The 372,958-nt window shown below is 55.5% G+C and carries 356 protein-coding genes, 4 tRNA genes, 1 other RNA gene, 2 pseudogenes, 1 riboswitch and 1 other annotated feature (1 of these 365 running past the window's edge); of the genes and pseudogenes, 163 read left to right on the top strand and 200 right to left on the bottom strand.

All coding sequences use genetic code 11. The features are described 5' to 3' along the window. The 3 genes in view from ACOTW6_RS05335 to ACOTW6_RS05345 are tightly spaced (at most 23 nt apart) and all read right to left on the bottom strand, a layout consistent with a single transcriptional unit that may run on beyond the window. Positions 1 to 82 carry the beginning of a MetQ/NlpA family ABC transporter substrate-binding protein gene (locus ACOTW6_RS05335; RefSeq protein ID WP_003857677.1) on the bottom strand. The gene continues 731 nt to the left of window position 1, outside the view, so 82 of the gene's 813 nt are visible here — the first part of the coding sequence; the start codon lies at positions 80 to 82; the stop codon falls past the left edge of the window. Positions 83 to 105: 23 nt separating this feature from the next. Continuing rightward, the gene (locus ACOTW6_RS05340) at positions 106 to 774 is read right to left on the bottom strand and encodes a methionine ABC transporter permease (RefSeq protein WP_017384621.1); all 669 of its coding nucleotides are present in this window, start codon (positions 772 to 774) and stop codon (positions 106 to 108) included. After that, positions 767 to 1,789 (bottom strand): methionine ABC transporter ATP-binding protein, encoded by a 1,023-nt coding sequence (locus tag ACOTW6_RS05345; RefSeq protein WP_109937618.1) that lies wholly within the window; start codon positions 1,787 to 1,789, stop codon positions 767 to 769. The genes ACOTW6_RS05340 and ACOTW6_RS05345 overlap by 8 nt, the downstream gene beginning before the upstream one ends. 399 nt (positions 1,790 to 2,188) lie before the next feature. Here ACOTW6_RS05345 and ACOTW6_RS05350 point away from each other — a divergent pair, with 399 nt between their 5' ends. The 5 genes from ACOTW6_RS05350 (at position 2,189) to lpp (ending at position 7,065) form a co-directional block, all read left to right on the top strand. Beyond that, positions 2,189 to 3,559 carry a pyridoxal-phosphate dependent enzyme gene (locus tag ACOTW6_RS05350; protein WP_045142545.1) on the top strand — a complete coding sequence of 457 codons (1,371 nt, stop codon included), beginning with the start codon at positions 2,189 to 2,191 and terminating at the stop codon, positions 3,557 to 3,559. 12 nt (positions 3,560 to 3,571) lie between these two features. Beyond that, positions 3,572 to 4,717 (top strand): trans-sulfuration enzyme family protein, encoded by a 1,146-nt coding sequence (locus ACOTW6_RS05355; protein WP_213788665.1) that lies wholly within the window; start codon positions 3,572 to 3,574, stop codon positions 4,715 to 4,717. Positions 4,718 to 4,790: 73 nt separating this feature from the next. Next, complete coding sequence (locus tag ACOTW6_RS05360) at positions 4,791 to 5,087, top strand: hypothetical protein (RefSeq protein ID WP_418249985.1); 297 nt, start codon at positions 4,791 to 4,793, stop codon at positions 5,085 to 5,087. Positions 5,088 to 5,094: 7 nt separating this feature from the next. Beyond that, positions 5,095 to 6,516: a pyruvate kinase PykF gene (gene pykF / locus ACOTW6_RS05365; RefSeq protein WP_003857687.1), complete on the top strand. Its 1,422-nt coding sequence runs from the start codon at positions 5,095 to 5,097 to the stop codon at positions 6,514 to 6,516. Between the two features lie 312 nt (positions 6,517 to 6,828). Continuing rightward, the gene (gene lpp / locus ACOTW6_RS05370; RefSeq protein WP_001082307.1) at positions 6,829 to 7,065 is read left to right on the top strand and encodes a murein lipoprotein Lpp; all 237 of its coding nucleotides are present in this window, start codon (positions 6,829 to 6,831) and stop codon (positions 7,063 to 7,065) included. Between the two features lie 60 nt (positions 7,066 to 7,125). On the opposite strand, the gene ldtE is transcribed toward lpp, so the two are convergent. The 7 genes from ldtE to sufA all read right to left on the bottom strand — a co-directional run bounded on the left by ldtE (position 7,126) and on the right by sufA (position 13,754). Next, positions 7,126 to 8,139 carry a L,D-transpeptidase LdtE gene (gene ldtE / locus ACOTW6_RS05375; RefSeq protein WP_213788664.1) on the bottom strand — a complete coding sequence of 338 codons (1,014 nt, stop codon included), beginning with the start codon at positions 8,137 to 8,139 and terminating at the stop codon, positions 7,126 to 7,128. A gap of 97 nt (positions 8,140 to 8,236) precedes the next feature. Beyond that, positions 8,237 to 8,653, bottom strand: a complete 417-nt coding sequence (gene sufE / locus ACOTW6_RS05380; protein ID WP_017693566.1) for a cysteine desulfuration protein SufE — start codon at positions 8,651 to 8,653, stop codon at positions 8,237 to 8,239. Between the two features lie 14 nt (positions 8,654 to 8,667). Then, positions 8,668 to 9,888: a cysteine desulfurase SufS gene (sufS, locus tag ACOTW6_RS05385; RefSeq protein ID WP_213788663.1), complete on the bottom strand. Its 1,221-nt coding sequence runs from the start codon at positions 9,886 to 9,888 to the stop codon at positions 8,668 to 8,670. Beyond that, positions 9,885 to 11,156: a Fe-S cluster assembly protein SufD gene (sufD, locus tag ACOTW6_RS05390; protein WP_213788662.1), complete on the bottom strand. Its 1,272-nt coding sequence runs from the start codon at positions 11,154 to 11,156 to the stop codon at positions 9,885 to 9,887. Before sufD ends, sufS begins: the two co-directional genes overlap by 4 nt. Continuing rightward, positions 11,131 to 11,877, bottom strand: a complete 747-nt coding sequence (sufC, locus tag ACOTW6_RS05395) for a Fe-S cluster assembly ATPase SufC (protein ID WP_003857736.1) — start codon at positions 11,875 to 11,877, stop codon at positions 11,131 to 11,133. The genes sufD and sufC overlap by 26 nt, the downstream gene beginning before the upstream one ends. A gap of 9 nt (positions 11,878 to 11,886) precedes the next feature. Continuing rightward, entirely contained in the window at positions 11,887 to 13,377 is a 1,491-nt protein-coding gene (gene sufB, locus ACOTW6_RS05400; protein ID WP_003857739.1) for a Fe-S cluster assembly protein SufB, read from the bottom strand. Positions 13,378 to 13,385: 8 nt separating this feature from the next. Then, complete coding sequence (gene sufA / locus ACOTW6_RS05405; protein WP_003857741.1) at positions 13,386 to 13,754, bottom strand: Fe-S cluster assembly scaffold SufA; 369 nt, start codon at positions 13,752 to 13,754, stop codon at positions 13,386 to 13,388. A gap of 495 nt (positions 13,755 to 14,249) precedes the next feature. Here sufA and ACOTW6_RS05410 point away from each other — a divergent pair, with 495 nt between their 5' ends. Together ACOTW6_RS05410 and ACOTW6_RS05415 are read left to right on the top strand one after the other, a co-directional pair. Further along, entirely contained in the window at positions 14,250 to 14,612 is a 363-nt protein-coding gene (locus ACOTW6_RS05410; RefSeq protein ID WP_047051437.1) for a hypothetical protein, read from the top strand. Beyond that, on the top strand, positions 14,612 to 15,070 hold the full coding sequence (locus ACOTW6_RS05415) for a DUF3828 domain-containing protein (RefSeq protein ID WP_213788661.1): 459 nt from the start codon (positions 14,612 to 14,614) through the stop codon (positions 15,068 to 15,070). The genes ACOTW6_RS05410 and ACOTW6_RS05415 overlap by 1 nt, the downstream gene beginning before the upstream one ends. A gap of 109 nt (positions 15,071 to 15,179) precedes the next feature. On the opposite strand, the gene ACOTW6_RS05420 is transcribed toward ACOTW6_RS05415, so the two are convergent. Both ACOTW6_RS05420 and ACOTW6_RS05425 read right to left on the bottom strand, forming a co-directional pair. Next, positions 15,180 to 15,908: a MerR family transcriptional regulator gene (locus ACOTW6_RS05420; protein ID WP_047051440.1), complete on the bottom strand. Its 729-nt coding sequence runs from the start codon at positions 15,906 to 15,908 to the stop codon at positions 15,180 to 15,182. Between the two features lie 188 nt (positions 15,909 to 16,096). Then, positions 16,097 to 17,317 (bottom strand): diguanylate phosphodiesterase, encoded by a 1,221-nt coding sequence (locus tag ACOTW6_RS05425; RefSeq protein WP_045349020.1) that lies wholly within the window; start codon positions 17,315 to 17,317, stop codon positions 16,097 to 16,099. 339 nt (positions 17,318 to 17,656) lie between these two features. Between ACOTW6_RS05425 and ycgZ the strand changes: the two genes are divergently transcribed. The 4 genes from ycgZ (at position 17,657) to fdhF (ending at position 20,873) form a co-directional block, all read left to right on the top strand. Then, the gene (ycgZ, locus tag ACOTW6_RS05430; protein ID WP_045349022.1) at positions 17,657 to 17,896 is read left to right on the top strand and encodes a regulatory protein YcgZ; all 240 of its coding nucleotides are present in this window, start codon (positions 17,657 to 17,659) and stop codon (positions 17,894 to 17,896) included. Positions 17,897 to 17,900: 4 nt separating this feature from the next. Then, a complete protein-coding gene (locus ACOTW6_RS05435) occupies positions 17,901 to 18,221 on the top strand; it encodes a hypothetical protein (protein WP_062932578.1) in 321 nt (106 codons plus the stop codon). A gap of 29 nt (positions 18,222 to 18,250) precedes the next feature. Next, entirely contained in the window at positions 18,251 to 18,529 is a 279-nt protein-coding gene (locus tag ACOTW6_RS05440) for a biofilm/acid-resistance regulator YmgB/AriR (protein WP_003857748.1), read from the top strand. A gap of 193 nt (positions 18,530 to 18,722) precedes the next feature. Then, on the top strand, positions 18,723 to 20,873 hold the full coding sequence (gene fdhF / locus ACOTW6_RS05445; protein WP_213788660.1) for a formate dehydrogenase subunit alpha: 2,151 nt from the start codon (positions 18,723 to 18,725) through the stop codon (positions 20,871 to 20,873). A gap of 52 nt (positions 20,874 to 20,925) precedes the next feature. Here fdhF and ACOTW6_RS05450 read toward each other — a convergent pair whose 3' ends face one another. The 6 genes from ACOTW6_RS05450 to ACOTW6_RS05475 are packed head-to-tail and all read right to left on the bottom strand — an operon-like array spanning position 20,926 to position 26,930. Next, entirely contained in the window at positions 20,926 to 21,579 is a 654-nt protein-coding gene (locus ACOTW6_RS05450) for a helix-turn-helix transcriptional regulator (RefSeq protein ID WP_062932576.1), read from the bottom strand. A gap of 41 nt (positions 21,580 to 21,620) precedes the next feature. Continuing rightward, the gene (locus tag ACOTW6_RS05455; protein ID WP_062932575.1) at positions 21,621 to 22,133 is read right to left on the bottom strand and encodes a fimbrial protein; all 513 of its coding nucleotides are present in this window, start codon (positions 22,131 to 22,133) and stop codon (positions 21,621 to 21,623) included. Positions 22,134 to 22,144: 11 nt separating this feature from the next. Further along, entirely contained in the window at positions 22,145 to 23,092 is a 948-nt protein-coding gene (locus ACOTW6_RS05460; RefSeq protein ID WP_213788659.1) for a fimbrial protein, read from the bottom strand. Position 23,093: 1 nt separating this feature from the next. Beyond that, positions 23,094 to 25,637 carry a fimbria/pilus outer membrane usher protein gene (locus ACOTW6_RS05465; RefSeq protein ID WP_213788658.1) on the bottom strand — a complete coding sequence of 848 codons (2,544 nt, stop codon included), beginning with the start codon at positions 25,635 to 25,637 and terminating at the stop codon, positions 23,094 to 23,096. A gap of 27 nt (positions 25,638 to 25,664) precedes the next feature. Beyond that, a complete protein-coding gene (locus ACOTW6_RS05470; RefSeq protein WP_213788657.1) occupies positions 25,665 to 26,342 on the bottom strand; it encodes a fimbrial biogenesis chaperone in 678 nt (225 codons plus the stop codon). Between the two features lie 57 nt (positions 26,343 to 26,399). Further along, a complete protein-coding gene (locus ACOTW6_RS05475; RefSeq protein ID WP_045347448.1) occupies positions 26,400 to 26,930 on the bottom strand; it encodes a fimbrial protein in 531 nt (176 codons plus the stop codon). 354 nt (positions 26,931 to 27,284) lie between these two features. Here ACOTW6_RS05475 and ACOTW6_RS05480 point away from each other — a divergent pair, with 354 nt between their 5' ends. Further along, positions 27,285 to 27,944: a winged helix-turn-helix transcriptional regulator gene (locus ACOTW6_RS05480; protein ID WP_213788656.1), complete on the top strand. Its 660-nt coding sequence runs from the start codon at positions 27,285 to 27,287 to the stop codon at positions 27,942 to 27,944. A gap of 77 nt (positions 27,945 to 28,021) precedes the next feature. Continuing rightward, the gene (locus ACOTW6_RS05485; protein WP_062939119.1) at positions 28,022 to 28,651 is read left to right on the top strand and encodes a helix-turn-helix domain-containing protein; all 630 of its coding nucleotides are present in this window, start codon (positions 28,022 to 28,024) and stop codon (positions 28,649 to 28,651) included. 46 nt (positions 28,652 to 28,697) lie between these two features. Here ACOTW6_RS05485 and ACOTW6_RS05490 read toward each other — a convergent pair whose 3' ends face one another. The 3 genes from ACOTW6_RS05490 to ydiJ all read right to left on the bottom strand — a co-directional run bounded on the left by ACOTW6_RS05490 (position 28,698) and on the right by ydiJ (position 32,441). Continuing rightward, positions 28,698 to 28,892: a YdiH family protein gene (locus ACOTW6_RS05490; RefSeq protein ID WP_003857766.1), complete on the bottom strand. Its 195-nt coding sequence runs from the start codon at positions 28,890 to 28,892 to the stop codon at positions 28,698 to 28,700. A gap of 85 nt (positions 28,893 to 28,977) precedes the next feature. Continuing rightward, positions 28,978 to 29,388: a 1,4-dihydroxy-2-naphthoyl-CoA hydrolase gene (gene menI, locus ACOTW6_RS05495; protein WP_213788655.1), complete on the bottom strand. Its 411-nt coding sequence runs from the start codon at positions 29,386 to 29,388 to the stop codon at positions 28,978 to 28,980. Continuing rightward, positions 29,385 to 32,441, bottom strand: coding sequence for a D-2-hydroxyglutarate dehydrogenase YdiJ (gene ydiJ, locus ACOTW6_RS05500; protein ID WP_213788654.1), 3,057 nt, complete (start codon positions 32,439 to 32,441; stop codon positions 29,385 to 29,387). Before ydiJ ends, menI begins: the two co-directional genes overlap by 4 nt. 199 nt (positions 32,442 to 32,640) lie before the next feature. Between ydiJ and ydiK the strand changes: the two genes are divergently transcribed. Beyond that, positions 32,641 to 33,756 (top strand): AI-2E family transporter YdiK, encoded by a 1,116-nt coding sequence (gene ydiK, locus ACOTW6_RS05505; protein WP_045911644.1) that lies wholly within the window; start codon positions 32,641 to 32,643, stop codon positions 33,754 to 33,756. A 209-nt stretch (positions 33,757 to 33,965) separates the two neighbouring features. Beyond that, positions 33,966 to 34,073, top strand: an RNA gene (rprA, locus tag ACOTW6_RS05510) — antisense sRNA RprA. A 5-nt stretch (positions 34,074 to 34,078) separates the two neighbouring features. On the opposite strand, the gene ACOTW6_RS05515 is transcribed toward rprA, so the two are convergent. The 3 genes from ACOTW6_RS05515 to ppsA all read right to left on the bottom strand — a co-directional run bounded on the left by ACOTW6_RS05515 (position 34,079) and on the right by ppsA (position 40,471). After that, on the bottom strand, positions 34,079 to 36,454 hold the full coding sequence (locus ACOTW6_RS05515; protein WP_213788653.1) for a glycoside hydrolase family 3 N-terminal domain-containing protein: 2,376 nt from the start codon (positions 36,452 to 36,454) through the stop codon (positions 34,079 to 34,081). Between the two features lie 3 nt (positions 36,455 to 36,457). After that, positions 36,458 to 37,858, bottom strand: coding sequence for an MFS transporter (locus tag ACOTW6_RS05520; protein ID WP_017384642.1), 1,401 nt, complete (start codon positions 37,856 to 37,858; stop codon positions 36,458 to 36,460). 234 nt (positions 37,859 to 38,092) lie between these two features. After that, complete coding sequence (gene ppsA / locus ACOTW6_RS05525; protein ID WP_023296353.1) at positions 38,093 to 40,471, bottom strand: phosphoenolpyruvate synthase; 2,379 nt, start codon at positions 40,469 to 40,471, stop codon at positions 38,093 to 38,095. Positions 40,472 to 40,806: 335 nt separating this feature from the next. Here ppsA and ppsR point away from each other — a divergent pair, with 335 nt between their 5' ends. From ppsR to ACOTW6_RS05565, 8 genes are all read left to right on the top strand, one after another. Then, positions 40,807 to 41,640 (top strand): posphoenolpyruvate synthetase regulatory kinase/phosphorylase PpsR, encoded by an 834-nt coding sequence (gene ppsR, locus ACOTW6_RS05530; protein ID WP_017384644.1) that lies wholly within the window; start codon positions 40,807 to 40,809, stop codon positions 41,638 to 41,640. A 150-nt stretch (positions 41,641 to 41,790) separates the two neighbouring features. Then, complete coding sequence (gene aroH / locus ACOTW6_RS05535; protein WP_045336613.1) at positions 41,791 to 42,837, top strand: 3-deoxy-7-phosphoheptulonate synthase AroH; 1,047 nt, start codon at positions 41,791 to 41,793, stop codon at positions 42,835 to 42,837. A 209-nt stretch (positions 42,838 to 43,046) separates the two neighbouring features. Next, positions 43,047 to 43,235 (top strand): hemin uptake protein HemP, encoded by a 189-nt coding sequence (hemP, locus tag ACOTW6_RS05540; protein WP_062932565.1) that lies wholly within the window; start codon positions 43,047 to 43,049, stop codon positions 43,233 to 43,235. Positions 43,236 to 43,311: 76 nt separating this feature from the next. Continuing rightward, positions 43,312 to 45,294, top strand: a complete 1,983-nt coding sequence (locus tag ACOTW6_RS05545) for a TonB-dependent hemoglobin/transferrin/lactoferrin family receptor (RefSeq protein WP_047051461.1) — start codon at positions 43,312 to 43,314, stop codon at positions 45,292 to 45,294. Positions 45,295 to 45,329: 35 nt separating this feature from the next. Further along, positions 45,330 to 46,358 carry a hematinate-forming heme oxygenase ChuS gene (gene chuS / locus ACOTW6_RS05550; RefSeq protein WP_121479456.1) on the top strand — a complete coding sequence of 343 codons (1,029 nt, stop codon included), beginning with the start codon at positions 45,330 to 45,332 and terminating at the stop codon, positions 46,356 to 46,358. After that, positions 46,355 to 47,173 (top strand): heme/hemin ABC transporter substrate-binding protein, encoded by an 819-nt coding sequence (locus ACOTW6_RS05555; protein ID WP_032104821.1) that lies wholly within the window; start codon positions 46,355 to 46,357, stop codon positions 47,171 to 47,173. Before chuS ends, ACOTW6_RS05555 begins: the two co-directional genes overlap by 4 nt. Then, a complete protein-coding gene (locus ACOTW6_RS05560; RefSeq protein ID WP_121479079.1) occupies positions 47,173 to 48,165 on the top strand; it encodes a FecCD family ABC transporter permease in 993 nt (330 codons plus the stop codon). The genes ACOTW6_RS05555 and ACOTW6_RS05560 overlap by 1 nt, the downstream gene beginning before the upstream one ends. Then, positions 48,158 to 48,937, top strand: a complete 780-nt coding sequence (locus ACOTW6_RS05565) for a heme ABC transporter ATP-binding protein (protein WP_062932561.1) — start codon at positions 48,158 to 48,160, stop codon at positions 48,935 to 48,937. Before ACOTW6_RS05560 ends, ACOTW6_RS05565 begins: the two co-directional genes overlap by 8 nt. Here the strand turns inward: ACOTW6_RS05565 and selO are convergent. The 14 genes from selO to thrS form a co-directional block, all read right to left on the bottom strand. Then, on the bottom strand, positions 48,934 to 50,376 hold the full coding sequence (selO, locus tag ACOTW6_RS05570) for a protein adenylyltransferase SelO (RefSeq protein WP_213788651.1): 1,443 nt from the start codon (positions 50,374 to 50,376) through the stop codon (positions 48,934 to 48,936). The genes ACOTW6_RS05565 and selO overlap by 4 nt on opposite strands. A gap of 61 nt (positions 50,377 to 50,437) precedes the next feature. Continuing rightward, positions 50,438 to 51,151 carry an EAL domain-containing protein gene (locus ACOTW6_RS05575; protein ID WP_032619829.1) on the bottom strand — a complete coding sequence of 238 codons (714 nt, stop codon included), beginning with the start codon at positions 51,149 to 51,151 and terminating at the stop codon, positions 50,438 to 50,440. Positions 51,152 to 51,444: 293 nt separating this feature from the next. After that, positions 51,445 to 51,909, bottom strand: a complete 465-nt coding sequence (locus ACOTW6_RS05580) for an NlpC/P60 family protein (RefSeq protein ID WP_015570730.1) — start codon at positions 51,907 to 51,909, stop codon at positions 51,445 to 51,447. Between the two features lie 72 nt (positions 51,910 to 51,981). Beyond that, positions 51,982 to 52,737, bottom strand: coding sequence for a vitamin B12 ABC transporter ATP-binding protein BtuD (btuD, locus tag ACOTW6_RS05585; RefSeq protein WP_045141494.1), 756 nt, complete (start codon positions 52,735 to 52,737; stop codon positions 51,982 to 51,984). Further along, on the bottom strand, positions 52,737 to 53,288 hold the full coding sequence (locus tag ACOTW6_RS05590; RefSeq protein WP_022650905.1) for a glutathione peroxidase: 552 nt from the start codon (positions 53,286 to 53,288) through the stop codon (positions 52,737 to 52,739). Before ACOTW6_RS05590 ends, btuD begins: the two co-directional genes overlap by 1 nt. 33 nt (positions 53,289 to 53,321) lie before the next feature. Further along, entirely contained in the window at positions 53,322 to 54,302 is a 981-nt protein-coding gene (gene btuC / locus ACOTW6_RS05595) for a vitamin B12 ABC transporter permease BtuC (protein WP_045334064.1), read from the bottom strand. Between the two features lie 103 nt (positions 54,303 to 54,405). Continuing rightward, entirely contained in the window at positions 54,406 to 54,705 is a 300-nt protein-coding gene (ihfA, locus tag ACOTW6_RS05600) for an integration host factor subunit alpha (RefSeq protein ID WP_013097001.1), read from the bottom strand. Between the two features lie 4 nt (positions 54,706 to 54,709). Then, positions 54,710 to 57,097 (bottom strand): phenylalanine--tRNA ligase subunit beta, encoded by a 2,388-nt coding sequence (pheT, locus tag ACOTW6_RS05605; protein WP_421766233.1) that lies wholly within the window; start codon positions 57,095 to 57,097, stop codon positions 54,710 to 54,712. Between the two features lie 15 nt (positions 57,098 to 57,112). Further along, positions 57,113 to 58,096 (bottom strand): phenylalanine--tRNA ligase subunit alpha, encoded by a 984-nt coding sequence (gene pheS, locus ACOTW6_RS05610; protein WP_003857809.1) that lies wholly within the window; start codon positions 58,094 to 58,096, stop codon positions 57,113 to 57,115. A gap of 62 nt (positions 58,097 to 58,158) precedes the next feature. Then, positions 58,159 to 58,283, bottom strand: a sequence feature (Phe leader region). Next, a complete protein-coding gene (gene pheM / locus ACOTW6_RS05615) occupies positions 58,234 to 58,278 on the bottom strand; it encodes a pheST operon leader peptide PheM (protein ID WP_001386830.1) in 45 nt (14 codons plus the stop codon). (Overlaps the previous feature by 45 nt.) A 117-nt stretch (positions 58,284 to 58,400) precedes the next feature. Beyond that, positions 58,401 to 58,757, bottom strand: a complete 357-nt coding sequence (gene rplT / locus ACOTW6_RS05620; protein WP_000124850.1) for a 50S ribosomal protein L20 — start codon at positions 58,755 to 58,757, stop codon at positions 58,401 to 58,403. Positions 58,758 to 58,807: 50 nt separating this feature from the next. Continuing rightward, positions 58,808 to 59,005 carry a 50S ribosomal protein L35 gene (gene rpmI / locus ACOTW6_RS05625; RefSeq protein ID WP_001124225.1) on the bottom strand — a complete coding sequence of 66 codons (198 nt, stop codon included), beginning with the start codon at positions 59,003 to 59,005 and terminating at the stop codon, positions 58,808 to 58,810. Between the two features lie 97 nt (positions 59,006 to 59,102). Then, positions 59,103 to 59,645, bottom strand: coding sequence for a translation initiation factor IF-3 (gene infC / locus ACOTW6_RS05630; protein ID WP_023616141.1), 543 nt, complete (start codon positions 59,643 to 59,645; stop codon positions 59,103 to 59,105). A gap of 3 nt (positions 59,646 to 59,648) precedes the next feature. Next, the gene (thrS, locus tag ACOTW6_RS05635) at positions 59,649 to 61,577 is read right to left on the bottom strand and encodes a threonine--tRNA ligase (RefSeq protein WP_062932557.1); all 1,929 of its coding nucleotides are present in this window, start codon (positions 61,575 to 61,577) and stop codon (positions 59,649 to 59,651) included. A gap of 323 nt (positions 61,578 to 61,900) precedes the next feature. On the opposite strand from thrS, the gene yncL (ACOTW6_RS05640) reads away from it, so the two are divergent. Then, entirely contained in the window at positions 61,901 to 61,993 is a 93-nt protein-coding gene (gene yncL, locus ACOTW6_RS05640; RefSeq protein ID WP_017384656.1) for a stress response membrane protein YncL, read from the top strand. A 98-nt stretch (positions 61,994 to 62,091) separates the two neighbouring features. Beyond that, entirely contained in the window at positions 62,092 to 62,199 is a 108-nt protein-coding gene (yniD, locus tag ACOTW6_RS05645) for a small membrane protein YniD (protein WP_003857815.1), read from the top strand. Positions 62,200 to 62,349: 150 nt separating this feature from the next. On the opposite strand, the gene ACOTW6_RS05650 is transcribed toward yniD, so the two are convergent. Together ACOTW6_RS05650 and ACOTW6_RS05655 are read right to left on the bottom strand one after the other, a co-directional pair. Next, complete coding sequence (locus tag ACOTW6_RS05650) at positions 62,350 to 62,583, bottom strand: hypothetical protein (protein WP_062932556.1); 234 nt, start codon at positions 62,581 to 62,583, stop codon at positions 62,350 to 62,352. A 275-nt stretch (positions 62,584 to 62,858) separates the two neighbouring features. Further along, on the bottom strand, positions 62,859 to 63,617 hold the full coding sequence (locus ACOTW6_RS05655; RefSeq protein WP_062932715.1) for a DUF481 domain-containing protein: 759 nt from the start codon (positions 63,615 to 63,617) through the stop codon (positions 62,859 to 62,861). Positions 63,618 to 63,913: 296 nt separating this feature from the next. Here ACOTW6_RS05655 and pfkB point away from each other — a divergent pair, with 296 nt between their 5' ends. From pfkB to ACOTW6_RS05670, 3 genes are all read left to right on the top strand, one after another. Further along, a complete protein-coding gene (gene pfkB, locus ACOTW6_RS05660) occupies positions 63,914 to 64,846 on the top strand; it encodes a 6-phosphofructokinase II (protein WP_062932555.1) in 933 nt (310 codons plus the stop codon). Positions 64,847 to 64,937: 91 nt separating this feature from the next. After that, the gene (gene ghoS, locus ACOTW6_RS05665) at positions 64,938 to 65,228 is read left to right on the top strand and encodes a type V toxin-antitoxin system endoribonuclease antitoxin GhoS (RefSeq protein WP_047051472.1); all 291 of its coding nucleotides are present in this window, start codon (positions 64,938 to 64,940) and stop codon (positions 65,226 to 65,228) included. A 105-nt stretch (positions 65,229 to 65,333) separates the two neighbouring features. After that, positions 65,334 to 66,194 (top strand): fructosamine kinase family protein, encoded by an 861-nt coding sequence (locus tag ACOTW6_RS05670; protein WP_032619835.1) that lies wholly within the window; start codon positions 65,334 to 65,336, stop codon positions 66,192 to 66,194. A gap of 36 nt (positions 66,195 to 66,230) precedes the next feature. Here ACOTW6_RS05670 and ACOTW6_RS05675 read toward each other — a convergent pair whose 3' ends face one another. Then, positions 66,231 to 66,767 (bottom strand): YniB family protein, encoded by a 537-nt coding sequence (locus tag ACOTW6_RS05675; protein WP_015570741.1) that lies wholly within the window; start codon positions 66,765 to 66,767, stop codon positions 66,231 to 66,233. A gap of 142 nt (positions 66,768 to 66,909) precedes the next feature. On the opposite strand from ACOTW6_RS05675, the gene hxpB reads away from it, so the two are divergent. From hxpB to tcyP, 4 genes are all read left to right on the top strand, one after another. Then, the gene (gene hxpB, locus ACOTW6_RS05680; protein WP_213788650.1) at positions 66,910 to 67,581 is read left to right on the top strand and encodes a hexitol phosphatase HxpB; all 672 of its coding nucleotides are present in this window, start codon (positions 66,910 to 66,912) and stop codon (positions 67,579 to 67,581) included. 128 nt (positions 67,582 to 67,709) lie between these two features. Beyond that, positions 67,710 to 68,471, top strand: a complete 762-nt coding sequence (gene kduD / locus ACOTW6_RS05685; RefSeq protein WP_017384658.1) for a 2-dehydro-3-deoxy-D-gluconate 5-dehydrogenase KduD — start codon at positions 67,710 to 67,712, stop codon at positions 68,469 to 68,471. A 95-nt stretch (positions 68,472 to 68,566) separates the two neighbouring features. Next, the gene (locus ACOTW6_RS05690; RefSeq protein ID WP_015570742.1) at positions 68,567 to 69,157 is read left to right on the top strand and encodes a metal-dependent hydrolase; all 591 of its coding nucleotides are present in this window, start codon (positions 68,567 to 68,569) and stop codon (positions 69,155 to 69,157) included. A gap of 127 nt (positions 69,158 to 69,284) precedes the next feature. Beyond that, complete coding sequence (gene tcyP, locus ACOTW6_RS05695; protein ID WP_015570743.1) at positions 69,285 to 70,676, top strand: cystine/sulfocysteine:cation symporter; 1,392 nt, start codon at positions 69,285 to 69,287, stop codon at positions 70,674 to 70,676. Positions 70,677 to 70,724: 48 nt separating this feature from the next. Here the strand turns inward: tcyP and cedA are convergent, their stop codons facing one another. Continuing rightward, a complete protein-coding gene (gene cedA, locus ACOTW6_RS05700) occupies positions 70,725 to 70,979 on the bottom strand; it encodes a cell division activator CedA (RefSeq protein ID WP_071524159.1) in 255 nt (84 codons plus the stop codon). Between the two features lie 188 nt (positions 70,980 to 71,167). On the opposite strand from cedA, the gene katE reads away from it, so the two are divergent. Then, on the top strand, positions 71,168 to 73,417 hold the full coding sequence (katE, locus tag ACOTW6_RS05705; RefSeq protein WP_062932553.1) for a catalase HPII: 2,250 nt from the start codon (positions 71,168 to 71,170) through the stop codon (positions 73,415 to 73,417). Positions 73,418 to 73,544: 127 nt separating this feature from the next. On the opposite strand, the gene chbG is transcribed toward katE, so the two are convergent. The 7 genes from chbG to osmE all read right to left on the bottom strand — a co-directional run bounded on the left by chbG (position 73,545) and on the right by osmE (position 79,396). Continuing rightward, positions 73,545 to 74,294, bottom strand: coding sequence for a chitin disaccharide deacetylase (gene chbG, locus ACOTW6_RS05710; protein WP_213788649.1), 750 nt, complete (start codon positions 74,292 to 74,294; stop codon positions 73,545 to 73,547). Between the two features lie 11 nt (positions 74,295 to 74,305). Next, positions 74,306 to 75,661, bottom strand: a complete 1,356-nt coding sequence (locus ACOTW6_RS05715) for a 6-phospho-beta-glucosidase (RefSeq protein WP_213788648.1) — start codon at positions 75,659 to 75,661, stop codon at positions 74,306 to 74,308. A 109-nt stretch (positions 75,662 to 75,770) separates the two neighbouring features. Continuing rightward, complete coding sequence (chbR, locus tag ACOTW6_RS05720; protein ID WP_017384663.1) at positions 75,771 to 76,589, bottom strand: transcriptional regulator ChbR; 819 nt, start codon at positions 76,587 to 76,589, stop codon at positions 75,771 to 75,773. 29 nt (positions 76,590 to 76,618) lie between these two features. Continuing rightward, a complete protein-coding gene (gene chbA, locus ACOTW6_RS05725) occupies positions 76,619 to 76,966 on the bottom strand; it encodes a PTS N,N'-diacetylchitobiose transporter subunit IIA (protein ID WP_003857835.1) in 348 nt (115 codons plus the stop codon). Between the two features lie 47 nt (positions 76,967 to 77,013). Next, the gene (gene chbC, locus ACOTW6_RS05730; protein ID WP_017384664.1) at positions 77,014 to 78,372 is read right to left on the bottom strand and encodes a PTS N,N'-diacetylchitobiose transporter subunit IIC; all 1,359 of its coding nucleotides are present in this window, start codon (positions 78,370 to 78,372) and stop codon (positions 77,014 to 77,016) included. A gap of 80 nt (positions 78,373 to 78,452) precedes the next feature. Next, on the bottom strand, positions 78,453 to 78,770 hold the full coding sequence (gene chbB, locus ACOTW6_RS05735) for a PTS N,N'-diacetylchitobiose transporter subunit IIB (RefSeq protein WP_015570750.1): 318 nt from the start codon (positions 78,768 to 78,770) through the stop codon (positions 78,453 to 78,455). Between the two features lie 281 nt (positions 78,771 to 79,051). Next, positions 79,052 to 79,396 carry an osmotically-inducible lipoprotein OsmE gene (gene osmE / locus ACOTW6_RS05740; protein WP_003857836.1) on the bottom strand — a complete coding sequence of 115 codons (345 nt, stop codon included), beginning with the start codon at positions 79,394 to 79,396 and terminating at the stop codon, positions 79,052 to 79,054. Positions 79,397 to 79,627: 231 nt separating this feature from the next. On the opposite strand from osmE, the gene nadE reads away from it, so the two are divergent. Both nadE and cho read left to right on the top strand, forming a co-directional pair. Beyond that, positions 79,628 to 80,455 (top strand): ammonia-dependent NAD(+) synthetase, encoded by an 828-nt coding sequence (nadE, locus tag ACOTW6_RS05745; RefSeq protein ID WP_003857837.1) that lies wholly within the window; start codon positions 79,628 to 79,630, stop codon positions 80,453 to 80,455. Positions 80,456 to 80,570: 115 nt separating this feature from the next. Then, positions 80,571 to 81,449, top strand: a complete 879-nt coding sequence (cho, locus tag ACOTW6_RS05750) for an excinuclease Cho (RefSeq protein WP_074135694.1) — start codon at positions 80,571 to 80,573, stop codon at positions 81,447 to 81,449. Here cho and ves read toward each other — a convergent pair. The 7 genes from ves to astC all read right to left on the bottom strand — a co-directional run bounded on the left by ves (position 81,427) and on the right by astC (position 89,006). After that, positions 81,427 to 81,984 carry an environmental stress-induced protein Ves gene (ves, locus tag ACOTW6_RS05755; RefSeq protein ID WP_213788647.1) on the bottom strand — a complete coding sequence of 186 codons (558 nt, stop codon included), beginning with the start codon at positions 81,982 to 81,984 and terminating at the stop codon, positions 81,427 to 81,429. The two genes, cho and ves, sit on opposite strands and share 23 nt — an antisense overlap. A 167-nt stretch (positions 81,985 to 82,151) precedes the next feature. Further along, on the bottom strand, positions 82,152 to 82,646 hold the full coding sequence (gene spy / locus ACOTW6_RS05760) for an ATP-independent periplasmic protein-refolding chaperone Spy (RefSeq protein ID WP_015570753.1): 495 nt from the start codon (positions 82,644 to 82,646) through the stop codon (positions 82,152 to 82,154). A gap of 337 nt (positions 82,647 to 82,983) precedes the next feature. Beyond that, positions 82,984 to 83,949, bottom strand: a complete 966-nt coding sequence (gene astE, locus ACOTW6_RS05765) for a succinylglutamate desuccinylase (RefSeq protein WP_213788646.1) — start codon at positions 83,947 to 83,949, stop codon at positions 82,984 to 82,986. 9 nt (positions 83,950 to 83,958) lie between these two features. Further along, positions 83,959 to 85,284, bottom strand: a complete 1,326-nt coding sequence (astB, locus tag ACOTW6_RS05770) for an N-succinylarginine dihydrolase (protein ID WP_032104259.1) — start codon at positions 85,282 to 85,284, stop codon at positions 83,959 to 83,961. Continuing rightward, a complete protein-coding gene (gene astD / locus ACOTW6_RS05775; RefSeq protein WP_062932547.1) occupies positions 85,271 to 86,758 on the bottom strand; it encodes a succinylglutamate-semialdehyde dehydrogenase in 1,488 nt (495 codons plus the stop codon). Before astD ends, astB begins: the two co-directional genes overlap by 14 nt. Then, on the bottom strand, positions 86,755 to 87,789 hold the full coding sequence (gene astA / locus ACOTW6_RS05780; protein ID WP_062932546.1) for an arginine N-succinyltransferase: 1,035 nt from the start codon (positions 87,787 to 87,789) through the stop codon (positions 86,755 to 86,757). The genes astD and astA overlap by 4 nt, the downstream gene beginning before the upstream one ends. Beyond that, positions 87,786 to 89,006 carry a succinylornithine/acetylornithine transaminase gene (gene astC, locus ACOTW6_RS05785; protein ID WP_213788645.1) on the bottom strand — a complete coding sequence of 407 codons (1,221 nt, stop codon included), beginning with the start codon at positions 89,004 to 89,006 and terminating at the stop codon, positions 87,786 to 87,788. The genes astA and astC overlap by 4 nt, the downstream gene beginning before the upstream one ends. Before the next feature lie 433 nt (positions 89,007 to 89,439). Between astC and xthA the strand changes: the two genes are divergently transcribed. The 6 genes from xthA (at position 89,440) to ACOTW6_RS05815 (ending at position 95,615) form a co-directional block, all read left to right on the top strand. Next, a complete protein-coding gene (gene xthA / locus ACOTW6_RS05790) occupies positions 89,440 to 90,246 on the top strand; it encodes an exodeoxyribonuclease III (RefSeq protein WP_015570756.1) in 807 nt (268 codons plus the stop codon). Between the two features lie 6 nt (positions 90,247 to 90,252). Continuing rightward, entirely contained in the window at positions 90,253 to 90,936 is a 684-nt protein-coding gene (locus tag ACOTW6_RS05795) for a TVP38/TMEM64 family protein (RefSeq protein ID WP_032670970.1), read from the top strand. A gap of 6 nt (positions 90,937 to 90,942) precedes the next feature. After that, positions 90,943 to 92,112 carry an ABC transporter substrate-binding protein gene (locus ACOTW6_RS05800; RefSeq protein WP_213788644.1) on the top strand — a complete coding sequence of 390 codons (1,170 nt, stop codon included), beginning with the start codon at positions 90,943 to 90,945 and terminating at the stop codon, positions 92,110 to 92,112. After that, a complete protein-coding gene (locus ACOTW6_RS05805; protein ID WP_213788643.1) occupies positions 92,085 to 93,614 on the top strand; it encodes a thiamine ABC transporter permease in 1,530 nt (509 codons plus the stop codon). The genes ACOTW6_RS05800 and ACOTW6_RS05805 overlap by 28 nt, the downstream gene beginning before the upstream one ends. Beyond that, the gene (locus ACOTW6_RS05810; protein ID WP_213788642.1) at positions 93,614 to 94,234 is read left to right on the top strand and encodes an ATP-binding cassette domain-containing protein; all 621 of its coding nucleotides are present in this window, start codon (positions 93,614 to 93,616) and stop codon (positions 94,232 to 94,234) included. The genes ACOTW6_RS05805 and ACOTW6_RS05810 overlap by 1 nt, the downstream gene beginning before the upstream one ends. A 73-nt stretch (positions 94,235 to 94,307) precedes the next feature. Then, complete coding sequence (locus tag ACOTW6_RS05815; protein ID WP_213788641.1) at positions 94,308 to 95,615, top strand: sulfurtransferase; 1,308 nt, start codon at positions 94,308 to 94,310, stop codon at positions 95,613 to 95,615. On the opposite strand, the gene ACOTW6_RS05820 is transcribed toward ACOTW6_RS05815, so the two are convergent. Next, positions 95,612 to 96,229 (bottom strand): CDP-alcohol phosphatidyltransferase family protein, encoded by a 618-nt coding sequence (locus tag ACOTW6_RS05820; protein WP_015570762.1) that lies wholly within the window; start codon positions 96,227 to 96,229, stop codon positions 95,612 to 95,614. The two genes, ACOTW6_RS05815 and ACOTW6_RS05820, sit on opposite strands and share 4 nt — an antisense overlap. Beyond that, the gene (locus ACOTW6_RS05825; RefSeq protein WP_017384678.1) at positions 96,219 to 96,791 is read right to left on the bottom strand and encodes a carboxymuconolactone decarboxylase family protein; all 573 of its coding nucleotides are present in this window, start codon (positions 96,789 to 96,791) and stop codon (positions 96,219 to 96,221) included. Before ACOTW6_RS05825 ends, ACOTW6_RS05820 begins: the two co-directional genes overlap by 11 nt. A 75-nt stretch (positions 96,792 to 96,866) precedes the next feature. Here ACOTW6_RS05825 and ACOTW6_RS05830 point away from each other — a divergent pair, with 75 nt between their 5' ends. Further along, the gene (locus tag ACOTW6_RS05830; protein WP_047062624.1) at positions 96,867 to 97,283 is read left to right on the top strand and encodes a pyrimidine (deoxy)nucleoside triphosphate diphosphatase; all 417 of its coding nucleotides are present in this window, start codon (positions 96,867 to 96,869) and stop codon (positions 97,281 to 97,283) included. On the opposite strand, the gene ACOTW6_RS05835 is transcribed toward ACOTW6_RS05830, so the two are convergent. Beyond that, entirely contained in the window at positions 97,243 to 97,515 is a 273-nt protein-coding gene (locus tag ACOTW6_RS05835) for a YnjH family protein (protein WP_213788640.1), read from the bottom strand. The genes ACOTW6_RS05830 and ACOTW6_RS05835 overlap by 41 nt on opposite strands. A gap of 225 nt (positions 97,516 to 97,740) precedes the next feature. Between ACOTW6_RS05835 and gdhA the strand changes: the two genes are divergently transcribed. Next, positions 97,741 to 99,084, top strand: coding sequence for an NADP-specific glutamate dehydrogenase (gene gdhA / locus ACOTW6_RS05840; RefSeq protein WP_015570765.1), 1,344 nt, complete (start codon positions 97,741 to 97,743; stop codon positions 99,082 to 99,084). 92 nt (positions 99,085 to 99,176) lie between these two features. Here gdhA and ACOTW6_RS05845 read toward each other — a convergent pair whose 3' ends face one another. The 3 genes from ACOTW6_RS05845 to ACOTW6_RS05855 form a co-directional block, all read right to left on the bottom strand. Continuing rightward, positions 99,177 to 101,099: a DNA topoisomerase III gene (locus tag ACOTW6_RS05845; RefSeq protein ID WP_017384681.1), complete on the bottom strand. Its 1,923-nt coding sequence runs from the start codon at positions 101,097 to 101,099 to the stop codon at positions 99,177 to 99,179. A gap of 4 nt (positions 101,100 to 101,103) precedes the next feature. Then, on the bottom strand, positions 101,104 to 102,147 hold the full coding sequence (selD, locus tag ACOTW6_RS05850; protein ID WP_015570773.1) for a selenide, water dikinase SelD: 1,044 nt from the start codon (positions 102,145 to 102,147) through the stop codon (positions 101,104 to 101,106). A gap of 116 nt (positions 102,148 to 102,263) precedes the next feature. Beyond that, positions 102,264 to 102,815, bottom strand: coding sequence for an NAD(P)H nitroreductase (locus tag ACOTW6_RS05855; protein ID WP_213788639.1), 552 nt, complete (start codon positions 102,813 to 102,815; stop codon positions 102,264 to 102,266). 167 nt (positions 102,816 to 102,982) lie between these two features. Here ACOTW6_RS05855 and sppA point away from each other — a divergent pair, with 167 nt between their 5' ends. The 4 genes from sppA to ACOTW6_RS05875 all read left to right on the top strand — a co-directional run bounded on the left by sppA (position 102,983) and on the right by ACOTW6_RS05875 (position 108,045). After that, entirely contained in the window at positions 102,983 to 104,839 is a 1,857-nt protein-coding gene (gene sppA, locus ACOTW6_RS05860) for a signal peptide peptidase SppA (protein WP_032653247.1), read from the top strand. 62 nt (positions 104,840 to 104,901) lie between these two features. Continuing rightward, positions 104,902 to 105,918 (top strand): asparaginase, encoded by a 1,017-nt coding sequence (gene ansA, locus ACOTW6_RS05865; RefSeq protein WP_023303507.1) that lies wholly within the window; start codon positions 104,902 to 104,904, stop codon positions 105,916 to 105,918. Between the two features lie 9 nt (positions 105,919 to 105,927). After that, a complete protein-coding gene (pncA, locus tag ACOTW6_RS05870) occupies positions 105,928 to 106,569 on the top strand; it encodes a bifunctional nicotinamidase/pyrazinamidase (protein WP_047051509.1) in 642 nt (213 codons plus the stop codon). Between the two features lie 219 nt (positions 106,570 to 106,788). After that, positions 106,789 to 108,045: a glycoside hydrolase family 18 protein gene (locus tag ACOTW6_RS05875; protein WP_213788638.1), complete on the top strand. Its 1,257-nt coding sequence runs from the start codon at positions 106,789 to 106,791 to the stop codon at positions 108,043 to 108,045. A gap of 60 nt (positions 108,046 to 108,105) precedes the next feature. Here the strand turns inward: ACOTW6_RS05875 and ACOTW6_RS05880 are convergent, their stop codons facing one another. Together ACOTW6_RS05880 and msrB are read right to left on the bottom strand one after the other, a co-directional pair. Next, positions 108,106 to 108,384 (bottom strand): YeaC family protein, encoded by a 279-nt coding sequence (locus ACOTW6_RS05880; protein WP_003857863.1) that lies wholly within the window; start codon positions 108,382 to 108,384, stop codon positions 108,106 to 108,108. Between the two features lie 41 nt (positions 108,385 to 108,425). Next, positions 108,426 to 108,839 carry a peptide-methionine (R)-S-oxide reductase MsrB gene (gene msrB, locus ACOTW6_RS05885; protein WP_003857865.1) on the bottom strand — a complete coding sequence of 138 codons (414 nt, stop codon included), beginning with the start codon at positions 108,837 to 108,839 and terminating at the stop codon, positions 108,426 to 108,428. 341 nt (positions 108,840 to 109,180) lie between these two features. Between msrB and gapA the strand changes: the two genes are divergently transcribed. Then, positions 109,181 to 110,176 (top strand): glyceraldehyde-3-phosphate dehydrogenase, encoded by a 996-nt coding sequence (gapA, locus tag ACOTW6_RS05890; protein WP_006809136.1) that lies wholly within the window; start codon positions 109,181 to 109,183, stop codon positions 110,174 to 110,176. A 74-nt stretch (positions 110,177 to 110,250) separates the two neighbouring features. After that, complete coding sequence (locus ACOTW6_RS05895) at positions 110,251 to 111,135, top strand: D-hexose-6-phosphate mutarotase (RefSeq protein WP_047731575.1); 885 nt, start codon at positions 110,251 to 110,253, stop codon at positions 111,133 to 111,135. 66 nt (positions 111,136 to 111,201) lie between these two features. Here ACOTW6_RS05895 and ACOTW6_RS05900 read toward each other — a convergent pair whose 3' ends face one another. Next, positions 111,202 to 111,948, bottom strand: a complete 747-nt coding sequence (locus tag ACOTW6_RS05900; protein WP_213788637.1) for a MipA/OmpV family protein — start codon at positions 111,946 to 111,948, stop codon at positions 111,202 to 111,204. A 432-nt stretch (positions 111,949 to 112,380) separates the two neighbouring features. Between ACOTW6_RS05900 and yeaG the strand changes: the two genes are divergently transcribed. The 3 genes from yeaG (at position 112,381) to ACOTW6_RS05915 (ending at position 116,288) form a co-directional block, all read left to right on the top strand. Next, on the top strand, positions 112,381 to 114,315 hold the full coding sequence (gene yeaG / locus ACOTW6_RS05905; protein WP_006809140.1) for a protein kinase YeaG: 1,935 nt from the start codon (positions 112,381 to 112,383) through the stop codon (positions 114,313 to 114,315). An 89-nt stretch (positions 114,316 to 114,404) separates the two neighbouring features. Continuing rightward, the gene (locus tag ACOTW6_RS05910; RefSeq protein ID WP_017384692.1) at positions 114,405 to 115,688 is read left to right on the top strand and encodes a YeaH/YhbH family protein; all 1,284 of its coding nucleotides are present in this window, start codon (positions 114,405 to 114,407) and stop codon (positions 115,686 to 115,688) included. A gap of 99 nt (positions 115,689 to 115,787) precedes the next feature. Beyond that, positions 115,788 to 116,288 carry a YbaK/prolyl-tRNA synthetase associated domain-containing protein gene (locus ACOTW6_RS05915; RefSeq protein WP_023303492.1) on the top strand — a complete coding sequence of 167 codons (501 nt, stop codon included), beginning with the start codon at positions 115,788 to 115,790 and terminating at the stop codon, positions 116,286 to 116,288. Between the two features lie 20 nt (positions 116,289 to 116,308). Here the strand turns inward: ACOTW6_RS05915 and yoaI are convergent, their stop codons facing one another. After that, positions 116,309 to 116,410: a small membrane protein YoaI gene (gene yoaI / locus ACOTW6_RS05920; protein ID WP_017384693.1), complete on the bottom strand. Its 102-nt coding sequence runs from the start codon at positions 116,408 to 116,410 to the stop codon at positions 116,309 to 116,311. A gap of 287 nt (positions 116,411 to 116,697) precedes the next feature. Between yoaI and ACOTW6_RS05925 the strand changes: the two genes are divergently transcribed. The 3 genes from ACOTW6_RS05925 (at position 116,698) to ACOTW6_RS05935 (ending at position 120,634) form a co-directional block, all read left to right on the top strand. Next, the gene (locus ACOTW6_RS05925) at positions 116,698 to 118,029 is read left to right on the top strand and encodes a glycoside-pentoside-hexuronide (GPH):cation symporter (protein WP_213788636.1); all 1,332 of its coding nucleotides are present in this window, start codon (positions 116,698 to 116,700) and stop codon (positions 118,027 to 118,029) included. Between the two features lie 15 nt (positions 118,030 to 118,044). Next, positions 118,045 to 120,081 carry a TIM-barrel domain-containing protein gene (locus ACOTW6_RS05930; protein ID WP_213788635.1) on the top strand — a complete coding sequence of 679 codons (2,037 nt, stop codon included), beginning with the start codon at positions 118,045 to 118,047 and terminating at the stop codon, positions 120,079 to 120,081. A 106-nt stretch (positions 120,082 to 120,187) separates the two neighbouring features. Further along, the gene (locus tag ACOTW6_RS05935) at positions 120,188 to 120,634 is read left to right on the top strand and encodes a DUF441 domain-containing protein (RefSeq protein ID WP_003857881.1); all 447 of its coding nucleotides are present in this window, start codon (positions 120,188 to 120,190) and stop codon (positions 120,632 to 120,634) included. Here ACOTW6_RS05935 and ACOTW6_RS05940 read toward each other — a convergent pair. Next, a complete protein-coding gene (locus tag ACOTW6_RS05940; protein ID WP_213788634.1) occupies positions 120,618 to 121,409 on the bottom strand; it encodes an AraC family transcriptional regulator in 792 nt (263 codons plus the stop codon). The two genes, ACOTW6_RS05935 and ACOTW6_RS05940, sit on opposite strands and share 17 nt — an antisense overlap. Positions 121,410 to 121,508: 99 nt before the next feature. Between ACOTW6_RS05940 and ACOTW6_RS05945 the strand changes: the two genes are divergently transcribed. Further along, on the top strand, positions 121,509 to 122,696 hold the full coding sequence (locus ACOTW6_RS05945) for a CynX/NimT family MFS transporter (protein WP_213788633.1): 1,188 nt from the start codon (positions 121,509 to 121,511) through the stop codon (positions 122,694 to 122,696). A gap of 31 nt (positions 122,697 to 122,727) precedes the next feature. On the opposite strand, the gene ACOTW6_RS05950 is transcribed toward ACOTW6_RS05945, so the two are convergent. Next, entirely contained in the window at positions 122,728 to 123,435 is a 708-nt protein-coding gene (locus tag ACOTW6_RS05950) for a CTP synthase C-terminal region-related (seleno)protein (protein WP_047051944.1), read from the bottom strand. 151 nt (positions 123,436 to 123,586) lie between these two features. Here ACOTW6_RS05950 and ACOTW6_RS05955 point away from each other — a divergent pair, with 151 nt between their 5' ends. Beyond that, the gene (locus tag ACOTW6_RS05955) at positions 123,587 to 123,931 is read left to right on the top strand and encodes a DUF488 domain-containing protein (protein WP_047051942.1); all 345 of its coding nucleotides are present in this window, start codon (positions 123,587 to 123,589) and stop codon (positions 123,929 to 123,931) included. Here the strand turns inward: ACOTW6_RS05955 and ACOTW6_RS05960 are convergent, their stop codons facing one another. Beyond that, positions 123,932 to 124,237, bottom strand: a complete 306-nt coding sequence (locus ACOTW6_RS05960) for a periplasmic protein (protein ID WP_047051940.1) — start codon at positions 124,235 to 124,237, stop codon at positions 123,932 to 123,934. It abuts the gene before it with no gap. An 80-nt stretch (positions 124,238 to 124,317) separates the two neighbouring features. After that, positions 124,318 to 124,572, bottom strand: a complete 255-nt coding sequence (locus ACOTW6_RS05965; protein WP_047717700.1) for a DUF333 domain-containing protein — start codon at positions 124,570 to 124,572, stop codon at positions 124,318 to 124,320. A gap of 311 nt (positions 124,573 to 124,883) precedes the next feature. On the opposite strand from ACOTW6_RS05965, the gene ACOTW6_RS05970 reads away from it, so the two are divergent. Genes ACOTW6_RS05970 through yoaJ form a run of 3 tightly spaced genes read left to right on the top strand, consistent with a single transcriptional unit; the run spans position 124,884 to position 126,131 of the window. Continuing rightward, positions 124,884 to 125,912, top strand: coding sequence for a sensor domain-containing diguanylate cyclase (locus ACOTW6_RS05970; protein ID WP_213788632.1), 1,029 nt, complete (start codon positions 124,884 to 124,886; stop codon positions 125,910 to 125,912). Positions 125,913 to 125,957: 45 nt separating this feature from the next. Then, the gene (locus ACOTW6_RS05975) at positions 125,958 to 126,056 is read left to right on the top strand and encodes a YoaK family small membrane protein (RefSeq protein WP_015570793.1); all 99 of its coding nucleotides are present in this window, start codon (positions 125,958 to 125,960) and stop codon (positions 126,054 to 126,056) included. After that, positions 126,057 to 126,131, top strand: coding sequence for a protein YoaJ (gene yoaJ, locus ACOTW6_RS05980; RefSeq protein WP_015570794.1), 75 nt, complete (start codon positions 126,057 to 126,059; stop codon positions 126,129 to 126,131). Between the two features lie 53 nt (positions 126,132 to 126,184). Here the strand turns inward: yoaJ and ACOTW6_RS05985 are convergent, their stop codons facing one another. Continuing rightward, a complete protein-coding gene (locus ACOTW6_RS05985) occupies positions 126,185 to 126,433 on the bottom strand; it encodes a GlsB/YeaQ/YmgE family stress response membrane protein (RefSeq protein ID WP_003857896.1) in 249 nt (82 codons plus the stop codon). 371 nt (positions 126,434 to 126,804) lie between these two features. Between ACOTW6_RS05985 and yncL (ACOTW6_RS05990) the strand changes: the two genes are divergently transcribed. Together yncL (ACOTW6_RS05990) and ACOTW6_RS05995 are read left to right on the top strand one after the other, a co-directional pair. Further along, the gene (gene yncL, locus ACOTW6_RS05990) at positions 126,805 to 126,897 is read left to right on the top strand and encodes a stress response membrane protein YncL (protein WP_071524166.1); all 93 of its coding nucleotides are present in this window, start codon (positions 126,805 to 126,807) and stop codon (positions 126,895 to 126,897) included. A gap of 124 nt (positions 126,898 to 127,021) precedes the next feature. After that, positions 127,022 to 128,521, top strand: coding sequence for an EAL domain-containing protein (locus ACOTW6_RS05995; protein ID WP_213788631.1), 1,500 nt, complete (start codon positions 127,022 to 127,024; stop codon positions 128,519 to 128,521). A gap of 4 nt (positions 128,522 to 128,525) precedes the next feature. On the opposite strand, the gene ACOTW6_RS06000 is transcribed toward ACOTW6_RS05995, so the two are convergent. Both ACOTW6_RS06000 and icd read right to left on the bottom strand, forming a co-directional pair. Continuing rightward, positions 128,526 to 128,771 carry a YmjA family protein gene (locus tag ACOTW6_RS06000; protein ID WP_022650806.1) on the bottom strand — a complete coding sequence of 82 codons (246 nt, stop codon included), beginning with the start codon at positions 128,769 to 128,771 and terminating at the stop codon, positions 128,526 to 128,528. 75 nt (positions 128,772 to 128,846) lie between these two features. Continuing rightward, positions 128,847 to 130,097 (bottom strand): NADP-dependent isocitrate dehydrogenase, encoded by a 1,251-nt coding sequence (gene icd, locus ACOTW6_RS06005; RefSeq protein WP_213788630.1) that lies wholly within the window; start codon positions 130,095 to 130,097, stop codon positions 128,847 to 128,849. A 117-nt stretch (positions 130,098 to 130,214) separates the two neighbouring features. Here icd and rluE point away from each other — a divergent pair, with 117 nt between their 5' ends. From rluE to purB, 5 genes are read left to right on the top strand one after another with little or no spacing between them, the layout of a single operon-like run. Then, on the top strand, positions 130,215 to 130,877 hold the full coding sequence (gene rluE / locus ACOTW6_RS06010; protein WP_213788629.1) for a 23S rRNA pseudouridine(2457) synthase RluE: 663 nt from the start codon (positions 130,215 to 130,217) through the stop codon (positions 130,875 to 130,877). Next, a complete protein-coding gene (locus tag ACOTW6_RS06015) occupies positions 130,877 to 131,350 on the top strand; it encodes an NUDIX hydrolase (RefSeq protein ID WP_047051934.1) in 474 nt (157 codons plus the stop codon). Before rluE ends, ACOTW6_RS06015 begins: the two co-directional genes overlap by 1 nt. Positions 131,351 to 131,390: 40 nt before the next feature. After that, positions 131,391 to 132,503, top strand: coding sequence for a tRNA 2-thiouridine(34) synthase MnmA (gene mnmA, locus ACOTW6_RS06020; RefSeq protein ID WP_032103856.1), 1,113 nt, complete (start codon positions 131,391 to 131,393; stop codon positions 132,501 to 132,503). 27 nt (positions 132,504 to 132,530) lie between these two features. Beyond that, positions 132,531 to 133,160, top strand: coding sequence for a high frequency lysogenization protein HflD (gene hflD, locus ACOTW6_RS06025; protein ID WP_062932501.1), 630 nt, complete (start codon positions 132,531 to 132,533; stop codon positions 133,158 to 133,160). 19 nt (positions 133,161 to 133,179) lie between these two features. After that, on the top strand, positions 133,180 to 134,550 hold the full coding sequence (gene purB, locus ACOTW6_RS06030; protein WP_213788628.1) for an adenylosuccinate lyase: 1,371 nt from the start codon (positions 133,180 to 133,182) through the stop codon (positions 134,548 to 134,550). Positions 134,551 to 134,636: 86 nt separating this feature from the next. Here purB and ACOTW6_RS06035 read toward each other — a convergent pair whose 3' ends face one another. Beyond that, a complete protein-coding gene (locus ACOTW6_RS06035; RefSeq protein ID WP_022650801.1) occupies positions 134,637 to 135,029 on the bottom strand; it encodes a hypothetical protein in 393 nt (130 codons plus the stop codon). Positions 135,030 to 135,425: 396 nt separating this feature from the next. Between ACOTW6_RS06035 and phoP the strand changes: the two genes are divergently transcribed. The 3 genes from phoP to ACOTW6_RS06050 all read left to right on the top strand — a co-directional run bounded on the left by phoP (position 135,426) and on the right by ACOTW6_RS06050 (position 138,774). Then, positions 135,426 to 136,097: a two-component system response regulator PhoP gene (gene phoP / locus ACOTW6_RS06040; RefSeq protein ID WP_026094318.1), complete on the top strand. Its 672-nt coding sequence runs from the start codon at positions 135,426 to 135,428 to the stop codon at positions 136,095 to 136,097. Then, positions 136,098 to 137,561: a two-component system sensor histidine kinase PhoQ gene (gene phoQ, locus ACOTW6_RS06045; protein WP_317457674.1), complete on the top strand. Its 1,464-nt coding sequence runs from the start codon at positions 136,098 to 136,100 to the stop codon at positions 137,559 to 137,561. A gap of 91 nt (positions 137,562 to 137,652) precedes the next feature. Then, on the top strand, positions 137,653 to 138,774 hold the full coding sequence (locus tag ACOTW6_RS06050) for a cupin domain-containing protein (RefSeq protein ID WP_213788626.1): 1,122 nt from the start codon (positions 137,653 to 137,655) through the stop codon (positions 138,772 to 138,774). A gap of 90 nt (positions 138,775 to 138,864) precedes the next feature. On the opposite strand, the gene pepT is transcribed toward ACOTW6_RS06050, so the two are convergent. Continuing rightward, positions 138,865 to 140,088 carry a peptidase T gene (gene pepT, locus ACOTW6_RS06055; RefSeq protein WP_006809220.1) on the bottom strand — a complete coding sequence of 408 codons (1,224 nt, stop codon included), beginning with the start codon at positions 140,086 to 140,088 and terminating at the stop codon, positions 138,865 to 138,867. A 237-nt stretch (positions 140,089 to 140,325) separates the two neighbouring features. On the opposite strand from pepT, the gene potA reads away from it, so the two are divergent. Genes potA through potD form a run of 4 tightly spaced genes read left to right on the top strand, consistent with a single transcriptional unit; the run spans position 140,326 to position 144,134 of the window. Continuing rightward, complete coding sequence (gene potA / locus ACOTW6_RS06060) at positions 140,326 to 141,474, top strand: spermidine/putrescine ABC transporter ATP-binding protein PotA (protein WP_176758408.1); 1,149 nt, start codon at positions 140,326 to 140,328, stop codon at positions 141,472 to 141,474. Continuing rightward, the gene (gene potB, locus ACOTW6_RS06065) at positions 141,458 to 142,315 is read left to right on the top strand and encodes a spermidine/putrescine ABC transporter permease PotB (protein WP_017693625.1); all 858 of its coding nucleotides are present in this window, start codon (positions 141,458 to 141,460) and stop codon (positions 142,313 to 142,315) included. The genes potA and potB overlap by 17 nt, the downstream gene beginning before the upstream one ends. Then, positions 142,312 to 143,103 carry a spermidine/putrescine ABC transporter permease PotC gene (gene potC / locus ACOTW6_RS06070; protein WP_015570805.1) on the top strand — a complete coding sequence of 264 codons (792 nt, stop codon included), beginning with the start codon at positions 142,312 to 142,314 and terminating at the stop codon, positions 143,101 to 143,103. The genes potB and potC overlap by 4 nt, the downstream gene beginning before the upstream one ends. Continuing rightward, on the top strand, positions 143,100 to 144,134 hold the full coding sequence (potD, locus tag ACOTW6_RS06075; RefSeq protein ID WP_047051916.1) for a spermidine/putrescine ABC transporter substrate-binding protein PotD: 1,035 nt from the start codon (positions 143,100 to 143,102) through the stop codon (positions 144,132 to 144,134). Before potC ends, potD begins: the two co-directional genes overlap by 4 nt. Before the next feature lie 34 nt (positions 144,135 to 144,168). Here the strand turns inward: potD and cobB are convergent, their stop codons facing one another. Genes cobB through lolC form a run of 5 tightly spaced genes read right to left on the bottom strand, consistent with a single transcriptional unit; the run spans position 144,169 to position 149,108 of the window. Then, on the bottom strand, positions 144,169 to 144,990 hold the full coding sequence (gene cobB, locus ACOTW6_RS06080) for a Sir2 family NAD+-dependent deacetylase (RefSeq protein ID WP_006809226.1): 822 nt from the start codon (positions 144,988 to 144,990) through the stop codon (positions 144,169 to 144,171). A 14-nt stretch (positions 144,991 to 145,004) separates the two neighbouring features. Then, positions 145,005 to 145,916, bottom strand: a complete 912-nt coding sequence (gene nagK, locus ACOTW6_RS06085; protein WP_213788625.1) for an N-acetylglucosamine kinase — start codon at positions 145,914 to 145,916, stop codon at positions 145,005 to 145,007. A 54-nt stretch (positions 145,917 to 145,970) separates the two neighbouring features. After that, positions 145,971 to 147,215: a lipoprotein-releasing ABC transporter permease subunit LolE gene (gene lolE / locus ACOTW6_RS06090; protein WP_017384711.1), complete on the bottom strand. Its 1,245-nt coding sequence runs from the start codon at positions 147,213 to 147,215 to the stop codon at positions 145,971 to 145,973. Further along, the gene (gene lolD / locus ACOTW6_RS06095) at positions 147,215 to 147,916 is read right to left on the bottom strand and encodes a lipoprotein-releasing ABC transporter ATP-binding protein LolD (protein WP_015570809.1); all 702 of its coding nucleotides are present in this window, start codon (positions 147,914 to 147,916) and stop codon (positions 147,215 to 147,217) included. The genes lolE and lolD overlap by 1 nt, the downstream gene beginning before the upstream one ends. Next, entirely contained in the window at positions 147,909 to 149,108 is a 1,200-nt protein-coding gene (lolC, locus tag ACOTW6_RS06100) for a lipoprotein-releasing ABC transporter permease subunit LolC (protein WP_213788624.1), read from the bottom strand. Before lolC ends, lolD begins: the two co-directional genes overlap by 8 nt. Before the next feature lie 256 nt (positions 149,109 to 149,364). Between lolC and ACOTW6_RS06105 the strand changes: the two genes are divergently transcribed. The 3 genes from ACOTW6_RS06105 (at position 149,365) to ldtC (ending at position 155,140) form a co-directional block, all read left to right on the top strand. Beyond that, entirely contained in the window at positions 149,365 to 150,438 is a 1,074-nt protein-coding gene (locus tag ACOTW6_RS06105; protein WP_213788623.1) for an acyltransferase family protein, read from the top strand. Positions 150,439 to 150,583: 145 nt separating this feature from the next. Further along, entirely contained in the window at positions 150,584 to 154,030 is a 3,447-nt protein-coding gene (gene mfd, locus ACOTW6_RS06110; protein WP_213788622.1) for a transcription-repair coupling factor, read from the top strand. A gap of 144 nt (positions 154,031 to 154,174) precedes the next feature. Further along, complete coding sequence (ldtC, locus tag ACOTW6_RS06115) at positions 154,175 to 155,140, top strand: L,D-transpeptidase LdtC (protein WP_023303432.1); 966 nt, start codon at positions 154,175 to 154,177, stop codon at positions 155,138 to 155,140. A 77-nt stretch (positions 155,141 to 155,217) separates the two neighbouring features. Here ldtC and bhsA read toward each other — a convergent pair whose 3' ends face one another. Continuing rightward, positions 155,218 to 155,475, bottom strand: a complete 258-nt coding sequence (bhsA, locus tag ACOTW6_RS06120) for a multiple stress resistance protein BhsA (protein ID WP_006809234.1) — start codon at positions 155,473 to 155,475, stop codon at positions 155,218 to 155,220. Positions 155,476 to 155,720: 245 nt separating this feature from the next. On the opposite strand from bhsA, the gene comR reads away from it, so the two are divergent. After that, on the top strand, positions 155,721 to 156,356 hold the full coding sequence (gene comR, locus ACOTW6_RS06125; protein ID WP_047051907.1) for a TetR family copper-responsive transcriptional repressor ComR: 636 nt from the start codon (positions 155,721 to 155,723) through the stop codon (positions 156,354 to 156,356). A 60-nt stretch (positions 156,357 to 156,416) separates the two neighbouring features. Here comR and ACOTW6_RS06130 read toward each other — a convergent pair whose 3' ends face one another. From ACOTW6_RS06130 to hinT, 8 genes are all read right to left on the bottom strand, one after another. Further along, positions 156,417 to 156,956 carry a glycine zipper 2TM domain-containing protein gene (locus ACOTW6_RS06130; protein ID WP_017384715.1) on the bottom strand — a complete coding sequence of 180 codons (540 nt, stop codon included), beginning with the start codon at positions 156,954 to 156,956 and terminating at the stop codon, positions 156,417 to 156,419. 193 nt (positions 156,957 to 157,149) lie between these two features. After that, a complete protein-coding gene (locus ACOTW6_RS06135) occupies positions 157,150 to 158,454 on the bottom strand; it encodes an NAD(P)/FAD-dependent oxidoreductase (protein ID WP_017693633.1) in 1,305 nt (434 codons plus the stop codon). Positions 158,455 to 158,689: 235 nt separating this feature from the next. Continuing rightward, positions 158,690 to 159,232 (bottom strand): alpha/beta hydrolase YcfP, encoded by a 543-nt coding sequence (gene ycfP / locus ACOTW6_RS06140; RefSeq protein ID WP_006809239.1) that lies wholly within the window; start codon positions 159,230 to 159,232, stop codon positions 158,690 to 158,692. Between the two features lie 31 nt (positions 159,233 to 159,263). Further along, entirely contained in the window at positions 159,264 to 160,289 is a 1,026-nt protein-coding gene (gene nagZ, locus ACOTW6_RS06145) for a beta-N-acetylhexosaminidase (RefSeq protein WP_213788621.1), read from the bottom strand. 11 nt (positions 160,290 to 160,300) lie between these two features. Then, entirely contained in the window at positions 160,301 to 161,125 is an 825-nt protein-coding gene (gene thiK, locus ACOTW6_RS06150; RefSeq protein WP_213788620.1) for a thiamine kinase, read from the bottom strand. Beyond that, positions 161,106 to 161,750, bottom strand: coding sequence for a penicillin-binding protein activator LpoB (gene lpoB, locus ACOTW6_RS06155; protein WP_085929697.1), 645 nt, complete (start codon positions 161,748 to 161,750; stop codon positions 161,106 to 161,108). The genes thiK and lpoB overlap by 20 nt, the downstream gene beginning before the upstream one ends. A 13-nt stretch (positions 161,751 to 161,763) precedes the next feature. Further along, the gene (locus ACOTW6_RS06160) at positions 161,764 to 162,138 is read right to left on the bottom strand and encodes a YcfL family protein (protein WP_003857939.1); all 375 of its coding nucleotides are present in this window, start codon (positions 162,136 to 162,138) and stop codon (positions 161,764 to 161,766) included. Position 162,139: 1 nt separating this feature from the next. Beyond that, on the bottom strand, positions 162,140 to 162,499 hold the full coding sequence (gene hinT / locus ACOTW6_RS06165; protein WP_006809243.1) for a purine nucleoside phosphoramidase: 360 nt from the start codon (positions 162,497 to 162,499) through the stop codon (positions 162,140 to 162,142). Positions 162,500 to 162,852: 353 nt separating this feature from the next. On the opposite strand from hinT, the pseudogene fhuE reads away from it, so the two are divergent. Then, positions 162,853 to 165,041: pseudogene (fhuE, locus tag ACOTW6_RS06170) on the top strand (ferric-rhodotorulic acid/ferric-coprogen receptor FhuE). Between the two features lie 141 nt (positions 165,042 to 165,182). On the opposite strand, the gene ptsG reads toward fhuE, so the two are convergent. The 14 genes from ptsG to yceD form a co-directional block, all read right to left on the bottom strand. Beyond that, the gene (ptsG, locus tag ACOTW6_RS06175; RefSeq protein ID WP_003857942.1) at positions 165,183 to 166,616 is read right to left on the bottom strand and encodes a PTS glucose transporter subunit IIBC; all 1,434 of its coding nucleotides are present in this window, start codon (positions 166,614 to 166,616) and stop codon (positions 165,183 to 165,185) included. Between the two features lie 297 nt (positions 166,617 to 166,913). Beyond that, on the bottom strand, positions 166,914 to 167,708 hold the full coding sequence (locus ACOTW6_RS06180) for a metal-dependent hydrolase (RefSeq protein WP_015570819.1): 795 nt from the start codon (positions 167,706 to 167,708) through the stop codon (positions 166,914 to 166,916). Between the two features lie 10 nt (positions 167,709 to 167,718). Further along, on the bottom strand, positions 167,719 to 168,723 hold the full coding sequence (gene holB / locus ACOTW6_RS06185) for a DNA polymerase III subunit delta' (RefSeq protein ID WP_213788619.1): 1,005 nt from the start codon (positions 168,721 to 168,723) through the stop codon (positions 167,719 to 167,721). Next, entirely contained in the window at positions 168,720 to 169,361 is a 642-nt protein-coding gene (gene tmk, locus ACOTW6_RS06190; RefSeq protein ID WP_003857946.1) for a dTMP kinase, read from the bottom strand. The genes holB and tmk overlap by 4 nt, the downstream gene beginning before the upstream one ends. Further along, a complete protein-coding gene (gene yceG / locus ACOTW6_RS06195; RefSeq protein WP_213788618.1) occupies positions 169,351 to 170,373 on the bottom strand; it encodes a cell division protein YceG in 1,023 nt (340 codons plus the stop codon). Before yceG ends, tmk begins: the two co-directional genes overlap by 11 nt. A 2-nt stretch (positions 170,374 to 170,375) precedes the next feature. Next, a complete protein-coding gene (pabC, locus tag ACOTW6_RS06200; RefSeq protein WP_213788617.1) occupies positions 170,376 to 171,185 on the bottom strand; it encodes an aminodeoxychorismate lyase in 810 nt (269 codons plus the stop codon). A 120-nt stretch (positions 171,186 to 171,305) separates the two neighbouring features. Continuing rightward, positions 171,306 to 172,547, bottom strand: a complete 1,242-nt coding sequence (gene fabF, locus ACOTW6_RS06205) for a beta-ketoacyl-ACP synthase II (protein WP_003857950.1) — start codon at positions 172,545 to 172,547, stop codon at positions 171,306 to 171,308. A 91-nt stretch (positions 172,548 to 172,638) separates the two neighbouring features. Then, the gene (gene acpP, locus ACOTW6_RS06210) at positions 172,639 to 172,875 is read right to left on the bottom strand and encodes an acyl carrier protein (RefSeq protein ID WP_003857954.1); all 237 of its coding nucleotides are present in this window, start codon (positions 172,873 to 172,875) and stop codon (positions 172,639 to 172,641) included. Positions 172,876 to 173,029: 154 nt separating this feature from the next. Further along, positions 173,030 to 173,764 carry a 3-oxoacyl-ACP reductase FabG gene (fabG, locus tag ACOTW6_RS06215; RefSeq protein ID WP_213788616.1) on the bottom strand — a complete coding sequence of 245 codons (735 nt, stop codon included), beginning with the start codon at positions 173,762 to 173,764 and terminating at the stop codon, positions 173,030 to 173,032. A gap of 12 nt (positions 173,765 to 173,776) precedes the next feature. Next, positions 173,777 to 174,706 (bottom strand): ACP S-malonyltransferase, encoded by a 930-nt coding sequence (gene fabD, locus ACOTW6_RS06220; RefSeq protein ID WP_213788615.1) that lies wholly within the window; start codon positions 174,704 to 174,706, stop codon positions 173,777 to 173,779. Positions 174,707 to 174,721: 15 nt separating this feature from the next. Continuing rightward, positions 174,722 to 175,675, bottom strand: a complete 954-nt coding sequence (locus ACOTW6_RS06225; RefSeq protein ID WP_003857960.1) for a beta-ketoacyl-ACP synthase III — start codon at positions 175,673 to 175,675, stop codon at positions 174,722 to 174,724. Between the two features lie 6 nt (positions 175,676 to 175,681). Beyond that, entirely contained in the window at positions 175,682 to 176,716 is a 1,035-nt protein-coding gene (gene plsX, locus ACOTW6_RS06230; RefSeq protein ID WP_017693638.1) for a phosphate acyltransferase PlsX, read from the bottom strand. An 81-nt stretch (positions 176,717 to 176,797) separates the two neighbouring features. Next, on the bottom strand, positions 176,798 to 176,971 hold the full coding sequence (rpmF, locus tag ACOTW6_RS06235) for a 50S ribosomal protein L32 (RefSeq protein WP_003857964.1): 174 nt from the start codon (positions 176,969 to 176,971) through the stop codon (positions 176,798 to 176,800). A gap of 16 nt (positions 176,972 to 176,987) precedes the next feature. After that, on the bottom strand, positions 176,988 to 177,509 hold the full coding sequence (gene yceD / locus ACOTW6_RS06240) for a 23S rRNA accumulation protein YceD (RefSeq protein WP_003857966.1): 522 nt from the start codon (positions 177,507 to 177,509) through the stop codon (positions 176,988 to 176,990). A gap of 140 nt (positions 177,510 to 177,649) precedes the next feature. On the opposite strand from yceD, the gene ACOTW6_RS06245 reads away from it, so the two are divergent. Then, positions 177,650 to 178,234, top strand: a complete 585-nt coding sequence (locus tag ACOTW6_RS06245; protein ID WP_033487236.1) for a Maf family protein — start codon at positions 177,650 to 177,652, stop codon at positions 178,232 to 178,234. A gap of 132 nt (positions 178,235 to 178,366) precedes the next feature. On the opposite strand, the gene rluC is transcribed toward ACOTW6_RS06245, so the two are convergent. Next, complete coding sequence (gene rluC / locus ACOTW6_RS06250; protein ID WP_003857970.1) at positions 178,367 to 179,314, bottom strand: 23S rRNA pseudouridine(955/2504/2580) synthase RluC; 948 nt, start codon at positions 179,312 to 179,314, stop codon at positions 178,367 to 178,369. 570 nt (positions 179,315 to 179,884) lie between these two features. Here rluC and rne point away from each other — a divergent pair. Further along, the gene (rne, locus tag ACOTW6_RS06255) at positions 179,885 to 183,010 is read left to right on the top strand and encodes a ribonuclease E (RefSeq protein ID WP_062932032.1); all 3,126 of its coding nucleotides are present in this window, start codon (positions 179,885 to 179,887) and stop codon (positions 183,008 to 183,010) included. A gap of 44 nt (positions 183,011 to 183,054) precedes the next feature. On the opposite strand, the gene ACOTW6_RS06260 is transcribed toward rne, so the two are convergent. Beyond that, positions 183,055 to 184,008 carry a LysR family transcriptional regulator gene (locus tag ACOTW6_RS06260; RefSeq protein WP_062939385.1) on the bottom strand — a complete coding sequence of 318 codons (954 nt, stop codon included), beginning with the start codon at positions 184,006 to 184,008 and terminating at the stop codon, positions 183,055 to 183,057. A 94-nt stretch (positions 184,009 to 184,102) separates the two neighbouring features. Here ACOTW6_RS06260 and ACOTW6_RS06265 point away from each other — a divergent pair, with 94 nt between their 5' ends. Beyond that, entirely contained in the window at positions 184,103 to 185,314 is a 1,212-nt protein-coding gene (locus tag ACOTW6_RS06265; protein WP_062932033.1) for an MFS transporter, read from the top strand. 76 nt (positions 185,315 to 185,390) lie between these two features. Here the strand turns inward: ACOTW6_RS06265 and flgL are convergent, their stop codons facing one another. The 11 genes from flgL to flgB all read right to left on the bottom strand — a co-directional run bounded on the left by flgL (position 185,391) and on the right by flgB (position 195,248). Then, positions 185,391 to 186,344 carry a flagellar hook-associated protein FlgL gene (gene flgL, locus ACOTW6_RS06270; RefSeq protein ID WP_062932034.1) on the bottom strand — a complete coding sequence of 318 codons (954 nt, stop codon included), beginning with the start codon at positions 186,342 to 186,344 and terminating at the stop codon, positions 185,391 to 185,393. Between the two features lie 16 nt (positions 186,345 to 186,360). Then, complete coding sequence (gene flgK, locus ACOTW6_RS06275; protein WP_062939384.1) at positions 186,361 to 188,001, bottom strand: flagellar hook-associated protein FlgK; 1,641 nt, start codon at positions 187,999 to 188,001, stop codon at positions 186,361 to 186,363. A gap of 75 nt (positions 188,002 to 188,076) precedes the next feature. Continuing rightward, the gene (gene flgJ / locus ACOTW6_RS06280) at positions 188,077 to 189,030 is read right to left on the bottom strand and encodes a flagellar assembly peptidoglycan hydrolase FlgJ (RefSeq protein ID WP_062932036.1); all 954 of its coding nucleotides are present in this window, start codon (positions 189,028 to 189,030) and stop codon (positions 188,077 to 188,079) included. Then, on the bottom strand, positions 189,031 to 190,128 hold the full coding sequence (locus tag ACOTW6_RS06285; protein WP_015570830.1) for a flagellar basal body P-ring protein FlgI: 1,098 nt from the start codon (positions 190,126 to 190,128) through the stop codon (positions 189,031 to 189,033). Positions 190,129 to 190,140: 12 nt separating this feature from the next. Then, positions 190,141 to 190,839 carry a flagellar basal body L-ring protein FlgH gene (flgH, locus tag ACOTW6_RS06290; RefSeq protein WP_003857987.1) on the bottom strand — a complete coding sequence of 233 codons (699 nt, stop codon included), beginning with the start codon at positions 190,837 to 190,839 and terminating at the stop codon, positions 190,141 to 190,143. A 57-nt stretch (positions 190,840 to 190,896) separates the two neighbouring features. Beyond that, positions 190,897 to 191,679: a flagellar basal-body rod protein FlgG gene (gene flgG, locus ACOTW6_RS06295; RefSeq protein WP_000625853.1), complete on the bottom strand. Its 783-nt coding sequence runs from the start codon at positions 191,677 to 191,679 to the stop codon at positions 190,897 to 190,899. A gap of 11 nt (positions 191,680 to 191,690) precedes the next feature. Continuing rightward, complete coding sequence (locus tag ACOTW6_RS06300; RefSeq protein ID WP_062932037.1) at positions 191,691 to 192,446, bottom strand: flagellar basal body rod protein FlgF; 756 nt, start codon at positions 192,444 to 192,446, stop codon at positions 191,691 to 191,693. Positions 192,447 to 192,466: 20 nt separating this feature from the next. Beyond that, entirely contained in the window at positions 192,467 to 193,675 is a 1,209-nt protein-coding gene (flgE, locus tag ACOTW6_RS06305) for a flagellar hook protein FlgE (RefSeq protein WP_062932038.1), read from the bottom strand. A gap of 26 nt (positions 193,676 to 193,701) precedes the next feature. After that, positions 193,702 to 194,412 (bottom strand): flagellar hook assembly protein FlgD, encoded by a 711-nt coding sequence (flgD, locus tag ACOTW6_RS06310; RefSeq protein ID WP_003857994.1) that lies wholly within the window; start codon positions 194,410 to 194,412, stop codon positions 193,702 to 193,704. Positions 194,413 to 194,423: 11 nt separating this feature from the next. Further along, positions 194,424 to 194,828, bottom strand: a complete 405-nt coding sequence (gene flgC, locus ACOTW6_RS06315; RefSeq protein WP_003857997.1) for a flagellar basal body rod protein FlgC — start codon at positions 194,826 to 194,828, stop codon at positions 194,424 to 194,426. Positions 194,829 to 194,831: 3 nt separating this feature from the next. Further along, a complete protein-coding gene (flgB, locus tag ACOTW6_RS06320) occupies positions 194,832 to 195,248 on the bottom strand; it encodes a flagellar basal body rod protein FlgB (RefSeq protein WP_003857999.1) in 417 nt (138 codons plus the stop codon). A 157-nt stretch (positions 195,249 to 195,405) separates the two neighbouring features. Between flgB and flgA the strand changes: the two genes are divergently transcribed. The 3 genes from flgA to flgN all read left to right on the top strand — a co-directional run bounded on the left by flgA (position 195,406) and on the right by flgN (position 196,882). Beyond that, positions 195,406 to 196,065: a flagellar basal body P-ring formation chaperone FlgA gene (flgA, locus tag ACOTW6_RS06325; protein WP_045344268.1), complete on the top strand. Its 660-nt coding sequence runs from the start codon at positions 195,406 to 195,408 to the stop codon at positions 196,063 to 196,065. 93 nt (positions 196,066 to 196,158) lie between these two features. After that, positions 196,159 to 196,452: a flagellar biosynthesis anti-sigma factor FlgM gene (gene flgM / locus ACOTW6_RS06330; RefSeq protein ID WP_003858002.1), complete on the top strand. Its 294-nt coding sequence runs from the start codon at positions 196,159 to 196,161 to the stop codon at positions 196,450 to 196,452. A 4-nt stretch (positions 196,453 to 196,456) separates the two neighbouring features. Beyond that, positions 196,457 to 196,882, top strand: coding sequence for a flagella biosynthesis chaperone FlgN (gene flgN, locus ACOTW6_RS06335; RefSeq protein ID WP_003858003.1), 426 nt, complete (start codon positions 196,457 to 196,459; stop codon positions 196,880 to 196,882). A 59-nt stretch (positions 196,883 to 196,941) separates the two neighbouring features. Here the strand turns inward: flgN and murJ are convergent, their stop codons facing one another. From murJ to rimJ, 4 genes are all read right to left on the bottom strand, one after another. Then, the gene (murJ, locus tag ACOTW6_RS06340) at positions 196,942 to 198,477 is read right to left on the bottom strand and encodes a murein biosynthesis integral membrane protein MurJ (RefSeq protein WP_045349245.1); all 1,536 of its coding nucleotides are present in this window, start codon (positions 198,475 to 198,477) and stop codon (positions 196,942 to 196,944) included. Positions 198,478 to 198,606: 129 nt separating this feature from the next. Further along, a complete protein-coding gene (locus tag ACOTW6_RS06345) occupies positions 198,607 to 199,530 on the bottom strand; it encodes a Gfo/Idh/MocA family protein (protein WP_062932039.1) in 924 nt (307 codons plus the stop codon). 2 nt (positions 199,531 to 199,532) lie between these two features. Continuing rightward, positions 199,533 to 200,183, bottom strand: a complete 651-nt coding sequence (locus ACOTW6_RS06350) for a YceH family protein (protein ID WP_062932040.1) — start codon at positions 200,181 to 200,183, stop codon at positions 199,533 to 199,535. Positions 200,184 to 200,192: 9 nt separating this feature from the next. Continuing rightward, positions 200,193 to 200,777, bottom strand: a complete 585-nt coding sequence (gene rimJ, locus ACOTW6_RS06355; RefSeq protein WP_003858007.1) for a ribosomal protein S5-alanine N-acetyltransferase — start codon at positions 200,775 to 200,777, stop codon at positions 200,193 to 200,195. 236 nt (positions 200,778 to 201,013) lie between these two features. Between rimJ and mdtH the strand changes: the two genes are divergently transcribed. The 9 genes from mdtH to ACOTW6_RS06400 all read left to right on the top strand — a co-directional run bounded on the left by mdtH (position 201,014) and on the right by ACOTW6_RS06400 (position 207,677). Further along, complete coding sequence (gene mdtH, locus ACOTW6_RS06360; protein ID WP_062939381.1) at positions 201,014 to 202,222, top strand: multidrug efflux MFS transporter MdtH; 1,209 nt, start codon at positions 201,014 to 201,016, stop codon at positions 202,220 to 202,222. A 99-nt stretch (positions 202,223 to 202,321) separates the two neighbouring features. Beyond that, positions 202,322 to 202,882 carry a lipoprotein gene (locus ACOTW6_RS06365; RefSeq protein ID WP_017384739.1) on the top strand — a complete coding sequence of 187 codons (561 nt, stop codon included), beginning with the start codon at positions 202,322 to 202,324 and terminating at the stop codon, positions 202,880 to 202,882. A 128-nt stretch (positions 202,883 to 203,010) separates the two neighbouring features. Beyond that, a complete protein-coding gene (gene pyrC, locus ACOTW6_RS06370) occupies positions 203,011 to 204,057 on the top strand; it encodes a dihydroorotase (RefSeq protein WP_062932042.1) in 1,047 nt (348 codons plus the stop codon). Between the two features lie 74 nt (positions 204,058 to 204,131). Beyond that, complete coding sequence (gene dinI, locus ACOTW6_RS06375; protein ID WP_003858011.1) at positions 204,132 to 204,377, top strand: DNA damage-inducible protein I; 246 nt, start codon at positions 204,132 to 204,134, stop codon at positions 204,375 to 204,377. Between the two features lie 274 nt (positions 204,378 to 204,651). Beyond that, positions 204,652 to 204,906: a biofilm formation regulator BssS gene (gene bssS, locus ACOTW6_RS06380; protein ID WP_015570838.1), complete on the top strand. Its 255-nt coding sequence runs from the start codon at positions 204,652 to 204,654 to the stop codon at positions 204,904 to 204,906. Between the two features lie 114 nt (positions 204,907 to 205,020). Further along, positions 205,021 to 206,139 carry an N-methyl-L-tryptophan oxidase gene (gene solA, locus ACOTW6_RS06385; protein WP_121479121.1) on the top strand — a complete coding sequence of 373 codons (1,119 nt, stop codon included), beginning with the start codon at positions 205,021 to 205,023 and terminating at the stop codon, positions 206,137 to 206,139. A gap of 50 nt (positions 206,140 to 206,189) precedes the next feature. Beyond that, entirely contained in the window at positions 206,190 to 206,303 is a 114-nt protein-coding gene (locus ACOTW6_RS06390; protein WP_003858014.1) for a YceO family protein, read from the top strand. A gap of 227 nt (positions 206,304 to 206,530) precedes the next feature. Then, positions 206,531 to 207,097: a cytochrome b gene (locus ACOTW6_RS06395; RefSeq protein WP_017384743.1), complete on the top strand. Its 567-nt coding sequence runs from the start codon at positions 206,531 to 206,533 to the stop codon at positions 207,095 to 207,097. 1 nt (position 207,098) lies between these two features. After that, positions 207,099 to 207,677, top strand: coding sequence for a YceI family protein (locus ACOTW6_RS06400; protein WP_022650779.1), 579 nt, complete (start codon positions 207,099 to 207,101; stop codon positions 207,675 to 207,677). A gap of 38 nt (positions 207,678 to 207,715) precedes the next feature. On the opposite strand, the gene ACOTW6_RS06405 is transcribed toward ACOTW6_RS06400, so the two are convergent. After that, on the bottom strand, positions 207,716 to 208,765 hold the full coding sequence (locus tag ACOTW6_RS06405; protein ID WP_062932044.1) for a rhodanese-related sulfurtransferase: 1,050 nt from the start codon (positions 208,763 to 208,765) through the stop codon (positions 207,716 to 207,718). A 218-nt stretch (positions 208,766 to 208,983) separates the two neighbouring features. On the opposite strand from ACOTW6_RS06405, the gene ACOTW6_RS06410 reads away from it, so the two are divergent. The 3 genes from ACOTW6_RS06410 (at position 208,984) to ACOTW6_RS06420 (ending at position 211,741) form a co-directional block, all read left to right on the top strand. Next, on the top strand, positions 208,984 to 209,910 hold the full coding sequence (locus ACOTW6_RS06410) for a Kdo(2)-lipid IV(A) acyltransferase (RefSeq protein ID WP_003858019.1): 927 nt from the start codon (positions 208,984 to 208,986) through the stop codon (positions 209,908 to 209,910). A 141-nt stretch (positions 209,911 to 210,051) separates the two neighbouring features. Next, the gene (gene mdtG / locus ACOTW6_RS06415; RefSeq protein ID WP_062932045.1) at positions 210,052 to 211,287 is read left to right on the top strand and encodes a multidrug efflux MFS transporter MdtG; all 1,236 of its coding nucleotides are present in this window, start codon (positions 210,052 to 210,054) and stop codon (positions 211,285 to 211,287) included. A 79-nt stretch (positions 211,288 to 211,366) separates the two neighbouring features. Then, positions 211,367 to 211,741, top strand: coding sequence for a MysB family protein (locus tag ACOTW6_RS06420; RefSeq protein ID WP_062932046.1), 375 nt, complete (start codon positions 211,367 to 211,369; stop codon positions 211,739 to 211,741). 7 nt (positions 211,742 to 211,748) lie between these two features. On the opposite strand, the gene ACOTW6_RS06425 is transcribed toward ACOTW6_RS06420, so the two are convergent. From ACOTW6_RS06425 to mdoG, 3 genes are all read right to left on the bottom strand, one after another. Continuing rightward, positions 211,749 to 211,976, bottom strand: a complete 228-nt coding sequence (locus ACOTW6_RS06425; RefSeq protein WP_062932047.1) for a YceK/YidQ family lipoprotein — start codon at positions 211,974 to 211,976, stop codon at positions 211,749 to 211,751. 63 nt (positions 211,977 to 212,039) lie between these two features. Further along, complete coding sequence (mdoH, locus tag ACOTW6_RS06430) at positions 212,040 to 214,568, bottom strand: glucans biosynthesis glucosyltransferase MdoH (RefSeq protein WP_015570846.1); 2,529 nt, start codon at positions 214,566 to 214,568, stop codon at positions 212,040 to 212,042. Further along, positions 214,561 to 216,114 (bottom strand): glucans biosynthesis protein MdoG, encoded by a 1,554-nt coding sequence (gene mdoG, locus ACOTW6_RS06435; RefSeq protein ID WP_062932048.1) that lies wholly within the window; start codon positions 216,112 to 216,114, stop codon positions 214,561 to 214,563. The genes mdoH and mdoG overlap by 8 nt, the downstream gene beginning before the upstream one ends. A gap of 255 nt (positions 216,115 to 216,369) precedes the next feature. Between mdoG and mdoC the strand changes: the two genes are divergently transcribed. Then, positions 216,370 to 217,509, top strand: a complete 1,140-nt coding sequence (gene mdoC / locus ACOTW6_RS06440) for a glucans biosynthesis protein MdoC (RefSeq protein ID WP_047052420.1) — start codon at positions 216,370 to 216,372, stop codon at positions 217,507 to 217,509. Between the two features lie 41 nt (positions 217,510 to 217,550). Here mdoC and ymdB read toward each other — a convergent pair whose 3' ends face one another. From ymdB to csgB, 5 genes are all read right to left on the bottom strand, one after another. Next, a complete protein-coding gene (gene ymdB, locus ACOTW6_RS06445) occupies positions 217,551 to 218,087 on the bottom strand; it encodes an O-acetyl-ADP-ribose deacetylase (protein WP_062932049.1) in 537 nt (178 codons plus the stop codon). 80 nt (positions 218,088 to 218,167) lie between these two features. Further along, positions 218,168 to 218,488 (bottom strand): type 1 fimbrial protein, encoded by a 321-nt coding sequence (locus ACOTW6_RS06450; protein WP_003858038.1) that lies wholly within the window; start codon positions 218,486 to 218,488, stop codon positions 218,168 to 218,170. 153 nt (positions 218,489 to 218,641) lie between these two features. Next, positions 218,642 to 218,974 (bottom strand): curli assembly chaperone CsgC, encoded by a 333-nt coding sequence (csgC, locus tag ACOTW6_RS06455; RefSeq protein ID WP_062932050.1) that lies wholly within the window; start codon positions 218,972 to 218,974, stop codon positions 218,642 to 218,644. A 56-nt stretch (positions 218,975 to 219,030) separates the two neighbouring features. After that, the gene (csgA, locus tag ACOTW6_RS06460) at positions 219,031 to 219,486 is read right to left on the bottom strand and encodes a curli major subunit CsgA (RefSeq protein ID WP_003858043.1); all 456 of its coding nucleotides are present in this window, start codon (positions 219,484 to 219,486) and stop codon (positions 219,031 to 219,033) included. Between the two features lie 39 nt (positions 219,487 to 219,525). Beyond that, positions 219,526 to 219,981, bottom strand: a complete 456-nt coding sequence (csgB, locus tag ACOTW6_RS06465; RefSeq protein WP_198739549.1) for a curli minor subunit CsgB — start codon at positions 219,979 to 219,981, stop codon at positions 219,526 to 219,528. A gap of 743 nt (positions 219,982 to 220,724) precedes the next feature. On the opposite strand from csgB, the gene csgD reads away from it, so the two are divergent. The 4 genes from csgD to csgG are packed head-to-tail and all read left to right on the top strand — an operon-like array spanning position 220,725 to position 223,072. Next, a complete protein-coding gene (csgD, locus tag ACOTW6_RS06470) occupies positions 220,725 to 221,375 on the top strand; it encodes a biofilm master transcriptional regulator CsgD (RefSeq protein ID WP_006809293.1) in 651 nt (216 codons plus the stop codon). Between the two features lie 4 nt (positions 221,376 to 221,379). Then, on the top strand, positions 221,380 to 221,769 hold the full coding sequence (gene csgE, locus ACOTW6_RS06475) for a curli production assembly/transport protein CsgE (RefSeq protein ID WP_003858052.1): 390 nt from the start codon (positions 221,380 to 221,382) through the stop codon (positions 221,767 to 221,769). A gap of 26 nt (positions 221,770 to 221,795) precedes the next feature. After that, entirely contained in the window at positions 221,796 to 222,212 is a 417-nt protein-coding gene (gene csgF, locus ACOTW6_RS06480) for a curli production assembly/transport protein CsgF (RefSeq protein WP_003858054.1), read from the top strand. 26 nt (positions 222,213 to 222,238) lie between these two features. Beyond that, the gene (gene csgG / locus ACOTW6_RS06485; protein ID WP_003858055.1) at positions 222,239 to 223,072 is read left to right on the top strand and encodes a curli production assembly/transport protein CsgG; all 834 of its coding nucleotides are present in this window, start codon (positions 222,239 to 222,241) and stop codon (positions 223,070 to 223,072) included. Between the two features lie 43 nt (positions 223,073 to 223,115). On the opposite strand, the gene ACOTW6_RS06490 is transcribed toward csgG, so the two are convergent. The 4 genes from ACOTW6_RS06490 to ghrA form a co-directional block, all read right to left on the bottom strand. Beyond that, on the bottom strand, positions 223,116 to 223,598 hold the full coding sequence (locus tag ACOTW6_RS06490) for a DUF1097 domain-containing protein (protein WP_074135656.1): 483 nt from the start codon (positions 223,596 to 223,598) through the stop codon (positions 223,116 to 223,118). A gap of 96 nt (positions 223,599 to 223,694) precedes the next feature. Then, positions 223,695 to 224,249, bottom strand: a complete 555-nt coding sequence (locus ACOTW6_RS06495; RefSeq protein WP_003858059.1) for a TorD/DmsD family molecular chaperone — start codon at positions 224,247 to 224,249, stop codon at positions 223,695 to 223,697. 19 nt (positions 224,250 to 224,268) lie between these two features. After that, positions 224,269 to 225,006 carry a phosphatase gene (locus tag ACOTW6_RS06500; protein WP_003858061.1) on the bottom strand — a complete coding sequence of 246 codons (738 nt, stop codon included), beginning with the start codon at positions 225,004 to 225,006 and terminating at the stop codon, positions 224,269 to 224,271. An 84-nt stretch (positions 225,007 to 225,090) separates the two neighbouring features. Continuing rightward, positions 225,091 to 226,029 (bottom strand): glyoxylate/hydroxypyruvate reductase GhrA, encoded by a 939-nt coding sequence (gene ghrA / locus ACOTW6_RS06505; RefSeq protein ID WP_213788612.1) that lies wholly within the window; start codon positions 226,027 to 226,029, stop codon positions 225,091 to 225,093. A 229-nt stretch (positions 226,030 to 226,258) separates the two neighbouring features. Between ghrA and ACOTW6_RS06510 the strand changes: the two genes are divergently transcribed. Next, positions 226,259 to 226,346 (top strand) — tRNA-Ser (locus ACOTW6_RS06510). 125 nt (positions 226,347 to 226,471) lie between these two features. Here ACOTW6_RS06510 and ACOTW6_RS06515 read toward each other — a convergent pair. Next, positions 226,472 to 227,377 (bottom strand): LysR family transcriptional regulator, encoded by a 906-nt coding sequence (locus ACOTW6_RS06515; RefSeq protein WP_062932056.1) that lies wholly within the window; start codon positions 227,375 to 227,377, stop codon positions 226,472 to 226,474. Between the two features lie 109 nt (positions 227,378 to 227,486). Here ACOTW6_RS06515 and ACOTW6_RS06520 point away from each other — a divergent pair, with 109 nt between their 5' ends. From ACOTW6_RS06520 to ACOTW6_RS06530, 3 genes are all read left to right on the top strand, one after another. Beyond that, on the top strand, positions 227,487 to 228,347 hold the full coding sequence (locus ACOTW6_RS06520) for a pirin family protein (protein WP_062932057.1): 861 nt from the start codon (positions 227,487 to 227,489) through the stop codon (positions 228,345 to 228,347). A 20-nt stretch (positions 228,348 to 228,367) separates the two neighbouring features. Next, positions 228,368 to 229,045, top strand: a complete 678-nt coding sequence (locus ACOTW6_RS06525; RefSeq protein WP_003858068.1) for an isochorismatase family protein — start codon at positions 228,368 to 228,370, stop codon at positions 229,043 to 229,045. A 137-nt stretch (positions 229,046 to 229,182) separates the two neighbouring features. Continuing rightward, positions 229,183 to 229,270 (top strand) — tRNA-Ser (locus ACOTW6_RS06530). Positions 229,271 to 229,514: 244 nt separating this feature from the next. Here the strand turns inward: ACOTW6_RS06530 and ACOTW6_RS06535 are convergent. From ACOTW6_RS06535 to efeU, 5 genes are all read right to left on the bottom strand, one after another. Further along, the gene (locus ACOTW6_RS06535) at positions 229,515 to 231,020 is read right to left on the bottom strand and encodes an alanine/glycine:cation symporter family protein (protein ID WP_062932058.1); all 1,506 of its coding nucleotides are present in this window, start codon (positions 231,018 to 231,020) and stop codon (positions 229,515 to 229,517) included. Positions 231,021 to 231,439: 419 nt separating this feature from the next. Beyond that, positions 231,440 to 232,231, bottom strand: coding sequence for a phosphate starvation-inducible protein PhoH (phoH, locus tag ACOTW6_RS06540; protein ID WP_169802588.1), 792 nt, complete (start codon positions 232,229 to 232,231; stop codon positions 231,440 to 231,442). A gap of 501 nt (positions 232,232 to 232,732) precedes the next feature. Further along, positions 232,733 to 234,016, bottom strand: coding sequence for an iron uptake transporter deferrochelatase/peroxidase subunit (gene efeB, locus ACOTW6_RS06545; protein ID WP_213788611.1), 1,284 nt, complete (start codon positions 234,014 to 234,016; stop codon positions 232,733 to 232,735). A gap of 3 nt (positions 234,017 to 234,019) precedes the next feature. After that, entirely contained in the window at positions 234,020 to 235,147 is a 1,128-nt protein-coding gene (gene efeO / locus ACOTW6_RS06550) for an iron uptake system protein EfeO (RefSeq protein WP_062932061.1), read from the bottom strand. A 40-nt stretch (positions 235,148 to 235,187) separates the two neighbouring features. Continuing rightward, positions 235,188 to 236,021, bottom strand: coding sequence for an iron uptake transporter permease EfeU (gene efeU, locus ACOTW6_RS06555; protein ID WP_062932062.1), 834 nt, complete (start codon positions 236,019 to 236,021; stop codon positions 235,188 to 235,190). Between the two features lie 251 nt (positions 236,022 to 236,272). Between efeU and ACOTW6_RS06560 the strand changes: the two genes are divergently transcribed. Continuing rightward, positions 236,273 to 237,457 (top strand): NupC/NupG family nucleoside CNT transporter, encoded by a 1,185-nt coding sequence (locus ACOTW6_RS06560; RefSeq protein ID WP_062932063.1) that lies wholly within the window; start codon positions 236,273 to 236,275, stop codon positions 237,455 to 237,457. An 81-nt stretch (positions 237,458 to 237,538) separates the two neighbouring features. Here the strand turns inward: ACOTW6_RS06560 and ACOTW6_RS06565 are convergent, their stop codons facing one another. Next, complete coding sequence (locus ACOTW6_RS06565; protein WP_062932064.1) at positions 237,539 to 237,958, bottom strand: DUF3574 domain-containing protein; 420 nt, start codon at positions 237,956 to 237,958, stop codon at positions 237,539 to 237,541. A 76-nt stretch (positions 237,959 to 238,034) separates the two neighbouring features. After that, entirely contained in the window at positions 238,035 to 239,543 is a 1,509-nt protein-coding gene (gene putP, locus ACOTW6_RS06570; RefSeq protein ID WP_047052682.1) for a sodium/proline symporter PutP, read from the bottom strand. A 422-nt stretch (positions 239,544 to 239,965) separates the two neighbouring features. On the opposite strand from putP, the gene putA reads away from it, so the two are divergent. Further along, on the top strand, positions 239,966 to 243,928 hold the full coding sequence (gene putA, locus ACOTW6_RS06575) for a trifunctional transcriptional regulator/proline dehydrogenase/L-glutamate gamma-semialdehyde dehydrogenase (RefSeq protein ID WP_213788610.1): 3,963 nt from the start codon (positions 239,966 to 239,968) through the stop codon (positions 243,926 to 243,928). 100 nt (positions 243,929 to 244,028) lie between these two features. Further along, a complete protein-coding gene (locus ACOTW6_RS06580) occupies positions 244,029 to 244,424 on the top strand; it encodes a lysozyme inhibitor LprI family protein (RefSeq protein WP_213788835.1) in 396 nt (131 codons plus the stop codon). Here the strand turns inward: ACOTW6_RS06580 and rutR are convergent. Further along, complete coding sequence (gene rutR, locus ACOTW6_RS06585; protein ID WP_023324433.1) at positions 244,421 to 245,059, bottom strand: HTH-type transcriptional regulator RutR; 639 nt, start codon at positions 245,057 to 245,059, stop codon at positions 244,421 to 244,423. The two genes, ACOTW6_RS06580 and rutR, sit on opposite strands and share 4 nt — an antisense overlap. 245 nt (positions 245,060 to 245,304) lie before the next feature. Between rutR and rutA the strand changes: the two genes are divergently transcribed. From rutA to rutG, 7 genes are read left to right on the top strand one after another with little or no spacing between them, the layout of a single operon-like run. Then, positions 245,305 to 246,396: a pyrimidine utilization protein A gene (gene rutA, locus ACOTW6_RS06590; RefSeq protein ID WP_213788609.1), complete on the top strand. Its 1,092-nt coding sequence runs from the start codon at positions 245,305 to 245,307 to the stop codon at positions 246,394 to 246,396. Continuing rightward, positions 246,396 to 247,085, top strand: coding sequence for a pyrimidine utilization protein B (gene rutB / locus ACOTW6_RS06595; protein ID WP_062932068.1), 690 nt, complete (start codon positions 246,396 to 246,398; stop codon positions 247,083 to 247,085). The genes rutA and rutB overlap by 1 nt, the downstream gene beginning before the upstream one ends. An 11-nt stretch (positions 247,086 to 247,096) precedes the next feature. After that, positions 247,097 to 247,483 carry a pyrimidine utilization protein C gene (gene rutC, locus ACOTW6_RS06600; RefSeq protein ID WP_015570870.1) on the top strand — a complete coding sequence of 129 codons (387 nt, stop codon included), beginning with the start codon at positions 247,097 to 247,099 and terminating at the stop codon, positions 247,481 to 247,483. A gap of 7 nt (positions 247,484 to 247,490) precedes the next feature. Then, the gene (gene rutD / locus ACOTW6_RS06605) at positions 247,491 to 248,291 is read left to right on the top strand and encodes a pyrimidine utilization protein D (protein ID WP_062932069.1); all 801 of its coding nucleotides are present in this window, start codon (positions 247,491 to 247,493) and stop codon (positions 248,289 to 248,291) included. A gap of 9 nt (positions 248,292 to 248,300) precedes the next feature. Continuing rightward, positions 248,301 to 248,891 carry a malonic semialdehyde reductase gene (locus ACOTW6_RS06610; protein WP_047052687.1) on the top strand — a complete coding sequence of 197 codons (591 nt, stop codon included), beginning with the start codon at positions 248,301 to 248,303 and terminating at the stop codon, positions 248,889 to 248,891. 12 nt (positions 248,892 to 248,903) lie between these two features. Beyond that, complete coding sequence (rutF, locus tag ACOTW6_RS06615; protein WP_047726852.1) at positions 248,904 to 249,395, top strand: NADH-dependent FMN reductase RutF; 492 nt, start codon at positions 248,904 to 248,906, stop codon at positions 249,393 to 249,395. Between the two features lie 21 nt (positions 249,396 to 249,416). Further along, positions 249,417 to 250,739, top strand: a complete 1,323-nt coding sequence (rutG, locus tag ACOTW6_RS06620) for a pyrimidine utilization transport protein G (protein ID WP_017384776.1) — start codon at positions 249,417 to 249,419, stop codon at positions 250,737 to 250,739. 110 nt (positions 250,740 to 250,849) lie between these two features. Here rutG and ACOTW6_RS06625 read toward each other — a convergent pair whose 3' ends face one another. Both ACOTW6_RS06625 and ACOTW6_RS06630 read right to left on the bottom strand, forming a co-directional pair. Then, positions 250,850 to 251,782 (bottom strand): DMT family transporter, encoded by a 933-nt coding sequence (locus ACOTW6_RS06625; RefSeq protein ID WP_062932070.1) that lies wholly within the window; start codon positions 251,780 to 251,782, stop codon positions 250,850 to 250,852. A gap of 116 nt (positions 251,783 to 251,898) precedes the next feature. Then, on the bottom strand, positions 251,899 to 252,069 hold the full coding sequence (locus tag ACOTW6_RS06630; protein WP_001273664.1) for a general stress protein: 171 nt from the start codon (positions 252,067 to 252,069) through the stop codon (positions 251,899 to 251,901). 391 nt (positions 252,070 to 252,460) lie between these two features. Here ACOTW6_RS06630 and wrbA point away from each other — a divergent pair, with 391 nt between their 5' ends. Both wrbA and ACOTW6_RS06640 read left to right on the top strand, forming a co-directional pair. Continuing rightward, a complete protein-coding gene (wrbA, locus tag ACOTW6_RS06635) occupies positions 252,461 to 253,057 on the top strand; it encodes an NAD(P)H:quinone oxidoreductase (RefSeq protein ID WP_003858109.1) in 597 nt (198 codons plus the stop codon). 18 nt (positions 253,058 to 253,075) lie between these two features. Then, complete coding sequence (locus tag ACOTW6_RS06640; protein ID WP_006809324.1) at positions 253,076 to 253,303, top strand: YccJ family protein; 228 nt, start codon at positions 253,076 to 253,078, stop codon at positions 253,301 to 253,303. 32 nt (positions 253,304 to 253,335) lie between these two features. Here the strand turns inward: ACOTW6_RS06640 and agp are convergent, their stop codons facing one another. Next, the gene (gene agp / locus ACOTW6_RS06645; protein ID WP_017693667.1) at positions 253,336 to 254,577 is read right to left on the bottom strand and encodes a bifunctional glucose-1-phosphatase/inositol phosphatase; all 1,242 of its coding nucleotides are present in this window, start codon (positions 254,575 to 254,577) and stop codon (positions 253,336 to 253,338) included. 152 nt (positions 254,578 to 254,729) lie between these two features. Between agp and ACOTW6_RS06650 the strand changes: the two are divergent. Next, a pseudogene (locus ACOTW6_RS06650) lies at positions 254,730 to 254,831 on the top strand (winged helix-turn-helix transcriptional regulator); the annotation flags it as partial. Between the two features lie 71 nt (positions 254,832 to 254,902). Here the strand turns inward: ACOTW6_RS06650 and ACOTW6_RS06655 are convergent. After that, entirely contained in the window at positions 254,903 to 255,262 is a 360-nt protein-coding gene (locus ACOTW6_RS06655) for a winged helix-turn-helix transcriptional regulator (RefSeq protein WP_059295308.1), read from the bottom strand. Between the two features lie 100 nt (positions 255,263 to 255,362). Here ACOTW6_RS06655 and ACOTW6_RS06660 point away from each other — a divergent pair, with 100 nt between their 5' ends. Then, entirely contained in the window at positions 255,363 to 256,112 is a 750-nt protein-coding gene (locus ACOTW6_RS06660; protein ID WP_213788608.1) for an SDR family oxidoreductase, read from the top strand. Between the two features lie 2 nt (positions 256,113 to 256,114). Here the strand turns inward: ACOTW6_RS06660 and ACOTW6_RS06665 are convergent, their stop codons facing one another. After that, positions 256,115 to 256,618 (bottom strand): DedA family protein, encoded by a 504-nt coding sequence (locus tag ACOTW6_RS06665; protein ID WP_017693670.1) that lies wholly within the window; start codon positions 256,616 to 256,618, stop codon positions 256,115 to 256,117. A 159-nt stretch (positions 256,619 to 256,777) separates the two neighbouring features. Then, positions 256,778 to 256,947: riboswitch (M-box (ykoK) riboswitch) on the top strand. Between the two features lie 60 nt (positions 256,948 to 257,007). Here ACOTW6_RS06665 and ACOTW6_RS06670 point away from each other — a divergent pair. Further along, positions 257,008 to 258,009 (top strand): magnesium transporter, encoded by a 1,002-nt coding sequence (locus ACOTW6_RS06670; RefSeq protein WP_213788607.1) that lies wholly within the window; start codon positions 257,008 to 257,010, stop codon positions 258,007 to 258,009. Between the two features lie 42 nt (positions 258,010 to 258,051). On the opposite strand, the gene ACOTW6_RS06675 is transcribed toward ACOTW6_RS06670, so the two are convergent. Continuing rightward, positions 258,052 to 258,139: transfer RNA gene (locus tag ACOTW6_RS06675), tRNA-Ser, on the bottom strand. Between the two features lie 254 nt (positions 258,140 to 258,393). Between ACOTW6_RS06675 and ACOTW6_RS06680 the strand changes: the two genes are divergently transcribed. Continuing rightward, a complete protein-coding gene (locus ACOTW6_RS06680) occupies positions 258,394 to 258,921 on the top strand; it encodes a LuxR C-terminal-related transcriptional regulator (protein WP_213788606.1) in 528 nt (175 codons plus the stop codon). 30 nt (positions 258,922 to 258,951) lie between these two features. On the opposite strand, the gene ACOTW6_RS06685 is transcribed toward ACOTW6_RS06680, so the two are convergent. Continuing rightward, positions 258,952 to 260,565 (bottom strand): mechanosensitive ion channel family protein, encoded by a 1,614-nt coding sequence (locus ACOTW6_RS06685; RefSeq protein WP_213788605.1) that lies wholly within the window; start codon positions 260,563 to 260,565, stop codon positions 258,952 to 258,954. 173 nt (positions 260,566 to 260,738) lie between these two features. On the opposite strand from ACOTW6_RS06685, the gene ACOTW6_RS06690 reads away from it, so the two are divergent. The 3 genes from ACOTW6_RS06690 to ACOTW6_RS06700 are packed head-to-tail and all read left to right on the top strand — an operon-like array spanning position 260,739 to position 263,532. Beyond that, positions 260,739 to 261,746 carry an ABC transporter substrate-binding protein gene (locus tag ACOTW6_RS06690; protein ID WP_213788604.1) on the top strand — a complete coding sequence of 336 codons (1,008 nt, stop codon included), beginning with the start codon at positions 260,739 to 260,741 and terminating at the stop codon, positions 261,744 to 261,746. Then, a complete protein-coding gene (locus ACOTW6_RS06695) occupies positions 261,743 to 262,774 on the top strand; it encodes a FecCD family ABC transporter permease (RefSeq protein ID WP_040117464.1) in 1,032 nt (343 codons plus the stop codon). The genes ACOTW6_RS06690 and ACOTW6_RS06695 overlap by 4 nt, the downstream gene beginning before the upstream one ends. After that, positions 262,771 to 263,532, top strand: coding sequence for an ABC transporter ATP-binding protein (locus ACOTW6_RS06700; RefSeq protein WP_213788603.1), 762 nt, complete (start codon positions 262,771 to 262,773; stop codon positions 263,530 to 263,532). Before ACOTW6_RS06695 ends, ACOTW6_RS06700 begins: the two co-directional genes overlap by 4 nt. A gap of 60 nt (positions 263,533 to 263,592) precedes the next feature. Here ACOTW6_RS06700 and ACOTW6_RS06705 read toward each other — a convergent pair. Both ACOTW6_RS06705 and ACOTW6_RS06710 read right to left on the bottom strand, forming a co-directional pair. Next, a tRNA-Ser gene (locus ACOTW6_RS06705) sits at positions 263,593 to 263,680 on the bottom strand. Positions 263,681 to 263,824: 144 nt separating this feature from the next. Then, positions 263,825 to 265,453, bottom strand: a complete 1,629-nt coding sequence (locus ACOTW6_RS06710; protein WP_213788602.1) for an ABC transporter substrate-binding protein — start codon at positions 265,451 to 265,453, stop codon at positions 263,825 to 263,827. A gap of 270 nt (positions 265,454 to 265,723) precedes the next feature. Between ACOTW6_RS06710 and yccA the strand changes: the two genes are divergently transcribed. Together yccA and tusE are read left to right on the top strand one after the other, a co-directional pair. Then, positions 265,724 to 266,383 carry an FtsH protease modulator YccA gene (yccA, locus tag ACOTW6_RS06715; RefSeq protein ID WP_003858127.1) on the top strand — a complete coding sequence of 220 codons (660 nt, stop codon included), beginning with the start codon at positions 265,724 to 265,726 and terminating at the stop codon, positions 266,381 to 266,383. An 88-nt stretch (positions 266,384 to 266,471) separates the two neighbouring features. Next, positions 266,472 to 266,801, top strand: coding sequence for a sulfurtransferase TusE (gene tusE, locus ACOTW6_RS06720; protein ID WP_003858129.1), 330 nt, complete (start codon positions 266,472 to 266,474; stop codon positions 266,799 to 266,801). Here tusE and yccX read toward each other — a convergent pair. After that, positions 266,798 to 267,079, bottom strand: a complete 282-nt coding sequence (gene yccX / locus ACOTW6_RS06725; protein ID WP_176691883.1) for an acylphosphatase — start codon at positions 267,077 to 267,079, stop codon at positions 266,798 to 266,800. The genes tusE and yccX overlap by 4 nt on opposite strands. Positions 267,080 to 267,172: 93 nt before the next feature. On the opposite strand from yccX, the gene rlmI reads away from it, so the two are divergent. Together rlmI and hspQ are read left to right on the top strand one after the other, a co-directional pair. After that, positions 267,173 to 268,363, top strand: coding sequence for a 23S rRNA (cytosine(1962)-C(5))-methyltransferase RlmI (rlmI, locus tag ACOTW6_RS06730; RefSeq protein ID WP_421766234.1), 1,191 nt, complete (start codon positions 267,173 to 267,175; stop codon positions 268,361 to 268,363). A gap of 60 nt (positions 268,364 to 268,423) precedes the next feature. Continuing rightward, positions 268,424 to 268,741 (top strand): heat shock protein HspQ, encoded by a 318-nt coding sequence (hspQ, locus tag ACOTW6_RS06735; RefSeq protein ID WP_003858136.1) that lies wholly within the window; start codon positions 268,424 to 268,426, stop codon positions 268,739 to 268,741. 32 nt (positions 268,742 to 268,773) lie between these two features. Here the strand turns inward: hspQ and ACOTW6_RS06740 are convergent, their stop codons facing one another. Continuing rightward, positions 268,774 to 269,187, bottom strand: coding sequence for a CoA-binding protein (locus ACOTW6_RS06740; protein WP_006809337.1), 414 nt, complete (start codon positions 269,185 to 269,187; stop codon positions 268,774 to 268,776). Positions 269,188 to 269,358: 171 nt separating this feature from the next. Between ACOTW6_RS06740 and csgI the strand changes: the two genes are divergently transcribed. Together csgI and mgsA are read left to right on the top strand one after the other, a co-directional pair. After that, positions 269,359 to 270,021, top strand: a complete 663-nt coding sequence (gene csgI / locus ACOTW6_RS06745; protein ID WP_213788601.1) for a curli synthesis inhibitor — start codon at positions 269,359 to 269,361, stop codon at positions 270,019 to 270,021. A gap of 80 nt (positions 270,022 to 270,101) precedes the next feature. Beyond that, positions 270,102 to 270,560 (top strand): methylglyoxal synthase, encoded by a 459-nt coding sequence (gene mgsA, locus ACOTW6_RS06750; RefSeq protein WP_003858146.1) that lies wholly within the window; start codon positions 270,102 to 270,104, stop codon positions 270,558 to 270,560. A gap of 53 nt (positions 270,561 to 270,613) precedes the next feature. Here the strand turns inward: mgsA and helD are convergent, their stop codons facing one another. After that, a complete protein-coding gene (gene helD, locus ACOTW6_RS06755) occupies positions 270,614 to 272,668 on the bottom strand; it encodes a DNA helicase IV (protein ID WP_421766235.1) in 2,055 nt (684 codons plus the stop codon). Positions 272,669 to 272,790: 122 nt separating this feature from the next. Between helD and ACOTW6_RS06760 the strand changes: the two genes are divergently transcribed. Next, positions 272,791 to 273,237, top strand: a complete 447-nt coding sequence (locus ACOTW6_RS06760) for a YccF domain-containing protein (protein ID WP_003858149.1) — start codon at positions 272,791 to 272,793, stop codon at positions 273,235 to 273,237. 18 nt (positions 273,238 to 273,255) lie between these two features. After that, positions 273,256 to 275,418 (top strand): YccS family putative transporter, encoded by a 2,163-nt coding sequence (gene yccS, locus ACOTW6_RS06765; RefSeq protein ID WP_062932081.1) that lies wholly within the window; start codon positions 273,256 to 273,258, stop codon positions 275,416 to 275,418. Here the strand turns inward: yccS and ACOTW6_RS06770 are convergent. Beyond that, positions 275,375 to 276,001, bottom strand: coding sequence for a TfoX/Sxy family DNA transformation protein (locus ACOTW6_RS06770; RefSeq protein ID WP_213788600.1), 627 nt, complete (start codon positions 275,999 to 276,001; stop codon positions 275,375 to 275,377). The two genes, yccS and ACOTW6_RS06770, sit on opposite strands and share 44 nt — an antisense overlap. 217 nt (positions 276,002 to 276,218) lie before the next feature. Between ACOTW6_RS06770 and sulA the strand changes: the two genes are divergently transcribed. Both sulA and ompA read left to right on the top strand, forming a co-directional pair. Next, a complete protein-coding gene (gene sulA, locus ACOTW6_RS06775) occupies positions 276,219 to 276,728 on the top strand; it encodes an SOS-induced cell division inhibitor SulA (protein WP_193360829.1) in 510 nt (169 codons plus the stop codon). Between the two features lie 356 nt (positions 276,729 to 277,084). Further along, the gene (ompA, locus tag ACOTW6_RS06780; RefSeq protein WP_003858156.1) at positions 277,085 to 278,137 is read left to right on the top strand and encodes a porin OmpA; all 1,053 of its coding nucleotides are present in this window, start codon (positions 277,085 to 277,087) and stop codon (positions 278,135 to 278,137) included. Between the two features lie 65 nt (positions 278,138 to 278,202). On the opposite strand, the gene matP is transcribed toward ompA, so the two are convergent. Further along, complete coding sequence (gene matP / locus ACOTW6_RS06785; protein ID WP_003858158.1) at positions 278,203 to 278,655, bottom strand: macrodomain Ter protein MatP; 453 nt, start codon at positions 278,653 to 278,655, stop codon at positions 278,203 to 278,205. A 186-nt stretch (positions 278,656 to 278,841) separates the two neighbouring features. Between matP and ACOTW6_RS06790 the strand changes: the two genes are divergently transcribed. Then, positions 278,842 to 280,602: an AAA family ATPase gene (locus ACOTW6_RS06790; protein ID WP_062932082.1), complete on the top strand. Its 1,761-nt coding sequence runs from the start codon at positions 278,842 to 278,844 to the stop codon at positions 280,600 to 280,602. 68 nt (positions 280,603 to 280,670) lie between these two features. Further along, entirely contained in the window at positions 280,671 to 281,189 is a 519-nt protein-coding gene (gene fabA, locus ACOTW6_RS06795; protein ID WP_000227926.1) for a bifunctional 3-hydroxydecanoyl-ACP dehydratase/trans-2-decenoyl-ACP isomerase, read from the top strand. Positions 281,190 to 281,260: 71 nt separating this feature from the next. Here the strand turns inward: fabA and rmf are convergent, their stop codons facing one another. From rmf to rlmKL, 6 genes are all read right to left on the bottom strand, one after another. Next, complete coding sequence (rmf, locus tag ACOTW6_RS06800) at positions 281,261 to 281,428, bottom strand: ribosome modulation factor (protein WP_003858162.1); 168 nt, start codon at positions 281,426 to 281,428, stop codon at positions 281,261 to 281,263. Positions 281,429 to 281,682: 254 nt separating this feature from the next. Then, on the bottom strand, positions 281,683 to 282,249 hold the full coding sequence (pqiC, locus tag ACOTW6_RS06805; RefSeq protein WP_063150014.1) for a membrane integrity-associated transporter subunit PqiC: 567 nt from the start codon (positions 282,247 to 282,249) through the stop codon (positions 281,683 to 281,685). Then, positions 282,246 to 283,886: an intermembrane transport protein PqiB gene (gene pqiB, locus ACOTW6_RS06810; RefSeq protein ID WP_213788599.1), complete on the bottom strand. Its 1,641-nt coding sequence runs from the start codon at positions 283,884 to 283,886 to the stop codon at positions 282,246 to 282,248. The genes pqiC and pqiB overlap by 4 nt, the downstream gene beginning before the upstream one ends. 4 nt (positions 283,887 to 283,890) lie before the next feature. Beyond that, positions 283,891 to 285,144 (bottom strand): membrane integrity-associated transporter subunit PqiA, encoded by a 1,254-nt coding sequence (gene pqiA / locus ACOTW6_RS06815; protein ID WP_017693685.1) that lies wholly within the window; start codon positions 285,142 to 285,144, stop codon positions 283,891 to 283,893. Positions 285,145 to 285,157: 13 nt separating this feature from the next. Continuing rightward, entirely contained in the window at positions 285,158 to 287,065 is a 1,908-nt protein-coding gene (locus ACOTW6_RS06820) for an ABC transporter ATP-binding protein (protein WP_062932083.1), read from the bottom strand. 12 nt (positions 287,066 to 287,077) lie between these two features. Further along, on the bottom strand, positions 287,078 to 289,186 hold the full coding sequence (rlmKL, locus tag ACOTW6_RS06825) for a bifunctional 23S rRNA (guanine(2069)-N(7))-methyltransferase RlmK/23S rRNA (guanine(2445)-N(2))-methyltransferase RlmL (protein WP_045897374.1): 2,109 nt from the start codon (positions 289,184 to 289,186) through the stop codon (positions 287,078 to 287,080). 98 nt (positions 289,187 to 289,284) lie between these two features. Between rlmKL and ACOTW6_RS06830 the strand changes: the two genes are divergently transcribed. Beyond that, entirely contained in the window at positions 289,285 to 290,394 is a 1,110-nt protein-coding gene (locus tag ACOTW6_RS06830) for a YcbX family protein (RefSeq protein WP_047051703.1), read from the top strand. On the opposite strand, the gene zapC is transcribed toward ACOTW6_RS06830, so the two are convergent. After that, positions 290,391 to 290,933: a cell division protein ZapC gene (gene zapC, locus ACOTW6_RS06835; RefSeq protein ID WP_022650736.1), complete on the bottom strand. Its 543-nt coding sequence runs from the start codon at positions 290,931 to 290,933 to the stop codon at positions 290,391 to 290,393. The genes ACOTW6_RS06830 and zapC overlap by 4 nt on opposite strands. A 166-nt stretch (positions 290,934 to 291,099) precedes the next feature. Beyond that, positions 291,100 to 292,110 carry a quinone-dependent dihydroorotate dehydrogenase gene (gene pyrD, locus ACOTW6_RS06840; protein WP_062932085.1) on the bottom strand — a complete coding sequence of 337 codons (1,011 nt, stop codon included), beginning with the start codon at positions 292,108 to 292,110 and terminating at the stop codon, positions 291,100 to 291,102. Positions 292,111 to 292,359: 249 nt separating this feature from the next. Between pyrD and ssuE the strand changes: the two genes are divergently transcribed. Genes ssuE through ssuB form a run of 5 tightly spaced genes read left to right on the top strand, consistent with a single transcriptional unit; the run spans position 292,360 to position 296,600 of the window. Continuing rightward, positions 292,360 to 292,935 carry an NADPH-dependent FMN reductase gene (gene ssuE, locus ACOTW6_RS06845; RefSeq protein ID WP_023296267.1) on the top strand — a complete coding sequence of 192 codons (576 nt, stop codon included), beginning with the start codon at positions 292,360 to 292,362 and terminating at the stop codon, positions 292,933 to 292,935. Beyond that, positions 292,928 to 293,890, top strand: coding sequence for a sulfonate ABC transporter substrate-binding protein (locus ACOTW6_RS06850; protein ID WP_023303399.1), 963 nt, complete (start codon positions 292,928 to 292,930; stop codon positions 293,888 to 293,890). Before ssuE ends, ACOTW6_RS06850 begins: the two co-directional genes overlap by 8 nt. Next, a complete protein-coding gene (ssuD, locus tag ACOTW6_RS06855) occupies positions 293,887 to 295,032 on the top strand; it encodes an FMNH2-dependent alkanesulfonate monooxygenase (protein ID WP_213788598.1) in 1,146 nt (381 codons plus the stop codon). Before ACOTW6_RS06850 ends, ssuD begins: the two co-directional genes overlap by 4 nt. A 9-nt stretch (positions 295,033 to 295,041) precedes the next feature. Beyond that, positions 295,042 to 295,833, top strand: coding sequence for an aliphatic sulfonate ABC transporter permease SsuC (ssuC, locus tag ACOTW6_RS06860; RefSeq protein WP_003858185.1), 792 nt, complete (start codon positions 295,042 to 295,044; stop codon positions 295,831 to 295,833). After that, positions 295,830 to 296,600, top strand: a complete 771-nt coding sequence (ssuB, locus tag ACOTW6_RS06865; protein WP_213788597.1) for an aliphatic sulfonates ABC transporter ATP-binding protein — start codon at positions 295,830 to 295,832, stop codon at positions 296,598 to 296,600. The genes ssuC and ssuB overlap by 4 nt, the downstream gene beginning before the upstream one ends. A gap of 101 nt (positions 296,601 to 296,701) precedes the next feature. Here the strand turns inward: ssuB and pepN are convergent, their stop codons facing one another. Then, positions 296,702 to 299,314: an aminopeptidase N gene (gene pepN / locus ACOTW6_RS06870; protein WP_213788596.1), complete on the bottom strand. Its 2,613-nt coding sequence runs from the start codon at positions 299,312 to 299,314 to the stop codon at positions 296,702 to 296,704. Positions 299,315 to 299,568: 254 nt separating this feature from the next. Between pepN and pncB the strand changes: the two genes are divergently transcribed. From pncB to ACOTW6_RS06890, 4 genes are all read left to right on the top strand, one after another. Next, complete coding sequence (pncB, locus tag ACOTW6_RS06875) at positions 299,569 to 300,771, top strand: nicotinate phosphoribosyltransferase (RefSeq protein ID WP_213788595.1); 1,203 nt, start codon at positions 299,569 to 299,571, stop codon at positions 300,769 to 300,771. 168 nt (positions 300,772 to 300,939) lie between these two features. Beyond that, complete coding sequence (gene asnS, locus ACOTW6_RS06880; RefSeq protein ID WP_015570955.1) at positions 300,940 to 302,340, top strand: asparagine--tRNA ligase; 1,401 nt, start codon at positions 300,940 to 300,942, stop codon at positions 302,338 to 302,340. Positions 302,341 to 302,946: 606 nt separating this feature from the next. Continuing rightward, entirely contained in the window at positions 302,947 to 304,005 is a 1,059-nt protein-coding gene (ompF, locus tag ACOTW6_RS06885; protein WP_015570956.1) for a porin OmpF, read from the top strand. A gap of 184 nt (positions 304,006 to 304,189) precedes the next feature. Further along, positions 304,190 to 305,380, top strand: a complete 1,191-nt coding sequence (locus tag ACOTW6_RS06890) for an amino acid aminotransferase (RefSeq protein WP_017384820.1) — start codon at positions 304,190 to 304,192, stop codon at positions 305,378 to 305,380. A gap of 53 nt (positions 305,381 to 305,433) precedes the next feature. On the opposite strand, the gene ACOTW6_RS06895 is transcribed toward ACOTW6_RS06890, so the two are convergent. The 7 genes from ACOTW6_RS06895 to cmoM all read right to left on the bottom strand — a co-directional run bounded on the left by ACOTW6_RS06895 (position 305,434) and on the right by cmoM (position 316,070). Then, complete coding sequence (locus ACOTW6_RS06895) at positions 305,434 to 306,081, bottom strand: MBL fold metallo-hydrolase (protein ID WP_090279154.1); 648 nt, start codon at positions 306,079 to 306,081, stop codon at positions 305,434 to 305,436. Positions 306,082 to 306,101: 20 nt separating this feature from the next. Continuing rightward, positions 306,102 to 306,653: a YcbK family protein gene (locus tag ACOTW6_RS06900; RefSeq protein ID WP_003858202.1), complete on the bottom strand. Its 552-nt coding sequence runs from the start codon at positions 306,651 to 306,653 to the stop codon at positions 306,102 to 306,104. 175 nt (positions 306,654 to 306,828) lie between these two features. Further along, positions 306,829 to 308,652 (bottom strand): L,D-transpeptidase, encoded by a 1,824-nt coding sequence (ldtD, locus tag ACOTW6_RS06905; protein WP_213788594.1) that lies wholly within the window; start codon positions 308,650 to 308,652, stop codon positions 306,829 to 306,831. Positions 308,653 to 308,831: 179 nt separating this feature from the next. After that, positions 308,832 to 313,280, bottom strand: a complete 4,449-nt coding sequence (gene mukB / locus ACOTW6_RS06910) for a chromosome partition protein MukB (protein WP_047731353.1) — start codon at positions 313,278 to 313,280, stop codon at positions 308,832 to 308,834. Continuing rightward, a complete protein-coding gene (gene mukE / locus ACOTW6_RS06915) occupies positions 313,280 to 313,984 on the bottom strand; it encodes a chromosome partition protein MukE (RefSeq protein WP_017384823.1) in 705 nt (234 codons plus the stop codon). Before mukE ends, mukB begins: the two co-directional genes overlap by 1 nt. Continuing rightward, positions 313,965 to 315,287, bottom strand: a complete 1,323-nt coding sequence (gene mukF, locus ACOTW6_RS06920; protein ID WP_015570962.1) for a chromosome partition protein MukF — start codon at positions 315,285 to 315,287, stop codon at positions 313,965 to 313,967. The genes mukE and mukF overlap by 20 nt, the downstream gene beginning before the upstream one ends. Positions 315,288 to 315,290: 3 nt before the next feature. Further along, the gene (gene cmoM, locus ACOTW6_RS06925; protein ID WP_003858212.1) at positions 315,291 to 316,070 is read right to left on the bottom strand and encodes a tRNA uridine 5-oxyacetic acid(34) methyltransferase CmoM; all 780 of its coding nucleotides are present in this window, start codon (positions 316,068 to 316,070) and stop codon (positions 315,291 to 315,293) included. Positions 316,071 to 316,190: 120 nt separating this feature from the next. Here cmoM and elyC point away from each other — a divergent pair, with 120 nt between their 5' ends. Then, entirely contained in the window at positions 316,191 to 316,970 is a 780-nt protein-coding gene (elyC, locus tag ACOTW6_RS06930; RefSeq protein ID WP_090279158.1) for an envelope biogenesis factor ElyC, read from the top strand. On the opposite strand, the gene ACOTW6_RS06935 is transcribed toward elyC, so the two are convergent. The 13 genes from ACOTW6_RS06935 to ACOTW6_RS06995 all read right to left on the bottom strand — a co-directional run bounded on the left by ACOTW6_RS06935 (position 316,947) and on the right by ACOTW6_RS06995 (position 331,859). Continuing rightward, entirely contained in the window at positions 316,947 to 317,840 is an 894-nt protein-coding gene (locus tag ACOTW6_RS06935; RefSeq protein WP_003858216.1) for a YcbJ family phosphotransferase, read from the bottom strand. The two genes, elyC and ACOTW6_RS06935, sit on opposite strands and share 24 nt — an antisense overlap. Positions 317,841 to 317,971: 131 nt before the next feature. Further along, positions 317,972 to 318,718 carry a 3-deoxy-manno-octulosonate cytidylyltransferase gene (kdsB, locus tag ACOTW6_RS06940; RefSeq protein ID WP_213788593.1) on the bottom strand — a complete coding sequence of 249 codons (747 nt, stop codon included), beginning with the start codon at positions 318,716 to 318,718 and terminating at the stop codon, positions 317,972 to 317,974. After that, the gene (gene ycaR, locus ACOTW6_RS06945; protein ID WP_003858220.1) at positions 318,715 to 318,897 is read right to left on the bottom strand and encodes a protein YcaR; all 183 of its coding nucleotides are present in this window, start codon (positions 318,895 to 318,897) and stop codon (positions 318,715 to 318,717) included. Before ycaR ends, kdsB begins: the two co-directional genes overlap by 4 nt. A gap of 45 nt (positions 318,898 to 318,942) precedes the next feature. Next, positions 318,943 to 320,172, bottom strand: a complete 1,230-nt coding sequence (locus ACOTW6_RS06950; RefSeq protein ID WP_213788592.1) for a winged helix-turn-helix domain-containing protein — start codon at positions 320,170 to 320,172, stop codon at positions 318,943 to 318,945. A 43-nt stretch (positions 320,173 to 320,215) separates the two neighbouring features. Continuing rightward, complete coding sequence (gene lpxK / locus ACOTW6_RS06955) at positions 320,216 to 321,193, bottom strand: tetraacyldisaccharide 4'-kinase (protein WP_213788591.1); 978 nt, start codon at positions 321,191 to 321,193, stop codon at positions 320,216 to 320,218. Further along, positions 321,190 to 322,938, bottom strand: coding sequence for a lipid A ABC transporter ATP-binding protein/permease MsbA (gene msbA, locus ACOTW6_RS06960; RefSeq protein WP_003858227.1), 1,749 nt, complete (start codon positions 322,936 to 322,938; stop codon positions 321,190 to 321,192). Before msbA ends, lpxK begins: the two co-directional genes overlap by 4 nt. 36 nt (positions 322,939 to 322,974) lie before the next feature. Beyond that, entirely contained in the window at positions 322,975 to 325,239 is a 2,265-nt protein-coding gene (locus ACOTW6_RS06965; protein ID WP_213788590.1) for a ComEC family protein, read from the bottom strand. Positions 325,240 to 325,451: 212 nt separating this feature from the next. After that, positions 325,452 to 325,739 carry an integration host factor subunit beta gene (ihfB, locus tag ACOTW6_RS06970; RefSeq protein ID WP_003858233.1) on the bottom strand — a complete coding sequence of 96 codons (288 nt, stop codon included), beginning with the start codon at positions 325,737 to 325,739 and terminating at the stop codon, positions 325,452 to 325,454. Positions 325,740 to 325,909: 170 nt separating this feature from the next. Next, positions 325,910 to 327,583, bottom strand: coding sequence for a 30S ribosomal protein S1 (gene rpsA, locus ACOTW6_RS06975; RefSeq protein WP_003858235.1), 1,674 nt, complete (start codon positions 327,581 to 327,583; stop codon positions 325,910 to 325,912). A 111-nt stretch (positions 327,584 to 327,694) separates the two neighbouring features. After that, entirely contained in the window at positions 327,695 to 328,378 is a 684-nt protein-coding gene (cmk, locus tag ACOTW6_RS06980; protein WP_015570968.1) for a (d)CMP kinase, read from the bottom strand. A 185-nt stretch (positions 328,379 to 328,563) separates the two neighbouring features. Further along, the gene (gene aroA, locus ACOTW6_RS06985) at positions 328,564 to 329,847 is read right to left on the bottom strand and encodes a 3-phosphoshikimate 1-carboxyvinyltransferase (RefSeq protein WP_121479140.1); all 1,284 of its coding nucleotides are present in this window, start codon (positions 329,845 to 329,847) and stop codon (positions 328,564 to 328,566) included. Between the two features lie 68 nt (positions 329,848 to 329,915). Next, the gene (gene serC / locus ACOTW6_RS06990) at positions 329,916 to 331,004 is read right to left on the bottom strand and encodes a 3-phosphoserine/phosphohydroxythreonine transaminase (RefSeq protein WP_017384829.1); all 1,089 of its coding nucleotides are present in this window, start codon (positions 331,002 to 331,004) and stop codon (positions 329,916 to 329,918) included. Positions 331,005 to 331,166: 162 nt separating this feature from the next. Beyond that, complete coding sequence (locus ACOTW6_RS06995) at positions 331,167 to 331,859, bottom strand: DUF421 domain-containing protein (RefSeq protein ID WP_121479141.1); 693 nt, start codon at positions 331,857 to 331,859, stop codon at positions 331,167 to 331,169. A 127-nt stretch (positions 331,860 to 331,986) separates the two neighbouring features. On the opposite strand from ACOTW6_RS06995, the gene ycaO reads away from it, so the two are divergent. The 4 genes from ycaO (at position 331,987) to pflA (ending at position 338,289) form a co-directional block, all read left to right on the top strand. Continuing rightward, on the top strand, positions 331,987 to 333,747 hold the full coding sequence (gene ycaO / locus ACOTW6_RS07000) for a 30S ribosomal protein S12 methylthiotransferase accessory factor YcaO (RefSeq protein WP_162268476.1): 1,761 nt from the start codon (positions 331,987 to 331,989) through the stop codon (positions 333,745 to 333,747). Between the two features lie 406 nt (positions 333,748 to 334,153). Continuing rightward, entirely contained in the window at positions 334,154 to 335,011 is an 858-nt protein-coding gene (focA, locus tag ACOTW6_RS07005) for a formate transporter FocA (RefSeq protein ID WP_017384832.1), read from the top strand. A gap of 51 nt (positions 335,012 to 335,062) precedes the next feature. Then, a complete protein-coding gene (gene pflB / locus ACOTW6_RS07010) occupies positions 335,063 to 337,345 on the top strand; it encodes a formate C-acetyltransferase (RefSeq protein ID WP_003858247.1) in 2,283 nt (760 codons plus the stop codon). A gap of 203 nt (positions 337,346 to 337,548) precedes the next feature. Then, the gene (pflA, locus tag ACOTW6_RS07015) at positions 337,549 to 338,289 is read left to right on the top strand and encodes a pyruvate formate lyase 1-activating protein (protein ID WP_003858250.1); all 741 of its coding nucleotides are present in this window, start codon (positions 337,549 to 337,551) and stop codon (positions 338,287 to 338,289) included. 36 nt (positions 338,290 to 338,325) lie between these two features. Here pflA and ACOTW6_RS07020 read toward each other — a convergent pair whose 3' ends face one another. From ACOTW6_RS07020 to lrp, 10 genes are all read right to left on the bottom strand, one after another. Next, positions 338,326 to 338,847, bottom strand: coding sequence for an anti-virulence regulator CigR family protein (locus tag ACOTW6_RS07020; RefSeq protein ID WP_063133125.1), 522 nt, complete (start codon positions 338,845 to 338,847; stop codon positions 338,326 to 338,328). Between the two features lie 122 nt (positions 338,848 to 338,969). Next, a complete protein-coding gene (locus ACOTW6_RS07025) occupies positions 338,970 to 340,118 on the bottom strand; it encodes an MFS transporter (RefSeq protein WP_003858254.1) in 1,149 nt (382 codons plus the stop codon). A gap of 275 nt (positions 340,119 to 340,393) precedes the next feature. Next, entirely contained in the window at positions 340,394 to 341,257 is an 864-nt protein-coding gene (locus ACOTW6_RS07030) for a dimethyl sulfoxide reductase anchor subunit family protein (RefSeq protein WP_017693703.1), read from the bottom strand. A gap of 1 nt (position 341,258) precedes the next feature. Next, entirely contained in the window at positions 341,259 to 341,876 is a 618-nt protein-coding gene (locus ACOTW6_RS07035) for a DMSO/selenate family reductase complex B subunit (protein WP_017384545.1), read from the bottom strand. 10 nt (positions 341,877 to 341,886) lie between these two features. Further along, complete coding sequence (gene dmsA, locus ACOTW6_RS07040) at positions 341,887 to 344,331, bottom strand: dimethylsulfoxide reductase subunit A (protein WP_022650720.1); 2,445 nt, start codon at positions 344,329 to 344,331, stop codon at positions 341,887 to 341,889. Between the two features lie 212 nt (positions 344,332 to 344,543). Then, on the bottom strand, positions 344,544 to 345,836 hold the full coding sequence (gene serS / locus ACOTW6_RS07045) for a serine--tRNA ligase (RefSeq protein ID WP_008499983.1): 1,293 nt from the start codon (positions 345,834 to 345,836) through the stop codon (positions 344,544 to 344,546). Positions 345,837 to 345,928: 92 nt separating this feature from the next. Beyond that, positions 345,929 to 347,272 carry a replication-associated recombination protein RarA gene (gene rarA / locus ACOTW6_RS07050; RefSeq protein WP_047052389.1) on the bottom strand — a complete coding sequence of 448 codons (1,344 nt, stop codon included), beginning with the start codon at positions 347,270 to 347,272 and terminating at the stop codon, positions 345,929 to 345,931. Between the two features lie 9 nt (positions 347,273 to 347,281). Further along, positions 347,282 to 347,896 (bottom strand): outer membrane lipoprotein chaperone LolA, encoded by a 615-nt coding sequence (gene lolA / locus ACOTW6_RS07055; protein WP_003858270.1) that lies wholly within the window; start codon positions 347,894 to 347,896, stop codon positions 347,282 to 347,284. Positions 347,897 to 348,023: 127 nt separating this feature from the next. Further along, positions 348,024 to 351,692, bottom strand: a complete 3,669-nt coding sequence (locus tag ACOTW6_RS07060) for a DNA translocase FtsK 4TM domain-containing protein (RefSeq protein ID WP_062932095.1) — start codon at positions 351,690 to 351,692, stop codon at positions 348,024 to 348,026. A gap of 135 nt (positions 351,693 to 351,827) precedes the next feature. Beyond that, positions 351,828 to 352,322: a leucine-responsive transcriptional regulator Lrp gene (gene lrp, locus ACOTW6_RS07065; RefSeq protein WP_000228469.1), complete on the bottom strand. Its 495-nt coding sequence runs from the start codon at positions 352,320 to 352,322 to the stop codon at positions 351,828 to 351,830. Between the two features lie 543 nt (positions 352,323 to 352,865). Here lrp and trxB point away from each other — a divergent pair. The 5 genes from trxB to infA all read left to right on the top strand — a co-directional run bounded on the left by trxB (position 352,866) and on the right by infA (position 358,689). Then, entirely contained in the window at positions 352,866 to 353,834 is a 969-nt protein-coding gene (trxB, locus tag ACOTW6_RS07070) for a thioredoxin-disulfide reductase (RefSeq protein WP_047052385.1), read from the top strand. Between the two features lie 114 nt (positions 353,835 to 353,948). Beyond that, entirely contained in the window at positions 353,949 to 355,715 is a 1,767-nt protein-coding gene (cydD, locus tag ACOTW6_RS07075; protein WP_062932096.1) for a heme ABC transporter permease/ATP-binding protein CydD, read from the top strand. Continuing rightward, positions 355,715 to 357,436 carry a heme ABC transporter ATP-binding protein/permease CydC gene (gene cydC / locus ACOTW6_RS07080; protein WP_062932097.1) on the top strand — a complete coding sequence of 574 codons (1,722 nt, stop codon included), beginning with the start codon at positions 355,715 to 355,717 and terminating at the stop codon, positions 357,434 to 357,436. Before cydD ends, cydC begins: the two co-directional genes overlap by 1 nt. Positions 357,437 to 357,481: 45 nt before the next feature. Continuing rightward, a complete protein-coding gene (gene aat, locus ACOTW6_RS07085; protein WP_062932098.1) occupies positions 357,482 to 358,186 on the top strand; it encodes a leucyl/phenylalanyl-tRNA--protein transferase in 705 nt (234 codons plus the stop codon). A gap of 284 nt (positions 358,187 to 358,470) precedes the next feature. Then, positions 358,471 to 358,689, top strand: coding sequence for a translation initiation factor IF-1 (infA, locus tag ACOTW6_RS07090; protein WP_002211347.1), 219 nt, complete (start codon positions 358,471 to 358,473; stop codon positions 358,687 to 358,689). 204 nt (positions 358,690 to 358,893) lie between these two features. Here infA and clpA read toward each other — a convergent pair whose 3' ends face one another. Both clpA and clpS read right to left on the bottom strand, forming a co-directional pair. After that, positions 358,894 to 361,173, bottom strand: a complete 2,280-nt coding sequence (gene clpA, locus ACOTW6_RS07095; RefSeq protein ID WP_006809407.1) for an ATP-dependent Clp protease ATP-binding subunit ClpA — start codon at positions 361,171 to 361,173, stop codon at positions 358,894 to 358,896. Between the two features lie 27 nt (positions 361,174 to 361,200). Next, complete coding sequence (gene clpS / locus ACOTW6_RS07100) at positions 361,201 to 361,521, bottom strand: ATP-dependent Clp protease adapter ClpS (RefSeq protein ID WP_006174393.1); 321 nt, start codon at positions 361,519 to 361,521, stop codon at positions 361,201 to 361,203. 267 nt (positions 361,522 to 361,788) lie between these two features. Between clpS and cspD the strand changes: the two genes are divergently transcribed. After that, positions 361,789 to 362,010: a cold shock-like protein CspD gene (gene cspD, locus ACOTW6_RS07105; protein WP_006809408.1), complete on the top strand. Its 222-nt coding sequence runs from the start codon at positions 361,789 to 361,791 to the stop codon at positions 362,008 to 362,010. 70 nt (positions 362,011 to 362,080) lie between these two features. Here the strand turns inward: cspD and macB are convergent, their stop codons facing one another. After that, complete coding sequence (gene macB / locus ACOTW6_RS07110) at positions 362,081 to 364,021, bottom strand: macrolide ABC transporter ATP-binding protein/permease MacB (RefSeq protein ID WP_421766236.1); 1,941 nt, start codon at positions 364,019 to 364,021, stop codon at positions 362,081 to 362,083. Next, on the bottom strand, positions 364,018 to 365,133 hold the full coding sequence (gene macA / locus ACOTW6_RS07115; protein ID WP_062932100.1) for a macrolide transporter subunit MacA: 1,116 nt from the start codon (positions 365,131 to 365,133) through the stop codon (positions 364,018 to 364,020). The genes macB and macA overlap by 4 nt, the downstream gene beginning before the upstream one ends. A gap of 159 nt (positions 365,134 to 365,292) precedes the next feature. Here macA and ACOTW6_RS07120 point away from each other — a divergent pair, with 159 nt between their 5' ends. After that, on the top strand, positions 365,293 to 366,249 hold the full coding sequence (locus tag ACOTW6_RS07120; RefSeq protein WP_213788589.1) for a VirK/YbjX family protein: 957 nt from the start codon (positions 365,293 to 365,295) through the stop codon (positions 366,247 to 366,249). Here ACOTW6_RS07120 and ACOTW6_RS07125 read toward each other — a convergent pair. Then, positions 366,246 to 367,904: an ATP-dependent endonuclease gene (locus ACOTW6_RS07125; protein ID WP_017693708.1), complete on the bottom strand. Its 1,659-nt coding sequence runs from the start codon at positions 367,902 to 367,904 to the stop codon at positions 366,246 to 366,248. The two genes, ACOTW6_RS07120 and ACOTW6_RS07125, sit on opposite strands and share 4 nt — an antisense overlap. Positions 367,905 to 368,195: 291 nt before the next feature. On the opposite strand from ACOTW6_RS07125, the gene aqpZ reads away from it, so the two are divergent. From aqpZ to hcr, 4 genes are all read left to right on the top strand, one after another. Next, positions 368,196 to 368,891 carry an aquaporin Z gene (gene aqpZ / locus ACOTW6_RS07130; protein WP_026080729.1) on the top strand — a complete coding sequence of 232 codons (696 nt, stop codon included), beginning with the start codon at positions 368,196 to 368,198 and terminating at the stop codon, positions 368,889 to 368,891. A 176-nt stretch (positions 368,892 to 369,067) separates the two neighbouring features. Next, the gene (locus ACOTW6_RS07135) at positions 369,068 to 369,967 is read left to right on the top strand and encodes a lysine exporter LysO family protein (protein WP_015570988.1); all 900 of its coding nucleotides are present in this window, start codon (positions 369,068 to 369,070) and stop codon (positions 369,965 to 369,967) included. 144 nt (positions 369,968 to 370,111) lie between these two features. Further along, positions 370,112 to 371,764: a hydroxylamine reductase gene (hcp, locus tag ACOTW6_RS07140; RefSeq protein WP_017384847.1), complete on the top strand. Its 1,653-nt coding sequence runs from the start codon at positions 370,112 to 370,114 to the stop codon at positions 371,762 to 371,764. A gap of 10 nt (positions 371,765 to 371,774) precedes the next feature. Continuing rightward, the gene (gene hcr / locus ACOTW6_RS07145) at positions 371,775 to 372,743 is read left to right on the top strand and encodes an NADH oxidoreductase (RefSeq protein ID WP_017384848.1); all 969 of its coding nucleotides are present in this window, start codon (positions 371,775 to 371,777) and stop codon (positions 372,741 to 372,743) included. Positions 372,744 to 372,958: the final 215 nt, after the last annotated feature.

The raw sequence follows: 372,958 nt of genomic DNA on the forward strand, positions 1-372,958 counted from the left end.
CCACGGTGAGCGTGTCCGCCCAGGAGGCAAAGCTCAGGGCGCTCAGGGTTGCGGCGGCGATCAGCGTCAGTGTCTTTTTCATGATGTGGTTCCTGTGTGTATTTATTAGCGTTTATCTAACAGTGAAGTAATGGCATCGCCGCAGAACTGGATAATGAACACGATGATCAGAATGGTCACCGTTGCCACCAGCGTGACGTCACCATGGTTGCGCTGGAATCCTTCCAGATAAGCCAGATTTCCCAAACCGCCAGCACCTATCACCCCTGCCATTGCGCTGTAGCTCACCAGCGCAATCAGCGTCACCGTCATACCTGAAACCAGTGCGGGTGAAGATTCCGGCAATAAAACCCGAAACACTAACGTGCTCAGCCGCGCGCCCATCGAACGCGTGGCCTCAATGACTCCTTTGTCCACTTCTCGCAGGGCAATCTCGACCAGACGGGCGTAGAACGGCGCCGCGCCCACAATCAGGGCGGGCAGCGCAGCGTTAGCGCCGAGAATGGTTCCCACAACGGTCTTGGTGAACGGGATCAGCAGGACGATGAGAATGATGAACGGAATCGAGCGGAACACGTTCACCACAATCGACATCACGCTGTAGACCGTGCGGTTGTGGAATAACCCGCCGCGGGCGGTTAAAAACAGCGCCAGACCGAGCGCGATCCCCAGGACAAATGTCGCCACGCCGGAAAGCGCGGTCATGTAAAGCGTCTCCTGGGTTGCAGCCCAAAGCTGATCCCACTTCAGGTGCGGAAAGAGTTCTTCAGCCATGCTTGATTACCTCGCCTTCAATATCGCTTTGCTTCAGGTCGGCGAGGATATTGTTCAGTTGTTCGTCCGATGCCACCACGTGCACCCAGAGCTGCCCGAAAACACCGTGGGCGGTTTGCGTCATTTTGCCGTGCAGGATGTTAAACGGCAGGCCGTAGCGCAGGGTCAGTTCACCGACGATCGGCCTGTGCGTGCTGTGCCCGGTGAAGGTCAGCCTGATTACCGTGCCTTCCAGATCGTTTGCCAGTTCGGTATTGAAGGTCTCTTCCTCCGCGTACTGGCTCACCTGGCGGACAAACTGCCGGGTGATCGGCTGCTGCGGATGCGTAAACACGCTCAGCACGTCCCCCTCTTCCACCACCTTGCCGTTTTCCATCACCGCCACGCGGTCGCAGATTTTGCGCACCACGTGCATCTCATGCGTAATAAGTACGATGGTCAGGTCAAAGCGACGGTTAATGTCCAGGAGCAGATCGAGGATCTGATCGGTGGTCTGCGGATCCAGCGCCGAGGTGGCTTCGTCACACAGCAGTACGTCCGGATGATTGGCCAGCGCGCGGGCAATGCCCACACGCTGTTTTTGCCCGCCGCTCAGCTGGGATGGGTAGGCATTCTCGCGCCCCTTCAGGCCGACCAGCTCCACCAGCTCGGCAACGCGAGCCTGAATTTGCGCTTTTGGCACACCGGCAATTTGCATTGAAAAGGCGATGTTTTCCTTCACCGTGCGCGACCAGAGCAGATTAAAGTGCTGGAACACCATGCTGATTTTCAGGCGTGCCTGACGCAGCGCTTCTCCCTTCGCGGCGGAGATATCCTGACCGTTAATGGTGACGCTGCCGGCGCTGGGCTTTTCCAGACCGTTCAGCAGACGGATCAGCGTACTTTTCCCGGCCCCGCTGTAACCGATGATCCCGTAAATCTGTCCCTGCTCTATCGTCAGGTTGACGTTATCAACGGCTGTCAGCGCCTGTTTCCCGTTGTCAAAAACCTTCGAAATATTGCTGAGTACAATCATTCTTATTCGTTATCCGTTTCGCATATAGCGGTTTAGCAGTATGGATGTCCAAAAGATAGTAAACAGCCGTTATCAGCTTTTAAATGACCAAAAAAGAATGTCTTATAACGCTCAGGAATAAGCAGCGAACTGCCGGGTGAAAAGCATTTAGATGAATATCAGCAATAATTATCTGCCATTTGCATATCAGGTCTTACTCACCCGACGAAATCGGCTAATTTTGCAGCATATTATGCGGATATAGCCATCCTCACATCCGGACAACTTTACGTCTTGCTGTCTTTCCATCTGAAAACATAAGGATTATTCCTTTCCGTTCTAAAACTCAGTGAAACGTTCTTTATTGAGAAAATTTCATGGTTCTATCATCCGGTCATCACCTCTTCACAGGACATGATCATGACGCTTTACCACTCCGTCACCGAACTGATTGGCCGTACGCCGCTCATCCAGCTGCACAAGCTGGACACCGGCCCCTGCTCGCTGTTTCTGAAGCTGGAAAACCAGAATCCCGGCGGCTCGATTAAAGACCGCGTCGCGCTGTCGATGATTAATGAAGCCGAGCGTACGGGCCAGCTACGGCCCGGCGGCACAATTATTGAAGCCACGGCGGGGAACACCGGCCTGGGGCTGGCGTTGATTGCGGCGCAGAAGGGCTACTCGCTGATCCTGGTGGTGCCGGACAAAATGAGCCGCGAGAAGATTTTCCACCTGCGCGCGTTAGGGGCGCAGGTCGTGCTGACCCGCTCGGATGTGAATAAAGGGCATCCGGCCTACTACCAGGATTATGCCCGGCGGCTGGCGAACGAACTGCCAGGCGCGTTTTATATCGACCAGTTCAATAACGCGGCCAATCCGCTGGCGCACCGCACCACTACCGCACCGGAACTGTTTGAACAGCTTGACGGCCAAATCGATGCCATCGTCGTCGGCGTGGGGTCCGGTGGTACGCTGGGGGGCTTACAGGCGTGGTTTGCAGAACATTCGCCGCAGACGGAATTTGTGCTTGCCGATCCGGCCGGGTCGGTGCTGGCGGACCAGGTTGAGACCGGACGCCATCACGATGCCGGATCGTGGCTGGTTGAGGGGATTGGCGAAGACTTTATCCCTCCGCTGGCGCACATCGAAGGGGTTAACCGCGCCTGGCGCATTACCGATCGCGAGGCGTTCACCACCGCCCGCGATCTGCTAAAAACGGAAGGGATCCTGGCAGGCTCCTCCACCGGCACGCTGCTGGCGGCGGCGCTGAAATATTGCCAGGCGCAGACTACGCCAAAACGTGTGGTCACCTTCGCCTGCGACAGCGGCAATAAATACCTCTCGAAGATGTTCAACGACGACTGGATGCGTCAGCAGGGGCTGATTTCGCGTCCGCAGGCAGGCGATCTCTCGGACTATATTGCCCTGCGCCACGATGAAGGCGCGACGGTGACTGCCGCCCCGGACGACACGCTTTCCACCGTGCTGGCCCGCATGCGCCTGTACGACATCTCCCAGCTGCCGGTGCTCGATAACGACAAGGTCGTCGGCATCATCGACGAGTGGGACCTGCTGCGACACATCGGGGGAGATGCCGATCGCTTCTCACTCCCCGTGACGGCAGCCATGACGCGTCAGGTCGAATATCTGGATAAGCAGGCCCCGGAGAGCGCCCTGTACGCCATCTTTGACCGTGGCCTGGTGGCGATTATTTATGACGCAGATCGCTTTCTGGGTCTGATCACACGCAGTGACGTACTCACCGCCTGGCGTAACCGCCTGACGAAATAAAAGGAGCAAAAGATGAAAAACCTGGCCACCCTCAGCGTTCACAGCGGTGAGTTTCACGACCCGCACGGCGCCGTGATGCCGCCGATTTACGCCACGTCGACGTTTGCGCAACCGGCACCGGGTGAACATACCGGCTACGAATACTCCCGGAGCGGCAACCCAACCCGCCACGCGCTGGAGACCGCCATCGCCGAACTGGAAGGCGGCACGCGCGGGTACGCTTTCGCGTCAGGGCTGGCGGCCATTTCCACCGTGCTCGAACTGCTGGATAAAGACAGCCATATTGTCGCCATAGACGACGTGTATGGCGGTACGTATCGCCTGATCGAAAACGTGCGCAAACGCAGCACCGGGTTACAGGTGAGCTGGGTTAAGCCGGACGATGTAGCCGGACTTGAGGCCGCCATTCGCCCGGACACCCGCATGATCTGGGTGGAAACGCCGACGAACCCGCTGCTGAAACTGGCCGACCTGGAGGCCATCGCGGACATTGCCCGGCGCCATAATGCGATCAGCGTGGCGGATAATACCTTCGCCTCCCCGGTCATTCACCGGCCGCTGGAGGCGGGGTTCGACATAGTGGTCCACTCCGCCACTAAATATCTCAACGGTCATTCAGACGTGGTTGCCGGGCTGGCTGTTGTCGGGGCGAATAAGGATCTCGCGGAGCGTCTGGGCTATCTGCAAAACGCGGTTGGCGGCGTTCTGGATCCGTTCAGCAGCTTCCTGACGCTGCGGGGGATTCGCACCCTCTCACTGCGCGTTGAGAAGCACAGCGCCAACGCGCTGGCGATTGCGCAATGGCTGGAGCAGCATCCGCAGGTAGACCGCGTGTTCTATCCCGGGCTGGCGTCACATCCCCAGCATGCGCTGGCCCGCAGACAAATGGCGCTGCCGGGCGGCATGATCTCCGTTGTGATTAAAGGCGATGCGCAACGCGCGACAGAGGTGATCCGTCATCTTACGCTCTTTACCCTGGCGGAAAGCCTGGGCGGTGTGGAGAGTCTGGTGAGCCAGCCCTACAGCATGACCCACGCCTCCATTCCACTGGCACAGCGTCTTGCAAACGGCATTGTGCCGCAGCTTATCCGCCTGTCGGTGGGGATTGAGGATGCGAAGGATCTGATTGCCGACCTTCAACAGGCGCTGGAAAAGTGAGCAAAAAACGGCGGGCATTGCGCCTGCCGTCATAAGATGACATTAGGCCTTAACGCCTTGATAACAAACTTATGTGAATCTGCACAGATTGTTTTTGAAACGCTGTTTCCATTTTCCTTTTTACTGTAAATCAGCGTATAATGCGCGCCAAATCCCTGGTGAATGGTTTCAGCGCTTGGAATACAAAAAACAACGTACAACTTCTCCTCTCCTTCGTTGGGCTGGCACTCAGGCACACTTTCTTCTGCACGCTCATTTGATGTCACCTATTCTTAGTGCGTGTCATATACTCTTTCGCAACACAGGTTTGACTCCGCGGCGGTGCGCCCCCGGAGCGAGATTTCCATATCCTTCCCAACTTAAAGACTAAGACTGTCATGAAAAAGACGAAAATTGTTTGTACTATCGGCCCGAAAACCGAATCCGAAGAGATGCTGAGCAAAATGCTGGATGCCGGCATGAACGTGATGCGTCTGAACTTCTCCCACGGCGACTATGCTGAACACGGTCAGCGTATCCAGAACTTGCGCAACGTGATGAGCAAGACCGGGAAAAAAGCGGCGATCCTGCTCGACACCAAAGGTCCTGAAATCCGCACCATCAAACTGGAAGGCGGTAACGACGTTTCCCTGAAAGCGGGCCAGACCTTCACCTTCACCACCGACAAATCCGTTGTAGGTAACAACGAAATCGTTGCCGTGACCTACGAAGGCTTCACCAGCGACCTGTCCGTTGGCAACACCGTGCTGGTGGATGACGGCCTGATCGGCATGGAAGTGACCGCGATCGAAGGCAACAAGGTTATCTGTAAAGTGCTGAACAACGGCGATCTGGGCGAAAACAAAGGCGTTAACCTGCCGGGTGTGTCCATTGCGCTGCCAGCGCTGGCTGAAAAAGACAAACAAGACCTGATCTTCGGCTGCGAACAAGGCGTGGACTTCGTTGCTGCCTCCTTTATCCGTAAACGTTCTGACGTGGTTGAGATCCGTGAGCACCTGAAAGCGCACGGCGGCGAGAACATCCAGATCATCTCCAAGATCGAAAACCAGGAAGGCCTGAACAACTTCGACGAAATCCTCGAAGCGTCTGACGGTATCATGGTTGCGCGTGGCGACCTGGGCGTTGAAATCCCGGTTGAAGAAGTGATCTTCGCGCAGAAGATGATGATCGAGAAATGTGTTCGCGCGCGTAAAGTGGTTATCACCGCAACGCAGATGCTGGACTCCATGATCAAAAACCCACGCCCTACCCGCGCCGAAGCAGGCGACGTGGCGAACGCCATCCTCGACGGTACCGATGCCGTTATGCTGTCTGGCGAATCTGCAAAAGGGAAATACCCTCTGGAAGCGGTCAGCATCATGGCGACCATCTGTGAGCGTACCGACCGCGTGATGAAAAGCCGTCTGGATTACAACAACGACAGCCGTAAACTGCGCATCACCGAAGCCGTGTGCCGTGGTGCGGTAGAAACCGCCGAAAAACTGGAAGCCCCACTGATTGTCGTGGCGACCCAGGGCGGTAAATCTGCGCGTGCCGTGCGTAAATACTTCCCGGATGCGACCATTCTGGCGCTGACCACCAACGAAACCACCGCGCGTCAGCTGGTGCTGAGCAAAGGCGTGATCCCACACCTGGTGAAAGAGATTGCCTCTACCGATGATTTCTATCGTCTGGGTAAAGAAGTGGCGCTGGAACTGGTTGATTGTGGCCTGGCTCAGAAAGGCGACGTGGTGGTTATGGTTTCTGGCGCGCTGGTTCCAAGCGGCACCACCAACACGGCATCTGTCCACGTGCTGTAATATTTCACGAACAAATTATTGTTTTGTTAAAAAGCGTCCTTCGGGGCGCTTTTTTTATTCCCGCCTTTAACCAGTACTATTCAAAAAGCAAATCGGGTTTTTCTATTTAATCGCGATTTATCTAAGATGAATCCGATGAAAAATGCCTTTTTTAACATAGCTTTTTCGTCAAAATTGCCGATTTCGTTGCTTCTTTGAGCGAACGATCAAAAATAGGCGTAATCCCATCAAAAAAATATTCTCAACCCAAAAAACTTTGTGTAATACTTGTAACGCTACATGGAGATTAACTCAATCTAGAGGGTATTAATAATGAATCGTACTAAACTGGTACTGGGCGCGGTAATCCTGGGTTCTACTCTGCTGGCAGGTTGCTCCAGCAACGCTAAAATCGATCAGCTGTCTTCTGACGTTCAGACTCTGAACGCTAAAGTTGACCAGCTGAGCAACGACGTGAACGCAATGCGTTCCGACGTTCAGGCTGCTAAAGACGACGCAGCTCGCGCTAACCAGCGTCTGGACAACCAGGCTACTAAATACCGTAAGTAATAGTACCTGTTAATAAAATGGCGCACATTGTGCGCCATTTTTTTTGCCTTCGTCAAACCTCTACTGAAGCGCTTTCTCTCCCTCGCCTTCCGCCACCGCCGCTGAGACACGACTGTTCTGCACCGACAGGACAGAATTGCTGGCTGACGAACCATTGCCTGCTGAAACGGCCACCGGGATCCCCGCTCTGCGCGCCAGGGCTTTATCGATAAGCGTTTTATCGCTACCTGATTCCGCTGCAAAGGCGGTAAACGCCGCCGAGTGCGTGAACGGCACCGTCTGTGGGTTTTCACCCTCAGCCTGCGCCAGCGGCCTGTGCACTTCGATATAACGTTTGCCATCTGGCTCGACGGAGAACTTCACCGGCTCATTGATGATCTGCACCCGCGTGCCGACGCGCACTTGCTCAAACAACGCTTTGATATCCGGCGCGTTCATCCGCATACAGCCCGAGCTGACCCGCAGCCCTACGCTGTCCGGCGCGCTGGTGCCGTGAATAAGATATTCCCCATTCCCGATGCCCAGACGCAACGCAAAGCGCCCCAGCGGGTTATTTGGCCCTGCGGGTACCACAGGCGGCAGTTTAATGCCCTGGGCCAGTGAGCGCGCTCTGATGCCCGCTGTGGGGGTCCATGTAGGATTAGCGATTTTCTGACTCACACGGGTGGTGCTAACCGGTGTTTCCAGCCCAAGCTGACCAATACCCAGCGGATAGACCTGCACGATATTTTCGCCAGGCGGATAGAAGTAAAGACGCAGCTCCGCCAGATTCACCACAATGCCCTCGCGCTCGGTGTCTGGCAGTAGCATCTGGGAAGGGATCGTAATGACCGTTCCTGGCGCAGGGTTCACCGGTGCAATGGTATTATTGGTTTCAAGGATGAGCTGTGCGGCGGTATTAAACCGACGAGCGATAGACTGAAGTTTATTGTCACCTTCCTGAATGGTGTATGTCTGGTTTTGCCCAATCAGGCGGCTGCCTGCGGGCGGTAAAGGATAATCAACCGCCCTGGCTGAATTAACAGCACTGAGCGAACCAAGGAGTAATAGAGTTATTAGAGACGCGCGCTTCATGCTGAGATTCCTTATTCACTGACCAAACGTCAGAAAGCTGAAAAACCAGCGAGGTGGAAACCACCCCGCGAAACAGAATGAATGCTGTTCTGTCAGTTTAGCTAAGGATTGCGGCTTTGGCGCGTATGGCGCGGATCATCGCTTCCAGCCCCTGGGATCGGGACGGGGTGAGGTGTTGGGTTAAGGCCATTTTTTCAAACCACGGGCGAACGTCAAAGGCGACAATATCCTGCGCCGACATCTGATGATAAAGAATAAATACGACGGCAATAAGCCCCTTCACAATGGCGGCATCGCTGTCACCCTGTAATTCGATTACGCCTTCATCCGTCTGCTGCATCAGGATCCAGACCTGGCTCTGGCAGCCCTGAATGATGTTGTCCGGGTTATGCGCCTCTTCGCTGAGCGGCGGCAGGCGCTGACCCAGCTCGATGATATAAAGGTATTTCTCTTCCCAGTTTGCGCAACGCCCAAAGTTGCGCAGCAATTTATCTCTGTCCGGCAAATCTGCCATCTCTCGCCTCTCCGTTAGCCAAGCAGCTGGTGAATACGTTTTAGTCCCGCCACCAGTCTGTCGACCTCTTCCGTTGTGTTGTACATCACCAGCGATGCGCGGCACATAGCCGGTACCTGATAATACGCCATCAGCGGCATCGCGCAGTGATGCCCGGTACGCACGGCGACGCCGTAATTATCAAGGAAACTGCCCACATCATAGGCGTGATGCTTGCCGAGGTTGAAGGCTATCACACCCAGACGGTCAGCAGGACCATATAAGGTCAGATCCGGGACGCTGGCAAGCTCCTGCAAGGCATAATGCATCAGCTGCTGTTCGTACTCCTGAATCGCCGCCAGCCCCGTTTCAGAGACGTAGCTAATGGCCGCGCCCAGCCCGATGATCCCGCCCGTGTTGGGCGTACCCGCCTCGAAGCGCCAGGGCGCACGGGCGTAGGTTGTGCCGTCCGTCAGGCTGACGGTGGCGATCATTGACCCGCCCCCTTCCCACGGCGGCATGGCCTGGAGAATGTCCTCTTTCACATACAACACGCCGATGCCCGTCGGGCCATAGAGCTTGTGCCCGGAGAAGACGTAGAAATCGCAGTCCAGGGCCTGAACATCAACCGCATGGTGCATCACCGCCTGGGCACCATCAATCAACACTTTCGCACCGGCCTGATGGGCTTTGTCGACGATCAGCGCCACCGGATTTTCCGTCCCCAGTACGTTTGAAACGTGAGTCACCGCCACCAGCCGCGTTCTGTCGTCCAGCAGAGCGTCCAGTTTTTCCAGCTGGAGCGTGCCGTCTTCATTCAGAGGGATCACCCGCAGTTGCGCCCCCACACGCTCACAGAGCATCTGCCAGGGCACGATGTTGGCGTGGTGCTCCATCTGGGTGATGATGATGTTATCCCCCGCGTGCACCTGCGCATTGCCCCAGCTGTTAGCCACCAGGTTGATCCCTTCGGTGGTGCCACGCACGAACACCAGCTCTTCCGGCGAACGCGCGTTGAGGAAGGCCGCAACCTGCGTGCGCACGTTTTCCATGCGCTGGGTCGCCTCGGCGCTCAGGGTGTGGATCCCGCGATGTACCGCCGCATAACCATGGCGGTAAAACTCGGCTTCCGCATCCACCACCTGATTCGGTTTTTGCGCGCTGGCCGCACTGTCGAGATAGGCCAGCGGCAGACCGTTCACTTCACGGGTCAGTACCGGAAAATCTGCCCGGACTTTCTCTACGGGAAATGTCATGCTTCGCCTCCAGGCAGCCGCTGACCGATACGGGCCAGCACCTGCTGTTTAAGTCCGCCATCGGGCAGCGCTTCCGTCAGCTCAGCCGCAAAGGCGTAAATAATCATCTTTTGCGCGGCCTGCTGGTCTATCCCGCGCGAGCGCAGGTAGAACATCTGTTCATCGTCAATACGCCCGACCGTCGCGCCGTGGCTGCATTTCACATCGTCCGCATAGATTTCCAGCTGTGGTTTGGTGTCCACCTCTGCCAGACGTCCCAGCAAGAGGTTGTTATTGGTCATCTGCCCGTCAGTTTTGATGGCGTGCTGTGCCACGTTGATCAGGCCGTTAAACACCGCACGTCCTTTATCGCTGACGATGGTTTTGTGCAGCTGACGGCTGTTGCAGTAGCCTTTGTTATGCTCAAGCCAGGTGCGCGTGTCGCACACTTCTGACTTCACCGGCATCGCCAGGCTGTTAATACGCAGCGTAGTGTTCTCACCGTTCAGCTGGGTGCTGGTATTGTGGCGCAGCACCGCGCCGCCAAGCAGGAAGCTGTGGCTGTACGCCGCGGCATCCTGGCCCAGCAGAATATCGTTGTGGGCGAAGTGGTGACTGAGCGGATTTTCAAACGCCAGCTTGATGTGGTGCAGTTGGGCATTGGCCGCCACGTTCATCGTCAGACGCGAACCGGTGAAATGACGGGTGTCGTTAAGGCTGACGTAATGCTCGATCACCGTCGCCTCTGCCCCTTCTGCCAGCTCAAGATGGTGGCGATAGTGGGCGGTGTTAATCTCATCACCCTCAACGCCCTGGGTGATATGCATCAGCAGCAGCGGTTTCGCCGGACGCTGGTTACGCTTAACGCGAATATGGGTGACAGATTGCGACAGGCTCTCTGTCAGGTGCAGGAAGACTTCAGGCTGAACGGGCGCGTTCAGCGACTGACGTTCATCGTTAATGACGATATCGAACCCGCTCTCCTGCACGCTGTCGCTCAGCTCCGCACGGAACTGACCGTCGACAAACACCAGACGCACGGCATCCACGCTCAGCGCCAGCCTGTCGCGCTGATCGGAGCTGACCTGCGCCAGACGGGTGACAAACTCGCCGTTCAGCAGGCCATCCAGCGGGGTATATTTCCAGTTCTCATGTTTACGCGTCGGTAAACCGAGACGCAGCATCTGCTGAAGATGGTGCTGGGCCTGTTCAGAGCGCGCTCCACCCTGCGCTTCAAACAGCCGGTGCCACTGCTGGAGTGCATTACTGCTGTTCGGTAAGCCAGCCATAACCCTGCTCCTCCAGTTGTTTAACCAGCGTAAAGTCACCGGATTTCACAATGCGTCCCTGGTAAAGCACGTGGACATAGTCCGGTTTGATGTAGTCAAGTATTCGCTGGTAGTGAGTCACGATGATAAATGAGCGGTTGCCGTCACGCAGGGAGTTCACCCCGTCGGCAACGATCTTCAGGGCATCGATATCCAGCCCTGAATCGGTCTCATCGAGAATGCACAGGGCCGGTTCCAGAACCGCCATTTGCAGAATATCGTTACGTTTCTTCTCACCGCCGGAGAAACCCACGTTTACCGAGCGGGTCAGCAGATCTTCCGGCATTTTCAGCAGCTTAATCTTCTCTTCCATCAGATCCTGGAAGTCAAAGCGATCCAGCGCCTCAAGGCCGCGATACTTGCGCACCGCGTTCAGCGCGGTTTGCAGAAAGAACTGGTTGCTGACGCCCGGAATTTCCACCGGATACTGGAAGGCCATAAAGATGCCCTCGCCGGCACGCTCTTCCGGCGACATCTCCAGCAGATCTTTGCCGTTAAACTCAACGGAGCCGCTGGTGACTTCATAATCTTCGCGTCCTGCCAGCGTCGCTGAAAGCGTACTTTTCCCGGAGCCGTTTGGCCCCATGATGGCGTGAACTTCACCCGGTTTGACGTCAAAATTGAGGCCACGCAGGATCTCTTTCTCTTCCACGCTAACCTGTAAATCTTTAATGCTTAACATGTGCTTTCCTTAACCGACGCTGTGTTCAAGACTAATGGCGAGGAGTTTCTGGGCTTCAACGGCAAATTCCAGCGGCAGTTCAGAGAACACGTCCTTACAGAAGCCGTTAACGATCATTGAAATCGCATCTTCTTCACTGATCCCGCGTTGCAGGCAGTAGAAAAGCTGATCTTCACCAATACGTGACGTAGTTGCCTCATGCTCAAGCTGGGCGCTGTTATTGCGGCATTCGACATACGGGAAGGTGTGCGCCCCGCAGTCCGCGCCAATCAGCATGGAGTCGCACTGGGTGAAGTTACGCGCGTTGGTTGCCGTCGGCATGATTTTCACCAGCCCACGATAGCTGTTCTGGCTGTGACCGGCAGAGATCCCTTTGGAGATGATGGTCGATTTGGTGTTTTTACCGATGTGGATCATCTTGGTGCCGGTATCGGCCTGCTGATGACCGCTGGTCAGCGCCACGGAGTAAAACTCACCGATGGAGTTGTCGCCGCGCAGAATACAGCTCGGGTATTTCCAGGTAATGGCGGAGCCGGTTTCTGACTGCGTCCAGGACATCTTGCTGTTTTCGCCTTCGCACAGCGCACGCTTGGTGACGAAGTTCAGAATACCACCGGTGTTGCCGTCGCCCGGGAACCAGTTCTGTACCGTAGAGTATTTCACTTCCGCGTCTTTATGGATGATGACCTCTACCACCGCCGCGTGCAGCTGGTAGCTGTCGCGCACCGGCGCCGAACAGCCTTCGATATAGCTGACGTAGCTGCCTTCATCGGCCACCAGGATGGTGCGTTCAAACTGACCGGTTTTTTCCGCGTTGATGCGGAAATAGGTCGAGAGCTCCATCGGGCAGCGCACGCCTTTCGGCACGTAGATAAAGGTCCCGTCTGACGCTACCGCCGCATTCAGTGCCGCGAAGAAGTTATCGTTACTGGGTACCACGGTGCCAATGTACTTTTTCACCAGCTCCGGGTGATCGTGAATGGCTTCCCCGAAGGAGCAGAAAATAATCCCCTGCTCCGCCAGTTTTTCACGGTAGGTGGTTGCCACCGAGACGGAGTCAAAAATGGCGTCTACCGCCACCTCTTTGCCTTCGCGCACGGGCACGCCGAGCTGATTGAACGCCTCTTCCACCTCTTTACTCAGGAAGCTGTTCTCGGCACCGGTTTGCTGTACCGCGCCGGGTTGCGAGGCACAGGTATCATCACAGCTGCCGCAGGAGGGCGCGGAATAGTAGCTGTAATCCTGATAGTTCAGCTTATCGTAATGCGCTTTCAGCCAGTGGGGTTCTTCCATCTCCAGCCACGCGCGGAATGCGCTCAGGCGAAACTCCAGCATCCACTCCGGCTCGTTACGTTTCGCCGAAATGGCGCGCACGACCTCTTCGTTGATGCCTTTCGCCAGCTCATCGGTTTGCAGCTGCGTGAAGAAACCCTCTTTATAGTTGAGGTGTCCGCCGCTCCAGGTGTTTACATCACTCGTTGCTTCAGTATTACGAGACATAGTACCGCCTATACCCCAAAGCTTTCGCCGCAGCCGCATTCGTTCTGGGCTTTCGGGTTATGAAATTTGAATAACTGGTTTAAACCTTCCCGAACGTAGTCGACTTCGGTTCCATCGATAAACGGCATCGCCTGTAGCGCGACGTATAACTTTGCACCGTCGGTTTCAAAGACCAGATCGTCCTTTTCAGGTTCGGTTACGGTGTCCAGCACGTAGCCAAATCCCGCGCAGCCAGTCTGCTTAACGCCTAAGCGTACGCCGAGGATGTCGGGATTTTTTGCCACCAGCTCATGAATATGCGCCGCCGCCGCGGGCGTCAGCGTTAAGCCACGCCAGGCAAAGTCGGCCGGATTGAAGGTTTCTGAATGCAGTTCCATAGGTCCACCTCATCTGATAAGCCACCAGGGCATAACACCATGTTAGTGATAACGATTATCACTTCAACCCCCTGCGAGCAGGGGCTTTGGGCTAAACCGCCCTTTTTGGCTACTTTCATTAAGCATAGACCCTGTGACGGGATGCGGATGGGATGGTTAGATTTGTTCAATGCATTGATAAATAATGCATTTCATGAGAAAGGCGGTAAGGCGGCGGGCAATGATAAAAATTGTATTGGAAATACCTATTTTTAAGATAGCCAAAGTACGTCCAGGCACCCTATACATTTTTTACGTATGCCTCCCCCTTAAGCCAGGTTCTTGTTCATCCTTTTTTTGCCTTATCTGGGCGCGCATAAAGACGTTTGATGGATGAGTTAACCATTATTTATCAGTCTGATAGTGGTTAAATTCCGATCATGATTAATTACATAAACTCTTCACTTTTCGGCGTAATGTTTCCCTTGTTAACCATTCAGCTGATAAGGAAATTTTATGTCATGGAATAAACATGAGGCTGTTTCATATGCTCGCAGCCATGCCCATCATGAAAGTGGTGGTTATTGCGCCCGCGCGGTAGCTGTCGCGATACGTGCAGGCGGGTTGAAAATTGAAGGTGCTGACGCCAAAGACTTTTGGCGTTCTCTCGAAAAGGCGGGCTTCAAAAAAGCATACGGAACCCTTCTGGAAGGTGATGTTGCTGTTATTGATGCGCTACCCGGTGAGAATCAGCACGGGCACGCATGCATTTATGACGGATCCGGAACCTGGTATTCCGATTTCAAACAAAGAACACTCTACCCTGGCCCGACGTACCGAAAAATTCAGCCAAAAATCACAATTTACAGGCATCCGTAATGAAGAAAATATTACTTTTACTCTGCATGGTGTCTGCTGTAGCTAATGCGAAACCACTCGGCCCTGCTGAGCAGGCCGTGAAGTTCAATAACTGGTATGTCAGTCAGATAGCAAAGGACATTTACCCAATATTGGACGGGAACGAGATCGATAAATTCGTCACAGCGTCAACGATGAAAAAACTGCGGCATACGCAGGATCCAGGATACGGAGAAGAAAGTGACGTATTTTACGACGCTGATTTGTTTTTAAAGGCCCAGGATATTCGTGATGACTGGTCAGCGAATGTCGCCGCCATCGCTGTAGATTCCGATCCGGTTTGCGTGAACGTTTACATCGCGTTCGGCAAGAAACAGGAGCATGTTGTCGTTGACTGCATGGTCAAAGAAAACGGGGCGTGGAAAGTGCAATCAGTTACAGCTGCACAGTACACGAGAAATGTTGCTGGCGACAAATGATCGACGATATGACAGGGGTACTGATGCAATGCATCTTTGCGAATACCCCTGTCGTATCGCCAGAAAGCAAAAATCCCGCGCTGGCGGTTTACCGTCGGCCCCCTTAACATCAGTGATGGAACGAAACGGCGAAACCCTGTTCACGCCAGTGGTCGAGTTGCTCCTGTTGACGAGGCGTAGGTGCTTTACCTGTCCAGACGAAAATTTTTTGCCCGGGAAAGAGTTCCGGACGTGGAGAATCAATCGGCTCAGCCAGCACGTCGATATGCCAGCCCTTATAGGCAAGACGGGCCGCTTCCAGCCACAAATGCGTACGGTCGTCGCACTCCCACCCGACCAGCAGCGCATCTTTACCTGCTTTTTTTCGCGACTCACCCAGGCTTGCAACGGCAAACTCAATCAGGACACCGTCGAGCAGGCTTGCCATGTGACGCACCGTATTCTGGTCCTGGTTCATTCGCTGCCGCACAGGGGTGATGATGTTATCTATCAGAACATCCATCGCATGGTCACGGCGGAACTCGCCGATTTTGGCGCGCAGTTTTGCCGGATTGGCATAGCGCAGAACGGTTAACATCTCTTCCTGAAACGATGCCCAGTTCCCCTGAGTCATCACTTCTGTATTTTCAAGAAGCGCTTTTACTTTACCGACCGAAACACCCGTTTTCATCAGGCGTTTGATCTCTTCGATACGCAGGATATCTTCATCGTCAAACTGACGATGACCCCCTTCGCTTCGCTGCGGCTTCAACAATCCATAACGGCGCTGCCAGGCACGCAGCGTAACGGGGTTGATACCGCATCGTTCGGCCACTTCGCCGATACTGTAATAGGCCATTAACTCCCTCACGCACAATACTTCCATACCTAACCAAACCAACCTTATCAGATTGTACAAATCATTTGTATAACTAACTCCTCATTCTGAGACAAGTGAATGGCTCAAAGAACCACTCACTCGTTAATGTATTGTTGTATAAATTTAGCCGTACGTACAGGTCACTTTGAAGAGTTACGTACAGGTTTTTATAAATCGTACTTTTTCTCGGGCCAGGCAATCGCCGGAATGCCCCCCAGACGCGGGCTGGCGAAAAGGTGTCCCTGGAACTGAGAAATCCCGGCAGATTCCAGCCACATCCACTCTTCAGCCAGCTCTACGCCTACCGCACAGAACAGAATTTCCAGGGAGGCGCAGCATTTAATAATTGACTGAATGATCGCCTGACGCGGGCCGCTCTTGTGCACGTTGGCAATCAAGTCACGGTTGATCTTGATTCTGTCCGGCTGGAACTGAGCCAGCAGTTGCAGACCGGCAAATCCCGCGCCAAAGTGATCGATAGCCACGCTGATCCCGGCGCTTTTAAGCTGTCTGACCGCGCTGGTGAACTCTTCAAAGCGCGAGATCGCCTCGCTCTCGGTGAACTCGACCACAATTTGCTCCGGCACAAAACCGTTCGCCTCAATTGCCGTCAGTAAAAAATCGACGGCGCCAGGAACATTGACCAGCGTCATCGGCAGCAGATTAATGGACAACGTTTGAGTCTGTAGGCCCAGCGCGCTGGCCATCGACAAAGCCACCTGCTTACTCTTCAGATCCGATTCGTACAGCGCCTCACGCGACAGATTGGCAAAGTAGCTTTCCGGGGAGTCACCGGACGGCGTGCGGATCAGGGCTTCCCAGGAAACCACCTGCTGCATAAACGGATCGACGATAGGTTGAAATGCGAAACTACAGTCCGCACCCTTTGCCACAACCGTTGGCTGGGAGGATAACGGCGTATTTTCGGTGACAAATTCCCAGGCGTCAGCCGGAGGCAGCTCAAAGTAGTTGGCTTTTTCAGTGGCCTCAACGAAGGTGCGGAAAAATTGCAGGGCGCGATCGTTATAGGTCAGCTGATAGCGGGTTGTACCTTTATCGAGTACCTGTTGCAGCACTTCGTCGGTGTCGTACTGACGAAGGTCAAAGAGCTCCATACCCACGTTGCCAAAACGTCTTGAAGGCCCGTGATCGCTTAACAACTCGACCACGTTGTGATGCCGTGGGTCACGGCAGATGAGCTCATAGATCTCCTTAACGTTCTCAGCGGGCCCTTCAAGTAACTGAAAAAAATGTGTGCCGTTAAACAGCAAAATCCCCGTCACATCGAACTGGCGATTTCTACAATTTGCAGCAGCGACCATGTCTTCCAGCGCTTTCACTGGAACGTCCTCGCAGATATGACTGCGGTAAATGATGGTTGTGAGCATGCTAATCCTGAAGATTGAGGGGGTGACCACGAAAACACGTGGGGAGAACTCTGTTATAGCACATTAATTGCCCAACAAATAATTTACAACTCAACGATTTACACGGCTTCTTTGCGCCTTTTCCTGGCATGTACAACTCTGCGACGCCATTTCGAATTGTACAATATATCTTGTGAATCCCGCAGTAAACTGCATACATATAACTATATGATAAATAAATACTTTATTAAATATATTATAAAATATTTAAAAAATTGTACATTTTCAATGTACAGATTTGAAAATTATGTATACCTTAAATGTAACGTTACTGATTACGAAAATTTACAGGAGCGAAACATGCAGCAGAACGGACACTTCGCAGACTCAGCAACAGCAATTGCGCAGTACTTCGAAAAAGCCGCGCTTCCTACTCAACAGGAAACATTGGGTCAGGTTGTTGTTGAAATCCTTAGCGACGGGCGGAATCTGAATCGCAAATCGCTCTGCACAAAACTATTAAGTCGCCTTGAAAAGGCCAATGGCCCGGAAGAGGAACATCATTATCACATGCTTCTTGGCCTGCTCTTCGAACGTTAATGTTATGAAGAGCAGTGATGCGGACAGACTGATCGACCAGCTTATTGGAGAAGCCGCTCTTTCACTTTTGAAGGAGCGCGGTCCCGTGACGACCGAGGGATTGATTCAGCGTCTGCGTAACATGCAAGCATATGAAAAGGATCCCCAGCGGCGGGAGACATTAGCGCGAGTGATAGCTGAAATCAGCTCTGGCACGGTCGCTTTTAAAGGTCGCAGAACCGCACAAGGACGAATATCGAGAGAGGGATCTCTCAAAAATAACCGAGACAATGTAGTGCCGTTATTTGGAAATGGAAAACCGTCCGATCCCAAAAAGATACATTGACTACAACTTTACAGCTACGGTGAGAACAAATGAGACAAAATATTCAGCTTCAACCCGAATACCACTCCGCCTTTTTAGATAGCGCGTTGTCGGAGTATTTCCGTCACGCAGGCGATCGCTTTGCTGAAGAGTCTGCCATTTTTTCGACTGCGGTTCGTTGTGTTCTTGCTTCCGAAGGTCATCTGACCAACAAAGCGATCATACTCTGGCTGATCCAGACGCTGGAATCCACCGACGATGTCGTTAAGGCGGATGTGATCCGCAAGACGCTGGAAATTGTCGTCGGTTACACCATGGACGATCTTTAACGCCTCTCTCTTCCCATCCCTGCGGATAGCGTGTCATCGTCACTTCTGACGAACAGACTGACGATGACACGCCCTCTTTTGCCTAACACCCTGTTAATCAAGCACCCTGAATGTGGCATGGATCCTGCTTAGTCCACTAAGGGACTGGGCTTTCCAGTAAACAGTGCTTCATTTCTTAACAGGTCTGTTATTGATGAAAAAAATCGCCAGCGTCTGCCCCTACTGCGGTGCAGGCTGCAAACTAAACCTCGTCGTTGAAAATAACCGGATTATCCGTGCCGAAGCCGCTGATGGCGTAACCAATCAGGGCACGCTTTGCCTGAAAGGGTACTACGGCTGGGACTTTCTTAATGATACACGGCTGCTTACCCCCCGCCTGACGCAGCCCATGATCCGCTACAGCAAAGGCGAGGCCTTTACCCCTGTGACCTGGGAAGAAGCCATTCGCTATACCGCTCACAGGCTTAAAAGCATCAAAGAACAGTACGGCCCTCGCTCCATTATGACCACGGGTTCCTCGCGGGGAACGGGCAATGAGACCAACTACGTGATGCAAAAATTTGCCCGTGCGGTGCTGAATACTAACAACGTCGACTGCTGCGCCCGCGTCTGTCACGGTCCGTCCGTTGCCGGTTTACAGGAGACCCTCGGCAACGGCGCCATGAGCAATTCCATTAACGATATTGAAAACTCAAAATGCCTGCTGGTATTCGGCTATAACTGCGCCGACTCTCACCCCATCGTCGCCCGACGGGTGCTTAAAGCCCGTGAAAATGGCGCTAAAATCATCGTCTGCGATCCGCGTCATATTGAAACGGCACGCATTGCCGATCTTCATCTTCAGTTAAAAAATGGCAGTAACATGGCGCTGGTCAATGCCTTTGGCTATGTCCTGCTGGAAGAGGAACTGTACGACAAAAACTACGTTGCCCGCTTTACCGAAGGGCTTGAGGCGTACCGGCTGACGGTAAAAGATTACGCCCCCGAGCAGGTTGAACATCTGACGGGGATCCCCGCGCGGGATGTTCGTCAGGCAATGCGCATGTTCGCGGCGGCGCCTTCAGCGACGGTGATGTGGGGAATGGGCGTCACGCAGTTTGGTCAGGCGGTCGATGTGGTGAAAGGTCTCTCCAGCCTGGCGCTGCTGACCGGCAATCTGGGCCGCCCTGCCGTCGGCGTGGGTCCGGTTCGCGGGCAAAATAACGTTCAGGGTGCCTGCGATATGGGCGTTCTGCCCAATATGTTCCCCGGCTACCAGGACGTCACTGATCCGGCGGTCAGACTGAAATTTGCCGATGCGTGGAAAATCAATGTCAACCGGATGGACGATCGCGTCGGGACGCGTATCACCGAAGTGCCGCATCTCGCGCTGGAAGGTAAGATCAAAGCGTATTACATCATGGGGGAAGATCCGCTTCAGACAGAAGCCGATCTGGGACTGGTCCGCCGCGGCGTTGAGGCGCTCGATTTTGTGGTGGTTCAGGACATCTTTATGACCAAAACGGCAGAGGTGGCTGACGTGCTGCTCCCTGCCACCTCATGGGGAGAACACGCCGGCGTGTTCACCTGTGCCGATCGCGGCTTCCAGCGTTTCGGCAAAGCCGTTGAGGCCAGCGGCAACGTGAAGCGCGACTGGGAGATCATCAGCCTGCTGGCCACGGAGATGGGCTATCCTATGCATTACGAGGATAACCAGCAGATCTGGGACGAAATGCGCGAGCTGTGCCCCCTCTTCTACGGCGTGACCTACGAAAAAATGGGCGAGATGGGCCATGTGCAGTGGCCCTGCCCAACCCTCGATCATCCCGGCACGCCCTACCTGTACAAGGATAATCAGTTCGACACCCCCACTGGCAAAGGCCAGCTATTTGCCGCCCCCTGGCGCGCCCCGGCGGAGATACCGGATGCGGATTACCCGCTGGTACTGTGCACGGTGCGCGAAGTGGGTCACTACTCCTGTCGCTCAATGACCGGGAACTGCGCGGCGCTGCAAAGCCTGGCCGACGAGCCGGGCCGGGTGCAGATCAACCCGGCGGACGCGGATGAACGGGGGATTGCCGAGGGCCAGCTGGTCTGGGTGCGTTCACGCCGGGGTAAAGTGATCACCCGCGCCAGCATCAGCGAGCGCATCAATGCGGGAGCAATCTATATGACCTACCAGTGGTGGATTGGCGCCTGTAATGAGCTGACGCAGGATAATCTCGACCCGATCTCCAGAACGCCGGAAACGAAGTATTGCGCCGTGCAGCTGGAGGCGATCGAGGACCAGCGCCGGGCGGAGGATTTTGCGGCTTCCTCATACCAGACCATGAAGACGCGGTTGATCGCTGCGGTTAACGTTTAAATGCATTGCCGGGCGGCGGCTATCGCTGCCCGGCCCGCTATCCGCTGCCGTTTCAGGCTATTTGTTGTGCATAATTATTTTCCAGGTAATCGCGAAGCAGGTTCGGTCGGCTTTTTTTCTCCATCAGCCTTCTCAACAGTACGATCAGCTCGTAATCGCTTCGCAGATTAAATTTCTGCATCATCATATATTTATGGGTAAAGACCGTTTTTTCGCTCATCTGCAACGCGTTTGCGGTCTGCACCACCGACAGCCCCCGGTAAAAATTGACCATAATACGAATCTGTTGCCGGGATAAACCTTTATGCTGGCAGTCGAAACAGGTCTTTTTATTCCAGGTGTAACCCGGTAATTGCGTTGCGAACCACGCAATAAACAGAACGCCGCTTATACGATCAAGCGACGCCCGGCGCGGGAGAAAAATGATGTCCTGAAAGCAGGAAGGCAGCGCCGAAAAGCGCTGCTCATCGTCAACGAGACCTATCACAATGCCTTTTTGCCTGGCCAGTAACTCCGGAAAACAGGTCAGCGTTTCCCCCTGACATAATGAAAGAACAATAATATCGGCCTGGCTGACGTTTTCATTGGTCAGCGCCAGGTGAAATGTAATGGAGCGATGAAAGTTATGCTTAAAAAAATCGTCGAAAAAGCTCTGTAGCCCAGCCTGAAAAAACAGATCCGTTTCCTGAATCAGAATATTTAACATAGTTCACACCAACGTCTTTAAAAAAGGCTTATCACCGGCATTCAGTTGTACTGCATCGTCATCATAACAACCGCACTGATGCTTCCCGGCGTGGCGCCGCCCGTCATGGATGTTACCGAGGCCAGCATAGCCAATGTCGCGGTTCTGTCCGCGGCAATGGTCTGGGTCATGCTGGAGCCTGTTCCTTTAAGCGCACCGGTTTGGGCATCGCGCATGGCTATCGCCACATGCGTGGCCGAACCGCTGTTCATAAAATAGTCCGCGCCCGCCTCGGGATCGGGGCTGCCGGTGAAAGCGACGGTCACACTCTGCGTTCCCGTTGGGCACTGGGTAAACAGCAGACTGAAAGGCACCGGATCCGATGTTGAGCCCGGCGTCGCCATATTGGTTGCCTGAATATTGCCCAGGTTGACATCGAGGCTGTTACTGCCGCCATTAAATATGCACGGCGACGCCACGATATTTCCCGTCACACCGATGTTGACGCTATCAGCGGAGCATACCTTCCCGCTGAGTAAGGCAAGTAAAAGCAGTGTCCAGCATCTTATTTTCATCTTCTTACCTGCTACTGGTAGGTCACATTAAGGGTGGCGGAGGCATTCGCTGAACCTGACTCCACGCGGGTTAACGTCTGGTAATATCGGGCCGTTAGTGGCAATGTCTCTTGCCCCCCGGCAGACTGCCGCAAAAACAGTCGGCTGTTCATCACCAGCGGTGCACCGTTATAGATAAGCTGCACCCCCACCCCTTTTGCAGTGCCGGCATTTCCCTGCCCGGTTAAGGCCATCACGCTGGTATTGGCGCTGTCCGGATTCTGTATTCCACTGAGCGAGACCGTAATATTGGTTCCGGCGGCACAGGTCAGGCCCAGGTTTTGCGTGTTCTGTGCTCCCGCTGGCGTGGTGCCCACCGTGGAGCCGAACGCCGAAGCGGGAATATCCCCTATCGGAAACGTCAGCTGGGCCGTATTCACCGTGCACGCCAGAGCATTGATGGTGCCGGAGGTGAGCTGCGTGGTCAGACCGTCACGGTAGAGGCCGTCGCTTCCCTGAAGCGTCACGACGCCAATCACACCCGGCGTTAATGCCCCCGATGAGACCGGACCCGTCACCACCAGCTCAATCCTCCCGCCGTACCAGTCCACATAGGTGGTCTGCGCATTGTACGAGAACGTATTGCTCGGGTTTTCAAAATAACCGTTGGAAGAAAAGCGTATTCCTATCCCGCTGACGTTCGTGTTGTAAACATGGTTGCCGTAACTGCTCAACGTAGCGCTGTTGTAGCGCAGGCTGAATCCCAGCATCAGCGGATTCGTACACCCGGTAAGATAGGAGCCTGTGGCTGACGCCGCGCCGGAAAATACCACCGTGCCGACAGGCGCATCGCGCTGCACGTTGATCGTCCCCACGGACAGGGTGGAAAGCTGCGGGGTAATGGTGGTGCAGGTACCGGCCCGAGCCATATTTGCCGCCGCGAGCAAACAGAGCAGCAGCATCGCGTTAAGACATTTCATGTTAGCGTTCCTGACGGCAGGTGGCGCGCATATCAGCGATCCCACCGTACGTTGAGTGATTCGGCAGCGTGAAATCAGCGCGGCATTGCTGGCTGGCCTGACTTCCCCATGTGGCGACTAACGTTCCCTGCTCGCGCATCCCGGTTAAATAGACCTGACCGCGATCGCCGACAATAAAACTGCCGCTGTCATCACCCACAAGGGTGACCACCGCCCCAAACGGAACGGCGCGATCGTTGTCGGTCAGGGTCATCAGCACCCGGCGACCTGACTTCGGCAGATAATCGGCTCTCACCACCGCTCCCCGCGTCGGCGTCACAGTGCGGGTGTTGATCTCCAGCTCGACATCGTCAGGCATATTTTCCGGGTCGAGGGTGAGATCGTTTTTCCGGTAGACAGAAAGGTTGCTCACGACCGTATATCCGCGAAAATCTGTCCGTACACCGGGCTGATTGCAGATATCCACGTCGTGGGCGCCAGGGGCTTTAATTAGGACGCTGGTCTCCCCCAGCGGCTGGGAAAGCGTTATGCCATCAGCATGGGCGAGAATGCCGCCTTGCAGCCCGTAATTCAGGCGTTCACTGTTTTTGTCATAACCATAACCTGCCGTGACTTCGCCATAGATGCCTTTGTAATCCGCGTTCACGTTGCCGGTATAGCCCACGCCCTCTGTGCCATATCCCTGCTGTACGTTCCAGCTCAGGGAACGGTTTTCGAGCGCCACTCCGTTCAGGCCGACGTTATGCGTCGTCCCGTTATGCTTACTGGCGTTCATGCCATAGTTAGCCCATGTCTGCGGCAAAAATTTATCCAGCGGAATGCTGACGTTGAACGCCAGAAGCTGGTCGTGGTCAGCGTTTTTTTGGCTGTCGCGGGTCTCTGACGCTGAGCGGACATTTTTGCTGTAGGTCCATGTCAGGCCATAGCTGATGTTGTGCCAGTAGTTGCTATAGCCGACGCTCCAAGACGCCATCGATTTACCGTCATTCCAGTAATCTTCCCGCGCCGCACTGAGGGTAAGCGCGCCCAGGTTGTCCCCCAGCGTCTGGCTCATCGTCAGCTCGGCACGGTTACGTCGCCTGTCCTGAAGCGCGCTGCTGTCGCCGTACGAATCGAGGACGTCCTGCATGCCGTAATAGCCGCGGGTCGAGTAGCGATACCCGGCAATCGAAAAGTTGGTCCCGGTAGTGATAAAATTCTTGCTGTATCGGGCCCGCCACGACTGACCGTTTGTTTTCGCGGCATGCTCCGGCGTTGACCAGCCCTGAGTGACGTCTGCGGATACAGCCCCGAGATCGCCCATGTTCTTGCCCACCCCCAGAGCCGCCGACTGGTACTTATCTGCCCCCTGGACGCCGCCATAGAGCGTAATACCGTGCGGGAGGCCGTAAATTCCGGTCAGTTGCCCGAAGGGGGTTTTCTCCACGCTACGGTTATACGAGCGATACTGCCCGGCGGTAAGGGCATATTTCAGGCGTCCCTCCCGTTGCAGGACCGGCAGCGAAGCGTACGGCAGGGTGAAATGTTGCTCACTGCCATCGGCTTCGACGATCGTCACATCAAGATCGCCCGCGCCGCCGGTGGGATACATATCGGCGATCTCAAACGCGCCCGGCGCCACATAGCTTTGGTAGATTTGATAGCCATTCTGACGCACCACGACCTGCGCGTTAGTTCGCGCAATACCGCGCACCACCGGCGCATAGCCTTTCAGGGAATCCGGCAGCATATCGTCGTCGGACGCCAGCTGGACGCCGCGAAACGGCATGCTGTCAAAGACATCGGCAGGCGCGGAACTGTCCCCGAGCGTAAACTGGGCTTGCAGGGGAATAATCGCGCGCTGCATCAAGGTATAGACGTTATCCCACTTATCCTGGCCGGACGCATCGCGGGACCAGGTGGTGTAGTTGCGTAACCGCCAGGGACCGACGTTGATCCCCGGCCGCAGGTTTGCATACTGGCTGTCGCTGCGGGTGCCTGCCCCGCTTCTTGCCCGGCTGTTCGCCCCGCTCAGGCTGTAGTTCAGCATGGCCGCGGTAATGCCTTCATCCCACATATCCGGCGGAACGTAACCTCTCGCTGGCAGGTCTATGGCCGCCTGTGGGATGCTGATCGCCAGGCGCTGGGCGCCAAACTGGAAATCCGCGCTGGCCTGTGGAATCGCCCTGAGATCGGCACATTCACCTTCCCCGGCGGCGAGCTGCGGGAAAAGCGCCGTTTTCACGCCCCACGCTTTTAACTGCCCGATACTCAGGCACGGCTGCAACGTTTCACTGCCGTTAGCATCCTTCACTGCCATAAAACGAATATCCCGCGTTTCCAGCAGCCGATCGTCAAGAATAATATCAACGTGGTATGTCCCGGGCGCCTGCGAGCCGGATTCAAAGGCAGATAAATCCGCTTTTCCCATTCCGGGATTATCCAGCTCTACCAGTTCCGTATTAAACGTCTCACTGGCATACAGCGTGGGAGAGACACCAGCAAGCGCGAGAGCAATAAATATTGCCAGACGCGCAGGCTGCATTGTATTCAATGCCGTTGTCATGACGAGCACCTCATTAACGCAGAAGGATCACAAACTGGCCCTGTGTAATTCGCCAGGGCTGCCATAATCGTTAATGACTTTAAACGTCAGCGTATTGCCAGTGCTTCCATTCGGTAACGGAAAACGGGCTGAGCCTGAAGGCATCACGTACGTGACATCGTCAAGTTTCTTATCACCCAACGTAATTTCATTGAAATTGATAACGTACGGCGTAGGGTTATTAACCTGAAGCGTATTTCCCGCACGACGCCAGGTTAATTTATTGGCCTGCTCCTCGGGGGTAGACGTACGAAGCGTCTCTGGCCGATAAATTAATTTGATGCGCGTTTTGACGGCAATTTGCAGCGAGTTCATCTGCTTTGAGGCTGACGGAATAGCTTTAATGTTCAGCCAGAATAAACTCTCCTGCCCCTGAGGCAGCGAGCCTGTCATGACTATACGCTCAAGGTTTTTTTGCCCGCCGTCCAGCCGATACAGCGGAGGGGTGATAATAAAAGGCGCTTTACCCGATTGTTCATCCTGAACATCTATCCGCGACTGGATTAAATAAGGAACGTTATCAGGATTCGTAATATTTATTGACGCCTCTTTTTTAGCCCCATCAAAAATAACACGGGTGCCGCCAATAATTACGCCTGCACTGGCGGATGTTAACGTCAGCGGTAACAGCGCCATAGCCAGGCCCGTTGTCGTGATAAAACGCATTTTTTTACCTCATAAAACAAGGGGCCGGGTGGCCCCCCGCTAATTACTGCCATTGACTTAGTTGTACACCACAGAGAAGTTTGCGACCGAGTTAGCCGGGCCCGCGGTAACGGATGCCGCGGTGGAGATATACTGCGCGTAGAAGTTCAGCGTATTATCAGCCGTACTGCTGAGTGGGTAGATATAGCTGTTGCTGCCGTGCAGCGGCAGATCGGCTTTATCTGCCGTCATCAGGTTAATCGCCACCCCGGTGGCCGCCCCCGCCACGGACGTATCAATCGCCAGCAGGCTGGCGTTGGTTAAATCCGGCGTGCCGTCAAAACGGACTTTTGCATTGGTGACCGTTACCGGACAGTTTTTCAAAATAATATTAAATTGCGTCGCAGCCGTTCTCGCCCCGGTTGTCGGGAATTCCGTTTTATAATAATCGCCCAATACCACCACCTGATTCTGGGATGCCACATCAACGTCGCAGGCAGAATCCAGAATATTTCCGTTAAAATTAACGGTACCGGCCGCTGCGAATGCATTGGTCATGGTGAGTACAGAACCTGCTGCTACCATTGCCATCATCAATTTTTTATTCATAATTTTATATCCCGTATTACTCTATTTATTACCGACATTCAGTTGCAGAAATAAAACCCCTTCCGACGAGTCAAAATTTATACAACTCTTTTTCCGCATACAATCAATTTTGAGGTCTAGCTGTAGACCCCCTTTTAACAAATACAAAACATATTCACCCGAAAATAGCTTAAGAATAATGGCCGCAGTCTACTTTTAGACCTGAATAAAAAAAGTTGCAATTTCAATTGATTAACACTTAAAAACAGATAAGTCTATAATTAGACTCGCTGCAAACATTCCCTGACCTGCTGTTTTTTAAGATAATTCTCTATGCCGATCAAAAAATGATCGCATCAGTCAGTGAGGTCTCAAATGAATACCCGATTCGCGCCTGAGTCAGAAATTGATAAGTCAACGGTGCTCGGCGCTAAGCCTTTTAAGCACATAGAAAAAATAATCGATAACGTTTTGCCGCATGCGGAGAGAGGCATTATTGCCAGAGGGGAAATTATCCATTATTACTCCGACGATATCCGTCAGTGCTTTTTACTGTTACATGGCAGCGTGGCGTTGCACCGTCGCGGGGACGGTATCGTCTTAAATTCTGAATCCGCGCCATTTATACTCGGCGTGAGCAGCCAGTTTTCTTCTGAGCACCTGTACGTCAGAGCGCTGGAAACTTCAGAGGTGGCCAGCGTTTCGCTGGCGTGTTTTAATCGTATTGTCGCACAGCAGAATTTATGGGAGCACTTCTCAAACCTGCTGATCTATACCGCATCGCGCGTCTACGAACATTGCGCTCAGATATCGCAAATGTCGGCTTATGACATTATTCGCTTTCAGCTGGTCGAATTGATGCAGGAGCCGGAAGCCATAAGACAAAACATTACCGCCGCGGCCTATATCAAAAGCCGCACCTATCTATCTCGCAGCGGCATTATGCGGATCCTCGCGGAGTTGCGGACGGGGAAATACATCACCATGGAGCGTGGCGTGCTAGTGGAGATCCATCACTTACCCCGTAAGTACTGAGGCTGTATTTATCTCTGGAGAAGGTGGAAAAGAAGAGCGACACTATAGAGAGTACTATCTCTTTCCAGGTTAACGCTATGTCTTCTGATAAACCATCGCATCGCGGCTCTCCCTATGCTCAGGAACTGATTTCTCATTTACAGCCGCACTGCGCCACGCATAGAACCGATCCCGGCGAGCAACTTGATCTCCAGGTTAACGGGCAGAGCATGTGTTATTTAATTCTTGACGGCACGGTCGCCATATACAGAAGAAGCGACGACATGATGCTTTCGACGGCGCGCAGTCCCGCCCTGTTTGGTCTCGCTAACCTGACGGACATCTATTTTACCGACTACCTTCGAACGGTAACGCCTTGCCTGATTGGTGTGCTCACGACCGATCGGGTGGCTGAAATTATCAAAGAGAAGGCGCTGTGGGGGCTGCTTTCTAATCATCTGATGTTTGTCTATAACCGCCTTTATCACAACGTCATGCCGAAAGGCGCGCCAACCGCGTATGAGATGATTCGCCAGCAGCTCGTGCTGCTGATGCAGGAAGATGACAGCTACCGACGCAGCGTGACGGCGGAAAGGTATATCAGGGATAAAACCCAGCTTTCCCGCAGCGGCGTAATGCGTATTCTGGCTGATCTGAAAACGGGCGGGTTCATCGAAATGGAAGAAGGCCGGCTGATTAAAATTAACAAACTACCTGCCAGATACTGACTGTCAGACACAAAAAAGGCCGCGCTTGCGGCCTTTTCTTCACTGCTTAATGGACGTGAACGCCCAACCGCCAGGCAAAGTAGATCTCTTCTTTCAGTTCGTTTGAAGAGAGCGCCAGCAAATCCGTAAATTCCAGCTCAAGCTGTTTCAGCTTTTTCAGGTACTGCGCGGGAGACAGATTGCTTTTATCGCGACGTAAATATTCAATTGCCAGCTGTGTTGGGGTTATTTCAGTATCCATGATGTCCTCGCTTATGTTCAAAACGTGACCAGTATATCACAATCAGGCGGCTAATTTTTGACCAAAAACAAGACATCCGGAAACTTTACACAACGGCCGTCGTCAGCCTGGATGAACAACACAGGCGATCCTGCTCGTCCAGAATATCAATCTGCCACACCTGATGACGGCTTCCGGCATGCAGCGCCCGGCAGACGCCGCGCACGCGCCCGCTGCGAACGGAGCGGATGTGGTTGGCATTGACCTCCAGCCCCACCACCTTCTGCTCTCCTTCCGTACACAGGTAGCCCGCCACCGACCCCAGCGTTTCGGCCAGCACGACGGACGCGCCGCCGTGCAGCAGGCCAAACGGTTGATGAGTACGGCTGTCTACCGGCATCGTCGCTTCCAGTTCGTTGTCGCCAATGCGCGTGAACCGGATGTCCAGCAAACCGACCATGTTCTCCGCGCCCATGGCATTTAAGGCCTCCAGCGTGACCGCACGTTTCCAGATCATCCGATAATCTCCAGTAAAGCCTGCAATGGATGGCGGACGCCGTTACCTTCCACCCGTTTCACCTGGCTGCGACAGGAGTAGCCCGTCGCCAGACAGCGGTTGCGTGGCAGGCGCTGCATCGCCTGATGCCACGACAACTCATAAATGCCGAGCGAATTAGCGTGGTTTTTGACTTCATGGCCGTAGGTTCCGGCCATGCCGCAGCAGCCCACGTTGACGCTTTCCAGCTTCGCGCCAAACCGGGCAAAGATAGAAGCCCACTGGGCAGGCGCCGTCGGCAGCGCCGTCACTTCGGTGCAGTGCCCAAACAGATACCAGGCTTCTCCGCTGACCTCCTGAGAAGGTGTTTGCGTCAGCACCGCAGGCAGCCACTCGTGCACCAGTAAGACCTGAAAATCACCGCGCTTATCGCCAAGCGTCTGCTTATATTCATCCCGGTAACAGAGCACCAGCGCCGGATCGACGCCCACCATCGGCATGCCGAGCTGCGCCACGCGATTCAGGAAATCTGAAGTTTTCTGCGCGGTTTTCGCAAAGCGGGTCAGGAAGCCTTTAATGTGCTGCGCCTTGCCGTTCGGGGAGAACGGCAGTACCACCGGCTGATAGCCGATTTTTTCGGCCAGTCGGACAAAATCGGCCACCACCTGCGCATCGTAATAGCTGGTAAACGGATCCTGCACCACCAGCACCACCTTCGCTTTCTGCTCAGGGCTTAATGCTTCCAGTTGTTCCAGAGTCATGTTCGCCGAGCGGTGCCCCACCAGCCGACGCTGGAGCGATGGCACCGACAGCAGCGGCAGATCCACCATGCCGATATGTTTTTCAGACAGTTTGCGCACCAGCGGCTGGTTGATAAAGAAGTTAAAGGTTTTTGGCGCACGGGCCATCAGCGGCGCGTAACTCTCCACCGTCGCCACCAGATGATCGCGCATCGGGCGCAGATAACGCGTGTGGTACAGCTGGAGGAAGCGGGAACGGAACTCCGGTACGTCAATTTTAATCGGGCACTGGGTTGAACACGCCTTGCACGCCAGGCAGCCGGACATCGCCTCTTTCACCTCATGCGAGAAATCGTATTCGCCTTTGTTCGCATGCCAGCTGTTGCGGGTGCGTTCGATAAGCCCGCGCAGGCTGGCGCGTTTTTCCGGCAGCTCCTGTTCCAGCTTGAGCGGGTCAACGCCGCGGTCGGCCAGCAGGCGCAGCCATTCGCGCACCAGCGTGGCACGCCCTTTCGGGGAATGAATGCGGTTGCTGGTGATTTTCATCGACGGACACATCGGGCTTTTCACATCGAAGTTGAAGCACAGCCCGTTGCCGTTGCACTCCATCGCGCCGCGCCAGGAAGCGCGTACCGCAATCGGAATTTGTCGGTCATAGGTGCCGCGCTTGACGGCGTCCACCTGCAACATCGGCGCATCAACGCCCTCCGGCGGACAGATTTTTCCCGGGTTAAGGCGGTTATCGGGATCAAACGCGGCTTTCACCTTACGCAGCTCGGCGTAGAGTTGTTCGCCAAAAAACGCCGGGCTGTACTCGGCGCGGAATCCTTTGCCGTGCTCGCCCCATAACAAACCGCCGTATTTGGCCGTGAGGGCCACGACCTCGTCGGAGATCGCCTTCATCAGGATCTCCTGCTGCGGATCGCACATGTCCAGCGCCGGGCGCACGTGCAGCACGCCCGCGTCCACGTGCCCGAACATTCCATAGCTCAGACCATGGCTGTCGAGCAGCGCGCGAAACTCCACGATATAATCCGCAAGGTGCTCCGGCGGCACGCAGGTATCTTCCGCAAACGGAATCGGCTTCGCCGCCCCTTTCGCGTTGCCGAGCAGCCCCACCGCCTTTTTACGCATCGCGTAGATTCGCTCGATGCCGGAGAGATCGTTACACAGCTGCCAGCCAATGACGCCGCCTTCCCCCTGCGCAATCAGCTCGTCCAGACGCTGGCAGAGCGTGCTCACCTGGCTCTCAATCAGCTCTGCGTCATCCCCGGCGAACTCGACGATGTTCAGGCCGAGCATCTCTTTATCCGGCACGTCGGTAATCAGTTCGCTCACCGAATGCCAGACGATATCTTCCCGGGCCAGGTTCAGGACTTTTGAATCGACGGTTTCCACCGACAGCGCCCGCGCCTCCACCATAAACGGTGCATTACGCAGCGCGGAGTCAAAGGAGTTGTATTTGACGTTCACCAGACGGCGCACCTTTGGCAACCGGGTGATATCCAGACGCGCCTCGGTGATGAAGGCCAGCGTCCCTTCTGACCCGGTCAGTACGCGGGTAAGATCGAACTGACTCAGATCGTCATTGAAGACATGGCGCAGATCGTAGCCCGTCAGGAAGCGGTTAAGCTTCGGGAATTTGTCGAGGATCAGTTCGCGATTTTCGCGGCAGCGCTCCAGCACGGTGCGATAAATCCGTCCGCTGGTGGTGCTCTCTTTTGCCAGCGTTTCGGCCAGCTCGACCGGCATCGGTTGGGTATCAAGAATATCGCCCCCCAGCAGCACCGCCCGCACACCCATAACGTGATCGGAGGTTTTGCCGTAGACCAGCGAGCCCTGTCCCGAGGCATCGGTGTTAATCATCCCCCCAATGGTCGCGCGGTTACTGGTGGAAAGCTCCGGCGCAAAAAAATAGCCGTAAGGTTTCAAAAACTGATTCAGCTGATCTTTGATCACCCCCGCTTCCACACGCACCCACCCCTCTTCCGGGTTGATCTCAATGATGCGGTTCATATAGCGGGACATATCAATGATGATGCCCTGGTTCAGCGCCTGCCCGTTGGTGCCCGTCCCGCCGCCGCGCGGGGTAAAGACCAGGGAGCTGAAACGCTCCTGCGACGCCAGACGGGCGATGAGCGCCACATCGGCGGTAGAGCGCGGGAAAACGACGGCATCGGGAAGAAGCTGGTAAATACTGTTATCGGTCGCCATCGTCAGCCTGTCGGCATAATTGGTGGCGGTATCACCTGTAAAACCCTGTTGCTCCAGTGCCTGCAAAAAATTAAGCACCAGCTGAACGACGCCCGGTGCCTGAGAAATCTGTGGGATCATTGCTGTCGACCCTAATGAGAATAGTGTGAAATCGTTTGCGTTGTGTCTGGAAAGTTTTATCACATTTTTTTCTTATGTGCTTCGTAGAATTACGGGCAAAATCCGCCTGTCAAAAATCGCTGAAATCACTAATGATTAGAGAGATGCGGTTTATATTCCCATCAGCCTTGCTGGTGTTCATTTAAGGAAAGTTTCGTTTATGGTCAATCTTCGTCAGCCCAGGGATGTCGCGCAGATACTGCTGTCGGTGTTGTTCTTAGCCATTATGATTATTGCGTGTCTGTGGATTGTTCGTCCTTTCGTGCTCGGATTTGCCTGGGCCGCGACCGTCGTCGTCGCAACCTGGCCTTTACTCTTACGTTTGCAGAAACTGCTGTTTGGTCGCCGCGGCCTGGCCGTGCTGGTGATGACATTGCTGTTGTTCCTGCTGTTTATTATTCCCATTGCACTGCTGGTTAACAGCCTGGTTGACAGTAGCGGCCCGGTTATTCGCGCGGTCACCAGCGGTGATATGACGCTGCCGGATCTCGCGTGGCTGAACAGCATTCCTGTTGTGGGCGCAAAACTGTACAGCGGCTGGCACAGCCTGCTGGAGATGGGCGGTAGCGCCCTGATGGCCAAAGTGCGTCCGTACATCGGCACAACCACCACCTGGTTTGTGGGGCAGGCTGCGCACATCGGTCGCTTCATGATGCACTGTACGTTGATGCTGGTCTTCAGCGCCCTGCTGTACTGGCGCGGCGAGCAGGTTGCGCTGGGGGTACGCCATTTCGCCACCCGACTGGCAGGTAAACGCGGCGATGCGGCCGTGCTGCTGGCAGCCCAGGCCGTCCGCGCGGTGGCGCTCGGCGTGGTGGTCACGGCGCTGGTGCAGGCGGTGCTTGGCGGAATCGGGCTGGCGATTTCCGGCGTACCGTATGCCACCATTTTCACCGTCGTCATGCTGATGACCTGTCTGGCGCAGCTCGGTCCGCTGCTGGTGCTGGTTCCCTGCATTATCTGGCTTTACTGGACGGGGGATACGACCTGGGGCACGGTGCTGCTGGTCTGGAGTTGCGTGGTGGGCACCATGGATAATGTGATCCGTCCCCTCCTCATCCGCATGGGCGCTGACCTGCCGCTGATTCTGATCCTGTCCGGGGTAATTGGAGGGTTAATTGCCTTCGGCATGATTGGCCTGTTCATCGGTCCGGTGCTGCTTGCGGTGACCTGGCGACTCTTCTCCGCCTGGGTGCATGAAGTGCCAGCGCCGGGAACCGATCCGGATGTCATCTTAAGCGAACTTGAAGAGCTGGAAGATAAGAACGCGCAGTAAGAACGGATGCCGGGTGGCGCTAACGCTTACCCGGCCTACACTCTCCACAGCAATACTTAAACGTTGCTAAACTATTTATTCTCTGCGCACTGGTCAGACCCGCCTTTTCCTGCCTAAAACCGTCATTCTCTTCAAGAAATCTTTACCTCCCTTTAACTATTGAGACGAATCCGATCGACTCAAAATCCTGGCATGCCTACTATTAAGACACGGTTATAAATCAACACCTTGATTTATAAGCATGGAAATCCCCTGAGTGAAACAACGAATTGCTGTGTGTAGTCTTTGCCCATCTCCCACGATGGGCTTTTTTTTATCCTTTTTACGGCCGTGTAATGTCACAGCGACTGAGCATCCGCCACTCCCCCGCCAGCACGCGCGTCTCTCCGCTTACCTGCACGTTCACCACCGCGCGAATATCCGCCGAGGACGCGCCAACCTGTAGCTCAAATTCCCCTGGCTCGACAATCCGCTTCCCGTCCCGGCGGGTGAAATTAAACATCTCCACCGGCAGGGTAAAGATCAGCGTGGCGGTTTCTCCCGGTGAAAGCGCCACGCGCTGGAACGCTTTCAGCTCCTGAAGCGGACGCACCTGCGTGGCGACCTTATCGCGTACGTACACCTGCACCACTTCGCTGCCGCTGCGCTCGCCGGTGTTGGTGATATCGACGCTTAACGCCACCTCTCCGTCGATCGGGACGCGGCTTTCAGCCAGGCGAGCCGCGCCCCAGCGAAACTGCGTCCAGCCGAGACCGTAACCGAACGGGTAAAGTGCGCCGAAATGGAACGCAAACGGCGTGCCGCCGCTTTTCAGCTTGTGGTTATAGTAGTACGGCATCGCCCCGGCATTTTTCGGCACACTCACTACCAGCCTGCCCTGCGGCTCCGCGCGGCCGGTTAAGACATCGGCAATCGCCCAGCCCCCTTCCTGCCCCGGCGCCCAGGCCATCATCAGCGCGGCCACCTTCTCTTCCAGCCCCTGAAGGTTATAAGGCCGCCCGCCCGTCATGACGACAATGACCGGCTTACCGGTAGCCACCAGCGCCTCCAGCAGCTGTTGCTGCACGCCCGGCAGATCCAGCGAATCGGTATCCGACCCTTCCCCCACGGTGCCGCTCTGGAACAGCCCGGCGAGGTCGCCCACGCAGGCCACCACCACGTCACTCTCTTCTGCCGCGCTCACGGCGTCGGGGATCAGATCCGTGCGTTGTGAAACCGGCGATTGCTGCATCGGTTTACCGCCGCTGTCGCCCGGGAACACCGGCGCGCCCGCCATCCGTTTTTCGATAATGTGGCACCCTTTGGCGTAACGTATCTGCGATGCGCCAAGGTACTGTTCCAGCGCCGCGCGCGGGGTAGTCACCTGCGAGGTCTCTTCAACCATATCGCTGATGATCAGATGAACCGGGAAGCTGTAGCCGCTCAGCAGCGCCAGCGGATCGTCCGCCGTCGGCCCCACTACCGCTACACGGGGTTTTCCGCCGAGGGGCAAAATGCCGTTATTTTCCAGCAGCGTGATCGATTTTGTTGCCACCTCGCGCGCCACCTGCCGGGTCGCCTCATTCTGCAAATCGATACCGTCTTCGTCGGCGTACGGTTTTTCAAACAGTCCGAGACGGAATTTTTCACTGAGCACGCGCGCCACAATCTCATCCACTTTCGCCATTGAGATAAGCCCACGCTCTACCGCTTCCGCCAGATGACGCGCGCAGTCATCCTTAGGCAATTCCACGTCCAGCCCGGCGTTAAACGCCAGCGCCGCCGATTGTGCTGGATCGTGAGAAATCCCGTGGTGCTGGTGCAGCAGGCTGACGCCGCCGTAATCCGCCACGATAATGCCGTCGAAGCCCCACTGTTCACGCAGCACGGTGGTGAGCAGGAAATGGTCGCTGTGTCCTGGCTGATTATCAATGTCGTGATAGGCTGGCATCACCGAACCGGCGTTGGCCAGCTTCACCGCCATCTCAAACGGCAGCAGGAAGGTATCGTTTAGCTCGCTGAAACCGAGGTGGACCGGCGCATGGTTGCGCGCCCCTTCGCTGAAGGAGTGGCCGACGTAATGTTTCAGGGTCGCCAGCAGATCGCGCTTATCGCCCTGCAACCCCTTCACGTAGGCCGTCGCCATCACCCCTACCAGCCACGGATCTTCCCCAAAGGTCTCTTCCGTCCGTCCCCAGCGCACATCGCGCGAGACATCCAGTACCGGGGCCAGCCCCTGCTGGCACCCGACGGATCGGGCCTCTTTGCCAATCTGCTCCGCCGCGCGCTGCACCAGCGCCGGGTCCCAGGTGGAACCGTAGTTCAGCGACGACGGGAACAGGGTTGCATCTTTGCACAGCAGCCCCACCAGACACTCCTCATGAAACAGCGCCGGAATGCCGAGCCGGGTCTCCTCCATCATCATGCGTTGCAGGCGGTTGGCGGCACGCACGCCGGTTTTTGCATCAACAATGTGCGTGCCGAGCGGACGGGTGATCTGCCCGACGCCGAGCTTCAGCCTTTCGCCGAGGGACGCCTGTTCGCTTACGCCAGCGAATTCATCGCTCAGATCGCTGCGCTCGCGGTGGTTGCCGTGTTCATCGAGGATCAGCCAGTACGCGTGCATCTGGGCAAATTTCTCTTCCGGCGTCATACGCGCCAGTAAATCAGCGACACGCTCGTGTACGGGACGTCCCGCGTCCTTGTAGATCGCAGTCATGGTTTACTCCTGTAGTGCGGATTGGGTTGCCGGGCTGAGCTGCCCCGCATCGTTTCGACTATCGCGTTTGCTGGCCAGCTCGCGGGCGATGCTGTCCACCAGCCGGCTGTTAAGTTTGTAGATGGCAAGGAGCGCCACCATGCAGAGGAACAGCGCGCAGGGGATCAGGGTGAACAGGGCATTGATGGTTGCAAGAACGTGAGGCGCCTGGTTTGCCTGACCGGGAGCGTAATCCACCATGCCAAGCACCCAACCGACCACCGCCCCGCCCAGCGCCAGCCCAAACTTGATGGCAAACAGGGCGGTAGAAAAGACCAGCCCGTCCAGGCGGCGGCCGCTACGGTGTTCTTCGTAGTCCACCACATCGGAGAACATCGTCCATTGCAGCGGCGTGGTCAGGTTCTGAATAAAGCTAAACACAATATTCAGACCGAATATCAGCCACACCTGCGAAGGCGGAATGAAGAAAATCAGCGCGCCAAAAATAACGAAAGAAATAATGGTCCACTGATAGGCACGCACCCGGTCAAATTTCCCCAGCAGGCGTTCAGATAATAATGCGCCGCTTAAGGAGGCCACCATGCCGGAAACAATAAAGGCAAAAACCAGTTCCGGACGTAACAGAACATAGTTGACGTAATACATGGTCGCAGAGCCACGCGTCACGACGGCGGTTAACAGTAAAATATTAAACAGAAAAACAATTCGCCACTGGCTGTTAGCGGCCAGCAGTTTTAAATCCGTCAGCATCGAGCCGGAGGTGTCATTGCGCGGCGAGTAACGCTCCCGGGTCATAAAGAAGCAGCAGAAGAATAAAACAATACCCAGCAGCCCCATCAGGCTCATGGCATAGAAATAGCCTTTTTGCACATTCCCCTGGCCTAATAATGAGACCAGCGGCAGCGCGATGACCGTCACAATCAACCCGCCGATAAACGACAGGCCAAAGCGCCAGGATTGCAGCGAGTGGCGTTCGCGCGGGTCGAGCGTCAGCGCGCCGGGCATGGCGCAGTAAGGGACGTTAATCGCGGAGTAGATCAGGCTCAGGATGGCATAGGTTACGCAGGCATAGACAATTTTTGCCGTCGCCCCGGCATCCGGTACGTAGAAGGTAATCAGGCAGCTCACGCCAAACGGAATGGCAAACCAGAGCAGCCAGGGACGAAAACGACCGTGGCGGGTCTGAGTGCGGTCCACCAGCGCGCCAATGCACGGGTCGACAAACGCATCGACCACGCGCACCACTAAAAACATGGTGCCCATAATGGCCGCCGGCAAACCGAATACGTCCGTATAGAAATAAGCGAGAAATAACGTTGCCGTTTGCCAGACCAGCGCGCTGGCCATATCGCCGAGGCCATAACCTATTTTATCTTTGGTACGTAATACAGAGGAGATTGTCATTGTTATTTGCCTTTTTATCAGGTTAAAACGTATTTCAACCAGTCGCGCATCATCCCGACGGATGTACGCGGTAAGGCTCAAGTATTAGCAACGCCCTGCCCGCTAACAATTGTCTAAATTAACAGATAAATTATGATATTTGGTTTTTTGCTTTATTTGTGATGGTGAGCATATTCGCAGGAAAATAAAAAAGGCGAGGACAGATATCCTCGCCTTTTTCAGGTTATGCAGGTTTTACTTGTTCAGCTCTGCCAGGCTCAGCCAGGTCTGCACCACGGTGTCCGGGTTCAGGGAGAGGCTATCAATCCCCTCGTCCATCAGCCAGGCCGCAAAGTCTTCATGGTCAGAAGGACCCTGGCCGCAAATCCCGACATATTTACCCTGTTTCTTCGCCGCGCGGATGGCCATGGAGAGCAGCGCTTTCACCGCCTCGTTACGCTCATCGAACAGCTCAGAGACGACGCCGGAGTCGCGGTCCAGGCCGAGCGCCAGCTGCGTCATGTCATTCGAGCCAATGGAGAAGCCGTCGAAGTGCTCCAGGAACTGCTCGGCCAGCAGGGCGTTGGACGGAATTTCACACATCATGATGATCTTCAGCCCGTTCTCGCCGCGCTTCAGCCCCTGACGCGCCAGCTCATCTACCACCGCCTTCGCCTGATCCACGGTACGGACGAACGGGATCATGATTTCCACGTTGGTCAGCCCCATGTCGTTGCGCACGCGTTTTACCGCCTCGCACTCCAGCGCGAAGCAGTCGCGGAAGCTTTCCGACACGTAGCGCCCGGCGCCGCGGAAGCCCAGCATCGGGTTCTCTTCTTCCGGCTCGTAGCGTTCGCCGCCCACCAGGTTGGCGTATTCGTTGGACTTAAAGTCCGACAGACGCACGATCACGCGTTTCGGGTAGAAGGCCGCGCCGAGCGTGGCGATCCCTTCCGTCAGACGACCCACATAGAACTCTCTCGGCGAGTCGTAACCCTTCATCATCTCGCGGATTTCGTTTTGCAGTTTTGCGTCCTGGTCGTCGAACTCCAGCAGCGCACGCGGGTGCACCCCGATCATACGGTTAATAATAAATTCCAGACGCGCCAGGCCCACGCCTTCGTTCGGCAGGCAGGCGAAGTCAAACGCGCGGTCCGGGTTGCCGACGTTCATCATGATCTTCAGCGGCAGGTCCGGCATGGTATCCACGCTGGAGCTTTTCACGCTGAAGTCGAGGATATCGGCATACACGTAACCGGTATCGCCTTCGGCACAGGAGACCGTCACCTTCTGGTCATCCTTCATGCGTTCGGTCGCGTCACCGCAGCCGACTACCGCCGGGATCCCCAGCTCACGGGCGATAATAGCCGCGTGACAGGTACGGCCACCGCGGTTGGTGACGATGGCAGCCGCTTTTTTCATGATCGGTTCCCAGTCCGGGTCGGTCATGTCGGTCACCAGCACGTCGCCGGGCTGAATGCGGTTCATTTCGCTGATGTCGTGGATCACTTTCACCGGACCGGCACCGATGCGGTGACCAATTGCGCGGCCTTCCGCGACAATTTTGCCCTGCGCGTGCAGGGTGTAGCGCTCCATGACCTGACCGCGTGAACGGACGGTTTCCGGACGCGCCTGCACGATAAACAGCTTGCCGGTGTGTCCGTCTTTCGCCCACTCGATGTCCATTGGACGGCCATAGTGTTTTTCAATCTGCACCGCCTGCTTCGCCAGCTCTTCCACTTCGGCGTCGGTCAGCGAGAAGCGATCCCGCTGCTCCTGCGGCACATCTTCAATGGTGACCTGCTTGCCATGCTCTTGCGTCGGAGCATAGATCATGCGGATTTTTTTCGAGCCCATGGTGCGGCGTACCACTGCCGGACGGTTAGCCGCCAGCGTAGGCTTGTGCACGTAGAATTCGTCAGGGTTCACCGCCCCCTGCACCACCATCTCGCCCAGACCCCATGCGGAGGTGATAAACACCACCTGGTCGAAGCCGGATTCAGTGTCGATAGAGAACATCACGCCGGAAGAGCCTACGTCGGAACGCACCATGCGCTGTACGCCTGCGGAGAGCGCCACGCCGCGGTGGTCATACCCCTGATGCACGCGATAGGAGATGGCGCGGTCGTTGAACAGGGAAGCAAACACATGCTTCACCGCCACCAGCACCGCCTCGTAACCCTGGACGTTGAGGAAGGTTTCCTGCTGCCCGGCGAAAGAGGCATCCGGCATATCTTCTGCTGTAGCGGAAGAGCGCACGGCAAAGGAGGCCTGCGCATCGTCAGCGGAGAGCTGGTTGTACGCGTCGTGAATGGCTTTTTCCAGTTCCGGCTGGAAAGGTGTGTCGATAATCCACTGGCGGATTTGCGCGCCGGCTTTGGCAAGCTCGGTGACATCATCAATATCCGTTTTATCCAGCAGGTCGTAAATGCGCTGGTTTACACCGCTCTGGTCTAAAAACAGGTTAAACGCATCGGCGGTTGTGGCAAACCCGTTAGGTACGGAGACACCCATACCGGACAGATTTGTAATCATTTCACCCAGGGAGGCATTTTTGCCCCCAACTCTGTCTACATCATTCATGCCGAGTTGGTTATACCAAAGCACCAGCGGTGACGAGCCATTGTTGGACATCGAAACAATCCTTTTGTGATATTTGATCGGAGTAAGAAACACCTGACTACGTATTTATACTGGCATATTTATTTCCGCTAAAAAAACGGTGAATCGTGTAAGCAATTTAAATTTTCAACTTTTCGGACAGTTTCCCGGCACTCGCTAACCCGATGATTCCTATAGATTCCGGCAAAAACCATAGAAATAAAGCCGCTATTCGGAAAATGAAATCCACTTTTCAGGAAAATCAAAAACACCATTTCATTTTAAATTCAGATAAGTTCTTTGCTGTGAAATTAACTTTTTTAATTTATGCTTTCAGGCAATTACGTACGCTATTCAGGGTGGATAAAATGGATAATGCTGTCGATCGCCACGTTTTTTATATTTCTGATGGGACGGCGATTACCGCCGAGGTGCTGGGACACGCGGTGATGTCGCAGTTTCCGGTATCGATAAACAGCATCACGCTGCCGTTCGTGGAAAATGAGAGCCGGGCCAAAGCGGTTAAGGACCAGATCGACGCTATTTACCAGCAGACCGGCGTTCGTCCGCTGGTGTTCTATTCCATTGTGATCCCTGAGATCCGCAACATCATTCTGCAAAGCGAGGGCTTCTGTCAGGACATCGTGCAGGCGCTGGTTGCCCCCTTGCAAAGCGAGCTGAAGCTCGACCCGACGCCGATCGCCCACCGTACCCACGGGTTGAACCCCGGCAACCTGACCAAATACGATGCGCGTATTGCCGCCATTGACTACACCCTGGCGCACGACGACGGGATCTCCCTGCGCAATCTCGACCAGGCGCAGGTGATTTTGCTCGGCGTGTCGCGCTGCGGTAAAACCCCCACCAGCCTTTACCTGGCGATGCAGTTTGGCATTCGTGCCGCCAACTACCCCTTTATTGCCGATGATATGGATAACCTGGTGCTTCCCGCCGCGCTCAAGCCGCTCCAGCATAAGCTGTTTGGGCTGACCATCAACCCGGAACGCCTGGCGGCGATCCGCGAAGAACGTCGCGAGAACAGCCGCTACGCCTCGATGCGCCAGTGCCGAATGGAAGTCTCCGAAGTCGAAGCGCTATACCGGAAAAATCAAATTCCCTGGCTGAACAGTACCAACTATTCAGTAGAAGAAATTGCCACCAAGATCCTCGATATCATGGGGCTGAATCGCCGCATGTACTAATATGCTAGTACATTAATCCAGTTTCAGTTATTATCATGCCATCCTCGGGGCGACGTGCCCCGAACTTGAAATCAGCAGGGATTGGTTTAAGGTGATGCCCATCACTTCCCGGTAGTCTGCCGATGAAGCAAAAAATTTCTGAGACATTCCATGAACAAAACCGACGAACTGCGCACCGCGCGCATTGATAGCCTGGTCACACCGGCTGAACTGGCCCGGCTGCATCCCGTATCCGCCGAGGTGGCGGACCATGTGACGGCCTCCCGTCGCCGCATCGAAAAAATTCTCAATGGTGAAGACAAACGTCTTCTGGTGGTGATTGGCCCCTGCTCCATCCACGACCTGGACGCGGCAATGGATTATGCACAACGCCTTCAGACGCTGCGCGGCACGTATCAGGATCGCCTGGAGATCGTGATGCGTACCTACTTTGAAAAACCGCGTACCGTCGTAGGCTGGAAAGGATTGATTTCCGATCCCGATCTGAACGGTAGCTACCGGGTAAATCACGGTATTGCGCTGGCGCGCAAGCTACTGTTACAGGTTAACGAGCTGGGCGTGCCGACTGCCACCGAATTTCTGGATATGGTGACCGGACAGTTTATTGCCGACCTCATAAGCTGGGGCGCGATTGGCGCGCGTACCACCGAAAGCCAGATCCACCGTGAAATGGCGTCGGCGCTCTCCTGTCCGGTGGGCTTCAAAAACGGAACGGACGGCAATACCCGAATTGCGGTAGATGCCATCCGCGCGTCACGCGCCAGCCATATGTTCCTCTCCCCGGATAAAAACGGCCAGATGACCATCTACCAGACCAGCGGCAACCCGTTCGGACATATCATTATGCGTGGCGGTAAAAAACCAAATTACCATGCAGAAGATATTGCCGCCGCCTGTGAAACGCTGGCGGAATTTGACCTGCCGGAGCATCTGGTGGTGGATTTCAGCCACGGCAACTGTCAGAAACAGCACCGCCGCCAGCTGGACGTCTGCGAGGAAGTTTGCCAGCAGATCCGCAGCGGCTCGACCGCCATTGCAGGAATTATGGCGGAGAGCTTTATCAAAGAAGGCACGCAGAAGATCGTCGCCGGACAGCAAATGGTCTACGGCCAGTCAATCACCGACCCGTGCCTGAGCTGGGAAGACAGCGAACGGCTGCTGGAGATGCTGGCTTCAGCCGTGGACACGCGCTTTTAAAATCCTGCCGGGTGACGCTGCGCTTACCCGGCCTACGGTACGTGCCCTTATCCCTCTCCCCGTGGGAGAGGGTCGGGGTGAGGGCATCAAACCGCACCTCTACCACAAATTTGATCCTCTCACCCTTTTTTCACAAAAACGCTTGCCGTGAATTTGCAGTTTATTGATAATGATTATCATTGTTACATTGATTGTTATTTATAAACATTATGTCAACGACCGATAACAGCGCGGCAACGCCAACAAAAACACACACAGCGCCGTCCCCTGCTCCCACCGATCGCCGAATCGACAGCAAAACTCTGTTAGGTGAGGAGGGACGGGTTATTATCGAGCATGACGGCCAGCACTACCTGCTGCGCCAGACCAATGCCGGAAAACTGATCCTGACTAAATAAACCAGACAACACATTCGCCAGCCACCCAGGTGATCCCCAGGCAGCCAGCGCTTTTCAATTCTTATGGAGAGTTGCTATGCCACACCTGCAATCCGCGTCTTTACGCCCGTCTCTTCTGGCGCTGGCGATTGTCAGCACCCTGCCGGGCGTTACGTTTGCCGCCGCAGACGAGATCACCGTCACCGCCACCGGCAATGCCCGCAGCGCCTTTGAAGCCCCCATGATGGTGAGCGTGATTGACGCCACCGCCCCGGAAAACCAGACCGCCAGCTCCGCCGCCGACCTGCTGCGCAAGGTGCCCGGTCTGACGCTGGACGGCACCGGGCGCACCAACGGTCAGGACGTTAACCTCCGGGGTTATGATCGCCGTGGCGTGCTGGTGCTGGTGGATGGCGTGCGCCAGGGCACCGATACCGGACACCTGAACAGCACGTTTCTCGATCCGGCACTGATCAAACGTATCGAAGTGGTGCGCGGCCCTTCCGCCTTGCTGTACGGCAGCGGCGCGCTGGGCGGCGTGATTTCGTATGACACCGTCGACGCCAGCGATCTTTTGGACGCGGGTAAAAACAGCGGCTATCGCGTATTTGCTACCGGTGCAACGGGCGATCACAGCATCGGGATGGGCGCCAGCGCCTATGGCCGCACCGATACCCTGGACGGTCTGGTCTCCTGGTCCAGCCGCGATCGCGGCGACATTCGCCAGAGTGACGGCGCGAGGGCGCCAAACGACGAATCCATCAACAATATGCTGGCGAAAGGCAGCTGGAAAATCGATCCGGCGCAGACGCTGAGCGGCTCCCTGCGCTACTACAACAACGACGCGCAGGAGCCGAAAAATCCGCAGACCACGGATGCCAGCAGCAGTAACCCGATGACCGATCGTTCCACCATACAGCGCGATGCCCAGCTTGGTTACCGCATTGCACCAGCCGGAAACGACTGGCTGAACGCCGATGCGAAAATTTACTGGTCCGAAGCGCGGATCAACGCCCAGAACATCGACGCCAGCGGCGAGTTCCGTAAGCAGACTACCAAAGGCGGCAAAGTGGAAAACCGCACCCGCCTGTTCAGCGACTCGTTCGCCTCGCACCTGCTGACCTACGGCGGGGAATACTATCGTCAGGAGCAACACCCTGGCGGCGCGACCACCGGCTTCCCGGACGCAAAGATCGACTTCAGCTCCGGCTGGTTGCAGGATGAGATCACCCTGCGCGACCTGCCGGTCACGCTGCTCGGCGGGACGCGTTACGACAACTACCGCGGCAGCAGCGACGGTTACGACGACGTAGATGCGGATAAGTGGTCATCACGCGCCGGGTTAACCGTGAATCCAGCCGACTGGCTGATGCTGTTCGGCTCTTACGCCCAGGCCTTCCGCGCGCCAACGATGGGCGAGATGTATAACGACTCGAAGCACTTCTCTATCGGCAGCGTCTACACCAACTACTGGGTGCCGAACCCGAACCTGCGTCCGGAAACTAACGAAACCCAGGAGTTCGGTTTTGGGCTGCGTTTTGACGATCTGCTGCTCGCCAACGACGCGCTGGAGTTCAAAGCCAGCTACTTCGACACCAAAGCGAAAGATTACATCTCTACCACCGTCGATTTTGCGGCGGCCACCACCATGTCCTATAACGTACCCAATGCCAAAATCTGGGGCTGGGACATGATGGCAACCTACGCGACCAGCCTGTTCAACCTCGACGTGGCCTACAACCGCACGCGCGGGAAAGATACCGACACGGGCGAATACATCTCCAGCATCAACCCGGACACCGTCACCAGCAAGCTGGATATCCCGGTGGCGCAAAGCGGCTTCTCCGTGGGCTGGATCGGCACCTTCGTCGAACGTTCAACGCACATCAGCAGCAGCTACAGTGAGCAGCCTGGCTACGCAGTGAATGATTTCTACGTCAGCTATAAAGGCCAGCAGCAGTTCAAAGGCATTACCACCACCCTCGTGCTGGGGAACGCCTTCGACAAAGCCTACTGGTCACCGCAGGGCATCCCGCAGGATGGCCGCAACGGCAAGATCTTCGTCAGTTATCAATGGTAATTCCCTTCGGGGCAACGATTCAGAAGGATAAGATTATGGGTCACTACACACGCTGGCTTGAACTTAAAGAAGAACATCCGGGTAAGTACGCCCGTGATATCGCCGGATTAATGCACATCAGCGAAGCAGAGCTGGCATTTGCGCGCGTTGGACACGACGCCTGGCGGCTGCGCGGTGAAATCCGCGAGATTCTGGCGGCGCTGGAGTCCGTGGGGGAAACCAAATGCATCTGCCGTAACGAATACGCCGTTCACGAACAGATCGGGGCGTTTACTCACCAGCACCTCGGCGGCCATGCCGGGCTGGTGCTGAATCCGCGCGCGCTGGATCTGCGTTTGTTCCTCAACCAGTGGGCGAGCGCGTTTCACATAAGTGAAACGACCTCCCGCGGCGAACGTCAGAGCATTCAGTTCTTCGATCATCAGGGCGACGCTTTACTGAAGGTCTACACCACGGATCACACCGACGTTGCCGCCTGGGGCGACGTGCTGACCCGTTTTATCACTGCCGATAACCCCGCTCTGGCGCTGAAGGCTGTCGATGCCCCTGCGCATTCCGACGGTGCTGATGCAGGATCGGTGGAGAAAGAGTGGCGCGCCATGACCGATGTGCATCAGTTCTTTAGCTTACTGAAGCGCCATAACCTGAGCCGCCAGCAGGCGTTTCGTCTGGTGAGTGACGATCTGGCCTGTCAGGTGGATAACAGCGCGCTGGCACAGCTGCTGGAGACGGCGCGACAGGACGGAAACGAAATCATGATCTTCGTCGGCAACCGCGGCTGCGTGCAGATTTTCACCGGTGTGGTGGAAAATCTGACGCCCATGAAAGGCTGGCTGAACATCTTCAACCCAACCTTTACCCTGCATCTGCTGGAGGAGACTATCGCCGAGACGTGGGTAACGCGTAAACCTACGGCGGACGGACACGTTACCAGCCTGGAGCTGTTTGCTGCGGATGGCACTCAGATCGCCCAGCTCTACGGGCAGCGTACCGAAGGCGAGCCTGAGCAGAGCCAGTGGCGCCGCCAGGTTGACGCCCTGACGCCAGAAGGGCTGGCCGCATGAAAAACTGGTTCGCCCTGCTCTGCGCCCTGCCGCTGGTCGCCGTCGCCGCGCCGGAGAGAATTGTCGCCCTCGGCGGTGACGTGACGGAGATCGTCTACGCCCTCGGGGCGGAGTCTTCTCTGGTTGCGCGCGACAGTACCAGCCAGTGGCCGCAGGCAACAAACGCGCTGCCTGACGTGGGGTATCTTCGCCAGCTGAATGCGGAGGGGATTTTGTCCGTACGCCCGACGCTGGTGCTGGCAAGCGACCAGGCACAGCCCTCTCTGGCGCTGAAACAGGTTGAACAGAGCCACGTCCGGGTGGTTACCGTTCCCGGCACGCCTGACCTGCGCGCGATTGACGAAAAAGTACGGGTGATAGCTCAGGCGACGCATCATGAGGCGCAAGGGGAAACCCTGCGCAACTCGCTGCGTCAGGCGCTGGCGGCACTGCCCTCAACACCGCTCAACAAGCGGGTGCTGTTTATCCTCAGCCACGGCGGAATGACCGCAATGGCTGCCGGGCAACAGACCGGCGCGGATGCGGCAATACGCGCCGCCGGGTTGCAGAACGCCATGCAGGGTTTTACCCGCTATCAGCCGCTTTCCCAGGAGGGGGTGATGGCCAGCCAGCCGGATCTGGTGGTGATTTCGCAGGACGGCCTTAACGCGCTGGGCGGCGAAGAAAATCTGTGGAAACTGCCCGGTCTGGCGCAAACGCCAGCGGGACGAAGCAAGCAGATGCTGGCTATTGATGATATGGCCCTGCTGGGCTTCAGCGTCCGCACGCCGAAAGCCATACAACAGCTGCGTGCCAGAGCGGAGCAACTGCCCTGATGTCCCGGCGCATCACGTTATCGTTATGGCTTCTGGCGGGGTTGCTTACCGTCATGACGTTCATGGCCACCGGTTTTGGGGCGTTACGCCTGCCGGTGAACGTGCTGTGGAGCGGCAGCGATGAGACGCTACGCCAGATCTGGCTTACCATCCGTCTGCCCCGCGTACTGCTGGCGCTGGTGATTGGCGGGTCATTGGCGCTCGCCGGCTGCGTCATGCAGGGGCTGTTCCGCAATCCGCTGGCCGACCCGGGCCTGCTCGGGATCAGCAGCGGTGCGGCGCTGGCCGTCGCCCTGTGGGTGGTGCTCCCGCTCTCGCTGCCCGCGCTGGTGATGCTTTACGCCCCTATGCTGGCGGCATTTCTTGGGGCGCTGGCAGCCACAGGCGTGATCTTCCTGCTCAGCAGGCAGCGTGACCCCTCTCTGTCACGTCTGTTGCTGGTGGGTATCGCCATCAATGCCCTGTGCGGTGCGGCAGTGGGTGTGCTTTCGTGGGTCAGCAATGACGCCCAGCTGCGTCAGCTTTCACTCTGGGGAATGGGAAGTCTCGGTCAGGCACAGTGGTCAACGCTGCTCGCCGTGACCTCGCTGATGGTGCCTGCCGTTCTGGCGATCTGGCGCTGTGCCAGCGAATTAAATTTACTGCAACTGGGTGAAGAGGAAGCGCATTACCTTGGCGTGGACGTTGCCCTTGTACAGCGAATATTACTGTTATGCAGCGCCCTGATGGTCGCGGCGGCTGTCGCCGTCAGCGGCGTGATTGGCTTTGTCGGACTCGTGGTGCCGCACCTGATGCGCATGTGGCTGGGCGCCGATCACCGGGCAACCCTCCCCGGCACGGTACTCGCGGGCGCTTTACTGCTGCTGGTGGCGGATACGGTCGCGCGCACCCTGGTCGCTCCGGCAGAAATGCCGGTCGGCCTGCTCACCAGTATCCTTGGCGCTCCCTGGTTCTTATGGCTCATTTTTCGTCGTGGAGAACAGCATGGCTGAACGTTATACGGCTGAAAATCTTACTTTTACCCGGTCTGGCCGCACGCTGACAGATAACGTTTCGCTGTCACTGTCGCAGGGAGAGCTGGTTACATTGATCGGCCCCAACGGCGCGGGGAAATCCACGCTGCTGCGGCTGCTGACCGGCTACCTGAAACCCGACAGCGGCGGCTGTTCGCTGGCGGGAAAAGCGCTAAGTGAATGGCATCCGCAGACGCTGTCCCGCTATCGGGCGGTGATGCGTCAGCAGTCTCAGCCTGGATTTGACTGGCAGGTGGAGGAGATCGTTGGAATGGGGCGTGCGCCCTGGACGCGTCACCCGGAACCGTCGATTGTGCGTGAGGTGTTGCAGCTGACCGGTTGCCTGCCGCTGGCCGGCAGGCGCTGGCATGCCCTCTCGGGGGGCGAGCAGCAGCGCGTTCAGCTCGCCCGCGCGCTGGCGCAGCTGTGGCGTGACGGAACGCCGCGTGGCTGGCTGTTTCTCGACGAACCCACTTCCGCGCTGGATCTCTACCACCAGCAGCATCTGCTGCGCCTGTTGAAATCGCTGACCCGTCAGGGCCATCTTCACGCCTGTGTGGTGCTGCACGATCTCAATCTTGCCGCATTATGGTCGGACCGGATCCTGCTGTTACACAACGGCAGGATTGTTTCTCAGGGCATACCGGAGACGGTATTGCAGGCCGACGCGCTGGCACACTGGTACGGTGCGCAGGTGCACGTCGGCAGACATCCGGCGCACGCCGCGCCGCAGGTTTTTCTCGCCCCTTAGCTTGAGCAGCTCACTTCCAGCCGCTTGCCCCAGTCTGGCGGGCGGCTGACATAGTCATCCTCCCGGTCGGCAAACGGCGTGCGCAGGGCGATATGCAGCCGATGCAGCTCGGTATAGTCCCCCTGCTCTGCCTGCTCAATAGCCCGCTGCGCCAGCCAGTTGCGCAACACCATCGCCGGGTTAACCGCCTTCATCCGCGTCTGGCGGGTATCGTCATCAATCTGTTCCTGCTGTAAACGCGTCCGGTAAACGGCAAACCAGTCATCAAACGCCTGACGATCGATGAACTCGTCGCGCAGCGGTGACGCGGCGCTCTGCTGCGCGGTCTGGCTCAGCATACGGAAGGTTCGGGTATAGTCGCTGCCTTCCCGCGCCATGATTGCAAACAGCCCATTCAGCAGCGCGTTATCGCCTTTTTCCTGGGTCATCAGCCCCAGCTTGTTGCGCATTAACACACCGTATTCCCGCAGCAGGACCTCCTGATAGCTGTCCAGCGCATCGTTCAGGGCATCGACGTCGATAAACGGCGACAGGCTTTGCGCAAGCCGCTGAAGGTTCCACAGCCCCACCGCAGGCTGGTTATCGAAACGGTAACGCCCCTGATAGTCCGAATGATTACAGATGTAACCCGGCTGATAGTCATCAAGGAAGCCGTACGGACCGTAGTCAAACGTCAGCCCTAACAGGGACATGTTGTCGGTATTCATCACCCCGTGGGCAAAGCCGACGGCCTGCCAGCGGGCAATCATTGCGGCAGTGCGGGCGACAATATCCCGGAACCAGAGAACATAGCGGTCTGGTTCGTTTTGCAGGTGCGGCCAGTGACGGCGAAGGGCGTAATCGGCAAGCTGGCGGACTTTATCCGGCTCGCGGCGATAGTAGAAGTGTTCAAAATGACCGAAACGCAGATGGCTTTCCGCCACGCGGACCAGCAACGCCCCCTGCTCCATCGTTTCGCGGGCCACCGGCGTGTCGCTGGTGACAATGGACAGCGCGCGTGAGGTGGGGATCCCCAGGGCATGCATCGCCTCGGAAGCCAGAGCTTCACGGATGGTTGAACGCAGCACCGCGCGGCCATCCCCCATGCGTGAGTACGGGGTTAGCCCTGCCCCTTTCAGGTGCCAGTCGAGCGTTTCGCCATTCGGCAGAACCTGTTCACCCAGCAGGATGCCGCGACCATCGCCGAGCTGTCCCGCCCAGACGCCAAACTGATGTCCGCTGTAGACCTGAGCCAGCGGCTTCATGCCCGGGAGCAGCGTTTCGCCGCCCCAGACGCCGGCGCCTTTTTCTGGCTGAAAAAGCGTCGAAGGGATGCCAAGCGAATCCGCTAAGGCATCGTTATGCCAGATAAGACGCGCGTTTTGTAAAGGCGTTGGCTTAAGCGCGGTGTAAAAGCCGGGTAATTCATCGTGCCAGTGAGCAGTAAAAGACAGGGTCATAAGTCCTCCTGCTTTAAGTGTAGAGGGTTTCCCTGGACGTAAACACGGGCGAAGAAAGGGGTTATTGCTGAACGAGAGTCGTGACCCGCTCTGCCGGGACGGCAGGCCACAGGCTTCCCTGCATTGCACCAAAATTGAAGGGCAGCACGCGTTGTAAGATGCCGTGATCGTCAATTCCCGAAACCATGACCGACTGACAATGCGGCGCGATCTGCCAGAGAATGGCGCGCATAAAAGGCTCAAACGAGAGTGCCGACACGCGCTGCTGGATAAAGTTTTTATCCAGAATCACCCGTTTGAACAGACCATCATAAACCGGTTTAAGGGAAGATGCCCCTGCACCAAAGTTAGCCAGTACTAAGGGGAAATGGATCGCCATTCTTGCCAGACAGGGATCGTCTTTCCCGTTATTTAAACCTGGATAGTTCTCATTAACAGTAAACTCAAGAAACGGATAACGCTCGAGGATTGAAACAGCGTTCTCATTAGTTAATAAAAACTCAACAATTGCAGGTGTAATATTGATCCATGCAATTAACTGATGCTGAATAAAAAATAGCTTACAGGTATCGAGTAATTGCAGTTTCTCCTGAAACAGCGCTAATTCATCTTCCTGAGAAAGATGTGGGATAACCAGTTCAGTCGGGATCCGTACGTCCGCACCCACGCCAGTAAAGTTAACCAAAATCTCTAAACCTTTAAGCAAACCTGCACTATCACGCGCCGGAAGGAGTAAAAGTTCAGACTGGTAAGCATTATCTAGCGTAATAATCATCGCGCTTGTCCTGCATTAAAGATGAGAGAGAACATCCTGGAGCAATTGCAGGCACAATTCCACTGTCTTGATTTTAATAAGATTAATTTCATTCTTTCCGTATTAATTTTCAGATTTTTCCCTGAATCTAAATTAATTTTATCCTGGTTATTGAATAATAGCCAGTTTTAGATAAAACAGGCACATGCGGACATAAATAATTGGGCAAAAAATTTAACTTTAATCAACCCGCAAGAAAAGCCTGACGTCTATTTTCACCGCCAGGCCCTCCGCACTGCATTTTTATGCAGCGGTTAAATACGTCTGGCCTGCCAGAAGTTTTTACGCCAGTAAACATTATCCAGAGAGGAGCGCATCACGCCACGGCTGGTCGAGGCATGAATGAACTGATTATCGGTATCATAGATGCCGACATGAAGGCCGCTTTCACCGGAGCCCGTTTTAAAGAAGACCAGATCGCCGGGCAGGAGTTCGTCTTTATCAATTTCAGTGCCGATTTTCGCCTGCATACGCGTTTCACGCGGAAGCTGGAGGTCAAATTTATCGCGGAAGGTCATCAGCACGAATCCCGAGCAATCCACCCCGCCCCGGCTCATGCCGCCGTAGCGATAAGGGGTGCCGCGCCAGTTGCTGAGCTGATCGTTCAGGCTGGCAATGACCGTAATGGAATCGGAAAGCCGTGGGTTGGGCGGAGGTGCACGATGGCTGCTGCATCCTGCAAGAAAGAGCGCCGCAACAAGGAGAAACCAGAATCGCATTTCAGACGAATCCTCTGCTTTTTTTGTTCTTTCGGTAATTTAGCGTGCATCTATGCAGCTGTGCAAGAAAGGTTATTCCTGCGCCGTGGAAATGAGCATCTTGTGGCCTTCAATATCCAGCCTCCGGAACGACATGTGGTAAGCGCTCGCAAGATTTGCGGCCGTCAGCACGCTGTCGCGCGTTCCGCTGGCAATCAGCTTGCCACGCGCCAGCAACCACACCCGATGCGCGTGCCGCAACGTATGGTTTAAATCATGGCTGCTCATCACGATGGCGATCCCCTTGCGACACAGCGCGCTGAGCAGGGTATCCAGCGCAGCCTGCTGGGCAACGTCCAGCCCGCTCATCGGCTCGTCCAGCAGCAGCAACCGCCCGTGAGGATTTCCCGCCGGATGGATCTGAAGGATAACGGCGGCCAGACGCACGCGCTGCCACTCGCCGCCGGAAAGCTGATTTGCCTGCCGGGTAAGCTTGTCGTCTAACCCGAGCGCCGCAGCAACCTCGTTGAGCAAGCCCACCTGATTTTTATCAGGCAGATGCAGCGTCAGGTAGTGCCAGACGGGCATCGCAAAGGGGGGAACCTGCTGCTGAACCAGGTAGCTTCGACGGGAGGCGAGTGTAGCGGGTAGCCAGTCGACGAGCGATTGCCCGAGAAAGGTAATCTCTCCTTCCCCGGTGGTCAGCCCCGCCATGCGCGCCAGCAGCGTGCTTTTTCCGGCGCCGTTTGGCCCAACCAGGTGAAGGATTTCACCTGCGTTGACTGCGGCAGTCACAGGCTCAAGACGTCCCTTCCCGGCAACGTCCGTGAGCTGCATCAGCAGCGTCATTATTTCGCCAGCGCCAGCTTGATTGATTCCATCACGATAGGATCTTCAGGCGTCATGTCAGGCGAAAAACGCTGCACAACCTGACCGTCACGGCCAATCAGGAATTTTTCGAAGTTCCACAGAATATCGTCCGGATAGAGCGGCGCGCGGCCTTTACTCGCCATACGTTCATAGAAACCACTCTCTTCAGGCGCAACGGCGGTCGGCGCCGCGGCCACCAGTTTGGCATACAGCGGATGACGATTTTCCCCGTTCACGTCAATTTTGCTGAACATCGGGAACGTCACGCCATAGGTTGTGCTGCAAAAGGTCTTAATCTCCTCTTCGCTACCCGGCTCCTGGCCCAGGAACTGGTTGCACGGGAAGCCGAGTACGGTAAAGCCGTCTTTTTCCCAGGCTTTATGAATGTTTTCCAGCTGTTCATACTGCGGCGTAAGGCCACATTTCGACGCCACGTTAACGATGAGCAGCACCTTGCCCTTGTAGCCTTCCAGCGTGGTTTTCTCGCCGTCAATGGTCGTCACTTCGGTATTCAGAATATCAGACTGCATAGCATTCCCTCAGGTTGACTTACAGGTTGTGTTTTAACGTCCAGCTTTTAATAGTAGCCAGATAAAGACCGGCGCGCCCAGCGTTGCGGTCACCACGCCTATGGGCAACTCAGCGGCCGTCAGGGCGAGCCGGGCGATGATATCGGCAATCAGCAGCGTTGCCGCCCCGGCAACCGCCGAGGCCGGGAGCAGGGTTCGGTGGTCCGTAATACCGCACAGACGCAGCATATGCGGGATCACCAGCCCAATAAAGCCAATCGCCCCCGCCAGCGCCACGCTTACGCCCACCATCCAGCCGATGGCGATAACCAGCACGTTGCGCCAGAATCCAATCGGCATCCCGAGCTGGCGAGCAGACGTTTCCCCCAGCGCGAGAATATTAAGCGGCTGCGCCTGGAACGCCGTCCACAGGATGACCGGGATCAGGAGCACCATCAGCCACCCCTGACGCCAGTCGACGCCACCAAATCCCCCCATCATCCAGTACATTAACTGGCGCAGATCGAAGGAGGTGGAGAAGTAGACGGCCCAGGTCATCAGCGCACTACAGATGATCCCCAACGCTACCCCGGCAAGCAGCAGCCGGCTGGTGGATAAGTGGCGACGGGCAAAGCGCAGAAGGATAAGGGTGATCAACAGCGCGCCAAGGATTGCGCTGAGGCTAATCCCCCAGGCGGAGAGCTCGCTTCCCCCCAGCATCACGGCGGCGATAAGCCCGACGCCTGCGCCATTCGAGACCCCGAGAAGTCCGGGTTCCGCCAGGGGGTTTTCAAATAATGCCTGCATGATCGTACCGCACAGCGCCAGCGCCGCGCCGACTAAAAGGACCGCCAGCGTCCGCGGCAGGCGGATCTGCCAGACAAAGAGCTGTCCTTCAGGCGTAAACCAGCTTTCCGGCCCCAACCACCGATCGCCCGCACACAGGCTGACGGTGGTGGCGACAATCAACAGCACCCCGAGCAGACACAGGCGGCGGAGATCGGAGCGGTGCTGGCGACGGGCAAGATCAAGCATAGACGATAGGTTATCCGGTTGAGATATCATTGATTTTACGGCGGGTTTAGCAAATAGCGCAAAGAAAAAAGGCCGCGTGAGCGGCCTTTTTAGTTAGTTCATATTACTCTGTTTTGGGCGTTGCGTTTTCGACACGGCTTTTTAACTTCTGTCCGGGTCTGAAGGTCACCACGCGGCGGGCTGTAATGGGAATATCTTCCCCCGTCTTCGGGTTACGGCCCGGACGTTGGTTTTTGTCTCGCAAATCAAAATTGCCAAAGCCGGAGAGTTTAACCTGCTCACCATTTTCCAGAGCACGACGGATCTCTTCGAAAAACAGCTCTACCAGCTCTTTGGCATCCCGTTTGCTAAGCCCAAGCTTATCAAACAGATATTCTGACATTTCAGCTTTTGTAAGCGCCATAGGTTCAATCCCTCAATGATGCCTGGAATCGCTCTTTTAATGCCTCTACACATTTGGCGACGGTAGCGGCAATCTCCTCTTCTTCGAGTGTACGGCTGGTATCCTGAAGGATAAGGCTAATAGCGAGGCTCTTGAAACCTTCTGCTACGCCCTTGCCGCGGTACACGTCAAATAAGTTTACGCCAACTACCTGATTTACGCCAACTTTCTTACATTCGGCCAAAATATCTGCTGCGGGCACATTTTCAGCGACCACAACCGCGATATCACGGCGGTTTGCCGGGAAGCGTGAGACGTCCTGCGCCTGAGGAATGACGCGGTCTGCAACCGGGTTCCACTCCAGCTCGAATACGATGGTACGGCCATTCAGATCCAGCTTACGTTCCAGCTCCGGGTGAACAACCCCAATGAAACCAACGCGTTTGCCGTCTAAATAGATCGCCGCACTCTGACCCGGATGCAGGGCTGGAATCGCTTCTGCGCGGAATTCAATTTCGGATAATTTACCGGTCAGATCGAGAATCGCTTCCAGATCGCCCTTCATATCGTAGAAATCAACCGTCCCTTTTGCCAGGTCCCAGTGCTCTTCATAGCGGTTACCGCTGATGGCGCCGGCCAGCATGAGATCCTGACGGATGCCTAAATTCGCCTGAGTATCCGGTACAAAGCGCAAACCGCTTTCGAAAATACGTACATGGTTTTGCTGACGGTTCTGGTTATAAACGATAGTGCCCAGCAGTCCCGTCCACAGGGACAGACGCATCGCTGACATCTCGCTGGAAATCGGGCTTGGCAGGATCAGCGCTTCCTCACCCGGGTGGATCAGCTGTTGCAGCTTAGGATCAACGAAGCTGTAGGTGATCACTTCCTGGTAGCCTTTGTCGTTCAGCATGGTTTTCACACGCTTCAGAGACAGATCGGCTTCGCGATGGCTGCCCATCACCAGACCCGCCTGCACCGGCTCGTCAGGGATGTTGTTGTAGCCGTACACGCGGGCCACTTCTTCCACCAGATCTTCTTCGATCTCCATGTCAAAACGCCAGGATGGCGCAACGGCTTTCCACTCGTCCTGACCTTCAGTGACTTCGCAGCCCAGACGCGTCAGAATGTCGGTCACCTGCGCATCGGCAACGTGGTGACCAATCAGGCGATCCAGCTTGCTGCGGCGCAGGGTAATGGTCGCACGCTTCGGCAGCGTCGCTTCGTTGGTCACATCGATAACCGGACCCGCTTCGCCGCCGCAGATGGCGATCAGCAGGCGAGTCGCACGCTCCATCGCTTTGTATTGCAGCGCAGGATCCACGCCACGCTCGTAGCGGTGAGAAGCATCAGTGTGCAGACCGTGACGGCGTGCGCGGCCGGTGATGGAGAGCGGGCTGAAGAACGCGCATTCCAGCAGGACGTTTTGCGTCTCGTCGTTAACGCCAGAGTGCTCGCCGCCGAAGATCCCGCCCATCGCCAGCGCTTTGTTGTGATCGGCAATCACCAGGGTGTCAGCGTTCAGTTTCGCTTCGCTGCCGTCCAGCAGAACCAGGGTTTCGCCCTCTTTCGCCATGCGCACGACGATCCCACCTTCGATACGATCTTTATCAAAGGCGTGCATTGGCTGGCCCAGCTCCAGCAGAACATAGTTGGTGACGTCGACGACTGCATCGATAGAACGGATACCGCAGCGACGCAGTTTCTCTTTCATCCACAGCGGGGTTGGCGCTTTAACGTTAATACCTTTCACCACACGACCGAGGTAGCGTGGGCAGGCCTCAGGCGCGTCTACCTGTATCGGCAGCACGTCACTGATGGTTGCCTCAACCGGAGCGATCTCCGGCACGTTCAGTTCAGTCTGGTTCAGCACGGCCACGTCGCGGGCCACACCGATGATGCCTAAACAGTCAGCACGGTTTGGCGTTACGCTGATTTCGATGGTGTTGTCATCAAGCTTCAGGTATTCGCGGATATCGGTACCAACTGGCGCATCCTGCGGCAGTTCAATAATGCCGGAGTGATCGTCGGAAATACCCAGTTCGGAGAAGGAGCACAGCATGCCTTCAGACGGCTCACCGCGCAGCTTAGCCGCTTTGATTTTGAAATCGCCCGGCAGCACCGCACCGACGGTCGCCACGGCCACTTTCAGGCCCTGACGGCAGTTTGGCGCACCGCAGACGATATCCAGCAGACGGTCACCGCCCACATTGACTTTTGTTACGCGCAGTTTGTCAGCGTTAGGGTGCTGACCGCATTCAACCACTTCGCCCACGACCACGCCGGTGAAGGCGCCAGAAACCGGCTCTACACCGTCAACTTCCAGACCCGCCATGGTGATCTGGTTGGAAAGCGCGTCGCTGTCCAGCGTGGTGTTCACCCATTCGCGTAACCACAGTTCACTGAATTTCATTGTTCTGTCCTGCCCTTATTTAAACTGTTTGAGGAAACGCAGATCGTTTTCGAAGAACGCACGTAAATCGGTCACGCCGTAGCGCAGCATGGTCAGACGCTCCATGCCCATACCGAACGCAAAGCCGGAATACACTTCCGGATCGATACCCACGTTGCGCAGCACGTTTGGATGCACCATGCCGCAGCCCAGCACTTCCAGCCATTTGCCGTTTTTACCCATCACGTCAACTTCCGCAGACGGTTCAGTGAACGGGAAGTAGGACGGACGGAAGCGAACCTGCAAATCTTCCTCAAAGAAGTTGTTCAGGAAATCGTGCAGCGTGCCTTTCAGGTTGGTAAAGCTGATGTTTTTATCAACAATCAGACCTTCCATCTGGTGGAACATTGGGGTGTGGGTCTGATCGTAGTCGTTACGGTATACGCGACCCGGCGCGATGATGCGGATTGGCGGCTCCTGTTCCTTCATGGTGCGGATCTGCACGCCGGAGGTCTGGGTACGCAGCAGACGGGTGGCGTCAAACCAGAAAGTGTCGTGGTCAGCACGTGCCGGATGATGGCCAGGAATGTTCAGGGCATCGAAGTTGTGGTAGTCATCTTCAATTTCCGGGCCAGTCGCCACGGTAAAGCCGAGCTCACCGAAGAAACTTTCAATACGATCGATAGTACGGGTAACCGGATGCAGACCGCCGTTTTCAATACGACGACCCGGCAGAGAGACGTCTATCGTTTCTGCCGCCAGGCGCGCATTCAGGACTGCGCTTTCCAGCTCGGCTTTACGCGCGTTCAGCGCCTGCTGTACCTGCTCTTTGGCTTCGTTAATCACTGCACCGGCTGCCGGGCGCTCCTCTGCTGGCAGTTCACGCAGGGTAGTCATCTGAAGGGTCAAATGCCCTTTCTTGCCCAGATATTCGACGCGGACATTGTCTAACGCGGCAACATCTGAGGCCTGGTTAATGGCGGCCGTTGCACTGGCAACCAGCTCTGCGAGATGTGACATGGTTTTCCTCATTATGTCGGTGCAGACACCGAATTGTTGGACGTATTCTCTTAACTTCAGGCACAAAAAAAGCCTCCATCGGGAGGCTTATCTGGCGCTGTTTTTCGTTTCATCTTTCACGCGCTAGCCTCCTGAAGTCAGGTGCTAAAGTAAAAGAAGAAGCGGAAAATAGCAGCATTCATGCTTGCGTTACCTTGTAGGGTAAAAACCGTTAAGACCTTATTGAAAAGCCTGCACGGATAAATGTCAATCTTCTGATGGTGTTAAATGAAAAGAGGAGGCAAAGCCCCCTCTCTCAACTGGCTTATGCCAGTGCTGCTTTCGCTTTTTCGACCAGAGCGGTGAACGCTACTTTGTCGAATACTGCGATGTCAGCCAGGATCTTACGGTCGATTTCAACAGAGGCTTTTTTCAGGCCGTTGATGAATTTGCTGTAAGAAATACCGTTCTGACGTGCTGCTGCGTTGATACGCGCAATCCACAGTTGACGGAACTGACGCTTACGCTGACGACGGTCACGGTAAGCGTACTGACCTGCTTTGATAACAGCCTGGAAGGCAACGCGGTATACGCGTGAACGCGCACCGTAGTAGCCTTTAGCTTGTTTCAAAATTTTCTTGTGACGTGCACGTGCAATTACACCACGTTTTACGCGAGCCATGTGTGCTCTCCTGTATCTATTCTAAGTTAAAAAAGTTAAACGTTAACGACTTATGCGTACGGCAGGCACGCGATGACCAGGCCCAGATCGCCTTTAGAAACCATGGCTTTTGGACGCAGGTGACGTTTACGCTTGGTAGCTTTCTTAGTCAGAATGTGACGCAGGTTAGCGTGCTTGTGCTTAAAACCACCTTTACCGGTTTTTTTGAAGCGCTTAGCAGCACCGCGTACGGTCTTAATTTTTGGCATTTTAATAACTTCCACTTCGCATTGTTAAATAAACGAAACATAGGCGAACAAAACCTATGGGGCCCGAAGGCTCCACAGATTTTGCTGCTTGAAGGCCTTACTGTTTCTTCTTAGGAGCGAGCACCATGATCATCTGGCGGCCTTCGATCTTCGTAGGGAAGGATTCGACTACTGCCAGTTCACTCAGATCGTCACGGACGCGGTTAAGCACTTCCATACCAATCTGTTGGTGGGCCATCTCACGACCGCGGAAACGCAGCGTGATCTTGGCCTTATCGCCATCTTCCAGAAAGCGAATCAGGCTGCGGAGTTTTACCTGATAATCGCCATCGTCGGTACCAGGACGGAATTTAATTTCCTTAACCTGGATAACTTTTTGCTTCTTCTTCTGTTCCTTAGAAGACTTACTCTTTTCATAAAGGAACTTGCCGTAGTCCATGATACGACAAACTGGCGGTTCGGCGTTAGGGCTGATTTCAACTAAATCTACTCCAGCTTCTTCAGCCTTTTCGATCGCTTCTCTCAGACTCACAATCCCCAGCTGCTCGCCTTCCAGACCTGTTAAGCGAACTTCCTGGGCGCGAATCTCGCCATTGATACGATTCGGACGTGCCGTTTGAACTCGTTTTCCGCCTTTAATACCTTATTCCTCCAGTTGTTGAAGACTGCGGCTGCGAATCTCTTGTTGCAGCTTCTCAATCACTTCACTTACGTCCAGGCTCCCCAGGTCTTTACCACGGCGGGTGCGAACGGCAACTTTGCCTGCTTCCACCTCTTTATCACCACAGACCAACATATACGGGACACGACGTAAAGTGTGCTCGCGGATTTTAAAGCCAATCTTCTCATTTCTCAAGTCTGCTTTTACGCGAATGCCCGCATTTTGTAGTTTCTGCGTCAATTCTTTAACGTAATCCGCCTGAGAATCGGTAATGTTCATCACCACGACCTGCACTGGCGCAAGCCAGGTTGGGAAGAAGCCCGCGAACTCTTCGGTCAGGATGCCGATGAAGCGCTCCAGTGAACCGAGAATCGCACGGTGAATCATAACCGGCACCTGACGCTCGTTGTCTTCGCCAACATAAGAGGCGCTTAAACGCTGCGGCAGGGAGAAGTCCAGCTGTACCGTTCCGCACTGCCATGCGCGATCGAGGCAGTCATACAGGGTAAATTCAATTTTCGGACCGTAGAATGCGCCCTCGCCCAGCTGGTATTCGAACGGAATACCGTTCTCTTCCAGCGCTACGGCAAGATCCGCCTCTGCGCGATCCCATGTCTCATCGCTGCCGATACGTTTTTCCGGACGCGTTGAGAGTTTGACCACGATCTTCTCGAAGCCAAAGGTGCTGTACATATCGTAGACCATACGAATACAGGCGTTAACTTCTTCACGGACCTGATCTTCAGTACAGAAGATATGCGCATCATCCTGAGTAAAGCCACGAACACGCATCAGACCGTGCAGCGCACCTGATGGCTCGTTACGGTGGCAGCTACCGAACTCCGCCATACGCAGCGGCAGATCGCGGTAGGATTTCAGACCCTGGTTGAAGATCTGAACGTGGCCCGGGCAGTTCATTGGCTTGATGCAGTATTCACGGTTCTCAGACGAAGTGGTGAACATCGCATCTTTGTAGTTGTCCCAGTGGCCGGTCTTTTCCCACAGCACACGGTCCATCATGAACGGGCCTTTCACTTCCTGATACTGGTACTCTTTCAGCTTGGAGCGCACGAACGTTTCCAGTTCACGGAAGATAGTCCAGCCGTCGTTATGCCAGAACACCATCCCCGGCGCTTCTTCCTGCATATGATACAGGTCAAGCTGCTTACCGATTTTACGGTGGTCACGCTTAGCCGCCTCTTCCAGGCGTTGCAGGTATGCGTTCAGGGCTTTCTTATCGGCCCACGCGGTACCATAGATACGCTGCAACATTTTGTTGTTGCTGTCGCCACGCCAGTAAGCGCCTGCGATTTTCATCAGCTTGAAGTGATGACAGAAGCGCATATTCGGCACGTGCGGACCACGGCACATGTCGACGTATTCCTGGTGATGGTACAAGCCTGGCTTGTCATCATGAGCGATGTTTTCATCAAGAATCGAGACTTTGTAGTTCTCGCCGCGCTTCACGAAGGTTTCACGCGCTTCGTGCCAGCTGACTTTCTTCTTAATGACGTCATAGTTGGTTTCGGCGAGCTCGTGCATTCGTTTCTCGAGCGCGTCGATATCTTCCTGAGTCAGGGTGTGGTCAAGGTCAACGTCGTAATAGAAACCGTTGTCGATAACCGGGCCGATCGCCATTTTGGTGTTTGGCCACAGTTGCTTGATAGCATGGCCTAACAGGTGCGCACAGGAGTGACGAATGATCTCCAGACCTTCTTCGTCTTTCGCGGTGATGATCGCAAGCGTTGCATCGCTTTCAATCAGATCGGACGCGTCTACCAGCTCGCCGTTTACGCGACCTGCGATGGTTGCTTTTGCGAGTCCAGGACCGATATCCAGGGCAACATCCATTGGGCTAACAGCGTGGTCGAAATGGCGTTGGCTGCCATCAGGAAGAGTAATTACAGGCATTTTATATCCTTATTTGCAGTGATGCCCCACACATAAGAGCATATACAAAGAAAATAATCGTGATTAAACAGTAGATTACGAAACCATCTGACCAACAATCGTCAAATTGGGTCGTCATCGTGCACCTGCCGATTTCAGATAAATGCGGATTTACGGCAAGCAGGGTAATGGTAACACTATTGAAAGGGCGAATGCACCTTCTGCGACCGTTTTGAACCGCACATCCTTTTGTATGCGTTCATGAACTTTTGCTGGCAGAGGCTCGCAATCCGAAAGTCCTGAGCTATTCTTGACTTGGTCCTTAAACATCGAAGGGGTATCACATGAATGTATCCAGCAAAACCGTTGTGATATTGAATCTACTTTCCGCTGCTTGCCTGGTATTGATTCTGGCTGACAGATTCCATTGGTTTTAAGCCGAACCGGTGTTCCGGCATAACCTGTTGTCCCGGGTTGAGCGCTTTCTGGCGCAAATTTTGATAGACTAAGGGTATCAACTGACAAGGATTAGGTTATGCCAACAAAAAGATTTGCCGTGAAGCACTGGAAAATGGTCGTGGTGTTAATTGCTATTTGCGGCGCGATGTTGCTGTTGCGCTGGGCCGCAATGATCTGGGGCTAATATTTTGTCAGCAAAAACGTGGCGGTAATTTACTGAATAAAATTTAACTATCTTTACGATAATTTAGGGTACAAAAACCGGTACGTCATAATCCGGTTTTCGACAGGCTATGACAGCGTATATATTGCGTCAGAGGCGGCAGTTGAAATATCAGGACCACTCACCCGCCACCAGCTTGTGTACATCAAATGCGTCATTCATTGACTGGCCGGTAGACTGAGAGCCGGGGGCAATGTTGGAGCCCGCTTCTACACCAGAGGCTTTAGCGATCCCGATTGGGTTGTTAACGTCACTGGCAGGTTGTGTCATATTATCAGCAGCAAATACGCCAAATGAAAGTGCGGAAAGCACCATCGCTGCTGTAGCGGTTTTGATTTTTTTCATAATTTTATTCTCATACTTATTTAATGCGTTTAATGCGATATGCCTGAGGCGATTTTTTCGCCTGTGCCGTAAGTGTAGATCTGGATCACATTTTTGCCTAGTCAAATTATTTATCAATTCGTGTCAAATAAACTGAATAAGGTCTGACAAGCAATTATGGAGAAATTATGAAGAAGAAACCAAACCCATTATTTATTTTAAAACGCCGTTTAATATAAATAAGCACAGTTTCAGAAAATAAAAAACAGGCCGAGAAGAGTCCCGGCCCGACGATATTACATTTTATAACCTAAAGAAATCGTGGTTCGGCGATCGGTATGTTCCGGTGCAGAATCAGGTGGTGATGAGTTCCAGGTTACGTTGTACGCCACCTTGAGTCCAAAGTGTTCGTTGATGGCCATGTTCAACGCACTTTCTGAGTTCAGCGTTGTATCTTCAGCACCAAACACCGACACACCCTGGGTGAATTTTGCGTTGTCCGTCATCTGCCATGCATAGGTGCCCGATGCATAACCCAACGGCTGGGTTTCATCTTCGCCGTTGGTGTACTCGTCGTAACGGACACCCGGACCGAATTCAAAACGCAGGCTGTGCACCGGCCCATTGAGGAACTGACGACCATAACCCGCAGTTACGACATCACGCTGGCGATAGCCGTTGTAGCGGTCAGTCAGCCAACTCGCCTGCCCGAACAGGTAGTCATAATCGGTCATGTTGTATCGGCTACGTCCGCCTACCGCGTATTTCTCCGATGAGCGTTGATCGTTAGCAGAGGTGTTGCTGGCATTTCCCCACAGCGACCAGGCCGTGGTGTTGCCGTACCAGGTCAGGGTGCTGTCTGCGGTCAGGGAGGAGCTTTTCGTATTACCGGATTGCGCCAGATACCCGGCATTCACGTTACCTTCAAAGGGTTTTTTGGCAGTGGAGGGATCGTCCATGACAGTAAAAACGGTATCATCGGCGGTTGCATTCAGTGACGCAAATACGCCACCCGCCAGCATCAGTGCTGCGGGTACTGTCTTCAAAAGCTTCATTTTATTTAAGGAGTCCGTACAACATAAAAAGAGACCGTCACGGTCTCGGAAACTTTCTTGCGGATCAATGACAAGGCGACCATAGAAAGGTAACAAATTATAAAAAGCCGCAAATAACATAGCAATATTTTCTTCTTTCATTTTTTGAATAAGAACGATCCCAAAACGCGTTTTATTTTATATGCCCGGCGCAGGTTATTTGTCAGCATTCATATTTAAAATCATACTGTTATTTACGTTGCCTTCCTGCCAAACGGTGCCAGGCTTAAAAGAACCCATGATAAAAGGAGGTCATGATGGCTTCGATTTATACGCTGACACTCTCCCCTTCCCTCGACTCCGCGACCATGACGCCGCAAATCTACCCGGAAGGTAAGCTGCGCTGTAGCGCGCCGGTGTTTGAGCCAGGCGGCGGCGGCATCAACGTGGCGCGCGCTATTACCCATCTCGGCGGAAAAGCCACCGCCATCTTCCCCGCTGGCGGCGCCACGGGAGAACATCTGGTTGCGTTGCTGGCAGATGAACAGGTGGCCGTAGACACCGTCGATGCTAAAGACTGGACCCGGCAGAACCTGCATGTCCATGTTGAATCCAGCGGCGAGCAATATCGTTTTGTGATGCCGGGGGCGAAATTAAGCGATGATGAGTTTCGTCAACTGGAAGAGAAAGTGCTGACCATTGAAAGCGGCTCATTACTGGTGATCAGCGGTAGCCTGCCGCCGGGCGTCGAAACAGAGAAACTGACGGCGCTGGTTCAGGCGGCGCTCCAGCGCGGCATCCGCTGCATTGTCGATAGCTCGGGCGAAGCCCTGAAGGCGGCGTTAGAGCCCGGACAACTTGAACTCGTTAAACCTAACCAGAAAGAGCTCAGTGCCCTGGTTAATCGCGAACTCAACCAGCCCGATGACGTGCGTACTGCCGCAGAAGAGCTGGTACGTACGGGCAAAGCGCATCGCGTTGTGGTTTCTCTCGGTCCTCAGGGTGCGCTGGCCGTCGACAAGACGGGCTTTGTGCAGGTTGTGCCACCGCCGATGAAAAGCCAGAGCACCGTGGGTGCCGGTGACAGTATGGTTGGCGCGATGGTGCTGAAGCTGGCGCAGGGCGCTTCGCTTCTGGAGATGGCACGCTATGGCGTCGCGGCAGGGAGTGCAGCCACCATAAACCAGGGAACGCGCCTGTGTTCGCTTGCGGATACCCAGAAAATTGTCGATTACCTGGCGAGAAGCTGAACCTGCTTCCCCTTCCCATGGAGGGGGAAGTCGCTAAACAGGGCATATCGACTATGCTAAGAAAACTTTCAGGATAACAACGAGGTGAATTATGAGCAGTGGTGATATCACCCGCTACGTCGTAACCGTGAATATTCATGAGGCGTCGCTGACCGAACTGAATGAACTCAACAACGCGTTCACGCGGGCGAATTTTCTGCTCACGCTGACGGACGATGAGGGCAATATTCACGATCTCGGCTCACTGGCATTTGGCCTGATAAGCCCGCTGAGCCAGGAAGAGGTGAAGGCGCTGGCCAGTAGCCTGGTGGAAAGCGTGACTGACAAAGCCACGGAAATTGATGTGGATAGCTGGGAAAACTGGCATAAAAAAGCACAATAAGTGCCCTGTATAAAATTAAACCGCTCAGTTGTGCGTTAGTTCCTGTTTTTTTATAGCCGTTTTGCGCTAACTTTATGATCTGGCAGACAACATGGGAGAGACATCATGTGGCAGGCTATCAGTCATCTTTTAAGTGAGCAACTGGGTGAAGGTGAAATTGAACTGCGTAACGAACTGCCAGGCGGAGAGATCCATGCCGCATGGCATTTACGTTACGCCGGGCGCGATCTTTTCGTTAAATGTGATGAGCGCGAATTACTCCCCATTTTTACTGCCGAAGCCGATCAGCTTGAGCTGTTATCGCGCAGTAAAACAGTCACCGTTCCGCAGGTTTTAGCCGTCGGCAGCGATCGTGACTATAGTTTTCTGGTGATGAACTATCTTCCCGCGCGCCCTCTGGATGCGCACAACGCCTTTATTCTCGGGCAACAGATCGCCCGTTTGCACCAGTGGAGCGATCAACCTCAGTTCGGGCTCGATTTTGATAACGACCTCTCCACTACCCCACAGCCAAACGCATGGCAGCGCCGCTGGTCGACCTTTTTCGCCGAGCAGCGCATCGGCTGGCAGCTGGAGCTGGCCGCTGAAAAGGGATTAGCGTTCGGCAACATCGACGCGATTGTTGAACACATTCAGCAGCGTCTGGCTTCGCATCAGCCTCAGGCTTCCCTTCTGCACGGTGATTTATGGTCGAACAACTGCGCGCTTGGTCCCGATGGTCCCTATATATTTGACCCGGCCTGCTACTGGGGCGACAGAGAGTGTGACCTCGCAATGCTGCCGTTGCATCCTGAACAGCCGCCGCAAATTTATGATGGCTATCAGTCTGTCTCGCCGTTACCTGCGGGTTTCCTTGATCGTCAGCCGGTTTATCAGCTGTACACCTTGCTAAACCGGGCTATTTTGTTTGGCGGGAGTCATCTGGTGAATGCCCAGCGGGCGCTGGACCGTATCCTGGCGGCATAGCGGGAGGGGGCGGCTTCACGCCCCTTCCCTTAGGATTTACAGGAAGCCAAGCAGCGTAAAGAAGAAATAGCCGGCCACAATGATAATGACTGGCAGGATGTAGAGCGGGAAAAACTGCACGAAAATGGTATGACGCGGCACGACAATGCGCGATTCGATCTGCTCGCGGCTCATCCCGTCAGGGCCTTTCGCCTTCTCAAGGATCAGCTGGTCTTCCACCCCTTCGCGTAAAAAGCGGGTCTGGCGACTCATGCGCGCGCCGGAGGCCTGCAACGCCATCGCGATAAATATCAACGCATAGATTATCCAGAAACCGACATTCAGCTGGTGGTGAAAATCCGGCGTGGGCGAGTTGAACCAGAAGACGTTCAGGAACGGGGTGTTAAACCGCATCATCTCAATCATGACGTGGGCAAAATCAAGCATAACGGCGTTGATGCCCGGCTGTTTTTCGCTGTGATCGTACATAAATTTGAGTACGGAGATCAGCGTTGAAATCAGGGCGGGAATGAAAATAACCCAACCAGCAATACGTTTTAAGACCGCAATGCGTCCAGCTTGTTGATACGTCATTAGTTCCTCTTCATAAAGACGCGTTATTTGTGCCTAAGTCTACCTGCTGTCGGTCATTTTCGCCCGCTCTTTGAATGCAATATGCTAAATTGCTTGTGCTTAGCACCGTTCGTCTTACCCCCCAAGATAAGGAGATGTTGTAATGTCGACCCCGCGCCAGATACTTGCCGCTATTTTTGACATGGATGGATTGCTGATTGATTCCGAACCCCTGTGGGATCGGGCTGAACTGGACGTGATGGCCAGCCTCGGCGTCGATATCAGTCGTCGTAACGAGCTTCCCGATACCCTGGGGCTGCGCATCGATATGGTGGTTGACCTCTGGTATGCCCACCAGCCATGGGTTGGCCCAGATCGCGACGAAGTAATGGCGCGCATTATCAACCGCGCCATTTCTCTCGTAGAAGAGTATAAGCCTCTGTTACCGGGCGTACGCGACGCTATCGCCCTGTGCAAGGCGCAAGGGCTGAAAGTGGGGCTGGCCTCCGCCTCACCGCTGCATATGCTGGAAAAAGTGCTGACGATGTTCGGGCTGCGCGACAGCTTCGACGCGCTGGCCTCGGCCGAAAAGCTTCCTTACAGCAAGCCACATCCGCAGGTGTATATGGACTGCGCCGCGAAACTGGGGCTGGATCCGCTTACCTGTGTGGCGCTGGAAGATTCGGTTAACGGCATGGTGGCGTCCAAAGCCGCACGTATGCGCTCCATCGTTGTGCCGGCTGAAGAAGGCCGACACGATCCCCGTTTTGCCCTCGCAGACGTCAGGCTGACGTCTCTTGAAGAATTGACTGCCCGCCATCTGCGCGGGGAGTAACGCCCTCGCAGGCAGCTTCGGCTGCCTGCCTCGCCAAATCAAAACATCGTTTTAGTTTATTTGCTTTTCTCATTCCAGACTCCTATTCTTACGTGCAGAATGGCAATAACCTGACTTCTGAGGCGCGTATGATACTGGATGCTTTTACTCTGGCAGGAAAAGTGGCGATGGTGACCGGGTGCGATACCGGTCTGGGGCAAGGCATGGCCATTGCCCTCGCCCAGGCAGGATGCGATATCGTGGGGGTTAACCGCAAGGTTCCTGACGAAACGGCAGCGCGCGTTACGGCGCTGGGACGACGCTTTATCGCGATTCGCGCCGATCTTGGCAAGCAGGAGAGTATTCAGAGCGTGGTGGATACCGCAGTCGCTGAGATGGGTCGTATCGATATTCTGGTGAACAATGCCGGCACCATCCGCCGTGCCGATGCGCTGGAATTTAGCGAGAAGGACTGGGACGAGGTCATCGATCTCAATCTGAAATCGGTCTTTTTCCTCTCTCAGGCAGTGGCGAAACAGTTTATCGCGCAGGGCCAGGGCGGCAAGATCATTAACATTGCCTCCATGCTCTCCTTCCAGGGCGGCATCCGGGTGCCCTCCTATACGGCGTCCAAAAGCGGTGTGCTGGGTCTCACCCGCCTGCTGGCGAACGAATGGGCAACGCTGGGCATTAATGTGAATGCTATTGCGCCGGGTTATATGGCGACCAATAACACCCGGCAACTTCGCGATGATGAGCAGCGCAGCCAGGCGATCCTTGACCGTATTCCGGCGGGCCGCTGGGGTCTGCCGGAGGATTTACAGGGTCCGGTGGTGTTCCTGGCCTCATCGGCCTCTGATTACGTTAACGGTCATACCCTCGCCGTAGACGGTGGCTGGCTGGCGCGCTAACCGCGCGTTTGTGACAAAGAGTTACACCGTCACCTCTTTCACACACTGTATAAAAACCCTATACTGTATGAATCGACAGTTTACCGGGTTTTATCATGACGGCGGAAGGCCACCTGCTTTTTTCACTTGCCTGTGCAGTGTTTGCCAAAAACGCTGAACTGACCCCTGTGCTGGCACAGGGGGACTGGTGGCATATTGTCCCTTCCGCCGTGCTGACCTGCCTGCTGCCGGACATAGATCATCCAAAGTCATTCCTTGGCCAGCGGCTGAAGTGGATTTCAAAACCCATCGCCAGAGCCTTTGGTCATCGCGGGTTTACCCACAGCCTGCTGGCCGTATTCGGCCTGCTTACACTCTTCTATTTGAAGGTTCCGGAGAGCTGGATCGTCCCGGCGGATGCCATTCAGGGTATGGTGCTCGGCTACTTAAGCCATATCCTCGCCGATATGCTGACGCCAGCGGGCGTACCGCTGCTCTGGCCCTGCCGCTGGCGTTTCCGCCTGCCCATCCTCGTGCCGCAAAAAGGCAACCAGCTTGAGCGCGTTCTGTGCATGGCGCTGTTTGCGTATGCCGTCTGGATGCCGCAGACATTGCCCGAAAATGGTGCAGTGCGCTGGTCATCGCAGATGATCAACTCGCTGCAATTTCAGTTCAATCGTTTTATTAATCACCAGATTGAACATTAAACCGACAATATAATCACTTTTGTCATAAACCATTCCATATGGATATAAGCGCGACATCACACTTCTGATAACCTTGCGCCAACAGGTTCGGTAAAAACCGACCGTATAATAAATCAGGAGAACGGGGATGAATTTTCCACTCATCGCGAACATTGTTGTGTTCGTCGTATTGCTATTGCTTCTCGCCCAGGCTCGCCACAAACAGTGGAGCCTGGCGAAAAAGGTACTGGTCGGTCTGGTCATGGGCGTGGTGTTTGGCCTGGCCTTACACGCCATTTACGGCTCCGATAGCCCGGTACTGAAAGATTCCATTCAGTGGTTCAACATCGTCGGTAACGGCTATGTACAGCTGCTGCAAATGATCGTTATGCCGCTGGTATTCGCCTCTATTCTGAGCGCCGTAGCCCGCCTGCATAATGCCTCTCAACTGGGTAAAATCAGTTTCCTGACCATTGGTACCCTGCTCTTCACCACGCTGATTGCGGCGCTGGTGGGTGTGCTGGTAACCAATCTGTTTGGCCTGACTGCTGAAGGTCTGGTGCAGGGTAGCGCTGAAACCGCGCGTCTGACGGCGATTGAGACCAATTACGTGGGTAAAGTGGCCGATCTGACCGTTCCGCAGATGGTGCTCTCCTTCATTCCGAAGAACCCGTTTGCTGACCTGACCGGTGCAAGCCCAACCTCCATTATCAGCGTGGTGATCTTCGCGGCGTTCCTGGGCGTGGCGGCGCTGAAGCTGCTGAAGGACGATGCGCCAAAAGGCGAGCGCGTGCTGACTGCCATTGATACCCTGCAAAGCTGGGTGATGAAGCTGGTGCGTCTGGTCATGCAGCTGACGCCGTACGGTGTCCTGGCGCTGATGACCAAAGTCGTGGCAGGCTCCAACCTGCAAGACATCATCAAGCTTGGCAGCTTTGTGATCGCCTCTTACCTGGGGCTGGGCATTATGTTTGTGGTGCACGGTATCCTGCTGGGCGTGAACGGCGTTAGCCCGCTGAAATATTTCCGCAAAGTCTGGCCGGTGCTGACCTTCGCCTTCACCAGCCGTTCCAGCGCGGCATCTATCCCGCTGAACGTGGAAGCACAGACCCGTCGTCTGGGCGTACCGGAGTCTATCGCCAGCTTCTCGGCCTCCTTTGGCGCCACCATCGGGCAGAACGGCTGTGCGGGTCTCTACCCGGCGATGCTGGCCGTGATGGTTGCCCCAACCGTGGGTATTAACCCGCTGGATCCGGTCTGGATTGCGACGCTGGTGGGTATCGTGACCATTAGCTCCGCCGGTGTTGCGGGCGTGGGCGGCGGCGCGACCTTCGCTGCGCTGATCGTTCTGCCTGCGCTGGGGCTGCCGGTGACGCTGGTTGCCCTGCTGATCTCTGTTGAACCGCTGATCGATATGGGTCGTACCGCCCTGAACGTGAGTGGCTCAATGACCGCCGGTACCCTGACCAGCCAGTGGCTGAAGCAGACCGACAAAACGATTCTCGACAGTGAAGAAGATGCCGAACTGGCCCATCGTTAATCACTGCTGAAATAAAATAACCGCCTGCGGGCGGTTTTTTTATGGCTGTTATTCTTCAACCTCTTCATCCTGGCGGGTCTGCACAGCCCATCGCTGCGCCGACTCAGGCACCGTAAACGCAGGGGAGCGACGGAAGTGCTCGCCAATCAGCACGAAGGCAACGTATTTACCCCGTAACATCCAGACATCGCGAAAACCATCCACTTTCAGGGCATGGTCAGGCGGCGCGGGTTCAACGCGGGGCACATAGCTAATAACCTGGCGGTTTTGTTGACGAAGAGGTTTCATAAGCGACGGGTTCACTAAAGCAAATTCTTAAAGCAGGAAATTTCTATCATAGCCGATTCTCCCCCCACCCGTCGCGCCTGACGTGTGGCAGATGGCTCCTTTCGCTAATCACTTCCTCTGAAAACGCTTAGTTCGCCTGCTAATTCATCACATTGTTCTATCCTTAATAGGGTTTTCAGGAACGAACAAAGGAGAATCGTGCAATGTCGAACAATGATAAACCCCATCAATCCCCTATTCATGGCACCGAAGAATCTCAACCAGGAATGGACTCACTCGCCCCGGCTGATGGCTCGCATAAACCGTCGCCAGGTCCTTCGGCGCCGGGCGAGCAACCTACTGCACCGGGAAGCATGAAGTCACCCGATGCGGACAACGAAAAGTTAAAATCTCTCGACCCGCACCGCAAAGGGGGTGAAGGCTATGCGCTGACCACCAATCAGGGCGTGCGCATCGCCGATGACCAGAACTCCCTGCGCGCCGGAACGCGCGGCCCGACGCTGCTGGAAGATTTCATCCTGCGGGAAAAAATCACCCATTTCGACCATGAGCGTATTCCTGAACGTATCGTTCACGCTCGCGGCTCCGCGGCGCACGGCTATTTCCAGCCGTACAAGAGCCTGAAGGCGATCACGAAGGCGGATTTCCTTTCCGATCCGAACAAAATCACGCCGGTGTTTGTGCGCTTCTCTACCGTACAGGGCGGCGCGGGGTCGGCCGACACGGTGCGTGATATCCGCGGCTTCGCCACCAAATTCTATACCGAAGAGGGCATTTTCGACCTCGTCGGGAATAACACCCCGGTTTTCTTCATTCAGGATGCACATAAATTCCCTGACTTTGTCCATGCGGTAAAACCAGAGCCACACTGGGCCATACCGCAGGGACAAAGTGCGCATGACACCTTCTGGGACTACGTCTCTCTGCAACCGGAAACCCTTCACAACGTGATGTGGGCGATGTCTGACCGGGGGATCCCACGCAGCTATCGCACCATGGAAGGGTTTGGTATTCATACCTTCCGTCTGATTAACGCTGAAGGTAAAGCGACGTTTGTGCGTTTCCACTGGAAACCGGTCGCGGGGAAAGCGTCCCTGGTGTGGGATGAAGCACAGAAGCTGACCGGGCGCGATCCGGACTTCCACCGTCGCGAACTGTGGGAATCCATTGAAGCCGGTGATTTCCCGGAATACGAGCTGGGGTTACAGCTGATCCCGGAAGAGGACGAGTTCAAATTCGACTTCGACCTGCTCGACCCAACCAAGCTTATTCCCGAAGAGCTGGTGCCGGTTCAGCTGGTGGGCAAAATGGTGCTTAACCGCAACCCGGATAACTTCTTCGCGGAGAATGAGCAGGCCGCGTTCCACCCGGGCCATATTGTGCCAGGGCTGGATTTCACCAACGATCCGCTGCTACAGGGCCGTCTGTTCTCTTACACCGATACGCAGATCAGCCGTCTCGGTGGACCGAACTTCCACGAAATTCCTATCAACCGTCCGACCTGCCCGTACCATAACTTCCAGCGTGACGGGATGCATCGCCAGGATATCGATACCAACCCGGCGAACTACGAGCCAAACTCCATTAACGATAACTGGCCGCGTGAAACCCCGCCGGGGCCAAAACGTGGCGGATTTGAGTCGTATCAGGAGCGCGTGGACGGTACAAAAATTCGCGAGCGCAGCCCGTCATTCGGCGAATATTACGCTCAGCCTCGCCTGTTCTGGAACAGCCAGACCCCGATTGAACAGCAGCACATTATCGGCGGTTTCAGTTTTGAACTGAGTAAAGTGGTACGTACCTACATTCGCGAGCGCGTGGTCGACCATCTGGCGCATATTGATATCCAGCTTGCTCAGGGCGTGGCGAATAATCTCGGCATCACGCTGACTGACGAGCAATGCCATGCCGCGCCGCCAAAAGACGTGAACGGGTTGAAGAAGGATCCGTCCCTGAGCCTGTACGCGGTACCTGGCGGGTCAATTAAAGGCCGCGTAGTGGCTATCCTGCTGAACGATAAACCGCGCGCCAGCGACGTGCTGGGGATCATGCGGGCGCTCAAAACCCAGGGCGTACATGCCAAACTGCTTTACTCCCGCATGGGTGAAGTAACGGCCGACGATGGCTCTGTCCTGCCGATTGCCGCGACCTTCGCCGGAGCGCCGTCGCTGACGGTTGACGCGGTGATTATGCCGTGCGGCGACGTTGAGAGCCTGCTCGGTAACGGTGATGCCGCCTATTACCTGCTGGAAGCCTATAAGCACCTGAAGCCAATCGCCCTGGCAGGCGATGCGCGGAAGTTTAAATCTCTGCTGAAGGTACCGGATCAAGGGGAAGAAGGCATTGTCGAAGGTGATAACATTGACGATGCGTTTATGACCCGGCTGTTTGACCTGCTTGCCGCGCACCGCGTGTGGTCGCGCAGCAGTAAGATTGACCAGATACCGGCGTAAAAAACCATACCCGGTTGTGCGGCCTGAAGCCCTCACCCCGGCCCTCTCCCTCGGGAGAGGGAGAAAACAATAAAAACGGTAACCAAAAGGTTACCGTTTTGCTTTTACCTCGCCACCGGGCTTTAACTCAAAGCTCCCTGAACGTCCCCAGACGATATCCGCGCTCGGCAATCGCGTACTTCAACGACGCCGACGTCAGCACTTCCAGTTCCGCCAGACGCGGCCAGCAATAGGCGCTCTTACGTACGATCTGATCGACAAACGCCGGGTGCGCCATTACCTCAAGCGAGCGCTCCCCTTTTGCGGCGGAGTCATCCAGCACCTTCAGGAACAGCGCTTCGTTGATCTCGTCGCCATAAAATGCGCTGCTGAACCCCTCCGTTGACGTTACCGCGACGTCCGGCAACCCGCGCACCTCACGATCCACGCGCACCGCCACGCCTTTACGTTGCGCAAACTCTGCCACAAGCGGGAAAATCGCCGGGATCATATGCACATGATGATGGCTGTCAATATGGGTAGGCTCGCGGCCAAACACATCCACAAAGCGGTTAAACTGGCAATCCAGCTCGCGGGCAATCTCATCGAGCGGCAGAGCGTCCTGCTCCGCCATTTCCCAAATCCATTTCCCCAGTTGCCCCTCGCGCGTCAGACCCGGCATCGGTGAAAGAGGCAACCCAAGCGTCAGCACAAAGTGCATGCCCACGCCAAGCTCGGGCAGCTCACGGCTTAACTGCGCCGCATGTTCCACCGCCTCACCGTTGATGAGCGCTGTTGTAGAGGTCACGACGCCCCGGCGACAGGCTTCAATAATGCCGTAGTTCTGCCCTTTTGACAGGCCAAAATCATCGGCATTGACGATCAGCAGGTTTTCCATCGCGCCTCCTCTTAACGGTGTGTGAGTTTCAGTTTCTCAACCGTTGCAGCAAAGTTTGGCAGCCATTTTTCATGTGCCAGGATCATCTCACTCGCGAGTTTTTCAGCGTCACGGTCAGAATGCACCAGCGGGCTGAGGTTCAGCGCCAGCAGCACGTCATTCAGTTCGCCGCTCAGGGCCGCATTGCTCGCTGCCACTTCAAAGCCTTTGATGGTGTGAATCAGCCCCATCACCTTATCGTCGAAGTGGGTAATGCGGGGATGCGGTTTTGCCCCCTCGCGCCCAAGGATGCAGGTCATCTCAACGGCCCAGTCTGCCGGGATATTGTCGATGTGCCCGTGATGGGGAACGTTCACATAGTGCTCGGCCTGCTTGTCATTGTAAATGGCGTTAATCACTTCACACGCGGCATCCGAATAGTATGCCCCGCCGCGCTGCTCCAGCTCTTTCGGTTTGACGTTCAGGTTCGGATCTTTATACAAATCAAACAGCTGCTTCTCTACTTTCTGCACAACCTGAGCGCGTGCGCCACCTTTGTAGTATTCGCCCATCTCAATGGCCAGCATCTCTTTCTGCTTGAAGTAGTAGAGCAGATACGAGCACGGCAGCAGATTCAGGGAGCGGATCAGCCCTTCGCTGAACGGCAGATCGAAGATATTTTTCACCGAGGCCGCGGTCAGGCGGCCAGAGGCGACGCCGTCGAGCAGTTCCGCAAAGCGCGATTGCCCGTTCACTATCACATCTTTGATAAAGACCATGTGATTCAGGCCGAACAGGTCAATGGACAGGTCATCGTGATCGGTCAGTTCCAGTACATCGCGGATGAACATCTTCATGCCAATCGGAATATTGCAGACGCCGATAAAACGTTTGAAACCGGTGTGGCGATAGACTGCCTCGGTGACCATCCCGGCCGGGTTAGTAAAGTTGATCACCCAGGCGTTCGGGCAGATCTCCTCCACGTCTTTAATGATGTCAAAAATGACCGGAATGGTACGCAGGCCTTTAAACAGGCCACCTGCCCCGTTGGTTTCCTGGCCCAGATAACCGTGGCTCAGCGGAATGCGCTCGTCCAGCTCACGCGCCTTCAGCTGGCCGACGCGCAGCTGCGTGGTTACGAAGTCAGCATCTTTCAGCGCCAGGCGGCGATCCAGCGTTTTATGCACGGTTAAGGGCACGCCCGCTTTTTCAACCATGCGTTTGCACAGTTCAAAAATAATATTCAGTTTCTCCTGACCTTCTTCAACATCCACCAGCCATAATTCGCTGACCGGTAATTCATGATACCGTTTCAGGAAACCTTCAAGTAATTCCGGGGTATAGCTGCTGCCGCCACCAATGGTTACGACTTTTAAATTCTGTTGCATAATATCTCCCTTAGCGTATCAGGTTAATCGCCTGCAAGGTATAGCGTACTCTTCCCGCTATTTGGGCAAGCCATTACGTCACTGTTCCTGGCGGATAAACCGCCGAAAGTTAATTAATTACCGTTAAATTTTTGCGGTAACTGTTCGGTGTGAATGAAGTCAATTTTTTAAAGGTTTTAATAAACAGGCTGGGGCTACTGTAACCCGATTCGTAAGCGATATCGGTGACAGAGTAGTTAGTAATTTCCAGCTGTTTTTTGGCAAAGTTAATGCGGATTTCATTAATGATTTGCACAGGCGTTTTACGGTAATAACGCTGCGTGGCGCGCGTCAAATATTCCTGCGATTTACCCGACAGCGCCACCATATTCTCCAGGGCGTTATCGCTGAACTGTCCTTTATCATGCATCAGCTCCACGGTACTGCGCAGCCACTGAGGAATATCATCCACCACCTGCTGTTCTTCACGGTGATGGCGGAGGCGATTCATGACGTAGAACGTCACGGTTTCAATAAATTCATCAAATTCATTGTCGCGGAAATTCAGCGAGGCGATAACCGTTTCAATCCAGGTCATAAACTCATTTTTAACGCGATACACCTGTGACGCCACAAAGCAGAACGGCACCAGCGGCAGATAGTGCTTCTCGAAGAAACGCCTGCTCACCCCTACGTTCAGAATGCGCGTCGCGCCAAACTCATAAAAGCTCTGGTGATAAGATCCCATCGGCAGGAAGACGAAATCGCCACGCTCAAGCAGGACGCGCTTACCGTTGATCTCCTGATAGTAGCGGCCGGTCAGAACAATCGTGAACTCGTAGTAGTCATGCTGGTGCAGACCGCTGGCGCTCTCCGTTTTGTTGTAAATCACCACGTGAAAATTCTTGCCATTAAACAGCTGCTGCTCATGTGCGGTTTTGATTTCCATCGTGCTGACCTCCTGCTACTGCAACTGACTTATTGCATCTTCTCGTGAAGCTCGATGAGCTCCGCTACCAGCTCGCGTGCCAGCATGGAGGTCATCAGATGATCCTGCGCATGTACCAGCACCAGACTCACTTTCATCTTCCCTTCGCCCTGGTCGCTTTCGATGAGCTTCGTCTGCACCAGATGCGCTTCGTTTAACGCCGTACGGGACTGCTCCATCATGGTTTTCGCGGCAACGAAATCGCCCTGCTTAGCCTGCTTGAGCGCCGCATACGCCAGGCTGCGCGCCTGCCCGGAGTTGATGATGAGGCCCATCACCACCTCTTCCAGATCGTTCTCTGCGGTTTCTTCGGCAACGATACTCTCTAAATCTAACATCTTTAAGCTCCTTTCCGCTGGCGCGGGTTGCCCCGCGCCGTGCAATTTTAGAATTTCAGTGCGAGGGCGATATCCTCTTCGCTCTCTTCTTCATCGATAACCGTTGCGGCCTTGTTCGCAATCGCCACGAACGGCATGTAGAGCAGGGTTGCAATCCCGAGGTTGAATATCGCCAGCAGGAAGGCGGCCACGCTACCGTTAGTGTTGAAGAACGCGCCCAGACCAGCCGGCATCGTCCACGGCGCAATGTTGGTCACCGGCGGGATAATGCCCAGGTAGTACGCCGTCAGCGTAATCGCGGCCAGCAGCGGCTGAACCAGGATGAAGGGAATGAACATCACCGGGTTCATGATAATTGGCAGACCAAACAGGATCGGCTCGTTAATCTGGAAGATGCCTGACGGCAGGGCCAGCTTCGCAACCTGACGATGGTCAGCGCGGCGAGAGACAATAAAGACCGCGATGATCAGACCCAACGTCGCCCCGGTACCGCCCAGGAAGATATAGGAGTCAAGCATCGGCTTCGCCCACACATGGAAGGTTTTACCGGCCGCCAGCGCCGCATCGACGGAGCCGTACTGCTGGTAAAGCGCGACGTTTTCCAGTGCCCACGGGGTCATAATACCGCTGTCCAGCGCCGCCAGTGCCAGTGAACCATGCACGCCGAAGAACCACAGCAGGGAGGTAAAGATGACATACGCCCAACCGACCACGCTACCCATCGACGCCAGCGGCGTTGAGATAGAGTCCATAATGATCTGGTGGAAGTTAGTTCCCCAGTGAGAGAGCGCCCAGGCAATAATCCCCATGATGGAGAGAATAATGAAGCCCGGAATCAACGCGGAAAATGAACGAGAAACAGAGGCCGGAACGCTATCCGGCAAGCGGATTACCCAGTTACGGCGAATAATGAAGGTGAACATTTCGGCCACCACCAGCCCGATAATAATACCGGAAATGATGTTTGCCCCACCCAGCCAGTTGGCGCCAACGGCATAAGCGTCGCCCACGCTGTACGGTGTGACGGTCATGAACGCGGCAATGGACAGTAAGCCTGCCGCCAGCGGATCCACTTTACGCTCTTCCGCCAGCGCCATTCCGATAAAGAAAGGCGCCATTAGCGACATAATACCCAACGTACCGTTGTATACGTTGCCGCCAATGGCTTTTAAACCATTAAGGGTTTCAATAGTTGAAGCATCTAACCTAATTCCTAATGAATAAAAAAAGGAACCTTCTCCAAAGCTCAGAAAAACGTTGTTAATTAAAACGAACATTGCCCCGGCTAATGTCAACGGCATTAATTTAATAAAGCCGTTCTTAATGGCATTAACGTGAGGCTGCTTTCCTATTTTAACAGCAAAAGGAAGGAGTACCTTTTCAAGTGAAGCGATGACTTTACTCATAGGAAAATACCCTTAAAGGCCGCAACGACCGTTACGGCATATTGTGTGTGAAATAACTCTTTGACGGGAAAAATAAAAAATTAATTAGCAGCTTTTTTAATCGCCGCAACGGCAGCTTTTAATACACCTAAACCATCGATCTTGCCGTATAAAACGGAATCGATCACTTCGACCGGCTTATTGGGTAGCAGACGTTGAATTTCTGGCAGCATATAAGCGATTTGCGGCCCGAGTAAAATAACGTCTGCTGTCTGGCCCTTCTCGCCCGCCAGCGTTTCCGGAAACGCCTCAATCACCACAGGGACTTCATACTTTTCGGCCTGCGCGCGCATTTTGGAAACCAGCAGCGAAGTGGACATGCCCGCAGAGCAGAACAGATAGATATGTTTCTTTTCCATGATAACTTCCCTCTTGTTTGGCTACCCGCCGTCGCGCTATCACTCGACTCGCTATCCTGGCTGACGGGCAGTGTGCTGAACATTGTTTGTCGTTGAAGTGAGTATACGCAATGGTACAGGGAGGGGATAATTCTGGATAGACTGAAATTGTCTCTCATTGACCTGGCTTGTTGACTACCTTCACATTTCAGGCAAATAATTCGCGCCAAGAAATAAGATTCACGTATGCATAAAAAAACCGGCCTTCCGGCCGGTTTGTTAACGCTCTCAGGCAAGCAGGCTTACTGTGCCTTAGGTGCCTGTGGGTCGGTGTCGTATTCGGCACAGGTCTGGTAACCAGAATTGATCACGTGACCCGTATCATCCAGGGCGACAAAGTAGGTCTCTGCCTTACCATCACGTTGACCCAGAATGTACGTCTGGCAGGTACCACGCGCGTGGATCATCGTGACTTCTGAAGAAGGTTTACCGGCAATGGCTGCAACCTGGGAACGCGTCATGCCTTTTTTGACGTCTTTTACCACTGGCTGTGTGAACTGATCTTTAGTGCGATCGTAAGCTGTACACCCTGCCAGCATAGTCAGTACCGCCGCTGCGCTTAAAATTCCTGCTACGTTCTTGTTCATATTCCGTCCTCTTGTTTATCAGCGTGTTAACTAAGCATGGGATAAAAATTACTATTGTTCAACTTTGCGAGTTACGCCAGACGAATTTCGGAAAATTCTAATAAAACAACGGTAAGCTGCTAAATCGCTGTAAAACAGTACACTCAAAACTGTGATCCTTGTCGTTTCCCCGACAAAGGGTTAGTTTTAACAGATCACACTTTCTGTTTGGTTCTGCATAGGGAGGGCGTAATGGCTCTGCAACAAGAAATTATTCAGGCGCTGGGCGCGAAACCTGCGATTGATGCCAATGAAGAGATCCGTCGTAGCGTTGATTTTTTGAAAGCTTACCTGTCTGCACACCCTTTCCTGAAGACGCTGGTGCTGGGCATCAGCGGCGGTCAGGATTCCACTCTGGCCGGTAAGCTGAGCCAGATGGCCATCTCCGAGCTGCGTGACGAGACAGGTGACACCGCGCTGCAATTTATTGCCGTACGTCTGCCGTATGGCGTGCAGGCCGACGAGCAGGACTGTCAGGATGCGATTGCGTTTATTCAGCCGGACCGTGTTCTTACCGTAAACATCAAAGGTTCGGTACTGGCAAGCGAGCAGGCCTTGCGTGAAGCCGGTATTGAACTGAGCGATTTTGTCCGCGGCAACGAGAAAGCCCGTGAGCGCATGAAAGCGCAGTACAGTATCGCAGGGATGACCAAAGGGGTCGTCGTCGGCACCGACCACGCCGCGGAAGCCATCACCGGCTTCTTCACCAAATACGGCGATGGCGGCACGGATATCAACCCCCTCTTCCGCCTGAACAAGCGTCAGGGCAAGCAACTGCTGGCGGCGTTGGGCTGCCCGGAGCACCTGTATAAGAAGGCGCCAACGGCGGACCTGGAGGACGATCGCCCTTCCCTGCCGGATGAAGCGGCGCTGGGCGTCACGTATGACAACATCGATGATTATCTGGAAGGCAAAACGCTCGACGAAGGTACCGCTAAAATTATCGAAGGCTGGTATCTGAAAACCGAGCACAAGCGCCGTCCGCCCATTACGGTGTTTGATGATTTCTGGAAAAAGTAAAAGCAAAACGGTAACTCCGCTTTGCAGGCCGGGTAAGGCGTAGCCGCCACCCGGCTCTTTTTTAACCACCGAACACCTGCTACACTGTATGCCTGAACAGTATATGGAGCAGTATGTGAGCAGGCGTCAATCCGCCCCGCGTCTTGAGTTCGAAGCGGCGGCTATCTACGAATATCCCGAGCATCTTCGCCCCTGGCTTGAGGCACTGCCTAAACAGCCTGGCGTCTATTTCTTCCACGGCGACAGCGACACCATGCCGCTCTATATCGGCAAAAGCGTGAATATCCGCAGCCGGGTGATGTCGCACCTGCGTACGCCGGATGAAGCATCGATGCTCAGGCAGTCCCGGCGGATCACCTGGATCGAGACGGCAGGCGAACTGGGCGCGCTTCTGCTCGAAGCCCGGCTCATCAAGGAACAGCAGCCGCTGTTTAACAAACGCCTGCGCCGCAACCGCCAGCTGTGTTCCTTGCAGATTAACGCAGGAAAACCGCAGGTCGTTTATGCCCGGGAAGTGGATTTTTCGCATGAACCCAATCTTTACGGTCTGTTTGCCAACAAACGTGCCGCACTGCAAACCCTGCAATCCCTGGCTGATGAATTACAGCTTTGTTACGGCCTGTTAGGACTGGAAGCCACCACCCGTGGTCGCGCCTGTTTCCGCTCAGCGCTGAAACGCTGCGCCGGGGCGTGCTGTGGAAAAGAGAGCGTTGAAGACCATCATGCCCGGTTTATGGCTGGCCTTGCCTCTATCAGCGTTAACTGCTGGCCGTGGGAAGGCGCGGTGGCGCTGAAAGAAACCCGCGATGGGATGACGCACTATCACATCATCCGCAACTGGCTCTGGCTTGGCGCCGTTGAAAGTCTGGATGACGCTACCGCTCTGCTGCGCACCCCTGCCGGTTTCGATCAGGATGGTTACAAAATTCTCTGCAAGCCACTGTTAACCGGAAAATATGAGATCATCGTCCTCAATGACCCGGCAGCCAGGTAATTTCACTGAACAGCAGCGACCCCTTCGTTTCCAGTAAACGGAGGGTAGGACTGCCCGCTTCCCAGCTGGCGCCCTGATCGGCGGTCAGTAATTTGTCGCCCAGTTGCCAGGCGCCACTTAATACGAAGGCCACCCCACCGCGTGATGCGAAGGTAGTGAACGTCCGGGTAGCAACGCGCACCTTTGCCTGACAGCAGTCCCGTCGGGTCATGATGTTGAAGTCCATCGACATCTGCCCCTCTGTGAGCACGGCTTTCACCGCCAGATCGCCCGCAAATCGGTAAGGCTGATGATGCTTCAGGGTATGACAAAACGCCCTGCCTGCATCCAGAGTCACCTCGCCGCCCTCCAGCAGCGTAATCACCCGGTCAACGCCCGGGAACGCGGAAAATTCGCCATTACTGGCGATGGAGGCAATACTGGCCCGCCAGAAAAAATCCCGCGTCGCGGGAGGAAAACAGCAAATCTCACGCGTCTCACCCCCACCATTACGCCAGAGACTGACCGGCATTTTACGGATATCAAAGAATTCCATGACCACTCCTGAAGGACGCAACGTGCGCCAGGGCATTTTCACAGACGTATTATCGGCAGCAGTCAGGCCAGACCTTAGGCATGGGATAAAAGAAAAACCGCCGGTCCTGTCCACAGCGTTTTCGCTTTTGTAGACAGGAGCCCGGCGGTCTTAAGAGAGTGAACCGATTATTCGGTTGGTGCAGGCATTTTACCTTCCGGCGCTGCACGTTCTGTCAGACGCTTCTCAAAATTGGCATTAAATTGCTTTTTCTGTTCCGGCGTCAGAATGTTGTAAATCTTGTTCTGGGTTTCCATGTGGGCCAGCATGCGCGCTTTATGCTGCTCGGCCATTTTGTCGATCTGCGCTTCCGCTTTTGCTTTATCGAAACTGTCGCTGGCAATGATGTCATGCATTGCGCGGCGCTCTTCCAGCGGAGGACGTTTCATCTGGTCACGCTGGCTTTTCATGATGTCGCGGATCTGCTGCTTCTGCGCATCGGTGAGGTTCAGATCTTTAAACATCATCATCTCATGGTGCATACCCGGCTTGCCTTTATGATGCATCATCATTTTGCCTTCCGTCGGCGCGGCGGTAGTGGTCGCGGTATCGGCGGCGAACGCCATGCTGGTAGCGCCCAGAGCCAGGGTAGAGGCAACAAACAGTGCAGTTAATTTACGCATAATGTCTTTCCTTACTTTCAGTTATTCTTCGGCGCTATGCCGTGTTGACGAGATTAACTTTACGGGGTTTATCGTCAATTAGTCAGAGCAACGGTAAAACAATGAAAGTGTAAAAAACAACTTTCCACCAATTGTGGAGAAATTAAGGAAAAAGCGTGGAGAGAAGAAACAAAAATATTCAACAGGATGATTTTACAGAGATTATGGAGAAGTATAGCGAAGTGCCGTTTAATAATAAAGCAATTCTCCAGGAATATTCCGCAAACAATACCAGAGCGCTTTTAACGCTAAGAAATTTATTCTTCATTTCCCCTCCGGTCTGCGCGAGGGGAGACGATCAGGGCATTTTTTCCAGCATCAGGCCAGCTCGCAAACCAAACGCGACCGACGGATTAGGAAATAAAACATATTCCGTGGATTTCTGTACCGCATAGCGCGTCTCACCATCTTCCGCCAGCAGGACGCCCTGGCGAAACGGCGTAAAGTTCAGCGTATGGGGCGCCATATGTAGCTGGAAAGCCTCGCTTTGACGCGTGATCTGCTGCACGACCCGATAGCGCACAACGGGTTCCCGGGAGGGTTCCACCGCAACCCCGGCGAGCAACGCCCGAAGCGCCTGATGCGTAGGGGCAAAACGCGTCAGGTCGTTTTGCCCGAAAGGCAGCGCTTTTCCGAGCTCCAGGGTGCAGGATAACGCGCCAACATTTTCGCAGGTGAAGTGGGTAAACGTGCCGCCTGGCGTCTGGTGGAAAACCAGCGCCTCCAGCCCGGCGTCGCCAAGCCAGGTCAGAAACGCCTCATCCCACGGCTGATGACGCTGCGGTAACACGCCAAAACGCACGTGGTACGAGGCGCGAATGGCCGTATGCAGATCGAGGTGCCAGCGCGTTTCCCCCGCCCCGGCAAAAAACGCCGTGACCACCTTCTCCAGCCATTGCGCGCGTGTCGTCTCATCACTCTGTGGAAACTGCGCCCAGCGACCACCAAACATGCGGTTGATGTCGCTCACGAGATACCGTTTATTTTGCGCCAGCGCAGGCGGATTTCCCAGCACCACCAGCAGACGGCAGTGCAGCGTGATCTCTGCGCGAAACAGCGCGCGCAGCAAAAGATCGACAATCTCCACGGGCGCGGTTTCGTTTCCGTGAATGCCGGTCGAAAGCAGCAGCGACAGGTCATATTCCCCCGTCGGCGTCAGTTCAAGCACGCCCGGCCCCAGCCATCGCCAGTGCAACGAGGGGCCTTCCCCCTCTTGCCGCTCCGGTGTCTCTTCGGCCAGCGTCAGCGCCAGTAAGTTTTCCATATCATCTCCTTAGCGCTGGAACGGATAAACCGATCCCAGTTGCAGGATGGTCGATAATGCATCCAGCGCCTCGCGGCCTTCGCGCAGCAGCTGCGGATCAACCAGATCGGCCTGAACCAGACGGTCGCGATAATAGCGGTCCACCCAGTCATTGAGGGTATTGAACAGCGTGTCGTTCATCATCACCGCCGGATTCACGGCCTGCATCTCCTCCGGCGTTAACACCACGCGCAGTCGCAGGCACGCCGGTCCCCCGCCGTTGGCCATACTTTCCCGCAGATCAAACACGCGCAGTTCATCAATCGGGTTATCCGCCTGCACCAGTTCGCTCAGATAGCGCCAGACGCCCTGATGGTTGCGGGACTCCTGCGGCAGCACCAGCATCATGCTGCCATCATCCCGGCTCAGCAGCTGGCTGTTGAACAGATACGTTTCGACCGCATCCTGCACGCTTACCGCCTGCGTGGGCACCTGAATCGGCATAAATCCCGGCACGCGTTCGCGCAGCGTGGCCAGCAACTTTTCCTGATGGGCAAACGCCTGCTCGTGGCAGAACAGCACCTGACGGTTGGAAACGGCAATGACGTCGTTATGAAACACGCCCTGGTCGATCACCTGCGGATTTTGCTGGGCAAAAATCACCTGAGAAGGATTAACCTGGTTCAGCCGCGCAACCGCCTGGCTTGCGGCTAAAGTTTGTCTCGCCGGATAACGAACCGGCGCGGCGTGGCCGCCCTCTTCCCGTCCATAGATAAACAGCTGCAAACCCGGCTCGCCATAGTCGCCGCCCAGACGGTTGTGGTTTGCCGCCCCTTCATCGCCAAACATCGCGACCTGCGGCAGCGCCGAATGCACCTCGAAATGCGCTTCATGATTAAAAATGGCGCGCAGCACGCGCCCGGTTGTCTCCGCTTCGCTGGCGCGGTGGAATTTGTTGTTCAGGTTAGCAACGGTCAGATGCACTTTGCCGTCCAGCGTATCCGCCGACGGCGCAACGGTGGCGGCATTCGCCACCCACATCGAGGAGGCTGAACTGGCCGCCGAAAGCAGGTGTGGCGTCTGCGTGCCTGCTTTTTCCACCACCTGTTCATCCGTACCGCTGAACCCCAGCTGGCGCAGCACGTCCACGTTTGGTCGCTCCTGAGGCGGGATCACCGCCTGCGGGAAACCGGCATCGGACAGCGCCTTCATTTTCAACAGACCCTGCTTCGCCGCCAGCTTCGGGTTCGAGACCTGGAAACGGTGCTTCGTCGAGGCTTCATTACCGAACGACAGCCCGGCATAGTGGTGCGTCAGCCCCACGAGGCCGTCAAAGTTAACCTCACGCGCTTTCATGGGCGTCACCCTCTGTAAAATCCAGCCCTGGATTCAGCGTCTCCGGCAGCGTCAGCGCCGGGGTTTCCAGGCTTGCCATCGGCCACGCGCAGTAATCGGCGGCATACCAGGCGCTGGCGCGATGGTTGCCCGACGCCCCTACGCCACCAAACGGCGCGGTGCTCGCCGCACCGGTCAGCGGTTTGTTCCAGTTCACGATCCCGGCGCGCGCTTCCAGCAGCAGTTGTTCGAATTTCTCGCGATGCGGCGATATCAGGCCGCTCGACAGGCCGTAGCGGGTGTTGTTGGCCATCTCGATCGCCGACTCAAAATCGTCATAGCGCCAGACGCACAGCAGCGGGCCAAAGACCTCTTCATCCGGCACGTGGCTCGTCGCACTCATCTCAATAATCCCCGGCGTCAGCAGCGACGTGCCCGGCGTTACCTGTTTCGGCTCCAGCAGGGTTTTCGCCCCACGCGCCACGTGCTCCTGCCACGCTTTCAGCACGTTCAGCGCCGCCTGCGCGGAGATCAGCCCGCCGATAAACGGCTGCGGCTCGGCATCCCATTTCGCGGGAACCAGACGCGCGCTCACCTCCACCAGACGCTTCAGGAACGCATCCCCCTGCGCGCCGCGCTTAACCAGCAGGCGGCGGGCGCAGGTGCAGCGCTGTCCGGCGGTAATGAACGCCGACTGAATGGTCAGATGGACCGCGGCATCGATATCATCCGGATCTTCCACAATCAGCGGGTTGTTGCCGCCCATCTCCAGCGCCAGAATTTTTTCCGGCTGCCCCGCCAGCTGACGATGCAGCTGATACCCCGTTCCGGCACTGCCGGTGAACAGCAAACCGTCAATGTCGCTCAGCGCACTCAGCGCCTGACCTGTTTCACGCCCGCCCTGCACCAGATTCAGCACCCCCGGCGGCAGCCCCGCCTGCTCCCAGAGTTTTATGACTGCTTCTCCGGTTAAGGGGGTTAACTCACTCGGCTTGAAGATGACGGTATTCCCCGCCAGCAGCGCAGGCACAATGTGCCCGTTCGGCAGATGTCCGGGGAAGTTATACGGGCCAAACACCGCCAGCACCCCGTGCGGACGGTGGCGCAGCGTGGCGGCGCCGTCTGGCATCTCGGTATGCTGCTCGCCGGTGCGGGTATGGTACGCCTTCACCGATATCGCGATTTTGTTGATCATCGCCGTGACTTCGGTTGTTGCCTCCCAGCGCGGCTTGCTGGTTTCGCAGGCAATGATGCGGGTCAGCTCGGCTTTATTGGCCTCCAGCAGCGCAGCAAATTTCTCAACCAGCGCCTGGCGCTCGGAGAATGGCCGTTTCGCCCATGCCGGAAACGCGCGGCGTGCAGCCTGGCAGGCCTGCTCAACCTGCCCGGCGCTGGCGTCGTTCCCCGACCAGAGCACCTCCTGGCCGACCGGGTTAGTTTTTGTCCGCGCGTCACCTTCGCCCGTTACCCAGTCACCGTTAATCCATAGAGTCATGCTGTTTTCTCCTCCGGGCAGAGCCGCACCAGGCGAACCGTGTCGCCAGCGTTACATTTCAGGGCATCCAGTTGCGCAGCCGTCAGTACCAGACGCTCGCATGATGGGTTGGTTCGCACCAGCATGGCGCGGAAGTTGGTGTAATTCTCGTTCGAGACCAGGCAGGCTGGCCACTCGCCCGGCGCGGGCTGGCCTTCTGAAACCTCAACCAGGCGGCTTTTACGGATGGCGCGAACGCGGTCAATGTCGCATTCCAGCGTCGGGCCGCCGTCGAAGATGTCGACGTAGTTACGGTAGCGAAATCCCTCTTTCTCCAGCACTGCGCGGGCCGGGGCGGTTTGCGGGTGAACTTCGCCGATCACCGCCTGCGCTTCAGGCGTTAAGAAATGGGTATAAATAGGATGCTTCGGCATCAGCTCGGCGATAAACGCCTTCTGACCGGTACCGCACAGGTAATCCGCCCGGCTAAATTCCATGGAGAAGAAGCGTTCGCCCAGACTCTCCCAGAACGGCGAGTAGCCCGTCTCATCAATTACGCCGCGCATCTCCGCGACCACTTTTTCGTTGAAGCGGTCGCGAAAGGCGGCCATAAACATAAAGCGCGATTTGGAGAGCAGATAACCGTTGCCCTCTTTGCGCCAGTCCGGATCGAGAAACAGGGTGCAGAGTTCGCTGGCGCCGGTATGGTCATTACAGAGGAAGAGCGTCGGCAGCGCGTTGTAAACGTTCAGCTCTTTCGAGGCGTGGACCATCGTGCCGACCCGGTAGTTGTACCACGGATCGTTAAGCCCGACGGCCACCTCGATAGCGCAAATCCCCGCCACGGCTCCCGTGTCGGTATCTTCCAGCACGAACACATAGCCCTGTTCGCTTTTTGGCAACGTCCCCTGCCAGGTTTGCAGGGCGCGCTCAATGCGCGCCGACAGCGTTTTTTCATCGGCAGGCAGCGAGGTCAGCCCGCCCCCTGTCTTACCGGCAAGCTGCATAAGCCCGGCAAGATCGCCGTGCGCAACGGGACGGATGACCATCATGATGACACCCCGGACTTCACCTGTTCGCAGGCTAGCGCAAAACGATCTAACCCGGTTCTGACCTCTTCCTCGCTGACGATCAGCGCAGGGGCAAACCGCACCACGTTAGCACCGGCAATCAGCACCATTACGCCCTGCTTTGCCGCTTCCTGTGAAATCAGCTTCGCTTTGCCGGCAAACTCAGGGGCAAGCTCACAACCTATTAACAGCCCCAGACCGCGGATCTCTTTGAACAGGCCGGTCTGGTTATTGATGGCGGTAAGGCGCTCAACAAACCACTGGTGACGCTGCTTCACGCCGTTCAGCACCTCAGGGGTGTTGATGATATCCAGCACCTGTCCGGCGACAGCGGTTGCCAGCGGGTTGCCGCCGTATGTGGTGCCATGGGTGCCCACGGTCATCACGCTGGCGAATTTATCGGTGGTCAGCATCGCCCCCACCGGGAAACCGCCGCCGAGCGCTTTGGCTGTTGAGAGCACATCCGGGGTCACGCCATAGTGCATGTAGGCGTACAGCTCACCCGTGCGGCCCACGCCGGTCTGGACTTCGTCAAAAATCAGGACCGCGTTATGCCGATCGCACAGCTCGCGCAGCCCTTGCAGGAACGCTTTCTTGGCGGGCATGACGCCGCCTTCCCCCTGCATGGGCTCGACAATCACCGCACAGGTGGTGTCGTCAATCAGCTCGCTGGCAGAGTGTAAATCGTTATACGCCGCATGACGGATATCCGGCGGCAGCGGCGCAAAATCCTGAGAATATGAGGGCTGACCACCCGCACTGACGGTAAACAGCGTGCGGCCATGGAAAGCATTTTTAAAGGCTACGATGCCGCTCTTGTGCGCGCCGAATTTATCGTGCGCATATTTGCGCGCCAGCTTCAGCGCCGCTTCGTTCGCTTCCGCGCCGGAGTTACAGAAAAAGACTTTGTCTGCGAAGGTGGCGTCGATCAGCTTCTTCGCCAGACGCAATGCCGGTTCGTTGGTATAACCGTTGCCGGTATGCCAGAATTTCGCCGCCTGGTCATTCAGCGCCTGCCGCAGCGCCGGGTTTGCATGCCCCAGCGCATTTACCGCAATCCCACCCGCAAAGTCGATATACTCTTTGCCCTGCTGATCCCACAGGCGAGAGCCTTCCCCACGTACCGGAATAAAAGCCGCCGGAGCGTATACCGGCATCATCCATTCATCGAAATTTTCACGCGTAACTGACAGAGACATAGCGACCTCATCCGGTAAATAAAAGGTTGTTTAAATGTTAAATAATTGAGTGTTTGCATTGTGAATGTAGATTGCAGTGTTCGTGCCAGCCAGCGATAAAAATGCATAAACGGGTTGGGGTAACAGAATATCAATGAGTTACAATATGGAATTATTCACTGATAATGCATAAATAGTGAATATTTTTACGGCAAGCGGCGCTTTGCCGCATGAAAACAAGAAAGAGTATGCAGAGGCCAAATATAATTCTGGAATTGTGATCGCTCGCGAAATTTATCGGTGCTTTGCGCCCTGTTCGAGGGCAAAACGCGCCGAAATGGTGCAAATATTGCACCGTCGGCATTATCTGTCGCAGTAATTGGGCGAAGCGGATAACAGACGACGTAAATTCTGCTACCATCCTTGCACTATTCACCTTGCATTGGCAGCGACTATGAAATTTGTCTCTTTTAATATCAACGGCCTGCGTGCCCGCCCTCACCAGCTTGAAGCGATTGTTGAGCAACATCAGCCAGATGTGATCGGCTTGCAGGAGACAAAAGTTCACGACGATATGTTCCCGCTCGAAGAGGTAGCGAAGCTGGGCTATAACGTTTTTTACCACGGTCAGAAAGGCCACTACGGCGTTGCGCTGCTGACCAAAGATACGCCGGTGTCGGTGCGTCGTGGCTTCCCGGGTGACGATGAAGAGGCGCAACGCCGCATCATCATGGCGGAAATTCCTTCCGCGCTCGGCAATGTGACCGTCATCAACGGCTATTTCCCGCAGGGTGAAAGCCGCGATCATGAAACCAAATTCCCGGCCAAAGCGAAGTTTTATCAGGATCTGCAAAACTACCTGACAACCGAACTCAAAAAAGAAAACCCGGTGCTGATCATGGGCGACATGAATATCAGCCCGACGGATCTGGATATCGGTATTGGCGAAGAGAACCGTAAGCGCTGGCTGCGCACCGGCAAATGCTCTTTCCTGCCGGAGGAGCGCGAGTGGATGGAGCGCCTGCTGGGTTGGGGGCTGGTGGATACTTTCCGCACGGCTAACCCGGCGACGCAGGATCGCTTCTCGTGGTTTGACTATCGCTCTAAAGGCTTCGATGACAACCGGGGCCTGCGTATTGATCTGCTGCTGGCGAGCGCCCCCCTGGCCGAACGCTGCATCGAAACCGGTATCGACTATGACATCCGTAGTATGGAAAAGCCGTCCGACCATGCGCCGGTATGGGCAACGTTCAAGCTGTAAACTTCAGTGAATATTAAAAAAATCAGTCTCCTGTGCGCCCTTCTGGGCGCATTTGTTTTGACCGTTGTTTTGCTTCCTCCAGGCATGCTCTCCCTCGACACGCTAAAAATGCACCAGCAAACGTTGCTCGATCGTGTGGAGCAGGCGCCTCTTCAGAGCGCGCTGATCTATTTTGCGGTTTACGTTCTGCTCTCCGCGCTGTCGATCCCCGGAGCCGCGCTTCTGACGCTGCTCGGCGGGGCGCTTTTCAGCCTGTGGGAGGCGACGCTGTTGGTGTCATTTGCCTCGACGCTCGGCGCCACGCTTGCCATGCTCGTTAGCCGTTATCTGCTGCGCGACTGGGTGCAACGGCGCTTTGCCGCACAGATGAGCACGATAGATGCGGGGATGGATCGCGACGGCGCACGCTACCTTTTTGCCCTGCGCCTGATGCCGTTGTTCCCGTTCTTTCTGGTCAATTTGCTGATGGGGCTAACCCGTCTCAGGGTGCGTCACTACTGGTGGGTCAGCCAGCTTGCAATGCTGCCTGCCACCGTCATTTATCTGAACGCCGGACGCGAGCTGGGGAAACTCACCTCGCTGCGCGATATTCTGTCGCCGGGACTGCTGTTCGCCTTTACACTGTTAGGGTTATTACCGCTGGTCACTCGCTGGCTGTTTTCCCGTTACATCCCTTCGATTAAAAAGTGAGGCATTATGCGCCGGGTGCGTTTTTGCGCGTTTCTGACGAGTCTGCTGCTGGCAACCTCTGCCTTCGCCGCAGAGAGCTGGCAATCCATTCAGCAACAGGCCACCGGGCAGACCGTCTGGTTTAACGCCTGGGGCGGTGACGAGGCCGTTAACCGCTACCTCGACTGGGTGAGCGGCGAGATGAAAACGCACTACGCCATCAACCTGAAGATTGTTCATCTGGCCGATGCCGCCGACGCGGTGAAGCGGATCCAGACGGAACATGCCGCAGGACGTAGCAGTAACGGGTCGGTGGATCTGCTCTGGGTAAACGGGGAAAACTTCCGCAACCTGAAAGCGGCAAACCTGCTGCTCACCGGCTGGGCGCAAACCCTGCCCAACTGGCGCTACGTCGATACCCGTAAACCGGTAACGGAAGATTTTGCCATCCCGACCGATGGGGCAGAATCCCCGTGGGGCGGCGCGCAATTAACCTTTATCGCCCGTAAAGCGAGTACGCCGACGCCACCGGCAGATCCCCACGCGCTGCTGGTATACGCCCGACAGCACCCAGGTAAGGTGAGCTATCCGCGACCACCGGATTTTACCGGCACGGCGTTTCTTGAACAGCTACTACTGGCGCTGACCGCCCATCCGGAGGCGCTAAAAAACGCGCCAGACAGTACCTTTGCGCAGGTCACCGCGCCGCTGTGGGATTACCTTGATACGCTGCACCCCCTGCTGTGGCGCGAAGGGAACGATTTTCCTCCGTCGCCTGCACGAATGGATACGCTGCTGGCCAGCGGCAGTCTGCACCTGTCGCTCACCTTTAACCCCGCCCATGCGATGCAAAAGGTGGCGAGCGGTGAACTGCCTGCCGACAGCTACAGTTTCGGCTTTCTCAAAGGCATGATCGGCAACGTCCATTTTGTCGCTATCCCGGCAAACGCCAGCGCGAGCGCAGGCGCGAAGGTAGTGGCCAATTTCCTGCTGTCACCGCAGGCGCAGATCCGCAAAGCCAATCCTGCCGTCTGGGGTGACCCGAGCGTGCTGGATGGCGAAAAACTGCCTGCGAAAGCGGCAAAACAGCTTCGCGCCTTTACCCCCTCAGGCACGCCTGATGTGCTTCCCGAACCGCACGCCGCCTGGGTTAACGCCCTGGAGCAGGAATGGCTTCGCCGCTACGGAACCCGCTAAGCGGGCTGGTCTGGGCGGCAATGGTGGTCATCTATCTGCCCCTGCTTCCCGCCAGCGGCATGCTGCTGGCCCCGGCGTTTTCTCCCGGCAACTGGGCGGCGATGTTTGCCGACCCGCAGCTGCCGCAGGCGCTGGCCGCCACGCTGGTTTCCACGCTTATCGCGACGCTGGGCTCACTGTTTATCGCCCTGATCCTGCTTGCGCTTCTCTGGCCGGGTGAAGGCTGGCAGCGCCTGAGCACCCGTCTGCCGTGGCTGTTAGCCGTGCCGCACGTCGCCTTCGCCACCAGCGCGCTGCTGCTGTTTGCGGAAGGGGGGCAGTTTTACCGGATCTGTACAGTCTGTTCGCCGCAGCTTGACCGCTACGGTATCGGGCTTGGCCTGACGCTTGCGGTCAAAGAGAGCGCGTTCGTTCTGTGGGCAATTTACGCCGCGCTGCCTGAAAAGCGCCTCGCACAGCAGAAAATTGTCCTGCATACCTTCGGCTACGGACGCATGCAGGCGCTCAACTGGCTCGTCCTCCCGGCCATTGCCCCCGCGCTGGGCGCCGTGATGCTGGCGGTGCTCGCCTGGTCGCTTTCCGTGGTGGATGTGGCGATCGTGCTCGGGCCGGGCAACCCGCCGACGCTGGCGGTGCTGGCCTGGCAGTGGCTCACCCAGGGCGATGCGCAGCAGCAAACAAAGGGAACGCTGCTGTGTCTGGTGTTGCTCCTGCTGCTGGCGGCGCTTGCCGCGGTGGGATACGGCTTCTGGACGGCATGGCGGCGCGCCCAGCCTGACCCCTCCGGGGTACGTCGCGCTTCGCATAGCGCGCTGCCCGCACGGACGCTGGGCGGGTTACTGCCGCTGTGCGGCGTGCTCTGTGCGCTGGTTCTGCTGATGCTGGCACGCCGGGACGACATCGGCTCCGTCAGCGACAGCCTTTCACTGGGGCTGCTGTCCAGCCTGACAGCGCTGACCATCCTCATGCTCTGGCTTGAGTGGGGACCCCAGCGCGGCGCGGTGTGGGTCTGGCTGCCGCTCGCCCTTCCGGCGCTGCCCCTCGTGTCCGGGCAGTATGCCGTGGCGCTGTGGCTGGGCATCGACGGCCAGTACGCTGCGGTGCTCTGGAGCCATATGCTCTGGGTTCTCCCGTGGATGCTCCTGGTGCTGCAACCGGCCTGGCGCAGGCTCGATCCCCGGCTTATCCTCACCGCCAGAACGCTGGGCTGGCGACAGGCGAAAATTTTCTGGTTGGTAAAATGCCCCCTGATGATTCGTCCGGCCCTGCTGGCCTTTGCCACCGGCTTTTCCGTGAGCATGGCCCAGTACATGCCGACCCTCTGGCTGGGAGCGGGACGTTTCACCACCCTGACGACGGAGGCGGTCGCCCTCAGCAGCGGCGGCAGCATTCCGATCCTCGCCAGCCGGGCGCTGGGTCTGTTGCTGTTGACCAGCAGCGTATTTGCCCTTGCCGCGCTGCTCTCCCGGCTCGTGGGCCGTCACAGACAAGGATTACGTTAATGCTGAACGTGAAAAATCTCACCATTGCGCCACTCTTCCGTGAGGTCAACTTCCGCGTCCCGGCGGGGGAGATTGTCACGCTGATGGGGCCCTCCGGGAGCGGGAAATCGACCCTTTTCGCCTGGATGGTGGGGGCGTTATCCGCTGATTTTAAGGCGCACGGCGAGCTGTGGCTGAACGATCGCCGCTGCGATATGCTCCCCGTGGAAACTCGCGGGATCGGCATTCTGTTTCAGGATGCCCTGCTGTTTGACGCCTTCAGCGTGGGGCAAAACCTGATGCTGGCGCTGCCAGCGCACATCGTCGGGCGCGCCCGCCGCAACGCGGTAGAACAGGCCCTGGAGACTGCCGGGCTGGCAAACCACTTCGCCAGCGATCCGGCCACCCTTTCCGGCGGCGAGCGCGCCCGGGTCAGCCTGTTGCGCGCCCTTCTCGCCCAACCGCAGGCATTGCTGCTCGACGAGCCGTTCAGTCGACTGGATAAAACGCTGCGCGCCTCATTCCGGGCGTGGGTATTCGAGGTTACTCGCCAGCGCAGGATCCCGGTGGTGCTGGTCACGCATGATGAGGACGATATTCCGCCCGGCGGCGAGGTAATTGAGATTTCTCGCTGGCAATAATGTGCTAACGCAATGTTTTTGGCTTCAGGAGAGACGACAATGCCACCCTCTTTTAATGACGTCAGGTTTTTCGATGAAACGTGTTTCTCAACTGACCGCGCTGGCCCTGATCTGCGGCCTCGCCTCACTCTCCTCCATGGCGGCTGATATGCCCCACTCCCTCAATCTGGCTCAGCTCCAGACGCAAAACGGCGCGGTAATTGATACACGCATCAGTGCGTTCTATAACGGCTGGCCGCAGACCCTGAGCGGAACGTCCGGGCATGAACCCGCCGCGCTTAATCTCTCTGCCAGCTGGCTTGGGGCAATGAGCGATGAACAGCTCAGCGGCTGGGCAAAACAGCATCGGCTTACGCCAGACATGCCAGTTGCGCTCTATGGCAACGATGATGACAACCAGACCGTCAAAGCGCGGCTGGAGAAAGCGGGCTTTACCCACGTCTCCACCCTGAGCGATGCCCTGCAACAATCCGACCGTCTGCAACGTCTGGCGCATTTCGAACAGCTGGTTTATCCGCAGTGGATCCGCCAGTTGCAGCAGGGCAAACCCGTTACCGCCGCACCAGCCGGAGAGTGGAAGGTGATCGAGGCTGGCTGGGGTGCGCCGAAGCTTTATCTCCTGAGCCACATTCCCGGTGCGGGCTATATCGACACCAATGAAGTGGAAAGCGAACCGCTGTGGAATAAGGTCTCTGACGAAAAGCTGAAAGCGATGCTGGCGAAGCACGGGATCCGTCACGATACCACCGTCATTCTGTACGGTCGCGACGTGTATGCCGCCGCGCGCGTGGCGCAGATCATGCTCTACGCGGGCGTGAAGGATGTGCGAATTCTGGATGGCGGCTGGAAGGCGTGGTCCGACGCCAGCCTGCCCGTTGAGCGCGGAACGCCTGCAAAGGTGAAGCCAGCCCCTGATTTTGGCGCGCCGATCCCGGGCCAGCCCCGGTTGATGGTGGATATGGAGCAGGCCCGGGGAATGCTGCACCGTCAGGACGCCTCGCTGGTGAGCATTCGTTCCTGGCCAGAGTTTATCGGTGAAACCAGCGGCTACAGCTATATCAAGCCAAAAGGTGAGATTGCCGGTGCGCGCTGGGGCCATGCGGGCAGCGACGCGACCCACATGGAAGATTTCCACAATCCGGATGGCACCATGCGCAGCGCCGATGATATTGCCGCCATGTGGAAAACGTGGAATATCCTGCCGGAGCAGCACGTTGCGTTTTACTGTGGTACCGGCTGGCGCGCGTCTGAAGCCTTTATGTACGCCCGCGCCATGGGCTGGCAGAACGTTGCCGTTTACGACGGCGGCTGGTATGAATGGAGCAGCCATCCGCAGAACCCGGTCTCCACCGGGGAGCGCGGACCGGAGAGCGCACGCTAGCGGGGAAGTGATTTCAGCGTGATATAACCGCTCCAGATGCGCGTTGTGGTGGTCAGCCAGCACAACGCGCCAAACGTCCAGGCAAAGAGCGCGAAATGCGCCGGAAACAGGCAGCACAGCACAAACAGCGCGATGGTCTCCGTTCCTTCCGTTAATCCTCCAATGTAATAAAGCGACTTGTGCGCATAGCCGGGGTTGTCGATATCATGCTTCCCCGCCAGCGCGGCAAAGGCCAGGAAGCTGCTGCCCGTCCCCATAAACGCGAACAGCAGCCAGGCGGCGGCGATCGCATTGTCAGCCGGGGCAGCCAGCGCGAAGCCAAACGGCACCAGGGCGTAAAACAGGAAGTCGAGGGCGATATCAAGAAACCCGCCCGCGTCCGTCAGGCCACGGCGACGCGCCAGCGCGCCGTCCAGACCATCCAGCAGCCGGTTCAGTACAATGGCGATCAGCGCCGCCGGATACCAGCCCAGCGCCAGAAACGGTAACGCCAGCACACCAATCGCAAACCCGGCGAGGGTTAAGCCATCAGGCGTGATAAACGGTTTATCCAGCGCGGCGGCCAGCTGATTTAACCCGGGTTTCAGCCGGGGGTGAAGATGTTTATCCAGCATGTGGTTTACCTTTAAACGTGGCGCACAGCCCCTGAGCCGGAATATCCAGCGCGGCGTTAAAGCGGGCGGAAAGATTCTGAAAGGCAATCAGAGCCGTCATTTCGGTGATGGTCTCTTCCGTAAAGTGGCGCTTCAGCAGACTTTTGATATTTTCATCCACCTGAGGCGGCGTGGCGGTGACCGCTTCCGCATAGGCCAGCGCCGCGCGCTCCTCTTCGCTGAACAGGGTGGAGTTTTGCCAGTCGCTGACGGCCTGCACTTTATCCAGCGCCCCGCTCCGCTCGGCCAGACGCAGGCTGTTGGCATCAATACAAAATGCGCAGTGGCAGATCTGCGAGACCCGCGTCATTAGCAGCGATCGCAGAACTGGCGTCAAACGCGCCTTGCGCCGCTCCAGATAGCCGACAAACAGCGCCACCAGCCAGAAAAGACGCGGCATACGCCCCCACCAGCGCGTGGGGTTCAGCACCGCGCCGAAGTGTTTTTTCTGCATGGCGGCAATGGGGCTGAGGCTGACGGGAAGGGTTTCCATGGGCGCAACCCAGGCGGATGTCTCTTTCACCTGATTCTCCTGATGACTGGACTCTTTGGAAGGGCACGATAATATGTCGTTTTTCGCTATTAATTATTGACGAACATGCTGAAAACACTCGATGTGGTTGCGGCCATCCTCGAAAAAGAGGGCAAAATTTTGCTGGCGCAGCGTCCCGAACATGCCGATCAGCCAGGAATGTGGGAATTTGCGGGCGGGAAGGTTGAAGCCGGTGAGACCCAGCCGGAAGCGCTGATCCGCGAACTGCGCGAAGAGCTCGGCATTGAAGCCGTGCCCGCGCGGTATGTGGCAAGCCACCAGCGGGAGGTGTCGCAGCGGCTGATTCACCTCCACGCCTGGCATGTGCCTGAATTTAGCGGCGAGCTGAAGGCGCATTATCACTCGGCGCTGGTATGGTGCACGCCAGAAGACGCGTTCACGTATGCTTTAGCCCCGGCGGATATACCGCTGCTGGAAGCGTTTATTCTTTTACGCGACGCCAGACCAGCGGGTTTGTACTGAGGGTGCGTTCATCACGCTGGCACTGCAACAGCACGCCATCCGCCCTGACCACTGCGCCTTCGGAATAGTTTTGATCCTGATAGATACAGCACTGATTACACGGCTGCGCACGCTGGCCGCCAGCGCTAAAAACCTCTGGCGGCACGTTGACCTCGACATCCGGGCGAATGCGGTCAGCCTGTGCCCCGGCGGACACCATCAAACATAACGCGACCATTGCGTAACGGTTCATAGACTTTATTTCCTTTGCATCGTTTATACCTATAACGGTCGATCCGGACGGGATCTTTAATTTATCTCGTCATCGCTTTTAGTTATGACGCGCGCCCTGTCATTAATTTCCCTTGCGGCATAAATTTCTGCTTGCCTCTCAAAGCGGTGCGGGTGGTATAGTCAAAAAAACGACACAAAACATCTCCGCCACACGCATACATTATTATAAGAGGTTCTTATATCTATGGATCAGACACGCTCTCTGGAAAGCTTTCTTGCCCATGTTCAGCAGCGCGACCCGCACCAAAGCGAGTTTGCCCAGGCCGTTCGTGAAGTCATGACCACCCTGTGGCCCTTCCTTGAGGAAAATCCGCGTTACCGTCAGATGGCGCTGCTTGAACGTCTGGTAGAGCCGGAGCGCGTCATCCAGTTCCGCGTGGCGTGGGTGGACGATCGCAATCAGGTGCAGGTCAACCGCGCGTGGCGCGTGCAGTTTAACTCCGCCATTGGGCCGTTTAAGGGCGGGATGCGCTTCCACCCCTCGGTGAACCTGTCGATTCTGAAATTCCTCGGCTTCGAGCAGACCTTTAAAAATGCGCTCACTACCCTGCCGATGGGCGGCGGTAAAGGCGGGAGTGATTTCGATCCGAAAGGCAAGAGCGAAGGCGAAGTGATGCGCTTCTGCCAGGCGCTGGTCACTGAGCTCTATCGCCACCTTGGGCCGGACACCGACGTTCCTGCCGGGGATATCGGCGTGGGGGGGCGTGAAGTGGGCTTTATGGCCGGGATGATGAAAAAGCTCTCCAACAACAGCGCCTGCGTCTTTACCGGCAAAGGCCTGTCGTTTGGCGGCAGCCTGATTCGCCCGGAAGCGACGGGTTACGGTCTGGTCTATTTCACTGAAGCGATGCTTAAGCGTCACGGGCTGAGCTTCGAGGGGATGCGCGTGGCGGTCTCCGGCTCCGGCAACGTGGCGCAGTACGCTATCGAGAAAGCGATGGCGTTTGGCGCGCGCGTGGTGACCGCCTCCGACTCCAGCGGTACCGTGGTGGATGAAGCTGGCTTTACGGCAGAAAAACTGGCGCGTCTGTGCGAAATCAAAGCCAGCCGTGACGGTCGGGTAGCGGATTATGCCCGTGAGTTTGGCCTGACCTATCTGGAAGGTAAACAGCCGTGGGGCGTGCCCGTGGATATCGCCCTGCCGTGCGCGACGCAAAACGAACTTGACGTGGATGCCGCCCGGACGCTGATTAGCAATGGCGTGAAAGCGGTAGCGGAAGGGGCAAATATGCCCACCACCATTGAAGCGACCGACCTGTTCCTTGACGCGGGCGTGCTGTTTGCGCCAGGCAAGGCGGCGAACGCTGGCGGCGTGGCAACATCCGGTCTGGAAATGGCGCAAAACGCCGCGAGAATGGGCTGGAAGGCAGAGAAAGTGGATGCCCGTCTGCACCACATCATGCTCGATATTCATCACGCCTGCGTGGAGTACGGCGGCGAGGCTTCGCAAACTAACTACGTGCGCGGGGCGAATATCGCCGGGTTCGTGAAGGTGGCCGATGCGATGATCGGACAGGGTGTGATTTAGTTTCGCTGCATTCTCGCCCTTGTAGGCCCGGTAAGCGTTAGTGCCACCGGGCTTTTCGCCGGGTGGCGGCTTCGCCTTACCCGGCCTACGGTTTAAGCGGTTGTATTTTTGGCTGCGCTTTTCTTCTTTTTGAACGGTTTCTTCGCCCCGCCGCCTGGGGCGACCATTCCCCGGAACCGCTTCACTGGCGTACTGCGCGCCTGATCGATCAGCTGATAAAGCGTCCCCACCAGCGGCTGCATAAAGTCCTGATAGCGGCACTGCTTTTCGCTGATCTGCGTCAGCACCGACTCCCAGTGCGCGGTCATGTCCGGCCTGGCGGCCAGCTCCGGCAGCGAATGAATTAGCGCCCGGCCCGGTTCTGTTGAATGGATGTAACGTCCCTTTTTCTCCAGGAAGCCGCGCTTAAAGAGCAGTTCGATGATCCCCGCGCGGGTCGCCTCCGTCCCCAGACCGTCGGTGGCGCGCAGGATCTTCTTCAGATCTTTATCCTGCACAAAACGGGCGATCCCGGTCATGGCCGAAAGCAGCGTCGCATCGGTGAAGTGGCGCGGCGGCTGGGTTTGTCGTTCAACCACCTCGCCCTTCTCGCACAGCAGTTCGTCGCCTTTGGCCACGACCGGCAGCGGCGTGCCGTCGTTCTCTTCGTCACGTTCTTTGTTGCCGAGCAGCGTGCGCCAGCCCGCTTCCGCGAGGAAACGCGCTTTGGCGATAAATTTGCCTTTGGCAATCTCCAGTTCAATAACGCACTTGCGGAACACCGCGTCCGGGCAGAACTGCATCAGATACTGACGTGCGATCAGGTTATAGACCTTTGCTTCGTTGTCGGTCAGGTTGACGTTGCTGGTGCGCGCCGTCGGGATTATCGCGTGGTGAGCATCGACTTTTTTATCGTCCCAGCAGCGGTTATGGGTATCCGGGTTTACCGCCGGTTGCGGCAACAGATCCGGCGCATGGACGCCAATGGCATTCATCACCGAGTGGCGTCCGGCGAAGTGTTCTTCCGGCAGATAGCGGCTGTCCGAACGCGGATAGGTGATCAGTTTGTGGGTTTCGTAGAGCTTCTGGCAGATATCGAGCACGTTCTGCGCGCTAAGACCAAAGCGCTTAGCCGCCTCAATCTGCAACGCCGAAAGGGAGAACGGCAGCGGTGCGGGCTCTGTTTCCCGTTTGTCGTTATAGCTGGTGACGATCGCGGGCTGGCCGGTAATGCGGTTGACCACGTGCTCCGCCAGCGGGCGATGCAGCAGCCGTCCCTCTTCGTCCTGATATGACTCACAGGCATCGCTTGGCTGCCAGACGGCGGTAAAGCGTTCGTCTTTCGGCGTGACGATATGCGCTTTGACTTCGAAGAAGTCTTTGGCGACGAAATTTTCGATCTCTTCGTCGCGACGCACCACCAGCCCCAGTACCGGTGTCTGCACGCGGCCCACGGAGAGTACGCCCTGATAACCCGCGTTGCGCCCGAGAATGGTGTAGGCGCGGGTCATGTTGATCCCGTACAGCCAGTCCGCACGGGCACGCGCCAGCGCGGAGACACACAGGGGAATAAATTCGCTGTTGGCGCGCAGGCGTGAAATGGCCCGCTCCACCGCCTGCGGGTTAAGGTCGTTGATCAGGCAGCGCTGCACCTGCTGGCGCTTTTCCGGCGCCAGTTCCAGGTAGTCGAGCACTTCATCGACCAGCAGTTGCCCTTCCCTGTCCGGGTCACCCGCGTGGACCACTTCCGTCGCCTCATGCAGAAAACGCTTAATGACGTTGAGCTGTTTGGTGACGGAAGGACGCGGTTGCAGACGCCACTTTTCCGGCACAATTGGCAGATCGTTGAGATTCCAGCGGGCGTAGCGGCTGTCGTAGACATCCGGCTGCGCCTGTTCAAGCAGGTGACCGATACACCAGGTGACCACCTGCCCGTTACCGCATTCGATAAAGCCGTCGCCTTTGCGATGCGGCCTGGGCAGCACATCGGCGATGGCACGCGCCAGACTTGGCTTTTCGGCAATAAACAACCGCATCGAATTAACGGATCTCAATCATCGGGCGACCACCACGGGCGGTCACCAGCTCACCAATGGCCGTCAGGGTGATGCCAAACTCGGCAGCCGTCGCCTGAACGTCAGCTTCAGCTTCCGGCGTCACCGCCAGCAACAGGCCGCCGGAGGTTTGCGGATCGCACAGCAGGTTACGCCACGCTTCCGGCATTTCGCCCATTAAATGGCCGTAGCTGGCGAAGTTGCGCTGCGTCCCGCCCGGCACCGCGCCCTGAGCAATGTACTCTTCCACGCCCGGCAGCTTCGGCACATCCTGATACCAGACCTGCGCCTGCACGCCCGCGCCCTGACAGACTTCAGAGAGGTGCCCCAGCAGACCAAAACCGGTCACGTCGGTCATGGCCTTCACGCCGTCGATATTGGCGAATGCCGCACCGGCGAGGTTCATCTGGCACATCACTTCCGTTGCCAGACCGATATGCTCGGGCTTCAGCAGGGATTTTTTCTCGGCGGTGGTGAGTACGCCAATGCCCAGCGGCTTGGTGAGGAACAGTTTGCAGCCCGGTTGCGCCGTGCTGTTGCGCTTCACGCGTTCGGTCGGCACCACGCCGGTGACGGCCAGGCCGAAGATCGGCTCCGGCGCATCGATAGAGTGACCACCGGCCAGGGCAATACCCGCCTGCTGGCAGGCAAAGCGTCCGCCTTCGATCACGTCGCGGGCAATCTCCGGCGGGAGGGTGTTAATCGGCCAGCCCAGAATGGCGATCGCCATGATCGGTTTACCGCCCATCGCAAAGATATCGCTGATGGCGTTGGTGGCCGCAATGCGTCCGAAGTCGAACGGGTTGTCGACTATCGGCATAAAGAAGTCAGTGGTGCTGATAATGCTGGTGCCGTTACCTAAGTCATAAACCGCTGCATCGTCACGCGTTTCGTTACCGACAAGCAGGTTCGGGTCGACAAACTTCGCCTGCTCACTGTGCAGAATGGTCTCCAGCACTTTCGGGGAAATTTTACAACCGCAACCGGCTCCGTGGCTGTACTGCGTTAAACGAATGGTTTGCTCGCTCATGGACGTCTCCTGTCATCTCAATCGCGCTATGGTAGCGCTCATTCCATAAAGAGGTAAGTATGACTGTCTGAATTCTGCGGCGGATGCTCAGAATCCAGACAGTTTAGCGCGTGTGGTTAAAAACGGCTGACGAAAGGCGTGGTGTCCGGCACGCTAATGGTGCTGGAGGCTTTAAGCTGAGGAGTGCCGAGATAGAGGAAGCCGACAATCTTATCGTGTTCACCGCATGAGAAACCTTCCCGCACGGCGGAGCTCCCGGTCAGCGGGCCGGTACGCCAGATGCCGTTAAAGCCCTGCGCGAGGGCGGCCATCTGCATTGCCATTACCGCGCAACCGGCGGACATCTCCTGCTCCCAGACCGGCACCTTATGGTCAGGCTGGCATTTTGCCACGACGGCAATAATCATCGGGGCGCGGAACGGCGCGTTGCGGGCTTTATCAATCCCCTTCTCATCCTGGCCTGCGGCAATAGCTCCCTGTTCCAGCAGCTGGCTGAAGCGGTCACGCCCTTCGCCTTCAATAATAAAGAAGTGCCACGGCTGCAATGTGCCGTGGTCCGGCGCACGCATTCCGGCACGCAGAATGTTTTCCAGCTGCTCGCCGACGGGTGCCGGTTCGGCCAGGCGGGAAGCGCTACGACGGTTAACAAGCAGTTCAAGTGCGTCCATTGGTTAACTCCTTTCGTGAAATTTACTCACAAAATTAACACGACAGCAGAATTTGTTACAGCGCGGCAGGCGATTCCTGCTGACAAGTGGCGGTTGGGTCATTACGATAACCGCACATTACCGTCCCGTGGCGACGGAAACAGTCCTTTTCTGGTTAGGGAGAATACATGCGAACCCTTTGGCGAATCTTTGCCGGTTTCTTTAAATGGACGTGGCGACTGCTCAACTTCGTCCGCAACCTGGTGATGAACATCTTCTTCATCTTCCTGGTCCTGGTATGCGCTGGTATCTGGATGCATATCAGCAACGCAAACCAGTCGCAGCATTCGACGCGCGGCGCGCTGTTACTCGATATCACCGGGGTGATTGTTGATAAGCCATCGACCAGCAACCGTCTGGGCGTGATTGGGCGCCAGCTGTTCGGCGCAACGTCAGACCGTCTACAGGAAAACTCCCTGTTTGATATTGTCGACACCATTCGTCAGGCCAAAGACGATCGTAACATTACCGGTATCGTGCTGGACCTGAAAGATTTTGCCGGCGCCGATCAGCCGTCAATGCAGTACATCGGCAAAGCACTGCGCGAATTCCGCGACAGCGGTAAGCCGGTTATTGCTATTGGCGACAGCTACACCCAGGGGCAATATTATCTGGCGAGCTTTGCCAATAAGATCTGGCTTTCGCCACAGGGCACGGTCGATCTGCATGGCTTCGCCACTAACGGTTTGTACTACAAATCGCTGCTCGACAAGCTGAAGGTCACCACCCACGTCTTCCGCGTCGGGACCTATAAATCCGCCGTGGAGCCGTTTATCCGCGATGATATGTCCCCTGCCGCCCGTGAAGCGGACAGCCGCTGGATTGGCGAGCTGTGGCAGAACTACCTCGGCACCATTGCCGCTAACCGTCAGATTACCGCGGAGCAAGTCTTCCCGGGCGCGCGCGGCGTGCTGGACGGCCTGCGCAAGGTGGACGGCGATACAGCGAAATACGCGCTTGATAACAAACTGGTCGATCAGCTGGGTTCCAGCGCTGAAATTGAAAAAGCGCTGACCAAACAGTTCGGCTGGAGTAAAGAGGACAAAAACTACAGCGCCATCAGCATGTATGACTACGCCGCGAAAAAGCCGGACGACAGCGGTGACAGCATCGCCGTGGTGTTTGCTAACGGGGCCATTATGGACGGCGAAGAAACGCCGGGGAACGTCGGCGGGGACACCACCGCGTCGCAGATCCGCGATGCGCGCCTGGATCCGAAAGTGAAGGCGATTGTCCTGCGGGTGAACAGCCCTGGCGGCAGCGTCAGCGCCTCTGAAGTGATCCGTGCTGAACTGGCCGCCGCGCGCGCCGCAGGCAAGCCGGTAGTGGTCTCGATGGGCGGCATGGCGGCTTCCGGAGGTTACTGGATCTCGACGCCAGCCAACTACATTGTGGCTAACCCAAGCACGCTGACCGGCTCGATTGGCATCTTCGGCGTGATCAACACCGTAGAGAACAGCCTGGATTATCTCGGCGTCCACACCGACGGCGTTTCCACCTCGCCGCTGGCGGATGTGTCCGTCACCAAATCCCTGCCGCCTGAGGTGTCTGAGATGATGCAGCTCAGCATTGAGAGTGGCTATAAACGTTTCATCACACTGGTCGCGGACTCCCGTAAAAAGACGCCCGATCAGATTGACCAGATCGCTCAGGGCCACGTCTGGACCGGCCAGGACGCGAAGAGCAACGGCCTGGTAGACAGCCTGGGTGACTTCGACGACGCCGTGAAGAAAGCGGCGGAGCTGGCGAAGCTCAAGCAGTGGCACGTGGACTATTATCAGGACGAACCAACGTTCTTCGATATGGTCATGGACAGCATGTCCGGCTCCGTCCGTGCCATGCTGCCGGACGCGCTTCAGGCTTATCTGCCAGCGCCGGTGGCGACCGCGGCGAAAGCCATGAAAGCGGAGAGCGACAAGCTCGCAGCCTTTAATGATCCACAGAGCCGTTACGCGTTTTGCCTGACCTGTGCAAACGTGCGTTAAAAACCGTCCCCTCTTCCCGTGAAGAGGGGATTTTTTCTTTTGAAGAACAAGAACTCATTACCATGCAGAAGAAATCAATTTATGTCGCCTATACCGGCGGTACCATCGGTATGCAGCGCTCAGAAAATGGCTATATCCCGGTTTCCGGCCACTTGCAGCGCCAGCTGGCGCTGATGCCTGAATTCCACCGTCCGGAAATGCCGGACTTTACCATCCACGAATATGAGCCGCTGATGGACTCCTCCGACATGACGCCGGAAGACTGGCAGCATATTGCGGACGATATTAAAGCCCATTACGACCAGTATGACGGCTTCGTGATCCTGCACGGCACCGACACCATGGCGTTCACCGCCTCGGCGCTCTCCTTCATGCTGGAGAACCTGAGCAAGCCCGTCATCGTGACCGGCTCGCAGATCCCGCTGGCGGAACTGCGTTCAGACGGGCAGATCAACCTGCTTAACTCCCTGTACGTGGCCGCTAATTACCCGATCAACGAGGTAACGCTGTTCTTCAACAACCGGCTGTACCGCGGGAACCGTACCACTAAAGCGCACGCCGATGGCTTTGACGCTTTTGCCTCACCTAACCTGCAACCGCTGCTGGAAGCGGGGATCCATATCCGTCGTCTGGGCACGCCGCCCGCGCCGAATACCGCAGGCGAGCTGATCGTTCACCCCATCACCCCGCAGCCGATTGGCGTAGTGACGATTTATCCGGGTATTTCCGCTGACGTGGTGCGCAACTTCCTGCGCCAGCCGGTGAAGGCGCTGATCCTGCGCTCCTATGGTGTGGGTAACGCCCCGCAGAACGGTGAGTTCCTGAAAGAGCTTCAGGAGGCGAGCGATCGCGGGATTGTGGTGGTCAACCTCACCCAGTGTATGTCCGGTAAGGTCAATATGGGCGGCTACGCCACCGGTAATGCTCTGGCGCACGCTGGCGTGATCAGTGGTTTCGATATGACCGTTGAGGCAACGCTGACTAAACTTCACTATTTACTGAGTCAGGATCTGGATATTGATTCCATTCGCCGCGCCATGATGCAAAACCTGCGCGGTGAACTGACGCCGGACGAATAAGGAGGTCCCATGAAGCAACGCGCCCTGTTACTGGTCGATTTGCAAAATGATTTCTGTGCGGGCGGTGCACTGGCCGTCGCGGAAGGCGACAGCACCGTAGACGTCGCGAATTCGCTGATTGCGTGGTGCAAGGCTCGTGGTGAAGCGGTGGTGGCGAGTCAGGACTGGCATCCGGCAAACCACGGCAGCTTTGCCAGCCAGCACAACGTTGAGCCTTACAGCCAGGGCGAACTGGACGGGCTGGCGCAAACCTTCTGGCCCGATCACTGCGTGCAGCAGACGGAAGGCGCTGAGCTGCATCCGCTGCTGAACCAGAAGGCCATCGACGCGGTGTTCCACAAAGGTGAAAACCCAACTATCGACAGCTATAGCGCGTTCTTTGATAACGGTCACCGCCAGAAGACGGCGCTGGACGCATGGTTACGCCACCATGAGATCACCGAGCTGATTGTGCTGGGCCTGGCGACGGATTACTGCGTGAAGTTCACCGTGCTGGATGCGCTCCAGTTGGGCTATACCGTGAATGTCATTACTGACGGTTGTCGCGGGGTGAATATTCAGCCGCAGGACAGCGCTCAGGCGTTTATGGATATGGCCGCAGAAGGCGCAACGCTGTATACGCTGGCTGACTGGATGGAGACGCAGGCGTAAGCTTTTTAGCCGGGTGACGACTTAGCCTTACCCGGCCTACTTTCTCTGGTTTTGTAGACCGGGTAAGCGTCAGCGCCACCCGGCATTTCTTCCCCAATCCCCATAAAGTGAACTCCCTCGCATCACAAGCGAAACGGCGATGCTATTCTCTTCAGGCTGTTTTTTCGCCACGCCTTTTCTGTGGCGTGGTTATTTTTATTCGGTCAAAGAGGAACTTATATGAAACGTTTGCCCTTGCTGGCAGCATTACCCTTGCTTTGCGCGTCACTGGCTTGCGCCGCGCCCCTGATGTCCGTGGGTTACTTCAATGGCGGTGGCGATGTTACCGCCGGACCGGGTGGCGATATTAATAAACTGGACGTCCGCCAGATCACCCACCTCAACTACTCGTTTGGTCTGGTCTATAACAACGAGAAAGACGAAACCAACGCCGCGCTGAAAGATCCGGCAAAACTGTATCAAATCTGGTTATCACCTAAGGTGGCATCCGATCTGGCGTTACTTCCTCAGCTTCGTAAACAAAACCCGAACCTGAAAGTCGTGCTTTCCGTTGGCGGCTGGGGCGCGCGTGGTTTTTCTGGCGCCGCGGCAACCAAAGAGAGTCGCGCGGTATTTATTCGCTCCGCGCAGGAGATCGTCAGTCAATACGGCCTGGACGGGATCGACCTTGACTGGGAATACCCGGTCAACGGCGCGTGGGGACTGGTCGAGAGCACCCCAGCCGACCGGGATAATTTCACCGCGCTGTTAAAAGAGATGCGTGACGCGTTTGGTAAGAAAAAGCTGGTCACGATTGCGGTGGGCGCGAATGCGGAAAGTCCGAAAAGCTGGGTGGATGTGAAAGCCATTGCCCCCCTGCTCGATTACATCAACCTGATGACCTACGACATGGCGTACGGTACTCAGTATTTTAACGCGAATCTGTATGACTCCAGCGCCTGGCCAACGGTGGCTGCCGCAGACAAATACAGCGTCGATTTTGTGGTGAATAACTATCTGGCCGCCGGGCTGAAGCCGCAGCAGATGAACCTCGGAATTGGTTTCTATGGGCGCGTGCCGAAACGTGCCGTAGAGCCGGGGATCGACTGGACGAAACCGGATGCGCAAAACAATCCGGTGACGCAGCCCTACTTCGGGCCGCAGGAACTGGGCCTGTTCAAATCGCTTGGCTATGATCTGACCAAAGATACCTATGTGAAATACAACGATATCGTCCGCAAGCTGCTGAACGATCCGCAGAAACGCTTTACCGAGCACTGGGACGAACAGGCGAAGGTGCCGTGGCTGTCGGTGAAATCCGCCGACGGTAAGGCGCTGTTTGCGATTTCCTATGAGAACCCGCGCTCCGTGGCGATCAAAGCGGATTACATCAAGGAAAAAGGTCTGGCTGGCGCCATGTTCTGGGAGTACGGGGCTGACGACGAAAACCAGCTCGCGAAACAGCTGGCGGAGTCGCTTGGGATCCCGCATCAGTAGTAAGACAATCAAGCCCTCTCCCTTTGGGAGAGGGTTGGGTGAGGGCATCAACCCGCACCGTTATTGCATTTTCATCGTCGCAATCGGCTTCGGCGTGATGCCGAAGTCTTCTTTCAGCTCGCGCTTGCTTTTCATCACCATCTGACCGTTAGTGTCGATGGTCATATGCTGGGCGTCAGTATTGTGACGCGCCTGCCACAGCATCACCAGCTGCAAACTGTTCTCTTTTTGCTCAGGTGTGAGTGCCACACCGTCCGGCCATTTTCCCAGCTCAACGGCCGTGACCAGACGCTGATAAACCTCCGGGGTCATACCTGCAATCATGTCATCAATATTCATGATCTCTTCCTTTCAAAGGAATAATTTGCTGAATCGTTTTTTCAACCCTTGGTCTGGTCGCCGTTTTCATCATCGGTAAAGCTCATGGAAGCCGAATTTACGCAGAAACGCTCCCCCGTCGGCTGCGGGCCATCCGGGAAGACATGCCCGAGATGGGCATCACAGTTCCCGCAACGAATTTCGGTGCGTACCATGCCGTGCGAGGTGTCCGTCAGGTAGCGGATCGCATCATCGCTGACAGGCTCGTAAAAGCTCGGCCAGCCGCAGCCAGAATCGTACTTCGTCTGGGAGTTAAACAGCGGTGCATCACACACCAGGCAGTGGTAGACGCCTTCCCGTTTATTGTGCAGCAAACGCCCGGAAAACGGCGGTTCTGTGCCGTGATTTTGCGTCACGTAAAACTGCATCTCTGTAAGGTTTTTTTTCAAATCGTCGGGGTTACGTTGGTTCGACATATGCTTACATCTCGCTGTTGAAACAGACATCTTTTATCCCAGATTCTAACAAAACATTAACACCCGCGCGTGCACTTTTGTTCTAAACTTATGTGTCGCGAAAAGGCGGTCAGGCAATTGTGATCAATTTCACATTTTAATCCTGCGAGGCCTTTAAAATTCCGGGCGCAGCCCCCATGTGGTTGCTAGCTCAAAGGGAAAGTGAGGCGAGTCAGTCGCACAAACGTTAGTCACAGGATTGATTTGTCGCAATGATTGACACGATTCCGCTTGACGCTGCGTAAGGTTTTTGTAATTTTACAGGCAACCTTTTATTCACTAACAAATAGCTGGTGGAATATATGACTATCAAAGTAGGTATCAACGGTTTTGGCCGTATCGGCCGTATTGTTTTCCGTGCTGCTCAGAAACGTTCTGACATCGAAATCGTTGGTATCAACGATCTCCTGGACGCTGAATACATGGCGTACATGCTGAAGTACGACTCAACTCACGGTCGTTTCGACGGCACCGTTGAAGTGAAAGACGGCCACCTGGTTGTTAACGGCAAAACCATCCGCGTTACTGCTGAGAAAGACCCAGCTAACCTGAAATGGAACGAAATCGGTGTTGACGTTGTAGCTGAAGCTACCGGTATCTTCCTGACCGACGAAACTGCACGTAAACACATCACTGCGGGTGCGAAGAAAGTTGTTCTGACTGGTCCTTCCAAAGACAACACCCCAATGTTCGTTCGCGGTGCAAACTTCGAAACTTACGCTGGCCAGGACATCGTTTCCAACGCATCCTGCACCACCAACTGCCTGGCACCGCTGGCTAAAGTTATCAACGACAACTTCGGCATCATCGAAGGTCTGATGACTACCGTTCACGCAACCACCGCTACTCAGAAAACCGTTGATGGCCCGTCTCACAAAGACTGGCGCGGCGGCCGTGGCGCGGCTCAGAACATCATCCCATCTTCTACCGGTGCTGCTAAAGCAGTAGGTAAAGTACTGCCAGAACTGAATGGCAAACTGACTGGTATGGCGTTCCGCGTTCCAACTCCTAACGTATCCGTTGTTGACCTGACCGTTCGTCTGGAAAAAGCTGCTTCTTATGAAGAAATTAAGAAAGCAATCAAAGCTGCTTCCGAAGGCCCAATGAAAGGCGTTCTGGGTTACACCGAAGACGACGTTGTATCTACCGATTTCAACGGCGAAGTGTGCACTTCCGTGTTCGATGCTAAAGCAGGTATCGCACTGAACGACAACTTCGTGAAACTGGTTTCCTGGTACGACAACGAAACTGGCTACTCTAACAAAGTACTGGACCTGATCGCTCACATCTCCAAATAAGTTGAGATGAGTGCTTGATCCTAAAAGGCGACTTCGGTCGCCTTTTTTATTGTTTTTAGACAGAGGATTGCTTAATGATTAATAAAATTTTTGCACTTCCGGTAGTCGAACAACTTACCCCTGTGCTCTCCCGCCGTCAGATTGACGGTGCCGATATCATCGTCGTTGATCATCCGCGCGTTAAAGCCTCCGTCGCGCTCAATGGCGCCCACCTGCTCTCCTGGAAACCAGAAGGTGAAGAAGAAGGCCTGTGGCTGAGCGAAGCCACCTCGTTCAAAAAAGGGGCGGCGATCCGCGGCGGCGTACCGATCTGCTGGCCATGGTTTGGCCCGTCAGCGCAGCAGGGATTACCGTCTCACGGTTTCGCCCGTAACCAGCAGTGGACGCTGAAAGCCCACAACGAAGATGATAACGGCGCGGTGTTGACCTTTGAGCTCCAGGCGAATGATGAAACGCGCGCCCTGTGGCCACACGAGTTCACCCTGTATGCCCGCTTCAAGCTGGGTAAAACCTGCGAGATTGAACTGGAAGCGCACGGCGAATTCGAAACAACGTCCGCCCTGCACACCTATTTCAACGTAGGCGACATTCAGGCCGTTAAGGTGAGCGGACTTGGCGATACCTTTATCGACAAAGTGGATAACGCGAAAGAAGGCAGGCTGGACGACGGCGTGCAGACTTTCCCGGATCGTACCGACCGCGTATACCTGCACCCGGAAGCCTGTAGCGTCATCCACGACAGCGCGCTGAACCGCGGTATTGATGTGGTTCATCACCACCACAGCAACGTGGTGGGCTGGAACCCGGGCCCTGCCCTTTCCGTCAGCATGGCGGATATCCCGGATGACGGTTACAAAACCTTCGTGTGCGTGGAAACCGCGTGCGTGACCGCGCCGCAGAAAACCAGCGAAGAAAAACCGTCCCGCTTAGGCCAGACGATCAAGATTGTGAAGCGCTAATATTTTTCAGGCATCATAAAAAACAAACGGGGCGCAAGCGCCCCGTTTTAATGCATCACGTTCTGGTCAGAACTTGTAGGTCACACCCACAGAGAAGATGCCAGACCAGGACTTGTCGACCATCGGGCTGTCTTTCACTTCATCGCTCAGACGAATGTAACGACCAGTACCGTACACATTCCAGTCACCGAGGAAGTTATACGAGGCGGTGAGTTCCAGGTACGGGTCCCAGCCATCATCCGCGCTGTAGCTCTTCAGACCACTGCGGCGAGACTCCGCTTTAGACACGCCATAGTAGTAGTCGTTGTAATTCTCGCTGCTGTACTGCACACCGATACCCGGCGTCAGCGTCATTGCGCCGTTGGTATAGCGATAAAGCCACGCCAGATCCCAGATGAAGCCGTTGCTGTTGTCCAGGGTATCGCCCGCCAGCGCAGTGCGCAGGAAGCCATACTCGGTATTATGGACGTAAGAAAGCCCCGCCATCAGTGAGCTTCTGCGTTTGTCCAGCTGACGAAGCGCATTGCTGTCGCTGTCGCCTGGTTTAAAGTGCGTTGGGTCGTAATAGGCCATGATGGAGAGCTTATCGGCCGTATCGTTCCACAGATAGTAGCCGCCGCCCAACCCACGGAACCAGAAGTTATCGCCTTCATAGGTGACAACGGGGACAGGATAAACGTCGCGGTCATACTGCTTGTACGGGCTGTTAATCACGCCAGCACCCGCGCCAACAGTCCACTGGCTCTCAGCCTGTACGGTGCTCGCTGCGGTAGCGGCAAGGATGCCCAATGCCAGAAGTTTGAGTTTGGTCACAATCCATTCTTTCCTGTAGTCAAATAATCAGCGGGTGAAGTGTAACCGCCATTCCCGTACATCCCAAAATTTTTTGCGCGCTAATCCGTTTGATTAACCCGTTATTTTTCATTTTTCAGATGACATACCGCTTTCATTTATGTGACCGATAAATGAAAAACCCGCTTTTCGCTTATAACCGCAGTGGAAATTTTTGGATGAGTTATTGATATGTCATTGAAAGTAGATTTTATCCGTATGCAAGTTTTGCAATTGCCATCTACGCTTTAATTTAAGAAGAGGTTTTGCTGAACACCCTGCGGTTCATAGCCTTCGACCTGGCACACAGGTTGCTGCTCTGGCAGTGAGGTGCGAAAAATTCTCTTCCGGGAGCCTCCACTACTCATACGAACGGCTCTTATCCTGTGCTAAAAAACGAAAGGACGGCATGCCATGAATATATTCGATCACTATCGCCAGCGCTACGAAGCTGCCAAGGACGAAGAGTTCACACTGCAGGAGTTTCTTACCATTTGTCGGCAAGATCGCAGTGCCTATGCCAATGCGGCAGAACGGCTATTGATGGCTATTGGTGAGCCAAACATGGTTGATACTGCCCTGGAGCCACGGCTTTCCCGTCTCTTTTCGAATCGGGTGGTCGCCCGATACCCGGCGTTTGAAGAGTTCTATGGCATGGAAGATGCCATTGAGCAGATCGTCTCCTACCTGAAGCATGCCGCTCAGGGGCTGGAAGAGAAGAAACAGATCCTTTACCTGCTGGGTCCTGTCGGTGGGGGTAAATCCTCCCTGGCTGAACGGCTGAAAGCGCTGATGCAGCGCGTGCCGATCTATGTGCTGAGCGCCAACGGCGAGCGCAGCCCGGTCAATGACCATCCGCTGTGCCTGTTTAATCCGCAAGAGGATGCGCAGATTCTGGAAAAAGAGTTTGGCATTCCGCATCGCTATCTCGGTACGATCATGTCGCCATGGGCGGCAAAACGTCTGCACGAGTTTGGCGGGGACATCACCAAATTCCGCGTCGTGAAAGTGTGGCCGTCTATCCTCGAGCAGATCGCCATCGCTAAAACTGAACCCGGTGACGAGAACAACCAGGATATCTCGGCGCTGGTGGGTAAAGTCGATATCCGTAAGCTGGAGCATCACGCGCAAAACGACCCGGATGCCTACGGTTATTCCGGTGCGCTGTGCCGCGCCAACCAGGGGATTATGGAATTTGTCGAGATGTTTAAAGCACCGATCAAAGTGCTGCATCCGCTGCTGACCGCCACCCAGGAGGGGAACTACAACGGGACGGAAGGTATTTCCGCCCTGCCGTTTAACGGGATTATCCTCGCCCACTCTAACGAATCTGAATGGGTGACCTTCCGTAACAACAAAAACAATGAGGCGTTCCTTGACCGTGTGTACATCGTCAAAGTGCCTTATTGCCTGCGGATCTCCGAGGAGATCAAGATTTACGAAAAACTGCTCAACCACAGTGAGCTGGTCCATGCCCCTTGCGCACCGGGAACGCTGGAAACGCTGTCGCGCTTCTCGATCCTGTCGCGCCTGAAAGAGCCGGAAAATTCCAGCATCTACTCAAAAATGCGCGTGTATGACGGTGAAAGCCTGAAGGATACCGACCCGAAAGCGAAATCGTACCAGGAATACCGCGATTACGCCGGGGTCGACGAAGGGATGAACGGTCTGTCGACGCGTTTCGCGTTTAAGATCCTCTCCCGCGTCTTTAACTTCGACCACGCGGAAGTGGCCGCCAACCCGGTACATCTGTTCTACGTGCTGGAACAACAAATTGAACGTGAACAGTTCCCACAGGAGCAGGCTGAACGCTACCTGGAGTTCCTGAAAGGCTACCTGATCCCGAAATACGCCGAGTTCATTGGCAAAGAGATCCAGACCGCCTACCTGGAATCCTATTCCGAATACGGCCAGAACATCTTCGACCGGTACGTCACCTACGCTGACTTCTGGATCCAGGATCAGGAGTACCGCGACCCGGATACCGGCCAGCTGTTTGACCGTGAATCCCTGAACGCGGAACTTGAAAAAATCGAGAAACCGGCCGGGATCAGCAACCCGAAAGACTTCCGAAACGAGATTGTGAACTTCGTGCTGCGCGCCAGAGCGCATAACAACGGCCGTAATCCGAACTGGACCAGCTACGAAAAACTGCGCACGGTTATAGAGAAGAAAATGTTCTCTAACACGGAAGAGCTGTTGCCGGTCATCTCGTTCAACGCCAAAACCTCAACCGACGAGCAGAAAAAGCACGACGATTTTGTCGACCGTATGATGGAGAAAGGCTATACCCGCAAACAGGTCCGCCTGCTCTGTGAATGGTATCTGCGCGTGCGTAAATCGTCTTAAAACAAGTGCCCGGTAACGCGCTTACCGGGCCAACAAAATGTCCGGCACTTACGGACGCTGCAAGTTGGCAAATGCAGTACGGGGGATATATGACCTGGTTTATTGACCGGCGTCTTAACGGCAAAAACAAGAGCACGGTGAATCGCCAGCGCTTCTTGCGCCGTTATAAAGCGCAAATTAAACAGTCGATCTCCGAGGCCATCAACAAACGCTCGGTGACCGACGTCGACAGCGGCGAATCCGTCTCCATCCCTAACGATGACATCAGCGAACCGATGTTTCATCAGGGGCGTGGCGGCCTTCGCCATCGCGTGCACCCAGGTAATGACCACTTCGTCCAGAATGACAGAATCGAGCGGCCACAAGGCGGAGGCGGCGGTTCTGGCAGCGGTCAGGGACAGGCCAGCCAGGACGGTGAAGGCCAGGACGAGTTCGTCTTTCAGATTTCAAAAGACGAATATCTCGACCTGCTGTTTGAGGATCTGGCCCTGCCGAATCTGAGAAAGAATCAGCACCGCCAGCTCAACGAATACAAAACCCATCGCGCGGGTTATACCGCAAACGGGGTGCCCGCCAACATCAGCGTGGTGCGTTCACTGCAAAACTCGCTGGCGCGACGCACGGCGATGACGGCAGGCAAACGGCGCGAACTGCGCGAGCTGGAAACCAGCCTGAAAGTGGTGGAAAACACGGAACCCGCGCAACTGCTGGAAGAGGAGCGCCTGCGAAAAGAGATCGCCGAACTGCGGGCGAAGATCGACCGGGTGCCTTTTATCGACACGTTCGACCTGCGCTACAAGAACTACGAAAAACGGCCGGAGCCTTCCAGTCAGGCGGTGATGTTCTGCCTGATGGACGTATCAGGTTCAATGGATCAGGCCACCAAGGATATGGCTAAGCGTTTTTATATTCTGCTCTATCTGTTCCTGAGCAGAACGTATAAGAACGTGGAGGTGGTCTACATCCGCCATCACACTCAGGCGAAAGAGGTGGATGAACATGAGTTCTTCTACTCGCAGGAGACCGGCGGTACCATCGTGTCGAGCGCCCTGAAGCTGATGGATGAGGTGGTGAAGGAGCGCTACGATCCGGCGCAGTGGAACATCTACGCCGCGCAGGCATCGGATGGCGATAACTGGGCGGATGACTCGCCGCTGTGTCATGAAATTCTGGCGAAGAAGATCCTGCCGGTGGTGCGTTACTACAGCTACATTGAAATTACCCGTCGCGCCCACCAGACGCTGTGGCGTGAGTATGAGCATCTGCAAGCGATGTTCGATAATTTTGCGATGCAGCACATTCGTGACCAGGATGACATCTATCCGGTCTTCCGGGAACTGTTCCAGAAACAGTCGTCCACCAGCAACGCATGACCCAACAGCCAGCGCACCCGCTGGCTGTTTTCTTTCAGCCCTCTCCGTCCCGTGCTAATGTAGCAAGCTACGTATTGGCAAATCACAGGTGAAATCGTTATGTCTGATGACGTGATCGGGACGACGCCCCATCAGCGGCTAATCAGCTTATTAACCGAGCAGGAGGCGCGCTTTCGCGTGGTGGCGCATGAGGCCGTTGGGAAATGCGAAGCGGTCAGTGAAATTCGCGGGACCGATCTCCGACAGGGTGCAAAAGCACTGGTCTGCAAGGTAAAAGGCAACGGTGTTAAGAAACATATTCTGGCAATCCTCGCCGCCGATCGGCAGGCCGATCTGAGCCTGCTGGCCAGCCATTTCGGTGGGCTAAAGGCCTCGCTCGCCAGTCCGGCAGAAGTGGATGCGCTTACCGGCTGCGTTTTCGGCGCCATTCCCCCCTTCAGCTTTCATCCGGATCTGACGCTGGTCGCCGATCCGCTGCTGTTTGAGCGCTTCGACGAGATCGCGTTTAACGCCGGCCTGCTGGAAAAATCGGTGATTATGGATACCCAGGACTATCTGCGTATCGCCCGTCCTGAACTGGTGACGTTCCGTAAACAGTAAATACAGCGGCTGGCTAACGGTCAGCCGTTTTCCAGCAGCAGCACGGAAGCAATCAAAATAATCGCGATGATAAAAAACGATGAGGAGATAATCAGCGTTTCGACAAACATAGGATCGTTCATGATGCCCTCTGCTTTGCCCGTTTGCCTCTTTTTTACCCCCGCACAATGACAGTTAAATGACAATGACGCGTCCGCGAAATAACTATTTTTCCGCTGAAACGATTCGCTGTTAACTATCCTTCCCCCGTATAAAGTCACTGTTTAAATACTTTATTTGTTACCGGTATCACGAAAAGAAATTTACGTAACCCCGATGCCAGATCTCGCAATTGTTAACCTTTTCATCCTGGTTAACCCTGTTTACGGAGCACCTCATAAATAAACCTTACACTGGCAAGGTGAATACAATGACCGACATAATTACCCGTAAAGAAAAAATCAGTTATGGGTTAGGCGATATGGCGAGCCATATTGGGCTGGATAACGTCATTATTTTTCTGACGTTTTACTATACGGACGTGGTGGGGCTACCTGCCGCATTCGTGGGTACCATGTTTCTTCTGGCGAGAACCGCCGATGCCATAATAGACCCGGCGATGGGCTATATCGCAGACAGGACGCGCACGCGCTGGGGCAAATTCCGCCCGTGGATGCTGTGGCTGGCGCTGCCCTTTGGCGCAAGTTGTCTGCTGACCTACGCCGTGCCGGCGTCGCTCGATCTGCACGGTAAAATGATTTTCGCCACTGTCAGCTATACCCTGATGATGCTGATGTATACCGCAATCAATATTCCCTATTGCTCCATGGGCGCGGTGATTACGCCCGACAACGATGCGCGAATTTCCCTCCAGTCTTATCGCTTTTTCCTCGCCACGCTGGGTGGCGCGCTGTCGACATTCTTTATGATGCCGCTGGCAGAGTTTTTAGGCGGCGACGATAAATTACTGGGCTACCGCTGGGCGATGGCCATTATGGCGACCGTCGCGGTCGTCATGTTCTGGATCTGCTTTGCCAACACGCGTGAACGTATTAAGGCTCCCGCTACCCACAATAATTACCTTGCGGAACTGCGGGATTTATTACGAAACGACCAATGGCGGGTTGTCGCCGTCCTGGTATTAACCAACATTGGTTTTGGCGTTATTCGCCTTGGCGCAATGATGTATTTCGTCACTTATTATCTCGGTAGCGCAAGCTATTTTATGTGGATGCTCGGGGCGCATATTCTCGGGAAAGCCGCTGGCAGCGCGCTGGCCAAACGTCTGACGCAGAACGTCAGCAAAGTGCAGATGTTTGGATACTGTTCCGTACTGGCGGGGGTACTCAGCATCGCCCTGTTCTTTGCGCCGAAGTCAGTGCTTATTCTGGTGCCCATGACGTTTATCGTCTCCACCCTTTACCAGGCCACCACCACGCTGATGTGGGTAATGATGGCGGACGTCGCCGATTACGGCGAATGGAAACAGGGCAAACGCATGGACGGCGTGATCTTCTCCACCTTCCTCGCCGTACTCAAGTTGGGAATGGCGATCAGCGGCGCGATTGTTGGCTGGACGCTGGGCTTAAGCGGCTATGTCGCCAATGCCCCGGAACAGACTACCACGGCCATGTACTGCATCATCGCCCTCTTCACCGTCGTGCCTGGCGTCTTGTCACTCTGCGCGTTTGCCACGCTGCGCTGGTACAAGCTCGACGACAGCACAATGCAATCCATCCATCTTGCCAAACACCCTGTTTAGAAGGACGCGTTATCCATGAGTGAGCTGATCCAACATTCCAACAGCATCGAATGGCGTTTTGAACGCCAGATCCTGCGTATTGAACCGTGGGGTGAAAACAGCCTGCGCGTCAGGGCCACCTGCTCTCCGGCTTTTGATGACGCCTTACAGGCACTGTTGCCCGCCGCCCCTTGCCAGGCTGAGATTGTCGCCGAAGCGGAAAGCCTGACGCTGCGCAACGGCAATATTACCGCGACGCTGAACCTTAAAGGTCAGCTGGCCTTCTACAATCAGCGCGGCGAACTGCTGCTGGAAGAGATGTGGCGCCAGCGTTCAACGGTGGGTATCGGTGCCAGCGAGAAGAGCCAGGATAAATATGTCAGCGCCCTGAAGCTGGATGGCCGCGAATTTAAGCCGCTAATGGGGGGTAAATATCAGCTCACCGTCCGCTTTGAATCGCGTCCGGATGAACGCATCTATGGCATGGGTCAGTATCAACAGCCGTGGCTGGATCTGAAAGGCTGTACGCTGGAACTGGCGCAGCGCAACTCCCAGGCCAGCGTGCCCTTTATGCAGTCCAGCCTTGGCTATGGCCTGCTGTGGAACAACCCGGCGATTGGTGAAGCCAGCTTTGCAAAAAATCAGACGGAATGGCGCGCCCGCGTCACAGGAGAAATGGACTACTGGATCACCGCCGCCGACACGGTGGCGGATATCACCCGCCAGTATGTCAAAGCCACCGGTACTCCGCCCTCCGCCCCGGCGTTTATCAGCGGGCTGTGGCAGTGCAAATTACGCTACCGCACCCAGCAGGAGGTGCTGGAGGTTGCGCGGGAGTATCGCCGCCGTAATCTGCCGTTGTCGGTGATGGTCATCGACTTTTTCCACTGGCCGAATCAGGGCACCTGGTGCTTCGACCCCGTAGACTGGCCCGATCCTGAAGGGATGGTCGACGAGCTGCGCGAAATGGGTATTGCGCTGATGGTGTCGGTGTGGCCAACGGTAGAGGCGCGCAGCCCTCTCTACCCGCTGATGAAAGCCAAAGGCTGGCTGGTAAGCAGTGAACGTGGCGTACAGGTCAACCTCGATTTTATGGGCAATACCACCTTCTTTGATGCGACCCATCCTGAGGCGCGGAAATTCGTCTGGGATACGGTGAAGAAAAATTACTACGACATGGGCATTAAGCTGTTCTGGCTGGACGAAGCAGAGCCGGAATACCGCGCCTATGATTTTGACAACTATCGCTACCACGCCGGTCCGGTGCTGGAAGTGGGCAATCGCTACCCGCGTGACTTTGCGCAGGGCTTTTACGATGGGCTCCAGGCAAACGGCGAAACCGACATTGTTAACCTGGTACGCTGCGCCTGGGCTGGTAGCCAGCGCTTCGGCGTGCTGGCGTGGTCGGGTGATGTCCACTCCTCGTTCCATGCTTTTCGCAATCAACTCGCCGCGGGACTGAATATGGGGCTGGCGGGGATCCCATGGTGGACGACCGATATCGGCGGCTTCCAGGGAGGGAACGTTAATGACCCGGCGTTCCACGAATTACTGATCCGTTGGTTCCAGTGGGCGGTGTTTACACCGGTTCTGCGCATGCACGGCTATCGCGAACCACAGATCCAGCCCCCGGAGCGCTACCGTGACGGCATTCCTCAGTGCAACAGCGGTTCGCCTAATGAGCTGTGGAGTTACGGAGAAGAGAATTACGCCATCATGCAGCACTGGCTTAGCGTGCGCGAAACCCTGCGCCCGTATATTGACGCGTTGTACCAGCAGGCTCATCTGCACGGAGACCCGCTCATGCGTCCGCTGTTCTGGCACTATCCGCAGGATAAGCAGAGCTGGGCGTGTGAAGATCAGTATCTGTTTGGCGAAGATCTGCTGGTGGCGCCGGTTATGCAGGCCGGTCAGCGTGAGCGCGATGTCTGGCTGCCGACGGGCAATAGCTGGGTCGCCCTTAACGGTGAGTGCTACGCCGGTGGGGAACATATCCGGGTGCCTGCGGCGCTGGAAACCATCCCGGTATTTATCCGCGAAGGGAGTCCGCTTATCCAGCAACTGGTGGACTGACATCAGGCAAGTGCCCAAAAATAGACAATTTTTTCAGTAAAGCCTGCCTGCCGTCGCGTTTGCGCGTAAAGTAAGCAGGCTTACTATTTTTGGCAAGGATCCCGTCATGTTCGACCCTACTCTGCTCATACTTCTGGCCCTGGCTGCTCTGGGTTTTGTCAGCCACAACACCACCGTCGCGATTTCCATTCTGGTCCTGATCATCGTTCGCGTCACACCGTTGAATACCTTCTTCCCGTGGATAGAAAAACAGGGGCTTACCATCGGGATCATTATTTTGACCATCGGTGTGATGGCCCCGATTGCCAGCGGAACGCTACCGGCCTCAACGCTGCTGCACTCCTTTGTAAACTGGAAATCGCTGGTGGCGATTGCGGTGGGCGTTTTTGTCTCGTGGCTTGGCGGGCGCGGCGTGACGCTGATGAGCAGCCAGCCTTCGCTGGTGGCCGGGCTGCTGGTAGGCACCGTGTTAGGCGTGGCGCTGTTTCGTGGCGTGCCGGTTGGCCCGCTGATTGCTGCCGGTCTGGTTTCGCTGTTTATCGGGAAGTCGTAGTCAGGCTGGCGATATAGCGGGCGGGCGTCTGTCCCAGTCCTTTCTTAAACATGGTGATGAAGGCGGTGGTGGAGTCATACCCCAGCGCCTGCGCCGCCTGCTGAACCGACTTTCCGCCGATCAAAAACTGCAATGCTACAATCAGCTGTAGCTGGTGCCGCCAGCGGCGAAAGCTTAAGCCGGTCTCTTTCACCACCAGCCGCGCCAGATTGCGTTCGCTCATGGCAAAGTGGCTGGCCCACTGCGCCAGCGTCTGCCAGGCGGCAGGTTCGTTTGCCATGGTCTCACTCATCAGGCGAATTTTCGGATGCGGAGATACCGGCAGCTGTAGATGCTCCTGCGGTTGCAGGGGCAGTTCATCAAACAGGACGTCAACCAGCCTTCCGGTAGCGGGAAGAGGCAGTTCCTCCCGTGACCTGTCCGCAAGCGCCAGCACCAGCTCCCGCACCAGGGGCGATATTTTCAGCGTACAGGTACGCGTCGGCAATTTGAGCGCACCGGGTTCAATAAACAGCAGACAGAGCTGCGCGCCGGGCGTCGCCTTGTTGCTGTGCGGCGTTTGTCCCGGGATCCACACCGCATACTGGGGCGGCACCATCAGCATCGCGTTCTCCACTTCACAGGTGATCGCTCCCCCCAGCGCCATAATCAGCTGCCCTTTGCGGTGCTGATGCAGCGGAATATATTGTTCCTGCGCCACCACGCGGATGCGAAAGGCCACCGCCGCGTCGTGCTGGCTATCGGGATCGTAGCCGTCGAGCCCCAGTCCGTACATAAAGTTGTCCGATATTAGAGATAAACTGTCATTTTAGCCTGATTTCAACCACGACTTAAATCGGTATGGTATGCGCTCGCCTGAACGTAAGAGACAATAATGACTACTGCTATTCAACCTTCCGGGAAACAGGGTGCGCTGCTGGTTGCAGGCATCCTGATGATCGCCACGACGCTGCGCGTCACCTTTACCGGTGTCGCCCCCCTGCTCGACACTATCCGACAGGACTATGGCTTAAGCACGGCGCAAACCGGCCTGCTCACGACGCTGCCTCTGCTGGCCTTCGCCTTTATCTCTCCCCTTGCCGCAGGTGTCGCCCGGCGCCTGGGCATGGAGCGCAGCCTTTTTATCGCTCTGCTGCTGATTTGCATCGGGATTGGCGTACGTTCGCTGCCGTCGGCCTCGCTGCTATTTATCGGTACGGCGATCGTGGGCTGTGGGATTGCGCTGGGCAATGTCCTGTTACCTGGCTTAATCAAACGTGATTTTCCGGGCCAGGTCGCAAAACTGACGGGGGCTTATTCGCTGACGATGGGGGCCGCTGCTGCCGCAGGGTCGGCGCTTATCGTCCCGCTGTCGCTGGGGAGTGGTGGCTGGCACGGGGCGCTGTTGATGCTGATGTTCTTCCCGCTGGTGGCGCTGCTGCTGTGGTTACCGCAATGGCGCCAGAAGCCGGCCGCCACCCTGACCGGAGCGGGCGCGCTGCACAATCGGGCTATCTGGCGCTCGGCGCTCGCCTGGCAGGTGACGCTTTTTCTGGGCATTAACTCGCTGATTTACTACGTCATTATCGGCTGGTTACCCGCGATTTTGCTTAGCCATGGCTACAGCGAAACGCAGGCTGGCTCCATGCACGGGCTTCTCCAGCTGGCAACCGCGGTTCCCGGTCTCGCCATTCCGCTGATCCTGCACCGACTTAACGATCAGCGTGGCATTGCCGGGCTAGTCGCCCTGATGTGCGCCGTCAGTGCGGCCGGGTTCTGGTTCGCGCCGGGGCTGGCCGTCGTCTGGACGCTGGTGTTTGGCTTTGGATCCGGCGCCACCATGATCCTCGGCCTGACGTTTATCGGGCTACGTGCCAGCTCGGCCCATCAGGCCGCGGCGCTCTCCGGCATGGCACAGTCAATTGGCTATCTTCTGGCGGCCTGTGGCCCACCGCTGATGGGAAAAATTCACGATACCGCCGGAGACTGGCGCATTCCGCTGCTCGCCTGCGCGCTGGCCGCGGTGGTGATGGCGTTATGCGGTATGCTTGCCGGGCGTGACCGGGAGATCACACCCCGCTGACATTCAAGGCAGACCCGGAGGTCTGCTTTTTTTATCCCTGCGCCGCCCGCAGCATGGCCTGTACCAGCACGACCGGTCGCCCTTGCAGCGCGGCCCGCTCATGCTGGAACAGGGTGATGACAAAGAAAGGATGGGTTACCAGCTCTGCCGCGCGGATCTCACCCTGCTCGTCCCAGCCCGTTACGCGCATGTCGCCCCGCTCAAGCTGGTCGGCAAACTCAGGTGAGACGCCGTAATTGCAGTGATACCCCTCCTGAATTTCCGGCTTGCCATACGCTCTGGCAATCAGCGTGTTGTTCCGCAGCTCGATCGCATCGGTTTTTTCCACCAGCGAGCAGGTCAGCGGCGCAATGACCATCCTTCCCTCGGTATCGGTTTCGGCATGGCCTGCATCGTGCCAGCCCAGTACATTACGCGCATACTCAATTAGCGCATGCTGGAACCCGCCGCAGGTGCCGAGAAAGGGGATGCTGTTCTCACGCGCGTAACGGGCCGCAATAAACGCCGCCTCGGTGTTTTTATACGGGCTTGCCGGTACCAGCCAGATGGCATCATACCCGACCAGGTCTTCGGGGCTGGTCAGCTCAGGCGTGGCGAGCCAGTCATAATCAGCGGTGAGATCCAGAACCGCAGCGGCGTCGTCAATCGCCAGCGGGATCGCCTGGTGCGCAATAACATCGGGATTGTAATCACCAACCAGCGCAATGCGCAGCGTCGTTTTAACCGGGGAGAGTTCCATCAGAGATTCCTTATGCCGGAGGATTTTCAGATAACATAAGGAACCTCAGACTACCGATCTTTTGCAATTATCACAATACCTTAAATTGGGAGGATAAAAGCCGGGTGCTATAGTGTTGTTGCAGAACGTCGTAAGGAAATGAGGAGGACCCATGATTCAATGTAAACGCGTGTATGAGCAGGCGACCTCAAAAGACGGTTACCGGATCCTGGTCGACAGACTCTGGCCGCGAGGGATAAAAAAGACCGACCTCGCCTGTGATGAGTGGTGTAAAGCGCTAACGCCGTCCAGCGAACTGCGAAAAGCTTTTCACAGTGAAACGATAGATTTCACCGCGTTCAGTGAAGCCTATCGTAAAGAGCTGGCGCAGCATCAGGATGAAGGCAAACGCCTGGCGGCTCTCGCCAAACAGCAGACCGTGACGCTACTCTATGGGGCGAAAAATACGGAGCAGAATCACGCGCGGGTACTGGCGGACTGGCTGCGTAAACTGTGATTAACCGATCGCCAGCGCATCCACGTTGTGTGGCATCTCGTCGGGAGTAAGCGGCATCAGATGTTCCGGGCGAACAAACGCAAAGCCGTGCTGATTATCAAAGGCGTAAACATCACCAGTGACCAGCCACAGCGCACGCGCTGACGTGGCGGGTAATTGCGTCATGACGCCGTTAACCGGGTTCACAAAACGCTGGCCCGGCTGACAGAGGCCAAACAGCTCCACGGATTTACCGATATTTCGACGGCCTGCCGCCGTACGCGCACCCACGATCATTGCCATGCTGCCCGGTTTTAACTGAAACATACTTCTTCTCGCAAACGTACTGCCAGAAACTGGCTAAGAATAATCCTAAAGAGAAGTGTATCGCAGTTTTATTGCCGTTGTCATCTGGTCGGTTGCGGGTGATCGCGGCGGTAGAGATCCCATTCATCGATCACTTCCCCGCCTGGCAATTTGCACTCGGTACGTACGCCCTGCGGGCTTTGAACAGGGATTTGCTCTCCCCCTTTCTCCAGACAGTACACTGACGCCGGGTTTGCCATACCAATAGCGTGCGGCGGATGAGGCGCATCAGGAGGGGTTGTCTTTGTTGAGCAGGCGGCCAGCGGTAAAACCAGCGCCAGGAGAAGATATTTCATTATCATGATCCTTCAGGGTGTAAAAACGTCAGAGTAACGGGTCATCGCCGTTTTCTCCATGATTTCTCCATTAAACCTGCACGATTCCCCCTTATAGTGATGCCTGTTCTCACACTGACCAGAGAACATCATTCCGTAATCAAGATGTTTTGCCCCGATCTCAACATCGGGGCTTTTTTTAGTCTTCCCCTCATCTGCCTTCAGAAGAATCTATAAAATTAATCCTGTTCATGTTTTACTATGACCGGAGTCTATATTTTCAGCATAACATGCAGATACAGAGGTCTTCTGCATGGGAGTCATCCTGCCTCATGTCAGATATCATTCTTGCCCGTGTTTCAGAAACCCTCTCCACTGAGCAATCTCTCGACAGTCTGGTGCGTCAGCTACTGGAAATGCTGGAAATTGTGACGGATATGGAATCAACCTACCTGACGAAAGTCGATATCAATGCGCGTTTGCAGCACATTTTATATGCCCGTAACAGCAAGCAAATGCAGATCCCGGAAGGGTTCAGCGTGCCCTGGGACGAAACACTGTGTAAGCGCGCCATCGACAGCGACACGTTGTTCAGTAACGAGGTGCCCGACCGCTGGCCGGAGTGTGAAGCGGCCAAAGCACTGGGCATTACAACCTATATGAGCGTGCCGGTTCACCTGGCTGACGGTTCTCTGTATGGCACGCTTTGCGCGGCCAGCACCGCACAGAAACAGTTCAGCGAGCGTGGCGAGCAGGTGATCAGACTCTTTGCCGGGTTAATTAGTCAGTACATTCAGAAAGAGTCGCTTGTGCTTCAGCTTCGCGAAGCAAATGCGGCGCTCATTGCTCACTCTTACACCGACGCCCTCACCGGCCTGCCGAATCGTCGCGCCATTTTTGAAAACCTTACCACCCTGTTCTCACTGGCGCGCCATCTTAACCGCAAGGTCATGATGGCCTTTATTGACCTCGATGATTTCAAGCGAATCAATGACCAGTACGGGCATGAGGCGGGCGATCGCTTCCTTGTACAGGTCGGCAAGCGGCTGACTCACGAGCAAACGCAGGATGAGATTATTGGCCGGCTCGGCGGCGATGAATTTCTGGTTGCCAGCCTGAGTCACAGCGATGATGGCGACGCCAGCAAAGGGGTCAACGCAATCAAAACCCGCCTCAATGGTCTTATTGCGGGCGAATACGGGTTAGGCAATGCCACCATTCTTTATCCCGGTGCAAGCCTTGGTGTCGTTATTGTTGATCCTCACAGCACGGATGAAGATAGCGCCCTGCGCACCGCGGACCTCGCGATGTATCAGGATAAAAAAGGAAAAAGCAAAACAGGCTTTGTCGCGTTAGATTAAAGCCGTACACTCTACGGCCTTATACAAACTCAAACAGGTGATGGCATGAGAATAGGGATCCTCTTTCCGGTGGTTATTTTTATCACGGCGGTGGTGTTTTTAGGCTGGTTTTTCCTTGGCGGTTATGCCGCGCCGGGGGCATAAATGAGAAAAACGACCATCATCATGCTGATTGTCGCCATCGTGGCCGTCGCCGGTACGCAGTTAGGCTGGTGGTAACGCCCAAAGTAAAAAGGCCGCCGTCAGGCAGCCTTTTTTAACACAGGTCAGATTTAGCTTTTGATTTTTCTGTAGATAAACAGAACAACCAGCGCGCCAATCACCGCGACGACAAAGCTGCCGAAGTTGAAGCCATCAACTCTGCCAAAGCCGAACAGGGTACTGATCCAGCCACCGACGACTGCACCCACAATCCCCAGAATGATCGTGACGATGAAACCGCCGCCATCTTTGCCCGGCATAATCCACTTCGCCAGGATCCCCGCAATCAGCCCAAAGATAATCCAGGATAAAATTCCCATAGCTTTCCTCTCTGTATGGTTTTTGTCATTAAATCAACGACACAGAAAAGGATAGCACAGGATCTGAGAAAGGAAATTTGTGATAAGAATCACACGGCTCGTTTGAGTAAAATATGAGCAGTGAAAAATTGCCGTTCCACACTCATCGTGGGGTTGCATCTTTTACTGAGAAAGATTATCTTTCTCATTACTGAATAGTTGAGCAAATCACTCAGGTATTCAGTACGACATTGCTCACATTGCTTCCAGTATTTCTTGCCCACTCTTGAGTGGGCTTTTTTTTGCCCGAACCCACCAAAATCTGGCGTTTTTTCTGTGGAGGTGAAACGCTATTCTCTATGGCTTCTGAATAACCAAAAAGCGTTGATAACATGAACGTATCGAGCAAGTTTGTCATCTGCCTTAATCTTGTTTCTGCCAGTACGCTACTGTTACTGCTCTCAACACGGTTTGAGTGGTTCTGAGTTGAAAGGAGCCTGGCATGGTGGCTTTCCTTCCGATACCGTGCGGGCTCAACTCTCATACTTGTAGCTTTTATGACCTGTGTTAAGATCCCTGCACCTCAGGACGTGGCGGGACAGCAGGAAAATGAAGAAGGCCATTGCCGTTGCTATCATCTCAACCTTTATGGTCGTCCTGTCGCTGTATGCGGTTAACGCCATTATCGTTGAGCAGCAAAAGAACCGGCAGAGGGAGATCTCCCACACGCTCTTAAGCTATTCCGAAGAGTTAACGCAAAATATCGCCAGTACGCTTAAAAATACCTCCGCACAGGGATGCGACAGCGCCAGTCTGAACGTCTACCGAAAATTAAAGATGCGCAGTCTCTATTTCGCCGATGTGGGGTTTATTGAAAAGGGGAAAATCACCTGCACCGCGTTTTGGGGCAAGCTGGCAAATCCCGTCGCCCTTCCCTCTGAGCTGCATAAAACCCAGAACGGATTCAGTCTGGCGCAGTTTTCGCAGAAAGATTTCTTTGTCGGCAATGCGACAATCTATAACCACCTTATTATCTTCACCTCCCGTTCAGCCTACGATAAATTTGCCCCCGTTACCGCCAATTATTCGCTTCGTTCTTCCACAAAGGATTTCGACCGCACCTTTTTCACCGTTACGCCACCATCAGAAAACCTTAGCCGCTTACAGTCTCTGTTATTTACGCTGGCTGTGACAGAGTGCAGTACACGCTGGGATTTGTGCGTTACCGTCACACACCATGATGCCGGACTGGCTTCGCTCTCCCACGTAGTGATGGTGCTCCTGTGCCTGTTTTTATACTTTATCTGGGTATCCCTGACGCTGTTTTCTCTTCGACTTTATGAAGACCGACGTTCCCTGGAGCGAACGCTGGTTAAGGCGGTAAAAGCGAATACCATCAGCGTTCATTTTCAGCCTGTTATTCGGGTTGCTGATAAGAAAATCGTCGGGGTTGAAGTGTTATCAAGATGGCAGGATAGCAATCACAAAGAGGTTTCTCCTGAGCTGTTTATCCCGTTAATCAAAAAAATTGGCCTGTATAACGTTTATTATCAGAACATGATAAAGAAATCCCTGGCGGAAATTGCCGCGCTGGCCGCTGAACATCAGTTAATGATTTCACTGAACGTTGGCCGGACGGAAATTGAAGACGGCAAATTCCTGGCGGTATTACGTCATGCATGCTCAGAGAACGCGATTCCCTTATCGTTAATCAAAGTTGAGTTATCCGAAAATGGCGTTTCCACCTCGGCCATCCTTGAAGAGTTTTGTGAGGAGCTTAAATCGGCAGGCGTCAAAATTTCAATAGACGACTTTGGCGTGCAAAACTCAAATCTTGCCAGGCTCTCAAATCTCAAATATGACGAAATCAAGGTGGATAAGTCGTTAGTGGACGGCATCAACGAGTACTATAAACAGGATATCCTGGTGATCTTTAGCGACGCGCTCGCTAAACTGCACAAAACCCTGGTTTTTGAAGGGGTGGAAAGCGAAACGCAATATCAGTTCATCGCGCAGAGATACCCCGATGCCCTCGTACAAGGCTGGTACTTTTCAAAATCGCTAACCCGGCACGACCTCGCCAGGCTTCTGGCAGACTCAGCGCGATGACGCGTTATTCATTGCCCCACTGATTCAGGAAGTTCGCAATATCGTCAATGCGCGCTTCGTCTATCTCCGCCTGGACAGCCATCTCCCGCTGCGCCTCTTCACTGATTTCCTCATTGTTGTATAAGCGAGTGAGCAGCAGCTGGAAATAGTGTGCCAGCGGCGTACGCTCAGCCTCTTCTACCGGTTTCGCCGTTTCAGTCGCATACTCGTCGACGATGTCATAATACTTGAGCGGGATATCATGGGTCATAGCGTTGTTTCCGTCTTGTGTGCATAAAAAACGGGAACCCTCAGGCTCCCGTTGTCATTTAACCCAGCGAGTGGATTACATGTTCGCGATAATCGCGTCGCCAAACTCTGAGCATTTCAGCAGTTTAGCGCCTTCCATCAGACGTTCAAAGTCATAGGTGACGGTTTTCGCGTTAATCGCGCCTTCCATACCCTGAACGATCAGGTCTGCGGCTTCGAACCATTCCATATGACGCAGCATCATCTCTGCGGACAGAATGATAGAGCCTGGGTTGACTTTGTCCTGGCCTGCGTATTTAGGTGCAGTACCGTGAGTTGCTTCGAACAGGGCGCACTCGTCACCGATGTTCGCGCCCGGGGCGATACCGATACCACCCACCTGCGCGGCCAGCGCATCGGAGATGTAGTCACCGTTCAGGTTCATACAGGCGATCACGTCATACTCAGCAGGACGCAGCAGGATCTGTTGCAGGAACGCATCGGCAATCACATCTTTAATGATGATCTCTTTACCGGTGTTCGGGTTCTTAATTTTCTGCCATGGGCCGCCGTCGATCAGTTCACCGCCGAACTCTTCGGTCGCCAGCTGGTAGCCCCAGTCTTTGAACGCGCCTTCGGTGAACTTCATGATGTTGCCTTTGTGAACCAGGGTCACAGAGTCACGATCGTTGGTGATAGCGTATTCGATAGCGGCACGCACCAGACGCTTGGTCCCTTCTTCGGAGCACGGCTTGATGCCGATGCCGCAATGCTCAGGGAAGCGAATTTTCTTCACGCCCATCTCTTCGCGCAGGAATTTAATCACTTTTTCTGCATCAGCAGAGTCCGCTTTCCATTCGATACCGGCGTAGATGTCTTCTGAGTTTTCACGGAAGATAACCATGTCGGTCAGTTCCGGATGCTTAACCGGGCTTGGGGTGCCCTGGTAGTAACGCACCGGACGCAGACACACATACAGATCCAGTTCCTGACGCAGCGCCACGTTCAGGGAGCGAATGCCGCCGCCAACTGGCGTGGTCAGAGGGCCTTTGATAGCAACGCGATAGTCGCGGATCAGGTCCAGCGTTTCGGCTGGCAGCCAGACGTCCTGGCCATAAACTTGAGTCGATTTTTCACCGGTGTAAATTTCCATCCAGGAAATTTTACGCTCGCCTTTGTAGGCTTTCTCAACAGCGGCATCAACCACTTTCAGCATTGCCGGGGTAACGTCTACGCCGATACCGTCGCCTTCAATGAACGGGATAATCGGGTTGTGAGGAACGTTAATCTTGCCGTTTTGCAGGGTGATCTTTTTACCTTCCGCCGGAACAACTACTTTGCTTTCCATTAACCTCTCCTTCGAGCGCTTCTGGTTGTTACTGATCTTATGTTAATAAATTGTAATGAGCCTTCCGATAGTACCTGATTGTCCGACGCCATGAAAGGTCTTCGTTATTAGGCTATAATGCGGCAATTGATAACGCCTGAAAATACCATGACGAAAACTTCTTTTAGAAAACACCGGGTTGAGCGATTCAGCTCACGACAAGCCACCAGAAGAACGCCAGAACCCCAGCCAACGCGGGTCATACTGTTCAATAAACCCTACGATGTATTGCCGCAGTTTACCGACGAGGCCGGGCGCAGCACGCTGAAGGACTTTATCCACGTACAAGGAGTCTACGCAGCGGGACGTCTGGATCGCGACAGCGAGGGGCTGCTGGTGCTTACCAATGACGGCGTGCTCCAGGCCAGGCTTACTCAGCCGGGCAAACGTACCGGAAAAATTTACTATGTGCAGGTTGAAGGCGAGCCGGACGACGCGTCGCTGGCAAAACTGCGCAACGGCGTAACGCTGAACGACGGTCCCACCCTGCCGGCTGGTATTGAGCGCGTGAATGAACCCGAGTGGCTGTGGCCGCGCAACCCGCCGATTCGTGAGCGGAAATCCATTCCCACCAGCTGGCTTAAAATCACCCTTTATGAAGGCCGCAACCGACAGGTCAGGCGCATGACCGCGCATGTGGGCTTCCCTACCCTGCGACTCATTCGCTACGCCATGGGCAGCTACACGCTGGACTCGCTGGCAAACGGGGAATGGCGGGATGTTACCCATAAGGAGAACTGATGTTTAAACCTCATGTTACGGTCGCCTGCGTGGTCCACGCGCAGGGGAAATTCCTGGTGGTGGAAGAGACCATCAACGGCAAAGCACTGTGGAACCAGCCTGCCGGGCATCTTGAAGCCAATGAAACTTTACGCCAGGCGGCAGCGCGTGAGCTGTGGGAGGAGACGGGTATCCGCGCCGAACCGCAGCATTTTATCCGTATGCATCAGTGGATAGCGCCAGACCAGACGCCTTTCCTGCGCTTCTTATTCGCCGTTGAGCTTAACGAAACGTGCGCCACTGAACCGCACGACGACGATATCGATCGCTGCCTGTGGGTGACTGCCGACGAGATCCTGAACGCGCCAAACCTGCGTTCGCCGCTGGTTGCGGAAAGCATCCGCTGCTGGCAGTCTGCGGCGCGCCTGCCGCTGGATGTCATTGCAGAATTTAACTGGCCGTTTACAGAGGGTGTCAATGGTGGGGGGGCGTGATAGAATACGCCGCCTTGAAGTTCAATGTCGTGAGTATTCCATGTCAGATAACAGCCAGAAAAAAGTAATCGTCGGCATGTCCGGCGGTGTCGATTCCTCCGTTTCCGCCTACCTGTTGCAGCAACAGGGCTATAAGGTGGAGGGCCTGTTCATGAAGAACTGGGAGGAAGACGATGGCGAGGAATACTGCACTGCCGCTGCGGATCTCGCCGATGCGCAGGCCGTGTGCGATAAGCTCGGCATCGAACTGCACACCGTTAACTTTGCCGCAGAATACTGGGACAACGTTTTTGAACTCTTCCTCGAAGAGTACAAAGCGGGCCGCACGCCAAACCCGGATATCCTGTGCAACAAAGAGATCAAATTCAAAGCCTTCCTGGAATTCGCCGCGGAAGACCTGGGCGCAGACTACATTGCGACCGGCCACTACGTGCGTCGCGCGGATGTGAATGGCAAAAGCCAGCTGCTGCGCGGTCTGGACGGCAACAAAGATCAGAGCTACTTCCTCTATACGCTGAGCCACGAACAGATTGCCCAAAGTCTGTTCCCGGTCGGCGAGCTGGAAAAGCCGGAAGTGCGTAAGATTGCTGAAGATCTGGATCTGATCACCGCGAAGAAAAAAGACTCCACCGGTATCTGTTTTATCGGCGAGCGTAAATTCCGCGAGTTCCTGGGGCGCTACCTGCCTGCACAGCCGGGCAAAATCGTCACCGTTGACGGTGATGAGATTGGTCAGCACCAGGGGCTGATGTACCACACTCTCGGCCAGCGTAAAGGTCTGGGTATCGGCGGCACCAAAGAGGGCAGCGAAGATCCGTGGTACGTGGTCGACAAAGACGTCGAAAACAATATTCTGGTTGTGGCTCAGGGTCACGACCACCCGCGCCTGATGTCCGTTGGACTGATCGCGCAACAGCTGCACTGGGTCGATCGCGAGCCGCTGAAAGGCACGCTGCGCTGCACAGTGAAAACGCGCTACCGCCAGACGGACATCCCTTGCACCGTAACCGCACTGGATGACGATCGCATTGACGTGCGTTTCGACGAGCCGGTTTCCGCCGTTACCCCTGGCCAGTCTGCTGTTTTCTACAGCGGCGAAATTTGCCTCGGCGGTGGGATCATTGAACAGCGCCTGCCGCTGCCTGCTGTTTAAACCGTTTGCACACATAAAGGAGACCGTGTGGCGAAGAACTATTACGACATCACCCTGGCGCTGGCGGGAATTTGCCAGTCAGCCCGTCTGGTGCAACAGCTGGCGCATCAGGGTCATTGCGACGCTGATGCCCTGCACGTTTCACTCAACAGCGTTATCGATCTTAACCCAGGCTCCACGCTGGGCGTCTTTGGCGGCAGTGAAACCAATCTTCGTCTCGGTCTTGAAACGCTGCTCGGCGTGCTCAATGCCAGCAACCGTCAGGGATTGAACGCGGAGCTGACCCGCTACACCTTAAGCCTGATGGTACTGGAGCGTAAGCTTAATGCGGCAAAAGGCGCAATGAATACCCTGGGCGACCGCATCGCCGGGCTACAGCGCCAGCTCGAACACTTTGACCTCCAGTCTGAGACCCTGCTCAGCGCGATGGCCGGTATCTACGTTGACGTGATTAGCCCGCTCGGCCCGCGTATTCAGGTCACCGGTTCGCCTGCCGTATTGCAAAGCCCACAGGTACAGGCGAAGGTACGCGCCTCGCTGCTGGCAGGCATCCGTGCCGCCGTGCTGTGGCAACAGGTCGGCGGTGGCCGCCTACAGTTAATGTTTTCTCGTCATCGCCTGACGACTCAGGCAAAACAAATTCTTGCTCATTGTTAACCTCCCGGAGTTGCGAATTATGGAATTATCCTCACTGACCGCCGTATCCCCTGTCGATGGACGCTACGGCGATAAAGTCAGCGCGCTGCGCGGGATCTTCAGCGAATATGGCCTGCTGAAGTTCCGTGTTCAGGTTGAAGTACGCTGGCTGCAAAAGCTGGCCGCCCAGACAGCAATCAAGGAAGTTCCTGCTTTTGACGCAAAGGCAAACGATTACCTTGATAAAATCGTTGCTGAGTTCAGCGAAGAAGATGCCGCGCGCATTAAAACCATCGAACGCACCACCAACCACGACGTGAAAGCGGTTGAATACTTCCTGAAAGAGAAAGTAGCAAGCGTCCCTGCCCTGCACGCGGTATCTGAATTTATTCACTTCGCCTGTACGTCTGAAGATATTAACAACCTTTCTCACGCGCTGATGCTCTCTACCGCGCGGAAAGAGGTGGTACTCCCTTACTGGCGTAAAATCATTGATGCGGTGAAAGCGCTGTCCGTGGAATACCGCGACATTCCGCTGCTGTCCCGTACTCATGGCCAGCCAGCAACCCCATCCACCATGGGTAAAGAGATGGCGAACGTGGCGTACCGCATGGAACGCCAGTATCGTCAGCTGGAGCAGGTTGAGATCCTCGGTAAAATCAACGGCGCGGTGGGTAACTACAACGCCCACATCGCCGCGTACCCGGAAGTGGACTGGCACCAGTTCAGCGAAGAGTTTGTGACGTCTCTCGGGATCCAGTGGAACCCGTACACCACCCAGATTGAGCCGCACGACTACATCGCCGAGCTGTTTGACTGCATTGCGCGCTTCAACACCATCCTGATCGACTTCGATCGTGACGTATGGGGTTACATCGCCCTGAACCACTTCAGGCAGAAGACCATCGCCGGGGAAATCGGTTCGTCCACCATGCCGCACAAAGTGAACCCAATCGACTTCGAAAACTCCGAAGGTAACCTGGGTCTGGCGAATGCCGTGTTGCAGCATATGGCGAGCAAGCTGCCGGTATCCCGCTGGCAGCGCGACCTGACTGACTCCACGGTGCTGCGTAACCTGGGCGTAGGTATTGGCTACGCGCTGATCGCCTACCAGTCCACCCTGAAAGGTGTGAGCAAACTGGAAGTTAACCACGACCGTCTGCTGGACGAGCTGGATCACAACTGGGAAGTGCTGGCGGAGCCGATTCAGACCGTGATGCGTCGTTACGGCATCGAAAAACCGTACGAGAAACTCAAAGAGCTGACCCGCGGTAAACGTGTTGATGCTGAAGGTATGAAACAGTTTATCGACGGTCTGGCGCTGCCAGAAGAAGAAAAAGCGCGCCTGAAAGAAATGACCCCGGCTAACTATATTGGCCGCGCCATTACTATGGTTGACGAGCTGAAGTAATCGCCCTTCCCCCTTTCCACCCGGAAGGGGGCTGCTTTTCATCATCGAGTCGATGTTTTCACATCACATTACCTGTTTTGCCGGGATTAAAGCCTGCCGTCAGGATGGTTGTTAATTTTCGTTGTGGAATAACTTTCCGGTATATACCGTTTTAAGCCGAACGGGCACAGTTTGAACTGGCACGGGGTTTCAGCCGTGCACGGGCGATCCATCTCCTGTCGGTTGCCTGGACACGCGTTTTTCTGTTTGAACCCCATCCAGCCTATGGATGTAAAGGGCATTGCCTGCGCTATCCATACTCTACGCCGCCGATCGTTAATCAGGATCCCCTGGTTTGAGGTGGTGATGATTTCACCTGTACGAACGTAATAATCTCCCTTTAACCACAGGATATAATTCAGGCCATACTGTGTTTCAACTTTGCAAAAGATGGTTCCGCTTTCCGGACTCGCAATAGTCTCAACAACCTTCCATTCCATAAAGTCCTCTTTACTCGCTATATTGCTGTTTTGTTGTGTAAAAATGCTGCTTTTCTGGCACATCTTATGCAAATCTAATTTCGCACCATAAAATAAGCATAGACAAAGACAGACATAGTGAGAACATCCTTACAAAAAAAAGGGCAATCTTTACAAAACTGGTATGCCCGTTCTGTCAAATAGCGACTCGCCTACAACAGTTCATAAACGGATGGTTGTTTTATCCGGATTGCGGAAGCTTGCGAAAACAAGTCCGTTTATATTACCCGCGCCTGGCGTCATGCCCCCCCCCTGTGTTCGGGAGCATGAAAAAAACCATTTAATTTCATCGCGCTGGTGTCAACCTGAATAATCAGCGTTAAACTATTCATACCATTTATAAAGGGAGAAGTGATGATGCGCGTACTGGTTGTTGAGGATAACGCATTGCTACGTCATCACCTGAAAGTTCAACTTCAGGAGATGGGTCATCAGGTGGACGATGCTGAAGACGCAAAAGAGGCCGATTATTATCTCAATGAACACCTGCCGGACATCGCCATTGTCGATTTAGGGCTGCCGGATGAAGACGGATTGTCCCTTATCCGCCGTTGGCGTAGCCATGATGTTTCCCTGCCGGTGCTGGTGCTGACTGCCCGCGAAGGCTGGCAGGACAAGGTTGAAGTCCTGAGCGCTGGCGCGGATGACTACGTGACCAAACCCTTCCATATTGAAGAAGTCGCCGCGCGTATGCAGGCGCTGCTGCGCCGCAACAGCGGCCTGGCGTCGCAGGTGATCTCTCTGCCGCCGTTCCAGGTGGATCTCTCCCGCCGTGAATTTTCTATTAATGATGAAGTGATCAAGCTGACCGCATTCGAATACACCATCATGGAAACGCTGATCCGTAACAACGGCAAAGTGGTGAGCAAAGATTCCCTGATGCTTCAGCTCTATCCGGACGCCGAACTGCGCGAAAGCCACACCATTGACGTGCTGATGGGCCGCCTGCGTAAAAAAATTCAGGCGCAGTACCCGCATGACGTGATCACCACCGTGCGTGGTCAGGGCTACCTGTTCGAATTACGCTAAATGAAAGGGATTTTGCGTCACATTTTACCCCTTTCGCTGCGGGTTCGCTTTTTGCTGGCAACCGCCGCCGTCGTGCTGGTGCTGTCGCTCTCTTACGGGATGGTGGCGCTGGTCGGGTATAGCGTGAGCTTCGATAAAACCACCTTCCGCCTGCTTCGGGGTGAAAGTAACCTGTTTTATACCCTGGCGAAGTGGGAAAACAACCGAATCACCGTCGAGATGCCGGAAAACCTGAATCAGCAGAGCCCGACGCTGGCGCTGATCTACGATGAAAAAGGGAAATTGCTGTGGGCCCAGCGCGATGTCCCGTGGCTGAAAAAGCGCATCCGTCCGGAATGGCTGAAAACCAACGGTTTTCATGAAATAGAAGCCGATCTCAACTCCACCAGCAGCCTGCTGCGTGACGATCGCGCCTTACAGATCAAGCTTAATGAGATCCGTGCCGAAGATGACGACACGGAGATGACCCACTCCGTGGCCATCAACCTTTATCCCGCCACCCTGAACATGCCGCAGTTAACCATTGTGGTGATCGATACCATACCGGTTGAGCTGAAACGCTCGTATATGGTCTGGAACTGGTTTGTGTATGTTCTGGCTGCCAACCTGCTGCTGGTGATCCCTCTCCTGTGGGTTGCTGCGTGGTGGAGCCTCCGTCCGATTGAATCCCTTGCCAAAGAGGTGCGCGAGCTGGAGGAACATCACCGCGAGAAGCTCAACCCGGAGACCACGCGTGAGCTGACCAGCCTGGTGCGCAACCTCAATCGACTGCTGAAAAGCGAACGTGAACGCTACGACAAGTATCGCACGACGCTCACCGACCTTACGCACAGCCTGAAAACCCCGCTGGCCGTAATGCAGAGTACCCTGCGTTCCATGCGCAGTTCGAAAATGAGCGTGGATGACGCCGAGCCGGTGATGCTGGAACAAATCAGCCGTATTTCACAGCAGATCGGCTATTACCTGCACCGCGCGAGCATGCGTTCCGGAAGCGCCCTGTTGAGCCGTGAACTGCACCCGGTAGCCCCGCTGCTGGATAACCTCACCTCTGCGCTGAACAAGGTGTACCAGCGTAAAGGGGTCAACATCAGTCTGGATATCTCACCGGAAATTAGCTTTGTCGGTGAGAAAAATGACTTTATGGAAGTGATGGGAAACCTGCTCGATAACGCCTGCAAATATTGTCTGGAGTTTGTCGAGGTGTCCGCGCGGATAACGGATAACGAACTGCATATTATCGTTGAGGATGATGGTCCTGGCATTCCCCGTAATAAACGCGAAGTGGTGTTCGATCGCGGCCAGCGCGCCGATACGCTGCGGCCAGGCCAGGGGGTCGGATTATCCGTCGCCAGGGAAATTGTCGATCAGTACGAGGGCAAGATTGAAACCGGTGAAAGTTTGCTGGGCGGTGCCCGGATGGAAGTTATTTTTGGCCGCCAGTATCCCGTATCGAACGATAGTTGACCCGGAATGTGAAAAATACGCGGATCTCGCAGCCAGGGAGCGGGGCTTCCGTTATAATCCGACTCAGTAAGAGCCTGCGGAATACAAAAATATGGATTATCAATTAACGCTTAACTGGCCCGAATTTATTGAACGTTACTGGCAAAAACGCCCGGTCGTTCTTAAACGCGGATTCAGCAATTTTATCGACCCTATTTCCCCTGACGAACTCGCTGGTCTGGCGATGGAAAACGAAGTGGACAGCCGTCTGGTGAGCCACCAGGACGGGAAATGGCAGGTCAGCCACGGTCCCTTTGAAAGCTACGATCACCTGGGCGAAAACAACTGGTCTTTACTGGTGCAGGCGGTCAACAACTGGCACGAACCTACCGCAGCCTTAATGCGTCCCTTCCGCGCCCTGCCAGACTGGCGAATGGACGATCTGATGATCTCCTTCTCCGTTCCCGGTGGCGGCGTGGGTCCGCATCTGGATCAGTACGACGTGTTTATCATTCAGGGTACCGGTCGCCGTCGCTGGCGCGTGGGCGAAAAAGTGCCAATGAAGCAGCACTGCCCGCACCCGGATCTGCTTCAGGTTGACCCGTTTGAAGGGATCATTGATGAAGAGCTGGAGCCAGGTGACATTCTTTATATCCCACCGGGCTTCCCGCATGAAGGTTATTCCCTGGAAAACTCGCTGAACTATTCGGTTGGTTTCCGCGCGCCAAGCGGGCGCGAGATGATCAGCGGATTTGCTGACTATGTTTTACAGCGTGAGCTGGGCAGCTACCGTTACAGCGATCCGGACGTTCCGGCGCGTGAGCACCCGGCGGATATTCTGCCAGAGGAGCTGGATAAGCTACGCGGTATGATGCTGGATCTGATCAACGAACCGGAGCACTTCAGACAGTGGTTTGGCGAGTTTATCAGCCAGTCGCGTCACGAACTGGACGTCGCACCGCCAGAGCCGCCGTATCAGGCAGATGAAATTTATGATGCGCTCCAGCAGGGCGATAAGCTGGTTCGTCTGGGCGGATTACGCGTCCTGCGCATTGGCGAAGAGGTATTCGTCAACGGCGAGCGCCTGGACTCTCCGCATCGCCCGGCGCTGGAAGCGATTGCCAGCCATATGGTGCTGACTGCGGATACCTTTGGCGACGCGCTGGACGATCCCTCCTTCCTCGCCATGCTGGCCGCGCTGGTGAACAGCGGGTACTGGTTTTTTGAGGACTGAGCCGCTTTAATGCCCGGTGGCGCTGCGCTTACCGGGCCTACGATCGAAATGTAGGCCGGGTAAGGCGTAGCCGCCACCCGGCATAAAACATTACCGCTTCGCGGTTAACTCCGCTATCCGCACGATCACCTGCACCGCTTTCTCCATCCCTTCCAGCGTCACGAACTCATGCTTGCCGTGGTAGTTATATCCACCGGTAAACAGGTTCGGGCACGGCAGGCCCATAAACGACAGCTGTGAACCATCGGTACCGCCACGGATCGGTTTCATCACCGGCTCGATGTCACAATCGCGCATCGCCTGCTGGGCGATATCAAGAATATGCGGATGCTCCATCACCTTATCGCGCATATTGTAATAGCTGTCTTCGATGATGAGTTCAATATAGCAATCCGGATGTAGCCCCTTACCGACCTTTTTCGCGATCTCCATCATCTTACGTTTGCGTGCTTCAAAGGCTTTGCGGTCGAAATCGCGGACAATATAGTGCATCTGCGCACTGTCCACGGTCCCCTTGATGCTGGTCAGATGATAAAAACCTTCATACCCTTCCGTCATCTCCGGGCTCTCTTCGGCGGGCACTTCCGCATGAATACGCGCAGCCAGCGACAGCGCATTCACCATCACCCCTTTCGCAGACCCCGGGTGCACGTTATTCCCGACGATTTTGATCGTCACCGATGCCGCGTTAAAGTTTTCATACTCCAGTTCACCCACGCCGCCACCGTCGACGGTGTAGGCCCACTGCGCGTTAAACGCCTCAACGTCAAAGTGTTTTGCGCCTTTTCCAACCTCTTCATCCGGCGTGAAGGCCACGCGGATATCGCCATGCGGGATATTTTTGCCCTTCAGCACCGCCAGCGCCGTCATGATCTCGGCGATGCCCGCTTTGTCATCGGCCCCCAGCAAGGTTTTGCCGTCAGTGGTGATTAACGTCTGCCCCAGCAACTGATGCAGTACCGGGAACATCACCGGCGACAGCACTTCGTCGCCAATGCCCAGCGCAATATCACCGCCGCGGTAGTTTTCAACAATCTGCGGGTTTACGTGTTTACCGCTAAAATCAGGTGAGGTATCGACATGAGAAATAAAGCCAATTGCCGGGATATCGCCGTCAATATTCGCCGGCAGCGTTCCCATCACGGTCCCTTTTTCGCTGAGCGTGACATCAACCAGCCCCATGGCCTCCAGCTGCTCTTTCAGCAGATTTAGCAGCTTCCACTGGCCTTCGGTGCTTGGCACCTGTCGGACCCCCGGCTTAGATTGGGTATCCAGCGAAACGTAATGTAAGAAACGCTCAAGTAGTTTATCCATGCAGTCACCCTCACTTTTTGTGACAACATTATCATTAAGCAGCAAAACGCAAATATTGCGTCAGGTCACTTTTATCCCGCAAACGAGAACTTTTTACGTTTATATCGTTGTGCGTTAATAAATGTAGCTTATGAATAAGTGAGAAGGATTGGCGATTCAATGGGTTTGCCGTAGAATGTCCGCCCTCATTACGAGTCACCAAGGTGGTTACACACAAACCCCGCTTCAGTCTGCTGCCTGAGGCGTCTATATGGGACAGCGCGAAAATTGAATACACAACCCCGTTCCCTTTCACCGCTGGTGCAACTGGAACGAATTCGTAAAAGTTTCGATGGCAAAGATGTCATTTCCGACCTTAATCTGACCATCAATGACGGTGAGTTTCTCACGCTGCTCGGCCCCTCCGGCTGCGGCAAAACCACCGTCCTGCGCCTTATCGCCGGGCTGGAAAGCGTCGATAACGGCCATATCCATCTTGAGAACCAGGACATTACCCAGGTTCCTGCCGAAGATCGCCACGTCAATACCGTCTTTCAGAGCTATGCCCTGTTCCCGCACATGACCGTGTTTGAGAACGTGGCGTTTGGCCTACGGATGCAAAAAACACCGGCCAGCGAGATCCCGCCCCGCGTCACCGAAGCCCTGCGCATGGTGCAGCTGGAAGAGTTTGCCCAGCGCAAGCCGCATCAACTTTCCGGCGGTCAGCAGCAGCGTGTGGCCATTGCCCGCGCCGTGGTCAACAAACCTCGCCTGCTCCTGCTGGATGAATCCCTTTCCGCGCTGGACTACAAGCTGCGCAAGCAGATGCAGAACGAGCTAAAAGCGCTTCAGCGTAAGCTCGGCATCACGTTCGTGTTTGTCACGCACGATCAGGAAGAAGCCCTGACCATGTCAGACCGTATCGTGGTGATGCGCGACGGCAAGATTGAGCAGGATGGCACCCCGCGTGAAATTTACGAAGAGCCGAAAAACCTGTTCGTCGCCAGCTTCATTGGTGAAATCAATATTTTCAACGCCACGGTGATTGAGCATCTGGACGAGCAGCGCGTGCGCGCCAACGTAGAAGGCCGCGAATGCAATATTACCGTCAACTTTGCCGTCGAGAAGGGGCAGAAGCTCAACGTCCTGCTGCGCCCGGAAGATCTCCGCGTTGATGAGATCCACGACACGGCTGACGTCGAAGGTCTGATCGGTTACGTTCGCGAACGCAACTACAAAGGGATGACCCTCGAATCCGTTGTGGAACTGGAAAACGGCAAAATGGTGATGGTCAGCGAGTTCTTTAACGAGGACGATCCGGACTTTGACCACTCGCTGGATCAGAAAATGGTCATCAACTGGGTAGAAAGCTGGGAGGTTGTACTGGCTGATGAAGAACACAAGTAAGTTCCAGAATGTGGTGATTGCCACGATCGTCGGTTGGCTTGTGTTGTTTGTCTTTCTTCCCAACCTGATGATCATCGTGACCAGCTTCCTGACCCGCGACGACGCGAACTTCGTGGCGATGGTCTTTACGCTGGACAACTACGCACGCCTGCTCGATCCGCTCTATTTTGACGTGCTGCTGCACTCGCTCAATATGGCGCTGATTGCCACCCTCGCCTGTCTGGTGCTGGGGTATCCATTCGCCTGGTTCCTGGCCCGCCTGCCGCAAAAAGTGCGGCCGCTGCTGCTGTTTTTACTGATTGTGCCGTTCTGGACCAACTCGTTAATCCGTATCTACGGGCTGAAAATCTTCCTCAGCACCAAAGGTTATCTGAACGAGTTTCTGCTGTGGCTGGGGGTGATCGAGACGCCGATCCGCATCATGTTCACCCCGGGCGCGGTGATTGTCGGCCTGGTCTATATCCTGCTGCCGTTTATGGTGATGCCGCTCTACTCCAGCATTGAAAAGCTCGATAAACCGCTGCTGGAAGCGGCGAAAGACCTGGGCGCCAGTAAGTTACAAACCTTTGTCCGCATCATTATTCCGCTGACCATGCCGGGTATTATCGCCGGCTGTCTGCTGGTCATGCTGCCTGCGATGGGCCTGTTCTACGTCTCGGACCTGATGGGCGGGGCGAAAAACCTGCTGATCGGTAACGTGATTAAAAGCCAGTTCCTGAACATCCGCGACTGGCCGTTCGGCTCGGCCACCAGCATAACGCTGACGGTGGTGATGGGGCTGATGCTGCTGGTTTACTGGCGTGCCTCACGCCTGCTGAATAAGAAGGTGGAGCTGGAATGATCGGTCGACTGCTTCGCGGCGGTTTTATGACCGCCATTTATGCGTATCTCTATATTCCGATAATCATTTTGATCGTGAACTCCTTTAACAGCTCACGCTTCGGGATCAACTGGCAAGGGTTTACCACCAAATGGTATGGCCTGCTGATGAACAATGACAGCCTGCTACAGGCCGCTCAGCACTCGCTGACGATGGCGGTATTTTCTGCCACCTTCGCGACGTTGATTGGCTCACTGACCGCCGTGGCGCTGTACCGCTACCGTTTTCGCGGTAAGCCGTTCGTCAGCGGCATGCTGTTTGTGGTGATGATGTCCCCGGATATCGTGATGGCCATTTCACTGCTGGTGCTGTTTATGCTGCTGGGCGTCCAGCTCGGTTTCTGGTCGCTGCTGTTCTCGCATATCACCTTCTGTCTGCCGTTTGTGGTGGTAACCGTCTACGCGCGTCTGAAAGGGTTCGACGTACGCATGCTGGAAGCGGCGAAAGATCTGGGAGCCAGCGAGATGACCATCCTGCGCAAAATCATTCTGCCGCTGGCGATGCCCGCCGTGGCAGCAGGATGGCTGCTCAGCTTTACCCTGTCGATGGACGACGTGGTCGTGTCCTCCTTCGTTACCGGGCCGAGCTATGAAATTCTGCCGTTGAAGATCTACTCAATGGTTAAAGTCGGTGTTTCACCCGAAGTGAACGCGCTGGCGACTATTCTGTTGGTGTTATCGCTGGTTCTGGTGATTGCCAGCCAGGTTATTGCTCGTGATAAAACAAAATCTCAGGGGACACAGAAATGAAAAAAATGCTTGCCGCTGCGGCACTGGTGCTCGGCATGGGCGCCGCGCATGCTGATGACAGCAAAACGCTCTATTTCTACAACTGGACCGAGTATGTGCCGCCGGGCCTGCTGGAGCAGTTCACCAAAGAGACGGGCATCAAGGTGATCTATTCGACCTACGAGTCGAATGAAACTATGTACGCCAAGCTCAAAACTTATAAAGATGGCGCGTATGACCTGGTGGTGCCGTCGACCTATTTCGTCGACAAGATGCGCAAAGAAGGCATGATCCAGAAGATCGACAAAACGAAGCTAACCAATTTTTCTAACCTCGATCCTGAAATGCTAAACAAGCCGTTCGACCCGAACAACGACTACTCCATTCCGTACATCTGGGGCGCGACGGCAATTGGCGTCAACAGCGATGCCATTGATCCAAAAACGGTTTCATCCTGGGCTGACCTGTGGAAGCCGGAATACAAAAGCAGCCTGCTGTTAACCGACGATGCGCGCGAAGTGTTCCAGGTTGCGCTGCGTAAACTAGGCTATTCCGGTAACACCACCGATCCGAAAGAGATCGAAGCGGCCTATAACGAACTGAAAAAGCTGATGCCAAACGTGGCGGCGTTCAACTCGGATAACCCGGCTAACCCGTATATGGAAGGTGAAGTGAATCTGGGTATGGTCTGGAACGGCTCTGCGTTTGTGGCGCGTCAGGCCGGGACGCCGCTGGAGGTGGTCTGGCCGAAAGAGGGCGGCATCTTCTGGATGGACAGCCTCGCGATCCCGGCGAATGCGAAAAACGTCGAGGGTGCCCTGAAGCTGATCAATTTCCTGCTGCGCCCGGATGTGGCAAAACAGGTGGCGGAAACTATCGGCTACCCGACGCCAAACCTGGCCGCGCGGAAGCTGCTTAGCCCTGAAGTGGCGAATGATAAATCGCTTTATCCGGACGCTGAAACCATCAGCAAAGGGGAATGGCAGAACGACGTCGGTGACGCGAGCCGCCTGTATGAAGAGTATTATCAGAAGCTAAAAGCAGGCCGTTAATGCATAACGGGCGACGCAATGTCGCCCGTTACTCTTACAGCCCCTTCAGGAGTTTATCCACAAAGGCTGGCACCACCTCGCTCGCCAGACCGTAATGCTTCTCTTCAAATTCGCTCCCGACCTGGCTTGGCTCCAGATTAAGCTCCACCGTATGGGCACCTTGCAGTCGCGCTTCGTGAACAAATCCCGCCGCCGGATAGACGTGTCCCGAAGTACCAATGGCGATAAAGACGTCCGCCATGGCCAGGGCGCTGTAGATCTCATCCATTCCCAGCGGCATTTCGCCAAACCAGACCACATGCGGACGCAGACGCGAAGGGAACTGACAGCAGTGGCAGCGGTCTTCGTCCAGCACATCCTCTTTCCAGTCCAGCACCTGACCACTCCATGCGCACCGCACCTTGAGCAGTTCGCCGTGCATGTGAATGATGTTGTGGTTTCCGGCCCTTTCGTGAAGATTGTCGATGTTCTGCGTGACCAGCAGAAAACGATCCCCCAGCGCTTCCTCCAGCTTTGCTAGCGCCAGGTGCGCCGCATTCGGCGCAATCTCCGGCTGCTGAAGCTGGCGACGGCGGGCGTTGTAGAACGCCTGCACCAGCGCCGGGTCGCGGGCGAAACCTTCCGGCGTCGCCACATCTTCAACTCGGTGTTCTTCCCACAGTCCGTCCGCCGCGCGGAAGGTCTGAATACCGGATTCGGCGGAGATCCCCGCCCCGGTCAACACCACCACTCTGGGTTTATCCATCGCTTCTGGCATCATCCTGTCTCTGAAAAAGATCCGCTGACGCAGGCGTTCACGTAAGCGGCGTTTATTTTTGCGAAAACGGCTGAGTCGACCCTGGCGACGCGACAGCATAATAACCTCGTAAACTAATCGGTGAGATGAAGGAATGCGGCTCCGCGCATGCCTCCTGCGTCCCCGTGTCGCGCACGCTCAATGCGCGGCACGCGGGCGACCGGCAATAAATGTCGGGGCAGACGCCCGGACAACTGTTCCGTAATCGCAGTGAAATTTGACAGCCCTCCCCCGATCACCAGCAGATCCGGGTCGACGATGGTCAGGATATTCCCCAGGCACACGGCCAGCAGGTCGAAATAGCGTTCAACGTGCTCTCGCGCCTGCGCATCCCCTTGTTCCCACAGGGTAATGATTTGGGGGGCGTCATGTTTCTGATGATAGAAGTGTTCATAAAGCCATGCAAACCCACGACCTGAAAGGTAACTCTCAATACAACCGTGCTGACCACAACCGCAGCGGATCAACGGGAAATCACGTCCGACAACATCCAGCGCATCCACCGGCAGACGGATATGACCAAATTCGCCGGTAATGTAGCTGCGCCCGGTAATGGGCTTACCGTTAATGACTATCCCGCCCCCCACACCGGTTCCGAGGATCAACCCCATCACCAGCGGATAGCGACGAAACTCGTCGTCCCAGGCCTCTGAGAGAGCAAAACAGTTGGCATCGTTGTCTAAGCGCACGTCGCGCTCAAGGAGAGCAGAAAGATCGGCACGCAGCGGTTTGCCGCTGGCGGCAGGAACGTTGGCTGCATACAGCGTGCCGTCGTCGGTTTCGGGCATACCCGGAATACCAATGCCGACGCTGCCTTTGACGCCAAAGCGTTCATCCGCTTGCGCCACCAGCGCGGCAATGGCGGTTAAAAATTCATCGTAGCTTTCGCGCGGCGTGGGTACGCGGGTTTCCCATTGTAGCCTAAGGTCTTTATCGAACACGCCGAGCGCAATCTTGGTGCCGCCAATATCAAATCCGTAATACATGATGCATTCCTCTGTTTGATTCAGCGGCCAAAAGACCGCTAAACCATGACGAAATTACTGGCCACTTAATACCCTCGCCGGATCAATTCGGCTTGCGCGACGCGCCGGATACCAGCTTGCCAGCAGACTCAGTAAAAGTGCTGTAACCAGCACATAAATAACGTCCAGCCAGTGCAGTTCAGACGGCAGGAAGTCAATAAAATAGATATCGCCTGACAGGAACTGATGGCCAATAAGCGCTTCAATCCCGTTGATAATCGGCGTCAGCTGAAGGGAAACCACCACGCCGATCGCCACGCCGCAGAGGCTGCCAAACAGCCCCGCCAGCAAACCGTACCAGACGAAGATGGCGCGAATAAGACCGTCTTTCGCCCCTAAGGTACGCAGCACGGCGATGTCGCCGCTCTTATCCTTAACGGCCATGACCAGCGTCGAGACGATATTAAAACACGCCACCCCAATCACCAGCACCATCGCCAGATACATAATCGCGCGGATCATCTGGATATCACGGTACATATACCCGTAAGTGCCGATCCAGCTTTTGATGTAGACATAGTTATTGGTCACGCTGCCGGCGTCACGCACCAGTTTATTGGCGTTGAAGACGTCGTTAACCTTAATGGCAATGCCCGTCACGCTGTCGCTCATATCGAGATACTGGCGCGCATCTTCCAGCGGCACCATCGCGAAGCTGTGATCGAGCTGGCCGCTCAGCTGCAAAATACCGGTGACGTGCAGACGTACGCGCTTAGGCTGCTGCAATTTGTGATCGGCGCTGGCGTTCGGGATCATGATCGAGACCCAGTCGCCCTGCTTCACCTTCAGCGCATCGGCAACGCCTTTGCCCATGATGATCTGCTGCTCGCCAGCCTTAAAGTTTGCCCATGCGCCATTTTGCACATAGCGCGGCAGCGCGCTCAGACGCTCTTCCTGACGAGGATTTACCCCTTTCACCTGAATGGCGCGCAGGTTTACCCCGCTCTCTACCAGCCCGGTAAAGTTGATGTAAGGTGCAGCCGCCGCAATGCCGGGCACCTTTTCCACTTTGTTAAGGGCATCACGCCAGCTGGACCACGGCTGGTTAACCGGCTCAATTTCACCGTGGGGGACAACGGCCAGAATGCGGTTATTCAGTTCACGCTCAAAGCCGTTCATGGCGCTTAAGCCCACGATCAGCACCGCCACGCCCAGGGCGATACCGATGGTGGAGATCACGGAGATAAGGGATACCATCCCGCTCCGGCGACGACCGCGGCTAAAGCGTAACCCGATGAGTAACGATAACGGTGAAGCCATTACTCCGCTCCCATCAGCGTCAGTTCAGCATTCAGACGACCGTCGCGCATTTCCAGCTGACGCCCCATCCGCTTAGCCAGTTGTAAATCGTGGGTGACCACCAGAAACGCGGTTCCCTGCGCGGCGTTCAGTTCGCCGAGAAGCTGGAAAATGCTGTCTGCGTTACGCGCATCGAGGTTACCTGTCGGTTCATCCGCCAGCACCAGACGCGGGTTGTTGACCAGCGCACGGGCGATGGCCACACGCTGACGCTCGCCGCCGGAAAGCTCAGACGGACGGTGATTCCCGCGATGACCCAGCCCTACCGCTTTTAGCATGTCGCTGGCGCGGGCATTAATTTCCGCAGGTTTCTTTTTACCAATCAGCAGCGGCATCGCCACGTTTTCCAGCGCCGTAAAGTCCGGCAGCAGATGGTGGAACTGGTAGATAAAGCCCAGCTCGCGGTTACGCAGCTCGGCTTTCGCCGTAGACGACATTTTACTCAGCGGCTGCCCGGAGAAGATCACATCGCCTTCGGTTGGCGTGTCCAGCCCGCCAAGCAGATGCAGCAACGTACTTTTACCGGAGCCGGAGCTGCCGACAATCGCCATCATCTCGCCTTCGCCCACGCTAAAACTCACATTGTGCAACACGTCGGTCTGCACAGTGCCTTCCTGATAGCGTTTGGACAGGTTGTCGCACTGCAACAGGATCTTATTCATAACGTAAAGCCTCAGCGGGTTGAGTGGCGGCAGCCCGCCAGGAAGGATAAAGCGTAGAAAGCAGCGCAATGGCCATCGCGGCCAGCGCAATACCGACCACCTGGAGCGGCTCGATAGCCACCGGCAGCGCCGCGCCATCAAGCAGCGCGCCGATAATCGGCATGAGATTGTTGAGCTGGCTGGCGAGCAGCGCCCCCAGCGCCGCGCCGAGCAGCGCGCCAATGATGCCAGCGCTGGCACCCTGGACCATAAATACCGCCATGATCTGGCGCGGTGTCAGCCCCTGGGTTTGCAGAATGGCGACTTCGCCTTGCTTCTCCATCACCATCAGCCCGAGCGAGGTGATGATATTAAACGCGGCAACGGCCACGATCAGGCTCAGTAGCAGCCCCATCATGTTTTTCTCCATGCGCACGGCCTGGAACAGTTCGCCCTTCCGGTCGCGCCAGTCCTGCCATTTCGTCCCTTCCGGTAGCGTCTGCTGGCTAAGGGTATCCACCTTCAGCGGCGCATCAAGCCACAGACGCCAGCCAGTGATATTTCCCGCCGGGTAGCGCATCAGACGCGAGGCGTCCTGAATGTTCACCAGCATCTGGTAACCATCAACTTCGCTGTTCGCCGCAAACGTGCCAATCACGTTGAACAGGCGCTGGCTTGGCAGACGTCCCATCGGCGTAAACTGACTGGCTGACGGCACCATCACGCGCAGCTGATCGCCACGGTTGACCCCGAGCTGCCCGGCAAGCTGCTCGCCAAGGATGACATTGTATTTACCCGCTTCCAGGTCGGTTTGTTTCACATTGACCAGGAACGGCGTCAGCGGATCTTTTTGCGCCGGATCGATACCCAGCATCACCCCGACCGCCACGCTGCGGGCGCTTTGCAGCACCACATCGCCCGTCGTGAGCGGCGCAACGCGCGTGACCCCCTGTAACTTCACCGCGCTTTCCGGCAGCTGTTGCGGATTAACGGAGCCCTGAGTGGAAGAGAGAACGGCCTGCGGCATCAGCCCCAGGATATTGTTTTGCAGCTCGCGCTCGAAGCCGTTCATGACGGAAAGCGCCGTCACCAGTGCCATCACGCCAAGCGTAATGCCAATAGTCGAAAGCCAGGAGACAAAGCGACCGAAGCGGTCCGCGGCGCGCCCACGCATGTAACGTAAGCCTATAAAGAGTGCGACAGGTTGATACATGAAATCCGTCTGTTTGCTGATAGCAGACCCACGAGTATATAAGCGAATCCGCTAAGCGTAAATGACTGAAACCGTAAGATTCGGTAATCATTTTTCCGAAAAATTCAGATAAATCATCATGCTACTGACCGAACTTCCGCCAGACAGCCTCCACCTTTTCCGAAAATCGTCCTGATACAGACTGTTACCCGTTACATCAGGGTTTCATTTTACAACAATCGACCTTTCGTTTATGGCAACATGGTCGTCACGCACAATGAAACAAAAAGCATTATGGATTAACCAGATAAAAGGTCTGTGCATCTGCCTGGTGGTGATTTACCACTCGGTGATCACCTTTTATCCTCACCTGGACGGGCTACAGCATCCGTTATCGGGCCTGCTCGCCAAATGCTGGGTCTACTTCAATCTTTACCTTGCCCCGTTCCGTATGCCGGTGTTTTTCTTTATCTCCGGCTATTTGATTCGTCGATATATTGACGAGGTGAACTGGCGCACCAGTCTCGACAAGCGGATCTGGAGCATTGTCTGGGTTTTGGCCCTGTGGGGCGTCCTGCAATGGCAGGCGCTGACCCATCTGAATGCCTGGCTCGCCCCCGAGCGAGAACTGGCGACATCATCCAATGCGGCCTACGCCGATTCCGTTTCAGGGTTTGTACTGGGAATGCTCACGGCCAGCACCAGCCTGTGGTATTTGTACGCCTTAGTGGTCTACTTTACGCTCTGTAAGCTGCTGAGCCGCTGGAAACTGCCGATGCTGGGGCTTCTGGCGCTGGCAAGCATCGCCATCAACTTCCTGCCGTTACCGTGGTGGGGAATGAACAGCGTGGTGCGCAACATGGTCTACTACAGCCTCGGCGCATGGTACGGCGCGCAGTTGATGGCGTGGATGAAAGGGATGAATTTGCGCCGCAGCTGGCTGATACTCATCGCCTCTGGCGCGGTGTCGGTGGTGCTGTGGTTCGCTAACGTCCCTCTGCCGCTCTCTCTGCTGTCAATCGTGATTATCATGAAGCTCTTTTACAGCTTCGAGCAGCGTTATGCCGTTCATCCCAATAATCTGCTGAACGTCATCGGTTCAAACACCATCGCGATTTATACCACCCACCGCATTTTAATTGAGGCGTTTAGCCTGCTCCTGATCCGCGAAATGAATGCGGCGTACTGGCCGATCTGGGCGGAGTTAACGCTGATTCTGGTCTATCCGTTTATCAGCCTGCTCGTCTGCACGCTGGTTGGGCTGGGGGCACGTAAGCTCTCGACCGCTCTCTTTGGCGATCTTTTCTTCTCCCCTCCCGCGCGGCTTTCACCACAGACTGCTACCCGTTAATCTCCTCGGCCCCCATCCGGGGGCACTTTCCCTCTTGTGCGGTTACGATTTGCTTATGCATAACGATCGAGGATAATAAAGACATTGCGTATCAGTGATATGCCCCAATACTGTTGGTATATCCCCAAGAGACTCTGACATAGCCATGCCTGAACACTATCGTTTTTCTTTGCCTGTAAAAGCAGGTGACCAACGCCAGCTGGGCGAACTGACAGGCGCGGCCTGCGCCACGCTGGTGGCAGAAATTGCCGAGCGGCATCCAGGGCCGGTGGTGCTGGTTGCCCCGGACATGCAAAACGCTCTGCGCCTGCACGACGAAATTCGTCAGTTCACCGACAGCCTGGTATTCAGCCTGGCCGACTGGGAAACGCTTCCCTACGACAGTTTCTCTCCGCACCAGGAGATTATCTCCTCGCGCCTGTCGACGCTGTATCAGCTTCCCACCATGCAGCGCGGCGTGCTGATTGTGCCGGTGAATACCCTGATGCAGCGTGTCTGTCCGCACAGCTATTTGCACGGCCATGCGCTGGTGATGAAAAAAGGCCAGCGCCTGTCGCGCGATGCCCTGCGCGTGCAGCTGGACGGAGCCGGCTATCGTCATGTCGACCAGGTGATGGAGCACGGCGAATACGCGACGCGCGGTGCGCTGCTGGATCTCTATCCGATGGGCAGCGATCGGCCATATCGTCTGGATTTCTTCGATGATGAGATCGACAGCCTGCGCGTGTTCGACGCCGACACCCAGCGCACGCTGGAGGAAGTGGACTCCATTAATCTGCTGCCCGCCCATGAGTTCCCGACGGATAAAACCGCCATCGAGCTGTTCCGCAGCCAGTGGCGCGACAGGTTCGACGTAAAGCGTGATGCAGAACATATCTACCAGCAGGTCAGCAAAGGTACGCTCCCGGCCGGAATCGAATACTGGCAGCCGCTGTTCTTCAGCGAGCCGCTGCCCGCCCTGTTCAGCTACTTCCCGGCGAATACCCTGATTGTAAACACCGGCGATATCGACGCCAGCGCCAGCCGCTTTGAAAGCGAAACGCGCGCCCGCTTCGAAAACCGGGGCGTTGACCCGATGCGTCCGCTGCTGCCGCCGGAAGCGCTGTGGCTACGTACCGACGAGCTCAACGCCGAGCTGAAGCGCTGGCCGCGCATGCAGCTCAAAACCGATTCGCTTGCCGATAAGGCGGCGAACACCAACCTCGCCTTCCGCACGCTGCCGGAGCTGGCCGTTCAGGCGCAGCAGAAATCGCCGCTGGATAATCTGCGCAAGTTTCTTGAGTCCTTCACCGGGCCGGTGGTCTTCTCCGTTGAAAGTGAGGGTCGCCGGGAAGCGCTGGGCGAACTGCTGGGACGGATCAAAGTCGCGCCAAAGCGCATTCTTCGCCTGAGCGAAGCGACCGGAAATGGTCGTTACCTGATGATCGGCGCCGCCGAGCACGGATTCATTGATACGCTCAATAACCTGGCGCTGATTTGTGAAAGCGACCTGCTGGGCGAGCGCGTCGCGCGCCGTCGTCAGGACAGCCGTCGCACCATCAACCCGGACACCCTGATCCGCAACCTGGCCGAACTGCACCCCGGCCAGCCGATCGTTCACCTTGAACACGGTGTGGGTCGCTATCAGGGGATGACCACCCTCGAAGCAGGCGGCATCAAAGGTGAATACCTGATGCTGACCTACGCCAACGACGCCAAACTGTACGTGCCGGTGTCGTCCCTGCATCTGATCAGCCGCTACGCCGGGGGCGCGGAAGACAACGCGCCGCTGCATAAGCTGGGCGGCGATGCCTGGGCGCGTGCGCGCCAGAAGGCGGCGGAAAAAGTGCGCGACGTGGCCGCCGAGCTGCTGGATATTTACGCCCAGCGCGCGGCCAAAGAGGGCTATGCGTTTAAGCATGATAAAGAGCAGTACCAGCTGTTCTGCGACAGCTTCCCGTTTGAAACTACGCCGGATCAGGCCCAGGCCATTAACGCCGTGCTGAGCGACATGTGCCAGCCGCTGGCCATGGACCGCCTGGTCTGCGGTGACGTGGGCTTCGGCAAAACCGAAGTGGCGATGCGTGCCGCTTTCCTGGCGGTGGAAAATAACAAGCAGGTGGCGGTGCTGGTGCCGACTACCCTTCTCGCCCAGCAGCACTTCGACAACTTCCGCGACCGCTTCGCCAACTGGCCGGTACGCATAGAGATGCTGTCGCGTTTTCGCAGCGCCAAAGAGCAGACGCAAATCCTGGAACAGGCAAGCGAAGGCAAAATTGATATTCTGATCGGCACTCACAAGCTGCTGCAAAGCGACGTGAAGTGGAAAGATCTGGGGCTGCTGATCGTGGATGAAGAGCACCGCTTCGGGGTGCGCCACAAAGAGCGCATCAAAGCGATGCGCGCCGACGTCGACATTCTGACCCTGACCGCAACGCCGATCCCGCGCACCCTGAACATGGCGATGAGCGGCATGCGCGATCTGTCGATAATCGCCACCCCACCGGCGCGCCGTCTGGCGGTGAAAACCTTTGTTCGCGAGTACGACAATCTGGTGGTGCGCGAGGCGATCCTGCGCGAAGTGCTGCGCGGCGGCCAGGTGTATTACCTGTATAACGACGTTGAAAATATTCAGAAAGCCGCCGACAGGCTGGCAGAACTGGTACCGGAAGCGCGCATCGCCATTGGTCACGGCCAGATGCGCGAGCGCGAGCTTGAGCGGGTGATGAACGATTTCCACCATCAGCGTTTCAACGTGCTGGTGTGTACCACCATCATTGAGACCGGGATCGACATTCCAACGGCGAACACCATCATCATCGAACGCGCGGATCACTTCGGCCTGGCCCAGCTGCACCAGCTGCGCGGGCGCGTCGGGCGTTCACACCATCAGGCCTACGCCTGGCTGCTGACGCCGCATCCGAAGGCGATGACCACCGACGCGCAAAAGCGTCTGGAAGCTATCGCCTCGCTGGAAGATCTGGGTGCTGGCTTTGCGCTGGCGACCCACGACCTGGAGATCCGCGGCGCCGGTGAGCTGCTGGGTGAAGACCAGAGCGGCTCCATGGAAACCATCGGTTTCTCGCTGTATATGGAGCTGCTGGAAAATGCCGTCGACGCGCTTAAAGCCGGACGTGAACCGTCTCTGGAAGATCTCACCAGCCAGCAGACCGAAGTGGAACTGCGCATGCCTTCTCTGCTGCCGGATGATTTTATTCCTGACGTGAATACCCGTCTGTCGTTCTACAAACGCATTGCCAGCGCGAAAAGCGAAGGCGAGCTGGAAGAGATCAAAGTCGAACTGATTGACCGTTTTGGGATATTGCCCGATGCGGCGCGCAACCTGCTGGATATTGCCCGCCTGCGTCAGCAGGCGCAGAAGCTGGGCATTCGCAAGCTTGAAGGCAATGAGAAAGGCGGCGTCATTGAGTTTGCCGAGAAGAACCACGTCGATCCGATGTGGCTGATTGGCCTCCTGCAAAAACAGCCGCAGCATTTCCGTCTTGATGGCCCGACTCGCCTGAAATTTACTCAGGATCTGACGGAACGTAAAACCCGCATGGACTGGGTGCGTAACTTTATGCGTCAGCTGGAAGAGAACGCCATCGCATAACGGTTTCCCCGCCAGCGCCCGGCTGGCGGGGGGACAATTTACAAACTCTTTGCACTTCGCCCGAACTTCCCGACTATACATTCGCCATAATTATCATTAACGCCTTATAAAACAATAACCTTATCATTTGTATGGATTATGATAATGATGATTTCTTCGCGTTTTACCCGCTGGTTAACTCTGTTTGCGCTGGCCGCGACGGTTGCCGTCGCGCTCCCTGCTCGCGCCAATACCTGGCCTCTTCCGCCTGCCGGCAGCAACGTCGTAGGTGAAAACCGCTTTCACGTGGTTGAAAACGATGGCGGTTCGCTGGAAGCGATTGCCAAAAAATATAACGTCGGGTTCCTGGCGCTGTTGCAGGCCAACCCGGGGGTAGATCCGTACGTGCCCCGGGCGGGCAGCGTACTGACGATTCCGCTGCAAACCATCCTGCCGGACGCGCCGCGTCAGGGCATTGTGATTAACCTCGCCGAGCTGCGTCTGTATTACTACCCGCCGGGCAAGAACGAAGTGACCGTCTACCCTATCGGTATTGGTCAGCTGGGGGGCGATACGCTCACGCCTACCATGGTCACCACCGTCTCTGATAAGCGCGCTAATCCTACCTGGACCCCGACGGCAAATATTCGCGCCCGTTATAAAGCTCAAGGTATCGACCTGCCCGCCGTGGTGCCTGCTGGTCCGGATAACCCGATGGGGCACCATGCGATTCGCCTGGCGGCATACGGTGGGGTTTATCTTCTGCACGGAACAAATGCGGATTTCGGGATCGGGATGCGCGTCAGCTCCGGCTGCATTCGCCTGCGCGATGACGATATCAAAACGCTCTACCGCGTGATCGCCCCTGGCACGAAAGTGAATATCATCAATACGCCGATTAAAGTGTCTGAAGAGCCGGGTGGCGTTCGTCTGGTTGAGATCCACCAGCCGCTATCGAAAAACATCAATGACGATCCGCAGACGCTGCCGATTAATCTGAATGCCTCGATGGTGAGTTTTAAAACGAATGCCAACACCGATGGTGCGGTGATGGAGCGGGCGATGGAAGCACGCTCGGGGATGCCAACCGATGTCACGCGGCATCATGAGGTTGCTCAGCAGTCGATGTAAATAAGTCATAACGACAAACGCCCTGCATGAGCAGGGCGTTTTTTATTGCAGTGGCATAACGGAGGGTTGCGTTACGCTTATTTGTAGATAACTGCGGTACCGTGCAGGGTGTTAGGACCGGTCACAGAGGTGATGCGGAATGATTTCGCACCCATTTCGTCAGCTTTTTGTGCCAGCTGATCTTCCAGAGAGCCCAGGTTAGTCCCGGCAGTGGCAGATATGGTACCGACTTTCTGCTGGTCTGCTGGCGTGGATTGCACTTCAACAGCAGCGAAGCTTGCGAAAGAGAGTGAACTCAGAACGGCGGCAGCGATGAGGGTTTTAACGTTTTTCATGATTTTATACCTTTAGGCAGATGATGTAGTGGTCGTTAGTTATTTAGTTAACGATCGATAGGTAAATGATAGATGTGATCCAGATCACACGTCAACTGATTTTTATAATGGTCGTTAAATTAATTTCATTTGCCTTATATTTCATAAAGATAAAATTAAATTATTTTTCAGAAATCACCGCTGGTCGTTGCAGACGTTTATTTTTATAATGACTATTCAACAAAACAACAGAGGACCAACGGCACATGACAACCGATGTCACGCGTTGCGCAAAGAAAAGCCGTGGCCGACCAAAAGTGTTCGACAGGGATGCGGCGCTCGATAAGGCCATGACGCTCTTCTGGCAGCATGGGTATGAAGCTACGTCGCTTTCCGATCTCGTGGAAGCAACGGGCGCGAAAGCCCCTACCCTGTACGCAGAGTTCACCAACAAAGAAGGCTTATTCCGGGCCGTTCTGGACAGATACATCTCGCGCTTCGCGGCAAAACATGAAGCCCAGCTGTTCTGCGAAGAAAAAACGGTTGAGCAGGCATTGCAGGATTATTTCTCGGCAATCGCGACCTGCTATACCAGCAAAGACACGCCTGCGGGCTGTTTTATGATCAACACCTCCGCGACCCTCGCGGCATCCTCTAAAGAGATTGCCAACACGGTCAAATCGCGGCATGCGATGCAGGAGGAGACGCTCAGCACGTTTCTGGCTCAGCGTCAGCAGCGCGGCGAAATCCCTGCGCATTGCCGCCCGCAGGAACTGGCCCAGTATCTGAGCTGTATTTTACAGGGGATGTCCATCAGCGCCCGTGAAGGCGCGACGCTGGAAAAATTGCAGGGGATTACGCAAACAACGCTGCGCCTGTGGCCTGAACTTCTTAAACTCTGACGCAAAAAAAAAGCTCCTCAGCCTGAGCGCATGAGGAGCTAAGTTCAGAGAACATCTTTTTTACACTTTGTTATTCAGTATCAGCTGACCATTGCTGTCGAGAGGGATCTGCGTACCAGGATCTTTATCCATGCGGATTTTGCCCTGCTGATCGCCAATTTTGTAGGTTACGTCGTAGCCCAACATTTTTTCAGACTTGTCATACACGGTTTTACAGCGCTGCTGCGTTGTGGTGTAGGTATCATTTTCCTGCATCGCGCCCTGCACCTGGTTACCGGCATAACCGCCACCCAGCGCACCAACCACCGTCGCGACATCCTTACCACGGCCGCCACCAAATTGATGGCCAATCACCCCACCAGCAACCGCGCCCAGCACGGAGCCCGCGATACGGTTTTCATCCTGAACCGGACGACGATGGGTGACAGAAACATTACGGCACTCCTGTCGAGGCGTCTTGACCGTCTCTTTGATCGGTGTAGCGGAAACCACCTGCGCATACTGCGGGCCACGATCAAGTACGTTCAGACTGGCAACGGCAGCCACACCTAACGCAGCTGCGACGCCAATCCCTATACCCGCCAACATTGATTTATTCACGGGACTTCCTCCTTTGTTGCAATTGGTAGCAATTTTGCAGCGCAATAAACGCTTCGCCAATAAGATAAAGGATCAAAATCAGGGCTGTTGGCCGGGACAACGTGGGTTTAAGAGAACTCTTAAGCGTCAGGAGCAAAATGCACAGCACGATGTGCTAAAAATTCCCTCCGGAGGGCCCGGAGGGAGAGAGAAATTAGTGCAGCTTCAGGCGTGGACGGATCACGCGGTTGATGCGGCCAACCAGCATCATCAGGCCGGTTTTAAAGTAGCCGTGCAGCGCAATCTGGTGCATACGATACAGAGAAATGTACACGAAGCGGGCGATGCGCCCTTCCACCATCATGGAGCCGCGCATCAGGTTACCCATCAGGCTGCCCACGGTGGAGAAGTTTGAGAGCGACACCAGAGAGCCGTGGTCTTTGTAGACATAGGCTTTCATCGGTTTGCCTTTCATCTGCGCCAGGATGTTATGCAGCACGAGGCTTGCCATCTGGTGCGCGGCCTGAGCGCGAGGCGGTACAAATCCGCCTTCCGGACGTGCGCAGGAGGCACAGTCGCCAATGGCGAAGATGTCCGGATCGCGCGTGGTTTGCAGCGTCGGCTCTGTCACCAGCTGGTTAATGCGGTTCGTCTCCAGCCCACCGATATCTTTCATGAAATCAGGCGCTTTGATCCCCGCAGCCCAGACCATCAGGTCGGCCTGGATGTATTCGCCGTCTTTGGTATGCAGGCCGCCCTCATCCGCGCTGGTCACCATGGTCTGGGTCAGCACGCGCACGCCCAGTTTGGTCAGCTCGTTGTGCGCCGCGCCGGAAATACGCGGCGGCAGCGCAGGCAGAATACGTTCACCTGCTTCCACCAGCGTCACATTCAGCGCTTCGTTAGTCAGCCCTTTGTAGCCGTAGCTGTGCAGCTGTTTGACCGCATTGTGCAACTCCGCCGATAATTCAACGCCCGTTGCCCCGCCGCCCACGATAGCAATGTTAACCTTGCCGTTAGCACCCATGTTGTTGGTGTACTTCAGGAACAGGTTAAGCATCTCCTGATGGAAACGACGCGCCTGATGCGGGTTATCCAGGAAGATGCAGTGCTCTTTTACGCCTGGGGTGTTGAAATCATTGGAGGTACTGCCCAGGGCCATCACCAGCGTGTCATAGGCCAGTTTGCGCTCAGGAACCAGCAGCTCGCCTTTATCGTCACGCAGCTCAGCCAGCGTGATGGTTTTGTTTTCACGATTGATATCTACCACCGAACCCAGCTGGAACTGGAAGTGGTGGTTACGCGCGTGCGCCAGATAGCTCAGCGCATCCACGCCCTCATCCAGCGACCCGGTCGCCACTTCGTGCAGTAACGGCTTCCACAGGTGGCTGTGGTTACGATCCACCAGCGTGATTTTGGCTTTCTTACCGCGCCCCAGCTTCTTACCCAGCTGTGTCGCCAGCTCCAGTCCGCCAGCACCACCGCCGACAATCACTATCTTTTTCAATGGTGTAGTCAACGTGACCCCCTCAAATTATTAACCAATTGTTAATTAAAAGTTATATAAATAACCCTTAATTAACAACAGGTTACTGCGCTGAAACCATTCAGATTCATTGAGAATAGCACGTCAGGCGCATTGGTCATACCAAAATTGATATGTATCAATTTTGATGGTTTAAAAGTAGACAACTCTGACAAAAAAGAGGCCCGGTACGCTTTCACGTACCGGGCCTTTATCAGGTTCAGGGAGATCAGCCCAGCGTTTTAAAGGCTTTAATACGCTGCAAGTGCGGGGAAATGTTTTTGAACTTGTGGGTCTGCTCTTCGTCCCAGACAATTTCGTAGTAATGGTGCAGAAGCTCGGCGGCGCGGGAGCTGTTCAGCGCTTCATCGTTGCGGGAAAGGATCACCAGACACCGATCGCGGTTCTTTTCACGGAAATTGCTCACGCATTTGGTTGCGATATCGGCGTACTCCTCCGGACGGTCGATCTTGCCTTCCATGTTTTCGTTTGGAAACAGGTTAGGATTAAAAATGACCTGACGGATATCGCACAAAAAACCGATGCGCTCTGCCCAGTATCCCCCCAAACCCACGCCGCAGATCAGCGGGCGATCGTCGATATTGAGCTGCAACATTTTGTCCACTTCTTTAAGCAGATGCTGCATGTCATGCTTCGGATGACGCGTGCTGTAACTGATCAGCCGGACATCCGGATCGATAAACTGCAATTGCAGCACTTTCTCATGATTACCAGGACTGTTTGAGTCAAAACCGTGTAAATAGATGATCATCGTCTCACCACGCTACGCCTTCCGGGATGTATTAAAGGGCTGCTTTATGTGCCTGCCAGCGCTCGTTCAGGGCTTCAAGCCGCGCGTTTACCGTTTTCCAGCGCGCCGAGTCCATCAGCTCCTGACGACTAAATGAACCTTTATGATACAATTGTGTAACACGTTCAGCATTGATCGGCGACAGGTTATCCAGCACGCTCACCGCCCCTTTACGATTATTGCAGACGAGGATCATATCGCAACCCGCATCCAGCGAAGCCTGCCCACGTTCAGCATAGCTTCCCATGATCGCCGCCCCTTCCATGGATAAATCGTCAGAGAAAATTACACCATTGAAGCCTAACTCCTGACGCAGCACGGTTTTCAGCCAGTGTGGAGAGCCGCTGGCCGGACGCGGATCGACCTCACTGTAGATGACGTGCGCAGGCATGATGGCGTCCAGCTTGTTATCCGCGATCAGCGAGCGGAAAACCGACATGTCTTTCGCGCGAATGTCTGCTTCAGGGCGCGGATCGCGCGGGGTTTCTTTATGGGAATCCGCCGTCACCGCCCCGTGGCCCGGAAAATGTTTGCCGGTGGTTTTCATGCCCGCAGCATGCATACCGTCAATGAAGCGCGTCGCCACTGCCAGCGCGATACGCGGATCGTCATGATACGAACGCTCACCAATTGCCGCGCTAATGTGTCCTACGTCCAGCACCGGGGCGAAGCTAATGTCGATATCCATGGCGATCATCTCGCTGGCCATCAGCCAGCCGGCGTCCTGCGCCAGTTGACCGCCCTCCTCGGTCCCCAGCAGCGCAGCAAAAGATTGCGCGGCGGGTAAACGGGTAAACCCTTCGCGGAAACGCTGCACGCGCCCCCCTTCCTGGTCTACGGCCACCACCAGGTGATTGCGTGACGCCGCGCGGATCTGGCGAACCAGCTCGCGCAGCTGTGCCGGATCATGATAATTGCGGGTGAAAAGAATCAGCCCCCCTACCAGCGGGTGCGCCAGAATTTCGCGCTCTTCCGCATCCAGCTCAAACCCTTCGACATCCAACATTACTGGACCCACACCAACCTCTCTTATCCTTTCGTTTGTAACTGACGCCAGGCATCATTTGCCAGCGCAATAAATTGTTTGTCATCTGTCTGCTGAAGGCGCATTTCAAACCATCCCGCCATCAGCATCAACACCCACGGACGCCAGCGCGCGACCTGCCGCGCAAGGGTGAGCGCATTGATATTGGCGTTTCGGGCATAGGCGGTTATCAGCTGCTCGCGCGAGGCCTCATCAGGCATCCAGACCGCAGCGAGTTCGAGCGCCACGTCACCGTCCCCGGCATATTCCCAGTCGATAAGTTTCTCGCCTGCCGTGGTATGAACGATATTCCCCGCGTGGACATCCATATGCAGCGGCGCCAGACGTAACGCCTGCGGCTCTCCCGCTTTACGCAGCCGCTTAAGCTGCGCCAGCCAGTAGGGCGTGCGTCGTCCAGGCGCCGCCTGCTGCCAGTAGCGATCCAGCAAAGGAAGTAACGTGACCCGCCAGCCCAGACGCGGCTGGCGATGCAGATGATACAGCATGGCTGCCAGCGCAGGCGTATCGGGAAGCTCGCTTTTGATCTCACCCGCAATAAACGCCACCGCCATCCAGTCTCTGATAAAAAGATGAGGTTGTGGCGCAAGGTCGGCGGGCAGGCGCTTCAGGGCGCGGAACTGGCGACGGAAATGGGAGGCAGGCGCGGCGGCATCGTGATGCTGACGTAAAACCAGCCGATGGTCGCCACGCTCAATAATGCAACTCGCGTCGCCAAGCCCGGCGGGGGCTTGCGGCGCGATAACACGGTACTGAGGGAAATAACGCGTCAGGACGTCATGACGCGTGCGCTTATTGTTGCGTAACGGCACCTTTACCTGACCAGATAATTTCGCCGGTCTGAACCAGCATTAACTGCATCTGCAACGACGGCGTGTTCACGTTGCCTGTCGCGTTAGAATAAAGGACATACTGCGCGCCAACGTTGCGGGCGATACCAATCGCTTTACTGCGCGAACCCAGGCTGTCCTGAGGCGACAGACCAAGCTGCTGCTTGGCGACCGCGAGCTGCTGGGCTGAGACCAGCGTAAATTTACCGTTGTTTGCCAGCGCGTTGCGCAGGGTTTCCGTCGCTTCTCCCGCATTCAGGGAACCGTTTGTACGGTTGTTCACGCTGTCCACCAGCAGCACGCTGCCAGGCGTAACGCCCTGTGCCTGCAACATTTTGCCCACCATCGGCTGCATTGCGCCGTTCCAGTCATAGTGGCGCACTCGCGGCGCAGGCTGTGCGGTGTCGTCCGGATGTTCGATCGGGCCAGGCTGCGCCGGAATGGTCGGTACAGACGGCACGGTTGGAACAGGCTGCGCTGGCGTTGTTGGCTGTTCCGTTCCCGGCTTCGCCTGATCCACCGGTGCAGGTTCTTCCGTTCGCGTCACACAACCCGCCAGAAAGAGTGCAAAGGCACTCAGGAGCGCATAACGGCTCATTGTTTTAATCAAGGTTCACTCCTTACAAATAAAGATAAAGTCTCACCTTATGTGCACCCAGATAGCTGGCGCTGCCGTAGAGCGTGACCGACGATCTTGCCGGGATGGTCACGCTGCGCGGCGCCTCAAGCGGGTGCATCTCAAGACCTCTCACGTCATACCAGTAGAAGCGATAATGCACCGTCACTGGCTCTTGCCTTTCGTTATAGAGCGTAGAGGAGGCTGAAGACTGGATTTCGCTTATGGTCAGCGAAGGCTTCTCCGCCGTGATGCCCGCAGCAAGCACTGAGGACTCCATCACCAGCGTCTGTTCTTCACTGACCGGGATGGCAGGACGCGCGCTGCACCCAACCATTACCAGCGTCACGATCAGCGCTGCAATACGCCCAGTTAACATATTAAAGACCTTTATGTGCCAGCATCGGTCCCAGTGGACGTCCACCCAGCAGATGCATATGAATATGATAGACTTCCTGGCCGCCATGGCGATTACAGTTCATGATCAGACGGTATCCGTCTTCAGCAATCCCTTCCTGCTCAGCGATTTTCGCGGCCACCGTAAGCATACGGCCCAGCGCCACTTCATGCTCGGTTTTAACGTCATTAACGGTCGGGATCAGAATATTGGGAATAATAAGGATGTGCGTCGGCGCCTGGGGAGAAATGTCGCGGAAAGCCGTGACCAGTTCATCCTGATAGACAATATCCGACGGAATTTCGCGGCGGATAATTTTACTGAAAATCGTTTCTTCAGCCATGACCTTTTCCTTTTAAGTTTAATCTGGCGTCGTGCGTCCGTTGTTAACACACATTGTCTGATTTACTGCGTGACACAAGACAAGAGTATGAGCGAGTTTCTCCTGTCCTTTCAACCTTCTCCCGTGATTTCTTTCCTGATTGTCCCCCATCTGGCTGAAGAGGCATCGCTTTAGGACATTTCTTTTCTGAAACCTTATTTCAGTTCATCCCGAAACATCTGTTTACAGCGTTAATCACAATGCGTATATTTCGCATTTGCATTTTCATGCGCATTTTTAACATAGAAAACGACGTCAGCCCGTGCTAGCGGGACTGTCGCGAATTACCTTCACCATTCACTAAGGGTTTGATGATGTCTTTCATTAATCACACCAGGGATGGGCAACGTCAGCCTGCCGCAACACCTTCGTTGCTGGCCGCCTGCATTGCTATGGCATTGACGCCAACCGCCGCTTTCGCTGCTTCAACCACCGAAGATACCGTCGTCGTAGACGGGGGTTTTGACAACACACAGGATCTTTCTGCCAGCCAGGATCAGGATTACAGCGTAAAAACCACCACCACCGGCACCAAACTGTTGCTGGTTCCCCGCGACATCCCACAGTCCGTCAGCGTTATCAGCCAGCAGCGTATGGCTGACCAGAATCTGCAATCCATCGGACAGGTGCTGACGAACACCACGGGCATTACGGCCCAGGTGCAGGACAGCGACCGTACCGTGTTTTACTCACGCGGCTTTTTCGTCAGCAACTACGCCTATGACGACCTGCCAACCTCCATCAGTGAAGTGTGGAACTTTGGTGATACCGCCGCCGATACCGCGATTTATGACCGTATCGAAGTGGTTCGCGGCGCCACCGGCCTGATGTCCGGCACGGGCAACCCGGCGGCGTACGTTAATATGGTGCGTAAGCATGCGGACAGCCCGGAATTTAAAGGTAACGTCTCCGCCAGCTACGGCAGCTGGGACAAGCAGCGCTACGTGCTGGATCTCCAGGCGCCGCTGGTGGAGTCAGGTAAGGTACGGGGCCGTCTGATCACCGGTTATCAGGATAACGACAGCTTCGTGGATAACTACCACTACCGGAAGAAATTCCTCTACGGTGTGATGGACGCGGATGTCACCGACAGCACCACCCTCTCGGTAGGGTATGAATATCAGGAAAGCCATACCGCCGACCCGACATGGGGCGGGCTGCCGACCTGGTACAGCGACGGAAGTAAGACCCACTACAATCGCAGCCAGACCGTCGCGCCTGACTGGGCTTATTCAGATAAAGACAGCACCCGCATCTTCGCTAACCTGACTCAGCGTTTCGATAATGGCTGGGAAGCGCACATTAACGGTATGCATGCTGAAACCAACTTCGACTCCAAACTGATGTATATGTCCGGCTATCCGGATAAAGAGACCGGTGCGGGCCTGGTGGGTTACGGCGGCTGGAATCGTGGGGAACGTAAACAGGATGCGGTTGACGCCTTCCTGCGCGGCGGCTTCGATCTCTTTGGCCGTCAGCACGAAATGATGTTCGGCGGCAGCTTCAGCCGTCAGCGTAACCATTACGACAACTCTATGCCGGATGCGGTATACGGCATGGTTGATGTCGGCAACTTTAAGAACTGGAACGGGAACATCGCCGATCCGCAGTGGACGCCGTGGAAACTCTACAGCAAGGATGATATTCGCCAGTCTTCAGCCTATTCGTCGGCTCGTTTCTCGCTGGCCGATCCGCTACACCTGATCCTGGGCGCGCGCTACACCCAATATAACATTCGTTATAACCCGGCAGGATCGCCGAATACCCGTCTGGAAAGCACCAAAGATGATGTCACGCCGTACGCCGGCCTGGTGTATGACATCAATGAGGACTGGTCGACCTACGTCAGCTATACCTCTATCTTCCAGCCGCAGGATAAGCGCGATGCCAGCGGACGTTATCTCGACCCTACCACGGGCAAAAGCTACGAAGCCGGGGTGAAGGCGGACTGGTTTAATACCCGCCTCACCACCTCGCTGGCGATTTTCCGCATTGAGCAGGATAACGTCGCCAGCAACACCTATACCTACATGCCGAGCGGTGAGTCGATCTATGAATCGCTGGACGGGGTGGTCAGCAAAGGGGTCGAGTTCGAGCTCAACGGTGCCCTGACCGATAACTGGCAGCTGACCTTCGGCGCGACGCGTTATATCGCAGAAGATAAAAATGGCAACGCCGTCAGCTCCGATCAGCCGCGCACAACCATGAAGCTCTTCACCCGCTATCAGCTGCCAATGCTGCCGGAACTGACCGTTGGCGGTGGCGTAAACTGGCAGAACAAAGTGTGGACGGACGTGGAAGGCGGTCCGGCAGGACGTCCCGCGCGGAGCAAGGCAGCTATGGGCTGGTGAACCTGTTCAGCCGTTATCAGGTCACCAAAGATTTTGCGGTGCAGGCTAACGTCAACAACCTGTTCGACAAAGAGTATTACGACTATGTCGGCTCTTATGTAGTGTATGGTGCGCCGCTGAACGTCTCGGTGAGCGCGAGCTACGATTTCTGAGTGACAGAAGCCCGGTGGCGCTGCGCTTACCGGGCCTACCCATCACGTAGGCCGGGTAAGGCGCAGCCGCCACCCGGCGCCACAAACCGCAGTAATAAAAAAGGCAGCCATTCGGCTGCCTTAGTCTCCCCAGGTCACAGATTAGTTGTTGCGGATGTACTCATCCATTTCGGTTTTCAGGTTATCGGATTTCGTACCGAAGATTGCCTGAACACCAGAACCTGCAACAACGACGCCCGCTGCGCCCAGTTTTTTCAGACCCGGCTGGTCTACTTTCGCCACGTCGGCAACGCTCACACGCAGACGAGTGATACACGCGTCCAGGTTAGTGATGTTCTCTTTACCACCGAAGGCAGCTACCAGAGCAGGCGCCATTTCGCTGGTCGCACCGGCTTTGCTGTCTTCCGTTGCATCTTCACGACCCGGCGTTTTCAGGTCCAGTGCTTTGATCAGCACGCGGAAGACGGTGTAGTACACCACTGCGTAGCCCGCACCCACGATTGGGAACAGCCACAGCTTGCTGCTGTTGCCGGACAGAACGATGAAGTCGATCAGACCGTGAGAGAAGGACGTACCGTCACGCATACCCAGCAGGATACAGATTGGGAATGCCAGACCTGCCAGTACCGCGTGGATGATGTACAGGATCGGCGCAACGAACATGAAGGAGAACTCGATCGGCTCGGTGATACCGGTCAGGAACGAGGTCAGCGCTGCGGAGATCATGATACCGCCCACTTTTGCACGGTTCTCTGGTTTAGCAGAGTGCCAGATCGCAATTGCGGCAGCCGGCAGACCGTACATTTTGAACAGGAAGCCACCAGACAGTTTACCTGCCGTTGGGTCACCCGCCATGTAGCGTGGGATGTCGCCGTGGAACACCTGGCCTGCTGCGTTGGTGTATTCACCAATCTGCATCTGGAATGGAACGTTCCAGATGTGGTGCAGACCAAATGGTACCAGGCAGCGCTCAATGAAGCCGTAGATACCGAACGCCACAACCGGGTTCTGGTAAGCCGCCCACTGGGAGAAGGTCTGGATTGCCGTACCGATTGGTGGCCAGATGAAGGACAGAACCACACCGGTGAAAATCGCGGCCAGACCAGAAATGATCGGCACAAAACGTTTACCCGCGAAGAAGCCCAGATACTCAGGCAGCTTGATGCGATAGAAGCGGTTAAACATATACGCTGCAATCGCACCGGAGATGATACCACCGAGAACACCGGTGTCCGCCAGGTGCTTAGCGGCAATCTCTTCAGCAGGTAAATGCAGTACCAGCGGCGCAACCACAGCCATGGTTTTCACCATGATGCCGTAAGCAACAACAGACGCCAGAGCGGATACACCGTCGTTATTGGTGAAGCCCAGAGCAACACCGATAGCGAAGATCAGCGGCATGTTAGCAAAAACAGAACCGCCTGCTTCGGCCATCACGTGGGACACTACGGCTGGCAGCCAGCTGAAGTTTGCAGAACCGACACCCAGCAGGATACCTGCGATAGGCAGTACGGATACTGGCAGCATCAGCGATTTACCGACCTTTTGCAGGTTAGCAAATGCATTCTTAAACATAATTGAGAGTGCTCCTGAGTATTTGTGCTTTTTTTACGTTTTCACGCATTGGCCCGGGGGGAGTACCGCGCCGTGGACAGGACATCTAAGCGCCCTTTATTTATTACACAGAGTAAAATAATTCCCTCTGAGTTTGTTTGACGGCTATCACGTTTCAGTTCAAGACGGCCAAAAAACTTGCAGATATTTACATAAAGCATGTCTGGATGTGTCTAAAAACGCCATCACCGCCCCAAATGAGGCGGTGAACTTTACTCGTTTTACGTATTAATTACGAGCCTAAAAATAACAGGTGTATCAGACAGATTGCAGGCGGGCGGGGTCGATATGGAACAGGCTGGCGAAGTTTTCCGTTGTCACGCGAGCCAGCTCTTCAATACTGACGCCTTTCAGAACGGCCATATACTCAGCGACATCCCGGGTCATCGCTGGCTGATTCTCTTTGCCGCGATGAGGCACCGGCGCCAGGTACGGGGAATCGGTTTCCACCAGAATACGATCCAGCGGAACATAGCGCGCCGCATCACGCAGTTGTTCAGCATTGCGGAACGTGACGATCCCCGAAAACGAGATATAAAAGCCTAAATCAAGCAGCTTACCCGCCGTTTCTCTGTCTTCTGTGAAACAGTGTAGTACGCCACCGCAATCCGTCACCTTTTCTTCCCGCAGGATCGCCAGCGTGTCGGCGCGCGCATCGCGGGTATGAACGATAACTGGCTTATTCAGCTCACGGCCAATACGGATGTGGTTGCGGAAAGATTCCTGCTGGCGAGGTTTCGTTTCCGGGGTGTAGAAATAGTCCAGGCCGGTCTCGCCCATCGCCACTACGCCCTCTTCTGCGGCAAGACGGCGTAAATCCTCAACGTCGTACGCTTCATCCTGATTCAGCGGATGCACGCCGCAGGAGAAGACGACATTATCGCGCTCGCCTACCAGTTCACGCATGGAGCGGTAACCCGGCAGCGTGGTCGCCACGGCCAGGCAAAATTTCACATCGCGCGCGGCGGCTTTCGCCAGCACGTCGTCCACATTTTTATGCAGGGATTGATAATCCAGGCCATCGAGATGGCAGTGTGAGTCGACTAAAAACATAATGTCTCTCTCAGAGGTGGGAAACCGGCGGTATGACGCCCGGTTGCAGGTGGTGTTCGATACGCAGTAACTGGTCGGTCAGTAAAAGCTCGCGATTGAGACCGGTCACTGTCAATAGTTGTTCACGACTCTGGCAGATATCATGAAGGATAGCGTGCAGCGACTGCCCTGAAAGGCGATTCGCCAGCGTGGTGACCAGCGTCCACGCGTCAGGGTTAGTCAGAAGCGTCGCCCCCTGCTGGATTTTGAGCGCATCCAGCAGCAGTGCGGCCAGCCAGTGTAGCCGTTCCGGAGCCTGATCGCTGTTCAGCGCTGGCAGCACGCTCAGCCAGTCATGGCTGTCGAGGGCTGATTCAACCGCACGACACAGCGTTTCACGCTGGGACCACACCTCCGGCTGCAATAGGGCCAGCGCAGCCGCAGGCGCACCGCTGCACAGCCGCAACGCCGAGCGCGCCGCGTCTTGTGACACCGTCACTTCTCGCCCAAGCCAGGCGAGCGCCCAGGATTCCTGAGGGACAGCAAGGTGGTGAAGGCGACAGCGACTGCGCAGCGTCGCCAGCAAGCGTTCCGGCTCGCGGCAGGAGAGGAAAAACCAGGTATTCTCTGGCGGCTCTTCCAGGGTTTTTAACAGGGCGTTGGCGGCGGCTTCCGTGAGCAGCGCGGCGTCGTTCAGCCACACCACTTTCGCCCCCCCCAGACGCGCATATTCGTACAGTTTCTCACTGACCTCACGCACCGCGTCGATACCGAGCGTATTTTTGCCCTTCTCGGGTTCGAGGGTGTAATAGTCAGGATGCGTGCCCGCCTGCATGAGCTGGCAACCCCGGCATTTACCGCAGCTTTTATGTCCTTCCGGCTGTTGGCACATCAGAAAGCGGGTGATGGCGTAAATCAACGCATCATCACCCATTCCCGGCAGCGCCTGGATCAGTAACGCATGATGCCCCCGACCAACCTGATAGCTGCCGATCAGCTGTTCAAAGTGTGGGCGCAACCATGGATACCATTTCATGCCTGCTGCTCCTGTAGCCACTGCGTAACGGTCTGCTGAATGTCACGCGTAACGTCTTCAAGGGATTGCGTCGCATCGATGGTACGAATGGTCTTGTCCTGCCCGGCCAGTTCCAGATAACGCGCACGGGTGCGGTTAAAGAAATCAAAAGACTCCTGTTCAATGCGGTCCAGTTCGCCGCGGGCACGGGCGCGCTTCAGGCCCACCTCAGGGGTCACGTCCAGATACAGCGTCAGGTCAGGACGGAAATCGCCCAGAACCGCGTCGCGAAGCGTAGCCAGCATGGTCTGGTCGATACCCCGGCCACCGCCCTGATACGCCTGGGTTGAGAGATCGTGGCGATCGCCAATCACCCATTTCCCTTCTGCCAGAGCGGGTTTAATCACCGTCTCCACCAGCTGAACGCGCGCCGCATAGAACATCAGCACTTCCGCTTTGTCGGTAATAACTTCATCACCAACGGATTTGATATCCAGAACCAGGCTGCGCAGTTTTTCCGCCAGCTGCGTACCGCCCGGCTCGCGGGTAAAGACCATGTCGGCGACGCCAAGCGACGTAAGCGTATCCACCACCACGTTACGGGCGGTGGTTTTGCCCGCCCCTTCGAGTCCCTCAATGACAATGTATTTACTGCGCATTTTTTTCCTTAAGTGCCTTCAGATAGTCCTGAACGGAGCGATTATGGCTGGCCAGGTTGGTATTAAAGGTATGCCCCCCTTTTCCGTCAGCCACAAAATAGAGATACGGCGTTTTGGCCGGGTGAGCGGCGGCCTTCAACGATGCTTCACTCGGCGTCGCAATCGGTCCAGGCGGCAGGCCGCTAATCACGTAGGTATTATACGCCGTTGGCGTCTCCAGATCTTTTCTGGAAATCCTGCCGTTGTAGTTTTCGCCCATGCCGTAGATGACGGTAGGATCGGTTTGCAAACGCATGCCGATGCGCAGACGGTTAATAAACACCGAGGCAACCTGGTCACGTTCGGCAGCAACGGCCGTCTCTTTCTCGATGATCGAGGCCATCGTCATGAACTGGTTTTGATCTTTATAAGGCAGGCCTTCTGCTCGCCCTTTCCAGGCAGCGTCTACCGCCGCGACCATTTTGTTATGCGCGCGCTTCAGAATGGCCACATCCGTCGTGCCTGCCGTATACATCCACGTATCGGGCCAGAACCAGCCTTCCACCCACTCGGGATGTTCGAATTTTAAGGCGTCTGCCACGGTCTGGTAGCGGTCATCTTTCAGCGTATGCTTGATGTACGGAGCGTCCCGCAGCAGCCTGAGGTAATCGCTCAGACGCATACCTTCCACAAAACGCAGCGGGAACTGGGCTTCTTTACCACTCTCCAGCAGTTGCAGCATCTCGCGCACGGTCATGCCAGGGGTAAAGCGATAGGTACCGGCCTTGAAATGAGACAGGTCCGGTTCAATACGCAGCAGCCACTGGAATACGCGTGGGCGATTGATAATTTTGTCGTCATACAGCTGCTGACCAAGCGCCTGCCGCCCGGTCCCCGCTTTCAGGGTAAAAATCGTCTCGTCTTTTATCAGGATCTGACTCTCCGCCAGCTGACGGACTTTCCACACTCCCGCTCCGCCAGCGATACCGAACGCAACGATAAGAAGGAGGACAAAGCGTAACATTTTCTTCATGACTACCTGGTTTGCTCACATAACGGGGCCAGAAACTGGAACAGCTCGCGTGATGACCAGCATTTGCGGCCATAAGCGCGAACGGGGACAACGGGCATCAGCGCATTGCAGATAACGACTTCATCGGCAGCCAGCAGCGCCTCTTCCTTAGCGTTGACTTCGACAACGCGAAAGCCTGCGCGTGCCAGCTGGTGCAGACAAAACTGCCGCATAATGCCGTTGACGCCGGCCTGCTCCAGCGAAGGCGTGAACACATCACTGCCCTTCCGCCAGAGTAAATTAGCCGCACAGCATTCCGTAATGTACCCTTCGCTGTCAAGAACCAGCGCCTCCCCGGCCTCCGTCTGCTCAAGATGAGTACGAATAAGCACCTGTTCAAGGCGGTTGAGATGCTTTATACCCGCGAGCATCGGGTTTCGCCCCAGACGTACCGGACTTAGCGCCAGGGCTACGCCCTCTTCACGCCAGTGCGCATAATGGGAAGGATAATCTGAAACGGAAAGGACCCGCGTAGGATGCAGACAGGCAGATCCGCCATAACCCCGGCCACCGCTCCCGCGGCTGATAATGACTTTCAGGACGCCGCTTGCTTTATCTGAGGCCAGCCTACGCATTTCACTTTCAAGAATGTCCCACTGCGAAAAGGGGATCAGTAATGCTTCGCAGGCTTTTTGTAAACGAAGGATATGGGCCCCGAGCAGACACACGCCACCGTCGAGAATACGCGCAGTCGTGAAACAGCCATCGCCAAACTGGGTCGCCCTGTCGCTGGCTGGCAGCGTTTCTTGCTCAAGGCCATTAATCAAAAACATGGTGGCTCCTTATGCGTGGAGGCTCAGTCTGGCAGGATGTGAGCAGCCGGACAAGGGGATTTCACCTAATAAAAAAGGCCCGGCAAGCGGACCTTTTTTATCGTCAGCGACTAATCAGACTCAGACCTTTTTGAAGATCAGAGAACCGTTAGTCCCACCGAAGCCGAAGGAGTTACACAGGGTGTACTCCATACCGCTAACCTGGCGCGCTTCGTGAGGAACGAAGTCCAGATCGCAACCTTCATCCGGGTTATCCAGGTTGATGGTTGGCGGTACAGCCTGATCGCGCAGCGCGAGAATAGAGTAGATTGATTCTACTGCCCCCGCAGCACCCAGCAGGTGACCGGTCATGGATTTCGTGGAGCTCACCAGCACACGGCTGGCAGATTCACCGAAGATAGACTTAACAGCCTGCGCTTCTGCTTTATCGCCCGCAGGGGTAGACGTCCCGTGCGCGTTAACGTAGCCAATCTGTGCCGGGGTAATGCCCGCATCACGGATGGCGTTTTCCATCGCCAGCGCAGCGCCTGCGCCGTTCTCTGGAGGAGACGTCATGTGATAAGCATCGCTGCTCATGCCAAAGCCAACAACTTCAGCATAAATTTTCGCGCCACGTTTTTTCGCGTGTTCGTACTCTTCCAGTACGATCATGCCTGCACCGTCACCCAGCACGAAACCATCACGGTCTTTATCCCACGGACGGCTCGCCGCCTGAGGATTATCGTTTCGGGTAGAGAGCGCACGCGCTGCACCGAAGCCACCGACGCCCAGCGGGGTACTGGCTTTTTCAGCGCCGCCCGCAACCATAGCATCTGCATCGCCGTACGCAATGATACGCGCGGCCTGGCCGATGTTATGCACGCCAGACGTACAGGCTGTCGCGATTGAGATGCTTGGGCCACGCAGGCCGAACATAATGGTCAGGTGACCTGCCACCATGTTGACAATCGTAGACGGAACGAAGAACGGGCTGATTTTACGCGGGCCGCCATTCATCAGAGATGTATGGTTTTCTTCAATCAGACCAAGACCGCCAATCCCGGAGCCGATAGCGGCGCCGATACGGGTCGCGTTCTCTTCCGTAATCTCAAGGCCAGAATCCTGCATGGCCTGAACGCCAGCGACAATTCCATATTGAATGAAGGCATCCATCTTGCGCTGTTCTTTGCGCGAGATGATCTCTTCACAGTTAAAATCCTTTACTAAGCCAGCAAATTTCGTTGCATAGGCGCTAGTATCGAAATGGTCGATTAGGCTGATGCCGCTCTGACCGGCAAGGAGAGCTTTCCAGGTGGACTCTACGGTATTGCCGACAGGAGACAACATGCCAAGTCCGGTCACAACTACACGACGCTTAGACACGCTTGTCCTCCAGGGAGGGATAAAAAAAGAGATTCGTGGGACAACAAAAGATAAAACTCAGGCGGTCGAATGACCGCCTGGAGATGTTCACTTACGCCTGGTGACCGTTGATGTAATCAATGGCAGCCTGAACGGTGGTGATTTTCTCAGCTTCTTCGTCCGGAATCTCAGTATCAAACTCTTCTTCCAGAGCCATTACCAGCTCAACGGTGTCAAGAGAATCTGCGCCCAGGTCTTCAACAAAGGAAGCGGAGTTCACAACTTCTTCCTGCTTAACGCCCAGCTGTTCGCCGATAATTTTCTTAACGCGTTCTTCGATAGTGCTCATACTCTTAAATTTCCTATCAAAACTCGCTTTCGCGATGGTTTTCGTAGTGTATAAAATGTTGAAAAATTTGCAACTAAATCCCGGCAGGTCTTACCACGATTTTACGTTATTTTGAGGCCATTTGCCCAAATAACGCAAATATTTTCGATCGTGATTAAACCATGTACATCCCGCCGTTGACGTGGAGGGTTTCACCAGTGATGTAACCCGCTTCGTCAGAGGCTAAAAATGCAACCGCGCTGGCGATTTCTTTAGGGTCGCCAAGACGACCCGCCGGAACTGCCGCCAGCGTACCCGCACGCTGCTCATCAGTCAGCGCACGCGTCATGTCCGTTTCAATAAAGCCCGGAGCAACAACGTTTACAGTAATTCCGCGGGACGCGACTTCACGCGCCAGCGACTTACTGAAACCGATCAGACCTGCTTTCGCCGCAGCGTAGTTAGCCTGACCAGCATTTCCCATGGTACCAACCACAGAACCTACAGTGATAATACGACCATGACGCTTTTTCATCATAGCGCGCATTACCGCTTTTGACAGACGGAATACAGATGACAGGTTGGTTTCGATAATATCGTTCCACTCGTCGTCTTTCATTCGCATCAGCAGGTTGTCGCGAGTGATCCCGGCATTATTGACCAGAATATCCACTTCGCCAAACTCTGCGCGAATATTTTCCAGAACAGATTCGATAGATGCTGGTTCAGTCACATTCAGTACCAGACCTTTACCGTTCGCACCCAGATAGTCGCTGATGGCCTGTGCGCCATTCTCACTGGTCGCAGTCCCGATCACCGTCGCGCCGCGCGCAACCAGTATTTCAGCAATAGCGCGCCCAATACCGCGGCTTGCGCCGGTCACCAGGGCAATTTTTCCTTCAAAACTCATGGTATTCCTCTTTTATTGCGAGAGTGCCGCTTTCATGGCTTCCGGCTCGTTAATCGCCGAGGCAGTCAGGGTGTCTACAATACGTTTTGTCAGACCGGTAAGTACCTTACCTGGACCAACTTCATACAGATGTTCAACGCCCTGAGACGCCATAAATTCAACGGTTTTAGTCCACTGAACCGGGCTGTAGAGCTGGCGAACCAGCGCGTTACGGATAGCCTCCGGCGCGGTTTCGCACTGCACATCGACGTTATTCACAACGGAAATCGTCGGTGCGTTAAAGGTCATTTTTTCCAGCTCAACCGCCAGCTTATCGGCAGCGGGCTTCATCAGCGCGCAGTGAGACGGCACGCTCACCGGCAGGGGCAGTGCACGTTTTGCGCCCGCAGCTTTACAGGCAGCGCCTGCACGCTCAACCGCTTCTTTATGACCCGCGATAACCACCTGGCCTGGCGAGTTAAAGTTTACCGGAGAAACGACCTGACCTTCAGCAGATTCTTCACAGGCTTTAGCGATAGACGCATCATCCAGACCGATGATGGCAGACATGCCGCCCGTGCCCTCTGGCACCGCTTCCTGCATGAATTTACCACGCAATTCAACCAGGCTTACCGCGTCAGCGAAGGCAATCACCCCTGCGCAGACCAGCGCAGAGTATTCACCCAGGCTATGACCCGCCATCAGCGTCGGCGCTTTGCCGCCCTGCTGCTGCCATACGCGCCACAATGCGACGGAGGCTGCCAGCAGTGCCGGTTGAGTCTGCCAGGTTTTGTTCAGCTCTTCAGCGGGGCCCTGTTGGGTCAGCGCCCACAGATCATAACCCAGCGCGTCAGAGGCTTCACGGAAAGTCTCTTCAATAACCGGATAGTTTGCTGCCATTTCAGACAACATCCCAACAGTTTGCGAGCCCTGTCCCGGGAACACAAAAGCAAATTGCGTCATTTTTTAATCCTTATCCTAGAAACGAACCAGCGCGGAACCCCAGGTGAACCCGCCACCAAAGGCTTCAAGCAAGACCAGTTGGCCCCGTTTAATTCGTCCATCGCGTACCGCTTCGTCAAATGCGCACGGTACCGATGCCGCAGAGGTGTTGCCGTGGCGATCGAGCGTCACCACAACGTTATCCATAGACATGCCCAGCTTCTTCGCCGTCGCGCTGATAATACGCAGGTTAGCCTGATGAGGTACCAGCCAGTCGAGTGCGGCGCGGTCCAGATTGTTCGCTTCCAGCGTCTCATCAACGATGTGAGCCAGTTCAGTCACGGCCACTTTAAACACTTCGTTACCCGCCATTGTCAGGTAAATCGAACTGTCCGGATTAACGCGATCGGCGTTAGGCAGCGTTAACAGCTCGCCGTAGCGGCCATCGGCATGCAGGTGCGTGGAGATGATGCCCGGCTCTTCGGACTGCCCCAGCAGCACCGCGCCCGCGCCATCGCCAAAAATAATGATCGTTCCGCGATCGGTTGGATCGCAGGTACGCGCCAGCACGTCAGCACCGATCACCAGCGCATATTTTACGGCGCCCGATTTTACATACTGATCGGCGATGCTCAGCGCATAGGTGAAACCCGCGCACGCTGCTGCAACATCAAATGCCGGGCAGCCTTTGATACCGAGCATGTTCTGCACCTGGCACGCTGCGCTTGGGAAGGCATGCGTGGCAGAGGTGGTCGCCACCACAATAAGCCCGATCTGTTCTTTATCAATGCCAGCCATCTCAAGCGCTCGCTGAGCGGCTTCGTAGCCCATGGTGGACACAGTTTCGTCTGGCGCGGCGATACGACGTTCACGGATACCTGTGCGCGTGACAATCCACTCGTCAGACGTATCTACCATTTTTTCAAGATCGGCGTTGGTACGCACTTGTTTTGGCAGGTAGCTGCCGGTACCTAAAATCTTCGTATACATGTACGCTCAGTCACTTTTAGCTAATACAGATCCCAGGCGAGCGGCAATCCTCTGAGGGACTTGTCGCTGCACCGCCTGCACTGCCTGTTCAATCGCGACGGTAAATGCTCGCTGATTGGCGGCGCCATGACTCTTAATCACGATGCCGCGCAATCCTAACAGACAGGCGCCATTATACTGGTCGGGGTTGAGGTGACTGAATCGCCGCGTCAGGCTTTTTTGTAACCAACGCTTTAATAAAATCAGCCACCAGGACCTTTTTTTACCTTCTCCCTGCGATTTCAGCAGAGAAAGGAACATTCGCACGACCCCTTCCATGGTCTTCAACGTCACGTTTCCGGTGAAGCCATCACACACTAATACATCCGTTTTGCCCGTCAGCAACTCATTGGCTTCGAGATAACCAATATAGTTGATGGAGGGAACCTGTTTGAGTATTTCCGCAGCGTCGCGGATACTGTCCAGGCCTTTGGTCTCTTCTTCACCAATATTCAATAACGCAACGCGGGGATTGTTAATCCCGACCACGTCTTCTGCCAGCACCGACCCCATAACGGCAAACTGAGCCAGCATTGTGCTATCACAATCCACGTTAGCGCCCAGATCCAGCACCACCGTTTTGCCCTTCTGCTGATGCGGTAACACCGTCACCAGCGCCGGACGCTCAATGCCCTCAATCGGCTTGAGCAATAATTTCGACAGCCCCATCAGCGCGCCAGTATTTCCCGCGCTGACGCAAGCCTGCGCTCGCCCTTCTTTCACCAGCTCCAGCGCCATTCGCATAGAGCTACCGCGGCTATTACGAATAGCCTGCGATGGCCGGGCATCACTGGCAATAACTGACTGCGCAGGAATAATCTGCAGACGCGAACGTTGTTCAAAGTCAGCTTTTGCAAGTAATGGCGTGATTGTGTCGGGATTACCGACTAAAAGAAGTGTGAGTTGCGAATTAGAATTCAGTGCCTGCAATGCTGCAGGCACTGTCACGGTAGGGCCAAAATCTCCCCCCATGACATCTAACGCCAGGGTTAGACGTGTCAAGGTATCGTCGCAGCCTGGTTCGGTAAACTCCCCGTTTGCACGGGGAAGTTCCTCACTAAGCCTAATCACGCTGACGCGTGATTACTTAGTGATAACCTTGCGGCCGCGGTAGAAACCGTCAGCGGTGATGTGGTGACGCAGGTGTTTCTCACCAGAAGTCTTATCTACAGACAGGCTGGTAACTGCGGTCAGCGCGTCATGGGAACGACGCATGCCACGTTTGGAACGGGTTGGTTTATTCTGTTGTACGGCCATGGACCTTACTCCTCAATTACTTACGCTTTAAGCTGGCTAATACGGCAAATGGGTTTGGTTTTTGCGCTTCATCAGGCAGTTCCCCAAAGACCATGTCCGCCTCGGACACTTCACAGTGTTCAGAATCATGCACCGGAACGACTGGCAGGGAGAGGATGACTTCATCTTCAACCAGCGCCAGAAGATCGATTTCACCGAATTCGTTAACCTCAATCGGCTCATACGCTTCCGGGAGTGCTTCAGCCTGTTCGTCAGAACGAACCGGACTAAAACAATACGTTGTGTGAACATGCTGTACAAACGGTTTCCCGCAACGCTGACATTCGAGCGTTACCGTCACCTTTGCATCACCGGTTAACACGGCGAGACGCTGGTTGTCGATAGCGAACGACATGGAGCATTCTACATCACTGTCCACACTGACTACAGATTCGGCAATACGCTCAGCCTGATCGGAAGAATAGATTCCTTCGTAATCGAGGCGTTTTTGAGCCGTACGAACCGGATCAAGAGTCAGGGGTAATTTTACCTTTTGCATAGGGCGCGCATATTAACTTTGTAACGTCATAGAGTCAAAGAAAAAGGCAACCAGAGCTGCCTTTTGCCAATTATTCGCACACATTGCGGCCTGTAGTTTAAAATGGCTGGCATCGATACGCTATATCTGGTGATAAAAATATGCCAAATCTCGTCCTTGCTTCCACTTCACCTTATCGCCGAATGCTGCTGGAAAAGCTCGGGATCCCGTTTGAATGCGCCACGCCGGAGGTGGATGAAACGCCACAGCCGGGCGAGTCACCGCGTCATCTGGTGACCCGTCTCGCGAAAGAGAAAGCACAGTCACTGGCCGTACGTTACCCCGCACATCTGATTATAGGCTCCGATCAGGTTTGTGTACTGGACGGCGAAATCACCGGTAAACCGCATACGGAAGAAAACGCCTGCCAGCAGTTGATGCGAGCACGTGGCACTATCGTAACCTTTTATACGGGTCTTGCGCTCTACAACTCCGCCTCAGGCCATCTGCAAACGGAATGTGAACCCTTCGACGTGCACTTCCGTCATCTCAGCGAGCAGGAGATTATGGATTATGTGCGTCGGGAACGTCCGCTAAACTGTGCGGGGAGCTTTAAAAGTGAAGGGCTGGGGATTGCGCTGTTCGACAAGCTGGATGGTCGCGATCCCAACACGCTGGTGGGGTTGCCGCTGATTGCGCTGTGCCAGATGTTAAGGCGAGAAGAGTGTAATCCACTGACGATGTGACTTTTGCCCAGCGGCGCTTCGCTTGCATGGGCCTACTACGCTGCGGCCTGATGCCCTCACCCCGGCCCTCTCCCACAGGGAGAGGGAGCAAACATTAAAAACGGCAACATTCGTTGCCGTTTGACGTTTACCTTAGCCGCGCAAAACCTTAAGACAGCGTTTAAGCTGCTCATCCAGCGGCGCTTCAATACGGATAACTTCACCGGTATTAGGATGGGTGAACTTCAGCGCTGCCGCATGCAGGAACAGACGCGACAGCCCGGTCCCCGCCAGCTGCTTATCAAATTCGCGATCGCCATAGCGGTCATCAAACGCAATCGGATGGCCCGCAAACTGGGTATGGACGCGAATCTGGTGAGTACGCCCTGTCACCGGACTACAGCGCACAAGCGTGGCGAATTCGTAGCGCTCTTCGACTTTAAAGCGCGTCTCAGACGGTTTCCCTTCCTGATTAACACGAACAATGCGCTCGCCGCTTTGCAAAATATTTTTCAGCAGCGGCGCCTGCACCACTTTCACGTGGGACTGCCACTGGCCGCGCACCAGCGCCAGATAATCTTTCTGCATCCCTTTTTCGCGCAGCTGTTCATGCAGTGAACGCAGCGCAGAACGCTTTTTCGCCACCAGCAGTACGCCAGAAGTATCACGGTCAAGACGATGAACCAGTTCGAGGAAACGCGCTTCCGGGCGCAGCGCGCGTAACCCTTCAATCACGCCGAAGCTCAGGCCGCTCCCCCCGTGTACCGCCGTTCCGGACGGTTTATTCAGCACCAGAATGTGGTCGTCCTCATAAAGGATAACGTCGCTCAGGGCCGCGACTTTTTGCAGCTTCGGAGAAACGACCTCTTCTTCACGCTCTGCAACACGTACCGGTGGAATACGGACTTCATCGCCCGCCTCGAGCTTATACTCGGGCTTCACGCGTTTTTTGTTCACCCGCACCTCGCCCTTACGCAAGATGCGATAAATCATACTTTTTGGCACGCCCTTCAACTGGGTGCGCAAAAAATTATCGATACGTTGCCCCGCCTCGTCGTCGGCGATGGCAACCATTTTTACGGCTGGAGTCTCTGTTTTCATGGTTGGCGATTCTAAATAGCGTCAGACATTAGCGCCACTCATTTTTCTATGCTTATATTTACTTTTATCCGGACCACTCCCCTTTCGCGCAATCGATTTGGTGGTTATTAAACCAATCACCCCGTTGAAGTGAAGAAACTGTGAGTAACCGGGTGATAATTGGTAAAAGTCATCTTGCTATAACCCGGCGAGCAGTGGAATAATGAATCCGTTTTCCGCGTTAAATCCGGGTTTTGTAAGGATGTCGACGGAATGACCAATTTTGTCTGACCGATCATCCACGCAGCAATGGCGTAAGACGTATTGATCTTTCAGGCAGTTAGCGGGCTGCGGGTTGCAGTACTTCCCGGTATAAGGATTGTTCTCTGGAGAGTTTTCCCAGGCAATTCCCCTGATAATTGCGCTGTGTTTCCGTATGAAACACAGGCAACCGACACTCTGCGCCTCTTAAGCGAGCGACAACCGTGAGGTTGGCGACGTGAATAGACACGAGGCCATCGGTTCATACCCCGGAAAGCGTCACCTTGCCCGCAGCTTTGTCGTCAATGTAAGAATAACGAGTAAGTTACGATGAAAAGAATGTTAATCAACGCAACTCAGCAAGAAGAGTTGCGTGTCGCCCTTGTGGATGGGCAGCGCCTGTACGATCTGGATATCGAAAGTCCTGGACACGAACAGAAAAAAGCGAACATTTACAAAGGCAAAATCACCCGCATTGAACCAAGCCTTGAAGCTGCATTTGTCGATTACGGTGCTGAGCGTCACGGTTTCCTTCCTCTCAAAGAAATCGCCCGCGAATATTTTCCTGCAAACTACAACTCCCATGGCCGTCCGAACATTAAAGATGTTCTGCGTGAAGGTCAGGAAGTTATCGTCCAGATCGATAAAGAAGAGCGTGGCAACAAAGGCGCCGCACTGACCACCTTTATCAGTCTGGCAGGAAGCTATCTGGTATTGATGCCAAACAACCCGCGTGCGGGTGGCATCTCTCGCCGTATCGAAGGCGATGACCGTACCGAGCTGAAAGAAGCGCTGGCAAGTCTTGAACTGCCAGACGGCATGGGCCTTATCGTGCGCACCGCAGGCGTCGGCAAATCTGCCGAAGCGTTGCAGTGGGACCTGAGCTTCCGCCTGAAGCACTGGGAAGCCATTAAGAAAGCGGCTGAGAGCCGTCCTGCTCCGTTCCTGATCCACCAGGAAAGCAACGTCATTGTGCGTGCCTTCCGTGATTATCTGCGTCAGGACATCGGTGAAATTCTGATTGATAACCCGAAAGTGCTTGAGCTGGCTCGCCAGCACATCGCCGCGCTGGGTCGCCCGGATTTCACCAGCAAAATTAAACTGTACACCGGTGAAATCCCGCTGTTCAGCCACTATCAGATTGAATCCCAGATCGAGTCTGCCTTCCAGCGTGAAGTGCGTCTGCCGTCCGGCGGTTCTATCGTTATTGATACCACCGAAGCGCTGACCGCTATCGATATCAACTCCGCGCGTGCAACCCGCGGCGGCGACATCGAAGAGACTGCCTTCAACACCAACCTTGAAGCCGCTGATGAAATCGCCCGCCAGCTCCGCCTGCGCGACCTGGGTGGTCTGATTGTTATCGACTTCATCGACATGACCCCGGTTCGCCACCAGCGTGCGGTTGAAAACCGTCTGCGTGAAGCGGTGCGCCAGGATCGCGCACGTATCCAGATTAGCCATATCTCGCGCTTCGGCCTGCTGGAAATGTCCCGTCAGCGCCTCAGCCCGTCACTCGGCGAGTCCAGCCATCACGTCTGCCCGCGCTGTTCCGGGACAGGTACCGTGCGTGACAATGAATCGCTCTCCCTCTCTATTCTGCGTCTGATTGAAGAAGAAGCGCTGAAAGAGAACACCAAAGAGGTTCACGCCATTGTTCCGGTGCCGATTGCCTCCTACCTGCTGAACGAAAAACGTGCAGCGGTGAGTGCAATCGAAGCGCGTCAGGGCGGCGTTCGCTGCATCATCGTGCCAAACGACGAGATGCAAACTCCGCACTATCATGTACTGCGCGTGCGTAAAGGCGAAGAGACAAGCACCCTCAGCTACCTGCTGCCGAAGCTGCATGAAGAAGAAATGGCGCTGCCATCTGATGAAGAGCCTGCCGAGCGTAAACTGCCTGAGCAGCCTGCATTAGCAACCTTCATCATGCCGGAAGCCCCGCCGGAAGCGACGCTGGAAAAACCAGCGGCAAAACCTGCCGTGCAAAAGGCAGCCCCTGCCGCGCCAAAAGCGCAGCCTGAGCAGCCGGGTCTCCTGAGCCGCTTCTTCGGCGCGCTGAAAAAAATGTTTGCTGGCGAAGAAGTTCAGCCTGAGCAGCCGAAAGAAGCGCCAAAAGAAGCGAAACCAGAGCGTCAGCAGGATCGTCGTAAGCGTCAGAACAATCGTCGCGATCGCAATGACCGCAACGACCGCAACGACCGTAGCGATCGTAACGAGCGCCGTGATAATCGTTCCGAGAACAACGAAGGTCGTGAACAACGCGAGGACAACCGTCGCAACCGTCGCGAGAAGCAACAGCAGAACGTTGAAGATCGTGAGATTCGCCAGCAGGCGGGCGATGAGTCCGAGAAGAGCAAACAGCGTGACGAGCAGCAGCCTCGCCGCGAGCGTAACCGTCGTCGTAACGACGAGAAACGCCAGGCCCAGCAGGAAGTCAAAAACCTGAACCGCGAAGCGCCTGTTGAACAGCAGGACACGGAGCAGGAAGAGCGTACTCAGGTTATGCCGCGTCGTAAGCAGCGTCAGCTGACCCAGAAAGTACGTGTGGGTGCTATTCAGACGGAAGAAAACGACGTTATCGCGGTTGAAGCAGCAGAAAGCACAACGGGTACCCAGGTTGCAAAAGTTGACCTGCCAGCCGTAGTGGAAAATCAGGTTGAGCAGGACGAAAGCAGCGAAAACCGTGACAACGCAGGTATGCCGCGTCGCTCCCGTCGTTCTCCGCGTCATCTGCGCGTGAGCGGTCAGCGTCGTCGTCGTTACCGTGACGAGCGTTACCCGACTCAGTCGCCAATGCCGCTGACCGTGGCGTGCGCGTCACCTGAGATGGCATCCGGTAAAGTCTGGATCCGTTATCCAGTTGCTCGCCCGGAGCAGGCTGTTGAAGAACAGGCTGTGACCGAAGAGGTGATTGCACCGGTAGCAGCGGTGGAAGATGTCGTGACTGAAGCAGCAACCGTGGTTGAACCGCAGGTTGTTGACACGGCGGCACCGCAGGCTGTGGAAGTGGAAACGACCCATCCTGAAGTGATTGCTGCGCCGGTTGATGCCGCCCCGCAGATCATTGCCGAAGAAGATACCGTGGTGGCTGAAGAAGTCGCGGAGGAAGCTGAACCGGTCTCCGCAGCAGAAGAGCCCGCAGACGTTGCCGTCGAGACGGTGACGGAAGAGGTTGTTCAGGACGTCGAGATTCAGGTTGAACCTGTTGTCGAAGAGGTCAAAGCGCCTGAAGTGAAATCCGAGCCGGTTGAGGTCGTTGCCGCTCCAGCGCCTGCTCACGTAGCTACCGCGCCGATGACTCGCGCCCCGGCACCTGAGTATGTACCTGAAGCGCCACGCCATAGCGACTGGGTTCGTCCGGCATTCAACTTCGAAGGCAAAGGTGCTGCCGGTGGTCACAGTGCGACGCACATGGCTACTGCGCCAGCGACCCGTCCTCAGCCTGTTGAATAACGCACGCTAAGTAAGACTGAAAGCCGACCTTCGGGTCGGCTTTTTTATGGCTGTTGCAGGGGCTTTCTCATTCCGGTGACCTCCGGCATTATCTGCCGCATCAGCTCCAGAAAACGCCGCAAGCGCGCCGGATAATAACGAGACCAGGGGTAAACCAGATGTACCGGTAACGCTGCCGGCTGCCACTCTGGCAGTAAATGCACCAGTCTTCCTTCCCGAATATCATCCTGTACCGTCCAGCTGGATACCACCGCAACGCCAAGCCCGGTGAGTGCAGTATTGCGCGCCACATACAGGCTGTCGGTACTCAGGCGTGGCGTAATGGTAACCCGCGCCGGGGCGGATGATGCATCGTGGAAAAGCTCCACATGGCGTTGATAAAAAGAGCTGATGGCAATCCAGGGAAGCTGTTGCAAATCTTCCGGCGTTTTAACCGCGGGATAACGGGCCAGTAATTCCGGTGACGCCACCACCGAGCGCGGCACTTCAGCCAGCAGCACGGACACGGTTGCCGGATCGACTTCCACACCCACCCGAATAGCACAGTCAAGGTTATCGCCGAGGAAATCAACCGAGCGATCGTTAAGCATCCACTCAACAGAAAGCTGGGGATAGCGCTGCAAAAATTCGGTTAACGGTTTCAGAAGCTGATCCTGGCCAAACGCGTGCGGGGCGCGCACCCTCAGCACCCCAACCGGTTCATCTTCCGTCTGCCCTACCTCGTCTTCCAGCGCCAGCCAGCTGTCAATCACCCGTCGGGCATGCTGATAGCAGCGTTCGCCGTCATCGGTCAGCCGGGTCGTATGGGTCGTGCGCAGCATCAGGCGTACTCCCAGCATGGTCTCAAGCGACTGCAACCGTCGGCTCACCGTGGCCTGGGTTGTTGCCAGCTGACGTGCCGCCGCAGAAAGAGACCCCGCCTCCACAATGCGAACAAACGTTCGCATCAGTTCTACCCGATCTATACGCTCAGACCTTTTCATACCATTTTTACCCATACGCCACACGTATAAGCGTTTTACCACCGCGCCCGCTACCGTCGCAAGGCGAACTGATAAAAAATAGCCGCACACGACGAATGAGGAACATCTTATGAACACAACCACCACCCGGGCCGTGAGCCGCTGGGTCATCTTAATGCTGGCGCTCGGTGCGGGCTTCAGCGTGGCATCCATCTATTATGCCCAGCCTCTGCTGCCGCTGATGGGCTCAGACCTGCACCTGAGCATCGAAGGCATGGGCATGGTTCCGACGCTCACCCAGGCGGGTTATGCCTTAGGCATCCTGTTTCTGCTCCCGCTCGGCGATCGTCATGACCGCAGAACGTTGATCCTGATAAAAAGTGCGGCCCTGGCGCTGTTCCTGCTGGGTTGTAGCCTGACCGGACAGCTGCACTCCCTACTGCTCACCAGCCTGCTGATTGGCATGGCGGCGACCATGGCGCAGGATATTGTCCCGGCCGCAGCGATCCTCGCGCCGGAAGGTAAACAGGGAAAAACGGTCGGCACGGTGATGACCGGCCTGCTGCTGGGGATTTTGCTCTCCAGAACTGTGAGCGGCGTGGTGGGTGAGGCCTTTGGCTGGCGCGTGATGTATCAGCTGGCCGCCGCAAGTATTGCCTTTGTCGGCGTGGTGATGTGGGCCGTGCTTCCCCGCTTCGCCGTTCACTCCACGCTGAGCTACCCGGCGCTGATGCGCTCCATGGAACACCTCTGGCGTCGCTACCCGGCGCTGCGTCGGGCCGCGCTGGCTCAGGGTTTTCTGTCGATTGCCTTTAGCGCATTCTGGTCAACGCTGGCGGTCATGCTGCTGGAACGGTATCACCTTGGCAGCGCCGTAGCGGGTGGATTTGGTATTGCCGGAGCCGCTGGCGCGCTGGCCGCACCGCTGGCGGGTGGTCTTGCCGATAAGCTGGGCGCCGGTAAAGTGACCCAGCTGGGTGCCGCGCTGGTGACCCTCTCGTTTGCCCTGATGTTCCTGATGCCAGCACTGGGTGTACACGGTCAGTTGATCCTGATTGCCCTCTCCGCGGTCGGTTTCGATCTCGGCTTGCAGTCCAGCCTCGTGGCCCACCAGAACCTGGTCTACAGCCTTGAGCCGCAGGCCCGTGGACGCCTGAACGCCCTGCTGTTTACCGTCATTTTCATCGGAATGGCGCTGGGTTCGGCATTAGGCAGCAATATCTATACGCTGGCAGGCTGGTCTGGCGTGGTGGCTCTGGCAACCCTGTGTGGTGCCATTGCGCTGGCTATCAGAGTGGTTGAAAGCGCCAGGGTGCTGTCCGCACAGGCTGAAAGTGTGTAAAAAAAATGCCCAACCCGGACGGGTTGGGCAGTCAAAACATGCCCAGTTTCAAGACATGTTCCAAAAGGTCTGAGTCTTATCTGTTCATCTGGAACAAAGACATACCCTGCATATCGCTAAAGGCTTTATACGAGGCCTGCAACGCCGCCTGCTGCATGGTGTAGGACGAAATCACCGAGTTCCAGTCCACGTCAACCAGGTTACTCATCTGCTGGGTCTGACCCAGCGCGCGGTCTTCACCCAGAGCGTCCAGCTTGCCCAGCTCATCCAGCTTGATGCCGAGGTCGGCGCGCACGGTCAGCACGTTGTTGAGGGAGTTGCTCAGGCCACGGTTGGCTTTATCAATAGCCGCCGTAAACGCCTCGGCTTTCGTTTCATCCTCCCCAATCGGCGTATTCAGCGCATCAATTGCGGCGTCGAGGATCTTGAACAAATTCGTTTCCGGCGCACTACCATCTGGCTCTGGCTTCGCATTGCTGGTGAAGCTATCGAAAACTTCAGTGCCCGTATGGCTAATTTGCATCGTGCGCGCGGAGTCAACCTGCTGGCTGATTGGCGTTCCGCCGCCCTTATAATCACCCGTCGCCTGGTCGAAAGCCGCCGCTTCGGTCTTGTAACCGGAAAAAATATAGCGACCGTTACCGTCCGTGCTGTTAGCGAGGTTCATGAGCTGATCGCGAATACCTTGCAGGTTCGTTGCCAGCGAAGCGCGGTCATCGTCACTTAACGTACCGTTGCCCGCATTGACAATCTTTTCCTGAGCAGCCTGGATGGCGGTTGTCACTTGCGATAACACGTTCTCTTCCAGCGACACTTTCGTCGTAGCGAAGGAGCGTGCCAGCGCATACTGGCTGTTTTGCGTTTGAGCCTGAGAGAGCACAACGGCCTGCGAGGCGGCAATCGGATCGTCAGACGGACGGTTGATGCGCTTACCCGTAGACATCTGCTCGCCGTAGCTGAGCCAGAGACTTTGGGAGTTCGTCACGCCGCGCATGCTTTGCTCATACATCATTTGAGTACTAATACGCATTTTTTATGCCTCAGCCTTAGCGGATATTGATCAATGCATCAAACAGCGTGCTCGCCGTTTGCAGCACCTGCGCATTCGCCAGATAGTACTGCTGATAGCGTTGCAGGTTGCCATACTCTTCATCCAGGTTAACCCCGGAGATTGACTGCTGTTGTTTGGTCAGCTGCGTTACCACGTTAACTTTGGTTTCGCTGCTGGTTTTCAGCGACGCCGTGGTGCTGCCTACCGTACTGACCAGCGCGGCATAAGCATCGTTAAAGGTTTTGTTCCCTCCCACCAATTTGGCGCTCTGTAAATCCAGCAGCTTCTGGCCATTGGTATTGTCGCTTTCGCCGCTTCCTTTCGCGGAGGCCATCGCCAGTTTGGATTCGTCGCTGATCGCTACGTCCATATTCACAATGACGTCATTCACCGGTTTGACGATGAAACTGTCTTTATTATCGGCTGAGCCGCTAATCTTAACGTTGAGACCATCAAACGACAGATTACCGCTGGCGTCAGGCTTGGCCGTGAAGCTGGTATTGTCCGACAGACGCGTGATTGTCCAGTCAGTACCGTTGTACTCAACTTTATAGTTTGTCGCCTGGACCTTTGTACTGTCCGTCATCGTGGCCGTAACGGACGCGCTTCCGGTGTTTTTACCGTTACTCAGCACTGCCGGCGAGCCAAAATCAAACAGCTTGCCGCCTGGATCCCCGTTGGCATCAAAGCCCGCCTGGTGCTGGGTATTCATGGCATCGGCAAACGCCAGCGCCATCTGGTTAAGCGTGTTTCGCGCCTGATCCAGATCCTGAGAACGGAACGTTAACAGCCCGCCAAGCGACCCCGTGGTGATCTGTTTTTCTGAGATCTCCACGTTGCCCGCTGCGGCATCCACATACGCAATTGTTGTACGCGCTGGGTCCGCACTGGATTTCACCGCCGCCAGCTGGCTGGCGTTGCTGCCCTGTACCAGGGTGTAACCGTTGGCGATAGAGATGTTGTAGGTGCCGCTGTCCTGTACGGTGACGTCCACACCGACAATCTTGTTCAGTTCACTCACCAGCTGATCGCGCTGATCGAGCAGTTCATTCGGGGATGCGCCCGCACCGACGCCAGTCAGCCGGGAGATCTGATCGTTAAGATTGGCAATCTGTTTCGCGTAGTTATTGATCTGATCGACGCTGGTAGAAATCGCCGTATTGACCTGCGCATCCTGATCGCGGAGATATTGATCGTTGGTTTTAAACTGGTTTACCAGACCATCCGCCTTCCCGAGTACCGTCTGGCGTGCAGCCGGATCTTCTGCGTTACTCACCAGCGTTTGCAGGCTTTTAAAGAAATCCTGGAGGTTGGCAGAAAGCGAGTTCGTGGTATCAGAAAGCACGTCGTCAATTTTTGACATCTGCTGGTAGCGCGTGGTCAGCCCACTGCTCTGGTTCTGCGCCGCGCGCAGCTGGTTGGTGATAAACGCATCATATTCACGCTGAACACCGGAGACATAGACCCCGTTACCCACCCAGCCACCGCCGGTCAGGGTGCTGTTTGATGCCCCCAGAATGGTGGTCTGGCGGGTATAACCTGCCACGTTGTAGCTTGAAATATTATTACTGACGGTATTGAGTGCCGACTGCGCAGCACTGAGGCCACTCATGGCGCTGTTAATCAAACTGGACATGGGGGTTCCTTTTATACGTTCAGACACGAGTCCTGATGAAGGTTATCGGCAACCTCCACCGGGACTTGAGAACTTTCAGAACAGATTTTCGAGATCTGTGCTATACGCTTTGCTGACCTTCTCAGACATGGATTTCAGCTGCTGGATCATGCTGGTCAGCTTGCGCGCATAGTTTGGATCGGTCGCGTAGCCAGCATTCTGCAATGCCTGAGCGCCCTGCTCTGGCGTGGCGGCCTGGGTCACGGCGGTGTAGCGCGGATTCCGGCTCAACAGCCCGACATAATCCGACAACGCTTCCAGATACGAGCTGTAGACGCGGAATTTGGCTTTCACCTTCACTGCCGCACCATTCTCATATTCGGTGGTGGTGATTTCCGTGGTCGGCCCTTTCCAGCTGGAGGTGGCCTTCACGCCAAAGATGTTGAAGCTCGGCTCGCCGTTCTCCCTGCGGATCTGACGTTGCCCCCAGCCCGACTCCAGCGCCGCCTGCGCCAGAATCAGATGGTGCGGCACGCCGCTCTCTTCACTGGCAAGACGCGCCGGGAGGGAGAGCTGCGCCAGGAAGTCTTTGCTATCACCGGAGAGCGGCTCGTCACGCGTTTCTGTCGGCTTCGGCATCGCCTTACGCACCATCTGCGTCAGCGCCTGATTTTGATAACTGGTCACCTTTTCCAGATCAAACTTCAGCGGCACATGCGGCGGGGCCTCTTCAGGCGGGAGCCCCTGAGCGGCTGCGGTCTGCTTCACAATCATGTCCGCCAGGCCGAGCCCCTTTCCGGCGGTCATTTGCTGGGCAATCTGCTGATCGTACATGCTGGTGTAAAGCCGCGTGGAATCACTGCTGAACATGCCATCTTTCGGCAGGGTTTCACGCATGCTTTTCAACATCATCTGTACGAACATGCCTTCCACCTGACGGGCAACCGGGCGGATATTCGCCGCCGGATCCTTGCCCGCTTTGGTTTTCAGCTCGTTGAGCGACTGGGCATCCCAGGCGGCACTGGTCAACAGTTTGCTATCGGTCAGCATTTAGATGATTTCCAGTCTGGCGCGCAGGCAGCCTGCACTTTGCATGGATTGCAGAATGGACATCAGATCCATTGGCGTTGCACCCAGCGCATTCAGAGCACGCACCACGCTGTTCAGGTTGGCGCTGGAGCGCACGCTCTGCAACGAACCGCCGCTCTGCCGTAAATCAATCTGCGTTTGCGGGGTCACTACCGTCTGACCGCCGCCAAACGGGGTATCCGGCTGGCTGACGTTGGCCGAGCGGTTAACCGTGACGGAAAGATTGCCCTGCGCCACGGCGCAGCTGTCCAGCGTCACTTCGCGGTTCATCACCACCGAGCCGGTACGGGAGTTGATAATGACTTTCGCATCCTGAACCGGCACGTTCACTTCCATATTCTGGATATCGGCCAGCATCCGCACCTGGTTGCTGCTGCCGGTTGACGTGCGGATCTGCACGGTGCGGGCATCCAGCGCGGTGGCGCTGCCGTAGCCCCGGCTGCGGTTGATGGTGTCAGCGATCTGCTGCGCCATCGTGAAGTCTTCGTTATTCAGTTGCAGGTTAATGGTGTTGCCGGTACCGAACTGGGTCGGCAGCTCACGTTCGATGATCGCGCCGTTGGTAATACGTCCCCCGTTCAGCTGGTTCACCTGCACGCTGCTGCCGCCCGCCGACGCGCCTGCCCCGCCAACCAGAATGTTGCCCTGCGCCAGGGCATACACCTGGCTGTCGACGCCTTTCAGCGGCGTCATCAGCAGCGTACCGCCGCGCAGACTTTTGGCGTTACCCATCGACGAGACAACCACGTCGATGGTCTGCCCCTGACGCGCAAAGGCCGGATAAGACGCGGTCACCATCACGGCCGCCACGTTTTTCAGCTGCATGTTGGTTCCGGCCGGTACGGTAATACCGAGCTGCGAGAGCATGTTGTTCAGGCTCTGGGTGGTGAACGGCGTCTGGGTCGTCTGGTCACCCGTCCCGTCCAGCCCCACCACCAGGCCGTAGCCAATCAGGGAGTTTTCGCGCACGCCCTGCACGCTGGTGAGATCGCGTATACGATCGGCCTGCGCAACGGTAGCGACCAGCGACAGCGCCACGGCGAAGAGAAATTTATACATAGGTCACCTCGCTTACATCGGCGATAAGTTAAGGAAGAAGCGTTGCAGCCAGCCCATATTTTGCGCTTCGTTGATGTAGCCGTTGCCGACGTACTCAATGCGCGCATCCGCCACCTGGGTGGACGGTACGGTGTTGGTGCCGCTGATGGTGCGAGGGTTAACCACACCGGAGAAGCGAATGAATTCCGTACCCTGGTTAATGGCGATCTGTTTTTCGCCCACCACGTGCAGGTTGCCGTTCACCAGAACCTGGTCAACCGTTACCGTCAGCGTTCCGCTGAAGGTGTTGCTGGCGTTAGCGCCACCCTTACCGTTAAAGGTGTTGCCGCCGGAGGCTTCCACATCCGCACGGGCGTTGCCGAACAGCCCTTGCAGATAGCGCGGTACGGTGTCGAAGCCAAAATTGGTTTTGCCGTCGCGGCTGGCGTTCGCCGACGAGCTCTTACTCGCACTGACGTTTTCCTGCAACACAATGGTCAGCGTATCGCCAACGTTACGCGGACGACGGTCTTCAAACAGCGGCTGATAACCGTAGTTAATCGGCTGCGCGGTCTGGAAAATAGAGCCGTTCACCACCGGCGCGGGGCCGGGAACGGGTTGGGCGGTAGTCGCACCCTGTACCAATGGTTTAGACGGGATCCAGGCACACCCGCTGAGGGTGACGGCCAGAACAGTCAGGATCGGATAACGAAACGCCGCGTTTTTTTGCATTGCCTTCATCTTCGAAAACAGGGAGCCGGTGCGACGTTTACCGCACCGGGCTACACCTTAGAGTTGCGTCAGTTTTTGCAGCATCTGGTCGGTCGTCGACACTGCTTTACTGTTAATTTCATAGGCGCGCTGGACCTGGATCATATTCACCAGCTCTTCCGCCACGTTAACGTTCGAGGTTTCCACATACCCCTGATACAACAGCCCCGCCCCGTTCAGGCCCGGGGTACTTTCATTTGGCGTGCCGGAAGACTGCGTTTCGGTGTAGAGATTCTCGCCGATGCTTTCCAGTCCGGTATCGTTCATGAAGGTGGTCAGGTTAAGCTGTCCAACCTGGACCGGCGCGGCCTGACCTTGCTGAGTGACGCTGACGATACCGTCACGACCAATGGTGATACTCAGCGCGTTCGCCGGGATGGTGATCGCAGGCTGAACCTGGAAACCGCCCGCCGTCACCAGCTGACCATTCTGATCCACCTGGAAAGAACCATCGCGGGTATAGGCGGAGGTCCCGTCAGGCAGCTGCACCTGGAAGAAACCCTGACCTTTAATGGCAACGTCTTTACTGTTGTTGGTCTGGGACAGGTTGCCCTGGCTGTGCAGACGCTCGGTGGCGACCGGGCGCACGCCGGTACCAATTTGCAGACCGGACGGCAGCGTGGTTTGCTCAGAAGACTGCGCCCCTGGCTGACGAATCGTTTGATAAAGCAAATCTTCGAAAACCGCACGCTGGCGCTTGAAACCATTGGTGCTGACGTTTGCCAGGTTGTTGGCAATCACATCCATATTGGTTTGCTGTGCGTCCAGACCGGTTTTCGCGATCCATAAAGAACTGATCATAGGAAGTCCTGTTAACTCATAGCCAGAAGTTGGTTAGCCTTGCCTGCGTTTTCATCGACGCTGCTGATGATTTTCATCTGCATTTCGAAGCGGCGGGCGCTGGCGATCATGTCGGTCATGGCTTCTACCGGTTTGACGTTACTGCCTTCCAGCACGCCGGACATCACGCGGATGGTCGGGTCGGCCTGTAACGTGGCGCCACGCATGGCCTGCGCCGCCTGGGTCAGACGGAACATCCCGTCATCACCACGCTGCACTTCGTTGCCTTCCGCTTTCACCAGCTTCAGACGACCGACAGGCGCAACGGTGTTCGCCGGGTCGCCCGGGTTTAACGCCGAGATCGTCCCGTCTGCCGCAATGGTCAGCTCTGACCCTTCCGGCACCGTCAACGGACCGGCTTCGCCCATCACCGGATGCCCCTGAATCGTCAGCTGCCCGGTGGCGCTCACCTGGATATTACCGTTGCGGGTATAGCCTTCCCCGCCGTCCGCCGTTTGCACCGCCAGCCAGCCGTCCTGCTGAAGGGCAACGTCCAGCGGACGCGCGGTGTAATCCATCTGGCCTGGCGTCATGTCGGCGCCCGGCGTGGAGGCGGTGACCAGCGTACGCGTGGGCAATGACAGCCCTTCTACCGGCACCGCACGCAGCGCGTTGAGCTGCGCACGAAAACCTGGCGTGGAGGCGTTTGCCAGGTTGCTGGCGGTAACAGCCTGCTGATTGAGCGTCTGGCTTGCTGCGCCCATCGCTGTATATATTGCGTGATCCATTGCGCTTTCCCGTCAGCTGCTTAACGCAGGTTAACCAGCGTGTTGAGGATCTGATCCTGGGTTTTGATGGTCTGCGCGTTGGACTGGTAGTTACGTTGCGCGACGATCATGTTCACCAGCTCTTTACTCAGATCGACGTTGGAGGCTTCCAGCGCGCCGTTGGTCAGCGTGCCGAAGTTACCGGAACCCGCGGTACCCAGCAGGGCAACACCGGAAGACTGCGTGGCAGACCAGACGTTATCCCCTTCGGATTTCAGGCCTTCGTTGTTAGCGAAGTTTGCCAGCACGATCTGGCCCAGCACCTGGGTCTGTTCGTTCGAATAGTTACCGACAACGGTACCGTCATCGTTGATCTGGTAGCTCACCAGATCGCCCGGCTTATAGCCGTTCTGGCTCGTCGCCACGATGTTGTTTGCACCGGTGTTTTGCTGCATGGAGTTGGCGAAACTCATGGCAAACGTGGCTGGCGTCGCGCCCGGAACGGTACCCGTGGTGATATCAATACTCCCGCCATCCGTCAGTACACCACTCTCATTAAAGATCAGCGTAGTTTCTTCCTTCACCGCGCTGCCCGCTACGCTGCCATCCTGCGAATACACCTTCCAGGAGTTAGCTGGCGTCGCGTTTTTGACATAGAACAGGTTCATGTTGTGCGCATTACCCTGGCTGTCAAACACCGTCACGGTACCTTTCTTGTTGTAAGAGTCAGGGTTGGCCGGGTCGAAGGCGACGGTTGGCGCGGTATCGGTGGAGTTCAAGTTGATCTGCTGAGAGGCCGTGGTGGTGGACTTCGCCGCCATCAGCGTCGTTGGGATGGAGATCGCCTGCGGATTCGCACCGGTTTGCACCGTAGGCGGCGTGCCGGCAACCGGATAACCGGTTAACTGAAGTCCCTGCATGTTCACCAGGTTACGGTTTTCATCCAGCTTGAACTGGCCGTTGCGGCTGTAGAACACGGAACCGTTGGCATCCACCATACGGAAGAAACCGTTCTGGCTGATGGCGACGTCCAGACCGCGACCGGTGTTGGTGGTCGTCCCGTCGGTGAAGTCCTGGGTGATACCCGCAACCTTCACGCCCAGGCCCACTTTAGAGCCTGCAAACATATCTGCAAAAGACGCAGAACCGGATTTAAAACCATAGGTCGCGGAGTTGGCGATGTTGTTGCCAATGACGTCCAGGTTGGTGGCCGCAGCATTCAGGCCGCTGACCGCTTGAGAAAAGGCCATGACTTACTCCTGATAAGTATGAAGGCTTAGATAATCTGCCGAACTTCGTCGAGTGTGGTGGTACCGGAGGTACCCAAATCCAGTTTGTTGCCATCGCTACCTTTGATGACGCCCTGAACCAGGGCAAACTGTAGCGGCTGAGCCACCAGCTGAGTGGTGCCGTTGCTGGCGCTAATCGCAACCTGATACGAGCCGTTAGGCGCTTTAGTGCCGTCGGTCAGGCTGCCATCCCAGGTAAAGGTATGAACGCCCGCTTTAAGCTCGCCAATCTCAATCGTGCGCACCACGTTGCCGCTGGCGTCTTTGATTGTGGCGGTGACTTTGTCGGCCGGCTGCTGCAACTCAACGCCAAACGGCGTCGTGGTGGTGGTGGACGTGCCATCGGTAGTGCTGGTGCCCGCCAGAATCGTGGTCCCCGGGATCATCACCCCATGACCGATCAGGTTGGCGGCCTGCAAGGACTGGCTGTTATCGATTTGACCGGAGACCGAGCCGAGCGTGGTGTTCAGTTTCTCAATGCCGCTGACGGTACTGATCTGCGCAAGCTGCGTGGTCAGTTCGTTGTTCTGCATCGGATTGGTCGGGTCCTGATTTTTCAGCTGCGCCACCAGCAGGGTCAGAAAGCTGCTCTGTAAATCGGAGGCATTGCTCCCGGTGAGAGAGCTGGAACCGGTCGCACTGCTGGTGCTGTTGACGCCGGTATTTGTCGGGTCATTCACGTTTACGGCGATGGACATGCGTGTCTCCTTTACTGGCCGAGAGTGAGTGTTTTGAGCATCATGCTCTTCACGGTATTGAGCACTTCGACGTTTGCCTGGTAGCTGCGCGACGCGGACATAGAGTTCACCATCTCCCCGACCACATCCACGTTCGGCATTTTCACGTAGCCGCTGGCATCCGCGAGCGGGTTGCCTGGCTCGTAAACCAGCTTGTCGGGTGCCTGGCTCTCAACCACGTCCGCCACTTTTACGCCGCCCGTTGCCGCACCCGGTGCAGCATCAACCTGGAAGACAACCTGTTTAGCGCGATACGGTTGCCCGTCAGGGCCGGTCACGCTGTCGGCGTTGGCCAGGTTACTGGCGGCCACGTTCAGTCGTTTGGACTGCGCCGTTAATGCCGAACCGGCGATATCAAAAATATTCAGCAAGGCCATTTACTAATTGCCCCCCTGTAGGACGGTCATCATGCCTTTAATTTGCCCGCCGAGTAGCGTCAGACCTGTCTGGTATTGCAGGCTGTTATCGGCAAACTGTGTGCGCTCCCGGTCCATGTCGACGGTGTTGCCATCAAGCGAGGGCTGATCGGGAATACGGTAAAGCAGGTCGGTCGTTGGCGCGGTCATCGCCTGAGCGGGAATATGACGTGAGGATGTCAGGGCCAGTGAGACACCCGTTCCTTCGGCACGTCCACGCTCCATCACTTTTTTGAGTTCACTGGAAAAATCAATATCGCGCGCCTGGTACCCGGGAGTATCCGCGTTGGCGATATTGGCGGCTAAAATCTCCTGCCGCTGGGCGCGTAAGTTGAGCGCTTCCTGCTGAAAACGTAACGCGGCGTCGAGTTTATCGAGCATGTCTCCTCCGCTGATGAGAAAATTTCAGTTCACAGCTTAAATCTCACCCCGTCTCCCCTATCGACGGAATAAGCGCAAAATGCGTCGCTATTTGTTGCGTTGATGGAAAACCACTGCGGGTAGAATTTGCTAAATTCTGGACATGGTGGAACGTGCGATGCGGACTTTTAAACGTGGCCTGGCGGCGGCCCTACTGCTTTTGAGCCCTCTGGTGCAGGCTGAGGGGTTAGAGGATCAGCTCAATGCATTCTTTGCGCAGAAGCTGGCCGGTTTCAGCGATGACGTACGCGTGACCGTGCGCACCCCGCCTAACCTTTACCCTTCCTGCGAAGCCCCGTCATTTAGCGTGACCGGCAGCACCCGCTTGTGGGGCAACGTGAACGTGCTGGCGCGTTGCGCCAATGAAAAACGCTATTTACAGGTTGCGGTTCAGGCGACGGGCAATTATGTTGTCGCCGCCGTTCCCATTCCCCGGGGCAGCCTGCTGCAACCTGACAGCGTAACGCTGAAGCGAGGCCGTCTGGATCAGCTTCCACCGCGGACGATGCTGGATATCAACCAGGCTCAGGAGGCGGTCAGCCTGCGCGATGTCGCTCCTGGACAGGCGATACAGCTATCCATGCTGCGCCAGGCGTGGCGGGTGAAAGCGGGACAACAGGTGATGGTGGTCGCCAATGGCGAAGGCTTTAGTATCAACAGTGAAGGAAAAGCGCTGAATAATGCCGCAGTGGCACAAAATGCCCGGGTCAGAATGTCCTCAGGCCAGGTGGTCAGCGGCACGGTCGGTCCTGATGGGAATATTCTGATTAACCTGTAATCTTTTTAAAGATTTCGCGGCGACTGCCGATAAATATTCAACAAATGATGATGTCAGGCGCAAACGCCGCGAACCCTCGATGAGGACAACACTATGAGCATTGATCGTACATCAGCCCTGAAGCCGGTTAGCACTGTACAACCTCGCGAAACGAATGAGGCTGCCCCGCAAAAAACGCGTCTGGAAAAAACGTCGACGGCTAACAGCACCAGCGTCACGCTGAGCGATGCCCAGTCGAAGCTGATGCAGCCAGGCAGCAGCGATATCAACATGGAACGTGTTGAAGCGCTGAAAACGGCTATCCGTAACGGCGAACTGAAAATGGATACCAGCAAAATCGCTGATGCGCTGATTCAGGACGCACAGAGTTTCCTCCAGAGTAACTAACCGTATGAGTCGACTGTCAGAAATACTGGATCAGATGACGGTGGTCCTGAACGACCTGAAAACGGTGATGGATGCCGAACAGCACCACCTCTCTTCTGGTCAAATCAACGGCAGCGCGTTGCAACGCATTACTGAAGATAAAAGTTCGCTGCTGGCGACCCTGGATTATCTGGAAAAACAGCGACGCGCTGAGCAAGACGCGAAACGCAGCGCCAATGATGAGATCAACGAACGCTGGCAGACCATTACAGAAAAAACCCAGCATCTTCGCGATCTCAACCAGCATAACGGCTGGCTGCTGGAAGGTCAGATTATCCGTAATCAGCAGGCGCTTGAGGTGTTAAAGCCCTATAAAGAGCCGGGGCTGTACGGTGCGGATGGTCAGACGGCCACGGCACGTATCACGGGCGGGAAAAAGATTTCGATTTGACGCAGTAGCGGCACGTCATGAAGCGGGGAGCACCTTCTGGTGAACTCCCCTTTTGGCGTTTATACCGTGCGGCGGGTAAACTCTTTCACCTTGAAGCCAAGCACCGCCAGCGTGGCAAAGTACGCCACCACCCCGACCACCACCACGGCCATCAGACGCATCAGGCGGTAAGGCATGGTGCCCTGCGCCCACTCAGGCATGACATACAACATGCCAACCAGCGCGGCCGCCATCACCACTACCGCGATCGCCAGACGCAGCAGGAAGCCTGCCCAGCCCGGCTGCGGTGTGAAGATATCCTGCTTGCGCAGCTGCCAGTACAGCAGCCCGGCGTTCAGACAGGCCGCCAGACCAATCGACAATGACAGCCCCGCGTGTTTCAGCGGTCCAATAAACGCCAGGTTCATCAGCTGCGTCATGATCAGCGTCACAATGGCAATCTTAACCGGCGTTTTGATGTCCTGACGTGAATAGAAACCGGGCGCAAGCACCTTCACGACAATCAGCCCCATCAGCCCCACCGAGTAGGCGACCAGTGCACGCTGGGTCATGGCGGCATCAAAGGCGGTGAATTTTCCATACTGGAACAACGACACCGTCAACGGTTTTGCCAGGATCCCCAGCGCCACCGCGCTTGGCAGCGCCAGCAGAAAACAGAGACGCAGGCCCCAGTCCATCAGGCGGCAGTATTCATCGTGGTTGCCGCTGGCGAAACTTTTCGACAGTGACGGCAGCAGAATAGTCCCCAGCGCCACGCCCAGCACCCCGGATGGAAACTCCATCAGACGATCGGCGTAGTACATCCAGGACACCGAGCCCGACACCAGGAAAGAGGCGAAGATGGTATTGATGATCAGCGAGATCTGGCTGACGGACACGCCGAGTATTGCCGGTCCCATCTGTTTAATAACGCGCATGGCGCCCGCATCTTTGAAATTAATGCGCGGCAGAACCAGCATGCCGATCTTTTTCAGATGCGGAAGCTGGTAAGCAAGCTGTAGCACGCCGCCGACGGTCACGGCCCAGGCCAGCGCCAGCACCGGTGGGTTAAAATGCGGCGCGGCGAACAGCGCAAAGCCAATCATGCTGACGTTGAGGAACGTGGGGGCAAAGGCCGGAACGGAGAAGCGGTTCCAGGTATTCAGGATGGCACCCACCAGCGACGCCAGCGAAATCAGCAGAATATAGGGGAAGGTTATACGCAGCAGTTGCGTGGTCAGGGCAAATTTATCCGCCGTGTCAGCAAAACCCGGCGCCGTCACCATGATCACCCAGGGCGCTGCCAGCATCCCCAGGACGGTCACGATCGCCAGCGCCAGCGTCAGTAATCCGGAAACGTAGGCCACAAAGACGCGGGTGGCATCTTCGCCCTGCTTGCTTTTATATTCTGCGAGGATCGGAACGAATGCCTGTGAGAAGGCCCCTTCGGCAAAAATACGGCGCAGCAGGTTTGGCAGCTTAAAAGCGACGAAAAAGGCGTCAGTCGCCATCCCGGCGCCAAAAACCCTTGCCACAATGGCATCGCGCGCAAAGCCAAGCACGCGGGAAAACATGGTCATCGAGCTGACGGCCGCCAGCGATTTTAATAAGTTCATTAACGTGAAGTTCCACAACCCTACGGATTTCCAGGACGGATAAGCGTTAGCGCCACCCGGCAAAGCCAACAAGCGGCGCTTAGTCTAACCGGATTTCAACGAATTACTATCGGCAGATGTTACAACGCGTTATTCCGACATGGCTTCGCGCCAGAGTCGTTCCACAATGCGCTGCGCCAGAATAGCCTGCTCCCCGGACGTTTCAGGAACCGTCTGATTCTGCACGCAGGTGATGAAGTGACGCGCGCAGCCCACGAAGCCACGCTGCTCCAGGGTGCTTTGCCAGCCGGGAACGGGTAACGCGACCACGCCATTGCCCTTCTCTTCCCGCCACTCTCGCATATCGGTGACGTCATACAGCGCGCCATCCGTAACGGCCTGCACGGACTCGCGCTGGCTGCCCGCCCGACGATGCATGCTGGTCGTCACCTGCAAATGCTCAACGGCAAAATGATGTTCGGCGTAAACCATCTCGCCCTGCTCGTTGGTCAGCAGCGTGCCGCTTTGCAGCTGGGCTTTTCCATTACTCAGCCACAGGGCCGTATCCACGACGTGGAGATAATCATCCAGCAGCGTGAAACGCAGATCGTTCGGCCCCACGCTGTCGGTACGGTGCTTATCCATACGCAGAGAAGCAAACGAGCCGGACTGCGCTTTAAGCTGCTGATAGAGCGGCGCAAAACGGCGGTTGAAGCCGACCATCAGCGTCAGCTTTTTACGCGCGGCCAGCTCAATCAGTTGTTCAGCATCCTGTACATTTTCCGCCAGGGGTTTATCCACGCAGACGTGAACGCCTGCGTTCAGCAACTCGCTCACCACCTGATAGTGCGTCGCGGTTGAGGTATGCACAAATACCGCATCACATTCACGGGCTAAATCCTGTAGCGAACCGGCATAAGGGATGCGCCAGGTTTTGCAGATGCACTCTGCTTTCTCGCGGGTGGGCGACCACGCCCCTTGCAGCGTCCAGTCGGACGCGGCGCCTAAAACGGGCAGCCAGGCTTTTTGCGCGATCCCTCCCAGCCCCACAACACCAATGCGTAATGTTGTCACGATTAATCTCCCAGATGTGCGAGTAACGCATCAAGACGCTGCTTCAGCCCGGCAACCTCGTCCTCCAGGGCTGCCACGCGCGCGGTCAGGCTGTCGTTTGATGCTGGCGTGTCGGATTCTACGGCCAGCGCAGAGGGCTCAACGTCGCCGCTAAACAGGTGCATGTAGCGGCTTTCACGCTTGCCCGGCTCGCGGGGCAGACGCACCACGTAAGGACCGTCCTCGCGTGAGGCCAGCCCCTCCAGCGTCTTTTCAACGTCCTGCATATCCTGAAACTCATACATGCGGGAGGCGCGCGTGCGCAGTTCCCCCGGTGTCTGCGCCCCGCGCAGCAGCAGCGTGGTGATCACCGCCACTTCTGCGGCGCTGAGTTTTAAATCGCCAAATTCGGAATTACAAAAGCGCTGTTCATATTTAGTGACGCGATTGCCGAAGCCGCTGACGGTGCGCAGGTAGTGGCGCTTCACCAGCTCGTCAAGGGTATCCTGCACCTCGTGCTCGCCAAGGTTCATCACCGGCTCACGGTTCGTCTTCTGGTTGCAGGCCATCGTGACGGAATTCACGGACAGAGGATACTGTTCCGGCGTGGTGACCTGCTTTTCCAGCAGGCAGCCGACCACGCGCGCTTCGGCGCCATTTAACTGATATTTCATTTTTTCTCCTTAACGACCCGCGGTCCACTCCTGCGTGGTGAGCGCGGTGAGCACATGGTCCCGCCACTCGCCGTCAATCAGCAGATAATCTTTGGCATAGCCCTCTTTCTCAAACCCCAGGCGGGCCAGCAGATCGCCGCTGCGCTTATTGTGCGGCATGTAGTTGGCCATAATGCGATGGATATGTTGCGTGCGCTGCATGTAGCGAATCGCCGCCGTCAGCGCCTCAAACATGAGCCCCTGCCCCTGCCATTTCTGACCGATGGAATACCCGAGGTAACAGGCGTGAAACGACCCGCGTACCACGTTTGAAAAATTGGCGATGCCAACGATCTCTTTCTCTTCCGGATCGAGAAGCGCGAAATAAAACGCACTTCCCTGTTTATGAAATTCCGCAATCATACTGAGGCGCGCCTGCCAGCCAGAGGGGTAGCAGTGGCTCTCGTCCCGAACGGGTTCCCAGGGTTTTAAAAACTGGCGATTCTCGGCGTAATAATCCGCCAGACGCCAGGCATCACGCTCATGCACCAGACGAACGACCAGCCTGTCCGTCGTCAGACGCACTTTTGGCACATTACTGCGATAGCCAAACATCGTTACCACTCCTTCCCGTCGCTTCTGCTCTGCCTGTTAGCTTTACTATACCTGCGCCTGTGCCTTCTGTGAAAACAGTGACATACCATTTTGATCGCTTTTCACATTTTTCGATGAGAACTCTCTATCAAAGCACCTTTTTGATAAAAAAATATTGTCGCCAGCGGGTATGGGAAAAAGCCCGGCGACACCGCAGAATGTTAGCGTGCTCACCTTTTATTTTCCCTGGAGGGAAAATGTCCCGCGTATCACAGGCCAGGAGCCTGGGTAAATATTTCCTGCTCGTCGATAACATGCTGGTCGTGCTCGGCTTTTTTGTCGTTTTTCCGCTTATATCGATTCGTTTTGTCGATCAAATGGGCTGGGCGGCATTGATGGTCGGGATCGCGCTGGGTCTACGCCAGTTTGTACAACAGGGTCTGGGCGTGTTTGGCGGCGCAATAGCCGACCGCTTCGGCGCGAAACCGATGATCGTCACCGGCATGCTGTTACGTGCGGCGGGATTCGCCACCATGGCTATCGCTCATGAACCCTGGCTGCTGTGGTTCTCCTGTTTCCTTTCCGGGATTGGCGGCACCCTTTTCGACCCACCGCGTACCGCGCTGGTGGTTAAGCTTATCCGTCCGCAACACCGGGGGCGCTTCTTCTCGATTTTGATGATGCAGGACAGCGCTGGCGCGGTGGTGGGCGCCCTGCTGGGAAGCTGGCTGCTGCAATACGATTTCCGCCTGGTCTGCGCCACCGGCGCGATGTTGTTTATTCTCTGCGCGCTGTTTAACGGTCTGTTTCTGCCCGCGTGGAAGCTGTCGACGGTGAAGGCGCCTGTGCGGGAAGGGCTTGACCGCGTGCTGAGCGATAAACGCTTCGTCACCTATGTGTTAACCCTGACCGGCTACTACATGCTCACCGTGCAGGTCATGCTGATGCTGCCCATTATGGTTAACGATATTGCCGGCACGCCAGCGGCAGTGAAGTGGATGTATGCCATAGAGGCCTGCCTCTCACTGACGCTGCTTTATCCGATTGCCCGCTGGAGCGAGCGCCGTTTCCGGCTTGAGCACCGTCTGATGGCCGGGCTGTTGCTGATGACGCTGAGCATGATGCCCATCGGCCTGGTGAGTTCGCTTCAGCAACTGTTTATGCTGATCTGCACCTTCTATATTGGCTCAATCATTGCCGAGCCAGCCCGTGAAACGCTGAGCGCGTCACTTGCCGATGCCCGGGCCCGGGGCAGCTACATGGGCTTCAGCCGTCTCGGGCTGGCGCTTGGCGGCGCACTGGGTTACACCGGTGGCGGCTGGCTGTTTGATGCCGGAAAAGCGCTCCATCAGCCGGAGCTGCCGTGGGTCATGCTCGGCATGGTCGGCTTTATGACGCTGATTGCCCTCTGGTGGCAGTTCAGTGATAAACGCAGCACCCGCGGGATGCTGGAGCCTGGCGCCTGACCCTCTTTCACTATCAGTTTTTTCTGCTGGTTTCTGTTGGATCACCCTGACATACTGGCGTATCAGGACAGATGCGCCGATTTTATGTTGAGGAACGCCATGAAAAAGATCGTTATTGCCGCTGCGTTAATTGTCAGTGGTCTGCTGGTGGGATGTAACCAGCTTACGCAGTACACCGTCAGTGAGCAGGAAATTAATCAGGCGCTGGAAAAACATAATAACTTTTCAAAAGATATCGGCGTGCCCGGCCTTGCTGACGCGCATATCGTCCTGACGAATCTCGCCAGCCAGATTGGGCGCGAGGAGCCTAACAAAGTCACCCTTTCCGGCGATGCCAGCCTCGATATGACCTCGCTCTTCGGCAATCAGAAAGCGGATATCAAGCTGAAGCTCAAGGCGCTGCCGGTCTTTAATAAAGAGAAAGGGGCAATATTCCTGCAAGAGATGGAAATCGTCGATGCGGTTGTGACGCCGGAAAAAATGAAACCGGTGCTGCAAACGCTGATGCCGTATCTCAACCAGTCCTTGCAGAACTACTTTAACCAACAGCCTGCCTATGTTCTGAGCGAAGACAAGAGCAAAGGCGAATCTCTGGCGAAAAAATATGCCAAAGGGATAGAGGTGAAACCGGGTGAAATCATCATCCCTTTCACCGACTAAACACTCCGGGCGCTCAGGCGCCCGTTTTTTTTAACGGAATAGTGTGCAAACGAAAACGTTTCCGCTTATGATTTGTGTCCGGCAAAAACAGCCCTCTAATGACTGATCTCTTTCAAGCCGGAGCTTCCATGACTGTACAATCCCAGGTTCTCAAAATCCGCCGCCCAGACGACTGGCATATCCATCTTCGTGATGGCGACATGCTGAAAACCGTCGTGCCGTATACCAGCGAAATTTATGGCCGTGCGATTGTTATGCCTAACCTGGTTCCGCCAGTCACTACCGTCGAGGCCGCGATTGCCTATCGCCAGCGTATCCTTGACGCCGTTCCGGCCGGACACGATTTTACCCCATTGATGACCTGCTACCTGACGGACTCGCTGGATCCGAATGAAGTTGAGCGCGGGTTTAACGAAGGTGTATTCACCGCCGCGAAGCTCTACCCGGCGAATGCCACCACCAACTCCAGCCATGGAGTGACCAGCATTGATGCCATCATGCCCGTTCTGGAGCGTATGCAAAAACTGGGCATGCCGCTGCTGGTGCACGGGGAAGTGACCCACGCTGACATTGATATTTTCGATCGCGAAGCACGTTTTATCGAAACGGTCATGGAACCGCTGCGCCAGCGTCTTCCGGGGCTGAAAGTGGTGTTTGAACACATTACGACTAAAGATGCCGCAGAGTATGTCCGGGATGGAAACGAGCTGATTGCCGCCACCATCACCCCGCAGCACCTGATGTTTAACCGTAACCACATGCTGGTGGGCGGCGTTCGTCCACATCTGTATTGTCTGCCGATCCTCAAGCGCAACATCCACCAGCAGGCGCTACGTGAGCTGGTCGCCAGCGGCTTTCCACGCGCGTTCCTCGGCACGGATTCCGCCCCGCATGCCCGTCACCGTAAAGAGGCGAGCTGCGGCTGTGCAGGCTGCTTTAACGCCCCGACCGCCCTGGCAAGTTACGCAACCGTGTTTGAAGAGATGAATGCGTTAGCCCATTTCGAAGCTTTCTGCTCCCTTAACGGCCCGCGTTTCTACGGTCTGCCGGTTAATGACACGTTCATTGAGCTTGAGCGCAAAGAAAGCCAGGTTGAAGCGTCGATTGCGCTCACCGACGATACGCTGATCCCCTTCCTGGCCGGTGAAACCGTAAACTGGACGGTAAAACGCTAAAAAAATCGCGCCCCCTGTTGTCAAAGCGACAATATAACTGTATAAATAAACAGTATATTACACAGGGGGCATTTATGCGTATCGAAGTCACCATAGCCAAATCCACCGTCCTGCCTGCTGGCGCACTCGACGCTCTGGCGGGTGAACTATCCCGACGTATTAACAGCACTTTTCCTGAAAACGATGGCGCCGTAACGGTACGTTATGCGACAGCAAACCATCTTTCCGTCATCGGCGGCGCGAAAGAAGACAAAGAACGCATCAGCGAAATTTTGCAGGAAACATGGGAAAGCGCCGACGACTGGTTCATCACTGATTAAAATTTGCTCCCTCATTGTGTTTTTTTGCCGGGTCGCCCCGGCTTTTTTTCGTTTCGTCTCCTGAAAGTTCAAAATATTTCAGCATCTTCTTAGAAAATCGTGAACAAGATGGCGTTTTATTGTTCGAACAATCCTAAAAAGCATAAAAATGTGTTGCTACCCGTTTATTTTTTCCTTCTGAACCCTTATTAATTGATATACTGAAATTGCTTTCAGAAAAACATGCATTGAACCTCAAAGTCGTTGTCTTCTAACACGCATTAAGGGGGTTATAATGGAAAAGAATAGTGAAGTCATCCAGACCCATCCGCTTGTTGGCTGGGATATCAGCACCGTAGACAGCTACGATGCGCTGATGCTGCGTTTGCACTACCAGACCCCAAATCAGCAAAACCGTGATGAAGCGGAAGTTGGACAGACGCTGTGGCTTACAACAGACGTCGCCCGTCAGTTTATCTCTATTTTAGAAGCAGGCATCGCAAAAATAGAATCTGGCGACTATCAGGAAAATGAGTATAAACGGCATTGACCTTATGCCCCTTTTCACTCAACAGGCACCCTCGCGGTGCCTTATTTATTTCGTTCTTGTATAAGCCCACATAGTTAATTACTCTGCTAACAAAGCGTTAGTAAAGAGAAGCCTATGAAATACGATTTAATCATTATCGGAAGCGGCTCCGTAGGATCTGCCGCCGGTTATTACGCCACGCAGGCGGGTCTGAAAGTGCTGATGATTGACGCCCACCTTCCCCCCCACTCTGAAGGAAGCCATCACGGCGATACCCGTCTGATCCGTCACGCTTACGGTGAAGGTGAACGTTATGTACCGCTGGTGCTTCGGGCTCAGACGCTGTGGGATGAGCTGGCCACACTCACCGAAGATCGCATTTTTGAGCGCACCGGGGTCGTTAACCTGGGGCCAGCCAGCTCCACCTTTCTGGCGACCGTCGAGGAGAGCGCGAAAGCCTACCGCCTGGACGTCGAGCGCCTGGATGCGAACGGCATCATGGCGCGCTGGCCGGAAATTTCTGTCCCTGACGACTACATTGGGTTGTTTGAAGCCAACTCTGGCGTGCTGCACAGCGAAACGGCCATTAAGACCTGGATTGATCTCGCCGCCAAAGCGGGCTGCGCGCAGTTGTTCAACTGTCCGGTCACGGGCATCACCCACCATGCAGAGGGTTCAACCGTCACCACCGCTGAAGGTGAATATACCGCCACGCGCCTGCTGGTGAGTGCGGGAACGTGGGTGACGAAACTGCTGCCGGACCTGCCCATCCAGCCGGTGCGAAAAGTCTTCTCCTGGTTCCAGTCTGACGGGCGTTACAGCAGTCAGAACAAATTCCCGGCGTTTACAGGCGAGTTACCCAACGGCGACCAGTTCTATGGTTTCCCCTCGGAAAAAGACGCGCTCAAGATTGGCAAACATAACGGCGGACAGGTAATTTCCTCTGCGGAAGAACGCAAGCCGTACGGCGCTTATCCGCAGGATGGTTCCGAAGCCTTCACGTTCCTGCGTAATATCCTGCCGGGCGTAGGCGGGTTGCTTTACGGCGCAGCGTGCACCTACGACAACACCCCGGATGAACATTTTATCATCGACACCCTGCCGGGACACGACAACACCCTGCTCGTAACCGGGCTCAGCGGTCACGGGTTTAAATTTGCCTCTGTGTTAGGTGAAATCGCCGCCCAGTTTGCGCAGGGGATCGCGCCTTCGTTTGATCTCAAGCCCTTCGCGCTCTCGCGCTTTAACCGATAATACCTCTACAGGCTCCGAATAACCGGAGCCTGTTTAGCGAGAGGGGCATGATGCGCAGACTGGTAAATTACCTTATCAATAACATCCGCGAGCATTTCATGCTCTACATTGTTCTTTGGTCGCTGCTGGCGATCATTGACGTTATCTATATTGTATTCTTCTGAAAGTTCGTGCTGACGTTTATTGACACTCCTTTAAACTTATTTAACTTATATTTTTTAAAAAAACGTCACCTCAAATTTATTGAACGAAGCGATTGAAATACATTGCGGGAACATATTCAAATCCGCTGAAATAAATTAGATAAAATACATTATTCATTTTTTTCAGTTGCATTATTTATTTAACCCGTCCATTTTTATTGCTCAGTCATTTGAGAACGGAAATTCATATGCAATGGCGTAACTCCTCCCGTCGCTACGGAATAATATCCATGTGTTTACACTGGCTATTTGCACTTGCCGTTTATGCCATGTTTGGTCTCGGCCTGTGGATGGTGACATTAAGCTATTATGACGGTTGGTATCATCAGGCCCCCGAATTGCACAAAAGCATTGGGGTTCTGCTGATGATGGGTCTGGTTTTTCGCGTGATCTGGCGACATATCTCTCCACCACCTCCAGCGCCCAAAAGCCATGGCCGACTTACCCGCATAAGCGCTGTTGGCGCGCATATCGCACTCTATGCCCTGCTTTTCGCCATTCTGATCAGCGGCTATCTCATTTCCACCGCAGACGGTAAACCGATCAGCGTGTTTGGGCTTTTTGACGTCCCAGCCACGCTGGCTGACGCCGGTTCCCAGGCTGACACCGCAGGTGTGGTTCATCTGTGGCTGGCATGGAGCGTAGTAATCCTTTCTGTCCTGCATGGCCTTGCGGCCCTGAAACACCACTTTATTGATAAAGACGATACGCTGAAGCGCATGCTTGGCCGTTCGTCAGTTGACTCTGGAGCATAAAATGAAAAAACGCCTGTTGGGTATCGCATTAGGTTCGCTGCTATTTACCACCGGTTCGGCCCTGGCCGCCGACTATAAAATTGATAAAGAGGGCCAGCATGCCTTCGTCAATTTCCGTATTCAGCATCTGGGTTACAGCTGGTTATATGGCACGTTTAATGATTTCGATGGCACATTTACTTTCGACGAGAAAAACCCTGCTGCCGATAAAGTGAACGTCACCATTAATACCAACAGCGTCGACACTAATCACGCCGAGCGTGATAAACATCTGCGCAGCGCTGAATTCCTGAACGTGGGCAAATTCCCGCAAGCTACTTTCGCGTCGACAGAGGTGAAGAAAGACGGTGATAAGCTCGCTATTACCGGTAATCTGACGCTGAACGGCGTAACAAAACCGGTCACACTGGATGCCAAATTAATTGGACAGGGCGACGATCCATGGGGCGGAAAACGTGCTGGCTTTGAAGCCGCAGGCAAAATTCATCTGAAAGATTTTAATATCACCACGGATTTAGGCCCGGCATCGCAGGATGTAGAGCTGATTATTTCGGTGGAAGGCGTTCAGCAGAAGTCATAAAACAGGCCCGGCAGGCTTGCGAGCCGCCGGGCAGTGTTTTACTCCGGGTCCGGAATACCCAGTTTGGTATTCAGTCGGCCCCGGGATTTATTAAAGATCTTATTCCCGTTCTCGCGTCCGGCACGGCGACGACGTTGCTCTTCTTCAGGCAACATACTCTCTTCACTACACAGCTCACTACAGCAGCCGTTAAACTTCTCGGCACATGCAGGGCACTGAATAAACAGCAGATGACACCCGTCGTTTTTGCAGTTGGTATGCGTATCGCAAGGCGTACCGCACTGGTGGCAGTGCGCGATCACGTCCTCTGAAATTCGCTCGCCCATACGCTCATCAAACACAAAGTTCTTACCGATAAAACGCACCGGTAAACCCTGCTCACGGGCGCGGCGGGCATATTCAATGATCCCACCCTCAATGTGCCAGACTTTATTAAACCCGTTGTGCTTCATCCAGGCGCTGGCTTTTTCACAGCGGATCCCCCCGGTGCAGTACATCACGATCTTTTTGTCTTTATGCTCCTGCATCATCTCAACCGCTTTCGGCAGTTGCTCGCGGAAGGTGTCGGCAGGAATTTCCATCGCATTCTCGAAGTGCCCCACTTCATATTCGTAGTGGTTACGCATATCGATAAACACCGCTTCCGGATCGTCGAGCATCGCGTTCACTTCAGCGGCCTTGAGGTACTCCCCCACATTAGCGGCATTGAAGCTTGGATCGTCAATGCCATCCGCCACAATACGCTCGCGGACCTTCATGCGCAGCACCCAGAATGATTTACCGTCATCATCCAGCGCAATGTTCAGACGTAAGCCGTTAAGCGCCGGATCAAACCCGTAAAGGAGGTCGCGGAAGGCGCTGACCTTGCTTTCCGGCACGCTGATCTGCGCGTTAATCCCCTCACGCGCCAGATAGACGCGACCAAACACGTTCAGGGCGGTGAAAGCCTGGTAAAGTGCATCGCGGGTCGCCTGGGGATCGTTGATGGTGAAATACTTATAGAAAGAGATCGTTGTGCGCGGTTCGGTTTCGGCCAACATACGCGCTTTCAACATCTCATTCGAAACGCGGTTGTGTAACACTGGCATGGTGTACAAGTCCTGCAATCGTTGAGAATTAAAAATCGGTCGGCATGATATAGCAAACAAAGACAATTTACATCCACACAATTTACGCTACATTTCAGTCAACCTGATTAATCAGACTTAACATTTGCATATTCTTTCATGTTTCGATGACAGACATTTTGGCTATGCCTTAAAAAATGAGACAATAGCCTTTCAGGACGTTAGAACACAGGACAGACATGACCCAGTTACCGAAATTTACTGCCGCGCTTTTGCATCCCCGCTATTGGTTAACATGGTCAGGCATTGGCTTGTTGTGGCTAATTGTACAGCTGCCTTATCCCGTCATTTTCCGCATGGGTAAAGGACTGGGCCGCATTGCTCAGCAGTTTATGAAGCGTCGCGCCAGGATCGCGTATCGTAACCTTGAGCTTTGCTTCCCTCAGATGAGTGAATCTGAGCGCCACGACATGGTGGTTAAAAACTTCGAATCTGTCGGCATGGGGCTGATGGAGACCGGTATGGCCTGGTTCTGGTCGGATAAGCGCATGGCGCGCTGGACGGAAGTGGCCGGGACCGGCATGGAGCCGGTGCATACTCTTCAGGCCAACCAGACTGGCGTCTTGCTGATTGGCGTTCATTTCCTGACGCTCGAAATTGGCGCGCGCATGTTCGGCATGCAGGCGCCGGGAATTGGGGTTTATCGTCCTAACGATAATCCGGTGATCGATTTGATCCAGACCAACGGACGCATGCGCTCCAATAAAAGCATGATCGATCGCAAAGACCTGAAAGGGATGATCCGCGCCCTGAAATCAGGTGAAGTGGTCTGGTATGCCCCGGATCATGACTATGGCCCGCAATCCAGCGTGTTTGTTCCGTTCTTTGCGGTGGAAGATGCAGCGACGACCACCGGGACCTGGATGCTGGCGCGGATGTCCAAAGCGGCTATCGTGCCGTTTGTGCCGCGCCGTAAACCAGACGGTTCAGGCTATCAGCTCATCATGCTGGAGCCGGAACTCGCGCCGCCGCTGATTGATGCGGAAACCACCGCCCGCTGGATGAACGGCGTTGTCGAGAAATGCATCATGCTCGCCCCGGAGCAGTACATGTGGCTGCATCGCCGCTTTAAAACCCGGCCTCAGGGCGTCCCTTCCCGGTATTAACCTGCATGCGGCCTTCCGGGCCGCATGTTGTTTTAGCTTTAAAAGCTCCCCGTCATTGCGGCAATCATACCCCGGGCGCATAATTAGCAGGCTTACTACCTCACTGGTCATGGTGCCCTGCACCTCATTATGCGGATAGTTATGTCCCCCACAGATGCTCCCATAAACTGGAAACGTAACCTGACGGTTGCGTGGCTGGGTTGTTTTCTTACTGGCGCCGCCTTTAGCCTGGTGATGCCCTTTCTGCCCCTCTACGTTGAACAGCTCGGCGTCACTGGCCATAGCGCCCTGAATATGTGGTCCGGCCTGGTGTTCAGCATTACGTTCCTGTTCTCCGCCATTGCGTCCCCGTTCTGGGGTGGGCTGGCAGATCGCAAAGGCCGCAAAATTATGCTGCTGCGCTCCGCGCTCGGCATGGCGATCATTATGCTGCTGATGGGGGTGGCGCAGAACGTCTGGCAGTTCCTGATATTACGCGCGCTTCTGGGCCTGCTCGGGGGATTTATCCCTAACGCCAACGCCCTGATCGCCACCCAAATTCCGCGCCAGAAAAGCGGCTGGGCGTTGGGCACGCTCTCCACTGGCGGCGTAAGCGGCGCACTGCTGGGTCCGCTGGCGGGCGGGCTGCTGGCCGACCACTACGGACTGCGGCCGGTATTCTTCATTACCGCCAGCGTGCTGTTCCTCTGCTTCCTGGTGACGCTTATCTGCATCCGCGAGAATTTCACGCCCGTGGCCAAAAAAGAGATGCTGCACGCCCGGGATGTGCTGGCCTCGCTGAAAAACCCAAAGCTGGTGCTGAGCCTGTTTGTAACCACCATGATTATCCAGGTGGCCACCGGTTCAATCGCGCCTATTCTGACGCTCTATGTCCGCGATCTGGCAGGAAACGTCAGCAATATCGCCTTTATCAGCGGCCTGATCGCCTCTGTTCCCGGCGTGGCGGCGCTACTGAGCGCGCCGCGGCTCGGCAAGCTTGGAGACCGTATCGGCCCGGAAAAGATCCTGATCTGCGCCCTGATCGTCTCCGTCCTGCTGCTGATCCCCATGGCGATGGTGCAGTCTCCCTGGCAACTCGGCGTCCTGCGCTTCCTGCTGGGGGCTGCGGATGGTGCGCTACTCCCGGCTGTACAGACGCTGCTGGTCTATAACTCCACCAACCAGATAGCCGGTCGTATTTTCAGCTATAACCAGTCGTTTCGCGATCTGGGTAACGTCACCGGACCGCTGGTCGGCGCGGGGATTTCGGCCAGTTTCGGTTTCCGGGCGGTCTTTATCGTGACGGCAGGCGTCGTGCTGTTCAACGCCGTTTATTCGTGGCTCAGCTTATCCCGGGCGCTACGCCCGGCGCGAATAAGACAACATCGTGACGGCTAATTTTCGCATTCATACTTGCAAAATCACATAATCAGCTATTCTTTCCCTGAATACCTTCACGAAAAACAGGGAGACACCAATGACCATGTACGCCACGCTGGAAGAAGCAATTGATGCCGCTCGCGAAGAGTTCCTCGCCGATAATCCCGGCATTGAGGAAGAAGATGCTGACGTGCAACAACTCAATATCCAAAAATACGTCCTACAGGACGGCGATATTATGTGGCAGGCCGAATTCTTTGCTGATGAAGGTGAAGACAGTGAATGTCTGCCGATACTGAGTGGTGAAGGTGCGCAGGCGGTATTTGACGGCGACTATGACGAAATTGAGTTACGTCAGGAGTGGCTGGAAGAAAATACGCTGCACGAATGGGACGAAGGTGAGTTTCAGCTCGAACCGCCGCTGGATACCGAAGAGGGTCAGGCCGCAGCGGACGAATGGGACGAGCGATAAGTTACCGCTACTTGTAGGGGCCGTGGCTGGCATCGATGGGCAGCAGTAGCGTATCGAAAATCAGCGAAAACGGCAGATCGAGCACGGTGAGATAGCGCCATGCGGAATCGCGAACGTCCCACTGTACGCCGGGGTAGTATTGATTCCCGTGGCCCTGCCCGGGGATGGTGCGGCTGATAATGCTGCCGCAGCCGCTGAGCAGGCATGCCATCATGATTACAATGACGACTTTCATTGTTAAACCTCTAAAAAAATACCGGCGCTTAAGCCGGTATTTTATTTGGCGGGCAAAGAAGCGTTACTTCGCCTTCAGTGCCAGCGGATTCAGCTTCACGTCCTTGTAGTAGTTCACCCACGAAGAGTATCTCTCCGGCGCGGACCACACGCGGTAGTGAAGCCGTGCCATCGTCACCGGATCGCTCAACAACACCAGACGACGGTCGCGGTTAAGCTTTTCTGGCGTCTCGTTCAGCGCCTGCTCAACGTGGCGATCGCGGGCGATCTCCAGCACCTGGCTGGCGCGGTGACGCGCCGTCGCCATCGCGGTTGCCAGCGCGTTGAATGACGGGTTAAACACGGCATGCATAAAGCCATCATCCAGCGTGCGTTTGCGGTTCTGCTCCAGATAGGTATCGGTATCCACCAGCACCTGCGGCGGAGAATACTCTTCCGGGATCAGGAACAGCTTCCAGCGTTTGGTACGCAGGCCCACCGTGGAACGGCTGGAGATCACCGACACAAACGGCGACAGGATCAGCGAGAAGACGATTGGCGCCAGCCAGAACAGGAAACGCAGATCCAGCCAGGCCATACCAACGGCCCACACCAGGCCCAGCAGCAGCTGAGAGCCATGGCGCATAAAGGCTTCACTCCACGGCGTAGAGTCATCGTCACGCTGCGGTGAATTCCACACCACTTCCCATCCCAGGAACGCGCTCACCACAAACACCGTATGGAACAGCATACGCACCGGCGCCAGCAGGACCGAGAACAGCACTTCCAGCAGCAGTGAAAGGGTCACGCGACAGAAACCACCGTACTCCTTCGAACCTTTACACCAGATCAGAATGATACTGAGCAGCTTAGGCAGGAACAGCAGCACCATGGTCGACGCGAACAGCGCGATCGCCAGCTCCGGACGCCACTGCGGCCACACCGGGAACAGCTGGCGCGGTTGCAGGAAGTACTGCGGCTCCGTCAGGGCATGCACAACCTGCAACGCGGTTGAGAGCGCCAGGAACATAAACCACAGCGGCGCAGACAGATAGGACATAACGCCCGTCAGGAACACCGCACGGTGAACAGGGTGCATTCCTTTCACCAGGAACAGGCGGAAGTTCATCAGGTTACCGTGACACCAGCGGCGGTCGCGTTTGAGCTCATCCAGCAGGTTCGGCGGCAGCTCTTCATACGAGCCCGGCAGATCGTAGGCAATCCAGACGCCCCACCCTGCGCGACGCATCAGCGCGGCTTCCACAAAGTCATGCGACAGAATGGACCCGGCAAACGACCCTTCACCCGGCAGCGGCGCCAGGGCGCAGTGCTCGATGAATGGCTTCACGCGGATAATGGCGTTGTGGCCCCAGTAGTGAGATTCACCCAGCTGCCAGAAGTGCAGACCGGCAGTAAACAGCGGCCCGTAGACGCGGGTCGCAAACTGCTGACAGCGCGCATACAGCGTGTCCATACCGGACGCTTTTGGCGAGGACTGAATAATACCCGCGTTCGGGTTGGCTTCCATCAGACGGACCAGCCCGCTCAGGCAGTCGCCGCTCATCACGGAGTCTGCATCCAGTACCACCATGTAGCTGTACTGGTTACCCCAGCGACGACAGAAGTCATCGATGTTTCCGCTCTTACGCTTAACACGACGACGACGACGACGGTAGAAGATCTGCCCTTCGCCCTGCACCTCGGCAATCAGCTCCATCCAGGCTTTTTGCTCTGCCACGCAGATATCCGGGTTGTAGCTGTCGCTCAGGATATAGACGTCGAAATGCGCCGCGTTACCGGTCGCCTTCACGGACTCCCAGGTGGCACGCAGCCCGGCGAATACGCGGTCAACGTCTTCGTTACAGATAGGCATGATCAGCGCGGTACGGTGCTCAGGATTGAGGGGTTCATCTCCGACCGTCGACGCGGAAATGCTGTATTTGTCACGCCCCATCAGCAGTTGCAGGAAGCCCATCAGCGCCGTCCAGAACCCGGCGGAGACCCAACAGAACAGCACGGCGAACAGCAGAAGAATGCCGCTCTGTAAAATATACGGCAGCAGCTGCATGAAGGAGACCCAGATATCCTGGCCAATCATGTCAGCAGGGTTAATTAACGCCCAGCCCTGGTACGGCAGAATGGTTTTCATGTACCAGGTGGCGACAACCGTCTGCGCCAGCGTCAGCAGCAGCAAAATGTAACGACGAATCGTTCCTACGGTACGCCATTTCTGCTCGGACGCCTGCTGTTCTTTGGTCAGACGTGACAGATAGCGCGGCGTCACGTCTCGCCCACGCAGGCGATCCCAGAAGCGGCCCACCGGGTTGGTGCGCCACGGATCGGGGAACATGGAGGAACGCGTGGCCTTCGGCATCGCCTGTAGCTGGTCACGCCCTTCGTCATCCTTGATTAACTGCCCTTCTGCCAGCGAGTCCGGCCATGCCTGCTCCAGACGTGCCTTCACTGACCCCAGCGGCGTATCATCATCACGGGAAAAGTGACGATGTTCACCATCCAGCGCGGTGTGAACCGCGCGGATGTCGCTCGCAGGGAGTGCCGCTTTTTCAATGTCCGTCAGCGGCATGGCATCAATATATTCAGATGTATTATTCATTGGCAGGTAGCTGATAGCTCCAGGTTTCACTCAGCGGCTTATCGTTACTGACCAGCGCGGCGCGCATTTCAGTGGTCTGTTTCGGATCTTTCACCTTCACGCGCAGGGTCAAACGCCACCCTTTGGTGACCGGATTGTAGCGCACGGCGTTCTCAACGATTTCACCGTTATCGCCAATGCTGGCCTGTGCCGTCACGGCAGTATCCGGCGCCAGTTTTTTCATATCCTGCCCGGTGAAGTCCACGATAAATGCCAGCGTGCCATCCGGCTGACGAATCAGGTTGGACTGCTTCACGTCACCCGTCGAACGACGCGTCTGCATCACGTACGCGTTATCCGGCGCGTGCAGCTTGTCTTCGTCACGGCTGAAAGTGATCGCATACTTGAAGTTCATCTCTTTACCGGCTTCCGGCAGCTGATCCGGTGTCCAGTACGCCACGATGTTATCGTTGGTTTCATCGTTGGTTGGAATTTCAACCAGCTCAACTTTGCCTTTACCCCAGTCGCCTTTCGGCGTCACCCAGGCGCTTGGACGCAGATCGTAGCGGTCATCCAGATCTTCAAAGCGGGAGAACTGACGGCCACGTTGCAGCAGACCAAAGCCCTGCGGGTTTTCCATCGTAAAGCTGCTGACAGCGAGGTGTTTCGGGTTGTTCAGCGGACGCCAGATCCACTCGCCGTTACCCGCATGAATGGAGAGGCCATTGGAATCATGCAGTTCAGGACGGAAGTTGGTCGCCGGAGACGGCTGGTTCGGCCCGAACAGGAACATGCTGGTCAGCGGCGCGACGCCCAGTTTGCCCACTTTATCGCGCAGGTAAACTTTAGACTGTACGTCAACCACCGTGTCACGCCCTGGCATGATCACGAAGCGATAAGCGCCTGTCGCACGAGGGGAGTCCAGCAGCGCATAAATTGTCAGACGTTTGTCGGTTGGTTTTGGACGTTCGATCCAGAACTCGCGAAAACGTGGAAATTCTTCACCTGATGGCAGCGCGGTATCAATTGCCAGACCGCGCGCAGAAAGCCCGTACACCTGCCCCGCGCCAATCACGCGGAAGTAGCTGGCGCCAAGCATGCTGACGATTTCGTCGTTTTTATCTTTGCTGTTAATCGGATAAAGCACCTTGAAGCCTGCGAAGCCGAGGTCTTTCACCGTGTCTTTATCGTGTTGCACATCGCCAAAATTGAAATAATCCGGGCTGTACTTGATTTTGCGTACCGCGGTCGCCGTCACTTCGTTGATGGCAACCGGCGTGTCGAAGTACATACCCTGGTGGTAAAATTCAAGCTTGAACGGGGTTTTAATATTGTTCCAGTACGCTTTATCGTGATTGAACTGGATCTGCTGATAGTCCGCGTATTTCATGTCGCGGAAAACGGAGGGCAGGTTACTTTTTGGCGCTTCGTAGCTCTTGCCCGCCATCGATTTAGCCTGTTTTGCGACATCATCGATGTTAAAGGCCAGTGCAGATGAGGTATACAGTGACAACAGCACTGCTACACCCAACCAACGCATTTTCATCATTTGTGGTTTATGTTTCATAATAAGTAAGCACTTCCCCCTTTGTGTGCTTATATCGATCCGATCCATTTTAATGGAAACTCAGGCAATCCGACAACATTATCACTGCTTTGTTCAGCTCGCTGGCTCATGGATTAAGCAAATGAAAGAACCCGCTTTTCACTTTGCGTGCTTATCCTGGAGACAGGGTGTCGGTCTTGGTGTAGGGTTGGCTCCGAATGTAACCATTATGAGCCTTAGGGATAAGGCGAAAAGTCTGAGAATGCGCAAAGTTATATGAGCACAACCCCTGTACAACGTGAATATTTCCTCGACTCGATCCGCGCATGGCTCATGCTATTGGGGATCCCTTTTCATATTTCACTGATCTATTCCAGCCACACCTGGCACGTGAACAGCCAGATGCCCTCCTGGTGGCTGACGCTGTTTAATGATTTTATCCATGCCTTCCGCATGCAGGTGTTTTTTGTCATTTCCGGTTATTTCTCTTACATGCTCTTCTTGCGCTATCCCCTCAAGCGGTGGTGGAAAGTGCGCGTGGAGCGCGTGGGCATACCGATGTTGACGGCCATTCCGCTGCTGACGCTGCCGCAGTTCATCATGTTGCAGCATGTTAAAGGCAAGGCGGAAAACTGGCCGAATCTCTCCTTCTATGAGAAATACAACACCCTGGTCTGGGAGCTGATTTCCCACCTCTGGTTCCTGCTGGTACTGGTGGTGCTAACCACGGTGAGTTTGCTGATCTTCAGCCGGCTGCGCCAGCGCGCGAGTAGCGCATCCTCGACCTTCTTCGCCAACATCACCCTGGGCAAGCTGTCGCTGCTGTTTCTTGCGCTGGGGGTCGCGTATGCCGCCGTCAGGCGCACCCTGCTCATTGTCTACCCTCCCATTCTGAGCGATGGGCTGTTTAATTTCGTGGTGATGCAGACCCTGTTCTACATTCCCTTCTTCTTGATCGGGGCGCTGGCATTTATTCATCCCCGGCTTAAAGCGCTGTTTACCACCCCCTCCCCCTGGTGTGCGGTGGGTGCTGCGCTGGCCTTTGCCGCCTATCTTCTCAATCAGCGCTATGGCAGCGGGGACGCGTGGATGTATGAGACAGAGAGCGTGATAACGATGCTGATGGGCCTGTGGATGGTTAACGTGGTGTTCGCCCTTGGCCATCGTCTGCTGAATTTTAAATCCAGCCGCGTCACCTATTTCGTTAATGCTTCGCTGTTTATCTACCTGGTTCACCATCCGCTGACGCTGTTTTTCGGGGCGTACATTACGCCGCATATCGCCTCGAATGCGCTGGGCTTCTTTACCGGCCTGGTCTTTGTGGTTGGCATTGCCATCGTGTTGTATGAAATCCACCTGCGGATCCCGCTTTTGCGTTTCCTGTTCTCAGGCAAACCTCAGGTTAAAGCGGGATAACAAAACGGCGCCTTCAGGGCGCCGTTTTTGCATTTCAGACATCAAAAAGCCTGGCTGCGCGCGGTCAAAATCCGCTGATACAGGTCGGCGGTGTGCTCATCGAAGCAGACAAAAATGACTTTTTCCGGCATGGGTTTGAGGGAAAGGTAGTGATAAACGGTATTCACGGCGATCGTAGCTGCCGCTTCCTTTGGATAACCGTACACCCCGGTGCTAATGGCAGGGAACGCCATGGTCTTATAGCCGTTATCCGCCGCAAGCCGCAGGCAGTTACGATACGCCTGCTCCAGAATCTCAGCCTCCTGGCGGTCGCCACCGTGCCAGACGGGTCCAACGGTATGGATCACCGCTTTGGCCGGGAGATCGCCCGCAAGCGTAATAACAGCATGCCCCGGCGGGCACTCCCCCTGCTGCTGACGCACGGTTTTGCATGCTTCAAGGAGTTGAGGGCCTGCGGCCCGGTGAATGGCACCGTCCACCCCGCCCCCACCCAGCAGGGAGGAATTGGCTGCGTTGACAATCACGTCAACGTGCACCGTCGTGATATCGCCATGAATAACGTCGATTTGCGGTCTCATAAACACCCTCTGCAACCCGCCTTTTTATTCAGTGTATCGCAGAGGGAGAAGGAGAAAAACTGCCGCAAAAAAAACGGCGGTTAACGGTAATCTACCTGAACGACCGCAAGCGTTTTCTGTTCATTCAGGTATTTCATGCTGACAGCGGCCAGAGCTGAATGAGGATGATGGCCCCGGAGCGCCTCGTCATAACTGATGGTATGCGTTTTCATACGGTTATTTTCCGGGCAGGAGATTGCGAACTGCTGATGCCGGGGCGTGACTTCGCACGGGTCAGCGACCACCGCGCCACGAAAATGAATCACCCCACCATTTTCTATAGTTGCTGAATAAGCCGGAGAAAAAAAAGAGGACAGGATCAGTCCCAGACCAGAAATAATACACGCTGCGGATTTGAACATTATTTGTACTCCTCAATGAAATTCGTCCTTGAGGGGTAAAAACGCTCCGTTATGACGTATCAATTTAAGCAACCCGATTGCTGGGTTCTTGATATCAGCATAGCTTACCTGTGCAGCGCCGCCACTCTATTAACCCATTGATTTCAGGAATGATTAAAGCGTACTTGCCGGTGCGTTCCACTGCTGTGATAAATGAAGCGATTTTCCATCGGAAACGGTGACGATTATTTTTACCGCATCCCCTGAGCGAATATTTAAACTGATTCGCGTTAAATCAATCGGCTGATTAGCGGGTATAAAAAGAGTATTTTTCTGCCGCGATGTACTTTGTCCCGCCTGCCCCTGTCGGACAGATAACACCTCAACCTGACATTCGCAGGCGTCTGCCAGCGTGACCTGAGGAATAATGATTGTCATATTTGCCTGCTGTGAGGTGCTGAACGTTATCTGACTGGCAAGCGCGGCAAGGAGAATGAAGGTACTCATGAGATCCTCCCGAAAAAAAACAGGGCGCATGCCCTGTTTTTTGGTACAGAAATGAATCAGTACTGGTGTGCGGTCGCGTTGTTGCCAAAGCCAACCTGGTGCACAGTCACCGTTGAGCCGGACGCTGTCTGGTCTACCGCCGCGCCATTGCCGCCGCCGAACTGTTTCACGTTGATAACAGAGTCTTTGCTATTCCACTGGTCGATGGTAGCGCTGTTACCAAAGCCTTTTTGCAGCAGATCGATAGAACTGTCATCAGAGCCCTGGCCAACATCTGCGCCGTTACCGCCACCATGCTGGGTAATGGTCAATTCAGAATCTCGGGCGTCCGTCTGCAAAGCAAGCGCGGAGTTACCGCCGCCGTACTGGTAAATGCTCAGGGTTGAGTCAGGGCCGTTATTGCCGCCACCCCAGCCACCACCGTGGCCGCCGCCAAATTGTGGTACCGCACCTGCGAAAGCACTGCCAGAAACTACGATTGCTGCAATAACTGCCACTTTGAAAAGTTTCATGGTAAACCCCCATCGGATTGATTAAGGCGTCACACATCGCTAGCGTTGAATAACGCGAATAGCCATTTGCGACTGTCTCTGTACTACAACTGCTGTTTTCTGCGTACCATACTGCGTTATATTCGCCCTGTTACCCGAGCCTTTCTGGATAATCATGGCGGTGTTGCCAAAAGCGCCCTGCTTAATACTCGCATCATTCCCGTTGCCGGTCTGATCGATATAAGCAAGGTTATACGTCCCTGACTGATCAACATTCGCGCGGTTATTCCCGCCCTCCTGGGAAATAACGGACAGCAATTTAGAACCGCCCTGGCGTACATCAGCATTATTACCTGAGCCCTGTTGACCAATAATGGCTGCCTGATTGTATGAAGCTTTACTTAATTCATTTATCGCAAAATTATATTCAGAACTGGCTAAATCTGAATCACCTGCGATGACAAACCCAGGCGCACCCAGTAATGTAAACATCATAAACAACGCTTTGTTTTTCATGCTGTCACCCTGGACCTGGCTATATAAAAGGTATTCCTGACTCCGTTAACGCGATTCGTTTTGTTAACGCCGCGTTACGGAAAAGAGTATGTCTGCCGAAACATGTTTAATATCTCACCCGTGCGCCTTATTTTTATATTCTCCTTCACCTCAAAGTCGTAAATCTCGCCTGATACGATGCGATACACGCCTAAGGCAGATACCAAAAATGTCTTCCTGCGCTTGTACAACAGCGAGACAGGCTGTCCAACCTGCACTGGCTTCTTCAGACAAAAACGACAATACCCTTTGCCACGTGCGTGACACGAAGCAAGTTTTCTTAAGAAAACATTCTGGCTTAGGGAAGTCTTATGTTTTTAGCAGAGTTCATACTTTTTACCGGCTGGCTTACAATAATACAAAGCCAGATAATTCAACTCATTATAATATAGTGTATGGTTTTTAAAATCTATGCACGTTTATACACCTGTACAACTTTCCCCTTACCTTAAAATCTATTAGCCCTGCAAAATACACAACTTAATATCGAATTTTACATTCTGTTACACGATTAACACTTGCTTTAAAGTTTGCAATAGCTAGATTGAAAACAGCAGTACGTTATTTGTTTTTAATTTTACCGCCTCCTTTGGAGGAGGTTTTTTAACTACACACAGCAGTGCCACACCTGTCAGTACTTCTGGTGCCCTTTTCAATAATACGAGGGCAGCTGCCGGGTGTCATAAATAACGTGGGGTTTCATCATGTTTAATGAAGTCCATAGCTTACCCGGTCATACATTATTGTTGATCACAAAACCTTCCTTACAAGCGACAGCGTTATTGCAGCATTTAAAGCAATGCCTGTCCCTTAACGGGAAACTGCATAATATTCAACGTTCTTTTGATGACATCGCTCCTGGCAGCATCATTCTTCTCGATATGATGGAAGCGGATAAAAAACTCATTCATTACTGGCAAGATAATTTAAGCAGGAAAAACAATAATATCCGCGTATTGTTATTAAATACGCCTGATGAGTATCCTTTCCGCGAAATTGAGAGCTGGCCGCATATTAACGGCGTATTTTACGTCACTGAAGAAGAAAACCGTGTCGTGGAAGGTTTGCAGGGCATATTGCGCGGGGAGTGTTATTTCTCGCAAAAACTGGCCAGCTACCTCATTACCCACTCCGGAAATTATCGCTATAACAGTTCAGAATCGGCCCTTCTGACGCACCGTGAGAAAGAGATCCTGAACAAACTGCGTATTGGTGCTTCAAATATTGAAATCGCCCGTTCGTTATTTATCAGCGAAAATACGGTTAAGACGCATCTTTATAATCTTTTCAAAAAGATAGCTGTTAAAAATCGCACGCAGGCGGTGTCGTGGGCAAACGATAACCTCAGGCGTTAATAGCATGAAACGCACCCTAAGTTGGATTGCCGCCGCAGGCATTATGCTTGCTGCCGGAAACCTTCAGGCCGTTGAGGTGGAAGTTCCCGGACTGTTGACCGACCACACCGTCACCTCTGTCGGACACGATTTTTATCGTGCCTTCAGCGATAAGTGGGAAAGCGATTATCCGGGTAACTTAACCATCAACGAACGGCCCAGTGCGCGGTGGGGAAGCTGGATCACAATAACCGCTAATCAGGACGTTATTTACCAGACTTTTTTATTCCCAACGAAAAGAGACTTCGATCAGAACGTCGCTTTCGCGCTGGCACAAACAGAAGAAGCTATTAACCGCCTACAGTTAGACAAAGCCCTTTTGAGCACAGGCGATTTAGCAAAAGATGAGTTCTAGCAACGACACCTATTTCGGAGGCTGTAATGCGTCTCGCACACACAGTGATTTCGTTAATGCTCATTGCGCCGTTGAGCTGGGCCGGAAATATGACATTCCAGTTCCGCAACCCTAATTTTGGCGGCAACCCGAATAACGGAGCCTTTATGCTTAACCAGGCTCAGGCTCAAAACTCCTATAAAGACCCCAGCTATGACGATGATTTCGGTATCGAGACCCCGTCAGCCCTGGACAATTTTACTCAGGCCATCCAGTCGCAAATATTAGGTGGCTTATTAACCAACATTAATACCGGAAAACCCGGCCGGATGGTCACTAACGACTTTATCGTCGATATTGCCAATAAAGACGGGCAGCTTCAGTTAAATGTGACAGACCGAAAAACCGGTAAAACGTCGACAATCCAGGTTTCCGGTTTGCAGACCAGTTCAACTGATTTCTAAACAACCCCGAAATAAGGACAATTATTATGCAGCGCTTTTTTATTTTAGTTGCAGTGTGCTTATTAAGCGGTTGTTTAACTGCCCCGCCAAAAGAAGCCGCTAAACCGACCCTGATGCCTCGTGCCCAGAGCTACCGGGATCTGACGCATCTGCCGGTCCCTACCGGGAAGATATTCGTCTCGGTGTATAATATTCAGGATGAGACGGGTCAGTTCAAACCGTATCCGGCCAGTAACTTCTCGACGGCCGTACCGCAGAGCGCCACCGCGATGCTGGTTACCGCCCTGAAAGATTCTCGCTGGTTTATCCCGCTGGAACGTCAGGGGCTGCAAAACCTGCTTAACGAACGAAAAATCATTCGTGCCGCGCAGGAGAATGGTACCGTTGGCGTCAATAACCGCATGCCGCTACAGTCTCTCACCGCTGCCAATATCATGGTGGAAGGGTCGATTATCGGCTACGAAAGTAACGTGAAATCTGGCGGCGCGGGTGCGCGTTACTTTGGCATCGGGGCCGACACGCAGTATCAGCTGGATCAGATTGCCGTCAACCTGCGCGTGGTTAACGTGAGCACGGGTGAGATATTATCCTCCGTGACCACCAGCAAAACGATTCTCTCTTATGAAGTGCAGGCCGGGGTATTCCGCTTTATCGATTACCAGCGTCTGCTGGAGGGTGAAATTGGCTATACCTCTAACGAGCCGGTCATGCTGTGTCTGATGTCGGCCATCGAAACCGGCGTGATTTTCCTCATTAATGACGGTATCGATCGCGGCTTGTGGGATCTTCAGAATAAAAGTGATGTGAGTAATGCGGTGCTGGTGAAATACCGTGAGATGTCGGTGCCGCCAGAGTCATAATAGGCGGCGCATAAAAAAGGCGAGATTTACGTCTCGCCTTTTTTTATTTGCTTACCGCAGGAACGCTCTGGCTCTTCTCGCGCCGGGCCGCAAGCCAGAGACCGCTGTTCTTCATGGCGTAGCCAAACAGTAACCCCAGCATGAGCGAAGGGACCACCAGCTTCCAGTCCCCCTGCCCTGCAAAGGTCGCACAGGCACCCATGAACGTGCCGGGCACAAAGGACAACAGCAGATGTTTTGCCTGAACGCACATCAGGAAGGCCACCATACCGGTCATGACGTACCCCAGGATTTCCACATGCGGCGCCAGCGCGCTGCCTTTCATAATGACCAGCGCCCAGACCACGCCACTCAGTAACGTGCAGCCTGAAATAAAGAGCCCTTTGAGCCCCCCCTGCGGGCAGGCGAAATAGGCCGTGCAGCCAAGAAAACCGGCCCAGCTCAACAAGCCGAGAGATACCGCCACCCAACCCCAGAGGCCGGAGAGAATGCCAGTCGTGATTGCAATACAAAGTAATATGTTCATGGTGCGCATCTTAGCAGATGCGCACCATAGAAATGAGATCAGAAGCACATTACGTGCAAGTTGAAATGTATCGTTGCAGAATTTTTGTGATTCAAATCACTCTTCGTTCTCTTCTTCCAGCTCGTCCCACATGGCTGCGATAGCGTCACGCGTCAGCGGAGCCAGCGTTCTCCAGAACGGCGAAGTGGCGTGGGCTTCAACTTTACCCAGGAAGGTGCCAACCCACGGCAGCAGATACGTTTCGAACAGGGTTTCAATCGCCTCGTTCTCATCATCACCTGCATTATCTTCAATCCAGGAGGCCGCCAGCAGCAGGGTACCGATATGATCGGCAGGCATATCCGTCAGCGGCATGCCGCGTTCTGAAAGAAACGCCCGAACTTCCGCTTCGGTCGCACCTTCCTGCCAGGCAGAACGATACGGCGACACGCGACACTCCTCCCCCACAAACAGCGCGTTGTAATCCGTTGAAATCTGCTGCATATCGCAGCTTTTTTGCAAGCGTTCCAGCAACTCATCCTGTTCCAGCGGCCAGCTCTGCGCCAGTTTACCTTCACGAATCAGGGTAAACAGCGGAACCAGCAGCGGATCCTGCGGCTGGCGGTAATATAAGGTGCCCAGCACGCGGCAAAGGATGGAAAACTCATTCATGTTTTTATTCCGTTATTAATTAAAGATCGGCAAATTCATCAATCGGCGCCATGCCGCGCGACTCAAGGAAATCGAGCATACGACGCGGCGTGACGTTCAGGATCTGTTCTTCCGGGAAATTCACGTCCCGCAATATTTTCAGGCACTCGCTGAAATCACCCAGCGTGAAGGCCGTATGTGAATCAGAGCCCAGCGCCACCATGCCGCCCGCGTCACGCACGGCCGCCGCCACTTCGCGGCAGTTGGCTTCACTGCCCTTGCGCGAGTGAACAAAGGAGGAGTTGTTAATCTCCAGCGCCACGCGGTGCTTCGCTGCCGCCTGCGCCACGGCCTGAATATCAATTGGGTATTTCGGATTACCCGGGTGGCTGATAATGTGCACATTGCCGCTGGCAATAGTGGCAATCATCGCTGCGGTGTTGGTCTCTTTATCCTGGGGCGCAAAGACCGGCTCGTGGAAGCCGGCGAGGATCAGATCTAACGAGGTCAGCATCGGGCCGGTGCAGTCAATCTCACCGTCGGTGTTTTTGATGTTCGCTTCGATGCCGCGCAGTATCCCGATACCGTCCACCAGGCGTGGCCAGATACGCATATTCACAAAATGCCAGTAGTGCGGCGCATCCGCCATATCCGGACCGTGATCGGTTATCGCAAACAGTTTAATGCCTTTCAGCTTCGCCTGAGCGATATAATCATGGAGGTTACTGTAAGCGTGGGTACTGGCGACGGTGTGCATATGCAGGTCAACGGGATACATCTTTCTCTCCTCTGCGGTTTTTCCAAAGGATAGCAGTTATCAGCGGCGAATATTAGCAAAAACCCGGCGAACGCCGGGTTTCTCTCAGTAGCCTCGCTGTTTGTCGACCTGTCCGGTCACCGTGTTGCCCTTCTCTATTTCGCTGATGGTATGCGAGATGTACGCCACGGCCTCCGCCGGTCGCGTCACGGCCGCAATATGGGGCGTCATCGCCACGCGCGGATGTGCCCAGAGCGGGCTGTCTGTCGGCAGCGGTTCGCGGCTATACACGTCCAGCATTGCGCCTTTCAGTTTACCGCTATCCAGCGCTTTCAGCAGATCGTCTTCCACAACGTGTACCCCGCGCGCCAGGTTCATTAAGTAGCTGTCCTCTGCCAACTGGTTGAGGAGCGTGCCATTGATAATGCCGACCGTTTCCGCCGTATTCGGCAGCAGGTTAATGAGGACGCGAGTCCCTTTCAGGAACGCCGGGAGTTCGTCCGTTCCGGCAAAGCTCTCGACGCCTGGATAATCCTTACGGCTCCGGCTCCAGCAGCGCAGTGGGAAGCCCCACGGGGCGAGCGCTTCGGCGACTTTTGAGCCCAGTACACCCGCGCCGAGGATGCCGATGGTGAAATCTCCACGCTGATAATCCGGGAGCGGTTCCCAGTGGGATTGCTGTTTGAACGCCTGATAATCGTCGAAGCGGCGGAACCAGTGCAGCACCTGGCTCACGGCATATTCCTGCATCTGCTGCCCCATACCGGTATCTTCCAGACGAAACAGGGGAATATCCTCCGGCAGCATTTCAGGGTGTGCCTTCAGCTTACTGAGGATGGAATCCACACCCGCACCAAGAGCAAACACCGCCTTCAAACGGCGTCCCTGAAGCATTTCGACCGGGGGATGCCAGACCAGCGCGTAGTCGGCATGTTCATTATCGCCCTGTTTCCATTCGCGAACGCGTGCGCCAGGCAGTGCCGCCGTGAGCGCGTTAATCCAGTAAGCCGTATCAAAAGTGGGGTGATAGAAGATAATATCCATAGTCATTGCCTTTTATTGCGCTGTTTTATTTTCATTTTCAACTGGCTTGCCAGCATAACAAATTTATCGCTAAACCGCGTTGCTGATAAAAGAGGCGCATTTCGCACATTTCGGAATCAGGTTGCCTGAAGTTTGTCTAAACACGCTAAATTACTGAAAAAGTGGGTTGACGGCAGTACGGCTTTTCCTTACATTAGCGCCCGTCCCGACAACAACGGGATGACAATATGGTGAGGTGTCCGAGTGGCTGAAGGAGCACGCCTGGAAAGTGTGTATACGGCAACGTATCGGGGGTTCGAATCCCCCCCTCACCGCCATATTCAAGACGAGAGCTCGTACGAAAGTACGGGCTTTTTTCTTTTATATTCTCCGTAAGGGGGTTCAGTGCACTCCCTGCGCCCTTTATGTCGGGTGGCGCTACGCTTACCCGACCTACAAAAAGCTAGTCTTCAACCATCTTTGCATACTCTTCGGTGAGAAAATCCACCAGTGTCCTGACCGACGGCAGCAGGCCGCGCCGGGAAGGATACACCGCGTGGATCACTTCCCGTCTGGGTTCCCAGGCATTCAGCACCCGAACAAGTTCACCTGAAGCCAGCTGATCCTTCACCATCAAAATGGGCAGCTGTACCACGCCCACGCCCGCCATCGCCGCCTCCCGCAGCGCCAGCATGTCGGTAGTCACCAGACGCGGCGTGAAGTGAATTTCTGCCTTTGCGCCCTCCGGCCCGCTCAATTCCCACTTATGCAGGTGCTTGCCCGCCCCCATACTTAACCCCGGCCACTCGCTGAGTTCAGAGGGCACCGCCGGGTTGCCCATCCGTTCAATCAGTGCCGGCCCGGCAACCAGACAGTGCCCCCTGTCCGCCAGCACCCTTAATACTAAATCGCTGTCATCAAACGGGCGCGGACGAACGCGGATCGCCACATCCACCCCCTCCGCCACCAGATCGACCCGGCGGTTGGTGGCTTCAAGCTGGAGGTTGATCCCCGGATAGCGCGCCATAAACCGTGCCAGCATGGGCCCCACGTGAACGTGCAGCAAGGTGACAGGACAGGTGATCCGGACCATACCGCGCGGCTCAGCCTGTAAAGCAGCCACCGCCTCCTCCGCAGCTTCAGCCTCCACCAGCATGGCTTTACAGTGCTGATAGAACGTCTGCCCCACCTCCGTCACCGCAAACTGCCGCGTGGTACGTTGTATCAACCGAACGCCCAGGCGTTCTTCCAGCTGCGCAATCCGACGGCTCAGTTTCGACTTAGGCTGATCGAGCGCCCGCCCCGCCGCCGCAAAGCCGCCATGCTCCACCACCTTCACAAACCATACGAAATCATTGAGATCCTGCATACGCCTCCATTGTTCCATTTAAGGAACAGTGAATGTCATTTTTGCTATCTACCGGGATATTAACCCTGAATATAAGCTAATTCCATCAACAGGACATCAGGAGTTAATCATGAAAAACGTAACAGGCGTGTATACCGCACCTCGTCCGCACTGGGTCGGTGACGGTTTTCCGGTTCGTTCGATGTTTTCTTACCAGACGCACGGCGAGCCCCTGAGTCCGTTCCTGCTGCTGGACTACGCCGGACCGCATACCTTCCCGGCGGACGGCGCGAAACGCGGCGTGGGCGAGCATCCTCATCGCGGTTTTGAAACGGTGACCATCGTCTACTCAGGCGAAGTGGAGCATCGTGATTCCACCGGCAGAGGCGGCGTTATTGGCCCAGGCGACGTGCAGTGGATGACGGCAGGCGCAGGCATTTTGCACGAGGAGTTCCACTCCAGCGCGTTTTCGCAGAAAGGCGGTGAACTAAAAATGATGCAGCTGTGGGTCAACCTGCCCGCTAAAGACAAAATGGCGACGCCTGGCTACCAGAGCATCACTCAGGCGGATATCCCGGTGGTCACCCTGCCGGATAACAGCGGAACATTGCGCGTGATTGCTGGCCGCTTTGGAGAGGTAACCGGCCCGGCGCATACCTTCTCACCATTGAACGTGTGGGATCTCGCGCTGCACCAGGGTAACCACCTGACGCTTAATCAGCCCGAAGGCTGGAGCACGGCGCTGGTTGTCGTTGAAGGCAACGTGACGGTGAACGGCACCACGCCTGCCGGTGAGGCGCAACTGGTCGTGCTGAGTCAGAGCGGTGACAAACTGCATCTCGAAGCCAGCAGTGATGCCAAAGTGCTGCTGATGGCCGGGGAGCCGCTGAATGAACCCATCGTGGGCTATGGCCCGTTTGTTATGAACAGTAAAACCGAAATTGCCGAGGCTATTCGCGATTTCAATTCCGGCCGCTTTGGCCAAATCTAAACGTAATAAAGGAGCGCATTATGTCTACCCCTGCAAACTTCAACGGTGCACGTCCCGTTATTGACGTAAACGATGCCGTTATGCTGCTTATCGATCACCAGAGCGGGCTGTTCCAGACCGTAGGAGACATGCCAATGCCTGAGCTGCGCGCCCGTGCAGCGGCGCTGGCAAAAATCGCCTCGCTGGCGAAGATCCCGGTGATCACCACGGCGTCGGTTCCACAGGGACCGAACGGCCCGCTTATCCCGGAGATCCACGCCAACGCGCCGCACGCACAGTATGTGGCACGCAAGGGTGAGATCAACGCCTGGGATAACCCGGAGTTCGTGGCAGCGGTGAAAGCCACCGGGCGCAAAACGCTGATTATCGCGGGGACGATCACCAGCGTCTGCATGGCCTTCCCGTCTATCAGCGCGGTGGCGGACGGATATAAAGTGTTTGCGGTGATTGATGCCTCCGGCACCTACAGCAAAATGGCGCAGGAGATCACCCTGGCGCGCGTGGTGCAGGCAGGCGTGGTGCCAATGGACACGGCTGCTGTTGCTTCCGAAATTCAGCGCACGTGGAACCGTGAAGATGCGGGTGAATGGGCTGAGGTGTACACACACATCTTCCCGGCCTACCAGCTGCTGATCGAAAGCTACAGCAAAGCGCAGGACGTGGTGAAAAATAGCGAAGTGCTCGATTCGCAGCGTTAATCCTGCGCGCTGCGACATAAGCTGATTAAGGCTTAATCGAACAAGCACGAATGCTGAAAATCTGCTTGACCGTTTTAGCGCAACTCCCTATAGTAGCGCCCCGTTGCCCCCCAAGCGGTCAGGCAGCAAAACAATATGGTGAGGTGTCCGAGTGGCTGAAGGAGCACGCCTGGAAAGTGTGTATACGGCAACGTATCGGGGGTTCGAATCCCCCCCTCACCGCCATATTCAAGACAAGAGCTCGTACGAAAGTACGGGCTTTTTTCTTTTATATTCTCGTAAGGGGGGGATGAGAACCCCCGACCGGGGTTCGACAACTGGCGCAGCCAGTTGGACAGACTGAGAGCGTAGCGAACAGGCTGCCCGCAGGGCGAGCGAAGCGAGTCAATCCCCCCCGGTGCGACACGAGCTGCCTCACCTACAAAAAAAGAAAGCCCGTACAAAAGTACGGGCCTGTCTCAACCATTCCTCAGCTATTCAACTTCCCTACCGACTCCTTTCCTTCAGGAGATAAAACCTGCTCAGGCTGAGCACCCGCTTCATCCTTACGCTCCTCCAGCCAGTAATCCGCATTTTTAATCCCCAGCCGAACCGGGTCAAAGTGTGGATCCAGCCCCTGTGCATTCTGGATTTCATAATCCTTCAGGCTGGCAAACGCTTTTTTATGCAACAGAACGATGGCAATAATGTTGAGCCATGCCATCAGCCCTACGCCAATATCCCCTAATCCCCAGGCCAGATCCGCGGTGCGTACCGTGCCATATACCGTCGACGCCATCAGACACAGCTTGAGCAGGAACGTCAGCCACGGGCGATGAATCTTACGGTTGATGTAGGCGATATTCGTTTCAGCGATGTAGTAGTAAGCAATGATCGTGGTGAAGGCAAAGAAGAACAGCGCGATGGCAACAAAGTAATTACCGAAGCCCGGCATCATACTTTCCATTGCCGTCTGGACATATCCCGGTCCTGCGGCCACGCCTGCTATTCCGGTATAGAGCGCTGCGCCGTCGACGCCCTGCACGTTATACAGCCCGGTGATCAACAGCATAAACCCGGTCGCGGAGCAGACAAACAGCGTGTCGATGTACACGGAGAACGCCTGAACCAGCCCCTGTTTCACCGGATGGCTTACGGCCGCCGCCGAGGAGGCATGTGGCCCGGTACCCTGCGCCGCCTCGTTGGAATAGACGCCACGCTTCACGCCCCACATGATGGCCTGGCCCAGAATAGCGCCAAACCCAGCTTCAAGGCCAAAAGCACTTTTCCAGATCAGCAATATAACTGAAGGAAGCTGATCAATATTGATAGCGATAATCACGCACGCGACAATAATATAGCCGAGCGCCATAAACGGAACCACCATGCTGCTAAAGCTGGCAATCCTTTTTACGCCACCAAAAATAATAAAACTCAACAGCACAGCAAGTAACGCCGCCGTGACATTTGGGCTCAGACCAAAGGCAATATCCAGGCTCGCACCAATAGAGTTTGCCTGCACACCTGGCAGTAATAATCCGCAGGAGAAAATCGTTACGATGGCAAATAACCATGCGTACCACTTCACGCCTAACCCTTTCTCAATATAAAAGGCAGGACCACCACGATATTCGCCGTTAATTTTCTCTTTATAAACCTGACCTAACGTGGATTCGACAAAAGCAGAGCTTGCCCCCAAAAATGCCACGATCCACATCCAGAAAAGCGCACCGGGTCCACCAAAGGTAATGGCGGTCGCTACACCGGCAATATTCCCTGTCCCCACGCGGCCCGCCAGCGTCATCGTCAGCGCCTGAAACGACGACACGCCTGCCTCGGTAGGACGCCCCTGAAACATCAGGGTAATCATAAGTTTTATATGCCGTAATTGTAGAAAGCGACTACGCAGCGAGAAATAGAGGCCGACACCCAGACATAAAAATATTAACGCCGGGCTCCAGATAACACCGTTAATTGCACTAACCAGTTCGTTCATGTATGACCCTTAGCGTGATGTTCCAGAGGAAACGATCCCCTGGCGAGTTTCTTTTTAGAATTTTGTCTGAACAAGTACGAAACATAGATAATTACCCAAAAGACACCAACTTAATTTTTACTGCTTAGTCATGTTCTGTGACAACATTCACGTTTAATTTTAAACCAATAATTAGCATGATCATTATATTCATCGATATTTTGTGGGTATTATAAATACATATCACATTTCCGTGATCTGTATAAAAAGCGTTCGCAGCAAATTAACAGTAATATTATTATTACCGCAAAACGGTGCGTAAATCCCGTTGAATGCTATAGGAAATAAATATGATTTAAAAAAAGCCACGCGTGCAGAGGGAATAAAGGAAGCTTCCCGGCATAACGCCGGGAAGTAATGACTTAAAATATGAAATGATCTTAGTCGGAGTACACTTCCAGCGTTCGTTGACATAGCGCTGAGCGCACACAGTCATCTTTGGTGAAGCGGACCATCCCTATCATCTCATCTTCCTCAAAACGTGACATGGCATCGCTCAGGCCGGACTTCACGCCCGACGGCAGGTCACATTGGGTAATATCGCCGTTGACGATAACCGTCACGTTCTCCCCGAGGCGCGTTAAAAACATCTTCATTTGCGCAGCGGTCACGTTCTGAGCCTCGTCAAGAATAACGACCGCATTTTCAAATGTACGTCCGCGCATATAGGCGAACGGCGCGATTTCCACCTTGCCAATCTCTGGTCGCAGGCAATACTGCATAAAGGAAGCGCCCAACCGCTTCACCAGCACGTCATAGACGGGCCTGAAGTACGGGGCAAACTTCTCGGAAATATCGCCGGGCAGGAAGCCCAGATCTTCATCCGCTTGCAGTACCGGACGGGTAACGATGATCCTTTCCACGTCCTTATGAATCAGCGCCTCCGCCGCTTTGGCGGCGCTGATCCAGGTTTTCCCGCATCCGGCTTCCCCGGTTGCAAAGATGAGCTGTTTACTCTCGATAGCATTCAGGTAGTGCGCCTGAGCTTCATTCCGCGCCACAATTGGCGATGCATCGCGGCTGTCCCGCGCCATGCCAATGGATTCTACGCCGCTCATCTGCACAAGCGAGGTGACCGATTCTTCTTCACGCTGTTTATGGCTACGTGAATCCCGTCTCAGCACACGTTTTGCTTCACGACGAGCTTTGATCACTGCTTTCTGTCTTCCCATGGATAGCACCTTGAGTTGTTGGTATTCATCACACGCGCCAGCATCGGCACGATTATGCGCACGAACATCAGAGGGTTGGCTTCCTTGTAAGCCATTGCTTGCATTACCGGATGACGATATACAACGGCTACGCGCACCGTTATGCACGTCGGTAGAAAAAGGTTCTTGAGGTGAATGAGAGAATTTGGTGGTGAGGAAATCGCTGCCGGAGTCTGAGCCTCCGCGCCGGATACTGCGGTTGATGTGTTTACCTTGTCCAGTACAGGACGCAACCATTCGCGATCTCCATAGTGAGTTAACATCACTGCCGGGAACTACCGCTGTCTTATCTTAAGTACATCAGGGATTATCATAAATGCAACATTTATTTTACCTGAATGCAACTTTTCAGACTGCCCCTACATGGAAAATCAGTCTTATATAGAAATATTACAGAAATATAACAATAAGATAGTCCCCCCGAAAAAATAATGTCCCTGCGAACTGTCGCAGGGACGATTATCAGGCTTCTATCAGACCCTGAGCGAGCCAGTCGTTCGCGTCACGCGCGCCGGGCAGGGCAAAGAAATAGCCGCCGCCGATGGGCTTGATATACTCCTCCAGCGCTTCGCCGTTGAGCCGTTTCTGCACGGTGAGGAATCCCTTCTCCAGATCGTGCTGATAGCAGACAAACAGCAGTCCCATATCAAGCTGACCGGAGTTGGTCACCCCCAGCGAGTAGCTGTAGCCCCTGCGCATCATCAGGCTGGATTGCGTCTCTTTGGTGCGAGGATTGGCGAGGCGAATATGGCTGTCCAGCGCGATGACATCCCCGTTCGGATCGCGGGCGTAGTCGGGTTCATCGTGCTCGTGCTTCATGCCGAGCGGTGCGCCGGTTTGCTTATCGCGACCGAAGATAGTTTGCTGCTCTTTCAGCGGCGTGCGGTCCCAGAACTCCACGTGGAACTGAATGATACGCACCGCCTGATAGCTGCCGCCCACCGCCCAGGCCGGTTCGCCCTGATCCGCCGTCACCCATACCACGTTCTTCATCAACGCGGTATTGCTGCTGTCCGGGTTGGCGGTGCCGTCTTTGAAGCCCAGCAGGTTGACCGGCGTCTCTTTCCCTTTACTGCGCGCGGCGTGGTCAGAGATAAAACCTTCCCGCTTCCAGCGCACGCTCAGCAGATCCGGGGTGTGTTTGATGATATCGCGCAGGGCGTGGATCACCGTATCCTGGGTATTGGCGCAGATCTGCAACAGCAGATCGCCGTGGCACAGCGCCGCGTCGAGAGAGTCATTCGGGAATCGCGTCATTTTTTGCAGCGCTTTCGGCTTCTGCTTCGCCAGTCCGTAGCGATCATCAAACAGCGATTCCCCCACCGACACGGTGATGGTCAGATTATCGGGAGCGATAAACGCCCCGAGGATCCCGGAATCCATCGGCGGCAGGCGCGGATTCGGTGTTTCCGGTGCCGGACCGCCCGCGGTAAGAAACGCAATGCGCGCCGTCAGCAGGCGGAACAGCCGCTCAAGGTCGGCCTTATCACTCGCCAGCGAATCGAAAGCCACCAGCATCATCGAGGCCTGCTGCGGCGTCAGGATCCCCGCCTGGTGCTCACCATAAAATGGCTGCGTTTCCATACGCGCATCCGGGGAGAGCGTGCCGGGGGCGCTTTGCGGTTTTGCCGCATGCGCCACCGGACAGCCGCCCGCCAGGGCAAACGCGCCGCCCAGCGCCCCTACCCCTTTTAACAACCGACGTCGGGAAGGTTCCGCCACGTCGTACTCGTCATGCTTGTTCATCGTTTAATCCAGACCCAGTACGCCACGCAGCAGGGAGAGATCTTCCGCCAGCGTCGTAATCGGGCCTTTCAGCGCGTTACGGTCTGCATCGGTCAGCTTGTCGTAGGTTTCGAACCCGTCTTTGGTGCGGTATTTCGCCAGGATAGCGTCAACTTTCTTAAAGTTGGCATCCACTTTCGCCAGCAGTTCGCCGTTCTCTTTTTGCAGCTGAGGCCGCAGCAGATCGACAATTTTCTGTGCGCCGTCGACGTTGGCCTGGAAGTCCCACAGGTCGGTGTGGCTGTAACGATCTTCTTCACCGCTGATTTTGCTCGCGGCCACTTCTTCAATCAGGCCCGCTGCACCACCCACCACTTTCGACGGCGGGAAGGCCAGCTCGCTGATGCGTTTTTGCAGCTCCAGCACGTCGCTGTTGAGCTGATCGGCGTATTTCTCCATCCCACTGGTGGAGTTATCGCCAAACAGGGCTTTTTCCAGACGGTGGAAACCAGTGAATTTTGGATCGGCGGCCTTCTGCTCGTAGTCGTCTTCGCGGGCGTCAATGCTGCCATCAAGGTCAGAGAACAGTTCGGCAATCGGCTCGATGCGCTCGTAGTGCTGACGGGTAGGCGCATACAGGGATTTCGCTTTTTCGATATCCCCCGCTTTCACCGCATCGGTAAAGGCTTTGGTGCCTGCCACCAGGTCCGCCGTCTCTTTGGTGACGTAGGCTTTATAGGCGGTAATGGCGTCGCCGAGGCTCAGCAGCGCCGTGCCTTTGGCCGCGTCCGCCGTCGCTGCGCCTTTGACGATCAGCTTACCTTTCGGGTTAGTCAGCAGGCCGCAGGTCATGTCATATTCCCCGGGCTGAAGATTTGCGGTCATCTTCTGGCTGAAGCCCGGCGCAATATTCTCGCGCTCTTCCACCACCATCACGCCTTTCAGGATTTCCCACTCCAGCGCCTTCTGGCTGTGGTTCTGAATAATAAACTGCGTTTTACCGCTGTTAACCGTGATGGTCATCGGCTCGCACTGTTTATCGTTGACGGTGACTTTTACCTGCGGAATATCTGCCGCCTGAGCGGTGAAGGCAGACACGAACAGCGCGGCAATGCCTGCGCATAACGCACTACGACGGAACTGAATGGCCATGACTCTTCCCTTTAAAAGTATGTTGTAACTAAAACAGCACTTACGGCGCTACCCGCGACGTCTGCGAGCCGGTACGCGGCGGCATAGCGAACAGGATCAGCGCCGGAACCAGATAGATAAAGTACATCGCCACTTCGCTGACGCTCGGCGTTTCCTGGTAGCCGAAGATCCCTTCGAGCAGGGTACCGGTCAGTGAATGGGTCGACAGGACGTTGCTGAGATCGAACGCCACGTCCTGGAAGTGGTTCCACAGGCCCGCTTCGTGGAAGGCGCGGATCGCCCCTGCCGCCAGCCCTGCGGCCACCAGCAGAATAAACATGCTGGTCCACTTGAAGAACGCCCCGAGGTTAAGACGAATGCCGCCCCAGTAGAGCAGGAAGCCAAGCACAACCGCCGTGGCCAGCCCGAGCACCGCGCCCAGCGGCGGCCAGATGCCCACGTCCTGCTGAAAAGCCGCGAGCAGGAAGAACACAGACTCCAGGCCTTCACGCGCCACGGCGAAAAAGACCATCATGATCAGCGCCCAGCCGTGGTGGTTGCCTTTTTGCAGGGCGTTATCCACCGCCTGCTCAAGCTGTACCTTCACGTTACGGGAGACCTTGCGCATCCAGAACACCATCCAGGTGAGGATCACCACCGCTATTACGGCGACGATACCTTCAAACAGCTCCTGCTCTTTCTGCGGAAATTCACCGGTGGTTTCGTTGATAAGAATACCCAGCCCCAGGCAGAGCGCCGCGGCAAGGAAAACGCCAACCCACATCACGCCAATCCAGCGTCCGCGCTGGGTACGCTTCAGATAACTGGCGATAAGGCTAACAATCAGGGCCGCTTCAAGGCCTTCACGTAACATAATGAGAAATGGAACAAACATGCCGACACCTTAAATGTTTATCGCGGTCAACTGATGCAAAGAAAGGTAAATTCTTGTGATAGTGATTATCATTACGGCAAGAAGAAAAACAAGCGAAATGTGTTGCGTTTTGATGACCAGATGTAAACGCATTGCGGAGTAATAATTGCCTGAGTAACCGTTACGTTTATAAGGTATAACGAAAATGCCCATTTACGGTTAACCGGGGCTGTGGCTAAATGTCCACCTCGAAAACCAACTGAAAATAAACCATGTTTAAAATTGTCCATTTCCTGCTGGCGCTGGTGATTATTCTTGCGCTTGCCTGGCTGGTGAGTTTCGACCGCCGAAAAATTCGTATTCGTTTCGTTTTACAGCTGATCGTGATTGAAATTGCGCTGGCGTTCTTTTTCCTCCACGCAGAAAGCGGTCTGTTTATTATTAAATACGTCTCCGGTTTCTTTGAGTCGCTGCTTAAATTCGCTGCCGAAGGGACGAATTTTGTCTTTGGCGGGATGGGTGAAAAAGGGCTGGCATTTATTTTCCTTGGCGTGCTCTGCCCCATTATTTTTATCTCGGCGCTGATTGGTATTCTTCAGCACTGGCGCATTCTGCCGATCTTTATTCGGGTGATCGGGACGCTACTGTCAAAACTGAACGGCATGGGCAAGCTTGAATCCTTTAACGCGGTGAGCTCACTGATCCTCGGTCAGTCGGAAAACTTCATTGCCTACAAGGGCGTACTCGGGGATCTCTCCTCGCGTCGTCTGTTTACGATGGCTGCCACGGCCATGTCGACGGTGTCGCTGTCGATTGTCGGGGCCTATATGACTATGCTCGACGCCAGATTTGTCGTCGCGGCGCTGATCCTGAACATGTTCAGCACCTTTATTATTCTTTCGGTCATTAACCCGACCCGCCCGGAAGCGGAGCCGGATATCAGGCTGGAAAAACTGCACGAATCCCAGAGCTTCTTTGAAATGCTGGGCGAGTATATTCTGGCCGGTTTTAAGGTGGCGATGATTATTCTGGCGATGCTGATTGGTTTTATCGCCCTTATTAGCGCCGTTAACGCCCTCTTCTCCAGCATATTTGGCATGAGCTTCCAGCAAATTCTGGGTTATGTGTTTTATCCGCTGGCGTGGCTTATTGGTATTCCGCTGAGCGATGCCTTAAACGCGGGGAGCATTATGGCAACTAAACTGGTGGCGAATGAATTTGTAGCGATGATCGAGCTGCAAAAAATAGCCCATCAAATGTCACCGCGTGGGCTGGGTATTTTGTCCGTGTTCCTGGTATCGTTCGCGAACTTCGCCTCCATCGGCATCGTCGCCGGGGCGATTAAGGGCCTGAACGAGCAGCAGGGCAACGTGGTGTCGCGGTTTGGTTTGCGTCTGGTGTACGGCGCGACGCTGGTGAGCCTGCTGTCGGCGAGCTTTGCGGGGTTGGTGCTGTAAGTTTTGTGCGGTTAATGCCCGGCGGCGCTTCGCTTGCACGGGCCTACGATACAATAACGGCGGGTTATCCCGCCGTTTTTATTAGAACTGCACGCACACCGGCTGGTCGACGCGCATCACCGACTCCTGCGCGAAGCGGGATTTATAAATTCCGCGTAACGCTTCGATGTTCTTCTCGCTCTGCGCATCTTTACCGTGGATCAGCATCAATGCCTTGCTGGGTTCGCGTGCCACTTTGCCATCGTTACCCAGCCACTGCCCACGCGCATCAAACACCGTTAAGCCATCGCGAAAGCGCGGCGTCACGTCCTGGTCGACAAACTGCTGCCACTCACTGCCGGTAATCTGCGCCCCGGCCGGACGATTCAAGCCGAAATAGAGCGTGGTCTGCTGCATCTGATTTTCTGCTTTGCAGGTTTCCACCGCCGCATGCTGTGCGGGTGCGCTACAGCCCGCCAGCATCACGAATGCTGCCACCATTAACCCTGTTTTAATTCTCATTGATGAAGACTCACATAGGTGAAAGGACTATCCCCTCTCCCCACCGGGGAGAGGGTTAGGGTGAGGGGGTATGTTTTTACTCAGCCTGGAGCTTAGACGGCGGCGCTGAGTGATAGTGCGCGTCCGCCTCCGCGAAGCGTTTCTGCATCGCGGCAGACGGCGCTTTACCCAGCAGGCTAAACACCACAATACCGAGGCTGCCGAAGATGAAGCCCGGGATGATCTCGTACAGGCCCAGCCACGCGAACTGTTTCCAGACGATAACGGTAACCGCACCGATAATCATCCCTGCCAGCGCGCCGTTGCGGGTCATGCGTGACCACAGTACAGAGAACAGCACCACCGGACCAAATGCGGCGCCAAAGCCCGCCCACGCATAGCTCACCAGCCCCAGCACGCGGTTTTCAGGGTTTGCCGCCAGCGCAATCGCCACCAGCGCAACCAGCAGCACCATAAAGCGCCCTACCCACACCAGCTCTTTCTGGCTCGCGCCCTTACGCAGGAACGCTTTGTAAAGGTCTTCGGTGATGGCGCTGGAGCACACCAGCAGCTGACAGCTCAGGGTGGACATCACCGCCGCGAGGATCGCGGAGAGCAGAATACCGGCAATCCACGGGTTGAACAGGATCTGCGCCAGCTCGATGAATACGCGCTCGGCGTTCTGGTTCACCGCGCCCGCCTGCGCCGGGTTGTTGTTGAAGTACGCGATACCGAAGAAGCCGACCGCACACGCCCCCGCCAGACACAGGATCATCCACGTCATGCTGATACGACGCGCGTGAACGATGGTGTGGTGGGAATCCGCCGCCATGAAGCGCGCCAGAATGTGCGGCTGGCCGAAGTAGCCCAGGCCCCAGCCCATCAGAGAGACGATGGCGACGAAGTTCAGCCCTTTCAGCATATCGACGTTTTCGATGCTCTTCTGCTTGATCACTTCCAGCGATTCGCCAAAGCCGCCGACGGTGAAAATGACAATCACCGGAGTGAGGATCAGGGCGAAGATCATCAGGCTCGCCTGCACGGTATCGGTCCAGCTTACCGCCAGGAATCCGCCCACGAAGGTATAGAGGATGGTCGCGGCCGCACCGGCCCACAGCGCCGTTTCATAGCTCATGCCGAAGGTGCTTTCGAACAGACGCGCGCCCGCCACGATGCCGGAAGCACAGTAGATGGTGAAGAACAGCAGGATCACCACCGCCGAGATAATGCGCAGGATACGGCTGTTATCTTCAAAGCGTCCGGTGAAGTAGTCCGGCAGCGTCAGGGCGTTGTTGTTGGCTTCGGTGTGCACGCGCAGACGGCCTGCCACCAGCTTCCAGTTAATCCACGCGCCAACGGTCAGGCCGATGGCGATCCAGCTTTCGGAGATACCGGAGATGAAAATCGCACCCGGCAGGCCCATCAACAGCCAGCCGCTCATGTCGGAAGCGCCCGCAGAGAGCGCGGTCACCATCGGGCCTAGGCTGCGCCCGCCGAGGATGTAGTCGTCAAAGTTTTTAGTGGAACGCCATGCCAAAAACCCTATCAGGATCATGCCAAAAATATAAACGAGAAATGTCACCAGCATCGGTGTGCTAATAGCCATTCAAATTCTCCAAAATGTCGAGCGACAACCGTCCGGGTTGCCTTGTTATGTCATCACCGGAACGTAGTGATGTGTGTATGTGTTTCCGTTGGGCGCGCTATCCTGCCGTATACGCATCCCACTGACAAACGATTTAACACTGCATTTACATGAATTTCATCCCTGGTTTTATACGTCTTTCCTATAGGTTGCACTCGCTCACGCTTTTACGGGTTGCACCTTTAAAAAGTGTTAAGCACCGCATAAAAACTGGGCTCAGAAACCGCCGCACGTTCTTTTTCACGGCTAACTAATCGTTAACAATCCATTCATTTTCCAGCTTGCAGACCAGGTCACATTTAACACGGTTGCACAAAGTTGCAACATGGTGGATATTTCACGCTATCAACAGAACGCTACTACAGAACAACAGGAGTTTTGGCATGGGGATGACCACCATGGGGGTTAAGCTGGATGACGCTACCCGCGAACGGATTAAAACCGCTGCGACCCGCATTGACCGCACACCGCACTGGTTAATCAAGCAGGCGATTTTTAACTATCTGGAAAGACTGGAGAGTGAAGAAGGTCCGCCGGAGCTGCCTGCCCTGCTGGCGGGCGCAGCGAACGAAAGCGAAGAGGCCGCGACGGCCGTTGAAGAGAACCACCAGCCGTTCCTGGAATTTGCCGAGCAGATCCTGCCGCAGTCCGTCAGCCGCGCCGCCATTACCGGCGCCTACCGCCGTGCCGAAACCGACGCTGTGCCGATGCTGCTGGAGCAGGCGCGCCTGCCGGAAGCCGTTGCCGCTCAGGCGCACAGCCTGGCGTATCAGCTCGCCGACAAGCTGCGTAATCAGAAAACCGCCAGCGGACGCGCCGGTATGGTGCAGGGGCTGTTGCAGGAGTTCTCCCTCTCCTCGCAGGAAGGCGTGGCGCTGATGTGTCTGGCGGAAGCGCTGCTGCGTATTCCGGATAAAGCCACCCGCGATGCCCTGATCCGCGACAAAATCAGCAACGGCAACTGGCACTCCCACATTGGCCGTAGTCCGTCCCTGTTCGTTAACGCCGCCACCTGGGGCCTGCTGTTCACCGGCAAGCTGGTCTCCACCCATAACGAAGCCAACCTGTCGCGCTCCCTGAACCGCATCATCGGCAAGAGCGGCGAGCCGCTGATCCGCAAGGGCGTGGACATGGCGATGCGCCTGATGGGCGAGCAGTTCGTCACCGGGGAAACCATTGCCGAAGCGCTGGCGAACGCCCGCAAGCTGGAAGATAAAGGCTTCCGCTACTCCTACGATATGCTGGGTGAAGCGGCGCTGACCGCCGCCGACGCGCAGGCCTACATGGTCTCTTACCAGCAGGCGATCCACGCCATCGGTAAAGCGTCCAACGGCCGCGGTATTTATGAAGGCCCGGGCATCTCGATTAAGCTTTCCGCCCTGCACCCGCGCTACAGCCGCGCGCAGTACGATCGGGTGATGGAAGAACTCTACCCGCGCCTGAAGTCCCTGACCCTGCTGGCGCGCCAGTATGACATCGGCATCAACATCGACGCCGAAGAGGCCGACCGACTGGAGATCTCCCTCGATCTGCTGGAAAAACTGTGCTTTGAGCCGGAGCTGGCGGGCTGGAACGGGATTGGTTTTGTTATCCAGGCCTACCAGAAACGCTGTCCGTTCGTTATTGATTACCTGATTGACCTCGCCAGCCGCAGCCGTCGCCGCCTGATGATCCGCCTGGTAAAAGGCGCCTACTGGGACAGCGAAATCAAACGCGCCCAGATGGAAGGTCTGGAAGGTTATCCGGTCTATACCCGCAAGGTCTACACCGACGTCTCTTACCTCGCCTGCGCGAAAAAACTGCTCGGCGTGCCGAACCTGATTTATCCGCAGTTCGCCACCCACAACGCCCACACCCTGGCGGCGATCTACAGCCTGGCCGGGCAGAACTACTATCCGGGCCAGTACGAGTTCCAGTGCCTGCACGGCATGGGTGAACCGCTGTACGAGCAGGTGACCGGTAAAGTGGCCGACGGCAAGCTGAACCGTCCGTGCCGAATTTATGCCCCGGTAGGGACACACGAAACCCTGCTGGCCTACCTGGTGCGTCGTCTGCTGGAGAACGGGGCGAACACCTCCTTCGTTAACCGCATCGCCGACACCACCCTGCCGCTGGACGAACTGGTGGCCGACCCGGTACAGGCCGTTGAGAAGATGGCGGCGCAGGAAGGCCAGATTGGTCTGCCGCATCCGAAGATTGCCCTGCCGCGCGAGCTGTATGGTGCAGGTCGCGTCAACTCGGCGGGTCTGGATCTCGCCAACGAACACCGTCTGGCGTCGCTCTCTTCCGCCCTGCTTAACAGCGCATTGCAGAAGTGGCAGGCCAGGCCGATCCTTGAGCAGTCCGTTGAGGACGGTGAAATGCAGCCGGTGATCAACCCGGCAGAGCCGAAGGATATCGTCGGCTACGTGCGCGAAGCCACGGAAGCGGAAGTGGAGCAGGCCCTGGAGAGCGCGGTGAACAATGCGCCAATCTGGTTTGCCACCCCGCCACAGGAGCGTGCCGCCATTCTGGAACGCGCGGCGGTGCTGATGGAAGATCAGATGCAGCAGCTGATCGGCATTCTGGTGCGTGAAGCGGGTAAAACCTTCAGCAACGCCATCGCCGAAGTGCGCGAGGCGGTCGACTTCCTGCACTACTACGCGGGTCAGGTGCGCGATGATTTCGACAACGAAACCCACCGTCCGCTCGGCCCGGTGGTGTGTATCAGCCCGTGGAACTTCCCGCTGGCGATCTTCACCGGCCAGATTGCCGCAGCGCTGGCCGCAGGCAACAGCGTGCTGGCAAAACCGGCAGAGCAGACCCCGCTGATTGCCGCCCAGGGCATTAACATTCTGCTGGAAGCGGGCGTACCGGCGGGCGTGGTGCAGCTGCTGCCAGGGCGCGGTGAAACGGTCGGCGCCAAACTGACCTCCGATAACCGCGTGCGCGGCGTGATGTTTACCGGTTCGACCGAAGTGGCCTCCCTGCTGCAACGCAACATCGCCACCCGTCTGGATGCGCAGGGCCGTCCTACCCCGCTGATCGCTGAAACCGGCGGCATGAACGCCATGATCGTGGACTCCTCTGCCCTCACCGAGCAGGTCGTCGTTGACGTGCTGGCCTCTGCCTTCGACAGCGCGGGCCAACGCTGTTCCGCCCTGCGCGTACTGTGCTTACAGGATGACGTGGCTGACCACACGCTGAAGATGCTGCGCGGTGCGATGGCGGAATGCCGCATGGGCAACCCGGGCCGTCTCACCACCGACATCGGGCCGGTGATCGACGCGGAAGCCAAAGCCAACATCGAAAACCACATTCAGACCATGCGTGCCAAAGGCCGTCCGGTGTTCCAGGCGGTGCGCGAGAACAGCGAAGATGCCCGCGAGTGGCAGACCGGCACCTTCGTGCCGCCAACGCTGATTGAGCTGGCAAGCTTCGACGAGCTGAAAAAAGAGGTCTTCGGTCCGGTACTGCACGTGGTGCGCTACAACCGTAACAACCTCAACGAGCTGATCGATCAGATCAACGCCTCGGGTTACGGCCTGACGCTTGGCGTGCATACCCGTATCGACGAAACCATTGCCCAGGTGACCGGCAATGCCAAAGTCGGCAACCTGTACGTCAACCGCAACATGGTTGGCGCGGTCGTGGGCGTGCAGCCGTTCGGCGGTGAAGGTCTCTCCGGCACCGGTCCGAAAGCGGGCGGTCCGCTCTATCTGTACCGCCTGCTGGCAAACCGTCCGGAAAATGCGCTGAGCGTGACGCTGGCGCGTCAGGACGCGGAATATCCGGTGGATGCGCAGGTGAAAGCCGTGCTGACCCAGCCGCTGGATGCGCTGATTAAGTGGGCTGAAAATCGTCCTGAGCTGCGTGCGATTGCACAGCAGTACGGCGAGCTGGCGCAGGCGGGAACACAGCGTCTGCTGCCGGGTCCTACCGGCGAGCGCAACACCTGGACGCTGATGCCGCGCGAGCGTGTGCTGTGCGTGGCGGATAACGAGCAGGATGCGCTGGTGCAGCTGGCAGCCGCAACGGCAACGGGCTGTGAGGTGCTGTGGCCGGAAGATGCCCTGCATCGCGACCTCGCCAAACAGCTGCCAAAAGCGGTCTCGGCCCGCATTCGCTTTGCGAAGGCCGATGCCCTGCTGACCCAGCCGTTTGACGCGGTGATCTACCACGGTGATTCCGACCAGCTGCGCGAACTGTGCGAGCAGGTGGCAGCCCGCAGCGGCGCGATTGTCTCGGTGCAGGGCTTCGCCCGCGGGGAGACCAACCTGCTGCTGGAGCGCCTGTACGTTGAGCGCTCGCTCAGCGTCAACACCGCGGCGGCGGGCGGTAACGCCAGCCTGATGACAATCGGTTAATCGTGTAAACTCTCCCCGGTGACGCTACGCTTACCGGGGCGACAAAACAGCCCAGGCCGGATAAGCACAGCGTATCCGGCTTTTTTACATGGAGGGGATGATGAAAAGAGTATTTCTCGCAGGTGCAGCCCTGCTCATGAGCGCCAGCGCGCTGGCCGACGAGTGCGACAACGCGACCACCCAGCTTGAACTGAACACCTGTAGCGCGCAGCAGTACCAGGCCGCCGATAAAAAGCTCAACGAGACGTATCAGGCCGCCATCAAACGTGCGCCAGCGCCTCAGCGCGATCTGCTGAAAAAGGCGCAGCAGGCGTGGATTAGCCTGCGCGATGCGGACTGTGCGTTTATCGGTTCGGGTACGGAAGGCGGGAGCGTTCAGCCAATGATCGTTAACCAGTGTCTGGCGGAGAAAACCGCGGAGCGCGAAGCGTTTCTGGCCACGCTGATGCAGTGTGAAGAGGGCGACTTAAGCTGCCCTCTTCCGCCGGGGAACTAGCGCACGCGGATCCCTTCGATAATCATCCGCTGTACGTTTTCCAGGGTGCTCTGGAAAAACGCCTCGTCCTGGAGCGTTTTACCGGTCACCGCCTCGACCTGGGCCGCGAAGTCAGCGTAGTGCTGGGTTGAGGCCCAAATCATGAAGATCAGATGATGCGGATCGACGGGCGCCAGTTTTCCGCTGGCGACCCATCCGGCAATAATGGCTGATTTATCGTCCACCAGCTGCTTTAGATCTCCCGTCAGCTCCGCCTGCAACAGCGGCGCGCCCTGCAACATCTCCAGACAGAACAGCCTTGATGCCTGCGGGTAATCACGCGACACCTCCAGCTTCAGGCGTATGTACTCCTCTATCGCCACCAGCGGGGCCAGCTCTTCGCGAAATGCTTTAAGTGGTGCGAGCCAGATATCGAGGATCTGCTGCATCACCGCCACATACAGCGCCTCTTTCGACGGGTAGTAGTAGAGCAGATTGGTCTTGGACACCCCGGCCTGCTCGGCCACCTGCTCAAGGCGCGTGCCGTGAATACCAAACTGCGAAAATGTCTCCAGCGCGGCGCTGAGGATGGCCTGTTTCTTGGCGCTCACCGCCTGCGAACGTTTACCGGGTGTTTTCACTGCGCCTTGTGTCATTTTCGCTCTCCATTTTTTGTCCTGCGCTCAGCATAGCAAAACCCCCGTCTCGCCACGACCTTCTGCACCCTCAGCGCGCATGAGTGCCTGTTTTCTGTGCAATGATTTTGACCATCCAGTCCACATTTTCGCTGTTAATTTTTACAACCGTCATTTAACACCTTAATAACAAAGTAATTTTCAAAACTGGCACTCCCTTTGCAAAAACACCGTGACACCTGCGACGTAATGAAGAGAGGTTCGTGATGAAAATTGGCGTATTTGTACCGATCGGCAACAACGGCTGGCTTATCTCGACCACTGCCCCGCAATACATGCCGACCTTTGAGCTGAATAAAGCCATCGTGCAGAAAGCGGAGCACTACCACTTCGACTTTGCGCTCTCGATGATCAAGCTGCGCGGTTTCGGCGGTAAGACCGAATTCTGGGACCACAACCTGGAGTCCTTTACCCTGATGGCGGGCCTGGCGGCAGTAACCTCGCGCATCCAGATTTACGCCACCGCCGCCACCCTTACCCTTCCCCCGGCGATCGTGGCGCGGATGGCCTCCACCATCGACTCCATCTCCGGCGGGCGCTTTGGCGTTAACCTGGTCACCGGCTGGCAAAAGCCGGAGTACGAGCAGATGGGGCTCTGGCCGGGGGACGATTACTTCTCCCGTCGCTACGACTACCTGACTGAATATGTGCAGGTGCTGCGCGATCTGTGGGGCACCGGCAAAAGCGATTTCAAAGGCGACTTCTTCACCATGAACGACTGCCGCGTCAGCCCGCAGCCGTCGGTGCCGATGAAGGTGATATGCGCCGGACAGAGCGACGCGGGAATGGAATTCTCGGCGAAATACGCCGACTTCAACTTCTGCTTCGGCAAAGGCGTTAACACCCCGGCCGCCTTCGCGCCCACCGCGGCACGCATGAAAGCGGCCGCCGACAAAACCGGGCGCGACGTGGGCTCCTACGTGCTGTTTATGGTGATTGCCGACGAAACCGACGACGCCGCGCGCGCCAAATGGGAACGATACAAGGACGGCGCGGATGACGAAGCGCTGCGCTGGCTGACCGAGCAGAGCCAGAAGGATACCCACTCCGGCGCGGACACCAATGTGCGCCAGATGGCCGACCCGACGTCTGCCGTCAATATCAACATGGGCACCCTGGTTGGCTCGTATGCCAGCGTCGCCAGAATGCTCGACGAAGTGGCTGCCGTGCCCGGCGCCGAAGGCGTACTGCTGACCTTCGATGATTTTCTCACCGGCGTGGAAACCTTCGGCGAGCGCATCCAGCCGCTGATGCAGTGCCGCGCCCACATCCCTGCCGTGACGAAGGAGGTGGCGTAATGACGACCCTCAACGCTCGCCCGGAAGCCATTACCTTTGACGCGCAGCGCAGCGCGCTGATCGTGGTAGACATGCAAAACGCCTATGCCAGTAAAGGCGGGTATCTGGATCTGGCCGGGTTTGACGTCTCCACCACGCAGCCGGTGATTGAGAATATCAAAACCGCCGTGAGCACCGCGCGTGCTGCGGGCATGCTGATCGTCTGGTTCCAGAACGGCTGGGACGACCAGTACGTCGAGGCTGGCGGTCCCGGCTCACCCAACTTTCACAAATCCAACGCCCTGAAAACCATGCGCCAACGGCCCGAACTCCAGGGCACGCTGCTGGCGAAAGGCGGCTGGGATTATCAGCTGGTGGATGAGCTGGTACCGGAACCCGGCGATATCGTGCTGCCGAAACCGCGCTACAGCGGCTTTTTCAATACCCCGCTCGACAGCCTGCTGCGCAGCCGGGGCATTCGTCATCTGGTCTTTACGGGCATAGCCACCAACGTGTGCGTGGAGTCGACCCTGCGCGACGGCTTTTTCCTCGAGTATTTTGGGGTGGTGCTGGAAGACGCCACCCATCAGGCCGGACCGGATTTTGCCCAGAAAGCCGCCCTGTTCAATATCGAAACCTTTTTTGGCTGGGTCAGTAACGTCAATGATTTCTGCGACGCGCTGACGCCGCCGCTCGCCCGCATCGCCTGAGGAGAACCGCTATGCCGAAATCCGTGATTATTCCGCCGGGCACCAGCACCCCGATTGCCCCGTTTGTCCCCGGCACCCTCGCTGACGGCGTTGTGTATGTCTCGGGCACGCTGCCGTTTGATAAAGATAACAACGTGGTGTTTATCGATGACCCAAAGGCGCAAACCCGCCACGTGCTGGAGACGATCAAAACCGTGATCGAAACGGCGGGTGGGACGATGGAGGACGTGACCTTCAACAGCATCTTTATCACCGACTGGAAAAACTACGCCGCGATTAACGAAATCTACGCGGAGTTTTTCCCCGGCGATAAACCGGCGCGGTTTTGCATCCAGTGCGGGCTGGTAAAGCCCGAAGCGCTGGTTGAAATTGCCACCGTTGCGCACATCGCGAAGTGAGGCGGCCATGAAACTGTCCATTTCACCGCCCCCCTTTGCGGGCGCGCCCGTGGTGGTACTGATTGCCGGGCTCGGCGGCAGCGGCAGCTACTGGCTGCCCCAGCTCGCCGTGCTGGGGCAGGAGTATCAGGTGGTGTGCTACGACCAGCGGGGCACGGGGAATAACCCGGATATCCTGCCGGAAGACTACACCCTCGCACACATGGCCGACGAGCTTGCACTGGCGTTAGCCGGGGCCGGGATCGCCCGTTACTGCGTGGTCGGCCACGCGCTGGGGGCGCTGGTCGGCCTGCGGCTGGCCATCGATAAGCCCGACGCCCTCACCGCGCTGGTCTGCGTCAACGGCTGGCTGACCCTCAATGCCCATACCCGCCGCTGTTTTGACGTTCGCGAACGTCTGCTGCATGCGGGCGGGGCGCAGGCGTGGGTAGAGGCACAGCCGTTGTTCCTCTACCCGGCAGACTGGATGGCCGCCCGCGCCCCGCGGCTGGAGGCCGAGGACGCGCTGGCGCTGGCCCATTTTCAGGGCAAAGCCAATCTGCTGCGCAGGCTGGATGCGCTGAAACAGGCCGATTTCAGCCGCCACGCTGCACGCGTTCGCTGCCCCGTGCAGATTATCTGTTCCACCGACGATCTGCTGGTGCCGTCCGTCTGCTCCGCTGAACTGCACGCCGCCCTCCCGCACGCCCGCAAAACGGTCATGCGCCAGGGCGGGCATGCCTGCAATGTGACCGAGCCGGACACCTTTAACACTTTGTTGCTGAACGGGCTTGCCAGCCTGCTGCACAGCCCAGAACCCGCTTTGTAAGGAGCTTGAATGAGCGAAGCCATCACGCCCGCCGCGCTGGAAACGCTGTTTACCGGCGCACGTACCCATAACGGCTGGCTGGATATACCGGTCAGTGACGAGACGCTGCGCGAGATTTATGACCTGATGAAATGGGGGCCGACGTCCGCCAACTGCTCCCCGGCGCGCATTGTGTTTGTGCGAAGCCCGGAAGGAAAAGAGAAGCTGCGCCCGGCGCTCTCCAGCGGCAACCTTGAGAAAACGCTCACTGCCCCGGTCACGGCGATTGTCGCCTGGGACAGCGAGTTTTATGAGCGCCTGCCTGAACTGTTCCCGCACGGCGATGCCAGAAGCTGGTTTACCGCAAGCCCCGCGCTGGCGGAAGAGACCGCCTTTCGCAACAGCTCAATGCAGGCCGCGTACCTGATTTTCGCCTGCCGCGCGCTCGGGCTGGACACCGGGCCGATGTCCGGTTTTGACCGGGAAAAAGTGGACGCGGCCTTTTTCACGGGAACGCTGCTCAAAAGCAACCTGCTGATCAACATCGGCTACGGCGATGCGACCAAACTGTACGGACGCCTGCCGCGTCTGGCCTTTGACGATGCCTGCGGGCTGGCGTAAGGAGCGAACGTGATGACACCGGATAAACAAACCTTTCGCGACGCTATGGCCTGCGTCGGCGCAGCGGTCAATATCATCACCACCGACGGCCCGGCGGGAATGGCGGGCTTCACCGCCAGCGCGGTATGCAGCGTTACGGATTCCCCGCCTACCCTGCTGGTGTGCCTGAACCGCGGCGCGTCGGTCTGGCCGATTTTCAGCGAGAACCGCACCCTGTGCGTTAACACGCTGAGTGCCGGACAGGAGCCGTTATCCAACCTGTTTGGCGGGAAAACGCCGATGGCGGAACGCTTTGCCGCTGCCCGCTGGCAGACAGGCGACACGGGCTGCCCGCGTCTGGAAAATGCGCTGGCCTCGTTCGACTGCCGCATCAGCCAGGTGGTGAGCGTTGGCACTCACGACATTCTGTTTTGCGACATTGTATCCATCGTACGCCACCCGGCGCCGCAAGGGCTGGTGTGGTTCGACCGCGGCTATCACGCGCTTATGCGACCCGCCTGTTAATCCGCATTCAGGAGACAGATCATGTTCGGACTTCCCCACTGGCAGTTGAAATCGACCTCCACAGAAGCAGGCGTGGTCGCGCCGGATGAAAGGCTCCCGCTCGGGCAGACCATGGTGATGGGCGTGCAGCATGCGGTCGCGATGTTTGGGGCGACGGTGCTGATGCCCATGCTGATGGGGCTGGATCCTAACCTCGCCATTTTGATGTCGGGTATGGGTACCCTGCTGTTCTTTTTTGTCACCGGCGGGCGTGTGCCCAGCTATCTGGGCTCCAGCGCCGCCTTCGTTGGGGTAGTCATTGCAGCGACTGGGTTTAACGGTCAGGGTATTAACCCCAACCTGAGCGTGGCCCTCGGCGGTATTATCGCCTGTGGGCTGGTCTACACCCTGACCGGTCTGGTGGTGATGAAAGTCGGCACGCGCTGGATCGAGCGGATGATGCCCCCCGTCGTCACCGGGGCGGTGGTGATGGCGATAGGCCTGAACCTCGCGCCGATTGCGGTGAAGAGCGTTTCCGGCTCACCGTTTGAAAGCTGGATGGCGGTGATTACGGTGCTGTGCATCGGCGTGGTGGCGGTCTTTACGCGCGGCATGATCCAGCGGCTGCTGATCCTGGTCGGGCTGATTGCGGCCTGTCTGGTCTACGCGCTGCTGGCGAACGTGTTCGGCCTCGGCAAACCGGTTGATTTCACACTGATTCACCAGGCCGCCTGGTTCGGCCTGCCGCAGATGACCTCACCCACCTTTAACGCTCAGGCGATGATGCTCATCGCGCCTGTCGCGGTGATTCTGGTGGCTGAAAACCTGGGCCACCTGAAAGCCGTAGCGGGAATGACCGGGCGCAATATGGATCCGTATATGGGGCGGGCGTTTGTGGGAGACGGACTGGCGACCATGCTCTCCGGCTCGGTCGGCGGCAGCGGCGTGACGACCTACGCGGAAAACATCGGCGTGATGGCAGTGACCAAAGTCTACTCGACGCTGGTCTTCGTGGCGGCGGCGGTGATGGCGATGCTGCTCGGCTTTTCCCCAAAATTCGGCGCATTGATCCACACCATCCCGGCACCCGTGATTGGCGGCGCCTCGATTGTGGTATTTGGTCTGATTGCCGTCGCGGGGGCACGTATCTGGGTGCAGAATCATGTTGATCTGAGCCAGAACGGTAACCTGATCATGGTGGCGGTGACGCTGGTGCTGGGGGCGGGTGATTTCGCCCTGACGCTGGGCGGGTTTACGGTGGGCGGGATTGGCACGGCGACCTTCGGCGCGATCCTGCTCAATGCTCTGCTGAGCCGCCGGAAAAGGGATGTACCGCAAGGAAAAGCCATCACCCCCTCCACCTGAAATACGTGCCGTTTTCTTGCCGGGTGACGCTACGCTTACCCGGCCTACAATTGGCAAGTAGGCCCGCGCAAGCGAAGCGCCGCCGGGCTAAACGGGCAGGGTGCGCGTTGTTAGCTATCTGCCCCTTGTTCAGCACTCAATCCGGCAGTCGCCTTACGTCGTTTTTTTAACTTCAACTCGCTCACCAGCACCCCGGCGATAATAAACGCCGCACCTACCAGCGCCAGCAGCGGCAGACGCTCCCCGGCGAGTCGCCCGAAAATACCCGCCCACACCGGTTCACCGGTATAAATGACCGTCGCCCGTGTCGGGGATACGCTGCGCTGCGCCCAGTTCATGGTGACCTGGATAATGGCGCTGAAAATGCCCAGCCCCAGCGCCACGACGATAAGCCCGGTAGACATCGGCGGGACGGACTCCCCTGCCGGCACCATCGTCGCGAACGCCACCAGCGACGCGGTGGCAAGCTGCACCACCGTCACCCGCTTGACGTCCACTTTTCCTGCCCAGGCGCTAATCAGGATAATTTCTGCCGCAATGGCGACGGCCCCCACCAGAGTGATGATCTCCCCCGGCCCCAGCGCCAGCGCCAGCGCCAGCAGATTATTTTCCGGCCCGGCTAATAAAATAAGGCCGATGAACGCCAGCACGATGCCAATGCACGACATCAGGCCCGGCATTCTGCCGAGGCACAGCCATTGCAACAGTGGCACCAGCGGTACGTACATGGCGGTGATGAAGGCGGATTTACTGCTGGAGATAGACTGGAGCCCCCACGTTTGCAGGCTGTAGCCCATGGCAATCGCCACGCCAATGGCGACACCCGCTTTAAGCTCTCTCAGGGTCAACCCGCGCAGGGTCTTCAGCGAAATAAGCGCCACGGCAATCGCCGCGGTTGCAAAGCGCAGCCCTACAAAGAAAAACGGATCGCTCATCGTGACCGCGTACTGAACGGCAAGAAAGGTTCCGCCCCAGAACATGGTGATCAAAATCAGGATGGCTTCCTGAGGCTTAATGGAGAAGGTAAAACGGGAAACGGACATGGGACACCAGCACGAAGAATCAATCCTGTAGTGTGCGATGCCTTTGATGACAGTTCAATGTAGCAGACATAAAAAAACCGCCGGGAAACCCGGCGGCAGGGAGTTAACCCGGCGTACTACTTGTTGCTGCCGTGGCTATTTTTACCCCCTTTTTTACCAGCCTCTGATGCGCGCTGAGGGTCATTTTTAAAGTTGCCCCCGCTAGACTGGCCACCTTTACGACCTGCTTCTGATGCTCTTTCACGGTCTTCAGCGAAATTACCTGAACCACCACGATGGTTTGCCATCTCTAACCTCCAGAGTGTGAAACATTAGACATCATATTGCATTCAGTAAAAGAGGATTCTTTCACCTCGCGGCTCAAGGACAGTGCCTTTATCTGTGCCGCGTGAAACTAAGCTTAGTGTAATGCGGCTATCCGGCAAGCGAGAGGTAATATTCTGCAACATGATCTCAGCCTTTCGTATGAAATATCGGGGAAGTCATTCATAAGCCGTTCTTATATTTTGAAAAATCCGCGCCGCGAAAGTTGTTTCATTTTGCTACAAGGCGCGTATCCAAAAGATATTGTTATATATCAAAGAAATGCCGTTCATTTTTGCAGTCTGGCTGTGATGTCATATCTTTAAAGGAACGCAGCGATCCGCTGTAAGAAAAACCAACGAGGAGTGATGCAAAATGGCAAAAGTTCTGGTGCTCTATTATTCCATGTATGGACACATTGAAACCATGGCTCACGCAGTAGCAGAAGGCGCAAACAAAGTAGACGGCGTTGAGGTCGTGGTTAAACGCGTACCGGAAACCATGCAGGCGGAAGCCTTCGCCAAAGCCGGGGGGAAAACACAAAACGCCCCGGTCGCCACCCCGCAGGAGCTCGCGGACTATGATGCCATTATCTTCGGCACCCCGACCCGCTTCGGCAATATGTCCGGCCAGATGCGCACCTTCCTCGACCAGACGGGCGGGCTCTGGGCCTCCGGCGCGTTATACGGCAAGCTGGCCAGCGTGTTCAGCTCTACCGGCACGGGCGGCGGCCAGGAGCAGACGATCACCTCCACCTGGACTACCCTTGCCCATCATGGGATGGTGATTGTGCCGATTGGCTACGGCGCGCAGGAACTGTTCGATGTTTCCCAGGTTCGTGGCGGGACACCGTATGGCGCGACAACCATTGCCGGTGGGGATGGTTCACGTCAGCCAAGCAATGAAGAACTTTCTATCGCCCGCTATCAGGGTGAATACGTCGCGGGTCTTGCCAAAAAACTGAACGGCTAACCCAACAGGAGGACAAGTATGCCAACTCAAGAATCCAAAGCTCACCACGTGGGCGAATGGGCAAGTTTACGCAATACCTCTCCGGAGATTGCCGAAGCCATCTTTGAAGTCGCCAATTATGACGAAAAGCTGGCTGAGCAGATTTGGGAAGAAGGCAACGATGAAGTGCTGGTTCGCGCCTTCGAAAAAACCGACAAAGACTCGCTGTTCTGGGGCGAGCAAACCATCGAACGTAAAAACGTCTGAACGTTCCCCCCGCCCGCGCGGGGGGTTATCTTCTATTTCGCCGCGTTATTCATCACCGCATTGAATTTATCGACAGGACAGAAGCCGTTGCCATCCACCGGACAGCCCTTCAGTTCCAGCGTCACGCGCTGCGCAGGGGATTGCAGCGACAGTACGCTGGCGTTACGTAACTGCTCTGAACTCTGGTAGACATACTCAATTTTCATCAGCTCCTGATTAGTGTTTTTGTCATGCCAGCGCTGGAAGACAATTTTACCGCCAATCGGGGTGCGTTCCTGCTGGTCGTGCAACTGGTAAGGCCTGAAGTCCAGCGCGGTCAGCAGCGAGGCGATGTTTGAGTCGTGCCCCACCAGCAGGGTGATTTTTGGCGCTTTTGCCTGGTCGGTCACCAGCGCTTTATCAATGTACTTCACCAGCGGTTTAGCCACGTTCTGCGCCACCTCCGTCGACGTAAACAGCGAGTCCTGATAGCCGTTTTTCAGCTTCGACAGCACGCGCCACTGCTGATCGGTTTTGATTTCCCCCCAGGCCACCTGGTCTGTCGGGAAGCCTTCGTAATACTGAAGCGTAAACGCATCCACCAGCGAGTTACCCACCTTCAGCGGCCCGGAGACGCCCGGCTCTTTTTCATAATCGGCGCTGAACGTATCTTTCGCCTCCGTCAGGGAGCAGACTTTTTTCTCCTTGCAGGACGGCGAGTCGCTGTAGTTTGTCAGCTGTTCCAGCAGTTTGTAGCTTTCATCCAGCTGCATTTTCTGCCGTTCCGTCTCCATCGCTTTCAGCGCTTTCTCGCGAAACTCAGGGGAGTTATCGGTAATGACCGGATTGAAGGTGGGGTCCATGGTGCCCATTTTTTCCTGGTGATGCACAGGAACATCGCACCCCGGGAACGCGCCGGTGATAAAGAACTGCGCGGTCGCCACGGTGCGCTGGAGGCTGTTGGCGTAGGCATAGACGGTATCCGCTGGCGGGCATTCACCCGTCTTCACCATCCCCTGCTCTGCCAGCCACTCGCGCATATAGTGACCCATATACACTTCCAGTACGCCACCTTTGGTGGTGAGCTGTCCACCCGGGACGTCCCACTCCGGCCACTGCTTCGGCGTGGACTGCTCCAGCACGCTGCCGTTATTGGCAAGCGGCGCGCGCAGGTTGTGGCGGCTCATGATGAGCACCTGTTCCAGCTGATAGCCATCCGGCGTGTCCTGCGCCTGTGCGCCAAAGGTCACGGAAAGGGTACCTGCCACGGCAACTGCGAGTAGTGCTTTTCTCATCCCTAATTCCTCACACGTTTTTAATGTCGCCCTGAGTGTGACAGATCCGTGACAGGTTTTTCGGGAAGCATTTCTCAAACTGATGATTAACGTGCTTACGGCGTGTGCCGATGAGTTTTATAAAAAAACCATACCCCACCGGAGAATTCGCTGTGAAACGTACCCGCCTTGAAGAGAGCACCTGCCCCGTCGCCCGTTCGCTGGATATTATCGGCGACTGGTGGTCGCTGCTGATTGTTCGCGACGCGCTACGGAGCGGCGCGCCTTGAGCTGTTCAACAGTGCGCGCACCGGCATTCTGGCACCGCGCTACGTAAAACAGTAGCCTAACGCTGGAGCTGGTCGCCGTATTCGCTCATCCAGGCGGCCAGCGGCGAGAGTGCGTCCTGAAGGGTTAGCCCCAGCTCGGTGATCTGATATTCCACGCGTGGCGGGATCTCCGGGTAGACCGTTCGCGTCACCAGCCCGCGCTGCTCAAACAGGCGCAGCTGCTTCGTCAGCTCTTTCTGGGTGATGGGGGCAGCAGCACGCAGCAGATCGCCAAAGCGAACGGGCGTATTGAACACAATCAGGCGATAGAGAATGGGGATCGCCCACTTACCGGAAATCAGGTTCACAAACTGCGTCATCGGGCAGGTATACGCCTCAGATTTTTTTTCGCAGCACGTTTCCAGCATCTCTGCCATTTCACACCTCTTGCCTCTTTAGTATCCATTTGGTACCTGGTTTCCTTTCGATACTAACGTTTCTATAGTGCTTTCTCCAGAGACATTTCAGGAGAAGAACATGGGTCGTTTAACCGATAAGTGTACGTTGATTACCGGCGGCACCAGCGGTATCGGTCTCGCCACCGCGCAGGCGTTTATCGCCGAAGGGGCGCGCGTCGCCGTGACCGGACGCAACCCGGACACCCTCGCCGAAGCAGAGCGCATTCTGGGCGATAAGGCCTGGGTGATCCCAACCGACGCAGGCGATATTTCGTCGCAAAAAGCGCTGGCGGAGACCCTCGCCGCCCGCTGGCCGCGCCTGGATGCGGTCTTTCTCAATGCCGGTGACGTGACGCACGCGCCGCTGGAAGCCTGGCAGGAAGAGGCCTGGGACCGTCTGATGAACATCAACCTGAAGGGACCGTTCTTTTTAATTCAGGCGCTGCTGCCGCTGCTGAATAACCCGTCCTCGGTGATCCTCTGCGGCTCCGTGAGCGCGCGCATCGGCCTGCCCACCAGCAGCGTGTATGCCGCGAGCAAGGCCGCCCTGCTGTCGCTGGCGCGCACGCTGTCGGCGGAGCTGCTGCCGCGCGGGATCCGCGTCAACGGCCTGAGCCCCGGTCCGGTGGAAACCCCGGCGTTCACGAAAACGGGCTTAAGCGACGAGGCGCTTAACGCGATGATGGCGGACATCATCAAGCTGGTGCCGCTGGGCAGAATGGGCTCGACGACCGAGCTGGCAAAAGCCGCGCTCTATCTGGCGTCCGACGAGTCGAGCTACACGGTAGGAACGGAACTGCTGGTGGACGGCGGAATGGGGAGCCTGTAATTTTATAAGGCGCTGATGCCAGTGACCGCACCGACATACAGCGCCGCCCACGCACAGGCGGAAAGCAGGCTGACGGCGTAGACCTTGACGGCGTTCAGTCTGAGCATCCCGGCCGCCAGCGGGACAATGTAACGCAACACCGCCAGGAAGCGCGACGTAAAAAGCACGATGACCCCGTTCTTTTGCAGCTGGTGCTGGACCCGCAGGAACTTATTGGCATGCTTTGAGGTGAAGCGCGTGACCATCCGGGTATGCCCCATCAGCTGGCCGATATGGTAATTCAGCATCGAACCTGCCGTTGCCCCCATCACTACGGCGAGCCACGTCAGCGCAGGATGCATGCTCCCCTGGCTGACGGTAATACCCGCCAGCAGCATCACCGACGCAGGCGGCAGCACGGAGGAGATCAGCACCGTCGATTTGCTCAGCGCCATCACGAATAACAGCGCGAACAGATGTGCCGGATACAGCGCAAAATGATTCAGCAGGTTATCAACCCATGCCATTTTCCCCTCCACCGTTAATAATTTAATTCTCCATTTAAAATGAATAACCTTAAATAAACCCTCAACATTTTATGAATAAGATTTATCTAAACCGTTCTTAAACATTATTTAATTTTCTGAGCGCTAAATTTAAACAGGCGTATTATCCCTCTCGTTTTACAACGATCTCGTTATGGCGAGGCTCCTGTACAAATACACGTTATCGCTCTGGTGGGTTCGAGAGAACCGGCACAGGGTAAAACAGGCACTGTCGAATCAAGGCTTTGTCAGTATAACTTCCCTTGTGGGATACGGTGTACAGTGCTGAACCCAGGACGTGGGGATCTCCTTTCCGACATGCCCTGTCTTGCTCGCCCCTGAGAGATTTTATTATTCAAAGGGAATTTACTATGTCTTACGCTATTCACAACCAAAACCTGGCTTTTAATGACAGCGCCATCGCGCAATATATGAATACCGATTTTATCGTTATCGATATTTCATTATGCGTAGCTCTGGCACGCGAGCAGTTCTTTGAAAAATTAAAAGATGATGATATTCCGTCGCATATTTTTATCGAAGATAACGGTCGCCTCGCGGGTTTAATCGCCGTACGCAAATTATTGCAGGCCACGGATACCGTGCAGCCTGTTAAGGGGTTGATGATATCGGATTTTATTCAGCTCAAACCGGAAGATGAGCGGGCGGATGTCGCCGGGCTGCTGGCGCACGCGGGTGCGGATGTGGTGCCGGTGGTGACCCACGGTAAGCTGGTGGGCTGCCTTACCGAGCGTGAAATCGCCCATCTGCTGGAAGATGACGTTACTGAAGATGCCCAGCTTCAGGGGGCGACGCTGCCGCTGGAGAAACCCTATCTGGAAACCAGCGCCTTCAGCCTGTGGAAGAAACGCTCCGTCTGGCTGCTGCTGCTGTTTGTTGCGGAAGCGTATACCAGTTCGGTGATCCAGCATTTTGAAGAGGCACTGGAATCTGCCATCGCGCTGGCGTTTTTTATTCCGCTGCTGATTGGCACCGGCGGAAACAGCGGGACGCAGATCACCTCGACGCTGGTGCGCGCCATGGCGCTGGGTGAGGTCCACCTTCGCGATGTGGGTCGCGTGCTGCGCAAAGAGATCAGCACCTCGTTCATGATTGCCGCCACGCTGGGTCTGGCGGGCTGCGTTCGCGCCTGGATGATGGGCATTGGGATGGAAATCACGCTCATCGTCAGCCTGACGCTGGTCTGCATTACGCTGTGGAGCGCCATCGTCTCGTCGGTGATCCCGATGGTACTGAAACGCTGCAAAATCGACCCGGCGGTGGTCTCCGCGCCGTTTATCGCCACGCTCATCGACGGCACCGGGCTGATTATCTACTTCAAAATCGCGCAGTATACGCTGGGGCTGGAATAACGAAAAAACCCTGCGATATTGCTATCGCAGGGTTTTCGAATTTGGCGGAAGCGTAGAGATTCGAACTCTAGAACCCTTTCGGGTCGCCGGTTTTCAAGACCGGTGCCTTCAACCGCTCGGCCACGCTTCCAAAGTGAGGCGCACTATAAACATCTCTGAGCATGATGTAAAGCACGAAATTGCATAACGTTACACGTCTTGCGTCGTCCCCTACCGCCCCGCTGATTTCTTCGTCATCGGCTGGCTAAAATGTAAACATTTATTTTTACATTCATAACGTTTATTAGATTCGCAGGTGGTCATTTAGACTCTTTTTCGTACAACACCCATTAACCGTGGATCACTGCGATAAGAAATTAGCCATGACTTTATTTAACGACGATTATGAATTTTTTATTTATCAGTGATAACTACTACCTTTGCCAGGGCGTATCAAGCGCCCTGACATCGACCCATTTGATTCGCGATGACGCGGATATTCACGTCCTTGATGGGGTCGATCACGCGATGGATTTTATCATTGCGATTGAACAGGATAAGTTACGCAATAAAACCATTCGGCAGGTCAAAAAAGTTAAGCGTGATTACATTGTCCTGATGCATGAGATAGAAGCCAACCGTGCGGTGAGAATCGATAATATTATCTATTCGTCGATGCATTTTACTGCTCACCCTTTTCAGCAGCTGATGCGTTTTTATCGGGCGCTCAGAACACACTCTTTTACGCGACGCGAGTATGACGTGCTGAAGCTGTTTCATTTGGAAAACCATGAGATCGCGAAAAAGCTGCAACTGTCACAAAAAACGACCAGCACCTACCGCGTGAGGATCCTCGAGAAATTAAATATGCGCTCAAAAAACATTCTGGCGATGACCCGTGTAAAATCGGCAATCGTCGATCAGAAGCTGTGACATTTTGCCTGACCACGGGAAAACCGGACATCAGGTTTCACCCTGAGGGGGTTTGGCTGGCGCGGTATACCAGTTCTCTTTGGCAACCATCACGCTGCCCTCTGGCTGCATAACAAAATTCGGGGACATGATCTGCACGTTAAATTCGTTAAACACATCCTGTATCTGGCTATGCAGTTCATTGCGGGCAACCGCGAGGGACTGATCGGGCAGCAGGCGGACCTGCAATTCGTAAGCGATATACCAGTCCATTAACCCTAACTGGCGCACCAGCGACGGCTCGGAAAGGTCAATCCCTTTTGCCCGTTTCGCGGCCAGCTCCAGCATGGCATGCACCTGACGCCATGGGGTGTCATAACCGATCGTGACGCTGACCGTCAGATTGAGGCTGCCATCGGGCTGTAGCGCGCTCAGGTTGGTGATCTTACCGCTCACCACCACCGCGTTGGGCACGGTAACGACATAATTTTCCCGGGTAATAATTTTGGTCGCCAGCATGCCAATTTCACTGACCTTGCCTTCGTTATCCGCCACCCGAATGACATCGCCTTTGCGCAGCGCGCGGGAGTAAATCAGGACCAGACCGCTCATGGCATGGTTCATCACCCCCGCCGAGCCCAGCGTTAACATCAGGCCGAAGAAGACGCTAATACCTTTAAACGCCAGCGAGTTTGCACCGGGAAGAAACGGCCAGGCGGCGGAGAGAGCAAATAGCCAGACGGCAACGGAAATGAGCTTACGGGTCGCCCCCACGGTTTCCGGATGTACGCCGGGAAGTTGCAGACGACCAGCCTCCACCTGATTGAGCACCATCTTAAGAAGCTTCAGAATAAAAGCGGTAATGAGGAAAATGATCAGCACAATCGTCAGCCCCGGCAAGGCCGAGACAATCGCCAGGGCGATTTGCTGCACCACGCGAAGCGTCCAGTCTCCCAGCGACGTGCCCCACACCCGCGTCCACGGAAACAGACTGAACGCCCAGCTCAGCCAGACGTAAAAGCCGATCAGCCCCAGCAGGAACATCAGCAAGGCGTAAAGCCGAATCTCAATGGCGCCAATGTATCGCCGCCAGCTTTGCGGCACCCGGCTGCGATTCTCCACAATACGCCGACGGTAGACGCGCCGGAACCAGCGCCAGGAACGCCACGCGCCATAGCAGAGCAGCAACAGCCCCAGCAGGCCAGCGGCAGTTTTTACCGTCGACAGCGCCAGCCAGCCGGTATCGTATTGATCGCGCAGCGCCATTCTCTGCGCTTCCATGCGCGCCAGCACGCGCTGTGCGGCCTGATCGAGGGTAAGATCGTCCCCTTCGTCCAAATCCCCTTCGGTCAGCAGCATCACAGGTTTCCCGTTCATCACTATCAGCCGTCCCTGCTGGTTATAGCGGGTCACGGGGACGATGCTGAGCGGCTCACGCACATCCGCCTCGGTAAAATTGCGCAGGGTATTGCGGATGCGTAAAACGCGCTCTTCCGGCGTGGTCAGGCCAAATTTCGCCTGTAGCATGACGATGGGCTGATGGAAGATATAGACCGTTCGGGCGCGCTCCTGCTCCGTAGGCGCCTGGCGGGGCTCTGCGGCATACGATGAGAAGGCGCTCAGGGCGGCAAAACAGAACGCAAACGCGAGCAGGATCTTTTTCATCCTCACTACCCCAGGTCAGAAATCTTGTTATTTTTCAGGCAACCCGCGAATGCCAGGTGGGTATGTTGAGAATAGTCCAGCCTTTCGTTTCTGCAACAAGCGACGGTGAGCGTGTTGCTCTCAGTCACAATATATGTATTATGTTATAACATAACAATTTCGGATTGCGTTCTATGTTACTTAAAAATGGGTTATTTCTGGCTTCACTGCTCACCATGACGCCTGCCGCTTTCGCCGCTACCACCTGGCCCCTCACGATTGAAAATTGCGGCGTTAAGCAGACCTTTACGCAGGCTCCTCAGCGCGTCGTGACCGTGGGTCAGCATGAAACAGAATTACTGCTCGCACTGGGGCTGGAGAAAACGATCGCCGCGACGTCAGTCTGGTTCGGCAAGCTCCCGGCCCCGCTGGAAGATGCCGGGAAAAACCTCCCCCGGCTTGCGGATAATTCCCCCTCCTTTGAAGCCGTGGCAGGGCAGAAACCTGAACTCGTTCTCGCGCAGTATCACTGGCACATTGGTCCGCAGGGAGAAGTGGGAACCCGTAAGCAGTTTGCGTCGCTGGGGATTAAGACGTGGATCTCCCCTGCCGACTGCACGGATAAAACGGTAACGGAAACGTCAAACGCAGACGGAGCACGTAGCGCGCCGTTTTCACTGGCGGAAATTACACGGGAAGTGACGGATCTGGCGACGATTTTTGATGTTTCCGCGCGAGGTGAGCAGCTCAATCGTGCGCTGGCGGAGCGTATTAAAAAGGCCCAGGCGCGCGTCTCAGCGAAACCGCTTAGCGTTGTATTCTGGTTCTCCAGCAGCCGTCTGAATGGCGATCCCTGGGTGGCCGGGAATTACGGCGCGCCTGGCTGGATCAGCCGCACGCTGGGGTTGAAGAACATTATTGACTCTCACGACGAATGGCCCGCTGTAACGTGGGAACATATTGCCCGATCGCAGCCGGACGTGATTGTTATCGCCGGGATGTCCCGCAGGCTCTACCCTGCCGATGACGTTGAGGTAAAAAAAGCGTTCTTGCGCAGTGACCCGGTGACAAAGAACATGCCTGCGGTCAGGAACAACCACATCATCGTGGTGCCAGCGATGTCGTTAAACCCTTCATTGCGTAACGTCGATGCGGTTGAGCTTATCAGCGATCGGCTGGCTTCTTTCCAGGATGAACAATGAGTCATTTCGCTTTTGACCGCCGCCAGCAGGGTTTACTGGCAGCCGGTGCCATGGCGCTGCCGCTGATGCTGGTCTTTGCCGCCAGTATCGGTGATATGCCGGTGTCGTATGCCAGTACCGGGAAAGCGATCCTCAACGGACTGGGTTTGACCTCTTATGCGTTGCCGCAAACGGAGGAAGGTATCGTCTGGCAATATCGCATGAGCCGGGCAGTGATGGCCGCGTGCAGCGGCGGCGGCCTGGCGTTGTGCGGGCTGGTGTTGCAGTCGATCCTGCGTAACCCTCTGGCCGAGCCTTATCTGCTGGGGATTTCCGCGGGCGCATCGCTGGGAGCCGTCTGCGTGATGCTTCTCGGCATCGGGGGGAGCGTGATTGGCGTAAGCAGCGGTGCGTTTGTCGGCTCGTGCGCCGCCTTTGCGCTCATCATGGTGATTACGAACGGGATGAGTGAAAGCCCGTCGCGCATTTTGCTGGCTGGCATTGCGGGCACCCAGCTCTTCAACGCCATGACCGCGTACGTCGTCAGTACATCCGCCAATGCCGAGCAGTCCCGTAGCGTCATGTTCTGGCTGCTGGGAAGTCTCAGCGGCGTGCGCTGGCCTGACGCGCTGCTGGCGCTGGCCGTTACGCTTGCGGGTTTACTGGTGGTATTGCTCTTTTCACGGGCGCTGGACACCTTCACCTTCGGGGATGAGGTCTCCACCACGCTGGGGATCCCGGTTACCGCCGTGCGTATTGTCTTATTGCTGACCTGTGCCATTGTTACCGCAACGCTGGTGAGCGCCACGGGCGCAGTGGGGTTTGTCGGGCTGGTCATTCCCCATGTAACGCGCATGCTATGCGGGCCGGGCCATCGTCTATCTATCCCGCTGACGTTTCTTATCGGCGCCCACTTTATGATCCTCGCCGATATCGTCTCACGCACGCTGATTGTGCACCAGGTTCTGCCCATCGGGGTGGTGACTGCGCTGGTAGGCGCCCCCGTCTTTGTGGCGTTGCTTTATCAAAACCGAAAGGAGCATCCATGAATATTACTGTGGCCGGGTTAACCGTAACCCGACAAGCGCAGACGGTGCTTAAGGATATCGATCTCGACCTGCCATCCGGGCAGATTATCGGCCTGTTAGGGCCAAACGGCTCGGGCAAGTCGACGCTGCTGCGCTGTCTCGCCGGGCTGTTTCCACGACTCAGCGAACGCGTGGCGCTTAATGGCACAACGCTTGGCATGATGCCGCTGAAAAAACGCGCGCAGCACATGGCGTTTGTCCCGCAACATGCTGAGGTCGACGGAGAACTGACCGTTGAGGACATTGTCAGACTGGGGCGTACGCCCTACCGGAAAACATTCCAGAGAACCACCCGCGACGATGAGGCTGCGGTTGAGCAGGCGATTAGCCTGATGCAGTTATGCCGCTTACGCCAGCGGCGATGGCACTCTTTGTCTGGCGGAGAGCGCCAGCGAAGCCAGATAGCCCGTGCGCTGGCCCAGCAGCCGCAGGTGCTGTTGCTCGATGAACCGACAAACCACCTGGACATTCAGCACCAGCTGGAGCTGATGCGGCTCGTTTCACAGCTGCCGCTTACGGTGGTGGTTGCACTGCACGATCTCAATCTTGCGGCCAATTATTGCCAGTGTCTGATCCTCCTGAAGGCCGGGCAGATCGCCGCCACGGGCGCGCCAGAGGAGGTACTGACGCAGGCAAACATTGAGGATACCTGGTGCGTAAAAGCTCAGGTCTGCAAGGCCGATGCCGGGATCACGATAAGCTACAACATGGTGGCATGACGGAAGCCTGGCGCAAAAGCAAAAAACCCTGCGATATTGCTATCGCAGGGGTTTCAAATTTGGCGGAAGCGTAGAGATTCGAACTCTAGAACCCTTTCGGGTCGCCGGTTTTCAAGACCGGTGCCTTCAACCGCTCGGCCACGCTTCCTAATTGAGGCGAACTATAAACACCTCACCGCGCGCTGTAAAGAGTGCGCGCATTCGTTCGCTTTAAAAATAGCCAAAATGCGTTTAATCGGTTGAATAGACGACAGATTGGCCATTTTGCCAGCATAATATCCACCGCGGATCGTTAGTGCTTTTTGATGTACATATCTTTGGTGTAGTAGTACCCGAGCTTGTCTGGCGTGAAACCCCCTACCCACGGTTTCACCAGGTGCGTGCGCACGTAGTGATAGACCGGGATCGCCGGGACATCGCGTCCCAGCAGATCTTCTGCCTGCTGGTAGAACTTACCGCGCTCCTCCGCCGTTTTCGATTTCGCCGCGTTCACCAGTGCCCGATCGTAGTCCGGATTGCTGTACTGAGTGGTGTTTTGGCTATCCCCGGTACGGAAGTTGTTCAGGAAGGTTGCCGCATCGTCGTAATCGGCAATCCAGGCGTAGCGTACCGCGTCAAAGTTATGGGTGTGCATGGTATCAAGCATGGTTTTCCACTCCTGATTTTGCAGCTTCGCCTCCACGCCGAGGTTCTTCTTCCACATTGAGCTGGCGGCAATGGCAATACGCTGGTGCGATTCCGAAGTGTTATAGAGAAGATCAAAGCTGAGCGGATGGCTGTCGTTAAATCCGGCTTCGGCCAGCAGCTTTTTCGCCTCGGTAATGCGTTTATCCATCGGCCAGCTGGCGTAATCCGGGTTCTGAAGCTTGACGCCGCCAATATCCGGCTGGCTGATCAGCCATGCCGGGCGCTGACCCTGCCCTAATACTTTATCGGCGATGATGTCTTTATCCAGCGCCAGGTTCAGCGCCTTGCGCACGCGGGCGTCGTTGAACGGCGGCCGGGTGGTGTTGAACTGATAATAATAGGTGGCAAGCTGCGGTGAAACGTCCAGCTCGCTCCCCAGCGTTTTCTTCAGCTGAGCAAACTGGTTGATCGGCACCGTGTAGACAATGTCGATTTCGCCCGCTTTGTAGCGGTTGACGTCAGCAGCTTCAGAGGAAATGGGCAGATAGGTCACCTTGTTGATGACGGTATGTTCGTTATCCCAGTATTTCGGGTTACGCACCGCCACAATGCGTTCGTTCACCACCCACTGTGACAGTTTATAGGCCCCGCTGCTGACGAAGTGCTCCGGTTTGGTCCACTTATCACCGAAACGGCCTACCAGGACTTTATCTATCGGCACCAGGGACGGGTGAGCCAGCATCGCCAGGAAAGCGGCGTTGGGTTGCGTGAGCGTCACTTCCAGCGTGGTGTCATTGATGGCTTTCACACCCAGCGACTCGGGCGCTTTTTTGCCTTCTGCGATATCAGTGCCGTTGAGGATACGCATACTGCCGGGATAGCTGGCATACGGAGAGGCGGTTTTCGGGTCGACCAGCCGCTGCCAGCTCCAGACAATATCTTCCGCGGTGATGGGGGTTCCATCGCTCCAGGTAATGCCCGGGCGCAGATGAAAAGTCCAGACGGTGTTGTCTTTATTTTCCCATTTCTCCGCCAGGCGCGGCTGGATTTCACCTGCCGGAGAGACGCTGACCAGCCCGTCGAATAAATCGCTGATAATATTGAATTCGACATCGCTTTCGACTTTATGCGGGTCGAGCGAGGCGGGCTCAGTGCCGTTGTTCCTGACCAGTTCCTGCTTATCTGCCAGCTGGGTTCCTGCCGGCACGTTAGCCGCCCAGGTTGCCGTGCTGGCGCACAGGACCCCTGCGGTTAACAAAGAGAGTGTAAAGCGCGTGCGTGTTTGTGGTTTCATTTCCTTCGCCTTATTGTCTGTTTTTATGACGATCCGGAAATAACTCTTAGCGGCCTTAGGGAAATAACGCAATATTTTTCAGTAACCTATAAGAGGTTGATCTGAATACGCCCTACAAACCGCACTTCATTCTGAGTACAAAGGCTTTGCCAGAATAAAAAACCAGCATAATCCCTAAGGGGCTGAGTAAAGATGGGTAAAACCACTTTGCGTCTGCCGCGCCGTTTCCTATTCTTTGCGTTAATTACATCTGTCATAAGAGAGTGACTCATGGATCGTATAATTACTTCTTCACGCGACCGCACATCGCTACTCAGCACCCATAAGGTGCTGCGCAATACCTATTTCATGCTCAGCCTGACGCTGGCGTTTTCGGCGATCACCGCGACGGCCAGCACCGTACTGATGCTGCCTTCTCCGGGCCTGATCCTCACGCTAGTGGGTATGTATGGTCTGATGTTCCTGACCTACAAAACCGCGGATAAACCGGTGGGTATTCTCTCCGCGTTCGCCTTTACCGGCTTCCTGGGCTACATTCTGGGGCCAATCCTGAATGCCTATCTGTCTGCCGGAATGGGCGACGTGATTGGTATGGCGCTGGGCGGTACCGCGCTGGTGTTCTTCTGCTGCTCGGCCTACGTGCTGACCACCCGTAAGGACATGTCCTTCCTTGGCGGTATGCTGATGGCGGGTATCGTGATTGTGCTGGTCGGTATGCTGGCGAACATCTTCCTGCAATTGCCTGCGCTGCATCTGGCAATCAGCGCGGTGTTTATCCTGATTTCATCCGGCGCAATCCTGTATGAAACCAGCAACATCATTCACGGCGGTGAGACGAACTATATCCGCGCCACCGTGAGCCTGTATGTGTCGCTGTACAACATTTTTGTCAGCCTGCTGAGCATCCTGGGCTTCGCCAGCCGCGATTAACTCACCGTGCTGTGAACATGGCCCCGCTTATGCGGGGCTTTGTTTTTTTGGTAGACTGAGGCGGTTTTTGACTAACGCGTGAATGAATATGTTGAGTTTTGAAGGCAAAGAGATCGAAACCGATAACGACGGTTATCTGAAAGAGAGCAGCCAGTGGAGCGAAGCGCTGGCGGAGAAAATTGCGGAAAACGAAGGAATTACTCTCTCCCCGGAACACTGGGAAGTGGTGCGCTTCGTGCGAGAATTTTACCTTGAATTCAACACCTCGCCGGCTATCCGCATGCTGGTCAAAGCCATGGCGAATAAATTTGGCGAAGAGAAAGGCAACAGCCGTTATCTGTATCGCCTGTTTCCGAAAGGCCCGGCTAAACAGGCGACAAAAATCGCCGGCCTGCCAAAGCCGGTAAAATGCATTTAATAGCGAATACTGAAGTTAGCGTATTCCCGGCCGGGTTGATGCGGTTCCGTTAGCACCTTATCAACCCGCGCGCTGCGCGGTCCGCCCGCTTTCAGCCACGCCACCAGCTTCTCTACCCGATCCGCCTCACCGCAGGCCACAACCTCCACGCTGCCATCATCCATGTTACGCGCATACCCCGTCAGCCCTAGCTGAAGGGCTTCGCGCTGGGTGCTGTAGCGGAATCCGACGCCCTGTACAAGGCCATGGACCCAGGCAATGGTGCAAACATTTGACATCATCCTTCTCCTTATCCGACTGGCGCGTTGCATTTCCTCACTGAAGTCGGGAAAATGGCGGCCATTTCATTGGAATCGACAGAATAGCAAATTATGAGTGTACGTTTAGTGTTAGCCAAAGGGCGCGAGAAGTCATTACTGCGCCGTCATCCCTGGGTCTTTTCCGGCGCGGTTGCCCGCATGGAAGGTAAAGCCAGCCTCGGTGAAACCATCGATATTGTTGACCATCAGGGGAAATGGTTAGCACGCGGCGCATACTCGCCTGCATCTCAGATCCGCGCGCGCGTCTGGACGTTCGATAAAGAAGAAACCATCGATATCGACTTCTTTGTCCGTCGTCTGCAACAGGCGCAGCAGTGGCGCGAGTGGCTGGCAAAGCGTGACGGGCTGGACAGCTATCGTCTGATTGCCGGAGAGTCCGACGGGCTGCCGGGCGTGACCATTGACCGCTTCGGCAATTTCCTGGTGTTGCAGCTGCTGAGCGCCGGGGCGGAATACCAGCGTGCCGCGCTGATTAGCGCCCTGCAAACCTTGTTCCCGGAATGTGCCATTTACGACCGCAGCGACGTGGCGGTACGTAAAAAAGAGGGCATGGAGCTGACGCAAGGCCCGGTCACCGGCGAACTGCCGCCTGCCCTGCTGCCTATCGAAGAACATGGCATGAAGCTGCTGGTGGATATCCAGGGCGGCCATAAGACCGGTTATTACCTCGACCAGCGTGACAGCCGTCTGGCAACGCGCCAGTACGTTGCCGATAAGCGCGTGCTGAACTGCTTCTCTTATACCGGCGGCTTTGCGGTCTCTGCCCTGATGGGCGGCTGTGCTCAGGTGGTGAGCGTCGACACCTCACAGGAAGCGCTGGACGTGGCGAAGCAGAACGTTGAGCTGAATAAGCTGGATCTGAGCAAAGCGGAGTTTGTGCGCGACGACGTGTTCAAACTGCTGCGTAAATACCGCGACCAGGGCGAGAAATTTGACTTCATCGTGATGGACCCGCCGAAATTTGTGGAAAACAAAAGCCAGCTGATGGGCGCCTGCCGTGGCTATAAAGACATCAACATGCTGGCGATCCAGCTGCTAAACCCGGGCGGCGTGCTGCTGACGTTCTCCTGCTCTGGCCTGATGACGACAGATTTATTCCAAAAAATCATCGCCGATGCCGCAATAGATGCGGGTCGTGATGTACAATTTATAGAGCAGTTCCGTCAGGCCGCCGATCACCCGGTGATCGCTACCTACCCGGAAGGGCTGTATCTGAAAGGGTTTGCCTGTCGCGTCATGTAACTTGAAAAGAGAAATATTGCCCGCACATAGTGTGTATGTAATGTTTCCCGGGAGGTGACTATGATTGCCAGCAAATTCGGTATCGGCCAGCAGGTCCGCCACACCTTGCTTGGATATTTGGGTGTGGTCGTGGATATCGACCCGGAGTATTCCCTTGATGAACCGTCAGCAGACGATCTGGCCGTTGACGCAGAGCTTCGCGCCGCGCCCTGGTATCATGTGGTTATGGAGGGCGACGATGGTCAGCCTGTCCATACCTATCTTGCCGAAGCGCAGCTGAGTGGTGAACTACAGGATGAGCATCCGGAACAACCCACTATGGACGAGCTTGCTCAGACCATCCGCAAACAGTTACAGGCACCAAGACTGCGCAACTAAAGGTGTAAAAAAGCCCGTCAAACGGGCTTTTTTTATTTTGCCAGCCCCAGCCGGGGAATATCGATTGCCGGACAGCGATCCATCACCACCTTCAGCCCGGCATCGCGCGCCAGCACGGCCGCCTGCTCATTAATCACGCCCAGCTGCATCCACAGCGTTTTCGCGCCAATGGCAATTGCTTCCTGCGCCACGCCCCAGGCCGCCTCTGAATTACGGAAAACGTCCACCATATCCACCTTTTCCGGCACGTCCGCGAGCGTCGCATAGCCCTGCTGGCCCAGCAGCGTTTTCCCGGCCACCTTCGGCGAGACCGGGATCACGTGATAACCCTGATCCAGAAGGTATTTCATGACCCGATAGCTTGGGCGATCCGGTTTATCGCTCGCGCCGACCAGCGCGATAGTGCGCGTGGACGTCAGAATCTCGACAATGTCGTTCTCTTTCATGCTCTTCCTCCGGGTTTTTTTCAAAGTGTACGTCAAAGCGGACATCTCAACCACGCATCCCATACAGAAGTATGAGGGCAAAACGGCAGAATATGTCTATATGTTAGTAAACGTGTTTATCGAAAACTTTTGATACATTCTTACCGGGTAGTTTGTCTACAGGAGTCTGCTATGAAAACCGGCATTGCCTGGGCTGTGGTTGCGTTAATCATGCCGGTTTGTGTTTTCGCAACCACCCTCAGACTCTCAACCGACATTGACCTGCTGGTGCTGGACGGGAAAAAAGTCTCCAGCTCCCTGCTGCGGGGCGCAGACAGCATCGAGCTGGATAACGGCCCGCACCAGGTGGTTTTTCGGGTGGAAAAGACCATTCGCCTCGCCGACAACGAACAGCAGGTGTACATTTCGCCTCCGCTGGTGGTCAGCTTCAATACCCAGCGTATCAGCCAGGTCAATTTTCGTCTCCCGCGCCTTGAGACAGAAAAGGAGTCGCTGGCATTTGATGCCTCGCCGCGCATTGAACTGGTGGACGGAGACTCCATGCCCATCCCGGTAAAGCTGGATATTCTGGCGCTGACAAAAAGGCTAAAGGGAACAGACTATGAAGCGGACACCGAGACCTACAACAGGGCCAGCAGGCGCGCCTCGCTGCCCCAGTTCGCCACCATGATGGCGGATGACAGTACCCTGCTTTCGGGCGTATCGGAGCTGGATGTACTCCCCCCTCAGTCGCAGACCCTTACTGAGCAACGTCTCAAGTTCTGGTTCCAGAATGCCGATCCGGACACGCGCGCCCGTTTTCTGCAATGGGCGAAACAACAACCTTCGTCGTAAGCCACATTTTTTCGTCCTTTCTCTTGCAGCTTCAGTCAGTTCCCGTCATCGTGTAGCGAGGTAACCTCACGGATAAGATTATGGAACTGACAACACGCACACTTCCGGCGCGCAAGCACATTGCTCTGGTTGCGCACGATCACTGTAAACAAATGCTGCTTAACTGGGTTCGTCGCCATCAGCCTCTTTTACAGCATCATGCCCTTTCTGCTACGGGAACAACCGGCAACCTGATCCACCGCGAAACCGGTCTGGAAGTGAATGCCATGCTGAGCGGCCCGATGGGGGGTGACCAGCAGGTAGGCGCTCAGATTTCAGAAGGTAAAATTGACGTTCTGATTTTCTTCTGGGATCCGCTGAACGCGGTTCCGCATGATCCGGACGTTAAAGCGCTGCTGCGTCTGGCGACGGTATGGAACATTCCGGTAGCCACCAATCTTTCAACGGCAGATTTCATCATTGAATCGCCGCAGTTTAACGATCCGGTGGAGATTTTGATCCCGGATTATCAGCGTTATCTTGCGGAGAGACTGAAGTAGTTTTTTGCCCGGTGGCGCTGCGCTTACCGGGCCTACAGAATTTGCCCGGCGCGTTACGGCTTTCTCGCCACCGGCACGTCAATACTTTTCAAAATATCGACAAACACCGACGGCTCCTCTTTGTTGAACAAGAGCCACACGCGATGGCGCGCGCGGGTTATCGCCACGTACAGTAAACGCCGCTCCTCTGCATCCGGGAAATCTTCCGGAACAGGTAATAACGCCTCTTCCATCACGGATTCCCGCGCCGGTGCCGGGAAACCGTCGCTCCCCTCTTTTAGCCCCACCACAATCACGTAGTCGGCCTGCTGTCCTTTACTGGCGTGAATGGTCATAAAATCGAGCTGTAGTTTTGGCCAGCGCGTCGCCGCTTTGTCCAGCGCCGTCGGCTTGAGGTGGTGATAACGCGCCAGCACCAGAATGCGCTCATCCGGTTTCGCATAGCCGCTCAGTTTATCCAGCAGCGGTTCCAGCTGATCGTCCGCCAGCAGCGTGACGGCCTTTTTATCCCCAGACCTCAGGCTGTTAAGCGGTTTCGACAGCTGATGCGGGTTCTGCTGTATAAAACGGTTGGCTATTTCGCCAATCCGCGAGTTGAAGCGGTAAGTGGTGTCCAGATCGCTGCGATCGCCTTCCCCAAAATAGTGGTGGAAGGCCGTGGTGAGGGATAGTTGCGCCCCGCTGAAACGGTAGATAGCCTGCCAGTCATCGCCCACGGCAAACAGCGACGTGTGTTTATTCTGCGCCCGCAGCGCCGAAAGCAGCGCAGCGCGCTGAGGCGAGATATCCTGAAACTCATCCACCAGAATGTGTTTCCACGGGCTGACGAAGCGCCCTTTCTCCAGAATAATTATGGCCTGATGGATCAGCCCGGAAAAATCGACCGCGTTTTCGTCTTTCAGCGCGGTTTTCCACGCTTTCAGCATCGGCGCCATCAGCTTAACCCGCTTAGAAAACACGGCACGGATAGACTCCGGTGCGCTTTCTGTCATCTCCGCCTGAGAGCCGCCGTGCATGCGCATCAGGCTTACCCACCGGTCGAGACGAGAGCCCAGCCGGCGCGCCAGTTTTTCATCCTGCCAGAAGCTGCCCTCCGGCACCTCCCAGTTGAGTTCCTCTTCAAGCCACTGACGCCAGCCTTTCGCCTGCGCCTTTTTTTCACTGCACTGCTGACGCCATGCCTTGATAAACAGCGCCTGGCGAGCCTGAGCGTCATTTTCCAGCTTGCTGACAACAGGGACTTTTTTGCTGCCCTGTTGAATGATGTGTAAAGCGAGGGAGTGGAACGTGCGCGCCGAGATATCCTGGGTATGCAAACGCGCCTGAATGCGCTCATCCATCTCCTGCGCAGCCTTGCGACCAAAGGCCAGCAGCAAAATCTGGCCGGCAACCGCCTCGCCCGTTGTCAGAAGCCAACCCGCGCGCGCCACCAGCACCGACGTTTTGCCGCTCCCGGCGCCTGCAAGCACCAATAAAGACTGCTCGCCATTCACCACGGCGCGCGCCTGGGCAGGATTGAGGGGTGATGACTCCACCGTACTGAAAAAATCGGCATATTGCGTAAGCATCGCCTCAGTCCAGGCCTGGTTATGCGCCAGACGGCTTTTCTCGATATCGCTCAGCCAGGCCTGACACTTCCGCCACGCGTCGCGGCAGTTATCAAATTCCTCAAGCCGCGCCACCGGTAAAGGCAATGCCGTCAGCGCCTGGGCAATTTTTTGCTGAAGCCCGGCGGTTTGCTGGCGCGTCAGCCACTTCTGCTGCGTATTGCTTAGCGCGATATCGTCCAGCACCTGATGCAGCACCTGTGCGGCTATCACGCTCATCTCCTGGCTCCACTGCTGCCAGCGCGTGTTCAGATGATGGTGGAAGCGTTGGGTTTCCGCCCACTCGGTCCCGTGGAGTCGCACCACTTTGTCTGCCGGCAGGACGAACTCCAGCTCCCCCCATACCAGCCCTCGTTTACAATGAATGGCCAGTAGCTGATTAAACGGAATAAGGTATTCGTGGCGTTCACCGGAGACTTTCACTCCTGCATTGAGCAGGACAATCTTGTCGTAAGGGTGCTGCGCCAGGCGTTTGCCCATTGAAGTTGCTTTCAGTTCCATATCCTGCCGGATCCACGAGGTCATAATTTGTCAGACAGTTTAACTGCCAGTTTTAAGGTGCTCCAGCCCAAAAAAACGTTACAATCACCGGGCGTTAATCATATCGAAGGAAATGAGGGTTTATGCGTACCGTTCTGAATGTGTTGAATTTTGTCCTTGGCGGTTTTGCCACCACCCTTTCCTGGCTTTTTGCCACCCTGGTGAGCATCGTGCTCATCTTCACCCTTCCGCTGACGCGCTCCTGCTGGGAAATCACCAAACTCTCCCTCGTTCCTTATGGAAATGAAGCCGTACACGTGGATGAGCTGGAGCCGGAAAGAAAAAATGCCCTGATGAATACCGGCGGCACGCTGCTGAATATTTTATGGCTGATCTTCTTTGGCTGGTGGTTGTGTCTGATGCATATCTTCGCCGGTATCGCCCAGTGCATCACGATTATAGGCATTCCGGTTGGCATCGCTAATTTCAAAATTGCCACCATCGCCCTGTGGCCGGTAGGACGCCGTGTTGTCCCGGTCGAAGTCGCGCAAGCCGCGCGTGAAGCCAACGCCCGTCGCCGTTTTCAGTAATAAGGACTGGCCGCACTCATGCTAAGCCCCCTGCTTCGTCGCTATACGTGGAACAGTAACTGGCTGTATAACGTCAGGATCTTTATCGCCCTTTGCGGCACCGTCGCTCTGCCGTGGTGGCTGAATGACGTGAAGCTCACCATCCCCCTCACGCTTGGGGTGGTGGCCGGCGCGCTGGCGGATCTCGACGACCGCCTGGCCGGTCGTTTGCGTAATCTGGTCATCACGCTGGTCTGCTTCTTTATTGCTTCCGCCTCCGTTGAGCTGCTTTTCCCCTGGCCCTGGCTGTTTGCCTTAGGGCTGACGGTGTCCACCAGCGGCTTCATTTTGCTCGGCGGCCTCGGGCAACGCTACGCCACTATCGCCTTTGGCGCCCTGCTGATTGCCATTTACACCATGCTGGGCGTCTCTCTTTACGATCAGTGGTATCAGCAACCGGTCCTGCTGCTGTTGGGCGCTATCTGGTATAACCTGCTGACCTTAACCGGACATCTTATTTTTCCGGTTCGTGCCTTACAGGACAACATTGCCCGCAGTTACGAACAGCTGGCCCACTATCTGGAGCTGAAATCCCGGCTGTTTGATCCGGATATTGAAGAGGACAGCCAGGCGCCCCTGTACGATCTGGCGCTGGCAAATGGCCAGCTGGTCGCCACGCTAAATCAGACCAAAGCGTCTCTGCTCACCCGTCTGCGCGGCGATCGCGGTCAGCGCGGTACCCGGCGCACACTGCACTACTACTTTGTCGCCCAGGATATTCACGAGCGCGCCAGCTCCTCGCATGTGCAGTACGCTGACCTGCGCGAGAAATTCCGCTACAGCGACGTGATGTTCCGTTTCCAGCGCCTGCTGTCGATGCAGTCTCAGGCCTGCCAGCAACTTGCGCGCTCAATACTGCTGCGCACGCCCTATCAGCACGATCCGCGTTTTGAACGCGCATTCAGCCACCTGGATGCGGCGCTCGATCGCGTTCAGGCCAGTGGGACATCACCGGAACAGTTCAAAGCCCTGGGATTCCTGCTCAACAACCTGAGAGCCATCGATGCTCAGCTCGCCACCATTGAGTCTGAACAGGCGATGGCGATGCCGGGCAATGACGCTGACAACCAGCTTGCCGACGACAGTCTCAACGGTTTCAGCGATATGTGGCTGCGCCTGAGCCGTCATTTTACGCCGGAATCCGCCCTCTTTCGCCATGCGGTGAGGATGTCGCTGGTACTGTGCGTCGGCTACGCGTTTATCCAGATAACAGGATTGCACCACGGCTACTGGATCCTGCTGACCAGCCTGTTTGTCTGCCAGCCGAACTATAACGCTACCCGCCATCGGCTCGCGCTGCGTATTGTCGGGACATTAGTCGGGGTCGCCATCGGGCTGCCGGTGCTCTACTTTGTGCCATCCGTAGAAGGGCAACTGATCCTGATTGTGATTACCGGTGTACTGTTTTTCGCCTTCCGCAATGTGCAGTACGCCCACGCCACGATGTTCATCACGCTGCTGGTGCTGCTCTGCTTCAATCTGCTGGGTGAAGGCTTTGAAGTGGCCCTCCCCCGCGTGATCGACACGCTAATCGGCTGCGCCATCGCCTGGGCGGCGGTGAGCTTTATCTGGCCTGACTGGCGTTTTCGTAACTTACCGCGCGTGTCCGACAGAGCGATGAACGCCAACTGCCGCTATCTGGATGCTATTCTTGAGCAATACCATCAGGGCCGCGATAACCGTCTGGCCTATCGGATTGCCCGTCGCGATGCGCATAACACGGACGCAGAGCTGGCTTCCGTTGTCTCGAATATGTCAACTGAGCCGCGCGCCACGGCAGAAATCCGGGAGACAGCCTTCCGCCTGCTGTGTCTGAACCACACGTTCACCAGCTATATCTCTACCCTTGGCGCCCACCGAGAGAAACTGACGAATCCGGGCATCCTGGCGCTGCTGGACGATGCCGTTTGCTACGTTGATGATGCGCTTCATCATCAACCTGCGGATGAGCCACGGGTTCACCAGGCACTGGATGAACTGATGCAACGTATCGCACACCTTGATCCTGGCACCGACAACAAAGCTCCGCTGGTCCTTCAGCAAATTGGCCTGCTTATCGCTTTGCTGCCGGAAATTTGTCGGCTGCGCCAGCAGATCGCTACCTGGCGGAATGATGGCCCTGCGACTCAGGCAGCGCATTAAACCACTCCGTAAGCTCCCGGCGAATATCCGCCGGGAGTGCCGCTTCATGTAACCCTTCAATGGCGCCTTCAAGCGCGAACAATACCCGGATACTCAGCGCTTTATTCTTAGAGCGCATTTTCAGCCAGCTCGTCTTCGCCCCCAACTGCCGTAGCGTCTCTTCATTGGTAATGCCCGCCTCCATAAGCAGGACCTCAATCTGAAAGGTCAGGTTCGGCAGATCTTTAAGCCGGTTACGCTGATGGCGCTGGTAGCGCTCTTTCCTGGCGGCATCGAGCGCAAACGAGGAGAGCTGAAGCAGTTTTTCCCTGTTTTGCCACAGACCTTCATCCACACGGTAGTAATTAAGCAGCACTGGCCGTCCTCGTTTCATCAGTGTCAGAAAAGAGGAGGCGTTTTTTACACAGTATTTTGCACTTTGCTCACAGGCGCGAAGGTACAGCTCGCCGTCAGACACCATCGCGAACACCGCGTCATCCACGGCCAGGGTATAACCGCCAAACAGGGCGCGATGATGAATTTCGCCCAGCGGAGAGAGGTATTCCTGAGATTGATAAATCCGATCATAAGATATCTTTTTCATGATAATTCCATTAAAAATCATACAGTAAACACGATATTTCTTACTAACGGATCCGTTAGCAGGAAAATAGGCAACTTATTGCCGTTGGGCAAGATGATTTTTTCAGGTTCACCAGGAATGGATGAAATTTGCGAGTCGCTTTCCGAAAATGAGGTTGATCTTTATGCACACAGGGGTTACTGTATATCCATACAGTAACTACAGGGCTGGAATGAATATGTACACTTCAGGCTATGCAAATCACTTAACACCTTCTCCTTCTGCCGCAGGCAATGCTGCGCAGAATTCTATCGGGCGTGTATCGACAGGGCTTATCAGTGAAGTGGTTTACCGTGAAGACCAGCCGCTGTTAACACAACTCTTACTCCTGCCGCTTTTGCAGCAGCTCGGGCAACAGTCTCGCTGGCAGCTCTGGCTGACGCCACAGCAAAAATTAAGTCGTGAATGGGTTCAGTCGGCTGGCCTGCCGTTAGCGAAGGTGATGCAGATTAATCAACTCTCCCCTTGCGATACGGTCGAGTCGATGGTCCGGGCATTACGTACCGGGAACTATAGCGTCGTGATTGGGTGGTTGCCTGAGGATCTGTCGCAAGAGGAACATTTGCGTCTGTCTGAAGCGGCTGAAGAAGGTAACGCGATGGGTTTCATCATGCGGCCAGTTCGTGGAGATTCCTATCGCAGAGGACAACATCCCGGGCTAAAAATTCACTCAAATGTGTACCATTGAGTAATTTTAAGAGTTTTCCTGGAATTTTTTTCGACCGCAGTATGCAAAAAAAGTTCAACGCGCCAAAACTGCGGCAAGGCTTGTCTGACGCGGTTCTCGTTAATTTTACTGCACAAAATTCGTTCAAAAATTGTTAAATATTAGGTATACGGAACTTTTTTTTTCATATGCCTGACGGACTTCACACTTGTAAGTTTTCAGCTACGTTGTAGACTTTACATCGCCAGGGGTGCTCGGCCTAAGCCGAAGATATCGGTAGGTTTATATTTGACCACGCCCCCCGGTGAAGGATTTAACCGTGATTCCTCCGATGGAGATATTCATGGCAAATTTTGGATGATAACGAGGCGCAAAAAATGAAAAAGACAGCTATCGCGATTGCAGTGGCACTGGCTGGCTTCGCTACCGTAGCGCAGGCCGCTCCGAAAGATAATACTTGGTATGCAGGTGGTAAACTGGGTTGGTCTCAGTTCCATGACACCGGTTGGTACGACAGCGCAAACAACAATGATGGCCCAACTCATGAGAGCCAGCTTGGTGCAGGTGCGTTCGGTGGCTATCAGGTTAACCCGTATGTTGGCTTCGAAATGGGTTACGACTGGTTAGGTCGTATGCCTTACAAAGGCAACGAAACCAATGGCGCTTTCAAAGCTCAGGGCGTACAGCTGACCGCTAAACTGGGTTACCCAGTAACTGACGATCTGGACGTGTACACCCGTCTGGGCGGCATGGTATGGCGTGCAGACTCCAGCAACAGCCGTGCTGGTGACGACCACGACACGGGTGTTTCCCCAGTATTCGCTGGTGGCGTTGAGTGGGCAATGACCCGTGACATCGCTACCCGTCTGGAATACCAGTGGGTTAACAACATCGGTGACGGTGCTACCGTTGGCGTTCGTCCAGACAACGGCATGCTGAGCGTTGGTGTTTCTTACCGTTTCGGTCAGCAGGAAGATGCGCCAGTCGTAGCTCCAGCTCCGGCTCCAGCTCCAGAAGTACAGACCAAGCACTTCACTCTGAAGTCTGACGTTCTGTTCAACTTCAACAAAGCTACCCTGAAACCAGAAGGTCAGCAGGCACTGGATCAGCTGTACACCCAGCTGAGCAACCTGGATCCTAAAGACGGTTCTGTAGTGGTTCTGGGCTTCACCGACCGTATCGGTTCTGACGCTTACAACCAGGGTCTGTCTGAGAAACGTGCTCAGTCTGTAGTTGATTACCTGGTATCTAAAGGTATCCCAGCTAACAAGATCTCCCCACGTGGTATGGGCGAATCTAACCCAGTTACCGGTTCTACCTGTGACAACGTGAAACCACGCGCTGCACTGATCGACTGCCTGGCACCAGATCGTCGCGTAGAGATCGAAGTTAAAGGTATCAAAGACGTTGTAACTCAGCCTGCGGCATAAGTTATCGTCTTATAAAAAAACCCCGCGATGCGGGGTTTTTTATTATCTGAAGAAAAGTAAAAAGCTTATTTTTTACCTAACAGTGCCTGTAGATCGTTCTTCAGCGTCGACATCTGGCTGGCATACTTCTCTTTGTGCTCGGCATCTTCAATCAGCTGCACCACCGTTTCCGACAGGGTTTTCCCGCGCCGTTGCGCAAGCCCGGCCAGACGCTGCCAGACCATGAACTCCAGGTCGATGGATTTCTTACGGGTGTGCTGATGCTCGGCATTGAAATGCCGTTTACGACGAGCACGGATAGTTTGCTTCATCCGGTTTAACAAGGCCGGATTAATGTGTTTCTCAATCCAGCCGTTGACCAGTACCGGTTCGTTTTCGAGGGTCAGCAACATATCCACAGCTTCTTGTGCCGCGCTGGCTTCGATGTAGCAGGTGATCAGCTCCCCTTCACGGTGCTTTTTGACCAGGTACTTCCATTTCCAGCCGCTTTCGAGGTTTTCCAGTTGTTGATATTTCATTGCGATCTCAGTGTTACCGTGTAACTCTGTTCAGAATATCAGTTTTTTGGCAATCTGCTGAAAAGAAATCATATCCTGTGAAACGTCGCAGGCGATCCGCATGACGAAAACCCGAATCCTGATTGGGCAGAGTGCGCCGCTTACGGTATACTCCACGGTTTTACTTCTGACTAAAAAACATCAACTTTGACCATTACGAAACTTGCATGGCGTGACCTGGTTCCGGATACCGAGAGCTATCAGGAGCTGTTTGCACAGCCAGACCTCACAAAAGAACACGAATTCATACTTAGCGATACACAACCGCGTTTGCATTACGCGCTGGAGCAGATGTCATCCCCATGGGCTACATCTCCTTTCATGCTGCTCAAAGCCCCGGAAGAAGCCGAGTATCTGACGCTTCTCGGTGATGCCATGCGCCAGTTGCAGCCAAAAACGAATGCCGTTTTTGGTGGTCAGTATCATATTGCCGGACGTGAAGTGACGTACGAACCTGCCACGCAGGCAGACGGACAGTTCGCTGCAAAAGGCGAGGTGATTACCGCCAACTGGGTGGAAGCAGAACAGCTGTTCGGCTGCCTTCGTCAGTTCAATGGCGATGTGTCACTGCAACCCGGTCTGGTACACCGCGCGAACGGCGGCGTGTTGCTCATCTCCCTTCGCACCCTGCTTGCACAGCCTCTGCTGTGGATGCGCCTGAAAACAGTAGTGACGCAGCAACGTTTTGACTGGATAGGCTACGACGATTCACGTCCGCTGCCTGTTTCCATTCCGTCTATGCCGCTGTCGCTGACCGTCGTGCTGACGGGTGACCGTGAATCTCTGGCTGATTTCCAGGAAATGGAGCCAGAACTCGCGGAGCAGGCGGTTTACAGCGAATTTGAAGACAATATTCAGATCGCCGATGCCGATGACATGGCGCAGTGGTGTCAGTGGGTTATGGCCGTGGCGGAACGTTTCGCGCTGCCCTCGCCTGCCGAGGATGCGTGGCCGGGCTTAATCCGCGAGGCCGTACGCTACACCGGCGATCAGGAAACCCTGCCGCTCTGCCCGCTCTGGATCGGTAAACAGCTGCGTGAAGTGGGCGTTATCAGCGGCAACGGTCCGTTTACCGGCGAGCAGCTTAGTCAGATGCTGGCCCAGCGTGAATGGCGTGAAGGTTATCTTGCTGACCGTATGCAGGATGAAATTCTGCTGGAACAGATTCTGGTGGAGACCGAAGGCGAACGTATCGGGCAAATCAACGCCTTGTCCGTCATCGAGTTCCCCGGACACCCGCGCGCCTTTGGCGAGCCTTCCCGTATCAGCTGTGTCGTGCACATTGGTGACGGCGAATTTACCGATATCGAACGCAAGGCCGAACTGGGCGGAAACATTCATGCCAAAGGCATGATGATCATGCAGGCATTCCTGATGTCTGAACTTCAGCTGGAGCAGCAGATCCCCTTCTCTGCCTCGTTGACCTTTGAACAGTCCTACAGTGAAGTCGACGGCGATAGCGCCTCGATGGCGGAGCTGTGCGCCGTGATCAGCGCGCTTGCAGACGTACCGATTAATCAGAATATTGCGATTACCGGTTCCGTGGATCAGTTTGGTCGTGCCCAACCGGTGGGTGGACTGAATGAGAAAATCGAAGGCTTCTTCGCTATCTGCCAGCAGCGCGGTTTAAACGGCAAACAGGGCGTGATTATTCCGGCGCCTAACGCTCGCCATTTGAGCCTGAGCCAGGCGATTCTGGATGCGGTAGAGCAGGAACAATTCGCTGTCTGGGCCATCGAAGGGGTTGAGGATGCACTACCCTTACTGACAAACCTGGTCTGGGACGGCGAAGGCCAGACAACCCTGATGCAGACCATTCAGGAACGTATAGCTCAGGCGACACAGCAGGATGCTCGTCATCGTTATCCGTGGCCGTTACGCTGGTTAAGTTGGTTTAGTGCAAACTGATCGGACTTGTTCAGCGTACACGTGTTAGCTATCCTGCGTCCTTCACTAAAATAAGGCTTACTGAGAACATGGTAGATAAACGCGAATCCTATACTAAAGAAGACCTTCTTGCCTCTGGTCGCGGTGAACTGTTTGGCGCGAAAGGCCCGCAGTTACCGGCCCCAAATATGCTGATGATGGACCGTGTCGTGAAAATGACCGAAACCGGCGGCAACTTTGATAAGGGTTACGTAGAAGCAGAACTCGATATCAACCCGGACCTGTGGTTCTTCGGTTGCCACTTTATTGGCGATCCGGTAATGCCTGGCTGCCTGGGCCTCGATGCCATGTGGCAGCTGGTTGGCTTCTATCTGGGCTGGCTTGGCGGTGAAGGCAAAGGCCGTGCGCTGGGCGTAGGCGAAGTGAAATTCACCGGTCAGGTTCTGCCTACCGCGAAGAAAGTCACCTACCGTATCCATTTCAAACGCATCGTTAACCGCCGCCTGATTATGGGCCTGGCGGACGGTGAAGTGCTGGTAGATGGTCGTCTTATTTATACCGCGAACGACCTGAAAGTGGGTCTGTTCCAGGATACCTCCGCTTTCTGATAACGGCTTTTAGCCCCTTTCAGAAAGGCGAAACCTCCGCATTGCGGAGGTTTCTTTTTAAAGAGACGGTATCAAGCAAGTACTGCCCTGTCTCCGATGGCTTCTCGCCAGCCCCCTAGCCATTGGGACCTTTGATTCAGGGCCTGATAGGGACACATTTCTTTTGAACGTCCGGCGATGCCAGCCTGATAACCACGTTGATGAGCCCTTTCCAGGCGATCTCGTTTCTGTCTCTTCATGCCTCGTTTCCCTCATTCTTTTGTCTGGTGGAAAGAAAACAGTGGTTGCAATATGTGCAAGCACAGTTAACGAATACCCCGAATCGACGTCAGCGTCAACGTTCAAAATTCATACGGGTGTCATATTTGTGAGCTACCTGGAAGATCGTTTGTACAAAAAATGTGACGCGGGACAAGTAACAAGCTGAACATAAAACGAAAAAAAAGCCGCAATCAGCAGGAAGCTGAGTGCGGCTTTCGTCGATGAATTTTACTTATGGCAGCCGGGAAATCTCTCTTGCGATAGTAGCCGACTCCTGTGCCCACCCCTGCGCAAGCACTTTCACCATTTCGTCATAGCCATCTTTCTGCTGCTTCAGTTCCAGATGGAAAGGACGCTTGATCAGCTGGCCCTGATGATTCAAGAGCCACTCCCCGCTGATAACAACGGCACCATCATAGCGGCCATGGAATCCCGTCACGTTAACATTCAGGGTGTCCTGATCGCTTCCCAGAGGCTGCGAGGCGACGACCCAACCAGGGAGCTGGCTGCTCAGATTCGCCACCAGCGTATTGCGTAGCTGCTGATCCAGCGGGCTGGCCCACAGGTTATTGTTGGCGATAACGTACTGCACATCGCTGGTCTGGTAGACCACCCCGTTGCCCGCCAGATAATCTGGCACGGCAACCTGTTCAACCCACAGCAGACGGCTGCCCTGCGAGGTGCTACTCTGCGCACCGGATTGCGCGCTTAACGGCAACTGGTAGTAGCTTTTGTTATCGCTTCCAGAGCTACAGGCCGTTAATACCAGTGCGCCTGCGATGATTAGCCATTTTTTCATTGTTTCGCCCTCTTAGGCTCAGGATCCTTTTTGTCTTTCGCTTCAAACACCAGTGCGTTGCTCTTTTCATTGAGCGTTTTCAGAACAGGCTGTAGCTCGCGTAAAACCTGATCAAGACGTTGCATATCCGCCACCATCTTGTTGTAGGCCGCTGAGCCCGGCTGGAAGCCCTCCATACTGCGATTCAGTTCGCGCAACGTTTTCTGCATATCCTGCGGCAGCTGCTGCATGGACTGGTTAGCGGTGATCTTGTTGATATTATCCAGCGTGGTTTGCAGACGTTGCATCGTCGCCTGGCTCTGATGCAGTGATCCCGTCGCAGCCTCAAGCATTGGATTCAGCGGCAGATTGTTGATCTTATCCAGCGTTTCCATCAGGCGCTGTTGGATCTGCGCCAGGCCACTGCTGACCGTAGGAATGATTTTGTAGCCGCCAAATTCACGGATACCCGTCATTGGTGGCGCTTTTGGATAGAAGTCCATATCGACATACAACGCCCCTGTGACCAGGTTGCCGGTTTTCAGCGAGCCGCGCAGCCCGCGATTCAGCAGGTCGCTGATATGCTCCCCAATATCCTGGTCCTCGCCTATCTGGTTAATCAAACGCTCAGGCTCAATGCGGATCAGCACCGGAATACGATAATCATCATCAAGCATCTGCTTCAGTCCCGGAACAAAGTAAGGCACTTGTCCCACTGTCCCCAGACGAATACCGCGGAACTCAACTGGTGCTCCTGGCTGCAAGCCGCGTACGGAATCCTTAAAGAACATCAGATAGTCGATGTGATCGGTATAGAGCGCATCCTGAATACTTTTTTGATCGTCAAACAGCCTGAAGGCGGTTTTCTCCGCCACCGGTTGCCCGAGCTCCATGCCTTCCGGCACGTCAAAACTGACGCCCCCACCAAACAGCGTGGTGAGTGAACCCATCTCAACGCGCATCCCCGCAGAGGTGAGATCCACCGCGATCCCGCTGTCTTTCCAGAAGCGAACGTTGCTGGTCACCAGGCGGTCATTAGGCGCATTGATAAATAGCTGATAGCTGATGGTCCGTTTTTGCGGATCGAAGGTGCTTGTTTCTACCGAACCGACGCGATACCCACGGAACAGCACCGGATCGCCCGGCGAGAGCTGGCCCGCTTTTTTGCTGTCCAGAATAACGCGGATCCCTTTTGCATCCGGTGGCGCAAGCGGCGGTGAATCCAGCAGCTGATAGTTTGCTGGCTGGGCGCCTTTGTTGCCGGGCTGGAGTTCGATGTAGGCCCCTGACAATAGCGTCCCTAAGCCGCTGATCCCTTCTCTTCCGACCTGCGGTTTCACTACCCAAAAAACAGAATCTTCATGGAGCAGTTTTTCCATGCCGGCATTCAGGCGGGCCTTGATTTCAACATGGGTTAAATCATCCGTCAGGGTAGCGCTTTCCACGACACCCACATCCACGCTGCGGCTCTTGATGGTGGTTTTTCCGCCCTCAATCCCCTCTGCATTGGTGGTAATTAGCGTGACTTCCGGTCCCTGATGGCTGTAATGATAAAACAGGATCCATGCACCGATCAGCGCGGTCACGATGGGGAAAATCCACACCGGCGACCAGTTTCTGACCTTCTGCACTTTAGCCTCTCCACTCTTATTTTCCATGCTCTTACTCTTCCTCATGGCTTGAATCGGGCTCACGATCCCACGATAAACGAGGGTCGAAGGTCATGGCCGCAAACATGGTCATAATGACGACCAACGCAAACATCAGCGCCCCCATAGCGGGATAAATACTCATCAGCCCCCCCATACGCACCAGCGCTGAGAGAACCGCAATCACGAACACGTCAATCATCGACCAGCGGCCAACAAATTCCACGACCTCATAAATCAGATGCATACGCTCGCTGTCTCGCTTACCGTGCCCTTTTGCATCCCAGCAAAGCCAGGCAATGGCAATCATCTTTAAGGTCGGAACCATAATACTGGCGAGGAATATGACGCCTGCTACAGGGTAAGACCCCTCGCTCCACAGCAAAATCACCCCGGCCAGTATGGTCGAGGGCATTCTGTCGCCGAGCAGATCGGTGATCATGATCGGCAAGATATTGGCGGGCAGATAGAGCATGACAGAGGTCACCAGCAGCGCCATGGTCCATTGCAGGCTATTTTTACGCCGGACGTGACCTTTTGTTTCACAGCGTGGACACACCTCGACATCCGCGGGCAGCACGGCGGTGCAGCACGAGCAGGAGCGAAGCCCCTGACGGATACCCGGTACGCCCACCTTTACCGTCTGCGAAAGCGTCGGCGCCGGGGCAATATCGTCCCAGGCCCAGCGTCGGTCCACGCACTGGAACGCGCGCAGTTGTAGCACGCAGTACAGACACCACGGAATAAAGCTGCTGCCAATCCCCACATCGCCGTAGGCCATCAGCTTCACGAAGCTGACCAGAATACCCGCGAGAAAAATTTCCGCCATCCCCCAGCTTTTTAGCTGGAACAGGATCCGCGCGAGTTTGATTTTAAGGACAGTGGGCATCCTGACGCGGTTGACCAGCAGCAGAATGACGACCAGGCAAAAAGCCGGGACGATCTGCACGAAAAGAAGAAAGAAGGTGCCAAGGCTGGCGTAATCTTCCGAGAACATCACGCCTGGAATTTCCAGTAAATCCACCTGGCTGGTCATCCCGCCCACTTTCATATAGATGAAAGGGAAGAGATTGGAGAGCAGTAACATGAATAAGGCTGCCAGCGCATACGCCGTAGGACGCTGCCTTGGCGCGTCCCACTCGGTCGTCAGCGTAGCGCCACAGCGCGGGCAGGCAGCCTTATGTCCGTGACCGAGCTCTGGCAACGCCACGAGCATATCGCATTGCGAGCATAATATATGCCGATCGGCATGGTGCTGGTCACACATAGATTATCCCTGTTTATGCGCCGTTTTTCAGAGACTCAAGGTACTCCCAGCGCTCAAATGCCTCTTCCAGCGCCTGTTCAGCCTGGGTGAGTTCAGCCAATACTTTCTGAGTATAGTCGTGAGGCTGCGTAAAGAATGACGCATCAGCGACCTGAATTTGCAGTGCTTCCAGCGCAGCTTCCAGCTCTTCCAGACGCTGCGGCAGCCCCTCCAGCTCGCGCTGCAAGTTATAACTCATTTTAGCAGGAGACTTTTTGACAGTTTCTGCCTTTGCAACAACAGGTTCAGCGACATTTTTGGTCTTCTCCTGTTTTTGCGCCAGCGACTGCGATTGCTGTCCACGCGCGTCATGATAGCCGCCCACATATTGCCCGATGCGTCCTTCGCCTTCGAAGATCCAGCACTCGGTCACGGTGTTATCGACAAACTGACGATCGTGGCTGACCAGCATCACAGTGCCCTGGTAACCATCAATCAACTCTTCCAGCAGTTCCAGCGTTTCGACATCCAGATCGTTAGTCGGTTCATCGAGAATCAATAAGTTACTGGGTTTCAGGAACAGACGCGCCAGCAAAAGACGGTTACGTTCTCCGCCGGACAGCGCGCGCACCGGCGTCATGGCGCGTTTCGGGTGGAACAGGAAGTCCTGAAGGTAGCCCAGCACGTGACGCGGCTTGCCGTTAACCATGACCTCCTGTTTACCCTCGGCGAGGTTATCCATCACCGTACGGTCTGGATCCAGCTCGGCGCGGTGCTGGTCGAAGTACGCCACTTCCAGTTTGGTCCCGCAGTGGATACGACCGCTGTCGGCCTGGAGCTGGCCGAGCATCAGTTTCAGCAGCGTGGTTTTACCGCACCCGTTCGGGCCGATCAGCGCGATTTTGTCGCCGCGCTGAACCTGAGCGGAGAAATCGTTCACCAGCACTTTGCCGTCAACCGAATAATTCACGTTCTCCATTTCGAAGACAATCTTGCCCGAGCGGGACGCCTCTTCCACCTGCATTTTGGCGCTACCCATGACTTCACGGCGTTCGCTACGTTCGCGGCGCATCGCCTTCAGGGCGCGAACGCGGCCTTCGTTACGGGTACGACGCGCTTTAATGCCCTGACGGATCCAGACCTCTTCCTGCGCCAGCTTGCGGTCGAACTCGGCATTTTGCAGCTCTTCGACGCGCAGGTTCTCTTCTTTTTCCAGCAGATAGGTATCGTAATCGCCCGGATAGGTCACCAGCTTGCCGCGATCGAGGTCGACAATGCGCGTGGCCATGTTGCGGATGAACGAACGGTCGTGGGAGATGAAGATAATGGTGCCGTTAAAGGTTTTCAGGAACCCTTCCAGCCAGTCAATCGCTTCGATATCCAGGTGGTTCGTCGGTTCGTCCAGCAGCAGCACCTTGGGCCCGCTCACCAGGGCACGGCCCAGCGCCGCTTTACGCAGCCAGCCGCCGGAGAGCGCCGACAGCTCCATATCCGCTTCCAGGCCAAGCTGGGCCAGCACTTCGTTAATGCGGTTTTCCAGCTGCCACAGACCGTGGTGATCGAGCATCTCCTGCACTTTTGCCAGCTCGTTGAGATTCTTGTCGCTCGGGTCCGTCATCACCAGATGTGAAATCTCGTGGTAACGCTTGAGGTATTCCGCCTGCTCTGAAATCCCTTCCGCCACAAAATCGTACACGCTGCCGGTGACGTTACGCGGCGGATCCTGTTGCAGACGAGAGACGATCAGATCCTGCTCGTAAACAATACGGCCGTCGTCCAGCCCCTGCTCACGGTTGAGGATCTTCATCAGCGTCGATTTACCTGCGCCGTTACGGCCGACCAGACAGACGCGCTCGTTATCTTCGATATGCAGCTCTGCATTATCGAGAAGCGGTGAGTCGCTGAAAGAGAGCCACGCGCCGTGCATACTAATTAAAGACATTTATTTTTCCTTTCAGACCGCGGAGATCAGCCAGCAGTTGTGGATTTGACGGTTACGGGCAAAGTCCTGAGACAGCGTTTTTTGGCTGATTTCTTGTGCTTTCAGTCCCAGTTCGGCCAGGCCGTCGTGATCCATGCGGAATCCGCGCTTGTTATTCGAGAACATAATGGTGCCGCCTTTACGCAGCAGGCGCTTCAGGTCGGTCATCAGGCGCAGGTGATCGCGTTGAACGTCAAAGCTATCCTCCATACGCTTGGAGTTAGAGAAGGTCGGCGGATCGATAAAGATCAGGTCAAACTGCTCGTCGGTATCGCGCAGCCAGCCCAGCACGTCGGCCTGTAACAGGCGATGCTGACGACCGGTTAAGCCGTTAAGACGCAGGTTGCGCTCAGCCCACTCCAGATAAGTCCGGGACATATCTACCGTGGTGGTGCTACGCGCGCCGCCAAGCCCCGCATGAACGCTGGCGCTGCCGGTATAGGAGAACAGGTTCAAGAAGTCTTTGCCCTTGCTCATCTGGCCCAGCATGCGGCGGGCGATACGGTGATCGAGGAACAGGCCGGTATCAAGATAGTCGGTCAGGTTAACCCACAGGCGCGCGTTATATTCGCCCACTTCGAGGAAGTCGCCCTTCTCGCCCATCTTCTGATACTGATTTTTGCCTTTCTGACGCTCACGGGTTTTCAGCACCAGCTTGTTTGGCGAAATGCCAAGTACGGCAATGGTGGCCGCAATCACATCCAGCATACGCTGACGCGCTTTTTGCGCATCGATGGTTTTCGGCGGGGCGTATTCCTGAACCACCACCCAGTCCGCATAGCGGTCAACCGCCACGTTGTACTCCGGCAGGTCAGCGTCGTACAGGCGATAACATTCGATACCTTCCTGCTTCGCCCACTTCTCAAATTTCTTCAGGTTTTTGCGCAGGCGGTTGGCGTAATCTTCCGCCACACCTGACGGTTTGCTGTCCGCCGCTATCTCTGCCAGATGGTAGTTTTTCTGCACGCAGTCCAGCGGGCCGTTTTTCGCCTTGAACTGGCGATCGGCACGCAATTGCAGGCAGCTCAGCAGCTCCGGCGAGGCGCTAAACAGGGAGAGGTTCCAGCCGCCGAAATGCGCTTTCATGTTGCGGCCCAGCAGGCTGTGCAGCGCAATCAGCGCCGGCTCGCTGTCCAGACGCTCACCATACGGCGGGTTGCTGATCACCGTACCGTACGGGCCTTTCGGCAGCGGGTTGGTCAGGTTCGCCACGTCTTTCACCTCGAAGGTGACCAGCTCGCCGATACCGGCACGACGGGCGTTGCTGCGCGCGCGTTCAATCACCCGTGCATCGCTGTCCGAACCGTAAAAGTGAGAGGTGTACTCCGCCAGCCCTTTACGGGCGCGGGTCTGCGCATCGTCTTTGACCTCTTTCCAGATGGCTTCATCGTGCTGCGCCCAGCCTTTGAAGCCCCAGTGGCCGCGGTGCAGCCCTGGCGCACGGTCGGTGGCCAGCATCGCGGCTTCAATCAGCAGCGTACCGGAACCGCACATCGGATCGAGCAGCGGCGTACCTGGCTGCCATCCGGAGCGCATCACGATAGCGGCAGCCAGCGTTTCTTTGATCGGCGCCATCCCGGTGCGATCGCGATAGCCGCGTAGATGCAGGCCTGCGCCGCTCAAATCCAGGGAAATACTGGCCGTATCGCCGTTCAGCCAGACGTTGATACGCAGATCCGGGTTTTCACGGTCAACGTTCGGACGTTCTTTATTACGACGCGTGAAGCAGTCCACAATGGCATCCTTAACGCGCAGCGCACCGTACTGGCTGTTGCGGATTTCATCGTTGACGCCGTTGAAATGCACCGCAAAGGTGGCGTCCGGGGTGAAGATCTCTGTCCAGTCGATCATCTGTACGCCGGTGTAGAGATCAAGATCGCTGTAGACCTTGCACTCTTTCATCGGCAGCATGATGCGCGACGCCAGACGGCTCCACATCAGGCTCTGGTAAATAAGCCGCGTGTCGCCCTCAAAATGGACACCACCCTGAACCACCCGGCACTCTTTCGCGCCCAGGGCTTCCAGTTCAGTTTTTAACAGCTCTTCCAGCCCACGGGCCGTACTGGCAAACAGAGAATTCATATCGTCACTTTTACTCATAGAAAATTGTCGCGCATTATAGCTAATATGGCGTGTATGTCATAAAGTTGAAGGCTTATTTTCTTTAGCGGGAGTGTGCAGTGGCGACGTTATCCAGGCTTTTTATTCATCCGGTGAAATCGATGCGCGGTATCGGCGTGACTCACGCGCTGGCCGATATGAGCGGATTCGCCTTCGATCGTATTTTTATGGTCACCGAGCCTGACGGTACGTTTATCACCGCACGTCAGTTCCCGCAGATGGTTCGCTTTACCCCTTCCCCGCTTCATGACGGGCTGCATTTGACCGCGCCAGACGGTTCAAGCGTCGTGATCCGCTTTGCTGATTTTGCGCCGGTTGATGCGCCAACGGAAGTGTGGGGCAACCATTTTACCGCGCGTATCGCGCCGGACAATATTAACCAGTGGCTGAGCGGCTTTTTCTCCCGTGACGTTCAGCTGCGCTGGGTCGGGCCTGCGCTGACCCGTCGCGTGAAGCGCCACGATGCGGTTCCCCTCTCCTTCGCCGATGGTTTTCCCTTCCTGCTGACCAGCGAGGCCTCGCTGCGTGATTTACAAAATCGTTGCAAAGCCAGCGTGCAGATGGAGCAGTTTCGCCCGAATCTGGTGGTGACCGGAGCGGATGCCTGGGATGAAGATACCTGGAAAGTGATCCGCATCGGCAGCGTTATTTTTGATGTCGTGAAGCCGTGCAGCCGCTGTATTTTTACCACCGTCAGCCCGGAGAAAGGCCAGAAACACCCTTCCGGCGAACCGCTGAAAACCTTGCAGTCATTTCGTACCGCGCAGGATAACGGCGATGTCGACTTCGGCCAGAACCTGATCCCCCGCTCCAGCGGCGTGATCCGCGTGGGCGACGAGGTCGAAATTCTCACCCGCGGGCCTGCCAGGGTGTACGGCGCAGGTCAGGAAGAAGAGATGGTTGACGTTGTCACCAACGTCGCTTCCGCGGTGGATATTCACTGGGAAGGCAAAGTCATCCGAGGTAATAATCAGCAGGTGCTACTGGAACAGCTGGAGCAGGCGGGTATCCGCGTACCGTATTCCTGTCGCGCGGGGATTTGCGGATGCTGTCGCATTAAACTGGTCGATGGTGAAGTGAGTGCCCTGAAGAAATCTGCGATTGGCAGTGACGGCACGATCCTGTGCTGTAGCTGTGTACCGAAAACATCCGTGCAGCTGGAAGCTTAAACCGCCTGTTCGAGGCTGAAGGAATCGACGCGCAGCTGTGGCTTCAGCCTGTCATTCATCACTTTGATGGCATCACCTAACTGCATGACTCGCCCGGCAATGGTCACGCCGGGTTGGGCCAGCAAACAGAGCGCAGCGTTTTCACCGGGTTCAACCACCAGCAAATTCACCTCTTCTTCGGTATCGCTCAGATTGACGCTTGCCGCATCGCCGATAGCCGGGGTCCAGCTCATGCCATGCGCGAGGAAATGCCAGCTTTTCGGCATTTGCGGTTTCAGGAAACGGATCGCCACCAGCGCATTTAATACCAGTTCAGCGCGCTGTTCTTTGGAGAGATCGAACTCGCGGCATTTTTCTTCGAAAGAGAAATAGAGTGCAGCATCGTCAACGCAAAAGCCAGAGGGCGCAAACGCGTCCGGCGTTAACATTCGGCGCGCAAAACGAGAGCGAAACAACATGCCATTGGCTAAGTCGAGCATCATACGGTCATGCTCTTCACAAAAATACCAGCGCCAGTTATCGTCAGGTTTAATTCGCATGTTTCTCTCCCGTCCCCTAAACGTCCTGTACTAAAAATGTCCTGTTTGCCGCTTCGCTTATAACACTAGTAATAAAAGACTATAATGTCTAAATAAGCAACAATGACGGAATATAAAACAACCAGGGCTGGAAATAAAGCCCTGGTTGTCTGATTAAGAGAAAAGATTAGATATGCGTGACGATTTCTTTAATCAGCGGCGGCCCTTTAAAAATAAAGCCGGAATAAATTTGCACCAGCGATGCGCCTGCCGCCATCTTCTCACGTGCTGCGATGACGGAGTCAATGCCACCCACGCCAATAATCGGCAGCTGGCCTTTTAATTCCTCGGAGAGTGCGCGAATAATTTCGGTGCTTTTTAATTGTACCGGACGGCCACTTAATCCCCCCGCTTCGTCACAGTTTTTCATTCCCTGAACGAGAGAGCGATCGAGTGTCGTATTGGTCGCAATCACACCATCAATATTATGGCGAACTAAACTGTCGGCAACCTGGATCAATTCTTCTGCCGAAAGATCCGGGGCGATCTTAACCGCGACCGGAACATATTTATGGTGGATCGCCTGTAGCGCCGTTTGTTTATTTTTAATGGCGCTAAGAAGATCGTCGAGCGCTTCGCCATATTGTAATGAACGCAGCCCTGGAGTGTTAGGCGAGGATATATTCACCGCGATATAACCGGCATAGGCATAGACTTTTTCCATACAAATCAGATAGTCATCTTTACCCTGCTCGACCGGCGTGTCTTTATTTTTGCCAATATTAATACCCAGCACGCCATCAAAATGGGCTTTCTTAACGTTCTCAACCAGATGATCGACGCCAAGGTTATTAAAGCCCATGCGGTTGATCAGCCCCTCGGCTTCAACCAGGCGAAACAGACGTGGCTTGTCATTTCCCGGCTGCGGACGCGGCGTCACCGTCCCGATTTCGATCGAGCCAAAGCCCATCGCGCCGAGTGCATCAATGCATTCGCCATTTTTGTCCAGACCGGCCGCCAGGCCCAGTGGATTTTTGAAAGTCAGGCCCATGCACTGAACTGGTTTTTCCGGCACGTTTTGACGCACCAGCGCGGCCAGAGGCGTTCCTGTAATACGGCGTAACTGCTGAAATGTAAATTCATGAGCGCGCTCAGGATCGAGCTGGAAAAGGGCTTTACGAACGAAGGGGTAGTACATGAACTCTCCTGGATTCCCGGTGTGCAAACCGGGAGGGGATTATGTGCGATCCCGCCTGGAAAGGGAATTGACCTGTGGCAAAAAAAGCCACGTAAAACGCAATCGTTTACTTATCGGTTCGCTTCTTATGCATTTTTCTGCATTCATCCTGAGGATAAATCATTTAGTGGAATAACCACGCAATGTCACACTCCTGAAAATTGTTATGAATGTTAGATAAAAGCAAACAATTAGTTATAAGGAGCAACCATGCGCGTCATTACCCTGGCCGGAAGCCCCCGCTTCCCCTCTCGCTCCAGCGCACTGCTGGAATACGCTCGCGAAAAGCTTAATGCTCTGGATGTGGAAGTGTGTCACTGGAATTTGCACAATTTCGCGCCTGAAGATCTTCTCTACGCCCGTTTCGACAGCCCGGCGCTGAAAACCCTGATCGAACAGCTTAAGAGTGCTGACGGGCTGGTCGTCGCGACACCAATTTATAAAGCCTCTTTTTCCGGCGCACTGAAAACGCTGCTCGATCTGCTGCCCGAACGCGCGCTGGACGGTAAGGTCGTCCTGCCGCTGGCCACAGGCGGTACGGTAGCCCATTTACTGGCGGTGGATTATGCCCTCAAGCCGGTTCTGAACGCGCTGAAGGCGCAGGAGATCCTGCATGGCGTCTTCGCTGACGACTCACAGGTAATCGACTACCAGCATAAACCGCATTTCACGCCGAATCTGCAAACCCGCCTCGACAGTGCGCTCGACACCTTCTGGCACGCCCTAAACCGTCGGGATCGCCACGCGGCAGCATTTCATCAATCACAAGGAGTGGCGCATGTTTAAAACAGTTACCCGTATCGGGCTGGCAGGTCTGCTGGCAGTGGCGTCGCTGGCTCAGGCGGCGGAGAAAGCGCCGGAGAGCCTGCGTATCGGTTATCAGAAAGGCAGCGTCAGCATGGTGTTGGCGAAAAGCCATGCGTTGCTTGAGAAGCGTTTCCCGGAGACCAAATTCTCATGGGTCGAGTTCCCTGCCGGACCACAGATGCTGGAGGCGCTGAACGTCGGGAGTATTGATTTAGGCAGCACCGGCGATATCCCGCCGATCTTTGCGCAGGCTGCCGGGGCGGATCTGGTTTACGTTGGCGTTGAGCCCGCCAAGCCGAAGGCAGAGGTTATTTTGGTGCCGGAAAACAGTGAGATCAAAAGCGTCGCCGACCTCAAAGGCCATAAGGTTGCTTTCCAGAAAGGTTCCAGCTCTCACAACCTGCTGCTGCGCGCGTTGCAGGAGGCCGGCCTTAAATTCACCGATATCCAGCCCGTTTACCTGACGCCTGCCGATGCGCGCGCGGCGTTTCAGCAAAAAAATGTTGATGCCTGGGCTATCTGGGATCCGTACTACTCCGCCGCACTGTTGCAGGGCGGTGTGCGGGTGCTGAAAGACGGCACCACCCTGAAGCAGACCGGTTCGTTCTACCTGGCAGCACGTCCTTACGCTGAGAAAAATGGCGCATTTATTCAGCAGGTGCTGGATACCTTCTCTCAGGCCGATGCGCTGACCCAAAGCCAGCGTCAGCAGAGCATCACGCTGCTGGCAAAAACCATGGGCCTGCCTGAACCGGTGATCGCCACCTATCTTGACCACCGTCCTCCCACCACCATAGCACCGGTTGACGCCCACGTTGCCGCTCTCCAGCAGCAAACGGCAGACCTCTTTTATCAAAACCGCCTGGTTCCAAAGCAGGTGAATATTCGCGAACGCATCTGGCAACCCGCTGGCATTGAAGGAAAAAAATCATGAGTCTGAATCTTTTCTGGTTTTTACCCACCCACGGTGATGGACACTATCTTGGCACAGAAGAAGGCGCCCGCCCGGTCGATCACGGCTATCTACAGCAGATCGCCCAGGCGGCAGACCGCATTGGTTTTACCGGGGTGCTGATCCCGACGGGCCGCTCATGTGAGGATGCGTGGCTGGTTGCCGCGTCGATGATCCCCGTCACCCAGCGCCTGAAATTCCTGGTCGCCCTGCGCCCGAGCGTGGTGTCGCCCACCGTCGCGGCGCGTCAGGCAGCAACGCTGGACAGGCTCTCCAACGGCCGCGCGCTGTTCAACCTGGTGACGGGCAGCGATCCGCAGGAGCTGGCGGGCGATGGCGTTTTCCTCGATCATACCGAGCGTTATGAAGCTTCCGCGGAGTTCACCCGCGTCTGGCGAGGTCTGCTGGAAGGGGAAACCGTCACCTTCGAAGGAAAACATATCCACGTTCGCAATGCGCAGCTCTACTTCCCGCCGGTACAGCAGCCGCGCCCTCCCCTCTATTTCGGCGGATCGTCGGACGTGGCGCAGGAACTGGCGGCTGAGCAGGTCGATCTCTATCTGACCTGGGGCGAGCCACCGGAGCTGGTGAAAGAGAAAATTGCTCAGGTACGGGCTAAAGCCGCAGAACATGGTCGTACGGTACGCTTCGGCATTCGCCTGCACGTGATCGTCCGCGAAACCAACGACGAGGCCTGGCAAGCCGCCGACCGTCTGATCGCTCATCTGGACGACGACACCATCGCCAAAGCACAGGCGGCGTTTGCCAAAACCGACTCCGTGGGCCAGCACCGGATGGCCTCCCTGCACAACGGCAAGCGTGAAAATCTTGAGATCAGCCCGAACCTGTGGGCTGGGGTGGGTCTGGTGCGCGGCGGCGCCGGTACGGCGCTGGTCGGCGACGGTCCAACCGTAGCGGCACGCATTAATGAATACGCGGCGCTGGGGATCGACAGCTTTATTCTGTCTGGCTACCCGCATCTGGAGGAGGCGTACAAGGTGGGTGAACTGCTGTTCCCGCATCTGGATGTCGCTATTCCGGAAATTCCGCAGCCACGCCAGCTTCAGTTGCAGGGCGAAGCCGTGGCGAACGCGTTTATCCCGAGAAAAGTCGCGCAAAGCTAAGGAGCCACCATGTCTGCAACCGCACAAAAATGGCTGCTGCGCGCCGCGCCGTGGTTTCTGCCCGTCGGCATTGTCCTCGTCTGGCAACTGGCGTCTTCAACTGGCTGGCTGTCGAGCCGCATTTTGCCCTCTCCGGAGGGCGTTGTGGAAGCGTTCTGGTCGCTCAGCGCCAGCGGTGAGCTGTGGCAACATCTTGCCATCAGTTCCTGGCGCGCGGTAATCGGCTTTTCGATTGGCGGAAGCATCGGCCTGACGCTGGGGCTGATCAGCGGCCTGTCCCGCTGGGGTGAGCGGCTGCTGGATACCTCCGTTCAGATGCTGCGTAACGTGCCGCATCTGGCGCTTATTCCGCTGGTTATTCTGTGGTTTGGCATTGATGAGAGCGCCAAAATTTTCCTCGTGGCGCTGGGAACGTTATTTCCGATTTATATCAATACCTGGCATGGGATCCGCAATATCGATCGCGGTCTGGTTGAGATGGCCCGCAGCTATGGCCTGTCAGGTTTTGCCCTGTTTACCCATGTGATCCTGCCGGGCGCCCTGCCCTCCATTATGGTTGGCGTGCGTTTTGCGCTCGGCCTGATGTGGCTAACCCTGATCGTGGCGGAAACCATTTCGGCTAACTCCGGCATTGGTTATCTGGCGATGAACGCCCGCGAGTTCCTGCAAACGGACGTGGTGGTGGTTGCCATTATCCTTTATGCCCTGCTCGGCAAACTTGCGGACGTCAGCGCCCAGTGGCTGGAACGTAGCTGGCTGCGCTGGAACCCGGCCTACACCGCTCAGGAGGCGAAAGCATGAATACTGCACGACTGAACCAGGGAACACCATTACTGCTGAACGGCGTGACCAAACGCTACGGCGAAAACACCATTCTGAATGCACTGGATCTGCATATTCCTGCCGGACAGTTTGTGGCCGTTGTCGGCCGCAGCGGTGGCGGCAAGAGTACCCTGCTGCGTCTTTTAGCCGGGCTGGAAGCGCCAAACAGCGGTGACATTCTGGCAGGCACTACGCCGCTGTCCACAATTCAGGATGATACACGCATGATGTTTCAGGATGCGCGTCTGCTGCCGTGGAAAACGGTGATGGATAACGTCGGGCTGGGCCTGAAGGGCAGCTGGCGGGAGGACGCCCGGCAGGCACTCGCAGCGGTAGGGCTGGAGAATCGCGCGGGAGAGTGGCCTGCGGCCCTGTCGGGTGGACAAAAGCAGCGCGTAGCGCTGGCACGCGCGCTGATTCACCGTCCCGGCCTGTTGCTGCTTGACGAACCGCTCGGCGCGCTTGATGCCCTGACGCGGATCGAGATGCAGGATCTGATTGAAACCCTCTGGCAGACGCATGGCTTTACGGTGCTGCTGGTGACGCATGACGTCAGCGAAGCCGTGGCAATGGCAGACAGGGTGCTGTTAATAGAAGAAGGTAAAATTGGTCTGGATCTGACGGTAGATATTCCACGTCCTCGCCGCGTGGGATCGGCCCGACTGGCGGAGCTGGAAGCCAAAGTGCTGGATCGGGTGATGAAGCGTGGGGAAGCGGAGATTCAGCGGATAAAGGCTAATGCCTGATGCCCTCACCCCGGCCCTCTCCCCACGGGGAGAGGGAGAAAACCGATGCCCCGCGACCCCACGTAGGCCCGGTAAGCGTAGCGCCACCGGGCTTTTTTACATCAGGCCAGCGCCTTAGCAATCTTCTCGTACAGATCGCCAGACAGATTTTCCAGCCCTTTCAGCTGCTCAAGCGCGGCGCGCATTTTCGCCTGACGCTGCGCATCGTAACGTTTCAGGCGGATCAGCGGCTCAATCAGACGAGACGCCACCTGCGGGTTACGGCTGTTCAGCTCGGTCAGCATTTCAACCATGAACTGATAACCGCTGCCGTCTTCGGCATGGAACGCTGCCGGGTTGCTGCTGGCGAAGGCACCAATCAGAGAGCGGACGCGGTTCGGGTTGCTCATGGTGAACGAACGGTGCTTCAGCAGGCTGCGTACTTTGCTGAGTACATCGGCTGCCGGGCTGGTGGCCTGAAGGATGAACCACTTGTCCATTACCAGACCATCCTGATGCCACTTGTCGTCGTACTCCTGCATCAGCGCATCGCGGCACGGCAGTTCGGCGGCAACGCTTGCGGCGAGCGCGGCCAGGGCATCCGTCATGTTATCGGCTTCGTGGTACTGCTTGCTGACCAGCGTGTTCGCCAGCTCTGCCTCACCAAACGCCAGATAGCTCAGGCAGGTATTGCGCAGGGAACGTTTACCGATATCCGCATGTTCCACCCGATACGCGTCCAGCTTGTTGGCGTTGTAAATGGCGAGGAACTCATCTGCCAGTTCGGTCGCCAGCGTGCGGGTCAGCGCTTCACGCACGGCGACAATGGCAATCGGGTCGATGATGTCGAACAGCTCGGCGATTTCAGTCGCAGAAGGCAGCGTTAAAATTTCAGCCGCCAGCGCCGGGTCAATATTCTCATCCAGCAGGATGGCACGGAACGCGTCTGCCACATGAACCGGCAGCGTCAGCGGCTGGCCCTGCTGGTAACGGTTGACGTTCAGCTTGATGTAGGTCGCCAGCAGGCTTTGTGCCGCATCCCAGCGCGAGAAATCGTTGCGCGCGTGACGCATCAGGAACGTCAGCTGCTGATCGCTCCACTTATATTCGAGTTTCACCGGCGCGGAGAATTCGCACAGCAGGGCAGGAACGGGCTGGAAATAGACGTTATCGAAGATAAAGGTCTGCTCTGCCTGGGTCACGTTCAGCACGTTATGCACCGGGTGACCGCCCTTCTGTAACGGGATCACGTTGCCTTCGTTGTCGTACAGCTCAACGCTGAACGGAATGTGCAGCGGATGTTTCTCTTCCTGCTCGGCCGTTGGCGGCGTGCGCTGGCTGATGGTCAGCGTGTACTGCTCGGTTTCCGGGTTGTAGTCGTCTTTGACCGTCACAATCGGCGTACCGGCCTGGCTGTACCAGCGGCGGAAATGAGACAGATCAACGTTAGAGGCGTCCTCCATCGCCTGGACGAAATCGTCGCAGGTGGCCGCACTGCCGTCGTGACGCTCGAAGTAAAGCTGCATCCCTTTCTGGAAATTCTCTTCGCCCAGCAGGGTGTGGATCATGCGGATAATTTCAGCGCCTTTTTCATACACCGTCAGGGTGTAGAAGTTATTCATCTCAATGACTTTATCCGGGCGGATCGGGTGCGCCATTGGGCTGGCATCTTCTGCAAATTGCAGACCACGCATGGTGCGCACGTTGTTGATGCGGTTTACCGCCCGCGATCCCAGATCGGAGCTGAACTCCTGATCGCGGAAGACGGTTAAGCCCTCTTTCAGGCTCAGCTGGAACCAGTCGCGGCAGGTGACGCGGTTCCCGGTCCAGTTATGGAAATATTCGTGGCCGATAACGCGTTCGATATCGAGGTAATCTTTATCCGTTGCGGTATCGGTACGCGCCAGCACGTATTTGGAGTTAAAGATGTTAAGACCTTTATTCTCCATCGCGCCCATGTTGAAGAAATCGACCGCAACGATCATATAGATGTCGAGGTCATATTCGAGACCAAAGCGCGTTTCATCCCACTTCATGGAGTTGATGAGGGAGGTCATTGCCCACGGTGCGCGGTCAAGGTTGCCACGGTCCACGAACAGCTCCAGCGCGACTTCACGGCCAGAGCGCGTTTTAAAGGTGTCGCGCAGGACATCGAAATCTCCCGCCACCAGCGCAAACAGATAGCAGGGCTTCGGGAATGGATCCTGCCACTGTACCCAGTGACGGCCATTCTCCAGTTCCCCTTCACCAATCCGGTTGCCGTTGGAAAGCAGGTATGGGTACAGCGTTTTGTCGGCAATAATTTTGGTGGTAAAGCGCGCCAGGACGTCCGGGCGATCAAGATACCAGGTAATGTGGCGGAAACCTTCGGCTTCACACTGGGTACACAGAGCTACGCCTGACTGGTAAAGTCCTTCCAGCGCGGTATTGGCGGCAGGGCTAATTTCATTCACGATGCGCAGGGTAAAGCGTTCCGGCAGGTTGTCGATGACCAGATGGTTGCCTTCTTCTTTATAGTCTGACCAGGCTTCATCGTTAATATGCAGGGAAACCAGCGTCAGGTCTTCACCATCCAGACGCAGCGGCACGGCTGTCGCGCTCTGGCGCGTCACCTGGCTTACCGCCGTCACCACGGTTTTTGTGGCATCCAGGTCGAAAGTCAGATCGATATCGCTTATCAGGTATTCCGGCGCACGATAGTCGTGGCGGTATTTAGCTTGTGGCTGTTGTGTCATAGAAAACCTTATGCATCGTTTGTCGAGTAACGATTCAATATATTCCTGTTGTGTAAAACGCGCTATGCAGAATGTTCATCTTTTCAGGCACAACGCCCTTTTTAGCTACATTTTTATAACACGGGGCACGAAATGCTCTCGACCATAAAGTGTGCTTATGTTGTGATCGGGGTTCAATAAATCACTAAACAGGGTATACTCCGGAGTTGTTTATTGTACTAAACGCTCCCGTGAGAGGATGCTACAGCGCACCTATGACTCAATTCGCTTCTCCGGTTCTGCATACGTTGCTGGATACCGACGCGTACAAGCTGCATATGCAGCAAGCCGTGTTTCACCACTATCATGATGTCCATGTTGCGGCGGAATTTCGCTGCCGGGGTGACGACTTGCTGGGTATCTACGCAGATTCCATTCGTGAACAGGTCGAGGCCATGCAGCATCTGGCGCTCACCGATGACGAATATCAGTGGCTTTCAGGCCTGCCTTTCTTTAAAGCGGACTATCTGAACTGGCTGCGTGAGTTCCGCTATAAGCCGGAACAGGTCACCGTCACCAATGTTAACGGCAAGCTGGACATTCGTCTGACCGGCCCGTGGCGCGAAGTGATCATGTGGGAAGTGCCGCTTCTGGCCGTGATCAGCGAGCTGGCCCACCGCTATCGCTCCCCTGAAACCGGCGTAACGCAGGCGGTTGCCGCTCTGGAGAATAAACTCGTTGAGTTTTCCAGACTGACCGAAGGGCTGGATATGTCCCGCTTCCGTCTGATGGACTTTGGCACGCGCCGCCGCTTCTCTCGCGAGGTTCAGGAAGCCATTGTCAGACGTCTGCAACAGGAGCCGTGGTTCGTTGGCACCAGTAACTACGATCTGGCACGTCGCCTTGATTTAACGCCGATGGGCACCCAGGCGCACGAATGGTTCCAGGCGCACCAGCAGATCAGCCCTGACCTTGCCAACAGCCAGCGCGCCGCCCTCGCCGCGTGGCTAGAGGAATACCCGGATCGGCTGGGTATTGCCCTTACCGACTGCATTACCATGGACGCGTTCCTGCGCGACTTTGGCCCTGAGTTTGCCGAACGCTACCAGGGTTTGCGCCATGATTCCGGGGACCCGGTTGAATGGGGTGAGAAAGCTATCGGCCATTACGAAAAACTGGGCATCGACCCCATGAGTAAGGTGCTGGTCTTCTCCGATAACCTTGACCTGGCGAAAGCCGTCGATCTTTATCGCCATTTCTCATCGCGGGTGAACCTGAGTTTCGGGATTGGTACGCGGTTAACCTGCGATATCCCTCAGGTGAAACCGCTGAACATCGTGATAAAACTGGTGGAATGTAACGGTAAGCCGGTCGCGAAGCTCTCCGACAGCCCGGGCAAAACCATCTGCCATGACAAAGCGTTTGTCCGCGCATTACGTAAAGCCTTCGATCTGCCACAGGTTAAAAAAGCCAGTTAATGGCTTCGGGGGAGCCTTCATGGCTCCCCTTCTCTTATTAATTTCTTATTTCTTCTCTTAAGACGGTGAAATTTACTTGTCTGATAGCGGATGGCAGGTAACATAGATATCCCCCCTATAAGGGCGGACAAGTGTTTATTTTTTCCGACTATTAACAGAGAGAATATTATGAGCGTTGTGCCTGTAGCCGACGTACTCCAGGGCCGTGTCGCCGTTGACCAGGAGGTCACCGTGCGCGGATGGGTGCGTACTCGCCGAGATTCTAAAGCTGGCATCTCCTTCCTCGCCGTCTATGACGGTTCCTGCTTTGATCCTGTACAGGCCGTCATTAATAATTCTCTGCCCAATTACAATGATGACGTTCTGCACCTGACAACCGGCTGTTCCGTGATCGTCACCGGTGTTGTGGTGGCCTCTCCGGGCCAGGGTCAGAGCTACGAAATTCAGGCGACCTCGGTGGAAGTGACCGGCTGGGTTGAGGATCCGGACACCTACCCGATGGCTGCAAAGCGTCACAGCATCGAATATCTGCGTGAAGTCGCGCACCTGCGTCCGCGCACCAACCTGATTGGTGCGGTTGCCCGCGTGCGTCATACACTGGCGCAGGCGCTGCATCGCTTCTTCGACGAGCAGGGTTACTTCTGGGTTTCTACTCCGCTGATCACGGCTTCCGATACGGAAGGCGCAGGTGAAATGTTCCGCGTTTCAACGCTGGATATGGAAAACCTGCCGCGTACGCCGGAAGGTAAAGTCGATTACGACAAAGACTTCTTTGGTAAAGAAGCCTTCCTGACGGTTTCCGGCCAGCTCAACGGCGAAACCTACGCCTGTGCGCTGTCTAAGATCTACACCTTCGGCCCAACCTTCCGTGCGGAAAACTCCAACACCAGCCGTCACCTGGCGGAATTCTGGATGCTGGAGCCGGAAGTGGCCTTTGCCGATCTGAATGACGCGGCAGCCCTGGCAGAAGCGATGCTGAAATACGTGTTTAAAGCCGTTCTCGAAGAGCGCGCAGACGACATGAAATTCTTCGCTGAGCGTGTCGATAACGACGCCATCGCCCGTCTTGAGCGCTTCGTCTCCGCAGACTTCGCGCAGGTCGATTACACCGACGCGGTCGCTATCCTGGAAAAATGCGGCGAGAAATTCGAAAACCCGGTTTACTGGGGCGTGGATCTCTCCTCCGAGCACGAACGTTATCTGGCAGAGAAGCACTTTAAAGCACCGGTTGTGGTAAAAAACTATCCGAAAGACATTAAGGCGTTCTATATGCGCCTTAACGAAGACGGTAAAACCGTTGCCGCGATGGATGTCCTCGCGCCGGGCATCGGTGAGATCATCGGTGGCTCCCAGCGTGAAGAGCGCCTGGATGTGCTGGACGCGCGTATGCAGGAGATGGGCCTTAACCCGGCGGACTACAGCTGGTATCGCGATCTCCGTCGCTACGGCACCGTTCCACACTCCGGCTTTGGCCTGGGCTTCGAACGTCTGATTGCTTACGTAACAGGTGTTCAGAACGTACGTGATGTGATTCCGTTCCCACGCACACCGCGTAACGCAAGTTTCTAACCGACCAAATCATTAATGGCCAGCAAATGCTGGCCATTATTTTATCCTGCAATGTCAGTTTTCGTCAGTCAGAAGTAAGCGTCTTTAAACCACAACCCCGCTATTACCTCTACCTGTTACGTTTTGTTTCCACGAAATATCCTGAGACAAAAAAATAACCACACTCTTATTGCGCTTAAAACAATTCTTACGCAATAGCATAAAAAACAACCAATTTCACAGCCATCTGGATGGCTTTTGTCGATCATAAGAAAAAATGAGCCGTTTAACTTCTGTTTATACGAAAGGCCTTTAGCTAAATTAAACATAAGGAAATCATATATATAAGAATAAAACGGATGTTTAATTCGCCAGGCGGCACTGAAATTTGAGGTGCTTCACAAAGTTCCCAAAAATACATATTTAGTTACACATATTTTCTTTTGGTAACTGAATCTTGAAGATTGTAGCACTTTCAGTGTAGCGAAACGGTTCTATGAATGGAAAGATGCCTGTCAGACACATAAAGACACCTAACTCTCATCAATAGTTCCGGAAATATTTATTGACAGAATTTATTGGCGGCAGTGGCGAGTGTCATAAAAAAACCAATGAGGGTAATAAATAATGATGAAGCGCAATATCCTGGCAGTGGTAGTCCCTGCCCTGCTGGTAGCCGGTGCAGCAAACGCTGCTGAAATCTATAACAAAGACGGCAACAAATTAGATCTTTACGGGAAAGCAGTTGGCCTGCATTACTTCTCTGATTACGCGGGCAACGATGGCGACAACACTTACGCGCGTCTGGGCTTCAAAGGTGAAACTCAGATCAACGATCAGCTGACTGGTTACGGTCAGTGGGAATACAACTTCCAGGGTAACAACTCTGAAGGTGGCGATGCACAGAACGGCAACAAAACCCGTCTGGCATTCGCAGGTCTGAAATTTGGTGACGCAGGCTCCTTCGACTACGGTCGTAACTACGGTCTGGTCTATGACGCAATCGGCATCACCGATATGCTGCCTGAGTTCGGCGGCGACACCGGCGCGAGCGATAACTTCTTCGCAGGCCGTACGGGTGGTCTGGCGACTTACCGTAACAGCAACTTCTTCGGCCTGGTTGACGGTCTGAACTTTGGTGTTCAGTACCTGGGCAAAAATGAACGTGATGACGCAGTACGTTCCAACGGTGACGGCTGGGCAACTTCTCTGAGCTATGATTTCGACGGTTTCGGCATTGTGGGTGCTTATGGTGCAGCTGACCGTACCAACAACCAGCAGACGCTGGATTGGGGTAAAGGCGACAAAGCTGAGCAGTGGGCAACCGGCCTGAAATATGACGCGAACAACATCTACCTGGCAGCTATTTATGGCGAGATGCGTAACGCAGCGCGTCTGGGCAGCCGTGGTTTCGCTAACAAGTCTCAGGACTTCTCTGTCGTCGCTCAGTACCAGTTCGACTTCGGTCTGCGTCCATCCATCGCTTACTACAAATCTAAAGCGAAAGACGTAGAAGGTATCGGTGACGAAGACTACATCAACTACATCGACGTTGGTGCGACATACTACTTCAACAAAAACATGTCTACCTATGTTGACTATCAGATCAACCAGCTGAAAGACGACAACAAGCTGGGCATCAACAACGACGATATCGTGGCTCTGGGTCTGGTTTACCAGTTCTAATCAGCACACCTCGTTGTTATATGCTTAATGAACAGGGCTTCGGCCCTGTTTTTTTATTCCTGAGAGAAAATAATAGCGACTTTTGAAAAGCCGCACGCTTTTCGTCGCAAACGGTTGGCATTTTGTAAATCTACCGTTAACCTGATAGCGGATTTCACTTCTGTAATCACAATGGAACTTCGTCATGTTTGAGAACATTACTGCCGCTCCTGCCGACCCAATTCTGGGCCTGGCCGATCTGTTTCGTGCCGACGACCGCCCTGGCAAAATCAACCTGGGTATTGGTGTATATAAAGATGAAACCGGCAAAACTCCGGTACTGACCAGCGTCAAAAAAGCTGAGCAGTATCTGCTGGAAAACGAAACCACCAAAAACTACCTCGGTATTGATGGTATCCCTGAATTTGGTCGCTGCACCCAGGAGCTGCTGTTCGGCAAAGGCAGCACCATTGTGAGCGAAAAACGCGCCCGCACGGCGCAGACCCCAGGCGGTACCGGCGCACTGCGCGTGGCGGCAGATTTCCTGGCGAAAAACACCTCTGTGAAGCGTGTGTGGGTAAGCAATCCAAGCTGGCCGAACCACAAGAGCGTTTTTAATTCTGCGGGTCTGGAAGTGCGTGAATACGCCTACTACGACGCGGCAAACCACGCGCTGGATTTCGACGGTCTGCTGGCCAGCCTGAGCGAAGCCCAGGCGGGCGATGTGGTGCTGTTCCACGGCTGCTGCCATAACCCAACCGGTATCGATCCTACGCTTGAACAGTGGGAACAGCTGGCTAAGCTGTCCGTTGAAAAAGGCTGGCTGCCGCTGTTTGACTTCGCTTACCAGGGCTTTGCCCGTGGTCTGGAAGAAGATGCTGAAGGTCTGCGCGCATTCGCCGCCGTCCATCAGGAGCTGATTGTCGCAAGCTCCTATTCCAAGAACTTTGGTCTGTATAACGAGCGTGTCGGCGCCTGTACGCTGGTGGCTGCTGACGAAGCAACCGTCGATCGCGCATTCAGCCAGATGAAGTCCGTGATCCGCGCTAACTACTCTAACCCACCGGCACACGGTGCGTCTGTGGTCGCGACGATCCTGAGCAACGATGCGCTGCGCGCAATCTGGGAACAAGAGCTGAACGATATGCGTCAGCGCATTCAGCGCATGCGTCTGCTGTTTGTGAACACGCTGGCTGAGAAAGGCGCTGACCGTGACTTCAGCTTCATCATCAAGCAGAACGGCATGTTCTCCTTCAGCGGCCTGACCAAAGAGCAGGTGCTGCGCCTGCGTGAAGAGTTTGGCGTGTATGCCGTTGCCTCTGGCCGCGTGAACGTTGCAGGTATGACGCCTGACAACATGGCGCCGCTGTGCGAAGCCATTGTCGCGGTGCTGTAACCTGCACCCATAAAAAAAGCCTGCTTCGCGCAGGCTTTTTTATTTAATCGGGATTACCAGACAGGCATTTCATCCTGAAGGAACGGGTTATGCAACCGCTCATCGCCCAGCGTTGACATTGGTCCGTGTCCAGGGATAAACGTCACATCATCACCTAACGGCAATAACTTCTGCTTAATCGACTGAATCAGCTGACCGTGATCGCCGCGTGGGAAATCGCTGCGTCCTACGCCCCCTTTGAAAATCACGTCACCGGAAATCAGCAGGCGCGACACGTCATCAAAGAAGACGATATGGCCGGGCGTATGCCCAGGGCAATGCAACACCTGTAAAGTTACATTCCCTACGTTAACGCGATCGCCTTCGTTCAGCCAGCGGTCCGGTGTCAGTGGCTGACACTCATCCAGACCAAACATGCGGCTTTGAGCAGGCAGCCCCTGAAGCCAGAACTCATCTTCTTTTTCCGGGCCGATAATCGGCACACCGTAGTGTTCAGCCAGTTCTGCCGCTGCACCCACATGGTCGAGATGACCATGGGTGAGTAAAATCTGCATCAGCGTTACACCGCTGGCAACGACTTCCTGCTTAATTGTCTCAGCGTCGCCACCGGGATCAACAAGCGCGGCCAGTTTAGTTTGTTCACACCAGATCAATGAACAGTTCTGTGAGAACGCGGTAACCGGAATAATACGATAGTTCATACTGCTCCTGTGTTTCGTTATTACCAGTGCCGAACCGGCCCGGTATCAATATGCACAAAGTTGCTACGTGGGTAGTATCCTACACCACCTGCGCGCATAGATAACGCCGCTTTGCGAATATTGGCTAACGAAACGCCTTCAATATGGAAATCCATCGCCTGGCCTTTGGTGTGATAGCTTTTTTTCGCTACCCCACGGCTGTGGGCGCGCAGTTCATTGTTGGTATCCAGAGAGCGATAGCCAGAAATGAGTTGCACCGGCCTTTTGGTTCCCAGCAGTCCCTGCAAGCGGTAAAGCTGATCGAATAATCCAGGGTCGATAGCTTTGATTTTATTCGCGCGGAAATCACGGAAAAAATGGTTGAGTCTTGCTAATTCATCCTGAATATAGCCTCTGCCATCGAAAAATTCCGCTTTAAGCGTCTCACCAGTATGCAGATTGTTGAGCGTTAAAATACGCGGACGAGGTGTCGAGAGGGTGGCAAATGCTGGCGTCGGAAGGATGGCTGCTGCGCCCAGCGCAACGCCACCTAACGCCAGCAATTTGCGGCGATTAGCGTCAAATTTGTCCATGATAATCAGGTCTACAGGTAAAAGAAATTGTCAATATGCTTAGCGCACGAAGGGCACCATAACTGGCAAAACCTGTTACGTCAAGGCGCCCAACCCCAGTAAATACGCGGCTTGCAGCCAGATCGCCTCATATTCACCATAACTTACGACAATCATTTTTACCGAACTACTTCATTTACCTGATTAATTGTTCCGCTTTTGGCAAAATTTGTGCGCCGGATCGCGCTGTCAGATCATAATTGTAAATATCTGTACGGTACTGGGTACGTCCGTCCGCGCCCACAAACGCCGTCAGATAGTAAAGATTGACCGGAATATTGTGGCGGATATTGACGTAACGCGTATCTCCCTGCTTCAGGGCATCCGATATCCGCGTATCGTTCCAGCCAGCATCCTGCAACAGCATATTCGCCAGCTCGGAGGCCTTGTTCACGCGGACACAGCCCGAGCTGAGCGCGCGAGCGTCTTTCTGGAACAGATTATGGTTCGGGGTATCATGCAGATAGATTGCGTCCGAACTTGGCATATTGAATTTGTAGCGTCCCAGCGAGTTATGCGCGCCCGGTGCCTGCTGGAAACGGAACGGCAGGTTCGAAGGCGTAATCGTTGACCAGTCCACCATCCAGGGGTCAATCGCTTCTTTGCTGTTCCAGCCCCGCATCACCGTATAGTTGTGTCGCTCCAGATAACCCGGGTCATTCCAGACCTTAGGCAGGATATCTTTGCGCGCCAGCGTCGGCGGCACGTTCCACGGCGGGTTAACCACCACGTTATTCAGCGCGCTGCTCATCATCGGCGTTTTGCGGTCAGGTCGACCGACAATCACGCGGGACGCCAGCACTTCACTACCGTCCTGATAGTAGACCAGGGAGTACGCCGGAATGTTGACCATAATGCCGGTGGATAACGTGCCCGGTAGCAAGCGCAAGCGCTGGATATTCAACGCCAGCACCCCTGCCCGCTGGGCCGGAGAGACGTTCAGCCAGTCGCGAGTCGATGGACCAATCACGCCGTCAGCGCCAAGCCCCTGCGCGGCCTGGAACTGCTTCACTGCGGCGACCAGCTCGCGATCGTAAGCGGCGGGCTTATTGCTCAACGCAACGGCCGTTTTCTCTTTTACCGGCGCCGACGGGCTGACGACCGCGCTTTGCGTCTCGTCACCGGGCAGCGCAATTTTGGGGCCGCTGTCGAGAATGCCGGAGCGTTTCATAATTTCGCGGATCGCAGGCACATCGCTGCTCCACTGCCCCGGACGCAGCGTTGTGGTGCCGCGCAGCTGAGGCCACGGGCGGGAATCCGCAACCAGCTCAAGAAGCGACTGATGCATCGTGGCATATTGCGGATGGGCAGGCGCAAGGCTTGCGATAAAGCGCGGCAGTTCGCCGTTATCCAGCGACAGCTGCCACTGGTTAATGACGGACAGCGCAGGCGTCGCCAGCTTGTACGGTTTACTGCTGTATAACCAGCGGTTGCCGTTCACCGAAATCCCCGCCACAAACTGTAAGTAGCCCATCATGGCATCAGACAGCACCACGTCACGCGCCTGTCCGGTAACGGCAGGGTCGGTCAGGAGTTCAACCCAGGTCGTGAACTGCGGTTGAAAACCTGCAATCGCCACTTCAGCCAGCTGCTGCTGGAAGGCACGTACCGCCTCGCGATTTTCCCACATCGGTTTCATATCGCGCGCAGCGTAAAGCAGCGTGAGCTGGTTAATATAAGCGGGAGTATAGCCCGAGGGCAGCCCGGTCATAAGCTGCTGGCGTAATGATTCAGTATCGATGCCTTCCGGCAGCGGTTTAATGCCGGCCATGATGGCCGTCGCCGGAGACTGATCCAGCGGTTGTGAAAGCGACGTCGGCTGCGCGCCCATCGTCGCGGAGCTGTCCGTCGGTACAATTTCAGGCTCATCGGCCTGAGCGGTCAACAGTGGAGCAAACATCACTGTCAGGCACAAACTCAGCGCAGACAGCTGACGACCACGATTTTTCTTAAGCAACATCCCTTGCCCCCTGTTTTTCACGACATGCCCATTATTCTGGAGCTTTCCTTCAGTATAGAAAGGCACACACGCTGCTGCCTTACCTTATGTAAAGAAGTTTAAAGATAACGCAGCCCTGAACACAAGTTAAGTGAATAAAAAAAGCGGCGCATGAGCGCCGCTATTTGTCGCACCCCAGTTTAAGAGGCGTCAGCCGTGCCCGGTAATGACTCCGGTGGCTGTGGGGCGAAACCACGCAGGCCCACGACGTGCACGTGTTCACTGTTCTGGAACACCTTACGCACCAGCTTATAGGTTGTCCCTTTTTCCGGACTGATGTTTTCCGGCGCCGCGATGATGAGCTGCATATCGAGTCGCTCGCAAAGCTCAAACAGCGTGGCGATGGAGCGGGCGTCGAGACGCGCGGCTTCATCGAGGAACAGCAGACGGCATGGCGAGATGTCTTTGCCGCGCAGACGACGCGCTTCATCTTCCCAGCTCTGCACCACCATCACCAGAATCGACATACCGGTACCGATGGCTTCACCGGTAGAGAGCGCACCGGATTCCGCGCGCAGCCAGCCGTCTGAGCCACGGTTAACCTCAACTTCCATTTCCAGATAGTTGCGGTAATCCAGCAGCTCCTCGCCGATGGTTTGCGGCGTACGCTGGCCCATGTCAATCTGCGGATTCAGACGCTGATACAGCTTCGCCAGCGCTTCGGAGAAGGTCAGGCGGTTACTGTTGAACAGATCCTGGTGCTGCTCATGCTGTTCAGACAACACGTCCAGCAGCGTGGAGTGCGCCTCACGCACGTTCACGTTCAGCCGTACGCTGTTGACCTGGCCAAACGACACGCTTTGCAGGCCCTGGTTCAGCTGACGGATACGGTTCTGCTCGCGCTGAATGGTTTTCCGAATAATATTCGCCACGCTGCGGGAGCTGATTGCCAGCTTCTGCTCGCGGGAGGTCAGCTCCTCCGTCAGACGTCCCAGCTCGATCTCCATCTGTTCGATCGCTTCCACCGGATCGTCGGTACGGATGATGTCCTGACGAATACGCTCGCGTAAGTGCTGATAAACCGCCACGAAGAACTGAATTTTGCGCTCAGGACGCTTCGGATCTTCGGACATACGCAACACGTCGCGCAGGTGTTCGTTATCCGCCACCGCCAGACGCAGCGCACCCAGCGCCTTATCCGACATAGAGCGCAGTTCATCGGCTGACAGGTACGCCAGCTCGCGACGGTGCAGACGACGCTCCACGTTGTTATCTTTCACCATGCGCATCACCGCGCACCAGCCCGCCTTCGCGGTCACAACCTGTTCACGCATCTCGTGATAGTCACGTTCCAGCTTGCGCAGGCGTCGCGTCAGGTTGTCCATCTCCGCTTCACAGAAGGTCAGCGCTTTTTCGAGCTGATTACGACGCGCGCGGTTGTTACTGAGCTGAGCATGCAGCTCATCGCGGCGAATACGCGCCCGCTCTTCTGCACCGCTGTCGGCGCGCACGCCGATGTCCTGCAACTCTTTATGCAGATCGTTTAACAGCTCTTTCTTGGTGTCGAAGGAGCTTTTCAGCGAGGCCATAACCTGGCTGTACTGGCTCAGCTGTGCGGCGTGAGTACGCATCGCTTCACGGGCGCGCGTACGCTCTGCTTCGGCCTGCTCAAGACGCTGGCGCAGCTTTTCATTAAGATCGCTGTTCCCGCTCAGCATTTCTGCTGAATCGGAGTAGCCGAAGTGCGCGCGACGTTGCACCACTTCCGTCAGGGCAAACGCCTGCTGACGCGCTTCGCGCTGTACCTGCTGTGACCAGGCGTAATCCTCTTTTAACTGCTCAAACTGTTCCGGGTCGCTCTGGAGAACGGAAACCATCGGCTCCAGTTTTGCCAGCTGATTGCCGTGCTGCTGCACAAAGCGCGCGGCTTCCTGCGCTTCGTCCAGACGTTCCTGAATTTCATCCACGCGGTCGGCGAGCGTATCGTCCGCCAGCAGGTTCAGGCGCGGCAGGATACGGTTAAGGGCCGCAACGCCCTCTTTCGCCTGCTCGAACTGCACCCGGCTTTGCTGGTTGTCATTTTCATGGCTGGCAAGCGCACGCTCCAGCTCACCACGACGGGTGTTGAGCTTGCGAATTTCGGCTTCCGGATCGGGCTCAAAGGCCACGCCCAGGTGGCTGCCGATAAAGCGGCTGAACGCCTGATGCAGACGCTGCGTTTTTTGAACATCAAACGACAGGGTTGCAAAACGTTCAGAAAGCGTTTCGCGCTCGGCGTGCAGGCTTTCAATACGGTTTTCACGCGCGGCGCGGCCAAACAGCGGCAGTTCCGGGAAGCGCGAATAGCGCCACTGGCGATCGGCGATTTTCACCACCACCGCTTTTTCCAGCTCGTCGACGCTGAATACGCTGTCATCAAACGACTGCGGATCCCCTTCGATGAGGTAGAGATCTTCCGGGCAGTCTTCCAGTCCTGCAAGCTGGTCAGAAATCAGCGACAGATCCGGCACCACAATCGCGTTACGGGATGGACCGTACAGCGCGGAGAAGTACGGCGCATCGTCCAGGCCGACATCGTCGTAAATTTCAGACAGCAGCACGCCGCCGAAACGCTCGGCTAAGGCATTCAGGCGCGGATCTTCTGAGCCGCCCGGCTGGCTTAAACGCTCGATCTCTTCATCGACGTCACGCTTGCGCGCGCCCACTTCGTCACGCTCAACAATCGCTTCACGCTCACGCTCCAGCAGCTGTTGCATGTATTCGGTGACGTCCTGGCTGGAGGCAAACTCCTGGCCACACTGTTCGCTGAGCTGGTTCAGGCTGCTTTGTGCGGCCAGCCAGATCGGCGCACGCTGCAAGAGCGTCTTCGAACGCGACTGAAGCTGTTCCAGCTCCTGACGCAGCGTCATGCGCTGTTCGCTGGCATTCGATACGGTATCGGACAGGGCCGCAATACGCGCTTCCAGCTCCTGGTGCAGGGCCTCAAGCTCGTCGAAATCGTAATTTTTACCCTGACGTTTGCAGAATTCCGCCAGCAGACGCTCGGCTTCCTGCTGTTCACGCAGACGCTGTTCCAGCTCGTTCAGGCGCATGCGCAGCGGCTGCACCTGTTCGGCCAGATGGCGCTGATTAACGCCGTCGCGCAGCAGCTCGCGGGCAACGTCCCACGCTTCGTTACGCGCCAGCGGACCGTTGATCGCCACCACCAGCTGGTACGCCTGCTCAAACTGGCTGTGCGCCGTTTGCGCCACGCTCATTTTCTGATCGAGAGAAAGCAGTTTCTCAGTGGCTTCCTGCTCTTTGGCCTGGAAGGTATCCAGCCATTCGTCAGCGCTTTCCGGGGTCAGGTCCGGCAGGTGACACAGCTCTTTGGCACGCTGCAACGCCTGCAACGCCTGGTTGTACTGAATCGCACGCGTCTGCTGTACGTCAAGCGCCTGCTGGTAGTCAGCGAGCTGGCTTTTCAGCTCATCCACTTCCAGCTCGGCGGCTTCCGCGCGGGCTTCGTTCTCTTCCTGCAATTCGGCAGCTTCGGCCACCACTTCATTTTGCTCTTCAAGACGAATTTGCAACTCATCAAGATCGGCTTCGTAGCGCTCGATTTTTTCCTGCTGACGCAGCGCGGTCTGCACCAGGTTCAGGTGATCGCTGGCCGCCTGGTAATCGGCTTCCAGATCCCCTTCCGCACCGTTGTGCTCGCCCAGTTCACGCGCCATTTCGACATGCTTATACTGCTCGGCCACCAGCTGTTTGCGGGAGGTAAACAGCTCGCGGCGGTATTCCAGCGCCTGATCGAGATGAATACGGCGCTCGTTGGCGTGGCGCATATAGTCCGCCGCCACGTAGTTAGTGGCTTCGCTGATCAGGTGCTTAAACAGGTCGCGGTCAGACTGTGTGACGCGAATCGCTTCCAGCGTCATGCGGTTTTCACGCAGCGCGGCTTCCATATCCTGGAAGGCCTTACGCACGCCGCTGTTTTCCGGCAGCAGGTAGTCGCGCAGGGAGCGGGTAATGGCGCTGGAGATACCGCCGTACAGGGAGGCTTCAATCAGACGGTAGTATTTACTACGATCTGACGCGCTGCGCAGACGACGGGCTACCACGCCGAGATCGAACATCAGAGAGTGGTAGTCGGTAATGGAGTTAAACTGCTTAAACTGCACGCCTTCAATGGCTTCCAGCTTGTCTTTCAGCTCCTGGAGCGTCAGGACGCGCGCCTGACGTTCATTCAGGGTTTCCGTCAGCAGCGCGGTCGGCTGCACGGAGGTTGGCAGCCCCTGGATCGCAAACGGTTTGATATCTACTTTACGGTCGCGACCGGCAACCTGTTGCAGACGCACGCCTACAACCACGCGCTGATGGCGGGAGTTGATCACGTCCAGTACGGAATAACAGACGCCCGCTTTCAGCTTACCGTGCAGACCTTTATCGCGGGAGCCGCTCGTGGCGCCCGCTTCAGTGGTGTTACGGAAGTGCAGCAGGGTCAGGTCAGGGATCAGCGCCGTCACGAAGGCCGCCATGGTAGTGGATTTACCCGCCCCGTTACCGCCGGAGAGCGTTGTCACCAGTTCATCCAGATCGAAGGTTCGGGCAAAGAAGCCGTTCCAGTTAATCAGCGTTAGTGAGCGAAATTTACCGCGTTCAATCATTACTCTTCCTCCCCGCTATCCGGCTGATTCTCTTCGTGCTCGTCATTGAGCTGCAAATGGTTTTCCACCGGCATCGCTTCACCGTCGCGGATCATGCGCAGCTGCGCTTCACGCGCATCGTCACCCGCACGCACGTCGGCGCCAAAGCGGAAGACCGATTCGGTAATGCGGAACTTGCTGCTGTCGTGACCCATGAACCAGACCATTCCCAGACGGCGCAGACGGTTCAGGGAAGAGCGAACTTTTTCCTGTAATTTCTGACGGTCCAGATCGGACCCCGTTGAGCGGTTATTCACCAGCTTGAGCAGCTTGCTTTCATCCGCCAGCGACAGCAGCTCATCGTAAAGCTCCTGCTGGGTGAAGATCCCTTCATTCGCCAGACGTTCCGGGCTGAGATAGAGGTAGCAGAGAATTTTGCCGACCATCATATCCAGTTCGGAAAGCACCGAGCGCGGAATAAGCGTGGTAGAGCGCGGACGCAGGTAGAAAAACCCTTCCGGCGCGCGGATCAGCTCAACGTTATAGCGAGCGTAAAACTCTTCCAGGTACTCCTGAAAGTCCATCAAAAAGGCGTGATTATCCAGCTCGTCAAGGCCAATGTGACGACCGGCACGCAGCTGGCTGTCCAGCGCCGGAAACAACGGATTCGCCAGCGCCTGTGCCAGCTTAACTGGCATCACGTGTTCAATATTTGTCAATGACATGCGCCTGTACCTTGGCTCCGTAATCGTTAATCGGCTGCCACTTCGGCGGCAGTCCGGTGAAATCGGCTTGTGCGATGCCCAGGCGCACCGCCTGGTCTACAACAATGCGGGCAACATCGAAGTGGCGCGCGCGCGGATACTGCGCCAGATAGTCGCGTACCACGAGGCCAAGATCCAGCGGTGCTTGTCTGGTTTTGTAGACAGCGAGCTGTTCTTCGATCATCGCCGCAAGCTGCTCGCGAATTTCGTTAAATTCTTCGTATTCCAGATCCGGCGGCAGTTCACCGGTGACCTCTTCATCGCGCAGCGCCATCTCTTCGTCGCGCATATCCAGCAGACGATCGGCGTTGGCGTAGGTCAGCGCCCACGGCGCATCGAAATAGGTCTGTACCGACTGGCGCAGACGCTGAGCAAAGACGCGATTCTTATCCATATCGATGGCGGTACGGATAAATTTATGCACGTGGCGGTCGTAACCGATCCACAGATCGATTGACTGCTGGCCCCAGCTGATAATGCGGTCAAGCTTGCTCTGCAAATCAAACACCAGACGGTCGATAAAATGCAGATCGTCGTGCGCCATTGTCGCGTCCTGGATGCGCAGCAGATTGGCCTGTAGCTTATCCCCCGCCGCCTCCAGCGTATCCTGCAACTCACGCAGCGTACCGGACGTTTCTGACAGCAAGAGTTCACAGCTGGAGATGGCCGCACGCCAGTCTTTATTAAGCAGTTGAGCGATATCGTCTTTCACCTGCTGCTGCTGTTCGTCCATCAGACGTTGAGTCAGATCGATACTGTCGAAAATCTCGGCGACCGAATATTTCAGCGGCGCGTAAACGTTGCGATGCCAGTGGAATTCATCACCGTTTTCATCAGCCGCGTCGGCGGCACGCTTCAGCTCGCCAGCAACAATAGAGAGCTGCATGGAGAGACGCAGCGTGGAAAATTCACGCTGGCGGATGTAATAGTCGGTAATGCCAATGCCCAGTGGCGTAAGACGATAGATGGCGTTTCCTTCCGCCTGCTCGCTGGTAAAGCGGTTCAGCAGACGTTGACGCACCATATCATTGATTGCGTTGTTGGCACGCACGCTAATGGTTTCGCTGGTTTGCTCAAACGCATCACTGACGTGGCGGAACGCATCCACCAGTTCGCCTTCACTCATTTCGCCATCAAGGCGTTCGCCGTTTAGCGTCGCAACCGCCAGCAGGAATGAGAGTCTGTCTACCGGCAGCGAGATGGAGAAATCGTTTTTCCTGGCCCAGGCAACCAGTTCGGGGACTGTCTGGGAAAATTCACTCATAGATTATCCTTGCATCTGCGGCTTGCGCGCGGTGACGTGTATATAGCGGCCAAGGCTCAGATAAGGCTCCTGGCGGCAGTACCGCGTCTCTATTTCTGTTAAGGCGTCTAAACAGTCATCCTGTTTTTGTTTATCACGCAGATAATCATGAAACACCCTCACGCCGGTTTTGCCGGTAATTTCCCAACCGATCTCCTCCAGCCAGCCATAGACCTGCTGCGGTTCACGGGGGAAATCCGGTGAAAGCGTGCGTCGTTTCTTTTTATACATGCCCTGCTGTACGTAGCCAAAATTGCCGACCAGCACGTTTCGCATTAGCAGGCCGTTGGCATTGTAAAACATCAGCGATAATGCACCGCCCGGGCGCAACATTGACCACAGCGTTTTTAACATCGCTTGGGGTTCGGCGATCCATTCGAGCACAGCATGAAACAATATCAGATCAACCTGCGTTTCCAAATGCTGCGGAATGTCCTGAGCGGCGCAATGTATAAAATGCATGTTGTCGCTCACACCTTTCTCTTCTGCCGCTCGCCCGGCGCGCGCAACCATCTCGGCAGAAAGATCGCAAAGCGTGACGTGATGTCCCCGCTGCGCCATCAGAATTGCAGTCTGACCTTCCCCACCGCCGGCATCCAGCACGCGCAACGGTCGGTCACCGAATTCAGCCAGCAGCTTGTCCAGATCCTGCCAGAGGATCGTCTGACGAAGCTGACCTTTGGTGGTGCCATAAATGTTGCGCGAAAACTTTTCCGCGATGTCATCAAAATTGCGATCCCGCATTGGGAGGGTTCCACTCACTGCAAAACCGCTATTTTGTCACACCCGCGCGGAGAATGAACCACTCTGGTGTAATATCACCGACAATCGCCTGCTGTATGGTTAAAAAAGGAACCAAAAAGGATGCTTTTTACCCTAAAAAAATATATCGGAGGCATGATGCTTCCCCTTCCCCTGCTGTTGCTTCTCATCGCGCTGGGGCTGGCATTGATATGGTTTAGCCGCTTTCAGAAAAGCGGTAAATCCCTCGTTACCGTGGGCTGGCTGGCGCTGCTGTTACTCAGCCTGCAACCAGTCGCCGACGGTTTATTGCGTCCGATTGAAAACACCTACCCGACGTGGCAGGGAAATCAGAAGGTGGGCTATATCGTGGTGCTGGGCGGCGGATATACCTGGGATCCGAACTGGGCGCCCAGCTCGAACCTGATCAACAACAGCCTGCCTCGCCTGAACGAGGGGATCCGCCTGTGGCTGGCCAATCCGGGATCGAAGATGATCTTCACGGGCGCTGCGGCAAAAACTAACCCGGTCAGTACTGCTGAAGCAGGAGCAAGAGTGGCTGAATCGCTTGGCGTACCACGTTCCGCCATCATCACGCTGGACAGCCCAAAAGATACCGAAGAAGAGGCGGCGGCGGTGAAACAGGCCATCGGTGATGTACCGTTCCTGCTGGTGACCTCTGCTTCACACCTGCCGCGCGCAATGATTTTCTTTGAGAAACAGGGTCTGCATCCGCTTCCTGCTCCGGCAAACCAGCTGGCCATTGACGCCCCGCTCAATCCGTGGGAACGGATAATCCCGTCCCCGGTATGGCTGATGCACAGCGATCGTGTCGGCTACGAGACGCTTGGCCGCCTCTGGCAGTGGCTCAAAGGTTCGTCAGGCAAGCCAGGGCAGGAGTGATTTTGCGGCCAGATCGAAACTGGCGCGATTAAAGCGCCCGGTGTTGACCAGCTGCGCCACCTCATCCCAGAGAAGATAGAGCCAGCGTCGCCAGAGAAAGGCCTCCGCAACGGGGGCGCGCTGAAGATAGTGCCAGAGCAAATCTTCCGCCGCCCCGCCCTCGCTCAGCCTGAACAGTTCGTACTCGCGCGGCGCCCAGAGCATGATCCCCGGCCCGACCATCGCCAGCAGCTGGTCGCTGCGCGAGTCTTTAAGCATACTGCGCAGCGTGAAGTTGCCGTGAACCAGCACGCAGTTGTCGTTAAAACCCTCAAACAGCGTCGGCAGACACTCCCGGGTGCGGAATAAAATACGTTTGTCCTGCATCGTCAAACCGGTGTTGTTGAACTGGTTCAGCGTGCCCCACAGCACTTCAACACGCTGGCGATACCACAGCGGCCACAGGTTTTCCTGGGTGCTGTCTACCGCGCCAACAAGACCCCGGCTGTCCTGCCGATGCCAGGCAAGCAGGGCCTCGACAATCTGATCTTTCAGCTGTTCCCAGCGCTCCGGTGTACGCGTCGGGGCTTCAACAGAAACCCCGCGTAAACGCTCGATAAGCAGAACATCCGGGCCGGGATGCTCCTCATGGGTCATCACGCCATAAACCGTCGGCATGCGGACAGTTCCTTCCCGCGCCAGCATCGACATTTTCCAGGCCAGCTGTCTGGCGACGCCCGGCGAGGTAAAACTTCTGGCCATCAGCGGCATGGGGTTTCCCTGACTGTCGTACAACGACCAGAGTGCGGTATCGGCCTTTTCATTCACGCATTCCACCCGGCTTAGCTTTTCGCCAAGGAGATGGCTGAGTTCAGCACGCAGCTGTTCCATATGAGATTACCCCCATTAAGACTACTGCTTTTATAATGAGCGCGCGAAACCCGGATGTCACCCGGTCGAGATCAATAATGAAAAAGAAAAGGGAGAAGAACATCCCCCCAGAACGAGGGGATGGCTGCGAATTAACGCATTTCGACGCGTACGCGCTCGAGATCTTCAGGGGTATCCACGCCGGTGCCAGGCACTTCCTCGGCAACCGCAACGTGAATTTTCTCGCCGTACCACAGCACGCGAAGCTGTTCGAGCATTTCAATATGCTCCAGCGGGCTTGGTGCCCAGGCGACGTAGCGACGAATAAAGCCGGCGCGGTAGCCGTAAATACCGATGTGGCGCAGGAAAGTTTCGCCGATTGTCTCTTTCGATTGCGCAAAACGATCGCGATCCCACGGAATGGTGGCGCGGGAGAAATAGAGCGCGTAGCCCTCTGCGTCCATGACCACTTTCACCGCATTCGGATTGAACGCCTCTTCAGCGTGGTGAATCGGCACCGCGAGGGTCGCCATCCCGACCTGACGCTGTGCCAGGTTGTCGGCCACCTGACGGATAATCGCCGCCGGGATCATCGGCTCATCGCCCTGCACGTTCACAATCACCGTCTCGTCGCTGAAACCGCATTTTTCGACGACTTCCGCAAGGCGCTCGGTGCCTGACTGATGATCGGCACGGGTCATGCACACTTCCCCACCCGCGGCCTCAACCGCGCGCGCAACATCCGGGTGATCGGTGGCGACGATGACGCGTCCGGCGCCCGATTCGCGTGCCCGTTCAAGGACATGCACAATCATCGGTTTGCCATTGATATCCACCAGCGGTTTACCTGGCAGGCGTGTTGAAGCATAACGCGCAGGGATAATGACAACAAAACTCATGGTTTGATCTCTTCTGCCACCAGGGAACGGGCTTCATTTTCCAGCAGGACCGGAATGCCGTCACGCAGCGGGAACGCCAGGCTGTCCAGTTTGCAAATCAGCTCTTGTTTATCCTGGCTGTAATACAGTTTGCCGTTGCACACCGGGCAGGCAATAATTTCAAGTAAACGGTGATCCATAGTTCCTCCGTATGGGTAATCGCTAAAGCTTATCACATTCCCTTTTCAGGGAGTGCCTGTTTCCCAGCCATCTCGACAGGTCGTAAACAGCCCCGCAGGCACGCGACCGAGTACAATTTCATGCGCCCCCTGCCAGCGCGCAAATTCACTGAGCGCAGTCGTTAACCCTTTTTCCAGGCCAGCCGTCACCTTTATGCCCTCTTCCAGCCAGAGCGCGATAATTTCAAGCATGCCGGTTTTACGGTGCATTTTAGCGTCCATGCGCCCGACAAGCTGCCCTTTGTGCAGCAACGGCAAAACAAAATAACCATATTGCCGCCTGGGCGCCGGGGTGTAGCATTCCAGACGGTAGCTGAAATTAAACAGCTGCCCGGCCCGCTTTCTGTCCCAGACAACGGGGTCGAACGGCGACAGCACGGCACTGTGGGTCGCCTGGAGCTTGCCCTCCTGCGCCTGCGCCAGCAGAGGGAACAAATCCGCATGCAACCACATTTCACCTAACGACTCTACCGAGACCGGCATGACGCGCTGTTCGCGCTGCCACGTTTCGAGCAGTGGTTCTAGCTGCGGCTGACGCAGACGATAATAATCCGCCAGCCACTGTGGTCGGAAGATGCCAAGGCTGCGGGCGCTGTTCCCGAGCATGATGGCTTCGGCTGCGTCCTGAGACAGCAGGTCACGCGTATCGTCCCAGTGAGGCATAACGCGGTGCGTGAGGTCATAAACGCGCTGAAAGTTGCGACGCTCGACCACCATCACTTTGCCCGACGTAAACAGCCCTTCAAGATGGCGTTTGTGCGGTTTCCACTCCCACCATCCGCTTGCGCCTTTTCGCGGGTGTTCAAAATCCGCAGAGCGTACCGGACCGTTTTCCTGAATATAGGCAATCAGTTGCTCTATTTCATCCGCGTGTTCCACCATCCACTCCTGACGGTATTTCCAGCCCATTTTGTCCGGGGCGAGCATGCGGTGACGCACCAGGGCAAAATCGCTGCGCGGGAGAAAACAGGCTTCATGCGCCCAGTATTCCATCAGTTCGCCCTGACTTAGCGCATTATCCAGCCAGTGCGGAGGATAGTTTCCCAGGCGGCTAAACAGGACCAGATACGGGCTACGCGCCACGATGTTAATGGTGTCGATTTGCAGCAACGACATGCGTTGCACGGTAGAGAGGATATCAGCTGGCTGCGCGCGGCGGCGGGGCTTTTTCAGAAGCCCCTGGGCGGCAAGATGCAAGTTTCGTGCGGCTGCAAGTGAGAGTTGCGGTAGAGACATGCGTTTTCCTGTCAGTCAAAGCGCCACCGGAACCGCGTAGAAGTTACTGCACTAACGCGAGCAGTTCCTTGAGCAAATGTTCCGGCTTTTCGCCGCTGAGTTCAGCGTCAACCGGCAGATACCACCAGTTTTCTTTCGCAAAGGCCCGGCATTTTACCGCGTCTTTTTCCGTCATGATCAGCGTCTGGCCCGGCGCTGCCAGCCTTTCAACCTCTTCGGCAACTAACGCCTGGTGATCGGCCAGCGGTACTCGTTTTTCCAGCCGCGCGCCGCACTGCTCCAGCGTTGCAAAGAAACGCGGCGGATGACCTATACCGGCCATCGCCACCAGATGTTCCAGTTGCGCGACGTCTTTACGCTCACCGGTCAGCATATTCACGGCCTGTCCGGGACGAAGATGCATCGGGATTTCGCCCGCTCTGGCTTCACCCCCGTTCACAATCACGGCATCGACGCTCTTCAGGCGCGATGCACGCTCACGCATTGGACCGGCTGGCAGCCACCAGCCGTTGCCAAAACGCCGCACGCCGTCAATGACCACGATCTCTTTGTCACGCGCCAGCGCGTAATGCTGCAAACCATCATCGGTAATAATGATTTGTACGTCATGCTCCGCAAGCAGTGCCTTTACGGCATCACTGCGCACCGGCGATACCGCAACCGGCGCGCCGGTACGCTGGTAAATCAGTACCGGCTCATCACCGGCTTCAGCGGTTGTTGTATCAGGGCTCAGCACCAGTGGATACTGCGCCGCTTTACCACCGTAACCGCGTGAGACAACTCCCGGGCGGATACCGCGTTTATGGAGCTGTTCTACCAGCCAAATCACCACCGGAGTTTTGCCGTTTCCACCCGCCGTCAGGTTGCCGACCACCACCACCGGTACCGGTGCACGCCAGGCGCGCTTGATCCCGAGGCGGTAAAGCAGACGAATAGCACCGCTCACCAGGCCATACAGCCAGGAGAGCGGGAGAAGCAGCACCCACAGAGGGGATTCCCCCGACCAGATGCGTGCAATCATTGACCGAACTGCATTTTATGAAGCTGCGCGTAAACACCACGCTGTTCCAGCAGGTCCGCATGGCTGCCGCGTTCAACGATCACGCCATCTTCCACCACCACGATTTCGTCAGCCTGTTCGATGGTCGACAGACGGTGCGCGATAACCAGCGAGGTACGGTTTTTCTGTAATTCATCCAGAGCCGACTGGATAGCGCGTTCAGATTCCGTATCCAGTGCGGACGTTGCTTCATCGAGGATCAGAATCGGGCTGTTGCGCAGCAGCGCACGGGCAATCGCGATACGCTGACGCTGACCACCGGAGAGCAGCACCCCGTTTTCGCCAATGATCGTATCCAGACCGTTATCCATTTTGTTAATGAAGTCCATCGCATAGGCCATACGCGCCGCATTCTCAATCTCTTCACGGCTGTACTCTTCGGTACGGGCATACGCAATGTTGTTCGCCACCGTATCGTTGAACAGATGCACGTTCTGCGAGACCAGCGCGACCTGGTTACGCAGCGACTGGAGGGTATATTCCCGCAGGTCGTGACCATCAAGCAGGATCTCGCCCTGGTCGATATCGTAGAAACGGGTAATCAGGCTGGCAATGGTCGACTTGCCCGAACCGGAACGACCGACCAGCGCAACGGTTTTACCCGCCGGGATGGACAGGCTGATATCACGCAGCGCCGGCACTTCACGGCCTGGATAGGTAAAGGTGACGTTACGGAATTCCAGGTCGCCTTTAGCGCGCTCGATCACGCGTGTACCTTCATCCTTTTCCTGTTCGGAATCGAGGATGCTGAACAGCGTCTGACAGGCTGCCATCCCGCGCTGGAACTGGGCGTTGACGTTAGTCAGCGATTTCAGCGGACGCATCAGCGCAATCATGGATGAGAACACCACGGTAATGGTACCCGCAGTCAGGGTTTCCATGACGCTCGGGAAACTGGCGGCATACAGGACGAAGGCCAGGGCCAGAGAGGCAATCAGCTGAATGATCGGATCGGAAATCGACGAGGCCGATACCATTTTCATCCCTTGCAGGCGCATTCTGTTGCTGACCTTGTCAAAGCGTTTGGTTTCGACTTCCTGACCGCCGAAAATCAACACTTCCTTATGGCCTTTCAGCATCTGCTCGGCGCTGGTCGTCACCTGCCCCATCGTATTCTGCATATTTTTACTGATGTTGCGAAAACGCTTTGATACCACGCGGATCGCGATGGAGACAATCGGCGCCAGCACAATAAGGATCAGCGACAGTTGCCAGCTGTAATAGAACATCATCGCGAACAGGCCGATGATGGATGCGCCTTCACGCACAACGGTAATCAGTGCGCTGGAAGAGGACGAGGCCACCTGCTCTGAATCGTAGGTAATACGCGACAGCAGGGTACCGGTTGACTGTTTGTCAAAGAATGAGACTGGCATCCCCATCATATGGCTGAATAACCGACGGCGCATGGTCATCACCACTTTACCGGATACCCAGGAGATGCAGTAGCTGGATACATAGCTGGAGATTCCGCGTAAGATCATCAGCCCAATAACCACCAGCGGCATCCATAGCAGCACTGAACGATCCGTTTTACCGAAACCGTCATCCAGTAACGGTTTGAGAAGCGATAACATAAACGTATCGCTGGCTGCGTTGAGGATTAACGCTACGCCCGCCACGATCAAGCCTGCTTTGAAAGGAGCAATCATCGGCCAGAGCCGGCGGAACGTTTGCCACGTGGAGAGATCTTTGTCGTTATGCATTCAAAAAACCAGCATTTGTTGAAATAGCCGCATATTCTACCCGTTATCTACGGGCGCGCCAAACCACTGATGATACCAACGCGGTAAATAGTGTTCACGTAAGCGGCGAATTTGCCGACTATGGTGCGAAAACGTCACAGATATCTGCCCGGACTGCGGGGTATCAAGCCAGAGATACCCCTCCGTTCGATAGCGCCGGACCACTTTAATGGAAGGGAAACGCCACGCGTTATAGCGGGCCATCGAGGCCAGCGAAACCTGCCCCTCCACGCGCTGTAGCAACGGTGTTGAAGATGACGTGTCACTTCCATGATGCGGCACCTGAATCAGTGTAGACGCAAGCTGACGCCAGCGGTGGCTTAGCATTGCCAGTTCTGCCTGCGCTTCAATGTCTCCGGTCAGTAAAACGCTCTGTTCGCCGTCATCGATTTTTACCACGCAGGAGCGATTGTTACCTTTCGCCGAGGTGTTTTCGGGTGGCCAGTGCACGGAGAACGTTAAACCCTGCCACTGCCATCGCTGTCCTCGAAAGCACGGAAGATGTCCGGACCAGGATAAGGGGCTCCTGATCCACATTGCGGGCCAGGCAGCTTTTAGCGATGCCAGTCCCCCCGCGTGGTCGAGATGTTCATGGCTCAGGATCACCCCTTCCGGTCTCAGATGATGCCAGCGTAGCCAGGGGATAATCAGCTGCTGCGCACTGTCCCCACCGGGCCATGCCAGCCCGGTGTCATACAGAATGGCCTTGCCGTGACGCTCAATGACCATCGCCAGCCCCTGCCCTACATCCAGCATATGCAGGGACCAGCTGTCTGTTTTAACCCTGTGCCAGAGGGGAAAGGCCAGCACCACGCTGCCTGCCAGACAGACTGCGGGCGCTGCGCTGAAGGCCCTGAATCGCCAGCCAATGATCAGCAGCCACGGCAGTAACGTCAGGTATTGCCAGCGTTCATCAACGTCCTGCCAGCCATTCGGTAAATGCTTTAATAGCCAGAAAAGCCCTGCCAGAGATTTATCAGCAGCCAGCCAGACGATACTTTCCAGCGCAGCGACCGGAAACAGATGCAGAAACATGCCGAGCAGGATCAGCGGAACTGAGATAAACGTGACCAGAGGAACGGCAAACAGATTCGCCACCAGCGAGGAGAGACTGAAACCATGGAAAATCAGCACCTGAAGCGGCAACAGAAGCAGCAGCATACCGACCTGCAAATACAACAGCGTAACCAGCGGCCGCAGGCACCGGCCACGTTGCCAGTGCGGGAGAGGCAACCACTGATACCAAAAAATAAGCGCGGCGACCGCAAACGCTGACAACGCCAGGCTTTGTGACAGTATCGCCAGTGGGTCGAAAACCAGGATCGCCGCCACGCAGGTAAGCCATACCTGCCAGGGCGACCACTGGCGACCGCTCATTTTTAATGCAGCCAGTACCACAAGCGCGATAACCGTGCGCAGCGCGGGCGGCTGCAAGCCCGTTAGCCATGCGTAAAACGCGGCAAAAATCAGCCCTGCCAGCAAGGGGATTTGCCAGATAATCCAGCGGCCCGGCAGGAAGAACTGAATGCCCCGCGCCAGAAACCAGATGACAGAAGCGGCCAGCGCAATATGTAATCCCGAGATTGCCATCAGATGCATCGTTCCGGTCTCACGCATCAGGTTTTTTATCTCCCGCGAGACCGACAGCCGCTCCCCCATTCCCAGCCCCAGGATCACAGGTCCCCACTGATATGCGGAAAGCGTATTCTGTAGTGATGTCAGGTATTGCGCACGCAGACTACAGCCTTCATCAACGAGCGCCGCATGGGTAAACCGTCCACTCAGCGTCTGGTGTCGGGCAAAGGCATTTTTCTGTGAATCATAGCCGCCATCGTTGAGTTCTCCGTGTACCGCCCTGAGCCGCAGGGTCATTGCCCAGCGTTGACCCACGCAGACGTTTTGCGGCAGATAGTTGCCATACAGCGCCACGCCCATGGCAGCCCACACGCGTTCTCCATTGAGGCTGACAATCTTTCCCTGATGCATCGTTGCGCCGTCCGTTGCGGTAATGACCACCTCGGCCTGCTGCGGTGCTTGCGTTAAATGGTTCATCGGCCATACGCTTTCCTGAGCGGCCAGGATCCCCCAGCACATAAAAAGCAATGCGAGACCTGAAAACCTGAGCCATTTTCTCTGCTGTACGGATAACGCAATTCCTGCGGCAATCAGCAACCAGACAACATGCAAATCTGGCAAATCGGGTAACCAATAGAGCGGGATTATGGCCAGAATGGCGCACATACTGATGACGTGGATCCCCATCTTCACCTCCATGTTTCAGGCGATTATGCGGCGGGACTGATGCGTCGTCAGACAGAAAAGGCGTGATTTACAGCGGGCGCTGCAACGTTTTTAAGTGTTTACAGCAAAGAGGAAATGAATATGCGGCGCGTATTCAGAAATGCAGGGGCGGGATACAAAAAAAGCACCCTAAGGTGCTTCCTTTAAACTCAGTTTAACCCTAATGATTAAACTCAGTTACCGTAAATATTGGCGCGATCGCGCAGTTCTTTACCCGGCTTAAAGTGCGGAACATACTTTCCTTCCAGCTCCACTTTATCGCCAGTCTTCGGGTTACGCCCGGTACGTGGTGCACGATAGTGCAGAGAAAAACTACCGAAACCGCGGATTTCAATGCGCTCGCCCTGGGCAAGAGTGGTAGCCATATGCTCCAGCATCTCTTTAACGGCATCTTCCACAGCCTTAGCAGGGATATGCGGTTGCTGACTGGCAAGTCTTTCAATCAATTCTGACTTGGTCATGATTCCTCCGGTTCCTTTCAAACCCATTAGCTGAACAGCTTATTAAACAAGGGCGGCCGTAGCCGCCCTTTGTTATTGATTACAGGACGAATCCTGCAATCTGTCAAGTCTGCTCTCCATCCTTCGCGCTGTAAATGCGTTACAGCTCAAATGATGGTGCGAACCTGAACTTACTCGCCTTTAGCTGCTTTGAAAGCTTCAGCCATTGCGTTGTTAGAGAAGTTTGCATCTTCCTGTTTGTTCACAGTTGCGATTGCATCTTTCTCATCAGCTTCGTCTTTAGCACGAACAGACAGGCTGATTGCACGGTTCTTACGGTCAACACCGGTGAACTTAGCTTCAACGTCGTCACCAACGCTCAGAACCAGAGTTGCATCTTCAACGCGGTCACGTGAAGCTTCGGAAGCGCGCAGGTAACCTTCAACGCCGTCAGCCAGTTCTACGGTTGCGCCTTTAGCGTCAACAGCAGTCACTTTACCGTTTACGATTGCGCCTTTCTTGTTCAGTGCAACCCAGTTGTTGAACGGATCTTCTGCGAGCTGTTTAACGCCCAGGGAGATACGCTCACGCTCTGCGTCAACTTGCAGAACAACTGCTGCGATTTCGTCGCCTTTTTTGTATTCACGAACTGCTTCTTCGCCTGCAACGTTCCAGGAGATGTCAGACAGGTGAACCAGGCCATCGATGCCGCCGTCCAGGCCGATGAAGATACCGAAGTCAGTGATAGACTTGATTTTACCTTCAACACGGTCGCCCTTGTTGTGGGTTTCCGCGAACTGCTGCCATGGGTTGTTTTTGCACTGCTTCAGGCCCAGGGAGATACGACGACGTTCTTCGTCGATATCCAGAACCATCACTTCCACTACATCACCAACGTTAACAACTTTGGATGGGTGGATGTTTTTGTTGGTCCAGTCCATTTCGGAAACGTGCACCAGACCTTCAACGCCTTCTTCGATTTCAACGAAGCAGCCGTAGTCAGTCAGGTTGGTAACGCGACCAGTCAGTTTAGTACCTTCTGGGTAACGCTTAGCGATAGCTACCCATGGATCTTCGCCCAGCTGTTTCAGGCCGAGGGATACACGAGTACGCTCGCGGTCGAACTTCAGCACTTTAACAGTGATTTCGTCGCCCACGTTCACGATTTCGCTTGGGTGCTTAACGCGTTTCCACGCCATGTCGGTGATGTGCAGCAGGCCATCAACGCCGCCCAGGTCAACGAATGCGCCGTAGTCAGTGAGGTTCTTAACGATACCTTTGACTTCCATGCCTTCCTGCAGGTTTTCCAGCAGCTGATCGCGTTCTGCGCTGTTTTCGGATTCGATAACGGCACGACGGGAAACAACAACGTTGTTACGCTTCTGGTCCAGCTTGATTACTTTGAACTCAAGCTCTTTGCCTTCGAGGTGCAGGGTGTCACGGACTGGACGAACGTCTACCAGAGAACCTGGCAGGAACGCACGAATACCATTCAGCTCAACAGTGAAGCCACCTTTAACTTTGCCGTTGATAACACCGACCACAGTTTCAGCTTCTTCGTAAGCTTTTTCCAGCGTGATCCATGCTTCGTGACGTTTAGCTTTCTCACGAGACAGCAGGGTTTCGCCGAAGCCGTCTTCTACTGCGTCCAGAGCAACGTCAACTTCGTCACCTACCTGGATTTCCAGCTCGCCCTGGGCGTTTTTGAACTGCTCAGCCGGGATGGCAGACTCAGATTTCAGACCGGCGTCAACCAGTACAACGTCTTTGTCGATAGCAACAACAACGCCACGAACGATGGAACCCGGACGGGTTTCGATTTCTTTTAAGGATTCTTCAAACAGTTGAGCAAAAGATTCAGTCATGTTTAATCTTCAGGTTAATATTAACGTCCACCTGGCTCCGTGCCGGATGGGGTTGTTTCACATACCCGCCGTCAATCCCTTGCAGCGGGGGTACTGCTAAATCGGTCGCGATTACGCGAGTGCCAGTTTTTGGCGCGCATATTGTAGCGCTTTTTCAATCACTTGCTCAATAGTTAAACTGGTTGAATCCAGCACTAATGCGTCTTGCGCGGGAACAAGTGGAGCGACGGCGCGGTTACGATCGCGGTCATCGCGCTCTTTTATCTCAGATAAAAGGCGATCAAAGTTAACACTAAACCCCTTTTCCTGCAACTGAAGCATGCGGCGTTGAGCACGTTCTTCTGAAGAGGCGTCAAGGAAAATTTTCACTGGCGCATCAGGGAATACCACGGTTCCCATGTCGCGGCCGTCGGCGATCAGCCCCGGCGCTTCACGGAAACCGCGCTGGCGGCGTAACAGCGCTTCACGAACGCGTGGGAAAGCCGCCACCTGAGAGGCCGCATTGGCCACTTCCTGGGTACGGATTTCACCGCTGACATCTTCCCCTTCCAGGATCACTTCAAGGTTGCCATCGGTCGAGACAAAACGCACATCCAGATGCGCAGCCAGCGGTACCAGCGCTTCTTCAGACGCAACATCCACATGATGATGCAGCGCAGCCAGCGCCAGCACGCGATAGATTGCTCCCGAATCTAAAAGATGCCATTGCAATGCTTCCGCCATCGCTTTGCACAGAGTACCTTTCCCTGCGCCACTTGGCCCATCAATGGTGATTACCGGGGCAATTGCCGTCATCTTTTTCTCCTTAATTAAGGCATACCGTTTACATGAACGCCGCGCATTATACGCGCCAACGTGCGCAACTGTTACCTTTGCGTGCAAATTACGGAATGATTGAAGCAGAGTGTAGAAGAAATGAAAGAGGATGAGTGTCAGAAAGCGTAAGGAAATGCCGCATCAGGTGATGCGGCATACGATAATCAGGCAAAGGTGCTAATGCGCGCCAGCTGTTCGAAGTAGTCCGGGAAGGTTTTCGCCGTACACTTCGGATCAAGGATAGTGACTGGCGTATCTGACAACGCCACCAGCGAGAAACACATCGCCATGCGGTGATCGTTGTAGGTGCCAATTTCTGCAAATTGCAGTTTTGCCGGCGGCGTGACGCGAATGTAGTCTTCGCCCTCTTCTACCTCCGCCCCTACTTTACGCAGCTCGGTTGCCATCGCGAACAGGCGGTCCGTCTCTTTCACACGCCAGTTGTAAATGTTTCGCAGCGTGGTGGTGCCTTTCGCAAACAGCGCAGCGGTGGCAATGGTCATCGCCGCATCCGGAATATGGTTCATATCCATATCGATGGCGTTCAGCTCACCGTGGGTGCAGGAGATGAAGTCATCGCCCCAGGTCACCACCGCGCCCATTTTTTCCAGCACGTCAGCAAAACGGATATCGCCCTGCACGCTGTTGCGGCCAATGCCCGTCACTTTTACCGTACCGCCTTTAATCGCGCCTGCGGCAAGGAAATAGGAGGCGGATGAAGCATCGCCTTCAACCAGGTAGTGGCCCGGGGACTGGTACTGCTGCGCTCCGCGCACCACGAAACGCTGATAAGACTGGTTTTCCACCTCAACGCCAAAGGTGTTCATCAGGTGCAGGGTGATATCAATGTACGGCTTAGAAACCAGGTCGCCTTTAATGCTGATGACGGTGTCCTGTGGTGCCAGCGGTGCGGTCATCAGCAGCGCGGTCAGGAACTGGCTGGAAACGCTACCGTCAACCTCAACATTCCCGCCAGTGAATCCCCCGCGCAGACGCAGGGGCGGGTAATTTTCCTGCTCAAGATAATCAATCTGCGCGCCGCCCTGACGCAGGGCATCCACCAGATGGCCGATCGGACGCTCTTTCATTCGCGGCTCACCGGTCAGCACAATATCGTTACTCCCGAGGCACAGCGCAGCGGCCAGAGGACGCATCGCGGTACCGGCGTTACCCAGGAAAAGCTCCAGCGCTTCAGCAGAATGTAACGCGCCGCCGTTACCGGTGACTTCACAACGGGTACGATCGTCAGACAGCGCATACTGAACGCCCAACGCTTTCAGTGCATTGAGCATATGGCGCACGTCATCGCTGTCCAGCAGATTAGTGAGGACGGTGGTGCCGTTTGCCAGAGCTGCCAGCAGCAGAGCGCGGTTCGAGACACTTTTTGAACCAGGCAGATTAATGGTGCCATCTACCCGCGCGATAGGTTGTAACGTCAGGGATTCCATGAAACTTAACTCTCAACTCAACATAATAAAAACCCCGCAGGAACGCTGCGGGGGTGAAAAACAGCCAATTAACCGTGACGACGTTCGAAGTCGATCATGAAATCAGTCAGGGCTTTAACGCCTTCCAGCGGCATGGCGTTATAGATGGAGGCGCGCATCCCGCCTACCACACGGTGACCTTTCAGCGCATGCAGACCCGCCGCGAAGGACTCTTCCAGGAACACGTTATCCAGGTTGCTGTCCGCCAGCTGGAACGGCACGTTCATGCGCGAACGGTTAGTTTTGGCAACATCGTTACGGTAGAAATCGCTCTTGTCGATCACGCCGTACAGCAGTTCAGCTTTTTGCTGATTGATCTTATCCATCTGCGCCACGCCGCCTTTCTGCTTAAGCCATTTGAAGACCAGGCCGGAGAGATACCAGGCAAACGTTGGCGGGGTGTTGAACATGGAATCGTTGTCGTTCAGGACGGTGTAATCAAGAATTGACGGGCAAGACTTATGGGCTTTCCCCAGCAGGTCTTCACGCACGATAACGATAGTCAGACCCGCAGGACCGATGTTTTTCTGGGCACCCGCGTAGATGACACCGTAGCGGCTGACATCCAGCGGGGTGGACAGAATGGTTGAAGAGAGGTCCGCCGTCACAATGACATTTTCGCCAAAGTCTGGCTCTTCGTGAATGGCAATACCGTCGATGGTTTCGTTCGGGCAGTAGTGAAGATATGCGGCGTTATCAGAAAGCTGCCACTCGCTCATCGGCTTCACGGCGCGCAGACCGTCAACGGTCACTTTGGCATCGATGACATTCGGCGTGCAATATTTGTGCGCTTCTTTTACCGCACTGGCCGCCCAGTAGCCGGCATCAACGTAATCAGCGGTGGTTTTGTCGCCCAGCAGATTGAGCGGAATACCCGCAAACTGGCCGCGTCCACCGCCGTGACAGAACAATACTTTGTAGTTCGAGGGAATGTTCAGCAGATCGCGAAAATCCTTTTCTGCCTCTTCCGCCACCTGAATAAACGCTTTACCCCGGTGGCTGACTTCCATCACCGACGTACCCAGACCGTTCCAGTCACACAGCTCCTGTTGAGCCTGTTTGAGCACGTCTGCCGGTAACATTGCCGGACCTGAACTGAAATTAAAGACTTGAGCCATTTCCCCTCACCACGCTAAAAGCCATAAGTTATAACTGTGGATATCGGTTTTATCATTCAGTGACACGCGCCGCAATGTCTAAAACTGACGGCCGAAGAAATGTGCCCCTCGTCACACAATACAATCTGCCGTACCGTTGTCACAAAACCGACAAAATCGCTGTCAGGTGATGCGTTTAGCCCGGCTAACCTTCGTCCATTCTGGATTCGTACAGCGGGGGCATAATTGATGATCGCCCGCCTGCATAACCACCACATGACTACATTTTATGCAGGCATACTCGCCCGCTTCAGGTACAGTTTTGTATCGCTCGATGAGCATATCCGGCAGGATGCACAGGCCGGGCTTCACCTCATCGTCGGGATAGTAATAGACGCTGATTTGTCCGTTCGTTTCCATAATCGCCAGACGCACCTGCCCCAGCTGTTCAACGCTGCTTATGCGAAGCTCCATAAAGAACTCAAACTCCGTCATATTGGCGCTTTGCACATTCTCCCAGGCCAGCTGTCCGTCTTCAACAATGATCACCGGCTTCCCTTCAAGCAGGTCTTCCAGCTTTTCGCTCTTCGACATCAGCCACATGACCAGCCGGTACAGCAGCGCAAGCGTCACGAAGACGATAAAGACCGGCACCATCGGCACATCATCATAAAAGGCAACGTCCCCTGCCGCCGACCCCAGCGTCAGGATGATCAGCACTTCAAACAGCGACATCTGCCGCACGCCGCGACGTCCGGTGATTTTCAGAAACAGGAAAACCAGTACAAAGGTGTACAGGCTGCGCAGCGCCACTTCGCCTAAAAACTCAGGAGGTACTTTATCAAACGCCATCCGCTGGAGATCAAATGCTTTCATTTTTCTATGCCTTAACAGTAGGTTACTGCTTATAAGCATAGCCCAGCCATTTATTTTCGCCGGAGATAGCACCCGTCACGCAAAACCCGTATCATTGCGCGCTTTACGTACGATAAAAGTGAACGCCATGACTCAAACGTTTATCCCCGGCAAAGACGCCGCTCTGGAAGATTCCATCGCTCGCTTCCAGCAGAAACTGACCGACCTGGGCTTTAATATCGAAGAAGCCTCCTGGCTGAATCCGGTGCCTCACGTCTGGTCCGTGCATATTCGCGACAAAGACTGTGCGCTGTGCTTTACCAACGGCAAAGGCGCGACCAAAAAAGCGGCGCTGGCCTCTGCGCTGGGTGAGTATTTTGAACGTCTGTCCACCAACTACTTCTTCGCCGACTTCTGGCTGGGCGAAACCATTGCCAACGGTCCGTTCGTTCACTACCCGAACGAAAAATGGTTCCCGTTGACCGAAAACGATGAACTGCCGGAAGGCATTCTCGATGCCCGCCTGCGCGCGTTCTACGATCCGGAAAACGAACTGACTGGCAGCATGTTGATCGACCTGCAATCCGGCAATGAGGATCGTGGGATCTGCGCCCTGCCGTTCACCCGTCAGTCTGACGAGCAGACCGTTTATATTCCGATGAACATCGTCGGCAACCTGTATGTGTCTAACGGCATGTCTGCCGGTAACACCCGCAACGAAGCGCGCGTGCAGGGGCTGTCTGAAGTTTTCGAGCGTCACATCAAAAACCGCATTATTGCTGAATCCATCAGCCTGCCGGAGATCCCGGCTGACGTGCTGGCGCGCTACCCTGGCGTGGTGGAATCCATCGCCAAACTGGAGGCAGAAGGTTTCCCAATCTTTGCTTATGACGGCTCTCTGGGCGGCAAATATCCGGTTATCTGCGTGGTACTGTTCAACCCGGCAAATGGCACCTGCTTCGCCTCCTTCGGCGCGCACCCGGACTTCGGCGTGGCGCTGGAGCGTACCGTGACCGAACTGCTGCAAGGTCGTAGCCTGAAAGATCTCGATGTCTTTACTCCGCCAACTTTTGATGACGAAGAAGTCGCCGAGCACACCAACCTCGAAACACACTTCATCGACTCCAGCGGTTTGATCTCCTGGGATATGTTCAAACAGGACGCGGACTATCCGTTCGTGGACTGGAGCTTTGCCGGTACGACGGAAGAAGAGTTCGCCACCCTGATGGCGATCTTCAAGGCGGAAGATCAGGAAGTTTACATTGCCGACTATGAACACCTCGGCGTTTACGCGTGCCGTATTATTGTGCCAGGTATGTCGGACATTTATCCGGCAGAAGATTTATGGCTGGCGAACAACAGCATGGGCGCACATCTGCGTGAAACCCTGCTGGCCCTGCCAGGCAGCGAGTGGGATAAAGAAGATTATCTGAACCTGATCGCCCAGCTGGACGAAGAAGGACACGATGATTTCACCCGCGTACGCGAACTGCTGGGTCTGGCGACCGGGAAAGATAACGGCTGGTACACCCTGCGCATCGGCGAGCTGAAAGCGATGCTGGCGCTGGCGGGCGGCGATCTGGATCAGGCTTTGGCCTGGACCGAGTGGACGATGGAGTTTAACCAGTCTGTCTTCTCCGCCGAGCGCACTAACTATTACCGTTGCCTGCAAACGCTGCTCCTGCTCTCTCAGGAAGACGACCGCGAGCCATTGCAGTATCTGAACGCCTTTGTACGTATGTACGGTGCGGATGCCGTTGAAGCTGCCAGCGCGGCGCTGAGCGGTGAAGAGCCGTTCTACGGCCTGCAAGCGGTTGACAGCGATCTGAAAGCCTTCCCGGCGCATCAGTCACTGCTCAATGCGTATGAAAAATTGCAGAAGGCAAAAGCCGCTTACTGGTCAAAATAAGCGCATATAACATTAATGGCTGTAGGCGTATTCAATCGCCTGAGCTATATTACGGGGCAATTTCATTGCCCCTTTTTTTTTATTTTTTCGCAATGACGTTTAATTGTAATAATTAAGTTAACCACGGGTAAATATAAAAACGCTTACCTGAGCTTTACTGTTACTAATTATAATAAATACTCCATTTTAATTAACTGTTCCACGGGAGGCTGAAGGAAAAAATTCAACTCTTTTCATAACTTTTAAAATTTATTTTTATACGGATAATCAAATACTTACTCCGCTTTTGCTGTAAAACCATACACACTGCGGGCCTATAAGCCAGGCGAGATATGATCTATATCAATTTCTCTTCTATAATGCTTTGTTAGTATCTCGTCGCCGACTTAATAAAGAGAGAGTTAGTGTGAAAGCTGACAACCCTTTTGATCTATTACTCCCCGCTGCGATGGCGAAAGTTGCCGAAGAAGCGGGTGTCTACAAAGCCACGAAACATCCGATGACGACGTTCTTTCTGGCCATTACGGCTGGGGTGTTCATCTCCATCGCTTTCGTCTTCTATATCACAGCCACCACCGGCACAGCCGGGATGCCTTTCGGCATAGCGAAACTGATTGGTGGTATTTGCTTCTCACTGGGCCTGATTCTCTGCGTCATCTGCGGCGCCGACCTCTTCACCTCAACGGTGCTGATTGTGGTGGCAAAAGCCAGCGGAAGAATTACCTGGGGTCAACTGGGGCGCAACTGGCTCAACGTTTACGTTGGCAACCTGATTGGCTGTCTGCTCTTTGTTCTGTTGATGTGGCTTTCTGGCGAGTACATGACCGCCAACGGCGGCTGGGGGCTTAACGTCCTGCAAACCGCCGACCACAAAATGCACCATACATTTATCGAAGCCGTTGCTCTCGGCATCCTCGCAAACCTGATGGTCTGCCTGGCGGTCTGGATGAGCTACTCTGGTCGTAGCCTGATGGATAAAGCCATGATTATGGTTCTGCCGGTTGCGATGTTTGTTGCCAGCGGCTTTGAGCACAGTATTGCGAATATGTTCATGATCCCGATGGGGATTGTTATCCGCAACTTTGCAAGCCCGGAGTTCTGGACTGCTGTAGGTTCAACCCCGGAAAGTTTTTCACACCTGACTATTATGAACTTTATTACTGATAACCTGATCCCCGTCACTATCGGGAACATTATCGGTGGGGGTCTGTTAGTTGGGTTGACATACTGGGTCATTTACCTGCGTGGCGGCGATCATCATTAATGGTTGTCTCAGGCAGTAAATAAAAAATCCACTTAAGAAGGTAGGTGTTACATGTCCGAGCTTAATGAAAAGTTAGCCACAGCCTGGGAAGGTTTTACGAAAGGTGACTGGCAGAATGAAGTCAACGTCCGTGACTTCATTCAGAAAAACTATACCCCGTATGAAGGTGACGAATCCTTCCTGGCTGGTGCGACTGACGCAACCACCAAGCTGTGGGACAGCGTAATGGAAGGCGTTAAACTGGAAAACCGCACTCACGCGCCAGTTGATTTTGACACCTCCGTTGCTTCTACCATCACTTCTCACGATGCTGGCTACATCAACAAAGCCCTTGAGAAAATCGTTGGTCTGCAAACTGAAGCACCACTGAAACGCGCAATCATCCCGTTCGGTGGTATCAAAATGGTTGAAGGTTCCTGCAAAGCGTATAACCGCGAGCTGGACCCAATGCTGAAAAAAATCTTCACCGAATACCGCAAAACCCATAACCAGGGCGTATTCGATGTTTACACCAAAGACATTCTGAACTGCCGTAAATCTGGCGTTCTGACTGGTCTGCCAGATGCCTATGGCCGTGGCCGTATCATCGGTGACTACCGTCGCGTTGCGCTGTACGGTATCGACTTCCTGATGAAAGACAAATACGCGCAGTTCGTCTCTCTCCAGTCTGACCTGGAAAACGGCGTAAACCTGGAAGCGACTATCCGTCTGCGTGAAGAGATCGCTGAACAGCACCGTGCGCTGGGTCAGATCAAAGAGATGGCGGCTAAATACGGCTGCGATATCTCTGGTCCTGCTACCAACGCTCAGGAAGCTATCCAGTGGACCTACTTCGGCTACCTGGCCGCTGTTAAGTCTCAGAACGGTGCAGCAATGTCCTTCGGCCGCGTATCCACCTTCCTGGATGCGTACATCGAACGTGACCTGAAAGCAGGCAAAATCACTGAACAAGACGCTCAGGAAATGATTGACCACCTGGTCATGAAACTGCGTATGGTTCGCTTCCTGCGTACCCCAGAATATGATGAGCTGTTCTCTGGTGACCCAATCTGGGCAACCGAATCTATCGGCGGTATGGGCGTAGATGGCCGTACTCTGGTAACCAAAAACAGCTTCCGCTTCCTGAACACCCTGTACACCATGGGTCCTTCTCCGGAGCCGAACATCACCGTTCTGTGGTCTGAAAAACTGCCTCTGAACTTCAAGAAATTCGCCGCTAAAGTGTCCATCGACACCTCTTCTCTGCAATATGAGAACGATGACCTGATGCGTCCTGACTTTAACAACGATGACTACGCTATCGCTTGCTGCGTAAGTCCAATGGTTGTTGGTAAGCAAATGCAGTTCTTCGGTGCGCGTGCAAACCTGGCGAAAACCATGCTGTACGCAATCAACGGCGGCGTTGATGAAAAACTGAAAATGCAGGTTGGTCCTAAGTCTGAACCGATCAAAGGCGACGTGCTGAACTATGATGAAGTCATGGACCGCATGGACCACTTCATGGACTGGCTGGCTAAACAGTACGTGACCGCGCTGAACGTTATCCACTACATGCACGACAAGTACAGCTACGAAGCCTCTCTGATGGCGCTGCACGACCGTGACGTCGTTCGCACCATGGCGTGTGGTATCGCAGGTCTGTCCGTTGCTGCTGACTCCCTGTCTGCAATCAAATATGCGAAAGTTAAACCAATTCGTGACGAAGATGGTCTGGCTATCGACTTCGAAATCGAAGGCGAATATCCGCAGTTTGGTAACAACGACGCTCGCGTTGATGACATGGCGGTTGACCTGGTAGAACGTTTCATGAAGAAAATTCAGAAACTCACTACCTATCGTAACGCTATCCCGACTCAGTCTGTTCTGACCATCACCTCTAACGTTGTGTATGGTAAGAAAACCGGTAACACCCCAGACGGTCGTCGTGCTGGCGCGCCATTCGGCCCAGGTGCTAACCCAATGCACGGTCGTGACCAGAAAGGTGCGGTTGCCTCTCTGACCTCCGTTGCTAAACTGCCGTTTGCTTACGCGAAAGATGGTATCTCTTACACCTTCTCTATCGTGCCAAACGCGCTGGGTAAAGACGACGAAGTGCGTAAAACTAACCTCGCGGGTCTGATGGATGGTTACTTCCACCACGAAGCGTCCATCGAAGGTGGTCAGCACCTGAACGTGAACGTGATGAACCGTGAAATGCTGCTCGACGCGATGGAACATCCTGAGAAGTATCCTCAGCTGACCATCCGCGTATCTGGCTACGCAGTACGTTTTAACTCCCTGACGAAAGAACAGCAGCAGGACGTTATTACCCGTACTTTCACTCAGTCCATGTAAGTGGAATTGACTGAAATCACGCGTTAAAAAGCGTACAATAAAGGCTCCACGCAAGTGGGGCCTTTTTAACACCCTCGCTTCATCAGTCTCTTTTGTCCGCTATCTATACTTAATGGATAACAGCCAAAACAGACTCGACATAGCCTTTGAGCTGTGCATCTACATAGGCCCCCGGATGGGCCAAATTCGGAGATATCACCGCAATGTCAATTATTGGTCGCATTCACTCCTTTGAATCCTGTGGCACCGTCGATGGCCCGGGGATCCGCTTTATCACTTTCTTCCAGGGCTGCCTGATGCGCTGCCTGTACTGCCATAACCGTGACACCTGGGACACCCATGGCGGTAAAGAAGTCACCGTTGAAGATCTGATGAAAGAGGTGGTGACCTATCGCCACTTCATGAACGCGTCCGGCGGTGGCGTGACGGCATCCGGCGGTGAAGCCATTCTTCAGGCTGAATTCGTGCGCGACTGGTTCCGCGCCTGCCACAAAGAAGGCATTCATACCTGCCTCGACACCAACGGCTTTGTGCGCCGTTACGATCCGGTTATTGATGAACTGCTTGAAGTGACCGATCTGGTCATGCTCGATCTCAAGCAGATGAACGATGAGATCCACCAGAATCTGGTTGGCGTTTCAAACCACCGTACCCTGGAATTTGCTAAATACATTGCCAACAAAGGCGTCAAAACCTGGATCCGCTACGTGGTGGTGCCGGGCTGGTCAGATGATGATGACTCTGCACATCGTCTGGGTGAATTTACCCGGGATATGGGTAACGTGGAGAAAATCGAACTCCTGCCCTATCACGAGCTGGGTAAACATAAATGGGTGGCGATGGGTGAAGAGTACAAGCTCGATGGCGTGAAGCCGCCGAAAAAAGAGACGATGGAACGCGTCAAAGGTATTCTTGAGCAGTATGGCCACAAGGTCATGTATTAACGAAAAGGCCCGGTGAGAACCGGGCCTTTTTATATTCTATTTAAAGACGCCGTTAATAACGGAAGTCACAATCGCCGTACTCAGCGCAATTAAGACCAGGTCGTCACCTACCACGCGCCATTCATAGCCCGGATAGGAAGGAAGCTGACCCAGCATATCGGCTGGCACGGTTTTCTTCGCAATGCCCGGAGGCAGTGGCTTACCGCGCGCGAGGTTTTTCGCAATACCCGGAGGCAGAGAGTCGTAACCCGTTAAGCCGTAATTCAGTGCCAGATGGCGGGCATGATCGAAGCTCACGCGAGCATCCACATCATTACTGACATCTTTGCTGTTTTTAAAGCTCTTATCCGATTTCCCAGGGTTATCCTGACCATTATTGTGCTTATTACCATGGTTACCAGAGTTCCCGTTACCATGATTGCCGCTATTACCTTGTCCGCCACCGTTTCCGTGACCACCGCCATTCCCGTTTCCAGGATTAGCCATGGCCGGAGCCGTTGCAAACGTTAAAGCCAACACTACGGCAAGTGCGGTAGTGGAAAAACGACGAGTAGACATGATGGCTGCCTTTTAGTGGGAGAACTCATTGGAATTATCGCCAGGCAGTAAAAACTCACAATAAGTAAAAGTCTTATATGTGACAGGGACAAAAAAGCCTGTCATCGACAGGCTTTTAAAAATCAGGCATGAGCCACTGGCGTTGGATGTTCGCCCACTTTGCGCAGCAGCATTAGCAGATAAATAAACGACACGCTGGCGATCATGATAAACAGCAGATTATCAGAATAATTTTGCATGAGCATAGCGGTAAACGTCGGCCCCAGTAAACTGCCGATGGTGTAACTCAGCAACAAAGCCTGGTTCATCGCCACCAGCTGGTGATGCTCAACTTTCTCACAGGCCCAGGCCATCGCGACCGGATAGAGCGTAAAGCCCGCAGCCCCCAGAATGAACAGCGCAGGCGCCATCGCAGCGTTGCTGAGCATGGCGAGACAGCCCATGATGACCACGAAGACCTGAACGCGCAGCACCAGCAGACGACCAAAGCGGTCCGCCAGGCGGCCAATCGGCCACTGGCCGACAATCCCCGCGCTGACCATCACCGCCATCCAGAAACCGATCCCGGAATCACTGACGCCCTGATGGTTAAGATAGAGCGGCATCAGGCCATAGAGCGAGCCCAGCACAATCCCGGAAATAATGCAGCCGTTAACCCCCAGACGCGCCTGGCGCAGTCTCAGCATCGGCCAGACGTGGGTGGCTTCCTGATGTTCGCTGTTTTGATTCACAATGCGGGTAAAGAGCAGCGGCAGGATCGCCGCGAGCACCATGCCCGTCACCCACGGCAGCACGCTCATCAGGTCGGTTGGCAGTTTGCTGACCATCAGCTGTCCCAGAACGGTACCGACGTAGTAAACCATCATATAGGCCGCCAGCAGACGCCCGCGATTACGGGACGTGCCGCTGCACATCAGCGCACTTTCAACCACCACCCAGATCATGGCGCAGCCGACGCCCGCAATAAAGCGCCAGACCATCCAGCTCCAGAAGCCGACCATGAGTCCTAAACCGGCGCAGCCGACGGCAAAGATCAGCGACGCCAGATAATAACTGCGGTTAAAACCAAAGCGCTTAATAAGGCTGCCCGTTAATAAGGTGCCCAGCAGATTGCCCGTAAAAAAGGACGAGCTAACCATACCCACCTGCCAGGTCGGTAAGTTTTCATGGGCGAGCCATAGCGGGACGAGTGTGTTTAACACCGCGATCGCCAGGGTCAGCAAAAGCAGGCCACAGAGCAACAAAAGCACCGGGCGGGTATAGGTGGTCATGGATTAAAAACCGTGAGGAAGTTCAGATTTCGTGCGCATCATGCCACTGGCAAAAACAAAGTCAATCTACCGTTTCAGGCGTCACGCATGTTATGCGCCTTGTCGATTTAAAAAACTCATCCTGCTAATGCAAAGCCTGCTACTGATATTAATTATCTATTTGTTTTTATTTATTTCCGGGAATTTTTACAACGAAACATCAGTCGAAAAATTTCATGAATGAAAAAAGAAAAAGCCGGGCGCTATGTCCCGGCTTTTTATAACGAAAAATGAAATTAGCTGGCGATAGCCATACCGACCGTCATATGCAGACCGTAAAATACGCCGCGACCAATTAACTCCCCTGCCAGCACCAGCACAAAGGCCAGAGACAGCAACGGCAGCGCAGGCGAGTAACCTTTAAGCTGAGGGGCAATCCAGCACACCAGCGCCGCCGTCAGCAGCACCACACGCCAGGCCATCAGCGAACCGTAATCCGGCACCAGCGCCGAAGCCTGCTGGATAGAGCTGTGAATAGTCGCCAGCTCTGCTCCCTGCATAAGCGCGACAACGGTACTGATTACCAGCGCCAGCAGCGAGACCGCGGGCAGCAGGCGCATCGCCCAACCATTAATGCCAGCCACACGCAGCAGCAGATAACCCAGCAGCGGCCCGCCAATAAACATAGTCAGGAAGAAGCTCATCGGCGTCCAGACGCTATACCAGGTCGGAACGGTATCGATGGTGTTGTACACCCGGACCATCATCCAGACGAAGACAACGCCCAGTACCATGGTGACGATGAGCCACAACGCGCGTAACCCTGACGGCAGCTTTTTCACCGCTGCCAGTAACCACCCCAGCCCACCAACGGCAAAGAAGATTGCCCCGCTGGCAATCTCGTTACTCAGCGAGGAGGCACCTACGCGGTTCAGGGAGTTGAACGCGCGCATCGGTGAGCCGAGGTGCAGCGTAGAGGCGATAAACCCAATGCCCATCAACACCCACAGGCCAAACATGCTTAACACCAAACGCTGCTGCTGTTCAGCATTGAGGTTCCCTTTTAACAGCGCCAGCGCAAGGACGATAAACCCGCCTGCCACGCACTGCCCAAAGACCGTGAAGATCATCAGCGGCCATTCATGCCATCCACTTCCCATCTCACACCTCCTTCGGATTTGCCAGGTAGCCGGTGGTGTCACCCGTCGGACGGCTGTTGGCGTTAGGTTTAATCACAATACTCGGCTTCGTGAAGTGCGCAGACGGCAGCGGCGCGACGGCAGCAAGCTGGCCGTGTTTTTTGCGCAGCTCCTCAATCGGGCCAAAGTCCAGCGCGCGCAGCGGGCAGGATTCGACGCAGATGGGCTTTTTGCCGTCCGCCACGCGGCTGTGGCAGCCGTCGCACTTGGTCATGTGGCCTTTGGCGGCATTGTACTGCGGCGCGCCGTACGGGCAGGCCATGTGGCAGTAACGACAGCCGATGCAGACATCCTCATCCACCACCACAAAACCGTCGTCGCGCTTGTGCATTGCCCCGCTCGGGCAGACCTTGGTGCAGGCCGGATCTTCGCAGTGGTTGCAGGCAATCGACAGGTAATAGGCGAAGACATTCTGATGCCAGACGCCGTTGTCCTCCTGCCAGTCGCCGCCCGCGTATTCATAAATACGCCGGAAGCTGACGTCCGGGGTCAGGTCTTTGTAATCCTTGCAGGCCAGCTCGCAGGTTTTGCACCCGGTGCAGCGGCTGGAATCAATAAAAAATCCATACTGGGTTGTCATCGGTTACTCCTTACGCCTTTTCAACCTGAACGAGGTTTGTGTGGGATGGGTTGCCCTTCGCCAGCGGCGATGGACGCTGCGTAGTGAGAACGTTGATGCAGCCCGCCTGATCGATACGGTTCGCATCCGGGTTATACCAGGCCCCTTCCCCCAGCGCGACAACGCCAGGCATCATGCGCGGAGTCACTTTAGCTTCGATATGCACTTCGCCACGCCCGTTGAAGATACGTACGCGATCGCCATTACTGATGCCGCGCGCTTTCGCATCCATCGGGTTGATCCACATCTCCTGTCGGCAGGCCGCTTTCAGTACGTCAACGTTGCCGTAGGTGGAGTGAACACGCGCTTTGTAGTGGAAACCGGTCAACTGAAGCGGGAATTTCTCCGTCAGCGGATCGTTGTAGTTTTCGAAGCCTGGCGTATAAATCGGCAGCGGATCGATAACGTCCCCTTCCGGCAATTCCCACGTTGCAGCAATTTTTGCCAGCTCTTCGGAGTAGATCTCGATTTTGCCCGACGGCGTGGTCAGCGGATTGGCCTGCGGATCGTCGCGGAAGGCTTTATACGCCACGTGATGCCCTTCCGGATCGCGCTGCTTGTACATGCCCTGCTTGCGGAAGGTATCGAAGTCCGGCAGGTCAGGAATGGCTTTGCGGGAAAGCTCGTGCAGATGGCGCATCCAACCTTCCTGAGTACGTCCTTCAGTGAACTGCTGCTCAACGCCAAGACGTTTCGCCAGCTCAGAAGTCATCTCGTAGATGGTTTTGCACTCGAAGCGCGGTTTGATGGCCTGATCAGTGAAGATCACATAGGACATGTTGCCGCAGGAGGCGTCCAGCGCGAAATCCATCTGCTCAGACGCGGTGCAGTCCGGGAGCAGAATATCGGCATACTTCGCCGACGAGGTCATGTGGCAGTCGATCACCACAATCATTTCGCACTTCTTGTCGTCCTGCAAAATTTCATGGGTGCGGTTGATTTCAGAGTGCTGGTTGATCAGGCAGTTACCGGCATAGTTCCAGATCATTTTGATCGGCACGTCCAGCTTATCTTTGCCCCGAACACCGTCGCGCAGCGCGGTCATTTCCGGGCCGCGCTCGATCGCGTCCGTCCACATAAACATGGAGATGCTGGTCTGAACCGGGTTATCCAGCGTTGGCATACGTTCAAACGGGACTTCATACGAGCCTTCACGCGCCCCGCTATTACCGCCGTGAATGCCGACGTTGCCAGTCAGAATCGAGAGCATAGAAATAGCACGGGTGGCAATTTCGCCGTTCGCGTGACGCTGCGGTCCCCAACCCTGGCTGATATAGGCCGGTTTCGTTGAACCAATTTCACGCGCCAGCTGAACAATACGTTCGACTGGAATGCCGGTGATGGTGGATGCCCACTCAGGGGTTTTCGCTACCCCGTCGCTGCCCTGACCAAGAATGTACGCTTTGTAATGCCCGTTAGCCGGTGCGCTGGCTGGCAGGGTCTTCTCGTCATAACCCACGCAGTATTTATCCAGGAACGGCTGATCGACGAGGTTTTCAGTGATCATCACATACGCCAGCGCATTGACCAGCGCCGCATCGGTACCAGGGCGAATAGGGATCCACTCATCTTCACGTCCCGCACCGGTATCGGTATAGCGCGGATCAACGATGATCATACGTGCGTTGGATTTGGCGCGCGCCTGCTCAAGATAATAGGTTACCCCACCGCCGCTCATGCGCGTTTCGCCTGGGTTGTTGCCGAACAACACTACCAGTTTACTGTTTTCGATATCCGACGGACTGTTGCCGTCTGCCCAGCCGCCGTAGGTGTAGTTCAGCCCCGCAGCAATCTGTGCGGAAGAGTAGTCGCCGTAATGATTGAGATAGCCGCCGCAGCAGTTCATCAGGCGCGCCACCAGCGTTTTACCCGGCGGCCAGGAGCGGGTCATGGTACCGCCCAGCGTCCCGGTGCCATAGTTGAGATAGATGGATTCGTTGCCGTACTCTTTGATCAGGCGCTGCATGTTGGTCGCGATAATATCGTAGGCTTCGTCCCAGCTAATGCGCTCGAACTTCCCTTCCCCACGCTTACCGACGCGCTTCATTGGGTATTTCAGACGATCCGGATTATAAACGCGACGGCGCATTGAACGGCCACGCAGACAGGCACGAACCTGATGTAACCCTTCGTAGTTATCATCGCCAGTATTGTCGGTTTCGACATATTTGATTTCACCGTCCACAACATGCATACGCAGGGGACAACGGCTACCACAGTTAACGGTACAGGCACTCCACACCACTTTTTCCGGGGCTGAAGCGGGAGACAGAGCCTCCGCCGCCGACGCCAGACGGGTAAAAGGGAGCGTAAAGGCGCTGCTGGCAACCGCCAGACCACCTATTGCCGTGGTTTTCATCAACCCACGGCGAGTGACCTCGGCAGCCATTAACGCTTCAGGCGCTTTGATTTTCATAAAGACTCACTTTGGTTGCTCACAAAGAAAAGAGAGGCGGCGCAAACCGCTATGTAGTTTTATTTATAACGAATTACAACGTTATTGGTGTTTTATGCTAACTTTCGTTCGGAGAAGTATTACTACTTTAGAGTGAGGAGGTATTGCGTCGTATCAATTCAGAGGGATAAAAAAAGCGCCCGAAGGCGCTTTTGTGCGTGAATGCAAAATCATTATCCGATGTACTGCTGACCTTTCATGTAAGGACGCAGCACTTCTGGGATCTCAATACGTCCATCAGCCTGCTGGTAGTTTTCCAGCACGGCAACCAGCGTACGGCCGACAGCCAGACCAGAACCGTTCAGGGTATGAACCAGACGGGTCTTCTTGTCGGACTTGCTGCGGCAACGCGCCTGCATACGGCGAGCCTGGAAATCCCAGACGTTAGAGCAGGAGGAGATTTCACGGTAGGTATTTTGCGCAGGCACCCAGACTTCGAGGTCGAAGGTTTTGCAGGCGCCGAAGCCCATGTCACCGGTACACAGCGCCATACGGCGATATGGCAGCCCCAGCAGCTCCAGCACTTTCTCTGCGTGACCCGTCATCTCTTCCAGCGCGTCCATAGACTCTTCCGGACGAACGATCTGCACCATCTCAACTTTATCGAACTGGTGCATACGGATCAGACCGCGCGTATCGCGACCGTAAGAACCGGCTTCAGAACGGAAACATGGAGAGTGTGCGGTCAGTTTGATTGGCAGATCGTCTTCGTCGATGATCTCATCACGCACGAGGTTGGTCAGCGGCACTTCCGCGGTTGGGATCAGCGCGTAGTTGCTGCTGTCAGCTTCCTCGTCCAGCGGACGGGTATGGAACAGATCGCCGGCAAATTTCGGCAGCTGGCCTGTACCGTACAGTGTATCGTGGTTAACCAGATACGGAACGTAGGTTTCGCTGTAGCCATGCTGCTCGGTGTGCAGATCCAGCATGAACTGCGCCAGCGCGCGGTGCAGATGGGCAATCTGACCTTTCATTACCACAAAGCGAGAACCGGTCAACTTAACCGCAGCCGCAAAGTCCAGGCCCGCGTGCATTTCGCCCAGCGTGACGTGATCGCGCACCTCAAAGTCAAACTCGCGAGGCGTACCCCAGCGTTTCACTTCAACGTTGTCGTTTTCGTCTTTGCCGACAGGCACGCTGTCGTCAGGAATGTTCGGGATCGCCAGAGCGATATCACGAATTTCAGCCTGAAGAACGTCCAGTTCAGCTTTCGCCTGATCCAGCTCTTCACCCAGCTTGTTCACTTCCAGGCGTAATGGCTCAATATCTTCCCCGCGCGCTTTCGCCTGGCCAATGGATTTCGATCGAGAATTACGCTCTGCTTGCAGATTTTCAGTTTGTACCTGCAAAACTTTACGACGCTCTTCAAGAGCGCGCAGCTTATCTACATCCAGCTTAAAGCCCCGGCGTGCCAGTTTTTCAGCGACTGCGTCTGGCTCATTACGCAGCAGATTGGGATCGAGCATGCTTATCCTGTGCTTATCGAATTAAAAGAGGAAAAAGTGACCACAGCCTGCGGCCACAGAGATATATTGCCAACATTACCGCAACGATTGAACTAACGGTAGCGTTTTATAGGGCTATTTTGATCCTGTCCGGCAAGCCAGGCGAGCTTTTCGCCAATCTTACCCTCAAGACCTCTGTTTGTGGGGTGATAATAGCGGGTTTGTGCCATCTCCTGTGGGAAATACTCTTCCCCGGCGGCGTAGGCATTGGGTTCATCATGGGCGTAGCGATACTCCTGCCCATACCCCATCTCTTTCATCAATTTGGTTGGCGCATTGCGAAGATGTACCGGCACATCGTAGTCCGGGCGCTCACGCGCGTCCGACATCGCCGCTTTGAAGGCGGTATACACCGCGTTACTTTTCGGCGCGCAGGCCAGATAGACAATCGCCTGCGCAATGGCACGCTCGCCTTCCGCGGGCCCGACGCGGGTAAAGCAGTCCCAGGCGGAAATAGCGACCTGCATGGCGCGTGGATCGGCATTTCCGACATCTTCCGACGCAATGGCCAGGCAGCGACGCGCGACATATAACGGATCGCCACCGGCGGTAATGATACGCGCGTACCAGTAGAGCGCCGCATCCGGGGCGCTGCCGCGCACGGACTTATGTAATGCCGAGATCAGGTCGTAAAAACGATCGCCTTTATTATCGAAGCGTGCGCTGCGTTCACCGGCTATTTCGGTGAGCAATTCAGGTTTCAGTACGCGCTTGCCCGCATCGTCCACTTCAGCCATATCGGCCATCATTTCCAGCGTATTCAGTGCCCGACGCGCATCGCCGTTGACCAGTTCAGCGATCGCACGACGCGTGTCGTCTGGCAGAACGATATCCTGTCCGCCGTAACCCCGCGCGTTGTCCTCCATCGCCTGGGTCAGAACCTTTTCGATATCTTCCGTGGTCAGCGACTTAAGAAGATAGACGCGCGCACGAGAAAGGAGCGCAGAGTTCAGCTCAAACGACGGGTTTTCCGTGGTTGCGCCGATGAAGAAAATCGTGCCGTCTTCAATGTGCGGCAGAAACGCATCCTGTTGGCTCTTGTTGAAGCGGTGGACTTCATCGACAAACAGAATGGTGCGGCGCCCGGCATTGCGGTTTTGCCGCGCGCGCTCGATCGCCTCACGGATCTCCTTCACGCCGGACGTCACCGCCGAGATGCGCTCAACGTCCGCGTTAGCATAGCGGGCGATCACTTCAGCGAGGGTTGTTTTGCCGGTGCCGGGTGGGCCCCAGAGGATCATGGAGTGCAGATGCCCCGCCTCAATAGCGCGCGGCAAGGGTTTCCCCGCAGCCAGCAGGTGTTGCTGGCCGATGTACTGCGCTAAATTTTCTGGCCGCATACGGGCGGCCAGAGGTTGAAACGCATTATCTGAAAAATCGAGCGACAGGTTGCTCACTCATGCCTCTTACTTATTACGTTGGTCGTCCACCGTTACGCCCTGCGGCGGGGTAAAGGTGAATTTCGAAGCATCTACAGCGCCGTTTTGCTGAGACTTAAGCTGATAGCTACTGCGCTGATCGTCCTGCTCAACCGCACCGAACTGATTAATGGTACCGTTGCTGCTCACGTTAATGGTGAACTGCTTCAGGTTACCGTTGCTGCCTTTTGGCGTCAGGACGAACTCATCACCGTTTTGTTTAATGTTGTACTGCTGCCAGTCGCTGGACTGGTTACGGGCAATGAGCATAAACGGCGTATTGCTGGTCGCATCTTTCAGCCAGGTGGCGGTCGCCTGCTCAACAAACGGGTTGTAGAACCATAAGGTTTTCCCGTCGGACACCAGCACGCTTTCATCCGGCTGGGTCATGTGCCAGTTGAAGAGATTCGGGCGTTTCACCCACAAATCCCCCTGACCTTCCTGCACCGCGTTGCCGCTGCCGTCAGTCACTTTTTGCGTGAAGCTGGCGTGGAAGCTGCTCACTTTATCCAGTCGGCTTTTAAGGTCGCTGGCTGCATCAGCCCAGACGCTGCTGGCAACAAAACTGGAGAGTAATGCACAGGCGATGGCGATTTTTTTCATTGTTATTCCTTAAAATACGTCTTCCCGATATGGGGGTTCCGTTTCTATTCTGGACCTGCCCGAAGGCAGGCGACAGAAGAATATGCTTAATTTTTGCTGATTTACCCTTCTTTGCAATCGCTGAAGGTTAATCAAACGGCGGTGGCGCCAGCACCTCACGGTTACCGTTATGCCCCTGTTCGCTCACGATGCCCTGGGCTTCCATCTGCTCGATGATACGCGCCGCGCGGTTGTAGCCAATACGGAACTGGCGCTGGACGCCGGAGATGGACGCCTTACGTTTTTCGGTGACGAAATTAACCGCCTGGTCAAATAACGGATCCAGCTCTTCGCCGCCGTCAAAACCACCGCCGCCGCCTTCACTTTCACTGTCGGAGGTGATGCCGTCGACGTATTGCGGCCGCCCGCGCGCTTTCCAGTCCTGCACCACCGCGTGCACTTCCTGGTCGCGAACAAACGCACCGTGGACACGCACCGGCGAGGTGGAGTTCGGGCCGGAATAGAGCATATCCCCCATCCCCAGCAGCGACTCTGCACCGCCCTGGTCAAGGATAGTACGCGAGTCAATTTTACTCGACACGGTAAACGCGATACGGGTCGGGATGTTTGCCTTAATAAGACCGGTGATAACGTCTACGGACGGACGCTGCGTTGCCAGTACCAGATGGATGCCCGCCGCACGCGCTTTCTGTGCCAGACGCGCAATCAGCTCTTCCACTTTCTTGCCAACGGTCATCATCAGGTCGGCGAATTCATCCACCAGCACCACGATGTAAGGCAGTTTCTCCAGCACCGGATGCTGGGCATCCATGCTGTCACCCGGCTTCCAGTATGGGTCCGGAATCGGACGGCCCATACGTGCCGCCTCAGCGATTTTCTCGTTATAACCGGCCAGGTTACGCACGCCCAGCGCCGACATCAGCTTGTAGCGACGCTCCATTTCATTGACGCTCCAGCGCAATGCGTTGGCGGCGTCCTTCATGTCGGTCACCACTTCCGTTAACAGGTGCGGAATGCCTTCGTAGACGGACAGTTCAAGCATTTTCGGGTCGATCATGATGAAACGCACATCTTCAGGCTGCGCTTTGTAGAGCATACTGAGGATCATGGCGTTCACCCCGACCGATTTACCGGAGCCGGTGGTACCCGCAACCAGCAGGTGCGGCATCTTCGCGAGATCGGCAACCACCGGATCGCCAGCGATATCTTTACCCAGCACCACGGTCAGCGGGGACGGGTTGTCGCGGAATTTGGTGTTATCCAGAACTTCACGCAAATAAACGGTCTGGCGTTTCTTGTTTGGCAGCTCAAGGCCAACGTAAGGCTTGCCTGGGATCACTTCCACCACGCGTACCGCCACGGTCGACAGAGAACGCGCCAGGTCACGGGACAGGTTAGAAATACGCGCCGCTTTTACGCCTGGCGCCAGGTTCAGTTCGAAACGGGTGATCACCGGGCCAGGTGAGTAGTTCACCACGTCCGCTTTAATACGGAAGTCAGCCAGACGCGCTTCCACCAGACGGGCCATCTGCTCAAGGGCAAAAGTATCCACCGGTTCGACTTCCGCTGGCGGCGGCGTTAACAGATCCAGCGACGGCAACGGCGTACTTGGTCGTTGCAGCGGACGGCTGTCTCCGTTACGCATCAGCAGCGGGTGAATCAGGCTTTCCTGCGGCTGTGGTGCTGGCTGCTGGAACTGCGGCTGCGGCGGTTGGGCCGGTGGTGTATGCGGCTGCGTATAAGCCTGCGGCGCTGGCTGTTGTGGCTGCGCATTAACCTGCGGCGCTGGCGCCTGACGCACCGGTTCCGCTTCCGGCATCACGCTCGGCGTGAACAGCGGTTCGCTCGGACCGTCATCCACCAGATCTTTCATCGGTGAAAATTCAAAATCCGAGAGCGAGAACGGGTTTGCCCCCGAAGGCTGCTCACCGGAATAACGTTGCTGTTGTGTGGCCGCAAACTGACGCGCTAATTCCGCTTCAGCAGCATCATCCTCATCCTGCTGAGAATGAACATCGTGTTGGTACTCATTCCCGTAGCGTTGAGTCTGCTGGGCGGCAAACTGACGCGCCAGCTCATCCTGATGCAGTTCGTCAGCATCATCTTCGTAGTCGGACTCACGGGCTTTCTCTTCCGCCATACGCTGGGAAGGCAGTTTAATGCCATAAGAGGCAAGCTCCCGGCGCGTCGGTACGCGCACGCGATTAGGGCGCGGCAATTGTGGACCAATGCCCTCTTTTACCTGAGGACGCGGCGCACCGTCGGTTGCCGGGCTGAATAGCGGAGCGGACGCGGCAGCGGCTGCCGTTGCCTGCTTCACGGCTTCCGCTCCCGACGCAACGGCTGGCGCTGGATCTACAGGTGCAACGCTTGCAGAAGGCGCTTTTACAACAGGCTCCTGCACCGGCTCAGGCACGGGCTGATACCAGGCGGCAAGCTGCTCGCGCTCACGGGCACGGCGCTCTTCCACTTCTTCAAAATAGTATAATGGCGGACGGGATGGCTTCGCTTCCTCCACCACTTCGGGTTCAGACACCGGCGCAACATATGGCTGTTCAGGTACAGCGGGTTCGGGCGTATAAGCCTGATGCGGCTGTTGCGGCTCGCTGACAGGCTCAGGCGGCTGATACGGTTGCTGCCACTGTTCCTGCTGCACAGGAATATAGCTTTCAGGCTCCGGCGCAATGGTCGGTTCAGGCGTATGGACGCCTGGCGCAGTCTGCCAGTCTACCTGCGGTTGCTGGATCGCGGACTCCGGTGCCGGAACAGGCGAGGACGGCATCACGGCTTCAACAGGCGCAACATGGGCCTGCGCAGCCGTCGTTGCGGCAGCAGCAGCGGCTACCGGTTCAGTCACGGAATGACCATTTAACAGCGGATCGTATTCGTCATACTCACCCGGCGTGGCTCGATGACCAGAGAACAACACATCATCAGGATCGACGGCCGCGCCGCGATACTCAATCTGCTCCTCTTCATCCATACGTTTGCCGGAGAAAAGCGCGGCATCCGTTTTACGGCCTAACGGGTTAGCGAATTTTTCAGCAACGCGCTGACGGCGCGCCAGAGCACCGCGCAGAATACGGGCACGGCGGGATTCACGACGCTGCACAGGTGCCTCGTCTTCCTCTTCGTACTCATCTTCATATTCGTCTTCATCGACCCACGTATCGTCACGACGGGTGCGATTGCTGGCAAACGTCAGCAGAGTCAGAATAAAGCTGCCGATTTTTTCAGCAATGCTCACCCAGGACCAGCCGGTAAACAGCGTCAGCCCTGCCGCCCAGATGCAGAGCAGCGCCAGCGTGCCGCCGCTGCTGTGAAGCATCGGTTGCAGCGCGGAGCTCAACAGGCTGCCAATCACCCCGCCGGAGGCGAAGTACCAGATGTCATCGGCGTTGATCGCCGCCAGTCCGCAGGAGGTGAGGATCAGCGCCAGGGCGCCAATCAGGCGCAGCGAAACGGCAAAATAATCGATGTAGTCGTCGTTCTGTCGATGACGCCAGGCAAACCAGCATCCGCCAATAATGATGACGGGAAGGGTATAGGCCATCACACCGAAAATGAAGAAAAGCGTGTCCGCAAGCCAGGCGCCGGGAACGCCACCTAAATTATGGATAGGCTCATGCCATGCGGTTTGCGACCAGCTGGGATCTGAGGGGTTGAAACTGAGTAAGGCAGCCATCAGCCAGACGGCAAAAAGGGCAATAACAATCAGTAACGCCTCAAGGAGACGACGTCCGCTGCTTAGCTTAGATAATGTGACTTCTTTGTCTTCAGTGTATTCCTGGCTCAAGAAAGGCTCTCCAGGTATCAGGCATGTCCTGCCTGTGTGCTAAAACGGACAACAGCGCCGGGGCTCCCCGGCACTGTTGCTGTATGGATTAACAGGAGTGTAATCAAACTACACTGATTTTGCACCTGTTCCGTGTTAGCGCGTCTTAATAACCAGACGATTGCTCTGTTTGACCTCTTCCATCACCACATAAGTACGGGTGTCGTTCACGCCTGGCAGACGCAGCAGGGTTTCACCCAGCAGCTTACGGTAGGCGGACATATCAGGCACACGGGTTTTCAACAGGTAGTCAAAATCACCGGAAACCAGATGACACTCTTGAATTTCTTCAAGTTTTTGTACAGCGGCGTTAAATTGCTCAAACACATCTGGTGCACCACGATTCAGAGTAATCTCAACAAATACCAGAAGTGAGGCATCCAGATAATGCGGGTTCAGCAGAGCCGTATAGCCCTGAATAAAACCCTGTCTTTCCAGTCGACGCACACGCTCAAGGCACGGCGTCGGGGAAAGTCCCACACGTTTTGAAAGCTCGACGTTGGAAATACGCCCATCCTTTTGCAATTCATTAAGAATGTTACGATCGATACGGTCGAGATCTTTGCCAGGGCGCTTCTTGCTATCTACCATTATTATTGTCTCTCTGTATTCCTTCCCTACTCCTGCCTGGACCCTGTGCACATCACTGTTCAGAGCCTGTACCCGTTATTCATCACATCGCCTGGTTATGTATTAGACGCGATGTGGATTCGGGTTCTGCGGTAAGAAGACCGTTGCCCGAAAGCAGTCACAGACATCACGTATGGCGTCTGTCCACACCATGCGTAGATTTCACTGACCCGGTAAAAATGGCATTTCCGTGCATGTCTATGCGGCATGCAGTTCGTGCGTCTTTTTTTCTTCCTTGAATGTTTTCGCAAAAGCGCAGGGGATTGTCAAAGCAAAACATCGATTTTTAGTACAAGATGCCGGATATTCATTACGGAGGGGTATTAATCCTCATTTTATTGCCTTATAAACGCGCGGTTTTCAGTAGCAGACGTGATGTGACCGCCTCTGACCCATAGGGCGCGTCTATTGCATATATCGGAAGCAAAACTGCCGTGCTCTTTTTTTACGGCAACAAATTCCCTACAATCCAGCCCATTGCCTGCCAACAACAATGGGGATCTCATGGGCACGACCAAACACAGTAAGCTGCTAATCCTTGGTTCTGGACCTGCGGGATATACCGCAGCGGTCTATGCTGCACGCGCTAACCTGCAACCGGTACTGATTACCGGGATGGAAAAAGGCGGTCAGTTGACCACCACCACGGAAGTGGAAAACTGGCCGGGCGACCCGAACGACCTGACCGGGCCGCTGCTGATGGAGCGCATGCACGAGCATGCCGCCAAATTCGAAACCGAAATCCTGTTCGACCACATTAATAAAGTGGATTTGCAGAATCGTCCGTTCCGCCTGACGGGTGACAGCGGCGAATACACCTGCGATGCGCTGATCATCGCCACCGGCGCCTCTGCCCGCTATCTCGGCCTGCCGTCTGAAGAAGCGTTCAAAGGCCGCGGCGTGTCAGCCTGCGCGACCTGCGACGGTTTCTTCTATCGCAACCAGAAAGTTGCGGTGATCGGCGGCGGCAACACCGCTGTGGAAGAAGCGCTGTATCTGGCAAACATTGCCTCAGAAGTACACCTGATCCACCGTCGCGACACCTTCCGCGCGGAGAAGATCCTGATCAAACGTCTGATGGACAAAGTGGCGAGCGGCAATATTGTGCTGCATACCAACCGTACGCTGGAAGAAGTGACTGGCGATCAGATGGGCGTGGCGGGACTGCGTATCCGTGATACCCAGAACACCGATAACGTCGAATCGCTGGAAGTGGCAGGCCTGTTTGTGGCCATCGGCCACAGCCCGAACACGGCTATCTTCGAAGGTCAGCTGGAGCTGGAGAACGGCTACATCAAAGTGCAGTCTGGCATTCACGGCAACGCCACCCAGACCAGCGTTCCGGGTGTCTTCGCAGCCGGCGACGTAATGGACCATATTTATCGTCAGGCGATCACCTCTGCGGGCACCGGCTGTATGGCCGCGCTGGACGCAGAACGCTATCTGGATGGACTGGCTGAACAAGGTAAATAATCTTTACAAGTCAGTAACAAACGTAAATAAAGGCGGCCACTGGTCGCCTTTATTTTTGCTCGCGTGTAACATGCAGAGGTCTAATTTCTTATAACGTCACCTGCAAAGTACGCAATGGAAAAAACCCGTCAACAAGAATTAACCCGCTGGCTGAAACAGCAAAGCGTTCTGTCCCGCCGCTGGCTTATGATTTCCCGCGTTCTGGGATTTGTCAGCGGTCTGTTGATTGTTGCCCAGGCATGGCTGCTGGCCCGCATTCTCAACCATATGATCATGGAGAACATCCCGCGCGAAGCGCTGCTGTTGCCGTTTATCGTTCTGGTGCTGGTTTTCGTTCTGCGTGCGTGGGTGGTCTGGCTGCGAGAGCGGGTTGGGTTCCATGCCGGGCAGCACATCCGCTATGAGATCCGCCGCAAGGTGCTCGACCGGCTTTCGGAAGCCGGGCCTGCGTGGATCCAGGGCAAGCCGGCCGGTAGCTGGGCGACGCTGATCCTTGAGCAAATCGACGATATGCACGATTACTACGCGCGTTATCTTCCGCAGATGGCGCTGGCGGTGTTTGTGCCTCTGATGATTGTTATCGCCATCTTCCCTGTTAACTGGGTAGCGGCGTTGATCCTGCTGGGCACCGCCCCGCTCATCCCGCTGTTTATGGCGATGGTCGGCATGGGCGCGGCTGATGCTAACCGCCGCAACTTCCTGGCGCTGGGGCGGTTGAGCGGTCATTTCCTGGACCGTCTGCGCGGAATGGAAACCCTGCGGATCTTTGGTCGTGGTGAAGCGGAAACCGAAAACATTCGCCTGGCGTCGCAGGATTTTCGTCAGCGCACCATGGAAGTGTTGCGCATGGCCTTTCTCTCTTCTGGCGTGCTTGAATTTTTCACCTCCCTGTCGATTGCGCTGGTGGCGGTTTACTTTGGCTTCTCCTACCTCGGCGCGCTGGACTTTGGCCACTACGGTACGGCGGTCACGCTCTCCGCCGGGTTCCTGGCGCTGATCCTGGCCCCGGAGTTTTTCCAGCCGCTTCGCGATCTCGGCACCTTTTACCATGCCAAAGCGCAGGCGGTGGGTGCTGCCGACAGCCTGAAAACCTTTATGGAAACGCCGCTGGCGCATCCGGAGCGTGGTGAAGTGACGCTGAATACGAACGATCCGGTGACCATTGAAGCACAGGATTTTTCCGTTCTGTCGCCTGAAGGCAAAGTGCTGGCCGGTCCGCTGAACTTTACCCTGCCTGCCGGGCAACGTGTGGTGCTGGTGGGTACCAGCGGCTCAGGTAAAAGCTCATTGTTGAATGCGCTGTCAGGTTTTATGGCGTACACCGGATCGCTGCGTATCAACAAAACGGAGCTGCGCGAGCTCGATCCTGATGCCTGGCGTAAACAGCTGAGTTGGGTGGGGCAAAACCCTCAGCTGCCAGCTCCGACGCTGCGCGAGAATGTGCTGCTGGCACGCCCGGATGCGCGTGAAGATGAGCTGCAATCGGTCCTCGACCGCGCCTGGGTCAGCGAGTTTCTGCCGCTGCTTGCGCAGGGTGTCGATACCGTCATTGGCGATCAGTCTGCCGGGCTGTCAGTTGGCCAGGCACAGCGCGTCGCGGTCGCCCGTGCGCTGCTGAATCCCTCTTCGCTAATGCTGCTGGACGAACCCGCCGCCAGCCTGGACGCTCACAGCGAGCAGCGCGTGATGGATGCGCTTAACGCAGCCTCACGCCAGCAAACCACCCTGATGGTGACCCACCAGCTGGAAGGTATTGCCGACTGGGATCAGATCTGGGTGATGGAAAACGGACACATTGTTGAGCAAGGCGATTACGCCGCGCTTGTTGCCGCGCAGGGGCCGTTTGCGACCCTGCTGGCGAACCGTCAGGAGGATATCTGATGCGCGCCCTGCTTCCGTATCTTGCACAGTATAAACGCCACAAATGGATGCTGACACTCGGGATCGTGCTGGCGATCGTCACGCTGCTGGCCAGCATCGGCCTGCTAACGCTTTCCGGCTGGTTCCTCTCCGCGTCTGCGGCCGCAGGCTTTGCCGGGCTGTACAGCTTTAACTACATGCTGCCTGCCGCCGGGGTGCGCGGCACGGCGATTACGCGAACTGCCGGGCGCTACTTCGAGCGTCTGGTCAGCCACGACGCGACCTTCCGCGTGCTGCAACACCTGCGTATTTACACCTTCAGCAAACTGCTGCCCCTCTCCCCTGCCGGGCTGGCACGTTTTCGACAGGGCGAATTACTCAACCGCGTGGTCGCGGATGTGGATACGCTGGATCACCTCTATTTGCGCGTCATTTCACCCATGGTGGGCGCGTTTGTGGTGATTGTCGTGGTGACGCTGGGGTTGAGTTTCCTGGATGTTCCCATCGCACTGACGCTCGGCGGCATCATGCTGATGACGCTGATTATTCTGCCGCCCCTGTTTTATCGTGCAGGTAAAACCACCGGGGAAAACCTGACGCGTCTGCGCGGGGAATATCGCCAGCAGCTCACCGCCTGGTTGCAGGGACAGGCCGAGCTTACCCTTTTTGGCGCCAGCAAGCGCTACCGCGCCCGTATGGAAAATACGGAGCTGAACTGGCATGAAGCCCAGCGTCGCCAGTCTGAACTGACCGCGTTCTCCCAGGCGCTGATGATGTTAATTGGTGGGATTGCCGTAATCGCCATGCTCTGGATGGCCTCCGGTGGCGTGGGCGGTAACGCGCAGCCTGGCCCGCTGATTGCGCTGTTTGTTTTCTGTGCCCTGGCAGCCTTTGAAGCCTTAGCCCCGGTCACGGGCGCCTTTCAGCATCTCGGCCAGGTGATTGCCTCTGCGCTGCGCATTACGGATATTGCCGAGCAGGAGCCGGAAGTGAAGTTCAGCGCCGGTCAAACCGCTGTACCGGAGCAGGTCGCGCTGACGCTCAGCAATGTCACTTTCGCCTACGACAAGCAGGCGCAAAACGCGCTGGAAGACATCACCCTTTCTGTTGATGCCGGGCAGCGCATTGCGATCCTTGGCCGTACGGGATGTGGGAAATCGACACTTCTGCAACTTCTCACGCGCGCGTGGGACCCACAGCAGGGCGAGATTCGGTTTAACGACGTTCCGCTGTCTGGTTTTAGCGAAGCGGCCTTGCGTAAAACGGTCAGCGTCGTGCCCCAGCGGGTGCATCTGTTCAGCGCTACGCTGCGCGATAATCTTCTTCTGGCGGCACCAGATGCCTCCGACGATACGCTGCAAGCAATGCTGGAGCAGGTTGGGCTGCACAAGCTGCTTGAAGACGACGGGTTGAACAGCTGGCTGGGTGAAGGGGGTCGACAGCTTTCCGGCGGCGAACTGCGTCGTCTGGCCATTGCGCGTGCGCTGCTGCACGATGCGCCGCTGATGCTGCTGGATGAACCGACAGAAGGACTGGATGCCACGACAGAGAGCCAAATCCTTGATTTACTGGCGAATGTGATGAAAGGTAAAACCGTACTGATGGTCACGCACCGTCTGCGCGGGCTGGTGAATTTCGATCAGATAATTGTGATGGACAACGGACACATAATTGAGCAAGGTAGTCACGCAGAGCTGCTGGCAAAACAGGGTCGCTACTACCAGTTTAAACAGCGCCTGTAGACTATATTTGTAGCGTCCTCTCTCGCGTACTGGAGTTCTGTTGTCATGCGCCTGGTGCAGCTTTCTCGCCATAATATTGCGTTCCCTTCACCGGAGGGGGCGCTGCGTGAACCTAACGGCTTGCTGGCTCTGGGCGGCGATCTCAGCCCGGCACGGCTCTTAATGGCTTACCAGCGCGGCATCTTCCCGTGGTTTTCTCCCGGCGACCCGATCTTATGGTGGTCTCCCGACCCGCGAGCCGTGCTGTGGCCTGGACAGTTTCACCTGAGCCGCAGCATGAAGCGTTTTCATGCAAAATCACCCTTTCGCGTCACGCTCAATCACGCCTTCGGCCAGGTTATCGAAGGCTGCGCTGAAGATCGTCATGAAGGCACCTGGATAACCCGCGATATCATTATCGCCTACCACCAGCTTCATGAACTGGGCTACGCGCACTCTATTGAAGTATGGAAAGAGGATAACCTCGTCGGCGGAATGTACGGCGTGGCACAGGGCACGCTGTTCTGCGGCGAGTCGATGTTCTCCCGCGCCACGAATGCGTCAAAAACCGCGCTGCTGGTGTTTAGCCAGGAATTTGCCCGACGTGGCGGACGGCTGATGGATTGCCAAGTGCTGAATGAGCACACCGCCTCGCTCGGCGCCGTTGAAATCTCCCGCCGACACTATATCGAACACCTTGAACAGTGCCGAAAAGAGACCCTTCCACGCGATTTTTGGGTTCCCAGAACGCTCTTTATGCCCAATGCCTAAATGTTTTCCGCATATTTTTTATGAGGGTGTTATAATTATGCCGCAGAGTAGCTTCTGCCTGTTGCCCCGCCGCCGTTTGGGACCCTCGCTTCAGATAACGTCCTGACGTTTATCCTGTCGTCTCCCCTTTACGAATGCGCTTTCCGTTCGGTTGTACCGTGACGCTTGGGCAATACGCTGAGACTGTTTTGCTGCGTTTTAAACGCGCAATTCTTTACTTAATTGAGGAATTTCGGCATTATCTTGCCGGTTCAAAACTTGGTAGTGATACCCCAGAGGATTAGATGGCCAAAGAAGACAATATTGAAATGCAGGGTACCGTACTTGATACGTTGCCTAATACCATGTTTCGCGTAGAACTGGAAAACGGTCACGTGGTAACTGCGCACATCTCCGGTAAAATGCGCAAAAACTATATCCGCATTTTGACGGGCGACAAAGTGACTGTTGAACTGACCCCGTACGACCTGAGCAAAGGCCGCATTGTCTTCCGTAGTCGCTAATTGTTTTCGCCTGTAATGGCAGATGAATATTTAAAAGGTCGGGACAATCCCGGCCTTTTTTATTTATGGCTTTAGTGTGGCTGTTCAGGAAGAGGTATTTTAGTGCGTTCTGATGCCTTCACCCTGACCCTCTCCCACAGGGAGAGGGAGAAAAGCGGACACAAAAAAGCCGGGTTAAAAACCCGGCTTTTACACTAAAGAAAATCAGTGAGCCGCTTCCGGCTTGTGCTTCGCCGCACTCTGGAAATCGTACGTCAGTTCGTTCTTCGCCTGATCCAGCCCCACCGTTACCTGGCCGCCGTCCACCAGCGAGCCAAACAGCAGCTCGTTTGCCAGCGGTTTCTTCAGGTTGTCCTGAATCACACGCGCCATCGGACGAGCGCCCATCGCACGGTCATAGCCTTTCTCAGCCAGCCAGTTGCGGGCCTCCTGGCTCACTTCCAGCGACACGCCTTTCTGATCCAGCTGGACCTGCAACTCGACGATGAACTTGTCCACCACCTGATGGATCACCTCGGTAGACAGATGATCGAACCAGATAATGTTGTCCAGACGGTTACGGAACTCCGGCGTGAAGATCTTCTTGATCTCTTCCATCGCATCGGTGCTGTTATCCTGGTGGATCAGGCCGATGGATTTACGCTCGGTTTCCCGCACGCCCGCGTTGGTGGTCATCACCAGCACCACGTTGCGGAAATCGGCCTTGCGCCCGTTGTTATCGGTCAGCGTCCCGTTGTCCATCACCTGCAACAGGATGTTGAACACGTCCGGGTGCGCTTTCTCGATTTCATCAAGCAGCAGTACCGCGTGCGGATGCTTGATAACCGCGTCCGTTAGCAGGCCGCCCTGGTCAAAGCCCACGTATCCCGGAGGCGCACCAATCAAACGGCTGACGGTGTGACGCTCCATATACTCGGACATATCAAAGCGCAGCAACTCAATGCCCAGCGCTTTGGAGAGCTGAACCGTCACCTCGGTTTTCCCCACGCCGGTCGGGCCAGCGAACAGGAAGGAACCAACCGGCTTGTGGTCATGCCCCAGGCCAGCACGGGCCATCTTGATCGCTTCGGTTAAAGCCTCAATGGCTTTATCCTGACCAAAGACCAGCATTTTCAGGCGATTGCCGAGGGTGCGCAGCGTATCACGGTCGCTCTGAGAAACGCTCTTCTCAGGAATACGCGCGATGCGGGCCACCACGGACTCGATATCCGCCACGTTCACGGTTTTCTTACGCTTGCTGGCTGGCATCAGGCGCGCACGCGCACCCGCCTCATCAATCACGTCGATCGCTTTATCCGGCAGATGACGATCGTTGATGTATTTCACCGCCAGTTCCACCGCCGCACGTACCGCTTTCGCGGTGTAACGCACGTCGTGGTGCGCTTCGTACTTGGTTTTCAGGCCGTTGATGATCTGCACCGTTTCGTCAACCGACGGCTCGGTAACGTCGATTTTCTGGAAACGACGCGCCAGCGCACGATCCTTCTCAAAGATGTTGCTGAACTCCTGGTACGTCGTGGAGCCCATCACGCGGATCTTACCGCTGGAGAGCAGCGGTTTGATCAGGTTAGCGGCATCCACCTGGCCACCGGAGGCCGCACCTGCACCGATGATGGTGTGGATCTCATCGATAAACAGGATGCTGTTGGTGTCCTGCTCCAGCTGTTTTAACAGCGCTTTGAAACGTTTTTCGAAATCACCGCGGTATTTGGTGCCCGCCAGCAGCGAGCCAATATCCAGCGAGTAGATGGTGCAGTCGGCAATCACTTCCGGCACGTCGCCCTGCACAATGCGCCAGGCCAGCCCTTCGGCAATCGCGGTTTTACCCACGCCAGATTCCCCCACCAGCAGCGGGTTGTTCTTACGGCGGCGGCACAGCACCTGGATGGCACGCTCCAGCTCTTTGTCGCGGCCAATCAGCGGGTCGATACCGCCAACGCGAGCAAGCTGGTTAAGGTTGGTGGTGAAGTTTTCCATACGATCCTCCCCGCCTGCTTGCTCTTCATTGCTGTTGATCTGTCCGCTGGGATCCGATGCCTGGTTAGGCTCGTCTTTTCGCGTTCCGTGAGAGATGAAGTTGACCACGTCGAGCCGGCTGACTTCGTGTTTACGCAGCAGGTAGGCCGCCTGGGACTCCTGCTCGCTGAAGATGGCGACCAGAACATTGGCGCCAGTCACTTCGCTACGTCCGGAAGACTGGACGTGGAAAACCGCGCGCTGCAACACGCGCTGGAAGCTGAGCGTCGGCTGCGTGTCGCGCTCTTCTTCACTGGCTGGCAGCACCGGTGTAGTTTGTTCGATGAAGGCTTCGAGTTCCTGACGTAGCGCCACCAGATCCACGGAGCAGGCTTCCAGCGCTTCGCGGGCAGATGGGTTGCTAAGCAGTGCGAGCAGCAGGTGCTCGACGGTCATAAACTCATGTCGGTGCTCACGCGCTCTGGCGAAAGCCATGTTTAAACTGAGTTCCAGTTCTTGATTGAGCATAGGCACCTCCCCCAATTTTATGCCTTATCAGGCCTTTTCCAGCGTACACAGCAACGGATGCTCGTTCTCCCTTGCATAGTCGTTCACCATCGCTACTTTGGTTTCCGCAACCTCGGCAGTAAAGATGCCGCAGATCGCTTTGCCACGATAATGAACGGTAAGCATCAGTTGCGTTGCACGTTCAACATCATAAGAAAAGAACTTTTGTAGCACGTCAATAACAAATTCCATCGGCGTGTAATCATCGTTCATTAACATAACTTTATACATAGATGGCGGTTTTAGCGCGTCGCGCACTTTATCTTCCGCCAGCTGGTCAAAATCCAGCCAATCGTTGGTCTTACCCATTATGCATAACCACTTTGAATCTACCTCAGATGTTAGATAACAATCATCTATTACTGTCATCCGCGATGTCTGTCACAAACTGTTGCAATAGCGTTAACTGCCTCAAATTTTGGTTGATTATTGTCCCAACTCCAGCGCCAAACGCTTGACGGCTTCTTCCGTTTCTCTAAATTGTACAAGCGTGAGTTGGCGAGGTTTTGAACAGCCCCCACTCCACTACCGGTTCATTCCATCTTAATTTATAAGATTTACGAAGGATGTCGAAGCATGGAAATGGGTACTGTTAAGTGGTTCAACAACGCCAAGGGGTTTGGCTTCATTTGCCCCGAAGGCGGCGGCGAGGATATCTTCGCTCACTATTCCACCATTCAGATGGATGGTTACAGGACGCTCAAAGCCGGGCAGTCCGTCCGGTTCGATGTACACCAGGGGCCAAAAGGCAATCACGCCAGTCTTATCGTGCCCGTTGAAGCAGAAACGGTTGCATAGCTCTCTGATTCATTGTGTACACCCCGCAGGCAAAATGCCAGCCCGATCGGCTGGCATTTTTATTTTCGGGTTATTCCCGCGCCAGCGCATCCACCGGATCCAGCCGCGCGGCGTTTCGTGCCGGCAGCCAGCCAAACAAAATGCCGGTAAAGGTGGAGCACAAAAACGCGGTGAGGATCGCCATCGGTGAGAAGCCAATCTCCCACCCCGGTAAAAAGAGCTGGAGCGCGAAGGCGATCATCATCGAGAGCGCAATCCCCATCGCGCCTCCCACCAGACACACCAGCACCGCTTCAATCAAAAATTGCTGGAGCACATCGCTGGCTCTGGCCCCGACCGCCATGCGAATGCCGATCTCGCGCGTACGTTCGGTCACCGACACCAGCATAATGTTCATCACCCCTATCCCGCCGACGACCAGCGAAATCACCGCCACCAGCGTCAGGAACAGCTGAAGAGTACGTGTGGTCTTTTCGGCCGTTTTCAAGAGGCCGTCCATGTTCCAGGTGAAGAAATCCTTTTTCCCGTGGCGCAACGTTAACAGCCGCTCGAGCTGCTGTTCCGCCAGCGCGCTGTCGTAGCCCTCTTTCACTCGCACGGTAATGGAGTTGAGCCAGGACTGTCCCATAATGCGCCCGGAAATGGTGCTGTACGGCAGCCAGACGCGCAGGATCTTGCTGCTGCCAAACATGGACTGTTTCTCTTCCGCCACACCAATCACCGTGGCGGGCATGTTACCCACCAGGATCACTTCCCCCACCACACGGGTTTTATTGGGGAAAAGCTGTCTGCGCGAGTTAGCGTCTAACACCACCACCTGCGCCCTGCCCGCCAGCTGTTCCGCGTTGAAGGTCGCCCCTTCGCTGAAGGTCATGCCGTAGACGTTGAAGTAATCTCCGCTGACGCCGTTAGCGCTGGCCGCCACGTCGATGTTGCCGTAGCGCAGACGAAGGTTTTGCGACACGGCAGGCGTGGCGGAGTTCACCCACGGCTGCTTCTGAATAGCCGCCAGATCGTCGTATTTCAGCGCCTGCTGATACTGCGGCTCGTCGTCGCCAAAATCTTTGCCGGGGTAAACGTCGATGGTGTTAGTCCCGATGGCGCGAATATCCGCCAGCACCAGCTGTTTCGCCGCATCGCCCACCACCACAATCGACACCACCGAGGCAATACCGATAATGATGCCGAGCATGGTCAGCAGGGTGCGCATTTTGTTGGCCGCCATCGCCAGCCAGGCCATGGTCAGCGCTTCACGAAAGCCGCTGGAGAACTGTCCCCAGCCGGTGGACGCAGGTAAGGCTTCTTTCGGCGCCGCCGCTCTGGACTGACGTGGCGGCGGGTTGCTGACCAGCTCGCCGTCGTGGATCTCAATGATGCGTTCCGCCTGCGCTGCCACCTGCGGATCGTGGGTGACAATAATCACCGTATGCCCCTGATCGCGCAGCTGATGCAGGATCGCCATCACCTCTTCACCGGAATGGCTGTCGAGCGCACCGGTTGGCTCATCAGCGAGGATCACCTGTCCGCCGTTCATCAGCGCACGGGCAATACTCACGCGCTGCTGCTGACCGCCGGAAAGCTGCGAAGGCTGATAATCAACACGCTCCGCCAGCCCAAGACGCGTTAACAGCGCCTTCGCGCGTTCGAGGCGTTTTTTGCGCTCGACGCCCGCATACACCGCCGGCACCTCCACATTCTGCGCCGCGCTCAGGTGTGAAAGCAGATGGTAACGCTGGAAGATAAAGCCAAAATGCTCGCGACGCAGCTTCGCCAGCGCGTCGCCGTCCAGGGTGGAAACATCCGTCCCGGCCACGCGATAGGTGCCGCTGGTGGGCTTATCCAGACAGCCGAGAATGTTCATCAGCGTTGATTTACCCGAGCCCGACGCCCCGACAATCGCCACCATTTCGCCGGCTTCAACGCGCAGGGAGATGCCCTTCAGCACCTCCACCGGCCCGTCGCCGGACGGATAGCTGCGACAAATGTCATTCAGCTCAAGCAGCGCCGTCATTGCGCGGCTCCGGGCAGGCTTTCGCTGGTGACCACTTCCTCACCCTCTTCCAGCCCTTTTACCACCACCACATCGGTGTCGTTACGCGCGCCAATCACCACTTCACGCTCTCGGGTTTCGCCGTTGCGCAGTACTTTCACCTTATAGCGATTGTCCCCGGCGGATTCGCCCAGCGCGGAGAGCGGAACCGTCAGCACGTTTTTCACGCCGGTCAGCTGGATATGCACCTGGGCGGTCATGTCCAGACGCAGCACGCCCTGCGGGTTTGGCACCTCAAAACGCGCGTAGTAGAAGATGGCGTCGTTAACCTTCTCCGGCGTCGGCAGGATATCTTTCAGCACCCCTTCATAGCGGGTTTGCGGATCGCCCAGCACCGTAAACCAGGCTTTCTGCCCCGGCTTAAGGTGAATGACGTCCGCTTCGGATACCTGGGCTTTCACCAGCATGGTGCTCATATCCGCCAGGGTCAGGATGTTCGGCGCCTGCTGCGCGGCGATGACCGTCTGGCCTTGCAGGGTGGTGATCTGCGTCACTTCCCCGGCCATTGGCGCAACGATTTGCGTGTAATCGAGGTTGGTTTTCGCCGTATCCAGCGAGGCCTGATTCCGCTTGATTTGCGCATCGATGGTGCCAATCTGCGCCTGCTTCACCGCCAGCTCCGTGGCGGCGGTGTCCAGATCCTGTTTCGAGATAGCCTGCGTTTTCGCCAGCGCCTGCTGGCGCGTCAGGGTGACCTGAGCGAGATTACGCTCCGCCTCAGCCTGTGCGCGCTGCGCGCGCAGCTCCATCAGCGTCGCTTCCACTTCGCGGATCTGGTTTTGCGCCTGCTCAGGATCGATCACGCCCAGCAGCTGGCCTTTTTTAACCTTATCGCCAATCTCAACTGACAGGGTTTTAAGCTGACCGCTGACCTGCGCGCCCACGTCAACCTTACGCAGGGCATCCAGTTTCCCCGTCGCCAGCACGTTTTGTTGCAGCTCGCCCGGACGAACAATCAGCGTTTGATACTGTGGTACCGGCGCGTTCAGTACCTTCCATAACCAGAATCCGCCCGCTAACACCACTACCGCCAGCAGCAGAAACAGCTTTCTGCGTTTTCCCTTCAGGTTCATAAATATTCCAAATAATTGTTCTGGCTATCATCACCGTTGATTTTATCTAAACCACTCCTCAACGAAACCCCCGATCCCCGTAATCGTCGGGAATTGTTTACCCGATGTTGATAAAGCGCCTGCTGAAATAGCGATATTCCACCAGAAGCAGGATCTAACATGTCTTCCATCGTCGATACACCTTATTCAACGCTGCCCCAGCCTAAATCGGGCTGGCAACTGTTTAAAAGCCTGGCATCGGGTTCCCTCACGCCGGGGCTGGCGTGGCAAAATCCGGCCTATCGACGTAAGTTTATGTTGCGCTCGCTGGCAACGCCGTTCACCACTGCGCGCCTGCTCGGAAACCTTGCAAAACAGCCCCGTCTGATGCAGATCCTGCGCGTGCAGCCCGGCCTGCCGTGCCGCCTGCACCGGCCGTGGCTGACCGTCAATATGGGCCGTCAGAATACGCTGGACGCACTGAACGATCACTATCAGTTGATGAGCCGCCATCTTCCGGCGTCGCTGCTGAACGGCTACCTCTCCAGCCAGGGCATCACGCTGGTGACGTTAACGGGCAAAGAGGAGCAGCAGTTTAGCGTTCGCCTGAGCGCGGATGCGTTTCTGGACAAAGAAGGGGAAGCGACCCTCACTTTTTGCGACCACCAGAACACGGTGCTGGCCGAGCTGACCTTTACGCTGTGCACATACCAGGGCAAGTCAACGCTCTTCATCGGCGGAATGCAGGGGGCGAAAGCGCATGTCCCGCACGAGCACATTCAGCTGGCGACCAAAGCCTGTCACGGACTGTTCCCAAAACGTCTGCTGGTTGAAGCGGTCATGACGCTGGCAGGCGCCTTCCCGGTCGAGCAGATCCTCGCGGTGAGTAACGCCACCCACATCTACCGCAGCTGGCGCTATCGCAAGAAAAAAGAGGGAAAATTGCTGGCTGACTATGACAGCTTCTGGCGCTCCCTTGGCGGACAGCAGCAGGATAACGGCAACTTTGCCCTGCCGCTGACCATGCCACGCAAACCGATGGAAGAGATTGCAAGTAAAAAACGGTCCGAATACCGCCGCCGCTATGCCCTGCTTGATAGCCTGACCCAACAGGTTTCGCAGGCGACTGCACGTTAATCGGCCCTCCCGCGAGCCAGCCAGAGGACGCGGGAGAACATTTTACGCAGCAGCGTGGGCACCGACTCCACGCCTCGCCTGCCCGCTTCCGTCGCGACTTCAATGGCCAAATCCGGTTTTGACGACCGATGGATAGCTTTGGCAATCACCCGACGCATATTCATGGGCACATCGACCGGGATCATCGCCACGCGGTGAAAGACGTCGTCAAATCCCTGGCGGTACATAAAGTGCTCCATGTCCATCGCAGGCAGCGCGGTCAGATGCTCCCGCTCCTCTTCACGATCGTTATTGAGCAGGCTGCGCACGGTCGCCGCATATTTTTTACCCGCCTCATCGCCATCCACCAGCACGTGCCACTCTATCCCCATCCGGCGCGCAAATTTGATCAGCGGTTTTAAGCCAGACTGAGCAAATTCGATCACTTTGATCCCTTCGGCATCAAAGTGGTGTCCGCACTGGCGAGCCAGCTCGTTTATCACCCAGGTTTCCGTTTCCCCTTCCACCAGCAACCAGCAGCGGGCAAACAGGGAAGAGGCACGGTTAAAACGGATATGAAACGCGATCCGTCGGCCATCTTCGGCATTTAACCCGCCGGGCCCGAGCCGGTAGGCGGTTACCCGCGACGATTCACGCACCAGACGGCAGACATACTCCACCGGCGTCAGAGAAAGCAGCTCTCCGGAATTCGTGGTGGTGACTCGCTGCAACGGCAGCAGATTCAGAAGATGCCATGCCACGGAAAGCATAATCGGGTGCAGCCGCGTTTCCGGATCTTCCACCAGCAGCAGCGGGCGCGCGTCCCGATCCAGGCGCACCGTCCCTTTCGCCTGTAAAAGCGTGGAGAATAATCCCAGCAGGATCACCCGATGCGTGCGCCCGCCGGGGCGGTCGATCATGCGGTTGATAATATCGAGATAGCGCCAGCTTCGTTGTTCATCGTGCGAGCGGCGACGCATCAGACGGTGGCGCGCCTGCCCCGTTCCCTGCTCGGAGAAATAGTGCTCCAGCAGTTGCACCATGGCAGACAGGCCCTGACGGATCTGGCCGTCGGTGAGGTTCTGCGGCCGTGAGACCAGTTCACGGGCAAGGAAATCCAGTTCGCGGGCGGTCACCTCCACCTCGGGCATATTCGGCACGGTGCCGTTACGGATCCGCCGCATAAAGCGCGCGTCTCGTAAGCGCAGCACGGGGGAGAGGCGGATAAGATGGCGGGCAAGCTCGTCAATATTATCGAGCGGGATCGGATTTCCCTTCTCATCAAGAAATTCACGCAGGGTTAATACCCCGTCGTTTTGCGCCATTTCGCCCTCAAGGCGATAGAAAATACGCTGGAAACCATCTTCACAGGGCACCCAGCAGGGCGACATAGGGCGAAAACGACGCACGCGATGGCGACCGGGCTCGGATTCGCGGAAGGTCAGAATGATATGCAGGTGTTTCTCGCGTCCGTTGACATCCCCCGGCGGAAACCAGAAGTCATCATGAACGAAGTGGTACAAGTTCTCTTCGGGCGAAAGCAGCAGCGTCAGGGCATCCAGCAGGCTGGATTTACCCCAGGCATTTTCGCCTATCAGGACGTTGTTCTGTTCCAGTTGCAGCGACAGGCGGTTAATCCCGCGAAACCCGACAATCTCCACACGTTCGAGTAGCATACATCCCCCGCAATTCGGCCACTTTTTCCTTCAAGTTATCAGCAGTATAGCGGCAGGCTGTGGGTCACGACAGCAGAATATACGCCCCCTTAATTATTGGGCTATGCTCTTATTACCTCCGATCTGAACAAGGATTGACATCACATTGCCTTAAATCAAATTTAGTGAATTTATTTGAGTGGCGAAGGGATGTTGATGGTTTCAAAATACTGGCTCTTTGAGTCGTCATCCCTTTATGGCGATATAACCCGCGCGCAGGAATGGGCGCGGACGTTTATTATTGAGGTGGTTATGTTCAGAAAATTAGCGGCAGAATGCTTTGGTACATTCTGGCTGGTGTTTGGTGGCTGCGGTAGCGCAGTACTGGCAGCCGCATTTCCGGAATTAGGTATTGGCTTTGTCGGCGTCGCGCTGGCATTCGGTTTAACCGTATTAACCATGGCATTCGCCGTGGGGCATATTTCCGGCGGTCATTTCAACCCGGCCGTCACATTAGGTTTATGGGCGGGCGGACGTTTCCCGGCGAAAGATATTATTGGCTACATTATTGCTCAGGTTATTGGCGGTATTATTGCCGCGGCGGTGCTGTACGTAATTGCCAGCGGAAAAGCCGGGTTTGACGCCGCGGCCAGCGGATTTGCGTCGAACGGCTTCGGCGAACACTCTCCAGGCGGCTACTCGATGCTGTCTGCCATCGTGATTGAAATTGTGCTCACCGCAGGCTTCCTGTTGGTGATCCACGGCGCAACGGACAAATACGCGCCTGCGGGCTTTGCCCCCATCGCTATTGGTCTGGCGTTGACGCTGATCCACCTCATCTCCATTCCGGTGACCAACACCTCCGTTAACCCGGCGCGCAGCACCGCGGTGGCTATTTTCCAGGGCGGCTGGGCGCTTGAACAGCTGTGGCTGTTCTGGGTGATGCCTATTATCGGCGGTATTCTGGGCGGCGTGCTGTATCGCACCCTGCTGGAAAAACGCGATTAATTAAGTGCGGTCTGTAATGTCGGGTGGCGCTAAAGCTTACCCGACCTACGTTAGTGTGCACTTTGTAGGCCGGGTAAGGCGTAGCCGCCACCCGGCTTTTTTTGTAGCTTTACCTCACAGCCATTATTGGGTAGTGTCTCTGGCGCTTAACTGATACTCAAAAGGACCGGCTGTTCATGTTCTCAGGACTCCTCATCATTCTTCTGCCCCTGATTGTGGGCTACCTTATTCCGCTGCGTCATGAATCGGCCTTAAAGCTTATTAATCGTTTTCTCAGCTGGATTGTTTACGTCATTCTGTTCTTTATGGGGATCAGCCTGGCCTTCCTGGATAATCTGGCGACGAACTTGCTTTCCATCCTGCATTATTCTGCGGTTACGGTAGTGGTTATTCTGCTGTGCAATATTGCTGCGCTGTTCTGGCTGGAACGCACTATTCCCTGGAAAAATCACCACCATCAGGAAAAGCTTCCCTCCCGTATTGCGATGGCGCTGGAATCATTAAAACTGTGCGGCGTGGTGGTACTCGGTTTTTTACTGGGTCTGACCGGCTGGGCATTTTTACAGCACGCAACGGAAGCCAGCGAATATACGCTTATTTTCCTGCTCTTCCTGATTGGTATTCAGCTGCGAAATAATGGCATGACGCTGAAACAGATTGTCCTTAACCGCCGGGGCATGATGGTTGCCGTTATCGTTGTGGCCAGCTCACTGGCGGGGGGAGTGATTAACGCCTTTATTCTCGATCTGCCGCTGAAAACCAGCCTGGCGATGGCGTCCGGTTTCGGCTGGTATTCGCTCTCCGGTATTCTGCTGACCGAATCGTTTGGTCCGGTGATCGGCAGCGCCGCCTTCTTTAACGATCTGGCGCGCGAGCTGATAGCCATCATGCTGATCCCCGGCCTGGTACGCCGCAGCCGCTCTACCGCGCTGGGCCTGTGCGGGGCCACCTCAATGGACTTTACCCTGCCGGTATTACAGCGCTCGGGAGGGCTGGAGATGGTTCCTGCCGCCATCGTACACGGTTTTATTCTGAGCCTGCTGGTACCCATTTTGATGGCGTTCTTCTCAGCCTGATACTGCTTTGGCGGTAGTGAACCTGCCGCCAAAATTGCGCTAAATCAATAACCCTCCACTTAGTATAAGAAAGCACTTTTCTCCGTTGTGGCACAGGCATAACCTTAAACATGTATCTCAAATATAACTTTAACAGGTGTGATTATGTTTTGTGTGCAATGTGAACAAACCATCCGTACCCCAGCAGGCAACGGCTGCTCTTACGCGCAGGGTATGTGCGGCAAAACCGCAGAAACGTCCGATCTCCAGGATCTGCTGATTGCGGCGCTGCAAGGCTTGTCCGCCTGGGCCTTCAAAGCCCGTGAATATGGCATTGTTGATCACTATGTCGACAGCTTTGCGCCGCGCGCATTTTTCTCCACGCTGACCAACGTTAACTTCGATTCTCCACGCATTGTGGGCTATGCCCGCGAAGCGATTGCCCTGCGTGAAGCCCTGAAAGCGCAGTGCCTGAATGCCGACGCCAGCGCCCGCGTGGACAACCCGATGGCGGAGCTACAGCTGGTGAGCGACGACCTGGGCGAGCTACAGCGTCAGGCCGCAGAATTTACTCCCAATAAAGACAAAGCGGCGATTGGCGAGAACATCCTCGGCCTGCGCCTGCTGTGCCTGTACGGTCTGAAAGGTGCTGCGGCCTATATGGAGCACGCGCATGTACTCGGCCAGTACGACAACGCTATTTACGCCCAGTACCACAAAATCATGGCCTGGCTGGGCACCTGGCCTTCCGATATGAACGCCCTGCTGGAATGCTCGATGGAAATCGGCCAGATGAACTTCAAAGTGATGAGCATTCTGGATGCCGGTGAAACCAGCACCTATGGCCACCCAACGCCGACGCAGGTCAACGTCAAAGCGACCGAAGGCAAATGCATCCTGATCTCCGGCCATGACCTGAAAGATCTCTACAACCTGCTGAAGCAGACCGAAGGCACCGGCGTTAACGTTTATACCCACGGCGAAATGCTGCCCGCGCACGGTTACCCGGAGCTGCGTAAATTTAAGCATCTGATCGGTAACTACGGCAGCGGCTGGCAGAACCAGCAGGTGGAGTTCGCCCGCTTCCCTGGCCCAATCGTCATGACCTCTAACTGCATCATCGACCCGACCGTCGGTGCGTATGACGACCGTATCTGGACCCGCAGCATCGTCGGCTGGCCGGGCGTGAGCCACCTTGAAGGCGACGATTTTGGTCCGGTTATCGCTCAGGCGCAGCAGATGGCAGGCTTCCCGTACAGCGAAATTCCGCACCTCATCACCGTCGGTTTTGGCCGTGAAACCCTGCTGGGTGCGGCGGATTCCCTGATTGACCTCGTCAGCCGTGAAAAACTGCGTCACATTTTCCTGATCGGCGGCTGTGACGGCGCGCGCGGAGAACGTAACTACTTCACCGATTTCGCCACCCGCGTACCGGAAGACTGTCTGATCCTGACCCTGGCCTGCGGTAAGTACCGTTTCAACAAGCTGGACTTCGGCAACATCGAAGGTCTGCCGCGCCTGGTGGATGCGGGTCAGTGTAACGATGCGTATTCAGCCATCATTCTGGCGGTCACGCTGGCAGAGAAACTGGGCTGCGGCGTGAACGATCTGCCGCTGTCGCTGGTGCTCTCCTGGTTCGAGCAGAAAGCGATCGTTATCCTGTTGACCCTGCTCTCTCTCGGCGTGACCAACATCGTCACCGGGCCGACCGCGCCAGGCTTCCTGACGCCGGACCTGCTGGCCATCCTGAACGAGAAATTTGGTCTGCGTTCTGTGACCAACGTTGAAGATGATATGAAGCAACTGCTGAGCGCGTAAGGAGTAACTCATGACCATGCCAACCTCACAATGTCCGTGGCGGATGCAGGTTCATCACATCCATCAGGAGACGCCGGATGTGTGGACGCTGTCGCTGCTGTGCCATGACTACTACCCGTACCGCGCGGGCCAGTATGCGCTGGTGAGCGTGCGTAATTCGGCGGATACTCTGCGCGCCTACACGATCTCCTCCACGCCGGGCGTGAGCGAATACATTACGCTCACCGTTCGTCGTATTGATGACGGCGCAGGATCCGAGTGGCTGACCCGGGACGTGAAGCGCGGGGATTACATCTGGCTGTCTGATGCGCAGGGCGAGTTTACCTGTGACGACAAGACAGAAGATAAATTCCTGCTGCTGGCGGCGGGCTGTGGCGTGACGCCGATTATGTCGATGCGTCGCTGGCTGGCGAAATACCGACCTCAGGCCGACGTGCAGGTGATTTTCAGCGTTCGTTCCCCGGAAGATGTGATTTTTGCCGAAGAATGGCGCAACTATCCGGTGACGCTGGTGGCTGAGCACAACGCGACGCACGGTTTTGTCGCGGGGCGCCTGAGCCGCGAGCTGCTGCAAAGCGTGCCGGATATTGCGAACCGCATCGTGATGACCTGCGGCCCGGCGCCGTACATGGAGATCGTGGAGAAAGAAGTGAAAGCGCTCGGCGTGACCCGCTTCTTCAAAGAGCAGTTCTTCACGCCTGTAGCGGAAGCGGCGACCAGCGGGATGAAGTTCACGAAGCTGCAACCGGCGCAGACCTTCTTTGGCCGCGTGGGCACCACGCTGCTTGAAGCGCTGGAAAGCAACAACGTACCGGTGGCAGCGGCCTGTCGTGCAGGGGTGTGCGGTTGCTGCAAGACCAAAGTGGTTTCCGGTGAGTACACGGTCACCAGCACCATGACGCTGACCGACGCGGAAATCGCAGAGGGCTATGTGCTGGCATGTTCGTGCCATCCGCAGGGCGATCTTGTGCTCGCATAATCTGTCGTAGTTCACCTGTAGGCCCGGTAAGCGTCAGCGCCACCGGGCTTTTTTGTCCGTGCAGGCCAGCGCATTTGCCTTTGGAAACCCTGTAGGCCCGGTACGCGTCAGTGTATGACCGGATACATAGGTGACAGATCAGACCGGGAACATAGGTAACACTTTTCAGTCTATCCGGAGCACACTCTGGGTTTTTCGGTCGTAGTACGCAAGCG

The sequence above is a fragment of the Enterobacter cloacae complex sp. IR5403 genome, from assembly GCF_049238705.1.
In the GTDB taxonomy this organism is placed as follows: Bacteria; Pseudomonadota; Gammaproteobacteria; order Enterobacterales; family Enterobacteriaceae; genus Enterobacter; species Enterobacter hormaechei_C.

Coding starts and splice junctions, on each gene's coding strand:
- ACOTW6_RS05460 (WP_213788659.1), bottom strand. CDS start 23,092: ATGAAATGTCTTAACGCGATGCTGCTGCTCTGTTTGCTCGCGGCGGCA.
- lolE (WP_017384711.1), bottom strand. CDS start 147,215: ATGGCTTCACCGTTATCGTTACTCATCGGGTTACGCTTTAGCCGCGGT.
- ACOTW6_RS05575 (WP_032619829.1), bottom strand. CDS start 51,151: ATGATTATTACGCTAGATAATGCTTACCAGTCTGAACTTTTACTCCTT.
- ACOTW6_RS05815 (WP_213788641.1), top strand. CDS start 94,308: ATGAAACGTGTTTCTCAACTGACCGCGCTGGCCCTGATCTGCGGCCTC.
- ACOTW6_RS06740 (WP_006809337.1), bottom strand. CDS start 269,187: ATGAAAGAGAACGACATTGTCGAGATTCTGACGTCCACGCGCACTATC.
- ACOTW6_RS06180 (WP_015570819.1), bottom strand. CDS start 167,708: ATGTTTTTAGTCGACTCACACTGCCATCTCGATGGCCTGGATTATCAA.
- serC (WP_017384829.1), bottom strand. CDS start 331,004: ATGGCTCAAGTCTTTAATTTCAGTTCAGGTCCGGCAATGTTACCGGCA.
- ACOTW6_RS05960 (WP_047051940.1), bottom strand. CDS start 124,237: ATGTTTCAGTTAAAACCGGGCAGCATGGCAATGATCGTGGGTGCGCGT.
- rpsA (WP_003858235.1), bottom strand. CDS start 327,583: ATGACTGAATCTTTTGCTCAACTGTTTGAAGAATCCTTAAAAGAAATC.
- csgC (WP_062932050.1), bottom strand. CDS start 218,974: ATGAGTACCTTCATTCTCCTTGCCGCGCTTGCCAGTCAGATAACGTTC.
- tusE (WP_003858129.1), top strand. CDS start 266,472: ATGTTGAGTTTTGAAGGCAAAGAGATCGAAACCGATAACGACGGTTAT.
- rutA (WP_213788609.1), top strand. CDS start 245,305: ATGAAAATTGGCGTATTTGTACCGATCGGCAACAACGGCTGGCTTATC.
- ACOTW6_RS07120 (WP_213788589.1), top strand. CDS start 365,293: ATGTCTTCCATCGTCGATACACCTTATTCAACGCTGCCCCAGCCTAAA.
- ACOTW6_RS05590 (WP_022650905.1), bottom strand. CDS start 53,288: ATGCAGTCTGATATTCTGAATACCGAAGTGACGACCATTGACGGCGAG.
- ACOTW6_RS05895 (WP_047731575.1), top strand. CDS start 110,251: ATGATTAATAAAATTTTTGCACTTCCGGTAGTCGAACAACTTACCCCT.
- lpxK (WP_213788591.1), bottom strand. CDS start 321,193: ATGATTGCACGCATCTGGTCGGGGGAATCCCCTCTGTGGGTGCTGCTT.
- comR (WP_047051907.1), top strand. CDS start 155,721: ATGACAACCGATGTCACGCGTTGCGCAAAGAAAAGCCGTGGCCGACCA.
- flgN (WP_003858003.1), top strand. CDS start 196,457: ATGAGTCGACTGTCAGAAATACTGGATCAGATGACGGTGGTCCTGAAC.
- pyrC (WP_062932042.1), top strand. CDS start 203,011: ATGACTGTACAATCCCAGGTTCTCAAAATCCGCCGCCCAGACGACTGG.
- ptsG (WP_003857942.1), bottom strand. CDS start 166,616: ATGTTTAAGAATGCATTTGCTAACCTGCAAAAGGTCGGTAAATCGCTG.
- rutD (WP_062932069.1), top strand. CDS start 247,491: ATGAAACTGTCCATTTCACCGCCCCCCTTTGCGGGCGCGCCCGTGGTG.
- msbA (WP_003858227.1), bottom strand. CDS start 322,938: ATGCATAACGACAAAGATCTCTCCACGTGGCAAACGTTCCGCCGGCTC.
- sufD (WP_213788662.1), bottom strand. CDS start 11,156: ATGGCTGGCTTACCGAACAGCAGTAATGCACTCCAGCAGTGGCACCGG.
- ACOTW6_RS05975 (WP_015570793.1), top strand. CDS start 125,958: ATGAGAATAGGGATCCTCTTTCCGGTGGTTATTTTTATCACGGCGGTG.
- ACOTW6_RS05970 (WP_213788632.1), top strand. CDS start 124,884: ATGTCAGATATCATTCTTGCCCGTGTTTCAGAAACCCTCTCCACTGAG.
- hcr (WP_017384848.1), top strand. CDS start 371,775: ATGACCATGCCAACCTCACAATGTCCGTGGCGGATGCAGGTTCATCAC.
- csgG (WP_003858055.1), top strand. CDS start 222,239: ATGCAGCGCTTTTTTATTTTAGTTGCAGTGTGCTTATTAAGCGGTTGT.
- pepN (WP_213788596.1), bottom strand. CDS start 299,314: ATGACACAACAGCCACAAGCTAAATACCGCCACGACTATCGTGCGCCG.
- ACOTW6_RS06050 (WP_213788626.1), top strand. CDS start 137,653: ATGGATTATCAATTAACGCTTAACTGGCCCGAATTTATTGAACGTTAC.
- ACOTW6_RS05875 (WP_213788638.1), top strand. CDS start 106,789: ATGAAACGTTTGCCCTTGCTGGCAGCATTACCCTTGCTTTGCGCGTCA.
- ACOTW6_RS05560 (WP_121479079.1), top strand. CDS start 47,173: ATGTCCCGGCGCATCACGTTATCGTTATGGCTTCTGGCGGGGTTGCTT.
- rmf (WP_003858162.1), bottom strand. CDS start 281,428: ATGAAGAGACAGAAACGAGATCGCCTGGAAAGGGCTCATCAACGTGGT.
- ACOTW6_RS06700 (WP_213788603.1), top strand. CDS start 262,771: ATGAATATTACTGTGGCCGGGTTAACCGTAACCCGACAAGCGCAGACG.
- ACOTW6_RS06610 (WP_047052687.1), top strand. CDS start 248,301: ATGAGCGAAGCCATCACGCCCGCCGCGCTGGAAACGCTGTTTACCGGC.
- ACOTW6_RS05490 (WP_003857766.1), bottom strand. CDS start 28,892: ATGGATACTGAAATAACCCCAACACAGCTGGCAATTGAATATTTACGT.
- mukB (WP_047731353.1), bottom strand. CDS start 313,280: ATGATTGAACGCGGTAAATTTCGCTCACTAACGCTGATTAACTGGAAC.
- ghoS (WP_047051472.1), top strand. CDS start 64,938: ATGAGCAGTGGTGATATCACCCGCTACGTCGTAACCGTGAATATTCAT.
- ACOTW6_RS05995 (WP_213788631.1), top strand. CDS start 127,022: ATGAAGAAGGCCATTGCCGTTGCTATCATCTCAACCTTTATGGTCGTC.
- hcp (WP_017384847.1), top strand. CDS start 370,112: ATGTTTTGTGTGCAATGTGAACAAACCATCCGTACCCCAGCAGGCAAC.
- pqiA (WP_017693685.1), bottom strand. CDS start 285,144: ATGTGTGACCAGCACCATGCCGATCGGCATATATTATGCTCGCAATGC.
- hemP (WP_062932565.1), top strand. CDS start 43,047: ATGTCAACGACCGATAACAGCGCGGCAACGCCAACAAAAACACACACA.
- ACOTW6_RS06245 (WP_033487236.1), top strand. CDS start 177,650: ATGCCAAATCTCGTCCTTGCTTCCACTTCACCTTATCGCCGAATGCTG.
- ACOTW6_RS05420 (WP_047051440.1), bottom strand. CDS start 15,908: ATGGCCTATTACAGTATCGGCGAAGTGGCCGAACGATGCGGTATCAAC.
- cmoM (WP_003858212.1), bottom strand. CDS start 316,070: ATGCGGGATCGCAATTTTGATGACATCGCGGAAAAGTTTTCGCGCAAC.
- osmE (WP_003857836.1), bottom strand. CDS start 79,396: ATGAACAAGAACGTAGCAGGAATTTTAAGCGCAGCGGCGGTACTGACT.
- ycgZ (WP_045349022.1), top strand. CDS start 17,657: ATGCAGCAGAACGGACACTTCGCAGACTCAGCAACAGCAATTGCGCAG.
- rutR (WP_023324433.1), bottom strand. CDS start 245,059: ATGACACAAGGCGCAGTGAAAACACCCGGTAAACGTTCGCAGGCGGTG.
- ACOTW6_RS06265 (WP_062932033.1), top strand. CDS start 184,103: ATGAACACAACCACCACCCGGGCCGTGAGCCGCTGGGTCATCTTAATG.
- sufA (WP_003857741.1), bottom strand. CDS start 13,754: ATGGAACTGCATTCAGAAACCTTCAATCCGGCCGACTTTGCCTGGCGT.
- phoP (WP_026094318.1), top strand. CDS start 135,426: ATGCGCGTACTGGTTGTTGAGGATAACGCATTGCTACGTCATCACCTG.
- ACOTW6_RS05965 (WP_047717700.1), bottom strand. CDS start 124,572: ATGAAATATCTTCTCCTGGCGCTGGTTTTACCGCTGGCCGCCTGCTCA.
- ssuB (WP_213788597.1), top strand. CDS start 295,830: ATGAATACTGCACGACTGAACCAGGGAACACCATTACTGCTGAACGGC.
- infA (WP_002211347.1), top strand. CDS start 358,471: ATGGCCAAAGAAGACAATATTGAAATGCAGGGTACCGTACTTGATACG.
- flgL (WP_062932034.1), bottom strand. CDS start 186,344: ATGCGTATTAGTACTCAAATGATGTATGAGCAAAGCATGCGCGGCGTG.
- ACOTW6_RS06525 (WP_003858068.1), top strand. CDS start 228,368: ATGTCTACCCCTGCAAACTTCAACGGTGCACGTCCCGTTATTGACGTA.
- katE (WP_062932553.1), top strand. CDS start 71,168: ATGTCGAACAATGATAAACCCCATCAATCCCCTATTCATGGCACCGAA.
- ACOTW6_RS06520 (WP_062932057.1), top strand. CDS start 227,487: ATGAAAAACGTAACAGGCGTGTATACCGCACCTCGTCCGCACTGGGTC.
- ACOTW6_RS06900 (WP_003858202.1), bottom strand. CDS start 306,653: ATGGACAAATTTGACGCTAATCGCCGCAAATTGCTGGCGTTAGGTGGC.
- sufC (WP_003857736.1), bottom strand. CDS start 11,877: ATGTTAAGCATTAAAGATTTACAGGTTAGCGTGGAAGAGAAAGAGATC.
- ACOTW6_RS05415 (WP_213788661.1), top strand. CDS start 14,612: ATGAAGAAAATATTACTTTTACTCTGCATGGTGTCTGCTGTAGCTAAT.
- yoaI (WP_017384693.1), bottom strand. CDS start 116,410: ATGAACGATCCTATGTTTGTCGAAACGCTGATTATCTCCTCATCGTTT.
- astD (WP_062932547.1), bottom strand. CDS start 86,758: ATGACTCTATGGATTAACGGTGACTGGGTAACGGGCGAAGGTGACGCG.
- ansA (WP_023303507.1), top strand. CDS start 104,902: ATGCAGAAGAAATCAATTTATGTCGCCTATACCGGCGGTACCATCGGT.
- ACOTW6_RS06160 (WP_003857939.1), bottom strand. CDS start 162,138: ATGTTAACTGGGCGTATTGCAGCGCTGATCGTGACGCTGGTAATGGTT.
- flgB (WP_003857999.1), bottom strand. CDS start 195,248: ATGCTCGATAAACTCGACGCCGCGTTACGTTTTCAGCAGGAAGCGCTC.
- ACOTW6_RS06535 (WP_062932058.1), bottom strand. CDS start 231,020: ATGAACGAACTGGTTAGTGCAATTAACGGTGTTATCTGGAGCCCGGCG.
- ACOTW6_RS06670 (WP_213788607.1), top strand. CDS start 257,008: ATGTCTTACGCTATTCACAACCAAAACCTGGCTTTTAATGACAGCGCC.
- rluC (WP_003857970.1), bottom strand. CDS start 179,314: ATGAAAACAGAGACTCCAGCCGTAAAAATGGTTGCCATCGCCGACGAC.
- ACOTW6_RS06710 (WP_213788602.1), bottom strand. CDS start 265,453: ATGAAACCACAAACACGCACGCGCTTTACACTCTCTTTGTTAACCGCA.
- chbA (WP_003857835.1), bottom strand. CDS start 76,966: ATGTTAGATTTAGAGAGTATCGTTGCCGAAGAAACCGCAGAGAACGAT.
- ldtC (WP_023303432.1), top strand. CDS start 154,175: ATGATGATTTCTTCGCGTTTTACCCGCTGGTTAACTCTGTTTGCGCTG.
- thrS (WP_062932557.1), bottom strand. CDS start 61,577: ATGCCTGTAATTACTCTTCCTGATGGCAGCCAACGCCATTTCGACCAC.
- trxB (WP_047052385.1), top strand. CDS start 352,866: ATGGGCACGACCAAACACAGTAAGCTGCTAATCCTTGGTTCTGGACCT.
- rplT (WP_000124850.1), bottom strand. CDS start 58,757: ATGGCTCGCGTAAAACGTGGTGTAATTGCACGTGCACGTCACAAGAAA.
- sufE (WP_017693566.1), bottom strand. CDS start 8,653: ATGGCAGATTTGCCGGACAGAGATAAATTGCTGCGCAACTTTGGGCGT.
- ACOTW6_RS06640 (WP_006809324.1), top strand. CDS start 253,076: ATGCCAACTCAAGAATCCAAAGCTCACCACGTGGGCGAATGGGCAAGT.
- mukF (WP_015570962.1), bottom strand. CDS start 315,287: ATGAGTGAATTTTCCCAGACAGTCCCCGAACTGGTTGCCTGGGCCAGG.
- aqpZ (WP_026080729.1), top strand. CDS start 368,196: ATGTTCAGAAAATTAGCGGCAGAATGCTTTGGTACATTCTGGCTGGTG.
- ACOTW6_RS06400 (WP_022650779.1), top strand. CDS start 207,099: ATGAAAAAACGCCTGTTGGGTATCGCATTAGGTTCGCTGCTATTTACC.
- lrp (WP_000228469.1), bottom strand. CDS start 352,322: ATGGTAGATAGCAAGAAGCGCCCTGGCAAAGATCTCGACCGTATCGAT.
- ACOTW6_RS06495 (WP_003858059.1), bottom strand. CDS start 224,249: ATGAATGAGTTTTCCATCCTTTGCCGCGTGCTGGGCACCTTATATTAC.
- ACOTW6_RS05435 (WP_062932578.1), top strand. CDS start 17,901: ATGAAGAGCAGTGATGCGGACAGACTGATCGACCAGCTTATTGGAGAA.
- ACOTW6_RS05945 (WP_213788633.1), top strand. CDS start 121,509: ATGACTACTGCTATTCAACCTTCCGGGAAACAGGGTGCGCTGCTGGTT.
- mnmA (WP_032103856.1), top strand. CDS start 131,391: ATGTCAGATAACAGCCAGAAAAAAGTAATCGTCGGCATGTCCGGCGGT.
- ACOTW6_RS05480 (WP_213788656.1), top strand. CDS start 27,285: ATGAATACCCGATTCGCGCCTGAGTCAGAAATTGATAAGTCAACGGTG.
- ACOTW6_RS05820 (WP_015570762.1), bottom strand. CDS start 96,229: ATGCTGGATAAACATCTTCACCCCCGGCTGAAACCCGGGTTAAATCAG.
- chuS (WP_121479456.1), top strand. CDS start 45,330: ATGGGTCACTACACACGCTGGCTTGAACTTAAAGAAGAACATCCGGGT.
- ACOTW6_RS05455 (WP_062932575.1), bottom strand. CDS start 22,133: ATGAAAATAAGATGCTGGACACTGCTTTTACTTGCCTTACTCAGCGGG.
- pyrD (WP_062932085.1), bottom strand. CDS start 292,110: ATGTACTACCCCTTCGTTCGTAAAGCCCTTTTCCAGCTCGATCCTGAG.
- rpmF (WP_003857964.1), bottom strand. CDS start 176,971: ATGGCCGTACAACAGAATAAACCAACCCGTTCCAAACGTGGCATGCGT.
- csgA (WP_003858043.1), bottom strand. CDS start 219,486: ATGAAACTTTTCAAAGTGGCAGTTATTGCAGCAATCGTAGTTTCTGGC.
- menI (WP_213788655.1), bottom strand. CDS start 29,388: ATGATCTGGAAACGTGCGGTCACGCTGGAGGCCTTAAATGCCATGGGC.
- ACOTW6_RS06425 (WP_062932047.1), bottom strand. CDS start 211,976: ATGAAAGTCGTCATTGTAATCATGATGGCATGCCTGCTCAGCGGCTGC.
- flgK (WP_062939384.1), bottom strand. CDS start 188,001: ATGTCCAGTTTGATTAACAGCGCCATGAGTGGCCTCAGTGCTGCGCAG.
- ACOTW6_RS05515 (WP_213788653.1), bottom strand. CDS start 36,454: ATGACTGCGATCTACAAGGACGCGGGACGTCCCGTACACGAGCGTGTC.
- chbG (WP_213788649.1), bottom strand. CDS start 74,294: ATGGAAAACCTGCTGATCGTCAATGCCGATGATTTTGGCCTGTCAAAA.
- ACOTW6_RS07135 (WP_015570988.1), top strand. CDS start 369,068: ATGTTCTCAGGACTCCTCATCATTCTTCTGCCCCTGATTGTGGGCTAC.
- xthA (WP_015570756.1), top strand. CDS start 89,440: ATGAAATTTGTCTCTTTTAATATCAACGGCCTGCGTGCCCGCCCTCAC.
- ACOTW6_RS06935 (WP_003858216.1), bottom strand. CDS start 317,840: ATGGAACAGCTGCGTGCTGAACTCAGCCATCTCCTTGGCGAAAAGCTA.
- gdhA (WP_015570765.1), top strand. CDS start 97,741: ATGGATCAGACACGCTCTCTGGAAAGCTTTCTTGCCCATGTTCAGCAG.
- mfd (WP_213788622.1), top strand. CDS start 150,584: ATGCCTGAACACTATCGTTTTTCTTTGCCTGTAAAAGCAGGTGACCAA.
- yeaG (WP_006809140.1), top strand. CDS start 112,381: ATGAATATATTCGATCACTATCGCCAGCGCTACGAAGCTGCCAAGGAC.
- pflB (WP_003858247.1), top strand. CDS start 335,063: ATGTCCGAGCTTAATGAAAAGTTAGCCACAGCCTGGGAAGGTTTTACG.
- fabA (WP_000227926.1), top strand. CDS start 280,671: ATGGTAGATAAACGCGAATCCTATACTAAAGAAGACCTTCTTGCCTCT.
- ACOTW6_RS07035 (WP_017384545.1), bottom strand. CDS start 341,876: ATGACAACCCAGTATGGATTTTTTATTGATTCCAGCCGCTGCACCGGG.
- ACOTW6_RS06410 (WP_003858019.1), top strand. CDS start 208,984: ATGACCCAGTTACCGAAATTTACTGCCGCGCTTTTGCATCCCCGCTAT.
- ACOTW6_RS06760 (WP_003858149.1), top strand. CDS start 272,791: ATGCGTACCGTTCTGAATGTGTTGAATTTTGTCCTTGGCGGTTTTGCC.
- ACOTW6_RS05985 (WP_003857896.1), bottom strand. CDS start 126,433: ATGGGAATTTTATCCTGGATTATCTTTGGGCTGATTGCGGGGATCCTG.
- msrB (WP_003857865.1), bottom strand. CDS start 108,839: ATGTCGAACCAACGTAACCCCGACGATTTGAAAAAAAACCTTACAGAG.
- mukE (WP_017384823.1), bottom strand. CDS start 313,984: ATGTCATTGACAAATATTGAACACGTGATGCCAGTTAAGCTGGCACAG.
- ghrA (WP_213788612.1), bottom strand. CDS start 226,029: ATGGATATTATCTTCTATCACCCCACTTTTGATACGGCTTACTGGATT.
- flgE (WP_062932038.1), bottom strand. CDS start 193,675: ATGGCCTTTTCTCAAGCGGTCAGCGGCCTGAATGCTGCGGCCACCAAC.
- ACOTW6_RS06895 (WP_090279154.1), bottom strand. CDS start 306,081: ATGAACTATCGTATTATTCCGGTTACCGCGTTCTCACAGAACTGTTCA.
- serS (WP_008499983.1), bottom strand. CDS start 345,836: ATGCTCGATCCCAATCTGCTGCGTAATGAGCCAGACGCAGTCGCTGAA.
- flgG (WP_000625853.1), bottom strand. CDS start 191,679: ATGATCAGTTCTTTATGGATCGCGAAAACCGGTCTGGACGCACAGCAA.
- flgJ (WP_062932036.1), bottom strand. CDS start 189,030: ATGCTGACCGATAGCAAACTGTTGACCAGTGCCGCCTGGGATGCCCAG.
- ACOTW6_RS06000 (WP_022650806.1), bottom strand. CDS start 128,771: ATGACCCATGATATCCCGCTCAAGTATTATGACATCGTCGACGAGTAT.
- ACOTW6_RS06890 (WP_017384820.1), top strand. CDS start 304,190: ATGTTTGAGAACATTACTGCCGCTCCTGCCGACCCAATTCTGGGCCTG.
- ACOTW6_RS05650 (WP_062932556.1), bottom strand. CDS start 62,583: ATGAAAAAAATCAAAACCGCTACAGCAGCGATGGTGCTTTCCGCACTT.
- rutC (WP_015570870.1), top strand. CDS start 247,097: ATGCCGAAATCCGTGATTATTCCGCCGGGCACCAGCACCCCGATTGCC.
- flgM (WP_003858002.1), top strand. CDS start 196,159: ATGAGCATTGATCGTACATCAGCCCTGAAGCCGGTTAGCACTGTACAA.
- ACOTW6_RS06395 (WP_017384743.1), top strand. CDS start 206,531: ATGCAATGGCGTAACTCCTCCCGTCGCTACGGAATAATATCCATGTGT.
- ACOTW6_RS05935 (WP_003857881.1), top strand. CDS start 120,188: ATGTTCGACCCTACTCTGCTCATACTTCTGGCCCTGGCTGCTCTGGGT.
- ACOTW6_RS05345 (WP_109937618.1), bottom strand. CDS start 1,789: ATGATTGTACTCAGCAATATTTCGAAGGTTTTTGACAACGGGAAACAG.
- ACOTW6_RS06500 (WP_003858061.1), bottom strand. CDS start 225,006: ATGTATCCCGTTGACCTGCATATGCACACCGTCGCCAGTACCCACGCT.
- aroA (WP_121479140.1), bottom strand. CDS start 329,847: ATGGAATCCCTGACGTTACAACCTATCGCGCGGGTAGATGGCACCATT.
- rimJ (WP_003858007.1), bottom strand. CDS start 200,777: ATGTTTGGCTATCGCAGTAATGTGCCAAAAGTGCGTCTGACGACGGAC.
- nagK (WP_213788625.1), bottom strand. CDS start 145,916: ATGTATTACGGATTTGATATTGGCGGCACCAAGATTGCGCTCGGCGTG.
- fdhF (WP_213788660.1), top strand. CDS start 18,723: ATGAAAAAAATCGCCAGCGTCTGCCCCTACTGCGGTGCAGGCTGCAAA.
- efeO (WP_062932061.1), bottom strand. CDS start 235,147: ATGGCCATTCAGTTCCGTCGTAGTGCGTTATGCGCAGGCATTGCCGCG.
- ppsR (WP_017384644.1), top strand. CDS start 40,807: ATGGATAATGCTGTCGATCGCCACGTTTTTTATATTTCTGATGGGACG.
- mdtG (WP_062932045.1), top strand. CDS start 210,052: ATGTCCCCCACAGATGCTCCCATAAACTGGAAACGTAACCTGACGGTT.
- yceD (WP_003857966.1), bottom strand. CDS start 177,509: ATGCAAAAGGTAAAATTACCCCTGACTCTTGATCCGGTTCGTACGGCT.
- clpA (WP_006809407.1), bottom strand. CDS start 361,173: ATGCTCAATCAAGAACTGGAACTCAGTTTAAACATGGCTTTCGCCAGA.
- ACOTW6_RS06820 (WP_062932083.1), bottom strand. CDS start 287,065: ATGTCTTTAATTAGTATGCACGGCGCGTGGCTCTCTTTCAGCGACTCA.
- ACOTW6_RS07125 (WP_017693708.1), bottom strand. CDS start 367,904: ATGCTACTCGAACGTGTGGAGATTGTCGGGTTTCGCGGGATTAACCGC.
- ihfB (WP_003858233.1), bottom strand. CDS start 325,739: ATGACCAAGTCAGAATTGATTGAAAGACTTGCCAGTCAGCAACCGCAT.
- pncA (WP_047051509.1), top strand. CDS start 105,928: ATGAAGCAACGCGCCCTGTTACTGGTCGATTTGCAAAATGATTTCTGT.
- ACOTW6_RS05545 (WP_047051461.1), top strand. CDS start 43,312: ATGCCACACCTGCAATCCGCGTCTTTACGCCCGTCTCTTCTGGCGCTG.
- ACOTW6_RS06690 (WP_213788604.1), top strand. CDS start 260,739: ATGTTACTTAAAAATGGGTTATTTCTGGCTTCACTGCTCACCATGACG.
- mdtH (WP_062939381.1), top strand. CDS start 201,014: ATGTCCCGCGTATCACAGGCCAGGAGCCTGGGTAAATATTTCCTGCTC.
- dmsA (WP_022650720.1), bottom strand. CDS start 344,331: ATGAAAATCAAAGCGCCTGAAGCGTTAATGGCTGCCGAGGTCACTCGC.
- mdoG (WP_062932048.1), bottom strand. CDS start 216,114: ATGAAACATAAACCACAAATGATGAAAATGCGTTGGTTGGGTGTAGCA.
- ACOTW6_RS05955 (WP_047051942.1), top strand. CDS start 123,587: ATGATTCAATGTAAACGCGTGTATGAGCAGGCGACCTCAAAAGACGGT.
- cydC (WP_062932097.1), top strand. CDS start 355,715: ATGCGCGCCCTGCTTCCGTATCTTGCACAGTATAAACGCCACAAATGG.
- astA (WP_062932546.1), bottom strand. CDS start 87,789: ATGATGGTCATCCGTCCCGTTGCGCACGGCGATCTTGCCGGGCTTATG.
- ycaR (WP_003858220.1), bottom strand. CDS start 318,897: ATGGATCACCGTTTACTTGAAATTATTGCCTGCCCGGTGTGCAACGGC.
- yccX (WP_176691883.1), bottom strand. CDS start 267,079: ATGTCAAATGTTTGCACCATTGCCTGGGTCCATGGCCTTGTACAGGGC.
- flgH (WP_003857987.1), bottom strand. CDS start 190,839: ATGCAAAAAAACGCGGCGTTTCGTTATCCGATCCTGACTGTTCTGGCC.
- icd (WP_213788630.1), bottom strand. CDS start 130,097: ATGGAAAGCAAAGTAGTTGTTCCGGCGGAAGGTAAAAAGATCACCCTG.
- putP (WP_047052682.1), bottom strand. CDS start 239,543: ATGGCTATTAGCACACCGATGCTGGTGACATTTCTCGTTTATATTTTT.
- tmk (WP_003857946.1), bottom strand. CDS start 169,361: ATGCGCAGTAAATACATTGTCATTGAGGGACTCGAAGGGGCGGGCAAA.
- cobB (WP_006809226.1), bottom strand. CDS start 144,990: ATGCTGTCGCGTCGCCAGGGTCGACTCAGCCGTTTTCGCAAAAATAAA.
- rpmI (WP_001124225.1), bottom strand. CDS start 59,005: ATGCCAAAAATTAAGACCGTACGCGGTGCTGCTAAGCGCTTCAAAAAA.
- ydiK (WP_045911644.1), top strand. CDS start 32,641: ATGGTCAATCTTCGTCAGCCCAGGGATGTCGCGCAGATACTGCTGTCG.
- ACOTW6_RS05910 (WP_017384692.1), top strand. CDS start 114,405: ATGACCTGGTTTATTGACCGGCGTCTTAACGGCAAAAACAAGAGCACG.
- ACOTW6_RS05855 (WP_213788639.1), bottom strand. CDS start 102,815: ATGGACGCACTTGAACTGCTTGTTAACCGTCGTAGCGCTTCCCGCCTG.
- ACOTW6_RS05930 (WP_213788635.1), top strand. CDS start 118,045: ATGAGTGAGCTGATCCAACATTCCAACAGCATCGAATGGCGTTTTGAA.
- astB (WP_032104259.1), bottom strand. CDS start 85,284: ATGAAAGCGCGTGAGGTTAACTTTGACGGCCTCGTGGGGCTGACGCAC.
- ACOTW6_RS05410 (WP_047051437.1), top strand. CDS start 14,250: ATGTCATGGAATAAACATGAGGCTGTTTCATATGCTCGCAGCCATGCC.
- aat (WP_062932098.1), top strand. CDS start 357,482: ATGCGCCTGGTGCAGCTTTCTCGCCATAATATTGCGTTCCCTTCACCG.
- ACOTW6_RS05845 (WP_017384681.1), bottom strand. CDS start 101,099: ATGCGGTTGTTTATTGCCGAAAAGCCAAGTCTGGCGCGTGCCATCGCC.
- murJ (WP_045349245.1), bottom strand. CDS start 198,477: ATGAACTTATTAAAATCGCTGGCGGCCGTCAGCTCGATGACCATGTTT.
- rne (WP_062932032.1), top strand. CDS start 179,885: ATGAAAAGAATGTTAATCAACGCAACTCAGCAAGAAGAGTTGCGTGTC.
- pqiC (WP_063150014.1), bottom strand. CDS start 282,249: ATGAAAAAATGGCTAATCATCGCAGGCGCACTGGTATTAACGGCCTGT.
- ydiJ (WP_213788654.1), bottom strand. CDS start 32,441: ATGATCCCACAGATTTCTCAGGCACCGGGCGTCGTTCAGCTGGTGCTT.
- ACOTW6_RS06695 (WP_040117464.1), top strand. CDS start 261,743: ATGAGTCATTTCGCTTTTGACCGCCGCCAGCAGGGTTTACTGGCAGCC.
- btuD (WP_045141494.1), bottom strand. CDS start 52,737: ATGACGCTGCTGATGCAGCTCACGGACGTTGCCGGGAAGGGACGTCTT.
- asnS (WP_015570955.1), top strand. CDS start 300,940: ATGAGCGTTGTGCCTGTAGCCGACGTACTCCAGGGCCGTGTCGCCGTT.
- ACOTW6_RS05880 (WP_003857863.1), bottom strand. CDS start 108,384: ATGAATATTGATGACATGATTGCAGGTATGACCCCGGAGGTTTATCAG.
- mdoH (WP_015570846.1), bottom strand. CDS start 214,568: ATGAATAATACATCTGAATATATTGATGCCATGCCGCTGACGGACATT.
- zapC (WP_022650736.1), bottom strand. CDS start 290,933: ATGCGAATTAAACCTGACGATAACTGGCGCTGGTATTTTTGTGAAGAG.
- flgC (WP_003857997.1), bottom strand. CDS start 194,828: ATGGCCTTGCTGAATATTTTTGATATCGCCGGTTCGGCATTAACGGCG.
- sppA (WP_032653247.1), top strand. CDS start 102,983: ATGCGAACCCTTTGGCGAATCTTTGCCGGTTTCTTTAAATGGACGTGG.
- ACOTW6_RS05810 (WP_213788642.1), top strand. CDS start 93,614: ATGCTGAACGTGAAAAATCTCACCATTGCGCCACTCTTCCGTGAGGTC.
- ACOTW6_RS05675 (WP_015570741.1), bottom strand. CDS start 66,767: ATGACGTATCAACAAGCTGGACGCATTGCGGTCTTAAAACGTATTGCT.
- ACOTW6_RS05950 (WP_047051944.1), bottom strand. CDS start 123,435: ATGGAACTCTCCCCGGTTAAAACGACGCTGCGCATTGCGCTGGTTGGT.
- ACOTW6_RS06350 (WP_062932040.1), bottom strand. CDS start 200,183: ATGAAATATCAGTTAAATGGCGCCGAAGCGCGCGTGGTCGGCTGCCTG.
- ACOTW6_RS05425 (WP_045349020.1), bottom strand. CDS start 17,317: ATGCTCACAACCATCATTTACCGCAGTCATATCTGCGAGGACGTTCCA.
- sufS (WP_213788663.1), bottom strand. CDS start 9,888: ATGACATTTCCCGTAGAGAAAGTCCGGGCAGATTTTCCGGTACTGACC.
- ACOTW6_RS06015 (WP_047051934.1), top strand. CDS start 130,877: ATGTTTAAACCTCATGTTACGGTCGCCTGCGTGGTCCACGCGCAGGGG.
- btuC (WP_045334064.1), bottom strand. CDS start 54,302: ATGCTTGATCTTGCCCGTCGCCAGCACCGCTCCGATCTCCGCCGCCTG.
- ACOTW6_RS07025 (WP_003858254.1), bottom strand. CDS start 340,118: ATGACCACCTATACCCGCCCGGTGCTTTTGTTGCTCTGTGGCCTGCTT.
- ACOTW6_RS06225 (WP_003857960.1), bottom strand. CDS start 175,675: ATGTATACGAAGATTTTAGGTACCGGCAGCTACCTGCCAAAACAAGTG.
- ACOTW6_RS05925 (WP_213788636.1), top strand. CDS start 116,698: ATGACCGACATAATTACCCGTAAAGAAAAAATCAGTTATGGGTTAGGC.
- ompF (WP_015570956.1), top strand. CDS start 302,947: ATGATGAAGCGCAATATCCTGGCAGTGGTAGTCCCTGCCCTGCTGGTA.
- ssuE (WP_023296267.1), top strand. CDS start 292,360: ATGCGCGTCATTACCCTGGCCGGAAGCCCCCGCTTCCCCTCTCGCTCC.
- csgD (WP_006809293.1), top strand. CDS start 220,725: ATGTTTAATGAAGTCCATAGCTTACCCGGTCATACATTATTGTTGATC.
- yniD (WP_003857815.1), top strand. CDS start 62,092: ATGCCAACAAAAAGATTTGCCGTGAAGCACTGGAAAATGGTCGTGGTG.
- rutB (WP_062932068.1), top strand. CDS start 246,396: ATGACGACCCTCAACGCTCGCCCGGAAGCCATTACCTTTGACGCGCAG.
- ldtE (WP_213788664.1), bottom strand. CDS start 8,139: ATGAAGCGCGCGTCTCTAATAACTCTATTACTCCTTGGTTCGCTCAGT.
- clpS (WP_006174393.1), bottom strand. CDS start 361,521: ATGGGTAAGACCAACGATTGGCTGGATTTTGACCAGCTGGCGGAAGAT.
- ACOTW6_RS06850 (WP_023303399.1), top strand. CDS start 292,928: ATGTTTAAAACAGTTACCCGTATCGGGCTGGCAGGTCTGCTGGCAGTG.
- tcyP (WP_015570743.1), top strand. CDS start 69,285: ATGAATTTTCCACTCATCGCGAACATTGTTGTGTTCGTCGTATTGCTA.
- ACOTW6_RS06630 (WP_001273664.1), bottom strand. CDS start 252,069: ATGGCAAACCATCGTGGTGGTTCAGGTAATTTCGCTGAAGACCGTGAA.
- sulA (WP_193360829.1), top strand. CDS start 276,219: ATGTACACTTCAGGCTATGCAAATCACTTAACACCTTCTCCTTCTGCC.
- chbR (WP_017384663.1), bottom strand. CDS start 76,589: ATGGAAATCAAAACCGCACATGAGCAGCAGCTGTTTAATGGCAAGAAT.
- pheT (WP_421766233.1), bottom strand. CDS start 57,097: ATGAAATTCAGTGAACTGTGGTTACGCGAATGGGTGAACACCACGCTG.
- potB (WP_017693625.1), top strand. CDS start 141,458: ATGAAGAACACAAGTAAGTTCCAGAATGTGGTGATTGCCACGATCGTC.
- ACOTW6_RS06515 (WP_062932056.1), bottom strand. CDS start 227,377: ATGCAGGATCTCAATGATTTCGTATGGTTTGTGAAGGTGGTGGAGCAT.
- cspD (WP_006809408.1), top strand. CDS start 361,789: ATGGAAATGGGTACTGTTAAGTGGTTCAACAACGCCAAGGGGTTTGGC.
- csgE (WP_003858052.1), top strand. CDS start 221,380: ATGAAACGCACCCTAAGTTGGATTGCCGCCGCAGGCATTATGCTTGCT.
- yceG (WP_213788618.1), bottom strand. CDS start 170,373: ATGAAGAAAATGTTACGCTTTGTCCTCCTTCTTATCGTTGCGTTCGGT.
- ACOTW6_RS06950 (WP_213788592.1), bottom strand. CDS start 320,172: ATGTCTCTACCGCAACTCTCACTTGCAGCCGCACGAAACTTGCATCTT.
- bssS (WP_015570838.1), top strand. CDS start 204,652: ATGGAAAAGAATAGTGAAGTCATCCAGACCCATCCGCTTGTTGGCTGG.
- ACOTW6_RS06405 (WP_062932044.1), bottom strand. CDS start 208,765: ATGCCAGTGTTACACAACCGCGTTTCGAATGAGATGTTGAAAGCGCGT.
- kdsB (WP_213788593.1), bottom strand. CDS start 318,718: ATGAGTTTTGTTGTCATTATCCCTGCGCGTTATGCTTCAACACGCCTG.
- pykF (WP_003857687.1), top strand. CDS start 5,095: ATGAAAAAGACGAAAATTGTTTGTACTATCGGCCCGAAAACCGAATCC.
- astC (WP_213788645.1), bottom strand. CDS start 89,006: ATGTCTCTGTCAGTTACGCGTGAAAATTTCGATGAATGGATGATGCCG.
- ACOTW6_RS06450 (WP_003858038.1), bottom strand. CDS start 218,488: ATGTTCAAATCCGCAGCGTGTATTATTTCTGGTCTGGGACTGATCCTG.
- ACOTW6_RS06770 (WP_213788600.1), bottom strand. CDS start 276,001: ATGAAAAAGATATCTTATGATCGGATTTATCAATCTCAGGAATACCTC.
- lolD (WP_015570809.1), bottom strand. CDS start 147,916: ATGAATAAGATCCTGTTGCAGTGCGACAACCTGTCCAAACGCTATCAG.
- cydD (WP_062932096.1), top strand. CDS start 353,949: ATGGAAAAAACCCGTCAACAAGAATTAACCCGCTGGCTGAAACAGCAA.
- yccA (WP_003858127.1), top strand. CDS start 265,724: ATGGATCGTATAATTACTTCTTCACGCGACCGCACATCGCTACTCAGC.
- ycfP (WP_006809239.1), bottom strand. CDS start 159,232: ATGATCATCTATTTACACGGTTTTGACTCAAACAGTCCTGGTAATCAT.
- lpp (WP_001082307.1), top strand. CDS start 6,829: ATGAATCGTACTAAACTGGTACTGGGCGCGGTAATCCTGGGTTCTACT.
- pfkB (WP_062932555.1), top strand. CDS start 63,914: ATGGCTTCGATTTATACGCTGACACTCTCCCCTTCCCTCGACTCCGCG.
- nadE (WP_003857837.1), top strand. CDS start 79,628: ATGGCTCTGCAACAAGAAATTATTCAGGCGCTGGGCGCGAAACCTGCG.
- ACOTW6_RS06560 (WP_062932063.1), top strand. CDS start 236,273: ATGTTTAAAATTGTCCATTTCCTGCTGGCGCTGGTGATTATTCTTGCG.
- ACOTW6_RS06365 (WP_017384739.1), top strand. CDS start 202,322: ATGAAAAAGATCGTTATTGCCGCTGCGTTAATTGTCAGTGGTCTGCTG.
- cmk (WP_015570968.1), bottom strand. CDS start 328,378: ATGACGGCAATTGCCCCGGTAATCACCATTGATGGGCCAAGTGGCGCA.
- pheS (WP_003857809.1), bottom strand. CDS start 58,096: ATGTCACATCTCGCAGAGCTGGTTGCCAGTGCAACGGCCGCCATTAAC.
- ymdB (WP_062932049.1), bottom strand. CDS start 218,087: ATGAGACCGCAAATCGACGTTATTCATGGCGATATCACGACGGTGCAC.
- ACOTW6_RS05450 (WP_062932576.1), bottom strand. CDS start 21,579: ATGTTAAATATTCTGATTCAGGAAACGGATCTGTTTTTTCAGGCTGGG.
- elyC (WP_090279158.1), top strand. CDS start 316,191: ATGCTTTTTACCCTAAAAAAATATATCGGAGGCATGATGCTTCCCCTT.
- pqiB (WP_213788599.1), bottom strand. CDS start 283,886: ATGGAAAATAAGAGTGGAGAGGCTAAAGTGCAGAAGGTCAGAAACTGG.
- hinT (WP_006809243.1), bottom strand. CDS start 162,499: ATGGCTGAAGAAACGATTTTCAGTAAAATTATCCGCCGCGAAATTCCG.
- csgF (WP_003858054.1), top strand. CDS start 221,796: ATGCGTCTCGCACACACAGTGATTTCGTTAATGCTCATTGCGCCGTTG.
- ACOTW6_RS05805 (WP_213788643.1), top strand. CDS start 92,085: ATGGCTTCGCCGCTACGGAACCCGCTAAGCGGGCTGGTCTGGGCGGCA.
- ACOTW6_RS05940 (WP_213788634.1), bottom strand. CDS start 121,409: ATGTACGGACTGGGGCTCGACGGCTACGATCCCGATAGCCAGCACGAC.
- ACOTW6_RS06260 (WP_062939385.1), bottom strand. CDS start 184,008: ATGGGTAAAAATGGTATGAAAAGGTCTGAGCGTATAGATCGGGTAGAA.
- ACOTW6_RS05555 (WP_032104821.1), top strand. CDS start 46,355: ATGAAAAACTGGTTCGCCCTGCTCTGCGCCCTGCCGCTGGTCGCCGTC.
- ldtD (WP_213788594.1), bottom strand. CDS start 308,652: ATGTTGCTTAAGAAAAATCGTGGTCGTCAGCTGTCTGCGCTGAGTTTG.
- macB (WP_421766236.1), bottom strand. CDS start 364,021: ATGACGGCGCTGCTTGAGCTGAATGACATTTGTCGCAGCTATCCGTCC.
- ACOTW6_RS06660 (WP_213788608.1), top strand. CDS start 255,363: ATGGGTCGTTTAACCGATAAGTGTACGTTGATTACCGGCGGCACCAGC.
- ACOTW6_RS05915 (WP_023303492.1), top strand. CDS start 115,788: ATGTCTGATGACGTGATCGGGACGACGCCCCATCAGCGGCTAATCAGC.
- ACOTW6_RS06680 (WP_213788606.1), top strand. CDS start 258,394: ATGAATTTTTTATTTATCAGTGATAACTACTACCTTTGCCAGGGCGTA.
- ACOTW6_RS05485 (WP_062939119.1), top strand. CDS start 28,022: ATGTCTTCTGATAAACCATCGCATCGCGGCTCTCCCTATGCTCAGGAA.
- ACOTW6_RS06285 (WP_015570830.1), bottom strand. CDS start 190,128: ATGTATAAATTTCTCTTCGCCGTGGCGCTGTCGCTGGTCGCTACCGTT.
- ACOTW6_RS06995 (WP_121479141.1), bottom strand. CDS start 331,859: ATGAAAGCATTTGATCTCCAGCGGATGGCGTTTGATAAAGTACCTCCT.
- ACOTW6_RS05800 (WP_213788644.1), top strand. CDS start 90,943: ATGCGCCGGGTGCGTTTTTGCGCGTTTCTGACGAGTCTGCTGCTGGCA.
- ACOTW6_RS06685 (WP_213788605.1), bottom strand. CDS start 260,565: ATGAAAAAGATCCTGCTCGCGTTTGCGTTCTGTTTTGCCGCCCTGAGC.
- phoQ (WP_317457674.1), top strand. CDS start 136,098: ATGAAAGGGATTTTGCGTCACATTTTACCCCTTTCGCTGCGGGTTCGC.
- efeB (WP_213788611.1), bottom strand. CDS start 234,016: ATGAACAAGCATGACGAGTACGACGTGGCGGAACCTTCCCGACGTCGG.
- matP (WP_003858158.1), bottom strand. CDS start 278,655: ATGAAATATCAACAACTGGAAAACCTCGAAAGCGGCTGGAAATGGAAG.
- ACOTW6_RS07020 (WP_063133125.1), bottom strand. CDS start 338,847: ATGTCTACTCGTCGTTTTTCCACTACCGCACTTGCCGTAGTGTTGGCT.
- lolC (WP_213788624.1), bottom strand. CDS start 149,108: ATGTATCAACCTGTCGCACTCTTTATAGGCTTACGTTACATGCGTGGG.
- ACOTW6_RS05565 (WP_062932561.1), top strand. CDS start 48,158: ATGGCTGAACGTTATACGGCTGAAAATCTTACTTTTACCCGGTCTGGC.
- ACOTW6_RS06965 (WP_213788590.1), bottom strand. CDS start 325,239: ATGGGGATCCACGTCATCAGTATGTGCGCCATTCTGGCCATAATCCCG.
- ACOTW6_RS06300 (WP_062932037.1), bottom strand. CDS start 192,446: ATGGATCACGCAATATATACAGCGATGGGCGCAGCAAGCCAGACGCTC.
- pflA (WP_003858250.1), top strand. CDS start 337,549: ATGTCAATTATTGGTCGCATTCACTCCTTTGAATCCTGTGGCACCGTC.
- ACOTW6_RS05655 (WP_062932715.1), bottom strand. CDS start 63,617: ATGAAGCTTTTGAAGACAGTACCCGCAGCACTGATGCTGGCGGGTGGC.
- ACOTW6_RS06655 (WP_059295308.1), bottom strand. CDS start 255,262: ATGGCAGAGATGCTGGAAACGTGCTGCGAAAAAAAATCTGAGGCGTAT.
- holB (WP_213788619.1), bottom strand. CDS start 168,723: ATGAAATGGTATCCATGGTTGCGCCCACACTTTGAACAGCTGATCGGC.
- aroH (WP_045336613.1), top strand. CDS start 41,791: ATGAACAAAACCGACGAACTGCGCACCGCGCGCATTGATAGCCTGGTC.
- putA (WP_213788610.1), top strand. CDS start 239,966: ATGGGGATGACCACCATGGGGGTTAAGCTGGATGACGCTACCCGCGAA.
- ves (WP_213788647.1), bottom strand. CDS start 81,984: ATGGAATTCTTTGATATCCGTAAAATGCCGGTCAGTCTCTGGCGTAAT.
- phoH (WP_169802588.1), bottom strand. CDS start 232,231: ATGGGAAGACAGAAAGCAGTGATCAAAGCTCGTCGTGAAGCAAAACGT.
- acpP (WP_003857954.1), bottom strand. CDS start 172,875: ATGAGCACTATCGAAGAACGCGTTAAGAAAATTATCGGCGAACAGCTG.
- chbB (WP_015570750.1), bottom strand. CDS start 78,770: ATGGAAAAGAAACATATCTATCTGTTCTGCTCTGCGGGCATGTCCACT.
- ACOTW6_RS06390 (WP_003858014.1), top strand. CDS start 206,190: ATGCGCAGACTGGTAAATTACCTTATCAATAACATCCGCGAGCATTTC.
- ACOTW6_RS05715 (WP_213788648.1), bottom strand. CDS start 75,661: ATGCAACAGAATTTAAAAGTCGTAACCATTGGTGGCGGCAGCAGCTAT.
- ACOTW6_RS05690 (WP_015570742.1), top strand. CDS start 68,567: ATGACGGCGGAAGGCCACCTGCTTTTTTCACTTGCCTGTGCAGTGTTT.
- astE (WP_213788646.1), bottom strand. CDS start 83,949: ATGGAAAACTTACTGGCGCTGACGCTGGCCGAAGAGACACCGGAGCGG.
- pncB (WP_213788595.1), top strand. CDS start 299,569: ATGACTCAATTCGCTTCTCCGGTTCTGCATACGTTGCTGGATACCGAC.
- csgI (WP_213788601.1), top strand. CDS start 269,359: ATGAAAACCGGCATTGCCTGGGCTGTGGTTGCGTTAATCATGCCGGTT.
- ACOTW6_RS05465 (WP_213788658.1), bottom strand. CDS start 25,637: ATGACAACGGCATTGAATACAATGCAGCCTGCGCGTCTGGCAATATTT.
- kduD (WP_017384658.1), top strand. CDS start 67,710: ATGATACTGGATGCTTTTACTCTGGCAGGAAAAGTGGCGATGGTGACC.
- ACOTW6_RS06490 (WP_074135656.1), bottom strand. CDS start 223,598: ATGAACATATTACTTTGTATTGCAATCACGACTGGCATTCTCTCCGGC.
- rluE (WP_213788629.1), top strand. CDS start 130,215: ATGCGGCAATTGATAACGCCTGAAAATACCATGACGAAAACTTCTTTT.
- flgD (WP_003857994.1), bottom strand. CDS start 194,412: ATGTCCATCGCCGTAAACGTGAATGACCCGACAAATACCGGCGTCAAC.
- bhsA (WP_006809234.1), bottom strand. CDS start 155,475: ATGAAAAACGTTAAAACCCTCATCGCTGCCGCCGTTCTGAGTTCACTC.
- fabD (WP_213788615.1), bottom strand. CDS start 174,706: ATGACGCAATTTGCTTTTGTGTTCCCGGGACAGGGCTCGCAAACTGTT.
- pepT (WP_006809220.1), bottom strand. CDS start 140,088: ATGGATAAACTACTTGAGCGTTTCTTACATTACGTTTCGCTGGATACC.
- selO (WP_213788651.1), bottom strand. CDS start 50,376: ATGACCCTGTCTTTTACTGCTCACTGGCACGATGAATTACCCGGCTTT.
- macA (WP_062932100.1), bottom strand. CDS start 365,133: ATGAACCTGAAGGGAAAACGCAGAAAGCTGTTTCTGCTGCTGGCGGTA.
- sufB (WP_003857739.1), bottom strand. CDS start 13,377: ATGTCTCGTAATACTGAAGCAACGAGTGATGTAAACACCTGGAGCGGC.
- flgA (WP_045344268.1), top strand. CDS start 195,406: ATGCGGACTTTTAAACGTGGCCTGGCGGCGGCCCTACTGCTTTTGAGC.
- ACOTW6_RS06625 (WP_062932070.1), bottom strand. CDS start 251,782: ATGTCCGTTTCCCGTTTTACCTTCTCCATTAAGCCTCAGGAAGCCATC.
- ACOTW6_RS05340 (WP_017384621.1), bottom strand. CDS start 774: ATGGCTGAAGAACTCTTTCCGCACCTGAAGTGGGATCAGCTTTGGGCT.
- solA (WP_121479121.1), top strand. CDS start 205,021: ATGAAATACGATTTAATCATTATCGGAAGCGGCTCCGTAGGATCTGCC.
- ACOTW6_RS06105 (WP_213788623.1), top strand. CDS start 149,365: ATGAAACAAAAAGCATTATGGATTAACCAGATAAAAGGTCTGTGCATC.
- ACOTW6_RS06420 (WP_062932046.1), top strand. CDS start 211,367: ATGACCATGTACGCCACGCTGGAAGAAGCAATTGATGCCGCTCGCGAA.
- dinI (WP_003858011.1), top strand. CDS start 204,132: ATGCGTATCGAAGTCACCATAGCCAAATCCACCGTCCTGCCTGCTGGC.
- ACOTW6_RS06665 (WP_017693670.1), bottom strand. CDS start 256,618: ATGGCATGGGTTGATAACCTGCTGAATCATTTTGCGCTGTATCCGGCA.
- gapA (WP_006809136.1), top strand. CDS start 109,181: ATGACTATCAAAGTAGGTATCAACGGTTTTGGCCGTATCGGCCGTATT.
- rutF (WP_047726852.1), top strand. CDS start 248,904: ATGACACCGGATAAACAAACCTTTCGCGACGCTATGGCCTGCGTCGGC.
- spy (WP_015570753.1), bottom strand. CDS start 82,646: ATGCGTAAATTAACTGCACTGTTTGTTGCCTCTACCCTGGCTCTGGGC.
- ACOTW6_RS05475 (WP_045347448.1), bottom strand. CDS start 26,930: ATGAATAAAAAATTGATGATGGCAATGGTAGCAGCAGGTTCTGTACTC.
- ACOTW6_RS06565 (WP_062932064.1), bottom strand. CDS start 237,958: ATGAGAATTAAAACAGGGTTAATGGTGGCAGCATTCGTGATGCTGGCG.
- ACOTW6_RS06035 (WP_022650801.1), bottom strand. CDS start 135,029: ATGGAATGGAAGGTTGTTGAGACTATTGCGAGTCCGGAAAGCGGAACC.
- yccS (WP_062932081.1), top strand. CDS start 273,256: ATGCTAAGCCCCCTGCTTCGTCGCTATACGTGGAACAGTAACTGGCTG.
- rlmI (WP_421766234.1), top strand. CDS start 267,173: ATGAGTGTACGTTTAGTGTTAGCCAAAGGGCGCGAGAAGTCATTACTG.
- ACOTW6_RS05440 (WP_003857748.1), top strand. CDS start 18,251: ATGAGACAAAATATTCAGCTTCAACCCGAATACCACTCCGCCTTTTTA.
- rutG (WP_017384776.1), top strand. CDS start 249,417: ATGTTCGGACTTCCCCACTGGCAGTTGAAATCGACCTCCACAGAAGCA.
- helD (WP_421766235.1), bottom strand. CDS start 272,668: ATGGAACTGAAAGCAACTTCAATGGGCAAACGCCTGGCGCAGCACCCT.
- wrbA (WP_003858109.1), top strand. CDS start 252,461: ATGGCAAAAGTTCTGGTGCTCTATTATTCCATGTATGGACACATTGAA.
- efeU (WP_062932062.1), bottom strand. CDS start 236,021: ATGTTTGTTCCATTTCTCATTATGTTACGTGAAGGCCTTGAAGCGGCC.
- ompA (WP_003858156.1), top strand. CDS start 277,085: ATGAAAAAGACAGCTATCGCGATTGCAGTGGCACTGGCTGGCTTCGCT.
- mgsA (WP_003858146.1), top strand. CDS start 270,102: ATGGAACTGACAACACGCACACTTCCGGCGCGCAAGCACATTGCTCTG.
- potD (WP_047051916.1), top strand. CDS start 143,100: ATGAAAAAAATGCTTGCCGCTGCGGCACTGGTGCTCGGCATGGGCGCC.
- agp (WP_017693667.1), bottom strand. CDS start 254,577: ATGAGAAAAGCACTACTCGCAGTTGCCGTGGCAGGTACCCTTTCCGTG.
- ACOTW6_RS05580 (WP_015570730.1), bottom strand. CDS start 51,909: ATGCGATTCTGGTTTCTCCTTGTTGCGGCGCTCTTTCTTGCAGGATGC.
- ppsA (WP_023296353.1), bottom strand. CDS start 40,471: ATGTCCAACAATGGCTCGTCACCGCTGGTGCTTTGGTATAACCAACTC.
- hxpB (WP_213788650.1), top strand. CDS start 66,910: ATGTCGACCCCGCGCCAGATACTTGCCGCTATTTTTGACATGGATGGA.
- ACOTW6_RS05350 (WP_045142545.1), top strand. CDS start 2,189: ATGACGCTTTACCACTCCGTCACCGAACTGATTGGCCGTACGCCGCTC.
- potC (WP_015570805.1), top strand. CDS start 142,312: ATGATCGGTCGACTGCTTCGCGGCGGTTTTATGACCGCCATTTATGCG.
- ycaO (WP_162268476.1), top strand. CDS start 331,987: ATGACTCAAACGTTTATCCCCGGCAAAGACGCCGCTCTGGAAGATTCC.
- ihfA (WP_013097001.1), bottom strand. CDS start 54,705: ATGGCGCTTACAAAAGCTGAAATGTCAGAATATCTGTTTGATAAGCTT.
- mdoC (WP_047052420.1), top strand. CDS start 216,370: ATGAGCACAACCCCTGTACAACGTGAATATTTCCTCGACTCGATCCGC.
- ssuC (WP_003858185.1), top strand. CDS start 295,042: ATGTCTGCAACCGCACAAAAATGGCTGCTGCGCGCCGCGCCGTGGTTT.
- ACOTW6_RS05830 (WP_047062624.1), top strand. CDS start 96,867: ATGCTGAAAACACTCGATGTGGTTGCGGCCATCCTCGAAAAAGAGGGC.
- csgB (WP_198739549.1), bottom strand. CDS start 219,981: ATGAAAAACAAAGCGTTGTTTATGATGTTTACATTACTGGGTGCGCCT.
- ACOTW6_RS07030 (WP_017693703.1), bottom strand. CDS start 341,257: ATGGGAAGTGGATGGCATGAATGGCCGCTGATGATCTTCACGGTCTTT.
- ACOTW6_RS05355 (WP_213788665.1), top strand. CDS start 3,572: ATGAAAAACCTGGCCACCCTCAGCGTTCACAGCGGTGAGTTTCACGAC.
- ACOTW6_RS05520 (WP_017384642.1), bottom strand. CDS start 37,858: ATGACAATCTCCTCTGTATTACGTACCAAAGATAAAATAGGTTATGGC.
- ACOTW6_RS06580 (WP_213788835.1), top strand. CDS start 244,029: ATGAAAAGAGTATTTCTCGCAGGTGCAGCCCTGCTCATGAGCGCCAGC.
- ACOTW6_RS05470 (WP_213788657.1), bottom strand. CDS start 26,342: ATGCGTTTTATCACGACAACGGGCCTGGCTATGGCGCTGTTACCGCTG.
- ssuD (WP_213788598.1), top strand. CDS start 293,887: ATGAGTCTGAATCTTTTCTGGTTTTTACCCACCCACGGTGATGGACAC.
- lolA (WP_003858270.1), bottom strand. CDS start 347,896: ATGAAAAAAATCGCCATCGCCTGTGCATTACTCTCCAGTTTTGTTGCC.
- rlmKL (WP_045897374.1), bottom strand. CDS start 289,186: ATGAATTCTCTGTTTGCCAGTACGGCCCGTGGGCTGGAAGAGCTGTTA.
- ACOTW6_RS05835 (WP_213788640.1), bottom strand. CDS start 97,515: ATGAACCGTTACGCAATGGTCGCGTTATGTTTGATGGTGTCCGCCGGG.
- yncL (WP_071524166.1), top strand. CDS start 126,805: ATGAACGTATCGAGCAAGTTTGTCATCTGCCTTAATCTTGTTTCTGCC.
- pabC (WP_213788617.1), bottom strand. CDS start 171,185: ATGTTTTTGATTAATGGCCTTGAGCAAGAAACGCTGCCAGCCAGCGAC.
- selD (WP_015570773.1), bottom strand. CDS start 102,147: ATGAGCGAGCAAACCATTCGTTTAACGCAGTACAGCCACGGAGCCGGT.
- fabG (WP_213788616.1), bottom strand. CDS start 173,764: ATGAGTTTTGAAGGAAAAATTGCCCTGGTGACCGGCGCAAGCCGCGGT.
- purB (WP_213788628.1), top strand. CDS start 133,180: ATGGAATTATCCTCACTGACCGCCGTATCCCCTGTCGATGGACGCTAC.
- chbC (WP_017384664.1), bottom strand. CDS start 78,372: ATGAGTAAAGTCATCGCTTCACTTGAAAAGGTACTCCTTCCTTTTGCT.
- hspQ (WP_003858136.1), top strand. CDS start 268,424: ATGATTGCCAGCAAATTCGGTATCGGCCAGCAGGTCCGCCACACCTTG.
- yncL (WP_017384656.1), top strand. CDS start 61,901: ATGAATGTATCCAGCAAAACCGTTGTGATATTGAATCTACTTTCCGCT.
- ACOTW6_RS05670 (WP_032619835.1), top strand. CDS start 65,334: ATGTGGCAGGCTATCAGTCATCTTTTAAGTGAGCAACTGGGTGAAGGT.